The following is a 461373-nucleotide window of genomic DNA, read 5'->3' as shown; positions in this document are numbered from 1 at the left end:
GCTCCGTTAAGCATGGATTTACACTGGGTTTTGCATATGGATTGGGGTATTTTGGTTTTGGTGTATCCTGGGTCATCATCAGCATCCATGACTATGGGCAGCTGGATTACTTTCTTTCCAGCATCATCACATTACTATTTATTATGTATCTTTCTTTATTTCCTGGTCTTGTAGGTTATTTATTTAAATTGCTTTCATCCAAATGCAATCTGTTTATTACTATGCTTTTGTTCAGTACGCTTTGGTGCCTCAGCGAATTCGCCCGTTCTAAACTTTTTACAGGCTTCCCCTGGCTATTAGTTGGCGTAACCCAAATTGATACACCACTAAAATATACCGCACCAATAATTGGTATTTATGGGCTTGGATTAATTTGTTCCTTTCTGAGTACTCTACTTGTACTTATTGTTAAAGATAATACCATCAAACGATATTATTATGTCTGTATCTTTATCCTGGTTCTTATTACACCAAGCATTGGAAAAAACTTACATTGGACAGAAATAAAGAAAGCCCCCATTTCCATTGGCGCTATCCAACCTAACCTTTCGATGAGAGACAAATGGGATGAAACTCTATTCTGGAATTTATTAAAATATTATGAAAACACAACAGACAAACTGCTAGGAAAGAATTTAATTGTTTTACCTGAATCAGCCATACCTTTGCCTGCAAGTTACGTGGAAGATTATTTACTGAAATTACACGAAAAAGCTTTAAAAGCTAAAAGCAGCTTAATTCTGGGTATTCTGCAACCTACAAATAACGATGAAACCAATTTTTACAACTCCATTATCAGTTTAGGAGAAGCAACAGGAGCCTACGTAAAACGCCAATTAGTACCCTTTGGAGAATACATACCAAAGCCTTTTATTGCCATCAATCGATGGCTAAATCTTCCTGAGCCTAATGTTGTTCCAGGGAAAGCAACCCAGGCATTGATCAATATTGCCAACCATCCCATTGCCAGTTTAATTTGCTACGAAATTGCATACCCTAATATTTTAAGGTCACAAATGCCTATGGCCCAATGGATCGTGTCGATCAGTGACAACGGCTGGTTTGGCCATTCTTTGGCAAGCTATCAGCAATTACAGATGGCTCAAATGTTGTCTTTGCTTACAGGACGATATCAGATTCTTGTGAATAACGATGGACTATCGTCGGTCATTAATGATCAAGGAGCTATCGTAGAAGGACTTCCCGCCTTCAACTCCGGGATATTACAAACGGATATATTCCCTGCTAATGGCATCACCCCTTGGATTATCTGGAGCGACCATCCTGCGCTTATTTTTTGCTCATTTTTTTTATTTTTTGTACTATTTATGCATCTCAAGCAATTTACCGAAAAATAATCTATTGCTGGCAAGGGCAAGAGGGGGTATCCTTAGCGATTCCGTGTTATTAAATTTATTGGACTATGGATAATACCTATAACCCCCAAGAAGTCGAAGAACAAGCCCAACAATATTGGCATAAAAAGCAATCATTTAACGTCACTGAAGATTTAAACAAAGAAAAATTTTATTGTTTATCCATGTTCCCCTACCCTAGCGGAACATTACATATGGGACATGTTCGAAATTACACTCTAGGTGATGTGATCGCTCGCTATCAACGGGCATTGGGGAAAAATGTCCTGCAACCTATAGGATGGGATGCTTTTGGATTACCTGCCGAAAATGCCGCCATCAAAAATAAAATTCCGCCCGCAGAATGGACAAGAAAAAACATTGCTGCTATGAAAGAACAGTTTTTACGCCTAGGCAATGCTTATGACTGGAAAAGGGAAATTACCACGTGTGATCCTGAATATTATCGCTGGGAGCAATGGTTTTTTATTCGTTTATTCGAAAAAGGACTAGTTTACAAAAAAAACGCCGTTGTTAACTGGGATCCTGTAGATCAAACAGTATTAGCTAATGAGCAAGTAGTAGATGGGAGAGGCTGGCGCTCAGGAGCCTTGGTTGAGCGTAAGGAAATTTCCCAATGGTTTCTTAAAATTACTTCTTATGCTGACGAACTGTTAAGTTCCTTGGATACACTGGATGAATGGCCTGCCCAAGTAAAACAAATGCAGCGCAATTGGATTGGTAAATCCATAGGCACAGAAATTTATTTTAACGTAAACAACTATCCTAAAAGACTAAAAATCTATACAACACGACCAGATACTCTGATGGGAGCAACCTATCTTGCTGTAGCAACCGACCATCCTTTAGCAAAAGAAGCTGCTTCCAACAATAAAAAAGTTCAGGAATTCCTAGACAGTTGCCAGGGAATTAAAATGGCAGAAGCAGAACTGGCAACCATGGAAAAAAAGGGTGTTGATACTGGGATGACTGCAATTCATCCTATATCAGGTAAAGAATTACCCATATGGGTAGCCAATTTTGTTCTAATGCAATATGGTTCTGGTGCAGTCATGTCCGTCCCTGCTCATGATCAACGCGATTGGGAGTTTGCTCAAAAATACCAATTACCCATCAGGCAAGTCATCGAACCAATTGACATGGAGCACGACTTTAATCAATCGGCTTATACTGGCGAAGGAATCCTGCTTAACTCGAGTCAATTCGATAAATTACCTTCTACTACAGCTATTGAAGCGATAACTAGTTTTCTGGAAGAAAATGATGCTGGCAAAGCCACTATTAATTATCGATTAAGAGACTGGGGTGTTTCCAGACAAAGATATTGGGGAACCCCTATACCTATGATTATCTGTGAACAATGTGGAATAGTTCCTGTTCCCGATGAAGAACTACCTGTTGTGCTGCCAGAGAATGTGGACTTTACTGGCACTGGCTCACCACTTGCACAGTGTAAAGAGTTTGTTAATGTATCATGCCCTAAATGCGGCCAGGATGCGTCTCGTGAAACGGATACTTTTGATACCTTTGTTGAATCATCCTGGTACTATGCCCGCTTTGCGTGTAAAGGTCAGGAAAATGCCATGCTTGATGACCGGGCGAAATATTGGACGCCAGTTGATCAGTATATTGGTGGTATCGAGCACGCCGTAATGCACTTATTGTATGCTCGATTTTTCCATAAACTTATGCGAGATGAAGGGTTAGTTAATTCAGATGAACCTTTCAAAGCCTTACTCACACAAGGCATGGTTTTAAAAGATGGACATAAAATGTCAAAATCAGTAGGTAACGTTGTAGATCCAAACCATCTTATCGATACCTATGGGGCAGATACAGCACGCCTGTTTGTCATGTTTGCTTCTCCTCCCGATCAATCACTGGAATGGTCGGATTCTGGAGTTGAAGGCGCGCACCGTTTTCTAAAACGGATTTGGGCTTTTTCACATCAGCATAGAGACATGCTTATTGACATTAACGATAGTATTTTAAGTGGCAATGGCCATTTGGATTGGAAGGAAACAGAATCTCGCTTAAAAAAATCTCGTCATGCTGTACACCAAATACTTGCCCAGGCGACTCATGACTATGATCGCAATCAATTCAACACCGTTGTTTCTGGTTGTATGAAGTTATTTAATGAAATATATGACTATTGCATTGAAACCGAGAATGACAAATTTTTCATTCATTCAAGCCTTAGTATATTGCTTAGATTATTAGCTCCAATTACACCACATATCTGCCATTGTCTTTGGCAGCAATTAGGATTTGATAAAGCGATAATCGATGCACCTTGGCCAAAAATAGATAAAGGCGCTTTAAAAACCGATGAAGTGGATTATGTTGTACAAGTTAATGGAAAGTTAAGAGCACAGTTCACTGCAAACACGGATGCTTCAGAGGAGGAGTTAATTGCTGCGGCTAAAGAACATGCCCACAACTTTGTGGTTAACCATACCATTAAAAAAGCAATTGTTGTTCCGCATAGACAATTAATAAATCTGGTTATTGGTTAAAAATGAATAGATTGTACTTAGTCATTATTCTGGCAACCTCCAGGTGTTTACAAACCTTCTCAAACCATGGATAGCTTTACATGTAATTACAAAAATCAGGGATTAACAGAAAAATGACCAAGATCAAAAAATATTCAATATCCCTTGTACTGATTTTACTTCTAACCGGTTGTGGGTTTCATTTACGCGGAGTAATTGATATCCCCGAGTGGCTTAATAACGTAGCCATTATTTCTAATGATAATAATAAAGAACTGGCTTCTTTGCTCAAATCCCAGCTGGAAGGTTACAAAGTTGATGTTAACTCTGATCCATCTCTTGCAAAATATTGGCTAATTATTAAAAATTCCAATTTACAACAACAAATTGTCAGTATTGGCGCAAGCACCAATCCAAGGCAATACCAATTAATATTGACCATTGAATTTATGTTACAGACCCCTAAAGGACAGATTATTAAAGCTCCCAGAAAAGTTGCGGTGAATCGTCAACTGACTGTAAATAACGATAGAATACTTGGCTCTAATGAAGAGGAAGCTCTGCTAGTCAGTGAAATGCGACATGACGCTGTGATTCAAATCATTAATCGTTTAAGTCGACCATAGTATGCAAATAAATCAACAAGCCCTAACTCAGCTGTTACAAAAAAAAATATACCCGCTTAATATGATCATCGGTCAGGATAATTATCTTATCGATGAGGCACTAAATAACATAAAAACGACATTAAAAGAATCATCTGACTGTGATGAAAAAACTCTATCTATTCAATCACCAGAAGATTGGCATGTTGCTCTAGAAGAAACCAATAATTACTCTCTATTTTATCAAAACATCATATTAACTATTTTCTATGATAAGAAATCAATAGATACAATAGGAAAAAAGATTCTTGGCGAGTATCTTAAATCAGTAAATTCACGAAATTTTATTATCATTAGAGCTCCTAACCTCCCTGCAAAACAACTCCAATGGTTAACAAACGATGAACAAGTACTGGTTATCATTGCACAGCCATTAAATCCAGAAGCAATTAAAAAATGGATTAGCAGTCAATTAAAATCAAATGCCATCCATTTTGATCCACATGTTCCTGAATTAATTTATCAATATACCAAAGGAAACATGTTAGCTACTGCTCAAGTGATTGAGAAAATCGCTTTAAGCAATAGTCCAGACACCCTAATTACTCCCTATTTGGCTCTCGAACATTTATCTGATCAGTGTGATTTCTCTCTTTTTGAACTAGTTGACTCATGTTTACTTGGTGATGGTGACAAGGCAATTCATATTTTAAGACACGCCGCCAATAGCAAAACGGAAACCACATTGGTTTTATGGATACTTACCCAAGAGATCAGAACACTATTGCAATTATTTTTTCTTATGCAACAAAAGATGGATATAAGAACAGCAAGTAAACAATTAAAAATTTGGCCTCAGCGTGTTAATTTTTACCAATTAAGTAGTAAACGATTAAATATTCGACTTTTACAACAATTGCATCATTATTGTCAGATGGTTGATGAGCGAATTAAATCCAACTTAAATACCCACGTGTGGAATGATCTGGAAAATATTTCGCTTTCTCTTTGTTTTGGACACTTGTTAGGTCAATCATGCATAGTATAGCGATTTTTGGTGGAACATTTGACCCGGTGCATAATGGCCACATTAAGACCAGCTTAGCAATTCAATCTTACTTTAGGTTTGATTCCTATTATTTTCTGCCATGTAAAAATCCTACGATAAAACCTCAATCAAGTGCCAGCAGCAAGCAAAGGGTTGAAATGCTGGAATTAGCAATCAAACCCTATTCAGATTTTAAAATTGATACTCGAGAAATAGACCGCGACACACCTTCTTATATGGCCTATACCTTGCAAAGCTTTCGATCAGAGCATAACAACGCATCGCTTACATTAATAATTGGATACGATGCATTACTAAGTCTGCCTAGATGGTACCAATGGGAGAAAATAATAACTTTGGCTAATTTGTTAGTTATTAACAGAGAAGAATTTTCTCAACAACCCATCCCGGAACCTATTAAAAATCTTCTTAATCAGAATAGAAATGATGATAAAAACGCACTCTTAAGTCACAAAGCTGGTATTATGTGTTTATTTGATGCGGGGCACTATGATATTGCTTCAACCCGAATTAGACAACAATTAAAACAGCATAAAGAACTTAAGAACGAACTCCCAGAATCAGTCTATGATTACATCAAGAGGCAGGGACTGTATCAATGAGATTTTCTGTTTTATCAACGGCCTTCACTTGCTTGATAAACTCAGGTAAATGACTATAGAGTAAAGCTACTACTGGATCAAACCGCGCATAAAGCTTGGATTTTTGTGAGTATTCCTGATAAGGTAAAGAAGTCATTTTAACAGCAACCATAATCAAGGCTACAATAAAAACCCCGCGTAAAAAACCAAAGCCCATTCCCAAAGTTCGATCAGTTCCACTTAAACCAGCACGTTTTAGGATAAAACTCAGAATTGCATTGACTACACCCCCGACTAACAGAGTGCCAAAAAGAATAATAATAAAACCTATGACTGTCCGCACTGATTGCTCTTGAATATAGGGGCTAAGCCAAGGATCCAGATTTTGTGAATAATTAAAACCTAACCAAATAGCTAGTACCCATACACATAGTGCAACAAGTTCTTTTACAAAACCGCGAAATAAACCAGTCAACACTGACAAAGCGATAATTGCGACAATTGCTATATCAACCCATTGCAGTTGCATGGCTAACTAACTCCAGTATTTACAACAAAACCATTTAATTGCATAGCATTAGCCAACTGAGTTTTTAATTTAATTACATCATTTTTCACTGGTGAATGCCCTACAACTACTTTATAAATCACCCCATTTCTACTATTGGATTTGATGAAATTAGCCTTATATCCTTTACTCTTCAATCGATTAACTAATGCTTGGGCATTTGATACTTGAGAAAACGAAGCCAGCTGAACAGCATACATATCTCTTTTAATCACTGGTTTGGCAGCAACCTTTGTAGCCGCATTAACCTTCTTGTTAGTTCCTTTCTTTGCTGTGGCAACTGGGGTTACTCTCACTGGTTTTGCAGCGGCTAATGTAACCACTTTTTTTGCGGTAGCATTCGCCGCCTTATTTACTGCTAACTTAATTGGCTCTTTAATAGAATGAGTACTGTCTGCTTCAACCTTGGCAATCCCAGAGGCTTTAATAGTGCTATCCGTACCAGTACCAGATGTGATTGGTTCCGCTTTTACTAAATTAGTTGATTGCTTTTCAACTGAAATGGGAGGTATTTCTGCCCTGGCTACTTTTATAGTTTTGAACACTTCTTGTTCATCAGTAACTACCACATTAGGAGGCAATGGTTTTGGCGGCAATTTCACGTTTACACTAAAATTACTTTCAGGATTTTGGCTGGATTTTTTTATTAATGCAGGAGCAAAAATCGCCCCCAATGAAATAATAACGGCCAATCCTACCAAGCGATGTTTAACTTTCTCATCCATTACCAGTTTCATTGATTCTCCTTCTGCTCCAAAAGATTATGTTGGGCAGCCATTACATGACTAACCGTAAAAAATGAACCATAAATAATAATTAAATCTTCGTCTAACGCTTGCTTTAGTGCTGTTTCAAACGCAATTAGGGGGCTATTATAGCAAATATCTATAAAAATTTCTGCTTCCCTTAATACTGAAAGTAATTTCTCTTTACTCGCAGCACGTTTATTATCTAATTGTGCAGGATACCAATGATTAACACAATCCTTTAAAGGCATAATCAATCCATAAAGATCTTTATCCTTTAAAGCAGAAAAGACCGCGTGAACACGTCCTTTTATATTGATTTTTTTTACCGTGTCTGCAAGTAATCGAGCTGACTGGGGATTGTGGGATACGTCATATAAAACATTAATTTTGCCTTTTAGTAGCTGTAACCGCCCTGGTATATCAATACACCTCATTGCGTTTTCAATGGCATCACAGGATACAGGCAGATCCTTATGCAACAAATGACTAGCCATTATAGCAGCTGCTGCTGATTTAAGTTGAATTCCAGGTTTGGGCAAACAACTCAATAATTTCCCAAGATAAGTAATTCCCCAATTATCTATCTCTTCGTGATAAACATAATCGTTGCCATATAAATAAGACGGCGCGCCAAGCCGAGTTGCAACATCAATCACACTTTCTGGTGGAGAGTTATCCGCATAAATAAAAGGCTTATTATTCCTTATTATTCCAGCTTTCTCATACCCTATTCGATCAAGTGTCTCACCTAGAAAATCCTGATGATCAAAGTCAATAGTAGTAATAATCGCTAAATCAGCATCCACAATATTTGTCGCATCAAGCCTTCCACCTAGCCCTACCTCAAGAATAAGGATATCCAAATTCTGTTGTTTAAAATACCATAAGGCAGCAAGGGTGGTCATTTCAAAATAGGTTAAATGAATGGTGTGACGAGCTTCCTCAATAATTGAAAAAGCTTGACATAAATCCTTATCTTGAATGGGGGTTAAGTTAACTCGAATTCGTTCATTAAATACAAGAAGATGTGGTGAGGTGTATGCTCCTACACGGAAGCCTGCCTGATAATAAATTGTTTCAAGTGCTGCAACAGTAGATCCCTTCCCGTTAGTTCCTGCAACTGATATTACTTTGCAGTCCTGGGTGTTCAAATTTAATTTCTGGGCTACGGTCAAAACCCTTGTCAAACCAAGCTGTATTTCCTGGGTATTCCTGGTTTCCAAATAGGTTAGCCAGTGGTTTAAATCCCATTCACTCCATGGCATGCGCAAAAAAATTCTCCTTTCCCTTATGAGTCAACTTGGAAACCAATTCCGATATCGTTGACTTAAGGTGTTTGCGTTCAACTATCATATCGATATGACCATGTTCAAGGAGAAACTCACTTCGTTGAAAGCCCTCAGGCAAAGTTTGCCTAACTGTTTGCTCAATAACTCGTGGTCCGGCAAAGCCGATTAGAGCATTCGGCTCGGCAATAATCACATCACCAAGACTTCCAAAACTGGCCGATACACCACCCATCGTTGGATCAGTTAACACGACAATAAAAGGCAATCCTGTTTCAGAGAATTTTGCCAAAGCAGCGGATGTCTTAGCCATTTGCATTAAAGAAAACAAGCCTTCTTGCATTCGTGCACCACCACTGGCTGTAAAGCAAATATAAGGTCGTTTTTCAGCAGTAGCGAGGTTGACTGCTCTGACAAATTTTTCTCCCACAGCTGCCCCCATGGAGCCGCCCATAAAATTAAACTCAAAAGAACTGACGATCACTGGTTGGTGCATTAAAAACCCTTTAACAACAATCAATGCCTCTTTCTCACCAGTCGCTTTTTGAGCCTGTGAAATTCTGTCCTTATACTTCTTGGAGTCTCGGAATTTTAATCTGTCTTGAGGCTCCAGTGCTGCAGCCACTTCTTCTTGTCCCGATTCATCCAGAAATTGTGAAATTCTCACACGTGCTGAAATCCGATGATGAAAATTACAGGATGGGCAAACCATGAAGTTTTTTGCCAACTCAGTACTGTAAAGTACTTCATTACATCCAGAACACTTAAGCCATAATCCCTCCGGTACACCCTTCTTTTGGGAAGTCTCCGTCCTTATTCTTGAGGGTAATAGTTTTTTAAGCCAGCTCATAAATTGGAACCTAATATTATCGAATCGGATATTATACACAGAAAACAATAATCTGAAATGCCTATATTTAATATGAATACAACACGAGATAATCAACCTGTCTTCTTATATCAATAGGTCTTTTGTTCTAATTCCAGCTTATAAAAGGCAATCTTTTTTACGAGATAATGTTTGGTTAGCGATATTAAAGTTATTGCATACATTTTATTACAAACTAATATTATTTAACACTCTCATTTTATTAAACAATTTTTTTCAATTTTTCAAAAAAATTGTGTTCCATTCTAAAGTTTTTTCCATCATTTCCGATAACTGTATCGGGTACAGTAAATTCACAACAATAAATCGAATTTGCTGAATACAAATGTCCCATACCAGGGATTCAGGTCTGAGGAGACTAAAATTATGGCTCAAGTAATCAACACCAATGTGGCATCGCTTACAGCCCAACGGAATTTAGGCGTTTCGAATAACATGTTGCAAACTTCGATTCAACGTTTATCATCGGGATTAAGAATTAATAGCGCCAAAGATGACGCAGCAGGACTTGCAATCTCGCAACGAATGACCGCACAAATCCGAGGTATGAATCAGGCTGTCAGGAATGCTAATGATGGTATCTCTCTGGCTCAGGTAGCTGAAGGAGCAATGCAAGAAACAACCAATATTTTGCAACGTATGCGTGAACTTTCAGTTCAAGCGGCAAACTCAACCAATAACTCATCCGACCGTGCTTCAATCCAAAGTGAAGTATCGCAATTAAAAAGTGAGCTGGAACGGATTGCCCTAAACACTGAATTCAACGGCCAAAGAATTCTTGATGGCTCTTTCTCTAGTGCGAGCTTTCAGGTCGGTGCCAATGCAAACCAAACAATCAATTTTAGTATTGGCAGCATCAAGGCTTCTTCCATCGGTGGTATTGCAACCTCTACGGGAAATGAAGTGGCCGCTGCTGCAGCTGCAGATATTACTATTGCAATTGGTGGTGGAGCTGCAACGAGTATTAACTCTTCTGCTAACTTCACGGGATCTCTAAACGGCCAGGATGCGACTTCTGCTTATGCTAAAGCAGCAGCCATCAATGATGCCGGGATAGGTGGTTTAACAGTGACTGCCTCTACAAATGGTACTCAAACCGTTGGCCCTATTGGTGGAACCGCAGGTGACACTTATAACTTGACACTTAATGGTGTTGCAATTTTCACTAACTTGGATGTGGCCACCGCATTAACCAATTCAGCGCTTCGTGATGCGATAAACGGTGTGAGTAATCAAACTGGCGTTGTCGCCTCACTTAATGGTGGAGATTTGACCCTCACCGCTTCAGACGGTAGAAACATTACTGTTACAGAGAGCGGTACTGGTTTCACTGCAGGTACTGACGGTTTAACAGTTACTGGTGGGGATTTCGATGGCGCATTACGAGGAACACTTTCTATCAGTGCTACCGATACTATCGCCATTGGAGGTACTGTTGCCAACGTAGGGTTAAGTGCAAGCATAGCTAAAGACACAGTAGGCGTAGATTCACTTGATGTCAGCACAGTTGATGGAGCCAACACAGCTATTAAAAGAATTGACGCAGCACTAAATAGCGTAAACTCCAACCGAGCTGATATGGGGGCTTTGCAAAACCGCTTTGAATCGACCATAGCCAATTTGCAAAACGTATCAGACAATTTAACAGCCGCAAGAAGTCGTATTCAAGATGCTGACTACGCTGCTGAAATGGCTACTTTAACCAAAAACCAAATCCTGCAACAAGCAGGCACAGCCATGCTGGCACAGGCCAATAGCTTGCCACAATCTGTGTTGTCATTATTAGGTCGTTAGGATGTCATAATCGAAGTGCAGTAGTAGCTGCACTTCGATTTATTTATACCTACCAAAAGGGTATAAAAAGGAGTAAAAAATGAACATTGAACCTGTATCCTCAGTTAATAAAACGTCTCAGACTGAACCAATAAAATTGGCTGAAGAGGCAATTAAATCAGAAACTAAAAATACAGTTTATGATTCTGCTTTGGATGCAGAAACAAAACAGGCGCTGGATAAAGCAACAGGTTTGCTGCAAACTATAATAACAGAAAAAATATCAGATAAAGTGTTACGCAAAATGCCTTCTGATGAATATTTAAAATTACTAAGTTTGCTTGATGATATTATTAGTGGTTCTATCGACAAACACGTTTAATCAACTAGTATACGTACTAGAAATTTAATTAAATTATAATAACAACATAGAAAAGGGACGTCTCTATGGAACTTTCATCACCGGGAGTAGGGTCAGGGCTTGACGTAAAAAGTTTAGTTGATGCCATAGTTACTGCTGAAATTACTCCATCGCAAGTACGTCATGACAAACAGTTAAGCAGTGTTAATACCGAGTTATCGGCGATCGGCCAACTAAAAAATTATCTGGCGAATTTACAAGCCTCATTGACCAAACTTTCTGATCTCAACCAATTCTATACCAGGAAATCAAACATTAGTGATCCGGATTACTTCTCGGTTACTTTAGGAGCCAGTGCCTCTAAAAGCACTTATCAAATTGAAATCCAAAAATTGGCTCAACAACAAAGCCTGGCAAGTTCTTATATGACGAACACAGGAAGCGGAACAATAACAATCGATTTTGGAACTTATAACAGTGATAAAACTACTTTTACACCTAATCCATCAGCTAATTCGGTCAATGTTACAATTGCCCCTGGAAATGATAGCCTTGCGGCAGTGCGAGACGCTATTAATAATACTAATTCAGGAGTAATAGCGAGCATAGTTCAGGATAGCCTTGGCTCAAGACTAACCATTACCTCCTCTCAAACTGGAGAAAACTATGCTATGAAAATTAGTGGTGGAGTTAACTCCTTGAATTATGATCCTACGACAGGAGTAAACTCATTAACTGAAACAGTAGCAGCACAAAACAGCACGATTAAAATTAATGGTCTGACTTTGAATCAAAGTTCTAATCAACTGGATGAGGCTATAACAGGGGTCACCATCAATTTAAAAAAAGCAGAGATAGGTAAAGTCATTAACTTGACCATTGATGATAACAAAGACCAACTAACTACCTTAATCAATGAATTTATAAAACAATACAACGACGCTATGACTTTTTTAACCAATTTAACTGGTTACAACATTGAAACCAAGCAAGGCGGTGTATTTCAGGGCGATCCACAATTCCGAAATTTAAAACTCAATTTAAACAAGTGGGCAACCAGTCCTTTAGCCAACCAAGAAGGACCAATCCGCTCATTAGCAGATTTAGGAATAATCACTAATAAGCAAGGTTTACTGGAAATCAAGCAAGACAAGTATAAAACAGCCCTCGATAATCATTACAAAGAAATAGGTGCATTATTTGCAAAGACTGCTAAAGCCAGTGACACAGGCATCGCTGTCAAATCTGTTAATTCAACAGTGAAGGCAGGCAACTATGATGTAGTATTAACTGAATTTACTCCTGGAGTCAGCATGTCTGGGACAATTGGAGGTTTATCTGCTACTTCATCGGATGGTGTTGCACTGACAGGAAGCAGTAACTTGGGAGGTCTATCGATTAACGTGTTTTCCGGCTCTATTGGAGCCCGTGGACACGTAACTGTGACAGATGGTATCGCAGTTCAGTTAAGCTCTTTGCTAGATACTTACATCGAAGCGAAAGGTGATTTAGATCAAAGAAAGGATCAACTTAATAACCAAACCAAGCAATTAACTAAAATACAAGACGAGATTGATGCCAGGCGTAAGTCCATTGAAACTCGCTACTTAAAACAATTTACTGCTTTGGATACTTTGTTAAGTCAACTACAAAATACGAGTGTTTTTCTATCTCAACAATTAGCTAACTTACCCCAATTTAAAATCAAATAATATGAGGTAATCACAATGAAAAACCCATATTCGCAACTGTCTAACCAATATAAGTCAATAGAGCTACAGACTCGTATAGAGACTGCATCTCCCCATGAACTAATAGAATTATTGCTTCAGGGCGCCAGATCTCACATCGCTACAGCTCAAGGTAATATACAACGCAATCAAATTAAGGAAAAAGGTGAGCATATCAGCAAAGCAATTAGCATCATTGAAGGGTTAAAAATGAGTCTGAATCATGAAAAAGGCGGTGAAATTGCAGAAAATTTACTCCAATTATATGAATATATCCAACAAATTCTTCTAAAAGCCAATTTAAAAAATGATGAAGATTTGTTAGCTCAATCCAATATGTTACTAGCTGAGGTACATCAGGCATGGCAAGCAATTAATTCCAATATCAGGGAGTAATTAGTAATATGAAACATAAAATTCCTGGTTCGTGTGGCTAATTCTATTTTTGATGACAGAAACAGCTTTATATTTATATAATAATTGCCCCTTCTCCATGCACAATCCTGCTTTATAATCCATTTTTTCCTAAGTTTACACATCACCGTCGTTGCCACATGAATAATAGGTTCAAACCAAGCCACAACGCCATGATGAATAGTAAGTCTCGTTATCGAAAAGAAAAATTTACATCAAATTAAAATATAAAGTTTTTTCATAATATGCCGCCAAACAGGTTAGGATGGATAAATTGACTTCATTATGAATAGAATTATATCAATATTAATATCCATAACTTGCCTTTTAGTAGCCAGCATTCATATGGCACATGCCCAAAAACGTTATGGAGAAACTCTTTGTAATCTATCTGAATATTTTTGTATGAAAGTAAGAAGTGGTGAAACTTGGGAAGAGTTATTTCCTAATGTAGAAGAACGAGATATCGTTAGACGAATTAATCGGATGAATACCAGACTTAGACCAGGAATGATTATAGCTGTCCCTAAAAATATTGAGCGCCTCACTATCTATGACGTCTCTCCTTTCCCTCGATACATTGAACCAAATGGAGAAAAAACCATTTATGTGAGTCAAAAGAAACTGGCTTGGGGGGCTTATGATGAAGATGGTGAATTATTGTGGTGGGGGCCTATATCATCTGGCATTGGCAAGTGTAAGGTACTAGGGGGATGTTCTACACCCACGGGTTCATTTCGAATTATCCGTAAACAGGATATTGATTGTGTTTCCACTGTTTTCCCCAGAAGAGCGAACGGTGAGCATGGCGGTGCTTTAATGCCCTATTGCATGCACTTTTTTAGAGGCTATGCGCTGCATGGGAGTTATGAAGTTCCAGGATATAGGGCCAGCCATGGTTGTGTTCGCATGTTTATTGAAGATGCACGTTGGCTAAATGAAGAATTTATCGATCTACCTGGTGGTGGAATGAAAGGAACACGAGTCATTCTCGATGCACCAAATGATCCGAATGATCAATAAATTAAATAGACTTCTTACCAAACTCGCTGGAGAGAGGGAAATTCGAGGAGAAATGCAGCGCAGAACCAGAGTGTACACGTTAGCATATGAGGATTCGAGCACTGTATCGACGAAGCAATTTCCCACTACAGAAGAGCTTGGTAAGAAGTCTAATATGGAAAGCACTTTCCTGGTAATTCCCTCCCAAATAGACAAATTGTGGTCAACCTGATAATATTTTATTTGGTGAATTTTCCTACCAGGTATGTTAACGTATAAATTTACTCTGTGAATAAAATAAATGCATTTTTGATGAAAGATCAGGAAATAAGGAAGTACCATCTATATCCTCTTTTTTTGACTCATAACTTTCATAAAATCTAACGATTGGATAAATATGGAGAATTTTAAAACAATGGCTCATTACAATGTACAGTCCGAATCGATCAATAAAACTAATGTCAGTTCAATTATGCCCTGGATGGTATGGGGATTAGGTTGTTTATTCTATTTTTATGAATGTTTGCTGCAAGTATCCCCAAGCGTAATGAGTAATGAGCTAATGAGAGATTTCTCTGTAACCAGCCATACTTTAGGTATTTTGTCAGGTATTTATTTTTATTCTTATGCTGCCATGCAACTTCCTGGCGGAGTCCTTATGGATTACTTTGGTCCACAACGATTATTAACCCTTGCTACAGTAGTTTGTGCGGTCAGTACTATTGCATTTGGTATGACTGATAATTTCTTTATGGCTTGTATAGCAAGACTTATGATTGGCTTTGGTTCTGCATTTGCTGCAGTCGGTACTATGAAATTAGCTGCTAACTGGTTCCCTGCTCAGAAATTTGCATTATTGACAGGACTGATGGTAACCATAGGCATGATGGGCGCAATAGGCGGAGAAGCACCTTTAGCTCTTCTAATTGATAATTTTGGATGGCGTGAAAGTATGATTATTATGGGTAGCATTGGACTACTCTTAGCTATTCTACTGATATTGGTTGCGAGAGATACCCCCAAAAATTTTGTTCCAACTATTCATCAGCATCCCATTGAAGAAGAGCGTTTAATACCAAGTCTATTAACTTTGATGAAAAACAAGCAACTTTGGCTGATTGCTACCTATGGTGGTTTAATGTACATGGCGACTCCTGTGTTTTGTGGGCTGTGGGGTGTTCCATTCCTAATGAATAAAATGCTAATTGCGAAATCGACTGCTGCTAATTTTATCTCGTTAGTATTTATAGGTTGGGCTATTGCCAGTCCTCTGTGGGGTTTATTCTCAAACCGTATAGGTCTACGCAAACCACCTTTATATATAGGGTGCATAGGTGCTAGCATTTGTTCCATCCTCTTTATTTTTGCTCCTATCACTTCATCCATAACAATGGAAATTCTACTCTTTGCTTTTGGTATTTTTTCTGCAGGTTTCCTGCCAGCCTTCTCTGTAGCAAAAGAGTTATGCAATAAAAAATATGTAGCAACTGGTCTTAGTTTCATGAATATGATGAATATGGTTGGAATTGCACTGGCACAACCTTTGATTGGCTATATTCTGGATAAAATGTGGGATGGTCAAATGATAGGAACTGTAAGAGTTTATCCTTTGGAAGCTTATCATACTGCGCTATCAATCCTTCCAATAGGGATGATCATTGCACTTCTGATATTACCAAAAATCAAAGAAACCTATTGCCAAAGTGTTAATTAATGAAATAATACCGACATTTCAATAGTAGAATTAAAATGATTAAAAAATTATATATCAAAACAAACGGCTGCCAAATGAATGAATACGATTCTTCTAAAATGGCGGAAGTACTTCATGCATCCCATGGCCTGGTTAAAACTGAACTAGTTGAGGAGGCTGATGTTATTTTACTAAATACTTGTTCAATTCGAGAAAAAGCGCAAGAAAAAGTTTTTTCCCAATTGGGTCAGTGGCGAGAATATAAAGCCAAAAACCCTCATGTCCTTATTGGAGTTGGTGGTTGCGTAGCCAGTCAGGAAGGTTCCGATATAATAAAAAGAGCTCCTTTTGTTGATATTGTATTTGGACCACAGACGTTACACAGGCTCCCTGCCCTGATTAATGAGCGAATTCAAAAAAATAAATCCGTCGTTGATATCAGTTTCCCTGAAATAGAGAAATTTGATCATTTGCCCGCCCCAAGAGCAGAAGGCCCAACGGCTTTTGTATCTATAATGGAAGGCTGCAGTAAATATTGCAGCTTTTGTGTAGTACCTTATACCAGAGGTGAAGAGATCAGCAGACCATTTGATGATGTATTGGCCGAATGTTATCAACTGGCTACTCAAGGTGTAAGAGAAATCAATTTGCTAGGTCAGAATGTTAATGATTATCGAGGCATCATGGACAATGGCAATACAGCAGATCTTGCCTTATTAATTCATTACATTGCGGCCATAGACGGAATCGGTAGAATACGATTTACAACATCACACCCTCTGGCATTCTCAGAGAATTTAATTAATGCCTATGCCGAAGTTCCGGAACTCGCGAATCATTTGCACCTTCCAGTACAAAGTGGCTCAGATCGTATTTTATCATTAATGAAGCGAGGATATACCGCTCTGGAGTTCAAATCAAAAATTCGTAAATTAAGAAAAGTTCGACCAGATATCCGCTTATCTACTGATATTATTGTAGGATTTCCAGGAGAAACAGATAAAGACTTCCAAGATACCATGGATCTCGTACATGAAATTGGATTTGATACCTCCTTCAGTTTTATATATAGCCCAAGACCTGGTACTCCAGCGGCTAATCTCCCTGATGACACACCAATGGATGTCAAAAAACAACGTTTACAGATTTTACAAAACAGATTGCTGATGAATGCCGCCCGCTACAGTGAATCCATGATCGGCAGTAAACAAAAAATCCTGGTTACAGGACTTTCCAAAAAAAGTGAGCAACAGTTATCTGGACGTACTGAATGTAATCGTGTTGTTAATTTTGACGGCCCATCTCATTTAATAGGAGAATTTGTAGAAGTCCTAATTAGTGATGCATTACCTAACTCATTAAGAGGACGCCTGCATGAAATGGAGACAAAACCAAACTAATGCTTGAACACATCCAAAAACAACTATCTGTACCCCGTGAACTTCATAACCAACGAGTAGATAGTGTGATTGCTCAGTTACTCCCTGAGTATTCACGCTCTCTTATCAGTAATTGGATTAAAACTGGAGCAGTAACACTTAACAACGAACCATGCAAACCAAAGGATAAAGCAAAGGATGGTGATCTGATCAGGATCACTGTCGACTATACAAAAATCAATACAGATTTCAACCTTTGCGAACCTGAAAACATTCCAATCCAGATCATTTATGAAGATGAGGAAATCCTGATCGTTAATAAGCCAGCCGGACTGGTTGTACATCCTGGTGCTGGAAATAGAGAACATACCTTAATCAACGCCCTACTTCATCATGCACCTGAACTACAGCAACTCCCGCGTGCTGGAATTATTCACCGTTTAGACAAAGATACCACTGGGTTATTAATTGTCGCTAAAAGCCTGATTAGTCATACTAATCTAGTAAGACAGATGCAGGAACGCGAAATCAAACGCGATTATATCACTTTGGTTCATGGTCACATCATTTCTGGAGGAACCATAGATACAGGATTTGCCAGACACCCTAGAAATAGATTAAAGATGACTGTCACTGAGCATGGACGTCAGGCGATTACTCATTATACTGTCAATAAACATTACAATGACTTTACCTTACTCAATGTAAGTTTAATGACAGGACGCACCCATCAGATCAGAGTGCATATGAACTACATCAATCACCCTGTTGTAGGTGATCAACTATATGGTGGTCGTATAAGATTTCCTGTACATGCTAATGAAAACGTCTTGTCAATATTAAAACAATTTAAAAGACAAGCACTGCATGCACGATTTATTTCATTTTATCATCCAATAAAAAATATTGAATTAACATTTGAAGCACCAGTACCTGATGATTTCAAATTACTGTTAAACACTCTGGATCAACATTATGAAAAATAGATTTGCCAACTGGGCAGCACCCAAAAACATTACAGCGTTTAGCACTACCCGTATATCAGGTTTCAGTCAAGAGCCTTATGCTAGCAATAATCTAGGGCTACATGTTGGTGATAAAGAGTATGATGTCTTAAAAAATAGACAACAACTCATGGAATGTTTCGCTCTTCCTTCAGAACCGGCTTGGCTAGAACAAACTCATAGTACAGTCTGTGTCACTATAGAAGAAGAAAAAAATAGGGATGCTGATGCAGCAATAACTCGTTTATCCAAGCAACCTCTGGTAATACTGACAGCAGATTGCCTGCCAATACTGCTCTGTAATAAACAAGGAACTGAAATTGCGGCTATTCATGCTGGATGGAAGGGTCTGTATCATGGTATCATAGAAAATACAATAAAAAAGATGAATAGTAACGCAACGGATCTACTTGCCTGGATAGGCCCGGCTATTTGTCAAAAATGTTATGAAGTCGGTGAAGAAGTATATTTATCTTTTAACAAGAAATACCCACCAACTAGAAAAGCATTTGAGCCAACTCAAGCTAAATGGCTAGCCAATTTGCCTCAAATGGCCGAAATCATTCTTAATTTAGAAGGCATAAAATCCGTGTTTCAGTCAAATTTGTGTACTTTTGAGTTAAAAAATGAGTTCTATTCCTATCGCAGAGAGTCACAAACAGGTAGAATAGGTACTTTCATCTGGATCAATGAGCAAAATCAGGATTAATAATATGATTACACGTATAAAATTATTTATAACAACTTTACTTATCTTTTTCATTCCTATAACCAATGCGGCACAAGATGCCAGTACTATGCCTAGCTTGGCTCCTGTACTAAAAAATGCTATGCCAGCAATTGTTAATGTAGCGGTTCAAGGATATTTACCTAATGATGTGGCCTCATCCGGACACTCAGGTGAAGATGATGGCCAAGATAACAAACAACCGTCTAGAATACCCGAAAAAGGCAGAAAGTTTGAAAGCATAGGTTCAGGAGTAATAATTGACCCTAAAAATGGCGTCATTATCACTAATGATCACGTTATCAGAAATGCCAATTTAATTACTGTAACCCTCCAGGATGGCAGAAGGCTGAAAGCTCGTTTAATTGGTGGTGATAGTGAAACAGACTTGGCCGTTTTAAAAATCGATGCTAAAAATTTGAAGTCTTTAGTGATAGGTGATTCTGACAAATTAGAAGTTGGTGACTATGTTGTAGCTATTGGAAACCCATTTGGATTAAACAGCTTTGGAAACAGTCAATCGGCTACCTTTGGTATAGTAAGTGCATTAAAGCGCAGTGATTTGAATATTGAAGGAGTTGAAAACTTCATTCAAACAGATGCCGCAATTAACCCCGGTAATTCTGGGGGCGCTTTAGTCAATGCAAAAGGCGAATTAATTGGCATTAATACAGCAATTATTTCCCCTTATGGAGGTAATGTTGGTATCGGTTTTGCCATTCCTATTAATATGGCAAAAGATGTTGCACAGCAAATCATTAAATTTGGCTCTATTCACCGTGGTTTAATGGGGATATTCGTTCAACATTTAACTCCAGAACTTGCTCAATCCATGGGATATGCTGAGGACTTTCAAGGTGCTCTGGTATCACAAGTCAATGAGAACTCTCCTGCTCAACTAGCTGGTATACAAGCAGGCGACATTATTGTGCAAATTAATGAAACCCTGATAACCCAGGCCACGCAAGTCAAAACAACAATTAGCCTGTTACGTGCTGGCTCTACTGCTAAAATTAAGGTTATACGTGATAATAAACCCCTAACCTTGGACGTAGAAGTAACTGATATCAAAAAACACGAACAGAAATTACAGTCCAACAATCCATTTCTCTATGGATTAGCCTTACGTAATTTTGAACAGGAATCTCCTCCTCATGGCAATGTTGTTGGAGTTCAAGTCGTAGGTGCCTCTGAAAGCAGCGCTGGATGGCGGGCTGGCTTACGACCTGGTGATATTATTATTTCTGCGAACAAAACACCGGTTAAAGACCTTAAATCGTTACAAGCCATTGCACACGATAAAAAGCAACAATTGCTAGTCCAGGTACTTCGTGGACCAGGAGCTCTTTATCTGTTAATTATTTAAACCTAGTCCTTGCATTTCATAACCCCCTTTTTTATAAACGGTGGGTTATGAAGTGTTCATTTAAGATTAGGACTTATGTAAAACTTCAGAATTGGAACATAAAATGTTTTTAATGAGAGAGTTTAGATAAACTAAATAACCGAATTAAAAATATTTTTTAACAAAGAAATTGGAATTTTGCATAAGTGCTAAAGATGATTTTATACATTTACCAATCAACTTCCTCTATGAATAACTTAGCTTAATTTTTTGATAAACCCAAACTCAAAAAATTAATTATAAAAATTCTAGGAAACAGTCTTGACATCAGCGCATGAAAAAGACAAAATCACGCCTCTTATGGCTATGTAGCTCAGCCGGTTAGAGCGCGGCACTCATAATGCTGAGGTCGGTGGTTCGAGTCCACCCATAGCCACCATTTATAATCAACAAACTCCATTAAATTATCAAGTTTTCCCTCAACTTTGGGTATTTATTAGGATGATAAATGAACTTTGATAAGCAATACCAATGCAAATTACGGTCTCCTGAACAAGCTGTAAATTTAATCCCCCAAACGGCAGTAATTTCCATGGGTATGCGAGCTGCTACCCCTCCAGCCTTATGCCACGCTCTGGCAGATCGCGCAAACTCAGGGGACTTAAAGGAAGTGAAGGTTTATTATCTTCGCTGTGGGAAGATTGCATTACAAACAATCTTTCAAGAAGAATTACTTCATGTTATTAGACCTTATTCTTCTATGTTGTCCAAAGGAGAAGTTCTATTGGCTGAGCGAGGATATGCTCGTGGTAAAAAATATATTAATTTTGTTCCTGTCAATTTTAGCCGTTATCCCTCCACTATCAAGGCTCTAACAACACTCGATGCTTTTATTGTTACGGTCTCGCCAATGGATAAATTTGGATATTTCAATCTGGGAACTAACGGAGATTATGCGATCGAACTGGCACGCTATGCTGACAAATTAATTGTTGAAGTGAATAGCAATATGCCCAGAACAGCAGGTGCCACTTTAATCCATATTTCTGAAGTGGATGCTATTGTCGAAAATACAGTTGACCTATTAGAAGAACCATCAAAACCTACAAATGAATTAGACCAGCAAATTAGTCAGCACATCGCATCTTTAATTCCTGATGGCGCAACTATTCAAATGGGTATTGGCAGTATTCCCAATGCGGTTTGCGAACAACTAAGCCAGCATAAAAATCTCGGCATCCACACTGAAGTAATTACCTCAGGAATGATTGAATTAATCCAGAAGGGAATAGTAACCAATAGCAACAAAACAATTCATCCTTATGTCAATGTATTTACTTTTGCAATTGGTGATAAAAAACTCTATGACTTTATTGACAATAATCCATCAATGATTTGCCTTCCTGTTTCTTATGTTAATGAACCTAATGTTATTGGGCAAAATAATCTTATGACTTCCGTCAATGCTTTTATTGAGATTGATTTTAGTGGGCAGGTAAACTCTGAATTCATTGGGCACCAATTTTCAGGCGCAGGTGGACAATTAGATTTTATTCGAGGGGTGCATTATTCAGAAGGAGGCAAAACGATTATTGCGAGTAGCTCAACTGCAAAAAATGGCACCTTATCCAGAATTGTCCCGAGACTTTCTTCGATTGCAACTGATACACGACTAGATATTGATTATGTAGTAACTGAATATGGAATAGCTCAATTAAAGGGAAAATCTACTACGGAGAGAACAAATCAACTCATTAATATTGCTCATCCAACATTCCGTGAACAGTTACTAAAACAAGCAAAGCAACAAAGATTTATTTAATTAAATAGAGTTTATTTACTCACTAATCTAATAAAACAAGGCTTCCCGCAGGAATAAATGAAGGACATGGATAAGATAAATATTATGTATTAACAATTCAGATCTCAGACACTTAGGTGTCGGTTATGAAATATTAACACATGGTAGCTTTAAAGAATTATTTAAAAATAACCTCATCCACTTCCAAAACCCTTCTCTCAGCAGAAAATTGATTCTGAAACAAATTAAGCCCTTCCTCACGCATCATGGGTGCCAATTCAACAAAATACTTATCTAAAACATCTCTGTTATCTAACAAATACTGAACCGTTAATTTTTTCTGATTAGAAATTTCTTCTTTATCCTGCCTTAGAATGTAGGCTTGAATAAATCCTGGAAATTGGATGATTTCGGCAGCATGCTTCTTTAACCATAATTGAAATTGTGGGTATATTTCCGTATTAATAGTTAAGTTCACTTCATAAATAACCATATTTTTACCTTTTAAAATGAATCCCAATCGAATACCTCAAAGTCTTACGAATCACACTAACTTATTTATTGGTTAATGCAACATATCATCAAGATTTATTATTTGGATAATGAATAATGTCATGAAAACATGAAACTTCTGATGAGGTATTGCGATAACCATGTAATTGATTGGCATTGAAGCGCAGCCCCTCTCCTTGACTCAAAGATTTCCAGATATCACTTACTAAAACCTCAACTTCTCCATTGACCACAACAACATGCTCAATCACATTATGTTGATGTGGTGGCGATAAATGTTCACATCCTGGCAATAATTCAATTACAAAAATTTCAAAACTTAACTCATGATCGTAAGGAAACAATGGCATTACTCTAATCCCTCTATCTGAGGGATGCAGCGGTTGTGCTTGCCCAGAGCGATAAACCGGTTGGTTAAAATCGGTACTAATATCTTCAATAAAAGTAGAAAAGGACGTATCAAACCCACTGGCAATTTTCCATAAAGTAGCAATAGTAGGACTTGATTCCTCCCTCTCAATCTGGCCCAACATGGCCTTACTAATCCCAGTCTCTTTTGCTGCTTTATCCAAACTCCATCCACGCTCACGACGTAATGTCTTTAAAGTCAAAGAAATTTTTTTGTATATATCTTTCACACTTCACCTACACATAGAAATCACTTGTGCGTTATAACGCACAATGCTAACATAACCTATTATGCGTTATAACGCACAAACTGTGAAGATGAGGCATCTCATGTCGGAAGAGAAATTCAAAAATAAATTAGTAGCTGTTCTCAATAAAAACATAGAGACAGGTAAGGTTATGAATGCATTGGCTCATATGAGTATTGGTATAGGAGCAGCTATTGGTAACAAAGAATTACGCTTAACAAATTATCAAGATGCCGATGGAGGATCTCACCTCTACATTTCAGAATTACCTTTTATTATTTTGTCATCAAATTCCAACAAAATTAGAATACTACGCCAGGAAGCACTTATAAATAATATTATCTTTAATGATTTCACTGACACAATGACCATTGGCACCTATAAAGAACAAATTGAAAGAACATTAGAAGTTAGCGATAAGAATCTTATTTATTATGGCATCATACTATTTGGAGACTGGGACAAAGTAACGGAATTAACTAAAAAATTTTCTCTCTGGCGGTAATTTGTCTAAGATATGCTATGACGATCGAATATGAAAATTTGAGTAAAAATGCCAAAGCCATTCAGGACGCTTTGTTAAAAGAAGGATTAACAATAAAAGTGCTTGAGCTGTCTTCCAGTACACGTACGGCTCATGATGCTGCATTAAGTATAGGATGTGAAGTTGATCAAATTGTTAAATCACTACTGTTTCGTTCAGAAAAGACCAATCGGCCAGTTTTAATTCTGGCTAGTGGTATAAATCGAGTGAATGAGAAAAAATTTGAAAAATTAATTAGTGAAAAAATAGTTAAAGCTGATGCTGACTTTACCCGTGCCATAACGGGGTTTGCAATTGGTGGCATTCCACCAATAGGTCATAAACAAATAATTGATAATATTTTTATTGATGAAGATTTGATGACATTTGAAAAATTATGGGCTGCAGCAGGAATGCCAAATGCTGTTTTTTCTTTACATCCTGGCGAGCTTGTCAATTTAACTGGCGGAAAGATTGTTTCAATTCAGTAGACTTGAAGAACAGTAAAAAGTCACCTGGAGATTCATAGACACTTCCAATAGGATGCTAGCGATAATAAGCATCCGTTACATAAAAACAGATTCACCTCTAAATCATTCTATTTAATGTGAGTTCGATATCAAAAGTGAGCTTATTTTTTGATATCGAACTCAGCAATTTATGAAGTGGATCTCATATAAATGCTATACATCCCCGCTTTCGCTGAGGACAAGCTTTATGGAATATCGTTCATTTAGCGATATAAAAGCCATTTCCATGTCTTTTATATCGAACTCACGTTATTTAGTAAAAAAATAATTCCATATATTCTTTTTTTAAATGATAATGATAATCATTTTCATTTAAAACAATCAAGTGTTGTACATAAAAACTTACATTAAAACTGGAATTTTTTCTGGAATATTGGTGTTCTTTGGTAATGTATTTGCTTTTGCCAGTACCGGTAATACTTTATTTAAAAGTCAAAATTTCACTTATGACGGACATATATTCTTTAATGCCACTAATTCAGCAATACAAGGTGAGAAATATTTACTCAATCAACAGTTATCCAATATCAAACTAGGCACTGAATTACAGGTTACTGATTGGAATAAAATGAAAGGACTTTTGATTTTTAATACATTACCAACCCCCGTTGCTCCTCAACTTTATCTTGAGCAACTCTATGATGAATTCAAAATGCCTCCGTCAAACGCCTTTTTTACAATTGGGAGAAAATGGCTGACTTTTGGAAATTATAAAAACGACTTGATCTACAAACCACTCACAAAAGCGTTAGGACAAACAAACGAAGCTACTGCAGTTATTGGCTATGATTCTTTATATTATGCTAATGCCTCTTTTTTTGAGCCTTATTCTCGGACAAAAACTTCATCACTGCCTCTTTACTACAATTTGAATGCTGGTCTACATAACAAAATAGCCGACCTGGGTGTCAGTTATTTATATTCCTTAGCAGACAGTCAGCTGTTTCAATATAATAAAGGTTTTGGAGGTTTTTTATCTCATCCATTAAAAACCAGAGTACCTGGGTTCGCAACTTATTTTAATTTGAGACACAAGAGGATAAGCACTTATCTGACTTATGTCACTGCAGTTAAGCCTTTTGCGATAGAAGACATGAGTTATAACAGTAAAAGAGCTTTACCGAAAGCATTTAGCGTACAAAGTGGTTATGATATTAATGTAAAACTCCCTTTTAAAATAATTGGCTTCTATGACTATTCCTTTCAAGCTCTGGCGTTAGGTTTACCTGAACAACGACTTGGTATAGGATTGTCAATGAACCCCTCCCCCTATCTTAGTATTCAACTTCAGTATGCTAAAGACTACGGTTATGGAAATAATGCCATAGCCTCAGGGTTAAATCATTTTGTAAGTGGACGCAATATAAAAATGAATAATTTTGCATTACAAGCCATATTAAATTTTTAAATTGAGCTAAGGCGCCATATGATTTAAATATGCACAGCTAGATTTTGAATTAAAACAGAACAAATGTATTTACTTATACACAATACGTCTCGCGCTTTATGCGCGAAAAGTATTTTTTTGATTACTTACTAGCGCTATTTTGTAAACATCTCTTAGAGACAAACCAAAGCATGTGTTACTTTGAAGCGGTTTAACAAAACGAATTGTCAACAAATTCCATTAAAAAAGCCATTCCCAATTATTTAAGTAGAAAAAACACAACACCTTATTGCAAATGATAATCATTATCATTTATAGTATGATCGTTTCTCACCTATTGAAGGGAATAATCATGGCAGTGGTTTTAAACAATTCTTATAAAACAAATAATCAATTACATAAGTTATTACTTAAAAAACAAGTTCCTATTTCACAGTCAGAAATGGAATATTTTATATCCATCGCACATCAACAATGTTTAGCTCGATTACAACATGCGGCACTTTGTGAAGGATTGATGGATAAGAAAATTCCCTGTCACCATATCCATGATTATCTTGATCTGCTTAAAAATCAGCAGAAAAAACAAAATCCAGCAAAGATATTTGATAGATGGTCTATGTTAAAACAAGAACTCGAAGAAAGTATTACCAATCAGGCATTAGCCCTTGCCTATTATCATTATTGGCAACAATCACTAAAGCAACAGGCAAAAAACTATTCCAGTTTATGGTTATGGTTATCTGAACACCATGATAAGCAGCAAATTCTGACCTTTTCAGAGCAATGGGGGTGTACAGGTCATCCATATCATCCAAATTTTCGAGTAAAAAAAGGATTTACTCCTGAAGAAGTGATTCAGTATTCCCCTGAATTTAACACTCAGGTTAGCATTCATTGGCTAGCCATACACCGTTCCGTTGCATTTACTTCAATTGATACCACAAACTATGTCTTATTATTTGCTCAACATTTTGTTAAAGAATATCAAGCCTGGTATGAACATATCAGCTTGCAACATCTGGATCCTGAACACTATCTTCCCCTTCCCGTTCACCCTTGGCAATGGGACAATAAATTACGATTTCTTGCCTCAAGTTTAATCAATTCACAACAGTTACTCATTGTCCAGAATCTTCAAAAAACAAGACCTTCAATGTCCTTTCGAACTATGATGCCTATAGATAACAGAGGGCCACATTTAAAATTAGCCACTGCGGTGCACACAACCTCTGCTCTTCGTACTGTATCTCCAGCATCAGCAAGCAACTCAGCGCCTCTTTCCAATTGGCTTAAAGAATTACTTATTCAATACCAGGCTTTTGAGAAACCACTTTTTTTAGCTAGAGATTTAGCGGGAATTAATACAATGCACCCTTCCATTTCTCTCCAAGAAAAAAAACATTTGGCCATGATAGTACGTGAAAATCCACTACAAATGCTCGAAGACTCACAAATATTAATACCAGTTGCGACACTCTTTGCAGCTTCTGCAATCAGTCAATTACCTCTATTAATTGAAATTATTGAAGCAAGCAAAATTGAACCTGAAATGTACTTAATTGATTATTGCAAGTGCGTTTTACAATGCCAATTACATTTGTTATTAAAATATGGTGTTGCTTTAGAAGCACAGCAACAAAATACATTGGTTATTTTTCAGCATAATCGGCCAATCGGATTGGTAATTCGTGATCTAGGTGGTATTAAGCTCTGTTTTAATTCACATTATGACAAAATTCCAAAACCAAATCTCCACCCCGATTCTACCATTTCATGTTATGAGCTTGGTGATGTCTTTAATACTTTCATTTATGGAAATTTCCTGAGTAATTTGACACCCGTTATTAACTGCTTGCATGCAGCCTATGGCTTATCTCCCAAGAAGATATGGTCCTTAATAAGACAAACTGTAAATGAATTGTTACAAAACTTTAGAAAAGAAATGAATTCATTAATATATCAAAGATTTCAACAGCACTTATTTTCTCTTCCCTGGCCACATAAAAGTTTGCTTACTATGAGACTTAATCAGAATCAAGATAACTTGGTATTTTCTAGTCTCGATAACCCATTGAGTCAATATAATGAATAAGTCGATACAGAAAACGATGTTGTTTGGTCAATTTTTGATGATATTGGCATTAGAAATGACGAATCCCTTTCTGCCATTGTTAATTTCTCATCAAAGCAATGCACCAATGCAATCTGCTGTGGTTTACAACACATTAAGTTTAATTTTACCTATGGTTGCTAATATACTATTAACACCAATCTGGGGGATGGCTGCTGATCGCTATGGCTATAAACCCATGTTGATGAGAGCATCTTGGGCTTTGGTACTTACTCAGGCAAGCATGATTTGGGTAAATTCTATATTTTGGATTTTAATTATTCGATTAATGCAAGGAGCCTTCGCAGGATTTATTGTTGCAATGCAAACCTATGCTTTAAGTGTCACTGAATGGCAAAACAAAAGTACACAACTGTCCCGTTTACAGTCTTCCAAAGCAATTGCTACTGCCACTGCTGGGCTTGTCGGAGGCTTAGCACTAATCCTTACTAACTACCAGGGATTATTTGGTTTAGCTACTTTAATTTGTTTGATGGCTACTATAGCCATGCACTACAAATTACCTTCTTCAAGAAAAAATCCGGTTAAGAAAAAATCACAAACATCCAGCCATCTTCTCAGGTCAAAAAACATTTTCTTCTTTCTTTGTTTATTAATCATGCTAACGCAAATTGCCAAATTTTTGCCCGATCCAGGTTTTGCACTGTATTTAAGCAAGTATTGCTCTGATAATCTAATACTGATTGGCTTACTCTACTCTTTACCCGCTATAGGGATGCTATGCAGTTCAGAGTGGTGTGGTAGACAATTTGACCACTGTCGAAGTCATCCTCCATTGGTTAACCAATATTTAATACGTTATAGCTTACTGGGGGCTATCCTCATGATAATTCAAGCCAATGTCAGCAGTTTTTATCTATTTGGCTTTATACGCATTTTATGGGGAGTTGTATTAGCCGCCCTATTACCCGCATTATTTGCCCTGTGCAGTGATCGTAATTTATTACCTGGTTATGCATTAGGATTAGCCAACTCATTTGCTAAATTAGGAAATCTTATTGGATTGCTATTAGGGGGTATTTTGGCAAGTTATCTACCATACACTGCGATTTTCCTGATGATTGCTGCAATTTACTTTCTATTCGCTATTTTTGTGTATGGACATCATCTGTTAAACGCTCGACAAATCTCTGCTTTCTCTAACTCTTATTTGAACGCAAAATTATGAAAACAAATGCTCTGCTTATTGTGCTATTAACCTGGTTTCTTGGGAATATGGATATACATTTTCTCACACCTGCTTTACCTTCATTAGCCGATTTTTTCTTAGTAAGTCCCAACATAGCCCAGTTAACCATTAGTCTTTTTCTGCTGGGGAAAGCCCTCAGTATGATTTTATGGGGTCTTGTTTCCGAACACTATGGTAGAAAACCTGTATTCATAGGAGGATTGATCCTGTTTATTGTTAGTAATTTTTTGGTAGCATTGAACAATTCTATTGTCCTCTTTTTAATAAGTCGCTTTTTCCAGGGAATTGGAGTTGGCGCTACTCTACTGATGGGTAGAGCAATGATCAATGATACTCATAATGAGCAACAATCCACAAAATATTTTGCATGGTTATTTACCTTAGCAGGTGTTTTTATTTGCTTTCTTCCCTTTTTAGGAGGATTAATAAACAGCTATTGGAATTGGAAAATTGCTTCTCTTCTCATAGCATCATATGGCTTACTACTATTACCATTGTGTAGATCGCTAAAAGAAACAAAACCTCTAAAAACAAGCTCTCCAGAGCTAAGTCAAAGTCTTATGCTGGTCTTTAGCCATCCTGTTTTTGTTTCTTATCTTTTTATTTCTGCTTTGATGATGGCAGGTGAATCAGCATTTAATACCAGTGCCTCATTTATTCTTATTAAAGGAGCACATTTTACTAGCGCTCAATACGGCTCTATTAAAACTTCTATGGCCATTATGCATTTATTAGGTACAGCTTGTTGTGGCTTAATAGTAAAATATTTTCATAGTACGCAATTAACAAAATTAGGTGTGCATTTCTTTGTTTTTTCAACCGTTCTCATGTGGTTATTTGTATTGTCTTCTGAAAATATTTATTTGACTTTTATAGTTCCTATGATGGTCTATTATTTTGGTACAGGTTTTATTGTTGCTTCTGCGACATCGGCCGTCGTTCGCCCTTTCCCACAACAAATGGCTATTGCATTAGCTATCACTTTATTTTGCCAATTTAATTGCTCAGCCTTCTTCAGTTTCATCACCAGTATGTTAGGGATTCAACGAGTCGAAATCTTTATGTTGCTGTTAAGTTTTATCAGTATTTTAAGCATGCTTTCTCTGCTCAAACTTGAACGAATTAAGTCCTACTGAAGTATAGCCAAAATAAGTGGACATATAACTCCTTGTATAACCTATAGATTTTGCCTGGATCTAAGCTGATGTGACATAGATCCGCATCTTTAAAACACTTATAGCGTATCTATGTAAAAAGATGCAGATTATATGTATTTCTGCCTAAAGAAGGCTATGCTTATTTAAAACGAGTCATTAATCTTATTTCACTTGGAAGGTGTGTATTCCCTTCGAATAGAAAGCATAAAATTATGGCTAGCAGCTTTAAAATTAGCATACGTGTTAGTATTATTACCCTATTCGTCCTTTTATTGAGCTTGGTAGGTTTCACTATTATTGGCATCAATTATCTCGCTTTCAATAAAGTTCTGAACAGAAGTGCCAAAGAATCAATCGAACAAGCTTCCTTACTAATTAAAGAACGATTTCAAATCTACCTAAATCCGTTAAATCTTGATTTAATTGAAATAAAAAATGCGCTGGATAAGGGTATTATTAACCCTGATAACTCAGAACAATTTGATAAATTCCTTTTTGAATCGATTCGATATAATCCTGAAATATTTATGGTTTACTATGGAACAGCAAACGGGGATTTTATAGGGGTAGATAGAGAAAAAAAAGGAACCATAGGATTAACCCATGTCATTAATACAAAGTCACCCCCTATAAATAAGCATTATGAATTAGATGCAGAAGGGAAAATAGTTAAACAAAAATTACTTACCCGTCACTATGATCCAAGAGTGCGTCCCTGGTTCCAGCAGGCCGTAAAAGAGGAGAAACCAATATGGACCAACGTATATACCTTCTATGTATTCGATAAAAGTGACTTCCTTGTACCAGGTATTACTGCTGCCTCACCAATATACGATAAAAATAAGAATCTAAAAGGCGTTATTGCACTTGACCTGACAGTGGATGGCTTGCAGCATTTTATTAGATCTCTGGAAGTAACTAAAAATACAATGATTTATGTAGTCAATAATCAGTCCAATGTGATCGCTTACCGCAATCCTCAAGACCATGAAGACATCCGTGGGAAAAGATTAACTTCTGAATGGATAAAGAAACTTAATATTCCTCTTGAGAAACTGGATTTTAATTCCTTTCAACCTATAGTAAAGTCCTATATTCACAATAATCAAAAATACTTTTTCTCCTATCAACCCGTACTAAACAGGAAGGGGATAGAGCCTTGGCATATTATTATCATAGTTCCGGAAGATGATATAACCGAACCCCTGAAAAATTTAAGTATGCGTTATATCCTGCTCACGATTTTGGTTTTACTGATTGGAACAATCTTGGTTCGTATCGTCTCACAAAGAATATCAAACCCTATCATTCAATTAACTGAAGAAGCAAAAGAAATTACCATGCTTAATCTTAAGCCCAGACCATTATTAAAAACCAGGATTAAAGAAATTAGTTATATGGACAGAACTCTTTCCACTTTGCGCTCAAGTTTGACCTCTTTTCAGCGCTACGTACCCAGTTCTTTGGTCAAAAAATTAATGAATAGTGGAAAAATAGCTCGAGTTGGCGGGCAAAACCAAACCGTAACCCTTTTATTTTCTGACATCAAAGACTTTACAAGTATTGCAGAATCAACTTCACCTCAACAGTTAATGACTTATTTATCTGATTATTTTCAGTACATGACTGAGGCAGTGATACAACATGAAGGCACACTTGATAAATACATTGGGGATGCCGTTATGGCCTTATGGAATGCTCCTTTAAAGGATGCAAAACATGCCTTTCATGCCTGTAAAACGGCCGGAATCATGCTGGAGCGACTGAAAAAATTAAATCAGAAAAATAAGCGTAGGAGATTTCCTGAATTTCATATAAGAATTGGCATTCATACAGGAGATGCAGTAGTTGGTAATGTAGGCTCTGAAGACAGACTTAGTTTTACAGCTTTGGGAGACTCTGTCAATTTGGCAAGCCGCTTAGAATCAATTAATAAAAATTATCACACCAAAATTATTGTCAGTCATACCACTTTCATTCAGGTGGCCAAAGAATTTCCTTTTCGTATGCTGGATGAAGTAGCGGTCAGGGGTAAACGTGAAAGCATAGCAATTTATGAGTTAATTACCGAGACAAATCTTGAGAATTTGGAGAAACATAAAAAAGAATTTGAAAAAGCTTTTTTGCTATATCAAAAAGGGTCTTGGGAAAAAAGCATAGTGGCTTTTGAAAAATTAACTCCTGCCTACCCTAATGATAAACTGGCTTCTGTTTATATTAAGCGCTGTCGACTGTTGTTGACTACACCACTCCACAATTGGGATGGTGTTTGGCGCGAAGGAGAAACAATCACTCAAATCAGGTAAAATCAGATTAATACGAACTGATTATTATAAGCAATTACAGTGTCTTCTTTTAACTGATACATGGTTCTCTTTTCCTATTTAAAGAATTTACTTGTTTTAACCAGGTTTCCAGGACTACGGTATTTCCCAGACTATCCAATAAAGATGCTTCATTAAATTGTCTCACATCTCCATGCCATATTTGTGTATTTATAAAATCTATTTGGTAAGTGTAAAGTGATTTTTCTGCATTGACATTTACTTCTTTGGGTGTTGGTTCATTATTGAGGTAGATAAAAATTTTATTATTCTCGCAATTGGGCAACCAGGGATTTGTTTCAACTTTTAAATGGCCTTTTGTTCCATATACCTCAAATTGCCAATACATCTCAATATCGTCCGCAGTAGAAACAACAGCTATCGTATCCTCTTCAAATTTTAAAAGAACACTGGCTTGATTATCTGTATTGTTTTGAGGATTCATCCTTCCAATCCCACTTATTTCAACGGGTTCAGCATTAGCAAGCAGTCTTACCAAAGATATAGGGTAACATCCAAGATTTCGTATACTTCCTCCAGAAGTTGGATTTGCGACTTCTGCAATATTTGCCGTATAAGTGGCATTATATAATTTTACCTGACCTATTATTTTGCTTTGAATAATGTCTTGGAGTGTTCTTGTAAAGGGATGATACTTATACATCAATGCTTCCATACAAAATACATTTGTTTTATCAAGAACTGATGTGACTTCATGAATTTCTTCTATGCTAATGACAAAAGGCTTTTCGCATAAAATATGTTTCCCCGCTTGTGCGCAACGAATAATCCATTCTTTATGCAAATGATTAGGCAGTCCTATGTAAATGGCATCAATCTCGTTATCATTAAGCAAAGATTGATAATTATCGTAAAATTTTGGAATGGCAAAATTTTCAGAAAATTGTTTGGCTACTTCTATTGATCGACTTCCAATAGCTATAAGTTTACTGGTTTTCGACTCTTGAATCGCATTGGCCATGACTTCAGAGATAAAGCTTGTACCTAAAATTCCCCATTTTATTGGTGCTTTAAACATAAATCCCTTCCTGTGAATTTCATGAACGTTAAAAATAAGCAATTTTTAGGACTTACGAAAAACGACAAGGTCAAGGCATAAAATGTTTTCAATGAGGGGGTTAGAAGGTACTAAATGATCGAATTGAAAACATTTTATAACGAAGAGATTGAAGTTTTGCCTAAGTCCTAATTTAAAATTTTTGCTTCAATCTATTTGAATTATTTCAGTTTAGCAAGCACCAATCTTTTCTGTACGCAAAATACTTCAAAATGCTGTTTTGGAGTTTCTTGGGTATAAGTCCTGAAAGTAAGTTGGTATCTAGTAGTATCTAGTATTTTATGAAAATTTTTCAGAAAATACTCTCCTCGTTATTCAATACATCAGGACTACAACCACAAGAAAGAGAATAAATGCGTTAGTAAATCCTTACTAACAAAAATCACTTAAATTTCCTGGTCTAAGTTATTAAAAAAGCTATGGTAAGCAGTTAAATTTAGTTATCATGTTATTATCCATTATTTTACGGTTTTTAAATGCGCTCGATAGTAATTATACTTTTAGCCTTTATTTGTTCTTCATTAGTACGAGCTAATGACGTCAATATTTCAACCGTAACTAAAGATGGCAATACAATTTTTTATCTTCAAGCAGGCGCTTATAACTTGGAAAAGGATGCTAAAATACGCCAAAATGAGCTTGCCAAATTGATAGATCAACAAGTTGAAATTAAGAATCTGGCAGATAAACACCTTTACCTTGTACAAGTTGGTCCCATTGATGATTATCAAACGGCCAGAGCACTCAAAGAAAAATTATCTCAAAAAACAGAAAAACAGCTTAATCAGATTAGCAAGAACCAAACCTCTGCACTTGAAGTAAGCCAACCCCCCAAACATTTAGAGCAACCACAAACTGCTCCCTCCGGCAGTAAATTATGGAATTTGAGAAATGCCGATATTCGAGCTGTAATCGCGGAAGTATCTCGAATTACAGGTAAAAATTTTGTGATAGACCCAAGAGTACAAGGAAAAGTATCTATTGTTTCCTCGACTCCATTATCCAATCGTGAGTTATATCAAGTTTTTCTCTCCGTTCTACAGGTATCCGGTTATGCCGCAATACCTAATGGAGAAATCATAAAAATTATTCCCAATATCGATGCAAAAACACAGTCGCCAGATCTACTCAGCGGAATGAAGACACCCCCAAGGGGTGACGACATGATGGTCGCTGTAGTACCAGTTCATTATGTTCCTTCTGAACAACTTGTACCAGTTCTAAGGCCATTAATGCCACAGTGGAGCAGTGTTTCAGCTTATGCTCCTTCTAATATGCTAATATTATCCGGTCGAGCAAATAATATTAAAAGCCTCGCGGAAATTATCAGGCAAGTGGATAGTTCCAATGCTAATGGAATCGACATGGTTCGTTTACAGCATGCTCTGGCTATGGATGTAGCAAATACCTTAAAGGATCTGGTTAAAACGCAACCAGGTATTGGCAGCAGAACACAAATCACTATTGCTGCTGATGATCGTTCGAACTCAATTTTAGTCAGCGGAAGCAAAACAGATAGAATTCGTCTGCGAATGCTCATATTAAAATTGGACAGAGAGAGTTCTACAGGGGTCAATTCCAATACACAGGTCGTTTATCTCAATTACTTAAGAGCAGAAGATTTAGTACCCATACTAGCTGGGATAGCTCAAGCTAATTTTAGTGGCAACGTAGGAACAACCATAGGAACCATTACAAGACCAGCATTAGACAGTACTAATCCAGCATCCAGTCTTGCCAATACTTCTGCTGATGGGCAAAGTTCCGCATCAAATTTGTCACCACCAACCTCAGCCCCTCCAAGTTCTTCAGCTGCAACAGCAAATACGACATCGGCAAGTACTCAAAATGAGGGATCCACTAAACCTACAGTACAGATAATTGGAGAGCCCAATACTAATTCGATTATCCTTAATGCACCAGCCTCAATTATCCGAATTCTAAAAACGGTTATTTCTCAGTTAGATATAAAACCGGCACAACTATTAATTGAAGCCCTTGTTGCTGAAGTAGATCAAAAAGATGTTAACAATTTAGGGATAGAATGGGGATCCAATCAACAAACAGGTAATCCCAAAGATTTCAGACCCGGTTTTGCCATTATTAACAGCAAAACAAGAATAGATGACTTCCAGGCTCAAATTTATGCTTTGGCAAGAGAGCAAAAGGCTAATATTTTATCAACTCCTTCTGTAGTAGTTCTTGATAACCGTCAGGCTAAAATACTCATAGGTAAGCAGGTTTCTGTAGCCACAACCAGTTATCCAAATAATGCAGGTGGCACCACCACAGCAAGTCCCTTTACAACTTTTGACCGGGTTAACGTTGCTTTACACCTCTATGTAAGGCCACAAATTACTCGTGGACAAGGTATTCAATTACAAATCGATCAAGGTAATGACACCTTGGATCCAGCCAGTACAACAGATAGTACAACAAATCCTACTTTTAATATCAGTAGTATTGTTACCTCGGTTCAAGTTGAAAGTGGTGATATTGTTGTGTTAGGTGGATTAACTCAAGATAGCCTCGGTAATGACAATAATAAAATACCCATTTTAGGAGACATTCCCGGAGTAGGCAGATTATTCCAGCGAAACATCCGTAACAGAGACAAGCGCGTGTTAATGGTTTTTATAAAACCGATTATACTACGTAATGAGAGAGACAATTTACATATTACTGGTGAAAAATATAATGATGTACGACAATACCAGCTGGATTGGTTACGATCACAAGAAGCTTTTGAACAAACTGATGATGAAACAGTACTACCACCCCTAACCCAGGGAAATTTACCAGTACCTTTTAGTAGTCCTCCTCCACAGTATTTATCACAAATGACTAAATAAATCATGGGAAACGACGAAAAATTACTTAAAATTCCTTATAGTTTTGCAAAAAGCAATGGACTTGTTGTGGGCGAGATGAAGGATGATCATGCTCTTATCTACCATTTGTCTGCCACTTCCTTACAGGCATTTGCTGAAGTAAAACGATTATTACAATGTGACCTGGATCTAAAACAAGTAGATGAATCAACCTTTCAACAACATTTAGCGAATGTCTATCAATCCAAATCTTCGATCCTAGATGCTGCGGAAGGCATGGAAGAGGATATGGATTTATCTTTATTGGCAAGTCAACTTCCTGTGAGTGAAGACTTGCTAGAAAATCAGGACGATGCCCCTATTATCCGTTTGCTTAATGCCCTGTTTACCCAAGCCATTAAACAAAAAGCCTCTGATATTCACATTGAAACTTATGAAAACAGAGTATTAGTACGTAATCGAATCGACGGTGTTCTGCAGGAAGTCCTTGAAATTCAACGAGCAATAGCACCTTTAGTTATTTCCAGAGTTAAGGTTATGGCGAAATTGGATATAGCCGAAAAACGAATCCCTCAAGATGGTCGAATTTCTCTACGTATCGGAGGCCACAACATTGATGTCCGGGTCTCAACTTTACCATCAAATCATGGAGAACGTGTTGTTTTAAGGATATTGGATAAACAAGCAGCACAATTGGATTTAAGTCTTTTAGGTATGCCTCAGCATACACTAAAAATAGTAAGGCAAATGATTGCTGAACCTCATGGCATTATTTTAGTCACAGGTCCTACAGGCTCTGGTAAAACTACATCCCTATACGCTATGCTTACTGAGTTGAATCAGGTTAGTCGCAATATACTAACTATCGAAGATCCAATAGAGTATGATTTGGCAGGTATAGGGCAAACCCAAGTAAATACCAAAGTTCAAATGACATTTGCTAAAGGCTTGCGAGCTATCTTGCGTCAGGATCCGGATGTCGTAATGATAGGAGAAATCCGCGATTTGGAAACCGCTGAAATTGCTGTTCAAGCCAGCCTGACAGGGCACTTGGTGCTTTCCACCCTCCATACTAATAGTGCATTGGGAGCATTATCCCGTTTGCATGATATGGGAGTTGAATCCTTTTTATTATCATCCAGCATAGTTGGCCTCATTGCACAACGTTTGGTCCGCAAGTTATGTTCCTATTGTAAAACGCCTCACGAATTAAGGGAGGAAGAGAAGGAGTTAATGGGCCTTAAACCAGATGCTGATGTGTCAGAAGTATTTGAAGCGAAAGGATGCGATCACTGCAATCACTTGGGATACAGGGGCAGAACGGGTATTTATGAATTAATTACCGTAGATGAAACACTACGAGGAATGATTCATCGTAATGAAAACATTCAAATTATGGAAAATTATTTAAGACCAACCACACCAAGTATACGAGAAGATGGATTTAAACGAGTTCTTTGCGGCGACACATCGCTAGCCGAAATTTTAAGAGTAACTTCTCAAAATTAATGATTCTAAAAAATAGTCCATGCTAGTGAAGCATAACAAGATACTTCAACTTGTTATATGTCTGTGTTAAAGCAATACCAAATTTGACGTCATAATAGTGATGAGTACCCAATTTGCAGCTACTTTTGTGGTAATCAATACAACTAATTTATTGATTTAGATACCCTACAAGAAAATTACTCAGTCACTTTACGCCAGGTTGTACCAGTTCCACTATCCTCTAACTCTATTCCCCGACTTAATAAATCAGCCCTTATCTGGTCAGCTTTTACCCAGTTACGTTCGGAACGTGCTTTAATACGCTCAGCAATGAGTTGTTCAATAGCAGCTCTATCTATCTCTTCCAAACCGGATTGTAAAAATGACTCAGGATCTTCCTGCAAAACCCCAAGTATACCGGCAAGGCTTTTCAAGGTATTAACCAGCACTGAAGAATTGCTTTTATTGACTTCATGAGTTAACTGAAAAAGAACAGATAATGCGACAGGAGTATTAAAATCATCATTCATAGCTTGATTAAATTGTTCAAGCCAATAAGCATCCAATTCACTATTCCCTGATTGAGATGGTACATCTTTAATAGCCTGGTAAAGTCTAGTCAAACCCTTTTTAGCGTTTAATAAATTTTCTTCTGAATAATTCAGAGGGCTTCGATAATGGCTACTTAAAAGAAAATAACGTATTACCTCAGGATGATGAGTTTTTAACACATCGGCAATGGTATAAAAATTCCCTATTGATTTTGCCATTTTTTCACCATTAACCTGTAACATTCCAACATGCAACCAGTAATTAGCGAACGGTTTATCGGTAGCAGCTTCACTTTGAGCAATTTCATTTTCATGGTGCGGAAATTGCAAATCCAATCCACCTCCATGAATATCAAATTGTTCACCTAATTCATGCATAGCCATTGCAGAGCACTCGATGTGCCAGCCTGGTCTTCCCTCTCCCCAAGGTGAAGGCCAACTAGGCTCACCTGGTTTTGCTTTTTTCCATAACACAAAATCAAGTGGTGAACGTTTTTCTTTTACAATTTCAATACGAGAACCTGAAATCAAACCTTCTATATCTTTATGAGATAATTTGCCATACTCTGGAAAAGTATCGACTTCATAGCACACATCGCCATTATCACTGACATAGGCATTGCCCTTATCCAGCAGGCGCTGAATTAATCGAATTATAGTTTCTATATGTCCTGTTGCCCTTGGTTCAAGATCCGGAGGCAAAATATTTAAAGCTTTGGTATCTTGATTCATCGCATCGATGTATTGAGAGGTCAACTCATCTATGGAGATACCTCTTTCAGAAGCTCGGGTAATAATTTTATCATCAATATCTGTAATATTTCGAACATAAGTCACATCAAACCCTTGTGATCTTAAATAACGAACTACCACATCAAATGCCACCATTGATCGAGCATGCCCTAAGTGACAATGGTCATAGACAGTGATTCCACAGACATACATCCCTATTTTTCCGGGTTTTAAGGAAATAAATGGCTCTTTTGTTCTGGTCAAAGAATTATATAAATGCAACATGACTGCCCCTTAACTCACTTTACCCCAAGTATCTTTCAAATCAACCACCCTATGAAAGGCTTGAACACACCCATTGACCGTTTTGTTGACACCATAATAACCTAAACGTTCGAATTGAAATACATCACCTTCCACCTGTTCCGCCATTGATGGTTCACAGTATGCTTGCAGAGTTTGTAAAGAATCATGATTCAGAAACTGGAAATAATCCTCTTCTCGGGCAGGATTAGAATCAGTAAACAATCTATCATATTGATAAATAGTCACAGGATAAGCATGTGCACAGGATACCCAATGAATCACGCCTTTCACTTTACGATCTTCAGGGTTTTTACCTAAGGTATTTTCATCATAGGTACAATGCAATTCCGTTATGTTTCCTTTATCATCGCGGATAATCGACTCACACTTGATAACATAGGCATGACGCAAACGAACTTCTGCGCCTGGAGATAATCGGAAGTATTTTTTAGGCGGATCCTCCATAAAGTCAGATTTCTCGATATAAATTTCCCGAGAAAAAGGCAAACGTCTCTTTATTGATTCAGTATTCTGTGGATAGAAAGAAGCTTCTATCTGCTCCACTTTACCTTCAGGGTAATTCAAAATAACTATTTTCAAAGGATCCATAACACATAAAGCACGCTTCGCTGTTTTGTTAAATTCAGCACGAACACATTCTTCAAGTAAAGTCATATCAATCACGGAATCACTTCGAGATATACCAATCATTTCACAAAATTGTCGAAGTGCAGCAGGCGGATAACCTCTTTTACGCATGCCACGTAATGTTGGTAAGCGTGGATCATCCCATCCTGAGACTATCTTTTTTTCAACCAGTTCACGTAATTTACGCTTGCTTGTAACAGTATGAGATAAATTTAATCGAGCAAATTCAGTTTGTATTGGCTTCGCTGGCAAAGGCAAATTATCAACTAACCAATCATAGAGAGGTCTATGATCCTGAAACTCCAAAGTACATAAGGAATGTGTTATTTTCTCCAAAGCATCAGAAATAGGATGAGCATAATCATACATAGGATAAATACACCATTCATCCCCTGTTCGTTGATGACTTGCATGACGTATACGATACAAAACCGGATCACGCATATTTAAGTTTCCTGATGTCATATCAATCTTTGCTCTCAAAACATGTGTTCCATCTGGAAATTCACCTTCTTTCATGCGGGCGAATAAAGCAAGATTTTCTTCGACTGATCTGTTCCTGTATGGGCTTTCACGCCCAGGTTCTTGTAAGGTACCTCGAAAGGCCCGAATTTCTTCCATGCTCAAGCTGTCAACATAAGCCATATCTTTCTTGATAAGATAAATAGCCAGCTCATACAATTCATGGTAATAGTCGGAAGAATGAGTCATAGCACACCACTCAAATCCCAGCCAACGAACATCCTCAATAATTGCGTTAACGTATTCTTCTTCTTCTTTAATTGGATTGGTATCATCAAAACGTAAAAAACATTTTCCTTTGAATTCTTCTGCGAGACCAAAATTCAGACAAATAGACTTGGCATGCCCAATGTGAAGATAACCGTTTGGCTCGGGAGGAAAACGAGTGACTATGGTTTGATGTTTTCCGCTTGCTAAATCATCAATGATTAATTGTCTAATAAAATGAGCACGTTTTTCAGTTTGTTCTGTCATACTTTACTTCCACTATTATCTATTGCCTGCCTCATGGAGCCCAATAAAACCGCCCCAGCCTGCAGTGAATCTTTATTAGCGTCATAGGCTTCAATGATTTTGTTTATTAATGCCGCACCAACAATAACCCCATCCGAAAATTCTGCAACTTGTGCAGCCATTTCCGGTGTTTTTATTCCAAATCCAACCATTAAAGGTAATTTAGATTGCGCCTTTCGTTGCAGATATTGTTCTTTTAGTTGGGGTAACTTAAGAGCATCGGATCCAGTTACCCCTTTTAATGAAACGTAATACAGATAACCATTAGCATGTTGGTTAATGAAATTCATTCTTTCTGCTGAAGTAGTCGGAGAACATAAATAAATACTATACAAGCCATGTTTTTGCCAAACTCGAGAAATTCCATCAGCTTCTTCAGGTGGCAAATCAACCAATATTGTGCCATCTACTCCGGCTTCTACAGCATGTTGAGCAAAAAGATCATAACCATACTGTTCTATAGGATTTAAATACCCCATCAAAATTATTGGTGTTTCGGTGTCCTCTTTACGAAACTCTCTCACCATATTCAATACATCATCACAGTGAATAGAATGAGACAAAGCTCGCTCCATAGCCCGTTGTATAACCGGTCCTTCTGCCATAGGATCAGAAAATGGTATCCCCAACTCCAATATATCAGCCCCAGCTTTAACTAATTGATGCATCAAGTTCACAGTCAATTCAGGATGAGGATCTCCTGCTGTGATATAAGGGCTTAACATTTTTTTTCCAATGGCTTTTAAATTTTCCAGAGTTTTATCAATTCGGTTCATGTTTTACCTGAATAATTTATCAAAATTAAATTGTTATGCCGTCAATAGCAGCTACAGTGTGAATATCTTTATCACCACGCCCAGATAAGTTTACTATTATACTCTGTTCACTTGACATGGTTTTAGCCAATTTCATGGCGTAAGCTACTGCATGACTGGACTCCAATGCTGGAATAATCCCTTCTGTATGGGTTAATGTACGAAAAGCGTCTAAAGCCTCTGTATCATTTATAGATTTATATATAACCCGCCCTGTGTCTTTTAGATAAGCATGTTCAGGCCCAACACCAGGATAATCCAGGCCAGCTGATACAGAATGTGTATCTTTTACTTGCCCATACTCATCACAAAGCAAATAGGTTCTATTGCCATGTAAAACACCAGGCTTCCCGGCAATCAGAGAGGCGGAATGTTCTCCCGTTTCTAACCCCTTACCTCCTGCCTCAATACCATAAATTTCTACAGATTGATCATTTAAAAATGGATAAAATAAACCTATTGCATTGGATCCTCCTCCAACACAAGCTACCAGGGCATCTGGCAAATGGCCGGTTTTTTCCAAATATTGCGCCCGAGCTTCAATACCTATAATCGCCTGAAAGTCTCTAACCATTTGAGGATATGGGTGAGGACCAGCAACAGTACCAATAATATAAAAAGTATCGTCAACATGACTTACCCAGTCTCTTAATGCCTCATTTAAAGCATCTTTCAATGTCTTCGATCCGGAAGTCACAGGAACGACTTCAGCACCTAACAATTTCATTCTATAAACATTACTGGATTGACGCTTAATGTCTTCCGAACCCATATACACGACACATTGAAACCCAAATTTAGCAGCAACTGTTGCCGTTGCAACACCATGTTGACCTGCTCCTGTTTCAGCGATCACTCTAGTTTTCCCCATGCGTTTGGCAAGTAAAGCTTGTCCAACGGTATTATTAATTTTATGGGCTCCAGTGTGATTTAAATCTTCACGCTTCAAATAAATTTGTGCACCGCCTACTTTCTTGCTCAAATGTTCAGCATGGTACAGTGGATTTGGTCGTCCAACATAATCTTTTAATTCGGACTGTAACTCAGCAAGGAAATCCGGATTATTACGATATTTGGTATAAGTATGCTCTAATTGTTTTAAAGCATGAACCAGGGTATCAGCAACAAACATACCACCATATGGGCCAAAATGGCCAAACTCATCTGGAAGCTCTCTTTTATTCATACTATCCCCATATTGCCTTTATAAATTGGCTCATTTTTAAATGATCTTTGACTCCAGGTAAGGCTTCAATACCACTGCATACATCAACTGCATAAGGACAACACACGTTTATTGCCTCTAAAACATTAGACTCATTTAGTCCACCAGCTAATATATAAGGTTTTGATAAATTTCCAGGAATAATCTTCCAGTCAAAAGTTAATCCTGTTCCACCCTTCTCTTTATCTGATGGTGTATCCAATAATATCGCTCTTGCATCAATAAATTTATCAATAGATTGTTGTATTTGCATCGCTGTCTTAGGATGAATAGCCTTGATAAACGGCTTATTAAATTGTCCGCAAAACTCTGAAGTTTCCTCACCATGAAATTGCAGTAATTGTACAGGAATTTCATCGATTATCTGTTGTACAAATGATTGTTGAGGATTTACCATAACTGCTACAATATCAACAAAAGCAGGTATATTATTAACTAAGATCCTCGCTTTTTCCAGCGACACATTGCGCGCACTCTTGGGATAGAATATTAAACCAACAGCATCAACTCCCAAATGAATGGCATGCTCAATATCTTCTGAGCGTGTCATACCACACATTTTGACTCGTACGCGGGATGGATTCAATTATTTCTCCCAAAGAAACAAAGGGCCAGGGTTACTTTGAAGCACCCCGAATTCTTGAGGATAGGCAACATGCACTAAATAGAGACCATAAGGAGGTGCAGTTTCTGCCCCCAACTTTCTGTCTTTCGCTTTCAAAACATCATCCACCCAGGTTACAGGATGTTTTCCCGATCCAACCGCGATCAATACCCCTGCTATATTTCTTACCATGTGATGCAAAAAAGCATTGGCAGTAATATCAAGGACTACCAAGTCCCCATGTCTTGTGACCTGTAATTGATGGATATTACGCATTGGTGTATTAGACTGACATTCCACAGAACGAAATGAAGTAAAATCTTGCTCACCTAGAAGGATTTGTCCCCCTTGCTGCATTAAACGATGGTCTAATTGCCGATATTGCCATGCCACATTGCTACGCATTAATCCAGGACGTATTGCTCCATTATAAATGATATAACGATACCTTCGACTAATAGCAGAATATCGAGCATGAAAGCTCTCAGGCACCTCTTTACCCCATTTTACACAAATGTCTTTAGGCAAAAAAGAATTAGCCCCATGAATCCAGGCTCGTATACTGCGTTCTTTTTCACAATCAAAATGAATAACCTGATTAGTTGCATGAACACCAGTGTCGGTTCTACCCGCACAAACAATAGAAATAGAACAATCTGCAACTTTTGATAATGCAAATTCAACCGCTTGTTGAATAGTATGCAAGCCAACTTGAGCTTGCCAACCATGATATTGGCTACCATCGTATTCAACCACTAAGGCAATACGCATTCAATTTTCCTGATAAAAGGGTCAATTTATAACACCCTCTTTCTTTTGTCTATATCTTTTAAAACATTAACCCATATATGGTATTTGAATAGTACAAGTCAAATTCGTTATAGTATTTCTTTCAACAAAAAAATAGAGATACTTATGAGGATTTTGGTAACAGGTGCATCCGGTTTTATTGCTTCCCAATTGGTTACCGATCTGATACTCGATGGTCATGAAGTCATTTGTTGTGTACGTAATGTCAAGCGTACTCAAAGACTTTTCCCCAAAGCCAAAGTTATTTTTTGTGATTTTATAAACGATACCAAACCAGAAATCTGGATAGACAGACTGCAACATATTGATGTTGTTATCAATTGTGTGGGAATTTTATATCACCCTAATGCAAGGGTGATATGGAACATCCATTATGAAACTCCCAAAGCATTATTTGATGCCTGTATAAAGTCAGGAGTAAAAAAAATCATTCAAATTTCAGCTTTAGGAATAGATAAAGTGGATGTAAATTACGCCACCAGTAAAAAAGCCATTGATGATTATTTATTGAGCTTCCCCGTACCTTCAATTATAGTAAGGCCTTCTTATGTCTATAGCAAAAGCACATATGGAGGATCCTCTCTATTCCGTGGATTAGCTGGAATACCCTTTTTTACTATCATACCAGGAAAAGGGACACAGAAATTTCAACCAATCCACTTAAATGATTTGTCCAGATCGATAGTGAAAATGGTCACAACAACTATAACCCAAAGCATTGTTTTGCATGCTGTAAATGAACGGGTTATTACATTAAAAGAAATACTAATAAAAACGCGTTCATGGCTTGGGTTTGCTAAAACAAAAATAATCCTTATACCTTTATCATTGATTCGCCTGTTGACACGATTAGGTGATTTGTTCCCTTATTCAACTATCAATACCGTTTCTTATAAAATGCTCGCTAGTGATAATATTACTACACCTGAAGAAACCAAGATCTTTACAGATTTAGTAGGCTTTAGCCCACGTGATTATGAAGAAGGGCTTTATAGCCAACCTGGCTCAGTACAGGATCATTGGCATGCTCGATTGTATTTCCTTAAATTACCTTTAAGACTGGGAATATCCTTTGTCTGGCTTTGGACAGCGATATGTTGTTTGTTTTTTTATCCTAAAAGCAGTTCTTTATTGATGTTTTCACAAATAGGTTTTTCATCTTTCTGGCAGTCTATTTTATTCTATAGTACTGTCCTTTGGGATGCTTTGTTAGGTTTATTCATGTTGTTTAATTATCGATTTAAATTGACCAGTATATTGCAATTGATTACGATGTCAGCATATACGGTTATTATTACCCTGAAACTACCTTACCTTTGGTTGGATCCTTTTGCACCGATAGCCAAAAATGTTCCTTTATTAATAGCTATTTTAATAGGTCTTGCTTTGGAGACTGATAAATAATGCTCTATTTCTGGTTGAAACTCATTCATGTATTAAGCTCAACTATCTTGTTTGGCACAGGCATAGGCACAGCAAGCGTTATGGTTTATGGGCATAGAACAAAAAATCCAATTGTTATTGCAGCTATATCAAAATACGTAGTTTTTGCTGATTGGATATTCACTGGAACATCTGGAATATTGCAGCCGATTACAGGATTAGGTATGGTTTACCTCGCTGGCTTTTCCTGGACCTCTTTCTGGATTCTTGGATCAATTATTGGTTATGTTATTGCAGCAAGTTGCTGGTTCCCAGTGGTTTATCTACAAATCAGAATGCGAGATTTAGCTTTAGAAGCAGTAAAAAATAATACTGATTTACCAAACGAGTATTACCAATATTTCAATTATTGGTTTATTCTGGGATGGCCCGCATTCTTAAGCCTCATTGGAGTTTTTTATTTGATGACCAATAAACCTGTCTTGTAATATTAGTTGTAATGTTACTTGCTCTTTAGCTGATCTAACAATTGCCTGGCTTCTTCTTTTTGTGTGTCAGTTCCATGCTCTATCACTTCTTCCAGAGAGTTTTTTGCCATTTCTATATCATCCATACTGATATAGGTTTTTGCCAAATCCAGTAAGGTATCTAATGCTTTTTTACTCTTCAATGGGTTGGCGGTCTGATTGTCCTTGCTAAATTCTGTCTTAAGTGTACTTTCCTCAACATGTTCAGTTGGAATCATATCCTCTTCTGGTTTCTCTGTTTGAGTTGGCTCAATAACAAATTCTGTCATTTCCAGATTGCTGCTTACCTTTTTATCCTCACTTCTTGTGGGCTCTGATGTTAGGTTTTCAAGATCAAAATCTAAATCAAACTGATCATCTTCTGTAACAGGTTCTGCAGAACTCTTACTGTCCAATTGACCTGACCCTTCGGCTTCTCGATCCTGTACCAATGTTTTATCAACCTCATCAGCAGCTAATGATGAAACAAAATCTATTCCATTATCAGTGTCTTCACTCTCTTCAGTTGATTTCATTTTTTTAGTTTTAGGCTTATCTTTGATTAATTCATGTAAACCTGATTCAAATTCCAATACTTCATGATTTTTAGACTCTTCATCTACAGGCGTTTCATCCTTATCTGACATGGAACTATTTACACTCTCAATCTCTCCTGCTTCACTAACTACAATAGAGTGCTCCAATCCTCCAGGCTCGAATCTAATTTGGTCTTCTTTCTGAACCTCTGGTTCTTTCTGAACCTCTGGCTCTTTCTGAATCTCTGGCTCTTTCTGAACCTCTGGTTCTTTCTGAACCTCTGGTTCTTTCTGAACCTCTGGCTCTTTCTGAATCTCTGGCTCTTTCTGAACCTCTGGCTCTTTCTGAACTTCTGGCTCTTTCTGAACTTCTGGTTCCTTCTGAACCTCTGGTTCCTTCTGAACCTCTGGTTCTTTCTGAACCTCTGGTTCCTTCTGAACCTCTGGTTCCTTCTGAACCTCTGGTTCTTTCTGAATCTCTGGTTCTTTCTGAATCTCTGGCTCTTTCTGAACTTCTGGCTCTTTCTGAACTTCAGGCTCTTTCTGAATCTCTGGCTCTTTCTGAACTTCTGGCTCTTTCTGAACTTCAGGCTCTTTCTGAATCTCTGGCTCTTCACCAAGGTTAGTTGTATTCTTAACTGTTGAGGATTCTATAATATCAATCTGTGTAGTACTTCCTGCTTTTGTCTTCAGTTCATTTATATCCACTTTAGAAATCGGAGAACTTGTTTGCGATTTCTTGCCAGATAACTCTTCCTGGGTTGAAGTAACAGTAACTGGGGCATCACCTGATTCCTCCTCAGACTCATACTTCACTGGTTCAACCAAAGGTATAGAGGGCTTAGGATTTACATGAATGTCTGTTTTGTAATGAGAGTCCTCTTTATTTTGTTGGCGTTGTCTGAAGTACCAATAAGCAAATCCAGCTCCCCCAGCTACTAGAAGCAATAAAATAAAATAAGGCCAAAGGCTCATCGATTGTTCATTAGTAGACAAAGAGCTGGATTGTGAAGCGACAGCCTGGCGTTCCTTCAACATAGTTTGCACTTGTGTCCGCATTAATTCTATTTCTTTATCACGCTTATCCAATTTTTCTTGTAATTTTTTATTTTGTTCCTGGAGAATGCGCAATTGCTCCATTAATAATGCATTAGCTTCTCGAACTGATTCAACCGCTGCAGTAGTAATTGAAATTTCGGCTTTGATTTTTTCATTTTGTTCCGTCGTTTGCGCTTTATTGTTTTGTGCAGGCTGCTGTTGGGTAAATGCATCTATAGAAACATAAGTATTGCTTGGTATCAGTTTAGGAAGTGTCTGCTGATTTGGAGCTTCCTCTATACTCAGTTTTGGGATCACAGGGATTGTGGAATTTTTAGTTTGCAGAGTTGTATCCGCGGATTGACCATTAATATACGGAGGTGCTAATACATGATTTATGGGTGTTTTTTCATTCCAGGCTTTATCATGAGCCATGACTTCCTCAACAGCTAATTCAGAAGGCACTTTTGAAATCTCTTCAGTCGATGGAATGATTAATCGCACTCCAACTTTTAAACCATTTAAATTTCCATCCTGAAATGCCTCAGGATTAGAGCCTACAATAGCTAATACAACTTGAGGTAAAATTAATTTTGAAGTTTTATATCGTTGCGCAATCTGCCATACGTTCTCATTCGTTATAGTAGGCCCGTACGTAGTTTGCTTTTTGCTGTCATTCCCAGATACTTGGTTACGATCCACAGTAGTAATTACAGTTTTGTCAATAATACCAGGTTCATTGTTATAACCAGATGACTTCTTCTTGTAATAAACGGGTCTACTTTGAGCAGTAGTAATCCCTAATTGATATCCTGGAGGATCGAGTAATACCGTGTATGCCTTATATAATTGCCCTTTTGGCCAGGTTAAATCGACTACAATTTCCATATAGGGCTCTGTCATTCTTTCTGTAGACGACACTTTTATTACTGGCTTACCTTTTGGGTTCTTTTCGACCTGGAACCTCAACAAAGAGAGCACTGCAGCCCGCTCGAGTCCAATTTGCTCAAATTGCTCCGGGTCAGCCAAACTGACTTTAATGCTGGCTAAAGGGTCTGCGCCCACATCGATTAATTCTATTTCAGCTGAAAAAGGCTGATCTAAAGATGACTGTACCTTCATCTCCCCTAAACCAAGTGCATAAAGGGACATTGGGATAGTCAATGAGAGTATAGCCGCATGCAGAACAGTTTTTTTCAATCAGAGCTCCATGCACCTGTGATATAAGATGATTATAAATTTCAGTATCATTCCAAAATTATCATCATATGCGACTCTATTCAAGAAAACATGATATTATTCCATAATAATCATGAAATTATGTTCAAAAATTCCCCATGTATTCCAGTAGCATAACTATAATGAATTAGTATTGTTCATCTTAAAGTCAAATAAAGCAAAATTTATAATTTTAGAGAACCATCAACTATAATTATACTTAAGCTAAAATTAAATCGGAACAACGATGAATAGGGAAAACGAGGTTATCGAAATATTCTTGATGGACGTCAGCAAAAAGGAAAAATGCAAATTATTACGGGATTTCCTTTTAGATTGTAAAAATGAAATGGAAGCTCAAGATCAAAACATGCATCCTGAGGTACATCACAATTTATCTCAAGCTTATCAACTGGCTCAAAATTATTTAAGAAAACTGGAAGAATAATTGCAGTTGTCCGGGACTTATGAAAAACTCCAGCCTCTTCGTTAAAAAAGTTTTTAATTCCGTTACTTAGTTTATCAAAACGCCCACAAGAAAAACCTTTTTTGCTTCGACCCTGTAATTTTTGTAAGTACTGAATTGCACACAATATTGCATTAGATCAACCTGTAATTCATAATGTGCCCCACAAAAGTTACGAGAAAAACATGCCAGCATCATTAATCGATGGAAAAACAATATCAGCTCTTCGCAGGAATGAGTTAAAACAAAGAGTACAACATCACGTCGAGCAAGGACAACGAGCTCCTGGACTTGCGGTTGTACTAATTGGCGATGATCCTGCTTCTGTTATCTACGTTAGTAATAAACGTAAAGCTTGCGAGGAAGTAGGTATTACTTCTCATTCCTATGACTTACCCGCCGAAACAACTCAAGATGAGTTAATCCACTTGATAAATGAGCTAAATCAGTCTGATAAGATTGATGGCATTTTAATTCAATTGCCTTTACCTAAGCATATTAATGAAAGAACAATAATAGAACAAATTAAGCCTGAAAAGGATGTAGATGGATTTCATCCCTATAATCTAGGCCGGCTTGCTCAGCGAAATCCATTTTTAAGACCATGTACTCCTTTAGGCATCATGAATTTATTACATCACTATGATCTCAATGTCAAAAGGAAGCATGCAGTCGTTATTGGAGCATCCAATATCGTTGGAAGACCGATGAGCCTGGAATTATTATTAGCAGGTGCTACAGTCACTATCTGCCACAAGTTTACCCAAGAGTTGCAAAAATTTGTAGAAATTGCTGATTTCTTAATAGTAGCCACAGGGAAAATTGACATAATAGATTCTGATTGGTTAAAAGAACATCAAGTAGTGGTTGATGTAGGAATGCACCGCTTACCAGATGGCAGCATCAGAGGAGATGTTGATTTTAAAAGTGCCGTCAAAAAGGTAGCATGGATCACACCTGTTCCTGGAGGTGTTGGCCCCATGACTATAGTCTCTTTGCTTGAAAATACTATGATGTCGGCAGCAAAATTAAGGGACTGAAGTCATTTATCCAACTCATCCCAATCAAATTCTCCGCTTAATTCATCAAAATCATCTTTGAATTCGTCTCTTAAACGCTTCCGTTCAAGTTTATCCTCAAGCATACGACGAATTTTCTTTTTTTTGGTTAAATCATCAACGTGATCATCAACTTCCTCTTCATAGTTATAATCAGAAAATGATTGATCCTCAAACTCTTCATGTAAACCCATATCAGCCTCCAAATTTACTCCCCTCAAAAAAAGTATAGTGCACAAACAAAAAATAAGGTAACCGACAACAAAATGGCTACTCCAGTGCTAGTTATTCCCAAGATGCTTCAAAGGTAAGGTTTTATATGATTTGATTTTTTGTTGTAGAAATTTTTAAATAAAAGCAATAGAAATCCAACCCTATTGTAAGTTAAGAACTGCTTTATCAAAAAACAATAGGCTAAAAATAGCATTTTGAAGTTTCTCAGGCATATTATTTTGGTATAATCAAAAAAATCCTTTCGAAGTTTTTTTTCATGCTCAGTTATCAACACGGCTATCATGCCGGAAATTTTGCTGATGTGGTCAAGCACGTGACCTTAACTCGACTCCTGGCTTATCTTACCAATAAGGATAAACCCCTATTCTATCTTGAGACTCACTCAGGGAAGGGTTTATATGATTTGAAAGACAAACAGTCTAAAAAAACAGAAGAGTACAAGCAGGGAATTCGCCTTATATGGTCGGATAGAGATAATCTGCCGCCAATATTTCTTGAATACATTCAAATCATCAACCAAATAAATCCTAATGCCGTATTGCGCTATTATCCAGGCTCACCTTATTTGGCAATTAGCAAATTACGTTCACAAGACCGATTATACTTGTGTGAACTACACCCTACTGAACACAGTGCCTTATTACAACTTCCTCATTTTAATAAGAAAATTCACATTAGTCATACTGATGGCATTTCTATGTTGAAAGCCCTTTTACCTCCACACGAAAGACGTGGTTTCATTTTTGTTGATCCCTCCTATGAAAGGAAAGAGGAGTACAAAGAAATTCCGATGGCGTTAAAGCAGGCTTACTCAAAATTCTCCACAGGAGTTTATTGCATTTGGTATCCTATTGTTAAAAAGACATGGACAGAGCAATTCTTAAGAAGTATGAAAGCGATAAGTGCTAATGCAATAAGAGTCGAGTTTCATTTGAATCCTCTCCTTAATGAAGGAATGACTGGATGCGGTCTTTGGATTATTAATCCTCCATATATTTTCTCTTCAGAAATAAGGACAGTTTTGGATACTTTAAAGTCATATTTTAATCCTGGTTTATCTTCGTATATTATTGAATAAGTTCTAAATAATGTTACGAGTTATAAATCATGACTGTATTCCCTATCCCTGCGTTTTCTGATAATTATATTTGGGCAATTATTGATAAAATAGCCGGTGTGTTTGACTGTGTTGATCCTGGGGAGGCTAACCAGGTAATCCACTTTGCTCAATCTAACCAACTAACATTACGTGCAATATTATTAACACATCATCATTACGATCATATAAATGGCGTTGATTTATTGATCAAACAATGGCCTTCTTGTAAGGTATACGGCCCCGTTGATAAACGAATTGCACATATCACCAATCAGGTTATGAAAGATCAACTGCTTCAAATCGGGCATTCTAATTTTTATATCTTATTTAACCCAGGACATACCTCTACCCATATTAGCTATTATGAACAAAAGAAAGGCTGGTTATTTTGTGGGGATACTTTGTTTTCTGCAGGTTGCGGCCGTGTATTCGATGGTACAATAGAAGAATTACATCAGTCCTTGCTCATGTTCAAAAAATTACCAGGAAATACGAAAATATTTTGTGCCCATGAATACACTCTGCAAAATTTAAGATTTGCTCATACTGTCGAGCCAGATAATTCGGCTGTCACTCATTATATTCATCAAATTGAAAAACAATCTTCTCTTTGTACCTTGCCTTCCACTGTAGATTTGGAGTTATCAATTAATCCTTTTTTACGCACTGATATGGAAGCAGTCAAACAATATGCTATTAGTCATGGTGCAAATTCTTCAGAATCATTCGATGTATTTAAAGTGCTGAGAAATCAAAAAAATTTATTTAAATAATTAATCAAATGGATCGAATTGAGAACCATTTGATCTTAAGTGAACCAAAAAGGGTTTAATCCTTCTTAAATTTTTAGTAAACTGATTAGCCAATTATAATAATAGGTAATACCATTGAATTGTAAGTTATTAATAATAAAAAATTTTTTATTCTGCATCATTATTATTCTTAGCACTTCTAATATGGCAATTTCTGGCGCAGCTCCAGATGTATGGGATGTATTACGTAGTGAATTTTCTCTAAGCCATGAAGTAACTCGTCCAGAAGTTCAAGAACAAATTAGATGGTTAATTTCTCACCCAAGTTATATAAATAAAGTAAGTCGACAGTCTGAACCCTACATATATCACGTGTTAGGTGAAATAAAAAAAAGAAAGCTACCTGGAGAATTAGCACTACTACCTATGATAGAAAGCGCATACGATCCCTTTGCATATTCAGGAGCCGGTGCAGCAGGTATATGGCAACTGATGCCTCGAACCGGGAGTGATCTTGGATTAAAACAAGATTGGTGGTTTGATGGAAGACGCAGCATTGGACCTTCCACTGATGCGGCATTGAATTATTTGGTTTATCTAAATAAATTTTTTAGTGGTAACTGGATCTTGGCTATAGCAGCTTATGATTCCGGTGAAGGAACAATTGCGCGAGCAATTAAATCAACGACTCATCGTGGGAAATATGTTCAATTCTGGAACTTGCCAGTTCCCAGAGAAACAAAAGCCTACGTTCCGCGTTTATTGGCTTTGGCAGAAATCATCAACAATCCTAGACGCTATAGAATAACACTTCCAAGTATTCCTTATCTTCCCTACTTCGAAGAAGTCAACATAGGCAGTCAAATTGATTTAAATCATGCTGCTAAACTGGCAGGAATCAGTTATAAAGAATTAATTAAATTAAATCCTGGCTATAATCGATGGACGACAGCTCCTTATAAACCATTTAAATTATTAATACCCACTGAAAAAGTTGAACGATTTAACCTAAATCTGTCGAATATGCCTGAAGATAAGCGGGTAAGCTGGACTAAACATCAAGTAAAACAGGGTGATAGTTTAAATACCATAGCCAAAAGATATCACACAACAGTTAATTTGATAAAACAACTTAATCAACTCACTAGTAATAATGTTAAACCTAATCAATCAATACTTATTCCTAGCAGCAAAAATACTCCTGTTGTAGCGAAAGTGGCTGCACCTCAAGAAAAAACGTCAGTTATACAACAACTGGCACCTATGAAAAATATTCGCATTATTCATATCGTGCAATACAATGATACTTATCAGAAAATACAAAAAACTTATGGGATTACTGCCAAAGATTTACAAAACTGGAATAAATTGACAACCAACACACCTTTACGTAAAGGACAACAATTAGTTATCTGGAAACGAGTCAAGCAACCTATTCAATATATAATAAAATCCGGAGATAGCTTAAGTACAATTGCCAGGAGACACCAAACCAAGGTCAATACTATTATTAGTTTAAATCCCGGAATTAAAAAGTCCACACCGCTTCGCTTGGGTCAAAAAATATTAGTGGGATAAAGGGTAAAATGGTTATATCAACTGAATGTACCACTGTTATTATTCAAAACAGACAAGTTTTACCTAATGACATTAATTTAATGAAGTTAGATATATAAAAGGCATTCTAATGCCTTTTATATCGAATTCACGTTAGTTGAAGGTGTTAACAATCATTTTTACAATAAAACATCGATAGATAGTATATAAATGCTATAAATTATTTTGCAAATCAGGTATGAACCTTGCAGGTGAGTTCTAAAACTTGTGTTATAATGATAATAATTAATTGATAAATTAAATAATATGAAATTACTATTTGATTTTTTTCCCATCGTTTTATTTTTTATTGTCTATAAATTTTTTGGCATTTATACAGCGACCGCCGTTGCTATGTGCGCTTCTTTAATTCAAGTTGCACTCTATAGACTGAAGTTTCAGCATTATGAAAAAATGCATTTATTTAGTCTGGCCATCATTATGGTTTTGGGAGGAGCAACGTTGTTCTTCCAAAACCCCTGGTTCATCAAATGGAAACCAACCGGTATCTACTGGTTGTCTGCACTTATCTTTTATGGTTCAGGTTATATAGGCTCTAAACCACTAATCCAAAAAATGATGGAAACAAACATTAATTTGACAGCAAAAATCTGGTATCGACTTAACCTGGCCTGGACAGTGTTTTTCATAATGATGGGGGCATTAAATCTCTACGTTGCCTATTATTATGATACAGATGCATGGGTAAATTTTAAATTATTTGGTGGTGTTGGATTTACTTTACTTTTTGTTTTAATCCAAGCTTTTTATTTAACCAAGCATACTGATGAAAAGAGCTTTGAAAAACAATAGCGAGATCTCTGCATCTGGATAGATGAGAGAAAAAGTAGGGAGCACCGATGAGACTATTACTTGTTGAAGACGATGAACTACTTGGAGACGCAGTAAAAGCCGGGCTTACGCAATTTGGTTATGTTGTTGACTGGCTAAAGGATGGTGAAGCAGCTCGTGCAGCCCTTAAATCCGAGTCTTTTGAATTAATTATTCTTGACTTGGGGCTACCTAAATTATCTGGACTATCTTTATTGCAAAGCATCAGACATGATGGAAATGCTACCCCTGTTATTATTCTTACAGCCCGCGAATCAATTGAAGATCGTGTTAAAGGATTAGATAGTGGTGCTGATGATTATCTTACCAAGCCCTTTGATTTAAACGAATTAAGCGCAAGAATTAGAGCGCTGGTAAGACGCTCTCAGGGTCGAGCTGATTCCGTATTGCAATATAAAAATATTACTCTTGATCCAGCCGCTCATTCCGTATTTGTAGACGACGTTCTCGTAAATGTTCCTCGACGAGAATTTGCTCTACTGCAGAAACTACTTGAAAATAGCGGTCAAGTGTTATCTCGTGAACAATTAATGCAAAGTATTTATGGTTGGGAAGAAGATGTGGACAGCAATGCCCTAGAGGTTCATATACATAATTTACGCAAAAAACTTAACGCAAACTTTATCCGCACTATTCGTGGTGTAGGATATATGGCCGAAAAAAATGACAGTGTACTTCTATCGTGAAATCGTCTATTCGAAAATTTTTATTAATTAATCTGCTCCTTGCAATTACTATCACTACAACACTTACCGCTATTGGTAACTATTACCTTGATCAAAAAGACATTCAGGATCATCTTGATACCTTAATGGCCATTTCCGCGCTATCTTATCAAGCCCTACTAGGAGACGATCTCCACCAAAGACCACTAGCAAAAATTCAAAATGCCCTGGAATCCATTCCTCAAAAAATTAATACTTATTATCAGAAAAGGTATTTAAACGACGAGCCACAAGAAAATTACTTGGATAAATTTAATTTTCAAGTATGGACTAATGGTGGTAAATTGCTATTGCACTCGCCCACTGCCCCTAAAATTCCCCTGACCGCTGAGACGGATGGTTTCAGTGATAAAACGATATCTGACCAAGACTGGAGGGTGTTTACAACTTATAACGATAAAGCAGGAATTCGCACTGTACTGGCGGAGCGTTACGACACTCGAAATGAACTTGGACATAGAATTGCTCAAGATGATCTCTATATTATGTTACTCACTTTTCCATTATCAGGGCTTTTAATTTGGATCATTATTGGAAGAGGATTAGATAGTCTAGATAAAGTGGCTGAAGAAGTGGCTAACCGAGCCCCTAGTCACTTAGAGCCAGTGGACCTGCATGAAGTCCCTGAAGAAATTAAACCTGTAATTGATGAATTAAACAAATTATTTTTTCGACTTAAGGAAGGATTCGAGCGTGAAAAACGATTTGCTGCCGATGCGGCACATGAATTGAGAACACCTCTTGCGGCGCTTAAAGCGCAGGCTCAAGTGGCTTTGAACTCCAATGATATAGAAGAAAAAAATCAAGCTTTACAAAAATTAATTGCAAGTGTTAACAGAAGTACACACGTAGTTCAACAATTATTAACCATGAGCAAACTTGTACCAGAAGCTACGGGACAACATGAACAAGATGAAGTGAATCTAAGTAAGTTAACTCGTGAAATATTAGCTATGCTTGCTCCCTCAGCGGTTGAAAAGCAGATTGAACTGGAGTTTGAAACAGACGAAAAAATACCCAAGATTTATGGAAACCCTACCGCGTTAGGCATATTGATCCGTAATTTGGTTGACAACTCAATTCGTTATTGTCTGGAAAATGGAAGAGTCATTGTCCGATTATTACGACATAATAACGAAATCATACTTGAGGTATGTGATAATGGCCCCGGTATCCCACGTGAACTACAAAAACGTGTTTTTGAACGATTCTTTAGAGTATTAGGCAATAAGAGTCCCGGTAGTGGTCTTGGTTTAGCTATTGTACAACAAATTTGTGCGCTTCACGGTGGTAGAGTCATGCTTGATTCACCTAAAATTGGGACAGGCCTAATCGTACGAGTCTTTTTACCTATTAAAACGAAACCAAAATAAGTGTAATCAAAATGTATCATTAGTTGTGACCTGGATTAAAAACAGGTCTTGCGCAAGCAAGAATCCATTTCTAATTAGATTATAAGACTATTAGAGGAGTGTGTCCCCCGCCTGTGTGGGGACGACAAGGTCTTTTTTCAGAATTTGTTGTTCTTACAACAATCAGGGGTCATACCCAATCGATTAACTACTGCATTTATTCAGGTTTATATCTAACAAAATTTTTCAGGAATATCTCCAAATTAGCTTCGAGAATCCGCTTTATGATCTTGAGCATCGTCCACATCGTCCACTACAGCTTGTGCTTCTTTATCCGCTTGAACACTATGTTTCGCTGTTTTCACACTAGTCTTATGCTCTAGAGTTTGTTGAGACACATCTTTGTGAGTGATCTTTGAAGAAATTGCATCTGCAGTAGCAGTTTTGGCTTGAGCAGCTTTGGCTTGAGCAGCCTTGGCTTGAGCAGCTTTGGCTTGAGCAGCTTTGGCATGAGCAGCTTTGGCTTGAGCAGCCTTGGCTTGAGCAGCTTTGGCTTGAGCAGTTTTGGCTTGAGCAGTTTTGGCTTGAGCAGCTTTGGCTTGAGCAGTTTTGGCTTGAGCAGCTTTGGCTTGAGCAGTTTTGGCTTGAGCAGCTTTGGCTTGAGCAGCTTTGGCTTGAGCAGCTTTGGCTTGAGCAGTTTTGGCTTGAGCAGTTTTGGCTTGAGCAGTTTTGGCTTGAGCAGTTTTGGCTTGAGCAGTTTTGGCTTGAGCAGTTTTGGCTTGAGCAGTTTTGGCTTGAGCAGTTTTGGCTTGAGCAGTTTTGGCTTGAGCAGTTTTGGCTTGAGCAGTTTTGGCTTTATTTGCATTGTAATTATTATGAGTACTCACTTGAGCATCAGTGGCATTAACAGTAAAGGCTAGCATTGCACTTACAGCAAAACCTGTAATTCTTTTCATAAATGCTCCTGTTTGTTATGAGGTAAACTGTTTCTAAGATTTCGTTAAAAAATCATAGCAATAACAGCTTATAGGATAATTCAAACAGTCACAACTGCCTTAACTCAGTCTCAGTTAATTCCTTATGCTAAACTGATGAAGAATAAGTCGACTATATGGGATTAATTTACAGACAAAGTGATTGGCAACATTTGAGATCAATGATTAAGAAGATTTTACTATCAAAACTTACACACCCCCCAATCTCATCATTAAAAAATATTTTTTATTTCAATCATTTAGTTTATCTAAACGCTGTCATTAAAAACCTTTTTGCCTCGAGCCTGGAGTATTGATTAAGTCCTAACTATGTTATCTCGAAGAGAGAATTTGTAATGCCTCTCGAATCAATTGTTCACAACTCTTATCGCCATTATCAATTTTATTCACTGCTTTCAGTGCTTCTTGCGGTTTATAACCTAAGGCTTCTAAAGCACTAATCGCCTCATCTTGACTACGAAGATTAATTCCTTGTTTGTAGATGACATCAGAAGTTGATTCACCAAATTGTTTCATGCTATCTCGCATTTCAACAACTAGTCGTTCGGCTGTCTTCTTGCCAATGCCAGGCAATTTTGTTAATAAAGCTGAATTCTCCTGATGAATACACTGAATAAATTCTTTGGGAGAAATACTGGATAAAATGGCCATAGCCATTTTGGGACCTACCCCATTCACTTTAATTAACGCCCTGAATAAAGAGCGCTCTTCTTTATCCAGGAATCCATACAATAACAAAGCATCTTCACGAACCACTGTATGAATATGCAACCCAATTGGCTGATCATTACTTTCTATTTGAAAAAAAGTATTCAGTGATGTTTCTACATCATATCCTACACCATTAACATTCAGAACTAATTTTCCTGGTTGATGTTTATCTACAATTTGACCATGGAGCCATCCGATCATAGTCTTCTTCTCCTTCTCTTTATTCCTCGTGTTCCTATTAATGCAGACAAACCATTTCTCATATGGCTATGACATATTGCTATAGCTAATGCATCAGCAGCATCCTTTTGTGGAGAACTATTTAGCATAAGAAGTTCAACAACCATATGACTGACCTGATCTTTTTCTGCTGCTCCATAACCTACTACCGTTTGTTTTATTTCTCTTGCTGAGTATTCGCTGATTTTCACACGATGCGAAGCCGCTGCTACCATAGCAACACCTCGCGCATGCCCCAATTTCAAAGCTGAATTAGGGTTGTGATGTATAAATACCTGTTCTATCGCAACTTCAGTTGGTGAATAATGATCCATTAATTGGCATATTCCATCGTATATTTGCAATAATTTCTGACTTAATTCCGCATCAGTTGAAGTACGAATACAACCACTATCGATGTATTCCATTTTATGGTTTGATTCTTTGATCAATCCATATCCTGTAACCCGTGAACCTGGATCTATCCCTAATATAATAGTCATTAATTCATTGATTCTAATATTTTCTCAGAAAACTCGGCATTGCTATAAACTTCTTGTACATCATCCAAATCTTCCAACATATCAATCAGCTTAATTAAACTTTCAGCAGTTTCATCACTAATTGGAATCAAAGTTTGCGCTCGCATCGTTAAATGAGATTGTTCAACCTCCAAACCAGCATCCTGCAAAGCATTCAAAACAGCGTGGTAAGTTTCAACGGGAGTAATGACCTCTACCTGATTGCCCTCAATAGAAACATCAGAAGCCCCTGCGTCAATTGCAATTTCCATCACCTTATCTTCTGATTGCCCCTCTACCATCAGAATTTCACCTTGATTAGTGAAAAGATAAGATACCGAACCATCAGTGCCTAAGTTACCCCCATGTTTTGAAAAGGCGTGCCTGACTTCTGAGACTGTGCGGTTTTTATTATCCGACAAACAATCCACTAATATGGCCACGCCACCTGGCCCATAACCTTCATAACGCATAACAACCATTGCTTCGCCATCAAGACCACCAACTCCTCGCTTTACAGCATTATCTATGGTATCACGTTTCATATTCGCATTGAGTGCCTTTTTAACAGCGTCTCTCAAACGTGGATTACTTGATTCATCTGCACCACCCATACGGGCAGACACTGTAATTTCACGTATTAATTTTGTAAATATTTTCCCTCGTTTGGCGTCTTGCACACCTTTACGAAACTTAATATTAGCCCATTTACTATGACCAGCCATCACTCCACCTCTAAGCAAATTTTTATAGAACGATTATACAACGCTCTATCATCAAAAAAAATGACTAAAGCAATATCTACTCTCGACAATTTCAACTTTTTTAGACTATCCTAGCACCATCCAAAAATCTTTAAGGAGATTTCACTGTGTACTTGCAAGGATTTGGTAATTATCACCACACTGAGGCTATTGCAGGAGCATTACCTCCTAATCAAAATTCACCTCAACGCTGTAACATGGGTCTTTATGCGGAGCAATTGAGTGGGACCTCATTTACTCGGCCCCGGCACAACAATCTTCGTAGCTGGCTCTATAGAGTACTTCCTACTGTTATTCAAGGGGCATATTATCCGTATGAATTCAATATAGTAAAGTCTTTTGTTGAGGAACAATCACCTAATGCTTTGCGTTGGTCTCCTTTTTATAGCAGTTCCCAAATAAAATGCGATTTTATTGAAGGTCTGTTTCATATTGCAGGTAGTCCTTTGATCAATGCTTATAGTTATTATTGTAATCATTCTATGAGTGACAAGTATTTTGCCAATAATGATGGGGAATTATTATTTGTTCCTTATGTCGGTGAAATCATTTTACATACCGAATTTGGGAAATTAAATCTCTGTTCTGGCATGATTGCAGTCATCCCGCGGGGTATAAAATTTAAAGTGGAATTGATCAGCAAAGAAGCGAAAGGATATCTTTGCGAGAATAGTGGTATTCCCCTGACTTTACCTCAATTAGGCCCCATTGGTGCAAATGGTCTTGCAAACCCACGACATTTCCAATATCCATTAGCTGCATTTGAAGAAACTACTAAGGAATGCACTATAATCTGTAAAAATCAGAAAAAATTATGGTTTGCAGTTTGCGATCATTCCCCTCTAAACGTTGTTGCCTGGCATGGAAATTACGCGCCTTATTGCTATGACCTCAGCTTATTCAATACCATTAACACGGTTAGCTTTGATCACCCGGATCCTTCCATATTCACAGTGCTAACTTCAGAAAGTGAAATACCCGGAGTTTCTAACCTGGATTTTGTTATTTTTCCACCTCGCTGGATGGTTGCTGAACATACTTTTAGACCCCCTTATTTTCATAGAAACTATATGAACGAATTAATGGGTCTTGTTCATGGAGAATATGACGCGAAGAAAGAGGGATTTATACCTGGAGGCATCAGCATTCACAACTGTATGACCCCACACGGCCCTGATTATGAATCCTACGAAACGGCAGCGTCTCAAGATTTAAAGCCAAGTTATATTGATTCCCTGGCCTTTATGTTTGAAACCAAAGATTATTGGCAAGTTACTGAACAAGCATATCATCATCCTAGCAGACAAACCGATTACCTCGATTGTTGGCAGGGTTTTAAGGTAGAGTTTGGTAAATAAGAAATTGTTTTTGAAGTAGTGAAATTATCAAACACATATTTAGGATTATTTTGACCTGAATTATCGTCAGTTATTAGGAAAAATTGACTGACAAATTGTTATTTAAAAAAGTAATGACAGACATAAAGAGTTTGATCTAACTGTTCTTTTCGAAGAGTCAACTAAAGAAATTTTATGTCTGTCAGCATGGTTGCATTCCACTTGCTTCCCCATTCAATAGACCTCTTGCATAACCTGCCTATTTTGCTTTAGTGCAAGGCATAAAGGTTTCGAGTAGCGGGAGTTTACATGGAGTAAATGAGCACTGCAGAAACCTTTACAACGCAGCAATAAAATAAAGGAGACAGGTTATGCAAGAGGTCTATTTAGTCGGCTTAAATCACTAACGTCAATTAGTGCTTCCATAATTAGCCCATAATTAGCACTAAACAATGAATCTTAAAATGGATACATGACACCATTATTGGTGTATTTATTAACAGACTCGAATTTCAGAGAAACGTACGATCGACAAATCAAGAATACCAATGAATCAATATACTATAATTTAAATACAGTATAATTTTGGTCGATTATCAATCATCAGCACACTATTATGAATTTTAATAAGATTCAAGCGATTTTTAATCAGTTTAAAGATCATATTATTTATGGAGAAATAAATGAAATTAAAGAACTGGCTCAAACATTGGCTAGGGAACTAGGGGAAGATGCTGTTTGGTTGCCTATTATAACTGACAAAGATGGGAATAATCTGCTACATTTGGCTATCAGCACTGGTGACCGTTCAATAGTAAGAACGTTATGCGAAGAAACAGGGAAGGTAAATTCCAAAATTGATTGGATGAGTATATGTTCATATATGGAAAATAAAGATGGAAAAAAACCTGTAGATTGTGTACCAGAAAAACCCCAACAAGAAAATTTTGAATCCATTATTGAACGAAATTTTACTCCTCAACAACCGCCCGTCCAATTTGACCAAAAATCGATAATCAAACAGTTTCAACGTTATCTAATAAGTAATACGATAAAAAATCCTGAGGAATATAACATTGAAGATGTAGTTAATATTATCAATGATATTAATGAGGGAATGTGCTTGGGTCTATCAGGATTGTGGGCGCAATCCATATTGAATGGCCAACCTGGAATGTATTTTGAAATGATTGATAAGATCATGAATTGTAAAGACTTCTCTATAGATATGGACCCTAAACTACAACAACATTTTGAATATGTCATACAGTTAGTGAGATCATTTTTACTACTTGGAAAAGACATTAATGAGGCTCGTTCTAAAAATTCCGTGTCTAATGATAATTCATTCCATGCCCAAGCCAAGGATTTACCTGAACAAAAACAAAAAGATCTGGTTGGTATTTGGGGGAAAGAAGAAAGCTTACAGAACGAATATTATCTCTCATATTCTCCAGGATCTGGGCATTTCGGTGATTTTTTTACTAATTTTGCCAATCAGCAGAATGATGGTAAATTAATGATGATAGATGGTCAACTTCATAGTACAGCTTGTTACTTCAAAGATAACAAATTTTATTTTTTTGATTCAAATAAAGAAATTCAGGGATCTGATAATAGTATTAGCTATACTGCTATTGTTGATGTTAACATAGATCCGAAGTATGACATAACGCTTGGAAATATTATTCAAAATGCTTTATATCCTAATGGTGTGGATCCATGGTGGGATGATATAACGTTCAGAGTTGCTGACAGAGCAGGAAATATTCCTGGTTCATATCCAAGCAAGGAAATATTAGAAAATATGAAGGTTCAAACTCATACAACTGATTCAATACTTACGAAATACTAGATCCTGCCGGTAATCGTTCACGGCTCTGTTAAACATAGTGTTTTTTAATGTTAGCCTTAGGTGGTTTATTCGATTATTTATGCTATATGATATATTACTGCTTCATGCTGAGTTATTATACAGCCTGTGAACGATTAGTCCTGGTTATCCGCATTGGCGGACAACCAGACTCAGAATTAAAACAAATCCTCTTGTGTTAATCCAACTCGCTCTAACAAGGTTCTTAGTGTCTTCAAGGCTTCAACTTGAATTTGACGAACACGCTCACGAGTTAAATCAATTTCCTTCCCAACATCCTCAAGCGTCGCTTTTTCAAAACCTCTTAATCCAAAGCGCCTTGCGATAACTTGTTGCTGGTTTTCAGTTAATTTATCCAATAAAGACTCTATATGCTGCCTTAAATTTTCATTGGTTAGCAGCTCAGCAGGATTTACACTGTTTTCATCAGCAATAGTATCCAGCAAGGATTTTGTTTCATCAAACCCAATTGGCGTATCCACTGAAGCTACTTTGTCATTCAAACCCAATAATTTTTGAACATCTTCTAATGGTTTATCAACCATTTCCGCTATTTCTTCGGGAGATGGTTCATGATCAAGTTTTTGGGTTAACTGCCTGGCTGCTCTAAGGTAGACATTTAGCTCTTTCACGACATGAATAGGCAATCGGATAGTTCGCGTTTGATTCATAATAGCGCGTTCAATTGTTTGTCGAATCCACCATGTGGCATAAGTTGAAAAACGGAATCCTCGCTTGGGATCAAATTTCTCAACAGATTTCATTAAACCCAAATTCCCTTCTTCAATTAAATCAAGAAGAGGCAAACCTCTATTAAGATAACGTCTGGCTATTTTAACAACCAATCGCAAATTCGACTCGATCATTTTCTTACGTGCCTCAACATTTCCTTTCAGAGCCAGCGTAGCATAATGAACTTCTTCTTCTGCTGTAAGTAATGGTGAAAACCCAATTTCGCTCAAATAAAGTTGAGTAGCGTCTAAAGCCTTGGCAATATTTTTTCCACGTTGAAATAGAGGGATAGCTTCATCTTCCTCAAACTCTGGAAATTCATTAAGAACTTCATCTGCTATTTTTTCGATATCTGGTTCAATCTCGTCTTCCGATAACAAGGAATCATCATCTGGTTCTGACCATTCTTCTTCCTTGATTTCCTTATCTTTAATTGGCTCTTCTTCATCTTGCATTGTATCACCTGTATGTTTAGCCATGCCTTGAAATAGTTTTGTACTTCTTAACAAGTCTATTGTTGCTATAACTATAAGTTATATGTCAACCTTTTTGTAGATAATTCAATGGATTAACTGGTACACCTGCCCTTCTAATTTCAAAATGTACACCCCAATACGTTCGATCTATCAAACCAGCTTCTGCTATTACTTGCCCTGAATTAACTCGTTGGCCCTCTGTGACCAAATTTCTGACATTGTTAGCATAGGCAGTTAAATATTCATTATTATGTTTGATAATAATTAAATTACCATACCCTGGTAAACCACTACCAGCATAAGCCACAATTCCACCAGCAGAAGCTCGAACTTTGTCTCCTTTATTACATGCAATATTTATGCCCTTTTTGCCTTGAGATGGGATAAATGTTGTAACAACGCGACCAGTAACTGGCCATAACCAGCCTGAAGTGGAGCGTACATTATAAGATGGAGAATAAATGATTTTTTGCTTTGGCTTATAAGGCTTACGTAAATTGCCTCTGGAGGCAGAATTGAATCGATGCAATCTCGGTGCAATACCTTTTAAGCTTAAAACTTGCCCTACTCGCAAAGAATAAGGTGATCTTAAATGATTTATCGTTGCGAGCTTTCTATAATCTGTATCGTACCGGAATGCTATTGCATACAGCGTCTCACCGCGTCGTACTGTATGAAACTTTTGATGTTTTGAAAAAGGCTGCCATTTTAACTCTGTCACAGGTGCCAAATCATTTCTTGTGGAGCAACCGGCAAGATTCAGGATAAGAAAAAGACAAATTAATTGTTTGCAAAATAGGCGCATTATTATCTCATTTATAATTTATTAATTTTCTATGCAGATTTCGTTAAGCAAGGTAGATAAATGATCAAATAGTTTATAATGAGTCATGTCTAAATGGAGTGGCGTTATAGAGACATGACCTGTTTTAATTGCAAAAAAATCGGTACCAGCACCAGCATCTGCTTCTATGCCTGGTGGGCCAACCCAATAAATTGGCCTTCCTCTGGGATCATACTCCTTAATAATAGGCTCAGCGCCATGGCGAGTTCCCAATCGGGTTACCTGCAAACCTTTTATCTTATTCAGTGGCAAATCAGGAACATTAACGTTTAAAATAGTTTGAGAAGGTAATCTATTAATACTTAATTTGATAACTAATTGTTTAGCAATGATTGCAGCTGTTTCATAATGTTGTACATTATCACCTACCAATGAAACAGCTATTGCAGGCAACCCTAAGTAACGACCTTCCATAGCCGCTGCTACAGTGCCGGAATAAAGCACATCATCGCCTAAATTGGCACCTTCATTAATCCCCGATACCACTATATCTGCTATGGGATCTAAAAATCCGGTTAATGCCAAATGCACACAGTCAGTTGGTGTTCCATCCACGCTGTAATAGCCATTTTCCAATTGTTTGACCCTTAAAGGTTGTCTTAAAGTTAAAGAGTTACTGGCACCGCTTCTATTTCTATCAGGCGCAACCACTTCAACTGAACCTATCGTCGCCAGTTCATTAGCTAAAATTTTTATCCCAGGCGCTAAAACTCCATCATCATTACTTACTAATATTTTCATATTTAACTCTCTGGTGATTCTAACCATTTCACAACTGCTAAATAGTAAGCAAGATCATTTTGATTTTTTTCCAAAGAATCTTGTAGTTCAGCATTAGCAGTTTTTTTCTGTATTTCCATTTGTTGTTTGGCGATGACTTGTTGCAAGGCCAAAATTTTGTTACCAAATTCTTGTGGATTGTATTGTAATTGATAAGCCAGACTATTCATCCTTTTGCCAATTGCTTCTAATTGCTGACAACTTAATCCATCTGGTTGCTTATTTGGGCACAATTTTAAGGCACTTTGCAGTTCGGAAGGATGGGAGCGATAATATTGTTCATCTTTTTTAAACTGACATGAAACTAATCCTAAGGTGATTAATATTATCACTAAGTACTTACTCATACGCACCCTCTTGATGTAAACTACAAAAAGTCGATATTATCACCAGTCAGCAAGTAACGCTATCTTATGAGAATACCATATGCTTGATTTTAGATTAAATCGTGATCCCCAAACGAGCGAGCTATATATAGAAACTTCATTATGCGGGAAACCTTTACTCACTACGCCACAATTAAATAAAGGAACAGCGTTCACTCAGGAAGAAAGAAAAGAATTTGGTCTCTTGGGGAAACTCCCTCACCGTGTAGAAACCCTTGATGAGCAAGTAAAGCGAGCTTATCTGCAATATTCCAGTTATACGACACGATTACAACAACATATTTATTTAAATAATTTACATGATAAAAACCAAATACTGTTTTATAAACTCTTAAGTCGTCATTTAGGAGAAATGTTACCCATCATTTACACGCCTATCGTTGGTGCTGCCGTAAAACGGTTCAGTCACGAATACAGGCAGCCAAGAGGGTTGTATATTGCTCATTCAGATAAAAACCAACTCGAAGAAATAATTAATAACCGATCAAACCCAGACATAGATCTGGTTGTAGTAACTGATGGTGAGGGAGTGCTAGGCATCGGAGATCAAGGAATAGGTGGAATGGATATACCGGTTGCCAAATTAATGGTATACAGTTTATGTGGCGGCATTGATCCGACACGCACCTTACCAGTATTTCTTGATGTTGGAACCAATAATCAGGATTTATTAAATGATCCAATGTATCTTGGTTGCCGCCACCCAAGAATTAAAAATTCTGAATACGATGATTTTATCACAACCTTTGTGAATGCAATTCACAAACAATTTCCCAATGCCTTTTTACATTGGGAAGACTTTGGTCGAGGAAACGCTCGACGAATCCTGGACCAATTTCAGGATGAATTGTGTACTTTTAATGATGATATTCAAGGAACAGGGGCTGTCACTTTAGCAGCAATTCTGGCAGCCTGCGATGTGACTGGACTCCCCTTGCACGAACAAAAAATAGTAGTGTTCGGCGCGGGTTCTGCGGGCACAGGCATCAGCGATCAAATAATTGATGCGATGGTCAAAAATGGATTGAGTCTTGCTGATGCTTACGGAAGATTCTGGTTGATTGACAAACAAGGCCTGTTGCTTGCCAATGATCAAGAACTCACTGATGCTCAAAAACCTTATGCCCGTGATCCCGGAGATATTCAGTCCTGGGAAATCAATAACAGACATTCCCCCTCTTTCACTGACACAGTAAGGCAGATTAAGCCTACTATTTTAATCGGCTGTTCAGCCCAAACAGGCGCCTTTTCACAAGATATTATTGAAACCATGTCCGCCACTTGTGATCGCCCTATCATTTTCCCTCTATCCAATCCAGATGAGCGTTGTGAAGCACAAGCATCTGATATACTGGCATGGAGTAAAGGACGAGCATTAGTTGCCACTGGAACTGCTTTTCCCCCCGTTGAATATCAGAATCGAATGGTGCAAATCGCTCAGTGTAATAATGCTCTGGTGTTTCCTGGTATGGGTTTAGGTGTTTTAGCAGTAAGCGCCTCCCGGTTGACTAAAGATATGATTTTGGCCGCAGCTCAGACTTTAAGTAAATTTGCCCCAAGTAAAAAAGACAGTTTTTTACCTCTATTGCCGTCATTAGACAATGCACAGATTGTAGCCAAAGAAATAGCCATTGCTGTAGCTCAATGTGCCATTGATTCAGGCTATGCTCAAAAAAATCAGGACAAAGATCTACCAAGATTAATTGATGAACTTTTTTGGGAACCAAGATATCTGCCTTTTAGAAAAAAAGAATCTTAGTTGTTATTTAGTAACCGTTCAGGGTGTATATCTTGAATCTTGATGTCTTGATGAAATGCCGGAGTGGCATCAGGGTCGAATGAAAAACTGACTGAGTAAGCGCAGCATACATCAGTATGTGGGGATTTATCAGTCAGTTTTTCGTTTAAGATGGTTCAGATATGGCATTCCAGTGATATAGCGTGAACAGTTCTTAATTATTAACAGGATCAACAAAGTTGATTGTTACCTTTTTTATAGTTCCGCTATCGGGCTCCCAGGATCGAGCATATTTAAATACCATTTTGGTCTGGGCTGGATAGGTTTTGCCCTTATTCAAATTAAAAATAAATAACATTTTACCACCTGCCCCAATCAGATTAGTTTGCGGCTTTTCATAAATACTATTACTTAATGTGAGTAAATTCTTATCAAATTTTACTACAGACCACTGATAACCAGTGGTTGGGTTAGCCGCCAGACTGACAACGAAGTTGGGATCTTTGGAGCTAACTTTCATGACAACATCATTATTTGCATAGGACAAAACAGAAAATCCCATCAGCAACCAGCTCAATAACATTTTCATTTTTTTTCCTCATAAAACTCTGGCACCATATTAAATTTGAGAGCACCTTCGCTAACAATTAGTCTGCGCTATGGGTTGCGATTTACGTTAATGCGTTTCAATTTCCCATAATCAAAAATTAATTCGTATTGAAAATCCACAGGCGATTTTTGATAAACCCAAGTCTCCATTGTACTAGTACCATAACCTGTTTGATAACCAGCAGCATTATATAATGGTACACTTTCTTCATACATGAATTTATCCAGGGGCTCTCCACATTTAGAAAGAACTGTGTACTGGCTATCCCCTTCATACACCAATTTATCTCCACATCGCATGGCATAAGCTAAGGAGGATGTGATCATCAAGAAGAAGGTAGCCAATAAATAATCCCGTATTATCATTTACTACTCCTTGAGCTAACTAACCGTTCTTTTGCAGTAGAGTTTCAACAGTTCTTTTAAAAGCATAGCATCTGATACCTATTTATTCATCCCAGTTATCTCTATCCATATCTGACTCAGGCAAGAATCCGCCCACCTGAGCATCCCACATAGATTTATATAAACCATCCCTCGCTAACAACTCCTCATGAGTGCCATCTTCAATTATTTTTCCTGCTTCAAATACCAAAATTCTATCCATATGCAACAGAGTTGATAGCCGATGTGCGATCACTATCGTGGTCTTCGACTCCATTAATTGCCATAATGAACTTTGTATAGCCTCTTCCGTCAAGGAATCTAACTGCGAAGTAGCCTCATCTAATATTAAAATATTCGTGCCTTTTAAAATAGCGCGAGCAATTGCAATACGCTGCCGTTGTCCGCCAGATAATTTAATTCCTCTTTCTCCAACCAGGTTGTTATAGCCATCGGGCAGAAGTGAAATAAAATCATCACAGCAAGCTTGTTTTGATGCCATGATAACCTCATCATCTGTAGCATCAGGATTACCGTAACGAATATTTTCCATCAAAGTCCTGTGAAACAAAGTAGTATCTTGAGGAATTAAGCTGATTGCAGAGCGCAAGGAATCCTGAGTTACCTGGCTTATATCCTGACCATCAATCAAAATTTTTCCAGATTCAACATTAAATAAACGTAAAATTAAATGAATAAAAGTCGTTTTACCACTTCCCGAGAAACCTACCAACCCCACACGCTGTTTAGGTTCAATGATGACCGATTTATTTTCAAATACTTTCTTACCTTGATTATAATGAAAGGTGACATTATCAAACTCTATTTTTCCCTCAGTGACGACCAAAGATTTAGCCTCTGGAACATCCTGTACTTCTATAGGAGCGCTCAGCAAAGCTATGGCTTGTCTTGCTATACCTATTTCACGAAACAATTCTGCTATGGCGTGGCATAAGTACCAAATTTGGGTCATGATGGCGAAAGACACATTGAATATAAATACCAAATCACCTGTTGTAATGAGTCCTTTATTCCAAAAGGTCAACAGGAAATACACCATAGCTACTAACATCACTGTGACTGGTATATCCAGATACAAACGAAATATATTCATATAAATCGTTAATTTTTTATTACTTAACACTTCATTATTCTGACTTGAAGAAATGTAAGCTAACTCATCTCGCGATCGAGCAAAGAGCTTCACTACACTGGCATTACTTAAACTATCAACAATTTTCCCACTTAATTGGCTTTTATCTTCTGCGTTTACTTTCGCATATTGATCAACTTTTTTAGACAATCTGAAACTGATATAAAGTTGAAAAATAATCCAACTTAGCAAGATCACTGCAAACCAATAATTAATGGTGCACATTAAAATTAATGCAACCACAATAGAAGCAAATGCAGCAATGGCATACCAGGTTATAATATTGAATATAGAATCCAAGGCACGTGGTAAATCATTTACTTTATTTGCTAATCCTCCAGCCATTTGATTGGAAAAATAATGGTAGGATTGTCGGCTCAAATACCCCATGACTGACATCCTGACCTCAGCTTGAAATTTTGGTATCACATAGCCTTGCCACCAATTTTGCAGACGTAAAATAACAATTAATACAAACCAGGCTCCGCCTCCTAACCATAAGGCTGGAGCAACAACAGAAAAAATGTTTTCTTCTTTGGAATGTGTCCCAAGTGCGTCAATAATCATTTTCAAAGAATACGGAATAGCATTATTTTCAAGCACCATCGCAATTGGTGCTACAAAAAATACTGTAAAAGCCAGGGGTTGTTTCTTTATAAAATGCCAGAAAAATCGCCCTAGTGTTTTTGGTAATTCTTCGGCTTTCTTATTATTGTTATTCATAAGCCATACCTTTAGTGAATTATGACAAGGATTGCCTATTCTAACCTAATTTTTATCAATTGGAGATTTTTTTGTTTATAAACAATAACATTATTAGCTTAAATTACAGAAATGGGGGCAATGCAAACTGGAATTTTATTTTTGTATAATATGAATGAATAATCGCAAGAGATTTGAAAAACCATCTATACGAAAATCGTTTTAAAAATTATTTCCAAGCAAATAAAGATTTTTCGCAAATTAAAAAGTACAAAAAATAAGCTAAACTTTATAGAAATAACAAGGATCAACTTTAACTTAGGAGAAGAAATGTTTACTAAGCCTTTCATTGCTATGGTTAGCGCTGTTTTGTATTTTAGCCCTGTCTTAGCGGTCGCAGATGACACGAAAATGTGTAATGCAACTCAACAAGGAAATTGTGGGCGTTTTTGTCAAGCCCATCAAGGAATGAAATCGTGCATCATAGATATCACCACAAGAAGCGGTACTTGTACTTGTGTAGATGGGACCTCTCATACTAAATCATGAGTCATGAGTAACTGATAGACAATAGTAGCGGAATCATATTGAGAAAGTTACTTCTGTTTTTGCGTCAGGTACAAGCTCCAGCCAATTGCAGCCCGTATTGCACAGCATAATGCGGGTTGTTCATATCCAATGACCTTTGATACAAGCAAAATACATGAATTAAAAAACTTTTTTCATCAGGCGATTGAAAATTTTTTGTAAGTCCTGAAAATTTAATCTTGATCTTAAGTCTTATAAAAGCGATCATTTTTAACTTTGTTAAGTTAGGAGTGCGTGTGAAACACGAAACAATGGAGTTTGATGTCATCATAGTTGGTGCAGGACCTTCTGGATTATCTGCTGCAATTAAACTAAAACAGCTTGCCTTAGCTTCTCAAATGGAAATTAATATCTGTATATTAGAAAAAGGAGCTCAAGTGGGCTCTCATATTCTTTCAGGTGCCGTTTTAGAACCTAGAAGTTTAAAAGAACTGTTACCAGACAGCTGGCAACAAGCGCCCCTGGATACCCCTGTCAACAAAGATTTGTTTTATTTTCTGACGCAAAACAAATCATTTAAACTCCCCACCCCAAAACCCATGCACAATGAGGGAAATTTTATTATTAGCTTAGGAGAGCTATGCAAATTTCTTGCAGCACAAGCTGAAGCCTTAGGCTGTGAAATATACCCAGGATTTGCTGCATCAGAAATTCTCTATAATGATAAAAATCAAGTCATAGGGGTTGCTACCGGCGATGTAGGAATAGATAAACAAGGAGAAAAAACCAATAATTATCAACCGGGCATGCATTTATTAGCCAAACAAACGTTATTCGCCGAAGGATGCCGGGGACAATTAAGTCAAACATTAATGACTCGCTATCATTTAAGAGATCATTCACAACCACAAACCTACGGGATAGGGATTAAAGAAATTTGGCGGGTTGATGGCTCCAGACATGAGCCAGGAAAAGTCATTCATACTGTAGGTTGGCCTTTGGATCATGCGACTTATGGCGGTTCCTTTTTATACCATCTTTCAGAACTACGAGTGGCAATAGGTTTTGTTGTAGGACTTGATTATAAGAATCCCTGGCTGAATCCTTTTGGCGAGTTTCAGCGATTTAAAACACACCCTCTAATAAAATCTGTGCTCACTGGAGGAGAGCGAATTTCTTATGGTGCCAGGGCTCTAAATGAAGGAGGCTGGCAATCTCTTCCCAAGCTTACTTTTCCTGGCGGTTCTTTGATTGGCGATGCTGCAGGCTTTCTAAATGTGCCTAAAATTAAGGGTATACATACTGCGATGCAATCCGGCATGCTTGCTGCACAAGCATGCTTTGAGGCACTCAGTGAAGAAAAGAATGATCAATTTGAGTTAACAGGATATTCTGAAAGAGTTAATCAGTCCTGGCTCAAGCAGGAACTATATGCTGTTCGCAATATTCGACCTGGATTCAAATATGGTTTAGTCCCAGGCCTAATTAATGCCGCTTTTGAAACTTATGTCACTCGAGGTTATTCCCCATGGACATTAAAAAATCATGCCGATCATAAATCCTTAATTCCAGCGGAAAAAGCAAAAAAACTTGACTATCCCAAACCAGATGGTGTGCTCACTTTTGATAGACTCTCCTCTGTATTTTTATCAAATACATTTCATGAAGAAAATCAGCCCTGTCATCTCAAGTTAAAACAACCCAAATTGGCTATTGAAGTCAACTTTAACAAGTATGCCTCACCAGAGACGCGGTATTGTCCTGCAGCAGTCTATGAAATCATTGAAAATGAAGAAAACAAACCTCGGCTGCAAATTAATGCCCAGAATTGTATTCATTGTAAAACCTGTGACATTAAAGATCCTCGTCAGAACATAGTTTGGCAAGCTCCTGAAGGTGGTGGTGGTCCCAATTACTCAGAAATGTAATCAGTAAAACTTTATAATATTTTGTTAAGTATGCTAAAGAATTAATGAAAAAAAATTTGACCATTTTCTTTAACAAATTATAAAAAAATCAGGATTACCATATGTATCAACCATATCTGCTATTTGGCATTTTAATCCTCTCGCTCATTTTATTCGTTTGGAGTTACTGGCGATACGATTTCGTTGCGTTGTTTACATTGATTATATCTGTATTGACAGGGCTAGTTCCATTTAAGGGCATTTTCGGGGTTCAGTAACCCGGCAGTAATCACAGTTGGCTGCGTCATGATATTAACTTATGCCATCACCCAATCAGGAGTATTAACTAACCCCTTTATAAAATTAAAAACATTTTCAAAAAAATATCATTTCAGGTCAGTCTTTTCACAAGTACCAGTGCCTTCTTGCCTGCTTTCATGAATAACGTAGGTGTCTTGGGAATAATGATGCCTATCGCTATTCATTCGTTTACAGAAATTAAAAAATCTCCGTCGATCATCTTAATGCCTATTGCATTTTGCTCAGTGCTAGGTGGACTCATAACTGCCATGCTCTTTCCTAACTCCAATTGCCCATCAAAACAACACCATGGTTATGGGGCCATGGTAGGTATCGGTTTTTTGATTATCTTAGATTGGGGATTACCATTAGAAATTATTATTCTAGCAGTTTCAATTCCATCTATCTTATGGGCGTGGCCATTATAAAAATGAAGAGCAGTTTTAATTAGACCCGTAAAGTAGCACGGGTCTAAAGATACTTAAGTATTTATATATCTCATTTCGATTACATTAAACCTTTTGTGGATCAATGTCTTTGATTTTTTCCCATTGGGTATTACCTTTTTTTATGTTACCCGGTATATCTTTCGACCAAATTTCCTGTACTTGTTTGTTAAGATTAAGGTACAAGACACCATCAACAATTTTCCATGCCAAAGGATCACTTACTACTTTTCTACCTACTGAAACAGCAAAGGCACAATAGCCGCCATAAGCGGGCAAATATTTTTCAGGATTAGCCTGAAAAGTTTTTTTATTTTCGTCGGTGGCAAAAATATAAGCTACTCCATTATGAAAAGCAGTGTGGTTTCCACTACCACGAACTGGACCACTATTTTGATGATAGGAAACCAAGTCATAACCCTGAACACCAACCAGACTAACCGCTGCATCGGAAGCAAATACCAAAAAGGGCAGGAATAATAAAGATACAATTGATAATACAACTATTTTAATTTGTTTCATTTTTATTGTCCTTAATAACGTTATATGTACTTATTAATTCATTATAGGAGCTGCCGTTTGGTTTAAAGCAAAAAAATCTTCTAACTCTTGGTTAATTGCTTCAACAGTCCCTATAGAAAACCATAGATTATTTTTAGGTTTTTTTCCTTCATGTTTTGCAAGTTCTTTTGCAATCAGTTGCATTTGATATTCATCGATCTCCACTCCTTTGTTATGAAGCTCCTTTTTTTGGCTTAAAGTTAGCAATGCATTGACTATATGGGTTAAAGATAAACAAATTTGTGGATCATTTTGAAATACTTCATCCTCCAGAACGACTTTAAGTCTGTTCAATGCTTTTTCATATTCAATTATGGTGATTTCCTGATGGTTCATTACGATTTTATGTAATAACCTCCCTAATTCTTGGGAGTTATCATAGGCCTCGTTATCTCTATGATAAGTCAATTCTTCAAAACGTCTTAAACAGTTCTGATTAAAATCTTGAATATCTTGCAGAATTTTAGCCTCATCATCAGGACCATGTATAATAAATCGCCTGACATAAATTTTTTCAATCACATCAATGAGTTCTGCTTTATCAATAACTCCCTGACAACCTAACCCCATCGGATAAGTTTTTGTATCGGGTTTATGTAAAATTGCCAATAATGGCCCAAAGTCATAGTTACATACACCCAGATAAGTAAAACATTTTAAAAACAAATAGCACTTCTCTCCTTCATGAGTAAACTTAAGCTGCAAATAAGAATAGCTTGAAGTATCGCGTTGCTGCTCAGATAAATTTACTGCTAAAGCCTGCTCACCTAATAAACTATCCCCATGATTTCGATAAACACTATGCTTAATAGGCAATGTAATAGTTATCGAATTGACCTCCTTCTCGACTTCCATGGGTTGAAATTCTGAATCAACACAATTGATATAAGCCTCATCTAAAACAATTCTGTCGTTTGTTTGAAAAAGACCAAAACTGGGTTGGATATTGGATCTGTATGATGAATTAAGGGACTGACTAACCAAATTTGCTTCCTTTCCAGCAACTAATTGCTTCCCGATACTAGCACTTTTCTTTAATCCTTTAAAAATTTTCATAATTTACATCTCCTTTAATAACACAACCTTTGCAATCCATTCTTAACTACTGCAAAGTATCTTAATTATTAACTTTTGGTCAATAGTTCTTTCGTCTTTAATAATACCTTCTTTAGTTCTAGTAAGAGCTTATTATCTTTCGAGCAAGAGATTTTCAAAAATTCTGCAATGAGAAATCACTAAGCTATACTGGGCTACTCATTATTTCCATTTTTTCACAGAAGAAATTTTCATCCTCGTTGTCATTTTTCAGCTATAAAGGTAGACTTGCGTTTGGAAAATACGTCCCGGTGGCACAGATGGATAGCGCAGCCCCCTCCTAAGGGGCAGGTCGGAGGTTCGAATCCTCTCCGGGACGCCACTAGCAGAAAGACCTGAAAAAATTCCAGTCAAGTGGATTTGATTCACAAGGTGCTGTTAACTCTTTCTTGCCTTACTAAATTCAATGCTTTCATTTAATCCCTTCCTATAAAACCATTAAGAATGAATAGAAAAATTTGGGTATGAGTTAATGACACAGATCAACTAGACTCGCAAACAAGCTCTGGGACACTGAAGAGCCACACAAACAAAGCGCGGACTAATTCCTGATGATTTATAGGGGCAAATCAAAGGATTATTTGGGTGTATACTACTCATTTAAGTATCCGTTCAATCCAAATAGATGCAGCCTCTTTAAATATGGTTTGGATTGCATTCGCGACAAACTAAGTACACTTTCCTGTAAAATGCCTGAATTTAGAAAATCATTGAACATATAATACCAAAATCTATGCAACAATGAATAAAATCATGAATTTTTACCCTACACAGAGAACGTATTGATCATTATTTGCTCATTTAATATTTCGTTAATATTGCTCAAATATAATTCACTCACAATGAATTAAAATGGCTTTAGTGTATGCCTAGAATCAATATTAAAGATAAAAATCAAAATTATATTCATGCTGTTACAAAAAACTCGAAATACATTGCTTTTAAAGAAGGTGTATTATCTATATTCAATGAATATGATAGTGAGGATGAAGATACAGATATTGATTTTGATAAAGCCATCATTCAAGAAGCCCTTCTGAATAGTTTAAATTACATCCATCAAGAGATTTGTAAGCAACAGGAAAGAGAATATTTCAATATTGTTCGCATATTAACTATCATTGATGATTTAACAAATGGCTTTCGTGATGTTGCTCCTAGAATGTCACGAGTTTTCGCCAATGAAGCATTTCGACTATTATTAACTCATTATGATTTGAAACTAAAAGATTGGTATACAACGGTCGATCTTGCAACAATGCATCATTACGCCGCCTATCCCTGTTCAAACGGAAAGCGAGAAAGAATACAAAGAAACACGATTTGTGACATTGCTAATGATATGCTAGTTTCTGTCGACTTGTATTATGGAAGTTATCCTGAGAACTATGAATATCTTTATTATGGGATTTACGATGATCTTAAAAATCTTTTATATCCTGATATTTCTTTGCACGACAATAAATATCTCAACCAACAGGACAGGTTTGAGCAAAGGCAAATGCAACTATTTTCAGAGAATGACAATGAAGAGCCCAAAGTAAAAAAACATAAGCGTTGTATTATTCTGTAGTTAACTGTAGTTAATAGGGTCAGGCCTTGAATTGTGAATTATCAATTAAAATTTGCTGAATCTATTGACTATAAGGGTAAATGAACTAAAACATTACAAGGAAAAAATAATCAAAATTCAAGGCCTGCCCCTCTAGGTTTTGCTCTAAACCAAAGCAGCTGCTGAAAAAATTAAGGCAATATACTGATTGTTAAAAGGATTAAGCTTGTAATGGCAAATATCGGGTGAAAGATGACAACTAACATGGGGGGTCTTTTATGTTTAGAGCGAAAAACAAGTAATGTTAATCCTCCCAACACCGTCAGGGATAGCGTGACAAAACTGACCAGTAGGATAGTAGAGTACCCCGCGGTAATCATATGAAGACATACAAGCAGCCAAGCAATTATCGCTATTGAACCATGAAGTACCACCACAGTTTTAGAACGCACCTGTTTTTGTAGCAAGGTTGCCAGATTGGCTACGCCTAACATTATAGCCACCAACAATAAGAAAGCTGCTGTAATTAACATATATTTTCCTTAGTTTATAAAACATTTAAGCTTAATTATTTATATTTTGCCAGGTTTCATGAGATTTTGTAGTTAATAGGGTCAGGCCTTGAATTGTGAATTATCAATTAAAATTTGCTGAATCTATTGACTATAAGGGTAAATGAACTAAAACATTGCAAGGAAAAGATAATCAAAATTCAGGGCCTGACCCTCCAGGTGTGACTTGCTGCAATTTTTAAAAAAATTTTTGACATAGTCATCATTCAATACAGTTGCCAAGATAATATTGGTTAGGCTGTCGCGAGATAGTCCGTTCCAAACTGAGCAAGATAATCTTTATAATTACCGAGGTAATTTTGAGCACCGTACCGCTCGGTTAAGACTAGAATCCGGGTTGAGATGCTGTCGATGAAATGGCGATTATGGCTTACGAATAACACGGCTCCTGGAAAAGTTTGGATGGACTCTACTAGGGCATCAATAGATTCAAGATCAAGGTGGTTGGTTGGCTCATCAAGAATCAGAACATTGTGTTTTTCCAAAATTAATTTGGCCAAAACTAATCTTGCCGATTCACCACCACTTAACAACCCAATCTTCTTATCAACGTCTGAGCCGCGAAATAGAACCTGGCCTAGCACTTTCCTGATCTCCTGAGAAGTGGCGACAACTTGCTCTTCCATCCACTCTAATACAGTTTCAGTCGGATCCAACTGCAGTCGATAATCTTGTGAAAAATACCCAACTTTAACCGTCTCACTCCATTCAAAACAACCTCGATCCGGTTGAAGCTCACTCAATAAAATTTTTAATAAGGTCGATTTACCGATGCCATTAGGCCCAATAATTGCACATTTGTCGCCGCGATTAATATTAAACGCAACTTCTTTTAATAAAATCTTTTCATTAAATTGTTTATGAATATTATCAACTTTAATAACTGATTTACCGGACGGATTTTTTGGTTGAAAATTAAAATACGGTTTAAAAACATTGGAATCTTTTATTTCAACCAATTCTATGCGATCAATCATTTTTTGGCGAGAAGCTGCTTGAGAGGCTTTGCTTGCCTTTGCCCCAAATCGATCCACGAAGTTTTGCATTTCCTCAATTTTCTTTTGCTTATTTTTCAATTCACTCTGTTTCAGAATAAGTCTTTCTTTTTTAGCGGCAACAAATTGATCATAATCACCAGGGTAATTTTGAATAGTATCGTAATCAATATCTAGAATATTGGTCGACACGTTGTTGAGGAAACCACGATCATGTGAAATGAAAATGAGCAACCCAGTGAAAGATGTTTTTAAGAATTGCTCAAGCCAGGCTATTGATAAAATGTCCAAATGGTTCGTCGGTTCGTCGAGCAGCATGATTTCTGGTTTTTGAAACAAAACTTGCGCCAGCAAAACGCGCAGCTTATATCCGCCAGATAAGGCGCTTAGTGGGCCATTATGGAATTTTTCAGCGATGCCTAAACCAAGTAATAAATTTTTGGCCGTGGATTCTGCCTCATAGCCTCCTTGTTGCATGATAAGTTCTTCAAGCTCGCTCACTCGATAGCCATCTTCTTCGGTAAAGTCATCACTGGCATAGATTTTATCCTTTTCGGTGAGTGCATCCCATAAGCTTGCATTTCCTTGAATCACCACATCCAGAAGTGAATCGTCTTCGTATCGAAAATGATCTTGCTTTAATATCCCAACATTAAGGCTTTTCGCCTTTTCAACACTGCCACTGGTCGAGGGTTCTTCTCCTGCTAAAATTTTTAAAAACGTGGATTTTCCTGCTCCATTTGCCCCAACTATGCCGTAGCGCTTGGTAGGTAATAAGATCAAATCAACATTTTGAAATAGGGATTTTTTTCCAAAATCCATACCAATACTTCTTACTTCCAACATGTGAAAAACCTCAATTCAAGCATTTAACTTTTGTCCAAAATTTCAACTTGCTTAGCATATTCGCCCCGTTCGCCCTTATCTAAACTAAAACGAACGCGCTGCCCTTCGATTAATTCTTTGTAACCCTCGGCCCGAACTTCAGAAAAATGAACAAAAACCTCTTTATCTTCTGAATCGGGTGTAATAAAACCATAACCCTTAATTTTATTAAAACGCTTTACTATACCTGTTTGCATTATTTGCTCACTTTGCTCTGAAACGTTATGGCAGCCGTCGAACATTTACTTTCCGGCCTTTTAGTTTCCCATTTTGTAAATATTTATAAGCTTTATCGGCCTGGCTTCGCCTGATTGCGACATAAGAATAAAGTGTGGACACATCAATTTTACCAATATTATCCCCAGGCAAACCCGCATCTTTAGTTAAAGCCCCTAATATATCACCTGGACGAATTTTTTCTTTTCTTCCAGCAGAAATGCACAAAGTCACCATATCTGGTAACTTAACCGATGTGTTGATCGGGTCTAACTTGCTTTTGTCACCCCAAGTCAAGGACACTCTTGTTTCTTGCTCAATCACACAAAGTCGCTCAGCATCAGCCGGCGTCGTTAGAGTTAAGGCTAACCCTTTACTGCCCGCGCGCCCAGTTCGACCGATTCGGTGAATATGAACTTCTGGCTCAAAAGCCACATCATAATTAATGACTGCAGGAAGATCTTTAATGTCCAACCCGCGTGCGGCCACATCCGTTGCCACTAAAATCAAGGCACTGCGATTACTGAATCGAATCATCGCCTCGTCCCGCTCAATTTGTTCCAAATCCCCATTAAGGGCAATGGCGCTAAACCCTTCGTTGCAAAGAAGGCTCGATAACGAGACGGTTTGATCTTTGGTATTACAAAAAATCAGTGTTGCTGTGGGCCGATGATGCAGCAACAGTGATTTTAATAATGGGAACTTATCATTTTTATGTGACACTTCATAGAAGCATTGCTCAATATCAAGATGAGATTGCGCATCCTCGATAATCACCCGCTGAGGATTGTGCATAAACTCACCCGCAAGCTGCTTAATTTGAGCCGGATAAGTAGCAGAAAACAATAAAGTCTGTCGCGCCTTGGGGCAAAAGTTAATCACTTTTTTGATCGAATCTAAAAAACCCATATCCAGCATTCGATCTGCTTCATCCAGAACCAGCGTTTGTAGTTTATTCAATGACAAAGATTCTTTATCTAGGTGCTTTTGCACGCGCCCAGGAGTGCCGACAACAATGTGGGCCCCATGTCTTAGTGAATCCAACTGAGGGCGCATCGGCATACCGCCGGACAGATTCAGAATTTTAATATTAGATAAAAGGCGTGCTAAGCGCCGCAAAGCCTGGCTGACCTGTTCAGCTAACTCACGCGTCGGACAAAGCACTAGTGCCTGAATGGCGTAATGCTCCACATTTAAACGATTCAATAAAGCCAAACCAAATGCCGCGGTTTTTCCACTTCCTGTTTTGGCCTGTGCAATGATATCTGAGCCATCCAGCATGATGGGTAAACTCTCTGCCTGAATCGGTGTCATGTTCTGATAATCTAAAGACACGAGGTTGACTTGCAAGGCATCTCGCAACTTCAAAGAAGTAAAGGAAAGCCCTTCCAAGCTTTCTGGCACAACATGACTATCAGGATTTTTCACGTAGACACATCACAAGGATAATAAAATAAAGGCTATCTTAACATTGAGTAGATTTATTTTAAACAATTTATTTAATTTAAGTACATTTATATTTTATATTTTTTAGTGTTCAGAATCTTATATTGAATAGACATCAATCACTGAGATTATAGGAAATAAGGTTAAAATAGAGCTCATGATGAACATAATACGATTAGTCTGTGAATGGAATATCTGTAGCGAAATACAATCCAAGCCGCGCTTGGTAATTCGAATACCCCCTGCATTTTTTTCCCATCGATATTTTTTGAGTGAAACGTCAGTTGAAGCCAAGTTGATTGATTTTTGCAAAGGCGATTTACCATTACGATTATCATTATAATAGCGCTAAAAAGAGTTTAATTTACTATGTAAATTGCGATCATTCTAGAGCAGATTATTACTACGCTTGCTTACATGTGTTTTTGGGACATGACACCAGACAGTCATCGACTAAACTTAGTTTTCACAGTAATCAGACTTAAGAGAATTTTATCGAAGGAAGGATGTTGTTCGCCTCCCTCCCCTTTTTTATCCTTGGACCATTGGTTATTCGGACTTTTAGATCCTGCTATTTTTCCAACCGGGGCACCCCGTAGTGTATAATTAACGAACACATCTTTGAATTTGAATATATACTATAAATATGTAAAGGAATACTATTATGAATCCCACATCTCAACATAATCTATTATCTCTTTTTTCAACGTTAAAAAGTTTTGAGAGAAGAGAATTTACTTTTGAAGAATTAAAAACGTCCTACCGACCCAACACTATCAATAAATACTTAACAACGTACCTTGAGGGCTATTGTAAAAGAATATCGTCTAACAGATGGATATGTGAAGGAATTAGTAACTTATCCAATGAGCAGTTTTTAATTTTAATGAGTCAGAAAAATATAAATCATTTAAGAACTAATGTTGCTTCGAGGTTAATTCTTCGTAGTAAAGAAGCATTTTTATCTTCTTTAATCATTTACAACAATCCATTACAACCTTATAGATTGGAATCATTCTTAATACTATTACTAAATGCTTGGGAACTTTTACTTAAATATGAAATTGTTCAAATAGATGGGGAGAAATTAATTTATTCCGATAAAGATAAAAAAAAGACTATAACAATTACAAAGTGTATAAATAAACGCATAAAAGAGAATGATCCAATTAGGACTAACTTAGAATTCTCTGTATTTATACGGAATGGAGCATCACACTTTGTAATTCCTGAAACACTTCCTGCTCTTTCTAGGCTTCTGTATCCAACAGTACATAACTATATTGAAAGATATCATTCTTTAATGAATGAATCACCCTTAGCACCTAATACAAGCATGATAAATATGATTATTGATGAAAATCCTTGGGATCAACAAATGATAATAAAAAATTATGGAAAAAAAACAGCGACACAAATTTTTAATATGTTAGATATGATTAACAATAAAGCAAAAGAGATTAACTCTGATAAATTTTTCATCTCTTTCGACTATAGGGTTGCTTTAGCAAAAAAAGGAAAAAAAGCTGATATCAATCTAACTGTTGGTACAGATGGAAAAAATGTAGGAGCAATTGAAACTACTGTCTCCATTGATAAAAAATATCCATATAAATCAAAAGAATTAATAGAATATTTAAATGGTAATATTACACCCAGTATAGTGAACCAATATCATTTGAATGCGGTAAACTATGTATTCGATATTAAGCATGAAGACACTTATTACTATCTAAATGAAAATGTTTCTCGTTATTCTCAAAAATTTGCTGATTGGTTCATTCAAGAATATTTAAAAGAAGAAGATTGGATCATTGGAGTATTAAAAGAATATAAAAATACTCGCAATAAAAAGAGTAACCTTTCGAAAAAAATGCAGGGACATCAATTCTCAGGAATCAAAGAAATTACTTCCTAATTAAACTATTCTTAGAATGGATCTCTGCCTATTCATATCGCCAATTAGCTCATAATGTTAGCAATTTATCGAATATATGATTCGTCATCATAAATTAAACTCTAATGGTTCAATTAAGCATATCTCATTATATGTCTCTAATAATAATCGTTTAATTTTTCCCCTCGAATAACTTAATATATTTGCATCTTCATAGTTTTCTGTCTCCAAACAAAATATTTTGCAAAAAATATTTTTATAAAATTCTTCAGTTATCAAATCTAATTTGTTGTGATTTTCAGCATCTTCTATTTCATTTAAAACTAAAGGCTGAAGTCCATCAACACAAATAAATGTACAATGAAGTGATTCTTGGAGGAGAAAATAAGATTCTTCTATAATTTTTTTCGTTAATTCAATATTTTTTTGTATACTATATATCGCCGTTCTCAATAAACTAATAATTTTTAATTTATTATTAAAACGAGTTTCTCTTGAATTTTTAATTATTTCTTGTCCTGCTAAATTCAATGCTTTCATTTAAATCCCTTTCTATAAGTCCTTAAGAATTAATAGCAAATTACTTTCTCTTGAGATCTCGGTAGAAGTTTTCATGTACCCCAAGTGCTAATAGAATCCTTAATGCTGGATCCCATTCATAAGCTAAAAGAAATTGTTGATGATTGATTTTAAATTTATAAACATATACTCCAATTAAATCCCCTTTTTTCTCTTCTCCAATTTTAGGATTATTGACGATTGTACGGACAGCCTCGTTAACTATGGTTTTATGTGATGCAGGCAATTTCTTATAGACCTTCTTAAACGCAGGCATTTGCCTTATTTCGATATCACTCACCTTCACCCTCGAATTGAAAAGGTTCAGCTAAAGACTTATCTTGAAGCTTAGAAAGCAAAACATCTTTTATAAACTCAATTGGTAAATCAGGATTATCCAATGCACACTTTCCTAACTTAGCCCAATATTCTATTTGATTCGGAATAGAACGAAATTCTGCGGCGGCAACTTTTTTGGCCTCATAATAAATATTTTCGTCAATTCTTATTGGGATTCCCATTATTTCACCTACAATAGTATTTTTTTGCTACATTTGTAGTATAGCATAGTTCTGGTTTAAATAAAGTTCAAGCAAATATTTTTCGCAGGGAAATGAAAGGGAGGTACAGTTGACTTTTTTTTCAAACATATCGTCTTTTCGGGCTTCCACACCTGAGGCAATCGATTCCGAAAAGGAGAATATATAAATTAATCGAAGATTTCTAGTTATAAGAGAGCTTTCTGTAAGTTTGCACAACATCACTAAAAAGACAGAAAAAACGTGGGCTTTTGGGACATTTAGCCGCATATTCCAGCTTCTAACTAGAACATTCCCTATAAAACATACATTTAAATCAAACAAATTTATATAAAAGATCTACAATTAAAAATAAAGGAAAATACTAATTATAAAAAATGATACCTTCTCCGCCCGACAATATTCATGACATATTTGACGAATGTGTCAAAAATAATAGCTTTGAAAGTATAGCTTTTGAGTGGTATAAATATATTGCTCAACTTGTTCTTCACTGTTCATCACTTGATAAGTCTTCACCTGCTATAAATGAAATTAAAAATATGCATTATGCAATTTTAATTGGAATGCTAAATCGTATTGGCCGATTAATGATATCAGTTATGGAATTATCAAAAGGCGGGAATTTTGGAGAGACCACATCAATTCTCGATAGATGTATAAATGAAACATGTATTAAATTAATGTGGTTATGCCACTCACCTTCAGAAGATAAATTTAACCGCTTTATTGCATCCGGCCTGAAATCTGATCTCAAACTTCAAAAAAATATTCTGTCTAATATTAAAAACAGAGGAAATAATCGCTTACCTATAGAAGATAGAATGCTCAAAAGTATTAAAAAATATATAAATGATAGTGGGTTATCCAAAAATAAAATACAAAAATTAAAAAATATTCCTAATATGAGAGAAATGATTATATCATTAGGTATGCATGAAACATATTACACTGTAATAATGAATATTGGATCTCATAGCATACATGGTACATGGTCATCATTATACAAAGACTATTTTGAACTTGATGGTGAAAGTGTTTATCCCGCAGATCACACCTCTCCTACTCATATTAACCAATATCTGTCAATATCAGTTCTTTCTCTAACCTGCATTTCATATTTCCTGAAATTTATTATAAATAATACTGATGCATTAAAGGGTTACACTGAGATATTGCAGAGCGTCCATAATGAAATATTAAAAATCAAACAATTAAGTGACTAAATTATACTCATTTATTCACACCAACCATCTTACAAATTGATTGAATTGAATGTTTTTTATTGGCGAAAAGAGTCTTCACTAGCTCTTTTTGCTCATCACTAAGTTTTTCAGGCTTACCACCTTGGCGACCTCTAGCTCTAGCAGCTTCAAGATCTGCAAGTGTTCTCTCTTTAATTAAATTACGTTCAAATTCTGAAAGGGCTCCAAATACATGAAACATAAACTTGCCTGAAGGTGTTTCTGTATTAATAGACTCAGTAACACTATGAAAACCTATTCCCTTTTCTTCTAGCTTGCTCACATAGGAAATAAGATGTTTGAGAGATCGCCCTAATCTATCCAATCGCCAAACACCTAAAACATCACCCTCTCTAAGGAAATTTTCAACTTTTTCTAAACCAGGTCGTTCCGATACAGAACCACTAATTTTATCCGTAAAAATTTACTCACACCCAGCCTTCTTCAATTCATCAAGCTGCAAATCTAAATTTTGTTCATGTGTTGATACCCTGGCATAGCCAACTCTCATTATTATTCCTTCTCGTTCAGAAACACTAATAGAATAGATTAAAATGAACTTTGATTAATGTATAGAATTTTCGAACTGGTTTACGAGGTAAAATGCAAATTTTTGAACATCGATTTTAGACGTTCACAAACCCATCATTTATCGGAACTTTAAAAGAATAAATTATTAGTTATAAGGAGATTTTCCGAGCTGTTACTTTAGATTTTTGCGTCAGGGCACAAATTCCGGGGAGCTAGTCCTAAAAATACGATAGACTCTTCAAGTTTCCTCAAAATATGAATTGGTAACTTTTCCAGTTAAAATTTGCTCAATCCTAATTTAATTCATTAAATGATTATCTCAATTCATTTTGTAATGCATTTGGGTAAAAGAAAAAGCATCTCTCCAGGCACTGGAATTTAGTGAATTACCAGAGTGTATGCACAGAGTTATCCACAGAAAATGGGGATAAGTTATTAGCAGAATAAAATAAAGCAAAGCTCAATAAGCCTTAATTAACCAAGGCATATTACAAAAAAAATTAATAACAAGTGAATTATCTGCTAAGGATAATGGTAATTATATCCACAAAGGGGAAATGACCTATTAAAAGGTGAGATATCCATGATATCTAAAATAATCATTGAAAAACAGTCTTGACGAAGTGATTTTTAATTTTTTTTCAAACGGCATTAATTAGAGGTAAAATGCCTATATATAATTAAACAACGACAAACCCTGAATTCTTGCAAAACTTAACTGGGCAGCTTGAAGGTTAACCAGTTGCGAGTTTAATTCCGTTGCTACCGCAATAGGATCAATTTCTCTCAGTTTTTTTAATGTGGCAGCACTGGCGTCCAAAAAATCATTATTCGCTTTTTCAGCGGTCTCTAATTGATTCAAACTGGCTCCCAAATCCGATTGAATACTCAAAATATGATCTAAAGTACTATCAATCTGAGCCAATAATTGATTATTTTCTGTTTGAGTTGCTGCTTTTTCTACAGCAGTACCAAATGGTTTATTTAAGTTGGCTATCATGCGTTGTACCGTAGAAAAAATTGATTCATTTTTTGCAGGACTAATTAAAAATGAATCTCCAGCATTTGGCATACCAGAAACAGTCATTTCCATGCCGTTAAAACTAATTGCCCCGCCCTCTTGATACAATGGTGCGTCATCCGGTAAACCTGTTGGTGGTATGACATTACCACTACTAGCGCCGCTTACCATAACAACCAGGTTTCCCTGTGAATTTAAGGCAAAAGTGATTGTATAGTCATCGGGGACCAAAGCGGCTTCATTCACTACGGATCCAGAACTCACCGAAGCTGTTCCAGCATTAGGTGCTCCTGTTTCTGTTATAGTAAAACGCCCATTGCCATTTGGAATACGCATAAAAACATCATCACCGCTATCATTAATTGCAACCAGCAAACTGGTAGTTACAGCCTGAAAACGTTGTGTGCTGTCCCCATTATAAATATATTGTCCTGATGAATCTAAAGACATTGGTTGAGTTAATGACTTGCTCCCGCTGAACATATAACTTCCACTATTGTCTTTCGTATTCGCATAATCCAATAATTGATTTAATAGTGTTTTCGCTTCAGCCGCCAAGGTTTTTCTGTCCTCTTCCGAGAGACTGGGGTTGCCGGATTGAACTTGTATCTCTCGTAAACGATGAAGAGAGTTCACAGCATTACTTAATATCCCTTCCTCCAGACTTAAAGCGCTCTTCACAGACTGACGATTATTTTGTAATAGTTCTATATTACTAATGCGTTGTTTAATCAGCTCAATTTGGGCAGACGCAACAGGGTCATCGGATGGAGTACGCACCCTTATGCCACTGGCTTGCTGATCCTGTAGTTTTGCCAGTCTTTCTTGTTGGGTCAATAAATTATCCAAACCTTTCTGATATATTTGATTGGTTGAAATTCGCATTCATCACCTCATGATATCAAATAACAAATTCATAATTTGATTCGATATTTCCATCAGCTTTCCAGCCGCTTGGTAAGCTTGTTGAAAAATAAGCAGATTCGCACCTTCCTCATCCAGATTGACTCCACTTTTACTTTCCTGAAAATCCAAGGCCTGTTTATGTAATATATCGGCTGACTCAAAGCTTGTTTTAGCTTGATTGGTTTTGCTACCCACTTCAGCAAGCAAATTACCATATCTATCAAATAAGGTTTCACTGCCGCCAGAAAAGATTTTATATTGTTGAAGACCGCTCAGGCTCAAGCCATTACGGTTGTCACCAAATCCACCAGCATTATAATCCGCAGTAAATTGATCTCCTGCTTTAGGAATCCCGGATAAAACAACCGAATAAGAAGGTGTTATTCCATCAGGAATTTGAATGACATTGTCTGTATTTGGAACAAAAGCAAAAGGACCTGTACTTGTACTGTCCGTCACATTAACCAGGTTGTATTGAGTATCAGAAATAAAATCGATTCTGAATTGCTTATTGACGACCGTTGTATTCAATACTGAGTCTAAAGCTATTTGCCCTTGTCCAGTATTATTCAATGATGCGATAGTTTTCACAGGAGAAGCCAAGGCAATTTCACGAGAATCGTTAATTTGTAAAGCAAAATCCCTCGCAGCACCTCGAGTAGGCGTTAGAGTATAATGGTCATTATTTGCAAGTTGCGATAAATCATCTACTGTTATTGTCATCCCATCGATAACCACTTGCCCAGCCGGTGGGGCTGGAGGCGAACTAGACCATGTTAATGGAGTGGAAGTCCCATCCGATTTGCGTATTAATCGTAATTGATTCGTTCCAGTATCGCTGATTATCAAATCGTAATCACTAAGTTTCATTTGTGAAATATCAGAAATACTCACTGAAAGAACAGCTGTTCCAGTGTTCGTTGCCGACGCGATAGATCGTTTTAGCATCTGCGATTGACTATTAAAGTCCGTGAAGAAGTCCTTACCAATTTGGTTATTCATATCCATACCCAACTTATGTTGAGCATTAAAAGTCTGAGATAACCCAATTGCCATTTGACCTATCAATTGACTGGCCTGTCCTAAAATGTTTTGCTCATAATCCATTAGCCCTCCCAACATACCTGTTGTGAGTCTATCTGTAATATCAACCTGACTATTGGAACCATTACTTAAAAATATTTTTGTGCCGAAGATATTGTCATTATTTGAACCAATCACTAAATCCCGTTGCTGAGTACCTGCAACTAACATATCCCCACTGGCAAGTCCAACACTGATAGTGCCGTCACCCTGATCAAAGATACTCAAATCAGTGTAACTTGACAGTTGTTTCAGTAATTCATCTCTACGATCAAGCAACTCCGGTATATTATTATTACCTAATAATTTTCCATTGGCCTCAGCCAGCTCTTTTGTGAGTTGATTAATTATTTTTGCAGACTCTGCTATTTGAGCTGTAGAATTGCGCTGGTGTTCTTCCAACCTTGTTTGCAATGAATTAAATTGTTGCGCCAACAACTGACTTTGTTTGAGGACAACACCTCTTGTTGCTATATTATCTGGTGTACTGTTCAATTGTCCCAGTGAATCAAAAAAAGTTTGCAGGGAAGTCGAAATACTCGATCCTTCCTGAGAAAGCAATTTATCTATCTGAATGGCTTGATTATAAAAAGCGTCGAATTGAGTTCGATAACTTAAAGTACTCCTGACTTGAGCATTAGCGAATTGATCTACGTTTCGATAAATAGATGAAACCGATACACCAGCCCCTATATACGAGCCCGCATACCGATTTGAGGCGATTGGAGTAAATTGAATGGACTGTCTTGTATAACCTTGCGTTTTAAAATTGGCGATATTATTTCCAGCGACGTTCAATGCATGCTGAAAAGCGTTCAACCCTGAATAGGCAATATTAAGTATGGACATATTCGCTCACTCCCTGAACTAATTTATTCATCTACTCAATCCTGATCACATCAGATTTGCTCGGATAACTCACATCGTTGTATTGCCTGATTCAATTCGTCACCATGATAAATTGATAAAATTTTACTGCTGTAATTTGGATCAGTGGCGTATCCGGCTTTATTCAATTCATTAACATAAATCTCAGGATTTGTCGCATTGGCTAATGCCGTTTGATAACGCTCACTTCCTCTAATTAATGAAACATAATCATGAAAACTGTGCTCTATAGATGGATATTTTCTAAAAGAAGCATTTATCTTAATCGGTGTATCGGCAATATATTCCGTTGTTTTAACTTGAACCGAATCGGATGTGCTATTGGTTTTAGCTTTTATATTAAACAAGTTATTACTGCTCGAACCATCCACATCTTTTGCTACAAATTTACCCCACCCGGTTTCCAATGCTGCTTGCGCAATTAACAATTTGGGATCCAGGCCAATGATAGACGCCGCATGTTTTGCCGTTGGCCAGATAGATTTTACAAAATCATCAATAATAGAAGGGCTGGTTTCCGAATTGGAAGTTTTGCTTCTGTTAATCTCAGCAACAGGATTAGTTATGCTATTTTCTTTAATACCAACCGTTCCTTCCAACTGTTTGGCTAACATTGCTGCCAAACCTACCCCTTTAGATTCTGCAATAGTACTGGCATATTGACCATCAAGCATTTCCTGAAAAGTAGTCTCGTTCTTACTACTGAAAGGACTTGATTCATCCAGAAAATGCTGCCCCATCCGCATACTTTTTAACATGGATTGCAAAAATATTCCTTCAAACTGCTTAGCCACTTCAGGTAACGCATCTTTTGCATTATTTTTTGCCTGAACTTTTAATTCGTTTAACCCTTGAAAGTCACTCGTAGCAATACTTTGTACGGTCATTTTCATCACCTTTATATTACAATTAATGTCGCATTCAACGCACCAGCTTGTTGTAATGCTTCCAAAATGGAGATCACATCGGCCGGAGTGGCACCAACCGCATTAATTCCTCTCACTATATCCTTCAAAGTAGTACCTTTAGGAAGGATAAAAGCATGGTTGTTTTTCTGCTGAATATTAACTTGTGATTGCTGAGTTGAAACAGTTCTCCCAGAGGCAAACGCATTTGGCTGGCTGATAACTGGAGTCTCCGTGATACTAACCACCAGATTACCATGAGATACTGCGGCTGATTTCACAATGACATTACTGGAAATGACTACCGTTCCTGTTCTGGCATTGATAATAATTTTTGCAATAGGCTCACCTGGTTTAAATTCAATATTTTCAAGTACTGAAACATAATCCACTCGTTGGGATAGTTTTTTGGGAGCCGTCACTACAATTGAACCTGCATCTATAGCTTTCGCCGTACCGGGTCCCATCAACTCGTTGATGGCATCACTCATTCGTTTCGCCGTAGTAAAATCAGGGGAGTGTAAGTTATAAGTAAGTGATTCTGAAAAATAAAATGGGTTGGGAATATCCGCTTCTATAGTGGCGCCATTGGGAATTCTTCCTCCGCTTGGCACATTTACAGTAACACTGGAGCCATCACTCCCGGAGGCACTGATTCCTGATACGACGATGTTTCCTTGCGACATGGCATAAACACGTCCATCCGCTCCTTTTAGTGGAGTAAGCAATAAAGTTCCGCCTAACAAACTTTTGGAGTCGCCTATGGATGAAATATTAACATCCATAGTCTGTCCTTTTTTCATAAAACTGGATAAATTGGCAGTTACCATCACCGCTGCAATATTTTTCGAATTGAGTTTGACTCCTGGAGGAACGTTTATTCCTAATTGAGTCAGCATGTTGGCAAAACTGTCTTCAGTAAATCTGGTACCGGTTTTATCACCAGTACCGTTTAAACCGACCACTAAGCCATAACCAACCAATTGGTTAACGCGAACACCGGCTAAAGTAGCGATGTCTTTGATCCGCTCAGCAAAAACCTGAGTTATAGTCAAATTGATTGCTAATAACCATCCAATAACCAGCATTCGCCGCATCACAGTTCCTTGTCCGTTTATATTAGACCTCTTGCATAAGCTGTCTCTTTTATTTTATTGCTGCGTTGTACAGGTTATGCAAGAGGTCTATTCTCAGTAATTATCAATTAAGTTGGGAATAAAGGTCCCCATAAAATTCTTGATAACCATCCTTGAGCATTCGTATTATTAATTTGGCCAGTTCCACCATATGAAATTCTAGCATTGGCAATTCTATCGGAAGTGATGGAGTTATCTGCTCTTATGTCTTGGGGACGCACTATGCCTGAAAGTCTCACAAATTCATTACCCTGATTGATTCTAACCCACTTCTCACCTTGAACAATCATATTGCCATTTGCCAATACTTTAGCTACTGTCACTGAAATACTACCAGCCAATCTATTGTTTTGTATTGATTTTCCGTCACCGGTAAATTGTCTTTGATTATCCAAATCAAAGTCCATGCTATAACCGCTTCCGAGAGATATTGGTCTACCTAAAAAGAGCTTATTCGTAATTTTTTCTGTATCATTTTTCTTCTGGGTAGTAGTGGCATTCTTCTGGGCATCAGTCTTTTCAACCAAAAATACAGTTAATATATCCCCAGGATGTCTGGCCCTTGGCGTTTCAAATAATGGCAAAGCTGTCTCATTACTATAAATAGCGCCACTTACCTTTCTCAGCTCCTTAGGATCGGGGGTTACCGGATAAGTTGGTGCATAATCCGGATCATTGCCTGGAGCAGGAGGATGAAGCGCCTCACACCCGATCAATAAAGTTGTTGCGAAACAAGCAGCAGCCAAATGAAATCGATTCATAGCCTGACTCACTTACAGAGTTTGTGTTAAATATTGCAGCATACTGTCCACAGTCTGTATGCTTTTGGCTGTAATTTCGTAACTTCGTTGTGCTTGAATCATATTAACCAATTCTTCAACTACATTCACATTGGATGACTCTAACGAACCCTGCAATAAAGTACCTAACCCGGAATTACCAGGGTTGTCTGTTACAGGTGTACCACTTGCTACTGTTTCAACATACAAGTTTTGACCAATTGGTTGTAAACCAGCCGGGTTGATAAAATCAGTTAATTGGATATTTCCTATGACTGATGGGGCGTTATTCCCAGCTACCAAAGCACTGACCGTACCATCTGTTCCGATAGTAATTTTTGTGGTTTGCGCAGGTACAGTAATAGTTGGCTGGAGCGGGTACCCATTACTGTTAACCACTTGACCAGTATTATCCGTCTTAAGGCTTCCATCGCGTGTAAAGGCTTGAGTACCATCTGGCATTAAAACTGTTAAAAAACCACGACCTTCAATTGCTACGTCCAATGCATTTTGAGTGTTCTGGATACCGCCTTGACTAAATATTTTCTCTGTAGCGACTAAATGAACTCCTGTACCCATATTAATACCGGTTGGAATTTGTGAATTTTGTGAAGATTGAGCACCGGCCTGGCGAAGGTTTTGATAAATCAAATCTTCAAATAAAGCACGTCCTTTTTTAAAACCTGTAGTATTCACGTTAGCAAGATTATTCGCGATAGTAGCAATATTTTTATCTTGAGCTTCCAAACCTGATTTACTGACCCATAATGCTGGTTCCATGACGGCCTCCTGCTATTATTCTTATTATTAAACCGGCCTTAGCTGTTATTTCAGATTTTGTAAAAATCTTGGGTTAGCTGAAGCGCTAATCAAATTATTTAATCTATTCTTGCAATAGTTGTGCCAATTTTTGTCCATTATCATCAACTGCTGATAATACCTTCATTTGAGCATCAAACTCACGACCTGCACTGATCATCGATACCATTTGATCAATTGCCTTCACATTGCTTCCCTCCAAGGCACCATTTTGTAATTTAATGTTACTGTTGGCGGCCGCAATAGAGCCTTGTTTTAGTTGTATCAAGCCCTCATCATTTTTATAAATGGTATTTTTATCTAGAGTAACTAATTTAATCCTATCTAAAATTGCCAGAGAATTAACATCACCTTCTAAAGGAACAATCGATATCGTTCCATCTGAGCCAATCTCTATAGATTGAGCAGGCGGGATAGAAATTGGGCCTCCATCACCTAAAACCAATTTACCTGAGGCAGTAATTAACAGGCCATTTGGGTCCAGACGTAAACTTCCACCTCTGGTATAGGCTTCACGCCCTTTACTATCCTGAACTGCCATCCACCCATCTCCATCAATGGCCACATCCAAATCTCGACCAGTTGTAATGATTTCGCCTGGAGAAGTATCTACGCCATTAGAATTTTGTATAACAAACGACTGACCATTTAAGTTATTATTCCCATTAGCATCATTCATATACATGGTTTGTGCCTGGTATAAGTCAGCCTTAAAACCAGGGGTATTAATATTCGCCAAATTATTGGCGATTATTTCCTGTCGTTTAAAATCTGAACGGCCACCGGATATGGCATTATAAAGAATCGGCTCCATGATTTATCTCCTAACGAATATTAATAATCGTTTGAGTAATCGCATCACCAGTACGAATCGTTTGAGCATTCGCCTGGAAATTTCGTTGAGCGCTAATTAACTTGACCAACTCACTCGTCAAATCCACATTTGATTCTTCAAGCCTTCCTGAGTTAATTAATCCTAGTCCACCACTTCCTGGAGCACTAACTAAAGGTTGCCCTGAAGAAATGGTTTCAGCCCAACTGGTATTACCCAAATTTTGCAAACTTTCAGGATCAGCAAAATTAGCCAGCTGAATCTGTCCCATTGACAAGGATTGACCATTTGTATACCGGCCAAATATCTTCCCTGAATCATCAATATCCAATCCGGCAAGACTACCTGTTGTATATCCATCATTATAGGTGGCTTGCACTGCAAAAGGACTTCCAAATTGAGTGCTATCTGATAAATCGACAGTAAAATTTAGGGGATTGGAACCATTATTTAAATTGAATGACAAAGGGATTAAATTATTTGGTAATGCAGCGTTTGCTGTATCAAACACTCCTGCGAATGAGCCATCCGGATTAAAATTCGCTCTGAATAAATTATTGGTATTCTGAGCACCAGCATTAGCAGGAGCGTTTTGATTATCTATTTGAAAAGCAACATACCATTGATTTTCTGTACCTGCTGGTGATGCGGCATTCGGTGCACCAGCGACAGCCGTTGAATCCGCATGAATAAAATACATGCTCAAAACATGAGAGTTCCCTAAACTATCATAGATAGTTGAAGAGCTGACATTATTGTAAGTATCACTTGATGGAGTGGCTCCACCTACCCAATCCACATTAGGAGCCTTACTTTGTGAATATAAATTAACGCCTACTGTAACGTTAGTACTTGCTCTGGGACTAATGTTGGCAGTGTTTATTCGTAAATCACCCGAAGCTCCTGTGATTGCACCGCTGGAATCCGATAGCAAACCAGTCAAACGTTGGTTATTCGCATTGACTATATAATTCTGATTATCCAGTTTAAATTGTCCGGCACGGGTATAAATTTTTGCGCCCTGATCACTTAGAATGAAAAAACCGGAACCATTCACAGCAAGATCAAGGGTATTATTTGAGGTGCTTAATGTTCCTGTGGCAAATGATTGATGTACTCGTGATAGCCTTACGCCACCACCTACAGCATTACTGCCTGTCCCATAAGCACTATAAGCGTAAATATCTGAAAATTCAGCTCTTGATCCCTTAAACCCTACCGTTGCTGAATTCGCTATATTATTCCCTATAACATCCAAATCTCTGGTTGATGCCTGAATTCCGCTTAATGCTGTATTAAAAACCATAATAGCCTCCTGCTTTATAATTTTTTAGCATTTCCCTGATTGCTTAAAGGGATGCATTAATGACTTCCATCACCGTTTCCATAAAACAACGATGACTAAAACCCATTTATACTGATATTTGTCTTACCTCATTTAAATACACTGAACCTATTCCAGCTACATTAAGCTTCAAGCCTTCTCCATTTTGGCCAAGACTGACACTATCAACATTGGCTGAAGTCATAGTCTTCAATGCTACTTCCTGTCCACTATAAGTACCACTGACCTTTATAGTATATTTGCCTGCGGTCATACGTTGATTACTTTGGTCTGTACCATCCCAACTAAATTGGAAAAATCCAGGTTCTGGCTGCCCCAAAGGAATGGTTTTTATCAATTCCCCGGACTCTGTATAGATTGAAGCACTGAGATTTGCAACACCAGGCGCCATATCAATGGCAGCCTTTACATCCCCTTCTGTCCCTAAACTCAGTGAATCACTGTTTACTAATACTTTGCGGCCAACCAAAGCGGACGCTTGTAGCGCTTGATTTGATTGCAGAGAAGAAGCCAGTTGTTGTAATGATTCTTGCATTTTTGTGATTCCGTCATTAGTACTAAATTGAGCTAATTGAGATAAAAATTCCCCATTAGCCTGTGGTTGCAATGGGTCTTGATTCTGTACTTGAGCTACCATCAGACGCAAAAAATCCTGTTGTCCCAAATTTTGTTTTTTTCCTGAATCAACTTGATTCAAACCCAAATTATTTGCCGAATTGGAAGCATTTACTGAATTCGTGGTCATTCCTTTTCCCCTTATTCACCTAATTGCATTGTCCTTTGCATGAGTTGTTTGGTTGTATTTAGTAATTCAATATTCATTTGATAAGAACGAGAAGCTGAAATGATATTGGCCATTTCCTCAACATAATTGATATTCGATGTATAAACAAAACCATCTTTGTCCGCGATAGGGCTATTAGGGTCATATCTTCTTCGTGGTTCAGCGTCGCTCTCATGAATGCCCTCAAGTTTCACACCAGCCTTAATCTGATTTCCCATCCATTGATTGGCATTCTCTTGGACTGCTTTAAAAATGGGGTATTTGGCTTGATACACTTCCTCTGGGCTGCTTGCTTCAACATTCGCATTACTCATGTTACCTGCGCTCGTAGTCAAACGGGCAGTTTCTGCAGTCATTGCAGAAGCTGCAATATCAAAAATTGCGTTTAATGACATGATTATTCCCCTTTCAATGCGGCCATCATGGATTTGATTTTGCTATTTAAAAAGTTCAAACTGGCTTGATAGTTCAATGCATTCCTGGCAAATTCTGCTGTTTCCATATCCTTATCGACTGTATTGCCATCTAAAGAAGTATGATTTGATATTCTATATTTCATATGAGCTGTAAAATCAGCATTGGTATTAATATGATTGTCTGAAGTAACTCTTAGTTGCCGGGTGTCACTGGCCATAGTCGCAGCCAAGACGTCATTAAAATCAACATCCCTGGCTTTAAAATTTGGTGTATTAGCATTAGCTAAGTTATTTGCAAGAACTGAAGCTCGCTGATCTCTTGCAATTAATGCCTTGGCATGAATCCCAAAATAGGAATCAAGATTAATGGCCATATTCACTCCTGTCTTATGATTATTTAAAGCTTACCCACCATTTTGATATTATCTATACTGTCTAAAGCCATGAATCACTTCATGCTTGTTTCTAGACTTCTCGAGAAAGTCGAAATGATGAAAAACCTGTTATTTATAACAAAGCAAACATTGTGCCAATATCTAAAGAATGAGAAAATGAGGACTCTAAGCTGTAATGCCCGGTGTGGAGTAACTCATCATGTCAATCTCAAAAACACTTCCCTATAATGCAATAGAACATATTAAATCTTATCTGCTTCAACTGCAAAATACAATTTGTGTTTCTTTGGAAGCCCTGGATGGCAAAACCAGGTTTATTGAAGACTCCTGGCAACGCCCTGCGGGAGGCGGAGGTAAAACAAGAGTCATGACCCACGGGAGTGTATTTGAAAAAGCCGGGGTCAATTTTTCACATGTGTCAGGGGAGCAGCTGCCTCCCTCAGCCAGCGCACAAAGACCAGAATTGGCGGGAAGGCATTTTAGCGCATTAGGAGTTTCTCTGGTTATTCATCCACAAAATCCTTATGTTCCAACAACACATGCCAATGTTCGTTTTTTTGTCGCTGAAAAAGAAGGGCTGGAACCTGTATGGTGGTTTGGTGGAGGTTTTGATTTAACCCCCTATTATGGATTTATTGAAGACTGTCAGCATTGGCATCAAACTGCCTTGGATGCTTGCTTGCCATTTGGGGAAACCATTTACCATAAATTCAAACGTTGGTGCGATGATTATTTTTTTATTAAGCACAGAAATGAAGCCCGTGGTATTGGTGGCTTATTTTTTGATGATTACAATGAAATCAGTTTTGATCACAGCTTTGATCTCATGCGCAGCATAGGAGATCATTTTATTCCTGCTTACGAACCAATAGTCATTCGACGCAAAGACCATCCTTTTGGACAACGAGAAAAAACATTCCAGAATTACCGAAGAGGACGTTATGCAGAATTTAATTTAGTCTATGACCGCGGTACCTTATTTGGTTTGCAATCAGGTGGAAGAACAGAATCCATCTTGATGTCTCTCCCTCCAATTGTTCATTGGGAGTACAATTGGCATCCCGAAAAAGGCAGTGAAGAAGAAAAATTATACACGGATTTTTTACCTGCAAAAGATTGGTTATCATTGTAGCAACATTCATAACCATTGAGGCTATGTGTTTTGAATCTCTGTGGAATACCAGAGTTAACATGTACCAACATTCTTATGCTTTAAGACCTGGATTACTATCCAGATTTATTCACAAAAAAGCCGTTGCAATACTGAATAATAATAAATTAATGATCCTTCAAAAATTATTTAGCCAGTAATTAAGCCATTTCGTGTGAATTATTTTTCAATATCCTTAATCCAACGATTAAAAACAGAGCTGCAACCAAATTCAAAAGACATAGTATTAGAAAAACCTGAGGAATTGAAAAATTAAAATACAATAAGAGCATCACCAGCAAGGTCCCTGTCACCATAAATAACGCATTACAAATGTTGTTTGCTGCTATTGTTCTAGCTCTGTTCTCAATTGGGCTAATAATTTGGAGGTAGGTATATAAAGGAACTACGAATAGACCGGCGCAAAATGCCAACATAAACATGTCAAAGACAATGCGATAATGATTAAAAGAAGTAAAGAAATTTAATATATTTAACAAAGGTTCATTTAATTCAACGGCACCAGGCGATGACCAATATAAATCAAAGGTAAAAAAAGTAAATGCAAACATAGCTATTGGCACTGCAGAAAGATTCACTTTACCCTTCAATAACCAATTGATCATAAGAGATCCTAAGGCTATTCCTATTGAAAACAAAGCGAGGAATAAGGCAAAAACAGAAGTATTAGCTCCCAGAACATAATGAGTATAATCGGGTAATTTGGTCAGCATAACAGCACCAATCAGCCAAAACCAGGAAATCGTTAAAATGGATACAAGAGCTCCATTCTCTTTTTTTGCTTGCTTTAGCAATTTTGCAGTAGCACGCCAAAGGTTAAAATCCATTTTTAAACCCGGTAGAGCTGATGGGGCTGGAGGAATAAAGAAACTAGAAATCAAACCACAAAAAGCGGCACTTAAAGTCATGATAATAGCGACATAAGGTACTGAACTTGTGGTTCCAATAGATAAAGTACCCAAGGTTGTCCCTAATAAAATTGCAACAAAAGTACTCGCCTCAATTAAGCCTGTTGCAGCTAATAAATCCTGTTTAGGTAAATGGTCAGGTAAAATAGCATATTTGATAGGTCCAAAAAACGTAGAATGTATACCCATTCCTGTCAAAGTACTCATCATTAAAAAAATGCTACCTCTGTATAAAGCGATACCTCCAATAATCATTAGCAGTACTTCCAACACTTTAACCAGGCGTGTCAATAAAGCCTTATCATATTTGTCAGCAAATTGACCTGAGGTGGCAGATAAAATAAAAAAGGGTAGTATAAATAAACCACCTGCAATAGCTTGATAAGACTCTGATTCTCCCTGTGTATGGCTTAAACGATAGCTAATCATTGTCAACATCGCTAACTTATAGGCATTATCATTAAAAGCGCCAAAAAACTGCGTCAGGAATAGCGGTAAAAATCTTCTCTGTCTTAGAAGATACATAAAACTTGTAGTCATTAACGCTCCATTTGCGCTTAACAAAAATAATATCGAGAAGGATATTGCTGTATTGATTGAAAGTAAATGATAAACACCATAGAAAAATGTAGCGGATGATATCCTCGCACTGCCAATTGTACTCACTAAGGGATAAGCAAAAATTGACTTGACAAGAAAGTACTCATTCTCCTCTTTTTGTTATCCAATTGGTAAAACCCATGGTGGTAGACTATAATTTATTCACGATCATTTTAAATTCAATTTGACCATTTAAGTATCATTACTTAGGGGGCAAGCATGACTAAGAACTCATCTAATGATTACTCAGTTTTATTGGAGATGATTAGATCACATACACCAGTTAGATATAATGAACTGAATATACCACTTACTATTACGCAAAAACATGCAGAAGCTGTATTGCATGTAGTTCATGACGTTGGTGGGCAACCAGATGGTCCTCTCGATAAATCAACACATAAACCTACTTTATGGGAAAAGAATACTCATTGTACCGCGGAATGTTTGGCTTGGAGAGGTCATTGGGTAGCAGAAGAGCGGCGAAGACGAGAAAACGATCTTGGTGAAACTATTTATTTTGGCACACCTTACTATGCAAGGTGGTTACTTGCAATGGCCAAAATGTTGCTTGATAAAGGGCATATCACTCCAGATGAATTAATGAACAAAATGGCAGAAGTTAGAAAGCGCGAGGAGATCTAGATGGATAAATATAAAATAGGCGATCGTGTAACAGTGAGTAATTTGCCTTCTTTGTTTCATACTAGAACCCAAGGTTACACACGCGGACATACAGGAGAAATTGTTCTTTTACGACCAGAATGGGTTATTCCAGAAGATGAAGCGTGGGGTCGATATGAAGGACGCCGTGAGAGATTTTACCTGGTTCGTTTCAAGTTAAATGAATTATGGGAGGATTATGGCGGTAGCCCAATTGATACCTTAGAGACAGAATTCTCAGAGCGCTGGCTTGAACCAGCAAAAGAGAATAGAAAAAAGGAGAAAAAGTAATGAAGGATAATCATTTACATGAACCCATAGAAGAGCATGATGAAGCGATAGAATTTACTATTCTTGAAACAGCTATTCGTGAACTTGCAATCGAAAAGGGTTTGTTTTCACGCGAAGATCACCGTCGCTTTACGGAATGGTATGATAACCTTGGGTATTATTCAGGTTCACGAGTTGTCGCTCATGCATGGGTAGACCCTGAATTTAAAAAGCGTTTGCTCACTGACGGGGTTGCTGCTTGTAAAGAATTGGGAATCGATTGGTTAAAACCTACAGGCGAAGGTACTCCTAGTGATTATACACATTTAATCGTCTGTGAAAATACACCCAAACTTCATAATACCATGGTATGTACTTTATGCTCATGCTACCCAAGACCTTTATTGGGTATAGCGCCAGCTTGGTATGAAAGACCTAACTACAGACGTCGTTTAGTCCGATGGCCACGTCAAGTACTAGCTGAATTTGGTACTATTATTCCACCTGATGTGGAAGTGCGAGTTCACGACTCCAATCAACGCACACGTTTTATGATTTTACCTTTGCGACCTGAAGGTACAGAGGATTGGAGTGAAGAAAAACTGGCAACGATTGTAACCAGAGATACGATGATAGGAGTCGCCATTCCAAGAGTTGACTGGACAGTTGATTCGATACCTGGCACTTAGAGGGAGAAAGATCATGTTTAAAATTTCCTTACGCACAATTTTTGTTGCGGTACTGGCTGTCTTAATCCCCTCCATTGCATTTGCTCATCATGCTGAATTTATGAGGAATGATCCCTTTTTGCAAGGTTTCAGTATGCCTATACACGGAATAGATCACATGTTATTTACCGTGGCGGTAGGACTCATAGCTGCCCAAATTGGAGGCCGCGCCTTATGGAGCGTTCCTTTAGTCTTTACTGTAGCGATATTATTAGGTGGTATACTAAATGTGTCTGGTATAGCTATTCCGCTACTTCAGTATGGTGTTTTGGCGTCTCTAGTAATTTGTGCAGCCTTATTGTCATGGCGTACCAGCGTATCTTTGTTATTGACAGTAGGTCTTATTGGCCTCTTCGCTATTTTCCAAGGTAATGCGATGACTACTGAATATAATTTAATATATAGCATGCCATTTTTTATAGCGGGCTGTTTAATTTCTTCATTAATTTTATTAAGTATTGGAGTCGGCCTTGGATTACTTATTTCGCATTTAAATAAGTCTATATTTCGTTATGTGGGTGTCATGATGCTGGCTGCTGCAATCGTGATAGGAGTTTTCCCTGAGTTTGATACTTCTATCATCCAATTATTAAATGCTTGATATTAAATTTTCCAGTAAATTACCATGCGACAAGTTTATCAGACTTGTTGGATGGTATTTTTTCTAATTACTTTAGTCCCAAGTAATGCCCCTTCATCATGCAAAGGTCTTTTGGATTCCGTTTAAATAAACCTTTATAGATTATGATGACACGACTCGACGCATTCCCCGCTTTACCGGCGATATCATCAATAATAACAAATAATAAAACATTTAATTAAATGTTATTCCTGCTGACGCAACAGGATTATAATGAATTTTATTCTGATCCCCATTTGGAGCTTGAAAAATCGGAATGCCCAATCCTAACTGAAAAAACAATTTTTTAGTCGAGAACCACAAGGAAGGAATAATGTTCACAAGGTTCCCACCCGAGTTTGGGTCAATTTCTCCTATAAATTTATTTTTTTCAATATAGATTCCATTCACTTCAACCAGACCAAAAAAAATATATTTTCCAGTTACGCTTTTAATATTTCGACCTAGACCCATTTGATATAAATATTGGTTTCCTAATTTCATACTATGGTGTTTTGTTATCACGTTTAATCCGGTAGAAGCAATCCCTAGCCAATCCACTGACATTCGATTGTAAGTTCCTCCTAAAAAATAGCTAACAGAACCAATACCGGTCGATGGGTCTTTATTTACTGAACCTGTTGGAGTAGTCAATCCTCCCACAAAAGTCATTTGCTCAGTGTATCTGAAATTTGAATTTTCATAAAAAGCATATTCTCCTTGAAAGTATGTATCCCCCAAACCATGAGAACGCGATGTTTCATTAACATAGTTTATAGCGACAGGCACTGAAACCAAAAAGGATGCTTTATTAGATAAGCCATAAACTAAGGAAGAAGAAATAGTCAGGAAATTTTCATTTTTAAAATGTAAATAGTTCGGCGAAACGTAAAATTGCACCTGATTTTTATCAATTAAAGCTTGACCAAACGAAAGGAAAGGACCAGGTTGCTGAGATGCGGGAAGAGCATAATTACCTATACTTGGAGGTTCATTTTGTGATTCTATGGAAGAGGCTTCTCCAATCGCAATCTTTGGCAATGCGCTGATAACTAAAAGTAAGCTCAAACTTCTTAATTTATGTAGAAAATTTTTCATAATATTCTTTTATTGGTGTGCGAAAAACAGGAATCTGCCGAAAATCATAATTCTCTGAACAGTAACATAAATCAAGTAATCAGTTACATAACGAATTGATATTAAATCATTAAATTTTCAAAATGATATCATAGAAATTATTGGCAGCTAATACCTCAGGATAAAGCTGAACATCAAATTTTATGATAAGAAAGAAATAGTTGCCTATGCTTTAAGCCTAAATGCATGTGACAGGTATATAGACTAATTAGTTTTTACTTATTATCTGAAAAATAAAGTCAGCCCGATCTTTAATAGAGCATTTTGGCATCTCTATTAATACATAACCACAATCGAAGTATCCTTCGCTTACAGCATAATAAGTTTTCAATGCTTCCTGAAAATCCTGTTGACGTTCAACATCATTTTCATAAATTTCAGGCCAGGGTGGGAAAATAAAAACTGTTTTATTATAGCGAAAACGCAAAACGGCATCGTTAACTTCCTTATTTGTCTCCTCACAAAATACTTTGGAGTAACCATACAAATCAGGTATGCCTCGGTCGAAAAACACCATTTTTTCCTCTGATTGCATCTTATGATAATCAGCAATCGATTGCTCAAGCATCAAATCACGAAAGGCCTTTCTATTTCCAGTATGTATGGCATCACCTCCACTGGCATGTTGTTTTTGAATAATAGAGCGTGCTGCTTCAGGGACAGTGGAATAACCCCGACTATTTAACTCGTTCAATAGGGCAGTTTTGCCAGAACCTGGTCCTCCCGTAAATATAAAAAAATTAGTACATAAGCTGGAGTCTGCTATCATAACATTTCATACCTTAAAAAATTGCTCACACCTTAGGTTAAAGATCATTAATAAAAGAGAAGAAGAAAGAACACGCATTTAGGATATTTACATCAGTTCTCTTAAGTTCTTATTTAACTTATCTATTTCGCAATAATAAAAATGAGTATCCAAAGGACAGAATTCAAATTCTTTAGGCAGAGATTCTTTATTAATGAGAACAAACCCACTTTTTTCATAAAAACGTCTTGCTGCGTTTAACTGTTCGACTGTTCCTAAAAACAGCCTTCTCAATCGATGCTTTATGGCATTTTTAACTAAAATCAGCATTAATTGTTGAGCCAAACCTAATCCACGGTACTCTGCAGTAATAAAAAACTTTTTTACTTCACCCACAGTATCATTTAACTTCTTCAAACCTATACAACCGATAAGGCCTCCCTCCTTATCCACTGCATACCAAAAATTACAACTGTTATAATAGCAATACTCCTCTTCAGCCTTTAAAATTGATGCATTGATTTCAGGAGTAATGGAAAGATGAAATTCATTAACCTGAATGCTTTCAATCATACGAACAATTTGTTTACGCAAAGTTCTGGAAGTTGACAAGCGTAAAATCTTAATCTGATCACGAATTAGACGACTTTGCTCTAAGGCTTGAGAATATTTACCTATTGCAGTAATGATTTGTTCCCTGTCTTCGTTAGATAAAAAATGAAATGCTCTTTTAATCTTGGTATTAGAGTATTCATCAATATAATGTACCTTTTCCTTACCCTTATTCGTGATTCTTAAAAAGCGCTCTCGTTTATCCAGTCCTTCGTTTACTGTTATCAATTTATCCTTAATTAGAGAAGTAACTATTCGAGATAAAGTAGGTAATGAAATTAATAACGATTGACTGAGTCTGGAAATAGTAATATCTGGTTCTTTATTTATCTCAATTAAAGTGTGCCAATAAGAAGGCTGCTCTTTTGCGTCTAATTTATTTAATTGCAGCATACCTAACTCTCTCACCAATTTTCTCGAATATTGTCTAAGTAAATCAATTGGATCATAAGCCATTTTGGATCTCTCTTATTAAATACATGATATTTATTATTGCATATATTATAAATTAATATTAAAATAATTCCATATTTTATGTATTTTTATTATAAATGAAGACTATCTTGTGCTATTTAAACAATCCCTTCCTCTTTGAACATAAAGCAATCTTTCTTAAACAAGAAGTAGATGAGATGGGAAGCTATATTATTCTTGACAGAACTATCTTCTATCCCCAAGGTGGAGGCCAACCTTCTGATCAAGGGTTTATGACCACCAGTAATGAAGATATTGTATCCATCCATCATGTTAAATTGATAAATAATGAAGTTCGACATTACACTCAACACCCGGCTTCTCTTATTCAAAACCAGGAAGTTCATTGTCACATTAATAAAGAAATCCGATTAAAACATTCTCAACTTCACTCAGCTGGCCACTTGCTAAGTAATCTTGTAGAAAAAATATATCCTGAATTGAAAGCGATTAAAGGGCATCACTTCCCTGGAGAAGCTTACGTTGAATTTATATCCAGTACTTCAAGAGCTGAAATTGATTTAAATATGCTGAATAATGAATTAAACCAAACTATTGGGGCAAATCTAACTGTAGAATCTCTGTTTATTGCGGGAGAACAAATATCAAAATATTGTCCTGATTTGCCATTTTCAATACCAGAAGGAGAAAAAATCCGTTTGATTCGTATAGGAAACTACCCTTTCCAACCCTGTGGAGGAACACATTTGGATAATTTAAATAATATAAAAAGTATTATGTTAACCAAATATAAAATTAAAAAAGGGCATTTAAAAATTAGTTATGATATTAACTGAAACAACTTAATCAAGGCTTATGAAAAACACCCATGGATCGAAACAAAGGTGTTTTAATGAGAGAATTTAGACAAAACCAAATGACCGAATTAAAACGCTTTATAATGAAGAGATTGGGGCTTGTCGTAAGCCCGTTAGTAAAAAATCTGGAGTCACTATGGAACAATGGCATCAATTTACCCTACTTCTACCTTTAATTATTTTAGTTTTTATTTCATTAGTCAGTCCTGGACCAGATTTTGCTATCACAGTCAAAAACAGCTTGGTTTATTCAAGAAGAAGTGGTTTACTAACTGCTTTAGGAATATCCTTAGGCAGCCTGATTCATATCAGTTACACCCTCCTCGGGTTGGGTCTGCTCATTACAAAAAAACCTCTGTTACTTCATATCATCCAATATATAGGAGCTGGATACCTCTTTTATATCGGCTTAAAAAATCTAAGAACTAGTCCAAATACAGACAAATTGGGAAGTTATACAACGTCCATTGATTTAAAACCAATTGAAGCTTTTTTCAATGGATTTATAACGAATTTATTTAATCCTAAAGCCATGCTCTTTTTTATTAGTCTGTTTTCAGTACTTATGCCCAAAGACATTTCAAGTTCCAGCAAATTATTCCTGGCAACCCTACTCTTTCTTCAAACATTGTTATGGTTTTCCTTTGTTGCATTCAGTCTTTCTGGAAAAAATACGCGTGCAAAATTTCAAAGAATTAGTCATTGGGTTGAGCGTATTACAGGTGCTATTTTAATTGTATTGGCATTAAAGTTATTATTTAGTCAACTTGTCTAATCTTAGGATGGTGAGCATTTACAGACCCCTAAAATTTTAGAACGGATTCCGTATTCGATATAAAACATGCTTTGCTAACTTGTGATCAGGAGCTAATTTAGGATGTAGAAAATCTCCTGTAAAATCCCTGGTCATCCCAATCCGCTCCATAACTCGCCTCGAACGGAAATTATCGGGTACAGTAAAGGAAACTATTTCAGGGATATGCAAATCCTGGAAAGCGTATTCAAGCGTTGCTTTTGCTCCTTCAGTGGCATACCCCTTACCCCAAAATTCAGCAGCCAAACGCCACCCTATTTCTACACAAGGAGTGAAGTGAGCATCCCATGTTGGATGGTTCAAACCAATAAAACCAATAAACTGTTTACTCTCTTTCTCTTCAACAGCCCAAAGAGTATAGTTTTCCCTGGATAACTGCTCATTCATTCTGACAATAAAAGACTGAACCATATCCATAGACCATAATTCAGGAAAATACTCCATAACTACAGAGCTTTGGTTCATCTTGTAGAAAGGTTCAACATCTTCATCTTTCCAGGCTCTTAACAAAAGCCTGGATGTAGTCAAATACTTCATGGCAAATATATCCTTCCTTCCAAGTAAAGATGACAGCTTCCATAAATCAACACTCTATTTTCTCTCACTTCACAATAAAGATCACCCTGCCTAACGCCACCCTGCAAAGCTGTTATTCCGTTCTTTCCTAATTGCTCACACCAATAGGGTGCAATAACACAATGCGCTGACCCAGTCACAGGATCTTCAGGTACATTACATCCTGGATAAAAGCAGCGAGAATATACATCTGTTGATTGACCTGGGGCAGTTAATATTAATCCCCTATAGTCAAGATGAGCTACTTTACTCAGATCAGGCTTTGCTGTACTCACTTCCTCTGGATTTTGGTACACAAACATCAAATCAAATTGACTTTGAAACACCTTAAATGGTTTTTTTAAATTCAAATTCAGTAACTCTGACTTAAGATCAATTTCTTTATAAGGTAATGAAGGAAAATCCATTACCAAACCTTGAGTTGTATTTTTAACCAATAGCTCTCCGCTTAGACATTGAAATAAAATGTCCTTTCCTGAAAACCCCAATTGATTAAAAAGCACATAAGAACTGGCAAGAGTCGCATGACCACATAATGCTACCTCTTCATTGGGAGTAAACCATCTGATCCTGAAGCCATCACCTTCCGGAACAAAAAAAGCGGTTTCAGACAAATTATTTTCAGCTGCAATCGCCTGCATTGTGCCATCGCTCAACCATTCATCTAAAGGACAAACTGCTGCAGGATTACCCTTGAATAAATTTGAAGCAAATGCGTCCACTTGATAGATTGCTAAACGTTTCATAGACATCTCCTAAAACAATTTGCAGACAATAACATAGCTTGTTATAATATAGCAAGCTATATAAATTGGAAATCATATGCATGTTTCTACCCTACTAAAAAAAACCAATCGTTTATTAATCAAACGTGCCAATGAACTCATTAAACCCTACGCCATGAATCATGCATACACCTATATCCTTATGGAGTTATATAATGAGGATGGGTTAACACAATCAGAATTGGTACAATTGCTTGAAGTGGAACAGCCTACCGTTGTAAGAACCCTGGATCGAATGGAGCGGGATGGCTTTATTACCCGAAAGCCAAGTGCTCTGGATCGAAGAGTTGTTCATATTTTTCTTACTGAACAAGCAAAGTTATCCAAAAAAAATTTAGATAAATGTTCCAAAACACTCAACAACGAGATTTTAGCTGGTTTTTCAGCAGATGAAAAAATAAAGCTGCACGAACTCCTGATTCGGCTTTTGGATAATTTAAAAAATCCATCATATCCTTAGAGTGTTACTAATTTAGGCTTCACTAATTTTTCAAAATCGCTGAAAGAAAGTTGTACTAATTCAGAATGAGATCCAGCATTGAATAAAATATTATCCTGGCTACTAAGTTTACTTGATACGAATACAGGTAAACCATATAAATTACCGAATGGAGGCATAGCTCCCACATCGCATTCTGCGAATTTTCCTTGAAACTCAGATTCTGTGGCAAGCTCAAGACTGGTAGCACCAGTAGCTTCTTGTAGTTTTGTAAATGTAACATGGTCACTAGCCGGCAACACAACCATAGCTAAGTGACCATCCATTTTAATAATGACTGTTTTTGCTAACTGTTTTCCTGAGACATGAGCGTAAGCTGCTATTTCTTGAGCAGTATAAGCGGGAGAATGAGCCACGGATAAATATTTTATCTTGTGAGCATCAAGAAATTCTTTAAGATTTTTGACTGGCATGACAAACTCCCTTTATGTGTTAATCAATCTCTTCTCGATTATCAATACAAACGATTTTCCCCTAAAATTTTGAATCATTTACTTGAAACTGTCGACTAACAATTATTCGATAGAAAACAATAAAATTAGAAACACAGCTTTTATCTTTATCAATTGATGATATGACGCTTACCCTCAACATAAACGGTACTGGCTGCCGCTTCCCGACTATTCTGCACGGTTTCAACAAACCGAACTCTGTCACCAATTTCTAATTTATTGATGTCATAATCAACAATACTTTGCCCTGTGAAACGAATTAAACGCCCATCCAATGTTTCAATGTAACCATAATCAGCCATTGGGCAAACTTCAAGAACTCTCCCGCCTCGAATTGAATCTTCATGACGTTTAATATGGCCACGTCTCTGTTTTGCATAACTTTTAAGCTGACGTTCAAGCGCATTGAACGCATCTCGGAGGGATACATAGACGTCTTCGTGTGCGTGTTTGTCCGATGACTCATGACTCACTACCAACTCGGCATCCGGTACTGTAAGATCAATACGAACATGATACAGTTTCCCCTTGTTATGATGACGGTGAGGAGACTCAATAACTACCCTGCAGCCCATTATTTTGTCACAAAGGTTATCAAGTTTATTCGCCAGTTTTCGCGCTTTACTTTCGACAGCTTGTGATGGGTCCATATTTCGGAATGTCACCTGAATAGGAAGTAACATTTTTCACCTCCCTCAAATCTTATTGTGAACAGTTTTAGATCTTATTTATTAATCTATAGCCAAAAAAACAGACTCTTTCAATATAAAAATTATAAGAAGTTGAAATAACAATAAAAATAAACTACTAAAATCGATTCAAAAGACTGAGATTTGCTATATAAAGTATTTGATCAGTGGTAAAAGCCAGTCTGTATTATTCTGAGTTCCTATTATTTCGCAACCAAGCACTGAGAATTCGACACAGAGCTTTGAAACGAATTCATTCTGAATCGTGCTTTTCCACCCACGCCCACAGATAATCCATACCCTTACTCCTGTATCTTTCGCGGGCGAGGTGTTTTTGATGCAGCACTAGACTATAAATTATGTCAAACTCTCAGAGACAAGCTATGGTATACCGATACTTTAAGGATTTTTTAAAAGTAAAATACCAAAACAATTTTACCAAATGAAATGATCTGGCTTATTCTTCTGTGTGCGCTGACTCACTAGCTATAACCACATTTTGTGCTTTCAAACCCTTAGGTCCTCGATCAAGTACAAAGGTAACTGGATCATTCTCATGCAGCGTTTTAAAACCTACTCCTTGAATGTCTTTGTAATGCACGAAAATATCTTCGCCTTTCTGATTAACAATAAAACCAAATCCTTTTTTTTCATTAAACCATTTAACATGGCCTGTTTCTCTTTGCGACATTCGCATTTCCCCTTTGACTTACACTATACAGCAAAATTGTTATTTAAATAAATAAACGTTCATTTTAGCGCAATCCAAAGTGAAAAAATAAATCACTCGCAAGTTAGCTATTTGCGCTATAATAAACCCTTTTCCATGCAAGCATAATATCCTGCACTGTGATTAGCATATCAGTTTTTTATTGATTGTTAAGGACTTTTTTCAAAATATGTATTTGTTTTCAATTAAATTTTGTATTAGGAAATCAGAATGAATCATACCAAATCATCTTTTATAAAATTAGCTCTGGAATGCCAAGTGCTAAAATTCGGCGAGTTTACTTTAAAATCCGGTCGCATAAGCCCTTATTTTTTTAATGCTGGTTTATTTTATCATGGCATTGCCTTACATCAATTAGGTCAGTTTTATGCAAAAACTCTTTTAGAGCATGATGTTTCATTTGAACACCTATTTGGACCCGCATACAAAGGTATACCACTCGCTACTTCAGCAGCAGTGGCATTAGCAGAGCTAGGTAAAAACATCACTGTAACCTTTAATCGTAAAGAAATTAAAACCCATGGGGAGGGTGGACAACTAATTGGCTCTCCTTTAACAGGAAAGACGATAATTATAGATGATGTAATTACTGCTGGTACTGCATTCAGGGAATCACAAGCACTAATCAAAGACAATGGTGGCATTCTTCAAGGGGTAATTATTGCACTGGATAGATGCGAACGAGGATTAACTGAGAAATCAACACTTTCTGAAATCAGGGCACAAGGAATTGAAGTCTATTCTATTATCAATTTGTTTGATTTAATAGAATACTTGAAAAATACCAATCAACACGAACAAGTAAAAAAATTGGAAGACTATCAGGAACGTTACGGAGCTTGTTAACTGGTTCCCCTAAAATATATCAAATATTTCACTCTCAAATGTTGGGCTTTAGTAAAGCCCAACAATATCCTGCATTTAACCCATTATTTTCTATTTCACATCCTCTTCCCTGAGCTCCAACCAAACAGCATTGAGAACTGCAAACACGCAAGCTAAGCCTGTACCTAAAATCCAGGAGAAATACCACATAACTGACCCCCTAATATGCAGAATCCTGCTCTGCTTTAATAGAATTCTCTGTTACTTTACCTCGCAGCACTCGATAAACCCAAGCCGTATAGGCAAGCACAATGGGTAATAGTAATACTGTAGCAACCAACATAATGAACAAAGTAAGCTGGCTGGAAGAACTATCCCAAACAATCAAACTGTATTTTGGATTTGATGAGGACGGTAATATGAAAGGAAACATACTGACACCAACTGTCGCTACCAAAGTACTGACACTAAGCCCGCTCAACACGAAAGCAAACACATGTTTATTTGTAAAAATAATTGCTAAAAATGCAGATAGCACACATAAAACTGGAACTAAAAGAGTGACTTGATACTCTTTATAATTATTAAACCATGCACCTGCCTGAGCAACAACATCCTTATATGAGGGATTTGATGGGCCATCGTGCAGAACGGTTCCTTTTAAAACATACCCATCAATACCATAATAAGTCCAAAACCCTAACCCAATAAACAAAAGAATAACTAAAATCGCACTCCATCGAGCACTTGTCTTCGCTCTATGCTGTAAAACTCCTATTGTTTTAACCTGAATGAAAAATGCACCATGCATAGCTAGCATTAACACAGATAATAAGCCGCATCCTAATGCAAACGGATTGAGTAGTTCAAGAAAACTGCCTGTATAAAAGACTCTTAAACTCTCATCAAAATAAAATGGAACTCCTTGTATAACATTTCCAACTGCCACCCCAAAAATCAAAGCTGGAACAAATCCGCCAGTAAATAAAGCCCAATCCCAAAACGATCTCCAGGTTGGATTATCTAGCTTGGATCTGTATTTAAAACCTACTGGTCTTAAAATCAAAGCTAAAAGAACTACCAGCATCGCCAGGTAAAAACCTGAGAAAGATAAGGCATATAGTGTAGGCCAAGCTGCAAAAATAGCACCCCCGCCCAATATAAACCATACTTGATTTCCCTCCCATGTTGGGCCAATGCTGTTAATTAAAATCCGTCTTTCAATATCTGTTCTGCCTAACCATGGAAGCCACATTGCCACTCCAAGGTCAAATCCATCCATGACAGCAAAACCAATTAACAGAATACCAATTAACAACCACCAAATTATTCTAAGTGTTTCATAATCCAAAGGCATTTGATTCTCCTTTCATCACTTATAAGTCATGCCATCTGGGCCAAGACGTATATATTTGACCATTAAATAAAGCTCGACTACTGCTAGAACAGTATAAAATAAGACAAAACCAGCAATGGAAGTCATTACTTGACCTGATGTTAAAGAAGAAGCCCCCATAAAAGTCGGTAGAATGCCTTCAACCACCCAAGGTTGACGACCGTATTCTGCTACTATCCACCCTAGCTCGGCAGCTACCCACGGTAATGGTAATGAATAAAACGCAATCCTGTGATACCAACGTGTTTTTTCTAATCGATGTCTTACAGATAAATAAAATCCAGTTGCAAAAAGGAGAATAAAATATAACCCACAGGCCACCATGATTCTAAATGAAAAAAACATGGGCATTACTTTAGGTTTTAGATCCTGGGCTGCTTGATTAATTTGTGCTTCAGTTGCATCAGTGACATTTTCTGTATACCTCTTAAGCAATAAAGCATAACCAAGATTTTCACCATGTTCTTTAAACACCGCTTTTGCTTGTTCATTCTTTGGATCTTTTTGTAAAACCTTCAATGCGTCATAAGCGATCATTCCATCCTTGATTTTTAATTTTCCTTGCTCAATTAATTCATAAATTCCCTCTAATGGTGTGTTAAATGAGCGAGTGGCAATAATGCCCAATACATAAGGGATGTCTATAGCATATTTTGTTGTAAGATTTTTCTCATCTGGTATACCAAAAACTGTCATATCAGCAGGTGCTTTTTCTGTATGCCACATGGCTTCCATCGCCGCCAGCTTCATTTTTTGGTTTTCATTAGCGACATAACCACTCTCGTCTCCCAACACTACAACAGACAAAGCGGAAGCCAGACCAAAAGATACAGCAACAGTCATCGAACGCTTGGCAAAAGCCATGTTGCGTCCACGTAAAAGGAAATAAGCACTTATGGATAAGACAAACATGGCACCTGTTACGTATCCCGCACTGATCGTATGTACGAACTTGGCCTGGGCAACAGGATTAAACAGCATTTCATAAAAACTGCTTACTTCCATTCTCATTGTTTGATAATCAAAATAAGCCCCTACCGGATGTTGCATCCATCCATTGGCAATTAAAATCCACAAAGCAGAAAGATTGGTTCCCAGGGCCAATAGCCAGGTGCACGTCATATGCTTCAACCTGGACAACTTATTCCAGCCAAAGAAAAATAGACCCACAAAAGTAGCCTCCAGAAAAAAGGCCATTAAACCCTCAATCGCCAGCGGGGCGCCAAATACATCTCCAACATAGTGCGAATAATAAGCCCAGTTCGTACCAAACTGGAACTCCATGGTAAGACCAGTAGCAACACCCAATACAAAATTTATTCCAAACAAAATTCCCCAATATTTCACCATCTGCCGCCATATATCACGGCCAGTCATCACATAAACTGTTTCCATAATAGCTAACATCACCGATAACCCAAGCGTCAAAGGTACAAATAAAAAGTGATATAGCGCAGTTAGTGCAAATTGTAATCTTGATAAATCAACAACTTCAGCAGCTGGAATCATAAAACTACCTCTTGTTATTTTGGGTAAGTACAGTTGGTTCTTCTTTTCCTAACAACCACTCTTTATTACTAGAAAGTACAGGGTGCATGCCTCGAACACAGAAATACCATAATAAGACAAGCAGTATCATTTTAACTGTAAGAGTAAAAACTATATCTCTAGTAAATGGTTTCATAACATTTCCTCAAGACTTAGGGCATTTAGTGTCTGTTGACAATTGCTCTATAACCTCTACGTACCGCTGCTTGTCCAAGGTACGTAGAGGTTATAGAGTATATTATAAATTGAATTGTCAACAGATCCTCTATTATCTCTATAGTAAAAATATTCGCTTTATTCCGAGATCTTCCGTAAATCCGGTTTCCGTGTATTGAGAGGAATATACTTTATACGATCCAGAATTTTTTTTCACTAACTTATTGACAATGATAAAGATAATCATTAAGATTTATATCATGTTATATCGTGATAATACATTAATATGAAAATACATGGTTCTTTCAAAAATTCTGCTCTGCCTGATTTGATGCGTGCCATAAGTTTGATTAAAGATGAACAAGAGGCCATACAGTTTTTTACGGATCTCTGTACTCCCGCCGAACTGGAATCGATGTCTGATAGATGGCAAGTTGTTCCACTACTACGTGAAGGTATTCCTTACAGAACCATACATGAAGAAACAGGGGTAAGCGTGACAACTATCACTCGAGTTGCGCGATGTTTGAGCTTTGGAACAGGAGGTTATCGTTTAATTGCCGAAAGATTGGAGAAGTTGTGAAAAATCGTTTACGTTTAGCATTACAAAAAAAAGGCCGTTTGTCCGATGAATCCTTAAATCTCCTGCAACGTTGTGGTTTAAAATTTCGTATTAAGCCTAACGCCCTACTCACTCATGTGGATAATTTTCCAATTGATTTATTATTTGTTCGAGATGATGATATCCCTACTCTCGTATTCGATAGTTTGTGTGACGGAGGGATAGTAGGTGAAAATGTATTATTAGAAGCTTCCCTTAACAGACCTAATAAAGACTTTAAAAAAATATTGTCATTGGGTAGTTGTACTTGTCGTTTATCCATAGCGGTACCAGAATCATTTGATTATCAGGGACCAGGAAGTTTAGATGGGAAACGCATTGCAACCAGCTATCCAAATTTACTCAATAATTATCTGGATGAACGCAAAATTTGTGCAGAAATTTTAATATTGTCAGGCTCCGTCGAAGTAGCCCCACGGATGGGAATGGCTGACGTAATCTGTGATTTGGTATCCACTGGTCAAACGCTCGAAGATAATAAACTAAATGAAGTAGATACAGTATTAAACAGTCAAGCTGTCTTTATTCAAACCCAAAAAAAATTGGTTCCCGAAGTACAAGAATTGTTTGCGATGCTTGCACGAAGAATTCAAGCTGTCCAGCATGCTCAAGAAAGAAAATACATAGTGTTTCATGCTCCCAAATCAGCCCTTGAACGGATTGCCCAAAAGTTACCTGGGGCTGAGTCGCCAACCATTCTTCCATTGCCAGGGAACCAGGAAAAAATTGCGGTGCATGTTGTCTCCAGTGAAGGAGTATTTTGGAATACTTTAGAAACCATCCAAAATTTAGGTGCCAGTTCCATTCTGGTCTTACCTATTGAAAAAATGCTGGAGTAATCGATATGTTAACTATTAAAAATTGGCGATCATTATCTGAAAACGAGAAAAAACAATGCCTTCTGCGGCCACAACAAAACTCTGCAATAAAAGAGAAAGTACTTGAAATTATAAACCAGGTTCAATTATCCGGGGATAAGGCACTCTATGATTTAACAAAACAATTTGATAATGCAAATTTGGAGAGTTTACAAGTTCCACAAGAAAAAATCAGGCAGGCAAGTATACCGCAAAGTTCACTAACTGCTATAAAAAGAGCCATCAAAACTATTACTTCATATCACCAATCTTTAATACCTGAAAATAGTCAGATTTCTACTGAAGCAGGAATTACAATTAACAACACCTATAGAGCAATTCAAAAAGTAGGTTTGTATGTGCCTGGAGGAAATAAAACACCTTTACTTTCTTCACTCCTCATGCAAGCAATACCTGCAAACGTGGCTGGATGCTCAACAAAAATTCTTTGTACTCCACCTGATGCAGAGGGAAAAGTTAATGAACATATCTTGGTAGCAGCACGATTATGTGGTATCGACACCATTTATACTCTGGGCGGTGTTCAAGCGATTGCTGCTATGGCTTATGGCACTGAAAGTATAATCAAAGTCGATAAAATATTCGGACCAGGTAATAGCTATGTGACTCAAGCAAAAACTTTAGTTGCAATGGATCCTAATGGGGCAGCCATTGATATGCCAGCTGGCCCCTCTGAAGTCATGATTCTTTCTGATAAACAAGCCAATCCAGGATTTATTGCGGCGGATTTGTTAGCTCAAGCGGAACACGGACCAGATTCCCAAGTTCTTTTAATCTGTGATGACTTCGAACTAGCCAGTCAGGTCAACCAACAACTGGAAATCCAGATAAGTAATTTATCAAGAATAAAGTTCATCAAACAATCACTAGCCAATAGTATGATTATTATTTGTCCGAACTCATCGGAGCAACTTGCAATTATTAACACCTACGCTCCTGAACACCTGATTATTAACAGAAAAGACGCCGGACTATGGGTAGACAAAATAATGGCTGCCGGAACAGTATTTATTGGCCCTTGGGCTGCGGAAACCATGGGTGACTATGTCACCGGAAGTAATCATGTGTTGCCTACTTGTGGTCTTGCCAAAAATCATAGTGGACTATGCACCCTTGATTTTATGACGCGATTTACCATACAAACGATAAATCAGGAGGGCATCCGAAATTTAGGCCCAACAGCAATAGCCTTGGCAGAAATTGAGGGTTTGGATGCTCATGCCAATGCCGTGCAAATACGACTCAATGCTCTGGAGGTTTAAATGTCAATACTTAATCTAATTCGCTCTGATTTATTAAATAGCCAAAATTATATCCCCGGTGGGGATAATGCCAAATACCGATCACATGCCAATGAATTGCCTTGGGCGCCAGTTACTATGGCTAATCTCGATTTGAATTATTATCCAGATATACGTTTACAAAGGCATCTGCAAGAACAATTAGCAAAGCATTATCAAATTGCCCCAGACCAAATAGTACTCACCAGAGGAAGTGATGATGGCATTGAACTGATAACTAAACTGTTTTTAACTGCCAGGAAAGACGCTTTCATGCAATTTCCTCCTACTTTTCCGATGTATGCATTTTATGTTCGCTTGCAACAAGGTGAAATGATCCAATGTGTCCTGGATCCATTGAATAACTTTAGTCTCAGCTTGGATAAAATCCAAAACAATTGGAAGTCTAACTGTAAAATCATCATGTTTTGTAGTCCCAATAACCCGACTGCTAATTTGGTGGATTTAAATCTTATTGCAATGGCATGTGAAGAATATTCCAATAAGTCGATCATCGTTGTAGATGAAGCTTATATAGAGTTCGCAAACGCTCCAAGCGCTACGACCCTGGTTCCACAATTTGAAAATCTGATTGTCTTAAGAACCATGTCAAAAGCCCATGGACTTGCTGGATTACGATTAGGTTGTCTTATCGCTCAGGCTCATATTATTCAAGCCTTTCATAAAATTATTGCCCCTTATACTATTCCCAGTCCTACCATAGAGCTCGCTAGAAATGCCTTAAATGATTGTGATTGGTTTACAACAGTTATTGAACACATCAAGTCTTCACGCACTTGGGTTATCCAGAAATTAAGTGAGAATCCAATTATTGAAAAAATTTACCCAACGGAAACCAATTTCATTCTCATTCAAACACGATTTGCAAAACAATTAACGAATTGGCTTGCAAGTCATGGCATAGCTGTAAGAGATTTTCCTCCTTCCTCTTTATTGCATGATCATCTTCGAATTACTGTGGGTAATGATGAGCAAAATCAATTATTGATTACTGCTTTATCCTCTTTTAAGCCGATGAATCAGGATTAAATTATGAAAAAGATTTTATTTATTGACCGCGATGGCACTTTAGTTGAGGAACCTTTTGATTTTCAAGTGGATTCCCTGGATAAAATTAAACTAACATCCGGCGTAATCCCAGCACTTTTACAATTACAAAAAGCTGGCTTTACGCTCATCATGGTATCTAATCAAAATGGTATAGGTACTGCTGCTTTTCCAGAAGAAGATTTTGCTGTTTGCCATGAATTCATTCTTGATCTGTTTTCCTCTCAAGGCATTGTCTTCGATGAAATTTTTATATGCCCTCATACCCCAGAGGATAATTGTATCTGTAGAAAACCTAAAACTGGATTACTCGATCAATACATAAGAAAAACTGTATTTTCCAAGAATTCTTCCTGGGTCATTGGAGACAGAGATACCGATAGAGAATTGGCTGATAACTTGGGTATTCAATTCTTGCCCATTTCAAAAACAAACACTTGGCAAATGGTGGCTTCGATCATTATGAATAATTCTCGCAAAGCCTCTGTCCACAGAAAAACAAAAGAAACTGAGATTAATTTGTCAATACAGCTTGATACTGATCAATCCAGTGTCATTGAAACACCTATCCCCTTTTTCAATCACATGTTAGAGCAAGTAGCAAAACATGGAGGATTTGATTTGCAATTACGAGCTTCCGGAGATTTGGAAGTAGATGAGCATCATTTAATTGAGGATACAGCCATTGCATTGGGAGAAGTAATTAAAGCAGCACTGGGAGACAAATGGGGCATTAACCGTTATGGCTATACTCTTCCAATGGATGAGTCTCTTGCTACCATAGCAATAGATATCAGTGGCAGAAGCTTTTGTGATTTCAAAGGTCAGTTTAGCCGTGAATTTGTTGGTGGAATGGCAACAGAAATGGTCCCACATTTTTTCCAGTCTTTCTCCAGTGCTTTAGGAGCAACTATTCACATCAATGTAACAGGTACTAATCATCACCACATGATTGAAGCTTGCTTCAAAGTATTAGGCAGAGCCTTACGCCAAGCGTGCTCAAGAACCAATGATTACTTACCTTCGACCAAGGGGATACTATGATTGCTGTCATTGATGTAAGTGGCAATAACTTAACCTCTTTAGCGAATGCCTTAATCAGATTGGGTTGCCACTTTGCCCTGACCCATGATGCAGAGGAAATACAGAAAGCCAGTCATGTCATTTTACCTGGTGTTGGCACAGCACGCGTTGGTATGAATGCCTTGCAGCAAAGTGGACTAATTGATGTTTTAAGATCATTAACTCAACCGCTTCTCGGGATATGCCTCGGAATGCAATTATTACTTGAATTTAGTGAAGAAGACAATGTGCCTTGTCTTGGTTTGATTCCTGGAGTTGCTGAGTTATTAAAAACTGAAAAAAATCACCCCGTTCCTCACATGGGATGGAACAAACTTCATTGGCAAAATTCATCATCCTTGCAACAGGGATTAAGTAATAATGAGCATGTTTATTTTGTTCATAGTTATGCATTAAAAACAGATGATTACGCTTTAGCTCGATGTTGCTACGGTGAACAATTCACTGCAGTAGCTAAAAAAGATAATTTTTATGGCATGCAATTTCATCCAGAAAAATCAGCAGATGTTGGCATGGTGTTACTAAATAATTTTTTATCCTTGGAGTCTACATGTTAGTTATTCCAGCTATTGATTTGCAATCCGGACGTTGTGTTCGCTTAAAACAAGGACAATTTGATCAAGTAACTCAATATAGTACTTTGCCTACAGAAAGAGCATCATATTTTGCCAAATTGGGTGCAAAACGACTTCACGTAGTAGACTTGGATGGTGCCCGTAGTGGAAGAATGCAGCAATTGAACCTGATTTGTTCTATGCAAAATACCGGGATATCGATTCAGGCAGGCGGAGGAATAAGGAGTTTGGAACAAGCCATCGAATGCGTCGATGCAGGAATTTCACGATTAGTAATCGGCAGCATCGCGATCACGAACCCTGATTTAACGAGACAAATAATTGAAAAAATTAAACCGGAAAATATTGTTCTTGCTTTGGATGTTCGTGTTAATACAAACATCCCGATTCTTGCCATTAATGGCTGGCAAGATAACAGTACAAGCAATCTTTGGGAAGTCGTATCCTATTACGAAAATTTTGGAATTAAACACATACTTTGCACCGATATTGCATGCGATGGAATGATGAATGGACCTAATTTTGACTTGTACCGACAAGCGGTTGAACAGTTTCCTCATGTTGCATGGCAGGCCTCAGGGGGGATTCGTCACTTGCAAGATATTGCAACTCTGGATTCATTAGGAGTATCCGCAGTAATCCTGGGGTTAATTCTTTATCAGGAAAATATTAATTTAGAGGAATTATTATGTTAACTAAACGCATTATTCCTTGTCTTGATGTTCGTGATAGTCAAGTAGTCAAAGGGGTGAAATTTCGCAACCATAGAATAATTGGAGACATCCTGCCTTTGGCTGCTCACTACTCAGCATCAGGAGCTGACGAATTAGTATTTTATGATATTACAGCGAGTAGCGATGACCGATCTGTTTGTCCTGATTGGGTCAATAAAGTGGCAGCAACCATTAATATCCCTTTTACAGTAGCAGGAGGAATTCGAACGTTACATCAAGCAAAATCAATATTGAATGCCGGAGCAGATAAAATTTCAATCAATAGCCCAGCATTAGAAAACCCGTCTTTAATTGATGAATTGAGCAAGCAATTTGGAAAACAATGTGTAGTCATTGGGATTGATAGCCAGTGGATAGTTGATGATTATTATGTCTATCAATACACAGGAAATGAAAGTAAAAGTATCAATTCAAAGCGCAAAACTCGTGAATGGATCAGTGAAATTCAAGAGCGTGGTGCAGGCGAAATAGTTCTTAATTGCATGCAATCTGATGGTGTAAGAACAGGATATGATATTTTACAACTATCAGAAATGAGAAAACTCTGCCAGGTTCCCTTAATCGCGTCAGGCGGTGCTGGAAAAGTGGATGATTTTATTGAAGTATTTAGGAAATCTCTGGTGAGCGGAGCTTTGGCAGCAAGTGTTTTTCATGACAAAATACTGACAATTAGCGACGTAAAACTAGCACTAAAAAAAGAAAACATTGAGGTAAGACTATGAATGACTTGGATATTAACTCTCTTGACTGGCAAAAGATGAATGGACTATTGCCGGCAATAATTCAAAACGCAGAAAACGGTAAGGTATTAATGCTAGGATATATGAATCAGGAAGCATTAATTGCCACATTAACTACCGGACAACTGACCTTATACAGTAGGAGTCGAAAAAGATTATGGCGTAAGGGAGAATCTTCCGGTAATAGCATGGCCCTCCAAAATATTAGTACCGATTGTGATAATGACAGTCTTTTGATTCAGGTCATTCCTAAAGGACCTGCTTGTCATCTTGGACACTCCACCTGTTATCAGCCCCATCACAATTATACTCTTGGTTTTCTCGATGGTTTAATTGAATTAATTAACGAACGTGCTGAGGAGAAAAATCAGAATAGTTATACAGTCAAACTATTGGATTCTGGAGTGGATAGATGCGCTCAAAAACTAGGGGAAGAAGCAGTCGAAACAGTGATCGCTGCTGTTAATAACAATAAAGAAGAATTTATCAGTGAAACAGCTGATTTAATTTATCATTTATTAGTGCTTTTAAAAGCTTGTGAATTAAGTTTCTATGATGTTTTACTGTGTTTGCAAGCAAGAGACAGAAGTGTCCATACTTAAACTCTAAGTGCTCTGTCTGTCCCATAGAAGATCTCTACAGCCCCAGGGCCTTATGTAACTATCAATCCTGGTTAATAATTATTTTTTTAAGCTATTATTAAAATATTAATAAAAATAATAAAGCAGGAACTTATCATGAGGATATTGATAGTTGGAGCAGGGATTGCTGGATTAACTTTGGCTGCATTTCTTAAGCAGCGTGGATTAAACCCCGTCGTTATTGAAAAGTGTGAGTCGTTCGGATCTGTGGGATATATGCTTGGATTATGGCCAACTAGTGCCAATATTTTACGAGCGATTAATTGTTACAACCAGTATATTGATTCTTCCAACCCTGCCAATCTGTACGAAGCTTACACTGAGAATAATCAACTGCTCAAAAAATTTTCTCTAGATCCTATAATTGAACGTTATGGGCCTTATCAAGTGATCACTCGATATGAATTATTATCCGTTATCCATCAGGCTTGTGGTGAACTGGATCTTCGTTTCAATACACAAGTCGTGTCATTATCACAAACTGATCATGAAGTGGAGGTTCTGTTTGACAATAAAACACAAGAAAATTTTGATCTGGTAGTAGGCTCCGATGGACTTCATTCTCAAATCAGAACTCTCATTTTAACAGATAAAGAATACCAGTATTTTCATACCGGTTGGGGAGGTTGGGTTTGGTGGTCTCACGACAGTATGCTGGAAACCAATAAGCTTAGAGAATTCTTTGGGATCGGCACTTTCTGGGGTGAATACCCAGTGAAAGGAAAAACAGGTGTCATTGCAGCCGTTGATTCACCTACGGCAGAAAATGCATTACAAGGAAAAAGTCGAAAAGAATTTATTGAAAGAAAATTTGCTAAACTATTGCAACATAGGCCTGATTCTCTCAATGCACTTCCCCCGGATAACGACCCTGTGTTCTTTTGGTCATTGTGCGATCAACGTACAACTACCTGGCATAAAGGAAGAGTTGTATTACTTGGTGATGCCGCTACAGCTTTTTTACCAACAGCAGGTGTAGGTGCCTCTATGGCCTTAGAGTCCGCGGCTGTTTTAAACGATGTGCTATCAAGAACAGGTGTGGAATTTATTCCTCAAGCGTTGAGTAAATTTGAAAATCGCCGTAAAAAAACGATTGAAAATGCCCAAAATGACTCCCGAGGTTTAGCTAAAATAATGTTCGTTAGTTCCCCTTGGCGTGCAAGGCTTAGAAATTACATTTATAAAATGATGCCTGTTAAATCACTAATTAAAAGCATAGTGAAAGGATTTGATAATCCAATTTAATACAATAAGCTGGCCTCTCATAAAAAGTAAATTAGGGCGTTTAAAAAAAGTAACCTCTGTATTGAAGAATAGATTAACTGTTCTTGATATATGCTTCGATATAAGCAGGTAATTTAACTTCCGACCCCACCTCCCCTTCTTTTGTTGTATAGTAAGAAGGCAATTCATTCACCATACCCTGCTGACAATACAGCTTGTTACTAGGGAAATATTCAAAGAGTAACTGTACTTTTCCAGCAACATCATTGCCTGCGATGGCCGAAATAAATTCAAATGCCATATCAATACCACTCGAGATCCCACCTGTAGTCCAGATTTTACCGGACTTAACAATACGTTTTTCAACCAATTGAACATCATCAAAGGATTTTAATTCGGGAATAGCACGCCAATACGTTGTTGCTTTATGGTTAGTCAATAAACCTGCTGCATGCAATAAAAAAGATCCTGTACAAACAGAAAGCAGATATTCACTATTTTTGGCCTGTTTTTTCAAAAAAAGAAGTAAGTTTGAATTATATATTTGTTCTCTTCTGCCAACCCCTCCTGGGATCAATAAATAGTCAAATTGAGGGGAATCATCGAATCCACAATGTGGCTTCAAACTGATTTGATTGGCGCAACAAACCTCATCTCGTGTCTCTGCTACTAAAAACATATCAATAGGAGCATTCAGAATAGTTTTCCAAGTTGCAAAAACCTCCCATGGTCCAATGACATCCATAGGTTGGGCATTTTTATAAATTAGGATCCCCAATTTTTTATTCGCTGCTACTTCCTTTGCCGGTATTTTTTTCATTTGATCCCGCCTCAAGTCTTAAAAAATTCCATACTACTTATCACATCAAACAGCATATTAGCTTTTTATTGCACTAAACAATGAATTATAAAAAATCAATATTAATTCAAAGAACTCTTCATTTTTACGATTCTCTGATAGGCTTCATCAATTCTATGTTCAGAAATCTCCCCTGATTGCACTTTTTGTTCAATCATATCAATTATTTCTTTTGAACCCTGGAGCTTTTCCACTAATTGATTACCAAAAATTAGCATATCTGCTCCTGCATTAATTGAAAGAGTAACAGCAGTATCTAATCCATAATAATTAGTTATTGCCTTCATCTGCATGTCATCTGTAACAACTACTCCATCAAATTTTAAATCGTGGCGCAATAATCCATTAATAACATGATAAGAAAGACTAGCAGGAAGTCCTGTCGTATCCAATTTTCTATTCACAATATGAGCTATCATGACCATATTGCAATGGTTAGGCTGCGAAAGCATCTGCAAAAAAGGAATTAACTCTCGTTCACTCCAAGTATCACTCACATCCACAAAACCTAAATGCGAATCCGATAAAGAACTTCCATGGCCCGGAAAATGTTTATAGGAACATTGGATTTGATGTTTTATAAATTGTTGAGTATAAAGTTGAGCATATTGAGTAACCATTTCGGGTACCGAGGAGAAACTTCTATTCTTTTTACCTATGATTGGATTATCAGAATTGACATTGACATCCAATTCAGGAAAAAAATTCAAATTAAATCCGGCGGATTTTAAAGTATTTGCCATTAATTCAGCAGAAGAATTAGCAAGCTCTAAAGGCATAGATCCCACGTCTTTTGCTGAGGGCATTTCGGGAAATCCATAACGTGGATGCAAGCGATTAACTTCCCCGCCTTCATAATCCACTGAAATTAATAATGGCAGATTGTCTCTACGATGTTTTCTGTTTGCTATTTGAGTTATTTTTTGTAATTGATTATTTAATTCTTTGACTTGTTTGGGGTTCTCTATGTTTTTATCAAAAGTTTGTGATTGCTGATTAAAATCAAATAAAATAACCCCTCCAATATTGTCCTGCTCTATTGATTGGGCAATAGGCGATTTCTCATCAATCACTTTACCATGAAACCCCATTATCAACATCTGCCCAATTTTATCTCTTAAACTCACTGCGGTAGCATGAAAACTGATAGTTATTAAGATAAGAAAAAAGGATAAGGTAATGTACTTGATTTGCAATTGTAATCTCATTTGATAACTTCAACTTAGTATAACTCAGCACATATTATATATATTGAGACCAATTGAATCAAATATTAAACAAAAATAAATAATACACGCTACTGTCGCGGCTCAGATTATAGTCCTGTCCGAGCCCTGACCATGAGGGAAAGGATGGCTAAAATATAGTCAATCCATCGCAACACATAGTAGTTCCTATAATTTAGACTCGTCCGCGTTAACCGGCTTCAATTACACCAACTACTCTTGTGAGGCCGAACTATTTAATTTTGAATTAATTAACAGGATTACACCACTGCCAATAAAACAGCTGTCAGGTAATTCCCTTCCGGAAAGGAAGCCAATGTTGGATGACAACTCGCAGGCCCATAGACACCTAAAATACGAGCCTGCTTTCCCATCGCAGAAGCCTGAGCACTTACTAAAGAACAAAAATCCTGGGACGACAATGCTGAGGAACAATTGCATGTCATCATTAAAGATCCTGACCTCATATATTTAAATGCTTCTCTATGTAAAAATCGGTAATAATTTTTGGCTTGTTGCAAATGTTTTTGTGAAGGAACCAATTTTGGTGGGTCAAGAATAACAACATCATACTCCCCAGCCATTTTCAGATACTCCCTGGCATCTGCTTTGATGAATTCAATAGTATTCAAGTCATTTAAAACAGCATTATTTTTAGCCTGTTCTATTGCCTGTGCTGAGCTGTCTACTGCGGTAACATGAAGCGCCCCGGCTTTCGCTGCATGCAAGGCAAACCCTCCTGTAAAAGTATAAAGATCCAAAACTCGTTTACCTCTGGATAATTGTGCCATTCTCCTATGATTTTCTCTTTGATCAAGAAACAAGCCTGTTTTTTGAGTATGTGCAAATTCAATCTGGTATCTTACCCCTTCTTCTAAAACCTGAGTGCTCCTTTGGAGTTTCTCCAATTGAATTTCTTTCCAACCATCTTGAGATAAAGGCCTGCTTTGAGGAATCCAAATAATTTGATTTTTAGGGAATAACTCTTGTAATACTTGCACAATAATAGACTTATTTAACTCTACCCAATAAGCAGAACTCGCTACGACGCAGTATTGATTAAAGCAATCAATTGTTAAGCCCGAGAGTCCATCTGCTTCACTATTGAGCAATCGATAAGCATTTGTCTGATCATTTGGCAAATCAAGACATTGCCTTACCAAACTGGCTTGCCTCATTCTATGGGTAATCAAAGATTTGTAATTCGATCGATCTATCTGTTCAGCAGACAGGGCAAGAACTCTTACCCTATATAACGAATGCTCATTATAGGCCCCCACGCCCAAATTCACACCATCAGAACTCATAATCTCAACTAATTCACCTGTAATTAACTTCCCTGAATACTGAGCTATGGCCTTGGGAAAAATCCATGGATGCCCTCTTAATACTGTATTTTGTTTTTCTGCAACTAAAGTAACTTTCGCTTTCATTTTCTATTTCCCAAAAACCAAAAGTCAGTTAATCTACACTATCAAGAGTTATACCTGCAATGGAAAAAAGGACAAACATGCGGCAATTGATAAAATACTTGGCCATTTTTATATGTTTATTTATGCTAAAAATTTCTCATGCTGGACCATGGTTTACTGGCCCCCTACTGGCGCCAGCCGGACATACAGTTCCAAATGGCCATACTAATATAGAGGTTTATGGTATTGATGTCTTTACTAATGGACAATACAACGCTGCTGGGCAATTAGTGCATACGCCCTCGTTTAGAACCTTTGCAGCCAATCCAATACTTACCCATGGTTTTACTGACTGGTTGGATGTACAGTTGACTGTGCCTTACTTGTTCAACTCGACACGTGGAGTGCACCACAATCGTTTGGCTGATGTTTCAACGGCACTGGGGATACAATTGCTAGAACAAAAAGGTTCCCCAAAAAGAATTGATTTTCGTGTCCTTTTGCAAGAAACCATACCAACGGGACGTTATGATCATTTGAATCCGGCTTTATTTGGCACTGATGCAACTGGCCTCGGAAGCTACCAGACTTCGGTGGGTTTAAACTTTCAATATTTGTTGCAAATTTTTAAAACCCATTATCTAAGAACACGGCTCATTGCATCCCGCCTCTTTTCCAGTAATGTTCATGTGGATGGGCTGAGCAGTTATGGGGGCTCAATAAATACTCACGGCGACATTAAGCCAGGTATTGAAAATAACATTGATTTGGCCTTTGAATTCACTCTAACCCAGCATTGGGTGGCAGTAATGGAAGGTTATGTATCAACTGGTAAGGCCAGTCGATTTAATGGTATTTTAAACATTAACAGTGTTGGAAGCCCTCCTGTCAATGTTAGCGATCTGGATGCCACGCCTGCAAGTATTGGCAGTGGTTCATTTAGAGAAGAAGCACTTGCTCCAGCAATAGAATATAACTTCAATGAAAACATTGGAGTCATTGGCGGGGTTTGGTTCCCCGTAAGTGGAATAAATACTTCGCATTATATAACTTATATGCTGGCTATTAATGCCTTTTGGTGATAATAAATGCCTTACTCGTCTTATGAAATGAAAAAAAACAGGTTCACTTATGGCCTTGCTATTGGAGCTTTAGGTGTTGTATTTGGCGATATAGGCACTAGCCCACTCTACGCGCTAAAAGTTACTTTATCAGGTATTCCTATTAATCAATTTAATATACTAGGAGTATTATCCCTGATTTTTTGGTCATTGATCATCGTTGTTTCTTTTAAATATTTAATCATTATTTTTCGAGCAGATAACGATGGGGAGGGAGGAATTTTAGCCCTGCTTGCCTTAATGAAACACAAGAGTACCAAGTATCAACCTATATTTTACATAATTGCCATATTTGGCGCAGGGCTGTTGTTAGGTGATGGGATGCTCACACCAGCCATTTCCGTTATCAGTGCCGTAGAAGGTATTGGAACTCTTTCAGATAAATTGTCTCCTTATGTACTGCCAATAGCCTCTTTAATCCTTATTTTACTTTTCACTATACAAGCCAAAGGCACAGCAAGTATAGGTTATCTTTTTGGCCCACTTATATTTATTTGGTTTTTAACTATAGCAATACTTGGACTATTACAAATCGCAGAGCATCCTGTAGTATTGAAGGCAATCAATCCCTATTATGCTGTTGCATTTTTAGTTGACGAAGGCTGGAAAGGATACCTTTTGTTGGGAGGTATTTTCCTTGTAGTAACAGGAGGAGAAGCCCTATTTGCAGATATAGGTCATTTTGGTAAAAACCCAATCAGAGCCAGTTGGTTTTTTGTGGCATTACCCTGTCTATTAATCAATTATTTTGGCCAAGGGGCTAACTTGATCGTGCGCCCTGAGGCAATAAGTAATCCTTTCTATATGATGGCGCCTCCTTGGTTTTATCTGCCTTTAATCATTATTGCAACCGTAGCTACAGTGATTGCATCCCAAGCTGTGATTTCTGCCACTTTTTCTTTAACTAAACAAGCCGTATTGCTGGGCTTATGCCCAAGAATTCCAATTATCCAAACTTCCATGTTGCATTCCGGACAAATCTATGTTCCACAAATTAACTTTATTTTATTTATAGGCACCATGGCTCTTACCTTGGCTTTCAAAACATCGGATAACATGGCTCATGCTTACGGAATTGCTGTGAACCTTGAAATGCTTTTAGTTGATTCCATGGTCGCTTATGCCGCCATCTCAATATGGGGATGGTCAAAACTTAATGTTACTGCCCTCTTTGGTGTATTTCTTTTGATTGATTTTGCTTTTTTAGGAGCTAATGCACATAAATTCATTACTGGTGGTTGGGTTCCAATCGTTTTAGCTTTATTTATAGCCTTCATTATGTACAGTTGGCGATATGGACTAGAATATTTAAGAGATAATTTTTACATGAACAAAGAAGATATCTCTAAAATTCTAAAACAGTTGCAATATAAAAGTTTAAATCAGTTGCCTGGAGTTTCTGCAATTTTTATCACCGATGTTTATGATAAGAGTGGCGGCAGTTTTCTCCATTTTCTAAAACTAAACCGTTCGGTGCCGGAAAATGTTTTAATTGTAAATTATATTGTTGATAACATTCCTTATATTCACTACAGCCAACGCTATGAAATTGTCTGCCTTGATGAAACTGTATGCAAATTGGTAATACATTATGGTTTTATGGAAACCATTAATATTCCCAGAAGTTTAGAAAAAGCCTGTGATAAAAACTTGCTTCCATTCAAATTAAATGTTGATACAGCAACGTTTATGGTAGAAATACCTAATATTATGGCTTCAAAACAGAAAAGATCACTAAGCTTTTACTGGCAAGAAAAACTCTTTGCTTTTTTGATGCGTAATTATTCGGCCAATTTAAATATTGAATTCTATAAACTACCTTACAATAGAACTATCGCAATAGGAACTTATTGTATTTTATAAGTTTTATAACCATTCATCATAATTTTAAAATCCTGGTGAAAAGTCAAATTTGAGTGCTAATTGAATAGTTACCAAGTTTTAGACTAATCATCGCAGCAGTAAACATTCCATGATAACATAATGGATTTATTGTAAGGACAGAATATGTGGTTTAATAACGCACTTATATTTCAATACAAACTAGATGATGGGTTTGATTTAAATGCTTCCTTAAGTGAAGAAGCACTTAAGCCCTGCCCCCCACACGCACGCTTTATCTATGGCTGGATTCCAGCATTTGACCAGGAAATGGTTCATGAGGTTGCGGGTAGTTCCCTGATTTGCCTAGGTAAAGAAGAACGAATCCTCCCTCGAGGAGTCATTAATAAAATGCTCGGAGAAAAAATTCAACAAATTGAGTTGGCACAAGGTCGACAGATAAAGCGATCGGAAAAGGCTCAAATAGCCGAAGATCTTGAGTTTGAATTATTGCCAAAATCTTTTTGCGTTCAAAAAAAACTGTTAGCTATTCTTGACAGTGTTAGTCAAAGATTAATTATTAATACTTCGAGCAATAACCAGGCGTCTCAGCTTACCTCTTTTTTACGCAAATCAATTCCTGGAATTGTGATAGAGCCCTTATGCTTCTCTGAAAATCTCTCTTTACGATTTGCGGAATGGATTCACTCTCCAGCAACTCTCCCTGATGATTTTCAATTAGCCTCTGATTGTTTGCTTTTTTCTCTTGAGGACGATAAAAAACGGGTTCATTGCAAAGGTTATGAATTACCTGCGGAAGAAATATTAACTTTACTAGCTCAAAACATGGCTACAGCAGAAATCTCATTAATTTGGAAAGAGCGAATTCAATTGACTTTAACTCATGATTTTACTTTTAAAAAACTGAAAACCCTTGACTACCTGATTGATGATTTTAATGAAATCAAACAGCTTGAAGAAGAATATCAAAAACAAGATGCTGCCCTAACCTTATTAGGTGGTGAATTAAGGGAGCTAACAAACGCTCTAATGAAGGCATTTACCAAGAATACTCAACTGAGCCCTGCTCAAATTGAAACAGCCGTTGAAAATTGCCCAGCATAAAATAATACTCCTAAATTCGACAGTTGAATCGTAGCGAAAACAGCTTTAAAATTCAGGGCAGTAGCTATTCGCTACGGCTTCAACTACTTTTTCCAGGATTATTAATCGATAATCCCTTTTTATTATTCTATTTGACGGAAACTCAAAATGTCTTCCCCCAATACTGATGTCATTAAAAAATTATTAGAAGAAAAGAATCAATTAGTACACTCTCAGTCCTCAGAAGCCCATGATTATGCCGGTGTCAAGCAGCGTGTGCTGCAATTGGAGTTAGAGAACGAGATAGCGTACTTATCTCAGCTTCTTGAAAACCCTGACACATTCGAAGCCCGGTTTAAAGAACGATGTACCCAAAGAGAAGAGGGTACAGTCGATGCCATTGGTTTTAAGCAAATATCGTCTACTGCAACCAATCAACTATATTGGGAAATAGCAGAGCTTGTTTTTAAACCCCAAAGCATGTCCGACATGCTGGCTATCATAGTGCCGCAGGTGAAAAAACACCTTCGAATAACGCTTCCACAAGACATCACATTCTCAGGCTCATTTAAAGCAGCATTCAAAGACATAGAGCCCGTTTTGGACTTAAAAAAAGATATATCGGATTTAACAAACCAAGCATTTCTATCGGATTTGTCTAATTATGTGATAAGCGGAGAGATGATTTTTGATACGCGATCTATACAAAATTTCCCGCTACGCAGTCATGTCAAATTATATGAATACTTAAAGAAAGATTATCCCGAGATTGGTAATGCATTGTATGAACATAACCATGCGCTAAGAACCTTAAAGGATGGCATCGCTCTTTTTAAGAATCAAGGGACGACCCCTAAGGAAGCCCTGGAACTGTTAATCAAAGGATTGACTCTGGGTGGAGAAAGGATGACGAGCAGTGAATATGCAAGCCGAACTGCTGTTGAAGCCATTGATATGTTTTTTTCTTTTATGGAAAGCCTGCCTTCCGAAACGCAAAATCATTTAAGAAACGCTCAAGGCAATCATGGCAGCTTAGGCAGCATCATCGATAATGAGCTAAAAAAAGGGACTTGTGTTGAAACAGCGGCCATGCATTTACGCTCTGTCGTAGAAGCCAATCAAAACACACCGCTATTCAATCAATCCGCTCACATGACTCAAGAAAGCCTGAAGCAACTGGAAAAAAAATACAAACAGATTGTTCCCCTGCAAGACGATACAGGCTATCTCAAATTGCCTGAAGGACTCATTAAAAAAGCCATTCAAGGGATTGCGCCCAAGAACTCATCCGAATTCATCAGTCTGATTATGAATTTCCCGCCTGCCTTATATGGGGAATTGTTAAACAATATCAAACTCACGGAACCCGATAAGGCATTAGACGATGTGGCCGAGTTAATCAAACGCAAATGGCTGACCGCTGAACAAGTGGATGCACTGGCCTCTGCCGTCAACAGTTACTACAAGGAACTTAACTCAAATGGAGATATTCTGCATTGGGCAGTGCTAACAAACAATGCCTTGTATGTAACCAAAGCTTTCGAATCCATACCTGAAAAGCAGAGATTGGATGCCGTTAAGGTTCAAGATGGATTTGGTAATACGTTGTTGCATTATGCAGCAGACAACTCAGAATCCCTTAAAACCATTTTTGAACATATTCTTGAGCAAGATAGATTGGATGCCGTTAAGGTTAAAAATAATGATGGTCAGACGCTATTGCATTATGCAGCAGACAACCCTGAATCTATTAAAGCCATTCTTGAGTTTATTCCTGAGCAAGATAGATTGGATATAGTTAAGGTCCAAGATGAAGATGGTAATACGATATTGCATAATACAGCAAACAACCCGGCATCCCTTAAAATCATTTTTGAGTTTATTTCTGCAAAAGATATATTAAGTGCAGTTAAGTTGGAAAATATATATGGTAATACGGCGTTGCATTATGCAGTAATGAGCCCGGAATCTCTTAAAGCCATTCTTGAGTCCTGCTCTGAACAAGATAGATTAGATGCAGTTAAGGTTCAAGATGAAGATGATAATACGGTGTTGCATTATGCAGCAAGCAACCCGGAATCTCTTAAAACCATTCTTGAGCTTCTTCCTGAACAAGATAGATGGGATGCGATTAAGATTAAAGATGCAGTGGGTAATACGATGTTGCATGATGCAGCCGACAACCCGGAATCTCTTAAAACCATTCTTGAGTTTATTCCTGAACAAAATAGATTGGAAGCCGTTCGGGTTAAAAATAATGATGATAATACGGTGTTGCATAAAGCAACACTCAAACCGGGATCCCTTAACACCATCCTTGAACTGATTCCTGAACAAGTTAGATTGAATGCGGTGAAGATTCAAGATGAATATGGTTATACAGTGTTGCATTATGCAACAGACTATCCAGAATCCCTGAAAACCATTCTTGAGCTTCTTCCTGCACAAGACAAATTGGATGCTGTTAAAGTCCAAGATAATTATGGTCATACGGTGTTGCATGATGCAGCAGACAACCCGGAATCTCTTAAAACCATTCTTGAGCTTCTTCCTGAACAAAAGAGATTGGATGCTGTTAAAGTCCAAGATAATTATGGTCATACGGTGTTGCATGATGCAGCAGACAACCCGGAATCTCTTAAAACCATTCTTGAGCTTCTTCCTGAACAAAAGAGATTGGAGGCCATTAAGGTTGAAGATAAATATGGTAGAACGGTGTTGCATAATGCAGCAGGCAACCCGGAATCCCTTAAAACCATTCTTGAGCTTCTTCCTGAACAAGACAGATTGGATGCCGTTAAGGTTAAAAATATATTTGGTGGTACGATGCTGCATGCCGCTGCAAACAATCTGAAATCACTTAAAAACATTCTTGGACTTATTCCTGAACGAGATAGACTGGATGCCGTTAAAGTTCAAGATATGTTTGGTAATACGGTGTTACATAAAGCAGGAGACAACCAGAAAGCCCTTAAAACCATTCTTGATTTTCTTCCTGAACAAGATAGATTGGATGCGGTTAAGGTTAAAAATATTGCTGGCATGTTACATGCTGTAGAAAAAAAGCTGGAATTCCTTAAAACCATTCCTGGGTTTATTCCTGAACAAGATAGATTAAATACAGCGACGAATACACCTAAACCAGAACAGCATCCTCTTCCACAGGAAACCCGAACTAATAATACTCTGTCAAAAGATAAAAAGGATAAATTTGAATCAAATCCAGAACATCTTGATATAAATAAAAAAATACGCTTAATAAAAAAGCACTTTGAGGAACAGAAAGGATTACTCAATGTGATTGATCGCCTAGAGCGAGGCAGCAAAAGTTTTAACCCTTACTGGATGAATAGTAGCAGAAAACTGAATCGCATCCTCGATTGTTTAATGCAATCGATAAAAGAAGACAGTGATGTAGGTGCCCTATTATCCGACCCCAAAAGTGATTTATCACAAGCCATCAACATGAGACGATTACCATCGTTTAGTTTCTTTAGCTTATGTCAGGAAAACCCTGTCGTTAAATCCAGAGAAATAATTAATAGAAATGAAAATAGGGAAAAATGCGCACTATAATCCTGGAAAAAAGTTGAAGCCTACTGCACAAGGCAAGGCAATGTCTTTTATATCGCTAAAACATCAATAACAATAGATCTCTTGAAAAACGTAAAGGTTTTCGAGGTGCGGGGTTTACATAGAGTAAATGAGCACCGTAGAAACCTTTACAATACTGCAATAATATAAAAGAGGCAGGTTATGCAAGAGGTCTAATAGATAAGTAATAAGACCTCGATTACGAATTAATTCTTACCATATTGGAAGTATGATAAGTGGCCTGATACACGGCCATAGCATCGTCAGCTGCCTTATTTAGACCAAGTGCCTTATTCGCTTCATACATAATAGCTAAAGCTTTTTGCGCACTGGGGGCTTGAGGATAGTTTTTTACTAAATAGCCAGCCCTTTCAATAGCAGCCACATACATCTTACGTTTAAAGTAATATTGTGAAACATTCAATTCATGCTGGGCAAACATATTACGTAAATAAATCATACGCTGTAGCGCATTAGCTTTATATTTACTGCCTGGAAATCTCTGAATCAAGGTAGCAAAATCAACAAAGGCTTGAGTCTGAGTTCCGGGATCGCGCCATGACTCATCCATGGGCAGCATTTTAGCGAATACACCCCGTGTTTGCTGGAAATTTGCTAACCCTTTCATGTAATAAGCGTAATCAACATTTTTTGCTCGTGGATACAGATGAATAAATCGCTCGGCAGTTGCTGCGGCAGAAGGGTAATCTTCATCTTGATAATAGGCATAGATGAGTTGCATTTGTGAACTTTCAGTATAATCACTAAAAGGATACATAGACTCAATCGCTTCAAGCTGTTTGGACGCAGTGGCATACTCCTCTTTCTTCAAAGATTTTTGCGCTGCGACATAGAGTTGCTTAGCGGTCATGCCCTTGTATGGGCTATTATCCTCATCATCCTTACCCCATTTAGCACAGGATGATATCGAAACAACCAAGCTAACAAGAAATAACACATGAATTCGTTTCATAAAGCACACCTATCAGTTATATCTGCTGCATTCACAAGAACAGCGACTGGAAAATTTGAGACATTATACCTAGGACTAGTTAATTTGCGAACAACCTATTATTCTTTTATTTATCTATTAAAAAAACATTTGCAAAATGAAAGGTGTTAAGATAGTATTCTCGCCCGGAGAGATGGCAGAGTGGTCGATTGCGGCGGTCTTGAAAACCGTTGAAGGGCAACCTTCCCAGGGTTCGAATCCCTGTCTCTCCGCCAAGTGTCTTTACCCTAATATGCTAAAGCAACCAACTAATTAAATTGGACCAAAAAATCACAAAGCAAAGGATTTGAGAGTATACCCATCGAATAGTTTGATGTTTATTCCAGGAAAATATCTTTTCTTTCACAGAGCTTGTTAAAAACCTTTGCTTGGAGAGTAAAAGATCTGCTTAAGTCACATACCTAAGATTTCATTACATATCTTTGTTGGATTACCTTCTCGACTTCTTCGATACCAAAACCCAGACTCTCTTGCTTGGCAGCCCACATTGAAAATCTGTTTTTTGCGACAGCAGTATCTTGAACACCCTTATCTTGTAGCCATAAAGCATGAGCTACGCTTTCCGGAGTAAGAGGCTTCTTCTTATTGACTCTTATACCCGATAAAAATTCAGGCTTGTCTGGTTTCAGGAAATCAGAAAGATTGATTTGCTTCTGTAAGTTTTTTTCTGCACTAACCAATTGATTCTTGTGATCAATTCTTAATCTCTCTACTTTACCTGAATAACGAGATACTTCTTTAGCATGTTCCTTTTCGTTTATATAAATATCAATCCCGGCAGCTGCCACCATAGTGCCTAATGCAGCACCTGCTGCAATAAGGGCAATTCCAACCGGTGCAAGAATTCCGGTCAAAGACAACGCTACTCCAACCCCAATCATTAGGCCTAGAAAGACACCAAATCCCAAGGATCCTTTATTTCTACTAAAAAATCCTCCTTTATTAGGGGTGGGTAATTTGTTCAATTCTACTTGTAAATTATGATTTGTTTTGTCTTTATCTATGTAATATTGTTTTACAACAGGATTGGTTTCGTAATAGCTCTTAACCTTCTGCTCAACTCTCCTGGCTTCGAATTGACTCAACAGCACAATATTGCCATTATCTTGGTGTGTTCCATCAAATTTTATAGACTGCGCATCTGATTTTATTTTTTGAGCCAGTGCTCTAAAAGTATTGGCTAACTCAGGATTCCTCCTTTGATCTGAAGCGAACATTTCAATCTGAGCATAACGCTTGGAAATTTGATTTAAAATGTTGTTTATCTCAACTGCTGTTTTGGTTATAGAGGGTCTTTTACTTAAGGATAAAGCAATCTTGTTAGATAGCTCACTTAAATGTTGCTCATAATTTCCATCCTTGAAAAAATCAATCTCTTCAATCATGCGAGTTTTAACTGAAGTAATATAATGTTTTAATTCTTCATCATTTGTTTTCTCTGCCAATTCGATAAAGATATTTAATTGCGCTGATTTTGAGTCACGATCATCAATATTACAATTTCCTTTAATCCTGGAGTGCAATTGTTGAATATAATTAGAATTGAGTGATCCATCCTGGTTAAAGACTCCTTTAATTAAACTGGTCACTTTATCATTCTTGATTATTGCTTTTAATTCTTTTTCAATCGCAGCAGGATTGTCCATATCCACTGTAGTCTGGGCTTGAGAAACAACATAATTAGGAGAGGCTAAAACGGACACTTTCCTGTCCTTATAGTTACCAACAGTATTTTGGATAACTGAAATAATCCAACCTTTGTGTTTTCCCTCGCTATCACCATTTGGGGCCGCTACGAGAGAAAACCCAGCAGGTTGACCATCTGAATTCCTATAAGAAAAACAAATTTTTGTAGTATCTCTTGTCACTTCAATAAAAGCTTGAGGATCTTTTTCAGACAAAGGCAGCGAAAAATGTGTGGTTTGAAGAATTTCGCCTAGCGCAGCGCCTGTGTTATCTCCTTGTGCAAAAGAGGGATAAACCCCTTCTGATAATTCCATTTCGCCCTGTGGATTGGTCGTTAACCAATCGGATTTTAATTGTGAGGTAGTCAGTCCATCAAAATCCACATAACAAGTTCTTTCAAGATCCTTATCAATTTGCTCAATCGTTTTGGCAACAACTTTTTTCTGTGTTTCAGTCTGTTTCCAAACTTCCTCAGGAATTAATTCAGAAGATTTCTCTAAAAATATACTTTCAGGCAATGAGAATACTTTGGGGATTTGTCGATATGTTAAATTAAATTTTTTAATACCAGGCATAATTTACCCCAAACTTGACGATATAACTCATTATATATTTTATTTATTAAGAAAATATTACGCGCCGTTCGGGTGAAAATTACTCATATGGATTGTTTAAAATAAAATAAACTAAATAAGTTCATAGCCTGGGAAAAATCGATCTCCCACGCTTAGAAGGAGGTTTATCCCGTGTTACACTCCGTTTCACACGGGCTACAAATAACCATTTAATTAAAAGTCATCATTATGCTTTTTATACACTTCATCCGTTGCTTTCAATGATTCCAAAAGCCGTTTCATTTTACCTAATGGCCAACTGTTTGGACCATCGCTCAATGCTTTATCTGGATCAGGGTGCGTTTCCATGAATAATCCCGCGATGCCCACAGCAACTGCCGCTCTTGCCAGGGCTGGGATAAACTCCCTTTGTCCACCAGATACACCATTATTGCCCCCAGGTAATTGCACGGAATGTGTCGCATCATAAACCACAGGACAACCTGTTTCCCGCATAATGACCAGAGAACGCATATCAGAAACCAAATTATTATAGCCAAAGCTTACACCACGCTCACAAGCCATAATCTGATCATTACCTTCTGCCTTTGCTTTAGTAATCACATGCTTCATTTCCCAAGGAGCGAGAAATTGCCCTTTTTTAATATTAACGGGCTTATTCATTGCAGCGACTTTTTGGATAAAATTGGTTTGTCGGCATAAAAAGGCCGGTGTTTGTAATACATCAACGACACTGGATACTTCAAATAAAGGCGTATCCTCATGAACATCAGTCAAGACAGGGACACCTATTTGTGATTTGACTTTTTCAAGAATCAATAACCCTTTTTCAAATCCAGGTCCTCTGTAACTGGAAATGGATGAGCGATTCGCTTTATCAAAAGAAGACTTATAAATAAAGGGAATATTCAATTGGCCGCACATTTCCTTTAAATAACCTGCCGTTTCTAAAGCCAATTCTTCGCTTTCAATAACACAGGGACCAGCGATCAAAAATAAAGGTTTATCCAGACCTACTTCAAAACCACATAATCTCATTTTTTGTCCTTTTCTTGATGATGAATGCGAGCAGCAAGAACAAACTCTTTAAAAAGAGGATGGCTATCTCTGGGGTTTGATGTGAATTCAGGGTGAAATTGACAGGCTAAGAACCAGGGATGATCTGCTAATTCGATCATCTCGACTAATGTATTATCTGCTGAGCGACCTGAAATAATTAAACCATGTTTCACCAGACTATCAACATACTTGTTATTGACTTCATATCGATGACGATGACGCTCTATGATTTGTGGCTTACCATAAACCTTTCTTGCAAGAGTCCCTTCTTCCAGATGACAATATTGCCCTCCCAGACGCATGGTTCCACCCAAATCGGTGTTTTCGTCCCGAAGCTGCTTACTACCATCAGCATCCATCCACTCATTGATCAAACCGAGTACTGGATACAATGTTTCTTTATTAAATTCGGTTGAATTAGCGCCCGCTAAACCTACCACATTTCTGGCAAATTCAATCACAGCAGTTTGCATCCCAAGGCATATCCCCAGGAAAGGAATTTTATGTTCACGAGCGTATTCAATAGCCTTAATTTTTCCCTCCACTCCTCTTTCACCAAAACCACCAGGTACAAGAATAGCATCAACGGACTCAAGCAATAAGGCTCCATGTTTTTCTATTAATTCAGCATCAAAATAAACAATTTCTACTTTTGTTTGAGTATGAATTCCGGCATGCAATAGAGCCTCATTAATCGATTTATAGGCATCATTCAATTCAGTATACTTACCCACCATGGCTATTTTTACCATCATGGTTTGAACTGCTTGCATATCGACTACTCTTTGCCACTCACTCAAATCAGCTTGCTTCGCTTCCAGACTCAATTTCTTGACCACAATTTCATCCAAATGCTGGGCATGTAAAATCATAGGTATTTGATAAATACTTTTTGCATCCTCAAGAGAAATCACTGCCTCTTTTTCAACATTGGTAAACAATGCGATCTTGGCCCTATCAGACATAGATAATGGTTTTTCCGAACGACAAATCAGCACATCAGGTTGAATACCAATGGAACGTAATTCTTTCACAGAGTGTTGAGTTGGTTTGGTTTTGGTTTCTCCGGAAGTGGGTATGTAAGGAACCAGAGTAAGATGAATAAATATTGCTCGTTGTGAACCTAATTCAATACGCATTTGCCTAATTGCTTCAAGAAAAGGCAAAGATTCAATATCTCCAACGGTTCCTCCAATTTCAACCATAGCCACATCAAAGGCATCAGCACCTAATTTAATACAACGTTTTATTTCGTTAGTAATATGAGGAATCACCTGTACTGTTCCACCAAGATAATCCCCTTTTCTTTCTTTCTTAATCACATTTTCGTAAATTTTGCCCGATGTAAAATTATTGCGCTTAGTCATTGTCGTTTTAACAAAACGCTCATAATGCCCCAGGTCTAAATCCGTTTCCGCTCCATCATTGGTCACAAAAACTTCTCCATGTTGAAATGGACTCATGGTTCCAGGATCAACATTAATGTAGGGATCAAGCTTTATCAACGTCACACGAAGACCGCGAGCCTCAAGAATAGCTGCAAGAGATGCGGCCGCTATGCCCTTCCCTAAAGAAGACACAACTCCGCCAGTAATAAAAATATATTTTGTCATTTTTTTAGGCCCCGCTCAAAATGCCGAATCCACCAGTTTGGTGTTCAATTTAATTTGCATGTAAACGGGATTTAATTCTATCAAAATGAAAATATAAATAACAGAAATTTGAAGAAAATTAATAGAACTATTGCAATTGCTGCTTAATGGAATACATAGAAACAGCACAATCTATCGCATCTCGTCCCTTATGCCCATGTTCACCACCCACTCTGTCCAAAGCTTGTTTTTCATTTTCGGTGGTCAATACTCCAAAGATAACTGGTATGTTGTAATCCAACATGACCCTTAGACATCCCTGACTGACCTGATCACAAACATAATCATAATGAGAAGTTTCACCGCGAATGACTGCACCAAGTGCAACAATGACCTCGGCTTGCCTTTTTTTAGCTAATAGTTGCGCAACCAAAGGAATTTCCACAGCACCAGGAACTTCAACCAAAGTGATTTCATCCGATTTAAAACCTAGTTCTTCAAGCCTCTCTAATGCACCTTTTTTTAATGCAGAAGTTATCAAATCATTAAAAGTACTCACAACTACAGCTATTGGAAACGTTGTATTATTATCATCAATAATTGTTTTTATTTCTTTCATCTTTATTGTCCTAATCTATGGCTAATAAATGTCCCAGCTTGTTTTTTTTGGTTTTTAAATAACCACGATTTTCATTGGAAGGCTCTACTTCCAAAGGAACACGTTGAGTGACCTTCATTCCATAACGCTCGAGAGATGCAATTTTTGAAGGATTATTAGTTAACATCCTTAATGCCTCGACTCCAAAATATTTAAGTATTTGGTAGGCAACCGCATAATCTCTGTCATCCGCCGGTAATCCCAGCTTAAGATTAGCCTCCACCGTATCAAGGCCTTGCTCTTGTAAAGAATAAGCTTTCAATTTATTTGCCAACCCTATTCCACGGCCTTCCTGGCGTAAATAAATCAATATGCCACCTTCAGCTCCAATTTGGGACAAGGACGACTCCAGCTGCTTTCCGCAATCACATTTTCTAGAACCAAAAACATCACCGGTGATACATTCTGAGTGAATTCGAACCAAAGGCACTTGATTCCCATATAAAGGGGGCTTAACCAAAGCAAAATGTTCGGCGGAATCTATTTGATTATCAAAAACGGTCATAGTAAAGACGCCATTCTCTTCTAAAGGAATACGAGTAGTGGCCACAGCATTCACAAGATTCTCATGGCGAATTCTGTAATCTATTAAGTCCCTAATGGTCACTATAGGTATTTGATGTTTTTTAGAAAAAGGAATCAGCTCCTCTTGCCTGCTCATTGTTCCATCTTCATTAATGATTTCACAAATCACTGCTGCCGGTGTTAATCCAGCCATTTTTACCAAATCAACACTGCCTTCTGTTTGCCCTACTCTTTCCAGTACGCCTTTTTTTCTGGCACGTAATGGAAAAACATGGCCAGGAGAAATAATATCTGACGGTCCGCTTTTTGGATCAATTGCTACTTTAATTGTTTGAGCTCTGTCGCGCGCTGATATACCAGTGGAGACACCATGAGCAGCCTCAATTGAAACAGTAAATGCCGTTCCATAAGGTGACTTGTTATTTTGTGCCATCATAGGTAATTGAATTTTATCTACTAGTTCTTCTGCCATAGGTAGACAAATTAAGCCGCATCCAAAACGAGACATAAAATTAATTGCTTCAGGAGTCGCATGCTCTGCAGCAATCACCAAATCCCCTTCATTTTCTCGATCTTCATCATCCATTAGAATAATCATTTTACCGGCTTTAAGTGTTTCCACTGCCTGTTCTATTGTTGCTAATGAATGTTTCATGACTCTACCTCATGGTTCAATTTCCCGGCAATTTGCAACTGATGGGCTACAATACGGGTAAGATAATCAAATTCTATATTTACTTGCTGACCAACTCTCAACGATCCCATATTAGTCATCAATAGTGTGTGTGGTACCAACATTAACCCAATGGTTTGTTCTAACATTGAATTTATGGTCAAACTTACCCCGTTTACTGTGATGCTGCCTTTTGGGATCAGATAAAACATATGGTCTTGAGTAAAACCCCCTAAGTCCATTGCAATGAACTCATTTATGGAGTGAATGGATTTAACCTTGGCCTTGGTATCCACATGGCCAGATACATAATGTCCACCAAATCTTGTGGATGCCAACATGGCTCTCTCCAGGTTAACTGCATCCCCAGATGACAAATCAGCTAATGTGGTAACATCCAGAGTTTCAGGCGAAATATCAAAACTCAAATCATTTGAATCCGATGGTAACAGCGTTAAACAAACACCATTCACGGCAATACTTTCACCGGGTTTCAATCCCTCAAAAGCTGAAGAAATAACTAAACGATTGGAATTCTCTCGCTTACTATTTATTAATACTTTACCAGTAGTTTCTATCAATCCAGTAAACACTCATCCTCCTGCCAATCCAGACATGCTATCATATTGTCTCCCATAGCCTTCCAACTCACTGTATGAGCTTTTTTGAAAATCCCATGCTGTTGATAAGCTGATATGGCCTGATGTCCCAAACTGTCAGGGACTATATACAAATACGTTCTGTGTACCAATCCTTCCAGATGCAATGTAGAAAAAATAGCCCCACCAGCTTCGACCCATACGTCATGGTAGCCCAATTCACCAAGATGAGTAATTATAGCGTTTAAATCCATAAAATCATTTTTCAATGAAATAGCGCAATGAGTGCTATTAGGATAAATTTTATCCTGGTTTGCCTGTGTTTGATGGTAAATATGGCAATGTTTAGCTGTTGAAAAAATCTTAGCGTCATCAGCCAAATCTAAATTGCGATCAATAATTGCGACTGGTTTTGCTATCTCCTGCTCCTCTAACCTGACGTTCATTCTCGGGTTATCTCGCCGGATTGTCTTGGCACTTGTTAATATCACATCGCTAGCAGCACGCATTTGATGAGTAAACTGTTCACATAATCTATTAGACAAAACCACACGCTCTCCCACAGCTCGCCCGATTTTACCATCTAAAGTTTGTGCTATTTTGACGGTGACTCTTGGTTTATGTGTCACAGTCCAATAAGCATAGCTTTTATAGAACTCATCGATTATAGTCATAGGAACATGTGTGACTTGTATTCCATGTTCATGCAACTGTGCTGTGGTGTTATTTTTGGCAACAATAGGATTTGGATCAAAATAGGAAAAAATAACTTCTTCTATGCCATGGCGAATAATAGCATCAACACAAGGTGGCGTCTTGCCCCAATGATTACATGGCTCAAGCGTGACATAGAGCTTCACCCCTGGTGTTTGAGGTGTGATTTGTGATAACAATAATTGTTCTGCATGTGGGGTACCTGCACCTCTATGCCATGCCTGTGCTATAATATTGCCATTTTGCACAGCAACCGCCCCAACGCTGGGATTGGGGGCACAAAAGCCTCTCCCCAGTTTGGCTTGTTCAAGTGCTGCAAGCAGAAACTGTTCGTGCATAGATTAACCACCTTTTAAATGTGGTCGAATGATAACAAATTATTCAAATATTGAGTAGCCTAATGATTAAATTGAATTTAAATTATAAGCTAAGGACACAAAGCACATTGTCCAAATTGCTTCATTGGGGCTTGGGGATCATGATCTGCTTTTTGGCGCAGGCATCCAATATAGGAAGTTTGTCACCTTATACAACCAAAGAACTTGAACAATTAGAACGAGAGTTCATTCAACTTATTAATCAATCGGATAGCGTAGAACGCAATCCATTGGCCAGTCAATACATAAACCACATAGGCAAGAAACTTGCACTTTATGGCCGCATCAAAACTCCATACTTTTTTATTGTTAAGTCAAAAGAAATCAATGCGTTTGCCGGCCCAGGGGGATACATTGGCATCAATACCCAACTTATTTTAACCACCAGCAATGAAAGTGAACTTGCTGCAGTAATGGCTCATGAAATTGCACATGTTCGCTTACATCACCTTTATAGCATCATAGAACACCAAAAACAGATGCGTATTCCATTATTAGCATCCATTCTGGCTTCAGCAGCTTTGGGAGTTCTAAATCCAACGGTTGGTATGGGTGCTATGATGGCTTCTATTTCAGGCTTTTCCCAGGACAATATCAATTTTACGCGATCCAAAGAAAAGGAAGCGGATAGAATTGGTATCGATATGCTTATCAAGGCAGGGTTCAATCCTAAAGGGATGGCAGCATTTTTTAATAAGATGCAAGAAAATTCTCGCTACTATTACACTGCCAATATTCCTGCAATACTTCGCACCCATCCTCTCGATGCTGATAGAATAGCAGAGGCAGAAAGCCGAACTACTCATTTACCGAAAAAGCAATACACTGATTCTCTGGATTATACATTATTCAAAGAATTAATCAGAGTTTCCGTGGCTTCCAACAACAAACAAATTCTCGACTATTATGAACACCATTGCCATAAAAAAAATTCGAGTACTGCCTGTCAATATGGCTATGTTCTCGCTTTGCTAAATAATAATAATTTTCAGAAAGCGGTAGACAAGATAAGACCCTTATTAAGTCAAGATAATAGCAATCTCTATTTTCAGATAGCCATGTCTCAAGCAGAATTAGGCTTATTACAATATCAATCGGCACTTGGTCGTCTTGCCGAGTTACAAAATAACTTTCCTGATAACTATGCTACTTTAATGGCGTATGCTCAAGGGTTACTGAGTGCTAATCAACCTGAAAAAGCAACTTCCATTCTTCTAAAAGGCAGTAGACAATATAAGGAAGATTTACCTCTTTGCAGAGAACTGGCCAGAGCGCAAGCTGAATCCCATCATAAAAGTTATGCTTATTTTACCCAGGCGCAATGTTTACTGCTTGAAGGACAAAAAAGAGGCGCTATTGCTCAATTAAAGGTAGCACAGAAACTGGCTAAAAAAGATCCCTATTTATCAGCAAGAATTTCAGCAAAAATTGATGAAATACAATTTATGGTAGAAAATTAGTCCAAATATAGACTTATTTTAAAATATAGTCTATATTTAGACTATGATCTAACAAAATGGAATTCGTCATGATTCCTATACAAACCTATAATAATTTAACCAGGAACCACGTTCAAACGGCGTTTAAAGTAATTTTAAACATATTTGATAAATGGAACTGTACAACAGAAGAAGCCCTCACACTGCTTGGTTTAAAGCGCTCAACCTGGTTTAAATATAAAAATTCCCCGGAGCAGGCTTCTTTCAGTCATGATTTGATTGAGCGTATCTCATATATATTAAATATTCATGCTGCTTTACGAGTTTTATTTTCCAATCAGGAATCTGTTTATCAATGGGTAAGAAAACCCAATAAAGCCCCCTTTTATAATGGCCGATCAGCTATGGATATTATGATGCAAGGACGTGTTGTTGACTTATGGGCTGTTGCCAGTAGACTTAACGCAGAACGTGGTGGAAAAGCGTAATGATCTCAATGGATTCCTTAAACAGAATATACTTCGACAAACAACGCTGTTTTCGCCTCATCCCTTCCCAATTTCCTCCTATTCATTTATTTGAAGATGTAGCCAATGCCGATGAATTTGAAGCACTATACACGGTACAGATGATTACAAACCCCAGAATTCAGGATGAAATTGGTCAAATTGATTTAGTACCAAAGGATCAACGCGTATACGCAGTACCGGGGTGTGGTTATATCATGGCCGCTTTTACTCATATTAACCCCGATGGCAGTCGATTTTCCAATGGGGATTATGGCGTATATTATGCTTCCGACTCCATTTCTACGGCAATCGCTGAAACCATATATCATAAGGAACAATTCCTATCCTATACCAATGAACCCGCTCAAGAATTAGATATGCGCAGCCTAATCGCGGATTTTAGTGCTGAATTATTTGATTTAACCCTTTTAAATAAACAATCCGATCCTCTTTATGCCAAAAATGATTACCGAATCAGTCAGGAGTTGGGAGCACAAATAAAACAAAATCAAAAAGATGGATTGATTTATCATTCAGTAAGAACTCAGGGAGTTAATTTTGCTTTGTTTAAACCAAACATTATTAACAAATGCCAGCAAGGGGCACATTTTAGCTATGTATGGAATGGTAGAACAATTGAAAGCGTGTATCAAAAAGTGCTAAGAGGCCAAACAGAAATCACGAATATCTAAACCAAGACAGAGAGCATATTAATCTTTCAGATAACTAAAATTGAGTAAGTCAACCAGCATTTTACCAATTAATTAAACAATATGATCGCCATACTATACTTTATTTGATGGTTTTGGAGATTTCGCTATAACTTCTGAATGCAAATTATCAGATTATACGATATGCCTGAGAAAGATTTTATGGACAACCTAAACCGGGTCGACTGGAAAGCCTGGAAAAAATCCAACTGAGAGTCTGGCTGTAGTGGGTATAAAACTTAAGCCCGAAATTACTCTTCAATTGGTAGAGAATGAAAAGGAAGCCATGTCAGTGCCGGATTCAGTATTAGCATTGATTGCCCAAAAAGCTCCAGGCAATAACAAGTTAAATCTTAGGGATTTGTCTGAAATAGCAGGCGGAAGAGGTGAAGCAGCAGGAATATCTCCCACTTCTCGATATGCATCTCTTTATCGCCCCTTAGTTTAGCCGGATGGAAATAAAACTTGAATCGAGAGGCGATACATCCAGGTTTGTATAAATTGAAGTGGTAAAAACATTTATCGTGGAGTCACTTATAGCCAAGTGGGAAATTATAATTAAAGAACAACTATAATCTCCCCCAGCTATTATACAATCTGCTTATTTTACGGCGACTTCTTTCCACCAACTGGTTTTAGTATCTGCAACCCAATCAGCATTTCTTAAATTTTTAACAAATAAAGCAGTTTCTTCGGGGCTAGAATGCTTAGAATCAAGTTTTATACACCAGTCCCAGTCTCCTGAGGTAGACCAAAGACTTTGAACACCATTCATCCTTGCTATGGAAGAAGAATCTGACCAAGCATTTTTAGTTTTTAAGAAAACAACACTATTCCATGAGTTCATTGCATATTCCTTAATTTTAATCAATTATATCATTTCGCTTTGAACAAGTGTTCATCGCGTTATATAACCTTAGACTAAGGATTAGCGGATTTCAATTCTTAATAAAGAATAATTTTGCGGGCGTTTTAGAGTACATTATAAATTGAATTGTCAACAGGCTCTGATCATCAAGCCAGGGCAAGAACACCCATTTTGGGTAGACTGTTATATTGTTATATTATACTAATTTGCTCATGTTTGTGTCATTCCCACAGAAAGGACTGCTCTATCCTATAAGATAGATTCTCTCCTGCGCAGGAAGGATACAAATATCCCAATATAGTCAAAGTATGATTCCTCCTTTCTAATCAAGCCCTAATTTTTTTAATCTATAACGTAATGTCCTGAAACTAACACCCAATAATCGTGCAGCAGCGGTTCTGTTCCATTTTGTTTTTTCAAGAGCATCAAGAATTATCTCTTTTTCCTGATCCAACAAATATCCTGTGAGGTTGGCTGATGGAGCAGGAGTGACAGTAGTATGCGTAGTATGAGAACTAGGCAAATGCAAGTCACCTGGGTTAATGACATCTCCCTCACACATAGCCAATGCACGCTCAAGAATATTCTCCAATTCTCTGACATTTCCTGGAAAATGGTAGTTACTTAGAATTTCAAAACAAGCCGGATTTATTCTGACTTGAGGTCTATTTTGATTTTTACATAGTTTTTTTAATATTGCTTCAGAGAGACAAGGAATATCGGAAAGTCTTTCTATTAAAGTTGGAACACGCAATTCAATCACATTAACACGATAGTACAAATCTTGACGGAACCCCCCTGCATTAATCTCGTCCAGCAAATTTTTATGACTTGCACTTAAAATACGCACATCAACGGGAATTTCATACAATTCGCCTATTGGTTTAATCGCTTTTTCCTGAATGGCACGCAACAACTTAACCTGCATAGCAAGAGGGAGTTCGGCAATTTCATCAAGAAACAAAGTTCCGCCGTGAGCAGCGACAAATAACCCTGTTTTGTCAGAAATTGCGCCAGTAAAGCTCCCCTTTTTATGGCCAAAAAACTCTGACTCCATCAACTCACCGGGTATAGCACCGCAATTGACGGGAATAAAAGGTTTGTCTTTTCTGGGGCCATTAGCATGGATCAACTGAGCAACAAGCTCTTTTCCAACCCCGGAATCCCCTTGAATAAAGACTGGTGCCTGACTTCGGGCTAATTTATGGATGCTATCGCGAAGGTGTTTCATTACCTTGCTCTCGCCAACTAATAGTCCTTCATCAGGTATCTCAGTAGTTGAATTTTGCATAGATAACGCCGTCTTGACAAGATCTCTGAGCATCTTTAAGTCAACAGGTTTAGAAACATAATCAAATGCACCAGCTTTTAAAGTATTTACAGCACCCTCGACATTTCCATACGCAGTAATTACAGCGACGGGCAATTGTGGTTTGTATTTTTGAATAAATTTAACAATTTCTATGCCATCCCCATCAGGTAAACGCATATCAGTTAAAACCAGAGAATAATAATGTTGTTTTATGTATTCTATACCGCTCCTAAAATCAGGGACTGCATCACAGCTTAACCCCATGCGCGACAAAGTAAGAGTTAATAACTCTCTGATGTCTGGTTCATCGTCTATAATAAGCACTTTGCTTTTGTTCATATTAAAAGCTCATCCGATGGATTAACAGTGATTGCAAAACAACATCCCTTGTTTGATTTTACCAAATTTAGTCTGGCTTGATTAATTTCGCATAAATCCCGGGCAATAAACAGCCCCATCCCAGTCCCGCTTCTCAAGGTAGTAAAGAAGGGTTCAAATATGTTATCTCTATGCTCTGGAGGTATCCCTGGCCCTGAATCACCTACTGTCAACGTTATTTTATTCAAAGAAGATTTAGCAGCAATTACTATATTCACATTACCTTCCGGATCTCGCCCATGCTGAATAGCATTTTCACACAAAATAACCAAAATCTGTTCTAACTGACTTTTATCAAAAACAACAGATAACTGCTTATTTTTAGGTAACTTTATCATAAGATCACAATGCTTACTGTGAGAAAAATCTTGCTTAAATCGCTCTAAAAATGTTGCAAGATCATTAACCTGTGGTTGAGATTGTTGACGTCTTGAGAGTTGTAATACATTTTTAATCACTGTATTCATTCGCTCACAATTATTAATTATTAATTGCTTTAAGCGGGCATTCTCTTCATCCAAATGCTCATTATCACCAAATAACTGAACAGCATGAGCAATTGCTCCTAAAGGATTACGTAATTCATGAGCTATACTCGCTGAAAAGCGTCCCAATGCTGCTAATTTAAGTTGTTGTGCCTGCTGAGCAATATAAGTCATATCTTCCAAAATAATGAGTACCTCAGGTTTATTTGCAACAGACGTAGAAAAAAAATGCACTCTCAGATAGGGGTCTTCAATAATTGTTTGAGCAAGACGCTCATTCTGCTTGGTTTTTGACAGAAAACCATCAAATTTTGTTACAAGCAAATCTGATAATTGGTTTAAATTTTGAATTGAATGATGTTTACTCAAATTAAAAAATTGACGAGTTGCAGAATTCATTAACTTAATCTGTTTACCTTCATCAACATAAATAATACCTGAATGCAGTCGTTCAACAATGTATTCATTAAGTTTTTGCATTCCAGCGAGCTCATAACTACGATGTCTGGCCAGATTCTCAGACATTCTAACCCAATTAGACAAATACCATGCCGTTATGGCCGTAGCAAAAAAACCAGCCCCATAGATACCACTATAAAAGAAAGTACTTAAATCTTTTTGATTATAAATAAAAAATTGCAATGCATTACCGCATAACAACAAACAACTGGCTAATGAAGCAAAATAGATGGCTAATCGACCCGGTACTAAAATACTCAAAGCCGCGATAGTGACATTTAATAAAATTCCATATCCGGATTGTAAATTCCCTATGATGCTTAACATGCTGGAAACAGCTATGACGTCAATTGTTCCCGATAAAAACACCTGCTTATCGAAACTTAATATTCGTTTATACCAAAAATAAAGAAAAATCAAAGCGAAAACCAAGTAGCCGGATGCTATGCAGAAAAACAATAAAGGATAGAGTTTATCGTTATAGCTGAAATAATATATACCTAAAAATAGAAAAATACTTACTATCCTGTAGGTATTGTATACCAACAATATTCGCCATTGTCTTACCTCTGGATTTTTGATTTGGCGAGCAGTAGGCATTTTTTACTAATCCATTAGATTATTCAGCTTACTTTAATTATATAACCAGACTTGGCTATTTTACACAACTCATGTATTGTCGTACCCACCTTAATATTTCCATAACTTATTTTCATTCCATATCGTAAGAGCGTCTTGAGAACCACTATCTTTCGCTTTCCCAATCCAGTATTTTGCCTTAGTCAAGTCTTTGTTGACACCTATACCATCAAGATACATCATACCCAAATTAATTTGAGCTAAATCCAATTCCTGCTCTGCTGCTTTTTGGTACCAATACAAAGCTTTTTTAAAGTCTCTTTTAGTCCCTTCGCCACGAATATACATGACAGCCAAATTATTTTGCGCCAAATCCAGGCCTTGTTCAGCAGCTTTTTTGTACCATTGAATAGCTTGCCTGTTATCTTTCTTGACACCCAAGCCCTTCATGTACATGATGGCCAGATTATGCTGCGCCAAAGGCAACCCCTGATCTGCTGCTTTGTGATACCAGGATACTGCTTCGTGAAAATTAACTGGCAAGCCCTGTCCTTTCATATACATTAAACCGATGTTATTTTGTGCTTCGGCAAATCCCTGATTTGCCGCCTTTTTAAACCATGAATAGGCTTTTTTGTAATCTTGCAGGTCACCATCATTGGAATACAAAACACCTAAATTATTTTGAGCCAAGACAAACCCATTCTCTGCTGCTTTTTCATACCAATAGATGGCCTTTTTCATATCTTTTTCCGTACCAACGCCTTGTTCATAAATATAACCAAGATTATTTTGTGCTTTTGTCCCACCTTGCGAAGCCGCTTTTTCATACCAATAAATGGCTTTCTTACTGTCTTGAATTGAGGGGTCACCAGTCATATACAAAACACCAAGATTAGTTTGAGCAATCAGTGAGCCTTCATTGGCAGCTCTGGTATACCAACTAATGGCTGCTTTTAAATCTCTTGGAATATCTTCCCCTCGTTCATAAAGCACACCAAGGTTATTTTGAGCATCGAGATCCCCTTGTTCTGCTGCTTTGCTATACCAATGAATTGCTTTCTTGATATCTTTCGGAATGCCATTACCATACATATACATAACCGCAAGATTATATTGCCCATCGGAATTTCCACCTTCAGCAGCCTTCTCGTACCAAAGAAAAGCTTGTTTAAGGTCTTTTTCAACACCCAAACCATTTTCATATAAAATACCAATATTATTTTGACCAATTGCCAAGCCTTGCTCGGCAGCCTTTTTGAACCAATGCATAGCTTGTTTACTATTTTGAGGTACACCTTCTCCCTTAAGATACAAAACCCCAAGATTGTTCTGCGCTTCAGGTTGTCCTTGCTCTGCGGCTTTCTGATACCAATAAGCTGCTTTTTTTAGATCTTTTTTTATACCATCGCCCTTTTCATATTGTAGTCCCAACTCAAACTGAGCTTGAGCATCACCCTGTTCAGCTTTATCTTGTAAATTGAACTGTTTTTGAGAACTACGATAAGTATCAAAATCCAGGGCTGATAAAGGAGAAGTCAGAAGTAATATGGACAGTCCAATACCAACTAATTGTTTCATCATACCTCCCTGCAATCATTGTTCAATTATAGCACAAACAATGGGTGGTAACGTTGGTAATGGTAGTTGAAGACAACACTTTTTCAGGATACTGCTGAGCAGACAGTATGTAGCCCTTATTAGGTGAAACCGTAATAGATATTATGGACTCATCCGCATTACGCTTCGCTAATAAGGTCTACGATACAAAATCATTTATGAAAATGATAAATAGTCAATGAATTGACTTAATAAGTAAAATGAAGTGCTGAGTCCTCATCAGACTCTATAGTTTTTTCCATATCGAAACCAAAAGATTTAGCCCATTCCATTGTTTCATCAATCAGTTTCACACAATCTGATTGCACATCATAACGACCTGAAAGTCTTGGCCTGTATTGAGAAAAATCGTTATAGATTGAGCTTAAAGTAGAGATCAAGTAATCATTAACATAGTCTTGATCCTCAAACATTGAAGACTGACGTCTTAAATTGGCAACAATATTTTTTGCTGCGTGTGTATAGTTCGAAAGCAACTGATAATAATTTGGTTGTTGTTCACTAAAAAAGCCCTTGGCACCAAATAATTGTCTTATTTGAACATCAGCAGGAACCGCGAATTTATTCCACATCACATTATAGCGTTCTTCCAATCGAGAGTCTTTAAATTTCATATTGATTCACCATACTTAAAAATATGGCATATAATACTGATGATTCCTTATGGGAAGATTAAGAACCACCTAATTTAACCATTACTCTTCTTGGTCCCCAATGACCAACTTTTCCCTTAAACACTCCGGCTATCTTGGTTTGGCAATTTGAGCAATGTCCTGTATCATCCAAACGATAATCCAATATTTGATACCAATCCCTTACAATGACCGGTAGCTTACAATTAGGACAATAGGTACTGCTTCCGACTGTATCATGAACATTTCCTGTATAAACATAATGCAAACCGGCCTTAAGAGCTATTTCTCTTGCCCTTTGCAATGTCATAAATGGTGTTGATGGTTTGTCCATCATTTTCCAATCAGGGTGAAATGCTGAGAAATGCAAAGGAACATCAGGCCCAAGGTGAGTCATAATCCATTCAGACATACCCTCCAATTCAGCATCAGAATCATTTTCTTCAGGAATTACTAAATTAGTAATTTCAAACCATACCTTGGTTTCCTTTTTTAAATAAACTAAAGTATCCAAAACCGGTTGTAAATGCGAACCGGTAATTTTGTAATAAAAATCCTCACTGAAGGACTTTAAATCAATATTGGCAGCATCCATATAAGAATACAGTTCTTTACGTGGCTCCGGGTTAATATATCCTGCAGATACCGCTACAGAATTAATACCAAGCTTATGACATTCCTTAGCAACATCAATAGCGTATTCCATAAAAATCACTGGATCGTTATAAGTGTAAGCCACACTTAGGCAGTTTAAGCTTTGCGCAGCCCTTGCAATATCCTCAGGCATGGCAGCGTCTGCCAATGTATCGATATCTCTTGATTTACTGATATCCCAATTCTGACAAAACTTACAGGCCAGATTACACCCTGCAGTTCCAAAGGATAAAACAGGACTCCCGGGCAAAAAGTGGTTCAATGGTTTTTTTTCAATAGGGTCTATGCAATAACCACTTGAACGCCCATAGGTAGTTAATTTTATTTGATTATCCAGATTGGCACGAACAAAACACAATCCTCTCTGGCCTTCACGCAATTTGCAATTACGGGGACATACATCGCATTGAATACGTCCATCATCTAACGTATGCCAATATTTTGTTGGAATAGTATCAAACATCAAATAGCTCCTAATCAACACTTGGTCTATATTTATAAGTATAGTATCTGCAGTTGTTCGGGAGTGTTGTTGTGAGCGTTCGCCAACCTGCTGTAGCAGGTTATTTTTACCCGCAGGATCCCTTAATTTTAAAGAAAACAGTACAAGATTTATTGGATCAGGCTACAGTTCATAAGCCTATTCCAAAAGCAATATTGGTTCCACATGCTGGTTATGTCTATTCTGGAGCTATAGCAGCTTCTGCATACGCTTCGCTGCGTGATAAAAAGGATTCCATCACCAAAATCGTACTATTAGGCCCTGCACATAGATTATACTTCAAAGGTATCGCTTATGATCCTGTCGATAAATTTTCTACACCTTTAGGAGAGATTGAGCAAGATAAAGAGTTATTAACTCAAATTTCAGACTTACCCTATGTCTATTCTCTGCCTGAGGCTCATCAGAACGAACATTGCCTGGAGGTGCAACTCCCTTTCTGTCAAATGATATTCCGCAAATTTAAAATACTTCCCCTGGTCATTGGGGAAACAAATCCCAATGATGTAGCTCAACTACTAGAGAAAATATGGGGAAGTGATGATACCCTTATAGTTATCAGTTCTGATTTAAGTCATTATCTTCCTTATAATGTAGCCCAAAGAGAAGACCAAAAGACGTGTATTTCTATAGATACACTAAATTGTGAAGAAATACATCATGATGCTGCTTGTGGTTATTTTCCATTACGTGGTTTTTTATATTTTGCCCGCCAAAATCACGTTTATGGCCGTTTACTGGATTTACGTAACTCCGGAGACACTGCTGGCGATAAAGAGAGAGTAGTAGGTTATGCAGCCTATCATTTTTACCAAAAACTTAATTTTTCAGATCATTGTGCTGATGAATTAAAATATATAGCGAAGGAAACAATACGGTTGCAGACAGAAGAAAATAAGGCATTAGCCATTGATTATAAGGATTATAATCAATTGTTACAGGTACGTATCCCTACCTTTATCACTCTAAAAAAGAATGGATTACTGAGAGGTTGTATGGGAAGCCTGATAGCTAAAGAACAATTGGCTGAAAATGTTATTTACAATTCAATACGGGCAGCTATTGCTGATCCCCGCTTCCCTAAAATAAAGCCATCTGAACTCAACGAGTTATCTCTTGCAATTTCATTAATTAGCCCATTAAGCCCGCTGTGTTTTAATAACGAAGACGAACTTAAATCACAATTGCAAATCGGCATAGATGGTCTGGTATTAGCTTATGGTCCGTATCAAGCTACCTTTTTACCCTCAGTTTGGGACTCACTTAAAACGAAGGACGAATTTATGAATCACTTAAAATTAAAAATGGGACTGACAGAGACTTTTTGGTCTTCAGAAATGAGGGCATTGCGCTATACAACAGAAATTATAGAATAAGTTGAAAAATTAAGCCTCGTGGGTTCGAACAGTATCCAGTAAAAACCTTTACTTTTAATTCAAAATATCCGTAGAAATGTATTCCATATCCACCACACTCGTTATTTACTCTGTCTATATATTTATTCTATACATTGCTATCAAATCAGATAACAAATTAGCAATTTTTCCAAAAACCCTCTATTAAGCATATTTTATGCTAATTTTAAAGTATAGGAATTTTACCAACTTATCCTGAATAATATGGATTCTGAGGTATAAAAAATGGATAATTCATTTGTATTTAATGAAACCACCTTAAAGCGTGTACCTCAATTTTTAGTATTAATTATTATCTTGTTATTAGGACTTCCTTATATAGGATTAAACTGGGGCTTGGATTTTAGTAATTTGGCAATCACGCTAAATCATGGTAATGAAATAGGTTCCCAACTGATTGAGTCTCAAATTCGGGGTTACTTTAGACAAACTCTTTTACAATGGTCTGGATTTTCTCTCGCAGCAGTAACTGTCTTATTAGCATTCACCCAATATCGATTGAGTAATGATAGAATCGCTTTAATCATAGGCCTGGCAATATTATTTTCTGGCTCAGTTGAAGCACTTCATACTTTGATCATTGATGGTTTGGCATTGGATTTTGTTGAAAAAAACAACCTTGATGCTTTAATTTGGGTTTTTTCAAATAGCATCAGCGGATTGATCTTGATTATCGGACTCACTCTTCTGGTGCATACCAGTGATGACAAATCGGTCAGTTTACGAACCTTTATCCTGCTTACCACTTTTCTAGTATTATCCGCTGTTATGGTTATTTATTACGCAGCAGGAGTCATTGAACTCCCAGATATGTGGTATGTGGACTCTTATCTATCCAGGCCTTTTGAACTGATATCTGTCTTTATTTACCTCATACTAATGATTATTGTTTACCCTAAAACTTATGCATCATTCCCAAGCATATTGTCTGATAGTATATTCTACATGTCGGCAACCCAAGTGGTGTTGTCTATATACATCATGTTATTATCAAATACTCCTTATGACAGTGCTTATAATATTGCCTATTTTCTCAAAGTAGTTGTTTATTTTATTCCTTGCACCTGTTTCGTCATAAACTATGTATTTTCTTACTCAGCCGTTTTACAAGCACAGAAGAAAATAAAAGTAAAACAAGAAGAGTTGAAATATTTAGCATCTCATGATTCCTTGACTGGCCTATTCAATCGCAGGGAATTCGAGGAAATACTTGATAAATCCATTGCTAACGCTGAGAGGAACAATTCATCACTGGCTTTGTTACTTATTGATTTGGATAATTTTAAAATCACGAATGACACCTTTGGCCACTTTCATGGTGATGAACTTTTAAAGCAATTTTCTCACCGTTTAGTTTTATTGGTTCGAAAAGGTGATCTTTTATCCAGGGTTGGTGGTGATGAATTTACTTTGATCGCTTTAAATACAAAATCTCCTTCCAGTGCCCGTCACTTGTCCGAACGAATTTTAAATGAATTAAACACTCCCTATACTATTAATGGAAAATTAATCACTGTAACGGTCAGTATTGGAATATCAATTTTCCCAGGTGATGGAAACACAACAGAAGAGTTATTAAGAAAAGCAGACTTGGCACTGTACAAAGCAAAAAACTCTGGCAAAAATACTTATCAATTTTATACAGAACAACTTGGATATCTCCAACATCGAGAATCCGAATTGGAGTCTCATTTACGAAAAGCCCTTCAGTATGATGAACTTCAACTTTATTACCAACCTAAATTTAATCTAACCAATATGGAAATTATTGGTGCTGAAATTCTGTTGCGATGGAATAATGAAGCATTGGGTGATGTGTGCCCGGAAGAATTTATCCCTATTGCTGAAAGCACGGGATTAATCGCTGAATTAGGGCAATGGGTACTCCAAAAAGCAAGTGCACAAATAATGCACTGGTCAAGTCAATATAACAAGATGCTTTCATTTTCAATTAATATCTCACCGGTTCAATTAACTAAACATCATTTTCTTGGCATTCTTGAAAAAATACTCAAAGAATATCAATATCCTCCCGAGTATCTGGAACTTGAAATTACTGAAAATATTTTAATGGGTGATCAAATTCAGGTTTCCAAAGTACTTAATGATATTTCGTCATTAGGAATAAAACTGTCACTGGATGATTTTGGCAAAGGATATTCTTCTCTGAACCGACTAAACACCCTCCCCATAGACGCTTTAAAAATTGATAAAAGCTTTATATCCGATATACATAATGAACATGAAAAAGTAGTTATCATAGATATTATTATCAAATTAGCTAACGAATTGGGAATGAGCATTGTTGCTGAAGGTATCGAAACGATACCTCAGTTAAAATATCTGATATCAAGAAAATGTCATTTTGGTCAGGGTTTTCTTCTAAGTAAACCCTTAACAGCAGATGAATTCTCATCTATTGCTTATACCAAGTTCGGAAAAACCAAATCAAATATAAAAGTAATATCATTAATCAACAATAACAGACTTTAATTAGAACCATGTACTGGATCTTTGGGAGTGAAGTTCTTGTAAATGCTATGCATCCCCGCTTTCCCTGAGGACATTTATATCGAATTCACATTAATTAATCACGAAAATTTTCATACTGCAAAGGCAATTCAATATTTGATTTTTTTAGTAAAGCAATGGTTTCCTGAAGATCATCACGCTTTTTTCCAGTCACTCTCACTTTATCCCCCTGGATAGAAGTTTGGACCTTGGCTTTAGTGTCTTTTATATACTTCACTATCTCTTTAGCAGTAGGTTGGTCGATGCCTTGTTTAAAAGTCATGGTAAGAGTATAGAATTTTCCACTGTGCACAGGTTCATCTTCTATGTCGACTCCTGATGTACTGAGGTTACGTTTTGAGCAATGATTCCGGAATAAATCCTCAAGTTGCCTCACTTGAAAATCAGATTCAGAACGCAAAGTAACTGTCAGTTCTTTAAGTTCAATAGTGGCCTCAACTCCTCGAAAATCAAATCTGGTACTTACTTCACGCACTGCATTATCTACTGCATTACGCAAATCCACTTCATTCATTTTAGAAACAATATCAAAAGAAGGCATAACCAATCCGTTAAAATTAAAATTGTAATTTATCAAAAAATAAGAACAGGTGAAAGAAAAGGGGGTTCCAATTTCTTTATTGAATGAATTAAAAGTGTTTTAAAATAAATCAATTGATTAACTATTGCATAATACCCCAAACAATGCTATCAAATTAATTGGAAGAAAAATTACCCAGTTGGTTACAGATATTATTAATCGGCAGCAAAAAAGGCTATTGCTAATCTAGTGTTCATCTGGAATTACCTTAAGTTTTTTTTTGCTTTCTCAAGGAGTGAGAAGTATGGGAAAGGAAAAGATGGATTTTGAAGCTTCATATATACCGCTTCCTAAAAAAGGACGTTTTTGGATTCATTCTGAAAATTGCTATACGGAAGAAGAGTTAAACTTAAGAGAGTGGATTTTAAAAATTCGTTCCAACTCCGGGATTCATCCGGATTATCTTAATAATCCAAGCTCTTGGTTTGCGAGCGACGACCAAGCATTGGTTAATCTTTATGAACATTCCTGGTTTTATTCAAATGCCTACAAACCAAGACATGTATTAAGCCGTGATGATTTCCACGTTCAACCCATTGATAATCAACGCCTCCAATGGCCTCAGCTTTATGACCTAATGCAAAAAGTAGGTGACTATCTTTTATTAAGAAATAGTGAGTTACCTTCGGAGCATTTAAACCAACCTATGAATTTTGTCCTTCTTGATGTCAATAACATCTTAAAAGGGCTAAGTCAAAACAACAATATACAACAAGTGAAAGATCAGCTTGAATTCGTCACCCGTTATCTGCGTACCATCGAAAAAAATATTTCGCCTCTGGTTGGCTCGGACCGTCTATTTTTAGCCAATTTTCGCAGAGCAGTCGATACTAAAATTCATCCGCATCTGGACCACATGCTGGAAACTCAACTGCTAAGAGACAAATTGGGAGAACTATCAAAAGACATCAGAAAACTATCCAGTGAACGGAATAGAATTTTGCATTATGCCTTGAATGCCAATCAGGTAAATCCTCACTCTTACGAATTTGAACTGGATAAAATCAGTGACTCTGCCTCTTATCCAACACAGGCTGCTAAACACTGTGCCCAAAAATCCAATGAGTTGGTTGCAGATCCTCTTCCAATTCTCCATTTGACTAAAGAGCAATTAAGTGATTGCCCTCATTTCAAATTAATCTCTATGAAGGACGAAATCCTTGATCATTATGCCAAAGCCGTTTCCGATCTTAACGAACTGGAACGATTTCAGAAAGTCATCCAGGAAATCATGGATCTGTTGGGTCAGGCTGGAGAGGTCTATACTGTTCATCAATTTAAAAATCAAATGCAATCCTTGCTGACACAAATTGATGGCTTTATTGATGCCTCATCAGAACATATTGAAGAAATAATCGATGCGAACACCCAGGCATACCATAAAGCAATACAAGAAGAACAAAATTTATCTTTCTGGAAAAATTGGCTAACCAATGAAAAAGAGAAATTAAAGATTTTTATTAAAAATCAGGACACACTTGCTCAATTTCCTTCTAGTTCTTCCGAACTCAAAAAAACAAATAACGCTTTAAAAAGTCGGGTTAATGAAGTCGTTACCCATTTAAATCAACCCAAATTAAAAGAAACGTCCTTCGAAGCAATTGCTGGACAGACTCAAGCACTTAATAAGCTCATGTGGTCAATGCATGATTGGATGAAAATCCAACATAAATTAAAAGGGCTCCCCCTTCCCCGACCACCCGAGCCATTCAAGATAATGCCACCCCCTGTACCAACAGTTGATATATTCACTTCTGTTCCACCTCCCCCAGAAGCTTATAAACCACTATTCGCTGCCCTTCCTGGCAATACAACGGTTACTTGTGGATCTGACAATAATGAATGTTCAATCAATTCCAATTCATCCACACAAAATTCTTTAGGCTATTTAGGATTAATCGCACTAATACCTATTGGTGTCATAGCATTATATCTAATTATTCAATGGATGAATAAAAATGAAGCTCAAGCACCAGTATCTGGCACAGAAGAAGAGTTCGATAGAATTAAAGAAAAAATTGAAGATTTATTAGCCGACATTAAAGGTTATGAGCATTCTGAAGAGGTTGATCTTTCAGATGACTATTATTTCATTGTGCAAGATTATGAGGATTTAATAAAAAAAGCGAAATCAAACTTTTATAACGTAGAAGCATTACAAGACTTATATAATGAATTAGTGGACTTTCATGAAGAGCTTTACAGTTCCAATAAGGAATCACTAACTTTTTAAAATTACAAATAACTCTATTTTGATTATTGAATTTGACATTGACCCTCGGCAATCTTGAAGGTCAAAAATTTCATGCTGAATTATATTTTATATAAAAAATCACACTCAGTTGAAGATAAGAATCCATTTAATTTTGTCAATTTACTATCTACAATCAAAGGAACCTTCTCTGTACCAGGGTTATTTTTCAGAGGCAGCCAAGGATTATCAATGACAATATCCGAAGAAATCATATGGGTAGCAACATATCTAAAAAATCCCCCCATTTGATTTCTTTTCACAGCATTAATATGAGTTGATGATCTTTTCCTTTCAACCATATCTCTTTCTTCTTTTCTCGTATAATTGTCATTTATTTGATTTGACTGTAAATAAATTTTAAGTTTTTCCGTTTGCTTTCGTAAAGAGGACGAATACTCTCCAGCGAAAATACCTTCAACAATAATGACATCGGCAGGATCAACCTGCACCTCTCCACTCTCCACCCTATCGCTAATTCTTATATCATAAGTAGGTCTTGCTATAGATTTTCCGGCCTCTAAATCTTGCAAATGCTTTTGAATCAAAGATTGCTCTAACGCTTCAGGAACGTCATAATTTTTCGGCTTGCCGGGCTCTAACATACTCTTGGGTAGATAATAATGATCTAAATTCAAGACTGTGACAGTTAAATGTTGGGCCTCTGCTATTAATTTAATTTCTTCTGAAACAGTAGTTTTCCCTGTTCCGGTTCCTCCAATAACAAAGATAAATTTGGGCACGTTGATTTCTCTTGCGAACAAAAAAAAAGCATTATAATAACTGAAAAACAAATTACAATAGAATACGCACATTCTGTTCATCATATCCATTTATAATTAACAACCATCTAAAACAATTGGGACAAATTCCGGATAAAAATAATGTACTCAAAAGCCCACAAAATAAGCGGTTTTAAAAATTGTGGATAAAATAAAATCATTATTAAAAATAATGACTTAAAAAAAACCATTTATTTAAATAACTTGTTGATAATAAATGATTATTGTTTAAAATGACTCAAGTATAGACTAATTAGGTTATCCACAAAATCTGTGCATATCTTTGTGAATAGCTTGTAAAAGTTCTAGTAAAATCAGCATCAAATACCAGTGATTTTTTACTTACCAACCTGGTAAGAGTTCAGAAATTGAGAATGCAGCAAATTGATTATAAACTCCTCACATCGACGTAATTGCTCTACCTCAACATATTCATTGGCTCTATGGGCCTGCTCGATACTGCCTGGACCACATACAATTGTTGGAATTTCAGCCTGTTGAAATAACCCTGCTTCTGTAGCATACGCCACTTTCATCAGCTTATCACTGCTACAAACAGTTTGTGCCGCCTTCACAAGTGGATCTGTAACAGGTGTATCTAATCCAGGAGCTTTTGCTATCGTGTCAAGGTTAATATTAGAATCAGGATGATCGTCGTGCATATTGGGTACAAGTTGTTCCTTAACATAAGACATGATTTTCTGGTCCAACTCCTCAGAACCATCTGCGGACAGATTTCTAAATTCAAAAACAAACTCACACAGACTTGGGATAGTATTATAAGCATTACCCCCTCTGATCAGATTGGTAGTCAGTGTTGTATAAGGAACATCATAAGAAAAATCCCGATTTCCCTCTTTTTTGAATTCATTAGCCATACCTCGAAGATAACTAATAAAATTTGCAGCATGTTCAATCGCATTGCACCCATGATTTGTTAATGAAGAGTGAGCGGCAACACCATGGATTTGGCAACGATAAGAATATTTGCCTTTATGGCCAACAACAGGTTGCATTAATGTTGGTTCACCAACTATGCAAGCACGAGGTTGATAATTAAGTTCCAATATTTTATCAATAAGAGAAGGTACACCAAGGCAACCAATTTCCTCATCATAAGAAAATGCAAAATGTACTGGAAAATCAAGATTCATTTCTTTTAATCGAGGAATTAATGCCATCACAACAGCAATAAATCCCTTCATATCACAGGCACCGCGACCATACACTTTGTCATTTTTGAGAGCGGCTTGAAAAGGATCACTATCCCAAATTTGACCATCAACAGGCACGACATCTGTATGGCCAGACAGAATTACCCCACCCTCCAAACACCCCTGTTTTCCTGGTAAAGTGGCCAATAAATTAGCTTTCTGCTTTTTATTGTCATGAATTAAGAGCGGATTGACTTTGAACTCATTTAACCCATTCGCCAAATATTCAATCAGTGATAAATTAGAGTTTCGTGAAGTAGTATCAAAAGAAATAAGTTGATATAGCCAATCTAGAGTCGTCATATTAATACCTTTTAAATTGCAGCAAGATGTTCTGGTTGGTTCTCAAATGGCTCTTTCTCATCCTGATAGGAAAGAACGCCTAGAAAACTGATAGAGACTGTCGTCATTAAATAATAAGTAAAAACCATAGGACTTTTAGTATATTCGATCAATGCAGTGATAATGAATGGAGCAAAGCCACCAAACAACATGACTGCCGAATTATAACTAACTGCTAAACAAGTGGAACGTATGGATTTTGGAAATAATGAGCTCACAGTATACGTCAAGACCCCAAAATAGGCACCTATACATAAACCCAAAATACTTTCAACTGAAATAAGAATGCCTAAACCAGGGTGTTGGTTAAGTAAGGAAAGCAAGGGATAAATTAATCCAAGATAAATAGCCAAAGAACATAACATAACTATTTTTTGACCTATTCTATCCGAGAGTGCGCCAAAAACAGGAATGGTGAGAATACTGACCAGAATCCCGATCATTGGGCCTAAATACGCCTCTGTTAATGATAAACCCAAATATAATTTACTATAGGTAGGCATATAGCTGAATAAGGTATAAATCGAACCAGTGCATCCTGCTACCAGGCTGAAGGCAATTAACAAGGAACGTTTTTGTTGCTTGATTAAAGAGACTAATTTTCCTGACTCCTTTTGTTCTTTCTTCCAAATGAATTCACGTTGCAATCGACGTCTTAAAATCCATCCTAAAGGTAGAATCAACAAACCGAAGGCAAAAGGTATTCTCCAGGCAAATTGGTATAAGGTTTCATTGGAGCAATAGATTGTTAAAATAAAGCACGCTGAAGAACCTATTAATATTGCCAAAAGCTGGCCAACCATTTGTAAGGACGTGTAAAACCCCTTTTTATCGTGAGGGGATAAAGTAACTAACAAAGTGCTGGATATACCAAACTCACCTCCAGTGGCAAAACCTTGCAGCAAGCGTGCTAATACAATTACGAGAGTGGCTAACAAACCCATTGTGGCAAAGGATGGAGTAAAGGTAATTAACAGGGTTGCGGCGGCCATTAAGTAAAAAACCAGCATTAATGCTTTATGATGTCCATGTTTATCTGCCCAGATCCCTAAAAAAATCCCCCCTATAGGTCTTACTACTAATGCTACTCCAGAACTGGCCATAGTAGCCAATAGAGAAGTAATACGGTGATGACTTGGAAAAAAGGCTTGGGCAATAAAGAGCAACATGAAGTTATAAATCATAAAATCATACCATTCCATTGCATTACCGATACATATTGCACCTAAAGTCCTAAAAGAAGTATTCGATGTAGTCATGTTTCCTTACTAAGGCAAATTACAACAGACGCAAATACTAGAGTAATATAAAAAAAATTACTACGATTTCTCAAGAATCTGACTGAATCACTAATTTTGCTGGTAATTCCCTATTAACTGATTTAAATTATTGACGTTTTAAACCTAATAATAAACATGGAATGAGTTACTAAATCATGAAAAAATTTATCCTGTTCCCTTTAATTTCAGCCCTATCCAGTTCTTTTGTCCATGCCGGTGGTATGGGTGACTCTAATTCTTGTTGTTCTACTTTTGCATCACTTGAAGGTGGTTATACAAAGAATTCAATTGACGGATATAATTTCACTATAGTCGGTTCAAACAACACCCTTACCTCAACTGAAGATGAACAAGGTTATACTGTTCGACTTGCTGTGGGTGTACTAAGCATGATAGATGATCTATATGGATTCACTGGTGAAGTAGGTTGGGGTTATTACGGTAAAACCACCATCAATCCAAGTGTTGCTGGAGCTTTGGGCCAAATCCCTGCTGCCTTAAACATTGAACATACCTTAAGTGGATTTGATGCCCTACTAGGTATTAGCTATATTCAAAACTACTTTACTTTGTCTGCAAAAGCAGGAGCACTCATTCAGAATATGCAAACAAGTTCTACTGCCTATTTCACTCCTCAGGTTTTTCCAATAGTAGATAGTTTTTCACTTAAAACCAATAGAACTGCTGTCTTACCGACAATCAAACTGGGGGCAGCTTATAACTTTGACTCCAATTGGTCTCTCACTGTCTCTTACTTAGGTGCTTTCGGAGCAAGCCCAGGGGTATCAGGTGTCTTTAATCCTAATACATTAAGATCCACTTTAAGTATTGACGATCAAAACTCCATGATGAATGCGATTTTGTTTGGAGTCCAATACACTGCTTAATTGATATTCCTTTTGACCTATTTATCTTGAGTAAGGTCATGGTGTTTGCAAAAGTACATAAAGCCTTCGAACGCTTTTGAAATCCTGTAAAACACCCTGACCTCAATATGATCCACCTGGAATCCAATAAGCTACCCAAAAACGATTCTTTCAAGCGCATGTGAAAGAAACTTCAAATTTTCTGTATCGCTACCCTAATGCTCATAAAGGTATTTCGTGTACTGCTTTATAGACAATTAGAAATTCAAATTCTATATCTCTTTACTTACTCTGAACCAGGTCAAAGAATTAGCATAATTTTTTGTTAATCATTAAAAGCCATGAAACAATCATAAGGAGAACCAAAACTTGACCATTATAGGTCATTATTGGTAAAATCTGTCTATTTTAAAGTCTACATCGATCTTTTTTAAGGTAAATTCATTATGCCCTACAACTACAGCAGTATTTTTGATGGACCTAAAATTATTACGAAAAAAGATCTCTGTGAGATTTTAAACCTGGATACCTCAAGACCTAATTTATTATTTAGTCCACAGGAAATCAAAGCCGCATATAAAAAAAGAGCCATACGATTTCATCCTGATAAACAATCTCAATTCGATAAACCAATCCCTGAAAAAATATGTAACATGCTAATGAATGACATTACAAAGGCAAGGGATCATTTACTTAATGGAGACGATAATATTCCTGGGAAGGCTTTTCAGGATGCCAACAATTTTGTTACTGGAGACTTTGCGGATATTGCTATCTCTACTTTAAATGCCCTCAAAAATGGTACTTCAAATCTCCCGGAATTAGTCGGTTGGTTACACTTATTTAGTAGTGAATGGTTAATGATGATATTTCTCTCTACCTATTCTGATAACCAATTAAATTTTCGCTATATTAATATATTATCCGAACCATTATCGGCTATTAGACCCTATCTTAAAAATATCGATAGCAGTTCAGTCATCCATTTATTACGCCAGATGAAAGAGGGGCTTCAAAGTACGGATGAAACCAATATTGATAAAGCGATTAGCGAATTAATTGATTTGTTTCCTAATCTCATCAGCGATGAAAAAAAACGCAGTGACTTGATTCTGGCAATTAAAGAGTCCTCAAAGGAATTGAAAAACACACTGACAGATGAGTTTATTAATCAAATAGAATACATTTTAAAATTTTGGCCAAATCTGATAGCAACGATACCTTCCTGGAAACATATAGCAAAAGTCTATTTTATTTCACTACTGTTTACGGCAACGAGTTTGCCCAAATTTTTTAATGCAGTTAAAGTTATTTCAGAAATCATTATTCAACAAAAAGGGATATTACCTTTCGTAGCTCTGGCGTTGCCATTACTATTAACAACAGCCATTATATTGCCGATTAATATCGCTCTTCAGCTTTCTATTCAATTAGCCTGGTTAGCTTTAAAAGCAGCGATTCAAATGATTGCCAATGGATTACAAATTGTATTTGCATCAGTCAATTTACTTAATCTACTTTTCTCAGAAAGTAATAAATCGTATACCCATGATTTATTTTCGCTGTTTGAAGGAAATTTTAATTTATTTATCAGATTAACTACTAATAGCGTACTGGAAACATTGAATGCAGTTATTTTTATCCTTTCAAACTATAGCCCTCTTACGGATACCATTACCGAAATTAATGAGATCTTTGATAAAATGCTAAACAGCATTCGTCCAGAAAAAGAACTTAGTCAAAATAATGAGTCTAATTTGGAAAAAGCATTAGTGGTATGGGAAAATAAAGACGAACCGCAAAATAAACCACAAGTAGAATTTCAAGATTCAACACAAAACCTGGGGTTTTTTGCAAATGCTCCCCTATCTAACACCAAGGACGTTTGGTTAGATAGTTTATTAGAAAACATCCATCCTAAAGAAATGCAAGAACAAACTGTTACCCCCTGACAGGTATTATCCCCAAAAAAATGTACCTACTATTTAATGTGAGTTCGATATCAATAAATGATGTTATTTTTTGATATCGAACCAGGCTATTTGGAAGTGGATCCCATATCAATGTTGCGCATCCCCGCTTTCGGAAAATGACAATTCTATTATGGCTTATTGAATGACTTGTTAAGCAAGTATAAGACCTCTTCATCTTCTGTCTGGGAAAAATCTTCATACCATAAACCCACCGCATTAAAAGATAGTGGGGTCATGAGACAAACATATTCATCGGCTAGGCCTCTCATTATTCCATTCATGTCCTCAGGAGCTACAGGAACCGCTACTATAATTTTTTTAGGAGATTCTTTACGTAAAGCTAGAACCGCTGCACGTATACTCGCGCCAGTAGCAATGCCATCATCAACCAAAATGACGATTTTATCCTTTAAAACAGGGAAAGGTTTCTCACCACGATAAGCTCTGTTCCGTCTCGCCAATTCTCTTTCTTCTTGGGAAATAACCTGATTGATGTCTTCTTGAGAAAGTTGTAAATACTGAAGTAACTCTTCATTATAAACTTTGATTCTATTACCAGCCAAAGCACCGAAAGCCAACTCTTCATGGCCAGGCACACCAAGTTTTCGAACAATCATCAAATCTAATGGAGCATTTATAGCTTCTGAAATCATAGCAGCAACAGGTACACCGCCACGAGGTAGCGCAAGCACTATAACATCATTCCGATTAGCGTAAGATTTAAGTTTCTTTCCAAGTAATTGGCCTGCTTGATAGCGATCTTGAAAACGTTCCATTGTTCTCCACTCTATTTATACATCCAATTACTTTTATTGTAGTTCAGATCTGTGAATTATTATGAAGCTTATAAACACTTATCTTTAACTATCCTCTGTTAATTCTGCCAGGCAAATACTGATGAAATTAACCAAGATTATTGAAGATCATAGCCGTTTCTCATAAGTTACAATCACAATCAGGGAAATTACGCTAAGAAATATTGAATGGCAGAGGATGGAATTTTGGCAAATTTGACATGATGACAACACCAACGGCAGAAAAAACCATTTGCACACAACCTACAAGTGCTGCTGCTGAACCAGCAATTGACTTGAACTCTGCCACAGCAGTAGACATACCCCGTGGATAAAGAATACCAATACAGCTGGTCATAATCACTCAAAAAATAGCACGCCAAGAAATAAAATGAAAAATAAAACCTCCCAAAATGGGTGCAACCATTGAAATTAATGAGACAGTCATAGCCAAATAACTAATTGCTCTGGTTAAAGCGATATCTTTATGTGTGCCATTAAGACACGCACGTGTTACTGAAGTAATACCACCAGCACCCATTCCTTCCATAGCACGAGCCAAAAGGAAAAGAATAATATTGGGAGTAATGGCACAGAACCATTAGGCGCTCCAGGGTGTGTTGGCAATATTTTTGATCATTTATTAGGCATATTTTAAAAGTTGACTCTATAATTATGCTGTACGCTACGAAAACAACTTAAAGTAATATAAGGAGAGTGCCATGAATACGCATTCCATGTGTTTTTCAGGGTTGTTACGCAATATAGCTATGATAGGTCTGTTGTTTGCGGCCGTGAGTTATACATCCTCAGCGAATGCAGCTCAAGGATGTGGTGAAGGTTATCACCGTGCCATACATAATGGTACCTGTGTTTTAAACTATCCAGGGGCATTTGCAACTCCCGCTCCGGCCCATCCTGGTTGCTGGCGTAATATGTGGGGACAATTACGTTGCTATAGATATTAATTAAAACCACCAATCATAAGCCTTACTACTTGTTCTCATGACTCATATGATTAGCAAGAAGTAAGGCTTTCATTTAATAACTTCTCATCGATTATTTTAAACACCTGAAAAACCAGAAGGTTTTTCCAATACTTTGGTTTTCTCCTGCGAGAGTAATTTTCCAGATAGGGCTACGTATATCCCTAACAAAATCAAACTGCCTCCGATGATTTGGGAAATACCGGGTATTTCTCCCAAAATCAAATAGGAAAAAACGATAGACATCAAAGGTATTATCGATGCACTGATTGCAACTTCAGCAACTTTCGCATGCTTCATACCTAACATACTGAAATAATATCGCAATGCAATAATAACACTCCCATATAACAGCATCCATTCCCATAAAAAGGGAGAAAACAGATCAGAAAAATGATTTAAACCAAACATAAAAATCACTATAAAAAAGAACAAAATAACTCCTAACAACATTTTAAAAATACTAAATAAGTAATGAGGTAATCTTCTAATAGCATGGAAACCAATAACAGTTGAAACAGTGCTGGAAACTACCGCCAAAAATATGCAAATTTCACCCGTTCTAGGGATAGAAGAAAGAAAAGTATATAAAGGGCCAGTCTTGCTTCCAGTGTTTGGGATTAGGTTCACCGAAACTCCTAACCAGTATTGAAGCAAAACGATTGTGATCACACCCACAGTAGCCAATAAAGCTCCTAACATAATCCGGGCATTGGGGATCTCTCCCAAAAAAAGCCAACCAGCTAATAAAGTCATAGGAATTTGCAAATTTGAGATGAGAACAACATTAATCACGTTGGTATACATCAACCCTAAAAAATACAGGGTGGGCGTTAAAAAACCAGCAAAAAACGCAGCAAACAGAATTAAAAACCAATTTTTTACTGTTAAATGTTCTGGTTTAAAATCTCCCAGATCTTTAAAATGAATTAAAATCAAGGTAAATAAAGCAATTAAATTTCCTGCAAAGAGCACATTACAAAACGAAATCGGGTTGCGGCCATTCACTAAATGCTCATTCCCAAGTGTAATAAGTTTTGCAATAACGGGATTAGCAGCACTTATTATCATAGCGCTTAAGAATAAATAGAGTATTCCCTTATATCTTGGTGACATCTTCCTCTCCCTAATGCTCTTACTATTTAAGTATCACTTTTCATAAATCTATCAGGTGCCAGAGTATCATTCCATGGCAAGTGACAAACCAATACATTCTTTCTTCTTCGGCACTGTGATCTGAAAATAAGAGCAATTTCTGCATGACATTAATCAATAGGAGTGTATTAATATTGTTTCAGCCTATTTGCAAATTTTAATGTTCTAATTTTACATATTCAATTTTACCTGTATCAGCATCCTTTCTGAGATCTGACGAAGCAATAAATAATATATCTTGATTACTGCCACCCAACGCACAATCAAATGGAATAGATAAAGTATGCACGGTTTTAATAATTTCACCCATTGAATTAAGGCACAATATTTCCTTCTTTCCAGGCGAAGCTACCCAAAGCTCCCTTTTTTGTTGATTATAGGATATCCCATCTGGATAATGCCTTTCCAAATCAATAGGAACAGCATTTCTATCAAAATCCACTTGAAAGCCTTTCTGATCAAATGCTACCAGCTCACATCGATTAGTAAGCTCATGCTGGCTATTAAGCTCAAAAGTAATAATTCTGCCCGCGAAGGTTTCTGCTACGATTAACTTTTTATCATCATCACAAAGAACAATGCCATTTGGATAACCAACGTCTGTCGCTGCAATTCGCAATTCTTTATCTGGTGTTATCATCAAAATATTTGAAGGGACGGGTTTTACCTGGTATGCCGGATAAAAACCGGAGGCACTCAAGTAAATATAATCATTTTTTGAAACTGTAAAATCATGACAATATCCGGGGGCAGAACACTGTAAATCTTTATATAGAGAAAGGCTATTCTCTTGATACGCCAACAACTCTCGTTTAAACAATGAGGTTATCAATAATGTTCCATCAGAAAGCCAACCTAAACCAACAGGCTCATCTTCTAACTCAATGACGTTAATATAGGTACCTTTATTATTTGATCGATATACTTTTTTTGCCCATAAATCACAAAACCAAAGTTGATTATCATGCCAGCGCAAACCTTCTGTAAACTTTAAACCATCTATGTATATTTCTGTCTTCAATTCTTTCATTAGAGTCCTTTCAATTCAGGTAAAAATTTGTTCTATAATGACTTCTGGATTTGACTAAAAAAAACAGTATATCATTCAGTATGGATCAGTTTTAACATTATCAAAAACAACACTCACAAAAACCGGAAGGTCTCTTACAACACGATATGATAAGATACAAAGGAGAAAAACGAGATTAAATCCAGGTTTCTACTAGAGTAGAGAAATGAAAACCTGATTTAACCCCGTCATTAGAAAATATAATAAATAGAGATTGTTAAACTACAGTTGATACCGGAATATCATTCATATCATCGGTAATGTCTTTTGGCAAGGCTGTGAAAACCCTGTCTGTATAATACTGAGGGTGATCTCTAAAAAATTTAATCCCAATATCACGTAAGCTTGGAACCTGATTTTTAGCCATCAAATTTTTAAAATCCGAATAAGTAAAAGTATCCAGGTGGAATTCATCACCGTGTTTATGTGATATGCTTCCAATTTTGAATCCAGGATAAGTTGATGTCAGCAACTGGTTATAACCATATAGAGCATCTTTTTGTATTTGTTCGCCAGAATCTTCTAATGAAATATAACCAAAGGAAACCTCAGACTTATATGCTATTGATTCACCATGAAATACTTCCCACACATAATCCTTTTGTAAGCAAGGTTGAAGAATATCCATTGGAAAAGGATGATGTTTATTTAACAATTCTGCCATTCGGTTGACATAAACTGACAAAATCTCCTTAGGATTAAAAATAACGGCACGAAATTTACCTTCTTCTTGATGAGATTCACAAACTTTTACATTTGCACCTGGAGGTAATATTCCTTTTAAGGAATCACATAACTTTTGAGCTTCTTCTTCATTCATCAAAGATGAAACGATTTGATTTAATTGATGATCTTTCATCCTACATTCAAATTGCACAGACTGGCCAGTTCGATCCAAATATAGATCCTGGATAAAATTCATCATCATTATTGCCTTCATAAATACCTCTTTGTTTAATTTTTTGCTTATTGTATTTCCAAAGAAACTATATGTCAACTTTTTTTATAAAATGGTTTTTATATGGGCATATCATGGGTAATTATTCCCCCCAATACAATCTTGGTAATTAAAACTAAAAGAACAGGCTACTCAAACTTTCCTTTTTCTAAAAAGCTTAAAACCAGTTTTTTTACTGTTGAACCATTCATAATGAAGGTATGGTTGGTATTGATAATAACCGGTTCCGTTTGTCCTTGCAGACGAGCTGAATCAGGAGGGACTTTCGCATCAAACCGCCCAGCTATTATTCCTATTTTGACATTTGGCACAGGTACATGATGCACGTAAGAAGATTGCTCGGAGCTTAGTTCAGCTAAAGGTTTTATGAAATAGGTAATCATTGGAAAGAATTTAATGGATAGTCTTGCCAATTCAGAACCCTGGTTGGGAGGGGCAAGCATGATGAGATAACCAATATTTTTTAATTGTTTTGGCGACAATTTGGATAAGGCTTCCCTTACAATAATACCTCCAAGACTATGGGCGATAAAATGAACTCTTACCCCCGAGTTTTTATCAAGTAGTGTTGTAATAAACTGATTTAAATAAACACCATGCTCCTGAATACTATATTTAGCAGAAGGGTATTTGTACAAATAAACCTGATACCCCTGATTTTCCAGATAGGATTTTAATGGCTTCATACTCACATACGTACGCATTAAACCATGAACTAACACCACAATTTCCCCAGTATGTTGGGGTTTCATTGTCATTAAGGGACTGCTTACATGAGTTAGATCCTTGCTTTGGGATAAACTAGCATAAGCCTGAATAAAGACAGTCATTCCGATGAGAATCATCAGAATCCTTTTTATAGTTCGATTTTTATTGATAATGGAATTACCCATTATGATCTCTATTGTTGATTTATCCAAGGTTAATCTTTACTTATACGCTTACTTAAAATTATTAATCAAGCAAATCAATTATGACTCCCATTGTAAGGTAACCTATGCAGGATGGGAATAAAACCAAGTGTGATTCTTTCATCAAATAAATGAACTGGAAATCTGAAACCAAACACAAAGAATTTTTTTAGTCATAAGGGTGTTATTTTTGTAGATTTTGTAGTATATTTGCCCACATTATTTCGAAGAAAAATGATGTAACAAATAATATTGCCATTCTTATGTTTTAGAAAAATATCAAATTCAACCAAGATATTTTGAATGGTTTGTTTACATTATTTATCTATGTATAGTGATTTGAATTTTAAATGACTTATTTCGACGTACCGCTGCTTGTCAGCAGTTACCCATAAGTCACTCTGGATGCCTCGGTCCAGCCGAGGCACGTAGTTTCTTAAGAGGTCGTTTTAATTTACTATACCATACTGACCAGATCAATTTAGGAGAGGAAATGTTTGAATATTTGACATGGATTACTGCAAATATTGTATTAGCAAGTAATTCAATTTTTGGTTCCCCCCAGCCAATCCATGCTCAATTACAAGTACCACAGTGTCTTGCTGCAAAAATGACTATTGCACATGATGTCTTAGCTGAAAATGAGCAATTCAAAATCATTGATCTACCAGGCAATGATATTAAGAATCTGACTCTCTTGGCAGACCAAGTCAAATGCGGCGAGTTTATCAATATCACTGATAAATTCACTGATACCTTGTTAGACGTTAAAAAGAAGTCGGCACAAAATATACTGCAAAAAAGCGCGCTAAATTCTCTTAAAGCTGCAAAAATAAATAAGAACCTCTACGAAATTAAGCACACCAAAGAAGTCAATACTGCCATGAAAGAAGTCATCGCAGATAATATATGGCAAACATTAAACCATTTAACGTCTTATACAAATCGCTCAGCAACCAAAGACACTGGAGTTCATACCGCAAACTGGTTAAAAGACACATTTGAATCCATGGCAATTGAATACAATCGCCCTGATACAACAGCCTTTTTTGTGAAAGCGGGTTGGTATAAACAACCCTCATTAGTGACAGTCATTGGCAAAGACATTAAAGCTCCTGCTATTGTAATTGGTGCCCATATGGATACCCTGGATGGGCGCATGCCTGGTGCTGATGAAGGGAGTGGTGCTGCAGCTATTATGGAGACTGCACGCGTTCTATTGTCATCATCCAAAATAAAATTCAAGCACCCAATTTATATTATTTGGTACGCTGCTGGTGACAGAAATTTGGCTGGTTCTCAATATGTCGTCCAATATTTCCAGGAAAAATCTATTCCAGTTAAAGCGGTTATGCAACTTGACAAAACAGGATTTCGTACCGATTCAGATGATTCAACCATGTGGGTATTTACAGACAATACCAATAATGATTTAAGTCAATATATTACAAAATTAATTACAAATTATATCCATGTTCCTGTTAACTCTTCCAAGTGCAGTTACGAATGTAGTGATCACGTTTCCTGGAATGAAGAGAATATTCCTGCGACATACTCAGCTGAATCGGATTCCAGCGCTTTTAACCCTTATATTGGCAGTTCTTCAGATACGATGGATTTGTTAAATCTGGAGCACATAACTAATTTTTCAAAATTAGCTTTAGCTTTTGCGATAGAGCTGGGGGCTGAATAAATATTCACATTCGCCATTACGACATTGCTCTAAGACAGTGCACTACTCTCATAATTTAATATGAGTTCTATATCAAAAAATGATGCTATTTTTTGATATCGAAATAGACTATTTTGGAGTGAAATCCCATGTCAATGCTACTCATCCCCGCTTTCGCCGGGGACAAGCTTTATGGGATAACGTTCGTTTAGCGATATAAAAGACATTTTCTTGCCTTTTATATCGAACTCACGTTAATTTAAGAACGAGGAGGACGGCCATTATAATTTGCTACTCTCGATCCCCATTCCAATAAATTTTTATTACAATCATCTTTGTCCAGTAGAACTTCAATAAAACATAGTGCATCTGTTTTTTCAGCCTGTCCAATCGCATCCACTAACTCTTTATTGGTTTTAACTACAAAAGACTTGGCATTACTCTGTTCACCACGAAAGACATTTACCAATTCAGCATAGCGCCAGTTATTAATAACATTATAAGGACCATCATGAATTTGTACTTCAATGGTATAACAAGCATTATTCATTAAAAAAATAATTGGTTTATAGCCATAGCGAATTAAAGTTGATATTTCTTGTGCCGTCATTTGAAATGAACCATCACCTATGCATGCAATCACTCTTTTTTGATTATGCAAAGCTGCCTGCATACCTAATAATGCGCCCACAGACCATCCAATCGAGCCATATTGCATTTGAATCTCAAAAGGACAGCCTTCAGGTAAAGACAAACGCATACAATTAAACCAGGAATCACCTGTTTCGGCTAATAAGGCCTTTTTAGCAGACAACATTTTTTGAATTTGACCAAACAAATAACGAGTACTTAATGGAGCTTCAGAGGGATCTGATTCGGGATAAACAAGAGTTTCTTCAGCGATACGTTGATATGCTTTGTATGATGCATCATTAAATTTTAATTTTTTACTTAATTCTCGGATAAAATCGTTCATGAATACATTAGTATAGACTGTTTCACCAATGATGATACCGCCCTTAGTGGTCTTAATTGATTTATGAGGGTTAATTCCCCATACATGCCCCACCGTAGTATAGTCATTCTCATTCGGTCCAATAAGCAGATAAGCATCACTGGAATCGATGATTTCAGCACATCCTGAGGAGCTGACAGGTCCCCAATAGATACCTATGTAATTAGAATGTTGTTCTGAAATAAATCCTTTCGCATCTGGCATAGCCGCCATCGCATACCCAGTACTCTTCGCCAGTTCACTGACCGAATTTAGTGCACCACAATGCCTGGCCTTACTACCCACAATCAAGCTGGGCTTTAATGCAGAGTTTAATTTCTCGGCAGCATGCTTCACTGCTGCAGCCAAAGAGGAACTATCGCTAATTTTATAAGTATTGAATGCGCGTTGAGTGGGCTGTGAGATAGGATAGTTAGCAATATTACAAGCTATTTCAATATAAACTGGCTTTTTTTGTGTTATGGCAATCGCAATCGCCTCATCTATTTGCATAGCGGCTTGTTCCGGCTTGCGAATACAGACAGCATGGGCAGTAACTCGAGAAAAGATGTCTCTTACATACAAATTATCTTCAGTGGCCAGAGTGTGGTGGAGAATTTCAGCATCTTGAATGGAATTGGTATTTGGCCCTCCAGATATGACTAATACGGGAAGATTTTCGGCATAAGCTCCAGCAACTGCATTAACGGCACTTAATCCTCCAACACTATAAGTAACAAATAAAGCTGAAATACCTTTTATACGGGCATAACCGTCAGCAGCATATCCCGCATTCAATTCATTACAGCAATTAATCATTTTCAATTTTTCGTTTTTAAGAACTTCATCCAGTAAAATAAGATTATAATCACCTGGTATGGCAAAATATTCAGAAATACTTAATTCTTCCAGACGCTTTGCTAAATACCCACCAATTGAGTACATGTTAATCCCTTATTAATTAAGAATTTTTTAAATTATAGCACAGCCTCAAGTCGGTAGGAGACAAGGTGAAAACCTGTTATTTGGCCAAAAAAACAAGAGTGCGCCTGGCATCCTGACTTATATGAAGCTCCAAGTCCCCTATCCTAATTTTGAGGATACAAACTCACCATTTTTGGAGCTCAATATCTCTTTTTGTATTTCTATCATTTTCTCCAAATATAATTCCATTTTGAACTTTTCATCTTTTTCACACAAGATTTTTTCTTTCGGAGTTAATCTAAGCATAAGTTGAATATAATCATCCGAAGCGGCTTCTGTAGTATTTGAAAATGTGCTTGATAATGTGCCATGAATAACTAAATCAACCAGATCAGGGTTTATAAATTTCTGCTTCATCAATGAATGCTGTAATAGTACAGATTCGCTTTTACTCTCAGCCTCTTTTTTAAATTTTTTTAAAGTATCCTGCATCAATTTTAAGAAAATATTTAATCCTTCTATCGGATTTATTTTTCCAAGTGAGACCTCCTGCAGGATTTTCAAGGATTTTTGCCTGCAAGCCCCCTCTAACATATCATCCAGATCATTCACGAATGGTGGTAACTCTACAGTGGCATTCAAACTATCCATAAAGTGAGTGCCGGAAAGTAAGCTTTTATATTTTATTCTTCCCTGATTTTGATAAATAGTGGTATCCAGTAGTGAAGGAATAAAACTACTATGACATGCCTCGGTGATTGCTCTACCTCTGTTTGTATTGCGTCCCCTGCCATGCTGGAGATCAGTATGACCACTTGTGGGAAAAATGCCTGTATTATAATACGCAATTAAAGTATAAAAAAATAAGTCAACACGCCGACTCGCATGTTCAATCACATGTTTTTTCACCATTGTAAGGAGTGCATTTTGTTCACCCCGCCTGTCATCCAACTCTTTCCTGGTGTAAGGCAATGAAAGTGCAGCACTAAAATTATTTTTATAATCAAATCGTTTACGTTTTCTGTGACCGAACTGATGCTGCTCTGCTAATTTTAATTTTGAAAAAAAACTGGAGTCAGGTACTGTGGCAGGATATTTACCTTTTGCTAATTTTTGTGTTTCCAAGGTATTTTCTTTTGTGGATACACTTCCATGTGGTGGCAATTGTGATGGAAAAGAAGATAATAAAGCATCTTTGTATGATTTTGTTAAAGGTTTTGCACGAACTTTAAATATTCTCATCATGGTCGTCTCCCTTACTTGCCTTTATGTCACCGTAGTACCTGATTAAAAGCATCAAGAGTCTATATTTTCCATGAAGACACTTAAACTTATTAGAGTAAGGGATGGTAGTTGAAAGAGTATTCCAGACCAGCCCCCTGCTTTAGTCAGTGCAATACTGTCTTATTACAGTACATAATAATCTTTAGGAAAGCAAACATTAAAATTGCTGTATAACAAACTATTGAAGGATAAATAAGTGATATGGAGAATGATTATAATATTCTCCACATGATGTTGTATGAATTTGTTAGTTTCAAACTCTGCAAGAAAACAAAGATTCTATCTCATCTGTGGTTTCATCAAATTTCAAGACAGTTCCAGTTTTAATTTTTTCAACATTTTCAAGATACATTGGCGGTTCAAGTATGGGGTAAACTGAATTAGGAGGAATCGTCTGGGCCTTGTGAGATAGTTTAATATTATAATTCATCACTATTTCGCCGATAGCGGTTTTAAAAACTAACATAGCAAATTGCGAAGCTGCGGGGCACATTCGCTTTCCAGTAGTGAAAGGAAAAATATTATTAAGATTAAATTCATTGGTATCAGTCTTTTCAAAGCGATCAGGATCAAATTTACCTGGATTATTCCATAAATTTGGATCATGACCCATGGCTCGTAATGGAGCAAAAAAATAGGAACCAGCGTTGATTTTAAGATGCTGAATTTCACCTTCCTTGTTTTTTATGTTCCATTCTGTTGCTCGACTGGTCTTTCTCGCAATCATGACACTTGATTGTACATAACGTAGAGCTTCCATGTACACTTGATGCAGATATTTATTTTGAGTTAGTTTTCGAAGCATATTCTCATCGTTCAATGCCGCAGAAAAATCAAAGTCTTGAAGCTCCTTACGTAATCGATTTTTAATATCATCATTAGACATAATTCGCTCCAGGGCTATCATAATGGTATTGGAAAGATTACCTTCAACTAAAATAGAACTGCCTGCCTTTATTTCAAAAAGTTTTTCTAATGAATAATCATTGTGCAGTTGTTCGGAAATGAGCTTATTACTTCCGATGATATCTTTATGGTATTTTCTTGACAGCTCATCTCCCAGATTCTGCAAATTCTGACTGGCTTCAATAAATTCAGGAGAGGTTGGTTCATGATTCGCCAGAGCGTTACTCATTGACTGGAGAGCTTCCATAGAACCAATTTCTACAATGGGAATACCAAATACAACTTTCGCAATAATATTGGTCACCGCCCAGCGAATATTCTCCTGATAAGTATATTTTTCAACCCATTTTTCCAATAATTCAGAGAAGGTATGGAGTGTTTCTGCGTAAGTTTCCTGAGAATTATTAAGATATTTTTTGATAAGTCTTCTCTGCTCAAACGCATCAGTGCCTTGCATATTTGCAACAGTTACTGTTCCAGTGGCCTGGTGAACTCGATCTAGTGGTTCTCTGGCAGCTGGATCATTATCCTCCCCTTCCCCATACTGAAAAAGACGAACCAAAGCGTCTCTATCATAAGGTCCAAGAACAACAATTTGAGGCGCATACCCCAGATTTACCAGTAAGGGAGAAAAAGTTGGAGCAACTGCAAAGCCTTCTTTAGAAGCGATTGGATAGAGATAATCTAAAATAAAAGATTTGGGGTTCATAAGTAGTTCATAACTATAACCTAATCCATAATAACCCCAGGCAGTAACAGTGGATAATTCGTAACTGTCTTGTCTGTCCTCCCATCCGGTTACGTTATCATTATCAGAAGACTCGACTGCTGTATGACTTTCGGTCCATGAAGATATTGGCATAGCTATCCTTATTTAACAGAATTAACTTTGCAATTTAGCAAAGTACGATAAATTCATCCAGTGGTTAGGGCTTTTACTATAGACACATATAATATATAAAAACACTCCACACTGTACACAAGCCGCAATGCGCGGTGCTTTTGTTGCAAAGAAAAACAATTGGAAGGCTTATATGAAGATCCTCCAAAAGCCAGCATTATACCAGCACAAGGAGCTCCTGCATTAACATTCGGGATAACAGACGTTAGAAAAATTCTGTAATGCATTTCACAAAAAATACTCAACCAAAATGAATCAATCTATAGTTATTTCAAAAGTTGAGAAATCTTTTTAACTCGCTCTTCCCTCGACCCCCACAGCTCAACGAGCTTTGGAGCATTTTTTATGGGCATGACTTGATATCTATTTTCAAAATAGATCTGTTTAAAAAAATCATCTACTTCAGAACGGTATGATTCATCAATCGGGCGAATGCCATCGTCTTCAATTTCTACAGGATGTTTTTCATTGATGGATACAAAAATTAAAAGATCAATAAATTCAAGTGATTCTCTTATCGGTTCAATTAAGCTTTCTACAAACGCCATATCCAAATCAGTTTTATGATAACGTTCTGTATACAAGGAGTACGCAATGTAATCAACGGGTGAACGATCAAATATAACTTGGCTGGAAGAATCATGATATTGCTTTACACGGCTGATATTTTGATAAAGTTGGATTCCATTACAGAATCGTGTTGAGTCTTTGCCAAATTTAATATTGTAATTCGCACGTAACGCTCGATAAGGCTCTTCTTCTCTAACATAATCTGGATGAGCTTTAATAAAATCCCAAACAAAAGTACTTTTGCCTACCGAATGTGTTCCTGACACCGCAATACGCATGTTTTCCCCCGCTTTAAAGTTACGGAAAGCATAAAAATATTTTTATATCCTTAACCCAGATAGAGTCCCTTTTCCAGGTTCAACTAATCAAACAAAGTTTTTCCCGGAGAAAAAATGATTTCATACAATCTCTCAAGTTGTTTTTTTGTAACGCGATGAGTAGATAATTGCGGTAATTCCTTGACATCAAAAAAATCAATTTTTGAAATTTCCAAATTTTCTTTGGGTTCTCCAGAGATTATCTCGCAATGAAAAAAAAACTTGTAGGCATGAGGCCATTGCGGAGGATGGTCATGTTTTTGTTTATCCCAGAGAGCCAATAACCTGATTACTGATATATTAAACCCGGTTTCTTCTCTTGTTTCTCGTATAACAGATTCTGAAGGTGATTCATTAACATCGACCCAACCTCCAGGAAGCGTCCATAAAGAGTCAGCTCTTTCCTGAACCAATAATAATTTCTTATCTCTAAGAATAAACGCTCGCACATCTAGCTTAGGAGTAGCATAGCCCCTTTCTAATGAAAAAATCTCATTAATGTCATGAAAAGAATATTGAGAATTCATAGAGGCCATTTCAGCGGAAATTTCTCTGAGCCTGATATATCTTTCCCTATCAAATTCATTCCCACAATAGGCAAGACCATTCTGCGCTATAGCCTGAATTTCTAACACCCACTTTAACCAATTTGCTTTATCATTTTCCATGAGTTTTCTACTCTTAACTATTGTGTTCTATAAATTTAAAAGCTCCGAAAGTTATATTAATTGTATACCAACAAAATAAATTCATCTCGCCATCTTGATCATTAGTATCTGTATACAAATACAACAAAAATATTAAATTCCGCACAAATTTTAGATAAAGTATTAAGCTAGAGCTTACGAAAAATTCCATGATCAGGGCAACAAACGTTTTTAAGTAAGAGAGTTTATATAATCTAAGCGACTGAATTAAAAACATTTTTTAAAATAGAGATTGGAGTTTTTCCAAGTCCTGTATGCATAAAAATTCTAAAACGTCTATGCTATAAACAGATGCTTTTAAACAGGATAGCCACGATGGATTGTGACGTTTTAATTATTGGAGCAGGACCTACTGGTTTCATGCTGGCGATAGAACTCACTCGAGCCAATATTTCTTGTGTGCTTATTGATGCAAAGAAAGGTGTTTCCGATATTATTAAAGCCACCGCAATTTCATCCAGAGCACTTGAAGCCTTTGATGATCTTGATGGTGCAAAACCATTTGTTAACAAAGCAAATTTTACTCACGCACTGAATATTTATATTGAAGGTCAACCCAAACTTCATCTTCCATGGGTTGGTATTGAATCCAAGTACCCTTCATTTTGTTTGTTAGGGCAGAATTACGTTGAAAAATTTCAAGAAGACCTGTTAAATAGTTATGGTAATAAAGTGCATTGGAATACTTCTTTAATTGACTTTCAACAAAATGATGATGACATTACCGGCACACTAGAGAAAAATGGAAAAAAACTGAGTTTTACATGTCGATATCTTATTGGTTGCGACGGCAGTAACAGCACCGTTAGAGAAATTGCTCGAATTCCACTCTATGGAAAAACATATCCAAATCACTATCTAATAGCAGATGTTCACATCTCTGGAGATTTTTCTCGTAAAGACTGGTATTTCTTTTTAAGTCGGCAAGGTTTTTGTAGTATTGGTGGATTGCCTGATGGGCGCTGGGGAGTATTGATAAGTCTCCCGAAAGGAAAAGAGTCTGAAACAAAAGAAATGATCGATCTTGCCAAGGTTCAATCATTATTTGATAAACACAGTAGTATTCCAGGAAAATTATCTGATCCAAGATGGATATCGCATTTTCATACTCATATGAAATATGTAAAAAATCGACAACAAGGACGAATATTCTTATGCGGAGATGCTGCCCATCAGATCAGTCCCTTAACATCTCTTGGCATGAACAGTGGCTTGCTGGATGCAAAAAATCTTGCCTGGAAACTCGCACTAGTCTGCCAAGGAATCGCGCAACATAAAATTCTTGCAACTTATGATCAAGAACAACGCCAGACTATAAAGACTGCTCAGAGGCTCTCTGATGCCAATGAACGCTCTTTTGCAATGACTGGCGTGCTAAGCCGAGAGGTTCGTGATCATTTTACCGAGCTTTTTTTGCGGCTTCCTCCTGTAATGCGCATGTTTGGCGGAATCATGTCACAAATTAATATCGCTTTTAAAAAAAGTGCCCTCACTGATGAGTTTGTCGGTCTACCTTTATTAAATTTTGTATCATCAAAAAAGCATTTAAGTTCACAAAAAAATTGCTTAAATGCCTGGATGGATTTTTCACGAGGTCCAAAGCCGGGTAGTTATTCAATTGATATTGAAAACATCTATTGCCCAAAACTACGACATCAAAAATGGCTTTTCGATAATACTCTTAAAGGAAAACATGCTCTGCTTCTGTTTATGGGTATCACTATACCCGATGAAAAGCATTGGGCTAGTTTGAAAGAAATTGCCGACTTTACAAACAATCATTATTCAAAATGGATCAATATCTATTTTATCATTGCAGATGAACAATGGCCTGAACACTTTAATTGCCCCTATTCAGTTTTTTTTGATAAAGACAAAGAAGCGCATCAACGATACGGCGCTACGGCGGATTGCCTTTACCTAATCAGACCTGATCGTTTTGTTGCTTACCGTTCATTGCCCCCTCGCCTGGATATGTACATCAAATATCTGACTAAAGTTTTCAGCATCAGTTCATATCAAGAAAATGAATAACTTACTGGATGGTCTTTTCAAGCCCTGTTTATCCAGGTACTAAATAAAAAACCGAGCTTTTTACCAGTTTATTAATAACACCTCACCAATATTATTTTATTCTCTTTTGCTTGAACTTTCATTCAATTATTGACCTTAAACTTTAGAAACAGAGTGGAATCTTATCTAAAAATAGCGAATACCAAAATACAGTAAAGATAATTGCTATGCTGATTATTATTTACAAATATTGCCACTTTTTTTAATATTCGGAAATTCAATAACAAGGATTTACAGTGTCTTACCAAAAATCTTTTTTCTCGCGAATTGATCACCTGAATTCTGTAACTGAATACGGATAAGTTTTTACCAATACAAATTTTGCTTAACTCAGGATAAATACAAACATCATTTAGACAATTTGTTTGTACAGACCCGGCCTATATAGATAACAACGTATGGAATTCAGATATGGAACCCAAATTATTACGGTTAATTGGCATGAAAAAATTGTTTGAACTGATAACTACCAAGAAATCAAGAATAAAGTATGGCCATTTGCACTTAGCAAAAAAACAATTTATCTGTGTTTTCCTCTTATTCCTCACTATAAAATGGTCTTGGGCAGAACATCATTATGATACTATAATCGTTGGCGCAGGCGTTGCTGGATTAACTGCAGCGCAACACTTACACGATGCCCAACAAAAAGTACTTATCCTCGAAGCTAAAAGTCGTCTCGGGGGCAGAGTATATACCAGTTATGACTGGGGATTCGCCACTGATTTAGGCGCTTCCTGGATTCATGCCATTGAAAACAACCCATTAATGCCTTTAGTTGGCAAGCAATCGATTGTCATCAATAGTTATAACAACTCCGATCCGGTAGCCATGCTGAGCAATTTTGCTTTATACGACAGTCAAGGAAAACCAGTATCAAAGAAAGCATTAAGTTGGTTTTCCACTTTAACCAGAGAATTCTTGGATTATTGTCAAACACGCAATAAAATGATCTCCTTTGCGCAAAATTTCACTACATTTACACAGCAAAAAAAGATAGATGAGGAACAAAGAGCCTTACTTCATTATGCCTTAGAGAACATCTACACTTACGAATTTGCCGATAATTTGACCAAATTATCACGTAACGTCTATTCTGTATATGAAGCATCCACTGCCTCCGGAGACAATGCTCTTGTTCCAAATGGCTATTTCCAGATTTTTCGCCAATTTACGCAGCACATTCCCATCCATTTAAATCAAATTGTCAGCCAAATTGATTACAATGCTAATGGCGTCAAAATCATCACCCAAAATGATACCTACCATGCCAAGCAAGTGATCATCACCGTGCCCTTAGGAGTACTTAAAGCCAATACAATCCAGTTTCATCCAGCCTTACCCATGGAAAAACAAGCAGCGATCTCCAAATTACAAATGGGGAATTATGAAAAATTATATTTGTTGTTTGACCAGGTTTTTTGGGATAAAGACAAAGAATGGATTGGTATGTTGCCAAAAAACGAGCATGAAGCATTCAATATCTTTAACTATTACAAATACACAAAAAAACCAGTGCTCATCGTATTTACCAGTGGCAAACTGGCACGCGACATGGAAAAGGGCCATTTAACAGATTGGGTCATGAAACGTTTAAGACTGATTTATGGTGACCACATTCCAAAACCAATTAAAAACAAAAAAACTCATTGGGGCAGCGATCCATTCACACTCGGCAGTTATTCTTATTTACCTATGAACGTTGATAAAAGTGTCATTGCCACTCTAGCCAAACCTGTGGCTGGCCGGCTCTATTTTGCTGGAGAAGCGACTTCAACCACTGACCCTAGCACAGTCCATGGTGCTTATTTATCTGGGATTAGAGCGGCTGATGAAATATTGGCAAACATCAAAAAAACAGGAATATCAATGAGTAAACATGCCATAGAGTAATTTAACTGAATAATTATAAAAAATATTTTCATTGCTTTTTTAATTTTAACCTGAGTCTCAATTTTATTTTGGAGAAAAGAATGTTTGCTAAAAAAGAAAAGTTTTCATTAACTAATAAAAAAGACGAACAAGATCAGGAAGAGACTCAAAATACTGTATTTCCCCTCCAAACAAATAATTTAGCCCCTCCAGAAACAGGAAGCTATTTTTGCTCCGCAGATCAATGCTCTTTAAATAATCCTCATGCTCCTGCTCAAGGCTTTACAAGACCAGACTCATTTCTTGGCAAAACAACTCCTCAATCCCCTATGGTCTACGAACAAGTATTTAAAGTCTCAGAAGAAACTATGAAACCAGAAACACATTTTATAAATACGAGTCTTGAATACCCAGAAGAAGAAATGAATTCCAATGATTGGAGACAATTCATTCCAGATGAGTTGTATCAAATGATGAAAGAAGCTGCCAAACAAGGTTTTCTTCTTTCTTTCCTACTGACACTTTCTGATGAAACAGTGAGTGACTATCTTAAAGGACATCATTACTCACCAGGACAAATTTATTGGATTACTCAGGCCATTCGTGCTTTCACTTTAATTGCTATCGGTGCCTCCCCAGGAATCGCTTTGGGCTTACCGTTAAGCAATTATTTATTGACTGAGTATTTAGGATTTAACAAAACTAATGTCAATTATTTCACAACCGGATCTATCATAGCTTGGGGATTACTTAGCTCCCCTTTTAGTGTACTCAATACCTCACTAACAATGGCTAGTTCTATTAGCTCCAGTATTATAGGGGGTCAAATTGCCCGATCATCTTATCAATTCGTCCGCAATAGATTTTTTTCTTCTGGATCAGTATCAGAAGAAGAAGTAGAACAAGAGAAAATACTACGGATAACGAGTTGACAGAGATTTAGATCAATAAATTTTTTATATACCAAGCCATAGTCATATTTTGCCTATAATATGATCAAAATGATGTCATCCTGAGTGCATCAAGGATGACGTTAATTTAGGCATATGAGGGCCTCTCTGCTATGTGACCTGACTTCGTTATCATCTGCCATTCTGAATTAAAATCGCCAGTCTTCATCAAGACGAATTCCAAGCCATAGGATTGCAGGAAATAGAATCAATTAATACTTACCTAACTTTTATTTGCTATATTCTTTTTATAATCATTATTTTCATATGATATGGCAAAGGATAAAAGATTCTTTTCACAACGACCCCAATTGAGCCTTACCCTGATAAATTTTGTGTATCATGATGGAATTGGTGATTTTAAACATTTTCTTGAATTTGTGGCCTATTTTCATAATATCTTACAATCAAAAGAAATAGAGCTCATCTGTATTGTTATAAATGGGCATGAACAAGGTAATCCGCATTCATTATATATTGAAGAAAAATTAGAGACGCTTCGAGTTTCACATAAGCTTTTGATCTATGACTCTGTTGATGGCCATGACGATTTGCGCCAACAAATTAAGGAAAATAAATCATTAAGAAAACAATTACAACACACAATCGGAATCGTTGATATTGCACTCAATACTTCCTATAAACTGGTTGTTCAAGAGTTTTGCAAAGAAAAAATACCAACAATTACTATTGCTGAAATTGATTTGTATGCGACCTATGACAAACCTTCTCGCATTTCGACCCCATCAAAACATATAGAAAAATCCCGCTATCAATCTGACCATGTCTATATAATGGGATTAGGGAAAAACAGAGTGGGATTAAAATTAACAGAGGGTTTGTTGAATTCTCCTCAGAAAGCATGGCAAGCTCTGGAACAAATAAGTGACAAGAGAATTAAAAATTTATTATTAGGACACTTTGATGAAGAGCCGATTTCACAAAGCACTATAAGCCTATTTTTACAAAATAATTATTTTATTCCTGGTTATCTTCAGGATATTGATACCATTTTTGGATTCATCAGTATTTTCGCCATCAATCATAAATTAAATGCAGATGGGAAAAATCTCATTTTTTATTTGAACAATTATCAAAATTTGTTTAAGAAAAATTATTATGATGAAGACACAGAACAACGTTACTCACAATTTACTGATTTGTTGTTTGATCGAGATCATCCATGGCATGAGGTTTTTACAAATTCAGGCATCCAATCTATAACAATCCATAACTACACTGGCCAAAAGCCCAGTGTCGAATTGATCAATCTAAATCAGGGAGGTCGAAAAATTACTATCATTACAGGTATTCAGCTAAATGATACCGACTACCAATTACTGTATGATATCCCACAACATTTCGTTGCAGCCTCTGGTGACAATACGCTTGAAAATGCTATTAATCATGGTTTATTATTTTTAATGCAGTATAAATATCAGTATCAGACCGTTAGAGAAATTGCCAAAATTGCAGAACAAAAGAGTGATATTTTTGGCTTTGATGACGAAGAAATTCAAGAGTTTCATGCCTATTTTGGGGAAGCTCATCACCTTATCAGTTATGCTAACCAAAAATCAACGAATGCAAGGGCTTCTTTACAATCAATAGACTTGGTACGCTTGTCTTCTAACATGAAAAAAGTGTGTGCTTATTTGATTGAGAAGGAAAATTTTTTACACCATTTACCTGAAATTTTACAAACTGATTTAGAACACATAAGTAAGCCAGAAATAAAACTATAACCTGATCTGCTCTACCCTGTTATCTGAGGAGAGCCCACGTTTTATAGTGATTTTAATTTTAAATGACTTATTTCGACGTACCGCTGCTTGTCAGCGGTATCCATAAATCACTCTGGATGCCTCGGTCAAGCCTAGAGGTCAAGCCGAGGCACGCAGTTTTTTTAACTCGGGATAACACGAGGAAATAGAATTAACCTAAGAATTTATTAGTCTTTATGATGCCGTCTTTCATGATCAATTAGCCACTGTTTACGACTTATGCCGCCGCCATATCCACCCAGTTCACCATTGGCATTGATAACACGATGACAAGGAATAACAATGGCTAATTGATTCGCTCCATTGGCATTAGCTACAGCTCTATAGGCCAAAGGTTTTCCGATGATTTGAGCCTGTTGCATATAGCTTCTTGTCTCACCATAGGGAATGTCGATTAAAGCCTGCCAGGTTTTCTTTTGAAAAGAGCTTCCTATCAAACAGATGGGTGTTTTAAATTGCTTTAGATTCCCAGAGAAGTACAGCTCTAATTCTTTCTCTATAGATTGTATGGGAGATGAATCCCCTGGAATAATCGCAGCATTCGCCTTATTTCTTAGCCTTTCAATTTCTCTTTCCAATCCTCTCCTATCAACAAATTCAAGTAAATATAAGGCTTGCTCATCTGAAACAGCCAGCATGGGGCCTAAAGGTGTATCTAACCATGAAGCTTTAAGCATCTTATATTGTTTATTAAGATGTGATGGTGCAGCACCCATAATTTTAGCAAAAGCATCCCTAAAACCACTTCCCGAATGATATCCAGCATCCACTTGAGCATTAATCACTGAATCTCCTTCTCTGATTTGTTTCATGGCTATCCCCATTCTTCTGGCTCGAGCATAAGCTACAAAGGTCATCCCAAATCTTTTCTTAAATTGACGTCTTGCTGTTGATACATCAACAGAAAATTCTGCAAAATCACTGTCTTTCCATCTTTTTTCGGGATTAGCTTCTACCGCATCAACCAAACGTTTCACCAAATCAGATATTCGATCGGGATGAGATAATGGCTGACAACGCCTGCAAGGTCTATAAGAAGCCAATAGTGCTTCTTGAACCGTTTGAAAAAATTCACAATTTTCCAACTTTGGTTTTCTTGCTGGGCAAGTTGGTCGACAAAAGATACCCGTTGTTTTAACTCCCACATAAAAGAGCCCTTCATAGGCAGAATCTTTACTCAACAGAGCGTTATAATATTCATTTTTTCTTTGATCACTGATTTTAAACATCACGATTCCTGGCAAACAAGCTTACTAGTTATTATAAATCCTTTATAAAACAATAAAGCCGAAAATCAGACAGTGATTTTTTACATCACTGGAACAAGACTTCCGAAAGGTTTACCATTGTTCACAAATGACAGATTTTCCTAAATATTCCTGAATTCTTTTATAAGTTGCTGGAGAAATATCTTCTGGTAATTGCTCCATTGAGAACCATTGATAATCAGCTATTTCAGATGAAGAAGCTGGTTCCTGTATACCACCCTGACCAATGTAAAAAATAATGTAATCGTCTCGTTTTTCATTCCGGCTATAATAGACTGAAAACAATTGTAATGGTGAGATTAAAGTGACCCCGACTTCTTCTTTTAACTCTCTCAGCATAGCTTGTTGAGGGGCTTCACCGGGCTCAACTCCTCCACCTATCGTATACCAACCTGACTGATAAGTATGTTTTACCAAAAGAACCTTTTCATTATCTATGAGAAGCATCCTAACCCCAATAGTCCTTTTAGCTAACAAAGAAAACATAGCATTTCTAAGTAAGTTGTAAAATCTCATTTCAATTTCCTATCGCAGGCTTGTCCATTCTCATCATTTCTGCACGATGATCCTAAAAGACACTATCAACTTCTTTATGGTCAGTTTTTTAAAAATAAAATCTGAACTATGGTTAAAGCGGGTTAATGGAGAAATTACACCGCTTTAGACTTATGTTTTATTTGATGATAAACATAAGCCGGATAAAAGAAGTAGAAAGGTAAGAATTTAACCAGGGAATATATAAATAAAGGCAAACCAATAATCAAAATTATAATTTTTAAAACGGCATGATCGCCTGTGATGCCAAGCATAAACCAGGGAAATATCAGCGAAAGAAAAATTAAAATACGTAATCCCCATACCTTGCCAACTAATTTTTTATTATTGAGAGCGAACTGAATCGATTCTAGACTTTTTTTCAAAGGGGAGCCTGGGTTATTGACGCTTAAAATCGGAGTAAAAATAGCCAGAATATAGGCTAATAGTACCACTAACCGAAAAGGCTTAAAGAAGGAACCAGCCAATTCCAAGGCAATTATTGTCAATAAAATGGGCCCCATAGACATACCCATTGTTTTGGAAGTATCTGGATTAATAAAATCTATAAAATCAGTATTTACTTTAACAACCTCCCCATCCAGATAAGTTTTAATCGTCTGATATAATCCATCAAGAAAAGGAAAAAATGCCAAATAAATTAAGCCTGATATCATTAAAAGATAAGGATAATTAATAAAAGCATGGTCAAAACTAATCCATCCTAACTGATTTAGCCCTAATGGGATAATTAAACCAAAAACGATAAAAACAGCAAGCGGCGTTAATAAAAGATAGCTCAAAGGCCACCAGAGCGAAGAGCGACATTGCGCATAAGATTGCCATGCCTCATTAAACCAGGGAAAGTATTTTTGCAGGGTCATGTAATTGCGATCATAATTCAAGTTAAATGGCTTATATTAACACGTAAATCCAATGGTTAGAAGAACAATCAAAATCTCTTGTCTGTCAGTTTTCCTACCCCTTCGTATGACTATAGTCTTACGCAAAATTAATGACAAGGAATGAAGACTTGATTGAAATTGAAGGATCTATAAAGTAATCGACCAATCTATTTCAAGCAAGCCTTGACCTCAGACAAATATTTTAAATACTTAACTGTCGTTATTTAGTTTTTTTAGGGCTACTCGAGCTTAATTCATCTGTATTTTCTTTTGGTGTTTTATCCTTCCGAGAAGAAGTAGAAAATAGCGGAGGGCTATATATAGGATCTTTTTCTCTTTCGGAACAATGCTGACGCGATTGCTCTTTTGTATTGGATTTCATTTGAGATTCTTTGGATATGGAAACTTTCTCATCAGGCTTCGTAGTACTTAACTCAGGTACAGCATTCCAGGAAAATAAAGTCAAAACACCCGATGCTATGAAACCTGCTCCTGCACCTATAGCAGCTCCTATCCCAGCTCCTACTAGCGCTCCAACTCCCGGTAGAAGGAAAAACCCTATGACTCCACCAATAATTGCTCCCAATCCCGCTGAACCTAATGTGGTCCCACCTATAAACAGGCCCACTCTGGTTGCGGGAAAGGGTTTATTTTCTTCGTGGGTTTGCGTTGGAATAGTTTGGGGCTTCAATTTATCAGAAGACTCCTTTCTATCAGAAGGATCAATTGAAACATCTGGAATAACTGGAACAATGGAGCCTTTTCTATCATCAATCAGTGCTCTGCTTTCTTCACGTGTTGCCAATCGAAGTACATTGTCTTCATTACCTAGATTGTCGAGAGTGTCAATAAGTACTTGATTATAGCTATCCCTAGGTGCACCAAATTCTTTCATTTTCTTATGGCTATGTGCGCAAGTAAAATCCCCACACGAGTAGGCATCGCCTTGAGGATGTATTGGACCGGTATGACGTATTTTGACAAGTTCTGGGGGAACCCCGCATCTGTTAAGTAAATCAAGTACGTAATGATCAAGAGTAGCAGCACCGGAAGGTCCATAGGGATCAAACAGCTCAAGATCATAAGTCACCTCGTCAGTGTCTTCTTTGGGTTTGGTCAAGTACACTCCTCGCCAATGTCCAGGACCGACTGGGATCATGATGTGCTGAACTTCCGGGTTAAATATATCATTAGCCAGACTCTCTATAATGGCATCAGACGAATGAGGATCGAAACGATTGGTTACCGCCATGACGACAATATGACCATTGGATTTAGGCATTAGCAGGGTCATATCATGGTCTTGCATTTGATCTCGTTCTGCCCTCAGATACAGTCCTGTTTCATCAAAACGTCCTTGTATAAGATGTCGTTGGCGGTTTCGAGCAGATTGAGCTTCCATTAATTCGGTTATTAAGCCATAAATAAAAAGAGAAGTCCCCTCTAAATCCGGATTTTGTTCAGTCTTGCTTTCCTTAATAGTTTTAATTAAAAAATCGATAACTTCACGTTCTTGAGTATGCAAAGGGATATCATCTTGAGCAGCAAGATTATTAATGTATTCCAGAAGCCTTTTGTCCGTTTCATTTAATCGTTCATTATGCTCACGTATCAATGACCGCAAACTTTCTTCTCGTACTTCTCTACTTAATGCCATCTCATTACCCCAAAAAAAACACATACAGGACATTATGATTATTATATGCCCAAATAATTAAGGAAAAATGAAATCGTCCTTACTTATATCTTAAAGATCTTACAACCTCGTCATTAACTTATTTCAACCTATTATAATTTTTATCTAACAGATCCTGGTTCATAAATACCGCTCTTTAATATGTGCTAAATAATATTCCGGATTTAACTCTTCCCCTGTTGCTTGTTGCAATAACTCTTGATAAGGAAGTAATTTTGCTTTTTGATGAACATTTTCCCTTAACCAAATTAATAAAGATTTAAAATCACCTTGTTTGATTTGGTCATGTATATCAGGAATTGATTTTTTTGCTGCTGAAAATAATTGGGCGGCAATTAATGCTCCGAATGTATAAGCAGGAAAATAACCATAGTCTCCAGAGGCCCAATGAACATCTTGCATCACACCATTTTTATCATTTCCTTTTGTCGTTAACCCCAAATAATTTTGCATATAGGAATCCCACACGTCGGGCAAATCATCAATAGTAATCTCTGAAGAAAACAATTGTCGCTCTATTTCATATCGTAATATCACATGGAGTGGATAAGTGACCTCATCAGCATCGACGCGAATCAAATCAGGCTTGACTCTCGTATAATGAAAATAAAGATTTTCTTCGGTAATATTTTTTGCATCGTTAAAATATTTTTGCGCGATAGGTACTAAGAAGCTTATAAACTCCAAACTTCGACCAATTTGCATTTCAATGAGCAGCGATTGACTTTCATGTACAGACATTCCCAAAGAATGACCAACAGGTTGCGCAATCCATTCTTTTGATAACCCTTGTTCATATAATGCATGGCCAGTTTCATGGGTAATTGCCATTAAGGAGGATAAAAACTCGTGTTCATTATAACGCGCTGTAATGCGAACATCACTTGAAATACCACCACAAAACGGGTGATGACTAACATCTAATCGGCCATGATTAAAATCAAACCCCAAATGCGACATGATTTCAATTCCAAGCTGTTTTTGCTTTTCGATTGAAAAATCGCCCGAAATGGTTTTAATTCCTCGTGTTTTTTGCTTTTCAATAACATCAGGCAGGATAGCTGGTATCCGTTGCTTCAAAATATTAAAAATTGGAGTAATTGTTTTACAGTCCAAGCCTGGTGAATACTCATCAATTAAAACGTCTAAAGCAGATTTATTAAATACTTGGGATTTAATATCGGCTATCGTTTTTACTTTTTCAAATAATCTTTTTAGGTGGGGTTTAAACGATAGCCAATCATTTTTAGCACGTAATTCTCGCCATGCCTGGACACAAATAAAGGACTCGCTCGTAAATTCTTCGACTAATTGTGCTGGAATGCAAGTTGCTTTCTGATACTGATTTTCAATCCAATAAAGATTCCTTTGTTGCCATAATGATAACCCTTGTAAATTTTTTGCCTGATTTATCAGATCACCAACTTTTTTATTGGTTAACCAGTCATGTTGCACAGCACTTAATGTTGCCATGGCTTCTGCACGCAATTGACCACCTCCAACTGGCATCATGGTCGCTTCATCCCAGGATACAATGGCAGATAAATTTTCAAAATCATAATATTTTTTAAAATGCTGTTCTAATTGTTGGTAGGCGTTCATGAAATGACTCTTATGTTATTCTTTAAAAAGATAATACTCCAACTCAGGCTCAGGAGCATTGAAATATCCATATACATAATAAATTGGTTAAAATCAATTTTCGATACTGAAAATTTTATAGAGCAACTGACTCTTTATTTTGAAAAATCTACCTTATTAGTGTCTTCGGGTCCTTGCTTATTGAGTTTATTTAACACGAAGGCGACCTCTCCCAGATCCTTAAGTATAAATTCAAATTTTCCCTCAACATTGGTAACCTGGACTTGTAAATCTTTAGAAAAGAGATCTCTTACTTCATACTTAAAACTCCTCTCAGGTTTTGTATGGATATGAACCATGTTGTTTTCCAAAACAACTTCCAAAATATCATTCCCTGTATAGCCTCTGGACTGCAAAAAATTAAGAAGGGTACTCATCTCTTTATATTGATTCAGCAAATTATCGACAGACACAGTACCTACTTTTATCGGATTATCTGAAACATATTTATTTTGAGGAGTAGATTCATCATGAGTTTTAAATATACTCAGACTCACAAGTGTTGATGATTTATCTTCCAGCAACTTAGTTGTGATATGAGAAGGTATTATATAGGCTAGTTTTTCTTTAACGTCTTCGGGTAAAACTGCAAACAATAACCTCATTCTCTCAATATTATCTGGTTTATCAGACGTGCAATGAGATAAAATCAATTTGATAATAAAATCTTGATATTGTTCCAGAATGTATCTGGAAAACATCATGCTTTCGCTTTGATAAACTTTAATTAACTCCTCACAGGCAGAATTTTTATCATAGGCTGAAAAGCTCTTATAATTACGACCAATTTCTTCTATCAAATTTTCAGAAAGAGACTCACCTTTGATCAAACTAAAAATACCTGATAAACCTCGTATTAATTGTTTCGTGTTGACATAACCACAAGTTCCATACTTCTGAGTGGACGCTAAAATAAAGGGTAATAGAATTTTTGCATCTTTAAGACAGATCTCTACATCCTCTTCAAATTTTTCTTTTCTATATCTGAAAAATCCCTGTTTGTTCTCCCCTATTTCAAAGTGTGAAAAAAACTCTTCATCCAGTTTGCCGTCTAACTCATAAATCACCGAACCATATAATCGTTGATTATCTTCAATTAAACTTTTATCAGTCAAGCAGGACTTTAGCCCCCCTTCTCCCCTGTTAGAAAATAGAACATACGTTTTATTTGATTTTTCGTCCCATACAACTGCCAACCCCACTCCATGCTGGCTCCATCCGACAGTAAGCAATACAGGTTCACCTTTTGAATAAGCTTGATATAGATATTTTCGTACCACCGCTGGGTTGGATATGAGATTTAATAAAACTGTTTTTTGCAGCGATTGCTCAATCGCCTTGAAATCTTCACTGACGTCAAACTGACTGGTGAGTCCTTGTAAAACATGCAATAAGAATTCATTCGATTGCATAAAACCGGCCGAATATTCATTTAGACCCAATCTGTGTGCAAAAGCTGCGAGGCTTGCTCTCTCATATAGTGCAAAACCATTCTTTACAAAATAATCGATAAGTAATGAGGCCGACTCAACAGAATTGACTTTACCAAACATCACTTTCAGTAGATCTGAATTACAAACGGGTAATAAAAGTTGAAGTGTTTTGATGTCATTAAACTCTATTGCTTTCAATAAACATTTATCTATTTGTTCGCCAGGAATTTCTCTCATTTTTGTGGCGAGTACTTTTCTTAACTCCTCTAATCTTTCTTGATTTGGGGCTTCCATTGCCAAGATAACTGCATCAACTAAATCACCCAATTCAAGGATCTCTTTATCTTTTTGTGATAAAGAAGCGCCCAATTTTATTAATTCTTCGGGATTAAGGGAAAATCTGTTTTTTCTACTTTCCAGTATGCAGTAGTAGAGTACTGTGTGCCCTTCAGAATCTGTGATATTAATGTTAGGTATGCATCCAAGCTCTAAAAGAGCTGTGACAGCAGCATAATTATTACTTTTAGCTTCCCTTAAAAAAATACTTTCAAGCACAGGATTTATATCTATAATTATTTTCTCGTGAATCAAATAATTATAAATTTCCATCATTTTTTGAGGATTTTTTTTCCCCTCATATGGATTTTGTAAAAAAAGGAAATGAAGCAGCTGTTCCTGAGGTAAAGAGACATTCATTTCACTGATTAGGTATTTGATGATATCAAGCTTTCCGTAATTCAGTGCACGACCCAAGTAAAATTGAAGTATTTGTTCCTCACTCCATTTTTCCTGGCCTTCCTTCCTGTTTCTGAATATATTACCCTTGGATACCTCTTCCTTAAATTCTGATAATCCATTTGCAATAATGGCAGCCTCTGCAGAGGGCAAGCCAGCATCACCAACCAGATAATTATAATATTCCCAATCAAATTTTGATTCTTCTACAGTACTGTTTACAGACAATTTTGACTTAGACATTTTTTTATCTCCTCGTCGTAATACTTATAAGTATACTCAAAAAATGACCTCACTGAGGCCTTTTTACTTATTACATAATCAAATTGTATTTTTTTTAAAAAAATCACAATATTGTGCCTCTATGCAAAAAATCTGTTTTTTTCAAAAAGTAAAAAATATCGTACAATTGCTCTACCATAAATTGTAAATTAACTGTAAACTTCAACCCTGAAATGAATATGTTCTTAATATGATCATCTTCTTTCATGTTGTGTTTTTAACTGGATTTAATTTATTTTAGTTTAGGAGTTACAATTATGCCTTTAACACCAAACGCTTCACCAAAAACTGAAAGAAAGACAGAAGAAGGAAGTAACCAACAAAATCCACAGCAAAATACCCAACCAAGAAATCAAAATACTCTTTTTGGTTTTGCACCTAAAATTGCTATATGCCCAGAAGGTCATATTCATGCATTCCAAATATGTCCAGAAGGTCATATCCATGAGTTAGTTTTTGCTACTGATGATCCAACAGTAACCATGCTATTGGCACTGGCATTACAAATGGAAGCCTTAGGCATAAATCCTGACGAACTATTTTCCGATGAAGAAAATTCAGAACTTAATTCTTCACAACAAGAACAAGTTGAAGTCAATCAAGAAGAACATGTTGAAGAAAATCTGGAAGAAACAGAAGAGGAAGAAGAAGAAGAAGAAGAAGATGAAGAGGATGAAAACTCGCATTCAAGCACTCTTTCTATGTAATATTTCTTCTCCCATCCGATCGTATTAGTACATCGAAATATGGGAATTTCAGTTTTTTGCCCATACTTTAATAAAGTATGGGCTTATCTCAACAAATCCTGCCATCTACTTTTTGTTTTCTTTATTCTACTCAAACATAACACCAACCGAAAATGATTGAGCAATAACCGCTAAATATCAAAAATCAATAAAAATACTATAATTGGGTTATTGTTGCTAAAAATTATTTGCAAAAGGAAATCAATAAAATGGCCAAAAAAATTATTGTTATCACAGGTTGTTCCAAAACATCTGGTGTAGGATATAATCTAACTTGCGAAATGTTACAACGTGGACATCAGGTTATCGCTACGGTACGTAATCTAAAAACCAGTCAGCTAAACAAGTCAGCAGTTCCAAACTCCAGCAACCTGGATATAAAAATATTGGATCTTTGCGATACACATTCTATTGAACGCTTTATTAAAGAAGTTTTAAATCAATATGAATATATTGACGTATTGGTCAATAATGCTGCCAATGTTGCGATTGGTCCTGTTGAAAGTGCCACTGATCAAGATGTATTAACAACCTATCAAACCAAAGTATTTGGCCCATTGGCTTTAATCAGGGGTTTCGTTCCTGTCATGCGAGAACGAAAAAAAGGGTTATTAACAACAACCTCAACGATCTTTACTTCCATGCCAATAAGTATCCCAGGGATAGCCGTTTATTTTTCTGCACTGGCCGCATTCGAACGATTACAGGAGTCTTTAGCTGTTGAACTAGCCCCTTGGAATATTAAGGTTATAAACTTTCAACCAGGCCCAATTTCAACAGAATTGACTCGGTTTGAAGGTTCCCGTTCAGAGATCATAGAACAATATTATAACAATTTTACTGAGCAGGCGTACCTTTGGTTTCAAAAAAATACTATTTTTCAAACGGCAGCCGAAGTTGCCAAAGCGTATGCTGAAGTGATTGATACGGAACATCCTGATTTATGCTATCAAAGCAATGATTTCGGCAAACAGTTTGTTGCTGAAAATAGAAAAGATACAACCGGGAACGAAGGGCTAACCGCGCTTTTTGATCATTTTAAAAATTTACCTCATAATAATCCAGATGAGTGGAAAATTTAACAAAGAGAGTAACCAATGCCGTTGCTACCTGATGAATCCCCACGAATTTGTACAATTTTAGTAATGCCTCTGTTATCCCTTAGATTCTGTCATCCCTGCGAAGGCAGGGATCCATTTTGCAATGTACATCCTAAGTTTCATTAGGGTATTCTATCCTGCCAACTTCGCAAAAAACTCTACATCATATGGAAAAACAATATTATGTTTATATTCTTGCCAGCAAAAAATATGGAACTTTATATGTTGGCTTTACCAGCAATTTGACTCAACGTATCTATGAGCATAGGGAAAATTTAGTCGATGGATTTACTAAAAAATATCATGTACATGAACTGGTTTATTTTGAAGTTCACTCTAATGTTTATGAAGCAATTACTAGAGAAAAACAAATAAAAAGATGGAAACGACAATGGAAAATTAACTTAATTGAGTCAAACAATCCTCAGTGGATTAATTTGAGTTACGAACTATTTTGATGGATGGATCCCTGCCTTCGCAGGGATGACAGAGTCATTTAAAATTGTACATTTTTGTGGGGATTCATCAGGTTGCTACCCCAGCCGGAAAAACTGATAAAAATTGAATGTTCGTTTTTGATTGTTAGAACATGATCTCAGGGCAAGGTCATACCATTTTGAGTTAATTCAACGCCCTTATTTTGATCAAATTATCATCATCCCGAGCTGATTTATCCCCACAAAAATTATCCGTATCTATTTGATTAAAATAACTATTTCATCTTTTATTCTAATCGAAACCGTTCATGCTGAGGAGGAGCGGACGGTTTCGGGATAACTTCATTCTAAAATTTGTGGGCTATATCAGATCCTGAGCGAAGCGAAGGATGACAACAGGATTTTGCCCTGAACATGATCTGAGGTTTACTGGACAAGATAAGTAACAACACGGATAATTGCACTTTTTATCTATAACAGCAGATGACAACACCCCTCATTGAAATCCGTCAGGTATATAAATCATACGGGAATACTCCCGTTTTGAATAACGTTTCCCTAAGTGTCAATCACGGTGAGTTTTTAACCCTGCTTGGCCCATCAGGTTGTGGAAAGACAACGCTTCTTCGCCTAATCTCAGGTTTTGAACAACCTACTCAAGGTGACATTTTTATTAATGGACAATGTGTTAGCCAATTGCCGCCTCAAAAGCGTGATGTACACACTGTTTTTCAAAGTTACGCACTTTTCCCGCATTTATCTGTTTTCGAAAACGTCGCTTTTGCTCTGAGATGCAAAAAAACTCCTGATAAACTAGTTAGAGAGAGAGTCATTGATGCACTAAAGTTAGTACAACTAGAGTTTTTAGCAGAAAGAAATGTCAAACAATTGAGCGGAGGCCAACAACAACGTGTTGCAATTGCACGCGCCATTGTCAACCGGCCACAAGTACTACTATTAGATGAGCCGTTAAGTTCACTTGACTACCGACTCAGAAAAGCCATGCAATCCGAGTTGAAACAATTACAAAAAACTCTGAATATGACATTCATTTTTGTCACTCATGATCAGGAAGAGGCGTTATCAATGTCTGATCGTATTGTTGTCTTTAATCATGGTCATATTGAACAAATTGGAACGCCAAAAGCGGTCTATGAGACACCAGCCAATCTCCATGTTGCTATGTTTATTGGTGAAGCCAATATATTTGAGATAAAGGTTCATTCGATAAAAGGCCAAGAACTCGTAACAACGATTGAAGATACACAACTGCTGTGTAAAAACACCGGTAATTATCAAGTTGAGGAACGACTGCATTTGATCGTTCGACCTGAAGATATTCGGGTTTGGAGCTTATCTGAAATTGAGAAAACAGAAAGAATGTTGCCTGGACGTATTGTTGATATCATCTACAAAGGCTCGACGGTTGATCTCAAAGTGGAACTCTCTTCTGGCAAAATGATTAATGCCTCTGAGTTTTTTGATGAGGACGATGACAAACTGGAATATTCACTCAACGAAAGTGTTTGGGTACAGTGGTTGCCTGGTTGGGAGGTTTTATTACCCTATGAAGACTAGATCATTTTCACTCAATTTATTGTATTTTTGGTTAATTGTTTTTTGTTTTATTCCCTTATTAACAGTGCTCATTGCCAGTTTCATGTCCAAAGACAGCATGCATCTTGTGACATTACCCTTTACGTTGGAAAATTATGCCGCTTTCCTCACGCCTGTATTTGCAAAAATTCTTTTCCGCTCTTTGCTGATAGCATGTATCACAACCCTGCTTTGCCTGTTAATAGCGTACCCCTTTAGCTATTTAATGATTAAATCAAAGCATCAATCCATTTTATTACTGCTTATTATCATTCCTTTCTGGACAAGCTCCTTGATAAGAACTTATTCATTGATCGCTATCCTCAAATACAAGGGGGTTTTAAACGCCATATTATTGAAATTATACCTGATAGATGCGCCTTTATCGTTACTCTATACCAATTTTGCGGTCATTATTGGCTTGGTTTACAATTTATTCCCTTTCATGGTTCTACCCATCTTCACCAACATGGAACGCTTTGATTTCAGATTAATTGAAGCGGCCAGGGATTTAGGAGCAAACAAATGGTCTATTTTTACTCGAGTATTTTTGCCTAATACAGCGCCAGGGATTTTATCAGGATGCGTGCTGGTTTTACTGCCCGCAATGACCCTGTTTTATATTCCGAATGTATTAGGAGGTGCCCGATCTATTTTATTGGGCAATTTAATTCAAAATCAATTTCTTGTCTTAGGTAATTGGCCTCAAGGCTCTGCTACCAGTGTGATATTAACTTCCATACTGCTCATTTTAATGTTCTTATTTCATCGTCAGAAAAATGAGGTCATACGATGAAAACATTTACACAGCGCCTGTTTTTATTTTTGGTATACGCCTTACTTTATATTCCCATTGTGGTGCTGGTTCTCTATTCAATTAACAATGCAAAATTTTCATTGCAATGGCATGGCTTTTCTTTACGATGGTACCGAGAATTATTTCATGATCATGATTTGTGGTCTGCTTTTTTCAATTCTGTGCTCCTTGGCCTTGTGGCCTCCTCAATCGCAACAACGATGGGCTTGCTGGCATCCATAAACTTATTTTTATTTCGCACGAAGCATCGTCAGATCCTGTATACTCTGTTGCTTTTACTAATTATCATTCCTGACATAGTCCTCGGTGTCGCCTTATTGATTTTCTTTAATATCACCAAAGTACCTATTGGTTTTTTAAGTCTATTGGTGGCACACATTACTTTTTCCATCCCCTTTGTCATCTTGACCATTAATTCACGGATCAATACCCTAAATCCCAATATTTATTTTGGTGCCTTAGATCTAGGCGCCAGTCGCTATATTGCCTTAACTAGAATATTGCTACCTTTATTATGGCCAGCAGTTTTAAGCGCATTTCTTTTAAGTTTCACCTTATCATTTGACGATGTCATTATCAGTTATTTTGTTGCAGGCCCTGATTTTACTATCCTGCCCTTAACCATCTACTCACTGGTACGATCTGGAGTCACTCCGGAACTTAACGCACTTTGCTCCATTACGTTTGGTCTATCTATGATGCTCGTGGTTATCTCTCATCGCTTGTCAGGGAAACTGGTATGAAATATCTTCCGTTGTTACTTGTCCTTCTTTCGTTTAAGGCATTCTCTAATCCAGTAGTTAATGTCTATGCCTGGGGGGGAGAAATTCCTAAAAAAGTGATTCAACAGTTTGAACAGGAGTCAGGAATTAAAGTTAATTTCTCCACTTATGACAGCAATGAAACCATGTATGCCAAATTAAAAGCAAGCCAACGAACTATTTATGATGTCATACTCCCCTCGGCTTATTTTGTAGAACGCATGCAAAAACAAGGTATGCTACAACCTCTTGATCACGAACAACTCCCAAATCTCAACAATCTGGATAGCCGGTTTGTGCATAATGATTATGATCAAGGCAACCGTTACAGTGTGCCCATCATATGGGGAGCAACTGGGATTTTTTTTAATCGCAATGTCGTAGCGAACCCACCAAAAACATGGCAAGGATTATGGAACAAAAAATGGCTTCACCAGTTAATGCTGCTGGATGATTCACGTGAAGTATTTGCAATTGCCTTAATGAGCCTTGGGTTCGATCCGAATGATACCGATCCTGACCATATTAAAAAAGCCTACAAGCATCTGTTGCAATTAGTCCCTAATATTAAATTGTTTGCCAGCGATGGCATTCAGGCAATTATAATTGATGAAGACGCGGTCATTGGATCAGCATGGAATGGTGATGCTTTTAAAGCACACTCAGAAAATAATGCTATTGAATTTATCTATCCTGAAGATGGTTTTGTGATTTGGGTAGATTGCTTGGCCATACCTAAAAATCCACCCCATCTGAAAGAAGCGCTTCAATTCATTAATTTTATACTGAAACCTGAAACGAGCGCTCAAATCGCATTAAAAGAAGGCCATGCCATTACAAATGCCAAGGGAAGAGCATTATTACCTTTATCTATCAAAAATGATCCCATGGTTTATCCATCGGCAGATACACTAAAAAACGCTTACTTTCAACGTGATATCGGTGAAAAAACAGTAATACTTTATAATGGATACTGGGAACAACTAAAGCTGGCTTTTTAATTCTGAAAGTGTTACTTATTCCTTTCTCAAGAAGAAGACAATATCGATCTGTTTTGTCAAAATGAACTCTGAAAGTCAGAATATAAAAATTAAACAGAGAGAAAATTTTAAGATACCTATTTTTGCTGAAGATAAACGTAAAGAACACAAACAGAAAATTGCAATTATTGACCATAGTTTTCATTTTTTTTTCATTTCTTAATATTTACTTAATAAAAAACTGTTATCCTTGCGTCACAAAATAGATAAACAGAGGTTTAATAATGCAAGAACGTAGAGATAAATCAAAAATACCATCCACACCTTATTTTGCTACTCCTTATGATTGGGCTAATGTTCTAGTTAAAGTTCCAGTAATTTCTTTTGCTGTCTCTAGTGCAACCCAACCATTTCAATTTTTGTTGAATAAATTACAATATTCATCCGCTGGCACACCATCAGCAGTTAGCGGAAGCGCCTTCCGCCATATTTATCGTGGATTTTTTCCCTATGCTCTCGCGGGACAAAAGCGTGGTGCCGTAGCTGTAACACACAAACAAACTAACCGGGCAACTGAAGAAGAGGAATTTGAAATTCAAGGACGTCAACGTCTGCTTAGCACTGTAATTTTTTCCCAGTTTGACCTACTTGTAAGTAATGGCTTGAGTGGAAAATCAAGATTGCAAAACGTTGACATCATTACCAAAGACAACTTCAAGTGGTCTTTTACTAATTGGTGGAAATTAACTACAGTAAATTGGGGCTCTCGTTCCACTGCAGGTGTTGTTAATTTTGCTTTAATAGGGTTTATGGGTGATTATGTTAGCTCACTTTATAAGTTTGATAAGGACGTGTATAACAAGATAATGGGTGGTGCTACTTCCGGTGTCATTGCAACAATTCTTACAACCATCCCTAACAGCTATGCTGATAGAAAGTTGTTAGCATCTAAAGTAGAAAATGGTCACTTACTCACTGTGACTCCTTTTACCATGTTCAACCAAATGAAATCTCATGTAAAAACTGTTGGACTGAAGGATGCTGCGATGACTTTTTTCAAATTCAGCTATTTGAAAGAAGTCGCAATAAGAAGCCCTCAATCCGCTTTAACTTTTGCTATCATTTTCGGACTGGATTCTTGGATGGGGTCAGAACCATTAAAAAACATTTGGCCGGGACGAGTTCAAGAAATTGACTCTGAAAAACCTAGCTCTTTCTCAAAAAAAATGTAATCAAGTATGACAAGGATGTTATCTTTCATCACTATGCGCTAACTAACCACATTATTTCACTGCAACTTATACAGAGTTCTTCAAATTACCTCGACCTCCAATAACGTATGCTCGTTTTTATTACAAAATAGAAATATAGATTGTATTTACTAAAAATTCATTTAGAATAATCAATGAATAATGGGCAATATTGTTAACATTTAATCAGGATGAATTATATGATGTCACTTTTTTGCAAGTCAATGAGCAGGTCTTTGCAATCTGCAACTATAGATACTGTACGTGTTACAGGAACTACGACAATATTTATGGCTAGTTATTATCTATACGATAAATTATCTCAAAATTATAATGGCTTCTTCAACAATCCTGCTCCTAAAACAAACTCCCAAGAGAAAATTCCTGAAAAATATACTCACCCTAAAATTTGAACTAAAAAGCTAATTGCTCCCACACCCTGGGGGCAATTCCATTAATTCTATTGTTTAAAACACATAAAAATAATTCTACCTACCCAAAATAACAATAAGACAATGATTCCCCATATGATAATCAATAGAAAGTTGTTAGCATCTAAAGTAGAAAATGGTCACTTACTCACTATGACTCCTTTTACCATATTCAACCAAATGAAATCTCATGTAAAAACTGTTGAGTTGAAGGATGCTGCGATGACTTTTTTCAAATTCAACTACTTGAAAGAAGTCGCAATAAGAAGCCCCCAATCCGCTTTAACTTTTGCTATCATTTTCGGACTGGATTCTTGGATGGGGTCAGAACCATTAAAAAGAGTTTGGCCTTCGGATTCTGAAACAAGCTCTTTCTCAAAAAAGATGTAATCAAGTGTGACAAGGATGTTATTTTTTATCATTGTACTCTATCTAACCACATTATTTCACTGCAACTTATACAGAGTTCTTCAAATTACCTCGACCGCCAATAAGATATGCTCGTTTTTATTACAAAATAGTAATATGGATTGCATTTACTAAAAATTCATTTAGAATTATTGATTAATGGATAATGGGCAATATAACTAACTATTGATCAGGATGAGAAATATGTTATCAATTTTTGGAAGAGCTATGTACAGAGTATTAGGTGGAGCCACGAAAACAGCTGCAACAGACACAGTACGTGTTACAGCAACAACAGGATTAGTATTCAGTACTTTTTACCTGTATGACAAGATATCAAATAATAATTATGGTTTCTTTTGGAAATACCCTTCCCAATCCAAAACACTTGAGAAGGCTCCTGAAAAGAATATTAATCAAAAAATTTGAACTAAACAAATGATACCTGTCTGGCTCCCGATCTTCCGGGGGCTTATCAATGTTTAGATTCTATTGTCCTCCCCTTAGGTAGGGATTGACCGTTTAGTTTTGAAAACCTGGATGGTAATTTCTGTAATTGTGACTTGAAATTACTTTTTTGGTATATGTTTATTATTCTCTTCTTCTGCTTGACTAAAACTTTTCAAAGTGTCTCTCAGTTGAACCGTTTTTTGAATTGAGTCTGTTGGTGTAATTTCAACATATCCACGAGTGATAAAATTCAAAGCAACTTTTAACCCATGCCATATATTTGCAAAAAAGCCTCGATGATCTTTTAGAGTGCTTTTTTGAGCAATATGAATTTCATCTTTACATTTACTCACAAAAGTACCTTTATCTATTTTTCCAAGAAGAAACTCTTTTTTTTGAGCCTCTAATGCATTGACAAGATTTTCTGCTGCTTTAGCAGCATCAGGATAATTTCTTGATCGTAATTCAGTAGCTTTTTCCTGCAGTTGCTTCAAATTCTCATCCAATCCTGACTCTTCAAGTAATTGTCTATTCCTCCATTTAACAATGGCAGGATGGTCTTTATTGTCCATAATAAATTGACGTACTGCTTCATGTTGTAATGCAGGTTCAAAATCTTCTTTTCGCCATGAGTACACCACAGGAGTTACACTTTCTTTAGTAAGTCTTTGGGTATGTTTATATAGTAATTTTATTAGTGCCTCTGAATATTGACTAATGTCTTCAATTGCATTGATGTCACTATAAAATTTCTGAAATTTTTCTTGATTTTGAATAGGAGTTTTAAAAAAAGATTCATTTTCCTTTATGAATTCCCTTACTTCTTCTATTGTTGGAACCGGCATATACTACCCTCCTCCCATGTTTATATATAACATATATGCCATGAAATGCTTTTTCACAAGCCATAAAACAAAACTTAAATGTCCTTTTAGTTAAATAATCGAATAAACCTCACCTCATGCCGGGATTTCAGCCAATAAGTGCTCCCACGAAAGAGCAAACCGGCTCAAAAGCAGCAGGTGCATAGAGGTAGATATATCATGAATTTTATTGTTTAAAACGCATATAAATTATTCTACCTATCCAAAATACCAATAAGACAATGATTCCCCATATGATAATCATTGGAAGGAACAAGATCACAAACTCAATAAATCCATAGGTAAACTGTCGCAATTGGTTTATTAAAGCATGATATGATGTTGTTACAACTTTTGATATTTGCCATGTTGATTCTTGTGCCTTATGAATCTCGGGGTTGATCTGTAAGTAAATTGTAATTAATGAATAAGCCACCGATTGTTTATAGTATTTTATTTGTCCTTCTATAACATCAATTTTTTTCTGGGTTTCACTTAATTGTTGAAAAACAGCCAGCACATCTGAAGTATTTTTTGCACCTTGCATGATTTTAGCTAATTGATTTTTAGAGGTTTGTAAATTTTTCAGTTCACTTTCAAGATTAACATATTGCTGAGTAATGTCCTCACTCGTAATCGACTCCTGAATGACTTTACTGGCTAAAGATTTTAAGCTTTGCAAAACATTATTCAGATGATTAGTTGGCACTCGAATACTGATATCAGCCACATTTCCACCAAGATAGTAACCATCCTGTCTTAAATTGGAATTAACGACATATCCCCCCTCTTGATTGGCCAGTTGCATAATGTCATCGACGGCTTTAGTCGCATCGTTTACTTCCATAGTGATATTCGCATTACGAATTATCATGCCTCTCATGACCTGATCAGAGGCAGCAGGGTTAGAACTGGAAGCGCTGGAAGTCGCGGGTATTGACGTAATGTTTTCTACAGTTGGATAAGCCCCTCCAACAGAATTAGCGCTGCCGAACATAGTCTGGCCAGTCCGACTTGCCAGTATTTGGTAGCCAGACAATAGAACTGCATATACTCCGATGACAACAAATAAATATAAAATGACTTTCTTCATTATTAATCTGCCGCTTGGACTGTTAAAGATAAGTTTGGCATAGTCTCATTGAAATAACCAATCATGCTTTTTAAGTTCATTGATACTCAGATAAAATAGAGCAATATAGCAATGAAAATTTCATCCGGAACACAAAAATAGTTATAAACTAATAGTAGAAATGGAGGTGTTCAATGAAAAAAATTGCACCATCACTAAAAAATGAAATTATTAACACAGCAATTTCCATTGCTCAGAAAACATCCTGGGAAAAGGTGAGATTAGTTGATATCGCTACAGCATTAAATATTAATCTAAATACAATTCGATATTTTTTTGCCGAAAAAGATCAAATTATTGATGCATGCTTTGACCGTGCCGATGACGCCATGCTCAATGCTTCCTTAAAACCTGAATTTAATTCTCTCACCTTTGAAAAAAAATTACATACCTTATTAATAGCCTGGTTGAGTGCTTTTGATGGGCAACAACGTGTTATTAGACAAATGATATGCCATAAACTGGAACCTGGTCATCTGCATATTCAACTACCCGCAATCAAGCGCATCAGCCAGACTGTTCAGTGGTGGCGCGAAGCGGCAGGTTTTACCGAGATTTTTCCTTATCGAGCCTTACAAGAAACTGGATTGACTATTATTTATTTGTCCACATTTGGTTTTTGGTTATTAGATAACTCTGATGAGCACCTCGCAACCCATCATTTTTTAGAAAAAAAGTTAACTATTGCAGGTACCTTATCTCAATTTTTTGGTTGTACACAGCATGAAACACACAAAATTAACTGAAAAAATCGGCATACCATTCCCAATTATCCAGGCACCTATGGCTGGTGGTGCTAGCACACCAGAATTAGTAGCTGCAGTATCTAATGCTGGTGGTTTAGGTTCTCTAGGTGCTGGATACATGAGCCCAACTGCGATTAGACAAGCAATAAGAAAAATTCGTCAATTAACAAATCGGCCTTTTGCAGTTAATCTTTTTATACCCGAAGCCCATTACGCGACACCAGGACAAATTCAAAAAGCATGTGATGATATTAATCACTGCTGTATCGAGCTAAATATTGCCATTAAACCGGTTAAAGAACCCTACTCCCAATCTTTTGAAGAACAAATACATCTCTTGATTGAAGAAAAAATCCCTGTTTTTAGCTATACATTTGGCACTTTGGATCCTCTCTGGTCATCACAATTTAGAAAAAATGGAACCATTTTAATTGGAACAGCAACCAGCTTAGATGAAGCAATAGCACTCGAACAAAGTGGTATTGATGCCATTGTTGCTCAAGGAAGCGAAGCAGGTGGCCATAGGGGTACTTTCGTTGGCAATGCTGAAGACGCATTGATTAAAATGCTCCCTCTGGTAAAGCAATTAATTGAGAAAATAAAAATTCCAATTATTGCAGCGGGAGGAATCATGAATGGACACGGGATAGGCACCGCAATTAACGCAGGCGCCTCTTGTGTGCAAATGGGAACAGCGTTTTTAAGTTGTTTCGAAGCAGGTATCTCTCAACAATACAAACAAGCCTTATTAACACAGCAGCAAGACAATACTGTACTAACACGCGCTTTTTCTGGAAAGTTAGCTCGCGGGATACGTAATAAATTCATTGTCTGTATGGATAATAGGGAAAGTAATATTCTTGATTACCCGATTCAAAATGCATTAACCAATATAATGAGACAAAGAGCTAAGGAAACCGATAATATCGACTTTATGTCATTATGGGCAGGGCAATCCGCCAACCTGTGCCGAAACATGTCAGCAAGGGATTTAATGAATACTTTAATTATTGAAACAGAAGCCTTGAACGCTGATCTGGGGAACTCCCTGGATATTGACGAAAAAATTATGCTGGCTCCCTTTAATCATCAATGGAATGAACTTTATAAGCTAGAAGCGACACGTATACTAAAAAAATTGGGAACTCAAATTATCGAAATACAACATATTGGAAGTACTTCTATTCCAGACATTTATTCCAAACCAATTATTGATATTATGATTGGAATAGAAAATCTGGAAAACCCTGAATTGGCTATAAAAGATCTGATAGAGTTAGGATATCAATATTTAGGAAATGCCAATGTTCCAGGACGTCTCTATTTTAGAAAACGCAATCCATACTCTTACAACATTGCATTATGCCAATACCAAAGCGAGATATGGATTAATAATCTTTTATTTCGAGATTATTTAATAAAATATCCTGATACAGCGCAGGCCTACAGTCTTCTTAAAAAGAACGTTTTTGATTCGGGAGTTGATACATTATTAAACTATTCTGAAATGAAACACCCCTTTATTGATGAAATGATAAAGAAGGCTAAAATAGAACAAAGTTCGAAGTAAGCGATTCTACTATCGACACTGTCTAAAGTGGCTTTTCACTCAATTCATCACAACCACTTGAAGCATCCCCAATATGATTGAAATACAGATCCACTGTTCAATTAATGATTAAGTTATTGGAAATATTGAATTTTTTATCATTAAATCTTGACTTGTTTAAAGCCACTTTAGATACTCTTACAGACGTTTCAATCAAATATAAGTAATAAAAAATACACTGTAATAATTCAGTTTAATTACACAATATAAATAACAAATCATTAGTTGGATGGAGATTAGGAATGTTTAGTTTAAAAAAAACAACCGCAGCAGTACTCGCTCTCGGAAGCAGTGCATTGTTCGCTGGCACGATGGGACCAGTATGCACTCCGGGTAACGTAACCGTTCCTTGTGAGAGAACTGCATGGGATATTGGCATCACAGCACTTTATTTGCAACCAAGTTATGATGCTAATTGGGGCTACAACGGTTTTACTCAATCTGGTAACTGGCAGTATTGGCATGATGTTGATCTCGAGTGGGATTGGGGCTTCAAATTAGAAGGTTCATATCATTTCAATACTGGAAATGATCTAAACGTCAATTGGTATCATTTGGATACTGACACTGATCATTGGGCCTTTATTGATCAATTGCATACCTACGATATTAACTGGGACGCCGTTAACGCGGAGTTAGGTCAATTCGTTGATTTTAGTGCAAACAAAAAAATGCGTTTCCACGGAGGCGTTCAGTATGCACACATCAAGACTGATGTCAATCGCCATTTCAATGGCGCTTTTTTAGATAATTTTAATTCAAAATTCAATGGCTTTGGACCACGTACTGGTCTTGATATGAATTATGTATTTGGGAATGGATTCGGCATTTACGCAAAATCAGCAATCGCGATTTTAGTTGGTACTAGTGATTTCTATGATAACTGCACCGTTTGCGGTAATTCCTCTGGCTCTAAAAATGCGATAGTACCAGAAATAGAAATGAAGCTGGGAGCCGATTACACTTATGCTATGGCTCAGGGTGATTTGACTCTGGACGTAGGATATATGTGGTTTAATTATTTCAATGCCCTACATAATAGAGCCGCAATAATTGTCGGTTTAGGAAACTCATTCGAGACTGACTTCGGAGCTTCTGGCCCATATATTGGCTTGAAATACATAGGCAATGTGTAATCCGTCAGTGACCTATAGGGCATTGTAAGAGAATCTAAAATGGGCTTATAGCCGAAGTGAGTGGTCATTTCATAATGAGACTCCCTAGGTTTAGGCCCAATAATTTTTTAATTGACTGTCAATTCAAATGAGTAAAACCAACTTATTCAGATAAACGTCTTATACGTTTAACTCAATACCTTTGTCATCAATAGTCAAATGCAAGCAAAAGTTCTTTAATCAACTTTTTAATACCTAGCTATAATTAAAAATAATAAACAAAACAAAGAGGGTATATGTTTCGCTATTTTAAGCGTGGCTGGAACGGGGAACTTAAATTTTCTGAAGTCCTGTTTGGATCAGGCGGCGATTATTTTTTGCTTGAAGGTGGATTAGCATACATTGGGTTTTATATTATATTTGCTGTAGTATTAGCCAGTACCAAACCATGGTCGCTGGAGAATATCTCATCCTTAATCCTCCTTTCATATGGCATAGTTTTTTATATTTGGCTACTAAAAGCATTTTGGGGTTCTGCCAACCATTGTTCAAGTAAAATTTCGGCAGGCCTCGTTCGTACGTTTACTATTATATTACCTTTGATCTCCATTGTATTATTTGTTTTGCTTATCATTTATTACATCGTTACTTCCATTTTAGATGCTATAAGCGGTTAAAGATGGTATTAAAACCTGGATGTTGAGGCTTTCACATCCAGGTTACTCTTGCAAAGCCGTGACAGTGCAAAATAAACAATCGTCTAAACTTTACCATATAGTTTACCAGCAGTGAAATCCAGGGCAACACAAGGTTCATCACCCACTACCCAGGCATCATGACCAGGTTCAATGAGAGCGACGTCACCAGGACCTAGTGTTTTTTGTTTTCCATCATCCATTGCAATCATAATTCGTCCAGAAATGATGTAATTAAAATGAGGAGCCTGACAGCTTGGAGTACCTACCGTTGGCTTGACACATTCAGACCATTTCCAACCTGGCTGAAAAGTCGCACGCATTAAAGTTTTATCACCCAGGTTGATGACTTCGATTTTGGTTTTGGGTAAGTTACGTAATTCGTCAGGGGCGTTAAAATTCTTTAATTCTATTGTTTCCATACAAAACTCCTTCTTAATTGCTTTATAAATGAAATGAATAAACAGGTCGATGTAAGAAAACCATACAATTGTCTTATATCGAGTTCACATTAAATGATAGCCTATTTGCTATTATTTATTTTAGTAAGGTCAGAATGAGGTTACTTGATAATTTTAAAGTAAAGCGTTTTAATAATGGAAAAAACTCAATGCAGGTATCCAATTATTTTCAATAACATATTGAAAATAATTGGAGGTTCATTTTAAGAGTTCAAACAATATTAAGGGATGGGAGTTTTCATGGGCATAGGAAATAGCTCAGCTAAATCGCTTGTTAATAACCTGCTACAGATAGCAAACATCAACGTGAATGGGCAAACTCCATGGGATATCCAAATCTATAATGATCAGTTCTATTCACGAGTATTACATGATGCCGATCTGGGTTTGGGTGAAAGCTACATGGATGGCTGGTGGGACTGTCAACGAATTGATTTGTTTATTTCAAAGCTGATCAACGCAAACCTTGAATCCAAAATTCAAATCAACTTGAAATTTGCCTTGAAACTATTTTTATCCAAGTTATTTAACCTGCAAACTAAAAGACGCTCTCTGCAAGTAGGCAGGCAACATTATGATATTGGGAACGATTTGTTTCAGATTATGCTCGATAATAACCTGAACTACACTTGCGGTTATTGGAAAACTGCTGACAATCTGGAGCAGGCCCAACTTGATAAGCTTGAACTCACCTGCCGAAAACTCTGCCTTAAACCCAACATGAAACTATTGGATATCGGATGTGGCTGGGGGGCTTTAGCAAAATATGCTGCTGAAAACTATGGGGTATCCGTTGTAGGAATAACCATATCCCAGCAACAATATGAATTAGCTAAATATCGCTGTAAGGATTTGCCAATTGAAATCCGCTTTCAGGATTATCGAGATTTGAATGAAAAATTTGATAGAATTGTTTCTTTAGGGATGTTTGAGCATGTTGGTTACAAAAATTACCTGGAATACATGAAAATTGTTCATCAGTGCCTGGATGACGATGGCCTATTTTTATTACACACGATAGGCTCAAATGAAAGCTCGACCAAAGCCACTCCATGGATTTCAAAATATATTTTTCCTAACGGAATGACTCCATCCATCATGCAAATTGGTAAAGCATCCGAAAAATTATTAGTTATGGAAGATTGGCATAATTTTGGTTCTGATTATTATAAAACTCTAATAGCATGGCATGAGAATTTTAACCAAGGGTGGAACCAAATTAAATCCAAATACAGCGAACGTTTTTTTCGAATGTGGAATTACTATTTACTTTCCTGCGCTGGCGCATTCGATGCCAGAATGCTGCAATTATGGCAAATCGTTTTTTCCAAGAAAGGAATTCCTGGTGGATATTCAGCACCAAGATAAATCATTTCAGCCTTGATATGATTTTCCAACCTTAGCAAACCAATCCTTTCCAACCACTATAATTAGTAAGCACTCAAGACTGTGTTTAAAATAGAGTTCATATATTGCATCATAACTGGTTACACTACGTGCCAACTATACCCGCTCCCTTACGGTCGCAGCTCGGATTATATTGAGGCAAAACCGAGCCGCGACCGTAAGGAAGCGGATGTGTAATGTAAGCTAAGTATGGAGTAATTGTGAGGGGTGGATGTTCTTTTGGAAGGTTGCAAGGACTATATATACCACCTATTTCATTGAAGCGGATAAAAAATAAGAAATCCGTCCTGACAAACCGAAACCGAAGCTTTGAACGTATGGTTCACGAACTCAATCAGTTAAAGCTAACATTAAAAGACCCTATATTTTTAACAGAGTCGTTAACGATTACTATAATTGTGCTACCTGAGGTGGATTTTTTATTACTCATGAAGACCTTTGAGACTTGATTATTAATATATTTTTATAAAATTTGCTTGCAATTTTTATTATCTCACATATAGTCAGTACTGAAATTTTGTCTAAAAAGGAATTAATATGCCAAAAAAAAATGATCCAAGCGGAGAAGAGCTTAAAAAAGCAGGTATACTGATAGGAATAACCAATTTGCTTTTATGGCCATTTTATTATGCTGATTCAAAATTAGGATTAGTTGCATCCATAACTGCTACGTTTGCCTTACTTTATGCTTCACATCAAGTAGGAGAAAACAGGCGACCAGTTGAAAATGCGTTAACCCGAATTGGCCCTTTCTTTCAACAAAATGGAAGTAGTGGTTCTGAAATAGAGAATGCTTTTAATAATACGGTCACGGGCGCTGCTGCATTGTATGATCAAATTATTCCGGGAGCCAAAAAATAATAAGCGTTGTCTCTTAAGAGAGAAGGAATTCACCACAAAGGAGTTGGTATGGTGTTGTAAATCTGATAAACAAATACCAACTTCAACCTGCTTTATTCAAACCACCAAATCAAACGACATGAACAATAAAGATAAGCTTATGCCCTCGTTCAACCATATCAGTTATCATTTTGATAATTATACTCTTTTGATTCCTTTACTTCTTACTACCTTTATCCAATACTTTATAATAATTAGTCTTGTAATACTAATACCGGAAAAATAATGAAATTTCGAACTAAGCTCTTTCTTGGTTTGCTGCTCATTGTAATAATTACTAACGGTATATTCCTATTGTTATCTTATCGATATGGTAAAGAGACAGTATACAATGAAGTAGGTTCGTCTGCCCTATCGATTGCTGCAACCGCAGCTGTACTTATGAATCCTGACGACGTGCAGAAATTTAATATGCTCACCGCTGAAGATTCTCCTCTTTATAAAGATCTTGAAAAAAAACTTCGTGAAGTACGTGACGCTAATCGCCGCAAAGACGTTTATGTCAATTTCATTTATAGTTTATTTCCTGATCCTAATGATCCTAAAGTACTTCGATTTGCAGTAGATGCCGAAGAAGATAGACTAGAGAAAACCGATGTGGGTTCAATCATGAAATTCAGGACTGAATCAGGAAGCACAATCAATGTAGATTATGACTATCCCATCATTATGCCAGAATTTGTTGAGGATATTTGGGGGGAATGGTTAACTGCTTTATACCCAATAAAGGATACAAAAGGAAACTATCTTGGAAATATCAGAGTGGACGTAAATGCCCATACTGTTCAGGAACGATTTCATTTTCTCCTTTATTCAGGCCTTGCAATCTTTGCCATAACACTTTTATTTGCGATGTTTTTAGGTTGGTTACTTTTTCAGTGGTTTAATAAGCCATTACTAAAAATTACAACTGCCTTAAAAAGTATTGCTCAGGGCGATATAGACCAACACCTCGAAATTAACACCAAAGACGAATTTGCTGAAGTAGGTCGAGTTATCAATGAAATGGTTGAAGGCTTGAAGCAACGTAATATGTTACAAGTGAGCCTAACACGTTTTGTTTCTCATGCCTTAGCAGAAAAAATAATGAAAACAGGAGAAATCCCGCAGGTATTTAGTGAACGACGTAAGGTCACTATAATGGTCTGCGATATTCGCAATTTCACAACAATTTCTGAGCGTATCAAACCAGAAGAAGTGGTTGATTTTTTGAATCATTTTTTTGAACAAATGATTGAAGCGATTACTTCCCAACAAGGAATATTGGATAAATATCTTGGGGATGGCTTTTTGGCGATCTTTGGCTCGCCCACCGATGATTCTTATCAGGAAGATCATGCTGTTCATGCGGCATTAAAAATGCGTGAAGGATTGAAATCGCTCAATGCGGATTGGGCAAAAAAATTAGGTACTGAAATACAGATTGGCGTTGGTATCAACACAGGCAGTGCCATCGTGGGGAATATTGGAACTGATGTGCATATGGAGTACACAGCCATTGGTGATACTGTCAATTTGGCCTCACGAATAGAAAGCGCCACCAAAGAGTTAAAGACCGATATCCTCATCAGTGAATACACTTATATTGCAACAGATCATAGTGCTTTTCAATTCATTGAATTAGGAGAAATTTCTGTTAAAGGAAGAGTCCATAAAGTAAAAGTCTATACTATCTGAGGATACCCCTTCTTCCTATTGAAAAGAAACAGCATATGATCTACAATTATACAATTTGTATACAGAAAAAGATATCACATGCCAGCACAAAGCCAAATTATTCAAAAAGTAAATCAAATTTTCCGTGCGAATCGAACCAATTTTACTTTTAATAGAGGAGGAGTTTGCTCCGGACTCTCTGCAATGTATGTAAAGTATGCCTTGGAAGATCGTGAAGATGTATTCTTTCGTTTGGTAGAAAAAATCAACGCATTACCCGATGATTATCAACTGGGAACCGATATTGCCTGCGATCGTTTTTTTCAGGAAGTACAACAATATTTTCTGCCGGAAATATATTCCGGGTACCAAATTCAGCAATCTGACACAGAAAAGTATATCCATATCAATGGACTACCCATTCGAAATGAATTTAACTTTGGTTTGATTGCCAGTGATTCGGAATGGGCTAGCATTTTTAATCAAATCAAACGCAATCAACGGGTTGCTGATATCCGATCACATAATCATATTGTCAATATCAAATTCAAGGAGGGTAAATTTATTATTTATGACTCCAACTATGAGAACCATTTTAAATCTTTTGATAATGAAACTGACCTGGTAAAGGAGCTCTCCTATTGTTTTGGAATAAAAGCCAGTGAAATGGGGCTAGCCGTCCGAGTTTTTTCTAATCCCTCCAAGCCAGCCTGTACTGACTATCCTTCCCATGAGCAATTACGTCAATTATTCTCGGAAACATCCTATTGTAAAAAAATTACAATCGATGGTAATGACTATACAAGTCTGATTTGGGCTGCCAAGGCGCATGATCACCAAACAATGCAAAAAATTCTCACTCATAGTGATGTTGAAAAAATCATTCACCTTGCAAAACCTGCCCTGAAATATGAATCATTAATAGATGAAGTATTGCAACTTCCTGAAGGCAATTTGAAACAGCCATTATTGAGAGAAGCCATTGTAACGAATTTACTGCTGGGCAATTCCCAATTATTAAACCGGATTCTTGATCACTATTTGCAAAATATCGATATCTCAAAAGAAACAAAGCAAATGGGACCGATGCTCGCATCGGCGCTACTCGATTTAACGAAAACTCAATCTACCGTATTTTATGGGGCTGGTGATTATCAGAAATTACTCCAATTATGCGATAAACTCTTAACTCAAAAACAAAAAAATGCAAATTTCAATAGTCTGACCAATTTAAGGCTTTTAACGGCCATACACTCCAAATCAGAAAGCGAATTGGCTACAATAATTGATTCACTGAATTCCTCCCAGTTGCTTGAACAAATCAAGTGGGCTGCCAGTCGACATCAGCATCAATTGTTAAAGAATTTATTAAAATGTAAAGCCAAGTTACATTACAACGACATTGTGTTTAGCACAGAAGTCACCCAAAACATTGACACGGAAGGAATGAGGCTATTACTCAGTGAGGGTATCAATCCTAATCCTGATGTACTGGGCGTTTTATCTTATCGTAATAATAAACATATGCTCGAGCCATACGTTGATGCCGTCATAAAGCAAAGTGGGCAGACCTTAAAGATGCCCATAGGGTTATTTGACAATATTGGTAGCGTATCGCGTATCGCTCTTCTAATGGCTATGGGTGAAAATCAATTCATCCAACAAAACTGGAGTAAAAATAAGCCCTCAGATGAGGAATTACAACAAACCCTCAAAGATGCCGTGCTGGTCAGCAATGAGACTATGGTTAAATTTATCAAGCAAAAAATGGATATTAAAAAAGTAAAAATTGATCCAAAAGAATTTACTTTTATTATCGAAGAGGCATTCGTCACTGAAAATCAAACGCAAATAAAAGCACTATCTCATTTAGGCATCGGCCTTTATGATATGAGTTATTCATCCATTACCACCAATGATGACAGTGAATTTAAAAAACGTGTGGCTGAAATCTACCAAATCTATAGCGAAACGGGTCTGATTAATATTCTACTTCAGGGGATCGCAACGACTACATCCTCTAAACGTACCATCCTATTTAACTATATATTGGCACGTAAAGATGAAAATACAATCAAATCTGTTCATGCTCAATATAAAGCACTCTTTGAAGGATATATTGTAGAGCTCTTTAAAAACTCATTAAAAACCAATAGTGCCAATGGACTAACCAGTCTCAATCGAGGTGGGAGTTTTGTCCCTGAAAGCATCAGCACTGAATGGTTTAAAGGGTTGAATGACGATCAGCGTTTGCAAATGGTAACAATGGCTTTGCGTGAAAAACAATATTCCCTAGCCCAGCAATTTTGTAAAGCCTGGAAGCAAACTTCTCAGGATTTATCCTCTCATCGCAAACAACGTCACGAGTTTTGGAATCAGTTAATAAATGAAAAATTAGAGTATTCTGCATTTATTTTGATGCAACAATTTCCTGACGAATATCAGGCCAAAGAAGATTTTGAACGCCTTTTTGAAGCTGGCCATTTGAATGCCATTGCGACACTCATAGATCAACAAATCATCAAACCCGACTTTTCTGATCTCTTTATTAACGAACTCTTTACTAAAGCATTAAAAGAAAAAAACGGTAAATTGCTTAAAGTACTCCTGAATCACTACGAAACAGGCCGCCTTTCAAAATTATCCGCAACAGAGATCTGTAAACAGGTTATCAGCATGGGCCAATACAACATATTACCCAATATCACCAACGATTCCTTTTTAAAAGTGATTCAATTTAACGATTTATATACACACGCGTGCGAATCGCAGCAATTAAATGCTCTGGAATGGATTTTAGCCCATGATATCACTCTGGATAATGTTGTTAAACGTAAAGGTCTACAACAACTCTTTAAGGACAAAAATTATAATCAAATGATGGAGTGGGTTTACCAAACGGGCAGCAGCCGTATATATCAGCTTATTATTAAACTACAATACCCCAACCCCAGAGCATCTCTTCTCAAATCCCTTGAAAACCCGATGCAGGATCGAAAATTTCAAAATACTAATATGTATCTGGAAATGCTTAAAGTCTCCCTAACAAAGGACAGTGGTAAACACTTTAATCAGGTATTTGAGAATAATAAAACAGCAACAGAGCTTACTCCAGAAGTCATTGATTTTCTGGTTGATAACTGCCATCAAAGCCGGGTCCTGGACTTATTAATTAAGCACCATTCATTGGAAGCATTATGTCAACTCGCCTTGCGACAGAAACAATGGCAGGCGGTTGCAATGATCCTGGAACATAAAGATACAGCAAAATTTTCTAGTGGTTTGATAAAAAACCTGACAGAAAAAAAAGAGGAAATTGCCCAAGGGTACCTGGATTTAAAAACTCGAATATCGAAACATCAAGATGTACGCAATGATATGTTTACTGTTTATCTTGCCAAATCAGAGACCAGTTTGTTATCTGCCTTATTGCAAGATAGCAAAGCAAAAATCTATCAATCGATTGTCCAGATCGAAGAAGAAATGTTGCGAAAAAAGCAAAACTTACACGGTAAGGTATTCCGCCTCCAGATGACTAATGTTTCCTTTGAAAATACCCTGAAAATGCTAAAACGTGATTTTATTAAATTAAACGAAATTATTAAAGAACAACAGATCGATTTAAAAAGACCACTGATAAATGAAGATGTCTTGGAATACGTGCAAAGAATTAAAGGCAAAATGGCAGAGAATGATATTACCAGCACTAATTATTTTGATGATGAAGAGGAAGAACTTCTACTAAACATTATAAACAACCCGAGATTAAAAACCATCATTGAGCGGGAAGAAAGCTTGTATTATCTGGTACGCCAAAATACTCAATTTCATCAGCCAGCTCGCCCCTTTACACAATGGCCTCAAAATCAACAGAAATTATTTTTTGAAAAAGCGGCTGAACTTGATTCAGCTTTGGAAGATAAGAGCTTGGATACCAGCTTTTTAATTCCAGGGCTAAGACCACTCATGCAATTTTATAAGGAAACAACAGAAACGCTGAATAATCCTCTGAGAAATACCGTAAAAATTGTTCCTGAAAAAATGGAAAAGATATCCCCAGAAATAAATAATCAACCTCATGGAGAAGTACAACAACCTCAAAAAGAACAACAACGTCTCAAAGAACTGGAACGCCAGAAAGAGCAACAACGCCTCAAAGAACTGGAACGCCAGAAAGAGCAAGATCGCCTCAAAGAACTGGAACGCCAGAAAGAGCAACAACGCCTCAAAGAACTGGAACGCCAGAAAGAGCAAGAACGTCTCAAGGAACTGGAACACCAGAAAGAGCAACAACGTCTCAAAGAACTGGAACGCCAGAAAGAGCAACAACGTCTCAAAGAACTGGAACACCAGAAAGAGCAGGAACGTCTCAAGGAACTGGAACGCCAGAAAGAGCAGGAATGTCTCAAAGAACTGGAACGCCAGAAAGAGCAAGAACGTCTCAAGGAACTGGAACGCCAGAAAGAGCAGGAACGTCTCAAAGAACTGGAACGCCAGAAAGAGCAGGAACGTCTCAAAGAACTGGAACGCCAGAAAGAGCAACAACGTCTCAAAGAACTGGAACGCCAGAAAGAGCAACAACGTCTCAAAGAACTGGAACACCAGAAAGAGCAGGAACGTCTCAAGGAACTGGAACGCCAGAAAGAGCAGGAACGTCTCAAGGAACTGGAACGCCAGAAAGAGCAGGAACGTCTCAAAGAATTGGAGCGCCAAACAGAACAAGTGCGCGATAAACAACCAGCAATTATTAACGATCGGACACCGCTTTTACCAAATGAAGATCTTCCAGATATTCAGAAACGTAAACCCTCAAAAAAAACAACAACACCTGTACCTATTAAACCACAAGCCCTCACCAAAGGTTTTGAACTCGATATCAGCATGCAAATTCTTGGGGGGTTTATTGCGGTTCTTGGTATTGCGGTGGTAGCTACAGCGTTTGTTTTATTAAATGCTGCGAGCTTCGGTATTCCAGGCTTGGTGGCAGCGGGTGTAGGTGCAGGCTTGATTGTTACAGGAGCAGGATTTTTTGCCAGTGGAACTGGCAAGAGAGCACCACCGGATGAGAGTATTATTGAAGATAATTTATTACCCAAAAAATAACTGGAATTACAATAAGCACTAAATTGCAAATATTGTCTTCAACATCAGTATTTGCAAAAGCCGCTCCAACCAAGGTTTTAGACTACCATATTTTGGTTTGAGTTAGTTGATGCAGATTGCTGACACCCTCTTATATAATCCATTTCATGTCAGGGGAGTACTTAGGCTCCAAATCATATTCTTTCCCAAGTTTTAATTGGAAAGCTTATAATAATTTAGCCATAAGGATTTTAGGTAACGTCCCTGAAGTTTTTTTTCACACAATTTAATCTTGGATTGAGCACAGACCGTGTTTAAAAATAGAGTTCTATAACTGTTTATTCTACGTGACAAGCACATCCGCTTCCTTACGGTCGCAGCTCGGTTTTGCGCCACTATAATCCGAGCTGCGACCGTAAGGAAGCGGATGTGTAATAACTTCCAATATCAGAATGATACAGTATACCAAATGACATAATTAACTAAATAAATCACTTAAGGCTATACTAAAAGACACTGTAGCTTAACAAGGTCGTGAGCGATTAAGAGCACTATTCAATTTAATTTTGCTACTATCCAATATGAAGATGCTCAAAAATACTCTTTAATTACAAAAAACTCAGACAACGTCTCTAATCCATCTGATATCAGTGAACAATTTAGATGTTATTATCCCCCCTTCATTGTATTTGGCTTGGGCGATGTAGTTTTATCCTTTTCTTTTTTGGGCTCATCAGTTAGTCCTTTTTTGGGACCACTAAAGAATTCATTTCTATGGGTATGGGGCTTCCTCTGCACAACTGGTATTCGTTGCACTTTACTTAAATCCATTTTTGGTTTTGCATTTTCTCCAGAGGGTCTTTTTGCTTTAGGTACATGGATTTTTGTTTTTTGACCGCCAGTAGTCTCTTCATGTCTCACTGTGGTTTTCTTTTCATGTTTTTTCTTCGTTATATTTCCATGAGTTTTTAGCGATTCCTGGACTTGCAATGGAGTAACAAACATTGAGAAATTATCAGTTTCTTTAGTTGGCTGCTTAGGAGAAGCTGGTGTTTTTCTTAAGTGAGTGAGTGCTTTAACAGGTTTTAATGGCAATTCTTTCTCGGGCTTAAGATTATGAGGCACTTTTTTATGATCATCCAAATGTTGCCGTCTTGGACTTGGGGTAACCTGTGTTTTTTTCTCCTGGAGTGATTGCTCTATCAATTCTTTATTTTGAGTAATATGTTGAGTCAGAGTAGCCATTATACCTTGAGGTAAAATCTCAATTGGTGTGGCTCGATTGTTGGTCGTGCGTATTGAAAAAAGTTCTCCATCCTTGTTTATTCCATATCGAATGCTATGAATCCCGTTGGAAGCCAGAAAGGAAGCTGCGATATAAACATACTTATTTTCAGTATCCGAATCGTTGGCTGAGCTCCAGCGCAATATAAAATTCGTCTTGGACTTGGATTTGGACTTGGAGAAGTATTGTGTCACTTCTTCTGCGGTTCTGATATTTTCTTTGTAATGGCCATCTACAAATATTTCGTTCATCACTTTGTAAATTTTTTCACTTTCCAAGGATTCCAATCGTTTACGATCATACAAATTATAACCCTCGATTCCGTTGCTGATGACATAAAGAGATCCTTTATTTTTCCATTCGATGGTCTCTTCCTCAGTAAAATCAAAAATACGGATATCACTGCTACCATTCTCTGTTATAAATTCCATGCCATGAACTCCTTTCGGAGTTAGTGCGTAGTGACCATTAAATCGCATGGTGGTCGCTACTGAGCCAATGATTCTCGTATTAATTTGTTTTTCCCTGAATAAACGCCCTAATAGAGCTGCGCCACTACTGAGACCGCCCTCACCGGCGTTACATGCCCAGAGAACAATCGTTATCGTATCACCTGGTTTGAGATTTCCATTATCCAAAATCAGGTCTCGGAACTGTTTATAGGTCCAATCAGTACTCATTGGCTGGACTGGAGTGGATGCAGGTGGAACATAACCGCCAGTGATATGATCCAGAGTAGTATTGCTATGTCCGGTAATGAAAACCAAACTACCGTCTTTAATTTGATTAAAGGATTCCTGCTCATCAGGGCGAGATTTTGCGTCTCTATGCATTTTAATCACAGGAAAACCTGTCACATGGTTTATTCCAGCAGCAGTACCTCCTCGACGAGGAAAGGTAGTTGTGGCTTCAGGGGATTGTGAACTTAAAACGACTCCAGTAGGCATTAGAGATACTCCAGTAATTGGTTTAACATAACATTATAGCATATCAATGAACACTATGATCTTATTTTGATCTAAAGTTATGGTAATCGTCGTGTTAAGCAAAGTCGTTTTGTTTCCATATAACGTCAGTACTTTATAATAGACCCCTTGCATAACCTGCCTCTATTATTTTATTGCTGTGTTGCAAAGGTTTCTGAGGTGCTCATTTACTCTATGTAAACTCCGCTCCTCGAAACCTTTACAACTTGCAATAAAGCAAAATATACAGGTTATACAAGAGGCCTAATGTCACACTTTTACATAAACAAAGAATGGCCTTGGATAAGTGTTATCGAAACAAAACCGTATTCGACAAAAAAGCATTGTTGCAAATAGTACAACAACGCTTTTGATGAAGAGAGAATAGAGTTTTATTAATTATAATTTGTAACTTGGTCTTAGATTGGTTGAATCAAGCGCTTGCGTTTCCTTCTCGGTTTCATCAGGAAAATGGATATATACCGTTCCACCATTTTTAACCAATTCCACATTATTCCTCAAATCATTGTTTCTTTCTAAACATCTTTTAGCAAAAAACAGATTCGAATAGCGTTTATGATAATTGGTGCTAAGTTCTGACACTTGCTTTAAATCTTCTGAACCCAGTTTGTTCATAATGACATCTACAACATCTAGTGGTACATCTTTTAAATTTGGCATATTTTATTCCTCATGTAAGTCGAGACGCTGAACAGTATACAAGATAAACATTAAGGTTATATTAAATACATATTGATATGCAATGAGATAATTACTTCATTGAACATCCAACTGTAGTGAAACACTACTCGTTTTTTCTGATCCCCCCTTAATAAAAATCTCCGAGTTTATGAAATGAATTCCCCATACTTGAGTTTTAACTTATTATTCAAAGTATTAACTTAACAAGGAGTCAATTGATGTTAAAAAAATGGTTTTTAGTACTTCACTGCTTTTTACTGGCAGCACTACCGGGTGTGGGAAATTCAGCTGATGTACAAACACTCGCCTCGGAGTGTTATCTGATTTCACAACATTTATTTGACCTTAAGGCGGTACAAACTGGTGCTTCTTGCACTTATAAACTCAACATGGCTGGACACTACACCAGAGTTGCCGGTGATAATTTAATAAAAGAAGATTTCAATACAGTAAAAGAATACATTCGAGATGCTTTGGAGTTTTTAAGGTACGCTGAAAAAATGAATTGCGAAAAGATGTCGGAGATTACTCAGGCTAAATGGGATTTAGTGAAAGTGATTCAACAAGTGTATGAGCTTTAAAATATTACTACAATTGCCTTGAATATTTTCTTAAATAGTCAAGGCAATTGCTAGGGTTCTGACCATTTTTTCTGATGCATTTTGTAGACTTTTATCGCTTCCTTGTCCGGTCTATGTTCCATAGGCATATTCCGTTCTTTCCAGGGTTTATTGATTTCCTGATAAAAATTCTCAAGAGTGAAGTATTTTCGATCATCAATATAATAGGTTTTGTATTCCTCTCTCGTGGTGATAAAAATCACTTTCCTTGGGCTACAATAATACATTGCGGCGAGACACATTGGACAAGGATGCGCTAATATATAAAAATCACAATCGTATAAATGCTCACTGCCTAATTTCGCTGTGGCAATGCGGATTGCATTAACTTCAGCATGAGCTGTAGGATCATGCGTTTGCGCAACGGTATTGGGCGCTTCGGCAAGAATTTTCCCATTCTGAACAATTAAGCAAGCAAACGGTCTACCACCATGTTCAACATTTTCTCGAGCCAGTTCGATAGTACGCTTTATAAAATCCATTTTTTTTCATTTTTAATCCATAATTATTGATTATTATCCATAATATAAAAATTAACAAATGAAACCTTACAGGAAACCAGAATGGCTAAAAAAAGTATAGAGCGGCTTATTTTTCAGAGATTGGAGGTAATCCGAAAAAAAGCGCTATGGTAATTGCAGGTAAGCTCATCTCCTATGAGAAATTGTTTGATACAGTGAACCGTATTGCAACTCATTTGCAAAACACAGCACTCTCAGGAAATCGCATTGCCTTCATGCTGCCCAATAGTCTTGAAATCATAGCCATTTACCTCGCCTGCTTTCAATCAGGTTGTATCGCTATGCCTGTCAATCGCCGATATGCCCCACCTGAGTTTGAAAAGGTGCTACAAGATGCCAAGCCAATTTATTTAATCATCGAAGCCGACAAATTATTTTTGTTAGAGAAAGTCAATTGGTCAGTGACAGGAATTCAAAAGATTTTTGTGGTAGGTGAAAGCCCAAGTCATCCCTATTTCTCTTTTGATGCATTGTTAAGTGAATCAGAGAATTTGCCAAAACAGTCTATATCCTGTGAATCACCTGCAGTTATCTTCTATACGTCTGGCTCAACCGGGCAGCCTAAAGGCGTTATACACACCCTGTCGTCCATTGAAGCAATGCTTGACTCAACCTCACTGGCTCTGGAAAACATTACATCTGAAGACAAAATGATAATTTGTGAGCCTCAATGTCATGTGAGCGGATTTATTGAAACATTGTCCACGTTATCACGAGAAGGCACCGCACTGGTCAATGATGGCTTTGATATGGACTGGTATCTTGCAACAGTCATGCGTGAAAAGCCAACTCTTGCCGTTCATCATATTGATACCTTTATAAAATTATTAGAATCTGGACGCTGCGATGCAGAAACGTTTAAGTCATTTCGCGGAATTTATACAGGTGGAGATGCTCTACCTGCAGCGATCCAAAATAAATTTTTGGCTTGCGCTGGCAAACCAATTCAAGTGGGGTATGGTATGACTGAAGCCATCTGGTTAACCATCTGCAGAAACCCTGATTTAACTCAAAAATCTTGCATTGGCAAGCCAGTAGCAGGAGTAACATTACGCCTTGTGAACTCCACTGGAAAAGAAGTGCGTTGTGGTGAAGTAGGAGAAATCCAGGTAAAAGGTGATATGGTGTTGCATAGCTATTGGAATAATCCTAAAGCAACCAGTGAAGCGTTTATGGAAGATTGGTTTAAAACCGGTGATTGTGGGACTCTGGATGAACATGGTGATTTTTATTACAAAGGTCGTATTAAAAACATTATTATTCGCAATACTTCCAATATTATGCCAGGAGAAGTGGAAGCAGCAATTTATAAACATCCTGCTGTTAGCGTAGTGGCAGTGATTGGTGTACCCGATGCAAATGAAGGTGAAGTGCCGGTTGCTTTTGTAGTAGTAAAAAATGATAAACAATTAACGATAGAGGAATTAAATTCATTTTTAATTGAACAAATTGCCCAATATAAAATCCCTGCAACTATTTACTTTATTGATGAAATGCCAGTGACTAACAGTGGGAAAATCAATCACAAAAAATTATATGATTATCTTGAGATTGAAGCAAAACCCACATCTCTACGTTAATATATAGTAACTTGAATTTTAAATGACTTATTTCAACGTACCGCTGGCTGTCAGCGGGATCCATTCGGGCATTGGAGTAGTTCCAAAATGGATCCCGGAATTTGAGATAAAATCAACTTAAACTAGTATTAATAATTTATGAGGTGATACTTCAGGGTCAAACCGAGGCACGTAGCTTTTTTGAATAAGTCATTTAAATTTTAATTCACTATAGCTACGGCATTTTTTACTAATTTGGTAATATCGAAAGGAAAAATCATGGAACAATTGATTGTTTTCGTAATAAGTAATTTTACACTGACCTTTTTTATTTTAAGTATTGTATTTGCTGGAGTAACATTAGCGTTAAAAGCCAAACCACTTCATAAGGCCATGGTTATAGAAATACTGTTTTCCTATTTCTTGTTATTTAATATAGGGATTAGTTATTTCTATAACTTTATCATGCACGTATTTTTTGGCGAAATCGCTGCTCAGTTTATTGGCTGGTCGCAAAGCCCCTTCCAACTGGAAGTGGGTTTTGCCAGCTTAGGGTTTGCCGTCACAGGTATTATTAGTTTCTGGTGTCGGATTGGTTTCCGTGCCGCCACTGTCATTGCCCCTTCATTATTTTTATGGGGTGCAGCCGGTGGACATGTCTATCAAATGATTGTGGCTCATAATTATGAGCCAGGTAATACCGGCATTATTTTCTGGTCTGATGTATTTCTCCCTGTCATCGGTTTTGCATTGCTTTGGTTGCAATACAGAAATCCTGAAAATATGAACTCAGCCTGATGTAAAGAATGGTTATCAGGTCTATTGCAGTCTTTAGAAAGACTTAAGATTGATCTACTGTAATTCAGGAGTTTTATAGACATCCTCTGATTGCTTCACGGGTTTACGTGAAAAAAAAGTCCCGAAATAACTTAAGATGGACCTATTAGAAACGGCATCCTCCCCCTCTTCTACTTCAATAATTTCAGGCTTGGGATACACACTATTCTGAACCATTCTAAATCCCGAAAAAATACTCTTTAGAACCAGGGGTAAAAGACTCAACATTAGAAACATGCTGATTAAATTAGTAGATTCATTAAACAGAGAGTAATTTGCCAGCGACTGAAAAACAGCGATTATCAATGCAATTCCCATGGTATTGGAAATCAGTCTCGAAGCATTGATATTCCGGTTATCCATCGGTAAATCAGAGCTTTCGTTAATTTCATAAAATGCAATCCATAACCACAATAAGTCAAAAACGACACTATACCAATGTTGCTGATTCATTTCTGTGACATTTGCCCCAACTGTTTTAGCCAAATCAAAAGTCATTTTTCCGCTTTTAAGTGCCAAAGCCATCGTTGGTTTTTCTTGTGAGTTTGCTAAAGGCGCGAATTTCTGAACAAACAAACTTTTTGGGAGATTAATATCAAAGAGCTCATAAAAAGTTTTCTGGGAGTCAAACAACCTTCTTAACTGCTCTTCACTGATATTAGATAAACCATCTACTCCAGGAGCAAAAGTTCCATCGTCTGAATGGTGTGCTATCACCATATTGGAGCTTTTCATCATCATGACATCATTAGTACCATCACCATTGGCTACGACAAAATAATGATGATCCTTAAGATAACGAGCTAAAATACCTTTTCCTTCGGTACTCATTTCGGCAAAAATGATGACCGGGCGTTGGGTCTGCTCTCTATCCATCAGTTTTTGAAATCTTGCCAAAATCGCTTCATTGACACCAGAAAATATCACCGTAGTGTCCGGTGGATAATATTCTTCATTCAAAAATTCAAGATCATGTTCTTCAACTTGCTCCGCACGAATAGTAAGAATGTTTTTTGCATTGTCCGGACATAGTACCTTGGCAATATTTTCTGCTGCTTTCGTTGTATCGCCAGTAGCGACAAATACAGGCACAGATACCTCTCGGCATTGAGCAATAAATTTTTCTGCCCCTTTTTTTACAGGATTATCAATAATAAAAGTACCGTAATACACCAAATTCCTGAGCAGGGCCGTATTTTCCAAAATAAAATGTTCAATCTCTTTTTTATCATCCTTATTAAATAATTCTTGCAAAATTAAAAAATCTTGCTCACTAATCTTGCTTCGACCTAAACACCAATCACGGGATAATACTGCCGTACGGCTTTGCATAGTGGTATAGGCTTTGAGTAAAGGAGTTTCTTTAAATGCCTCCTGTTTCGGCACCCCGCAAAAAACAAGGTAGTAATCTGTGTCATCCTGAACCAGAGTAAAACGCCCACCAAACGTACGGTATAAACCCAGATGAAACGTTTCAATTTCTTTCTTAGCCTCTTTGATAGTAATCACTTTTTTAAAATGATTATTACCATGAATAGCAACCTCCAAACATTGCTGATTATCCAATAAAGATTTGAATAATCCCAAAATGGCATGCTCTTCCGGTTCTAATTCTTTTTTATTATTGGTAAAAGCGTTGCAAAATACTTCAAAAGACTCAAGCCATTGCATTTCTTCTGGTAGCAGTAAGCCCTCTTTTTCTTTCAACACCTGCTGCACTTCAGCGGACATATCAGTTGTCCATAAACCCAATACATCCATTTTAGTAGTAGTGAGAGTACCAGTTTTATCTGAAATAATTGCCACTCCATTTGGAAATCTGTCGCGATAATAACCACCCAATGCATTACATAAATCAACCACACGAAGAGCATCTATAGTCTCGAAGGGCTGTTCCTCCAGATTGCTATTCAATTTTTTCATCAAACGGCTATTCACCGTTTCTCGCAAAAAAGCTTCGGAAAACGGAATCATCGTTTGAAAGAGTGTGAACATAAGTCTGAGAGTTTCTGCTGGCATTGCAGTAATGTCTCTTTGTAAAAAGGCTGCCATTATAATGGAGCCTAAAATAGAATATAAAACACTCCTTTGTTTTCGTTCGGCAATAATCTCATTAATAACTGCTTTTTTCTCATAATTACTGCTTAATAGAAGCTCTTTCTCAGGTTTAATTTGAATAAAAATATTATCATTGCCATATAAGTTTAACTTATCACCAACCAATACCCCAGCCTGTTTGCCATCTCTGACTGCATGCAAATCCACTTTTTTATAATGAGAAGTAAAATCGGGTTTGGTTTGATGTTCTATCCAAACATCTTCCCCATTTTGAGCTTTAAGATTAACGCTAAATTTTTTTTGTTCCAATGTTTGAGTAAAGCGTCCTTTTAAATCACGCTGTAAAGCAACCAGCTCCCCAGAAACAGGGACACTAGCCAAATCTATGCTACTATCACAATACACCAAATCTCCTGTACGTAATCGATACCTGGGGATACTTACAAATTTTGCACCATCCGTTGTAAATCTTAAAACCTGATGTAATTTATGATTGTATTCGTAATCATGCTCAAGCTTTTCTTGCTGTAGACGCATTTTGTTTATAGTCGATGGCGCCAAATCAGCAAATAAGGCAGGCAAGTTACGAAATTTCTGCACAATTCTATCGGCGTAACGAATATTGTGAGCAATCAGCCCCAATTGAAATGCACGAGAACTAACCATCAACTCACTGGCAATAAAATGATTGATTTGAAAATACAGATTGGATACCGGTGTAAGCCCGCTGGAAATCACTGCTGTATCCGAACGTTGAGCTCCTCGATTGTATTGAATTCGAACTAAAAACTCCTGGATTTTTTGTGTTAGATAAGAAATCCCACTCGGGACTACCAAAGCACTGGTTCCCAGTCCAGCAATTAATGAATATTCATCAGAAATACTGTCATTTAATAAATAAGTGGTGCTCTTGAAAACTGAACTGTACATATAAGTGATTGCCATGATCTCACTGGCTACAGCAGCAGATAACTCAACCTGTGAAGTAAATTTCTTATCAGTTATCCGGTTTAAAGCACAATACCCTAATATGGCTGCACCAAAAAGAAATTTGAAAATAAAATCATACTCTGGGCTTCCTGTTTGATATTCGCTCATAGATTGAGTTAGATAATCACCTAGAAGTAAAGCAGCCCCAGAAGATATCGTTGGCCAAATGTACTTTTTAAAACTACCCCAATCCATAGAGTCTAAAGAAAAAGTCATGGCCAGAGTGTTATAAAGTTCCTTGACTCGCGTAGAGAGAAAACTCCCTATTCCTTCTACAGTACTTCTGAGATAATAAGTTCGATCCGGTTCAGCACCTCGTACCAATTGAAGCGGTAAAGCCCTATTCTCTTTAGGAGTGGATTTTCGCGATTTTTTTTCAGTGGTTTTCAATATCTTCATGTTATCAATCCTTTAGTACACCAAGAACACTCTATTGGAACTTTAGAAATCAACCTGATAATTAACTTATCTCTATAAAAGTTCAAGAGGATTTGAAAAATAATTACAACGTGGTATAGCAAGTATCAAGGATAATGCAGGACTTACGCAAAGCACCAAGGTCAAGGTAAAAAAGGTTTTTAATGAGAGAGTTTAGATAAAATTAAAAAATTTTTTAACGAAGAAATTGGGGTTTTTCATAAGTCCTGTAATGATAAAAATCTTATCGATTAATCTGATCCTTTAGTCAGAGCAATGACTCGCCAACTTGTTTTAGGCAAAAAATCCGGCTCCATTGTAAACAGATAGATATGATCATTTGGATCAATGGCAAACAGAGGGATGCATTGCTCTTTGTGTTGCTCAAGATAATTATTATAGGTAAATTCATCAGTAAGCATCGTTGTTCTTATCTTTGCATTACTACTTAAGAGCCTTTCCAAATCCTGATAAGTCACCTGGCCAAACAGGTTACGTCCTTCATATTTAAACGTGGATCTGTCTCCTGTTTTTCCGCTTTTGGATTTTTCATTCTGCAGAGTGTATATGGCGTTTGCACCAAATTCTAAACGGTAATGAGCTGCCACAAGCGCGTTCAGTTCTACAAAAGGAGTAATAATCAATAAATGACCAATACCAACGAGATTAAGGTGGCGTTCAGCATGTTTTGAAACAGGATTGCCCCAGTAGGTTATTAAACCTTTCATTTTTGCCGCGGAAATACTTGTGCGGTCTTCATCTGCAAGACAAACCCTGAAACCATTCTCTACAAGCTGTGTAGCAATTGCTCGAGCAACAGCATTAGCACCAACAATGAGAAACCCTTTAGGCTCTGGTTCATTTACTTTAAAAATTTTGGCAATTGTATTGGCTGTAACACATTGAAGTAACACGGTTCCAATAATCATTAAAAATGTTAACGGAACCATTTTATAGGCATCGGAATATCCAAGTGCTTCCAGTTTAATAGCAAATAAAGTAGAGATGGCCGCTGCCACAATTCCGCGAGGTGCAATCCATGCCACAAGATTGCGTTCCGCGAAACTCAGTTTCGAACCAAGTGACGATATATGCACACTTAATGGCCTGATAAATAGCTGAATGGTTGCAAAAAGTATTAACGCAGGCCATCCCAGTGCAATTAAAGAAGAAAAGTTAATTCGAGCCGCTAAAAGTATAAAAAGGATTGAAATCAAAAGAATACTTAACGTTTCTTTAAAGTTTAAAATATCCTCCAGCTCAATCCCTTTCATGTTGGCTAACCAAACCCCCATTACAGTCACTGCAAGTAACCCTGATTCTGACTCTATAAAATTGGATAAAGCAAAAACAGCACAAAGAAAAGTTAAAGTTGCAAAATTATTTAAATATTGAGGAATCCAGAATTTTCTAAGAATAGTACCTAAGCACTCTCCTCCAATGATACCCAGAGCCACTCCAGTCAGTAATACTTTCCCAAAAACATTAAGTCCCGCCATAAATCCACCTGCTATATCTCCCGCAATGATGAATTGATAGGTTAAAACAGCAAGAATGGCACCAATAGGATCAATTAATATACCTTCCCAAAGCAAGGTATTGGCAATATTTTCTTTGAGATGTACTGTTCTTAGCATTGGAATAATCACTGTTGGGCCAGTAACTACCATCAAAGAAGCGAATAAAAAACTAACTTCCCAGGAAAAGTTCAATATGATATGTGTTGCGAACGCTGTAATAACCCAGGTAATTAGTGCGCCAATAGTAATCAAATTCCTGATAACATGCTGAATACCCGAGATGTCATGAAATTTTAATGTAAGACTTCCCTCAAAGAGTATGACAGCAACAGCAAGCGATACAAAAGGAAGGAGAAAATCACCCAGCAACTTGTCCGGATTTAACCAGTGTAATGTAGGACCAGCTAATATACCCATTAATAATAAAAATAAAATAGCTGGAAGCTTTAAGCGCCATGCAAGCCACTGACAAAATAAACCGGCAATGAGAATCATGGATATAACAAAAACAGCATTTTCAAGCATACCCCACTCCATCCCATAATCATAAAAATAGTGGTACTTTTAAAAGCTCTATTTATGCCTACCCTAGTCAGGAGCAATGCATTTTAAACAATAAGCAGAAGAAACTTCTCTTTCAGGATACCCTTCCTGAATTCGAGAATTAGAATCTGTCTTTGTGAATAGTTTGCATGTGTTTATCATAATCACACCTAACTATTGAGTGACCATTTCTGTTTAAGATCACTTAATGTGCCGTTTCCTATCAATTCTGACAAAATGTTATTGACTTGTTCTCTAAGCTTAAAATTATCTTTAGCAAATGCAATACCTAATTTTTCATGCGTCTCCGCCTGTAAGGGAACAGTTAATCCTGGATAATTTTGAATGAGATAAGAGATAACGGGGTATAATTTAATGACTAAACCAATTTTTCCAGCCGCCAAATCTCGAATAGCCAACTCTATTTCATTATAGGCATAATATTTAATATCACGAAGTATGTTCCTACGTAATAATTCCTTGGCCACTTCGTCTGATGTATTCCCTTTCTGTATGCCTGCAACCAGCCCCCTTAAATCGTCAAAAGAGTTAACCTTTGGATTTAATTCAATATTAACAGCAATTCCTTGATTAAATTCTAAATAAGGATCTGAGAAAAGCACCAGCTTTGCACGGTCTTGGGTAATAGTTGTTCCAGAAATAACAACATCATATTCTTTATTAGCCAAGCCTAAAAATATATCATTGAAATTTTCTCCCTTATATTGGATTTGGACGAATTCCAAATTCAAGATCTGACAAATCTCTTTCATTAAATCACCATCAAAACCGCTACTATTTTCAATATCAAAAGGTGGGTCAGGATAAGCGGTAGCCACCAATAATTTTCCAGATCTCAAAGTCATAACGTAAGTAATCATTGATAATTATTTATTGAGTATAGATTAAACAGAACAGAGTTACAGTACAGGACTGTTTTTGTAATATCGCTATACTCTCTCAGGAATTACCGAAAAATCATGTTGCACTGTGTACTTGCCCCTTTATTTATGTCAATAATCTATCTATGTTTGCTGCAGCAATCTGATTAGAGTTGATCCTGTGATCAATAGTTCAAAGTAAAATTATTTAGATTGAAATAGATAGCTTATCGTTATGGGATTGTTTGAAGCGAAAATTGAGATGATTTCAAGCAAATCAGCCTCAATTCGCAGCCAAATACTCCCTTGGCGGTAAGCTCTAAATTAACTTAGGCCTACATTATGAGAATATTTTCAAAATCTAAAGCCATCCCTTTAACTAGCCTTGAAGCATTTAATATATTGAGTACATCGAATGATCTGGAGAACATTGCAAAGATTCTATTTCATTTTAATCAATTGGTTGATATCAACAAAAGTACTCTAAAGTCTCTTCATAGGTCCGATTCAAAAATCACTAATAATCAAAAGTTCCTTAAAGAGATGGATGCCTGTTATTGTCGATTAAATAATGCCGTTAAAAAAAATAAACCTTATCCAACTTTATTCGGTGATCTTTGTTTATTAAAAGAGCATCTGCAAGTCATTCTATGGTACTATCAGAAACAGATAGAAAAACATCAGCCAATAGCAAAAAGTTATTTACGCGAGATAGTAAAAAACAGGAAATTTTCAACTCTAAAGTCTGATATTTCACATGGTGATAAACCTCTCCTCAGTAAGAAAGATTCTCATATTTTAACTAAGTACACAATTAATTTTTGTGCAAAAGACATCATGCAGAAGGATATCATTACGATTGGGGACTTTGTATTAAATCCATTTTTAGCTGATCACAAAGACGAAATAAATTTTACTTATTGCAAATGGTAATTTGTATGAATACAACCAGCCAAAGCAGGTCGGCTCTCTTTGGTCCGACACATCCAATATCTCTCCCCTGTGTTAGCTCATTTTTATTCAATCCCAATTGCCCTGCCATGAGATCCAAAATAAAACTATTACCCTATAATTAAAAAGAGAGATAATTCTTCTTAAAGTTGAACTATATTCATAGGGAATTCATACATGAAACTAATAGTACTTATCTTTTTGTTTATAAGTAATTTTCTTGTTTATAGTGAGCATCTCAAGGTAGGTGTTTTACAATTCGCCCCGCCTTTTTCATCAAAGTCAGACAAATCAAATCATTATTATGGTTTCGTCATTGATCTTATGAACGGTATATGTAATCGTTTGCAGGAAAAATGTGAATACATCCCTATTCCCAAAGAAGGTGAGTTAAAAGGTCTGGATCAAGGTATTTTCGATATCACATTCAGCCCAAACCCCATCAACACACCATTGCCTGATAAGTATTTATACAGCTTACCGTACTTGCCAAGTAAAGGTCAGTTTCTAAGCTTAAAAACCAACCCTGTTAATACCTTGAATGATATTAATTTTAAAAAAATTGGTTTCTTTCGAATTAATTTTCAGCAGTCCCCTCTTTTAAAAAAATATGATGCAACCAATACTCTTATAGAATTCACAGATCCTGCTGAATTAGTCAATGCACTGATCTCTAAAAAAATTGATGTCATCTTAATAAACGATCAGGCAGCACGATATATTGTGGATAATTTAAGTTCGCCTCAAGACAATAATTTAAAACTGGTTGGCGATAAAATCTCTATAGGGAGCGGTTATGGAATCATAACCTTGAAAAGTAAATCAGCATTAATAGATCAAATAAATAATAGCTTATTACAGATGGAAAAAGACGGGTCTTACTTGAAGCTCTACAATGAGTATTTTGGGTCAAACCCTACGCATAAACTCCAACCCTAGCAGTTGTTATCATTAATCATCTATGTTTGGATGCGTATTAAATGTGAGTTCGATATCAAAAAATAATTCTATTTTTTGATATCGAACTAGATGATTACAACAATCTGGATGCTTCTGACAGGTCCATCCAGACTGCTATATACCTATGATGAGGCACTTAAGCCATATACCTGGATTCTTTCACCAAGCTTATAAATTGTTGCAACTCACACACAGAACCACCACAAGCTGGAATAGAAACCGGATTACCATTGTAGGTGATTTTTACTGTGTAATAATTTGAACCATTATCATAGAGAGAGAAGTTCACATTTGATGCATATGGGGGAGATTTTTCCAAAGGAGTACCCAGGAAGCTTAGCGCGCCGGCAATTGTAGAGTCATGAGCAGATAATAAAACATATTTTAGTTTAGAGTGTTGCTGAGCTCCCTTACTAAGATAATTGGCGATATTAGTCATTAATTTTGTGCTGTAGGCATTTGCTATCTGTTTTGGCTTTTCTTGTGACATAAAAGCCCACTCACTGGCATTGATAATTATTTTGATATCATTAGGAGTTAATCCATCAGGCATTGGTACCTTACGTGTTTGATGAACGAATAAGGTATCACCTACTATTTCCAGGTCTTGCAGATTCTCGATGTTGACCCCTGTCAGACGACTCCAAAGTGGATATTTATCTTTTAACTCATTATTTTTTTGCTGCCACTCCTTTGTTGAATAGACATATTGCTCCATGAGTTTTTCACGTTCCTTATAATCTATTTGTTGAATAATAACTTCATCGTATTTAGCTGGTGCACTAAATACAGGTATGGGTTGAAAAGAATACGGCAGAGCAGAGGATCCTGAAGAGCTTGTCGGTCCTGTTCCAGGTGGGTATAACCCCATTAACAAGGACTGGGCACTCATCAAGGTACGCTCATAATCAGTAGAGCGGACATACATCGTTCCATACTCATAGTGCTCAGGCAATAGGTGTGACTCCTCAATATATTTTTTACGGAACTCTGTACCCATTTTATATTCTTGCTGCATACCTTCTGCTGTGAGCTGACCAGGCCCTTCCTGCCATTGGTAATTTACGGTGGGCAAAATCACAATCGGTGTTCTATCACCATGACGAATAATATCGACAGCAAAAATAAGGGCATCTTCTGCAAACAAAATAGACGGCAGACTAATTAATAATGCAAAACTCAGACTCGTTTTATAACCCATTTATCCTACTCCTTGAATTAAAATATATTAGTGGTCTCGTAGGGGATTCCTAATGAATCATGTTGCCCTGCGTTGCCCGTGAATCTCGCACTATGAAGAACACACAAGCAAAAATCAAGACTGCAGTTTATTTACACTTGCAACCTATTGCTCTTGAAGAGACTAAGTGCAGTGAATCAATTAAAACCACATATGATCTAGAATTAAGAATAAGGCTCATTTTTCTTTGAAAAAGAAACCATTTAATATGGAGCAGCTATGGGCAAGTACACCTGCAATCAAATATATATTTATTCTTTATTAATTTATATTGTCCTTTTCCTTAATACCTGCTCATTTGCCTTTGCAAAACCTTCTTTAACAAATCAATTACACACCATATTAAAAGATAGACTCGCAGACTCATCAACTCCAGGAGCTGTATTACTGATATCAAGTCCTGATTCAGGCACAATTTCTGTTGCAGCTGGATTAGCAGATAAGGAAGAGAATGTACCTATGAATATTACGGATAGTTTCCGTCTTGCAAGTATGAGCAAAACTTTTCTAGCTGTAACTGTCTTGAAATTAGTAGAGGATAAACAGTTAAGTCTTGATGATAATATCGCAGATTTATTGCCGGATAGTGTCGATGCTGATCGTATTCCGAATGGGAATACAGTGACAGTGAAACAATTATTACAAATGCGTAGCGGGATACCTAATTATACGGACTATGATGCTTATAGTGAACTTATAGATTCTATGGCCGACAAGGAATGGACACCGGAAGAGTGTATTAAAATAATCTATGATAAAAAACCCAACTTCAAGCCTGGGACAGCTTATGAGTACAGCAACACTAACTATTTACTACTGCAATTGATTATCGAGAACGTAACAGGGGAATCTTACGCACAATCTGTTAAAGAATACATCTTAACACCCCTTCATTTAAAGAATACTTATATTGAAGGACAAGAATCAGACGACAATCATTATTTATCAACACATGGCTATACTCTGGAAGATGATAAAGTCGTTGACGTAACAAACTATGATGATGGTTTTGGGTTAGCGGATGGAGGGATGATTAGTACCGCTGAGGATATCAATCTCTTTGTTCACGCACTATTAAAAAATAAAACACTTTTGCCTCCAAAATATTTGAAAATGATGCTTACTTTTCCAGATGATTATGGGTTTGGAATAGGGCGCGAAGAAATTGAGGGAGAGATGGCATGGTCCCATAATGGAGCAAGCTCAGGATATCAAGGTCAATATTACTATTTTCCTGAGCGACAATTGACAGTCGTTATTTTAACCAATTATTTCGACAGCGATATCATCGAAGACATAGCCTCTCAGACTCTCAATGCGATTGAAGATTCAGAATAGCCGCTTAGGTATACTAATGGAAGTTCGCAAAAAAGATTATATAATATACTAAGTGAATATTATATAATCTTTTATTGGGGTAAATTATGGCCAATTACAAATTTGAAATATCAACAATGCAAAACGGCGATATACAAATATCCGCAAAACACAAATCAACAGGAGAAATACACGGCTATGTTCAAATCGCTTCATCCCCTAGATTGGAAAGCAAAAACCTGCTAGAGATAGACCAACTTTTTGTCAACAATAATACGAGAGGACATGGTCTGGGAAGCGAACTTGCATCAAGAGCCATCAAATATGCTCTTAAAATGAATAAAGGCATTCATATGATGATTCAACCAGGCTCGGATATGTTTTGGAAAAAATATTTTAATTCTCGTTTTGATGGAAAACGCATGACTTTATTTGGTGGAAAGTCCTTAAATACAAACTTAGTTGATGGAAAAGTGTTTGAAATTTCTAAAGAAAGTCTGGTTGCCAATTACAAGTTTCCTCAAGATAGACACTTACGCGATCGTGATATGGAAAAAATCTGCACTAAGCTCTCTGCTTAAACGGATGATTACAAAAATTAAAAATATATTGGATTAGTATGTCAGGCTCAAAGAGCCTGACTTCGTCGTATTGACTAGCTACAGATGCCATTAATAATACAATTTTTCAATTCTGTCGCAAATTGAAATTGATTGTTTTGATCATAGGTAACCTCCCAGTTAAATACCCCCCCAATATTTCCATAGGCTCTTGGTGGAACATAGGTACCACAACTGGTATTACTGGCAATTGCTGTTTTAAGGCATTGTATCGCACGTTTAATCGTACTGGTTGGTGTCACTGGTGAACCGTCGCTTTGGCCATTGGCATTTGGAGAAGGATAACCAATGACTACTTGAGAAGGTTTTAAATAGCTAATATAAGGTTGAAATCCTGTACTACGTCCATCGACTGTCGCTGGCCAATCCTCTAATAAATCAGTAGCCATGGCTACAGAAAAATCAGGTGTATTAGTTGGTGTAGGGCCATAGCACACCTGATCAATACCGAAAGCACACCCTGTATTATAAAGTTGGATACCCACCCATGCCAAGGCATGATGTGTTTGCATGGTTAAGGATGCATAATTTCCCCATGTTTGGTCGAAACCACTCGTTGCTGCCACATTAGCAACTTGAGGTGTCAAAGTAATTAACAGAGACGGATTTTGACTGTACATGGTATTAATAATGCTCGCTAATACAGCGATATCACCTTGCGGTTGAGAAAAAGTACCTCCACCGTTTATTCCATGTTCAATATCAATATCAAACCCATCAAATCCATATTGTGTGATTAATCCGTTTAAAGAATTGATAAAAGTTTGTTTAAATACTTCTGGTGAAGAGGCGGAAATCAATGCCTGATGAAAATCTACTGTGGTATTGGGAATACTGGTTAAGGCGCCCCCTAAAGAAAGAATCACTTTAATCCCGGCTTGATGAAGAGACTGAATATATTCTTTAGTCACGGTTTCAAAGGCAGGGGTAATCACGCCAGGAGTACTTGTGCCGAATACCCCAAAGGCAATCATCACATGAGTATATCCAGCATTGGCTAATGCCTGGGCTGTCGGAGGAGTTTTCCAACCAGGTATATAACCAATAATGCGTCCCTTTTCAGTAGCCGATTGAGACAATGTAATAGTCACTATTGCATTTGCCGTAGCAGTTAAAGGTTGGGGTGAAAATTGAACTGTATAGCCTGCAACGGCCTCACTTGAAACAGTATAAATAACCCCATCAGTTAAAGATGCCACGGTCGAACCGCTACCATTCGACAAATTGACTATTTGTTCTATTGCTTGCGAACTATCGTTGGGTGTTAAAATAATTTTTAATGATGTTAAAGAAGTTGGAGCACCATTCACATTAAGCGTCACTGCATCTTTAACAACCTGAACACATTGATAAGTTAAATTCGTAGTTGCTACATTGCCAGCACTTGCCACTAAGGAAGAAGGAGTGAACGTTGGTAAGCAATTGTAATCATTATAATGAATTGCAGGAGTTGAGAATTGGTAAGTACTTCCTTCCTTTAACTCAGAAACAGTTATGGTATTTCCCCAGATGACTGGCTGTGATTGAGAATTTCCTGATTGGCTTTGGGTGACCAGAACAGAAGGATTGTCATTGTAGTTAATTAATTCACCAGGCAAATCCTGCAAATGAATCTTTATTTTACCTGGCTGTTGGACTACTGAGTAATTAATAGTCGAATTCGCTGTTTGATTGGCAAGTACACTAAGCGTACTGGGATTGGCTTGTCCTTGATAAGCATTGCCATTGCTGTCTGTCACTGTTTCAGCAGAAATCGCATAATTTCCCACGGCAAGACCAGATAAAGTCTTTGAAGTTTCCCAAGGTAATTGCACATCACTGACCAATTGACCATTCATCGTGACATGCACAAGAGCATAACTTTGTAACACATTAGTTGGTTTCGTTGCTGCATTGATTAATTGAATACTTCCCGATTCCACTGGTGTGCTTAAATAAACGTTAGTCGTCCCTTCGATATGACTGTCAGTGGGTGCTCCGTATTTAATTGATATGGATTTTCCAACAGGTAACTTACTATTAGCACCAGGATAGCTGGGAAAATGCAGATTAAAGGCAGCTAAAAAATTGCCATTAGTTTGCGGTTGGGAAGAAATGTTTAACACATTATCAGGGTAAGATAATGGTGAAAAGTCACCCCAGAATGACGTATTTAAAGCGTCTGTTGTTTGAAAAGAGATGGTCGAATTTTGAAAGTCGACTGCTTGATTGCAGTTATTAGTTAGTTTTAAAACAATTGATTTCCAGTGCTGATTTCCTGTCGCAGTAAAAAGAGTGCTTATACAGGCAGTAGACTGAGCAATCGACGGTTGTATGAAAGAATGAGCGCTTGCATTGTCCGTAATCACTGTTAAAGTACCTATTACTAATAATAAATGCCGCATCAATCCCCTCCCACGTAAATGAAAAAAACTTCAATCTATCATCATTTTTTCTTATTTAACAATAAGCCAGATAAAAATCGCGGGTTTTTTACAATTAGATCTTTTTTTGTCCTGAATAAAAGGATTAAGCAACTTATAGAATAGACCTTTGATATCAAGTCAATAACCAGGAATTATTACTGCCTGCGAAAATAGGTTGTATATCAAATTTTTATTTCTCTGATTAATTTAGTGACAAACCTTTTTTCGTTAATTCAGACATAATTACTGTAATTGTCATATAATTATAGATATCAACCCGATATAAACTGACCATTTATTAAGTGAATATCTGGAAAGATGAGTGGATAACACTTGAAAGTATAAACTGAAATGAAGACGATATCAGGATATGCATTACAAAAGAAAATGCGACATAATCACAATAGTGACACTTATTATGCGTTAAGACAAAAAGATAAGTGTAAAGTCTTAGTGAAAATGCCTAATAATCATTTTTCTTCTTCTGAAAATTTAGCCAGTTTACAGCATGAATTTCACTTACTGAAACAACTTAATACCTCTGCAATCATTAAAGCCTATGATTTCCTGCAAAATACACCTGATCCAGTCTTAATATTAGAAGGAGTAGAAGGGCAATTACTCAGCACGTATCTCAATACCCACCAATTAGAAATTAATGACTTTTTTAAGTTAGCACTACAAATTGTCGATATCATAGGGGAATTACATCAATTAAAGATTATTCACAAAGCAATTAAACCATCAAATATCATTATAGATCCTGAAAAATTAACCCTTAAATTAATCGATTTGAGTGCTTCTACAAAACTCGCGGAAGAAACCTTTGATTATCTGGCTTACAATACCTTTGAGGAAGGTTTGTCTTATATCTCCCCAGAGCAAACTGGTAGAATAAACAGACCCGTAGACTACCGTACAGATTTCTACTCTCTTGGCATAACTCTTTACCAAATGCTAACCAATGAGTTGCCCTTTCAAACGATCGACCCACTTGAATTGGTGCATTGCCATATTGCAAAAACACCACCCCCAGTATTAGAAAAAAGACCAGATACACCAGGAATGTTAGTTGCCATCATTGATAAATTATTACAAAAAATGCCTGAGGAACGTTATTCAAGCATTATTGGTTTAAAATCAGATCTGAAAGAGTGCCAAAAACAATGGCTAAGTAAGGGTCGTATTAGTCAATTTACACTGGGCTTAAAGGATACAAAAGATTACCTCAGTATTTCACGCAACCTGTACGGTCGTGAAAAAGAAGTAGAGCTTTTGCTTGCCGCATTTAACCGAGTCAATGAAGGCACCAAAGAAATGGTGTTTATTACTGGTTATTCTGGAATTGGTAAAACCTCTTTAGTCCAAGAAGTTCATAAGCCAATCATACAGCGCCGGTGTTACTATATTCAGGGGAAATTTGATCAACTACAACAAAGTATACCTTACAGCGCAATCGTTGTAGCCTTTCAAAATTTAGTAAAACAAGTCCTTGCAGAAAATGAAGCAAGTTTGGAAGTCCTTAGGGAACAACTTCTGTTGGCTCTTGGAAATGTTGGACAGGTTGTAATCGACGTTATCCCAGAAGTTGAATTAATTATAGGTCAACAACCGGCTGTTCCTGAACTTAACCCCAATGATGCGCAAATCCGTTTTAATTTGCTATTTCAAAATTTTGTACGCGTATTTGCTCAGGCTACTCATCCATTAGTGATGTTTTTAGATGACTTGCAATGGGCAGATAATTCATCGCTCGATTTTATTGAAAACTTATTACAGGATGGTGAGACTAATTATTTACTTATTATTGGTGCTTATCGGGATAATGAAGTAAATGAGTACCATCCATTACAATTGACTATTAATAATTTAAGTAAGAATAATGTTGAATTTATTACTTTAAAATTGCAACCCTTACAATTAAAAAATATACAGCAATTACTGCACGATACATTTTCTGGCCCCTTGGAAAAAACGAGAGACTTTGCGAAATGTATTTTTGAGAAAACTCAAGGTAACCCTTTTTTTATTAATGAATTTATTAAAATTCTCTATCAGGAACAAATATTAAGTTTCTCTTATGAGCTCGGTGCCTGGGAATGGGATATAACTAAAATTCTACATCAAAGAGCAACAGATAATGTGATTGATCTTTTGACTGCAAAAATCCATTTACTGCCTACCACAACACAAGAAATTTTGAAATTGGCTGCCTGTTTTGGTCATCAATTTGATTTTAAAACCTTGCTCACTATTAGTGGCCTGACTATCAGCCAAATTGCAGAAGAGCTAGGCCATGCTATTAAAGCCAATTTAATTTGGCCTCTTGAAGAAACGTATAAAACAATAGGGTTAGTAGGATTAGAAAAAATTACTAATAACCTCAATATGAGTACCTTACATTACCGATTTGCCCATGACAGAATTCAGCAGGCAAGTTATGAACTCATTAATGAGGAAGACAGACCTTATCTTCATCTTCAAATAGGTAGACTGTTGTTAAAAGAAAAAACTCTTTCAGAGAATGACGAACATTTGTTTGATGTGATGAAGCATTTTAATCATAGCATTTCTTTAATTACCAGGAATAAAGAACGGCTGGAGTTGGCTAAATATAATTTATGGGCTGGCAAAAGAGCAAAATTAGCTTCTGCTTATTATACTGCCAATGAATACTTGTCCGCAGGTGTTGCCTTGCTAAGCCAAAATGCTTGGGGAAAAAACTATGATTTAGCCTTTCAACTTTATAAAGAATTAGCCGTGTGTCAATATCTGATTGGGGAATTTACCGTTGCAGATCGATATTTTACTGAACTGATAAAGCATGGAAAAAATGCACTCGATAACCTGGAAATTTACCGTCTCGAAATTGAAATGTTGTCCGCTTTAGGAAAGCATGCAGAAGCTTTGGAAATTGGTTTAAGAGCCTTGCGAAATTTTGGAATAAAACTACCTAGAAAACCAAATAAAATTAATATATTACTAGCAATTTACAAGATCAAATTTAAAACAAGAAACACTCCAATTGAACAGATTGATTTACCACCAATGACTGATTTACAACACATAGCAATAGCTGACTTAATCACACAGCTTCTAAACAGTTCGTTTATTATTAATCAACGATTATTTGTTATTCTGGTTTGCAAAAATATTAGCTTGAGTTTGAGGTATGGATATACTGAAAGTACATCAATGTGTATACCCGTGTATGCCTTTGTCATTATGCATTCACTTAATTTATATCAAGAAGCCATTTCATTTGTGAAACTCTACAACAATTTAAAACAAAAATATGGCGCATCTCATTTTGAAGGTAAGAACCAATTTGTATTAGGCAGTTTCATTGAACCCTATCAACTCTCTATTGGCAGCTCGAACAACACAGTAACCAAAGCATTTAGACTTTGTTGTGAAGAAGGAGATTTAGTATACGGTAATTACAGTAACTTATTACTGGTACTGCATTCTTTATCTGCAGGAAAAACGCTTAATGAAGCCAAAAATAATGTTCAATCTACTTTATCATTTATATCAAGAGTAGGTATTTCTGATTTTCTGACCATAACAAAATTTTGGAATTATTCTATTCAATGTCTGGAAAATAAAAAATCAGCCATGCTTGAGCAAGCTTCTTCTTTTGAAAAAACAATTACTAATGAAAAAAATAAAACGCAGTTAAGCTTTTTTTACAGTTCATTAACTCGAATTTACTATTTATTGGGAAATATTGAGGAAGCGATTTACGCTGGAGAACAGCATGAGAACTACTCAGATTATGATAAAGGGTTAATTAGCCATCTTGATGGCAAGTTCTTTTATGCCCTTTCTTTATTTTATCGTTTCTCAGAATTACCGCCGGCCCAACGTAAAATTGATTTAAAGAAATTGAAACGGCTAGGACAGTTTATCGAGAAATACGCCACTTGGTGTCCTAATAACTATAAATCTTATTCCTTGCTCATCGCTGCTGAATTTTCTCGTCTTAAACAAGAGACTCAGCATGCCCTCGCCCTTTATGAGCAAACTATAGATACGGCGCTCTCAAATGAATTAATTTTAGTTGCGGCTATTGCCAGTGAATGTGCTGGTCGTTATTGCTTTGATATGCACGCTGATCGGGCTACAAAATTATATCTGCAGAATGCCTATCAATATTTTAAAGAATGGGGAGCGACAACCAAGCTTCAATTACTTGAAGAACGCTATCCAACATTTCTGCTTCCCAATAATACTCCATTAATGAGCATGAATCCCTATAATGAAAAGAACACACAACATTTGGATATGCTGTCTATTTTAAAATTCACTCAACTCATATCGAGTGAAATTCGTTTAGATAAACTCTTGCAAAAATTTATGCTCATTGTGTTGGAAAACGCTGGGGCACAACGAAGTATTATTTTAACCCAGGTTAATAATCAATGGGTTGTTGAAGCTGAAGGAACTTTGGAAGAGCAAATCATTTATTTAAATACTCTTGCGATTGAGAACACCTCAATAAAATATCCCCTTTCTACTCTAAATTATGTTCAACGGACAAAAAAACCTATCATCGTCAATGATGCGACTCAATGTGAACTAACTTTTAAAGATCCGTATGTACAACAGGAAAAGCCTAGATCAATTCTTATGATGCCACTATTTTACCAAGGCCAACTTTGCCGAATATTGTATTTGGAGCATAAAAATAGCAGTTATACTTTTACAACAAATCATATTGATAGTTTGCAGTTACTGTGCTCTCAGGCAATGACCTCATTGGAAAATGCCAAACTGTACTATCAGGCCACACATGATCCTTTAACAGGATTGGCTAATAGAAATATGCTGTATGAAATATTCCTGCAAACTACGAAACAATTGTCTCGTTCTCAAGGCCAGGTCGCCTTATTATTTCTAGATCTGGATTACTTTAAAGTAATTAATGACACTTTAGGCCATGATAACGGTGATAAACTATTAGTACATATTGCCAAAACAATAGCTTCAACTTTGCGTGAAGGTGATATTGCAGCTCGTTTGGGTGGCGATGAATTCGCAGTGATGCTTGCTAATGTGACTTCTCGTGAGCAAATTACAGCTATTGTTGATCGAATATTTCATAAAGTATCCAAACCTTTACACATTGATGAGCATACATTACAGATCACAGCTAGTATGGGTATTAGTATTTCACCCACAGATGGTATTGACATCCAAACGCTACTGAAACGCGCTGATACTGCACTATACCAAGCAAAAGAAAGTGGCAGAAACAGATTTCATTATTATTCAGAACAACTAAATGAAGAGTATCAACGAATTCACGGTTTGGATAAAGAGTTACAAAGGGCTTATGATAATCAGGAATTCTTTCTCATGTATCAACCCTTATATGATATTAACCCCAAATATGACGTGAATACTAAGAAAATAATTGGACTTGAAACATTATTGCGATGGAACCATCCTCAAAAAGGCATTTTTGTAGCGTCCGATTTTATTAATACTTTAGAAAAAAGCCCATTAATTGTTCCCGTTAGTGAATGGGTTCTTAATACAGCCTGCAATCAAGCAAAAATCTGGCACGATAAAAAGATCTTCTCTGGTGTCATTGCCATTAATATCTCAGCAGTACAATTTATTCGTCATTCTTTGAGCGAATTGATTGTTAAGATCTTGGACGAAACTGGATTAAGCTCTTCATCTATTGAATTAGAAATTACAGAAACTGTATTTATTGCCTACAATGATAGTCTGTATAAAGAAATTAAAAATCTTCAAAATCTGGGAGTTAATTTAGTAATAGATGATTTTGGTACAGGCTATTCCTCCTTATCGTATTTAAAATATTTACCAGTAACCAAGATAAAAATTGATAAAACATTCATCAATAATTGTGAAAACAACTCCTTAGATCAAACGATTATCAGCTCTATTACTTCTATGGCCCATAAGCTAAATATTACAGTGATTGCAGAAGGCGTTGAAAATGAAAAGCAACTTAAAATATTGCAAAAACTGGGTGTGGATGGAATTCAAGGTTATTTTTATTCTCGCCCACTAACCATAGAAGGTTGTGAAGCACTTTTAAATAACCAATTGAAGTAACCATTCATGAAGCAATGTTTCAATTCGCAATTGCTGTGAATTTTGAAGTCTATTTGTAAAAAACGGTTAGCAAGTATCAGGTATCGGATTTAGCTCACGGCCAAACCACCCTTTTGTTCATATAACCTTTCAAAAAGTAAAACAGAAGATTTGTCCTCATACTGGTCATCTTGATGCGCAAAAGTTTCGTTTAGTGTGTGAGAATCAATCTCATCAAGATAGGTAAACTTTTTGTTACTTAGCAGTCGATTTAACCACGAAGCGTTCATATTTAGTGAAGAACCATAAAATTCACAGAGATCAGTGCTAGCAAGTGCAAATATTTCACCTATCCATGGGTCAAGTAGAAAATTACTTGTAATGACTATGGTATGATCAATGTCTTCTATATTATAAATGAACGCTGGGATACTTTGTTGTCTAAGCAATGCAGCCAGATAGAATGCCTGGTGTTCGCAGTTTCCAACCATGCCTTTTGACATTATATTTTTTATTGCTGCTCTCGCATCTAGAAAATCAATTTTCTTATCCTCGAGATGTTTCCATACCCTAAGCAAAAAAACTCGTAGTTCACCGATTCCTGTGATAGCCAAAGAGCTATTTTCCTCATACTGAGTCATCCGATCCATGCGAATTTTTGCAGATAACTCATTAATAACTAATGCAGAAGAGCTGGCAATACACACTGACATGGTAACCTGCAGAGCGTTACATAACTTTTGGTAATATTCATCTGACTGGTTTTCCATTTCACTGTCTTTGAAAAATCGCGTCATGTTTAATCCCTTATTTAAACTGATACCTTAGTTTACATACCTGTGTGGAATCAGCAAGCGTATTTTACTCAAACAAATTAAAGATCCTATTCCTATTAATGGAGAACCCTAATTGCTAATATCTCCATAACATAAGTGGTGTAAAACCTACCTTATAACGCATTAGACCTCTTGCATAATCTGTGTATTTTTAATTTAACAAATTGAATTATATATAAAAATAACATAGGGATCTTTGAGATTTTTTCGATTATCCCCTTCCTCAGCCCGAATGGATAGCGGATATATTATAAGAATAAGCAGTCTCAGTTTGACGTATATGTGCCTCACTCGACATTTTTACTCAATAATTTTGTGATAACAGCTTTCTAATTGGTGAATTATTACAAATTTAGCTATTATTAATTTTCAAGGAGGATGGCTTATCTTTCAAAATAGTAAAGGAGTACGTTGCTATGAAACGTCTTTTTCCAGTGTTTCTATTGGTTTTTTTTGGATCTGCGACGGCATATGCCTCGCAAAAATCTGTTGTTTGTCATATGAAAGGAATAGATGATGCTATTTCTTTTGTCATACCGAACGAAATAGGTGGCTTACCCAAAATTGATTTCCCCTATCCGGTCAATGTGACACGATTCAGCATGAGATCAGGCAATTTACTGCTGGTCGCCATGGATCAGGAGGAGACAGATCGCCCGAGAATTTTTGTTTCAGCTCAATTAAACAAAAATAACCAAACTTACATTGGGCAATTTATGACGGATTTGGGTGGTAATCAATTACAATTAGATAACGGCGCGGTTTCATGTGTAACAAAATAAAAATCTTAGGCTGGTTATTTTGACCCGAACCGTGCTTGCTCTATTTTTCCATTCCAAAAAATCATATACACTGAATATGTCAAAATATTAATTGTGACTAAATCATGTTAATCAATAGAAAAACCAGAGAAAACGATGCGTTATATGCTGCAATTCTCGAATCAAGTGATGATGCAATCATCAGCAAGGATCTTGACGGCACTATCTTAAGCTGGAACAAAGGTGCGGAAAAACTGTATGGTTTTAAAGCGAAGGAAATAGTTGGTTTGCCTATAGATTATATTATCCCTGCCAATAGAAGAGAAGAATCTCAACAATTTTTAAATAAAATTAAAGAAGGTGAATCAATTAAGCATTTTTCAGCTGTTCGCTTAAAAAGAGATGGTACTGAGATCAAAGTTTCCATCTCTATTTCACCCATTATAGATGATTCTGGAAAAATTATTGGCGCCGCATCTATTGCGAGAGAAATTCCATTTGTAACTACTGAACAAAAGAAATTTGAATTAGCTGTCGAAGCGGCTCCAAATGGCATGCTCATGATCGACGAGTCGGGTAATATTCAGCTTGTCAACGAGCAGATTGAACGCATGTTTGGTTATTCCAGAGAGGAACTTGTAGGCAAGCCTATCGAAATGCTCGTCCCGGAACGCTTTCACAAAATCCATCCCCTTTATCGCAAAGAATTTTTTAAAGACCCCAAGGCGCGACCTATGGGAACCGGCCGAGATCTGTATGGCTTAAGACGAGATGGCACGGAATTTCTGGTGGAAATCGGATTAAATCCTTTACAAACTGAAGAAGGGATTTTTGTATTTGCATCAATTGTGGATATCACTGAGAGAAACCGCTTATCTCAACGATTTGCATTAGCTGTTGAAGCCTCACCGACGGGTATGATCATGATTAATCGTGCCGGTGAGATTGAGCTTTTAAACTCACAAATTGTAACTATGTTTGGCTATCAAAAAGAGGAGCTACTCGGGCAAAAAATTGAAACTCTAGTACCAGACCGATTTAAAACCAAACACCCAGAACATCGGTTGGTCTTTTTTGAAAAACCCCAGGCCAGATTAATGGGTGCAGGAAGAGATCTTTTTGGTCAAAGAAAAGATGGTACTGAGTTCCCTGTTGAAATTGGTCTAAACCCATTAATTACTGAAGAGAGCAGTTACGTTTTAGCATCAGTAGTCGATATAACTGAGAGAAAAAAGGAACAAGAAAAGTTTCGGTTAGCTATCGAATCGACACCGGCTGGTATTTTAATGGTAAATAAAATGGGGGAAATCGAATTAGCCAATGAACAGATTCTTAAAATGTTTAAGTATAAGAAAGAAGAACTTATTGGACAAAAAGTAGAAGTCCTGGTTCCAGAGCGGTTTCGTGAGAATCATCCAAATTATCGCAAATCCTATTTTATGAAACCACAAACTCGAGCGATGGGAACTGGCCGTGATTTATATGGATTAAGGAGTGACGGTACAGAATTTCCTGTAGAAATTGGTTTAAATCCCTTAGAAACTCAGTCGGGAATTTTTGTTTTAGCCTCCGTAATTGATATTACAGAGCGCAAACAAGCAGAAGAGATCATTAAAGAAAGTAATGCAGAACTTGAGCGTTTTGCTTATGTCGTATCTCATGATTTAAAAGCGCCTTTAAGAGGAATAGCAACAATTTCTGAATGGGTCATTGAAGAATACCAGGAAAAACTAGATCAAAAAGGTAAAAAATATTTTGAGCTACTCGCTAGCCGAGTCAAACAGCTGCAAGCTTTGATTGATGGTATTTTACAATATTCAAGAATAGGGCAAATAAAAGAAGAGTCTGAAAAAATAGATTTAAATCATGTGATTACTGAAATTAAAACCATCTTGATGCCCCCCAAGCACATTCAAATCAGCATCCAGGGAAGCTTGCCTATTATTTATGCTGCAAAAATTCATATTTATCAACTTTTTCAAAATTTAATTAGTAATGCCATCAAGTATAATGATAAAGCGCAGGGAAAAATCGTAATTGGAGCAACTGAGCATTTTAAAGAGTGGGAATTTTTTGTCAAAGATAATGGGATTGGTATTGAAGATAAATATAAAGATAAAGTATTTGAATTATTTCAAACACTGGGAAATAAAGAAAACGAAGATTCTACGGGTGTAGGACTTACACTTGCTAAAAAAATTGTAGATTTTTATAAAGGGAAAATTTGGTTTAAATCAGCTGTTGGTAAAGGAACGACTTTTTATTTTACTTTAAATAAAGAAAAACATAGTGAGGGATAACGTGTACTCAACAAAACCTATTCTACTTATTGAAGATGATGCCATTGATCAAATGTCAGTCAAAAGAGCATTTGAACAACTGGAAATTAAAAATGACTTGATCATTCAGGAAAATGGAGAAGAGGCATTAAAGTATCTCAAAGATAATGAGAGACCTTGCCTTATTATTTTAGACTTAAACATGCCAAGAATGAATGGGATTGAATTTTTAGACATTGTTAAAAAAGACAAGCTCTATAGAAATATCCCTATCATAGTTTTTACCACCTCCTATCAAATGGGAGAAAAAATCAAAGCCTATGATCGGTGCATTGTAGGATATATTGTTAAACCAACTGACTACAAACAAGTTGTAGAAACATTTAAAACCATTAATTCCTATTGGACCATTTCAGAAGGACCAATTTCCTGAGAGCATGCACCAGTTTAATGACATAGATTGGGCATAGATTTTGTCTTTTGCGATTGCTTGGGATTAATGTGATTATTGACAATTATCGGAAAATGACACGGAGGTAATAATGCACGGTTTAAAAATTTTTCATTATTTTTCTATTAGGATTTTTTCATTTCTTTTCGTTTTATTTTTTTTGCCACAGCTGACTCACGGAGCAGAGACATCCAACATGCGTGGCAAACGATATTGTGAGATTATCCTGTCAAAGAGCATATCAAGTTATGCCGTTTATAATACCTGGGGACTAAATGATTGCCCAGAGCAATTATGGGATAAAGTTTCTATTCCTGCAGTAAAAAAAGAGACCGGTTCTTCTTTTGTTCATCTTAATGGTCCGCGATATTGGGTAATTGACGGGTTTAAAAATACCTCTTTGGTAAATCCCACTATTAAGACAATCAATGGAATTCCCATGCGTGAAGCAGGTATATTGCATCTCAATCTAATGGATTTATTTAAAAACAAACCTTATCAACTCCATGAAGTTGATCGTAAGACAACATGGATCTATCAAGCTGGCAAGCCAGTTTTTGAGTTAATTAATCCATCTGGGCAAGTTTTTGTCATGCAATCCTATAGTGTTCAAAAATATCCTCAATCACTAACCAGCCTCGCACAGCTGGGTGATAAACTCAAACTTCCCAAAGGTTGGCAATTTAAATCCGGTGTGCTTAATAAATCAGAAACAATTCAAGCCATTAATAACAAAGCAGTCGTTGTCCAGGATACTTTTTTGAATACCTATCAAAAAGCAAGCCATGATTTTCTGAAATAAGTACAGCAGCAAGAAACTGCCTGGACTTTTAATTCAAGGCAGTTGCTGCCTTTCTCAGTTTAATAAAAGTCCGCGAAGCGAAATACCATAAAGGTAATAGCTAACAACATTAAAAAATAAAATTAGTCTGTCCGCACAACAAGCAGCCCTTGATAAAACCAATTAATTACTAAAAGATGTTTTGCTCATGCTCATCATGTAAGCCAAGAATTATCGTACATCACTGAAGATTGTAAAATTTATGATCCCGTTGGTTTTCAAACAACACATATGATACAATTCAGTACATCTTGTTATTATTTTATTTACAATGGCTGATAAATCTGTTTTAAATCAACTGTTATTTGTTACTTCCCCACCTGTAGATTCTTTAAAAACCAATACTTTTTATATTTATAAAAATGGTGATGATTGGTTTTTTACTTACAGAGACGAGAAAGATAATGCTGTTCATACCAGGATTGAAAAAAATGACTTAGTTAATTTGCTGCGTAGCATCCATGGAAAGAAATTAACAAAAATTGTTGAATTGAAAATTATTAATGCCCTTCTGCAAATTAAAAAACAAGAAAAACCCATCTTACAATTTGATTATTCGGAACATGCTACTATTGGACAAATATCCAAAGAACTTTTCCGGGAATATTTCCCGGATGATAAGTTGCTTCGTAAAGGAATAATAAAACTAGGGAGTTTTCAGATTGAAGCCAATGAATTCTATGCCTTAATGGGTGATTTTTTTGGCCTCCCAGATAAATCCATTTCTTCAGGGTCTAATCTGCAAGAACAAAAAAAGATCTTTATGGATGCGTTTAATACCTTATATCAAGGGAATCCAGAAAAAATTAAAAAAATTCTTGAAATTGGTGCTATTGAAAAGTTAGCAGTCCAGATCGCTTTACAAAATTGTTCGTGCAATCCTAAATCAAACTGTGACTGTGCTGAAAAAGCACTTGAAGAAGTATCTACTACAACTAACCGCTTATGGAATTACGTCACTGGAGGAGCTTTTTACCTCTATCCCTTATTCCAGGGTGATTATTTGCAACTTTCCAAAAATAACGTAGATCATTTTGCAGGATCGGCAAAAATAGCTTATCAGGCTGGTCATGAATTGGCTTTAGATGTCATTAAACAGATTCAAGAATTGTCATCGCAACAGCCAATTGATGAAACTAAAATTAATCAGCTTATTCATCTTACTTTGGCCATTGAAGCTTCGGCAGGCCATTTTCTTACAGATGCTTTTGCATCGGGACATATCAGAGTTCCCAGAAAAGAATTATATGAATTAAAAACACTATTTGGAATCCCGGTTCCTTCCGCCATTACTGGTCTCTTTACATTGGTGATGCATAACGAAGATGGAAAAAACGGTCTCTGGGTTACAGACAAGTTCTCTCAGAAAGAATGGAAAGCGTATGGTGATGATTCCTTACTTACAGGCAAAAGTAAGGACAACAGGGAGAAGGTATGCACTGCTGCCAAGATGGGATTATTAGAAGTCATTTCTCAAATTAAAAAAGCCTTACCCAATAAAACGGAAAATCCTCTCCCACTCTCTCGTTGGGGAGAAGTTTATGAGCTTTTTCCTATTCCCTGTGACTATAAAAATCAAAATCAACCCTTATTTAAATTAGATGACAATGGAAGGTTGTTACGGCGCAAAGAAATTAATAATACTTTATGCACAGAGTACATCAACAATTGGTGGATTTGGACAACGTTTTTATTAATTTTGCCCACTGTGATTAAGTATGCATTTGGAATTTCTGATTCGTCTAAACCTCGTACTGATACAAATCGGGAATCAGAAAAGCAAGCTTCCGAAGAAAGTGGGGTATTTAAAACAAATTCCGCTGCAATGCTTCAAACGCTTAATAAAGGCAGCAATCCTAAACAGCCCCCTACTCCAAATAGTACAAACTCTACTGAAGACAAACCAGTGGATACCAGGAATGAATTTTTGAGCGAATCACAGCTTGTTCATAATTCATTGCCAATAATTGACGCTGATAGCTCTTCAAAGCATAGGTTATAACCGACTCATATTACTTGAGGGATTACACTCTATATTGCACGGACAGATCCAAATCATGTCCTTTGCCTTAACTGAAGATTAATGTCATTATGGACAGTGATAATAAAATGACAAAGGCAAATGAACCCAATTGTTCAATCTGCCTGTTATTATTTTGAACTATATCTAACTTTCGACCGTAGCTCTCCGCAATGAAAAGGAGTTCAAGTATGTTGAAGCGCGCTCTCGATACTGCAAAAGCAAAACAACCTATCTCCACCACGGGGATGTTTGCCCATACTTATTATTGGTTAACTTCTCCTTCAGGCGATCAATCCTACCAGAATCCTAATTACAAGAACGAACAAGATCATAACTCCGGAACAGCGATCTATTTTATTCATGGTACAGGTGATCAGCCTGCAGCGTTTCAACGTGTGGCCGAACGTTTGATTCAGACAGGACTCCCTGATGAAATTTGTTCTCTGAATTTACCTGCTTTTGATCAACGTTATCAGGGGAAAAGCATCGAATTTTTTGCTGAACAACTGAGGGATAAGATTAAAGCCAATCACCATCAACAAGTCATTTTAATGGCGCACTCCCGAGGTGGGCTAGTTGCTTCCTATTTTGCAGAGTTTTTGGCTAAAGAAGCCTCCATTGAGGTTCCACTTGTCATTACAGTGGGTACTCCTTTTAATGGTTCTTACCTTGCTGTAAAACCATTGTCATGGTTTTCCGATTCAGTAAAAGAAATGGAAATTGATAGTCAGTTTCTTTTTCAGCTTAAGCAAAAGATAATCGAAAACCCAGTTAGTGATTATCACTTTATCATTGCTAAAGAAGATGCGATTGTGCTGGGGAATTCCGGGTATATCAAAGAATATGTCAGTAAATATCCTGACTCGTTGCGAATTTTGGATCGCCATGGCCACCTTTCTGTGATGTCCTCTCATCGTTTAGTGTCCCATACCTCTTATTTGCTTCGCAATTACTTTAATCAAGATCGAATTGAAGAGGAAGTAAAGATTTCCAAATTAGGGGAGTTCACCCTGATTGAAGATTATTATCCTGTGAAATCAGAGTCTAATTCCATTTCTAATCCATAAATACTAGTTTAAACATGATTGTATAGAGAATAACCAAGATAAAAGATAAAACCAGACCAGTTATTCTTAAAAAATTTTATTTAAGTCGATTTCAGTTGCTTCGAAAACTCAAGGTCTATTTCCCTTTGTTTTGTGGAAAATCCCAATAATTGATCTCTTGATAGATAAAGAATATGAGATTCATGATTTGAATAGATGCTCTCAAGGCTAATACTAAATGTATTATTCTGTTCAATAGGTTTTTTTTCATTTATCGGAGTTATTTTTTGAACAAAATAATACGAATTATCTAATCCATTTTTAGACCCATCGAATCCAAATAATTTACCCAGCTCAGTAACCTCAAGACTGGCTAGATATTTGATTGCTAGGTCTATCTCATTAGTCGTAAGTCCCATTTGCGGCTGTACTATATGAGCTAATTTTTCCTTGTAAACCGAACTTGAGTGTTCGAGTGGCTTTTCAAATAATGATTGTTGTAATCTTGGGTCTGTTTGATAAATCACATCTCCTTTAAATATCTGCCTTCCCTTGGAGAGGATAAATTCACTATCAAGTTCCATTTCACTTTTACTCGGCTCGGTCGAATCCATCCAGTCATGGTGATCAAAAACATAGACGCTTCGCGCACCAAATATTTCTGCAACTCCTATTGTATTTTCAAAAGTTTTGACATGAGTATTTCCCATCAACCCGCACCATTTTTTACCTTTAGGTAATAAGCTAATTTCACGCTCCATGATTTGGGCTGCGGTATAATTCATATATCGAATTCGAGTATCGTCTAATTGCTGATTATCGATACCGATTTTTTGGCTTTTATAAACAGTACTTATATCAATCCCAACTACCCTGATCCCTGCTTCACGCGCAGCACGTAATACTGCTATATAATCGTTTTCTTTCCATAAAGGTGATGTAATTTTTGACGTTGGGCCAAAGAAATGGCTCATTCCACCTCGATTCATTTCTTTAAGTTGAGCCATTAAATCGGCAGATATCTCACCTGTCTTGAAAAAATCATCCAAATCTTTTTGGTTAGTATCATAAAATAAATGTTCCATGAATAAAATTTCATACCCGTTTTCCTTCATTTTTTTCATATTGTCTATTAAAAATTTTTTCGGGCTAATATGCAAATGTGACTCACCAATAATAAAAGGCTCTTCCAATAAATCTTGAATTCTCTCTAATGACTTTTTTGGCATTACAGGTGAAACACTAGAAAAAAAACCATCAAGCTTTTCTGGAAATTTTTCCATGTCCAAATATTCTTCTGTTTGTATTATTCCTCTAAACTTATGAGAAACCTTGGAAACAGGAACAATGGATTTACAAAATTTTTCGTGTAGCTCATCTGTGATTTCTTCTTGGGGATACATACAATGCGATAAAAATTGTTTGTTATATATACAATAATAGTTCAAATGGTAATTTTTTGGATTCTCTCAACAAAGGGGGAATGTACAGACCCCAGAAAATTATGTTCCTAATCAAATAAAATTATAAATGGAAGATAATTTGTCTCATTACAATAGGTTATGATCAAGTTGTTGATAACAACTCACCCCATATAAAGTAAAATTTAGTAATAAACAGTATTATTTTAACCAATGAACAGTTATCCTGTGCAAACCTGAAACAAATTGCTTGATAAGATAAAATTATGAATTTTAGCGCTTGGTACTTTCCTTCTTTAGCCGCATTATTTCTTTATGGTGCCTGGGGGTATTGGGGGACAAGAGCTTCTAATTTCATTAATCCCCTTTCCATCACTTTTTATTCAAGCATAGGGGTTTTAATTTCTGGAATTATTGCATTAGTTCTATTGGGTTTTAAACCAGAGCTTTCTGTTAAAGGAAGTACTTATGGATTACTAAATGGCTTGGCCAATGGGATTGCCTGTATTTTTTTTATTTTGGCATTACGTAACGGCCCTACCATGCCAGTAGTATTGGTCACCTCCATGTACCCTATGATTACTTTAATATTCTGTATGATTTTTCTGAAGCAGGAATTAAGCTTAAAACAAGGATTAGGGATGATATTTGCACTGACTGCCTTGATTTTATTTTCAACGGAATGAGTAAGCATGTCGGGTCAGAAGGCTCCAAACCAGGTTGACTTGCCAATATCTAAAAAATTTACTTGCTGAACACAAAAAAATTGCCCAAAGATTCATCATTCAAATTAGTACTATACTCAAAAAAACTGAAAATCAACTAAACTGTAAAGTGCACCATTATATTATTGCTAATCATTAAGTAAGGGTAATCAAGCGTGACAATCAATAGAGTTACCAAGCAAAAACTCTCTTTACTGGTTAACAAAGCATGGTTTTTGCCTTTAATTATATCAATTACCATTAATTTAATAGGTGGTATTCTGATTTTAGCAAGTAAGAATATCAATGGATTTTATCTATCGGTGTCAGTTGAGAGTCAACAAACAATAATCAGTATCACTTCCGGCTCTTTAATGACCTTAATTGGTTTAACTTTCTCAATCAGCATGCTAATTTTGTCCACAGTATCAAATCAATTTGGTCCACGTTTACTGCCCAATTTCCTTGAATCCAGAATTACACAGACAACTTTAGGCTTTTTTTTAGGCACTTTTGTTTTTAGTCTTTATTGTATTTATTTTAACAGTAATGCTGGAACTCGTAGCCTACAAACTTTTTATGTGCTTTTTTTAACAATTTCTTGCCTGGTTATACTGGTTATATTTATTAATAAAGTAATTCAATCCATTCAAATTGATTATATTCTTGCCTTAGTTATTGAAAAAACAAAATCCGCTATTTCACTCAATTTTCCTAAAAAGGAGGAGATGACAGACTATATTAATGATAAATCTTATCCAAAGGCAGGAAGAAATAAAATGATTTACTCCGAATACAGTGGTTATGTTCAAGGAATTGATTATGACGAAATAAAAAAAATTGCATACGATCATCATTTGAAGGTATTTGTTCTTATCAGACCAGGCGATTATATCTATAAAAAAAGTCCTGTTATGGAATTGTATGCCAAGAAATCAAAAGATTTTGAATCATTGACCCCCTCTCTTCTACAAAAGTGCATCAATGTAAATCATGCCAGACTCCTAAACCAGGACATTGAATTCGGATTTGAGCAAATTGCTGAAATTGCTGTACGCGCTTTATCCCCAGGAATCAACGATCCCTATACGGCAAAACAATCTGTTTTTTTATTAGGCGAGTTATTCCTTTTTATCGAACAATATGACATTGAACAAGACAAATTATATTATGATAAAAATGTAGTGGGCCAATATAGAGGATTTACTTACAAAGGCATATTGGACACAGCATTAGCTCGATTAAGACAAGCGGCAACACGTGATCTAACAGTTATATTGACGATTTATGATTTGGTTATTCAGCTAAGCAGCTTATTAAACAATAAGCTCATGATTAAAGACTTATTGAGCCAAGCTAATTCATTAAAAGAAATAATTAAAAATGAGAGGTTATCAAAATATGATCAAGATGCTTTCAATGAGAGGCAAAAGCACTTGGCTAAAATAGAAAATACTCTGTTTAACTCTGATTAGAACAACAAGACTATATATAATTGCACTTTGTACTGAAATACCATAGTTATCATGAATTCTGCATTTCCTTTCGATGGATTAGTACAATAACTCCAACATTAAAACCAGCCATATAATATAAATAGAACAAGTACGCTAACAATACGAAAGGAACCCATAATAGTTCTACTGATGAATCCTTAAGATACTGTTTCACAACTGTGAGACACAATGACTTGAATTTTTATGAAATTCATATTAAACCTATTAAATTATTAAACGCACTCCATTTTAAAATCCATCATTAGCCATTTTCAAGGACTAGAAATGCTAAATAGAATCCAAACTGTCTCTTTATTAATAGCAACCGTGTTTTTCTCTACTGTTTCGGCAGAAACTTACAGAGTCCCGGCAACGAAAGACACCGTGACTTTAGGCCTTTTTACACTGGATAAACCACCTGTAGTTACCGTTCACTCTGGAGATACCGTGTCTCTGGAGACCTGGAACAGTTGTTTGCAAGAAATGGTCTTTAATAAGACAACACCTGCTGAACTTGCAGAGTTCTATACAAAATATGACATTCAAAAAAGACGCGGTATGCATAGCCTCACTGGTCCAGTCTACATTGAAGAAGCCGAACCAGGAGATGTGCTTGAGATTCGTGTGTTAGATATCAAATTAAATGATTTTGGGTATAACTTTTTAAGCCCTACACAAGGGATTTTATCGGAGTTTACCAAACCAAGAATCATGTACTTTAAATACGATAAAGAAAATAACACAACAGAATTTACCAAGGGCGTATGTTTACACTTAAAGCCGTTTCCGGGAATTATCGCAGTAGCCCCACCTCGGGATTGGCCTGATGGCTGGCCAGTGAATTTAGAATCTCATATGGGTCAACCTGTTCCAGGACAATTCAACTCTGTCCCACCAGGTCCTTTTGGAGGTAACTTGGATCAACCCAGCTTACAAATAGGTTCCATTCTTTATTTGCCCGTTTTTCAAAAAGGAGCTTTAGTCTGGACAGGTGACTCGCATGCCATGCAAAGTAATGGAGAAATTGACGTCACAGCACTTGAAACCTCTTATGAAGGAATCACCTTGCAATTTATTGTAAGAAAAGATCTAAAAGCTGAAGGGGTATTTGATAAAACCAAACGCAATGGAAACAGTTTATTCACCTGGCCAATAGTTGAAAATTCCAGGGAATGGATTGTGATGGGTTTGAACGAGAACCTGTATGAAGCCATGCAACTTGCCTCCAGGAATGCCATTGAATTTTTAGTGCGTACTCAAGGGTTTTCTCCACAAGAAAGCTACCAACTTTTAAGCATGGTAGGTGATTTCGACATTCCTGAAGCAGTCAATGTGATTAAAAACGTGGCCGTGCACATCCCTAAAGAAACCTTCAAAAACCTTGGAAAAACAACAACCCTTTGCTCTGATGGCAAGTTCCCTCTAACAACACCAAAGATCAACGAAAAGGCAACCTGTGTGCCCCAAGAAGGTAAAATTATTCAATAACCATTAGGTGAAATAATGAAAAAGATCTTAGTCTGGTTGTATTTATGCTTCATGGCTTCAACTGCTTTAGCTGACAGTATTGTGCTTGATAATGAGACGAACTATCCTGAGAAAGGGAAACCAGGTAAAATTGCAGTACAGTGGGCAGCCACCGTTGAAATCACTCAAAAAGCCAATAAGACTATCATTCATGGCTCAACATTAGATTTAAGCGCATTAATGATGCTTCCTCAAAAAGGGCAAATCCGATTAACCCCACCCAATCATTCAAAATACTTTAGGATTTTGGTGTGGTCAACCGACAAACACGGACCTGACTTCCTCACAAACTGGGTAAACATTGTTCCCAATACAACCTATACCGTTAAACAGGACCAACTCATACCTGTGGTACTCATGTCTGGGTCTGGCTGCTAAGACGACCTCACAGGGGGTAAAGTTGGATCAAGCCCCCAAGCTTTTAAAGACAGTATCTATGCTGACTGAAAAAGCAGAAGAAGTTTATTTTTTATTGAACAGATAGAGGTACTCTCCATACCCGGCTTTTTCCATTTCATTTTTCGGAATAAATTTCAAAGCAGCTGAATTCATGCAATATCGCAATCCAGTTGGGTTGGGTCCATCTTTAAAAACATGGCCTAAATGAGAGTTTGCGTATTTAGAACGAACTTCCGTACGCACAATGAAAAAATAGCTTCTGTCGGTATGAAAAACTAAATACGATGTATCGATTGGCTTTGTAAAACTGGGCCAACCTGTTCCTGAATCGTATTTATCAGTAGAGCTAAACAAAGGTTCTCCTGATACTATATCAACATAAATGCCTTCTGCTTTATTGTTCCAATAAGTATTATCAAATGATTTTTCTGTTGCTCCATCTTGTGTTACCTGGTATTGCAAAGGACTGAGCTTCTTAAGCTGCTCTGATTTATTAAATTGAGGTGTATATGCCATCACGTTTGTTATTATAAGTGTATAAAATAGAACGCTGATTAGTCTTATCATACCAACTCCCTACGCACTGCTCGTACCACATCGCCAAGAATGATACTTACAGTGTAGCAAACAACTTGAGATATTATCTGAGGAGAGGGTAACACAATCGAGAATAAAGTCCGTTTTGATTATAATAAATTTACAACCATCAATATAAATATGAATATGAATATGAATATGAGAAATAAACTTATTTTATACTCGTTTAGACGCTGTCCTTATGCAATACGTGCACGAATGGCGCTCTATTATGCTGGGGTTAAAGTACATATTCGTGAGATATTATTAAAAGACAAACCTCAAGCCATGCTTAAAGCCTCGCCGAAAGGAACAGTTCCGGTATTAGTGATGCCAGATGACAATGTCATTGATGAAAGTCTGGGAATCATGCGCTGGGCCTTGACTCAATCCGATCCGGATGGCTGGTATACTCAAAACCTTCAACAACAATCAGACATGCTCATCCAAATAAATGACAATGAGTTTAAGCCGATTCTTGATAGCTACAAATACCCACAGCGCTCGGAAAAACAAGATCCTTTCTATTATCGTGAGCAGGCATTTCCTTACCTACAAACCTTAAATGACAAATTGAGTACTACCCAGTATTTAATCAGTAACACCATTAATATTGCGGACGTGGCTTTGTTCCCGTTTATTCGTCAGTTTGCGATGGTCGACACACACTGGTTTGATAACATCCCCTGCCCCTACTTACAAGCCTGGCTCAGTCGCTTTATCACTTCAGATTTATTTACAGCTGTTATGGAGAAGTACGTTCCATGGACAGGGGGATTAGAACCTGTTTTAGCACCTCGGCTTTCTGCTAAGCATACATAGATACCGTGTCTTTATAAAGTTTGCTTTTTAAAACAGTATTTTGCCAAACCATTACCTCGCCACTTTCTTGCACTTCCTGTTTGAAGAGCAATTATGATAATATGTGCCTGTTTTATGCACACAGAACAATCAAGATCCATGGGAATAAAAATAACTCTAGACCATCCAACAATAGCTCTGAAATCCAAAATACAAGAAATAAGTGCTGACTTTCTAAATCGCCACGGTCTTAATTATTTTCAGTTTTTAAGATGCTATGACAATGGTTCTATCGGACTTCTAACTAACAATACAGGACTGTTAGAGCATTTTCAGTATGTGGATAATGCCCCAGTAGTATTTTCATCGTTTACAGATGAACATCAATCTTCTTCATCATATTGGTTTCTTTGGGATGAGGAACTCCCGGAAATGCCTGTGCAGTTAGCAAGAGAACAATTCAATATACGTAATGGTATCACTCTGGTCAGACGTTCGAAACATTATTATGACATGATCGCTGTCGCTACCCCCGTTGAACCAGACAATGCGGGAGCATTCTATCTTAATAAACTTAAAAGCATTGAGTATTTTATCAATGAATTTGAAATCGCCAATCATGAATTAATTCGACTCATGGATAAACACCCCTTATTATTACCTGAACCCTATAGAGATATTAACTATAAAAAAATTTGCTTGACTAAGGGAACAGTTTCTGTCCGAGGTAAAACAGGAGAAAGTTATATTACAACTCAGGAATTAGCCTGTTTAAGATTACTTATACAAGGAAAGTCATATAAACAAATTGCTCAAATTATGGATATTTCTCCCCGCACAGTTGAAACCTACCTTCAAAGAGTAAAACACAGAACAGGCCTCACTCCCCAGAACGAAATTGAATTAATGATTTTATAACTAATCTGTCCGTAATCAATACGGACAGACATTATTATTTTAATTGCTAAACTCTTCACAATTTAACAAATGAGGATTAATTATGATCATTAAAAATGCCAATAACTCAGCTAAACAGCTTTTAAATCAATTTTGTCATGGATACAAAAATCGTGATTTAACTTATTTACTAAGCCTCTTTACACAAAATGCCACTATGTGGGGATCTGGTCTTGACGAATATCGTGTTGGATTAACTCAAATCAAGGAGCAACTGGAGCGTGATTGGAGTCAGTCAGAACAAGGGGAGATTGAAATTATATCTTATACACCAGATAGCAATGATTCTTTATGGACAGCTGCACTTTGTACTGCCAAAGTTACAATAGATGGTAAACAACATATATTTGAACATCTACGTGGAACCATAATTCTGGAAAATGAAAATGGAAACTGGAAAATTGCACACATGCATGCTTCATTCCCAGATTTTAGAAATGCTGAAAATGGATCTTTTCCTATAAATAGTTAAATCCATATCCTAAAAATATACGACGTGTTATGAAACTCATGAGACCTATATAGAAGCTGCTCGACGTGAAAAACGCTTCAAAAATTGGTGCAGGCAGTGGAAGTTACACAGCAAGAAATCTCCTGCTGAAGAAGAGAAATATATTTATACTATGAAACTTTAAATGTTAAATTGAAACCTGTGATTTTTCTAAAAATTACAAAAAATCGATGATGTTCAAATAATTGCTGGGCTTCACAGCTCAGCCTACTTGCCGAGCCTCTCAAGTTGTTCTGATTTATTTATGTGTATATGCCATCACTCCCCTACGTACCCATCGTATCCACATTGACAACAGGAACACTGGCAGTTTAGCAAGCGTGCACGTATTAGGCTTCGCTAATATAGGTTATTCTGTCTGGCTTTATCCACTATACTCTTTTTGACACATCACCCTGATCATTTCTATTCTATATTTAATATAATGAGAATGATTAGGAAAAATAATGAGCAAATCACGGAGCAGAGCAATTGGAGAAAAAACTATTTTTGCAGCATTCAAAATTCTTCAAGATGCCGGCGGTGAGTTAAGAGGAAAAGAAGTTATTGAAAAAATCCGTGAAACTGTTCAGTTTGATGATTATGAAAAGCACGTCTATGAAAAAACTGGTTATGTACGATGGGAATCAATTTTGCATTTTTATACTATTGATTGCATGAAAGCAGGTTTCTTAAGAAAAAATAAAGGGTTATGGATTTTAACTAATGAAGGAGCTGAAGCAATTAAATTAGGTCCAGAAAACCTTCTTAACAACGCTAATAAAATTTATCGGGAATGGAATGCACAAAGAAAAATCGAAAGTCCTGAGTCTGAAATTGAAGATATCTCCATTGAAGAAGCAAGCATAGATGTAGGACAAGCACAAAAAGCCCTTTTAGAGCAATATGAAGGAAACGCCAACACAGGGATCAGAGATTTCATTAACAACAAAAATGCCTACGAATTCCAAGATTTAGTTGCAGCTCTTTTAGATGCCATGGGTTATCACATCTCTCACATTGCTGAACGAGGTCCTGATGGGGGTATAGATGTAGTTGCCTATACTGATCCGTTAGGAACCAAACAACCAAGAATTATCGTACAAGTCAAACATCGTCCCTCGGATTCGGTTGCCTCCGACTCCATACAAAAACTCTCTGGAACCCTTAAACGAAATACTGATGTAGGCATATTTGTAACATCTGGCCAGTTTTCAAAACCAGCCATCAAAGAAGCCATAAACTCAAGAGAGCATATTGAATTAATTGATTTCGACAGGCTCATTGAGCTATGGATAGAATATTATCCAAAAATGAGAGACGAACAAAAAAACTTATTACCTCTTCACCCTATTTATTTTTTAGGTAGTAATGAATAAATTAAGCAAAATATACTATCAAACTAACACTCAAGTATCTTCAAGAGGCAGTACCGAAACGACTATGTACTCCCAGGAACAGATGCGACAGGTTACATTATCGAACCTCGCAAGCAAGACACGTGTTAAAAGAGTTCATTTCACAACACATGATTTGAGAGTCACCTTGATAACCATTGCATAAACTCTGGATACTTCTGCTTACGCTTTAAAGCAAGCGTACTATTCTCTTGAACTGGAAATCCAAGTCAATTGTTGTCTTGCCAGGATGCTCAATATTTTCCACAAGATAGAATAACTATGCGCTTGACTTATATAGACAATATAATCAATATAAAGTCACTCTGAATAAAACAGGATTAAGGAAATATAGAGATTCTTACAAAAAAACACAGGTTCGAAGCTTTTGTTGTATTGGCTATCGGTTTTAAACTTTTTGAAATGGATTCTTAACTATGCGAAGTAAAACGACACAAAAAGCTCCATGTTTTTTTTATCATAACAATAGTTCTGGCTCTTCTCAAAGCTTGGCAGAAAGCTCATTAATCATTAAAGACAAAGAATTACTGGACCTATTAAATGCCCCACTGGATAAAGATGATAAATACCACCTCCTAATGTCCTGCATTCGTAGTCACGATGCCGAATATTTAAATCAAAAAATTATGGTTAATAGCCATATAACTATTGAAGGAGATGAATACACTCCGCCCCACTGGACAACTTTCGTAACAAAGAGAGTATATGGCTATCCAGGCCCTACGGCTCAAGAGAGCCCATTGATGACAACTCTGGCCAATGTTATTGCCACCAATGAATTAAATTTCTCTTCTACTCAAATGGTTACTTTGTTTCGAGAATTAATGGCAAAACGTGTTGATTTTGCCACCATAGATCACTCCCCTTACCTGAATTTGATCCACCCTGAAAGTGGCAATAACCCGCTCAAAAGCTTAATAGTATCCAGTTTGGGCGACCCCGAGATTATTGAATTACTACACGACTTTATTAGTTATATTGAGAACAATATCGCCACTGATGAACGGTTATTCATTATCAATAATCTAGATAATTTTGAATATGAATCGATGCGTCCGGCTGAATTTTTGTTGCGTTTAGGCCATGAAGATTTGGCTTTACGCTTATATAATATGGGAGCAGAACCGACTAAGCAGGCATTTCTTCTGGCCTGCTCAAGCTATGGAACCACCATTCATTACGAAGAAGCCATGCAATGCATCCGTTTCTTGATGAGTTCTGTCGATTTGGATGAAACAGATTTACTGGCAGGAAAAACCTCCCTGCAAAAAGCAAGCCCCGCACAATACGACGAGATGCTGACAAGAATATTAGGAACGCTGCGTGAGGATTCAAAGCTTAAAAGTGGACACTCCTCACTTTTCGAAACAATACAAAAAGAATACTCGGAACATTATCAGGATAAAATGTCCATTTCGTTTCGCGATTTCTGCCAAGAGAAGGCTAACATTGATCATCCGCTTATTCAAAAATATGCTCTTTTACGCATCAAGCAAGAAAACTTGGGTAATGGTTTTTTTTCGATTTATTACCGCACTGAACCTCATCGTTTGGCTGAGATCAAATGGACTTTGCTCAAAAAGGATCAAAAAGCCAATCAATTACTCCTTGACCTCATTGATTTAATTGACAATCAACCTGGACTATCCACGTTACCCATGTTCAAACAATAATTGTCTACCTAACGAGCATAACCCGTATTAGCGCAGCCCGTAATACGGGTTACGCTATCAATTCGGATTAATAGTTTTTACGACAAGTCATTTCAAGTAGATTTCAGCAGGCGTAGATTTAGCCCTGGCTTAACATTTTTTCAATAAAGAAGATTCAATAAGTGGGCTACATTAATTGTTTCAAATTAGACATCAAGTAACCAGAATTAATTCTGGAAGATAAGAATCTTAATGCTAATTAAACGCTCTACTTATAATTAACGTGCCGTAATACACTCGACAAATTGTTTGGCTTGCTCTCGAGTAAGTCCTGTCAACATAAACTCTCCTCCGAGCTCACTCTGAATTCTTGGAGAAGAAATCACGACATCATTCAATATTAAACGAGCTTGCTGACCTATGTTTTTGGAACTGATGGCCTTAAGCTTAAGTGCCGCATTCTTTCTCAACTTTAATTGTAATCCATATTGATTTGCCATTTCATCAATTGGAATCATGATTGCTGATTTTAACGTGGAGTTATCAAAACTCATCTGATCTTGATTCACTTGAAAAATTATCGATTGTTCAGAACAATTTTTAGCTAGCACTGCGAAGGAGATCAACAAACCTCCCCAAAAAAAAGTTATAAATTTCAAAAACATCTTTATCTGTTCCTTACAATTTGGTGTGCATATTGGCGTTTAGAATTTGGGCACTACCCTGTCAATACCTTCGAAATGCAATTAAAATCAAATTGGCAATTCTAATTGAAGTGCGATACTCATGGAAGGTGTACCTCATGTTCTTGAGAAACTTGAAACAGCACAGGAGAATCCCACATAAGATATACATGATACTATAATTAAGAATTTGCAACCTGAATGGAATAACTAACCTGCCACAATTTGTGAATGGCATATCATCAGGCTGTGGCGTAGTGGTTTATACCGTGCTTGCCAGGAATATTGCGTTTTTTGATCAAATTATAAACGACTTTACTCTGGATTATACCTATCAAGGTTTTGATTATATGGGAACACGTTTGAACAATCCTCAGGATCCCTTCTTTGTCCATTCCAAGAATTTATTATCACAAAGCTTTCCGCACATTACTAATCTCAATGATCATGTAGAGGCATTATGCCAATTGCTGCTGGACCTAACCTTCGCTTTCAAGGAAATAAGTGGCCCGACCATTTTTACCTCAGAGCGTAGGAACAATATGCGGGTATTAAAAAGGGATATTTTGTTATCCATGGCGGGAAGTATCGATTATTCAGAATCCCTTGATCCTTATATCGAAAGACTGCTGGATTGCGGCTTTATTCCAAACATTGAGTTGGTCAAAGAATTAGGCAATATTTTGCTCAAAATCAATGTGGAGGCATTCAGCGTTTTCATCAAAAAGGTTATACCAGCGCTCGGAGATTTTTTTCTAACACTGAGTCTGCCTGCTCTGACCAAACTCAAATCCGACCTCTTGTCCTATTATGATTCATTTAACTGTTTTAATGATAGTAAATAGCTTCTAACTCACAGCAAGTAATAAATGGGTATGCATACCCAGTGGGTTTTTATAAATCACTTAATAATATATTCAGATAATAAGTGTTCATAGCAATCTTAAGTTTTCAAGCTAGGTTGAAACATCTGAAATGATGTGAATTGATAATAATACTTATTGAGAGAGTGTGTATGGCAGATATTATTGACTTGATGGCGGAATTAAATTATCCTACATGCCAGGATGGTGTTTGTCAAGGTCTAGCATTAATGGCCGAAAGAGCCCGGCGCTTTGGACAGTATGTTAAGTTTAAAGAACGAATGGATTATTTATCTCGAATCGAAGAAGGCTCACTCGCCTCACTGATCAATGATGCAAAAGAACATGCCAAAACAAATGAGTCCCTAACGCATGAAGAAACACTTTTATTATCCATCGAGCCCTTCTTTTTCCAAATATCGTGTTATTATAATCCTAGAGCAGTTCAAAAGTTTTTTCAGATTGAAGGTCCTTTTTTTTCTCAAGATGATATTCAAGTAGTAGAAGAGTTATTATACCAAGACCTAACGTTACCAAACCCTAATAAATATTTCATTAGCACTGAATCAGAGGTAGACAAAGGAAGTTTCCTGGCTCGATTTCTGCAGCTCATTGAAATGAATGAGCAAAGAGGGTTATTAATTTACAGTTCTAACCATACCGTACATCTGTTCTATGATGATAAACAAGAAAGATGGTTCTTAACCAACCATTCAGAGTTATCCCAGTATACATCCGTAGATCAATTATTAAAGCCACTAATTGATATATTCACAGATAATGGTGTCACTCACTTAACTATTAAAGTATTTGCTGAGGAATCATATGAGCAAGATGAGTTGCGCAAAAAACTAAAACAAATCAGTAATGACTCACTTCAGGGGTTATGCGAAAGCAGTAATCCTAATCGAGTTGATTCCGATGGCTTTACAGCATTGTTAAAGGCTGCCCAAAGTAACCATCGAAGCGTAATCAAGCATTTGTTGAAAAATCCGGAAATTGAAGTAAACCTTAGCACTAACAATGGAGTTACACCGTTGTGGATAGCTTCACAAAATGGATGCAGTCATGCAATAGAGACTCTATTATTACAGCCCGATATTTTAGTGAATCAACCTGCTAAAAATGGGACATCCCCCTTAAGCGCAGCATCACGCCGTAATCATTTAGATGCAGTGAAATTCCTGTTAGCTCATCCAGATATCGCTGTAAATCAGGCTAACAAACATGGGGTTAGTCCCTTAATGTTAGCAGCCGAACAAGGACATATAGAGGTAGTCCAGGCATTGTTAGAACATCCAGATATTGATGTTAACTGTCACGATAAAAATGGGATTACTCCTTTGTGGATAGCCGCGCAGAATGGACATTGGAAGGTGGCAGAAGCTTTATTAAAACATTCAAATATTAGGTTAAACCATGCTATCCAGAATGGAAGAACACCCTTATGGATGGCAGCACAGAATGGTCATATTAATGTGGTAAAGATGTTACTGGAGCACACAGATATTTTAGTAAACCAACCCGGAGATAATGAGACTACACCTTTATGGATAGCTACTCAGCAAGGTCGCTTAGATGTGGTACATATGCTGTCTTCCCATCCGTCTATTGAGGTTAATAATCCCAATAAAAATGGGGCGACTCCCTTATGGATAGCAGCTTGTAGAGGTCGACTTGATATATTACAGGTATTGTTGAGTCATCCTAAAATCCTTGTAAATCAGGATGATAATAATGGTTTTACCCCTTTATGGATGGCAGTAAACCAAGGTCTCTTAGATGTGGTCAATGTTCTATTAAAATATCCAGACACATCAGTTAATCAACCTGAAAAAAATGGAATAACTCCCTTAGTGATAGCAGTTCAAAATAGTAATTTAGAAATGGTCAAAGCATTGTTAACCCATCCTGATATTGATGTAAACCTGGCATCTAATGACGGAATTACACCTTTATGGTTAGCAGCATGTAACGGTTATTTGGAAATACTAGAAACTCTATTAACACATAACAATATTATGATAAATAAACCCCAAAAAGATGGTATTAAAGCTCTAGATATTGCTAAATACAGAGGACATCGGGATATAGTGAGTGCTTTACAGAATTATCAAGGCCCGAATCTCAGTGATAAGGATCAAAGTATCGAAAGCCATGATATTTGTCACTCTAAAGAACAATTCTTTTTTCGAGGATAATTTTTTTGCTAAATAGCCAAGCCAAGAAACAGAAGTGAATAAATGCTGGAATAGATCAATGCGTATTATTTTCATTTCTAAGTAAAAATATTAGCTCCATCCTGTACACATTAAAAGGATTAACAGAATAAAGCGGCATCATAAGAACAGACCAAAAAATGCCTCAGAGAGAACCATCTTTTAATTGTTTGTAATTTCCTCATTTAATACGTTGAAACAATCCATGAATTTTTTTATTTCTTTCATTAAAATATTTTTTCAATTTTTAGATATAATTCATTCCTTAATTATGGAAGCCAAGACTAATTTTCGGGCTCTAAAAATACGAGAACGTACAGTCCCGACGGGACAATCCATTTTTTTGCGATGGCCTCATAAGATTGGCCATCAAGAATATGCATCATAACAAAGACGTAGCTCATCAGATAAACTGGAAAGAACCATTTCTAAACGTTCACTAAACTCGATACTAATAGATAAATATTCAGGAGACAGTTGTACAGAAGGATAATAGCTGTCTGCATATTCTGACTCCATATCCATACGTAAATTTGCAGCGCGGTAATGATTTTTGATTGTATTTTGCGTGATCCGATACAACCAAGTGGAAAATTGGCTTTTTTCTTTAAAATAATGTAAATAGCGATAAACTTTGATCAATACTTCTTGGGCCAGATCACTAACATTTGCTCTATCTTGAATGTGTGAGTGAATAATTTGCTGTATTTTAGTGTTATACCGTGACAACAACAGATTATAAGCTTCCATGTCCCCTTGTCTTGCCAGATTAATTAAGTCCTCATCACTATAAGAAGTTTCTTTATTCATTACTTCCCCATAATTCCATCATTCGAATGAGTGATATTTAATTGCTCTATATGTTCAGCCATATACCAGATTGACTTATTTTGAAATGCAGTAACCGCAATTGATGGCTAGATATCTGATCATTAAATAAAACAATGTGTTTTTTCTGATTTGTATCTTTAAATTCAATCAATTGGAAAAGAGGATTATAGATAAGTATCATGGCATGAGTAAAAGATTTCTGATTATTTTGGCCTGTTTCTACCCAGTTGCCTCATAAGTAAATGTTACCGAAGGTTCTTTTCATTCCCTCATAACTAATGTTACCGAACAGAGACTTAACTAACATAAAATACCCTCTAAAAACATCCTGACGGGGCGAAGGGGCCGGCGATGAGGCCCTTCGTTAATACCCCCGTCCCCAGATGTACTGTAAGTTTAAATATAGTTCATTTTTGAGTCGGTTTTGATATTCACCATTGCAAAAATTCGTTTTAATTTCTTCTGTATTGCTTTCTGTAACTTGAATGGATTCAGCTGATTGTAAAGTTCCGTAAGTTCTGTCTTCTTCTCTGCGGTAATAAATTCAGACTTCATCAGACGTTGATAAGGCGTCTCTGGCTTGCTGTGTTTCTTTATAATCTTTGCATGTATCCTTTGTTTTTCTATCAATTTGAAGTTAGGGAGAAAGAAATTATTCATTTGGGATACTTCATTTTTATAGAGATCATTCATCAGTTTAACAAGTCCCTCATTATCGAAGCGGGAATATCCAAATAGCTGTCTCACATGAGTCCAGTTTTTTTGCTCAACATGTGCATTATCATCACTGTGATAAGGTCTAGAGCGTGTAAAATGAATACGATGAGCGCCTTCTTCATTTGAGAAATAGTGCATCAAGTGCCAGTTTAAAAACTCAGAGCCATTATCACAATCAAACCCTAAAATAATAAATGGCAGACAATGCTCAATATCTTCTATTTGCGATACAACACCAGTAGCGCCCTTATTCCAAACAGCACGTAGCTCAGTCCATCCAGAGCAGATGTCTGGTCATCGTCAGGCTCCACACGAAATTACCACTCAGTGATGAGCCGCAGTGGGCAACAGTATCCGCCTCTAAATATCCTGGCTTATGTTCATCCCATTGATTTGTTTTTACTGGAATGTGTTTTTTAGGATACTACCGGGCTTTGTACCTCCATAAGAGCGTTGGTAGTGCGTTAGACTTATTGATATTGTACTATTGTCGCTTTTTTCAAGGAATGAGAAGGTGGCAATAATAGACGTGTTTTGTAGTTTTTTCATTTTTTATCTTCGATCATATTTAAAGAGCACAATAATTTAATGAATAATGTTTATTACTATCTTTATTAATACTTTGAGTATGAGGCTTCACATTAATTTCAATATCTTGATTTAACAAAATCAAAAACCGTATTAATCTGTCTATTGAAAATCCAGAAAGTTGTCCTCGACTAAGATTAGAAACTTTAGGCTGATCAATACCAAGAATTTTTGCTGCATTTTCCTGGGAAAGATCTTTCTCTTTAATAATTCGATTAATTAACATAGCAAAATCTGCTTTTAATAAATGCTCTTCCGCATTAGGAATACCTAAATCTTGGAACACATTTCCAGATGATCTAGTTATTTTTAATTCATCAGAGTTGCTCATATCCGACTCCCCTTTAACTTTAATTTAAGCTGTTTAAGCCTACTTGAAATCATATTTAAATCCTTTTGCGGTGTCTTAATCCCTGACTTTGATTTTTTTTGAAATGCATGCAAAACATATAAACAATCGTCAATGTTAACTACATATACCGCTCTATAAGTATCTGTATTAAAATTACTAACAATTTCATATACACCCGAGCCATGTCCTTTAAAAATCTTTGCTGATGAATGGGTTTCTCCCATTTGAGCACAATGTAGTGCATATCCCATCTCATCAATTACTTCACTAGGAAATAATTTTAAATCATCTAAACTGCTTCCAAGCCAAATTAATTCTTTCACAGAAAACTCGTATTACTAAGATATATGCCAAATTTAGCATATTTGCAAGGAATCAGCAATAAATCAAAGTGAGTGGATATTAATCATTATGAATATATAGATCTGAGTTTTTATATAAATTCTTAGCTAAATCATTATGGATAAACTGTAAATCTCTCAGGACATTTTTTATCGCTAGAACTTTTTTGGAAAATATAATTTGTTCTTCTTTCGATGCTTCAGGATTAAATTGCGAGTATTGCTCTTCAATTGCTCCATAAGCTACATGACTTAAATGATCAATGTAGGCTGCTTGCAGTTTTAAGTCATTATCATTTTCCTGAGGAAATTCACTTTGATGATGAATGTCCAACTCAGATAAACGTTTGGAAATAACCTCAAATTTTTCTTTCATGCTCCAAAACAAAACCACTGGGTATTTTTTATAGTATACATGATTATGTTTGATCTATTTCTGAGGAGAAACTGTGACGAGAGAAAAAACAAGCATAGGTCAGGCCACAAAGCCTTACCATGCTATAAACACTGTTAGCAAATAAAAGAAAATACACATTTTTATTATTTTCAGGTATGGTATTCACTAAAATACGTATTATAAGGTTGCAATCAATGACCATCTATTTTTTGTTTGGTAAAACTGGCTCTGGGAAAAGTTATATAGGAAGATTGCTCGAACAGCTAAACATCACTCATATTGATGGTGATAACCACATTACCCCAAAAATGCGTGACTGTCTAATCGAAGATGAACAAATGACTCCGGAAATGATTGATGAATTTGTCGATGTCTTGATTGATGTTATCAAAAAACAAAAAGAAAAAACTCCGAAACAAAATTTTGTTATCTCCCAAGCCATGTATCTCGACAAACACCGACTTAAGTTATTAAATGCTATACCCGAACTTAAATTTGTAATGATTGATGTCGCACAAGTACTCCGAGAAAGCTTCATCACCAGCCGATTTCAAAATAAAGAAAGCAAAGTAAGTCTGCGATATGCCAACGAGATGGATAAATTTTTTGAATACCCTTCCCACGAAATAATACAATTTGAAAATAACCGAGGAACCTATAAAAATCTTATAGAACAAATCCATGAAAAAATGCCTGCTCTTTTTAACACAACACCAAAAGAAGAATTAAACTCAAGTATACAACTACAATTTGCCTAAATTCAGCTTGGTAGGTTTATGGGCAGCGATTGTTAAGGTCTCGACAATAACTCCCCAATAGGTCATCTTGCTTTGATTAGAGCTCCCCAAGGGGTTTATTGGACCCATATCCTTATAGAATAAGCACAACCTTTTAGCCTTTATTTAGACCAAAATTTAAGTGTTAACTTATTGTTTTTGAAAAGCATATCGGAGCAACACTATCATTAAAATACATATAATGAGATAGATAGCAGGTAATGAATATTCTGACATTGGTAATAAACTCAATACCAATACCACTACAGTGACCAATCCCATATTGATAAAGTTCATTACGGCTGAACCATGTGCTTTATCTGAAGTATGATTCATAGCCAATGTTGAAGCATTTGCAAAAATAAAAGATAAGCCGAAATAGACAAACATCATAGGAATAAACAATTTTATAAGTGCTGAGTGGTGTGTCAATACCGCAATCATCATGGAAAGTGCAGAAAATCCCGCAATTGAAATACCTAATTTGATTCCCGCACATTGAGAGTATTTTTTTGCAAATTGGGCTGAAAGAATTGAACCAAGCATTAGCCCCAATGACGGTAGAATGTTGGCAGTTCCGTATTGAGTTGTGTCCATGCCTAATAAATTCATTGCAATAAACGGTGCTATTGCAGCAAAAATATAAACAAAACACGATGCTCCACCCATTAGAGCACCTCCAGATAATAATTGTCTGTTTTTGAATTGACTGACATACCCGTGAATAAGATGCTTCATTTGAAAGGCATCCAGTTGAAGGTTTTTTTTGGTTTCAGGAAGCCATATAACCAGAGCAAGCATAATTAACCCATAAACAATCCCGGCATAAAAGCAACTTTCCCATCCATAATGAGCGTTTAAAACGCCGCCAAGAGCAATGCTCAGTCCAGGTGTTATTGCAAAGGCCAACATCAGATAGGAAGTTTTTTGTGTAGCTAATTTGGGTTCATAATATTCATTAATAAGAGTAAATGTCATTTTTAACCCCACTCCGGATCCTAAGGCCAACAGAAATCGTCCTAAAACAAGTAATGAATACATTGAAATCACACCGGCAAATACACATAAAAAATTGCTAATAATTTGCAAGCTGATACCAGCATAAAGTGCTTTTTTTCTTCCGTATCGATTAGCTATGGGGCCATAAATAAGTTGCCCCAGGGCATAACCAATCAAAAAACTGGTAATGGTTTGTTGAGCGGCATGTTCCGTGACACCAAAAAAACGAGTAATGTTCGGCAATGCCGGGGTAAATAAAACGGCATTCACTGACGCAAATGAAATTAATAACAGTAATGTAATGAAAGATGGTTTGGATTTCGCATACATACTGACGACTCTTTTGACAACTATAAATTAATAAACAGTATAATTATTGACAAAATAATTAACAATATCATAATAAGTTAATAAATGTTAACTTATTTGCAATAATGGAAATTGGAATCATGAGTAAATTTGACCGTATTGCTTCTTTTATAGCTGTTGTTGAAGAGCATGGTTTTGCAGCTGCAGGTAGAAAATATGGTGTATCTACTGCCGCTATTAGCAGGCAAGTAGCTCGCCTTGAAGCAGATCTGAAAACAGAGCTGTTGATTAGAACAACCAGACAATTATCATTAACTGAAATTGGTGCACAATATTATCAGCAATGTAAAAAGGCTCTTTTGGAGTTGAATGAGGCGGAAATAGCTATTGCTAGCAGTCTGAATGAAGCAACAGGAATATTAAATGTAACTAGCAGTCGTTATTTTGCTATGCGATATCTCCTTCCTTATTTGCCTGAGTTTATGGATTTAAATCCAAAATTGCAGGTTAAAATTGAACTGGCTGAACGATTTCCCAATTTAGCTAAAGAAGGTATCGATTTGCTTTTTGGTGTTTCTATGGAAGGTCCGTCAGAATTAGTTCGCAAGCGAGTTTCTACAACACGATATGTCCTTTGTGCATCGCCAGATTATCTGTCAAAAAATGGCACTCCGCAAACTCCCTCAGAACTTGGTAAACACCGCTATATAACTCACAGCATGAGAGAACCAGATAATCTGGTGACTTTTAAAAACGGTAATGACATTTATGTGGAGCCTGTATTATGGCTCAACGATAGTCGTGCCATGTGTGAATGCGCGATACTTGGCATGGGCATTATTAAATTACATGAATATATAGTAGCAGAGGCATTACAAGATGGAGGTCTCGTTGAGATTTTGAGTGAATATCAGGAGTCTGAATTGTCGGTGTATTTATATTATCAGGCAAGTCGATATTTGCAGCCTAAAATACGAAGGTTTATTGATTTTTTTACAGAGCATTAAAAAAAGGGTTAGGAACAAAAGAGCAAGTTGAATTTTTAAATAAAATGGTTGTTTTGACATACCATGATACTATTTTGCCTATTCCCTATCCTTATCATTACATAAAAATTTAAAATATTTTGGACTCAACGCACGGGGCTTTACAGGAGAAATCTTGTTCGCAAGCATAGCCTTGATTCAGCGAAGCGTAATCAAGACTACGTTGACTAACTTGTTAGACTGGCTTCCTCTAACTTGATTTAATCGCACCCTTAAATCGGGAAAGACACTTAATTAATCATCATGGCAGTTTTTGAATTTTGCCGCCATTTTTCCCTCTGCTGTCTTTATCATATTTTGCAATGTCGCTTTTTGTTCTGGAGTAAGAACAACATAAATCTGATTTTCTGCATTGATACGAGCTTTCATTATATTACCAATTAATGCTGTTTTTTTATCAACCAAACTATTAACTGTATCTTGGTCCATTGTCGCTGAGTTCACCTGATCACGTATTTGAGAATCCAAAGCATTCATTTGAGAACCATTCTCTTTCATCGTGTTTTTCATTTGAGCAAGAATGGGTTTAATCTTTGTTTTTTGAGCATCGCTAAGGCTCAGAGATTCCACCATTGTTTTTAACCCTTGTTTGCATAGGGAGTTATCAGCAAATAGAGCCTGGCTGAAAATCAGAGAAAGCGTAAATACAATTATTCCTGATAATTTTTTATACATGATACGATCCTTGTTAATATGGAAGTCATAGATCAGTATAGATGAAATCTCATTACAACCCAATCAAGAACGACTTGGTTAAAAACGTAGAAAACTAGCCATTTTCTTCTTTTCATCATTATGTCAAATCTGGAAAATTACAGGAAAATATTAAAGAAAGCACAAAACGGTTGCTTTGGGGAATGATAAACCTTGATTACGCTGCTAAATGAAATTAATGCAATAAATCGATTAATATTAATCAAAGATCCAACCAATAGTGATTATGAGTTCGTGATCACTATTGTTGGAAAATAGGCATGAGTTAATAAAAAACCTTTTAATATGCCACTAAGCAAAGCTTAACCAAATGATAACTGGCGTGTCGAAATAAATTCAGACTCATCAATACCACAGAACTCAAACATCATGGAGATATCAACACCGTAAGGGTTAATATGATGATCTTTACCATTAACGGTTAAAGTCCCATAGCCATGTCCGTGTGATTTATATGTAAATGTATTTTTATCTACGAAAGATTGAATTGCTTTTCGTGCTTTCTCTAAATCGCCAGAAAAATTACCCTGATCGATATTCAAAGTATGACCGGCTACTTTATTGATGATAATTTTAACTTGCATAATAACCCCTCTAATCTAAATAATGACGCTCAAGTATAATAAACACAGGATGTTATGTTTAGTGCTAAATCTTCATTTTGTCGTTAGAATTATTGTTAGAGATAGTCAGCCCCGTACAAACTGTAGATCGAAGTGCTTTGCTTTGAGCTAACGTTGCCACAGCTAAATCATTAAAAGTAACAGCAACTGAATTTCAGAACTCATTATAAGCCTTAGTGGCTTTAACAATTTCGCTATCTAAATAAGTATTTAGAGAACTTTGAATAATCGGCTCAAGGGATACCAATTTAAACGCTACTAAAGCTCTTGGATTGACTCCTTGAGATTTTTTTATAGCCATCGTAGTTTGTAAGGCTTCATCTAGTTTAGTCAATTCAGCATCGCTACAGCTAATATGTTTTATCGCTGTCATAAAACACATAGTCCCTTCCGTTTGATCTTGATTGAACCAATGATCAGTATGGATACAAACTGTTGTTTCCCAGCCTTCATCATTTTCAATTGTCTGAAGCAATCGCTTCAATACTTGTTGCTCATCAAATCCTGGCTCACTCTCAGTTAACATTAATGTGAGAAACATTTTATTTTTTATTGCATCCGTAATAGCTTTTTTTAAAGAAACTTCCGGATTAGGTACATAACCACCAATTGTTGAATTAATTTGTTCAGGAAATGGTGTATTATCCTTAGTAATTTCTTTAGTAAGCGCTGGGTTGCTTCTTACGCCGCCTAATACATATACCCCACTTTCAGTATGAAATACGATCATTGCACCTGCACCATCCGGTTTAAAGTTAGGCAGTAATTTGTTTGGTATTGTGGAATTAATTTCTACGGGAGTCGATTGAGAAATATCTTGCACATTAACTACTGTCAGAATGTCGGTTCCACGCTTAACTAGAATCTCTTGTGGTGCTTGGAAAAAGGAATGTCCAAAACCAAAATTTTTACTTTGCTCAATTTTTTCTTGCATCTTAAAATTCCTAAAAAATTTAAATTCCGATATTATTTACTAAGGTTAGCGCGCGGAACATCTTGATTTTTTCTATGAGAAAGAGTGATCTTAGGTGCCAAAATCAAATGCCTGGTCATTATAAATTTGCTTCAATATTTTTCAAGAAGATTTATATTTTTTCATTAATTTCGATATGCGCTCGTTCTCCTAATGGTTGTCAGCTAAATAACGGCTAGCCCAGGCAGCAATAATTTCTGCTGCATATTGCGAGTCCCTTTTGTTACTTAACAAATGATCAGCTTTATCAAGACTGATAAAGCTTTTTGGATGTTTGGCGGCTTTATAGATTTTTTCGGCCTCTTCAATTGATACCACTTTATCTATGGGAGAGTGCAAAATGAGTAACGCTTTACCAGCGTCGCTATTAATCGTTTCCTGGTATCTGTCAATATCTTGTAGAAATTGCTTTTTGATAGTAAACGAGCGTGGGCCAAGCGTAACTTTAGCTTCTCCATCAGATTCTATTTTACTTAAATCAGCAGAAAAATGTTGTTTAACATGCCGAGCGCTGGCAGGCGCTCCAATAGTGGCTATTGCTTTCACTTCAGTAATTTTTTTGGCCGCAAGAAGTACAGCCGCACCACCAAGACTATGGCCTATTAGCATAACAGGAGCTTGATAATGTGTCCTTAAAAAGTCGGCAGCAGCAATTAAATCTTCAACATTTGAAGAAAAATTCGTTTCCGAAAAGCAACCCTCACTGCTACCCAAACCTGTAAAATCAAAACGTAAAACTGCAAATCCATTTAAGACCAAAGCACTGGCAATTCTGCTCGCAGCAGCTATATCTTTACCACAGGTAAAACAATGGGCAAATAAAACATAACCAAGGCATTTACCTGTTGGTTCTTCCAGTTTTCCTTCCAGTTTCAAATTGTTACTGAAAAAATGAATGGTTTTATGCATCACGTTTTCCTTGCTTATCTTGATTGAGATGTTAATCAAAAATATTCAATCTGTTTAAATCATTTTTCTTGCTCTGGCACTGATAAAGTGGATTGCCTTTTAATGAAAATTTCTATTGCATTTAAAGACAGTATCTACGCTGGCTGTGGAACGCCGCTAGCCTGCCAAGCAATGATACATAGGTAATAACAACACAATACCCACCTGGGACATTTCCTAATGTCTCCCCATGGAAGGCTGCAGATCCAATTCCTCTTCAAGTTCATTATCACTTGGGCTGGAAAAGAATGAAAAAAGAGAACGTCCAATCGAACTAACTGCTTGACAGGTATTACTCACCACTAATTTTGCAGCAGAGTAAGACACCTTCGCAAGACCATACCCGACTAGTCCAGCAGTCATACTGATAGCATAACCATTTTGATAAGCAAAATCAGTAACGTGTTCTCTCATTGGAATATAGATACTCCCATATTCAAGATAACCAAGGTCCTCTGGCATCGTTCCTGTAATGCTCCCATAAAAATAAGGAAAGCCATATCTCGTGATTGTTGATACATAGGGCGCAACGAAATAACCTGTTAAGGCAGAGACTGCAATTGGATAAAGATAGGACGTTGATTGAGCATTTTTAATTTTTGATAAAATGCTATTTTCACTTATTTCATTCGTAGGTAACTCGCGAGTTGTTTCAGTTTCCATGATCAAATTCTCCTGGTAAATCCCTATACAAAAAGAACATTCTCTTCTAGACTGCCAACTATTTACGCGCCTGTAAAGTAGGAGTGAATTTTACACCCAACTTTTATTAAATATTTTTAGAAGATTATTAACGAGATTCCATGACAAGAAATGAAGAAAAACATATTTCACCTTTATTAAAACTTGCCTTACCATTAATAATTACTGGCTTGGTGCAAGCAAGTGTTTTCTTTTTTCAAACTATGTTTTTAGCACAAAAGGATCCTGTTGTTTTAGCAGCAGGTGCTATAGTAAGTTGGTTGTCTGCAACTTTTGGTGTGATTTTATTTGGTACCCTGGGTGCGATTAGCATTTTAGTATCCCATAAATATGGAGCAAAGGATTTCGATGGCATTGCATCAGTGGTTCGTGATGGCCTTTGGCTTTCATTTCTATTAACCATCCCTACTTTTATTTTTTTTTGGAATTGTTCGTCCTTGTTTTTCTATTTGGGTCAAAGTGCGCAAATTTCAGAACTTGCCAAGATTTATTTACATGCACTTGCATGGGGATTATTACCCAATTTTGTAACGATAGCGCTACTAGAAGTCATCATTGGTCTTGGCCATACAAAAGTTATCCTAAAATTTAGTATATTGACTGTTTGCTTAAGCATTTTCTTCAGCTATGCATTGATTTTTGGCAGGTTTGGTTTACCTGATCTTGGTATTGCCGGGGCTGGCTATGGTGTAAGTATAGGCAATTGGATAACGCTGCTTGCATTTGTTATCTACCTTCGGTTATATAAACAGTATCATCTTTATTTTAGCCACTTATTTGTACCCAGCCAAAAATCCTACTATTGGGAACTCATCAAAATCGGAACACCAATGGGGTTAATGTTCTGTATTGAAGTTGGTTTCTTTTTTGTTCTCACGCTATTGATGGGCGCATTAGGAAAAGATGATTTATTGGCAGCAAATCAAATAACCATGCAATTTATGGGTACATTAATGGCGGTCATATTCTCAATTGCCCAGGCTGTTACCATAAGAATGGGGCATTTATTAGGTGCCGGAAAAATTAATGCAGCGAATAAAGCTGCTATTGTAGGAATACTATTATCCTGTTCTTTAATGCTTGCTGTATCAGGAGTCTTTTGGTTTAAGCCCGAGGCATTAATTGCGATTGATTTTGATCTCACTAATCCTAATAATAATGAAATTATAGGTTATGCAATAAGTCTTTTTGCAGTAAGCGCATTATTTCAAATAGTTGAGTCCGTCAGGATCTCCTTGTTTGGGGCTTTACGAGCCTTAAAAGATACTCATTTTACCTTGCTTATTTCTATTTGTAGTTTTTGGCTTATTGCACTTCCATTAGGCTACAGTATGGCATACTACTTTAATTTGGCAGGTAAAGGCTTTTGGTGGGGGATGGTAGCAGGAGCCTCTTTTAGCGTAGTCGTTTTATTTTTTCGACTACGCTATAAGATTAAAAATTTCAGTTTTAAAGAAAAAGGTGATCTTTTATTCTAAAACGCAACTTCTTTAAATTAAATATTACCCGATGGAGGAATAATGTCTGCTTTCAATCTTAAAACTTATACTAATCAGACATTTACTCATCTTCTACTTGAAAAAGAACATCTTGAACATATTGAATTTCAAAATTGCCAATTTAAACAATGCAAATTTCTTGAAGTTACTTTTAATAAGATAAAATTTACAGACTGTGATTTCGAATCATGCGATCTATCCCTCTCGAAATTATTAGGGTGTCAGTTTTCAGAGGTTTCTTTCAAGGATTCAAAACTGCTTGGAATAAACTGGACAAAATTACATTGGCCTATGGTAAAGCTTTCAAGTCCTCTTTATTTTTACGAGAGTAACATCAGCCATTCCAGTTTTTACGAACTTGAATTGCCTGATTTAATTTTAGAAAATTGCAAGGCACATAATGTTGATTTTAGAGAGACTAAATTAAACCATGCCAGTTTTGTAGGAACTGATCTCCAAGGCAGTTTATTTACGCATACCAGCCTGAAGCACGCCGATTTCAGCAATGCCATTAATTATGATATTGATATTCAACTAAATCTCATCGAAAAAGCCATTTTTTCCTTTCCAGAAGTAATCGGGTTATTAAGGCATCTTGGCATAAAAATCAACGGAATACCTAATGACAATAATGATTGAGTTTATCAAACAAGCTCAGGGGACGGTTCTCAATAGAGGAATTTAATTTCATCCAAATATTGAGTGAAAAATAATTTACTAAACTGGGTATCAACTATCTTATGGAAGCTTATAATTAAATATATTGACCATCTCAGTTGACTAGTCATGGATATTCTTCAATGCTTGGAAAGTTTTACCGCCGTTGTGGAATACAATAGTTTTTCTGCCGCTTCCAAATTTCTTAATAGTTCGCCTTCAAAAATTAGCAAACAAATAACCTATTTAGAAGAGGAGCTAAAGCTGAAATTATTTATACGTTCTACAAAAAAATTATTATTAACTGATCAAGGACAAGTCCTCTATGAAAAAGTAGGAAACTTATTTAATGAATTAAAAGACATTAAAAACATAACTCATCAAGAACAGTCATCGCTCCAAGGTTTATTAAAAGTCTGCCTCACTGTAGGGCCAGCGGTTATATATTTCACCTCTGTAATTACTCAATTTATGAAAAAACATCCCAAACTTATCATTGATTTACGTGTAGGGGCAGATATTATCGATGCATACCAATATACCTTTGACTTGATAGTTTCTTTCGATAGTTTTACGCATCCTCATATAGTCTGTAAAAAACTATTTTCTATTCAAAGAGGGGTTTATGCTTCACCAAATTACTTAAAACTTTATGGAAATCCCAAAAATAATGAAGATTTAGTTAACCATAATTGTTTAATTAATACTCTCTATGGTTTACAAAATAAATGGATATTGAATAATAAAATAATTCATGTTGCAGGGAATTTCACCAGCAATAATGCGGATGTAATAAAACAGGCAGCAATGGATGGAATAGGTTTAATTTGGGTTCCCTCATTTTCTGTACGAGAAGAGGTAAAATCAGGGAGGTTATTACAAGTTTTACCCGATTCATTATCTCCAGAGATAATGCTCTACGCTATCTATAAAAAATATAAAAAAAATAACTTAATGATTGATCTATTCCTGGGCTACATTTGTGAAAAAATAGTTATCGATAACATTATTTCAATTGACTAAGTTATATTTGCTCCAGTCCTATTCCTTGTAACAACAAGAGCAAATATAAGAGGAAGATGATTATTTACTTATGTTCAGGAATTTTAGCAGGTGGATTTCCTATTTCATCTACCCACTGAAGTTGTAACTCCATTTCTTGTTTGATATTAATTTCTTCCTGCGTTCTTCTATCTCTTTTTGTATCACCAAAAAAACCAGCGTTATATTTCTGAGTTTTAAATTGCTCTTGTTGGTACAGGGCATGATAGAGTTTTATTAATCTCCAACTATAGACTAATACTTGTCCAAGTTTTCCGTAATCTTTTGCCTGATGAGGGAAAAATTTCTCTTTAACAGCTTCGGATACCTCTCTTTTCTCAAACACATAGCGTTTTAATTTCTTATGCACTTTCTTCTTCTCTGGATTATCAAGGACACCCTCTGTTTCTACAATATCATTCGATAAAGCAATATCTCCCAGACTCCTTAGTACGACGAAATTTAAAGGGTGTTCTGTGCGCATTTTTGACTTAAGATCTTCGCAACAAAGTATATGTGGTATTCCATTAGGGAAAAAACGTCTTTTGCTTAAATTATATTTTTCATTAGTAAGTCGGTCGTCACTATGTAAATTAAGCAAACGTAGACCTGCAGCATTATCCAATTTTAAGTTTTTTGGTAAACTATTTTTCCTTAACTCTAAATTGATCATAGCGTCTATGCCTTGCTCCCAAATGAGAATACAATCATAATCACTATGAGTCCCAAAACGTTTAGCTCCCTTTTCGCCTGCATATGAGAGACCTGTCACACTACTCCCTTTGAAGCATAGAAATTCTGGCGGCCGATATTCGGTGTCTTTATCTACAAAATGCCCTTTATCAAAATAAGTAACAAGATAATTACAGAGTATAGAAAACTGATAATTATCCATACCTAATGGCAATTCATTCGAACTAAGCGGTCCACTCTCTGCACTCCCCAATACACCTTCTGTAGAAGAAACCAGAGTTCTTTTAGATCCAATTTGAGTGTTAGAAGAATTCCTTAATTTTTTAACTTTCAATTTTGGAGTTTCTCTGCTATTTTCAGAGTCTACAGGGGTCTTAGCCTTTATATTTTCCTTTACGTTTCGATTTAAATTTCTTTTTATTCCGTCCTCAACCGCAAGCATAAATTTTTCTATCTGAGCTTCAATTACTACTTCCATTTTTAAATCAGTTTTAAGTAACTCACTTTCAATTGCCTGTTGTAATTGTGGAAGCTTCCCACTCCAACGATCTATACATTTAATACGCCGCTGTTCATCTGCGAAATAATGACTTGCCAGGATTATTATCTTTTTCTTAACGTTATAAGCTAAGAAGTATGGATTGAAATCAGTAACCTCATATTTACCTTGCATAATACACCTATGAGTTAATTTGTGTGCAAATTATAATCTAGATGTGCGAATATTATGAACACCGAATTTGGAAAGTAAATATTTCCAATTTGGAAATAATTCAAAGTGAAGGAACAAAGACATGGCTCACATTTGTTTTTAAAAAATTCAGGGTCAGTCCGGGAAGTTCTCATTAAAGGTACTACAATTTGTTCATTATTTTACGTTTTACAAAGCCCTCCCCGGACCGTCCCCTATTGTTTTATTAAATCTTCAATACACAATTGCATTTTATAGTGAGGCACTGGATGCCATGAAGCAATAAATTCCCCAATGATTTCAAAACCAGCTTTTTTATAAACATGAACTGCACGCTCATTAGAGATCTCAGGATCAATAAGCACTATTTTGGCATCAGAAAATTGACTTAAGACAAACTCATGAATCATCTGCACTGATAATCCCTTACCGATATAATCCAACCTGCAAATGAATAAATCTAGTGTAACTGCGCCTTCTGGATATTCTTCAGATTTCTCTATTTCAGAAGTAATTAAATAAGCGAATGGAACTTCATTGTCATAGGCTATCCAATGAGTAGCCCACGGCTCTCCATTATTTAAAAATTGATCAATATCTTTGATGGTATTACTTAGACCATCACCATGAAGCCATTCATTAATATGTGGCTGATGAATCCATCCGAGAACGAGTTCATGTTGCGATTTATTCATTGGTTTGAAACAAAAACGAAACTCATTTGTGGAAGCTTTAATCATCAAAATACACTCAAAAAACTGGGATCTTATTGAATTGTATCATTTATCAAAACTCAGGGGACGGTTCTCATTAAAGGTATTACAATTTGTTCATTACAGTGCCCGTCCCGGACAGTCCCCTATTGTTTCTATTGCAAGATGTTTAATCTTATTTTGTGATTCTTTTTTCTATTGATGCCATACACATATAGGGGTCTGACCAAAAATAATTTATTTATTTCAAATGGTTAAATCAATAAAAATAATGTATTAAGGTCTTGAAATGGATTTTTTAATACAAAAATAACATTTAATAAATGTTATCCAGAACTAACCTGGCCATCAGTTCGGTACAAACCAGGAAAAAAAATCACTGTCTGAAACGAGATATAGTTTGAAGCTATTTATCTCTAGAAGATTCGGGGTATTGAAAATCACCTCATTTCAAATAATAATTAAACATTAATTATTAATACATAACACTATGATTTTAATTTATAAAATCATAGTGCAATTTATTCAAAATATACTGGAGTAAGAATGTTTCATTTAAAACTATTTAAAAAGCCAAGCGAAGAAAATTTAATGGACGTAAGACCTGAATATCAGCACGCTTTTGATGAAGCAGTAAAAGATTATGATCCGTCGTCAACGAACCCTTATATAACCATTAAAATTACAAGTGATTTTTCCAATAAAGAAGATGCAATGAAATGGCATAGTTCGATCACACAGTTCTATAAACAAATTAATATGGAGCTGGAAAAATATATGACTGACTATAATATAGATTTTAAAAAAAGTTCTTCTGGATGGATGCTTACTTTCTCACATCTATTCAATGTAAAAGGAATAGAAGCTATGCAAAAATTGCTTGCAGAAAATTCTTTAGAACAAGACTCTCAAGTAAACTCCTCTGTTTGCTCATAACATGAGTGTGATTCACTTAAGCTAAGATTAGGTGAATTAGTAATACAAAGGGACTTTTTTGCAAGATTCTAAATTGCTAGCTATGTAGGGGTCTGACCAAAAATAATTTATTTATTTCAAATGGTTAAATCATTTCGCTCTCGCGAGTTAATAAAGGCTACGAGTCTACAATGTTGCTCTTTTAATTTGTATTGAGTTTATTTAGTTTTTCTCTTATTTTGGGATAACTTTCAGAGCATTTCAAAAGCCATTTAACACAATTTAAGTGGTTATATTTTTTCGCATTCCGAAAAGCATAAAAATTTTCACTCTCTATCATTTGTTGTTGAAGGTTTTTATGATTTTCAGCAAAATTCCATAATAATTTCAAATTTTCCATATGACCCAGCTTAGCTTCCCAGCGAAATAGCTGATATTTTCTCCACCGTAACACTTCAACTTTTTCTTTTTCAGAAAAGGTACTCCAAATGCGTTTCCAACATTTAGGGCGTGTCCTCAATTTAAAGCCATTAATTAAACAGTTTTGGCATGTGGGAAGCCAAATTTGTTCAGTCTTAAAACAACCGCTCACTTCAGCTTGACACAGATCTTGCGATCTGATCTTATACTCCCTTTTGGGGGTAGAAATGGTAAGACAGGTTCTCACAGACGAGATATGGTCACAGCTTCAAAAAACGATGCTCTTTTTTGGTTGTCATAGATGGAATAACGATAGAAATATTATGGAGGCCATTTTATGGAAATTACGTACAGGGGCGCCTTGGCGTGATATCCCTGAAAAACTATGCCCATGGAAAACAGCCTACAACCGATTCAACCGCTGGGCAGAAAAAGGCTTGTGGGAGAATTTTTTTTTGATTTACGAGGCGAAATTGATACGGAATGGGTATTCAGCGATGGAAGTTATGTCCGCGCTCACCAACATGCGAGTGGAGCTAGGCATGGAGAAGAGCGTGCCATTGGAATGTCCCGAGGAGGAGCTACTACAAAGATTCATATGTGCGCCGATGCGCATGGAAATCCGATCGATTTTGAAATCACTGGGGGTCAAGTCCACGATTCCCAAGTTGCAGGAGCGATAATTGAGAAAGTTGGAGAGGCAACTCACTTCATAGCAGATAAAGGTTATGATTCCGAAACCATTCGAGAGCAAGCGCGGTTAGCAGGAATGAACCCTGTTATTCCGCGAAAATCAAACAGTAAAAAACCTAATCCAGAATTTGATTCATACCTTTATAAACTGAGGCATTTAGTAGAAAACCTTTTTGCCAGACTGAAGCAATTTAGAAGTATTGCTATGCGTTTTGAAAAATTAGCTCGCAACTTTAAATCAATGCTGTTTTTGGCTTGTTCGCTAATTTGGGTCAAGCTGAATTGAGGAGTTGTTTTAAGACCGAACAAATTTGGTTTCCCACGTGCCAAAACTGTTCAATTAATGGCTTTAAATTGAGGACACGCCCTAATTACGATGGTTCTATCGCAAAGATAATAACCGTTGTGACATGAAAAAATCTGGGCGAATTTATGCTGCAAACCCGTAGAATTGTTCAAAAATAGTTTGATTGACTGTCAAGCTGGTTGTATTGAATGAGAAAATTGATTAATTCAATTTAAGATTAAAAAGCAAAAGAGCTTTGTAGTCTCTTGGCGCTCTACAACAGCAAATAGGACATTCTTCGAAGACAAGGAGTTGTTTGTCCTAGTGTTCATAATAAAGAACACTATAAAACAACCGATTAGATTTACAATTTGATAAGATCACGAAAACATTCATTGAAACAGCATCCAATAACAGAACAGACTATATTGCTTATGTTGAGATGAGTTTGAATTAGATCGTTATTAGCTGAAAACGCGAGTCATTAATTGGCTCAACGTTAGATTATTTCATCATTCTGGCATTTGGACAATAAAGCGGGTAAGTATTTATCATTTCCTTATCACATACAGAATTAGAAATGAGTAGTAATGGTTCGTCAAATACAATGTCAGTTGTATTTGAAATAGGGATTTGTTGTTCTTTCTCTATTTAAATTATTCCTGTATAGTGTCACCTCTCAAAGGACTGCCATGATTTTTATGAATAAGATTTTTTTGAAAGAAACGATACTAGTTTTAGTGTTATTTATTATTAATTCAATCAGCTATGCCCATTCAATTCAAGGTAATTGGTATATCGGTGAAAACATAGGAGTCGCTTTTCCTAAAATTATTGATAATCATTTTGTGGCTACTGGCATAGGGTGGCCTGATGATCAATATTCCAATCATAATATAGATTCTGCCGCATTTTTTTCTTTATTAGGTGGCTATCAATGGAGTACTCAAAATAATTGGATACCTTTTTTTAGCTTGGGAATTCGTTATAGCTATGTAACCCCTTCCACTGTGAATGGCACTATATTACAGTATTCATTGCCTGAATTTGAAAATTATAATTTTCAATATAAGATACAACGTCAAACTTACTTAGGTATGATTAAAGCCAATATAGTTCGCTACTATAATGTTATGCCTTTTCTTACCGTGGGTTTAGGGTGGTCAACAAACAAAGTAAGTCATTATTTCGACACTCCCCTACTTGGCATCACTCCTCGTATTAGTCCAGCATTTCAGAATCACACCAACTCTCATTTTAGTTATATATTAGGTGCAGGGATCGATTATATAGTAAAAAATAATCTTTGGTTGGGGCTGGAATATCATTATGGTGATTTTGGGCAGGCGCAAACTGGGTTTGGTATTTTAACTTATTCAAATGAGTATTTAAAAACAAAATTAACAGGAAATACCATCGCATTGAATATTAATTACATTTTTAATTATTTGGTTTAAGGGAGAGATAATGATATGGCTACTCTTCGTTATGGCATATTAAGGTTATTATTGATTCTTATCAGTACATCAATTTCAGCTCAAAGTACTAACAAAAGCCAAGCAAACTCTTTCTTTATAGATCCATTTACCGTACAAGCAATAACGTCTCCAATATCAAGTACAACTGCTGTGGGAGGTAGTTATCTGGCCACTTATCAATTAATATCTAACCTACCGTTTAATATGCCTACACCTTTTGATAACTCTATGACTCATAATGCTCCGGCAGGTGAATTTACCCTTGCAGACAATTGCCAGGGAAAAACATTAAGAAGAGGAGAAACATGCACCTTTTCGATTGGTCTAAATGCCCGAACTGCAGGAAAAAAATCAGCTACCCTGACCTTAAAATACGGTAATAATCAGGTTCCACTAAACATCGTGAATACAACAGCTACTGGTTCAATGCCCAATTCACCTTGGGTTGCGCTTATTGGTGTCGATTATAACCCCGATCATTATCCAGCGGCAGCAAAACTGAATAATCACGATGTTTTTTATGTGGGCACCATGAATGCTGTACTGGTAACTAATGTGTATATGGAGCTTACCCAGCTTAAAGCAGCTGGATTTACCACAGTACGCTCCTATCAATCCATACCTTATTCCTGGATTGATATCATTCAACAAGCCAGAGCTCTTCAGTTAAAGGTAGTATATGAAGCAGTAATCCCTAAGGATGGTAATAACGCCAATATTACAGCAGCCGTTACTCAATTAAATAACGTGATTGATGTTGTTGGCGTTACAACATTCAAAAACACAGTTACCCTTGTTTTTGCAGGGCATGAAAATTATAACGGCTCTAATGTAACATATTTGACTAATTCGATTACTCAACTGCAAAATGCATTAACAGCCAAAGGTATTACTAATATACCTGTGGGTTCTGCATTAATCAGCCCCGATCTGGTCAGTCCAAACGAGGTTGCCCCAAATGCATCAGCAGACATGAAAACACTGATTAATAGCTATACACTAAGCGCTCCTTTAGCTTTTGACCCTTACCCTTTTCAATTTGGTGTGACTCCACCGGACAAAGCAGTCTCAGATATTACTTTAAAGAATTCCATTGCTTGGGATTATGCTCAGGTTCAAAAACAGTCTTTTTATACGCCACCAAGAACTATTCTAATGGCTGAATCGGGGTGGGCTACTGCAGGTCAAGGTAATGATGGCTCACCGCCCTATGTTTGTGGTGGAAATTGTGCTTCCAGTGTAGGAAATGCTGCTGCTTATTTAAGCGAGCTTTATGAATTTGTCAGGCAACCTGGAAACAACAGCGGTGTTCTGGTCTTTGAAGCTTACGATGAACCTGAAAAAAGTGGAGTCAGTGCTGAAAAACATTATGGAGTTTTTGATACTAATTGTATTTTAAAAAACAATAACGTGAATTTGCTACCTAATCAAAGTTTTATTCCAAGCGCTAATCTCGGATGTCGTGGGTTCAGCAGTGGCTCATTGCTGGTAGTCGTTGGTAGTAGTGCTAATGCACAACCGCCATTTACGGTTCACATCGTTCAAACGAATCCTAGTACTATGCAGTCTGGAGCAATGGATATTCTCGTTCCTACTCAAACCAGAGATAACGATGTTCGCCCCTGGCCTCATTATTTAATTTATCCTGGGGCCAGCATTACAGTCACCGGCACAGGAAGCAATAGTTGTACTATCACTGGAGTAGGTGTCTCAACAGCCCCAACGGCAATTTGCAATAATGCAATTATAGTAAATTGTGATAACGCTGATGGTATTGGGAGATGTTTTTTACCAGCAAATTTTTAAAATATAACCAATAGGTATAGCAACCTGCTATTCTACGAATCTCTTCAAGTGTTGGCTTTACTATTGGACTCGATTTAAATCACTAAAAGATTTTTATTTCTGTAAATAAAATTTTGTCAAGTAATAAGTAAAAAGGAACTTTAATTGTAATAGGTGACCGATAGCCTTAAATTGGAGAAATAGTAAGCAAAAAGTTAAGCTCCACTTTATTACATTGAAGCTAATGTTTTTGGATCACATTATTAAAAACACTGCTTAAAGAAAAAACACAGTTTTAATCTTGAGACATCAAGGCAGCAATTTGATGTGGTCAATCAACAATGGTACCGAAATTGGTTTTCTATAACCAATATAATTTTTTTCATCTCCACAAGGAGGGTCCGTCCGCTTAAATCCAAGATGTTCATAAAATCCTTGCGCATTTCTATTGGTCCTATGCGTCTCTAAAGTAATGGATTCAAAATCAGGAAATCGACTCTCAATACTCTCAATAGCTATCCTGCCTAAGCCGAGTGCCCCCTCTTTTTTATTGGATTTAATGGGTTGAAATGGTTTAATCGCCAAAAATTTGATGTATATCTCTTTATTACTTTGTAAGCGACAAGTCACAAAACCAACTGTTACATCATTAACCAAAATAGTGGCGAAAGAAGAAATATTTCTTTCTTTTTCTAAAGTCTGTATTTCCTCTGAAAATAATTCTTCCAGCCATGCTTTTTTCTTTATCTCGGAAATTCCCAATTCTCTTTCGGGAATATTCTGATGGGCACTAAGGAAAGCAGTCATATAGATACCCTTCAATTTCTTTATCAAAAATGGATCAAGTGTCTGATTCCATTCGACAGAAATGACGGACGATTGTTTTCCTACTTTCGCCCAAAATAAAGATGGCATCATCACCCACTAATGCATTAAAAATTAATCAAATTGTAACAATAATAAATAAATAGATCAATAATTTCCGAATAGGAAGTGTGGCTGGAATTAAACTGCTTTTGTAATTTCAAAATACTTAACGTGTCTTTCCCAATTACGGGGGCAATTTTGTATCATAGACATGTTCAGCAAGCCACTTGTAAATTCTCACTGGAAATGTGCGCATAACGGAACAACATTTCATAATTTGCCCATCCACCTACTAGTTGTTATAGCTCGCGTAATGGCTTGCTTTACCCGCACCTCCGTATCTATTAGTACTCAAACCCAGGGTTATCCAGTAAGCGTAGTTTCTCTTCCACCTCATTGTCGCAAATCTTAGTAAGAACAATCAACTGGCATTAATCCTTACTACATACTAGGACGAAAATTATTTGCTCATTCATGGCTCTATACTTCAGTTAATAAAAATTGGACTGTAGGTGGGATGATCCCTGTATTGATGTGGTTCAATTGATTTAGACACTCCAGTTAAGAGATAATTTGTTTAATTGGAGGTCACAATGTCTACAAGAAGAAAATATACAAAGGAATTTAAACTGGATGCGATTAGTTTAGTAACTGAGCAAGGATACACATGTCCAGAAGCAGCAAGGAGTTTGGGAATTAATTCGAATATTTTGAGTCGCTGGATTCGAGAGGCAGCAGAGAATAATGAAAATGCTTTTCGTGGAAATGGAAAATTAACGGAAGAGCAACTTGAAATTCGTCAGTTACGAGAAGAAGTCAGAAGGCTGACAATGGAGAAAGAAATACTAAAAAAAGCCACGGTCTTCTTTGCGAAAGAAGCGAAATAAGATATTCGTTTATCGCCCAACATAAGAAGACCTAGCCGGTTGGCATGATGTGCCAGCTCATGGGCGTTACTTCTTCTGGAGACTATAGCTATCAAAAACGGAAGAGTACAAAACCAAACAATGAACCAGAACATGAAGAGCTATTGGAGTGGGTTAAAAAAATCTCGGAATCCAGCAAATTCTCGTATGGAAATCGCAGGATAAGGAAAGCCCTGAATGCTCTTGGTTATCCGGTTGGCCGAAGAAAAACCCGTAGTTTGATGCGTGAGTCAGGTGTTTTTGTTCGATATAAAAAGAAATACAAAGTGACAACAAACAGCAATCACAAACAACCTGTTTTTGAGAATGTTTTAAACAGGAAGTTTCAAGTCAATGAACCCAATCGTGCCTATGTGTCCGATATTACCTATATCCCAACCCATGAGGGCTGGTTATACCTAACGGTGGTAATTGATTTGTTTTCCCGAAAAGTGGTTGGTTGGAACATGAGTTCGAGAATGAAGGCTGATACAGTTTGCGATGCATTAACAATGGCCATTTGGCAGAGAAAGCCAAAAGCAGGCCTTATCGTGCATTCCGACAGAGGCTCGCAATATGCCAGTAAACAATATCGCGGTCTTCTCAATCAACATGGTTTTGTAGGCAGAATGAGCAAAAAAGGTGACTGCTGGGACAATAGCGTTGCTGAAAGTTTTTTCAGTCGCTTGAAGGATGAATTAGTTCATTGGCGTAATTATCAAACCAGACGGGAGGCAAAACAAGATATTCTAGATTACATTACTATGTTTTATAACAATCAAAGATTGCATTCGTCTTTGGATTATCTAAGTCCGAATCAATTTGAAAGTCGGTACTGGGGGTTAATGAAAAAAATGGCTTAACTGGGGTGTGCAAATTTGCTTGACCACGTCATTGTTCGCCGATGTGCGAAATTTTACGACCATTTCGGAAAAAATGAGTGTCAAGGTTAATTTCAATACTTACTAGATACAACCATATGCGTAACATGAGTCTTTAATGCTAATTTTCCTGATTCGCGACTGGCGTGTGCATAGTCAGGTACTCGAATTATTTTATCCGGAAATGCTTTCTGCAGTACTGCTCGGGCAAACCCTATCGTTGCACGCCACGGTAAACGTAACATCACTTTAATGGTCAATAGATATTCGTACATTAGGGTACTATATACTCTTTGACCTCCTCGACGTTGAGGATTTTCATAATAAAGATGCTCTAAATAGTCTATCAAAGCTTAAAAGAATTTGTCCTCTTTTTACTAAAGACTTGTTATACTCTTTCCAGTTGCGAATCTTTTTAGGAGTCTTAGGCATTAAGCATCCTTGGTCGGAGATTTTTGCCAAATCTACTCTATTTTTTAAAATTCGCAACTACTTATTTCTTCTAGCTTTTTTATCCACGCAACAACGCCTCGCGCGGTGGAGAGGGGATAATAAAAAAGGCTTATCCCGAACTCATATTAAATTAACGTGAATACTTATTTTAAATTTAATTAAAAAAAGAGCGAATAATATTTTGAAGAAGATAATTTTGCATACTGTTTTGGGTTTTTTGTTTGGATTGTGTTTGTGGTTCTTATGCATCAATATATTGCATGCAGAGCCATTTGATAATTTACTATTATATTGTGCTTGTCTATTTTTTTATGGGCTAGTCATTGGCATCCTCTTCAAAAATATGGTGTTTTCTTTTTATATTGCTCTTTCATTCGGACAGATTTTTTATATACTTTTTTTTGCAAAGAGCACCCCATTCCTCTTCATCAGTATCATGTATGTTTTTATTTTTTCAATGCTCGCTATTTGGGGCAATGCCATAGGAGCTTCAATTTTCAAATGAACCTCCCCGTGGCAAGCCACGGGGTATCAGAAGAGGGTATGGTTCGTGCTTCCTGGGACCACTTTGTAAAAGACACTATCTTCGAGTCGTGATCTTACTTTTTAAACTACTCTGCCTACAACTCTCAGTTTGTCATCTCATTTTAACACTTTCTTTAATGGAGGAGCTTTTACAACAAATACGAAAATTAGTCTGGGCCTTTCATGAAGGGAGAGCCGTTTCAAAAATCAATTTTAATTATGATGCTTATGCTGATTTGTTATAGATATTTAATGAGGTCTGCTTAGTAGTTTCCAGTTAGTTTATTATCGAGCTCAATGAATGCTGTATGGCGTAATTTTTGTCTTGCTTGGCTATAAGCGCTTTTCGTCATTAGTGGTATTTCCTCGAACTGTAAACTTAATTCGTTTAAACGTAATTGCAGTGATTTTATACTCTTTTGCAATTGAAATAAGACTAATTCTGAAAAAGATAATTTTCGATGTCGAGTAAAATCTTGCGGATTTTGTCTATGCTTAATTGACAGCTCAGTCTGAAAAATACCCCCCTTACTGATTCTAATAACAATGTTTTTTATTCATAAAGCTCAATCCGGAGTAAACAAAACTTATACTATTAACCTATTGATTTTAAATAAAATAATCCTTAACTTAACGCCATTGAGGTGAGATGATCCCCGTATTATGACTTCGTTTAATACGGACTTGCCGACAGAATGTAGAAAAGCATTAAGATGTTGATTTTTATATATTTTTTACTATGTAATAGAACGCGCAAATTTGCAAAGCAATGATGAGATTAGCAGATTTGGACACAGTTTTTAATCACATGGTAGATACCATTCAAGAATTCATTACAGCGATCCAATCGCTTTGTTCCCATTGATTTGTTGAGGCTCATGAAAAAAGAAAGCATTGTTAATGTACGTCTGAGCGATCACATTTTGCGGGAAATGACAGTATTGTTCGCTGATGTGCGAAATTTTACTACCATTTCAGAAAAAATGAGTGTCAAGGTTAATTCGAATACTTACTAGATACAATCATATAAATAATTTTAAAAAGAATGTGTTCTGAGAAATAAATCCGCTTATTTATCTCATAATCTTGATATGGATAATGATTTGTACAATAAATTCTTAATATAAAAGTGGTGCCCTGTTGTCTTGTTGCCAGAGCAATCGTGAGTTAATACAGATGTCAATACAGTTTAGGTGATGATATGTTGTTGCCAGGTTGTATTCAATGTTATAGGATAGTTTGGGACTGAAGTGAAAAAGGATTTTAGCTATGAATTTTAAATTCTGGGAAAGAAAACATAAAAATAATCCATTGCAATCAATTGAACAATTGGAATCTCTCATCCCCTGTGATCCTCAAAATCTGAATAGTGACAATATAAAGTCATTACAACAAATTCTGGTTTCTTGTGTGGGCAGTGGGGATATAGATTGCAATGAAGTATTAGCATTGTTCAAAGGTATCACCATTAACAAAGAGAATGTAATGCTATTAGGTGAATTTCATGAAAAATTCGCTGATTTGTTTTATGATTTAATTATTAATAAAAAAACAAATAGTCCCGATATAGCCAAATATGTTTCAGCATTTATTTTTCACAAAAATGTCTGGTTCGAATTGATTGACAACCTTAAGTTTCTTTGTTTTTCTGGAGGGTTATTTTGTTTGGAACTTGCCAATATTAGAGCCAAGACTGGAATTACAGAGGCTGTTTTAACTGATGCTCAAAAGCAATATATTGAGTACATCAAGGATTGGGAAAGAAATAAGGATGACGAAATCTGTGGGTTTGATTACTCATGTTTTGATGAAGAGACACTGATTGCCAAGTTTTCTTAACAAGTGAAGTTGTCATTCATATAGTCAGTACCTGAAGCAGTAAAAAAGGTGTTGTTTTAGGTTAAGAAAAACCGATAGGAATAACGAAATCACAGCCATCCCAGAACTATTGGAAGTTCTTGAATTAGAAGGATGCATTGTAACAATTGATGCCATAGGGTGCCAAACTGAAATCGCCAAAAAGATACTCAGAAAAAAAGCTGATTATGCATTGTCATTAAAAGGTAATCAGGGCAAGTTATATGAGGAAACAAAGGATTTTTTGAAGCAGCCGTCTCTAAAATAGAGCAGATGACTATCATGAAAAGCTTGATGTAACAGGAGTAACATTGAATATCGTCAATGTTGGGACCATTTCACTGTGAAAAAGATATTCCTTATTTGAAATTGTATTTTCCAAAATGGACAATAAATAAGGGGTAATTGCTTCTTGTTGCTCTAATGCTGAATTTAACGCCTCTTTTGGAAAGCGACCATTGGGATCTTCAAAGTGATTTAAGATGTCTTCAATTTGCATAATAATCCAATTGTTCATTAGTAGATTTTCTTAACCTACCTTCATAAAGGTTATACTGCGCTATTATTGCATATGAGGGTGGATTTTCAACTTCAACTATCCACTTATAATTAAATCCTTTTCACTAACAAAGAATTAATAAGGATTTGATGTGGACTGGGAAGTTGAGTTGATAACATAATATTTGTAAACATTATGAAAAAAATTTATCAAAATATTGTGCAAGAATAGCGTATTATACCGATTTGAAATTTAGCGATGAAGAAGTTATAACTCTGTATCTGTATGGTGTGGTTGAGGGACATCGCTCGTTAAAAACAATTCATCGGTATGCACAAAACATCTGAGAGCTTGGCTTCCTCATTTACCTGCTTACAAAGCATTTATTCATCGAGTTAACCAATTATATGATGTTTTTGTGCCGCTAGTTGAACTCATCTGTAACGATCTTGATAATAGACAAACCTCTGAACAGCTCATCGGTCTTATGGATCTATGCCGAGTTTCTCAGGCACATTTTGCATTGGACAAAACTGGTTCTTGCCGAATCGGTAATTGATATATAAATATACAATATGTATAACTATAATAATTGCATATGAATTACAATGCCTATTTTCCTCGCAGTACAGCTTATGGCAAAGCATTTTTTATGCTCCCCTTAAATAGTCACAGCTACCTGAGCACCTAATACCAGAGCATTTGGGATTGTTCCTGTTCCTCCCGGGTGAATAATATATTGAAGATCAGGCTGAATCTTGAGCCAACCTGTTGCTTGAATAGTATATATTGCTTCAATTACTGTTTCAAAATATTGAACTCCTATTGGAATTCCCAACTGACTCTTAAGGAATTGTGCTTGTCTCAAATCATGACTAAGAGAACCATATACTACCGCTAATCCTGTTACATCATTGGGACGACTTGGAAATAATCCTTCATAAATAACACCGCCATTAATAAAGATTGGCATATTACTAATGGACTCATCTGGAGCTATTAAAAAGGAAAAAAATGCAGTAGCTCCCTGATGAGTACCTGCTCCTCCTTCACGATAAAACATTTGATCCATAAGAACATAATATCCCGTATTACCACGAATGGTAAGAGGAGGTAAGCCTGTTACAGGAGCTAAGCCACCCGCTTCATCATAAAGAAAACTTAGATAAGAATTGTGATCATGATAAACCCCAAGTTTGTAATTTCCAGGCAAACCTGTAGAGTCTTGAGATCTATTTCTGCGATAACCTAGCTCGGCTACAGCAAAAAGTGGACCGCGCATACTAAAATCGACACCATGCTTTGAGTTTTCTCCTAAAGTAGGATCTCCGTTAAATAGTCCTCCCATAAGATAAAATTTTTCAGGTTGAGTTTTAAAAGTGGTACGAACCGCCCATGTTGCCCGAGGATATGCAGACATTCCTGGAGCATTTTTGAAAATACCCACCGGGTTTCCATCAATGCCATTTTGCACAAATAACCAATAAATCGGAGACGATAAAAACTCATCGCCTGCTGCAAGACGTCCTACACGAACATTGAATCGATCAGCAAAAAAAGGTTGCTCTAAATAAAGATCTACAAGTCGATAAGTTGGCCCACAACATACCTGAGACACATTGAATATATTTTTAATATCCAAATTGGTAAGGCTTTTGCCTGAGCGTTGTGACATGGATGTATAAAATATAGTTTTTGGGGCCCCCATAAATTGTTCAAGATTTACATTGACACCTAAAAAAAGGTTATCAAACTCACGAAACGCCTGATGCACACCGCCAATGGGATTACCTAAAAGATCACTGGTCCAAATAAGTTTAGGTTCAATACCATTTTTCTCAAATAAGGGTATTTTTGACCAGTTTCCCAACATATTTGATTTAGCTACCGGTAAAGTACCTGAGCCAACATGTACATTATCTATATTATGCACTGAGATTGTTGCTGCTCTATCTACATCCCCTTCGCTTGAATAAGAATGATCACAAAAAAATAATAGTAAGGGAAAAAAAACGATAATAAACTTGCGCAAATAAGACTTCATAAGTCGACACCATCACTTGAACAGTTACATTTGTCTTCTACCCAGCCATCTTAGTGATTTACCACTAACAATATATTCTTCAATGTATTCAAGACTTAAATTTTTGGTTTCTGGCATGTAATTAATGGTATAAATAAGCCCCAAAAAGCAAATACCGGCATAAATCAAAAAAGTATACTCAAGGCCTACTGCACTAAACAAAATAGGAAAAGTGAAAACAACAATACCATTAAAACCCCAATTACTAATAGAAGATAATCCCATGCCAGCACCTCGGACATATAAGGGAAAAATTTCGGCCATTGCAATATAGGGAATTGGGCCCAGACTAATAGCAAACGAGAAAATATAAAGCGTAAGAAAAGTGACGGACAAATAAGCTAACCAGGTAACCTGATAATAAGAAAAAATTCCTATAGCAGCCAAGCTGATGCTCGTTCCGGCAAAACCTAGTAATAACAAATTTCTCCTCCCGATTTTATCAACATAAAACACAGCCAGAATAGTAACCAGCATATTGACAAGACCGATGCCCATAGTTGCCAGAATCTGGCCATGAGCGGTGGAAAATCCTAAATTTTTGAAAATTTCCGGTGCATAGTAAATGATCACGTTGATACCACTTAACTGTTGCAAGCAAAAAAGAATTACCCCTAAAGACAGTGCTGGCAATAAGGGCTTTTTAAATAATAATTGCCAGTATTTTTGTTCTGGTTCTTGGGATAAGGCCGTTTGAATCTCACTCAACTCGTCATCAACCCCAACGCCTCCTCGTAATTTATCTAATGCCTCTTTCGCTTCTTTACGTCTTCCTTCATTCAGAAGCCAGCGCGGTGACTCTGGCATAAACAAAATACCAATCACAAGAATCAATGCAGGAATGGTGCTAGAAGCAAACATTGCTCTCCAGGAACCATAATCAATCAACAGATAATTAACACTGTAGGAACAAACAATACCTATAGTAATCGCCAATTGATAGATGGCAACCATTGCACCTCTTAAATGAGTGGGTGCCGTTTCAGCCAAATATAAAGGTGTAGTCACTGCCGCTACGCCGATGGCAATTCCCAGAACAAAACGTGAGAACACCAAAACCCATTCATGAAAAGAAAAAGTAGCTCCCAAAGCGCCAATCAGGAACAGAATTCCAGCAAAAATAAGACAGAGTTTGCGTCCAAAATGCCTGACAAGGCGTGTCGCCAACACGGAACCAATCAACATTGATCCAAATAAGGCACCAAATGGGAGAGCTGAAGTCATCATACCTATACTCGTATGAGACATCTGAAAATAGTGTTTAATTAATTCAAGAGAACCAGCAATAATGCCTTCGTCATAGCCAAATAAAAAGCCAGCCAGTGATCCTATTATTGCAACTAACCAAGCCATATTGTCATCCTTAACTCTAAGCTATCGAACCAGAGCGTTTTTCAACCTATAAATTGACCAAGCTATACTATAATAAACTTATAGTGATTGCATATGATTTACCAATGAATAAGCCAATAACAGGTGAAATAATGGTAGAAATGCTTAGCCAGTTAGTCACTAAGCATTATTATGCCGCAGAAATAATCCCTTTAATCTCTGGACTGACTTCTTTTATTGTCCAGAATGAACAGTTGCGACAAACACTGGAAGAAATAGCTAATAAAACTAATTTTCTATCCGAACATCAATTACACTGGTCTCACTTAAACCCGGATGAACGGGAAATAATTAATTGTTTTTTTGATTATCTATATTTTACTTCACCACAATTTCTAAAGGACGTAGGTTGAATACTAAAACATACGATTGTTGCATTGTGGGCACTGGGGCTGCAGGAGGGATCCTTGCACACCGGCTGGCGTCTGCCGGACTTAATGTCATTTCTGTAGAGCAAGGGGGGGAACTTCAAGCGGATTATTTTAGTGAAAAAAACCCTCCTGGCATTAAAAAATGGTATGGTATAAAACCAAAAACTACTTTTCCTCCTAATGTAGCCGATGCGTTATTTATTCATGAGCTGTTTGCTGACTGCCATACTCGATCCAGCAATCAGCAATCTGAAGCGGCTTTTCGCCAATTTCAAATTTATGCATTGAATGGCTTGCAAAATCTGTGGAATGCGGTGTCTGTTCGTTTTAGTGAAACTGATTTGTCTACTTGGCCTATCAGTTATCAGGATTTAGCACCACATTACAGTGCCATTGAGAAACGGATTAGTGTTTGTGGCACTCAGGAGGGCCTGGCTGAATTGCCCGATGGAGACTATATTCCCCCCAAACCCTTAAGACCAGCCGATTATCTGGTCATTAAAGCCGTAAAGCGTTTAGGTTGGCCAAATTGTCATGCTATTCCAAATCGAAAAGCCATTGAAACAAGAATGGATAAACCAAATCATTGCGTAAGTACAGGCATTTGCACTTTTGGTTGCGCCGCTGGCGCTGTCTATAAATTTTCTGCACGGCTTTTACCATTAATCCGTGATTTGCCTAATTATACCTTGTTACTCAACGCGAAAGTTATTCGTTTAATAGGTAATCAGAAAACGAATCAAATTCAATCGTTGGAGTATCTTTGCCTTCAATCAAATGAGAGAAAAACAATTCGCGCCCGTTTTTTTGTTCTCAGTGCGGGAGCCATAGAAACCCCTCGGATTTTATTGAATTCACATGATACGCACTTTCAACAAGGTCTGGCTAATCAAAATGGTACATTAGGTTGGTATTTACAAGATAATCCCAAGGTAGTCCAGGCTACATCACTTTATAAATTATGGTTCAGCAAAAGACCCTCTGATATAGGGTATGGTGATTTGCTTATTTTACTTGGTAAAGCCAATTTACCTAACGGCGATCCTTTCCGTTTCATAGGTCATTCCATTTCAGCACCGCCGGATGTTCCTTACTATCTTGCAGATATACGTTGGATCCCTCGACCTATAAAACCATTTATAGTCAAAGCCATGTTTAATTCCTTTGTTACCCTGGGACTGTTTTGTGAAGGCGATTTGATGGCTTCGAACCGAATCGAACTATCCAATACCAGGGATGATTATGGGATTACCCAAGTAGACATTCATTACACCAGTTCAGAAACCACTCTGGCTCGTATGAAAAAAATGGCCGAGTTTGGGCGTAAGATACTGCGCCGCGCTTCAGCAACCCATATCGTGGAAGATTTCAGTAATGATGGCACAGGCATTCATTATGCGGGGACATGTCGTATGGGTTTTAATGATAAAGAATCCATTGTGGATGCCAACCTCAAGACTTTTGCTCATAACAATTTATATCTTTGTGATGGCGGGGTAATCCCTCATTTACCGGATAAGCACTTGACACTAACTATTATGGCACTGGCCGACCGGTTAGCCACACATCTTATTAATGAACTTCAGACACGAGGACAATGACATGAGTGAGGAGAAACCCGTTCGTACCAAAGCATTGCCTTGGGAATTCCCTGGAGCGCTCTGGATTGATGAGGAAGAACAGCGCTTGGTTGATGACGTGATAAAAGCGCATAGCCCTTTTCGTTATTATGGTCCTGATTTGCAACATATGGTTGATAAGTTGGAAGAGAAATTTTGTCAGAAAATTGGAGTTGAATACGCTCTGGGCGTTAATTCAGGAACGGCTGCTTTACATATCGGAATGGCTGCTTTTGGCGTAGGTCCAGGAGATGAGGTTTTAGTTCCAGGTTATATGTGGGTCAGTTGCCTTTCTGCGATTGTCAGGCTTGGAGCCATCCCTGTTTTAGTCGATATTGATCACACTTTTTGTATGGATCCTAATGATTTGGAGCGCAAAATTAACCCTCGTTCCAAAGCGATTATGTGTGTTCATATGAGTGGTGCATCAGGATACATTGATAAAATTGCAGCCATTGCAGCAAAAAATAATCTTTATCTATTGGAAGATTGCGCGCAAGCAGCAGGAGGTTACTCCAATGGGAAACCTCTTGGTAGCTTCGGCGATCTGGCCATTTTTAGTTTTCAGTTAAACAAAAACATGACAAGTGGTGAAGGAGGTATGATAGTTTGCAAGAAAAAAACAATCTATCAACGTTGTTTTGCTATCCATGATCTTGGCTATCCGCGTAATGAGTCTGGACGCCTTGATACTTTAAATGAAGAATTTCAGCTTTGGGGCATTGGTTCCAGAATGTCCGAATTAACGGCTGCTTTTGCTTTAGCGCAATTAGGGCGTGTCCTCAATTTAAAGCCATTAATTAAACAGTTTTGGCATGTGGGAAGCCAAATTTGTTCAGTCTTAAAACAACCGCTCACTTCAGCTTGACACAGATCTTGCGATCTGATCTTATACTCCCTTTTGGGGGTAGAAATGGTAAGACAGGTTCTCACAGACGAGATATGGTCACAGCTTCAAAAAACGATGCTCTTTTTTGGTTGTCATAGATGGAATAACGATAGAAATATTATGGAGGCCATTTTATGGAAATTACGTACAGGGGCGCCTTGGCGTGATATCCCTGAAAAACTATGCCCATGGAAAACAGCCTACAACCGATTCAACCGCTGGGCAGAAAAAGGCTTGTGGGAGAATTTTTTTTTGATTTACGAGGCGAAATTGATACGGAATGGGTATTCAGCGATGGAAGTTATGTCCGCGCTCACCAACATGCGAGTGGAGCTAGGCATGGAGAAGAGCGTGCCATTGGAATGTCCCGAGGAGGAGCTACTACAAAGATTCATATGTGCGCCGATGCGCATGGAAATCCGATCGATTTTGAAATCACTGGGGGTCAAGTCCACGATTCCCAAGTTGCAGGAGCGATAATTGAGAAAGTTGGAGAGGCAACTCACTTCATAGCAGATAAAGGTTATGATTCCGAAACCATTCGAGAGCAAGCGCGGTTAGCAGGAATGAACCCTGTTATTCCGCGAAAATCAAACAGTAAAAAACCTAATCCAGAATTTGATTCATACCTTTATAAACTGAGGCATTTAGTAGAAAACCTTTTTGCCAGACTGAAGCATTTTAGAAGTATTGCTATGCGTTTTGAAAAATTAGCTCGCAACTTTAAATCAATGCTGTTTTTGGCTTGTTCGCTAATTTGGGTCAAGCTGAATTGAGGAGTTGTTTTAAGACCGAACAAATTTGGTTTCCCACGTGCCAAAACTGTTCAATTAATGGCTTTAAATTGAGGACACGCCCTAATATACCTTGTATATTTTTCTTTCCATAGAACTTCATGACCTTCCTTTTTTACGTTGTTTGTTCCCCTCATTATACTTCACTAATGCGGCCTGATTCTGTTTTTTACAAATCAATCCACTTGTTTGCATTTATATCTACGTATTTGATGATATCTACTTTATTGCCAATATTATGTTCTTTCCATATCAACCACGGTTTGACTTGCACTGGATGGTTTTTAATTTTTTTCTCCAACATACTTAAACTACTATCTTTTAATCTTGAACTGACTCCTGAAATATCTGGTCCAGCACTTACCTGTTGTGCGAAATAAGTTTCCATTTGCTCTCTCCTTATGATTATTTATTATTGTTCACTAATGATTTTAGCTATTGAATAAATCATCAATAAATTTAGCACAGTTAGCATTAACCACTGATTTCAAATCTTCTTTGCTTATATTTGTATTCCGCTGGATTGTTTCCCAACCAAATAACTTTATTAGAAAACCTACTCGCTCTTTTCTATTAGCTTTATCGGTTAAAACATTCGAAAATACTATAGCCCAAAAAATCTTATTTACATTTTCCTGCTGATTTTTATTTTGAATCTCAATAGCATTTGAAAGCTCAAAAGTTTTTAGAGAGATATCTTTAATCTCTTTAGAAAGTTGGTTTGATCTGTAACTGAAATAAGCAATGAAAGCAGTTGCAATAGCACTAACTATAATTGCTAGCAAATTAAGGATTGTCTGGCACATAAAAAATACACTCCATGTATTGTGGAATTTATTTTTCCATAAACACAGTATAGACATAACATTCTATAAATGTTGGGCCCAACCTATATTTTTTGTACAGTTCATTCTTCGACACATATTCGACACGTGAAGTCTTTGTGGCCAGGCCAATTCTAATTACGTAACTAATTGATTTTACTATGCCGCTGAGAGGAGTCGAACCTCCGACCTCTTGATTACGAATTAGTGAATTATGGATTTTAGCCAATTAGACACTCTTATAAATTCTTTTAATATCCTTTTATTTACTTGATGTTACAGCATTATTACGTTATAAGTTCTATTAATTGATTTTAAATATTTGTGCGACACAAGTGCGACACAGTTGCGACACATTCAAAAACGAGTGTAAAAGTTAATTATGAAAATAACCAAAACAAACGTTGAAAATCTACCCCTTCCTCAAGCAACGGAAATAGGAAAAACCACACAAAAAAGATATTACGATGACAACCTAAAAGGCTTCGGCATACGTGTGACTTCTGGAGGAGCAAAAGCCTTTTTCGTTGAAAAATTCATAAATAAGAAACGCTGTCGCATTACTTTAGGGCATTACCCGGAATTGACTGCTGAAATGGCAAAAAACAAAGCGCTGCATCTTTTAGGGCAAATCGCCATGGGAATTGATCCAGTTGCTGAGAAGAAGGCAGCAGAGGTTCGAGATATAACTTTGAATCAAGTCTTTAAAGACTACCTAAAAACCAGAAAGAACTTAAAGCCTAGAACTATAGATAATTACAAACACATATTAGATAAAGCCTTCACGAGCTGGAAGAGTAAACCAATGTTATCAATCACCAGAGATCGCGTAGCTAAATATCACGAAAAGCTGGGCAATGAACATGGAGAAGCCTATGCTAATTTAGCCATGCGAATCCTAAGAGCCTTATTCAACTTTGCTGCTGGCCAGTATGAAGACAACAGCGGCCACTCGCTTTTCATCGATAACCCGGTAAAACGTCTTTCGCAAACACGAGCCTGGTATCGCATTGAACGACGAAAAACCTATATAAAATCTCACGAACTAGCCGCATGGTATGCTGGGCTACAACAAATCCATAATGATACATTACGCGACTATCTGCTGTTAATCTTATTAACTGGTCTACGCCGACAAGAAGCAGCGACTTTGAAATGGTCTGATCTCGACCTAAAAGCAAAATCATTCACTATCAATAAAACCAAAAACAATGAATCCCACACCCTCCCCCTTTCTGATTTTCTTTATGATCTACTGATTGCCAGAAAAGAAAAAGCAATCAACGACTATGTTTTTCCGGGACCAGGTGCAGCTGGTCATATTATTGAACCACGTAAGACTATGGCACACGTGATAAAAAATTCCGGTGTTCATTTTACTGTACACGATTTGAGGCGTACTTTTATCACCATTGCAGAAAGTCTGGATATCCCTGCTTATGCATTAAAGCGATTAATGAACCACAAGATGAGTAATGATGTGACTGCTGGTTATATTATTGTTGATGTTGAACGGTTACGAAAGCCTATGCAGCTTATTACAGATTATATTTTAAAGTGTATGGAAGTAATAGATTCCGCTGAAGTTATTCCTATGCAATCAACAAACAAAGAGCAGATATAAATACGCATAAAGTTTTGGACCGCAGTGCGGACCATATTTAAAGCCAATTTGGCACTCACTGCGTACCAAATTCAAAAAACTATAATATACATAGAGTTATCTTATTATCCTAAAAAATAATACTGAGATGACACCAGTTTGTCGATGACTTAAATTATAGTCATTTGAACTCTCCGGGATTTTCGGAAAGTTCAAAATCAAACTTATTATGTTAGTAGTCAAGTAATCCTTGACTACTGAATGGCACTAAGAATTCAACACACCGCTTACTTTATTGAAATAATTCAGAATGTGAGCCTGTACGAGCCAGTCGTAATAATTTAAGTTGGTCTTCACTTTTATAGATAAGCAACCAATCTGGAGAGATATGACACTCTCTATAACCCTTCCAGTTCCCAGAGAGTGAATGATCACAATTTTTAGGCGGCAAGGACTCTTGCCGTTGCAAAGCTTCTACAATTTCTTGTAATAAATCCAGATCCTTACCTTGCTTAATAATTTTCTTGAGATCTTTTTTGAATTGGGTTGAACGAACTATCTCAAGCATTCGTATCATCCAAATCATCAATCATTGATTTAAAAGATGAAAAAGATTTACCACCCCCTTTCTCTAATTCTTCAATGGCTTCACGAGATAGTTTGTTTGGCAGTTTCAATTCAAAAGGCAAACCTCTGCACATAACAATTTGTGCATAGAATGCATTAATAGCTTGAGAAGGCGTAATACCTAACATCTTTAGAATTCCTTCTCCAATATCTTTCAGGTTACCATCAACCCGAGCTTGGACAGTTTTCGTAGTCATAATGAATATATCCGTAGTTTAATTTAATATAATTGTAGTTAAATATGACTACAATTGCAAACTAGGGAACTAAATTTATTGCTATTAACAAATCATCCAAAATTTTTCCAAAAAATAGAACAACAACCGATGCTATAATATAAAAAATAAAACGGAGTAATAAAATAGGTTAATTTAATCCCATGGGTCAAAAATGGCACTCGAAGAAAAAGTAAGAATTAACTCAATAAAATTTACAAATTTTAAAGCATTAAAACAATATTCTGTAAAATTACATAACACAAATATTTTGGTTGGCCCCAATAATGCAGGAAAGTCCACGATAATAAGTGCATTTAGAATTTTAGATGTCGCCTTAAAAAGAGCTAGAAGGTTAAAACCGCAAAGAATACAGCTACCAGATGGTTTCAATCATTTTGGGCACAGAATTCCGGAGCAATCAATTAACGTGTCTTTGGAGAATGTATCAACAAATTATAACAGTGATGATAGCCAAATAGAGTTCTCTCTTACAAATGGAAATGTACTATTTCTTACTTTTCCAAATAGTGGTGGATGTATTTTACATTGGGAATCTATGGGAGTTCAAATAACAACTATAAGTAAGTTTAAACTCGCATTCCCAATCTTTATTCAAGTTGTACCGGTATTAGGTCCATTGGAACATGAGGAACAATGGGTTTCTGAGGATACTGTCAAAATCTCTCTGAATACACATAGAGCTTCAAGACATTTTAGAAATTACTGGTATTTCTTCCCAAATGGTTGGGATAAATTCTCTCATATGGTCTCTTCAACTTGGCCTGGTATGAAATTAATACCGCCAGAACTTGATTTATCTAATCGTAAAATTAGCATGTTTGTCGAAGAATATAGGATCACTAGAGAAATATATTGGTCTGGCTTTGGCTTTCAAATATGGTGCCAACTACTTACTCACTTATCCAGAACCGAAGAAATTACCTTAGTTGTCATAGATGAACCAGAAATTTATTTACACCCTGATGTTCAACGCTCCTTGTTAAACATTTTAAGGGAATTAAATTCAGATGTACTTATAGCAACACATTCTGTGGAAATAATTGGAGAAGCGGATCCCGATGAAATTGTACTTATTAATAAAGAAAAAAGGAGTTCAACTCGTTTAAAAGATATAGAAGGCATACAACAAGCAATTGAAACTCTAGGATCAGCGCAAAACATAACTTTAACACATTTAGCTAGAACCAAAAAAATTGTATTTGTTGAAGGTGAAAATGACTATAAAATTATTAGGCGGTTTGCGCAAAAACTAAAATTTAATCAGTTAGCAGTTTCGAATGATTTGACAGCCCTTGCTTCAGGAGGATTTGCCTCATGGATTGACATTAAATCTTTTGCATGGGGCCTAGATACTATCAAAACACAAATGAAACTATTTTGTATTTATGACAAAGATTATTATTGTGATGAACAAATAGATTTCATTAAAGGTAAGCTTACTGCAAAGGTAAATTACGTTCATATACATTCGCGTAAAGAAATAGAGAATTATCTATTAAACATTAACGTATTAGAGCGTAGTTTAAAAAATCAAATTAATATTAAATCAAAACGAATACAAGAAGATATAAATGAAACCTTTAATTTAAAAGAATATATAGAACAAGTTACTGAGGATGATAAAGCAATGATACTTGGACAATACATTGCGAAAAGAATCGATTTTCATCAAAAACTTGGAAAAGATCCAGGTACCATTTGTCATGAGGCGATAAGATCTTTTGATTTATTATGGCAAAACATCGATACAAGAATGACCATAGTACCGGGTAAAATCCTTATTAGAAAAATTAGGGATAAAATACAAAAAGAATACGGTGTTAACTTGACTGACTATCAAATTATTGATGAATATAAGGAAGATGAAATCCCTACCGACCTAATTGATTTAATAAAAGAAATTGATGGTTTCCGTATTAACTAATTTTAGTATTTATTAATACTTGTATATCTCGCGTCACTGAAGAGTTATCTGCAGTGACGCAGAGAAATTCATCTTCTTTAGCCCACATATACTTAGCATCAAAACGGCATCTGTCCTGGCGCACCAAATAAGATAGGACAAAATATTCCCTGAAATGGTATTGCTCCCAGATCTGCACTTTGTTATTTTTAAATGAAGCATAACTGATGAATCGGTGAAAATCCGATGAAACGCTTAGGCGTCTTATGCTTAGCCGCTCTCATTCCCTAACCTTGTGGCTGGACGTACAGTCGGGAAACCCTTCAGGAACCTTTACCGTTCGGTAAGGGGAGTTCTTCGGAACTCTAAGTCATTTCATTTGACCATGGATTAGAGATAAAGCTCTGCTTTATCACTTTCGATTACTTTATTTTTTAAGGAGAAAATGCCACAAAAAAACTAGCAGTACTGGCGAGATCGTTTGCCTTATAACGATTGATTTGCCCCCCTCTTCGAGCTTTACGGCTTTGCCGGGTTTCAACAGAGAGTGAACCGCTCGACCAACACTAAACAATACACAGAGCAATTTATTTTTTAACACTTTTTTGCGGATAGGAAGATGCGTGCACAATCCTTAAGACAATTCGCTAATCGACAAATCAAACAGGATAGGCAAGGTAAATACCTGTATCGTAAGCACCGTGCCTATGTCATCCATAAGATGATTGATGACTTGTTTGTTATTCGGCAAATACCACCTTCATGGCAGGCTTTGCAATCTGAACAAGTTCACAAGCTGGTGCGTTACTGGAAAAAACAGAATATTAATCCAGTCACTATCATGCGATACATGACCATTATTCGTCGTTTTTTGCTGATGAACAATTGTCCTATTGCTAATATTGATAACCAATCCCTTGAACTCTCAAGACCTAAAACAAGAAAAAAGAGAAAGAAAACAATCTCTCCAGATATTTGGAAGTCACTTCATGATCCTATAGCCAGAGTAATCATGGGATTGCAAACAGAGTTTGGACTCACCTTCAAAGAGGCGATTCTGATTAAGCCACATATACAAGTCCGCGAATACTCTCTTTGGATAACCAGAGACATTGCTTTTAATTCCAGCGACCGTACCATCCCTGTGCGAACAGAAAACCAGAAAGCTGTACTCCATCTTTTTAACTGGCTCACTCAACAAGATGGTAACTTGCTCCAATTAAAATCTTATGAGGAAATCCGCATCATCTGGCGCAGTGCATTAGTAAAGCACCGTTTATCTAGTACCAAAAGCTGGCGATATTTGTATGCCAAACAAATGTATTCTTACCTGCTACCTGAATATGACAATTACAAAACTTGTTTGCTGATACGCGATGAGATGGGTGTAAAATCTCGGAATACACTTTGGTTATATCTTAAAGATTAAACATTTAACTGGGACAGTTGGGACATGAGGGACAGCCCGTAAATACTGGCTTGTGGCCGTCCCAAGATGTCCCAGCATTTCAAAATAATGGGACAAATAGTTCTGATTTATCGAAATAGGATTACTCTCCACCCCAGATTTTATCTGTAAACATGTATAGTCTGGGTGTTCCAACTCCCTTAATCCTTGGTTTATGAGAGGGCGATCCATCTGCTGCTGGCTTTAGCCAACCTTCATTCATTAATACACGGACTACCATTCTAGGCTCAAACCCCATGCATAGCTCTTTTTTAAAGACTTCCGTTAATACCATATACACGCGAAAACCTGCATCATCGGTAAGGTAAAATCCAGCACGATTTTGAATCCTCTCATTGTTTGGCGTTCTGATATTATCAAACCGACTGGCGCCATGAGATTCAAAAAAGGCTCTGACTTGAGCTAATATCGCTCTATCCTCCTTGTTACCCTCTATGCCAAAATGATCCAGCCATGCCCTATAACATTTGTAAGCTGCATAGGTAGACTCGCCTTCTTGCCAGCCTGTCAATCCATATTGGCTAGCCAATTCGCCAGCTACTGCAACCAAGGCAAACCGTCGGGCTACACGGATAATTTGTCCTGTTGAATCCGGTAAGACAGCACTATTCACAAACTCTTGCATCGCATCAGCAATGTTAGTTTCAATACCTGGTTGATTTGCCACCACCTTTTGCAGCCATGCCATACCAACTGCACCATAATACTTGCTGGAATATTCCTTTAAGGATAAGGCCATGGTAGCGGGGCTGAGTTGATTATGGATTTTTTCAAAAATCCCCTTATTTAAACCAGCATCAGTTTCAATATCTGCCAACCGTATCTCTTGACCCGCATTGGTTTTCTGTCCTGCTCTAGCCATCAAAGACATCAAGGATTCCTCTCCAGCAGATAGAAAGAACAATGACCATCTAGACGAGGGCTTCACTGTTCCATGGCGTGAAGCTCGCGTTTTACCTTGACCATTGGCTAGCAAGTAAGCCGCCTCCCCTGCTTCTTTAGGATCCATCTGACTTAATTCATCCAGAATTAATAAGCCATCGTTATGCAAAGCAGCTAATCCTTCAAGTCCATTCGTAGTACTCCGCCATAATCGGCAATATGCTTGAGGATTACCCCACACCGAAGCAGCTACTTTCAATGCGGTGCTTTTGCCACTAGAAGAAGCACCCCTGAAATGAAATCCACCTGAATCTTCACCAGCAATCTTTGCTAAAGCAGGAGCAAAAGCAGCGGCTATGGCGAAAACTAACCGAGAATTCCCAGAGGCGAGATGGCCTATTGATTCTCGCCAATCATCTACAGTACCGGATACAGACATAGCAGATTCAATCGCATGGCTATTTTGAAAAACAATTTTTTCAGAGGAGTGTCCAAAGATTTGTGCAGGAGTGACAAAGAGGTTTTCATGCCAACCCAATTTCTCGACACAACGAGCCCGATCTTCAACAGGGAACACCTGCAAATAAGTAGCCAGTAAATCCCGAGCAACTCTATGAGGTGAAATAGTTAAACCAAGGCTAGCCAATTCTCGTCTTACTTCAGAAGCGTCTCCTTGTAACAAGGCTAATGGCATTGCCCATTGATGAATGACTCCATCATCATCCTGCCATTCGAGTAATCGACCCCACTCCCCACTTTTAGCATCACGAGTTTTAGCCACCACATACAAAGGAGAACAAATCCACTTTGGCGCCATTGGATTGCCGTCTTTATCTTTTCCAAGAAATGACACGCCCTGCTCATTTAATTTAAAACAACCTCCAGCGTACTCACAAGTAATAGGACTATGATCGTTTTTGTTTTTTAACGTAATAATTTGATTTTGCAACATCACTGTTTCTCCGACAACGTCCAAGGAAGATAGAAACCCTATCCATCCGTGAACAATCTATTTCTTCTATGGGATTTATTCATTGACCAGTGAAAGCAGTTCACCTCGGTCACCAGTAGAGCGATAGATTTTCTGTTGTTGGAGAAAAGACAACACGTCACTTTTTCGATACAAAACCTTACGGCCTATTTTAAGGTAGGGAACGCCCTTTCCTTCCCAACGATTGCGCTCCAAAAGTTGAGTGGAACAATCTAAAACAGCAGCCAAAGTGTGTTGATTAAACAACGCAGAAGTTGGTGCAGATTCGAATTCGTTTAACAGTTGTAAACGAGATAGTTTTTTATTCATATGGAACCTCATCAAATGATTATTCATTCAGCTTAATGCCGACGGTATGCGTCCTGCTCGATGAATATCAGTTGACTGTCCGGCCGGATAATAGTCGTGATATTTCATTTTCCGTTACTTTTACAGAACCGTGGATCCGCAAAAGTTTACTGCTCGAGATAAGTATTGCTTGGAATTTAAAAGACCGTCAAGCCTTTTAAAGCCTGGTGATCTGATTGTTATTAAATGATATTGTTTGTTATTAAAAAAATTTTATTGGCAGAATCTGTCCCATTTGTCCCAAGTGAACATTTTGAATTGGGACACCTAAAATCCTAGGTTTATGCAGTTGTCCCCACTGTCCCAATTGTCCCCATTTTTAGATAACGGTTTACATTTTAATTTAAACAGACCACACTTGATTGTTCAGCGCATAACACCTAGGAACTTTATCTTTTGGAATTCTAGGTTCACAGTTAAGTGTTCCTGTTTATTTTTGTATTAAGATATGAGTACATTTTATCTTGCGAAATGACTTAATAATTAGCATTTCTAACTATAACTTACCATAAACATCAATAACTAAGCTAACCTCCATATCCAACCAAATAAACCTTATATGTAAATAATTTTATTTGATTATGTTAATTTTATAAATTTTCCACCCACCAGAAAAAGAAATTATCAACTAAATTAACTATATTTTTAATATATCAGCGTAGTTGTTCCATTTAGTAAATGTAAAAAGTGGCTTGATAGGAGAAAATTCCTTGGAAATTATATACAACACTAAATATCAGAGAGATGATATATTCAGAAAGATAAAATACCAAAAAATCTTTAGTGAAGTTGATGAAGAGATAAAAAAATATATATCTAAACGAATCTCTTTCCCAAATATTTCTATTGATGATTATAACTATCAAATAGTTACTGATTATTTGCTAAACCTTAGAAAATTATTAGAAGAAAAATGCAAGCAAGTATCAAATATTTTTACTTATTATGAATGGCTCTATCATATTAGACGTATCCCCGATATTTTCTTTTCAGGCAGACTCAAAACAACGTATGATTATGATATTTCTCTAGCGCTTTATGTAGCCTCATTTTCAAAAAATAAAATGGGTAAACAAACTACTACTAAATTTATAAAAACCCAAGTATTTTCTTTTACAGAAAAAAAGGCGAAATATATAGTCAGGTATATTTATCATATTAAGCTTTTATCAGATATTGATGCCTTAATTAGACGAACATCAAAAGGAGTTAAATTAATAAAATCCCAAGATAATTGGCTGCCAGTTAAAGTACAAGATGAGTATTTAGAAGAAAGTATCTCTATTTTAGATAAGAGAATGGAAGGTGAGGTTGGTAGCATTTCAAGTGTTTATTCAAGAACAGGAATTTCTCCTCATGAGCCAATGAATTTTAATACTCAATATAGCGGCATACCCCAAATTTGTATGGTCAGCGATAACGAAATTTCCAAACTTCCTCGTACTTTTTCAAGTAAGGAAACGATTAATATTAGCCCTAGTTATTTGATTTATTTCCAAGAATATGAAAATTTGAGTAATTATTTAAGAAGTATAAATAATAGTCATGTGTTTGATCTCCGTTCTATAAACATAATCTCTATTTTTTTATTTCTTTCTACACTTTTTATTGTTTTTGAAAATCTCTCCATAGTTTCTTTTTATCAAGTAGGATATTTGTTGTTTAACAAAACCAAGTTTGAAAATTTCGTTAGGGATTATTTTAATGAAGCAAGAAAATATGTAGAGAAAATATTTTTCCAAAAAATTGACTTTGATTGTAATGTAGTACTTTCTGAAATGAAAAAAAGATCTGTTTCTAGCAATCCATTTTATGCCCCTGGATATTTTGAGATAGGTCGTGATGATCAGTTATGTATTGATCTCTGCACATGCTCTTTAATGCTAAATATTAAACTTGAACATAAAGTGATAGATGGTCCAATAGCAAATTTACGTGCTCTAAATTTTGAGAAATCACTTCAAAATTTAATAGATTTAAGTTCATTTAGACCTGATCAATATATAAGATCTTTAGTTGAGCAAAAATCACTCAATGTAAATTCGAAGGCAAAGACTGACATTGATGCGGCATTTATTTATGAAGGTATCTTAATCTTAATTTCTGCAAAAAGTTATATTTATAATTCAGAATATGATAAAGGAAATTATACTTATATAAGAAATATTAAAAGTAATATTGAAAAAAATATACATGAGTGGAGGGAAAAAATTGAATTTTTAAATAAAAATTTGGTAGGAGATAATTACGATTTATCTGACTATGGGGAAGTTCAAGGAATATTATGTACTCCATCTTTATTTTTTCTAGGGGCCGATTTTTATAAATCTAAAATAAAATGTGGATTAAATGAATATCAGTCTTCAATAGAATTATATAATTTAATCTATAAACATTAATTGGCTATGTGTAGTATTTTCTGACCTTTTGATCAATTTTCATGACTTTATCTAAATTACGCAGAATTACCGAAAGTCCATAAAACAAGCTAAGAAAGCATTACAAAGTGTGCCACAACCTGATAGAGCTAGACGGAGAACATTGTATTACTACCAGATGATCCAATCTTGGATATAAAGAAATTAAAAGGCGAACCTTATTTTCACCTGCGTGTTGACTCATGGCGAATTATTTTTCGACAGGGATGGTGAAGTGAGAATTATCTCTATTGAGAAAATTAAACCCCGTGGAGGTGCTTATAAATGAATTTACAAACAATTAAATCTCTTGATGGCAAAGTCGAATATGTTTTATTGCCTGTTGCTACTTATAATGCTTTACCTCAACAAATTACTGAGTAATTAAAACATGCCAAGAAGATTATGAGATCTTTAATCCTGCTGATTACATTGATAATCCAGTTGCATTAGCTCGTATTCAAGCTGGGTGAACTCAAGAAGAATTAGCTACTCTAATGGGCGTCACTCAAGCCTACATTAGTAAAATTGAAAATCAAGAGAAAGTTACAACTAAAATGCTAACTAAAGTCAAACAGGCTTTATCCAATTGACATGATCAAATAATCCCGTATTACGGCTGCGCCTAATACGGGCTACGCTTACTACTTCGCTAAAAAGGAATTTCATCATTTTCAATTTCGTTATATCGCTCAATGGAATCTAAACGAGAATGCAAGTTATTAATAATAATATTTTTTCTCTCTCTTGAACATGAGTCTAATAAATTTAAAAATGATTTTAATACACCAACTTGAAAATAAGAGTTTCTATTATAATAATAATTCCCATCTAAGAAGCAGCCGATTAGGGCTGAAATATTAGGAATACTTTCTTCTAAAAGAACTCTTTTATATAAATCTTCTAGTCTTGTACAAATACGATCGGCATCAGTAAAATAATTGGTATCTTTAGCAATTTTATTAACAGCTCGAGATAACGCATCCGCAAAATCAATATAAATAGCTTTTTCTCCAGCATCGAAATCTATTTCTAATTTACCTTGTGAAATTCCAGCATTAATAGTTAAAAATGAAGCCTCTCTTTTATGAGGACTCTTCTCTAACATCTTATGAAGAAAGGAGTTGTACTTAAAATGCTGTATCTGCTCATTATCAAGAATTGCTTCAAATAGCTTCGCGACAAAATAAATTTCTGTTTGAAAATTATATAACCCATTGAGTAATTCATCAGGGGGTTCATATCTCCAGTTTAAACTTATGCTTTTATCAAAATCACCAGGAGATTGAATTCTTTTTCCAAACCCCAAATCAATTATTTTTACAATTCCTTCATCAGTAACCATAATATTTTGTGGACGTATGTCGCGATGCAAAATTTTATTTTGTTCAAGATATGAGAATCCCAATATTACTTGCGAGAAAATTTCATTTATCTTTTCTGGGTACTCATTCAGAAATTGATCTATTGATTTACCATTTATAAACTCCATTAGGATAAAACCAGTAGTTTGTTCTGGATAAATATAATAATTAAAAATTCTTACTATATTTGGATGATATACTAAATATAATAATTTTATTTCCAACAAAAAATTTTGAAAATATTGTTTCTGATCAATACCAACAAGTGGGCTATATTTTTTACATACAAATTGCTCTCCAATTACATCATCATATAACAATACCGTCTTTCCACAAGCACCTTGTCCTAGCTCCTTTATTAATACATAGTTTTTTTGTCTAGTAAATGTAATTACTTCAGAATCCATAATGCTTAAATTAATCAATGTTTGATAAAAATTAAGACATTTTACATGCATATAAAACGGTTTCCAAAGTATTATTAAATCATCCAACAAATTTTACTATGAAAATGTTTTTTGAACCTGCGACACAGCTGCGACACAAAAAATTAAAACTTTATTAACTTCATGTAATCCATTGATTCTACAATGCCGTTGCGCGGAATCGAACCGCGGACCTATTGATTACGAAACTTTATTATACCGATATCAAACAATATCATTTAATTTCAAAAATAGCAAAAAACCCTTTATTTATAAGAAATAATTGAGTTTTAGCAATTCAATTAGTATCATTTGATAATATACCTATACATAAATTTTGGTACCAAAAATGGTACCAAAATAAAAAGGACTGTGTAGATGAAATTTATCGATAGCTATATTAAAAATCTCGCGCCAGAGACCACCTGGTTTGAAAAAATAGAATCTTCTGGATTAGGTATTAGAGTAATGCCAAGTGGTAATAAATCTTGGTTTTACCGTTTTAGTATGAATGGTAAACGTCAAAAAATGACCTTAGGAAAATATCCAGCTATTAGTCTAAAACAGGCTCGTGAATATCTTGCTAAAGCGCAAAGTTTAAAAGAGCAAGGTATAAATCCTATAGAAAATACCAAGCTAGAAAAATTAAAAGAAGACAATACCTTTTCAAAATTAATACAGTCTTGGTACGAAAATTATGCCGTTAAAAATAGAAAGCAACCACGCCCTATCAAATATCAGATTGACTCAGAAATAATTCCTCTACTAGGCGATACTGTACTTGATAAGTTACAAACCAAAGATATTACAATCGCCCTTGACAAAATAGTACAACGAGGAGCGCCAATTCATGCGAATCGCATTCTCAGCACTATTAAACAAGTTCTAAACTATGCAGTGAGTCGTGGTTATATTCAATATAATCCAGCTACCAATATACGATCACGTGATATCGGTGGTATTGAAAAGCCCAGGGAGCGGGTACTATCGCCCGAAGAAATAAGAATAATATGGAAATTCCTTGAAAGCGATAAAAGCCAAATGTCTGAATCAGCCAGGTTAGCAATTAAAGTTATTATACTTACTGGTGTTAGAACAGGTGAAATCCGACTGGCACAATGGCATCAATTTGATTTTGAGCAATCTTTATGGACTATTCCTCCCGAGCATTCAAAAGGAGGAATAACTGTAAAAATACACTTGAGTGAACTTACAAAAAAATTACTACTTCAGTTTAAAGAACAATCTGTCTCCCCTTTTGTAATTCCAGGCATAACAATCGATGTTCCTATGTCCAAAGATGCCCTACCACGTGCAATTAAAAGAATCCAGACTCGGGTAGGAGTTCCTGAATGGACTGCTCATGATTTGAGGAGAACCTTTGCCACACAATTGGGTGAGTCACTTAATATTGATCCCGTGGTGATAGAAAAATGTCTTGGCCACAAAATGCCCCGTATTATGGCTACTTATAATAAAAATGAGATGCTACCCCAACGCAAAGAAGCATTGGACGCCTGGGCAAGCCATATTGCAAAATTAATCTCATCAAAGGATTGAAAAAGTCATATGAACTGCTCTATAATTAACTTAACACAACCGCCACGCCTAGAGGACATTAGTCCTTGCGTAACCTTGGCGGTTTTTTTATGCGTATTGCTATGAATAGTCCTCTCATTAAATATCTAAAGCCAGCCCTAAGTTTTCAAGCTCAACTTGAAAAACTTCAAGCAAAAGGTCTTATTATAAATAATTGGTCTTCAGCACTGCAAAGTCTTTCAAATACCAACTATTATCGGCTTAGTGCCTACTGCTTGCCTTTTAAACGTTCCGACACATCATCAGGAAATATCACCGAACAATTTCAAGATAATGTTACATTTGAAAATGTCATAGATCTCTATGAATTTGATCGTAAACTAAGATTGTTAGTAATGGATGGATTAGAGCGAATTGAAATTTCAGTAAGAACCAGTATTGCTTATCACCTTGCTCATAGTTATGGACCATTTGCTTTGTCGAATCCTCAAAATTTCCATCAGCAATTTGAACATAATACCTGGTTAGCACAAATTAATAACGAGATAGAGCGTTCCAGAGAGTACTTTATTGAGCATTATAAAAATAAATATCTGGGCTATCCTAACTTACCAATATGGATGGCAATAGAGGTTTTATCCTTTGGTGCATTGTCGGTCTTATTTAAAGGGCTTAAAAATGAAGACAAAAGGATAATTGCTGAAGGTTATAAGTTACATCCAAAAACTTTAGCCAATTGGCTATACTTTCTAACTTATGTAAGAAATATATGTGCTCATCATAGCCGCCTTTGGAATAAAGATTTAGCCATTAAACCCAAAATTGATGCGATTAATGAACTTTGGCTACCTCCCATTACACCAAGAAATGATCGCTCATATATTATCTTGTTGATCATCAGAAAATTACTAACCACTGCGGGTAATGGCATAGATTGGGCAATATCATCCGAGAAACTTATTCAGCCTATTATTGAAAAATATGATTGGGCGCATGAAAGCATGGGAATTCCAAGGAGCTGGTTAGATCATCCATTGTGGAAAGAAGTTCAATAGCCCACATAATATGGGCTATTATGCTAAGATAATCGCATGTTTTGTTGAATCCAATGATTAACTGTCTCAGAGTGCCATGCCAGTGTTGTGCCATTTAGTTTAACTGGTTGTGGAAATTTTCCGCTAGTCCACCAACGCCTTAATGTCAAACGGTTACGACCAAGAAGCTCCTCTAAATCAGTAATAAACAAAATCTGTTTTGGCATTTTATTATCAGAAAACTGCATCTTAAAGCCTCCTAATGCATGTCAGCTGGAAAAAACTTCTCAGCTTTCTGCTCTCGTTTAATTTCCATATCGATAAATACAATGAATAATTTCAGCAAATTTAGCTCTACACTTCTATTTTGAGGCAATCGGTTATGGTGAAAAATCAATTGCAAATATGCAATTGGTGAGTTAGATAAGTTAGCAATTCGCTGCAACGGATAGTTAGTTGCATCTAGCAAATACTGGATAATCCCCTTGTAAATACCTACTTTATTATTATGGGACATGAAAAATACTCCTGTAAATCATGTGTACTAAAGTCCAATTCACGTCAAATTAACATTTAGCATCATTTGACGAAACTTATATTAAAACAATATTAATTTTATTATCAATATGTGTTTTAAAGAAATTTATATTAAGATACGATATGATATTGAATGATATCGTTTTATATGATAATTTTTTTATGACGTTCGATTACAAGGATAATTTTATGAGTAAGGGACCCTATCAATCGTTTGCTAACCGCTTGATTAACGCCCTCAAAGATAGAGGATATACGGCCTCTCGCTCGCCAAATGGGATCTGTATTAAAACCCTGGCTGAGTTTACTGGTGCCTCTGAACAAATCTGCCGCCGTTATATACGAGGAGATGCTTTACCAGACTATGAAAAAGTCAAACAACTGGCTTTCCATCTTCAAGTAAACCCAGGCTGGTTACTATTTGGGGAAGACGAAAATGCAACAACTAAGAAGAATGAAGTCGATGAAAAATTGCTTCATTACATCTTGAAACAAAGCCATCATTTATACCCTATCTCTCAGGGAAGTAATGACGATTACGCCGATTTTGTGTTAGGATTGATCAAAGAAGTCAAAGCAATTGACACTTCGGAAAATAATTTACTAAAAATCATTGACTTGGCCATTGGTTCAATTTCTTCTTATGAAGAAAAGAGAAAAAAGCACAGTCATGCAGTTTAAAAAACTTGTAGATATGGATGTAACAGCTGTGGAAGTAAAGCTTCACCCCAAAGCCAAGGAATTTCTGTTTGAACACTTTGTCACAATACGCAGGGTGTTTTCAGATGTACTAGGGCAAGTAGAAACTGACTATGCTTCTATTGCCCTTATTAACCAGGCAGGACAGATCTTTTTCATATCCTCGAACCCAGCCATAGAGCAAAATTTAATTGAGCAAAGTCTCTGGCTATTTGACGGTTGCTATCAACCAGAATTCCTCAGCCAGGATCAACCGAAATTATGGAGCGAACTACCACATATAGGCTGCACAGAATCAATTGTAAAATACAAACAAATAAAACCTAGACTTATAACAGGTATCTCCATCCCCACTGAATATGATTCTTATAAAGCTATCTTTTCATTTGGATTAAAACGGATAAATCCATATATCCAGAACAAAAGCTCGATTCATTGCGAAAAACTGTTAGCCATGGGCAAATTTGCGTTAAGGCGAATTCAAGAGTATTTAATTTTCCCTGACAAACAGCCCTGCATGACGACAAAACCCAAACTGACATTAATCATCAACAATCAGGTGCCCCATGAACACACTCCTTGATAAAAACAACCCTATTTTAAGACAAACCGCTGATCCAATTTCTGAATCAGAATTTGGTAGCAGTTGGTTAAAAGAGCTTATTAAGACTATGTTTGGCATAATGGCTGACAAGGGGGCTGTAGGCGTAGCTGCCCCCCAAATTGGCATCAGCAAACGAGTTATTGTATTTGGTACTGATTACACCAAAAGGAGAAAACCAGAATACCCAATTCCTGATACAGCCTTAATTAATCCTTCATTAAAAATCCTATCTCAAGAAATTCAAACTGGCTACGAGGGTTGCCTTAATTGTGGTGAATTAATGGGTGAAGTTCCAAGAGCCATGGAAATTGAATATTCAGGGTTTGACATAGATGGAAATAGAATTACCAAAAAAGCTTCCGGTTTAGAAGCCCGCATTCTTCAACATGAAATTGATCACCTGGATGGATTTTTATTTTTAGACCGAGTGGAAGATCAAGATTCACTAACCACTCTATCGGCAATGCAAAGTAAAGGATAATCGCATGAAGCACCAAACCCGAATCATTCTGGCAGGTACACTGGGTAATTTAATTGAATCCTTTGACATGGCTATTTGTGGCCTACTCTCAGTTTACATTGCCAAATACCTGATTGGTGATGTCTCCAAGGGTTTGTTTCTCGTCTTTCTTACTTTCTTTGCTGGATACCTAGCCAGACCTATTGGGGCTATGATAATGGGCTTACTATCCGATATCTATGGCAGAAAAATTATCCTTGCAGGTTCTATCCTAACAATGGGCATATCAACAACCCTTATCGGGTTTATCCCCCCTCACAGTACTATAGGTACATTTTCTGCTATTACCTTATTAGTGTTAAGAATTATTCAGAGCTTCTCCTGCGGTGCAGAATATTTAAACTCCTCTGCTTACCTAGTTGAGAATGCCGAAGCCTCAAAAAAGGGCTACTCAGGAAGCTGGGCATCCTTTGGCGCTATGTCAGGGATGCTGATAGCGTCTTTAGTTGTATTGATTGTTACTTATTTTACCAGTCACTATCCTGAACAGGACTGGATGATCTGGCGTGTTCCTTTTGTGCTTGCGCTTTTAGGATCTTCGATTGGTTTATACATCCGTTTATGTATCCCCGAGAGTATGGAATACATCGTATACTATGCAGACAGACCAAAGCCTAAATTTAAGAGTTTACTTTCTGAATCGGTAACCTATATCAAAAACAATAAAATACAATCCCTTTATGTGTTTATTTTGAGTTGTTTGGGTGTAACAACTACATTTCAAATTTACATTTATGGTCCTATGCAAGCTCGTTTATATGGTAATTTTCAAAACCATGAAATTATCATTTCCAACATCATTTCTTTAATGGTACTTCTAGGAGTATTTCCTCTGATTGGGAATCTATCTGATAAAATTAGTAGAGAAAAAATCGTAGTTGCAGCAAGTATAGGATTTCTAGTTCTATCTCAACCTTTTTTCAACTTCTTATCGCACAAAATATTTTATCAGTTAATTTTGAGTCAAGCTTTAATTGCTATTCCAGCAGGAGCATATTATGCAACAGTACCAGTAATGTTAGCTGAAATGTTCCCGATTAAATTACGTTGTAGTGTTTTATCAATACTATATTCCATTGCAGCAAGTTTATCCGCTGGCCTCGCTCCATTACTTTCTATGATACTTGTAAAAAAAACCGGCGTTGCATCGTCACCATCAATTTTAGTTTTTACGCTAATAGCAACAATGTTTATAATAATAATTTACAGAACCATAAAACCTGAAAAGAGATGCTCTTTAACGACACTTAAAGGCTAAAATAATAACATCGCATGGCAATGTGCTTCGGATAAAAGTACCGCTCAGATTACTTAATGATAGTGTTGCAAAAATATTCCCAATAAATGAGGCAGATTCTAACTTTTAGGTGTATCAATTTTAACCTAAATGAATTTTCAGAAATTTAAACGGCTTATATCTAGAACCTAGATAGAAAATAACAACTCAGACTGTAAAGGTGTTAATCTCTGAAATGACGAGCTGTGCTTATCCCATTACAATTAAATAAGCATTACAAAATCGTGAACGAAAATATTATTATGTTTAAATAATTTCTCATTGAAATAATCAAATCGTTATTTTCAGCATAGGGGGATAAATACTAACTCGTATGATAATGAAAGAGGAACCGCCTCACAGCTAATCCTGTCTAACCAGAGCCTGCAGGCGCTCTTGAGCTTGCAAGTGACCTTGCGCAGCAGCCTTTCGGAGCCACTTTATTGCTTCCATACTATTTTGAGGAAGACTCACTCCATCATGATAAAGTGCAGCAAGCACATATTGAGCTTGGGGCAATCCTTGACTAGCAGCTAAATGAAACCATTTCAGAGCTTTTGTGTGATTTCGAATCACCCCTTTGCCGTTAAGAAAGCCCATACCTATATTATATTGAGCCACAGCATCTCCTTGTTTCGCGGCCAGACGAAACCATTTCATCGCTTGAAAATCATCCTGTTGAACATTGCTCCCCGTTGCGTACATTAATCCAAGTGTTCGTTGAGCCATGAGATCGCCATGTTTGCCTGCTTTACGAAACCACTTAACTGCTTCCGTATCATTTTGCCGAACCCCCTTGCCTGTGACATACATAACTGCAAGATTATATTGGGCTATGGCATCTTCTTTCTCAGCTGCCTTGTGAAGCCATTTAAAAGCTTCGACATAATTTTGTTGCCCATTTTCAGCAGTGGAATATAGGATGCCAAGACTACGTTCAGCCTCTGGAAATCCTTGTGCGGCTGCTTTATGAATCCACTTGATTGCTTCCCTATCGTTTTGCTGAGTACCCATACCTTTTTGATACATGACACCAAGATTTAATTGTGACACGGCATCATTTTGAAGAGCGGCTTTACGAAACCATTGCATAGCCTTGCCATTATCCTGAGGGACCCCTTTGCCTGCAGCATACATCAAGCCAAGGTTGCGCTGGGCCATGGCTTCGCCTTGTTTCGCTGCCTTGCAAAACCATTTTACAGCTTCAGAGTCATTTTGTGCTACTCTTTTGCCAATCACATAATCTACACCACGATTATTCCAGGCTGATGGGCTTTTATACCCTATTATCACATTTTCTATGGGCTCTTTAATGACATTCACTATCCCAGAATAACTTCCCACACCAATAATAATTGCGGCTAAAACTAAGATGACAAGACGTAAACGCATACTAAACTAATCCTTGTTAGAGTCGTTAATAAAAACTAAAATGAGTCTCCAACCTCATAATAAGTTATTCTGTTGACTGAGCTCTATTATGACAAAAAGGAATTATGCTATTAAAGATTGGGCATGTAAAAATTTTATGACAAAATAGTAAAAATAGATGAGCAAGAATAAGAATAGGAATCCCATGAACGATATCACGTCATTTAAAATAAAAAAAATAGTCCTTCTTAAAATTATTTTTGCGGTAATTTTTTCGTGCACGACACTTAATGCCTGCGCCGGCACGCAATCCTATCACATCAAATACCACAAGGACTCCAAAATAAACAATGTGCCCTTATCCAATACTGAAGTATTAATAGAGTTCCACCGTGCTGGCAATTCCCTGGGAAGACTCCTGACAAAAACGAATGAGACTCAAGACATCACCATCGACAACACTTATGGGAGCAATTTGGTTATTCATGTGCTATTCATCGAGAAAGAGGGAAAAAGAATACGATGTTGGGGGGTATCTGCTGCTAAAACAAATACCATTGAGATTCAATGTGATAAAGTGGTTTCATTGAAAAAAACAAAGGGAAACACTGGAGAGTCCACTGATTCAATCCATTAAATCACTAAGAGCTCTCTGGTTAACAAGTATTGACAAAAAGAACAACGTGGCATGACACTATGTAACCTGCTTGATTATAAGGAAATAAACAAAATGACTAATAAAATTCGTGGTAAAGTCAAATGGTTTAATAAAGACAAGGGATTTGGTTTTATTGAAAGCAGTGGCAAGGATTACTTTGTCCACTTTAGCTCGATTCAAAGTAACGGCTTTAAAACGCTTCCCGATGGGGCAACCGTTCTTTTTAAAATGGGAAAAGGACAGAAAGGACCTCAGGCCGAGGAAGTAGAGGTTATCAAAAATGACCACCATTAGGTCTAGGCAAGACCGTTCTGATGAACAATAACACTTATTTTTACTGCATGAAACCATCAAGGAGGAAAGAAGTGGACCAACGAGTTGCTTTAGTCACAGGGGGCACTGGTGGTATTGGTACCGCCATATGCCAGGCAATGCAAAAGTTAGATTATCAAGTCATTGCCTGCTATTTTAAACAGGGCAATCATGATTTGGCGAAAGAATGGCAGAAAAAACAAGCCATGCAAGGCTTTGATATCGACATTGTCTACGCTGATATTTCTTCCTTCAATGATTGTGAGAAAGTGACCGAATTGGTCATCGAAAAATACGGCAAAATCGATATTCTAGTGAATAATGCCGGCATGACGAACGATGCCACTTTGAAAAAAATGACTCAAGAACAATGGCAGGATGTCATCAATGCCAATTTGAATAGTGTCTTTAATATGACGAAAACCGTGTTATCCAATATGTTGGATAATAGTTATGGACGTATTATCACCATTTCTTCTGTGAATGGACGCAAAGGTCAATTTGGCCAGTGTAATTACGCGGCCACTAAATCTGCATTATACGGTTTTACCAAAAGTCTGGCGCAAGAAGTGGCAAAGAAAGGCATTACAGTGAATACCGTCTCTCCTGGCTATATTAATACTGAAATGCTCGCTTCTCTAAGGGACGATATTTTAGAAGCGATTGTGGCCCAAATTCCTGTGGGACGATTAGGAAAACCCCAAGAAATTGCTCGTGTTGTTGCCTTCCTTGCAGAGGAGCAAAGCGGTTTTATTACCGGTGCCAATTTTGATATTAATGGTGGGCAATACATGTAACTCACGCAAAGGCGTTCTATTTCTGAAGCACATAAGTTCCTGGTGCCGCTTGCAGTGAGGGATTCATGACCGGTGGCGCAATGCGTTTTTTAGTGTTTTGCTGAACTAACCACGCATGCCATGCTTGCCACCAGGAGCCCTCTCGCTTCTCTGCCATCGTAAGCCAGCTTTCAGGATTTAAGTAAGCCTCGCCTTGTTTATGCTCATGGACACGATAAGAACGTCCTGGGTGACCCGGCTCACTGATGATGCCTGCATTATGCCCATCACCAGTGAGAACAAAGGTCACATCTCCTTCGGTCATAAGATGGATTTTATAGACCGATTGCCAGGGCGCTACATGGTCTTTTTCAGTGCTCACAGCAAAAACAGGCAATTCGATGTTCTCAGCGGCCACCGGCTTTCCTTCCACGGTATAACGCCCTTCGGAAAAATCATTCCTTAAGAAGAGTTTTTCAAGGTATTCACTGTGCATTTTGTAAGGCATCCGTGTGGCATCCGCATTCCAAGCGGTTAAATCAATCATCCCTCGCCGCATTCCATGCATGTAATCTTGGACCATTTTGGACCAAATTAAGTCATAAGCACGCAACATCTGAAAAGAACCCGCCATTTGCTTGGTATCCAGATACCCTTGTTCCTTCATCATACTTTTAAGAAAATCCACTTGACTTTCAGTCACAAAAAGCATTAATTCCCCAGCCTCAGTAAAATCCCCTTGGGCTGCCAAGAGCGTCAAGCTGTTTAAACGTTCGTCCTTGTCTCTTACCATCGCAGCTGCGGTAATCATGGCCAAGGTGCCCCCTAAACAATACCCCATCAGATTGATTTTAGTTTCTGGCAAAAGGGTCGACACCGCATCAAATGCAGCCATAGCTCCTTGCCGATAATAATCATCCATCCCCAAATCCTGGTCCTCTTTGTCAGGATTGCGCCAAGAAATGATAAATACGGTGTGCCCCTGACTTACGAGCCACTTCACTAAGGAGTTGTCTGGTGATAAATCGAGAATATAATATTTCATAATCCAGGCTGGTAAGATAAGTATCGGCTCTTTATAGACTGTTTTCGTTTGGGCCTCATATTGAATGAGCTCAATTAAATGATTTTGAAAGACCACCCGCCCTGGAGTAATAGCCACTTGTTTCCCGGGGATAAAATGTTCAGAACCTGTAGGTGGTGCACCGGTTAGCTTTTCTAACCAGTCTTCAAATGCGATTTGGCTGCCTTGGATGAGATTAAGTCCCCCAGTATGCATGGCTTCATGGAATAAATCAGGATTAGACCAAACAAAATTGGAGGGGGATAGGGCATCAAGGGATTGACGTGCCCAGACGAAACGGTACGCTCCACCTGGTTGGGCAATCCTGGTACGTCCGTTGTGGCACGTCGCCACCAATCCTCCATCTGCAAAAATCCTTCAGCGAATAAACGCCAAGGCATGGGCTGCCAACTGTCTTTTTTAAAACGCACGTCTTTACCATCCGCAGCACGTTCAACACAAACGATATTATTAATGCAATCCTTGGCATGAAAAACCGGATAAAAAGCAAGTTCCCACAAAACCCCAGGGGATTGGGACAATTGCCAAAGCCAGGTGGAATAAGAAGATCCGATGGCAGCAGGACTTATTCCTGCCGTCCATTTAGCCAGGTTGGCTTGCGCTAATCGAGTAAAAAACGGAAAGAAGCTTTCGGAAATACTCATATCAGCAGGTGCACAACAAGAGAAATCTACCCCTTCTTGCAATTCTTGGTCCTGAGTGAGTATCCTTTCCTTAGGACAACATTGTTTTTCTAATCTCTTCATGGCCACGACATCCCTGGCATTAAGCCCTATAATCAACAAGATATAATACAGCATAGCACAAGAATGAACCCATCAGTTCCGTTTAAAGAGTCACCGGTTAAAGAGTCTCTCTTCAGAAATAGACAGGCTAAATAGTCACCCCTTACTATCTCTTTAGCCAAACAGCACTTCTGTTTTTTTCAAGAAATCTTATCTCATCGATTTTGGCCAATAAGGTGTGGGCTTGTTAACTTACTTTATCCATTTTGGCTAAATTGCTTTTTTGTAGCTCAATTGGATTATTTCTTGAAAGTAATGAAACAACGCAAAACTACAGTGTGGTAATGGTTAACACTCAATATTTCTAAACGATGCTATATTATATAAATGATTTATAAAATGAGGTGGGTTGTTTTTATCTTGATTCAGCTTTCATTTTATTTCATTGCAAGAAGCATGGATATGCCAAAGCAGAGACTTATTAAAGCAGTTATTGGGATAATGAGCGCGATACTTTTGTTGACCTCTTGCACCCCAACAACAGCGACCAATAATTCACACAGTGTTTCTCATACTTATGAAGGACACAACACGGGAGGAATAGGTTGGCATTAACCTGCACAGGTATGTTTTTTGCTTTTCATACCCTATTCATGAAGTGCTATGATAGGATGTTCAGTCCAAACAATTTATTGAAAAAATAATAAGGAGATTCATTATGTTAAAACGGAATGTATTGATTTTATTGGCCGCCTGCAGTTTGGTTGCTACACCACTCTTTGCAGAAGACATGTCTTCTGGTTCTCAAATGAATAATACGAATAGCATGGGAATGCAAAGCTCTAATCAGCAGTCAACCCAACTGCAAGACGAAATGAAACAAATGCAAGAAGCACTAAAACAAATGCAGGAGATGCATGATAAGCTTATGAATGCAAAAACAACGGAAGAAAAGAAATCGTTGATGCAAACACAAATGCCCATGATGGAAGAAGGCATGCATGCGATGCAAAAAGGCATGAAGATGATGAAAAGTATGCAGGATGATGCAGCTAAACAACCCGAAACGATGGAGCAGCGTACGAAAATGATGCAAATGATGATGCAAATGATGCAGATGATGATGGATAGACAAATGATGGGATGCCCCATGATGAAAAACCAATAAATGTTCTATAAGAGGCCTATGCTAGGGCACTTAAACCAATCACCAGGGCTCTATGAGATTTCTATGAGCCCTATTATAGGTCAGTAGCTCATTAAGATTGTCCCCATTCAGGACCTACCTATTTCGTCGAACTCTATTTAAAGGCGTGGCTTGATGTATCATGTGGCAAAGTGACCTATGTAGAAGCTGATTAATGAGATCTCACACAGTGTTTGTTTTTTAGATACTTTCAGGCGAGCTGTTATTAATTAGCATTTTGCTATCTGTTTTCAAACTCTGTTATATTAAAATTCCATAAAGTGATGTAAAAATAGAGAGAATAGGACGACACCTAATTCATGGGTCATGAATTCAATTGGAAAATGATGGATAAAAACACGGCTGTTGCTCAAACTCATGGAACTCCCATCGGCAGGATAATCGAAATCAATGGCCCTGTTGTCCGGATACATTGTAATGTACTACCTCCTTTGCATCAATCTCTTAAAACTTACACGGACAGTGATGAATACATTTTGGAAGTGTGTCAGCACCTTGATGAGCATCATGTGAGAGCCATCACGCTCCACCGTGCCTCAGGATTGCAAAGAGGTTTAATAGTTTATGACCAAGGCACTTCGTTACGAATTCCCGTTTCAAAAGAATGCTTGGGCCGCCTTTTAAATATTTTTGGTGAGCCATTAGACGGAGCCCCGCCATTAGAAACCCATGAATATCGTGATGTTCTGGCCAACTTCGCGCCACTTGAAATGACGAGCACTCAAGAAACCATTCTTGAGACTGGAATTAAAGTCATTGATTTACTTTGCCCTTTCGTCAGAGGATGTAAAACAGGATTGTTTGGTGGTGCAGGAGTTGGAAAAACCGTACTCCTGATGGAATTGATGCATGCCATTATTCAATTGCATCAAGGAACCTCCGTCTTTGCTGGTGTTGGTGAGCGTATTCGGGAGGGACATGAATTGTGGCATGAGATGAAATCCGCAGGCGTAATGGATAAAACCCTCATGGTGTTTGGTCAAATGGACGAATCACCGGGAGTGCGTTTTCGCACAGGGTTATCGGCATTAACTTATGCGGAATATTTGCGTGATACGTTGGGCCATGAGGTTCTTTTTCTTGTGGATAATATTTATCGTTTTGTGCAAGCCGGCAGTGAAATTTCGGGGTTACTTGGCCGAATGCCGGCTAGTGTCGGTTATCAACCCACCTTAATGACTGAGATAGCGGAACTTGAAGAGCGCATGACATCGACTGCAAAAGGAGCAGTGACCTCGGTACAAGCGGTTTATGTTCCGGCTGATGATATGAGCGATCCGGCGGTGACCGGGATTATTACTCATTTGGATTCCATCATAGTACTCTCTCGCGCACAAGCAGGCAAAGGCATTTATCCCGCCGTGGATCCCTTAGCTTCCAAGAGTCAATTTATGGATAAAATCCTATTGGGCGAGCGACATTATTCCATTGCACAAGCCGTACGAGAACACCTGGAACGTTATCAAGAATTAGAAGACATGATTTCTATGATGGGGATTGAAGAGCTTTCTCCTAAAGACCGTGCTATTGTGTTAAGAGCACGTAAACTGCAGCGCTATCTTAGCCAACCCTTCCATGTCACCAAACTTCAAACAGGAATGGAAGGGAAATCGGTTTCATTAGAACACACATTAACTGATTGCGAATCCTTTCTAAGAGGCGATTACGATGAATTTTCAGAAGAAGCGTGTTACATGAGGGGTGCCATGGATAAAGGGAGATAACGACGGACATGGAGCTTTTTACTATCCATCTTAAGAGTGCCACACAATATGAAAAAATCGATAAGGTCATCAGTTTTGTGGGTGAGGATGCTTCTGGGCAATTTGGGATTTTAGCTCATCATAGCCGCATGATGACGTGCTTAAAATTCGGCTTGGCCTGGTTTCGTGATGAAAATCAAGAGACGGAGTACTTAGCCTTACCAGGTGCCGTGGTTTATTTCATTGACAATCAATTGCATATTGCGACAAGACATTATGTGCGACATCAAGAATACCAAGCCATACAAAGGGTCCTGGAGGAAGAATTACATTGGGAAGAAAACAACCTATTGCGCACTAAAGAAAGCGTGCATCGTTTGGATGAAGAAATGTTAAAGCGTTTATGGGAATTAAACCGGCAGAACAGCTATGGAATTTAAAAATTCAAACAAGGAACTGGAACAACAAGTGAAACGAAACGTCCGAAAAATCAATAAAGCTAAAAAAGGAAAATCAACGTTATTAGCCCAAACAGTTTACCTGGGTACTTTAGGCTTTGTTTTTGTGTTACCCATCATTGCAGGAGCCTATCTCGGGGTTTGGCTCGATGAGAAAATAAAAGGGTATTCCATGAGTTGGACCATCAATTTAATCCTCCTTGGGGTGATTATTGGCGCCATTAACGTGTATCTTTTAATTAAGGACTAACCGTGGGAGAAGAAGGATTCTTAGCGCATTTTGCCTTTTCAATCGGTGGATTACCCATCACACAAAGTGTCTTAACCACGTGGTTCATTATGATCTCCTTATTCATCATGGCATGGAGTACCACTTACAAATGCTCTCTCCTACAGCCAAGCACGTACCAACTCCTTTGGGAGGGTGTTTTGAGCACCATGTACGATGCGATAAAAGAAGTATTGCCTGACCACGTTGAGCTGATATTTCCTTTTGTAGCCACCTTGTGGATTTTTATCCTTGTTTCCAATTTAATTGGTGTTATTCCGGGATTTTATTCACCAACGGCGGATTTATCGGTGACGGCATCCCTTGCGATGATGACTTTTTTATCGGTACACTGGTTTGGAATTCGTGCCGAGGGGTGGCGAGAGTATTTGAAACATTATATTAAGCCAACTCCTTTTTTATTGCCTTTTCATTTAATCAGCGAAATCTCTCGAACCTTAGCATTGGCCGTCCGCTTGTTTGGTAATATCATGAGCTTGCAATTAACCGCCCTGATTGTCCTCATGATTGCCGGATTTTTAGTCCCTATTCCAATACTCATTTTACATATTATTGAAGCCATCATCCAAGCGTATATTTTTGGCATGCTGGCCTTAATTTACATTGCTGGGGGCATTCAAGCCCATGAGCTTAAAAGCCAAGGAGAATCGTTATGAATGACATAAGTTGGTTTAGTTTAGCGTCAACCGTTATTGCAGCAATAGCCATTGCCATAGGAACTATAGGGCCGGCTCTGGCCATGGGGCGCGCGATTAGTCACGCCTTAGATGCTTTGGCAAGGCAACCTGAAGCCGAAAAATCCATCACCAGAACCTTATTTATTGGTTTGGCCATGATCGAATCGTTAGCCATTTATTGTTTGGTGATTGTTTTGATTATCCTCTTTAGAAATCCATTATTGTCTTATTTTGTAACGCAACAGGGATAAAACCAATGGAACTCTCTTGGACCACTTTTTCATTAGAACTCATTAATTTTCTTATTCTCATTTGGATTTTGAAACGCTTTCTTTATGCGCCCATACAAAAAACCATATTAGAACGAAAAAAAAGAGTGCAAGAACAATTAGAGACTGCACAAACACTGCACAGGCAAGCAACGCAATTGCAAACAACCTATGAACATCGTCTTGCCGATTGGCAACAAGAGAAAGCGACCCTACAAAACGAGTGGCATGAGGCGATGGAACGATGGAAATCAGAAGAAAGACTCCAGTTTGAAAAACAATTGCATCAAGAAAAAGAGCAGATTTTTTCCCATGAAATGCAAAAAGCCGCAGCCATCATTGAGAACAATGCCAAGGAAGCATTTCTTTTGGCTGGGAAATTTGCTGAAAAATTGTTAATGCCTTTTGCGGATGCCCATCTTGAAGAGAAAATCATTAAAAAAACCATTGAGGATCTGAATCATTTTCCGGTAGAACAATGGCAATGGCTCCATACTGTGCCTGAAGAAGAAACCGTTTCAATACAAACGGCCTACCCCATCAAAGAACATCAGAAACAGGATCTCTTGCAAGTTATTGAACAATTGTCACCTAAAAAACTTACAGTCTGTTTTACGGAAAATCCAAAGCTTCTCGCGGGATTAACCCTGCAAATGGGCCCCATGTGCTTGCAAGCCAATCTTCGTGATGAATTAAAATTCTTTATAGAGACAAAAAATGAATTGGTCTAACACCCCTTCTTTTCTTGAGAAGCAACGACAACGCCTTGAGCGCTATCAATTTCAAATCAAGGTATCCGAACAAGGGCGGGTGGTTTCTGTTGGAGATGGGATTATCTGGATTAAGGGCTTACCAGGGGCTGCCATCGATGAAATTCTTATTTCAGAGGATGAGTGCTGTATCGCGATGGTGTTCCACCTCACCGAAGAGCTGGTTGGCGCTGTGATGCTGGTACAAACCAAAAAATTAAAGGCAGGCACCCCTATTTTTCCTCTGAAACGCGTATTGAGTATTCCTGTAGGTGATAAACTGCTTGGGCGAGTGATTGATCCTCTAGGCCATCCATTAGACGGCGGTGAGATTCCGCCCCATGAAGAACAAGGATTACTGGATAGGCTGTCCCCACCTATTCTTCACCGTGACTTTGTGAATCGACCATTGTACACAGGAAATAAGATGCTTGATAATCTAATTCCCATTGGAAAAGGACAAAGGGAGTTACTGATTGGGGATAATGGGCTTGGTAAAAGTGCTTTGGCCCTTGACATTGTGATGAATCAAAAAGATAAAAAAGTGTATTGTGTCTATGTGTTGATTGGCCAAAAACGTTCCACGGTAAGCTCTACCATTCAATTATTAAAAGAAGCCAATGCATTGGACTATACGACTGTTGTAGTAGCCCAAGCGACGGCCTTACCAGGATTACTTTATCTGGCTCCTTTTGCAGGGTGCGCCATTGCCGAACACTGGATGAAAAAGGGCTTAGATGCCCTGGTGATCTATGATGATTTGAGTGCTCATGCCAATAGTTATCGTGAACTGTCCCTTTTACTGCGTAGACCTCCTGGACGTGAGGCATTTCCTGCGGACATTTTTTATCTGCATTCCCGTTTATTAGAACGCTCCACCTGTCTTTCCCCTGCTCTGGGCGGCGGTAGTATGACGGCGTTGCCTATTATCGAAACCAAAGAAGGTGAAATGGCCACTTATATTCCAACGAATCTCATCTCCATCACTGATGGGCAAATCTTTTTTGATGAATCCTTATTCTCTTCTGGATTTCTTCCCGCCATTGATATCACCAAATCGGTCTCACGAGTCGGTGGTAAAGCGCAGCATCCGCAAATTAAAAAAGAATCCGGTCGAATGAAACTGGATTACCTGCAATTTCTTGATTTGGAACTGTTCACCCGCTTTGGGGCGAAACTGGATGCCAAAATGCAAAAGCAGATTCAAAAAGGGCGAGTTTTAAGAGAAATTCTAAAACAAGAACGTTTTTCACCACTACCCATTGAATTTCAACTCGCATGGCTTATTGCTTACAATGAGGGTTTCTTTGACGAATTGAATTTAGAAGACATCCCCAAAATGCTCAAAAAAATAGAGGAAGAAATAAAACAAAGCACTTTATCCTTGGGAAGCCCACGAGAACAATGGAAAAAAGCGATAAAAGAATGGCTAATGGCATAGAACGGACTCATTATCCACTCCAAAGCAATGAGTATCACTTAATACCCGGATGGTATCATGACGAAACGAACCAAACTCAAAGAACATGTTCATACTTTAGAAGAAATTGGCCACATTATGACGGCCATGAAAAATCTTTCTTTCATTGAACTGGGCAAAATCACTCAATGTCTTTCCATGCAGGACAACGTCATTAAAACCATTCGTGAGGTGAGCCATGATTTTTTAAGTTTCTATCCCATGCCCCCCATGAATCAACAAGAAAATCCTCCCTTAGTTTCTATTCTTATTGGCTCAGAACGCGGCTTTTGTGGTTCTTTTAATGATAATGTACTTCATCAGTTAGACGCGCACAACGAGCAACATTCTGAATGGGAACCAGCACTCGTTCTTGTAGGGCATAAACTAGCATTAAAAATGGCCAATGATTCTCGTGTCATGGCAACAATCGATGGACCCAATGCCATTGAAGAAATCCCAGCCGTGATTTCAAACGTGTTACACACGTTAGAAAGAGCCTTATTGCAAAGAAATAAGACATGGCACTCTTGGCAATGGACTGTTCTCTTCAATGAGGAAGAGCACAATCAAATTCAAGTAAAAACCTGGCAGCCCTTTAAAGAGTTGGATATAAGTCCTGCGCCTCCTTTTTCTGTGCCACCTGTTTTGAATGGTTCCAAAGACCAGTTTTTCGCTGACTTGGTGGAGCATTATTTACTGGCCAGGTGTTATGCGATTTTTTATCAATCGTTTTTTGCGGAGAATCATCAAAGACTGTTTCATTTAAACCAGGCATTAGATCGGTTAGAAAATAAAAAAAATGCATTAAACCATCGTCTTAATTTAATGCGCCAAGAAGAAATTACGGAAGAAATTCAGAATATTTTGCAAAGCGCCCAAGCGATTATTGGTCATGAGTTCACATAGAGCACTATGAGGCAAAAGTCACACCGCCTCTTTATAAGGTCTTTTTCTTATACGGGTTACAGACGACTATTAATTTCAACTGCCCTGGTTTCGATTCTCCACGGCATAAGGCCTTATATTGTTCCTGTCCCGAAATGGCGATGAGTTCGAGAGCGATTTGATACTTATCATCATAACCCATGATAAAATGTTGTTTTTCATCCGTGACCACTGAGAAATGCCCTTTGGGATATCCATAATAGTAGATTTTGATTATTAATGTGGCTTTTTTAAGAGGGATATTTTTTATAGGGGAGGCCTTTGAGTACTCCACTGAAAAAACACCATTTCGATATTGTGCTAACGAAGCAGTCGTCAATAAACTCAAGACCACACACCCTATTAAAACCATCCACTGCTTCGCCATTGGAAATTCCTCCATCCTGGCATCATAATGTTCACTACCATGTCAGAATTAGCACTTAACCGATTGATCCCTGTAAAGTATCAAAGCGTGCCGTCCCTTCACTTTTTTAAGATTCCACATAGGACATCTCTTAAAAAAGCTTCTATTATAGAATAGACAGAACCTCAAAATAGAGCAAATAACGTACTGATTTGGTTGAGTTTCTAATCCATGGAATGAATGACTGCATGAATTCCTAATCATACCCTTTTAAGTTATTGGAAATTTGTTACAGAATATGGGATAAACTAATAAGAGGCAGGAAAACAAATAATCTCAGCTTGTTCAGTGCGCTTTGGAGGGAAAGGATGCTGTTTCAATACATTAAAAAATTTTTCCTATTTCTATGGGTTCAAGCAGTATCTATTTCTTTCCTGTTGGCGATGGCTTCTGTTTCCTTTGCTCAACTCACAGCACAAGACCATGCTGCCCATCATCAAGGAGAAAAAGAAAGTGAGGGAATGGGGGGCATGATGAAAAACATAGGGACTCCCTCTAAGGAACTGTACCCTTCTTTAATGAATTTACCCACATTATCCCCCGAAAAACGCCTTGCAATTCAACAAAAGGCACATCAACGCATCACATCCGGCATGGCGCTCATGAAAGGTGGACTTAACGAGCTTTTGTTGGCATCCAACAATAACGATTACGCTAAAATGCAAGAAGCTTTAGAGAAATTACGGGAAGGGATAGCGCAATATGAGAGTGCACTGGCTGCACTTCGCGCACTGTCTGAAGGAAAAAATCCTCGCGACATCGCTTTGCAGTGGTTTAAACGTGAAATGAATCTTCTTCCAAGTACTCCTCAAGCCAAAAATGTCTTAGGCGGTCCTTTTTTTCATTTAACGATTATCGCTCTATTTGGTCTGTTTTTTTTGGTCATGATTTGGATGTATTTTTTCAAAATGAGAAGAGCGGCTGCTTTGCTCGATCGCTTAACCAAACAAAATGCGACTGTATCTTCAGAGACACCACCCCAATTCTCAAAAGCACCTGAACCAACCCCTTCCTTAACATCTGTAGAGCCTATTAAATCCTCTCAAGTTTCTAAAGTGCCATCAGAAATAGCCCCAACTACGCCTCCTACCTGCCCCGCTCATAAATGTCCTGTCCCGCAATTTCCAGTCATGAGATCGCTCACCGAACCGGAAGAGAAATGGGAAGGACAACTTCGTGTTTGCCGTATCTTTCAAGAAGCCCCGGGAATCAAAACGTTTCATTTGGCATCAACCCATGAGGTGGCTTTGCCATTTACCTATTATCCTGGCCAGTTCATTACGCTCACCGCCTTAATTAATGGTAAAACCGTAAGACGCAGTTACACCATGGCGTCCACCCCAACCCAATTGCATTATTGCGCCATCACGGTCAAGCGGGAAGAACAAGGCGTGTTTTCCCGTTATTTGCATGACGAAATTAAAGAAGGGGATTTACTGGAGGTGATGGGACCTAATGGTAAATTTACCTTTACTGGTGAAGAGGCAAAGAGCATTGTACTGATTTGTGGAGGAGTTGGTATTACCCCGATGATGAGTATCATCCGCTACCTCACCGATATTGGATGGCACAATGACATTTATTTGCTGTACTGTTGTCGCACGACGAGTGAGTTTCTCTTTCGCGAAGAATTAGAGCAACTTCAAGAAAGATACCTCAATCTCCATGTGTACGCGTCGATGCTGCGTTCAGAGGGAACCATTTGGATGGGGTTGCAAGGCCTATTTACCAAGAACATCATCAGCCATCTTGTCCCTGATATTGCCTCTCATCGTATCCACGTTTGTGGTCCTCCTGCGATGATGGCAGCCATCCTTGGTATCTTAAAAGAACTTAAGGTGCCCGCTGATTTGATTCTAACAGAAGCATTTGGACCAGAAAAGAAACCAGAAATAATCCAAGAAGACTTAGAGGCCATCAAAGCCGATACCCGTTCGATGATTTCTTTTCGGAAATCTGAAAAAATGGTTCCGATTTTGCCAGACCGTACCCTTCTTGAAATCGCGGAAGCCAATGGAGTTACTATTGATAACGCGTGTCGAACCGGGCAATGCGGGTTATGTAAAGTGAAATTGCTGTCAGGGGAAGTGACCATGGCTTGTGAAGATGCGCTTTCAAAGGAAGACAAACAACAGGGGCTCATCTTAGCCTGTCAGGCCAAAGCGACTCAAAACATTGAGGTGGATGCTTAATGAATGCGCAAGGACGTATGATGGTTTTGGGGTTAGTACTTCTAATGCTTATTACATGGCTAGGCTTTGCAGTCCATACGTCTTATCGTTTTGCCGGGAGTTTTTGGGGTGGTGTTTTTGGCGTGAGTGGCTCGATATTGATGCTGATTCCGCTCTTCTACCTCTTTATTAAGCGCATTTCATTTTTGAAAAATTGGGTAACACACTATGTGTCCATGAATACCCTGTTGTCATGGCATATTTATGCAGGCATTATCGGTTCTATTTTAGTCTTGATTCATACCGGGCATAAATTTAATAGTGCTTTAGGTATTGCTTTGACTGCGATGACACTCATTGTCACGCTCAGTGGTTTTATTGGTCGTTATCTCATGGGCTTTATGACTCAGGAAATCGATGAAAAAAAGACAATCCTCTTGGGACTACAACAGCAATACCAAATCGTGGCTCAAGAATTACAAGCAAGCGCACACCCCAAGCAAAACATCGAAAAATTACATCTTATGACCGCTCGCTTTCTTTCCTGGCTGCTTGAAGACACCGCACTGGATGGTCAGTTAATCAAGTCGGCAGAGGTACGCGCTTTGTGTTTAGCAGATGCCATCTCTGAGCTGGAATACGCCATTCGTTTTCACGAGCACTTCAAGCGCCTGTTTCAAAAATGGTTAACCTGTCACATTATTACAGCACTGGTATTGTATGTTCTGCTGGGTTTGCACGTTTGGTCTGGAATTTATTTTGGATTAAGGTGGTTTCAATGAAGCTGAGTTGGGCTACCCTCGCTGCCCTTACCGTAATCGCGGCACTGTCTTTTATGGCCTATTATCTGTCTTCTCATGGAGATGAGGTGAGCAGTTTGACGAACGTAGCGGAGTGGCAAAGAATGGCAAGCCCCGGAGAACTTTCCAAAGCCCACTCGTTTTTAAGTCACAACTGCACTGCATGTCATACGCCTGTGAAAGGGGTTGAGGCAGCGAACTGTATCGTCTGCCATGCCAACAACGAATCTCTGTTAAAACGCCAGCCGACCTCCTTTCATGCCAACATAGGCAGTTGTGTTGAATGTCATAGAGAGCACCAGGGCAGAACAGCACGTATCACCCAGATGGATCACAATGCTTTGGTTTCGTTAGGACTTCAGCAACTTCGTGCCTTTTCAAATGCAAATGATGAAGAAGAACAGTTGATTATTAATCAAGTTATGCTCTTTTTAGCGCAGAACGAATCCAATAAGTCCACATTACGGGTCAACCCCCATTTATCACCTCAAGAACTGACTTTACGCTGCGCCTCATGTCATCAAAACAAGGACAAGCACTTTAAGTTATTTGGCGACGATTGTTCTGCTTGTCATGAAACGGCTCATTGGAGCCTCTCTGAATTTAGGCACCCATCTCCGAGTTCAATGGATTGTGCTCAATGCCACCAAGCGCCACCCAGTCATTATATGGAACATTTTAATATGATTTCAAAAAAAGTGGCGCATGAGCATGAAGCCCGTGTCGATCAATGTTTCCTTTGCCACCAAACCACATTGTGGACTGATATTAAAGGAGTTGGGTTTTATAAGCATCATTGAGGGACACCTTCACTACAATGGAAAATTATAAGTGCCATAACAATTTATTATGGCACTTACCAGGACTATTGATTGGGTGACTGTTTCTGCATCGGGATTTGATGTTGTATCAACATAGACATACTAGCAGGCGTTTGAATATATCCTTTATGCCAATACACAGTGGCATAATAAGCACTACAAATCATGCCTAAAATCGCAAAGAGAACGATGAGCCAACCAAAGACTTTTGCCAGCGAAATACCACGTCCTTCGTTACGTAACGCCCATGCTATCAAAATAATACCCAGTGCTATTGCAATGAGAGACAACATCTGAGCCACATGGAACAGGAATGCTTCACCTGACATCATTGGCATCTGGAAATAGCCTGCATACCAGTACTTAATCGCGTAATAAGTACTGCATAGCTCCCCTAAAATCCCGATAATGACAATCAACCATCCAAATATTTTGGCTAATCCAGTACTGTTGCCTTCATTACGTAATGCCCAAACAACCAACATGATTCCAAGCGCTATTGCGATAAGGCCGAGCATCTCGGCACTGTGAAACATAAACATCATGGTGCACCTCCTTTACTGTCTTGTTGTTTACCAAAACGAGGTATAAACCCAGGAGTAACTGCAGCATAGTGTTTATATTCCTCACCATATTCCGCCAAGACCTCTTTTTCTTCTCTACGCGCGAGACGAACATACATATAAACCAATATAGGAAACATGATTAAGGTCAGAATGGTTGGCCATTGCAATAAAAAACCAATCATCACCAGAATAAACCCATCGTATTGCGGATGACGAATTTTGGCGTACAGCCCACTGGTTGCAAGTTGATGCGCCTTTTGAGCACGATAAAGAGTACCCCAGGCTGATGCAATCATCCAAAGACCGCCGATAATGAAGACAAAACTTAAGATATGAAAGACATCAAAATGGGGATCACCTTTCAAGCCAAGCAGGGTATGGAGTAAATGGCCACTGTCATGACCATATAAATCCATTCCAGGATAATATTTAGAAAGCCATCCTGACAGTAAATAAATGGTTAAAGGAAAACCATACATTTCGGTAAAATAAGCGATGACAAACGCAGAAAAAGCACCAAAGGCGCGCCAATCTCGCCTTGTTTTAAACGTGGTGGTAAAACTGTAAGCAAACAAAATGAAAATCGCCGAATTGACAATGACCAATAACCACAAACCATAAGCATAAGAAGAATGTTCCATTTCGATTAATCCTTTTTCTCAGAAGAGTCGTTGTCCTCGTCATCGGATTTATGGTGATGATTCTCTCCATGCCCCCCATGTCCTCTATGCATAAAAAGATGCATCAATGGACAGAGTAAGACTAACAGCACCAATGGTGAAGCGCCTAAAAAGCTTGCTATGTGAGCACCATGCTCTACAATTAAGTAATAGCTAATAATCCCAATAATGATAATGGCCATTAGACCGGAAGGAGAACTCCAGAAGCCCTTCTCTTTTTGTGGTTTTGGTGATTTCGGGTGGTGCCCAAATGCAGGCGACATGATGTGCACTCCTTTGACTCAGTAATTTGTATTAGTATAGTTCATCCTTCTAAAGGATTGCGCCAGTCAGGTATCATTTCATAAATTGATCAATTTATGAAATTCAGTGCTATCTTGTCTATAGATAAGTATTGGATTTAGAGTAGCTTAATCAGCTCTTTTACAAGGAGCGGCAATATGTGGACTTTAAAGACGTTGAAGTGGTTTGTTGCAGTAGCCGCTTTGATGGGTTCAAGTGCTGTAGCTTCTGCCTTTGATACCTCAATCAAAACTGATTCACCAATAGGTTCCATAACATTGGCTTCCAATATACCTCATGCCCCTCATTGGACACCTCATGGTGGACATGGCCGGTGGCATTGGGATGGACATAGATGGCATTGGATTCAATATCACTACAAGTGGCATCATAACTGGCATCAAAATTGGCACCATAATTGGCATCAACAAAACTGGCATCACGGTGGTCATGACGGACATGGCGGTGGACATTAAGAATGGGAAATTCATTCCCAAGTCTTGATGTGTGAGTGAGGGCATTTAACCTTTGGTTTAGAGGGTTTTTTGTGCCAAATATTTGGAAATGAGGCAGAAACGAGACAAATGCGAGCCAGAAAAACCCTCATCGAGAGACTATGAAAAAAGTATAACTAGCCACAGAAAAAATTGAAGCACTTAAATATCTTGTTCGAGATAATAAAAATCAATTAAGCCATTTAAATACCTTAAGCAATTTATTGCAACAGCGGATTGATTATTTTAAGCAGATTATTACCACCTATCAAAAACAAGAGAAAGAAGTAGCCGAAAACATGATGGCAAGTGACACGGGACTTTATCTCGCAACTCAGGTACGCATTTTAACCATCACTATACAAAATGGCGAATTTATTTTACTCAATTGAAAGCGACATTAATTTTATATTTTTACAATTAATACTTTTATTCATAATCAAAGTAAGTAATAGTCTTATATGGGTATGTTAAAAGCACGCTAAATAAAAGGAATTATGGATATGAAAATTGTTTATTTAATAATTAGCTTTATGATTCTTCTTTTGAATTCGGGCTGTGGCGGATTACGTCAAGTAAATGCAGATGCGAAAAATGTGAACTTATATTTGTCCTATCCTACAGGAAATTGCCGTTTCTTAGGGATTATTAAAAACCCAAATGTACATGAAGTTATGGATATCCGCTCCTCTTTAAAAGATCTAGAAAAAGATGATAATAATTTTTTAAAAAATGAAGGCGCGAAGTTAGGAGCAAATGTTATCGTTCTTGTAACCCATACACCAAGTGAAGCTCATAAGAGATATGTAAGGGGATCAAAAAACTTAACAACTATTAATATCCATTCCATAATAGCTAATGCCTATTACTGTCCCCATATGAAAGTTGACCAATTACAACAAAGAAATTTAGAAATTAAGCAAACTCCATTATTTGAAAATGATGATCTGCAGATCAATCATTAAAAATCCAGGATCCTGGGTTAAATTACAAAACTGAGGATAATTTAACCCAGTATTGTCAGATAAATTGTCCCCATCCTAAAGACATGAGGAAGGATTTTCTTGGAAGAGAACGCTCAACACCCCAATGAACAAGGTCATTGATAGGTGATATATTCCTCATGGATGGATTAATATCATGAAGGTGACTATTTATTCCTATGAATTCATAAAATAATTCCAATGTATATTTGGCTTTTTTAAAAAAGAACAGCAACTCCTAACGTGATTGTATCTTGAGTGGTAGGCTCTCCCTGACTTCGAAGAATCCTCTTAAGAGCACCATACTCTACATCATGCTCGTACTCTGAAAAAATATTAAGCCCTGGCTTAAGACGATAATAAGGTCTCAGGATATAACGCATTTGGTTTAAGCCATTGCCAATCTCGTTTTTGACGACGGTATGAGTGGCCAAAATGCTGCGAATTCCTGTGACGAAGAAGAAGTTATTAGTCAGTTGGTTAGCCCGTGCTAACTGAATGTCAAATTTCACACTGCCATCGCGGTAATAGGTTCTAATGTTGGTATCAATATACCAAGGCATTAACCCTTCAATACCAATACCAGGTTGCCAATAAGGGCCTCCCGGGCGATAAAAATAATTGACCCCTCCTTTAACCGCCCAAAATTGGCTAATCAAATGCCAATAGAACACATCGATGTCGGCGTTTTCAACCGTTCCTTTATAAATTTCAGCGTCCTCAGTATACAACTGGAGCTTATTGTAATCTGGGCCATAGAGGCCTCTAAACGTCATTTCCTGAGCATTATGAAAAGGGTCTTCGCCAAGTTCAATATAGCTTGAACGATAGAAGCCTTGATGATGCCCTGCAGGGTGTTTGATAAGAGAAGCATCCAGTGGCATGACTTCGTCTTCTCGTACAATGGGTCGATTGATGTAGGCTTGCTGATAGGCGTAATTGTCTGGCTTTCGAGTGCCGTTGGCAATCTCAATGATGGTGGTGTATTGAAATACGCGCGCCATGCCTGCGGTCATGTGCAGAAGATGATGGCAATGGAAGAACCATTGACCGCTGGCTTCAGTATCAAAATCGGCAACGGCAGTAGCCCCTGGAGGGACTTCAATGGTATGCAATAAGGGATCGTAAGACCCATGACCATTGCGTAAAATAAACCAATGGCCGTGAATATGCATGGGGTGACGCATCATCGAATTGTTGGTAAAAATAATCCGATAACGCTTTCCTGGCTCAATCAGAATTGGTTTGGCCTTGTATTCTGGTAGACCATTAATAAACCAAATGTAACGGTCCATGTAACCAAACAATTCCATTTTAATAATCCCATCGACCGGTTTATTCGGGTTGTTGGTTTTCACTGCTCCTTTTAACTCTTGGTATTTGGTTCCCAGGGTGCTGGCCTTTGCCGAATCAGGCGGCTCTATCTTATCGCCGATGATGGTCGGCTCAATAGGCATCTTCATATTCATGGAGCCCTTCATCGACATGCCCTGCTCCATAGGCTTATCTGACTTCATTTTCCTATTCATAGACATGTCATTAGCAGAGTTAGACGTCTTACTCTGGCTCATTGCGCTATGATTCATGTCCGGCATAGCCATGCTGTTGTTCATTGTGGTCGATGAGGGGTCAGATTTCATTTGAGCAGAGTTAGATGTCTTATTCTGGCCCATTGCGCTATGATTCATGTCCGGCATAGCCATGCTCTTGTTCATTGAGGTCGACGAGGAGTCAGATTTCATTTGAGCAGAGTTAGACGTCTTACTCTGACTCATTGCCCCATGATTCATACCTGGCATGTCCATACTCTTGTTCATCGAGGTCGATGAGGATTTGGACTTCATTGATGAGGTGTGAGCGGAATGATTGGATGCATTGTCCATTTTCTTTTGGGCAGTCATGGAGGACATGGAGTGATTAGCGCTTTGCGAGCTCATTGATTGAGAGTGCGAAGGCATGGTCATGGAGGGTTTCATTGCCGTTGATGATTTATTTTTGTTCATCAAACCATGCAGTTGGTTTCCATCCATTGCCCCGCTATTCATAGACTGCATCATGTTGGCCATCATTTCTCTTGTGACAGGAAGTGGTTCAGGGAAAGGAGTCACGTCCTGATAATTGACGACTTGATTAGGATGAGTCACTAAGGCCCCATACGCTTTGCCCAGCGTGTCAATCGACTCGGCATAAATAATATAAGGCCTGTTTTTTTGAATGGTCACCAGGATATCATAGGTTTCACCCGGTGCAATCCAAAAATCCTCAATGGGATAAGGGACCACATCATTTCCTTGAATGTGCACCATCTCCACTTTGGCATCAGGAATTTTAACACGATAGATGGTACTTGCACCTGCGCCAATGAAACGTAGCCGCACCCTATCCCCTACCTTCACAGGAGCAGTCCAAGGATGAGATTTAGGCTGACCATTTAATAAATAGGCATCGTAAGCCACGTCACTTAAGTCATAAATACTCATGCGCATTTGTTGCATCATTTTATAATCAGCGATTAATTTTTTACGCTCTTCGGGAGAGGCTTTACGATAATCATGAAGAAACTTCATGAGTGAGGGTTGTAGGGGAAATCGAGGACCGTAATAATCACCGTCTTTTTTTAAATTCGCAAGCACTTGTTCGGCGGGCGTGTTGCTCCAATCGGATAACACCACCACATAATCTTTGGTGTAGTGATAACTTGGAGGATTGGGTGGATCAATAATAAAAGTACCGTACAAACCTTCCTGTTCTTGAACCTTAGCATGGGCGTGGTACCAATAGGTTCCTCTTTGATAAAGCTTAAAGCGATAATGGAATACGCCTCCCGGAGGAATTGGTTTTTGACTCACCCCGTCCACTCCATCCATTTGCCAAGGGACTAAAAGACCATGCCAATGAATGGACGTTCCCTCATCCAAATGGTTATATACATTGATGGTGACATCATCCCCTTCTTTAAAATGCAAAGTCGGTGCTGGAATTTGCCCATTAACAGCAATGGCGCGTCTCGGTTTGCCTGCAAAATTCACCGTTTTATAAGCAACCACCAAATTAACCGTACGCTTTGCTCCACCTGTAATAGTTAGAGGCGTCACCGCTTTAGGAGATTGTTTTTTAGTGGTAGGTTGTTCCATTTTGTATTGTGCAGGTTTCGATTGAGACGATGTAGTTTTCGGTGAAGTTAACGGTTGTGTTGAGGCACCATGTTGCTCATGCTGGGCAAACAATGCAGAAGAACTAAGCAGTAAAAAGGAAAAAATAAAGTAATAATTCCTGATTGAACAACGCAAATCCTTTTGTAACATGTTTCCATCCTTCCATAAAAATCGTATTAATGCGGCGATACCGTCTTTTCTGCTGTGACAGGCAAAACACCATACCCATACCGATAGACTAATTCCGCACCATACCAAGCTGTTGTGAGCAACAACACCTGGACAAGGAATAAAGCCATTAAGAAGAGCAGCGTCGGTTTTTGGTGTTTAATATAACGCAAAACCATCCAGAAAGCCACAAGTAAAATGGCACTTGCAGTAGCTAGTGCCCAGTTGCGGTGAATCACTTTTACGGCATGCGCCATAGCCCCATGTTTCACTGTATAAAAAGCATAAAACCCAGCGGACACAGTGGCAATCGTGCTCAATGCGGCCAGCCATAAACACCAACGCACTACGATTTCCAATTCGACAATAAACGGGTTGATTTTCCATCGAGTATTAGAGGCGAAATAGATTAAGGCATAAAAAATCACCGAAACAGTAAATAAGGCCACGGTAAAATGAACAAAAATGGGGTGCCAATTGGGGATAATTTCTATCATGGTCGATGTGCTCCTTAGTTTAGTTTGAGGAACCAACATCTCCTTCCCTCATTTCTTCCTACAAAAAATAGCGAATTGGCTATTCTGTTGTCCCTTTTTATTTTCTTATTTTTGTCAATTGAATTGTTATCCATTATGCTAAATGTCTGAGATTAAAATAGCAACAATAAACCTGGGTGTTTCTAGTCGTTGGCAAGGACAAGGAAAATCATTTTGAAGGAATTGTTATGAATACTAAGGATTGTTTTGCAGAGAATGACTACGAAGAAAAAGCTAGAGAAACTAAACCTCTTTTTGATGAGACAGAGGTTCATGAAGCCAGGGACTTAGAAAATGAAATGGAGCTTGACGAGGAGTTTGATGCCATACGCTCCATGAATTAACGTCCTCGCCTGTTAATCGGGATCCTTATAAAGGGCTTCAAACCAATTGGTCATCACATCATTACGCATTATTCGGGAGGATTCCAATGAATCCCTCATCATCTGCGCAACACCATGCTCTATTTTTTTAAAGCAATTGCTCTGTGTAGCCATGCGGCGATTGGCTTGAATGGGTGGGCTTAATAGTTCGATTGCTTTCATCAGCGGATTCACTTTTTCAGAAAACACATAGCGACTTAGGCGCATGGGATGCGTTTTCTCAAGCCACCAGGATAAAAAAGGGTTACTTAAGCTCTGCACAGAAGGTTGGATAACTTTTTGATAAATTGAGTCATTGGCTTCGGATGTTTGACGAACCTTGTCAAACGGTTGCGTGGAGCTCGTTGCGCAAAGTTCTGTAAGTTCGCGCGCTTCAAAACGCACATGATATTGTTCTTTACTGCAATCGGGATCGCCCGTTGGGTTAACGATTATCATTTCATAAAGCCCTGGCTGCAATTGCTCAATGGCATTACTATGCTCCAAAATAGCACGATGGTGCAAACGAACGACCTTAGCCGACACAAAGATTCCTAAATGCCCAACGGAAGGATGAAGGAGATACACCACTCGCTGTTTGGCCTTCTTCAATGCTTGAGTTGTAGGATAAATCGTTCTTATCCAATGTAAAGCCTGCCTCGGTGGGGTAATTAGATCGCCTTGGGAAGCAAAGAGAACAATAGGGCTTTGAATGCGTTTCAAATCGTAAACGCATCCTTTATGAATCCGCATTTCACCGCGCTCTAGTTGATTGCCAATAAAAAGATTATTCACTGTGGCCATTATCTCTTCTTGACTGAATTGATAAAACCCATTCCACCAGCGTTCAAACTCCAAGAATCGTTCTCGCTCTGCATCAACTTCATCAAATAAGCCATAATACTTATCCCAAATAGCCGTGGTGGGATTGAGTAACTCAAAATTAGAGACCAACCACGCCCCATCCAATATCCCTTCTTTTAAATCCGATAGAAAGCGAGCACTCCAGGAACCACCCAAGAGTCCACCCAATAACTGCATGGGATTGGCTTCTTCTTCGCTGTTGGACCAATAAGAAACCGGTGAGCCATTCATGACCGTCAAGCCAACCGATCCCATACAATCAGAAGCCAATAAGGCCAGCATCCAACCGGCTTGACAATTGCCATAAAGAATGGGGGCTTTGCCTTCATGCCAGGCTTGGACTTTTTCAACAAAATGGCGCAAAGTCATCAGGACATCGGCGAGCGTTTGATGAGGCACAGGATTAGGATAAAAAATAACAAAATACACAGGATGACCACTATGTAATGCGATGCCCACTTCAGAGTCCCGTTTGAAACCACCAATCCCTGGCCCATGGCCTGATCTGGGATCCACAATAATAACTGGATGAGCCTGAGGATCAAAACATTCCTCAAAGCACACATCACCGACTTCAAGAATTTTAACCAAGGCATAATTCGTTTTGGGTTCCAATGATTTCCCATCCAAAACTAATTCATATTTGAAATTAAGCAGTGGTGGCAACCCTTGTTGTTCGTGCTCCATCATATTATTGGCGCGTTCACGTAAAGTATCGCAAAACAAAATAGAACGCTGCCAACAATCCAGTTGATAAGAAAAAAAATCAAGCCCTATTTGATAAGGCAAGTCGATGTCTTGCTTGTCCATGCGTCACCACCATCTTGAATCAGCCATCTCTTTACCTATTGTGGACTAGGGATAAGATTTTTACAAAAATTTTCTCTCCATCGGATGACTGATATGGACAAGACCTAAAGTCAACGACTGCTCAAGAAAGTGATAGGGAGATTAAATAATAAATAATCCAGTCTTAACCGTTTGTTGTTGCGCAGTAGATAATCTATTATGGTAATACCTCTTTTGATTAGGATGAATCTCATGAAAAAAATCAATTTTATATTGTATTTATTAACCATGCTCGCCATATCCTTTGTGACCTTGGGTCATGGAACCACTGAAACCACTGACACTACAAACCAAACGAAACACATATATCGCGGCTCCTCGATTACTCTTGAAGAGTTAGCCAAAGTTGCGGATTTATCCTCGGCACGGGATCAAAAAGGGAACCCCGTGACCCTAGAAGAAGAACGCTATCAGATTGGCTCTTTTACAAAAGGCACGGTGACTATCATTCCCAAAAGTGGGAAAGTGGACGATGTCATTACCTTGGATTTAAAACCAAATTAATGCATAAAAATCGAACCTTGCTCAATAGGAGCTAAAATCCACTAGTCGTTTTGTAAGTCATGATGTCTGTGCCTCGAATAGGGCCATTTACGTCTGCAGCCTCCTTACTTAAGGCGACCGTAATCGACAACAAATCATGCACAATACCCTACATCATGACTCATTCCTTGATTAATTAGGGACACCTGAAGGATACAAAGCACGCAGCTGCGCCAATACTTTTTGTAATTTTTGCCAGTTGGTTTCAGTTCCTTTTTTATCATTGGCATCGCCTGTTTTATCAAGACGAGTGGCCAATTGACTGACATAGCTTAGATTTTGCTGTAGTGATTTTTTCTGTTCCTCTGACAAATCCTTGCTTAACGCAGGTAATGCGTTGACTAAATCACGAATGGCAAACGCATGCTGGTGTATGGTCGTTAAATCATCACTACTGAGCACTTGATTAATGGATGCCGCATGCTTATCTACAGCCTCCCAAATGGCTGGAATCGTTTTGGGAATGGATTGTGTAGGCTCTTCAGTGGAATCAGCCATTGCTTGAGAATACCCACAAACCAACAAAACACTAGTGATAAGCCCCAACCAAAAATGGCTTTTTTGTTTCAAAGTAACGTGCTTCATGTTCTTTCTCCTTGTTCCGTTTTATTGAATTGCATCCGCTGTTCTCGCCATACTTCAATAGCATTATACACCGTAGGTACTACAAACATATTTAAAAACGTGGAGGTAAATAGTCCTCCCAAAAGCACCTGAGCTAAAGGACGCTCAAGTTCCTTTCCTGCAGGCGAACCCCATAACAAAGGAATTAAGCCAAGTGCTGCTGTTGCGGCGGTCATTAGTACGGGCACTAAGCGATCGAGGGTTCCTTGAATGACCACTTGCTCACGTGGTTGTCCCTGGACACGCAATTGATTGTAGTGGCTCACTAAAATAATCCCATTACGTGCCGCGATTCCAAATAAGGTGATAAAACCAATCATAGCCGCCACACTCATATTTCCACTCGCAAGAAACAAAGAAATCACGCCACCAATCAAAGCGAGCGGCAAATTAAACATGACCAATAACGCTTCACGGAATGTACCAAACGCTTTATGAAGAAGAATCAACATAATGAAAATAGCCAATGCACCAAAAAGAATAATCACGCGAGAGGCTTGTTGCTGACTTTCAAACTGACCACCATACTGAATGAAATAACCACTGGGCAATGTAACCTTTTCCTTAACCCGTTGTTGCACTTCTTGAATCACACTGCCTAAATCGCGGTCTTGCACATTAAAAGCAATCACCAAGACACGCTGCACGTTTTCCCGATTAATCGCAAAAGGCTGGGGTTCTAGGCGAATTTCAGCTACCGCACGCAAAGGAATTTTAGTTTTCTGATTCTCCGTTCCATGAGCGTCAATCAGCATGTTTTGAATGGCTTTAACACTGTCTCGCCCTGTTTCACTCATTCGCAAATACAAATCAAACGTTCGCTGCCCTTCGAGGATACTGGATACCGTCACGCCATTCAAAAGAACTTGAACATCCTCAGAAATTTGCCCCACATTAATGCCATAACGCGTTGCTTTTTCGCGGTCAATGGTAATGACCAACTGGGGTACATTAATTTGTTGCTCTTTATTAACATCCACTATTCCTGGTACGGTTTTTAATATAGTTTCGACCGATTGACCCAGTTCGTTTAATGTCGCAAGATTATCACCAAAAAGCTTCACCGCCACTTGTGCTCTGACCCCCGACAGCACTTCATCCATACGATGAGCAATAAATTGACCCACATTAAACAGCGCTCCTGGGATATTCGCTAGATCCGCTCGAATACGACGCAATAACTCATCAGGCGACATGCTTTTGTCTTTGTCAAAATTAAGACGTACATCAAATTCACTGATATTAGGTGGCAGCGCATCCTCATCCAGTTCGCTGCGCCCTGCACGTTGAGCAATGGAGAGGACTTGTGGATACTTGAGCAAAGTTTTACTGACCTGTTTGCCTAATCGCATGGATTCATCCAATGAAGTCCCAGGAAGAGTACTCATTACGATAATAAAATTGCCCTCATGAAACTCAGGTAAAAAAGAGGTGCCAAAAAAAGGAAGCAAAGCCAAAGAAAAAATAAATGCGGCACCTGACATAGCAACGACTGTTTTACAATGTGCCAAAGACCAATTTAATCCCGTTAAAAAATGTTTTTTTAACCAAATCACAAAACGAGTTTCAGATTGCGCGTGTTTGACTACTTCTTCTTCCGTTAAATGATAACGTTCCTCTTGAGATAACGCATGTACCACCACCTTAACATCCTGTTTTTTCTCAGCTTTTCTGACTAATAGAATATAACAAAGGGCTGGCACCATCGTGATAGAAACAACGAGCGAACCTAATACCGAGGCAATATAGGCAATAGCCAACGGGCTAAAAATTCGCTCAGCAATACCTGATAAAAAGAAAATGGGCAAAAACACCAAACTAATGATAATGGTGGCATAAACCACAGAGCTTCGAATTTCCAAAACCGCATCAAAAACAATTTCAATGGCAGGCAAGGGCTTTTCTGTCAAACGATTCAACCTTAAGCGATGCACCACGTTTTCAACAGTGATAATGCCATCGTCCACCACCTCACCTATTGCAATCGCCATCCCCCCTAAAGTCATGGAGTTAATACCAAAACCAAAATAGTAAAGGACCAAGATACCGACAATAAAAGATATCGGCATGGAAAGAAATGTAATGAAGGAAGCTCGCCAATTCATTAAAAAAAGGAACAACACCGCAATGACAATGATGGCTCCTTCAATCAGCGCCTTAGTCAAGTTATGTATAGCTGATTCAATGAAATTGGCTTGGCGAAACACATCCGTCACTAATTCAACACCCGCAGGCAGTGTGTGTTTAATTTCCGCTAACGCTTGCTCCACTTTATCAGTCGTGGTTACGGTGTCCGCTCCATAGATTTTGGAAATCGTACCAATCACAGCATTTTCTGCATTATAAGTGCCATCACCTCGTTTAATTTCACCACCAAAGGTCACAGTGGCCACGTTGTTAATAGTAATAGGCGCTCCATTACGCACCACAATCAATGTTTTCTTAATATCATCCAGTGTTTTAATACGCCCAATGGTACTCACTACGAATTCAGTACCAGCCTGATGGACAAACGCGCCAGGCACGTTTTGATTCCCTGCCGCTAACGCTTGACGCACTTCTTCCACTGTGATGCCATAAGCCAGCATGCGTTGTGGATCCAATTGGACTTGATACTGTTTCACTTCCCCACCAGTAGAAACCACTGCAGCCACCCCACCAAGAGCCAGGATGCGTGGGCGAATGGTCCAATCGGAAATGGTGCGAAGCAGTTCAGGGCTTGCGGTTCGACTCACCAGGGCATATTTTATCAACCATCCAACCGCTGAAGTCACAGGAACCATAGTTGGGGAATTCACTCCTGGAGGAAGTCGATTGACTACTTGTTGAATGCGCTCATTAACTAGTTGACGATTGCGATAAATATCCGTCTTGTCATCAAACACAATAGTAATTGTAGATAATCCTACCGAGGTTTTGGAGCGAACACTGGCTACCCCCGGTGTCCCATTAATGGCACTTTCTAAGGGGTAAGTCACCAGTGTTTCCACATCTTGCGTGGCCATACCAGGTGCTTCTGTTTGTACCACCACTTGTGGCGGGGCAAATTCGGGAAAAACATCCGCGGGCATTTGTTTTAAAGCATAGCCACCCAACAAACAAAGAATCAGGGTTTGGGCCAGGATTAATGGCCTATTATGCAGTGACCAGGCAATGAGATGAGTAAACATTTAATGATGCTCCTCTTCGCCTGTTTTCGGTTTACTGCCACCACTAAGCCACAGTGTATAAAGTTCACGGTTGCCCTGCGTCACAACAAGGTCGCCTGGCACTAAACCATCCGTAATTTCTGAGTAGTCATCATCCACAGCACCTACTTGAGCAACGACGCGGTCATACGTGTCCCCATTTTGAACAAAAACAAATTGCTGATTATCCGCCTGTAAAAGAGCCGCGTTAGGTACGGCAAGTGCTGCCTCATTACGAGCTAAAATGACGTTGGCGCGTACAAACATCCCGGGCTTTAGGAGTTTCTCTTCATTATCCAAGGTGATGCGCACATTCACGGTACGAGTTAAGGAGTCAAGATTGGGTTCAATTAAAGTTACTTGTCCTGCAAAAACCTTCTTTGGGTAACTTAAGGCATGAATAGTCACTTCTTGCCCTACCTTAACCTTACCTAAATCTTCTTCATACACTTGGGCTACGACTAATAATTTATCGCGATTACTGATGTGAAAAAGAACCGTGTTCGGCTCAACCGCTTGGCCCAAATTGATATTCCTGGCATCAATGATGCCTGCAATGGGAGCTGTGACCGCAACACTTGGTGGAGGATTACCCACTAATCGTGATTGCACTGTGGCTAGACGTTGCCCTGCCTTGACGCTATCCCCTAAATTCACATCAATGGCGGTCACGCTCCCACTAATCCGAATACTGACATCGGCTTGGGCATCAGGTAACAATTGAATTTGGCCATTTAAACCAAGCATTTGCGCCATGGGGCGATTGGTTGCTTCCACCACCTTGATGTCAAGCATTTTAGTTTGTGCTGGTGTTAAATGAACGGGGCCTTTGGCTCCTCCCTCGCTCACTTCAATTTCTTCTCCATGGGCAAAACACCCTTGAATAGGAAAGAGTAGACTAAGAAACAGACTAATTAATGCCATCCTTCTCATTTGCTGCCACCATCTCATTTGCTATCCCCATTCCTTTGATACGCTAAATAAGAGCAAAACCCATTGGTTTTACCTGGACCAATAGCCGTACATAAAGCCACATACACTTGCAAATACTTTTCTAAAGTATTGAGATAAGTTGTTTGCAAATCATTTTGTTGTTTTTGCACTTGCAATACATTCAAAAAAGAAATTTGTCCGCTCTCATAAGAATCACGTGCCAGTTTGACATTCTCAACTGCTAATTTAAGAGAAACAGTTTGCGTTTCCCTAAGACTCATTTGAAGTGCTTTCAGTTGGGCATAGTTACTGGCTATTTCAGTTTCAATAACTAAATCCAAGGCACGTAATGCCATCATCGCTTGAGTTCCTGTGTGACTGGCTTCTAAAATTCGCCCCTGATTACGATTTAAAAGAGGAAGAGGCACAGAAAGCGTGACCCCCAAGGTGCGATCAGCGGGTTGGGGTGGTCCCTCTTCCACCACAATTTTATCTTGTTGAACACCAAGCCCTACCGTCCAATCCGCAAAACGCTCGGCTTTTGCCAAACGCCTGTCGGCATTGGCACGATGAATCGATAAAGCGATGGCCTGACGATCAGGACGATTTTTAAGGGCTAATGTTTTTAAGAAGGCTAACTCAGGAAGTTTTTTACCTGTGATGACATCCCTCTTAAGAGATAAAGGAGAATTGGCTTTCCGCCCCATCAATTGATTCAGTAGGGCATATTGACTGATACTAAAACTATGCAAAAGATGTTTTTCTTGTCCAATCCTCAGATACTCAATGCGTGCTGCATTGTCATCCAGCTTTGAAATTTCAGCCGCGTGATAACGGTTATGAATCACATCAACAAGCTCGTGGTTTATCCGTAATAAGTAATTCACCTGTTGCATGCGACGCTCGGTAATCACAGCAGCATAATACGCATTCGCTACTTTGCTACTTAATTGACGCTCTGCTTCCCTAATTTCTGCCATGGCTTTTAACACATCCAAGCGCGCCACTGTCTTTTGTTTTGCAATACGTCCTGAAATAGGAAATGCTTGGCTAAAACCAGCACTGCGTGAATATTCCCCTTCGTCATTAAATAAGCGATCGTCGTTATTGGAAAGATTAAGACTTGGATTAGGCCAAAGACCTGCTTGGATTAAACGCGCCTTGGCGATAGAAACAGTATAACGGGCTGCTTTTAAATCCTTGTTGTTCGCTAGAGCAATTTGAGTTATTTCTTGAAGGGTTAATACGTTGCCTGCTGTAGCCAGAGAGGAACACAGTAATAGAAGCATCACCCAACCAAAAAACCACTTCATAGAATTAATTTCCATAAATAATAAGATTCAAAATAACTTTTAATTCGTCTTACATCGGTATGCTCGACCTACCATCCAATGGTCCGCTACGAAATCATTTTTGGGATTGCCTTCATAAGTTTGCTGATGTTGAGTCACTAAAACCCTGTTAGCACCTAATAGAGCTGCTTCATTTCTTAAGATATTTAATTCATCCTTAATCAAATGATCATGGGATTGATAGGATTGGCTCATGCCATTACGATCGGAGGCTCTGACTTCCCCTAAAAAAGCACAGGCTTTGGAAGGCTTACCTGATTGGAGAAGGGTCACTTTTTCTCCCTCAGGAGTTAACTTGGCATTATAAGAACAGCCCACAAGGAGTACAGAAACCATCAATAGGATGGTGCGTTTCATCTGAAAATGAATCATGAATTAATCCCTTCTTTTTATTATTTTATTCTCTAGTATCTCCCACCCAATGCCATTAAACAAGAGTGGTATATTAATTGACGAGGTAGAACAAAAAAACAGAAAAGCACGCTAATAGCGTGCTTAATGCACTGCAGTAAGACGACTGTTTTGTGTGTTTTCATTTTTTATTCGGCAATTTGATGAATACCCAAATCAATCGTATCGTTCCTTGTTGCAAGCATCGGATTATAGACACAAACGGAACCATTGATTTTTCTTTGCTTTGCCGCATAACACGCCAAATCCGCTTCTTTAATCACGCTATTCACTGAAGCCGAGTGAGGATTCATCTGAGTGATGCCAATGGAGCAGCCTAGATTAAGCTTCGATAAAATACCTTTTTTGAAGGATTGCTTAGCTACTGTAATAAGATTTTCTGCAATCTTTTTCGCTTCATCCAAGGAGATGTGTTCCATCACAGCGATGAACTCATCACCACCATAACGAGCCACAATATCATCCTTTCGCAATCGCTGCCTTAGGAGTTGTCCAAATGCTGCCAACGTGTTGTCTCCCACATCATGACCATAACGATCGTTAACCGCCTTAAATTTATCCATATCAATAAAAAGGACAATAACCCATCCATCACTGCTCTTAATTTGCTGAAACCGTGTGTTCAACATTTCAAAAAGAGTCTCTCTGTTATGGCAACCAGTCAGCGAATCGTATTTGACATGATGCCTTAATAGTTCATAGCGATTTTTTAAATCATCCATTACTTCCATCTTTTGAATGGTCTTAGTCATAAGACGACAAGACAAATAAACATAGGTAGCGCCTAATAAAAACACACTGCCATAAAAATAATTAAGACAATGGGGATCAACCAAGAGACCATAAAAAATACTGGCCGAATAACTTAGAATAAATGCGCCAATAAAAACAAGATAAACGAGCCACTGCCAACGATAATGGCTCGTTTGTTGCAGTACGCTTTTAATTAAATAGGCACCACCGATTAGAAAGACAATACCAACCACAATCATAATAGCTGGGAACACCATGATTTTGCCTTATGAACAACCGACTGCTTCCTATTAGTATAGATCTCTTTTGTTTTTTTTCTATTAACAACCGTTTTTTTCATCTTTTGTTCATAGCCTTATCCGTCGTAGTCTCAGCGCATTAACAATGACCGAAACAGAAGACAGTGCCATCGCTGCTGCTGCAATAATCGGACTTAAGAGTAAGCCAGTTAGTGGGTATAAAACCCCCGCAGCTAAGGGCACACCCAGTACATTATAAATAAATGCAAAGAAAAGATTTTGACGAATGTTGCTCATGGTCATTTCTGACAAACGACGCGCTTTAACGATGCCACGCAAATCCCCATGTAACAAGGTAATACCAGCGCTTTCGATGGCCACATCAGTACCCGTTCCCATGGCAATACCAATGTCCGCCTTTGCCAAGGCCGGGGCATCATTGACCCCATCACCCGCCATAGCAACCACTAAACCTTTGTCTCTTAATTCACTCACGATGCGGCTTTTATCTTCAGGCATGATTTCAGCCACTACTTTTTTAATACCAAGGGTACCTGCCACCGCTTCTGCTGTTTTCTTACTATCTCCGGTGAGCATAACCATTTCGATGCCGCTTTGCTGCAACTCACGTATTGTTTCAGGAGTAGTCGATTTAATGGGGTCTTCCACCACCAAAAGAGCAACCGTTTTACCATCCACTGCCATGAACATGACTGATGCGCCTTTGCTGCGAAGTTCATCGGCTTTTTCAAAAAGGGCAAGCTTATCACTGCCATACTCTTGCATTAATCGTGCATTACCAACGGCAATACGATGGCCATTTACTTTACCTATCACTCCCTTTCCAGTAGGTGCTTCAAAATCTTCAACCGTCCCCAATGACAATTGTTTTTCTTTTGCTGCCATGACAATGGCAGTGGCGAGCGGATGCTCACTTTGATGTTCGATGCTCGCCGCAAACGTCAAAATGGCCTCTTCATCAAACTCATCATCAGTGACAATACGCGTCAGTTTAGGACGCCCCTCCGTTAGGGTACCTGTTTTATCAACCACTAACGTATTGACCTTTTCCATGCGCTCCAAGCTTTCAGCATTTTTAATCAAAACGCCACTCTGAGCGCCTTTTCCCACTCCGACCATGATGGACATCGGTGTTGCTAAGCCTAACGCGCAAGGACACGCAATGATGAGTACGGAAACGGCAGCGATTAATCCATAGCTAAAGGCTGGCTGCGGGCCGAACAGTGCCCACAGAATGAAAGACAACACCGCAACCAAAATCACCGCCGGCACAAACCAACCTGAGACGGTATCCGCCAATCGCTGAATCGGCGCACGGCTTCGTTGCGCCTCACTGACCATTTGGACAATGCGTGCCAGCATGGTATCACTGCCCACATGCATGGCTTTCATGATAAAACTGCCTGTCTGATTGATTGTTGCACCAATCACTTTGGCGCCCGCTTCTTTTGTAACAGGAATAGGCTCGCCGGTCACCATGGATTCATCGATAAAACTTCGTCCTTCCAGCACTTCCCCATCCACCGGTATTTTTTCACCAGGACGAACACGAAGCTTATCGCCAACGTGCACCTTATCAAGAGATACCTCTTCTTCGCTGCCATCCTCTTTAATGCGATGGGCACTTTCAGGAGCTAATTTCAGCAAGGCACGGATGGCGCTGCCAGTTTGTTCTCGTGCTTTTAATTCCAGCACCTGCCCTAATAAGACCAGAGTCGTAATCACCGCCGCCGCCTCAAAATAAACAGCCACTGTGCCGAATTGACTGCGAAAGGCAAGGGGAAATATCCCAGGAAACAGAACAGCCACTACACTATAAGCCCAAGCCACCCCAATGCCCATGGCAATTAGAGTAAACATGTTTAATTGGCGCGTTTTTAGAGAGTGCCAACCACGCACAAAAAAAGGCCAACCACCCCACAATACCACAGGTGTGGCTAATAGCAATTGAATCCAGTTTGAGATATTGGCAGAGATGAAATGCCCAAATCCATGGGCTCCCATTTCCAACAATACAATAGGAAAAGTAAGAACCAACCCTACCCAAAATCGCCATCTCATGTCGAGGTACTCAGGGCTCGCTCCCTCCTCAGTAGTTATCGATTCCGGTTCTAAAGTCATACCACAAATCGGGCAAATGCCAGGGTTTGATTGGCGAATTTCTGGATGCATGGGACACGTATAGATAACGGCACCATCGGTTTTAGAAGCCGTGTCTTGCCGCTTGTGGAGGCCATGCTCTTTGTGACAGCAAGTAGGCTCTTTGTCGGTATGGGTATGCCCTTGGTGATGGTTGTGTTTCATGGTTTGCTCTCTCTGCTCTGTGAGTACGCTTTAACTTGATTTACCAAGACAGCGAGTATCTTAATGCCCAGCGCCGCCATGACCACCATGCCCACCCGCGCTGTGTCCTCCGTAGCCTCCTTTCACCTCTTGTGAACTCTGTTTCACGGCACCCTCACAAGAGCTCAAAAAGAAGCTCACCAAACCTAGCCCAATGAAAATCCCAATGACCCTGATTGTTTTAAAAAACGACATGCGACGCTCCTTGTAAATAAAAAACACTTGTTCATCTTATTTTTTTAACACCTTGGCGAACTTATTTTTTACCAAAATCTCCACAATCAAATCACTCACGTCAATCGCATTGGTTGCATGACGGATGGTGTTACACGTGATGGTTTGCACGCCTTTTATCCCCGATAACAGGGAATAAGCCTCTTTTGCAAAAAGTGCATGCACACCAATACAAATGACTGACTTAACCCCAGTTTGTTGCAATTGTTTTACCGTTTCTATCATGGTTCTGGCAGTGGAAATGATGTCATCCACTAAAACAGGAGTTGAGGATTCAAGTTCAGGGATGAATGGCATTGAAATAGCCACCTCTTTATCACCACGCCGAATCTTTTCCAAAATTGCATAAGGAAAAGAGCCTTTTTCTGCAATGTCGGCAACCCACTGTTCACTTTCCATATCAGGACCAATTAGAATTGGCTTAGGAACATGATGTTTAATCCATGTAGCAATCATCGATGTGGCATGCAAAACAAAAGTGGGGATCGAGTAGATTTCATCTAACGAGTGATAACGGTGTAAATGCGGATCAATGCTCATCAACCAATCGAATGAACTGGATAACATCTGTGCAAAATAACGTGAAGTAATCCCCTCACCCTGATGAAAGCGTTTATCTTGACGTAGATAGGAAAGATAAGGAGCAATCAAGCCAACTTTTCGAGCCCCTAACTCTTTAGCCGTTTTGGCAAAAAACAACAAAGGGAGTATTTTTTCATCCGGCTCGTTTAAGCTGTCCACCACCATAAGACTGCGATTATTAACCTCTGAATTGATTTTTAAGTACCACTCCGTGTCTGGAAAGCGATGAAAAGTCACATCCCCCACGTCCACTTGCAGAACTTCTTGTAATCGTCTGGCGATTTCTGATGAGTCAAATAATGAAAATAATAAGGGCTTCAAGGGCTTTCTCCTAAAAGAATTACGTCTTGTTTGTCACGTAAAACATCACAGGCGTAATGGAGCTCCCCTGAAGACTCCGAATGAATTGTAAACAAAGGCTCACCTTGTTCAACGGATTCGCCGACATGGACATGGAGGTCAATACCCGCCGATTTCGATTTTGGCGCACCAGCAAGCTTGGCAATTTTTGCAAGCTTTCGATTATCAATGAGGGAGACTTTTCCTGCCTTTGCAGCCACAACAGGATGAGTAAAACGTGCCTTTGTCAATTCCCTCATCCCACCCTGAGCCTCACAAATGGCCTGAAATTTCTTAAAGGCTTGTCCACTTTCCAATAATTGCTTCGCAATGGATTTCCCTAAACCCGGTTGTACTTTCGAAGAACACTCTAACGCAGCACCCGCAAGCGTCAACGCTCGTTCACGCAAATCATTGGGTGCATCAGGCAATCCTTGCAACACCGCCAATACATCGCGAGCTTCTAATGATGGGCCAATGCCATATCCTACCGGTTGTGAACCATCGGTCAATAAAGTATGGACAACAAGCCCTAACTGTTTGCCTACCTCCTCAAGCAATTGTTTCAGAAGGAGCGCCATAGACTGATTCCTCACTTTGGCAGTAGGTCCTACGGGAATATCAATGACCGCATGTGTGGCACCTGTTGCAATTTTTTTAGAAAGAATGGAAGCCACTAATTGCCCCTCACTATCTAAATCTATGGCTCGTTCCACTCGGATGAGCACGTCATCAGCAGGACTTAAACTCACAGCCCCACCCCATACGATACAGCCGTTTTCTTGTTCAACCACTTGGCGCATCTTTTGGGGACTTAAGTGGACTGGAGCTAAAGTCTCCATGGTATCCGCAGTCCCCGCGGGTGATGTAATGGCACGCGATGAGGTTTTTGGAATCATCAATCCAAAGGCGGCCACGATGGGAACTACAATCAGGGTCGTGCGATTTCCCGGCAATCCTCCCACACAATGTTTATCAACGACCAGCGGTGAAGGCCAAGATAAGCGATCACCACTGTCTATCATGGCTTTGGTGAGCTTCATGACTTCCGTACTGGTGAGACGTCCTGAGGCACTTGCCGCTAGAAAAGCGGAGATTTGTACATCAGAAAGTCGACCGCTTAACACATCATCAATAATCACTTTCATTTGCTCAAAAGACAGCTCATTGCCATAAATCTTGGTATGCACATAGCTTAAGGATTCCAAGGGTTTTGGATGAGAGACCTGAATTTCATCGCCTTCTTTGCCCTGTAAAGTATCCCAGGCGTAATCTGACAAACCAGCCTCACCAGGCTGAAGTAGCTCTGAGGTCACCACATTAAGGGTGGCTATAATAGAGTGTTGACCTAAAGTCACTTGGATACGAGTCTGTACTTCGAATCCTTCCGAATGACAGACATGGCAATCCTCTCGCATGTAAATAATGGCCTCATGGTAGGTTTTAATCCCTAAATGCTTTAAACGAAGCCCATGAGAGGTTTTCTTACTCACAACAACTCCTCCGTTTGCAGATAAGAAGGAATAGTGCAAGAAAACCCTAATTGCTTCTCAATTCTCTCTTTTAGCGATTGAGCACTGTGGAGCTCACCATGGGTGATAAAGACTTTTTTGGGTGGACGAGCAAAATGTTTTAGCCATTCTAACAATTCCAAATAGTCAGAATGGGCTGACGTACTGCTCATAACCACGACCTGGGCTTGTATCGGAATAAGGTTTCCATGAATTTTGACTTGTCTCTCCCCATTCACAATTCGAGCACCACGAGTGCCACCCGCCTGAAAGCCAGTAAAAAGTAGGGTATTTTTAGGATTAGGCGCAAAGGCTTTTAAATGATGCAGAATGCGGCCGCCTTGCGCCATGCCGCTGGCCGCTATGATGATTTGCGGCATGTGATGCCTGTCAATCTCCTTGGACTCCTCAGGTGTGTTCACATAGGTGGCAACACGGCATAAACCACGACATTGTTCTGCAGTTAAATGGTGGTCTTCTTTATAAGTGCAGAGTAAATGAGTGGCATCAATGGCCATGGGGCTGTCTAAAAAGACAGGAAGGTCTTTGGGAATTTGCTCTTGTCGTTTCAGTTCATAAATAAAATAAAGAAGACTTTGCGCACGCCCTACTGCAAACGCAGGAATAACGACTGAGCCCCCTCGTTTAACGGTTTGATTAATCACCTGAGCCATTTGAGGCAAAGGATCTGTGGCATCATGCAATCGGTCGCCATAGGTCGATTCCATCACCAGATAATCGGTTTCTTGAATGAAGGCAGGGGCTTTCATGACGGGATCATGCGGACGACCAATGTCTCCGGTAAACACAATGGAACCCTTTTGGGTTTTTATTTTGACCATGGCCGCACCGACGATGTGACCGGCACGATGATACTCAAAACTGAAATCATGAAACACTTGATGCGGGGTATCAAAATCAATGGTTTCAAAATACTGCAATGCCGTCCGAGCTTCCTTTTCAGTATAAAGAGGAAGAGCAGGTTGGTGCTTGGAGAATCCATACTTATTGGCCAAGCGAGCTTCTTCTTCCTGCAGATGACCACTGTCGGGTAACAAAATGGAACACAGTGCTTTGGTACCCGGTGTTGCATAAATTTTGCCTTGGAATCCGTTTTTTACTAATAAGGGCAAATAACCCGTGTGGTCAATATGGGCATGAGTGATAATCACTGCATGAATATCATGAGGGGCAATAGGCAATGGCGCCCAGTTGCGTAATCGTAATTCTTTGTAGCCTTGAAAAAGACCGCAATCAATCAGGATTTTTTTAGAACCAACGGTCAAAAGATATTTAGAACCAGTAACCGTCTCTGTCGCTCCTAAAAAAGTTAATTTCATCTTGCCTCCGTTAAGTCTGTTTTTTTCAAATCCACTTGCCAACGCCACATCACATAAACCACAGGAATCACAATTAAGGTCAGTAAAAGGGCAGAAAAAACCCCACCGACCATGGGTGCTGCAAGACGCTTCATCACATCAGCCCCAATGCCTGTAGCCCACATCACCGGTAATAGGCCAATGATGTTAGCAAGACCCGCCATGGCCATGGGACGAATGCGGGACACCGCACAAAGCTGTACCATTTGAATTAAATCCGGGAAGGTTTTGAGTAATCCCTTTTCTTTTTGTTCATTGTAATCGGAATCAAGGTAAGCGAGCATCACCGCACTGGTTTCAGCCGCAACACCAGCAAGTGCAATCATCCCCACCCAAACAGCAATACTCATGTTGTACCCTAATACATAAAGCAGTAAAAAGCCGCCAAATAAAGCAAAGGGAACGCCTAACATCACCATCAAGGTCTCGGTGATGGTGCGGAAGGTAAAGTAAAATAAGACAAAAATGATGGCCAAGGTCAGTGGCACAAAAATTTTAAGTCGCTCATAGACCCGTTGCATGAACTCGTACTGACCTGACCATGCCAACGTATAACCTGGTGGCAATTTCACTTTGGCGTTGACCGCTTGCTTTAACTCCTCCACATAGCCGCCAATGTCCCGGCCACTGATGTCAATGAACACATAACCTGCTAGCATGCCATTCTCATCGCGAACCATAGCAGGTCCTGAACGAAACGTTAAAGTCACCAATTGCGCGACAGGTACCTCCGCACCACTGGGTGTTTTGACTAAAATACGATTGAGCTTGTCAGGGTCGTCGCGTAATTCCCGCAAATAACGCACATTCACTGGGTAGCGCTCACGCCCTTCAATCGTGGTGGCAATGTTTTCACCACCAACGGCCGATTCAATGATGCGATTAACATCCATAATGGTTAAACCATAGCGAGCCAACTGGTCCCGATTAATTTGAAAATCAAGGAAGTAGCCTCCAGCCACCCGCTCTGCATAGACGTTACTTGTGCCCTTTACTTCTTTGGCCACCATTTCAATTTCTTTGCCAATGGCTTCAATCTTTTTAATGTCTGGGCCAAAAATTTTAATCCCTACGGCCGTTCGAATGCCTGTGGTGAGCATGTCATTACGCGCTTTAATGGGCATGGTCCAGGCATTACTCACACCTGGGAATTGCAACGCTTCATCCATCTCTTTCACCAGGCTTTCATAAGTCACTCCTTTGCGCCAAAATTCTTTAGGCTTTAACTCCACAATCACTTCCATCATATTAAATGGAGAAGGGTCGGTGGACGTTTCGGCTCTTCCCGTCTTGCCAAAAACGTGTGCCACCTCTGGAAATGCTTTTAATTTCTTATCCATTTCTTGAAGTAAAGCCGTCGCTTGAGTGACTGAAATACCTGGTAAAGTAACCGGCATATACAAAATCGTCCCTTCATAAAGAGGGGGCATGAATTCAGAGCCAATGAGTTTATAAAGAGGAATGGTGGCCATAGCCAATACAATGGCAATTCCCACCACAAATTGGCGATATCTCAAAGCAAGCCTCAACACGGGCGCGTACATGGCTTGCATCCACCGCGTAATCGGATGTTTTTGTTCAGGGATGATTCGACCACGCACCAAAAGAGGCAATAGGACAGGAATTAAGGTGATGGCGAGTAAGGCACTCATGAAAATGGCCAAGTTCTTGGTATAAGCCAAGGGCGAAAACAGCCGCCCTTCTTGAGCTTCCAAGGTAAAAACAGGCATGAAGGAGATGGCAATGACCAAAAGGGATGAAAAAATCGCAGGCCCTACTTCTTTCGCCGAATCGATTAACACCTGGGTGCGATCGCCTGGACTTCCTTTTGCTTCCCAATCCGCTAAGCGTTTATGGGCATTATCGACCATGATGATGGCCGCATCGACCATATCACCGATGGCGACAATAATGCCACCAATGGACATGATATTCAGTCCGACATGTAAGAAATAAATGGGGATAAACGAAATCAAAATCGCCAGTGGCAAGGTAATAATAGGAATGAGTGCGGAACGAAAATGACCTAAAAACACAATAATGAGTAACCCAACCACGACGAGCTCTTCAATCAAGTTCCAATTGGCGGTGGAAATCGCTTCTCTAATGAGATTACTGCGATCATACACAGTAACCATTTTTATACCTTCCGGGATGGCTGAAGCTAATTCTTTCAATTTATCCTTGATGCGACCAATTACTTGCAGCACGTCTTCCCCAAAGCGCATGATGACAATACCGCCCACGGCTTCGCCTTGGCCATTTAAATCGACCACCCCGCGGCGCATGTCCGAGCCAAGTTGTACTGTGGCGACATCACGCAGTAAAATCGGTGTGCCATTGGCATTGGTGCCCACGGCAATTTTTTCAATATCCTCAGTAGACTTAATGTATCCGCGACCACGAATCATGTACTCCACGCCCGAAAACTCAATGACTCGACCACCGGTGTCGTTATTACTCATACGAATTTTTTCAACAATCTCAGGAACCGATAGGTTGTAGGCAAGGACTTTGACTGGATCCAAATTGACTTGGTATTGCTTGACAAAACCTCCCACACTGGCTACTTCAGACACCCCAGGAACCGCTCTTAACCAATAGCGCAAATACCAATCCTGAAATGTGCGTAACTCAGCCAGGTTATGCTTGCCATTGTCATCCACCAAGGCGTATTGATAAATCCAACCCACCGGTGTCGCATCAGGGCCCAATTGAGGAGTCACTCCTTCGGGCAATTTTCCAGACAGCTGACTCATGTATTCCAAGACCCGACTTCGCGCCCAATAAATATCCGTACCATCCTCAAAAATGATGTAGACATAAGAAAAGCCAAAATCAGAAAATCCCCGCACAGCTACTACTTTTGGTGCTGACAACAATGCAGTTACAATAGGATACGTGACTTGATCTTCGATGAGATCGGGCGAACGTCCCATCCAGGTCGTATACACAATGACCTGAGTGTCTGAAATGTCAGGCAATGCGTCCATACGGGTATTCTTCAAGGCCATATAGCCCATGAAAGAAAACCCGAGCACAAAAAGCAACACAATAAAACGATTGCGTGCACAAAACTCAATAATCCGTTCAACCATAAAATCCCTTTATTCCAAGGCCAAATCACGCCTCTTTATTAGAGCTTCTTTCCTATTGTAGAGGCTCGGTAAGAAAGTCTATTGATGTTGCATACCTCCCATGGCCGCTTTCAACTGGCTCTCTGAGTCAATGAGGAAATTGGCAGACGTAATAATTTGATCGCCCTCTTTAACCCCTTTGATTATCTCAAGCAAATCCCCTGCCCTAACCCCTAAGGTCACGTCCCGCCATTCAATTTTGCCATTGCCATGGTAAATAAACACCACTGCGCGCTCACCTGTGAGTAGAACAGCATTTTTAGGGACCACAAGACGTTCACCCAAAGGTACTTTGAGTTCCAGATTCACATACATGCCCGGTTTTAATTGCTCCTTCTGGTTGTCCACTTCAAAGCGAACCTTGGCTGTACGTGTTTTCATGTCAATCGTAGGGTAGATAAAATCAAGCTTGGCCTTAAATAATTCATTGGGCAAGTAGGTAAGGGTCAAATCAGCCATTTGACCAAGACGAATATAAGGAAGCTCATATTCGTAAATGTCCCCTAAAACCCACAAGCGTGATAAATCAGCAATGGTATAGAGTTCATCTCCTGGCTCAATGCGCATGCCCACCAGCGCCATTTTTTTAAGAACCGTACCTTGGATGGGGGAATGAATCGTCATCGTCCGAGTGATTTTGCCCGTACGTCTTAATTGCTCAATGTCTTTTTCGGAAATCCCCCACAGCAACAACCTTTGGTGGGCTGCTTGAAAAGCAGACTGCGCACCACGAGCCGCACTCGATGTCGTATTTTTGCTTAATATTTTTTGGGCATTAAGGGCGAGCAAATATTCTTGCTGGGTGGCGACCAATTCAGGACTGTAAACGGTAAAAAGAGCTTGGTCTGCTTTGACTTTTTCTCCGGTAAAATTAATGAATAAGTTCTCAATCCACCCATCAAAGCGTACATGAATATGGGCAACGAGCCGCTCATCGGCTTCAACACGCCCCACAGTACGGATTATCTTTTCAACCACTTGGCGACGCACCGGCTCTGACGTAATGCCAATGGCTTGTAAACGAGCCGGATCAATCACAATCTCATTTCCTTGAGTGGACTGTTTCATGTCCATCTTGCCATGATTATCCATGGCCTGTTGCGCCTGAGTTACCTGCAACAACGAAAGTAAACTCAAAATAACCACACCCTTGATTATCATCTTAAAATTCATAAGAACGTCCCTGTGCTTTCTTCGATTTGTGCAATCGCTTTTTCATGTTCAGCGAGTTCACCGTGCCATTCCAATTCATTTTCTTGCAGCGTCAATAAATTATTCAGCATCGTTAAGAAATCCACTTTGCCCACGCCGTAGGTGGCTTGCGATGAAGTAAATGTTAAGCTGGCTTGTGGAATGATGGTATGTTGAATCAGATGAATGAGTTTTGCAGAGCGCTCTGCCAACAAATAAGCATTTTTCACTTGAAAAGAAAGCATACGATAGGTGGTCTGCAAATCCTCAATATCCGCATTATACCGCGCAAGTGATTCGCGCACGGCATGATTTTGCTTTTGCATGAAATAAAGTGGAACCGTTGCTTTTAACAACACTTGATAGCCTTTGGTGTGCATTCCCGTATCATGAAGTCGTCCCCCTTCGATTTCCACATCCGGGAAATACTCCATTTTACTTAAGCGGATGGCTTGTCGTCCTTTTTGAACAGCACGTTGCTGCATGATTAATTGCGGTGCTCGGCTCTTAACGAGCGTGTAAAAATACTCTAAATTATGCCCCATTGGCGTTACAGGAAGCACTGCTGGTGTATGGATTGTAATTTCTAAGGAACGATTTAAAAGGCGATTGATATCCGCCTGCAGGGATCCCCGTTGTTGCTTTAAGATGACTAAACGCATCAGTAGACGAGAAATCTCAGTTTGGGCACGATAAATATCTTGTTGGGGTGTTTTCCCTACACTGTAATTGGCTTCGGAACTCTTTTCCATTTCATGAAGAAGTTCCTGGTTTCTTTGTACGATCTCGATGGATTTATTGACAAAATAAAGATCGTAATAGAGCCGTTTTAATTCAGCAATGACGGCGAAACTAGTGGCTTGGTATTCTGCTTCCGCTCTTTTGGCCTCGAGCGTTGCTATCCTTCCTCGCACAATGAGTTTGCCAGGAAAAGGAATTTCTTGTTGGCCACCCAACATTTGCTCGCGTCTTGGATCCACATCCATAGGGATATTCTCAGACATGTTGATGTACCCTGCATTAAGCTTCGGATCGGGTAACGCTTTTGCCTGTGGAATCACATGGATTGCTGCCAGTAGTCGGTCGCGTGCCGCACGAATTTGAGGGTTGTTTTGAGTGGCCTCATTGATTAGCTGCGATAAAGCAGGCGGTGTCTTGGCATAAGATACTGGCCCTGCAAAACAACAGAAACCTAAGAGAATAGTCCAAATCATTTTTTTAGCACTAAAATGCTTCATTGGGTGCCTTCCTTAGCCGTTTCTGAGCTTCTATCACTAACAAAGGCACCATGCCTAATAGAATCCAAACCAGGCATTGGGTGAATGAGACCGGTTGTATCCCAAATAATTCGCGCAATACCGGGATATGATGAATCAAGACCTGCAGGGAAAAACTGATGCTCACAATAAAAAAGAGTCTTAAATTGGAAAACAATCCTACTTGCCAAATATTTTTGGTGTCGCTTCGCGCTCCAAAGGCCCATAAAAGCTCGGCGGTTACTAAAACAGAAAAGGCCGCATCTTGGGCTTGAATTAAATCCTTATCGATTAAATATTCATAAGCAAACACACTAAGGATTACTAAAGCCTTTAAACAACCCACAAAGGTTACTCGTTTGAAAAACGCCATATCCATCATGGATTTTTGCGTGGCTCTGGGTGGACGATTCAAAATCCCTGGCTCTGACATATCGGTAGCTAAGCCAATGGCCGGCAAACCATCGGTTACTAAGTTAATCCATAATAATTGGATAGGAAGCAACGGCAATGGCCAGCCGATTAAAAGTGCTACAAACACAACCAGTAACTCCCCACTATTGCCTGCTAATAAATAGGCAAGCGTTTTGGCAATGTTATCGTAAATCGTGCGACCTTCTTCAATACCTGCCACAATCGAGGTGAAGTTATTGTCCATGACGATGATGTCAGAGGCTTCCTTAGTTACAGCAGTCCCTGTTTTCCCCATGGCAATGCCCACCGAAGCTTCTCTTAAAGCAGGCGCATCATTCACCCCATCGCCTGTCATCGCCACCACCATTTGTTGTTTTTTCCAGGCCCGTACGATTTTTAATTTATGCTCCGCAGTCACACGAGCATAGACAGCAATGTCTTTGACGCAATGGTTAAATTCTTCCTCCGACATGTTTTCAAGTTCATTGCCAGTGAGCAATCGGTCACCTGCCTCCAAAATGCCAAGCTCTTTGGCAATGGCTCTTGCCGTATCAGGATGGTCTCCTGTAATCATCACTGGTTTAATACCAGCCTTTTTACAGCGACTGATGGATTCCTTGCTACTCGCATGAGGTGGGTCCTGAAGACCAATAAGACCTAAGAAAACCAGGTTATTTTCAATCTCTTCCTCTTCTTCTAAAGTTGTAGGCTCTAATTGGCGCTTCGCAAAAGCTAACAGTCGCAATGCTTCGCTGGCCATGAGTTCACAGGATTGTTTCATGCGCGCCTTATCATTCGGCGTTACTTTTTTAATGCCTGTTTTGGTTAAAATATGGGTGCAGCGCTCCAAGATAATTTCTGGTGCCCCCTTCACAAAAGCGATGTGTTCATGGTCTTGTCGACACACGACCGTCATGCGTTTGCGTTCGGAGCTAAAGGGTAACTCTTTGATGCGAGGATAAGAGGCTTGCAGTTCCCCTTGCCAAACGCCTCCTTTGGCTGCTGCAACCAAAAGGGCCACTTCAGTTGGGTCTCCCACAGTAGCTACCTGTCCATCTTGGCTCTCAAAACTCGCGTTATTGCAAGCCACCATCGCATGCAAAGTAGCTTGCAACAACGGGTCTTCTGACACATTAATTTCTTGACCTTGAAGAGTAAATCCTCCCGAGAGGTTATAGCCTTCTCCATGAATACTATAAACATCACTTGCTGTCACAAGCTGACGTGCGGTCATTTCACCCACGGTTAATGTTCCTGTTTTATCCGTGCAAATGACTTGTAAACAGCCGAGTGTTTCAACCGCCGATAATCGCCTTACCAGTACGGCACGCCGTACCATACGTTGCACGCCGAGTGCTAAAGCCACCGTTACTACGGCAGGCAAGCCTTCAGGAATTGCAGCCACTGCAAGACTGACTGAACTCATGAATAAGCTGAATAGAGAGATATTACGTAAAAGACCTAAGCCAAAAATGGCAATGATAATGAAAAAGCAAAGCCACAATAGACGAGAACCCACTTGATTGAGTTTTTTCTGCAAAGGCGTTTCATCACGAGACGCTTCACCCAGCATTTTGGCAATGTGCCCCATTTCCGTTTGCATACCAGTCGCCACGACAAGCGCGCGACCGGTGCCATCGGCTATAGAGGTGCCCATAAACACCATGTTTTTACGATCGGCTAGAGGCGTCTCGGCAGTGCAAACATCCAGATTTTTAGCAACGGGTATCGACTCACCCGTGAGTGGCGCCTCATTAACCTTAAGCGCTGATAATTCAAAAAGGCGAGCATCGGCAGCGATTAAATCACCGCTTTCAAAAAGAAGAATATCACCTGGTACGATATCAGAAGCGGCTATCACCTTCGCATGGCCATCGCGAAGCACTGTTGCTTTGGGAGCAGCCATTTGCTGAAGCGCAAGCATTGCCCTATCAGCGCGATATTCCAAAAAAAATCCGATGATGGCATTTAAAATGACAATGGCCAAAATGGCAATGGCATCGGCTTTTTCATCCAACAAAAAAGACACAACAACAGCACCTAAAAGTACCCAAATCACCACACTTGCAAATTGCTGCAAAAAAATGACGAAAGGGGATGTTTTTTTCTGTTGACTCAGCAGGTTAGGTCCTACTTCTTTTAGCCGCTGTTCTGCTACTTTTTCAGATAGTCCTAAAGATAAGTCGGTTTGAAACAACAACACCATATCTGCAGGTGCTTTTTCGTGCCATTGTTCTGCCATGACAGCCATCCTTTGCATTCGCCCGTCCACTATGATGTGGTGCGCATCATTTTATCTCAATTTTTAGTGCCCGAATAGATTAATAGTTCTTAGACTTTATAGGATGAGCGCTCATATGAATCTTTAGGATTGAGTAATAAAGATTTTAGTGTTAGCGACCACCACCGCCACCATGGCCAACATGACCTTGAGCGACATGCTCTTCGAGACTTTTAGTGTACTTACTACTCGTGCCACTGCTCATGCACGCAGTAAGGACTAAACAACACGCCAAAACCATCCAATGACTTTGTTTCATGATAATTTCTATCCTTGATTTTAAAGGAAATAATTACAATATAGACTCTTTGGTATGGATAAGTCAAAACAAAGTGTTCTATGCTTTGACGAACAATTAGCTAGGAATAACCTTTGAGAAGCTCAATTAAAATGTCTTGATGTGTCCTCAAAAAAACCTAAAAAAATTTACGTGCAAAAGAAAACTTTGTCCCTTTGTTTTGAATTAATTGAATGATAGTTGAATTGTTTTTAGCTCACTTTTTTCGTATCCTAAACCGATTCAAAATTTGAGTTAGTTTTTTGAAATATTAAACTAATTAATTGACACGTATCACATCCATTTCGTCATCCCAACAAAGAACCATCGCTGACGATCCTAACCAACATTTAGGGTACCTCTACTTATATTTAATGCCTGTCTTAAAAAGACAATCATGATATCATTCTATTTACTGATTAAAATAAATAGCATACAAAATATAACTATAAGAAACTATTTTAAAACCTATTGGTTTTCTTGGAGACGAAAATATTGTGAAGAAATTTGCCATCACCCTAATGAGCTTGATATTCATTAACTCATATTATCCTACTGCTTTCTCCGAAAAACCTAATCAACGCATGATGAACAATCAATCGACACATTCTTTGAAATCAAAAAATACCTTGCAATTATCTATTCAAGAGATAATGGATAAAAAGGACAAGAAACTGGTATTAATCAAATTAATTGACACCAAAAGCAATAAACCAATCACCTTAAACGATCTTATTGAAGCACATACACAAAAGATTCATTTGTTGATTATCGATGATACACTTCTTGACTACAGTCATGTCCATCCAGTCGAAACAACGATACCAGGCATCTATCAATTTGAATGGCAGCCTACGCTTAAGAGTGCCTCCTATCGAGCATGGGCTGATCTTATACCGACTAATACAAAAACCCAAGAATATGTAGTTGCTGATTTACCTTACCCAAAGACAAAAAAGAAATTGGAAAATCCTATTCATCGACAACCATTATTTGAAAGTAGTGTTGATGGCTACCATTTTAAATTGTCTTTTGATAAAACACCATTGCACGTCGGTCAAGCAGTCATGGGCAAAATTGACATCACCGATGCAAAGGAAAACCCAGTTCATACCCTAGAACCCATTATGGGTGCTTATGCCCACATCGTTGGTTTTAATGAGGACTTTAAAACAGTAACTCATGTTCATCCAATGGGCAAGGAACCTACAAATAATACGGAACGAGGAGGACCTGAATTGCTATTTCATATAAAACCTAACAAAGTAGGATTTATTAAAATGTTCGCCCAAGTGCAAATCGATGGGAAAACACTGTTTGTTCCGTTTGGAGTCACAGTAAATTCATAAAGATCTTTGATGGATTGTGAATTCACAGGGGTTAGGCCTAGCATAATGATTTATCCTGTTTGCCATTCGTCTGTATGAACGCTACGGTTTGATTGAGACACCACAACGAGCCCCGAATGGCTATCGCCAATATCTAGAAGACGTCGTTGATTGCCTTCAACTTTGCCAAACTCAGATTGCATTAAAAGCGATCTTAATATTCAAATATAACATGATCCATCCACTCTCCATGTGGGTCATTAGAAATACCAAGCAACCAAGAAGCAGCAACAACCAACTCTTTGGACAGAACTAAAGCCTCTTCAGGTCCTGGGCTTCTCGTACCCTGCTCCCAATTCCCAATCCTGGCAGCGCCAAATCCTGTTCTCTCTGCCAATATCTTAATCGTCAACCCATTTGCTTTTCTAGCCTGCGTAATCCTACTACCTATAATTTTTTTCATGTTCATTTAGGTTCATTTGATATCAAACGGAAATAGCCCATTGACACTAAAAAGTGCTTATTTACAATGGGTTATCAACAACACGTTTCGTGTTATTGATTGATACTAAATGAAATTATTTGATATTGCAAACACTGAATTTGGAACAGTGTTTTTAGATGGATGAATAAGAAAATGGGATTTTTGTTTGTTACTACTAACGAATTATCCGCACTGATGGGATTGCCTTATATCCAGCAATCGACCTACTTGCTGGGGATTCGACCTTATATGGATAGGGAAACCTTTCTGGTTGGGGTTAAACGAAAAATCAGTTATCAGCAACTCGCTGAGGCTTTATATATTGAGCCTCATCAAGGCTTTCAACAATCCGGTAGTCCTAGTCGTCAACAATTGCGAAGAATCATCTATGCGCTGGAGAGAGCTGGTTTAATCAAGATTGAGTCCATAGGCATGAACCTGATTGTAAAATGCCTTTTAGCTGATACGGATATTTCTGTCCAAAATAAACCCGACACAAACCCGACACAGCAACCCGACACAAACCCGAACATCAAAAAGAATTACAAATCATCAAGTTACGATGATTTTTCTAAAAAATCCAACACAGTTGAAAACACAAAACCCGACACACCTCATAACTCAGAAAATTTGTGTGTGTATGTGCGCGCCCAATTTCAAAAATTTTGGGAACTTTATCCACAGAAGCAAGATGAGACCAGGGCATTCCAGGAGTTTTATAAACTCAAGCCCGATGAAACGCTGTTTAGACAGATGATGGATGCTCTGCAAGAACAAATTGAAAACCGTTTAGACATGGAGCTCTGTGGCGAGTGGGTTCCTAAATGGAAGTTTCCAGCCAATTGGCTAGCCCAACAATGCTGGAATGATGAACTTTTACCCATAAGAAAACAGGAGCAAGGCCATGCAAACATTCAAACAAGTTATAGAAAAAAATCAGCCGCAGATATTCTCGCTGAATCCTGCAAAGAATCCAGCTTCAGCATCAACTTTGAAGATAAACCCCAAACAGGAAACAACGTCCTCCACTTCAATTCAACAAGAAGCGTATGACAAACGGGTTGATACTTTGTTCTTAAGATTTAATGCCATTTATGGTGCCTTATGGCTTTCTGCCTATAACAATGAAAAAGCCCTTGAAGCTGCCAAGCTGGAATGGGCTGACAGCATCAAAGAATTTGATAGCCAGGTCTTAACCTTTGCGGTGGAAAAAATAAAAAGAACGCAACAACGCCCTCCCGTTATTCCTGTCTTTGTAGAACTTTGCATCAGCATTCAAAAAAGTATTAAGGCAAGAGAAGAAGCTCTGCGGGCTAAACCCGAAAACCATAAAAGAACCGACCCACAAATCGTTAAATCCCACATCAAAGAGATGATGGAAAAGCTAACCAGTCCCTCAGTTAAGGAGAAAAAATCATGCTGATCCTAGACCGCAAAATTGGTGAAGAAATCTATATCAATAAAGGCAAAATCAAAATCACTGTTCTTTATGAAAAAAATGGCCTGATAGGAATTGGTGTCAGAGCACCCAGCGAAATCGATATCGATCGCAAAGAAGTCTTTATCCGCAAATACATTCAAAAATTAGACCAAGAAAACAAGTCAAATCAAGGATAGGGATAGTTATGTTGAGAACAACCATTATTGGCCTTTTAGCCCTAAGCAGCCTGCAAATACAAGCTGCTAATATCACCCAGGTTGGACGTTATGCTACCGTGAATAATCAACCCCTGGCAGCACAGATAAATCCGCTTAAAACAGTCCAGCAGATTCATTTCCCAAGCTCAGTTCAAACGATAGGTGAAGCGGTTGAGTATTGGCTTCGTTATTCAGGTTACCATCTTGCTCCCCAGGATAAGCAAAACGAAAGCCTTAAACAAATCTTCCAACAACCCCTACCCCAAGTCACCAGAAACCTTGGTCCTTTAACTATAGCCGACGGGCTCACGGTATTGGTTGGGAAAACCCTGTTTAGCCTCAAGCAGGATGACCTCTTAAGAGAAATCAATTTCAGTCTTAATGCAAGGAGAGCACAATGAAGAAATTTCTGGATGCCAAATGGCTTGGCCTGGTTGTTTTAAATGTTCTGGTGATTGTGTTTGTGTGTGTAAAACACCAATCTTCATCCATCAATAATAACAATCTGAATGGTCTGGAACAAAAACTTATAACTATTCAATCGCAATTAAATAAACCTAACCAACAACCCGATCTTTCCCCTATTACTGACAATATCAAACAGCTTGGGGATTTCATCCAACAAATGCAAAACAAAGACGACCATCAATTAGGTGATCTTTTTTCAACCGAACAAGCTGCTATTAAAAACCAGCTCGATGGCATTAAAGAATTGCTGAAGCATTTAGATAGCCAAAAGCAGCCTATTAAAATGCTGCCAGCAAGCGAACTTCCTTTTAGAGTTTTAAGCATAGACAGCGTACAGGAAATTTCAGTCGCATCGGTTGCTTACGATTATAAAACCCAAGCCCTAGAGAAAGGGGATTCCCTAGCCGGATGGAAAATCCTAGATATCAATTTTGCCAAGCAAACTATCGAATTTGAGAACGCAGATAAAGCCCATGTTCTGATGCATTTGACTCAACAAGAGGTGGGCAATGAATAAATTGTCTACCATCACTCTATGCCTGTTATTAGGCCAGCAAGCCATCGCAGGTTTGTATATCCCTGGCATTGCCACCTCACCCATGCAACAAGCCGACAATGCCCTAGCAAAAGCAGGTCTTACTGAGTTTCATGATGAAGTGATCGAAGAAAAGGATTTCCTACTGAATGATGTTCAAAAGCAAGAAGCTAAAATCTGGGGATTGAATGAAAAAGAAGAAAAACGCTATCTGCAATTAATGCAAAGCAGAAGCGGTGTGTATTATAAAGACTTGCGCATGACACCGATTGATATTCTTGGACTTAACGCCAGAGATGATGCGGAACGTGAACATTTTGCAAGCCTTGCTGCTCGCCAGGAAGCACAAAAAGTGGCGCAAAATATCGCTTGGAACAATGCTTTTTATAAGGCCTATAACGAACTATTTAAAGACGTACCCGTGGTTGGCGATTTTGATCCCTCCCCTTACTCACCCTATGCTCATCAACCTATTCAATTAAAAGAGGGTGAAACACTCTATTTATTTATAAAACCTGACGATGCGGTTACCACCATTGTACTGCAACTGATTGACGCGATTAACCGCACTCCCAATACAAAACTTAACCTGCTGTTTCTGGATATGAACAATAACGCCATACAACTGTGGGCGAATCGACATCAAATCCCCATTCAATTAGTGACCAATCAGCAAATCACGCTAACCCCTGGCAACCAACAATTTGAAGGCTTAGCACTTGCCAAGAAACAAACCCCATTACTGTTAATAGCCAATGGTAAAACCTCGCAAGTTGTCGATTTAGGAAGATTTTAATGATTAGGATTCTACTTTTACTGTCGGTCGCGTTGAATGTTCATAGCATGAACGTCATTCCTTTAACCCTGTCACAAAGTGATACGTCATTAAAATTAAATTTGTCCAGCCCAATAGGCGTACCAGCCAAAAGCAAAGCTACCGCAGGCAAAGTCAGCCGCAAAACATTGGATACCACTTTATTAAACATGCCTTTGTTTGTCATAGGTGCAGATAAAGCATCGATTCAATGGTTGGAACAGCATCAAGAAGAATTAAAATTCATGCAAGCCACAGGATTCATTACCAACGTCAATGACTTTGAAACCATTGTCGCTTTGCAAGAAAAATTCAAACTACCGTTACTGCCCGTTAATGTTGATCCCTTGCTTGCATACCTTCACGAACAACATTACCCCTTAATCATTGCTGAGGGGGCTTTATGGCAGTAAAACAATATTCAAGACAAATGACCATGCAGTTAACCATAGTACTATTTTTAGGTTGGTTGGCGATTATTATCTGGGCGTTAAGTCAATGGCTGTTGCATGGCTACTCCTTTGCTTTTGAAAAAGTGAATATCCTTGTAAACACACAAAGAGAGGCCATCACCCCTGTTTATCAAGGCTCATTGCTGGTAGTACTTCCTTTAAATGCCAAACCAGATTGGGTATTTACCATTCCTTATTTCAACAAATTGGCCATCAATGATCTTGCCAAGGATTTAATCGAAAAATCACAGCAATTCGTGCAGATCCTTTTATTAAGCAGCCAGTGCCTTTTAATAAAACTCATTATCCTATTCGCTGCCATGCCCTTATTTGCTTTGACCATGATTGCAGGTCTGGTTGACGGTCTAAATCAAAGAGCGATACGCACTGCTTGTTTAGGTCGTGAATCCTCTTACGTGTTCCACAGGCTTAATCACTATTTGAAAAAAGGACTGGTGATTTTACTCATACTGTGGCTTGCCCTGCCCGTTAGCATCACCCCTGCTTATGTCTTTGTGCCTGTCAGTTTGTTGATGGGATTAATGGTAGCCATGACGGCCAGCCGCTTTAAGAAATACTTATAGGGAGAAACCATGAAACGAATACTATGCCTCACCTTAATGATAATAAGCCTGCAATGCTCTGCGAATAACCCTGATTTGAATGAAACGCTGGTACGTATCATTAATCAGATTAACGCCATCATGCCTTTGCTTGATGAAGCGCAAACACAGATAACACCAAATGCCCGTATCCAATTGCAAATCGAAGGATTTGAAGATCTCCAAGGCCAGCATCACTCCGGATTGAGAGAAGACTTGCTAAACATTCGAAACGGCCTGATTGACTACATCAACCAGCCCATCATTGCCCCTCGAAAAATTAAACCATTAGAAATGGATTTTGTGAGGAAACCCTAATGAGTAAAGACGAAATAGCGAGAATGTTTGCTTCAACATTCAAACAAGCCAGCAACAACATCTCAGCCCAAGTCTTTTCCAGCAGTATCCGTTTTATTGCCATAAGCCTGGTGATTTTAGCGGTGATGTGGTGCGTCAACCACATGATGGGAACCGAGGAAAAACAGCAACAAGGATACTTGCTGAATTTCGGCTCTCGAATGGTCAGGCTTGTCATTGGCCTGATGATTTTCATTTTAGTGTTATTCGTTAAGGAGACAACATGAAAACAACGCTTCGCACGCTCTACCTGGGAGCTGTCAATCTTTTTTACGCCCCTGTGTTATTGGCAGATAACTGGTTCCCTAAAATTTCTGATGCGGACAACATTGGTGACGGTTCCAAAAGCATGATGTCGGTAACAGGCAATTACGTCAAACAGGGTCTTGGCTTATTGCTGTTCATTACCGCAGTCGTGACCTTTATCAAGTTCATTACCACGGTGCAACACGGTATTGAAGAATCCAAAAAGAACGAAGGTTCCATGGTGGCCTTCGGTACTTTTGCCGTAATGGGAATCACCTATTTAGCCATTAGCATCGCTTCTGGTTATGTGGGTTATACCATGATTACCAAGTTCAAAATATAGGAGGTGAAATTATGAGTCAGCCTTCTTCGCGCCATCTATCACATGACTTCCCAGCCTGGAAAGGCTTAAGTCTGCGTGAATTATTTTGGATTGTCATCACTACAACACCAGTAACCACCTTGTTTTTTATCCTTTTAGGAACAATGGCAGGGTATCCACTGGCCGCTGGCTGCATCGGTTTTGTGATTGGATTCATCCTCTCCATTACCGTGTGGCCAAAAGGAGTCGCCCGTATCAAAGCAGGCAAACCTTATGGTTATGTGATGAAGAAAACCATTCTATGGATGGTGCGATTAAGGCTCAAACACTCGCCCTGGATTCATTATCAAGGACAGTGGCAAAAGAATAAATCTGTTGGAGAGCCTCATGTTTGAATATTGGAAAAAAATCGACAACCTACAACACCATAACCGTTTATTACTGGCTTTTATCGGCCTGTTATCAGTCATCGTTTTGGCCTTAATCATTAACCTCATGACCATGCCCAAACGCTATGAGTTTTGGCTAAGCCCTAATATGGCAGCCAATGGCGGCTTAATGAAAGCAAACGATATCCCTAATGAATATGTACAAGGATTTGTGTCCTCATTAATGCCAACGCTATATACCTGGTCTAATAAAGGCAAAGAAGAATTTAACCAAAACATCAAAGCCTTTCACTATTATTTTACCACTCGTCATGAACAATTACTTAGAGACACGCTGGGTGCTTATAAAAACGCGCAGCTCTTTGACCGTAGCCAAGTAGCCAGTCTTTATCGTTTCATGGAACCCCAAGATATTAGAAAAATTGCTCCTGATACTTGGGAGGTGAAATTAATCCTGCGCATTACTCAAAGACTGAAAGACAACAGCGGCATGGTGATTGCTGACAAAGTAGTAGCCTATCACCTGCGTGTAGTCAAACTCAATTTGTCTCGTTTACACAACCCTTTCCAACTCGCTCTCGATGGCTATACCCGTCCTGAAGAACGTTTACAAGATTTATTGGTCGACACGGAGGAATCCCATGAAACGCATTAAACACATTTTATTAATGCTTGGCTTTATGCTCACGCAAGTGAGCTACGCCCTGCAAAGCGAACATCTGGTTTGGGAAAAAGTCCCTTTAACGATTGAATTACCTATCAATAAAGAAAGGCTGGTTCAATTTCCCCAGGCCATTAAAATCATTGATCAACAGCTCAGTACCAACCTCGATATTCTAAAAGTTAAAGGCAGTTTGTATTTAAAGGCCAAAGACACTTTCAACGATGCACGTTTGATTGTCCAGCTCTTACCCGAAGGTGAAGTGATCATACTGAACCTTAAAGCCAATGAGAAAGCCGTCAATACCACGCCTATTGAAATCCTGATTGATGATCCCAAAACCACTCATCAGTCAGGTGCAAGCCAATACGAATATAACGCCATCCAGCTTACCCGATTTGCTATTCAAGCCTTGTATTCGCCTGAACGCGTCAGAAATATTCCAGAGGGTATTTATCGCTCGCCCATGCAAACCAACAAAACCATTCCCTTATTTTATGGTGCAAGCATTGAAGCGCACCCTCTGGCTTCATGGCGTGGCGGTAGTCTCTATGTCACTGCGGTCGATTTGAAAAACCTGTTGAATCAACCCGTGAAACTGCAATTTTCAAAACTCATGGGACATTGGCAAACCGCAAGTTTCTATCCCAAAGGGGAATTGCCTCCACGAAATCAACATGAAAGCACCACCGTCTTTTTGGTTTCAGATCAACCCTTTGCCACAGCACTTACTCAACATGCGAGGTACAGCCGATGAACAAAAATAAAGGCATTAAAATCTTAGCTGGATCGGTGGTGTTCGCAGTCGTCATGATTCTTATCAATAGCCGTCATACTACGTCTGCTCATGATGATACGCCTAATCCCAACAATTTTCATGAAGCCATTACCAGCCAATTCAACGACAACATCCGTGATGTGTCCGCAAGACTTCTGGAAACAGAAAAGAAACTGGAACAAATGCATAAGGAGAATAAATCGCTGCAAAAGCAATTAAAGCAACCGCTACAAGAAGCGAGCCATACGCTACAAGATGAATTGCAAACGCTGAAAGAAAAGCTCTCAGCCCTTACTGATCATCAAACTCAATCATACCCCATGGAGGGCAATCAAGCTCCTGTATCTTGCCAAATCAAAGATCTGGATGGATTACTGGATAAAGCTCCTATTGAGGGTAAAGTCTTTGCAGAACAAGACACCTCAACCAAAGAAGAAGCCCCAACCAAAACGCCCTTCTATACCATTCCAGCAGGCAGTGATTTCAGTAAAGTCACGCTGTTATCTGCCTTGATGGGTGAAGTACCTGTTGAAGGCAAACTGATGCAGCCCTTGTTTCCCTTTACCGCAATGGTCAGCCGTGGAGACTTAATGACAGCCAATGGGATGCAATTGCCGGAAGAAATTATCGGTATGAAAATCAGTGGTTACTCCATTGGCGTAGGTTCTTTTCTCGATAACATCAGCTGCGTTCGCGCGTATGTCACTGCCGCTTTATTTGTCTTTGAGGATGGGCATTTTGTCAGTATCGGCCAAGAGCAAATGAAAAGCTCTGCGGAGATGGTGAACAATGACAGCATTGGTTATCTGACTACTCAATTCGGCAATCCTTGCATCAAAGGACAGTACATCACTAATGCCCCCAGAGTTTTAGCCGCTTTCATGGCTGCTGGCGGTATTCAGGGGGCTGGCAATGCTTTATCCAAATGGCAAATGAGTTATCAAGCCGAAGGTGGTTCTGCGATTGCCACGCCTACGGGTGATTTAGCACATTTTGCAGCTGGCGGTGCTATTAACGAGGGCAGCCAAAAAATTACTGATTGGCTTGAGAAAAGAATACAAGGCAGCTTCGATATGGTTTTTGTTCCTGCCAGCATCCGCAGTCACTCAGGTTTTATACCAAACCAATTCAGTCTTCATTTCAGTCAAACAATAGCAATTGATAAAGAACACCAAGGGAGGGTATTAGATTATGGTTACCATCAACAAAAGAACTTTGACAATGCTTTGCGCTAGTCTGGCTTTGAGCGCTTGTTCAACCGCCAATATATCGCAAAGCGCCATTCCTGAGCAGGGATTAACAGTCAGTCAGCTTTATCAACAAAGCATGCAACAGCCTATACAAAAGGCTGTTGTTCAACAGGTACGGTTTGAGGATTCAGGCGAAGAATTTAAGCAGCTGCCGAATTCCGAAGTGCCTATCCATATTTTTGCTCATGTGGCTCAGCTTGGCGATGAACAAATCATCAAACCAGCCTATACCACACGCTTTTTTCTTTATAAGCAAAATCAATATGCCCTGGCATCAGAGTTGTATTAAGGAGGTGTGATGAAACGATTATCTAACTGGTTGCTTGGGGAAATGAATCCCCAGGCTATCAAAGAACAAATGATTAAAAAGCAATATGCCAATCCGTTGCCCTCTTTTGCTGACAGACTGGCTATTGTTGATTTCAACGAACAAGAACAGGTGTTTTTATTTGCCGATGGAAAAAGTTTGGGATCAGGGTTTGAGCTAGGAGATATCCAAGCCGAAGCTGCCTCCCCCGAATACTTGCAAGCCGTCTTTAATAAAATCCGCGATACCTTTGCAACGGTGGTTCCCCTCCATGCAATAGACCCTTGGGTTATGCAAATGTTTGTTCAAGACGAATATTGCCTTGATCCAGTTATCGACCATATTAAAGCCCAAATTCCACAACAGTTTATTGACAGCCCATTAACGCAAGATTACTTACAACGCCTGCACGATCTCTACAATAAAATGACCAGGCCAGAAGGTTTATTTCTCGATCCTAAAACAGATGCGCCCTATCGAGGACGAAGACGACGAATCAGAGTGTTATTTTATAGGCAACTACATCAAACCACTTTAACCAGAGAACAAATTCTTCTCGAACATCAAGAAGTCATCAGCCAGATTGAAACCAAACTACGCTCACCAGGTTTAGAAATCAAACGCCTTAAAGGTCAGGATTATTATCAGTGGTGGATACGCTGGTTTAATCCGAAATCAGCCGATGAGATCTTGGAACAATATCCCTACCCTAATCCCATGCCCGCAGGTTTTAATCTGACGCAAAATATATTCTTTTCCCCGCCTGAGAGCGATGAGCAAGGATTTATTTTTGAAGGCCGAAAACAAAGAATCCTGTATGTTGATGGCTTAAAAGAAGCACCCATTATTGGTTTAGTCTCCCGAGAAAGACAACAAGCCAATCCGAAACACCGCTATGCGCTTTTGGATACCTTGCCAGAAGGAAGTATCTACACCATTCAAGTCGTCTTTAGCCATGATGAAAATCTGGATTATCATCTCACACGATTAGAAAAGGGAATTGTGGGAACCAGCTTAAAACCACAGGAAGTAAGAGATGATATAAAAACTGCCCGAAATGAATTAAGCACTGGCAATCGTCTGTTCTGGGTTAATCAGGCTGTTTTTTATCAAGCAGAGGATGAACAACAAGCACAAGTCATAGAAAAAAACCTGCATACCATTTTCAACGACGCCAAGATGCCATTAATTCATTCCAGCTATGATATTCACCCTTTAAATTCCTGGCTCAATGCGTTGCCGTTTAATTTCGATCCTCACTATGCCCGTAAGTACTTATGTTTTGATCGTCTGATGTTTGCTACAGAACTTGCTGCCTTGCTTCCAGTCTATGGCCGAAACCAAGGTGCAAGGCATTTACCCTGCTTTCCCTTTTTCAACCGCTTAGGCGAACCCGTTTTCTTTGACTTACTACACCATGATTTTATTAGTCAAAATTCGCATTGCGCGATTTTCGCCAACTCTGGTGGTGGTAAGTCAGTTTTAACAGGTTGGATGATTCAATCACTACTCGCCATGAAAAACGCCCGTGTAGTACTTTTTGAAATGGGAAACTCGTTTGATCGGATGCTCGTTCATGCCAAAGCTCATGGTAAAAAAACCAAGCAGTTATTATTAAGCAATAAAAAAGAGGAAGCTGTTCCATTAAATCCATTTTGTGAAGCGTATAAAGCAATTCCAGAAATAACAGATAATTTAAGCGCAGAACAAGCTGCTTTAATAGCTCAAAAAATCATGGATCTTAAAGATCCTGCTCACTCAGAAGATTTAGCTTGTGGTGATGGTTCTCGTGCATATCTTGCAGAGCTTGCCTTGGCTTTGCGTACCATGATTACGGAAGCCAATGCCATGGAAGAAGAACAATTTACCCTGGCTGATGAAACGCTGCTAATCGAAGTATTAATTGATGCCATTCTAACTTCATTTAACGATGGCATACCACAAATGCTGACTGAGCATATTGTGAGTGCATTTCAACGGCGATTGGATAAAGAAACGGTATCTCGCAAGAAAGACCGAATTCTGGATATGCACGACCGATTAAACAGTTATGTCATTAACAGCGCAAAATCACGCTTCTTTAATGTGCCAACAGAACCTTTAGGTGATTTTGATATCTTTCATATTGATATTTCTGCCATTAAAGATGACACCGGAAAACTGGCTTTGGTTATGGTTTCTTTGTTGCCAAGAATACTGGCCATGGCAGAGGCTACTCAAAACGACAATAGGCCAACCTTTCTTTTTATTGATGAATCCCATCTGCAATTTCAAATTCCTTCTGTGGTAACGGTGTGCCTATTAGTGGCCAAAGTAGCCAGAAAGCTCGGGCTTTGGCTGGTTGCAATTACCCAAAACGTCACCGACATGAATTCTGAAAAGGCTGCAAAGATTTTATCGCTAATTGAAACCTGGATTTTGTTGGGGCTGGATGAAAAAGAAATCACTGATGTGAAACGCTTTAAATCCTTAACACCGCAACAGGAAACCTTAATCAGAGATATTGATTCGCAAAAAGGTTTGTATGCAGAAGCAGTTTTATTAGGCTCACGCTATCAGGGATTGTTTCGCGTCATTCCACCTCGCTACCTGCTTGCCTTATTAATGACTGAGAAATCAGAAAAAGCACAACGCCACCTCCTGGAGAAAGAACATGATGTCCTGGTCGCCGCTGAAATCATGGCTAAGAAACTCGAACAACCAAAGGCAACTACTCATAACAGGGCTTATTTTTATGACTAACACTGCCCTTGCTTTAGAAAGCACAAGCCCACCTCATCCTGTGAATACCTTCACAATCGCTACACGGGTTTTGCAAAAACTGTTTCAAAACAGTCATTACAAAGTCATTGGTTCTTGCACTTGGACGGTGGGACGTTTACCGCCAAGACTTGAAGTCACTCCTGCGGTTGAACAGTTTTTACCTGATTTAGTGATTACCGTCAGCAATAAACCAGAAGAAAATCCCTGGCTTGAAGCTCGAACGCTTTATGAAAATAAAGCAGCAAGAACGATGTACCAACAAGCCTATAAAGCTGCGACTGGTTCAGCGTTAGGATTTGGCAATGACAGCGGTCAAACCACAGATCTTCACATCAATGATGAGCGGACGCGCATTGTTGATGTGATCGGCAGCCCTGCTGCATTTTACCGTATCCCTTATCTATCACACAGGCCGGAAACTGGTTTTGGCGTTCCTTATTATCTGGCCGAAGCTGATGCAGTCATGGATAGAACAGAAGCAGCTGAATTGTTATATATGGGAACGCATCCTCATCTGTTAATTAATCATGAAATTGGCACATTAACACAACATTGGGGTTCTGAAATTCCCAGGTTGATGCGCGTAACACAACCTTATAACTACAGAGCTTCAGTTGTTGCAGCCATGCACGCCGTAGATATTGTCACCAATAAAAATCCTTTGCATGTCACCAAGTCAACCAATAATTCCTGCGGTAAAAATTGTGTGGTGGCTAATGCCATTTACGACCCACAAAACAATAAAGTCATCTGGCAGGAAATCTATCCTTTAAATCGCAATATCCACCCAGGCGATGCACAGGATTTCGGCATTGAAGACGAAAAAGCCGGAAATGGCAATTACGTGTTTGTCCTTTGGCGCAAATATCGCGGCTGTATTCAGAACAAAGGCAAACTCGTGAACTTTCTCACTTTCCCAAAAGTTGGACAACCTCAAAAACGATAGGACATCAACATGAATAAATATCTATTATTAACCTTACTTATTCCGCACCTAACCCATGCCGGAAACTTTATGCCCAGCCAATCAGATTACTATTATGAATTAGGAGGAACCTCCAATTTATTTATACCACCTGTTAATAAAGATCAAACGCTGGTTATTGGTGCAGATATTGATGGCCGTATGGGATTCTCTTGTAGCGGTTTTAATCCTGTCGTATCCATTACCAATACCTTTCAGGATTTAAAAAAATCAGCATTAAATATCCCTGGTGGTGTCATTGATAACTTAAAAGGTTCAGTCGCAGGATTCCCTCTTTATAAGCTGCAACAGTCCATGCCTGCTTTATACAATGTTCTACAAAACGCTGCATCCAGTGCACAAAACGAATTTACCCTCAAGGTTAAAGATTGTCAGGAAGTCAAACAAGCACTGGAACAAAACCAATCTCCAATGGAAGGCATATTATCAGTATCCGATAGTCAAGGATGGCTTGATGCTGCCAAACGAGCTAAAAAGGAAAACGTCGATGTGACCGAAACATCAAAAAGCATCGCTCAAAAGCGAGATGAATATGGTCTACCCTGGATAGGCAGCAATAAAGGCAATGCGGGCGGTAAGTTTCAACGCCCCATTAAGGTAATTAATGATGTAGTCATTGCGGGCTACAACATTCTTTTAGAGAGAAAACCTTTAGATTCTTTGGAAAAACCAAGCACCAAAATTCCTATGGTACAAAGCTGGCCAACACCTACCGATGCTGCTAATTGGGCAGTTAAGGTTCTTGGCGATATCCAGGTCAGCAGCAGTGAAAACAAACAAAGCCATGATGCTAAAGCAGGGATTGGTTTATCAGCTTTATTGCAAAGCTGCGCGAACGCCAATACCTGTAGCCAGAACATTGCCAAGGCCTTATGGAATTTAGTCAATGGTACTTGGACGCTTACTGAAGAAAATCTGAGTAAAGTCAGTGCCTCCAATTTACTGATTACTGATGAAGTCATTACTACTATTCAGCACCTGCCCCGTGAAGAACAAATGCTTACTATCTCAAAACTGGCAGAAGAAATCGCTGTTCAAAATATGCTGGATAAAGCCTTAATGATGCGCCGCATCTTACAAGCAGGATTACAAGTGCAAGAAGTACAGAATTTAAAACCTGCTATGAATATGGTCTTGTTTGCCCTGAAAAAACTAGACGATGACATTCATTCTTTGTCCTTTGAAAACGATGTCCGCAAAAAAATGATGACTGAGACTTTGGGAACCATCATGGACATTCGCCATCAAGCCCAAAGCCAAAATATGCCAGGCCAGGATCACGAACAGCCTGCTGTTAAAAACGGCGCAATCTACGTTAAAGAAAATAAAGGAGCTTAATCATGATTGTCTTTAATCCTTTATCTCTCTATACCACCTATCTAGGCTGGCAACAGTATGAGGTTCTATTCAACGCCCTGTGGCAAACAGGGCTGTTGTATCTTGGCTTTTTGGCCATTGGTTATCGCTTTCTTAAAAATGTGCTCAATCCAGCTGGCGCGTTCTATGCGGTTGAACATGCTTTAAATAATTTTCTTTATGAATTGGCAATAACTTTCCTGATATGCAGCTTATTTGTCTATCCTTGTGTACCGTTGGAAACCAAAGCCCTACAATTTAAACCCTTATGCGGACTGAAAAACCCAACGACTGCGGTCATTGGCGACAGCGGCACAACTTATGATGAAGCCTTTGCAGATCTACTGACTAACCAGGTCAAAATTCCTATAGGCTTTGCCATCATCCAGAATTTTATATCGAGCTTTACCTATAGCCTTATGAAGGTGACGGGTTGCACAGATAGTTTGCAATCCATTCAAGGAGATTTGGTATCAACCTATCTCCCCCAGAGCGTTCGCAAGCAGGCATTGGATTTTCATAGACAATGTTTTATTGAAGCCAGAACTCAATTCAATAGTGAAAAGCATGAAGCCAGTGAATTAGACCCTATGCTCAAACGCTATGGCGGTGAAGATGACTTAAACTGGATGGGTTCTAAAATCCTGCAAAAAATGTATTACAGCAAACTTCATGCTCGCCAACCCGTGCCAGGATTTACCTTTCATCAAGCCCCTAATCGTAATCTTGAAAAGGCAGCTAATCGTGGCGATATCCCACCCGAACGATTGCCAGAAGATGGTTATCCCAGCTGTCAGCAATGGTGGAACAAAATCAAAACTGACCTGGTTGAAGTCTCTAATCAGGCCAGTGTTTTTAATAAACACTTAAATTACTACGCCATGCTTGATAGGGTTCGCCAATATAAAGTGAAACACCCAAAAGCCTGGAAAGCAGACATCAGCGCAGAAGATTTTATTGCGAAAATGCTCTTGCAAGAAAGCAAAGACATGCAGACCAGTTCTGTGCAAAACCTCATGGATAATAACAATGGAAAGGTCGCATCTGCCATTACCCATAGCCTGGTCAATGTCGGACAATGGACAAAATCATGGACATCCACCCCATTAAAAAGAGAAGCAATCATGCAAACATTGCCCGTCATGCAGGCGTTTTTCATATTCTTTTTAATCATTCTCACTCCAATGGTTTTGTCTTTAAGCTGCTACAGCACCAGAGCATTAGGCAGTTTATGCGCCTTATTTATCATGGCTATTTTTCTTCAGTACCTCTGGCATTTAGTAGGATTTCTAGAACGCTCTGTGCTTGATCCATTAGGTGAAAACGATGCGATTTCTGCCATGAAGAATATGGCTGTGATGTTTTACTTTGTTGCACCTGTTTTATTGTTGAGATTATCAAGTCATTTTGGCGGTGACGCTGGGGCGGGTCTTATGGATTTGGTCAATGGTGCAGATAGGCAAAGCGAAAGCATGGCGCAATCCGGTATGCAGGTAGCCAAGACAGGAGTAAAAATTATTTCAAAAGGAATTCAATGAATATGTTAAAGCACATCTTTACGTTCAAAGGCTTCATTGTATTCACGAATAGTGATCAAGCCATTATCAAGCTTATCTTGAGCCTCATAAACAGACATGTAGCATTTGGCAGGTTTATCCTCTGCCACTCCGACAATGGCATCAAGAACAACTGCCAACAACCGAAATACCTTTCTCATTTGGAGCTATCCCTATGATTAAACATTATATCCGTTCATCCATTATAGTATTAATTCAAACCGTTTTACCAATCATTGCCTTATTAGCAATTGCGCCCTGGTTCATTAATAGCAATCTACTGACTCGCTGGCAAAGCACCTTCACTACCATTCAACCATTATTTCTTGGTCTGCATGGAGTACTCTATTTATCCCTTGTCTTATTATGGCCAAGGCTAATTTTACGCCTACAGAATCAACACCAAATAACCACAGAGCAGCTGAACACCGCTTTAAAAACTCGGTGGTATCTGCTGGGTATTTTTGTATTTATTGATATTTTGATGATTGGAGGCAAACTATGAGCAATTACCCCATTAATAACCTATTAAGAGAACCAACAGAAGCCTGGTCAGCCATTACCTGTTTGTCTCTAGCCTTGCTGGCATATACTCAACCGCATTTGTTTTTACTAACACAAACTATGGGATTATACGCTGCGCTCGCATTGTTAATCCCTGGAATTTATAGAGCCTGGCAAGCAATTAAAGTAAAACGCTATCACCGAAGATTATTAGCCATGCCCACTTATGCCCTATCCACCACAGAAATACCTTTATCCAAAAACTGGTTGTTCTTGGGCAAAGGCTTTCGCTGGCGACCAAGCCACACTCAAAAGCTGCATCAAATTAAACAGGTCAAAAATGAAAAGTTCATGCAACGAAGCTCTTGCTACCAACTTGCCAGAAGATTCTGCCAAAATCATGAACATACAAAGCTAGCCAAATGGTTAAATACAAATTCTAAACTAAACCCTTTTCGACCTGATCCACCTGTTGGCGGTAGTCCATTCTTGCATGGTGTAGGCGAAGAAGATAAACCTGTATACATCCCTCAAGATGTACGTGTCGGTCATACCTTCGTAGTCGGTACAACCAGAGTAGGAAAAACACGGTTGGCCAGTATTCTAATTAACCAAGACATCCGAAATGGGGATGCGGTTATCGTTGTAGATCCAAAAGGCGATCAAGACCTGGTTAGAGACATGATGGCAGCCTGTAAAGTATCAGGCCGAACAGAAGACTTCAAAATCGTACACTTAGGCTTTCCAGAACAATCTGCACAATACAACCCCTTAAAAAATTTCGACCAAATCAGTGAGGTTGCAACACGTATCACCGATGCAATCTCCGCAGAGGGAGAAGGAAAACAGTTCGCAGCCTTCGCCTGGAAATACGTCAATATCGTGGCTATATGCCTAGAAGAAATGAATCAACCCCTTACCTACCAAACAATAGCCTTCTATATCAGCCGACTAGAACAATTATTAATGTCCTATGCTGATAAGATTCTTCCTAACCACTACCCAAATTACCATCAAGAGATAGATGAAATCATCGAGGAGCATGATAGTAAAATAGGCAAAAATAATAAGACAAAATCCCCTATGGAACGCCACCAAGCAGTCATTCAATATGTCAAAGACCACATCAATAAAACGATCAAAAACAACAATGCTGAAGCTCTGCACGATCAAATACTAATCGACCTCTACGATGCAGCCATTATGGATAAACACTATTACGACAAAATCACCGCCAGTGTCGGTCCTGTACTGTCTGAAATCAATAAAAGTAATGCCTCAAAAATCCTATCGTCAAAAGCTCAACCAGGTGAAATTGAATTGATGGATGTAATTAAAAATAAGAAAGTTCTTTATATCGGCTTAGATAGCCTAACCAATCCCAATATTGCCCAAGCAGTAGGAAAAGCCTTTTTGTCTGATCTGGTTTCCACAGCAGGTAAAATCTACAAAGAACCTAGCGCGCGATATACTTTAAATCTACACTGCGATGAGTTATCAGAGATTATTCAGGATTCTTTTGTGAAGATTCTTAATAAGGCAGGTGGTGCTGGGTTTCAGGTGACCGCTTATGCTCAGACTATACAGGATATGGAGGTTGCACTTGGTTCCAGGGCTAAAGCAGAGGTATCTGAAGGAAACTTTAATACCCTGATTATGCTGCGCGTTAAAAATGAAGAAACAGCCAATTTACTGGTTAAAGTGCTACCTCAAGTTGGTGTTGTTGAACATACACAAGTTTCTATGGTTAATGATACACCGTATGGAGATGATGGGGTTTATTTTAATACGACTAATGAGGATCGGGTTCAGACTTCTTCTGTACCTATGATTGGGGTGGAAGATATTATTTCTTTGCCGAAAGGACAGGCATTTGTTTTGGTAAATGGAGGAGAAATTTATAAAATCCGAATCCCTCTGCCACAACGCTAATTATGTTTATTTTTCACCCAGCTTAGTACCTCTAAGATAGTTTTAGGTATTGGATAATCATTTTCCATTGCTATTAATCTTGCCCTTGTTGGCTTAGCAGTATTGGGAAATTTTTGACACAAAGTTTGATAGTTGTCTTCTCCAATTTCTGAACGATAGTACTTTTCAAAATTTTTCTCAAATTTCCAAACCATTACAGTGCCATCAGATGTTTCTAATTCGTCTAAAGTGTTATTAAAAATTTCCTCTTCTTGTTTATTGAAGAAATCAGAGGCATCGGTATCATATAAAATTCCTACTGGTATATCGAAAGAAATACCAATTTTAGCAAACTCTAAAAGATTCTTTTTACCGCCTACCTCTACAATAGTTGCGCCAACTCTATCCAAATCCAAATTAAATCTGGATGCGTAAACAGGAAGCATTAATTTTTCTGTATCTCCCTCTACTAAAAGCAATTTCTTTGCGAAAAATAATTCACCTCTTTCAGGATCTAATTCCTTTATTAACTTTTGTCTTCTTTTATCATCATTTTCCAAAGTAGACAAAAACCCTTTCGTCCCCAAAGAACTTTTTCTTATCATCACTATATCGGAATATTCAGGAACAGATAAGAAATGTGGTGAATGTGTTGTATAAATTACTTGATTACTCGCACCAATCCTTCGAATAGTTTTATATAAAGATCGTTGCATTTGAGGATGTAAAAACATCTCTGGTTCTTCAATAAGCAGAATCGCCCCTCTTTTTCTTGTTTCTTCAAATGATTGTAGAATGGCGAGTACTATTGCATTCTGCACACCTTCACCCATTTGAGTTGCACTGATTAAAAAATCACCTTCTTTAACCAATAAATCTAAAGATTTATAAAAGTTCATAGTATCAAGAGGAGTAAAATACAAATCCAATTTATCTGTGTCTATATCAGGATCTAGTCCCAACTGTAAGAGAGCATTTCTTTTTATAGAGGTTTCCAGCTCAACAAATTCATTGGTTTTCAATAAACTCATAGCCTCTTCCATCAATTGATTAAACCGTTTAAACCTTGATATCTCAGATATAGTTTCGTTTGAATTAATCAAAACTGTATTTGATTCATCCTTAAAATTTACATTAATCTCTGTAAATATCTGGCGAAGTAATGAATAACGAGCTGAGGGAAGCTGCTCTTGAAGAGATCTATTTGTGCCTATGTATATTAGAGGAACCTGTTCTTTAATTTCGGATGGAATACCAATTAATGGCTCAAACTTAGGTTGCACACCCTTTCGGGGAGCATTAGATAATACATTAATAATTTTACCATTTTTATCAAGACAACTTTGCTCGAACCGAGGCAATCCCGCTTTTTCTCCGCGTTTATACTTCGTATATTTGAAACTTAACGTAGAAATCTCAACATCTTTTGCTTCTTTAAATTTTTTATATCTAATAGGCGGATCAATTGTGCATGAGATTTCAATCTCTCGATCTTGATCTCTATAACTAATATCATTTTCATCAAAACTGTTTGCATTTACCCATGTAGACCCTAATACTCGCTTTATAGCCTCTAATATATTGCTTTTACCAGCATTATTAGCACCAACTAATGCAGCAATCTGAGGTAAACTTATGTCTATATCTTCTATAGACTTGAAATTCTTAATTTTTATATTAGAAATTCTCATCAATATCCATCCATACCGTTAATTAATATAAATGCGCAATTGAGAACAATCTATAATTCTAAAAAGTTCACCCATCTAAAGAGTATTTTAATTCTAGACTAGAATCATATTTTCTGCGTCACTGCAATTTCCCAGCAGTGACGCAAAAAAAACACCTTGATTTTATCGCGTAAAATCAGCACATTTCGCCCTTTTGTCCGATCCCGCCAATCGGGATTGGACAATATTCTTTCCAAAAGCCCTTGCGAAGCAAGCACCGCTTTGCTAATTTAGAATCAAGCATGACTGATGAGCTGGTGAAATTCCGGCGAAACGTCAACCGACGTCTTATGCTAAGCCACTTCATTCTCTAACCCCGTGGCTGGACGTTCAGTAGGGAAAACCATCTAGGAATCTCTGTCATCCGACAGGGCAACTCCCTGGGAGTTTAAGTCAATTTATTTCAATTTGACCATGGACTTGTATGACAAGAGCCATTGTCTTGTCGTTTTTATTAATCATCAAAACAAGGAGGAAATACACACCCAAAAACTGTTGTAAATCGGCGAGATCGTTTGCCTTATAACGATTGATTTGCCCCCTACTTCGAGCTTTATGGCTTTGGCCAGGTTTCATCTTTGAGTGAGCCGCTCGTTCAACACTAAACCAAAGACAGGGCAAATAAATTTTATCGGATGGGATGATGAGAAAATACAGCTTAAGACAAACTGCCAATCAATATTTAAAGCTCGGCAATCAAGGCAGTTACAAAATCAAAAAACAACGAGCATACGTTATTCGTAAAATGATTGATGATTTCTATACCATTGGAGATGTGCCATCTTCGTGGAAAAATATTCAATCAAATCATATTCATCAACTGGTAGCACATTGGAAAAAGAGTAAACTACGTTCCAGCACGATTATGAATCATATGACTATCGTCCGACATTACCTGCTCAGCATAGACTGCCCTATCCCCGATATAGACAATAAATCGCTGCAACTTAGCAAAACAAGCAAGAAACGCAAAAGAAAACTCAAAATCCAGCATAACCATTGGCAATCATGGGATAATTCAATCCCCCGCCTTATTATGGCATTACAAACTGAATTTGGGCTTACCTTTCAAGAAGCCATTTATATAAAACCTGAAATTAACATCCAAACAGACAGCATCTGGATAACCAGAAACATCGCGTTTAATTCCTTGGATAGAACAATTCCTATCAGATTTGAAATGCAAAAATCCATCCTGGATGAAATCAAAAAGCTGACTGACGGTAAATCCATTGCTGAGTTTAACGATTATGACGACACCAAAATTGCCTGGCGAAAGATTTTAAAAAAACATGCCTTACCAATTAATAAAGCATACCGCTATCTCTATGCAAAACAGATGGCTCTGTATCTTTTACCGCTATTGGGGAAATACGAAGCCTATTGGGTTATTCGCAGCGAAATGGGCATCAAATCCCGTGATTCTTTATGGAGGTATCTCAATGAGTAAGTCCAAACTTAAAAATGCGCAGTATTCCATCAATGAATGTATTAAGAAAATCCAAAACTACTCCCACGCCAGCAGAGCGGATATGAAACACATGCTGAATCGCTGCGTCAAAGATTTGCACGCGCTAGGCTATATGGTCACACACATCAAAGGATTAAAACCAAAGCACATACACATCCTGGTTGAACACTGGAAAACCCAGAATAAAAATCCTGCAACAATAAAAAATTACATGGCTAAACTGCGAAAAGTAGCCTCGGTGCTAAACAAGCCAGAACTGGTTAAGCAAGGCAACGACAGCTATCAAATCAATAAACGTAATTATGCTCCTCAATACAATAAAGCAATCAATAATGTCGATTTTTCTAAATGCTCAGACCCAATGATCCGTTTATCCCTGGAAGCCCAATTCCTTTTTGGTCTTCGCCGTGAAGAATCTATGAAGATTGTACTTAGTGATGCCTGGCAAGGAAATAAATTGGTTATAAAGCCTAGCTGGACAAAAGGTGGCATCGGTCGTGATATTAGACTCACGAATGAGCAACAACGACAATGGCTACTCAATACGATAAAGCAAGTTTCTGCTGGACAATCTCTCATTCCTAAAGAAAAGACCTATAAAAATCATCTTGCTCAGTATCATGAAGTGATAGAAAAAATGGGCTTAAGCAAATGCCATGGCCTTCGCCATGCTTATGCTCAGCGAAGATATCATGAAATTACAAAATCCTATGACAAAACTGGCAATGGACTTATATGCCCAATTCAAGGAGGCAGAGTATACAACGAACTGAATCCTCTTGAAAAATATTGGGATAGAACCGCAAGGGAAATTATTAGCCAGTCGCTTGGGCATTCGAGATTGAGTATTACAAAGATCTACTTAGGCTGACAATCTTTGTATTTTTAAATCTTCAATACACAATTTCATTTTATAGTGTGGTACTGGGTGCCATGGAGCTATAAATTCCCCAATGATTTCAAAACCAGCTTTTTTATAAACATGAACCGCACGCTCATTAGAGATTTCAGGATCAATAAGCACGATTTTAGCATCAGAAAATTGCCTTAAGATAAATTCATGTATCATCTGTACTGATAATCCCTTCCCAATATAATCCAACCTGCAAATGAATAAATCCAGCGTAACTGCACTATCAGGATATTCTTCTGATTTCTCTATTTCAGAAGTAATCAAGTAAGCGAAGGGGATTTCATTATCATAGGCTATCCAATGAGTAGCCCATGGTTCCCCATCGTTTAAAAATTCATGAAGGTCTTTTATTGTATTACTTAAACCATCACCATGAAGCCATTCATTAATATGTGGCTGATGAATCCACCCCAAAACAAGTGCATGTTGCGCATTCATTGGTTTGAAACAAAAACGAACCTCATTTGTGGAGACTTTAATCATCAAATAACACTCAAAAAAACTAGGACCTTATCTTTGAATTCTACCATTTATCAGAAAGCGGTCTATTAATAAATTTTCAATTAAGTTCATTTACTATCACTTGAAAAAAGCGCTTGATTTCCAATACAAGCTTGATAATCTGAAAGCAACACAACTGATGAGTCAGCGCAAATCTGACGAAACCACTAGGTCTTGTGATATGCCATCTTGTTCCCTAATTCCATGGCAAAGCGTTTAGCAGGGAAACCCATCAGGAGTTGTCTTTACGGCTTTACGCCCGAGGAGTGCTTCAAGCACATCATCATTAATAACCAGGTAAATCAACCGATGTTTCGGTGATCTTTTTGCATAACCCAATTGGGATTCATAGTCCCTTTGGGGCTAATCCTCCCTACCCCTAAGGAGCATACCATGCAACAGCAGGAACCAGCGCAACTTGAAATTGAACATTTGCTGTTTGAACTGAATTGTTGTGTGAATGATTTAAGTCGTCATCGACTGCAAATTAATCCCTATGACATTCAACAGGCAGAGTTAAGTTTGCACAAACTGGAATCTTTGATTTCCTTTGTCAAACAGTTCGATACTCAACGAATTGCTTGTTAATTGAAACAAATTAAGTCTTATCCGCATAACAGAAAACCACCTGCCTATGCGGATGTTTTTCTGTTATACCGCTCAGATTTAACAATAACAGGAGAATACAATGACTGCATCTTTAAACCGAGTTCAATTAATTGGCAATCTTGGTGCTGATCCCAAAATCGTCACTGGAAAAGATGGACAATCTTTTGTCACAGCTACTTTGGCTACCAATGAATCATTCAAACAGAATGATGAATGGCAGACCAGAGTGGAATGGCATCAGCTGGTACTATTTGGAAAGCTAACCAAAGTCGCTGAGTATTTAAAGAAAGGTTCACATGTATACCTAGAAGGTAAACTGCGTTCTAATCAATGGACAGACAACGAAGGCAAAGCACGTCAAGCCTTAAGCATTATTGTCAACCATATTCAGCTACTCAGCTCACCCAAATCAGCTGATGAATCTAGCAACAAAACCGCAGAACAGCACATGGCGCAAATGCGTGAAATGTTGCAACCGGATTCAGAAGAAATTCCGTTTTAATCATACCCTACCACGGGAGCAAGCTCCCGTGTGGGATTGCTCCCTTAATACAAGGAGATAATCCCATGGACACCCCTTCAATCTACGTCGCGTGTTTAGCCTCATACAACAATGCCATTCTGCATGGTGTTTGGATAGATGCCACACAAAGCGAAGATGACATTATGGAAGAAATCTGGGAAATGCTGGATAACAGCCCTGAACCCAATGCTGAAGAATACGCCATACATGATTATGAAGGATTCGGCAGCATCAAAATCCATGAGTATGAGTCAATAAGTAATATTGTGGAGTATGCTTCATTTATTCAAGAACACGGAGAGCTAGGCTTAGCCCTTCTCTGCGATTATTTGGTAGATGATGCACAAACCATGCTGGAGGATCATTACCAAGGTTGTTATGATTCAGAGGTTGATTTTTCCAGGCAGTTATTTGATGACTGTTATGCCCATCAAATGCCGGATAATTTGATCTGCTATTTTGATTTTGAAGCTTTTGCTCGGGATCTTTTTATTAGTGATTATTGTTCGGTAGAGTTTGGTGGACAGACATATATTTTTGCGAACTTTTAAGCCCCTCTTTGGGGCATCTTTTTTAATACTTTAAACTCTAAAATCACTTTGCAATTTCTATTAGGTTTTAAAAATTTTATGTTATAGGCTGTTGGTTCAATGTTAGAATAATCGATTATTTATCTCGAAATGAACTGAAATGGGTTCTGGTGTATTTATAATTTTATCTGCAATCCTCCATGCAGCATGGAATACATTTGCCAAACGCAATTCAACACCCTATTACGAAGTACTGGGAATTATGAGTTTTGCAACTATATTCTCGCTTGTATTTATTCCTTTTTTCTCTGGCCCGTTGTTTGAAACATCTGATTCTTTTTTATGGGCATTAACATCTGGTTTATTTGAAGGTGGCTATATAATCACATTAGCCATTAGTCTTAGTCAATCTTCGCTTGGTAAAGCTTATATTATTATGCGAGGAAGCGCCATGGTAATTGTCTGGTTTATCTCAGCATGTTTCCTTGGTGAGAATATAAATTTATTTAATATCATTGGAATATCTTCTGTATTTTCTGGATTAATACTTACAAGCCAAACTTTTAACTCTGATCAATCAAGACAATTATTCTTCCCTGTTTTATGTGGTATCTGCATTGCTGGTTATCATTTATGCTATGGTCGTTCTTTGGCATATGGTGCAAACCCAGCCGCACTCTTTTCTGCCGCTTTATGGATAGCTTTACCTTGTGTTTTTCTTTTGATGAAGAAAAAACAAAGACGAGTATTCAAAGAACAAGTCAAATCCAATTGGAAAATAACTTCTCTAGGAGGAATTATAAGCGCATTATCCTTCTTATTATTTTTAATCGGATTGCGTCATTCTGAAGCTGGGCTAGCCCTTACTCTCCGTAATACCTCAGTGGTATTTGCGCAAATATTTGCTTATTTTATTGGTGAAAAGATTTCTCGATATCAGTGGATTGGAGCCTTCCTAGTAGCTTTGGGCGCTAGCTTAATATATCCATACTAAAAGTGCATAAATCTATGGATCATTTGTCTTCTATAAGTTGACAAAAAATTACCTTCAAATACTCTATAGAGTTATTAGCGCTTGCACTTAGTTGCAGTAGATAAGCATTTTCATTATCCCACCAAAGGACATCATGTGGTCCATAACAATTATTAAGACTTGCAATGTATATATTGCTCGCAATCATACTACTTTTCGGGTTTAGAACTGTTAAATTAAAATTACTATAGCCACTAAATGAATTCATACTAGGCAATCTAGAGAGGGCTGGCTTCTTTATTGGAAAAGAGGCTTTATTGAAAACACGAAACCATACCATTTGATTTTTCTTTCCATTCTTCGGAAACAGGACAAATTGAATTTCTTCTATTTGATTTTCATTACCATAAATAATTTGGCTATCTGGAATAAAGTCTAAGTTAAGTTGGTTTGAGTACTTGATATAGCAATCCGGCTTGCTGCCTCTAAGGATATTATGCATTGGCCATCTTAAATTCCATAAACTCGAAGGTGGTTTATATTCATTGCTATTAATGCAAGCATTTTCTAGGCAGTTGCGGTAACGTGACCAATAGGATAGTTCAAAAAAACTCTTTTTTAAGATTTCATTTGATGATGAAAGAGGATAAAAAAATTTACAAAGTTCTAAAAATTCTTCGTCCTTCAAATTTCCTTCAAGCAGACGAAGTTCAATATTAGTCCCATAACATAAAAAACTTAACGTTTTCGATTTTGAATAATCATAACCAATCCAGCAAATATTTTCCTGATTCAATACGTGGGGTTTCATTTCCCAAACCCAATGATCGTATAGAGCAGCGTGATCTAATGTTGATAAAGGTCCAAAGTCATACAAAAATTGCTTACATCTTAAGAGAGCATTTTTATACTTAATATAGTAGTAATAGGAAGAGAAATGGGCGGAACACCAAGCAGACCACTTTTTAAATTGATAATGACTTGGTTGTTCATTATAAGGAACATCTTCTTCTCTAAGAATAAAGTTAGATAAGGCTGCCTCATCAGAGTTGGGTATCGAAATAACAAAATTTACTTTTTCCTGAGCTAGTGTAGGTGTGATTTCATGCACTAAATTCATTTTATAATTCCAAGCATATTAAGATTGATAGTATCAATAAGTTGGCCGGACTAAACTAATACAAATAACTCTTAGATTGAATGTTCTTTTTCTGCCTCTTTCGTTTCATGTATTTTCTCATTACTCATAAAAAAACCCGTTATTGATGCTCTAACATGATTACCGGCTGCATTTTCTACTTTTTTTATGCAGTGCAGAATATTATTTTTAAAAATAACCAACCTATTGGGTTTTGGGACAATATAATATCCAACTCCATCATCGGCATATTTATTCAATTCAGCGCTATTTATATGGTATCCTACTTTTTTCTTCTTATTGTTGATTAACGTCACTTCGGGATAATCGAAATCAAGTTGAGGAGTAGGATTTATTAGTAATTCAGCTCCCCAATTTATGTCCCAAATTGGATGGCAGTAATATACATAGGCTCCTGAAATTTTATACTTACCATCAGTATGCCAAGAAAGTCCTGATCCTCTAGGATATAGATATGGTCTAGCATAGAAAAAATCCCAATCTCTATCCTTGAAACCAATTAAATGAGAATAATCAGAGGAGCTTGCAATTAATTCATTTATAAATAAATCAATAGTTTTGTTTGTAGGATAAACTTGCTCTGTTGTGCAAGCTTCCGGCCTAGGATGAGAAATAGTAACGCTGCCCCATAGAGGAGATCCATCCTCAAGACTAAAAGCATTTACCCATTTAGAAGAGTGAACAAACTTGAATTTTTCAGTTTGAATAAAATTCCAAATTTTTTCAAAAGATGGTTGCTCCAGGAAATCATCAATGACCGCTAGAACATCATTGTTAAAAACTAATTTCATATCAATATAAAACTATAAAAGGAGATACTTATATCTCCTTTATTTACCAAGGCATATATTCATCCTTATCTTCGTCGGTATCAATTCTATTAGAATAATATACGTTCATAACATCTCCTTATTAATATCCTTGAATAACAGTATTGGATTATAATTTTATTATTTCACCAAGACAATCATATTAAGGAGTGTTTTTTTACACTATGATCTATATAAACTCACAAAATGATCATTTATATTGTATTTTGTTCTCATTTAAACCGAACTTATGGTTTTAGAAAATTATAGGGTTCGTGTTAGGGTGCTCTGCGAATGATTAAAGCTGCTCCTAATTGGGAAAGAACCAGAATACCCATGTTATTATTTTGATATCAATTAATGTCTATTAATTACATTTCAAAACAGGTACCAAAAACGGTACCAAATTTTTTCAATTTTTAACTTTCTATTTGTAACTCATTGATTTTACTATGCCGCTGAGAGGAGTCGAACCTCCGACCTCTTGATTACGAATCAATTGCTCTACCAACTGAGCTACAACGGCATAAAGGAAAGTATACTTAAGATTGCTTATGTTGCAATACTACCCCTATGGTCCAATCGACATTCTTGCTCGCTGGCATGAAGTTAACTTTCTGGTAACTCTTCAGTCCATAGCCATGGACTATCAGGGCGTAAAGGTAAGATGGCAGCATGCAATAATTGAAGACCATAAAGTTATCAGGGTACATTTCTTCAAGGGTTGTCCATTTTTGATGGCAAATATTTTCATCTGCAAAAGAAACCAGTTCACGATTAGTAAAATAGTGGTTGTCCAGGGAAAATATTTTGTCGTTGAGCATAAAGGTGATGCCACCTAAAATATACCATTTTTCGATGGGATTGGATGCCAATACTGATTTAACCTTTCTGCTTACTGAATGGACACTATTGACCAAAATAGCTATTTCATCTTTACACGCATAGGCGTCACCATGTCCTAATCGCCCGCTTGGCAATTCGTATTCTTCCGGGAAACAGAATTTTAAATCAAAAAATTGATGTCCCATTTCATTTTGCCCTAGTCCAAGAAAACTGTTCGAATAGACGGTGTATTGCTTTCCATATAAATTAACTGAAACCGTGTCTTTCTCTTTAGCGGTTAATGAATTTAAAATTGGGATCACTATCTGGACTGAGGCTCCACCAATATCCATTACTCCTGCCAAAGGGTGGGAATCTTGTTTAAACAGATTTAGTTGATAATTGGTTGCAATCCAGGCAAAAACTCCTTCTTCAGCGCCTGAAATCGTTCTTGCCGTTACAAGTCGCCAATAATATTGCCTGTCAAACCAGTCAGCCACTAATTGATTCACATTTCTATGATGTGTTTTAGGTAATAACCTCATACCTGCGGTGGAATAAAAATAAACCGGCATCAAAACAGCTGGAGCATCTGAGAATAATTTCTCCATGTAGGCAGCAACAGATTTGTGCTCATGCTCAATAGTAGATAATCCAGGTACTGCCTTTCGGTTCCATATTTCCTTAATTTCAATGGGGGTATTTGTTTCATCCAAATCATAAGCATAAATATGTAATCGCGAGCTGGAACTTCCGGCATCAATGACTGCAATACAATGATGATTGATGCATTCGGATTTATCGGCGTAAGTATAAAAAGGGAATAACAAAGAAATACAAGCAAAAACGATCCATCGATACATAGTCTTTCCTTAACTACAAACTCATAACGCATTTATCCTACATTAGTTGATTTCTTTGGTCAAAAGAAGAATTTAATATTCAAATAAAAAAAATAAAAAGCACGGAGATCAATATTGATGCTGTTCCGAGTTGATAATGTTCCTTTCCATTCAGACTTGAGACATGAGGATTTGTAGGGTCTCCAGGGGGTTGTCAGAACGATGCCAGTGCTGGGAGATCTCTCGCTGCACTCGGGATGACAATATTCGTAGACGATTTATTGCACAAGAGATGATAATAAGTTTAGAGCACTTAATATACTAAACCTGCCAACAACTATAAAAACTTGTTGTCAAAATTTCAGAGAAACAAGACACAGTACATCAATATCATTGATAATTTTAAAAACGGAATTGCCATGACACACCCTCAGTTTTTTATAAAAATGGGGGCTTATGAAAAAATTAAAAAATTAATAGAAATTGTTTCTTTTAAAAGTTCAAAATTTATGCTATAAACGCAAAATTTTTTTATTTTGAAGCATCATTTCCGTTACTCACATAGAGAGAAAATGATGGTTCAGTAGAAGATGAAAAAAATATTTTTTAATCTGGAGCAGTTTTAAATTTATATGGATAAATATAACATTAGCTCTATTATTTTTTACTAACTTTGTGAGAAAAAACAGCCTGTGAAGACTAGTATTTCGACCCTATCGAAGCCCATTAAAGACAGTGGTTACAGACGTGGATTAAAGGATCGCCATGTTCAACTCATTGCACTAGGTGGAATTATTGGCTCAGGATATTTTTTAGGGACTGGGGAAGTCATTAACCTTGTTGGCCCTTCTGTTTTTATTGCCTATTTATTAGGCGGTCTAATCATTTATCTAACCATGCTATGTATGGGTGAGTTAGCAGTTGCTATTCCGATTTCTGGCTCTTTTGTTACGTATACCTCCGATTTTATCTCTCCCTCAGTAGCTTGTGGTGTCGGGTGGTCTTATTGGATTACCTGGGTTGCTTACATCCCTGCAGAATGTGTCGCTGGCGGAATTATAATGGAATTGTTTACTGGGGTTAGTGGTTACATTTGGGTGATTTGTTTTGGGCTAATAATTACTTATGTAAACCTTGCCAAAGTGGACACATTCGGTGAAATTGAGTTCTGGCTTGCATTAATCAAAATTATCTCATTATTGGCTTTTGTTTTCCTGGCCATATTAATTTTCTTTGGTCTCATTCATGGCTCAGAGCCTCCCGGCATAATAGGGTTCAAATATCTATTGGGTGATGGCGGCCTGTTACCTAATGGAGTGATGTCATTATTGACAGCCATGGTTCTTTTGCTGGTTAATTATCAAGGCTCCGAAATCATAGGGCTTGCAGCAGGAGAATCTGAAAATCCAGCTCGTATGATCCCTCACGCCATTCGCAACGTTACTTTCAGAATATTATTTCTCTACATCATTCCAGTATTTTGCCTGGTTTTAATTTTCCCATGGCAAAAAGCTGGCCTGTCCAATTCAGTGTTTGCTGACGCACTTAATTTCTATGGCTTGAAATGGGCTGGGGCAGTAACCAGTTTTGTAACCTTATCAGCAACCCTATCCTGTGCAAATTCCGGATTTTATGGTGCTGTTCGCTCATTAAATGCGCTGGCACGCGATGGCATGGCACCCCATGTCTTCGCCAAATTTAATCAAAACTCCGTCCCTCAAAATGCTGTGATCGCGACCCTTATTGGAGTTTGGATTCTTTTAGGTGTAGGCTACTTTTTTGGTCAAACAACACTCTATATCGCCTTATTATTAGTATCAGGTTTTACCGGAACTTTGGCCTGGCTTTCTTTATGTATTGCTCAAATCAGCTTTAGAAACCGTTTATACAAGGCTGGTTATACTATTAAAGATCTACGCTATGTGACACCATATTCACCTTATACTGGAATTCTTGCGGTTATTTTAATGGTCGCATCCCTATTTTTTCTGGTATTCAATAAAGATCCCATATATAAATTATCTTTTATTATTGGTGTGGTGAGTTTTATAATACCTGTCATCATCTATAAGATTTTTGATTTATCCAAGGTTAGAAAAAAGGCCTTGCATGTGAAAAGCCGTGTAAAATTCCAGGATTTATTCCCACCTCTGTAGATTTTAAATTGTAAAATCTTTTATTGGGGAGTGTTAGAATTAATTCTTCACTCCCCATGAATAAATTGATAATAAATATCTGCCCAAATTGTTACACTAAAGCCATCAGTTTACGAGACATTGTTTCAGTCGAATTAAAATGTTCGTGGATTAATTTATAAAATATAAGTTTTAATTCGGGTGTGAAAACAACTTTTGGCATCAAAGGCTCCTTCTCTTTTACAACAACCTGATTCTTGGCAAACAAGGTTGGCCCCTGGTTGAGAATAAAAAACAAAGGCCTTTTTTTATTTCCTTTCTCTGAAAGCGGTACCTCATCAAGCTTAAATTGCTCTGTTATTAATTTTACCTGGCCTGCCAGAAATTCACTATTAGTGATACTTTTATTGTAATAAGGCAATCTCGATTTAAAATAAGACTGCAAATCTTTTTCTGTGCATCCACATAATAGAGGACTTTTAGTTTGATATAATCTAAGTAACACCTCAATTTCAAAAATGTAAGCGTTCGTTTCTGTATTGGGAATCTTGGCTGCTACATTAAAAGCATGACCAGTTTCATGAATAATGGCACCAATAATATTGATCACTGGTTGGTATAGGAAACAGCTTTTAAAGACAATAGTTCTATTTTCTACCCAGTTCTCATGATGTGTTCGCATCAGCTTGTAAGTTTTAGAGTTTACAAAAATGGCTGGGTTACCACCTGCCCCTAAAAACTCTTCAGGAGGAACAACATCAATCACCAATTCAGGAACTTCCCCATTAACACCATTATCAAGTCCATCTTTCCCAAACATTCTACATTGTGTAATGAGATCTTTTATGTGTTCCAAACTTACCATAATGCCACTCCTTATAATTGTAAGAGATTCCTTCTATCAGACAGAAATTAAAGATAGCAGATTGACTAAAATATGATGCAATCAAATTCATTATTTAGTATTGAAATTATTCAGTCAAGACTTTTTATGAATTATATGAGTATGGTTTTTTCGAGAAGCTGAATTTGAGTAATCCCTGATGCTTCTATTAGCTTAATGTTAAGTAATTTTTGAATTGATAAAAGCTTTATTCATGTAGTTAATTCTATAAGCTGTCAGTAACCTATTGAATGGAAGGCCTGCATTTTTTGAATTTAAAAAATCCATTTAAAGTTCTAAATTGGTACATTTAAATGTATTGCAAAGCAACAATTTATCTTAACGAAATCAATACATAATTTACGAAATAGAAATTTATTAATGACTTTACCTTGAGTTGTTTACTCTTAATTGATACTATTTGCTCAATTAATTATCTTTAGTCAGTATGGGAATTAAAATGGGTGGATTAACTAACGAACAGTATCACGGTCAGATTGTTGGAAAAATTGGTTATATTGCCGGATGCATGCGAAACATTGATCCTGAGAATAATTTAAAAAAAATACGGGAAGATTACCAAGATGTGTTGATATGGACCGAGAAAAATTATCGTTTTGAAGAAATATTAGAAGCTAGTAAATCAGGAAAATGCCCTAATGATCTGGATGTATTGAGCCGAAGATCTTTGATCTTGCAAGAATTGCAACGACTTGTTTTATTGATTAGTCCCTTTAAAATGAAATTTGACTTGATTGAATCTCAGTATGAGATGATGAAAAATCATGTTGATTTATGGAAAAGTGATTATTACATAACACTCAATCAACTGAATCGATTAACAGACTACATTAAAAATGACACAGCAACTCCTAAAAACTATTTTCTAAAAGCGATAACCTATGCGCTAAAAATGAAAATTGCTCAATATGGAATTACAGAAGAGAATGTCCAAATCAATGAATTGTTCAAATTAGGATTGAATTTACTGGAAATTGGTAACGACAAAATTGATGATCAATATCGTTTATTTAGGGAATATATAAAAGGCCAGTCTGAAGAATCACCCTTTGAAAGAATTTTAACTTTAGAAGACCAGAAAAATTTAGTGCAAAGTTTGATAAATTATTATGCTCCTAAACTTGCAAACAAGACCTTACAAGATCGATTATCATTGCTTTCAGAGTCTGGTTCACTAACCAAATCATTATTTAATAGCGTCGACTGCCTTATCAATGAAGATAGGGAGTTACAGGCCATAAGCACATTTAAGTCAGGTAAATTAAGTCTGGATGTTAAAGAAATTGAAGAAATTTATTCTGAAGCACTGAAGCTATATCCAGAAACCGCTTTGCAATATACCGTTCAACAACGTGATGCACGATTGTTATGTAAAGCATTCCCTCATTCACAAGAATACATAACAGACTCTCTAGCGAAAAAAGAGATTACAAATTTTTCTGATATTCTTCACAGCAAAGAATTTCTATCTAAGCTTATTGAAGCTGAAGTAGCTAAAGAAATAGATCCTCAAGATCAATTTCAAATCCAGGCCGTATCTGAGTTGTCTCAGCTTCTTGGCCGTTCCATGGATAAACAAGTCCCTCACCTTGCTAAAATGAACATTGAGCAAATCCAGGAATATATAAACAACAAGACTAAATCAATTCTGAGTAAAATTCCTGGGCGAATTAAATTATTAAACTTTATGGGCTTTGGAATTCCAACCTTTGAAACAATCGACAATATTATCAATAGGCTTTCCAAGTCCGATGATGATAAGGCGGCAAATACCATAATTCTGGAGTTTTATCAAAATATTAAACAAGTCAAGAATCAATTTTTTGGCAATAAATTAATTGAAGACATCACTCCTGAAAATATAAAAGGCTTTTTCGATCAATGTTGTCTCTATGGTAATGAAGCAGCGGCCAAGTTATCGAATAACCGCCCAATGCTTACAAAAGTAGTTGATATTTTGAGAGCACTGGCGCTTTGGACTATTCGTTTAATAGGCATAAGTTCACCACCTCAATTTTTAAAACCAGTTCAAACTGGTGTGGATTTAGTATCCGATGCGATCACTGAAATTAAAGACAATCTTGAAAAGACTGTGGCAAGGTTACAGGTAGAACAAAAAGAAACGTTGAGTTTTCAATAAAATTGTGTCTCGCATTAGCTTAGCCTGGGGCGTGTAATGCGTGACTTTATTTCCAGTAACGCTCCCGGATTACGACTCACATCTAATTCGGTTTACGTCTATCTTGATATTGTTGGTTCGGTGGTATCCCATGATTCAATTTATTGGTAAAGTCGCATGCGCGTCTATTAGGTAAACCTACAGATCATTAATCTAATGCAGCTTTTGGCCATTAGGCACTTGGGGATCCGTAGTAATTAAACTAATAGCTCCATTGCCATCAGAAAAGCCAACAAGCAAAAATTGCGAAATAAATCCTGCGATGTTTCGCTCACCCAAATTAACGCACCCTACCACAGAGCGCCCTAATAAAGATTCAGGAGTATAATGCACTGTGACTTGGGCAGAGGTCTGAAGGACCCCTATTTCATCACCGAAATCAACCCAAACTTTATAAGCAGGTTTCTTCGCACGAGGGAATTCTTCAACTTTTACTACCGTACCTGAACGTAAATCTACTTTTTCAAAATCATCATAAGTAATTGCCATAATACAACCTTGATTACTATATTTTGTCCATCACCTAAACTTCAACCATAGGTTCCAATTGAAACTCGGGTACTAGACTTTTTAACAACACTAGCAATTCGTCATTCTGGTATTCGACACAGGCTGTTTGTAACATACGTATGGTTTGTGTCAAATCATTCCAATCCAACTCACGAAATTTTGCTTTGAATAATTTTTCATGTTTGGTTGATGTCAGCTGCTCCGTCTCATGAAACAATTCTTCATACATTTTTTCACCAGGTCGTAATCCTGTGTATTTAATCATAATGTCTTTTCCTGGCTCTTTGCCAGCCAAGCGTATCATTTGTTCCGCAAGATAACTGATTTTAACAGGCTCCCCCATATCCAGAACAAATATTTCACCACCTTCACCATTCACCATAGCTTGCAAAATTAACTGGCAAGCCTCTGGTATCGTCATAAAATACCTTTGCATATCGGGATGAGTCACTGTAAGCGGACCACCTTCTTGCAATTGTTTTTGAAAAAGAGGCACAACACTTCCGGCTGAGCCAAGAACATTGCCGAAACGAACCGTAATAAACTGTGTTCTAACCCTGTCATTCAAGTTCTGACAGTAAATTTCAGCTACTCTCTTGGTAGTTCCCATAATATTGGTTGGATTAACAGCTTTATCAGTCGAGATTAAAATAAATTTCTCAGTTCCATAAGTCACACTTGCTTTGGCAACAATCTGAGTTCCTATTACATTATTAAAAACAGCAACCCTTACTTGATGTTGGAGCAGAGGAACATGCTTGTAAGCAGCTGCGTGGAATACGACTTCAGGCTGAAAACGATGAAACAAATGATTTATCGCTGTTTCATCTGTCACACTGATTAAACTCAATTCAACAGGAATACCCGGAAAGGTCTTTAGTAGCTCCAGTTCAATTCGATAAAGATTAAATTCACTATTTTCAACTATAGCGATGCTTGCAGGCTCTAAGGCCATAACTTGACGACACAGTTCAGAGCCGATTGAACCGCCACCACCTGTAATCAATACACGTTTTCCCGAAATTGATTGAGCAATTTTTTCCCATTCGAGTGTCACTTGATCCCTGCCCAACAAATCTTCTATATTTACTGGCCTTAGTGCATTGACCTCTACTCGACCTGAAGCCAGCGCTGAAATACTGGGTAAAGTGCTAAAAGGGACATTGCTTTGTTCACAAAGTGTTACGATCCTGCGCATGGTTGCTGATTTGGCTGAGGGTATGGCAATAAAAATCAAATCTACTGAATACTCATTTACCAGTTCAGTAATTTGCATAGTAGTTCCCAGTACGCGAACTCCATGAACCTCCAGACCTCTCTTGCTTATATTATCATCAACAAATCCTATAGGCTGATAATGATTACTTCTCTTCAAATCGCGCACCAGGCCTTCCCCTGCCTGCCCTGCACCAACAACTAATACTCTTTTAGTTTCTACTGACCTATTCCTCCTGCCAGGTTTATCCCAATGTAGACGAATGGTCAATCTGCCCCCACAAAGAATGGTAGCTAAAATAATACAATACAAAGGAAATACTGATCTTGGTATGTGCTGGAGAATTGAAGTTAAATAAAAAACCGGAATTACTAAAATCATAGCGGTTACAGTAGCCTTCAATATCCGGATAACATCATTAATAGAAGAGAAACGCCATAAACCTCTATAAATTTTAAAATAGTAATAACAGCTGAGCTGTACAATAGATAATAACGCTAAAGCAACAAAAGAGTGAGCCGAGGCTAAGTTGCCAGGATAAGGTTGCATATTATAGCGTAACCAATAAGCGGCATACCAGGCAACGGGTATTGCAGTAGCATCAAATAAAATTACTGGTAATTTTGCAATGAATTTTTTTATTAATATCATTATTTTTTGCATTATAAGAACCACAGCTTGTAATCCTTTATGAATAAAGAATGGTACACTATGTTACACTCGCTCGCATCAAAAATTAGTAAACAATTCATATCTATATTGAGAACCAGGACTACCTGTAGTAAAAATCTTGTGCAATTTATAGTTTTTATGCTGAGTAAGTAATGGTTTTAAACAAGCATCACTGGGAGTATAAATGACTTCCCCTTTATTGATTAGAGAAGTCAAAATAATTATCTGAGGCCTTTCTTCTAATATCTGATGACAAAATAATTCATATCTCGTCATAACCGGGAATTGAGCCATTTCTTTGTTATTCAAACAGTATGAATCGATAAAATTTAAGCGACTCAAGAACGGTATCAAACCAGAGTCCGCTAATACAACATTGTCTTGATTCTTCGTGTGAGTATTTAACCATTGAACAACACTTTTTCTTAATTGCTCTCCCTGGATAGGGTTCTGACTAAAATAGCGATAATCAGCAAGTGACATACGGGGTATAAATAGTAATGCCAGAAAGAACGCGGTCACATATAAAGCGCCTAAAAAGTAATTATCTCTTTTTTTGAAATAGCCTGATAAAATGTGACTTATGCCATTTAACGTCAGAGGTAACATAAGAACAAATGCTGGCAGGAACAATCGATTGTCAAAAGCTACGACAGGATCAGCATTCAAAAGCATTAATAAATAAATGATGCTGGGAGACCATAAAAAATAATGCCGTTTGTCCTGGGCATAAAGACAAGCCGGTAAAGCCAGGACAGCAAAGGGCCAGATTAATTTAAGATAATTTAAATCCAACAGATAGGATATTCCATTAAATCCTTTGCAATACACTGGGTTCGGAAATAATAGTCCATAGTAAATCCAACGCCACAGAAAATAAGGCAGATATACCAAGGCTATCGTCGCTACAAAAAATAAGACTCCAGTCCAACGCTCCTTTTGCAATAATTGATTTCGATCACAAGCTATTAAAAGAAAAAACAAAAGCATTAAAGCTGGCGCTTCTGGCCTTGTCATTCCAGCTAAAGAAAGAAGTAATCCTGCAATGATAAAACCACTTATTTTCTGATAACCTCGCGGATCGGGATAAAAATGGTAACCCAATCCGCGAAAAACAAAATAGACAGAACCACTAATGAGAGCTTGATAAACGGTCATTTCAAAACCACTAACCGCCCAGATAATTTGCCCCTTATATAATAGAAACCAAATACAGGGAATCAACGACTCACGCCTGGCAAACCAAAACCTGGTGATAAGAAAGATGAAAACACAGGTCGCAAGCAATCCAATAAATCCTGCAATTTTTAGAGTAAAAACTGGATTTATGTTGAAAACAATAGATAATGCGCCCAAAGCGACAAAGCTGAAATTGGAATATCCTTCAACTGGTTCGAAACCCAAATTCCATAACAATCCATCTCCTGCAGCCCAATTTTTGGCATACCGCAAAGAAATATACATGTCATCTATAGTGAATGGCCATATGGCCTGGATTTGTAAAACCAGCAGATAAGTAAATAAAAAGATGAATACACTGTCATACCAACGCCACTTCGAACTCATCAAGTCAATGCCATAAAGGTCAAAACAGCGAAGCACCCCAGATTTATTCGAGATAATCGGTCTCCTAAAAATACATTGACTGGATCATCATTCTCTACATCCTGAGTAGCAAGCCAACCAAAGCGCCATAAAGCAATAGCCGCAAACGGTAACGTTAAAATGAAAAAGAACGATTCAGCTCTTGCATAAACAGTGTAAAACAGATAAGTAACAAAGCAGGCTATTCCAGTAATCACAATAAGTCTTTGCAGAAAAACCGGATTGTATCTTCGTAAAACCTTACGAGTTGAATTTTTTAACCCCAACTGCATTTCCAATTGTCTTTTATTTAAAGCAATAAATAAACTCAGTAAAGTGGCTGCCACAGTTAACCATGCCGATATGTCCAAATCAATCCCTATCGTTCCAGCCAAAACTCGAAGCATAAAGCCTAAAGCAATACAGGCCACATCAAAAACCGGAATTAATTTTAAAACATGGTTATAAGCGAGATTGATTACCAAATACAAAACTAAAATTATCACTAATTTTTTTGAAATGAGCCAACCCAGAGCCAGTCCGATAACCATCAATAAAAACATCATGACAATCGCATCAAGTACAGTAACCTGCTCACTGGCAATAGGCCTGTTGCATTTAAAAGGGTGCAAACTGTCTTCAGTCCTGTCCTGGATATCATTATAAATATACACTGCACTTGCAATAAGGCAGAAAGAAAATGACGCTAATAAAGCTGGGAACAAATACCCGGGGACAGGAGTATAAATAAAACCAAGCATCACGAAAATCGCTTTACTCCAGTGCGATACGCGCAGAAGTAAAAAATACCGGTATAACTTATCCATGTAACTTACCCTGATGATTTTATTTGCTAATTCCATCATACAAATCGACCCTTTTCTCAAAAACAACCAAAACATTTTGTCATTCATAATCTACATATGAATGACCGCCTCACTCTGGCTACAGGACATGGATTTGTTCTAATTTTAAATTGAATTGATACCCTATAAGATTAACATAGATAACCTTAGTCTAAAAATATCATAATCGCAAAAAAAATCATCATTTCAAAGGGTTAAACTGCAAATAAAAACGAACCCTTCATGAGATTGCAACAATTTAGTAAAAATTAATCAAATAAGATTGCATTTAACCAACGAACCAGTAAGATAAAAAATACACGAGTAAACTTTCAAGGGATATGAGGTTTTTATGCGCTATATTCTACCAGCCGGAGCTCTTACCAGCCTTAACTTTTTACGCGATGACTACCAAAAAGAAAGAAAAGTGGACTTGGATCAACCCCCTTCTTTAATTGGTGTACCAACATTATTTGGGGGCACCGATGTCATAGCCCGGGATAAACAAACCAAATTTATAAAAAAAATGGTCGAAGTCCTTAGAGCTAATCTGGCTAAAGAGGAAGAAATTACAACCCCTGAGCAATGGGAAGCCAATTTAACCGCATCCAGAGTTGTACTTGCCGCTTGTTTGTTTGTTCAATCACAAGTTTCATCTCCTAAAAACAACTCCGCATTATACCGATTAATCAATAAGGATTTGGGCATCACCGATACCAATTTCCTGGATGAGGAAGACAAGGAAATATGCTTTTTAGCGGCAAATAGAGTAATCAATTCTTCCTTATCTGCATTCAGCGACGCCAATGCCGCTTTGCGTAAAGCAAAGATGACACCATTTACTGAGCAGGAATGGAATGACTTTTCAAAATTTGTAAGTGCTGTCAGCATCAAAAAAGTATCTACCAATCCTTACACAAATTACCCAATCACATCCATTACCCAACCTTTGTTTGGTGCGGCTTTTTCTTATACAGGAGCAACCATTGGTTATCTCGGAGGCGATGTCATTAGTCAATCTTCCAAGGCGATGTCGACAAAACTCCAAATCACCACTATGGTCGGAAGCACCTTATTAATGTTCGGTACGACTGGTCCAATGGGCGTCGCATTATTCTCTCAGGTTATAGCGAGCAAATTAGTCACTGCTTTTTTCAGCATCAGTTTAGCTCATGTTTTAGGAACCACAATGGGCATAATCGGACAGGGAGTTGGAATGGGTATTGGTATGCCTTTGGACTATGCCTATAGACTGTTATGGAAAGCCAGCGCCACTATTATGAATTATTACAGCAACTATCCTAATACTTCTCAGATGACTGGTATTCGTATTGCCGATGGCAAGTGTATAATGAATGGCATAGTCATAGAATACACACCAAACTCTGATTTAAAAACAGAAGAAGGACAACAATCAGTAGAAATCACTGAGGAAGGCAAACTGTTTATCAATGGAAAAGAAGTGACTATCCCTGATGGTGGGGTTCAATTGCCTATTGAACTCATTAATGAATTAAAAGCGCAATTGAAACTTCAAGAGCAAAAGATTAGCGAAGAAAGCACTTCAACAGAAACTTTGAGTCTAACTCATTAAATCAGCATAGTAATTACTTTAAGAATCACTTCGTTGATTAGAGTTTGTTGACAATGCCTTATATCCCCGACTTACTGCGCTTTATGCGCAGTAAGTGGACAGTTGATAGACTGTCAGCAGGCCGTAAATTTTCTGAAGAACTATCAGGACTTGTTCGCAGTATTTAGTGAATGATCAAATTAAATCAGATCTTTGATAAAGTTCTATGATCTAATAACGCATCACAACCTGCTCTTCCCCTAAAAGGTTTCTTAATAAGCCAATTAATTCATCACTTGGTGTGACAAACCATTGCTGACTGAGATTTAAATGGGCTTTAGCAAAATCATTCGCGTAAGCTAATTGAACAGCACAACGTCCTGAATAATTTTTTAATAAGGACTGAATGGCAGGAAGGGCCGTAATGCTGTTTTGATTTAAACACAACTCCAGACAACGAGCGAATTTCGTTCTAGCTGAAGAAATACTTAAAAGCTGACTGGCAGTCATTTTATTACCACCATTATAATCATCAATAGCTACCTCCCCCTCAATAGCCAACATGTCCCCAGTTGTTAGTGAATCAGTGAACTGTTCAAAAATCTCACTAAAGACCACGGCATCAATCCGGCCAGTGGCATCATCCATTCCAATAATTACTAATTTCTTACCTCGTTTGGTAATTATTTTTCTTATAGCAACTACCTGAGCACAAATCATTGCTTTTTTATGTAAGGATGGATTTAATTGATTGACAGGAACGATAAAATCACCCAATTCACGTCTATATTGATCGGCAGGGTGGCCGGTGAGATAAAACCCTAAAACCTCTCTTTCACCTTCTAATCGTTGGGCCTCTGGCCAGGATTTGCACTCTACATAATCTTGCTCATTGGCTCTATCTTCCAAAAGTGAGAATAAATCAAACTGCCCACTCGATTGATTTTGATGTTCCTTTTCAGCAACTTTTAACGCTTTTTCCAAAGATGCTGTCAATACAGCTCTTTCTATTTTCCATTCATCCAAAGCGCCACTCTTAATTAAAGCTTCAATGACGCGTCTGTTCACTTTGCGCAAATCCAGCCTTTGACAAAAACTGAATAAGTCCACAAAAGGACCATTTTGGGTTCGTTCATGCGTAATACACTCAATAGCAGACTCACCTACTCCCTTAATAGCTCCAAGACCATAAATAATTGTCTTTTCATCTGACACAGTAAAATGGTACATGGAATGATTGATTGAGGGAGGTAATACCTGCAATTTCATATGCGCACATTCATCAATAAAAGTAACGACCTTATCAGTATTATCCATATCTGAAGACATCACAGCAGCCATAAAGGCTGCTGGATAATGTGCTTTTAGCCAGGCAGTTTGATAGGCTACCAAAGCGTAAGCAGCGGAATGCGACTTATTAAACCCATAGCCAGCAAATTTTTCCATCAAATCAAAAATGTGGGTTGCCACTTGCTCATCGACGCCTCTCGCTACAGATCCTTGAGTAAAGATCTCTCTTTGCTTTGCCATTTCTTCCGGTTTTTTCTTGCCCATGGCACGTCGTAACAAATCAGCGGCACCTAAGGTGTAATTTGCCAACACCTGTGCAATTTGCATCACTTGTTCCTGATATAAAATGACTCCATATGTGGGTTTAAGAATTGGCTCCAAGTCTGGATGAGGATAATCAACCCGAGATCTACCATGCTTTCGGTCGATAAAGTCATCCACCATTCCTGACTGAAGAGGTCCTGGCCTGAATAGAGCAACCAACGCGATGATGTCTTCGAAACAATCCGGTTGAAGCCGGTTAATCAGCTCCTTCATACCACGAGATTCCAGCTGAAATACTGCTGTGGTCTTACACGCCTTTAACAAATCAAAAGTGGCTTCATCGTTCGTTGGTATTTGACTAATATCAACTGGATGTAATCCTACCATTTCGCATTGCTTGTTTACCGTAGCTAAAGCCCAATCGATAATAGTTAATGTTCTTAAACCTAAAAAGTCAAATTTGACCAATCCAACCGCTTCAACATCGTCTTTATCAAATTGACTAACAATTTGAGTCGAACCTTCTTCACAATATATCGCTGTAAAATCAGTCAGTTGAGAAGGTGCGATAACAACTCCTCCAGCATGTTTTCCTGCATTACGAGTAATTCCTTCCAATTTTAAAGCAAGATCAAATAATTCCTTTACCTCTTCTTCCTCTTCGTACCTCTGACGGAGTTCTTCTTCTTGCTCCATCGCTTTGCTTAAGGTAATACCTAACTCAAAAGGAATTAATTTCGCTAATTTATCAACGAAACCGTAAGGATGACCTAAAACACGCCCAACATCTCTGACTACTGCTTTTGCAGCCATAGTACCAAAAGTAATAATTTGGGAAACACTCTGTCTACCATACTTTTCTGCCACATATTCAATAACTCGATCACGACCTTCCATGCAAAAATCAATATCAAAATCAGGCATGGACACACGCTCAGGATTTAAAAATCGTTCAAACAGCAATTCGTATTCCAAAGGATCCAAATCTGTAATCTTGAGTGCATAAGCCACCAACGAACCGGCACCTGAACCCCGGCCTGGTCCTACCGGGACTCCATTCTGCTTGGCCCACTGTATAAAGTCAGCCACAATCAGGAAATAACCAGCAAAACCCATGTTATTAATAACATCCAGCTCAATTTTAAGACGTTCGTCGTATTCCCCTCTGACAGCAAGCAATTCTTCCTCTGATTTGCCTTTGAATAACTGTTTTAAGCGTTCCTCTAAACCTGTCTCAGAAAGATGTGATAAATATTCCTCTACGGTTGATCCATCAGGTATAGGGAAATTAGGGAGATAATTGTGTCCCAGCTCGAGCTTAACATTGCAGCGTTTACTAATTTCCACCGTGTTTTGAATCGCGCTGGGAAGATCGGAAAACAAACTCTCCATTTCTTCTGCTGAACGTAGATATTGCTGAGAACTGTATTGTTGAGTCCTCCTGGGATCGGCCAACGTGTAACCTTCATGAATGCATACTCGGGCTTCGTGAGCATCAAAATCATTCTCATTGATGAACCGTACGTCATTGGTTGCAACAAGAGGTAATTGCAGCTCGTCAGCTAATGCAATCAGCTTCTCGTTATAGTGCTGCTCGTCTGCTCTCCCAGTGCGCTGAATTTCCAAATAAAAACGATTGGGGAATAAACTCTTCCAATGCAAAGCACGATTTTTTGCCAGTACGTCATCATTGGCCAATAATGCTTGACCAATATCACCAAATATTCCTCCTGAGAGAGCAATTAATCCTTGTGAATAATCTTGAATCCATTGGGATTGGACTCTGGGTTGGCCATGATATTGGCCTTCTTGATAAGCTTTGGATACTAAACAAGTTAAATTTCTATAGCCTTGTGCATCCAGACATAATAAAACCAACGAGAAAACATTATCTGAGTTTTCCAAATCATGGCAAGGCAAATCACTACCAATAATAGGCTTAATACCTGCATCTGCTGCACTTTTAAATAATTTGACTGCAGCAAATAAATTGCAAAAATCTGTTACAGCAACCGAGTTCATACCCCGCTCAGGTAAAGCCTTCATTAAAGGCTTAATCTGAACCAAGCCATCAACCAATGAAAATTCTGTATGTACTCTTAAATGAACAAAACGTTGTCGCATGGGAGATTAACTCGTTTAGAATAATCTGGAAACTTTAACTCAAATCACAGGATCTAATCTACCTATAAATGTGACTGATGGGGATCAAAAGCATCCCGCACGGCATCTGCAAACAAATTCATAGCCAAAACCAATAAAAACATTAGCAAAAACGCTGCAAACATTGGCCACCAAACAATAGGATCTCGTGCTAACTCAAGGCGCGCTCCATTGATCATGTTCCCCCAACTTATAGTTAAAGGTGAAACACCAACCCCTACATAAGTTAAAACAGCTTCAGCCAAGACCAAAAAACTAAAATCCAATACCAGTGTGATAACAACAATGTGCATAACATTAGGTAAAAGATGTTTGCGAACAATGGTAAACCAATTACTTCCTAAAGCACGTGCGGCCAAAACATAATCTATTTCACGCAACTTCAATGTTTCAGCTCTTAGAAGACGACACAGACTTGTCCAACTCGTGACACCAAGAATCAAACAAAGAGCTAACAGGCGAGCGTCTGCACTTTTAGCCAAAGTAGTAAATTGCTCTGGATGGTTCGCGATATAGGTTTGCAGAGACAATACCGAAGCAGTAATCAATAAAACACCCGGAATGGAACTCAACGTGGTATAAACGTATTGAATAATATCGTCAATAACCCCACCAAAATACCCTGCTCCTATACCCAGGAACAAAGCTAATGGCAACATAAATAAAGTTGTTAGAGTCCCAATAATTAAACCAGTTCGAATACTTTTTAAGCTGAAATAGAAAATATCTTGCCCAATTTGCCCTGTACCAAAAACATGAAATGATCTTGATAATCCATAGCCAATTATTACAGCAAATGTAAGCACACCAAGCGTTACTACAGCGCTAGTTTGAGTAGAACTTAAAATAAAAATACTCTTGTATCCACGACTAAATTTTATTAAAGCCAGGAAAAGCCAAATGCCCAAAATCACTAAGGCACCATACAATGCGCCTTTTATTATAATTGACTTAATAATCATTGACTTATCTTCCTCAGTCTTTACAGACGCGGGAGGATATTTTAATCGGGGATAAATCTGAGTCGTTACTCCATTAATTAGCTTTGTCTCACTAACAAATTGAGTTAAAGCTAATGGAGCAGAATAAGTTTTCTCATAAACATTTCCTATTGGAGAGAGAATCTTATCCAAGAGAGATTGGGTATTTTCAGTCTTACCCTTTGTTGATTGAATATGAATGGAATCCAATACTCCTATTGTCAAAAACAACAACAGCACCATTCCCGCACTGATTGCCAATGGCCTGTGCAAAATAATGGAAAATGACAATTTGATGTGTTGTTTTCTAAGACTTAGCAAAATAGTAAACAAACTCACTACCAGCAAAGTAAGAAAACATTTATCAGTCCAAAGCAATTCCAATGTCATTTTTAGTCACACACTCCCTGGCTTCATCTCATGACAATCGCACTCTCGGATCAACGAGAAGGTAAGAAAAGTCAGTCAAAACCAATCCTATGATATACAGCACAGATCCTAGAAAAACCATTGCTCTTACAATTGCAAAATCCTGTTGTTGTATTGCATCAATAATATAACTTCCAAGCCCAGGGACTCCAAAGAAAGACTCTAACACCAAACTGCCCATAAACAGAGTAGGAATGATGACAACTATCCCGGTAAGAATAGGTAACATGGCATTTTTTAATACATGTTTAAACAACACTCTTTGCTCAGATAATCCCTTTGCTCTTGCTGTTTTCACATAATCTTTATGTATTTCTTCCAAAACTAAAGTCCTGTACCAGCGCGCGCCAGCCCCCAACTGCCCTAAAACTGCCACTAATACTGGTAAAAATATAAATTTCAAGGCATCCAACCCACCATCATAACCTGATATGGGGAACAATTTTAATATTTTTCCAAATACATATTGCCCACCAATAATGTAGAACAAACTGGAAATGGACATAAGGATAATACATATCACTACACCAGAGAGATCAAGGTATGTCGTACGGAAAAAAGCCATGGCCATGGCAAAAAATATATTAATCAGTACAGCAAAAAATAAAGTGGGCAATGCGATTGCAAGACTTGGCCACATTCTGTAAGTGATATCATGACTGATGTCTCGCCCGGCATCAGAAACACCAAAATTAAAAGTAAACAACATAAGCGACTTTTGACAAAACAAAGTGTCTCTAAATTGATTAAAACCAGTTTGCTTTGGATTATAAAACAGGGGTAAATCATAGCCATGAACTGATTTCCAATCATCAATGGCTTTTTGCTCAACATGTTTATTACCCAAATGCATACGTGCAATATCATCGGGCGAATTAACCATGAAGAACAAAGCAAAAGTCATCAGATTAATGCCAAATAAAATTGGAACGGCGTATACAATTCTGCGCAGCAAGTATTTGATCATTTTAATTTTACCCTTTCTGCCGGCTGTTTTTCTTTTTTTAGATAGGCAATTAATAAGGGAAATGCCAGTGCAATAACTAATCCAAATAACACACCTAAAGGCCAAAAAATTGGCTGATTCCATGCAATTCGCAACTTATTACGCTCAGGGACATTAATAGAAATATATTTTAATGTATTCAGAGAAATCGTATTGGTTTTAATATTCGAAACCCAATCTTGTGATAGAACGAAATCCTCAGGGTGCATCCCCCAAATCCATGGAGCATCATACCTGACAATAGCCAACATTCTATCTAACAATTTCTGTCTTTTATCATCGTTAACGCGATTTTTCATCAAATCAAACAGTCTATCAAACTCCTGATTTTGATAATTGGCAGCATTTTCACCACCATATTTCACTTTGCCATTTTTGCTATACAGCAAAAAAAGAAAATTTTCAGGATCAGGATAGTCAGCATTCCAACCCCAGCTAAATATTTGAGCATTTCCAGTTCGCATTTTTTCCTGAAAACGATTATAAAGCGTTGCTCTGATATTCAAATCAATACCTATACTTGCGAATTGTTTACGCATCCAATCCAATCTTGATTTATCATCAGGGTTACCTGTTGTTGTCACATCATAATGAAGAATCAAAGGCTTTCCAGTTTTCGGATCAATTCCCCCAGGATAACCTGCTTCAACCATTAATTTTTGAGCATCCGCTAAAGATCTTCGTTTTATACCATTGTTCACCCATTGATAAACATAAGGATTAATACCTTCTTTGCCTTCTCTGTACCCAAAGATACCGGGGGGAATCGGACCTTGTGCCGGAACTCCTCGACCATTAAAAAATATCGCGATATTCTCATCATAATTCACTGCAATCGAAATAGCTTGCCTTAATTTGCGTGCCCTCTGACTATTTCCACCAACGACACTGTCCAGCATATTAAAGCCCATATAAAAGATAAATGGTTCCAATGTTTGTCTTAAATACATTTTTTTATCTTTCATTTCCTGACTTAGGATGGCTTGCCCAAAACGATTAATATGAATCGCCTGATCAAAACTATCAGCACTTATTCCTGAAATATCATAATAACCTTGTAAGAATTTATTCCATCGAGGTATCGATTCTTTCTCCAGCGTATATATAGCCTTATCAATTAAAGGTAAGCGTTTACCCTCGTTGGTTAAATAACCCGCTCTTCTGTCTGCCACTGAAGCATCTGCAGGAAAGTACATTTCCCTGAAATTCGGATTTTTCTCCAATACCATATTTCTATTTGGATTATTTTTAGTCAGCATAAAGGGACCTGTGCCTATAGGGTACCAACCAAATGATAAATTTTTATCATCCATTCCTTGTTGGGAATAAAACAAATCAGCTTCCCATGGGACTGGAGCAAAAAATGGCATGGCTAACCAAAATAAAAACTGGGTATATTGTCCTTTGAGTGTTATCTCAAAAGTATAATTATCTATTTTTTTAACCCCCTTTAAGGGGTATTTTCGCAAATCAATAAAGGCATTATTTTCAATTAAAGCCCTGGGCAGGGTATTCCCATATTCCTTAAATCCAAGGATATAGTTACTCATTAACCCATATATTGAAGAACTAACCGCTGGGTTAGCCAATCTTTTAATTTGATAGATATAATCATCAATGACTAGCTCTCTGGTTCCTGTATATTTAAAATCTGATAACTGATTAATATCGTGCTCATCAAGATAATCTTCGGACAAGTGATGATATCGGTAAGAACCATCTTTTTTCTTGGCTAAAGCGGGGTGCGGTTGATATAAAATTCCCTTTTTTATCTGAATGGTATAAACACTATAGGCAGGTTTTGTACTTTCCCCGGCCGGGATAAGATTCCCTTTGGTGTCCAAATATTGAATCTTGGGCAACTGAGTAGCAGTCAATGGCATTAGTTCATAAGGTCTTTTGAAGTAATCATACTCCAGAAGAGGCTCATAGATCTGGGCTATAAAAAGATACTCATTAGAAGAGTAGGACCGCGCCGGATCCAGGGTTTTTGGCTGTTCGTTAAAAGAAGAATAATAAATATTTTCATTAGCCTCACTTTGAGGGTAAGGGTTATTTAATACCCAGGAACTACTGTAAGCCAAATTGACCCAACAGGGTATTAAAAATACTATGAATCGAATTAGTAAATATCGCCGCACTGACTTCCCTCGTGCTATTTAGTGAATATTGCAGGATCAAATTACATGCTTAACTTGTTTTATTGATATTCATCATAAACCAAATGACAAAGATCTGGCTACTCACGTATTGATCTGTTTTAAAAACTCTTCTTCCTCCATAACAGCCACTCCCAGTTCTGTCGCTTTGACCAGCTTTGAACCGGCTTCACTTCCAGCAACCACATAATCTGTTTTAGAAGAAACACTTCCGCTCACTTTCGCCCCCAAAGCCAATAATTTTGCTTTTGCCTCCTCTCTCCCCATACTGTTCAGAGTCCCAGTCAATACCACTGTTTTAGCAAAAAAGGGATTTTGTTGGTTGATCTGTTTTTTTTCAGGCTTGGGCCAATGAACACCCATTTCAAGAAGGCGTTGAATTACTTCAAGATTATGAGGTTGAGCAAAGAAATGGACTATATTAAAAGCAGCCACGGGACCGATGTCATTCAGAGTCATTAATTCGTCAATGGTTGCTGCCTTTAAACTCTCAACATCAGAGTAATGCTCTGCTAAAACCCTTGCTCCTGCTTCCCCGATTTCTCTGATTCCCAAAGCATATAAAAAGCGATTAAAAGTCGTTTTTTTACTTTTTTCCAAAGCGGATAATAAGTTTTTTGCTGATTTCTCTCCCATTCTGGGCAAATTAGCTAAAATTTGTAAGTCCAGTTCATACAAATCAGCTAAATGATGAACAATTCCATCATCGACCAACTGCTCGATTAACACACTGCCGAGTCCCTCAATGTACATTGCTTTTCGCGACGCAAAATGCCACATCATTCGTTTTAATTGTGCTTTACAATATAAACCACCAACGCAACGTGCGATAGCCTCATCTTCTTCTCTTATCACATCGGAACCACAAACTGGGCAATGTTTAGGGAGCTCAATCTTCCTGGCATTTTCAGGACGTTTTTCCAAAACGACAGAAACCACTTCAGGAATGACATCACCAGCACGACGAATAATAACTGTGTCACCAATACGAATGTCTTTCCGGGTAATTTCATCCAAATTATGCAGAGTTGCATTACTGACAGTAACACCACCAACGCTGACCGGCTCCAATCGTGCCACAGGAGTCACCGCACCGGTTCTACCTACTTGGAAATCCACTGCTAATAAATGGGTCATTTCCTCGCTAGCAGGGAATTTATGTGCACAAGCAAATCTGGGGGCACGAGAAACATAGCCTAATTGCTGTTGTAAAGAAATGCTATCAATTTTATAAACAACCCCATCGATTTCAAATGGTAATTGGCTCCTCTTGGCTAACATGTGTTGGTAATAGTCCAGGCACCCTTCTATCCCAACTGCTTTTTTAGTTTCAGAAGATACTCTAAATCCAAATTCTCTTAATAAATTTAATTGCTCCAAATGGCTATTAGGTAACTTATAACCCTCACAAGCTCCAATACCATAACAATAAATAGCTAGCGGGCGGCTGGCAGAAACCTCCGGATTTAATTGTCTTAGACTACCTGCAGCCGCATTACGAGGGTTTGCAAATGTTTTTTCGCCTTTCTCTCTGGCTTTTGCATTGTAGTCCTCAAAATCTGCTTTTGGTATATAAACTTCGCCTCGTATTTCGATCAATTTTGGAGGATTATTTGTTCTCAACTTTAAGGGAACCGAAGCAATAGTTTTGATATTGGCCGTAATATTTTCTCCTACAGCACCATCTCCACGGGTTGCTGCATGAGTCAAAAGCCCTTCTTCATAAGTGATGTTCACTGCTAATCCATCAAGCTTTGGTTCACAAGCAAATACCAGTTTTTGATTTGGTTCATCCAACTTCTCAATTGCACGTTTCATGAAGGCTTTTAATTCATCAGTGGAAAATACATTGGATAAGGACAACATCGCTTGAATATGGGCGACAGGCATGAATGCATCGGAAGGAGTACCACTTACCCTTTGTGTTGGGGAATCTGATGATAAAAATTGTGGATACTGTTCTTCAAGGTGCTGCAAGGACTTAAAACATCGATCATATTCCACATCCGGGACTAATGGCTCATCCAATACATAATAATGATAGTCATATTTCCTTATTTGCTCCTTAAGTGCTTCTATCTTTTCCTTAATCTCTTTATCACTCATTAATGAAGAATCCCAAAATAAAAACAACAGTTTATCATTTTTTTGCTTCTTTCAAATATGAGTACTTTCCATATCTTGAATCTTTTGTCAGAACCATGATATAGATACGTCTCTGTATTGAAGGAGATATTTTGAAAATGGAACTTCTACGTATTTTATCCGCTCTTTTCGTTTTATTATTCTCAACCCTAATCCATTCCCAACACGACTCAAATTCCAACCCAGGTATTGCGTTTGTGCATGGTACACGAGATCACAGGGAGGATGCTTATGGAGGGTATTGGAAAATTGATTTTATACAAACTATCTCCCAAGCCTTGGCCAAGCCGGAAAATCACTATGTAGTTCATTGTGATTTTAGCCAATATATGTGGCATGAAGACGCTGCCAATTGCGTTGCTGATCAACTTCTGGAATTCATCAACGATAAACAGGTGAGTTCTCTTACAGTCTATACTCACTCGGACGGCGCAAATATCGTTCGTTGGATTCTTTCAAACCCGACTTATGATGGTCGTTACATGGCGCTTAAACGCAAAATCAGTCAGGTCATTGCTATTGCACCCTCTAGCGGAGGAACTCCCCTGGCTGACGAAGTATTAAATGGAGGAGTATTTGAAACGGGTTTAGCCTGGTTATTGGGTTATCTTTCTGATGCTGTCAAGCAACAACGAGTAGGTGATATGCTTATCTATAATGATGAATTGCTCTTGGGAAGCCAGGGTCGACCTTCCCTATCTATTCCATTCAAAGTCATAGTTGGTACTGACGTGTATGCCTCACCTTTTTCAACATCCAGTTATTGCAACGGTTATATGCTAAATAGCGGGCTAAAAATTGCAAAACTCTATCTTAATCAGTGTGCTGACGGTTTCCTGGATTGCGATTCACAAGCTCAAGCTGGAGAAGTATGGTTCTATGACATGGATAAAACAGCCAACAACTTGCCTTTAAGCCATAACCAAAGTCGTCATTCTTGTTTTGGCTTGGAGCAAATACTTATCAGCGCTTTAGCAAATGAAGGAGTTGTAAAATGAAAACTACTCACCGTATACTCAATAAGATCCAAAATACTACTTTTATGCAGATGCTTTTTCCACCCATGCTTTTGGAAAAAACTCGCAACAGAGCTGGCTATCCCTCGTACTTTCCAAAAACATGGACACAGAAATCATGTGGCCTAAAATATCGCATTTTGAAGCATCTTGGGTATGTTTGGATATCCGCATTTTGTATCACTCAAGCTAATGCGTTCACATTGCCAAGACAACCCACCAAATCTTATGAATGTGATAGCTGCGGCCAATTATCTCGTGAAAATCTTCACGATAAATGGGAAATTGCGAATGAACCATTAAATCATAACATTAGTAATGTTCGTAGAAGTTATGGATATAAAGAGCGTATTTCCCTGGAACAATTACAGCATGGAATTATTATTTCCACCCAGGCACCAGGCGCTGTAGTTCGAATTACTCCTTTGCAGAATAAATCGATTCCAGAATTACTTATTAAAACGCCGGGTAATCAACTCCTGACCGTAAAAGAAGCTTCCTCCTTGTATAACCAGGATGAAGCATTCGGTAATCATCCTTTAGCTATTACAAAGCATCAGATTATGCTGCAGATAAAACCTGATCTTGGCTATGGAAAATTCCTGCTAAAAAGCAAAAACATTAATGCGAAAAATTCAGATACTTATATGGTTAATGTACTGGATAAATTTTCTATCACCTACTTGCAAGTTGAAACCGATTCACTTCACTATCAATATGGTGATAAGTTAACAGCTTCTATTTCTCTTCATAATGACATCACTGAGTACGATGTCAATGACATTGATGCTCGACTCGTAGGCCCTCAAGGTCAGGTAGTCCCTCTAAAACTAACCAAGATAAAATCCAATGAGTTTGAAGGAACCGCCACTTTGGATTCTGAATTAAATGATCATGGTGAAAATTGGTATTTGGAAACCGATGTTCAAACTGAGTATGGGCAAGAAATCATCAGAAGATCTGGTCATACCGCTTTTTCTTACTCTATTCCATCTGCCAGTCTTATGAATGTTAAAAAATTATCCTCTAAACCATTGACTTTTGTTGCCACTGTCGACGTTGCTACTGCAAGTAGGTATGCTTTGCAAAGCGTTTTGTTTCAAAAAAATGGTAAAGGTGAGGCAAGACCTATCCAAACCTCTCAAAGAGCACAATGGCTTGAACCAGGTAAACACGTCATTCAATTTACCTTTGACAATTCCAATCAATTGTCAGAGGATAGCCTTTATTTAGGCTATTTACGTTTGATAGATTACGGTCAGTTGAAAACTGTTTATCAATACAACCAATCTGTCAAGCTTAGCCAATTAGTGGATTAATGAATGACATTATTTTCTTCTATTACTTTGCTCGAGGGCATAGCCTTGGCTATCGCCCTTCAATTCTTATTACTCATATGGTTTTTAAAAAAACAAAATCAGCAAAAAAAACTTAGTGAACAGATTGGCGAAAAAACACAGCAAATGTTAAGCGCACAACTTCACCAGTTGCATATCGATTTAAGTCAATCTTATCAAATCAGCCAACAACATATTAATGAAAAAATAGCCCAAGGCCAACTGACTACCCAACAACTCATTAGCGATGCCGTACAAAAACAGATGACTGATGTCAGAGAACAAATGAACCATAGCTTTAAACACCATGCAAGCTCTCTTACTTCACACTTGCAATTGCTTACTGAGGAAATTCGCAATCACTTACACACATTAACCCAGCAGGTTAATCATAAATTGACTGAAGGTTTTGAGAAAACCTCCTCTACGTTCATTGATGTGGTCAAACGGTTAACTATCATTGATGAAGCACAAAAAAAAATCACCGAGCTCTCTAATCATGTCGTAAGCCTTCAAGACGTTTTGGTAGATAAAAAAGCTCGCGGTGCTTTTGGCGAAGTACAATTATCCACGCTCATTAGTAATATGCTTCCAAGTATGAATTACCAAATGCAGTATACTCTCAGCAACCAAAAGCGCGCCGATTGTATTTTGTTTTTACCCGAGCCCACTGGAAACGTAGTAATAGATGCTAAATTTCCTTTAGAAACTTATCAAAGATTAATTAATACCGATGCTTTATCAAGCGATCGAAAATCATTACAACAACAATTTCGTCAAGACATTCAAAAGCATATTAAAGACATAGCGGAAAAATATATCATTCCAAACGAAACAACTGATGGCGCTATGATGTTTATTCCTGCTGAATCTATATTTGCTGAAATTCATGCCAATTACCCCGATTTAATTGCGATGTCTCAAAGATTAAAAGTCTGGCTGGTATCACCTAGTACGTTAATGGCCGTACTCACTACTGCCAGGGCAGTACTTAAAGACGATGCGACTCGCAAGCAGGTCCATATCATTCAGAAGCATCTCCATGCTTTGGCTAATGATTTTCAACGCTTTGAAAAAAGAATGGATAAATTATCCAAACATATTGACCTGGCCCATCAAGATGTTAATGAGGTTAATACCTCTGCAAAAAAAATTACTTCCCGATTCCAAAAAATCGAATCAGTTGACATCGAGTTGGATGAGCCGGACGTAGCCAAATTAGAATTAGTTGACCCAGAATAAATCTAACTTAAGAATACCTAATTTAATGTGAACTCGATATAAAAGGCATTTTCTTTCCTTTTATATCGAACTCACGTTAATTTAACGGTATACTATGCAGTTTTCAGTTTTGATCATAAATTCCAATGAACACAAAAACGCTACTTTACCAACCCACAAAAAACAAACAAATTTGGGGAACACTCTATGGTAGTAGCCTGGCACTCGCGCTAGCAGAATATTGCCAACAAACCCCTGGAATTAAATTACTCATTACGCAAGACAATCTGAGTGCCAGCCAGTTACAAAACGAATTACATTTTTTTCTTAGCCCTGACAAACCAAGCCAGGAATTATTATTTTTCCCGGATTGGGAAACCTTACCTTATGATCAATTTTCTCCTCATCAAGACATTATCTCAGAAAGACTCTATGCTCTAAGCAGAATCCAACAAATTACAAATGGGATAATCATCTCCTCAGCCAGTACGTTAATGCATAGACTTTCTCCACCAGAATTTTTAAATCAATACGCCCTAATGCTCAAAGAAGGCCAAAAGCTTGACCTCAATGCGTTTAGAAATCAATTGCAGCAAGCTGGTTATCACTGTGTCAATAAAGTACTTGAGCATGGCGAATACGCTATACGCGGATCCATTATTGATGTGTATCCCATGGGTAGTGGTTTTCCCTTTCGTATTGAGCTATTTGATGATGAAATTGAAAGTCTTAGGGAATTTGATCCGGAAACACAACGCACAATAGAAAAAATAAATCAAATCAATGTATTACCAGCTCGCGAGTTCCCATTAAATGAACAAAGTCAGCTGCAATTCAGGCGCTCCTTCAGAGAGTATTTTCCAGGTAATCCCAGTCACTGCCCAATTTACGAAGCCATCAGTAATGGACAATTCCCTTCAGGTATTGAATATTACCTCCCTTTATTTTTTGATAAAACGGTTACATTTTTTGATTATCTGCCAACAAGTGCCAAAATCTGTTTAATTGAAGAAATTCAAGAGAAAGCCGAAGAATTCTGGCAAGAATTATGTGAACGCTTTGAACAACGCCGCCATGATATCAGCCGCCCCATTTTATCTCCAGAAAGCTGCTTTATTCGTCCCACTGACTTATTAACTAAAGCGAATACTTATGAACAATTGCGTCTGTACCATAAACCTTCAGAAAAAAAAGGCGCATTAAATTTTAATATTACCAAAGCACCTCAATTACCGATTGACAGGAAAAGTATTGAACCTCTGGGTCAATTGCATCATTACTGTTCAGATACAAGTCGTCGTTATCTGATTGTTGTCGAAAGTGCAGGTCGTCGTGAAGTATTACTGGATCTTTTGAAACCAAGCCACATTGTTGCGAAAGTACAAAATTCCTGGGCAGACTTTATCAATGATGATGCATCAATCAATATCACCACTGGACCATTGATTTATGGTTGTGAACTAGTTGACCAGCAAATTGCTTTGATTGTTGAATCACAATTATTTGGTGAACAAAGTACACCTCAACGACGAAGCACTCAAAAATCTGTTGATCCTGATTTAATTATTCGCGACATGGCCGAACTGAGATTAGGAGCCCCGGTTGTTCATCTTCAATTCGGGGTAGGACGTTATCAAGGTTTGCAGTATATCAGCACCAATGATACTCAAAGCGAATTCCTGGTTCTTGCTTATGCTGGAGATGACAAAATTTACGTACCAGTCACCTCTCTGCATATGATAAGCCGGTATACTGGTGTCGACAGCGAACATGCCCCATTACACAAACTAGGCTCTGATCAATGGCAAAGAGAAAAAAAGAAAGCTGCTGAGAAAATTCATGATGTGGCTATTGAATTGCTGGATCTCTATGCTAAAAGAGAAGCCCAACCAGGCCATCAATATGACTTTAATCAATCCGAATACATAAAATTTGCCAGTGGTTTCCCATTTACTGAAACCCCGGATCAGGAACAAGCCATCGAACAAATTATTAAAGATATGCAGTCATCAAGACCTATGGATCGATTAATTTGTGGTGATGTGGGATTTGGAAAAACTGAAGTGGCAATGAGAGCCGCATTTGTGGCAGTACAAAATGGGAAGCAAGTATGTATTCTTGCTCCAACTACTCTCTTGGCAGGACAACATTTTGAATCATTTCGCGATAGATTTGCAGATTTTCCAATTAATATTGAACTCTTATCCCGTTTTCGTAGCAATAAGGAATCCGAAGCAGTTCTTGCTTCATTACAGTCAGGCCAGGTAGATATCGTAATAGGCACCCATAAATTATTCCAGAATAATATTGCATTCAAAAATCTGGGCTTATTAATTATTGATGAAGAGCATCGGTTTGGAGTAAAGCAAAAAGAACATATTAAATCTCTACGTACCCATGTTGATATTTTATCCATGACCGCCACTCCAATCCCAAGAACCTTAAACATGGCAATGGCAGGAATCAGGGATATTTCTTTGATTGCAACTCCGCCTGCCAAGCGCTTGGCAATTAAAACATTCTGGCAAGAAAAAAATGACCTCACAATACGAGAAGCAATACTTCGTGAAATTTTAAGAGGAGGGCAAGTATTTTATCTTCATAATAATGTACAAACTATAGATAGAATTTGCCAAGATCTGCAATCTTTAGTGCCTGAAGCAAAAATTCAAACGGCACATGGACAAATGCGAGAAAGGCAATTGGAACACATTATGTCTGATTTTTATCATCATCGATTTAATGTACTGGTTTGCACAACAATTATTGAAACAGGAATAGACATTCCTACAGCCAATACCATTATTATCGATCGAGCAGATAAATTTGGATTAGCCCAATTGCATCAATTACGTGGTCGTGTAGGACGTTCTCATCACCAAGCCTATGCCTATTTATTAACTCCTAATGAAAAATTATTAACTCCCGATGCTGTTAAGCGACTTGAAGCTATTGTTTCCCTCGAAGATCTTGGAGCCGGCTTCACTCTTGCAACTCATGATCTGGAAATTCGCGGTGCCGGAGAACTCTTGGGCGAGGAACAAAGCGGTAACATGCATGCGGTAGGATTTAATTTATTTATGGAAATGCTCGATCGTGCAGTGAACGATTTAAAAGCCGGAAAAACACCTGAATTATCTGCCCCCATGCATCAAGGACCAGAAATTGATTTGAGAATTAGTGCCATTATTCCTGAAGATTACATAGGGGATATACACAATAGACTAATTATGTACAAAAGAATCGCAAACGCCAAAACCAGCCAACAATTAAAAGAGCTGCAAATCGAACTCATAGACCGCTTTGGTTTACTTCCGCAACCAGTCAAACATTTATTTTTAATCACTGAATTAAAATTGAAGGCTGAACAACTGGGAATTCAAAAAATCAGCGCTAGTGCCCAACAAGGAAAACTGGATTTTACTGAAAAACCTTCCATAGACCCAGCCGTATTGATTAATCTGATACAAGTCCATGCCAAACGCTATCAAATGGAAGGACCTCAACGACTACGCTTTACTTTAGACAGTGCTTCATCTGAGGAGCGCATTTTTGAAATCAGTTCCTTGTTAAGCAAATTATCTCATTAAGAATAATTTCACTCCCAAATAATGGACTGATGCTGTTGTAATGCCTCCTGGATTAAATGAGCATAAGCCTCTTCAACAACTCTCCTTTTCACTTTCAGGGTGGGGGTTAATTTATCATTCTCTGTCGTCCAAATGTCTTTTAAAATAAGGATATGGCTTACCTTTTCATATTTTGTTAACTTCGAATTAACTTGTTTTAAAATATCCTGCAATGATTGATTTACTTCCTCTTTTGGCATACCCAATCGCACTCCTTCATTTAAAGTAACTAATAATACGTTACTAGGTAATTCTCTTCCGACCAAACAGAGTTGTTCTATCATTTGGTTAGCAGAAAATAATTTTTCTATCGGCGAAGGAGCAATGAACTCTCCGGTCTGATTTTTAAAGTTTTCAGAAAGTCTGCCCAATATTTTTACTCTGTCCTCATTGTCAACATCAACCACATCCCCGGTTCGCAACCATCCTTCTGAAGTAAATGCGTTTTTGGTAGCTTGTTCATTTTTATAATACCCTGACATTAAACAAGGGCATTTCATCAGCAGTTCTTTATCCTCACCAACTTTTATCTCAACTTCCAATCTTGGTGTACCTACATAGCCTCGTTTTCTATCATTCAACATAGACAAGGTTGCATAAGCCAGATTCTCGGTTTGACCATATCCTTCCTGAATAAAAATGCCCAGTTTCTCAAAAAAATCCATAATAGATACAGGAAGATGAGAAGCACCACAAAAGCAATTAGTACACTCGTTTAATCCTAAGCTGTGAATGATCTTCTTTTTGATTAAGCCAGATACAAAAGGAATTTTTAATAAAAAATTTAATTTGGATGGGGGTAATTTTTGTTCAATTTTTTGCTTAAACACGCCCCAAATGCGGGGAACAGCAGTAAAAAAGGTAGGCTGTATTTCCCTTAAATTCTCTGCAAATTTATCCAAACTCTCAACAAAAGATACTGTGGCGTTAATAGAAACACTGCTCAGTTGAATTGCAGAACGTTCATATACATGAGCCAAAGGAAGATATGAAATTAATTTGTAATGTTCCAAGTCCCTGATTCTAAGCAAATCCTTAGGGAAAACACTTAAATAATTCGCTATGGATTGATTGGTATACATTGCTCCTTTTGGCGCTCCGGTTGTACCGGATGAATAAATAATGGTATACAAGCCATCAGGTTCTGGCTCTACCAGGTTAGTGAGTGGCTCACTCTCCAAAACATCTGACCAGGTATGATCTACTTGCAAATCTTTATGGTAATCAAAGCCGATTGTGCGATAACTATTGGGAATAAATTGTCTAACTCGCTGGTGATCATCCAATTTACCAACAAAAACCAACTTAACATCCCCATGCTTTAAAACATAATGAGCACTATCCTCATTTTGATTGGCAAACAAGGGCACATTAACCATTCCTGCAAGATGGATTCCAAAATCGGTGATAAACCACTCAGCACAATTTTTAGAGATAATAGAAATATGGTCGCCTTTTTTTAGGCCTAACTGGTGTAAAAAACCAGCTACTTTTCGTGCTTGCAGCATCACTTCAGCCCAGGTATATTCATACCAGACTCCATTTCTGGGCTGTCTTAAATACACACGTTCAGCAGCGTCTTTTTCATTTTTCAATAATAATTGAAATAATGAATTGGCATTCGATTCATTTGGCATAGCTTATCCTTAAGCTCTTTTAATTGTTATTCTAGACCAACCAGTTGTGAAATATTAAATTTTTCTCGCAAAACACAACTTTCTCCCTCTTGAATTGCTTCCTTTGCTTTATGAAAATCATAAAGCATAATACTTCTCAATTGAGGAACCAAAGTCAAATCAGCGGGATCTCCTGCCGCTCTTGCCCGAGTGATCCGGTCCTGCATTATTTTGATACTTCTGGTCAATACATCATAATACCCAGGACCATCACTAATTCCCATGATTCTTTTTATTAACTTATCAAACTGGCCTGAAAGCGCAGAAAAAAAACCTGGTTGTTCTGTTAGATTAGGAGCCATTCGCAATAAATCATGATTTAAATTAACAGCGATTACCATATCAGCTCCCATAGCTCGACATAATGTAATGGGAACAGGATTAACCAAACCTCCATCAACCAACCAACAATCCTTATATCGTTTTGGAGTGAATAAACCTGGTAAAGACATAGAGGAACGAATAGCCATTTCCAGAGAACCTTTGTTAAGCCATACCTCACGTCCCGTACTCAAATCTGTAGCAACAGAACTAAACGGTAATGGTAGATCTTCAATGTTTTTTTGAAGACCAAAATCCTTAAAAAAGGTCATCAACTTGCTACCCGATATAACCCCACCGCCTGAAAAATTCAAATCAATGAGTTTTGCCATTTCCCTTTTGTTAAGTTGTACTACCCATTGCTCAAAAAGATCCAAAGTCCCGCAAGCATAAATAGCACCCACCAAGGCTCCTATGGAACAGCCGGCGACGCAATCAATCGTAACACCCAACGTCTTAAGTGTTTTAATGACACCAATATGAGCCCAGCCACGTGCTGAACCACTTCCTAAGGCCAAGCCAATTTTAGGGTATTTATTTATCAAAAATAACTCCAAATATTAAGGTTTGTTGGCATTTAAGCATTATGCCCACGGATAAGTGTTGGGCAAAACTAATAACAATAATGCGACAATAAGGAATTGATCACAAGCTCAATTTGCACAAAACCAAAGGAGTATTGTATCGAATGTGAACTCGATGTCCTTGTAGCGAGACCTGTCAGAGGAGATTAATTACTGGAGTCCAATTTTCCAACAATGTAATTGTTGGTCACCCATGGGTTATTGAGGTATAAAGCTCAGCCCACCCCCTTGTATATAGCCATTAATATTTGCAAATATTACCTCTATGATCTATTTAAGTAACCCCATTCTCAAAAATAGTAAAATATTTATCTAATTTCAGCTCGAAAGCATTTAGAAATACCTAAATCAAATAACAGATATTTGACTACTTTACTATTATTTAACACATTAACCAAAGGTTAAAATAGTTTTTTTTTGACAAAATGGTAAAATAACAATCAATATTTTTAAAAAGGATTCTAATATGACAAAAGAACAAACTGAATATTATAGAAAAAAAATGATAGAAAAACGTGCAGAAGAAGATAAATTAATGCAAGATATAGCAAAGGAAGACATGTTGCGACACAGAAACGTGGCAATCCAAACATCTGAACGATGTGTTAAATTTGAAGGAAAAAAGAGCCCGAATCAAATTTATGAGGATTGGCTTAAAAAATACAAGGAGAAAAACCCGGATTTTAAAGAAGATGAAAATAACTTTAAAGCTGATAAGAATGGAAATGGCTGGATAAATTTTAAAGATCCAGAAGCCGAAGAAGATTTCGTTAGACACTTAGCTGCAAATCAATCTCATGGTGGTATTTTAGATAAAGGCATTCTCATTGCAAAATTTGAAGATGGGAAGCTCATTGACCCTAGAACAAATCATGAATTTCCAGAAGGAGAATATGCAAAACTTGTCCAGAAGCTTGATTCAGGAATTGCTTATAATGATATTCCTTTGTCAAAGCCTACAGCCCCTACTCCTTTCACTACAACTCCTTATTGAGGATTTGCTGATGTGCACAATACTACTCACCGCTATGCTTTCAATAAATGGCTTTAGAATCAGTTTTGCATAGCGAAAACGGGATGATCAAGTGTCATTTTGAGTTTGAATGAAGAGAACGGCGAGTTCTATTTATTCAAAATCAAAATAATCCCAAGAAATTGCTGAAACAACTAACCAAAGCCTGTCGCAGTTACAAAACAGATATACCCTTATTTTGTCCCGCCAACAGTCAAAGCATCAATCTTCAAAGTAGGCTGCCCTACTCCAACGGGAACTGATTGTCCTTCCTTGCCACAAACCCCAATCCCCCGATCCAATGCCAAGTCATTCCCAATCATGCTTATTTTTTTCATGACATCAGGACCATTGCCAATTAAAGTAGCTCCCTTAACAGGTTTTGTAACCTTACCGTTTTCGATTAAATAAGCCTCACTCGCAGAAAACACAAACTGACCCGAAGTAATATCAACTTGTCCTCCTCCAAAATTAACAGCATACAATCCTTTTTTCACTGTACGAATAATTTCTTGAGGATCATATTGACCAGCCAGCATATACGTATTCGTCATTCTTGGCATGGGAACATGAGCATAAGATTCTCGACGGCAATTACCGGTTGGCTGCATACCCATTAGTTTGGCATTCAATTTATCCTGCATATAATTCACTAAAATACCATTATCAATTAAAGTAGTGCACTGAGAAGGGGTTCCTTCATCATCAATAGTAAGCGAACCACGTCGATTCAATAGAGTACCATCATCCACCACTGTAACTCCTGGAGCAGCAACCTGCTGACCTAATCGACCTGAAAAAGCGGACAATCCCTTGCGATTAAAATCACCCTCCAAGCCATGTCCAACGGCTTCATGCAGTAATACCCCTGGCCAACCGGGACCAAGAACAACTGGCATGGTTCCAGCTGGAGCTGGTTCCGCTTCCAAATTGGTTATTGCTTCTCGCACCGCTTCACGTGCATAACTCAATGCATTTTCTTTCTCGGTAAAATAGGAGTAAGGTACTCGTCCACCCCCACCTGATCGAGCAGACTCTCTTCTGCCCTGCTTATCTTCAACGATAACACTTACATTAATACTAACCAAAGGTCTGACATCAGCCATCATTTGTCCTGTCATATTGGCAACCATAACCACTTCATAACAGCCACTTAAAGAGGCATTAACCTGGATAACTCTGGGATCAAGACTACGAGCTTCCTTATCAATCGCTTCCAATAACGCAATTTTTTCCTGTTTATTCATTCCTTCCAATGGATTCAAATTGTCATATCGATTAATCGGGGCTTTTAGTATTTTAATAGCTGGTACATTTTTTGCTCCAGTGAGAGCAATAGAACGCGCAGCATCAGCGGCACGAAGCATGGAAGGTAATAATATATCATCACAATAGGCAAAGCCGGTTTTATCACCACTAACGGCTCTTATTCCCACCCCTTTATCCAATGAAAAACTACCACTTTTAACTTCTGAATCTTCCAAATACCAGGACTCATAACTACAACTTTGGAAATATAGATCAGCATCATCGATATTACGATTCACTATCGTTTTGAATAATTTTTCTATACCTGCCTCATCCAGGGAGGCTGGTGTTAATAAAATATTTTTTGCTATGGCAAGAGATTTCGTCATTTATATACCTTTATATTAATACATGATGTTCAACACACGGAAATTGTCTTCTCAATTGGAGCAATCTCTGTAAATCAATATCCGCGAATATTAAGCCCTGACCCTCTTCCTTTTGTGCCAATACTTTGCCCCAGGGTTCCACTACCATGCTGTGTCCATAGGTATGGCGTCCATTCTCATGAAACCCACCCTGATTAGGAGCTAGCACATAACACAAATTTTCAATCGCCCTTGCTCTTATTAAAACGTCCCAATGTGCAGCCCCTGTTACTGCAGTAAAAGCAGATGGCACTGAAAATAATTGTGCACCTCTTTGCACTAAGTGCTGGTATAATTCCGGGAAACGCAAGTCATAACACACTGTTAACCCAACTTTACCAACTGGAGTATCAACAAGCGCTATATCGGTACCAGCTTCTATGGTTAATGATTCCTGATGTTTTTCCTGTTCAGAAACTCTTACATCAAATAAATGAATTTTATCATAGCGTGCAACCGTTAAACCTTTATCATCATAAACTATGCAACTTGCCCTCACCTTTGAGCCCTTGCCTTTTAACGGGATCGTTCCCGCAATTAGCCATACCCCTAAATCTTTCGCTAATTCGCTCATTTTTTGTTGTATAGGCCCCTGACCATAATTTTCTGCGATTAGTAACTTGTCTACTTCATTCATTCCCATGAAGGCAAAATTTTCAGGTAACACAACTAATTCAGCGCCTTGCTCTTTGGCCTGAATTAAATATTGTTCGGCAAGTTGCAAGTTATCTGCTACTTTGGCTGACGATACCATTTGTACTACTGCTACTCGATTCATCCTTTTGTCCCAAATTGTCTATATTGATTCATCTTACTATATGGTTCTATGGAAACCCAAAACAAAATTGACACGAAAGCCATTTCGCTTTAATAATAGCTTGTCTATAGGTCTATACATAAATTTTATTACAAAATTTTCAAACGATAGGGCTTGAAAAAAAGGAAACTCGACCATAGATATGCTACAATAAGATTAAATAACCGGGAGTTCTGAACAATGAACAGAAACGACATCACCATACTTAGTCAACGAAGTGAATCAGTGCTCGCTACTAATAAAGTATTGCGAAACACTTATTTATTACTAAGCTTAACATTTATATTTAGCGCGATAACTGCTTACTTTTCTTTTATTAGTGGTGCACGTCCCATGAACCCACTACTTATGATAGTTGGCGTTTATGGTTTAATGTTTTTAACTCAAGCCTTAAGAAACAGTGTTTGGGGACTAGTCAGTGTTTTTGCTTTTACTGGATTTTTAGGATATACCATTGGCCCAGTACTTAATTATTACATTACTGGTTTCTCAAATGGCCCCCAAATTGTTGCCACTGCTTTAGGTGGAACTGGTATGATATTTTTTGCTCTATCAGGCTATGCTCTGACAACTAAAAAAGACTTCAGTTTCCTGGGTGGTTTCCTGTTTGTAGGCGTTATGGTTGCCTTATTAGCTATGATAGCAGGCATATTTATACACATCCCGGCACTACAATTAGCAATCTCAGCTGCGTTTGTATTAATTTCTTCTGGATTAATCCTGTTACAAACCAGTGCAATCATCCATGAAGGAGAAACCAATTATATCATGGCTACCATAGGCTTGTTTGTTTCCATTTATAACTTATTCATTAGCCTGTTGAACATATTAAGCGCTTTTTCAGGTCGCGACTAATTAATACCGTCTCCTCTACCTGAGTCCCGGCTGTATGCCGGGATTTTTTTAAGTAGTTTGATATACAGGAGCTCTAGTACATCCTGTATATTTTGCTTTAGTGCAAAGCGTAAAAGTTCTAGGAGCGGAGTTTACCATATAGCGAATACCTGAAACGATTGAATATCAATATTACATTAGTTCTTTAATGCCAATCAGAGCAAAAATTTAACAATTAAATCAAATCCGAGCCGCGACCATTAGGGAGCGGATTATATCTGTTTCGCACAAGAAAAAGTGCTACAGCTAGTCTTCCGAAAATATGCCCCATTAATCTCTTGAAAGATCGCACTTTAATGGCAATTTGAATATCAGTTTTTTAGTCAGCCCAATTAAATAATGGATTCAATTGGTTGACAAATTTGAGAAATACCGCAGTTAAAAGCACACATATTATATATGGACTGGGCTTACTTTCAATCCACATCCGCTCCCTAATGGTCGCGGCTCGGATTTGATTTAATTGTTTAAATTTTTGTTTCGAAAGGCATTTTAGATCTTACAAAACTGTATTAAAGAACTCACAATGGGTCTTTATTCCTAACAAAAATTTCATACTGAACATCAGGTTAAGAAATCCTTAATCTGTGCTGTGATATAATTTCCCTTTTATAAAGAACACTACCTCCACCAATAATGTAAGGAAAACCATTTCATGCCTGGTTTTTATGATAATCTCAAAAAAATTGAGAGCCTGTTAAATAAGCATTTAAAGATAGAAGTGCTGAATGACGGTGTCATCACTGTAAACGATCATATCATTGATACCAATCAACAACTGGAAATGCTTAGTCCGGGCTTCTTTGATGGTACTGGCGGCAATAATCCCATAATTAATGCCTATCGTATTTTCTTTCAAAGGATGGGAGTCTTACCTCAACATGCTCCGTCAATTCCTTTGATAAGAGATATCCCTTTGAGAACCAAAACCGTAAGCAATCCGTTGGAGCAACAAAAATTATTTGCTCAATTTCTTGAAGAGCACGTTTTGGCAAACCAATGGAGCATGCTGTTTCCTGAAGAATATCAGGAATTACGCAATGCCATGATAAAATGTTTAAAAAACCAACAAAAACCTCTGGATCACAAATTAATTACTGTCGATTCCGAAGGAACACCCCTGACTTCTGGTGGATACCTTGTTGAATTGCATCCGATTTTAAAAATGCAATTGTGGTTAAGAAGCCCTGAAAGTTTAGAAGAAAAGGATATTTTGGCAGCAGTAGATAGAAGCCTTTCAGACTCAGTAAACACAAACGTTATTGTACTGTCTCTAAAACATAAATTATTAAACAAAAATCAAGTAGCCTTTAATATTCGTGGTGTATCAAAAACTCTTCACTCATCATCAGATATTCAAAATACTGATTTAGGAGGCGGGCATCAATATTTTTTAATGTTGGATAGAACTACGAAAACCATCTATGCCATCAATGACACCCGAGGTGCTACTGATGAAGACCCGTTGGCCTTTAAACAACAAATAGAACTTTTTTTACAGTCCTTGGGAGATCATACAAAATACCAGTTTGAATTTATTCAAGGTAAATCGAGACAGCCCGAATCTGAATCTTATTTACGTCAGATTTGTAACATAAGTCAGTTTTGTCATTATGCAGCTATTTTATCGGGCACCAAGGTACATGAACTACAAGACACTGTCCCCCCCAAAATATCAACCCTTATGTATTTATTGCAATATGCCTTTGTCAATCAAGACATCGAATTATTTGGTACGCTCAACGAGCTAATCAATAAATTGAATATAGAATTAGAGACTCAAAGTCAATTGACGCATACACCGAAACAAGAACCACATCCTCTTCCACAGGAAACCCGAACTAATAATACTCTGTCAAAAAATAAAAGAGATAAATTTGAATCAAATCCAGAACATCTTGATACAAATAAAAAAATACGCTTAATAAAAAAGCACTTTGAAGAACATAAAGGATTACTCAATGTGATTGATCGACTAGAGCGAGGCAGCAAAAGTTTTAACCCTTACTGGATGAATAGCAGCAGAAAACTGAATCGCATCCTTGATTGTTTAATGCAAGCGTTAAAAGAAGACTCTGATGTTGGTGCCCTATTATCCAATCCCAAAAGTGATTTATCTCAAGCCATCAACATGAGACGATTACCATCGTTTAGTTTCTTTGGATTATGTCAGGAAAACCCTGTCGTTAAATCCAGAGAAATAATTAATAGAAATGAAAAAAGGGAAAAATTTTCACTATAATCTTCCAGTATAATTCAGATCAAAATTAAACAATTAAACTAAATCCGAGCCGCGACCGTGAGGAAGCGGATTATACTTGTTCAGCATAAGAAAAAGTGCTAAATCAGTCTTCCGAAAACATTCACTATTAATCCCTTGAAAGATCGCACTTTACTGGCAATTTGAATATCAGTTTTTTTAGTTAACTCAATTAAATAAGGATTCAATTGGGTTGGCAAACTTGAGAAATAGGCGATTAAAGGTACGTGTATTATATATGGACTGGGCTTACTTTCAATCCACATCCGCTCCCTAATGGTCGCGGCTCGGTTTTGGTTTGGGTGATTAATTTTTACCCTGAACTGGCATAAGTAATAATACTGTAAATTAAATCCAGATTTAATTAGAGTAATATTGCAAAAAGGGTCACAATATCAGGACTCGCGAAAGACTCCAAAATCGAGGCAAAAAAGATTTTTAATGAGGGAGTTTAGATAAACTAAATGACTAAATTAAAAACCTTTTTAACGAAGAGATTGGATTTTTTCGTAAGTCCTGAATATTATTGAAGTGCCCATAGGTATATTAAAGAGAACTCTATGAATCCATCTCATGAGAATCATTCTAATTGGATTATCATTCAAGACAATGAAATACTATTAAACTCCAATAATTCCCTTCCTATTGAGGCTGATATCGCTGCTATAGTCCCCTATTTTCTAAGACAATTTAAACTAGGGGGTATTTGAAAATACAGAATACTTTTGCGCTGAAATTAGCGAAAAGACTAATATTAGCAATTTACTGAATCCTGTTCCAATACGTAAAGCATTATCATTGATGGATAGCAATAGATATGGTGGAGGTGTTAAAGCGTATTCAATTATTAACTGGGATAAGAATCATCAGTATTGTGGGCGATGTGGATCTCCCACTTTACATAAAATCTTCGTTTTTGAACGAGTCTGCTCAATATGCGATCTAAGTTTTTTTCCACGCATCTCACCATCCATCATTGTCCTTATTCATAGAGAAGACTATCTGCTCATGGCAAGAAACCCTCATTTTTTACCAGGCATCTATGGCCTTATTGCCGGATTTGTAGAAACAGGGGAAAACATTGAGGAAGCCGTACATCGAGAGGTAGCGGAAGAGGTTGGTATAAAAATAAAAAATTTATCTTATTTTGGTTCACAACCTTGGCCTTTTCCGGATTCTTTAATGATAGCATTTATGGCGGAATATGAGTCCGGGGAAATTATAATAGACAAAAATGAAATAGAAGAGGCTGGATGGTATCGCTATGACAATCTGCCAGGACGACCATCCATGTCATTTAGTATCGCATCTACTATGCTTGATAATTTTATTAACCACTGCTCGCTTCAATATAAATGAAGAGCGGGTTTATACCCTAATCCTGCTTCCAGCTTGCCTTTGCTCTGAAAAGTTCTGACAAATCATCAGGCTTTTTCTTCACTTCCTGGTATAAGGTAAAAAGCTCACGCGTATTTTGATAATAAACCCCTAAAGGAACGGGATACTCAGGGAAGGTCAATCGTGCCAAACACATGGCATTGATTAAACTGCTTGAATCGTGTTTATAAAGTGCTTTCTCATCTGTTGAAACTCGATCAAATTGCTGATTGTGTAACTGTAATGCTTTTTCCTTTTGGGCGCCAAATACTAAAGGTTGCCCCTCTTCTAATATTATCGTGTTTACTGCTCGATTACTTTTAACAGCAAAATCATCGAAAGCACCATGATTAAAAATATTACAATCCTGATAGATTTCAACAAAGGAACATCCTTGATGCTCATAAGCCTTTTTAAGCACAGAACCTAAATGACCGGGATCTTTGTCCACCGCTCGAGCAACAAAACTGGCTCCTGCCGCCAATGCTATCATCATCGGATTAATTGGCTCACTTGTGACTCCTTTTGGCGATGTTTTAGTCACCTGACCTTTTTGAGAAGTTGGAGAAAATTGTCCTTTCGTTAAGCCATACACTTGATTATTAAACAGAAGAATATTGACGTTCACATTACGTCTTAAAATATGCAGCAAATGATTACCACCGATACTCAGGGCATCTCCATCGCCTGTGATGACCCAAACGCATAAATCATCCCGCATAGCCTTTAATCCAGTGGCCACAGCCGTTGCTCTACCATGAATGGTATGAAATCCATAAGTATTCATATAGTAAGGAAGTCTGCCAGCGCATCCTATTCCTGAAACAAACACATGTTGCTCAGGTGGCAATCCTAATTCAGGAAGTACCCTTTGCAAGGCAGCCAAAATGGCATAATCACCGCACCCAGGGCACCAACGAACTTCTGTCGCATTAACAAAGTCTTCTCGCTTATAATTGTTGTTCATAATTGGCTTCCGCTTTAATGGCACTTACCAAATGATTCACACCAAATGGTTGGCCATTGCACTGACTAATCGATTGCGCATCTATCAGATAATTTGCTCTGATTAACTGGCATAATTGGCCAGAATTCAATTCTGCAACCAATACCTTGTCATATTCTTTCAATAAAGAACCCAAGTCATGGGGTAAAGGATTAAGATGGCGCAGATGCAGGTAAGCAACTGGTAATCCTTGTTCGATGCATTGCTGTACGGCAGACTTTAAACTACCAAAAGTACTACCCCAACCAATAACCAGCATGGAAGCATTCGCATCGCCATCAACAACCAAAGCAGGATACTCTCTTGCAATACCCTTTATTTTTTCCGCACGTATAGTCACCATTTTTTGATGATTCTCGGCATCATAACTAACGCGTCCTTCATCGCCTTGTTTTTCCAAGCCTCCAATTTGATGTATAAAACCCGTAGTTCCTGGAACATTCCAACTTCGGCTTAAGAGATCATCTCTATGATACGGCTTGTCAAAACGATTAAACTCCAGCTTTGGCATATTGAGGGAATCCAAAGCAGGAATTTCCCACGGTTCAGCAGCATTAGCTAAATACGCATCAAGTAATACGATAACCGGAGTCATGTACTTAATAGCGATTCTAAATGCTTCAATAATTATATTAAAACAATCAGAGGGAGATTGGGCAGCAATAACTGGTAAAGGAGCTTCTCCATGGCGACCATATAAAGCCTGCCTTAAATCGCTCTGGCTGGTTTTAGTGGGTAATCCAGTTGAAGCACCTGCTCTTTGCACATCCACTAAGACCAAAGGCAGCTCAGTCACTACTGCCAAACCAAGACTTTCACATTTTAAATCAAGTCCCGGCCCTGAAGTACAAGTCAAAGCCAAACGACCACCATACGCCGCACCTATACAAGAGCAAATAGCGGCAATTTCATCTTCAGCCTGTATTAGTTGAACGCCATAATCTGATAATCGGGCACATTCATGCAAAATAGCAGAAGCAGGTGTTATGGGATAGCCAGATACCAACATAGGAGTTTGAGTTTGGGTCGCCAAAGTAGCCAGTGCCAAACCTACTGCTTCAACTCCTGTGATTTGCCTGTAATCGCCTTTATGTCTGTTAACTTCTCCCAACATGTAATCTCGACGAGAAAGCTCCAGTGTCATTGCATAATTATATCCGGCCAGTAAAGCCAATTCATTCGCCTTGGCTATGGATTGATTTGCTTTGAATTTTTTGGCAATAAAAGCCCGACAAGTATCTGTAGGTAAATCAAATAACCATAAAACCAAACCTAAAATATAAAAGTTCTTGGCTTTGGTAGCCTGTGGTTTTGTAAGATCAATGGATTCAACTGACTGGGTAGTTTGAGTAACTAACGGGAAAGCAACAACATGATAATATTCACGGCAATTATCCAAAAAACTCTTATCAATACCTGCTTTCTGCCAATCTCTTTCCTGAAAACTGTCCTCATTAATAATCAACAGTCCACCCTGATTCAGGTGCTGAAGAGAATTTTTTAATGCCGCCGGATTTAAAGCCACCAAAACATCCAGTGACTCTCCTGCTGTAAAAATTGCTCTTTCAGCCATTGCCAACTGAAATCCTGAAACTCCTGCCACTGTACCAGCAGGAGCCCGGATTTCTGCCGGGAAATCAGGCATAGTACGCACATCACGCCCTGTCAATGCAGCACTAATGGTTAATTGTTCACCTACCAATTGTACCCCGTCACCAGAGTCACCAGTGATACGGATGACGATCACGTCAGTCGTTGACATAAAGTCTCGCTTCCTGCATTAATTGGCGCATGTGTCTTACTGCCTCTTTTAATCCACAAAATAAGGCCCTGGCAATAATGGCATGTCCAATGTTAAGTTCATTTAATTCATTAATCGCTGCAATAGGTTTCACATTATGGTAATGCAACCCATGACCCGCATTCACTACCAAATTCAAGCCGGCAGCAAATTCAGCCGCCTCTTTGATTCGTTGTAATTCATAATGTCGCTTCTCCTCTGAAGTGGCATCAGCATAACAACCAGTGTGCAACTCGATGACTGGCGCTCCAACATCAACAGCTGCTTTTATTTGCTCCTTATCAGGATCAATGAATAGAGATACTTCACTTCCCATTAGCTGTAAGCGGCGAACGGCCCTTTCCACAGCTTTCTGGTGAGTTAGAATATCTAATCCACCCTCTGTAGTTAATTCTTCACGTTTTTCGGGCACTAAACAAGTATGCTCCGGAGAAATTTCTTCTGCAAAATCAAGCATAGCTTCAGTAACTGCCAGTTCAAGGTTCATACGTGTTTGTAGCACTTGCTTAATTAGTCTCACATCGCGCGCCTGAATATGGCGCAAGTCCTCTCTCATATGTAATGTAATCCCATCCGCTCCGGCTTCCTCAGCATCCATTGCTGCCTGTACAGGATCAGGATAACGAGTGCCACGCGCTTGTCTTATCGTTGCTATATGGTCAATATTAACACCTAACAATAACTCTTTATTCATTTTGCACCAAAAAATATAAAATAATGAGTATAATGCAGTTCTTATCAAACTGCCATTGAAGCCTTCTTGTTTATCAGGGCAAAATCATGTTTTGACTATAATATTTGGAATATTTGTGTCATTCTCGCGCAGGGGGAATCTATTCCCGCAGAAAGGATTGTTTATCTTGCAAGATAGGTTCCTGCCTATGCGAAATGACACAAATATGATCAAATTAGTACAATATAACAATCTACATCCCACCCAAAATGGTGTGATCTTGTCCTGTCTTGTTTATACAGTTTAAACTCTACATTATGTGACGTATTGCAACACTTATTGTGTCTCATTTCTGCCTTGCGACATAAAAGAAGTTATTTAAGAATTTAAACCAATCTGATTTCTTTTAAATACCAGAAAAGATTGGCAAAAGGAATATAGAAGTCACCCAGTAAATGTTTGTTTGGGTTAACCTCCCCCATACAATGCCCGAGCCTTGATTTCTCGCCCGCCCAAAAGATGGTCTATCGCCTGACGCATGATTAATTTTGCTGATTTTAAATACGCCGATTCGCTTAAGTTATCTGCAGCTATGGCAATTAAATATTCGCCAGGGATACTTTTATTCCCACCCAAAATAAATCCCTCTCCTGCCACAAATTGATAATAAGAACCAGGGGCAATTAACTCTCCTGTACGTGCTTCATGAAGGAATGAAAAAGTGTATCCACAAGCCTTAAGCAAAGCCCATTCAAATCGTCGTAGTAACGCTTCTATTACTTCTCTCTCCTTAGTTAAGGCGATGCCCTTTAAAGTAAAGAGGTAGGCATCAAACAAATCTGGATCGGGACAATCCGGACTCAGTGCATAATAAAGCAGTTCATTGATGTATAAACCTGAAAAAAGAGAGTGTCCATCCAGCTCTAGCCTGGGAGAAGTGCTTTCGATGGTTTTTGTGTAATACTGATTATAGCGCTCTTCAATACTAACCCATAGAGGAATAAAAGCCTGAAGTAACGATTGTTTTTTAGGGGTTCGTCCCCCCTTGCAAAGACAGTTGATTAATCCTGATTCTTTAGTAAAAAATTTGACTCTGGCACTGGTATCCCCGGACCATTGCTTATGAATCACCCAAGCGTGCGAAGATTTAGTGGTCATATCCTAATTGCTTCAACATGCGTTCATCATCCGACCAACCTGACTTAACTTTACACCAGCATTGCAGGAAAACTTTTTTGCCTAACATTTTTTCCATGTCCAGGCGGGCGCTGGTTGCCATTTCTTTTAATTTTTGACCTTTATCTCCAATGATCATGCGCTTGTGATTGTCCTTATCAACTAAAATTAAGGCATGGATACGAATCAAATTCCCCTCATCCTTAAATGACTCAATGTCTACCGTTACAGAATAGGGTAACTCTTGTCCACAAAAACGAAAAATTTTTTCACGAAGCAGTTCAGCACATAAAAACTTCGTAGACCGATCAGTAAATTGATCATCAGGAAACAAATGTGGGCCTTCAGGCAAATACCCCTTTAATTTGGCTTCCAATTCGTCCACTTGCACGCCTGTTTTTGCTGATAAAGGGATAATGGCCGCAAACTCATATCTCTGACTTATTTGCTCTATCCATGGTAAAAGCTGCGCTTTATTATCTATCTTATCCACCTTATTTACTACCAGAATGCAAGGGACTTTGGCTTGTTTGATTAAGCCTAATACATACTCATCTTCTTCTTTCCAATGTGTTCCATCGACCAGAAACGCAATCACATCCACATCACGCAATACACTAATTGCTGTTTTATTCATCATACGATTGATTGCCTTCGCATTGCCCTGATGTATACCTGGAGTATCTACATAAACATACTGAAACTCGCCTTCTGTATGAATTCCTAAAATGCTGTGACGAGTGGTTTGTGGTTTTCTGGAGGTAATGCTTAATTTTTGCTGTAAAATACGATTCAGCAAAGTTGATTTGCCAACATTAGGCCTGCCGACCAAAGCAATATATCCACAATAACTACTCATTAATCTTGATTCCTGTTTATTTTTAAAACATTCTAACAGCCACAATATAACAGGACTTACTAAAAACCCCAAGATCAAGGCAAAAAGAAATTTTGATAAGGGAGTTTAGACTAACTAAATGACTGAATCAAAATTTCTTTTTAACGAGGGGATTGGAGCTTTTCGTAAGTCCTGTATAAAACTTCCAGAGATACCAAAATTTTCATTCAATATACTTGCTATTTCAGTTTAAAATTAAGTACTCTTTCTTGGTGTCTCTATAAACAAAGTAAGTCTTTATGCCTGATTTTGAAACCGCTAATGGCCATACTCAAATTATTGTTCCATTAAGAGTTACACCACACTCCCATAAAGCCATGCCAACTATTACTGGAAGTGTTTTCAGTCATGAAGCCGGAACTGTATTTTATGGCAACTATAATATGGAGTATCTTCTTCCAGGAGGAGACAGACTACGTTTAATAGCCAACCATAATAAAAAAACAGTTCAATTAATGCTATTTACCTATAATCCGGAATTTTTAAAGACCCTTCCGGGAGAGAGAACATCCTCATTAGTAGCCAATGTCATTAATCGCTTTAATCGCTATAAACTTCATGCAGAAAGCTATAAAAAACCCATCAGTCCTGAACAACAGGAGAAAATTAGCCTGGTTTATGGGGGTATGCAAGACTTAGGCAGGCTATTAAAAAAAGAAAGACGATTAAAGCCTTACGATCATATGGGCCATGAGGAATTAAGAAGGCAGGTCATTGCAATTATTGAACGCTGCCAAGATAAAAATCGAATGATTGCAAATAATCCTGTTGTGTCTGAAGGCAGTTTGGGCTATGAATTGTACAATGCCATCAAGACAGCACAGCATTATCAATTTAATCGAGTTTTCCCTGTTTCTCGTCAGGATCAAATGGATTTCTCCAAGGTTACTAAAACACTACATGGCGAACAAATTACTCCTTGTTTTGTTTGGGACAGTGAAATACATATTGGACACAATAGTCAGGATCTTGACGATGCTCTGAGAGTGATTTGTCAGCAATATCGACTTACTCCTGCCGCAGAACTTAAGGATTTGCCTGCCAATCGGTTCGCAAAACTGGAGCGATTTGTTAATAAACTATGGCATGATGGGCAAGATTGGATGTATTACCTTTCCATCGCCACCAAACCCAGCCATAAAACGGAGATTCAAAAACGTTCTAATGGTGTATCTATTACAAAAATAACCCCTTACTATAAACTTAAGGGACTTTCTCAACGAGGATACTCCAGCCTTGCTGAATTAGTTAACAGCACAACCGAAAGTACTTACGAACCCGTCACAGTAAAAAGTGTAAAAAAGGCAGGAAAATTACTTAGTCACTTACCCAATGGTAACTGGGCTATTGTGCCAAAAGATAAAACAATCCTGTTAAGACTTGAAAACAAACTAATTCAACTCAACTATTTTATTCATGATCAACTCTTTTACCCATTGCCTGATGGACAGGATTTATATATTTTAAGTCAAGTCAGCAAAAGGCACCTGTATCTTCCTGAAAGAGTCAGCCTGCGATTTAAAGCCTTTATTTCCCGTATACCTGATTTTTTCAAAAGTTTTTACAAAAGCATGAGTCAATTCATTGTGCATGACTTGCATGAAGAATTTTTTAAACATGTCCATGCCAATCATCTTCTTAAACAGGATTCTCCCGAGAAAAATCAACATCCAGAATCAAAAAAAATCAAAAGAACTTCACTGCATAATGCCCTGGAAAATCAAGGACTTCTTGCTAATGGCCAAACCCTGGAAGAATTTATCCGGGATCAGATTAACAACAGTCCATACGTTATTGCACGAGCAAATCACACTCCCAGCCCACACCCTTATGAAAATCCTTTGCATAGAGCTTTGGGAGTGATACGCCATTTAGCCGGATTTTTTATAGATACCAGTGAGCAAAATCCAATGGTTGGAACTTTGGCTATGGCCGCTTATGTCTATGGTGCAGGAGCAGTGCTGGCTCCAGATATTCTAGCCAATATTTTAACAAAACTGCATTTAAGAGGTTTGATTTATGGAATTGAACCCGTTCAAAAATTAGCTCATTTAATGAGTCATGGCAGGACTTCAGAAGCTATTTCAGCCTCTGTAACACTCTGGCAGAGTATGATAGTTGGCGGTAATTTGGATAAGTTCTTTGTTGACGCGGTCTCTGTCTTGAAAGATGACCCAGCAGAAATTGCCATAATTGCCTCGTTAGCTCTCAGTCTTGGATATGGTTTAACCAAGGCAATTCCGTCACTACAAGATGAAATGGGTGATTTTCCCTACACTAATTATGCTGCTCTCGGAGGTAAAGGAGGCGCTGCTGTCTATGATACCATCATGCACCCGGGTGACGACTGGTTACTTGGTACTTGTAAGTGGTTTTGCAAGAACTTTATTAATATTGGAAAATTACTTGTTGCTCCTTTTTTTGAAGGTTTTTATTATGGGTACCGAAATGGATTTATCAATGGTTGGAAGAAAAGCGGCGCATTGGCAAAGCAGTTAGGCAAACAAATACTAGCTGCAAGTGCGGATCTTATGCTGGCTATTTTAACCATTCCATTACTTGAAATGAGTTCTCTTTTAATTCATGTGCCTTTTAGAGGAATTACCAATTTTTTTCGTAAGTCACTTGCTGTGTTAGGTAATATAAGTGCTATTGGGAAATTGCTAATTGATATAGCAGAGCGTCCATCTGCGAGTAATTTTATATCTGAGTTCACACTCTCACCACTTTATGGTTTCACTTGGCCGTTTGGCCATTTTTCCGATAATCTCATTGCAAACATTGGCATGAATTGTATAAGACTCCTTTTTTTACCTCCTCTCCAGCTTATTAAAAATGGTTTGATACTTCCTCTGTTTGATATCTTTTCATTAACAATGAGGATAAGTTTATCCATCATTAATCCAATCTCCCGGGTTATTTCATACTCTTTAGGTACTATCCTCTATAATTTCGGACAGATCTGGGATAATTCGGCAGGAATCTTATTCTCTGCAAGCGCTAATGGATTGACTATCCTATGCAACCAGATTGATAACCGAGCAGGTGAATTAAAACAATATTTACTTTCCTTAATAGAAATAAGTCGTGGAGAACTATATCACTGGGCATTTCATAAGGAGGATATATTGACACATAAAATTTTAGATGATCATCAATACTATTTCGGAGAACCTAGACGTTGCGAGTTGATCCCACATACAGACAGTCATTGCCTGTTACGCAATTTATTATTAGACGATAATAACACAATCATTGCCAAAGATAATCCAGACCGCCAACAACATTTTCCAAGCTTATTTAATAATACAAAACAAACATCTAAAATCATTGATCAAGAACATACACTTACAATCTAACCAGCCTCTTTAAATTCTAATCTTGTTGATTTTCATGGCTTTTTATTTGCAAATTATATTGCTTACTCCTAAGATAAAGTAGCAATAATTAGTTAAAGTATTAGATGTCAATCAAAAATTGAACAAGACTTACGAAAAAATCCAAGATCGAGATAAAAAAGTTTTTTAATGAGGGATTTAGATAAACTAAATGACTGAATTAAAAACTTTGTTAACGAAAAGATTGAATTTTTTTCGTAAGCCCTGTCAGCATTAAGTTGATGCCAATCAAGATTTAGTGCACAACAATCAAGATAGAATATGGATAAACTGGTGTTTTATTGGTCAATATTGTGTATAATATAAGTTAACCAGGTGCAATTAAGGATCCTACTTATGGCAAAAGGCAAAAAATCAGATAGAGCTCAAGTAGAAAATGTTGAATCAGTACGATCTCAGGAAAAAGAGCATACGCAAGAGAAAGAGCAAACGAAAGAGCATATGGTAGTAAAAACGCGACCTGAAGAAAGTAAAAAAGAAGAAAAACAATCTGTGCCTACTGCTAAGAAAGAACTCAAAAGCAACGAACCCGATAAACCATTTAAGACTTCATTTGAAAAATGGATTGAGTCCAGTTTACTTGATCCACAGGCTAAGGAGGATGGTTCTACCATCAATCTGGGTCGTGAAGGGCTAAAAAATGCATTCCAAGTCAAAAAATTTCTACTCTCTCCAGCAGGTAAAGAGGTTGTCGCTGAGATAGGTGCCCAACTAGCTCTTAAGAGAGACATTGATATTCAGCAGCAACAGGAAAGACAAGAACATGAACTTTTCAAGCGTCGATTAATGGCTGCTATCCTGTTATGGTATTTATCCAAAAAATCGGATGCTGCACAAAAGGTTAAAGAACTTATTCATCAGCAAAATGAAAAAGCCATAAAAAATGCTGGAAAGACAAGCACACCAACCAGTCAATCTACTTCACAACCGAATAAAGATTTTCAGAAAATGCTGGATGACTATGATAAAGCCATTAGACGTGCTCAGGAAAATATCGAGAAAGGTGAGGAATTAGAAAGAAAACTGGATAAACTGGAACACCAAGGACAGGACATCGAAGACAAATATAATATTTATGAAGAAAATCTTGATGAATTTGATAGTCTTCTCACTGATTCTGAAGCATTATTACCCTCTGAAATTGAAGAGCGCATGGATTTTCTCACTAAAGACAGCGACAAACTTATGCAGTTAATGGACAAGCATAAAGACGATGAAAAAACAGTCCAATCGTTAAAAAACGAACATCATGGCGTGGCATTAAAGCTAGCCAACCTGCGAGCTCTGCATGAGGCACATAGCGGTACAAGATCTTTTGTTAACGACAAGGGAGAAGCCGTTAACTCGTTAAAAGAAGCACAATTAATCATCAATAAAAACCAGGAAGTTGTAGAGCATTCTGGACAATCCTATCTTATAGAAAAAGGTCAATGGGATACTATTAAAGATAATCCTGAAGCATTGGAAAAAGCACAGAACGATTATAACCAGGCAAAAAATGACCTGGTGGCTATTAAACTGGATGCATTAATCCATAAGCTTTCTTTGCAAATGGAAAAGCAATTAGATGAGATCAACAATCTCATTAGCAGTACAGATCCAAAAGATAACGAGAAGGCGACGAAGTTGATGCATGAACATAATGGCCTAAATTTAAAATTGGCGAATCTGCATGATATGCTTTCAGTACACAGGAAGGAAAAAAGCTTTGTTAATGACAAAGGTGAAGAAGTGAGTTCATTAAGTGATGCACATTATGTTATAGGAAAGGATCAACAGCTTTTTGATATAGGCGGGAAGCTTTACCCTATTCATAAAGAACAAAAAGTACTTGAAAAAGAAGGTAAATTTTATCTTTTAAAACAAGGCGAGGATTGGGAGTCAATAAAAGATAGCCCGGAAAAACAAAAACAGGCTGAACACGCTTTTGATAAACTTAAATATGAAACACCAATGACTGTTAAAAAATTAGTGCATCATAATAAAGGATTAGAAACCACATTCCATAAAGAGCAAGTTGAACAGACAAAGCAAGAGCTGAAAGACAATGAACATGAAAAAATGGAAATTTCCAATAGTATTAGTAAATTGCAATCTACAATCAGTACTGCCCAAAGTCAACTTAATCAACCTAACCCGGGTCAAGAACCACCCACTTTAGCTCCATCTGGAGGCAGTACAAAGCTTTCACCAAAACCAGGCCCAAGCCTTGCTGCAGTTACTACCTTTTTTAGAACTAAAATACAAGAAATGAAGGAAATGAATAGTCCGGGTCTCACTCGTGATGAACTTCGTCAATTTCAAAATCAAATTCCTGAAGGAGCAGCACGTAACTATTTTATCAGCGAACTCACTCAGCTGCCACGCACAGGACCAGTTCCGTTTCAAATAATGCAAGCTATGCTACGAAATCTTGAGAAATTTGGAGTAGATACTACAAAACCTAGCGTTACTTCGATCAGAAGCGAGACTGATAAAGTGGTAGAGCAAAAATTTAACCCGACTCCAACTTCCCTAACCCCATTTAAATCATCCTAATAAAGATTGTATTATCCTTTCGTTGCCCTCTAACCTGGATTATGGAAAACCATAATCCAGTTAGTTTGTAATAAGGGAATCAAACTGGCGTGACCGAGCATTAATGCATCAGGCGAGTAAGCATTTCCCGCGCAGCTGGTAATCCATTTCTAATCTGGCTAAAAGACTATTACCGGAATAGTTGCCCCCCTTGCGAGAACGAAAAGATCTTTTTTGGGGAATCCATTGTGCTTACATCCATTTGAGTTCATACCCAGTCAAACAGTTAAAACTATTTTGCCGATTGCATTGTGCTAATAGTAATGCGGACCTCGTAAGCAACAACATAATAACGACAAAATAAAGCCAAGAGGCCTTATACCATCAAACAAATTGTTTTTTTTCTCACCAATACACTTGCCAACAGACAACAAGTCTTCTACCATTGAAAGTTATTGCAGAATTTGCGGAATGAAACATGATCATAGAAAAATTTTTGGGTAATCAATCTGTAATACTAGCTTTGGATGCTGATAATTTTTTATTTGATCGGTTAGATCAAATTGTTGATTCTGGTTTTAATTTGGTTGAAATTAATTCAACGGATGTCAATTTATTAACAAAAATCAAAGCTCAATACACCACTTTAAAAATTGGTGCCAGTGGTATTATTGATACTCAACAACTAGAGCAATGTTATCAAGCGGGCATTCATTTTGCTTCCAGTCCTGGCTTTTTACCTTCAATCGCTCAAACTGCCAGTGTTTATTCTATGTGTTATTTTCCAGGAGTCGCTACCATTTCAGAGGCTATGGCCGCAATGAATTTCGGATTCCAACAGGTTCGTCCCTGCCCTGCTAATCTGACATTTTGCAATATGCTAAATAAATACCTACCCAAATTAAGTTTATTTCCAGTTGAAATTCAATGGAATGAAGCAGAGCATTTTCTAAATTTACCCACGGTTGCGGCTGTGGTTATCCATAATCCTGACAAAAAACAATTGAATACCTTAACCAGTTTGACCCCTTCGCTGATCTAACGTATTCGTTCACGCCCTTGGTTAATTAGGCCATATGGATACAGTTCAAGCTGGGTTATTATACATCCGCTCCCTTATGGCCGCGGCTCTGTTGTTCATCATTAGACCTTTTGTATAACCTGCCTCCTTTATTTTATTGCTGCGTTATAAAGGTTTCTGTGGTGCTCATTTACTCCATGTCAACTCCGCTCCTCGAAACCTTTACGCCTTGCACTAAAGACAAAATAGCCAGGTTATACAAAAGGTCTATTATAATCCGAGCCGCGACCATAAGGGAGCGGATATAGTTGGCACGTAAAATAACCAATTATCCTAAATTCGGCAGCTGAATCATAGCGAGAGCCGCTAATGTGATGAACTGAATTTTTAAACACGGACTGTGGACGATTAATGGGGTCAAAATCAGGAGATCCCTCGTCGCACGCACCTCGGGATGATTGAGTTGGTATTAGTTACCTTATGTCTACTAAACAGGACTTGGTCTTATTCCCTACGTATCAGTAGATCCAGAACCAGAATTGCAGCCCCTATGCAAATAGCACTATCCGCCAAATTGAACGTAGCAAAGTGATAGTGCTTATAGTAAACATCTATGAAATCAATAACATACCCATGCAACCCTCGATCAATCAAATTGCCTAAAGCCCCGCCTAATATAAGACTTATGCCAGCAGCTTGAAATCGTGCTTGTGATGGAATACGCAACAACCAAATCACTAAAATAACGCTCATCAAAAAGCTAAACCCTGCAAAAAACCACCTGTGCCAATCACCAGCTCCGCTTAAAAAACTAAAAGCAGCACCCGTATTAAAGGCTAAGGTAAAATTCAACATGGGCATAATTGGCATTGGCTTATACGGAATTAATAAAATTCCAACCCAATACTTACTTACCTGATCACAGATAATCACCAAAATACTGAGTACAAACCAAGGCCATTTTTTCATATATAACGTCTCTCTTCATTCTGTCCGCTGATGTTACCTACACAGCGCAAGCACAACTCAGGATGATCTTTGTTTTGTCCAACATCTGAACGTCTATGCCAGCAACGCGCACATTTTTCATGAGCACTGGCTGTTACTTGTATGGATACTCCACACTCTGTGATAGGCAATCCTTTGGGAGATCGGTTGACAGGATAAGCTGTAGCTCCCGATGTAATCAATAAAAAGCGCAATTCTTCGCCTAAACGCGTTAGTTTGGGCAACAGCTTATCATCAGCATAGAGCGTTACCTCAGCAGCTAAAGCAGAACCTATTTCTCCTCTCTGCCTGGTTTCTTCTAATGCCTTATTCACTTCATCACGAATTAAATACAATTGTTGCCAGTCATCCATATTCACTGCGTCAATAATTGGCCATGCTTGATACCAGTGCTCAATAAAGATGGACTCCTTATTATACCCAGGTATTGTTTGCCATATTTCTTCTGCTGTAAAGGATAAGATAGGTGCCAGCCAAATAGAAAAGGCTTTGACTATATGGTACATAGCAGTTTGACAAGAACGTCTTGCTATACTCTCTTTCGCAGTGGTGTATTGCCTGTCCTTAATCAAATCCAAATAAAAACTACCCATATCCACAGCACAGAAATTGTGAATTTTCTGATAAATTAAATGGAAGTGATAATTTTCATAAGCAGCAATTATTTCTTCTTGTAAAAGCTGGCAACGCTTTAAAGCCCATCTATCCAGTTCTAATAAATCCTTATCATCAATACAATCAGTAGTTGGATTAAAATCAAATAAATTGGCTAATAAAAATCGGGCTGTATTACGAATTCTACGATAAGCATCCGCATTGCGCTTAATGATTTCCTCAGAAATACTCACTTCATGACGATAATCCGTTGATGCCACCCATAGTCTTAAAATATCGGCTCCATGCTGGTTTACCAATTTGTCCAAAGCAACATAATTCCCTTTAGATTTTGATAGTTTTTTACCCTCTGCGTCAACAGTATACCCATGGGTCAATACGGTTTTGTAGGGAGCGACACCATACATCGCAACAGCGGTTGTTAAGGAAGAATTAAACCAACCTCGATGCTGATCGGAACCTTCAAAATAAACATCCGCCGGAAATCCTAAATCCTTATTATGTTTTAAAACACTATAATGAGATATTCCAGAATCTAGCCACACGTCCATAGTATCTGTAATTTTATCATAATGTCGTGCCTCATCCCCGAGCAACTCGGCACTATCCAGCTCAAACCAGACATCTATACCCGATTTTTCGATCATCAAAGCCACTTTTTCTATTAACTCGAGAGTCTGAGGATGCAATTCTCTTGTCGTTTTATGAACAAATAATGGCATAGGTGTTCCCCAGGCTCTTTGCCTTGAAATACACCAATCAGGCCTGTTTTCAACCATATTGCCAATTCGAGCCTTGCCCCAGTCAGGAACCCAGTTAACATGCTCAATCTGATTCACTATCGCTTGTCTTAAATTGGCTTTATCCATTGAGATAAACCATTGGGGAGTTGCAAGAAATATCATGGGTGATTTGTGGCGCCAACAATGTGGATAACTATGTCGTATAGTTTCATTTGATAACAGAACATTTTTCTCTGATAATACTGTTAAAATCACCTCATTAGCTTTTAGCACGGAAAGACCCGCAAACAGTTCAACATCCTCTGCAAAACATCCATTTGCCATGACAGGATTTATTAATGGCAAATGATAAGACTGCCCTACCACATAATCATCAGGGCCATGTGCTGGGGCGGTATGCACACAACCAGTACCTGATTCTGTGGTTACATGGTCACCAAGAACTACTGGAACTTGTCGCTGGTAAAATGGGTGTTGTAATTTAAAGTGCTCAAAGACTCGTCCCTTGGTGGAACCACAAGTTTTATAATGGCTAATCTTATAGCGTGTCATAACCGATTCTACTAAATCGGTGGCCACAAGATAATAAGAGTCACCCGAGTCAATCAATGAATAATCAATCTCCGGATGCAAGCAAACTGCTTCATTAGCCGGCAATGTCCAGGGAGTTGTG

408 protein-coding genes, 4 tRNA genes and 6 pseudogenes (2 of these 418 only partly in view) are annotated in these 461373 nt (G+C 37.7%); 222 read left to right on the top strand and 196 right to left on the bottom strand.

Features of this window, described 5'->3' with window-relative positions:
• The 5 genes from lnt to nadD all read left to right on the top strand — a co-directional run.
• Positions 1 to 1358 carry the 3' portion of an apolipoprotein N-acyltransferase gene (gene lnt, locus ACZ5EK_RS07025; protein WP_464432175.1) on the top strand. The gene continues 178 nt to the left of window position 1, outside the view, so only the last 1358 of its 1536 coding nucleotides appear in the window; the start codon falls outside the window, past its left edge; the stop codon is at positions 1356 to 1358.
• A gap of 65 nt (positions 1359 to 1423) precedes the next feature.
• Complete coding sequence (gene leuS, locus ACZ5EK_RS07020) at positions 1424 to 3895, top strand: leucine--tRNA ligase (RefSeq protein WP_464432173.1); 2472 nt, start codon at positions 1424 to 1426, stop codon at positions 3893 to 3895.
• A gap of 113 nt (positions 3896 to 4008) precedes the next feature.
• Positions 4009 to 4500, top strand: coding sequence for an LPS-assembly lipoprotein LptE (locus ACZ5EK_RS07015; protein WP_464432172.1), 492 nt, complete (start codon positions 4009 to 4011; stop codon positions 4498 to 4500).
• A 1-nt stretch (position 4501) separates the two neighbouring features.
• Positions 4502 to 5527 (top strand): DNA polymerase III subunit delta, encoded by a 1026-nt coding sequence (gene holA, locus ACZ5EK_RS07010; RefSeq protein WP_464432171.1) that lies wholly within the window; start codon positions 4502 to 4504, stop codon positions 5525 to 5527.
• A complete protein-coding gene (gene nadD, locus ACZ5EK_RS07005; RefSeq protein ID WP_464432169.1) occupies positions 5515 to 6150 on the top strand; it encodes a nicotinate-nucleotide adenylyltransferase in 636 nt (211 codons plus the stop codon). Before holA ends, nadD begins: the two co-directional genes overlap by 13 nt.
• Here nadD and ACZ5EK_RS07000 read toward each other — a convergent pair.
• From ACZ5EK_RS07000 to accD, 4 genes are read right to left on the bottom strand one after another with little or no spacing between them, the layout of a single operon-like run.
• Entirely contained in the window at positions 6125 to 6658 is a 534-nt protein-coding gene (locus tag ACZ5EK_RS07000) for a CvpA family protein (protein ID WP_464427317.1), read from the bottom strand. The genes nadD and ACZ5EK_RS07000 overlap by 26 nt on opposite strands.
• Positions 6659 to 6660: 2 nt before the next feature.
• Complete coding sequence (locus ACZ5EK_RS06995; protein ID WP_464432166.1) at positions 6661 to 7434, bottom strand: SPOR domain-containing protein; 774 nt, start codon at positions 7432 to 7434, stop codon at positions 6661 to 6663.
• On the bottom strand, positions 7431 to 8717 hold the full coding sequence (gene folC / locus ACZ5EK_RS06990) for a bifunctional tetrahydrofolate synthase/dihydrofolate synthase (RefSeq protein WP_464432165.1): 1287 nt from the start codon (positions 8715 to 8717) through the stop codon (positions 7431 to 7433). Before folC ends, ACZ5EK_RS06995 begins: the two co-directional genes overlap by 4 nt.
• Positions 8698 to 9582 carry an acetyl-CoA carboxylase, carboxyltransferase subunit beta gene (accD, locus tag ACZ5EK_RS06985; RefSeq protein ID WP_464432164.1) on the bottom strand — a complete coding sequence of 295 codons (885 nt, stop codon included), beginning with the start codon at positions 9580 to 9582 and terminating at the stop codon, positions 8698 to 8700. Before accD ends, folC begins: the two co-directional genes overlap by 20 nt.
• A 405-nt stretch (positions 9583 to 9987) precedes the next feature.
• Here accD and ACZ5EK_RS06980 point away from each other — a divergent pair, with 405 nt between their 5' ends.
• The 12 genes from ACZ5EK_RS06980 (at position 9988) to ACZ5EK_RS06925 (ending at position 22871) form a co-directional block, all read left to right on the top strand.
• Positions 9988 to 11415: a flagellin N-terminal helical domain-containing protein gene (locus ACZ5EK_RS06980; protein ID WP_464432163.1), complete on the top strand. Its 1428-nt coding sequence runs from the start codon at positions 9988 to 9990 to the stop codon at positions 11413 to 11415.
• A 79-nt stretch (positions 11416 to 11494) separates the two neighbouring features.
• A complete protein-coding gene (locus tag ACZ5EK_RS06975; RefSeq protein WP_464432162.1) occupies positions 11495 to 11776 on the top strand; it encodes a hypothetical protein in 282 nt (93 codons plus the stop codon).
• A gap of 65 nt (positions 11777 to 11841) precedes the next feature.
• Positions 11842 to 13467, top strand: a complete 1626-nt coding sequence (fliD, locus tag ACZ5EK_RS06970) for a flagellar filament capping protein FliD (RefSeq protein ID WP_464432161.1) — start codon at positions 11842 to 11844, stop codon at positions 13465 to 13467.
• Positions 13468 to 13482: 15 nt separating this feature from the next.
• Positions 13483 to 13881 (top strand): flagellar export chaperone FliS, encoded by a 399-nt coding sequence (gene fliS / locus ACZ5EK_RS06965; RefSeq protein ID WP_464427310.1) that lies wholly within the window; start codon positions 13483 to 13485, stop codon positions 13879 to 13881.
• Positions 13882 to 14244: 363 nt separating this feature from the next.
• Positions 14245 to 14922, top strand: a complete 678-nt coding sequence (locus ACZ5EK_RS06960; protein ID WP_464432466.1) for a L,D-transpeptidase — start codon at positions 14245 to 14247, stop codon at positions 14920 to 14922.
• A 394-nt stretch (positions 14923 to 15316) separates the two neighbouring features.
• Entirely contained in the window at positions 15317 to 16615 is a 1299-nt protein-coding gene (locus tag ACZ5EK_RS06955) for an MFS transporter (protein WP_464432160.1), read from the top strand.
• Positions 16616 to 16650: 35 nt separating this feature from the next.
• The gene (miaB, locus tag ACZ5EK_RS06950) at positions 16651 to 17994 is read left to right on the top strand and encodes a tRNA (N6-isopentenyl adenosine(37)-C2)-methylthiotransferase MiaB (RefSeq protein WP_464432159.1); all 1344 of its coding nucleotides are present in this window, start codon (positions 16651 to 16653) and stop codon (positions 17992 to 17994) included.
• Positions 17994 to 18959 (top strand): 23S rRNA pseudouridine(1911/1915/1917) synthase RluD, encoded by a 966-nt coding sequence (gene rluD, locus ACZ5EK_RS06945; RefSeq protein WP_464432158.1) that lies wholly within the window; start codon positions 17994 to 17996, stop codon positions 18957 to 18959. The genes miaB and rluD overlap by 1 nt, the downstream gene beginning before the upstream one ends.
• Positions 18949 to 19686, top strand: coding sequence for a peptidoglycan editing factor PgeF (gene pgeF / locus ACZ5EK_RS06940; RefSeq protein ID WP_464432156.1), 738 nt, complete (start codon positions 18949 to 18951; stop codon positions 19684 to 19686). Before rluD ends, pgeF begins: the two co-directional genes overlap by 11 nt.
• A gap of 4 nt (positions 19687 to 19690) precedes the next feature.
• Positions 19691 to 21070, top strand: a complete 1380-nt coding sequence (locus ACZ5EK_RS06935) for a Do family serine endopeptidase (RefSeq protein ID WP_464432154.1) — start codon at positions 19691 to 19693, stop codon at positions 21068 to 21070.
• 341 nt (positions 21071 to 21411) lie between these two features.
• Positions 21412 to 21488 (top strand) — tRNA-Met (locus ACZ5EK_RS06930).
• A gap of 69 nt (positions 21489 to 21557) precedes the next feature.
• Positions 21558 to 22871 (top strand): acetyl-CoA hydrolase/transferase family protein, encoded by a 1314-nt coding sequence (locus tag ACZ5EK_RS06925; RefSeq protein WP_464432151.1) that lies wholly within the window; start codon positions 21558 to 21560, stop codon positions 22869 to 22871.
• A 157-nt stretch (positions 22872 to 23028) separates the two neighbouring features.
• Here ACZ5EK_RS06925 and ACZ5EK_RS06920 read toward each other — a convergent pair whose 3' ends face one another.
• Together ACZ5EK_RS06920 and ACZ5EK_RS06915 are read right to left on the bottom strand one after the other, a co-directional pair.
• Entirely contained in the window at positions 23029 to 23343 is a 315-nt protein-coding gene (locus ACZ5EK_RS06920) for a DUF4286 family protein (protein WP_464432150.1), read from the bottom strand.
• Positions 23344 to 23431: 88 nt separating this feature from the next.
• Positions 23432 to 24001, bottom strand: coding sequence for a helix-turn-helix domain-containing protein (locus tag ACZ5EK_RS06915; protein WP_464432148.1), 570 nt, complete (start codon positions 23999 to 24001; stop codon positions 23432 to 23434).
• A 100-nt stretch (positions 24002 to 24101) separates the two neighbouring features.
• Here ACZ5EK_RS06915 and ACZ5EK_RS06910 point away from each other — a divergent pair, with 100 nt between their 5' ends.
• The 7 genes from ACZ5EK_RS06910 (at position 24102) to ACZ5EK_RS06880 (ending at position 33245) form a co-directional block, all read left to right on the top strand.
• On the top strand, positions 24102 to 24524 hold the full coding sequence (locus ACZ5EK_RS06910; RefSeq protein WP_464432146.1) for a DUF2000 domain-containing protein: 423 nt from the start codon (positions 24102 to 24104) through the stop codon (positions 24522 to 24524).
• A gap of 17 nt (positions 24525 to 24541) precedes the next feature.
• Entirely contained in the window at positions 24542 to 25033 is a 492-nt protein-coding gene (locus ACZ5EK_RS06905; RefSeq protein WP_464432145.1) for a YbaK/EbsC family protein, read from the top strand.
• 415 nt (positions 25034 to 25448) lie between these two features.
• Positions 25449 to 26480, top strand: a complete 1032-nt coding sequence (locus ACZ5EK_RS06900) for an LbtU family siderophore porin (RefSeq protein WP_464432144.1) — start codon at positions 25449 to 25451, stop codon at positions 26478 to 26480.
• A gap of 331 nt (positions 26481 to 26811) precedes the next feature.
• Positions 26812 to 28554 (top strand): IucA/IucC family protein, encoded by a 1743-nt coding sequence (locus ACZ5EK_RS06895; RefSeq protein WP_464432141.1) that lies wholly within the window; start codon positions 26812 to 26814, stop codon positions 28552 to 28554.
• On the top strand, positions 28547 to 29761 hold the full coding sequence (locus ACZ5EK_RS06890; protein ID WP_464432140.1) for an MFS transporter: 1215 nt from the start codon (positions 28547 to 28549) through the stop codon (positions 29759 to 29761). The genes ACZ5EK_RS06895 and ACZ5EK_RS06890 overlap by 8 nt, the downstream gene beginning before the upstream one ends.
• Complete coding sequence (locus ACZ5EK_RS06885) at positions 29758 to 30918, top strand: MFS transporter (RefSeq protein ID WP_464432139.1); 1161 nt, start codon at positions 29758 to 29760, stop codon at positions 30916 to 30918. The genes ACZ5EK_RS06890 and ACZ5EK_RS06885 overlap by 4 nt, the downstream gene beginning before the upstream one ends.
• Positions 30919 to 31151: 233 nt before the next feature.
• Positions 31152 to 33245, top strand: a complete 2094-nt coding sequence (locus ACZ5EK_RS06880; RefSeq protein WP_464432137.1) for an adenylate/guanylate cyclase domain-containing protein — start codon at positions 31152 to 31154, stop codon at positions 33243 to 33245.
• A gap of 49 nt (positions 33246 to 33294) precedes the next feature.
• On the opposite strand, the gene ACZ5EK_RS06875 is transcribed toward ACZ5EK_RS06880, so the two are convergent.
• The gene (locus ACZ5EK_RS06875) at positions 33295 to 34302 is read right to left on the bottom strand and encodes a Gfo/Idh/MocA family protein (protein ID WP_464432135.1); all 1008 of its coding nucleotides are present in this window, start codon (positions 34300 to 34302) and stop codon (positions 33295 to 33297) included.
• 515 nt (positions 34303 to 34817) lie between these two features.
• Between ACZ5EK_RS06875 and lspD the strand changes: the two genes are divergently transcribed.
• Complete coding sequence (gene lspD / locus ACZ5EK_RS06870; protein ID WP_464432133.1) at positions 34818 to 37193, top strand: GspD family T2SS secretin variant LspD; 2376 nt, start codon at positions 34818 to 34820, stop codon at positions 37191 to 37193.
• A gap of 3 nt (positions 37194 to 37196) precedes the next feature.
• Positions 37197 to 38681, top strand: a complete 1485-nt coding sequence (lspE, locus tag ACZ5EK_RS06865; protein WP_464432131.1) for a GspE family T2SS ATPase variant LspE — start codon at positions 37197 to 37199, stop codon at positions 38679 to 38681.
• A 176-nt stretch (positions 38682 to 38857) separates the two neighbouring features.
• Here the strand turns inward: lspE and cysS are convergent, their stop codons facing one another.
• Genes cysS through truA form a run of 6 tightly spaced genes read right to left on the bottom strand, consistent with a single transcriptional unit; the run spans position 38858 to position 45347 of the window.
• Positions 38858 to 40228, bottom strand: coding sequence for a cysteine--tRNA ligase (cysS, locus tag ACZ5EK_RS06860; protein ID WP_464432129.1), 1371 nt, complete (start codon positions 40226 to 40228; stop codon positions 38858 to 38860).
• A gap of 9 nt (positions 40229 to 40237) precedes the next feature.
• Positions 40238 to 41893 (bottom strand): glutamine--tRNA ligase/YqeY domain fusion protein, encoded by a 1656-nt coding sequence (locus ACZ5EK_RS06855; protein ID WP_464432127.1) that lies wholly within the window; start codon positions 41891 to 41893, stop codon positions 40238 to 40240.
• A complete protein-coding gene (trpA, locus tag ACZ5EK_RS06850; protein ID WP_464432126.1) occupies positions 41890 to 42708 on the bottom strand; it encodes a tryptophan synthase subunit alpha in 819 nt (272 codons plus the stop codon). The genes ACZ5EK_RS06855 and trpA overlap by 4 nt, the downstream gene beginning before the upstream one ends.
• Before the next feature lie 25 nt (positions 42709 to 42733).
• Entirely contained in the window at positions 42734 to 43933 is a 1200-nt protein-coding gene (trpB, locus tag ACZ5EK_RS06845) for a tryptophan synthase subunit beta (protein WP_464432124.1), read from the bottom strand.
• Between the two features lies 1 nt (position 43934).
• The gene (locus ACZ5EK_RS06840; RefSeq protein WP_464432123.1) at positions 43935 to 44558 is read right to left on the bottom strand and encodes a phosphoribosylanthranilate isomerase; all 624 of its coding nucleotides are present in this window, start codon (positions 44556 to 44558) and stop codon (positions 43935 to 43937) included.
• On the bottom strand, positions 44559 to 45347 hold the full coding sequence (gene truA, locus ACZ5EK_RS06835; protein WP_464432121.1) for a tRNA pseudouridine(38-40) synthase TruA: 789 nt from the start codon (positions 45345 to 45347) through the stop codon (positions 44559 to 44561). It lies immediately after the preceding gene.
• Between the two features lie 144 nt (positions 45348 to 45491).
• Between truA and ACZ5EK_RS06830 the strand changes: the two genes are divergently transcribed.
• Both ACZ5EK_RS06830 and ACZ5EK_RS06825 read left to right on the top strand, forming a co-directional pair.
• The gene (locus ACZ5EK_RS06830) at positions 45492 to 46790 is read left to right on the top strand and encodes an NAD(P)H-binding protein (RefSeq protein WP_464432119.1); all 1299 of its coding nucleotides are present in this window, start codon (positions 45492 to 45494) and stop codon (positions 46788 to 46790) included.
• Positions 46790 to 47257: a DUF2269 family protein gene (locus tag ACZ5EK_RS06825; RefSeq protein WP_464432118.1), complete on the top strand. Its 468-nt coding sequence runs from the start codon at positions 46790 to 46792 to the stop codon at positions 47255 to 47257. The genes ACZ5EK_RS06830 and ACZ5EK_RS06825 overlap by 1 nt, the downstream gene beginning before the upstream one ends.
• Before the next feature lie 14 nt (positions 47258 to 47271).
• Here ACZ5EK_RS06825 and ACZ5EK_RS06820 read toward each other — a convergent pair whose 3' ends face one another.
• Positions 47272 to 50049, bottom strand: a complete 2778-nt coding sequence (locus tag ACZ5EK_RS06820) for a motility hub landmark protein FimV (RefSeq protein WP_464432116.1) — start codon at positions 50047 to 50049, stop codon at positions 47272 to 47274.
• Positions 50050 to 50314: 265 nt separating this feature from the next.
• Between ACZ5EK_RS06820 and ACZ5EK_RS06815 the strand changes: the two genes are divergently transcribed.
• Both ACZ5EK_RS06815 and folD read left to right on the top strand, forming a co-directional pair.
• Positions 50315 to 50515 carry a hypothetical protein gene (locus ACZ5EK_RS06815; RefSeq protein WP_464427275.1) on the top strand — a complete coding sequence of 67 codons (201 nt, stop codon included), beginning with the start codon at positions 50315 to 50317 and terminating at the stop codon, positions 50513 to 50515.
• Positions 50516 to 50718: 203 nt separating this feature from the next.
• Complete coding sequence (gene folD, locus ACZ5EK_RS06810) at positions 50719 to 51573, top strand: bifunctional methylenetetrahydrofolate dehydrogenase/methenyltetrahydrofolate cyclohydrolase FolD (RefSeq protein ID WP_464432115.1); 855 nt, start codon at positions 50719 to 50721, stop codon at positions 51571 to 51573.
• 2 nt (positions 51574 to 51575) lie between these two features.
• Here folD and ACZ5EK_RS06805 read toward each other — a convergent pair whose 3' ends face one another.
• Entirely contained in the window at positions 51576 to 51785 is a 210-nt protein-coding gene (locus ACZ5EK_RS06805) for a PA3496 family putative envelope integrity protein (RefSeq protein WP_464432113.1), read from the bottom strand.
• Positions 51786 to 52081: 296 nt separating this feature from the next.
• Between ACZ5EK_RS06805 and ACZ5EK_RS06800 the strand changes: the two genes are divergently transcribed.
• From ACZ5EK_RS06800 to ACZ5EK_RS06775, 6 genes are all read left to right on the top strand, one after another.
• Positions 52082 to 52903: a 23S rRNA (adenine(2030)-N(6))-methyltransferase RlmJ gene (locus ACZ5EK_RS06800; protein WP_464432111.1), complete on the top strand. Its 822-nt coding sequence runs from the start codon at positions 52082 to 52084 to the stop codon at positions 52901 to 52903.
• A gap of 29 nt (positions 52904 to 52932) precedes the next feature.
• Positions 52933 to 53697: a hydroxyacylglutathione hydrolase gene (gene gloB, locus ACZ5EK_RS06795; protein WP_464432108.1), complete on the top strand. Its 765-nt coding sequence runs from the start codon at positions 52933 to 52935 to the stop codon at positions 53695 to 53697.
• A gap of 114 nt (positions 53698 to 53811) precedes the next feature.
• A complete protein-coding gene (locus tag ACZ5EK_RS06790) occupies positions 53812 to 55254 on the top strand; it encodes a lytic transglycosylase (protein WP_464432106.1) in 1443 nt (480 codons plus the stop codon).
• A gap of 285 nt (positions 55255 to 55539) precedes the next feature.
• Entirely contained in the window at positions 55540 to 56085 is a 546-nt protein-coding gene (locus tag ACZ5EK_RS06785; protein ID WP_464432104.1) for a septation protein A, read from the top strand.
• Between the two features lie 47 nt (positions 56086 to 56132).
• Positions 56133 to 56810, top strand: coding sequence for a response regulator (locus tag ACZ5EK_RS06780; protein ID WP_464432103.1), 678 nt, complete (start codon positions 56133 to 56135; stop codon positions 56808 to 56810).
• Entirely contained in the window at positions 56807 to 58222 is a 1416-nt protein-coding gene (locus ACZ5EK_RS06775) for an ATP-binding protein (protein ID WP_464427265.1), read from the top strand. The genes ACZ5EK_RS06780 and ACZ5EK_RS06775 overlap by 4 nt, the downstream gene beginning before the upstream one ends.
• Positions 58223 to 58464: 242 nt before the next feature.
• On the opposite strand, the gene ACZ5EK_RS06770 is transcribed toward ACZ5EK_RS06775, so the two are convergent.
• From ACZ5EK_RS06770 to ACZ5EK_RS06755, 4 genes are all read right to left on the bottom strand, one after another.
• Positions 58465 to 59157, bottom strand: coding sequence for a hypothetical protein (locus ACZ5EK_RS06770; RefSeq protein WP_464432102.1), 693 nt, complete (start codon positions 59155 to 59157; stop codon positions 58465 to 58467).
• A gap of 351 nt (positions 59158 to 59508) precedes the next feature.
• On the bottom strand, positions 59509 to 60108 hold the full coding sequence (ruvA, locus tag ACZ5EK_RS06765; RefSeq protein WP_464432101.1) for a Holliday junction branch migration protein RuvA: 600 nt from the start codon (positions 60106 to 60108) through the stop codon (positions 59509 to 59511).
• The gene (gene ruvC, locus ACZ5EK_RS06760; RefSeq protein WP_464427262.1) at positions 60105 to 60629 is read right to left on the bottom strand and encodes a crossover junction endodeoxyribonuclease RuvC; all 525 of its coding nucleotides are present in this window, start codon (positions 60627 to 60629) and stop codon (positions 60105 to 60107) included. Before ruvC ends, ruvA begins: the two co-directional genes overlap by 4 nt.
• On the bottom strand, positions 60629 to 61372 hold the full coding sequence (locus ACZ5EK_RS06755; RefSeq protein ID WP_464432099.1) for a YebC/PmpR family DNA-binding transcriptional regulator: 744 nt from the start codon (positions 61370 to 61372) through the stop codon (positions 60629 to 60631). The genes ruvC and ACZ5EK_RS06755 overlap by 1 nt, the downstream gene beginning before the upstream one ends.
• Positions 61373 to 61518: 146 nt before the next feature.
• On the opposite strand from ACZ5EK_RS06755, the gene hmgA reads away from it, so the two are divergent.
• Positions 61519 to 62769 carry a homogentisate 1,2-dioxygenase gene (hmgA, locus tag ACZ5EK_RS06750; protein WP_464432097.1) on the top strand — a complete coding sequence of 417 codons (1251 nt, stop codon included), beginning with the start codon at positions 61519 to 61521 and terminating at the stop codon, positions 62767 to 62769.
• 595 nt (positions 62770 to 63364) lie between these two features.
• The gene (locus tag ACZ5EK_RS06745) at positions 63365 to 64603 is read left to right on the top strand and encodes a hypothetical protein (protein ID WP_464432095.1); all 1239 of its coding nucleotides are present in this window, start codon (positions 63365 to 63367) and stop codon (positions 64601 to 64603) included.
• A 176-nt stretch (positions 64604 to 64779) separates the two neighbouring features.
• On the opposite strand, the gene rpoS is transcribed toward ACZ5EK_RS06745, so the two are convergent.
• The 4 genes from rpoS to ACZ5EK_RS06725 form a co-directional block, all read right to left on the bottom strand.
• Entirely contained in the window at positions 64780 to 65808 is a 1029-nt protein-coding gene (rpoS, locus tag ACZ5EK_RS06740; RefSeq protein ID WP_464432093.1) for an RNA polymerase sigma factor RpoS, read from the bottom strand.
• 85 nt (positions 65809 to 65893) lie between these two features.
• Positions 65894 to 66634: a peptidoglycan DD-metalloendopeptidase family protein gene (locus ACZ5EK_RS06735; protein WP_464432091.1), complete on the bottom strand. Its 741-nt coding sequence runs from the start codon at positions 66632 to 66634 to the stop codon at positions 65894 to 65896.
• 21 nt (positions 66635 to 66655) lie between these two features.
• Positions 66656 to 67414: a 5'/3'-nucleotidase SurE gene (surE, locus tag ACZ5EK_RS06730; RefSeq protein ID WP_464432090.1), complete on the bottom strand. Its 759-nt coding sequence runs from the start codon at positions 67412 to 67414 to the stop codon at positions 66656 to 66658.
• A 2-nt stretch (positions 67415 to 67416) separates the two neighbouring features.
• A complete protein-coding gene (locus ACZ5EK_RS06725) occupies positions 67417 to 67800 on the bottom strand; it encodes a hypothetical protein (RefSeq protein ID WP_464432089.1) in 384 nt (127 codons plus the stop codon).
• A 79-nt stretch (positions 67801 to 67879) separates the two neighbouring features.
• Between ACZ5EK_RS06725 and ACZ5EK_RS06720 the strand changes: the two genes are divergently transcribed.
• Complete coding sequence (locus tag ACZ5EK_RS06720; protein WP_464432087.1) at positions 67880 to 69598, top strand: NAD-dependent malic enzyme; 1719 nt, start codon at positions 67880 to 67882, stop codon at positions 69596 to 69598.
• A 193-nt stretch (positions 69599 to 69791) separates the two neighbouring features.
• Here the strand turns inward: ACZ5EK_RS06720 and ACZ5EK_RS06715 are convergent, their stop codons facing one another.
• From ACZ5EK_RS06715 to ACZ5EK_RS06705, 3 genes are all read right to left on the bottom strand, one after another.
• Positions 69792 to 70166 carry a protease inhibitor I42 family protein gene (locus tag ACZ5EK_RS06715; protein WP_464432085.1) on the bottom strand — a complete coding sequence of 125 codons (375 nt, stop codon included), beginning with the start codon at positions 70164 to 70166 and terminating at the stop codon, positions 69792 to 69794.
• A gap of 68 nt (positions 70167 to 70234) precedes the next feature.
• Positions 70235 to 70552, bottom strand: a complete 318-nt coding sequence (locus tag ACZ5EK_RS06710) for a DUF2845 domain-containing protein (protein ID WP_464432083.1) — start codon at positions 70550 to 70552, stop codon at positions 70235 to 70237.
• Between the two features lie 82 nt (positions 70553 to 70634).
• Positions 70635 to 72446 carry an ABC transporter ATP-binding protein gene (locus ACZ5EK_RS06705; protein WP_464432081.1) on the bottom strand — a complete coding sequence of 604 codons (1812 nt, stop codon included), beginning with the start codon at positions 72444 to 72446 and terminating at the stop codon, positions 70635 to 70637.
• A gap of 309 nt (positions 72447 to 72755) precedes the next feature.
• Between ACZ5EK_RS06705 and ACZ5EK_RS06700 the strand changes: the two genes are divergently transcribed.
• From ACZ5EK_RS06700 to ACZ5EK_RS06690, 3 genes are all read left to right on the top strand, one after another.
• Positions 72756 to 72974 carry a hypothetical protein gene (locus ACZ5EK_RS06700; RefSeq protein ID WP_464432080.1) on the top strand — a complete coding sequence of 73 codons (219 nt, stop codon included), beginning with the start codon at positions 72756 to 72758 and terminating at the stop codon, positions 72972 to 72974.
• Between the two features lie 275 nt (positions 72975 to 73249).
• A complete protein-coding gene (locus tag ACZ5EK_RS06695) occupies positions 73250 to 74881 on the top strand; it encodes an electron transfer flavoprotein-ubiquinone oxidoreductase (RefSeq protein WP_464432078.1) in 1632 nt (543 codons plus the stop codon).
• 341 nt (positions 74882 to 75222) lie between these two features.
• On the top strand, positions 75223 to 75588 hold the full coding sequence (locus ACZ5EK_RS06690) for an SLC13 family permease (protein WP_464432465.1): 366 nt from the start codon (positions 75223 to 75225) through the stop codon (positions 75586 to 75588).
• 84 nt (positions 75589 to 75672) lie between these two features.
• Here the strand turns inward: ACZ5EK_RS06690 and ACZ5EK_RS06685 are convergent, their stop codons facing one another.
• Positions 75673 to 76128 (bottom strand): YHS domain-containing (seleno)protein, encoded by a 456-nt coding sequence (locus tag ACZ5EK_RS06685; RefSeq protein WP_464432076.1) that lies wholly within the window; start codon positions 76126 to 76128, stop codon positions 75673 to 75675.
• 33 nt (positions 76129 to 76161) lie between these two features.
• Positions 76162 to 77223 carry a lpg1273 family Dot/Icm T4SS effector gene (locus ACZ5EK_RS06680; protein WP_464432075.1) on the bottom strand — a complete coding sequence of 354 codons (1062 nt, stop codon included), beginning with the start codon at positions 77221 to 77223 and terminating at the stop codon, positions 76162 to 76164.
• Positions 77224 to 77507: 284 nt separating this feature from the next.
• Here ACZ5EK_RS06680 and ACZ5EK_RS06675 point away from each other — a divergent pair.
• Both ACZ5EK_RS06675 and ACZ5EK_RS06670 read left to right on the top strand, forming a co-directional pair.
• Positions 77508 to 77584, top strand: a tRNA-Arg gene (locus ACZ5EK_RS06675).
• A 543-nt stretch (positions 77585 to 78127) separates the two neighbouring features.
• Entirely contained in the window at positions 78128 to 78835 is a 708-nt protein-coding gene (locus ACZ5EK_RS06670; RefSeq protein ID WP_464432074.1) for a hypothetical protein, read from the top strand.
• Between the two features lie 170 nt (positions 78836 to 79005).
• On the opposite strand, the gene ACZ5EK_RS06665 is transcribed toward ACZ5EK_RS06670, so the two are convergent.
• The 4 genes from ACZ5EK_RS06665 to dbpA form a co-directional block, all read right to left on the bottom strand.
• Positions 79006 to 79347, bottom strand: a complete 342-nt coding sequence (locus ACZ5EK_RS06665) for a hypothetical protein (protein WP_464432073.1) — start codon at positions 79345 to 79347, stop codon at positions 79006 to 79008.
• Positions 79348 to 79619: 272 nt separating this feature from the next.
• Complete coding sequence (locus ACZ5EK_RS06660) at positions 79620 to 81227, bottom strand: ABC-F family ATP-binding cassette domain-containing protein (RefSeq protein ID WP_464432072.1); 1608 nt, start codon at positions 81225 to 81227, stop codon at positions 79620 to 79622.
• Between the two features lie 23 nt (positions 81228 to 81250).
• On the bottom strand, positions 81251 to 81463 hold the full coding sequence (locus ACZ5EK_RS06655) for a cold-shock protein (protein WP_464432071.1): 213 nt from the start codon (positions 81461 to 81463) through the stop codon (positions 81251 to 81253).
• A 25-nt stretch (positions 81464 to 81488) separates the two neighbouring features.
• Positions 81489 to 82910, bottom strand: coding sequence for an ATP-dependent RNA helicase DbpA (dbpA, locus tag ACZ5EK_RS06650; RefSeq protein WP_464432069.1), 1422 nt, complete (start codon positions 82908 to 82910; stop codon positions 81489 to 81491).
• A 682-nt stretch (positions 82911 to 83592) separates the two neighbouring features.
• On the opposite strand from dbpA, the gene ACZ5EK_RS06645 reads away from it, so the two are divergent.
• Entirely contained in the window at positions 83593 to 84846 is a 1254-nt protein-coding gene (locus ACZ5EK_RS06645; RefSeq protein WP_464432068.1) for a DUF3644 domain-containing protein, read from the top strand.
• An 87-nt stretch (positions 84847 to 84933) separates the two neighbouring features.
• On the opposite strand, the gene ACZ5EK_RS06640 is transcribed toward ACZ5EK_RS06645, so the two are convergent.
• Genes ACZ5EK_RS06640 through ACZ5EK_RS06630 form a run of 3 tightly spaced genes read right to left on the bottom strand, consistent with a single transcriptional unit; the run spans position 84934 to position 85904 of the window.
• Positions 84934 to 85365, bottom strand: coding sequence for a hypothetical protein (locus tag ACZ5EK_RS06640; protein WP_464432067.1), 432 nt, complete (start codon positions 85363 to 85365; stop codon positions 84934 to 84936).
• A 40-nt stretch (positions 85366 to 85405) separates the two neighbouring features.
• Positions 85406 to 85684 (bottom strand): type II toxin-antitoxin system RelE/ParE family toxin, encoded by a 279-nt coding sequence (locus ACZ5EK_RS06635; protein WP_464432065.1) that lies wholly within the window; start codon positions 85682 to 85684, stop codon positions 85406 to 85408.
• Complete coding sequence (locus tag ACZ5EK_RS06630) at positions 85677 to 85904, bottom strand: TA system antitoxin ParD family protein (RefSeq protein ID WP_058512605.1); 228 nt, start codon at positions 85902 to 85904, stop codon at positions 85677 to 85679. The genes ACZ5EK_RS06635 and ACZ5EK_RS06630 overlap by 8 nt, the downstream gene beginning before the upstream one ends.
• Positions 85905 to 86299: 395 nt before the next feature.
• On the opposite strand from ACZ5EK_RS06630, the gene ACZ5EK_RS06625 reads away from it, so the two are divergent.
• On the top strand, positions 86300 to 87148 hold the full coding sequence (locus ACZ5EK_RS06625) for a DUF5677 domain-containing protein (protein ID WP_464432064.1): 849 nt from the start codon (positions 86300 to 86302) through the stop codon (positions 87146 to 87148).
• Positions 87149 to 87155: 7 nt separating this feature from the next.
• On the opposite strand, the pseudogene ACZ5EK_RS06620 reads toward ACZ5EK_RS06625, so the two are convergent.
• The 12 genes and pseudogenes from ACZ5EK_RS06620 to flgB all read right to left on the bottom strand — a co-directional run bounded on the left by ACZ5EK_RS06620 (position 87156) and on the right by flgB (position 98985).
• Positions 87156 to 87677 (bottom strand): annotated as a pseudogene (locus ACZ5EK_RS06620) (recombinase family protein).
• 690 nt (positions 87678 to 88367) lie between these two features.
• Positions 88368 to 89603 carry a flagellar hook-associated protein FlgL gene (flgL, locus tag ACZ5EK_RS06615; RefSeq protein WP_464432062.1) on the bottom strand — a complete coding sequence of 412 codons (1236 nt, stop codon included), beginning with the start codon at positions 89601 to 89603 and terminating at the stop codon, positions 88368 to 88370.
• A gap of 3 nt (positions 89604 to 89606) precedes the next feature.
• On the bottom strand, positions 89607 to 91556 hold the full coding sequence (gene flgK / locus ACZ5EK_RS06610) for a flagellar hook-associated protein FlgK (RefSeq protein ID WP_464432060.1): 1950 nt from the start codon (positions 91554 to 91556) through the stop codon (positions 89607 to 89609).
• Between the two features lie 50 nt (positions 91557 to 91606).
• Positions 91607 to 92482, bottom strand: coding sequence for a glucosaminidase domain-containing protein (locus tag ACZ5EK_RS06605; protein ID WP_464432058.1), 876 nt, complete (start codon positions 92480 to 92482; stop codon positions 91607 to 91609).
• An 11-nt stretch (positions 92483 to 92493) separates the two neighbouring features.
• Positions 92494 to 93597 carry a flagellar basal body P-ring protein FlgI gene (locus ACZ5EK_RS06600; RefSeq protein ID WP_464432057.1) on the bottom strand — a complete coding sequence of 368 codons (1104 nt, stop codon included), beginning with the start codon at positions 93595 to 93597 and terminating at the stop codon, positions 92494 to 92496.
• 107 nt (positions 93598 to 93704) lie between these two features.
• The gene (locus ACZ5EK_RS06595) at positions 93705 to 94397 is read right to left on the bottom strand and encodes a flagellar basal body L-ring protein FlgH (protein WP_464432056.1); all 693 of its coding nucleotides are present in this window, start codon (positions 94395 to 94397) and stop codon (positions 93705 to 93707) included.
• A gap of 12 nt (positions 94398 to 94409) precedes the next feature.
• Complete coding sequence (flgG, locus tag ACZ5EK_RS06590) at positions 94410 to 95195, bottom strand: flagellar basal-body rod protein FlgG (RefSeq protein ID WP_464432055.1); 786 nt, start codon at positions 95193 to 95195, stop codon at positions 94410 to 94412.
• A gap of 103 nt (positions 95196 to 95298) precedes the next feature.
• On the bottom strand, positions 95299 to 96048 hold the full coding sequence (gene flgF, locus ACZ5EK_RS06585) for a flagellar basal-body rod protein FlgF (RefSeq protein ID WP_464432054.1): 750 nt from the start codon (positions 96046 to 96048) through the stop codon (positions 95299 to 95301).
• Between the two features lie 10 nt (positions 96049 to 96058).
• Positions 96059 to 97372, bottom strand: coding sequence for a flagellar hook protein FlgE (gene flgE, locus ACZ5EK_RS06580; RefSeq protein ID WP_464432053.1), 1314 nt, complete (start codon positions 97370 to 97372; stop codon positions 96059 to 96061).
• 106 nt (positions 97373 to 97478) lie between these two features.
• Positions 97479 to 98156 carry a flagellar hook assembly protein FlgD gene (locus tag ACZ5EK_RS06575; protein WP_464432052.1) on the bottom strand — a complete coding sequence of 226 codons (678 nt, stop codon included), beginning with the start codon at positions 98154 to 98156 and terminating at the stop codon, positions 97479 to 97481.
• Between the two features lie 11 nt (positions 98157 to 98167).
• Positions 98168 to 98590, bottom strand: a complete 423-nt coding sequence (gene flgC, locus ACZ5EK_RS06570; RefSeq protein WP_464432050.1) for a flagellar basal body rod protein FlgC — start codon at positions 98588 to 98590, stop codon at positions 98168 to 98170.
• A gap of 2 nt (positions 98591 to 98592) precedes the next feature.
• Positions 98593 to 98985, bottom strand: coding sequence for a flagellar basal body rod protein FlgB (gene flgB / locus ACZ5EK_RS06565; RefSeq protein WP_464432049.1), 393 nt, complete (start codon positions 98983 to 98985; stop codon positions 98593 to 98595).
• 220 nt (positions 98986 to 99205) lie between these two features.
• Here flgB and hemF point away from each other — a divergent pair, with 220 nt between their 5' ends.
• Positions 99206 to 100138, top strand: a complete 933-nt coding sequence (gene hemF / locus ACZ5EK_RS06560) for an oxygen-dependent coproporphyrinogen oxidase (protein WP_464432048.1) — start codon at positions 99206 to 99208, stop codon at positions 100136 to 100138.
• A 179-nt stretch (positions 100139 to 100317) separates the two neighbouring features.
• On the opposite strand, the gene ACZ5EK_RS06555 is transcribed toward hemF, so the two are convergent.
• Complete coding sequence (locus ACZ5EK_RS06555; RefSeq protein WP_464432046.1) at positions 100318 to 101625, bottom strand: MFS transporter; 1308 nt, start codon at positions 101623 to 101625, stop codon at positions 100318 to 100320.
• A gap of 279 nt (positions 101626 to 101904) precedes the next feature.
• On the opposite strand from ACZ5EK_RS06555, the gene ACZ5EK_RS06550 reads away from it, so the two are divergent.
• From ACZ5EK_RS06550 to ACZ5EK_RS06535, 4 genes are read left to right on the top strand one after another with little or no spacing between them, the layout of a single operon-like run.
• Positions 101905 to 102330 (top strand): hypothetical protein, encoded by a 426-nt coding sequence (locus ACZ5EK_RS06550; protein ID WP_464432043.1) that lies wholly within the window; start codon positions 101905 to 101907, stop codon positions 102328 to 102330.
• Positions 102331 to 102639, top strand: a complete 309-nt coding sequence (locus ACZ5EK_RS06545) for an SH3-like domain-containing protein (protein ID WP_014841447.1) — start codon at positions 102331 to 102333, stop codon at positions 102637 to 102639.
• Positions 102639 to 103307, top strand: a complete 669-nt coding sequence (gene scnC, locus ACZ5EK_RS06540) for a thiocyanate hydrolase subunit gamma (RefSeq protein ID WP_464432042.1) — start codon at positions 102639 to 102641, stop codon at positions 103305 to 103307. The genes ACZ5EK_RS06545 and scnC overlap by 1 nt, the downstream gene beginning before the upstream one ends.
• A 13-nt stretch (positions 103308 to 103320) precedes the next feature.
• Positions 103321 to 103947, top strand: coding sequence for a HupE/UreJ family protein (locus tag ACZ5EK_RS06535; RefSeq protein WP_464432041.1), 627 nt, complete (start codon positions 103321 to 103323; stop codon positions 103945 to 103947).
• 213 nt (positions 103948 to 104160) lie between these two features.
• On the opposite strand, the gene ACZ5EK_RS06530 is transcribed toward ACZ5EK_RS06535, so the two are convergent.
• The 3 genes from ACZ5EK_RS06530 to ACZ5EK_RS06520 all read right to left on the bottom strand — a co-directional run bounded on the left by ACZ5EK_RS06530 (position 104161) and on the right by ACZ5EK_RS06520 (position 106918).
• A complete protein-coding gene (locus ACZ5EK_RS06530) occupies positions 104161 to 105063 on the bottom strand; it encodes a hypothetical protein (RefSeq protein WP_464432038.1) in 903 nt (300 codons plus the stop codon).
• A gap of 247 nt (positions 105064 to 105310) precedes the next feature.
• The gene (locus tag ACZ5EK_RS06525; RefSeq protein ID WP_464432037.1) at positions 105311 to 105871 is read right to left on the bottom strand and encodes an AAA family ATPase; all 561 of its coding nucleotides are present in this window, start codon (positions 105869 to 105871) and stop codon (positions 105311 to 105313) included.
• A gap of 87 nt (positions 105872 to 105958) precedes the next feature.
• Positions 105959 to 106918 (bottom strand): bifunctional helix-turn-helix transcriptional regulator/GNAT family N-acetyltransferase, encoded by a 960-nt coding sequence (locus ACZ5EK_RS06520; RefSeq protein WP_464432035.1) that lies wholly within the window; start codon positions 106916 to 106918, stop codon positions 105959 to 105961.
• A gap of 107 nt (positions 106919 to 107025) precedes the next feature.
• Here ACZ5EK_RS06520 and ACZ5EK_RS06515 point away from each other — a divergent pair, with 107 nt between their 5' ends.
• On the top strand, positions 107026 to 107733 hold the full coding sequence (locus ACZ5EK_RS06515) for an alanine--tRNA ligase-related protein (RefSeq protein WP_464432033.1): 708 nt from the start codon (positions 107026 to 107028) through the stop codon (positions 107731 to 107733).
• Positions 107734 to 107890: 157 nt separating this feature from the next.
• Positions 107891 to 108529 carry a LysE family translocator gene (locus ACZ5EK_RS06510; RefSeq protein ID WP_464432031.1) on the top strand — a complete coding sequence of 213 codons (639 nt, stop codon included), beginning with the start codon at positions 107891 to 107893 and terminating at the stop codon, positions 108527 to 108529.
• Between the two features lie 36 nt (positions 108530 to 108565).
• Here the strand turns inward: ACZ5EK_RS06510 and ACZ5EK_RS06505 are convergent, their stop codons facing one another.
• Positions 108566 to 109105 (bottom strand): GNAT family N-acetyltransferase, encoded by a 540-nt coding sequence (locus ACZ5EK_RS06505; RefSeq protein WP_464432030.1) that lies wholly within the window; start codon positions 109103 to 109105, stop codon positions 108566 to 108568.
• Positions 109102 to 109890 carry a PhzF family phenazine biosynthesis protein gene (locus ACZ5EK_RS06500; RefSeq protein WP_464432029.1) on the bottom strand — a complete coding sequence of 263 codons (789 nt, stop codon included), beginning with the start codon at positions 109888 to 109890 and terminating at the stop codon, positions 109102 to 109104. The genes ACZ5EK_RS06505 and ACZ5EK_RS06500 overlap by 4 nt, the downstream gene beginning before the upstream one ends.
• Before the next feature lie 76 nt (positions 109891 to 109966).
• Between ACZ5EK_RS06500 and ACZ5EK_RS06495 the strand changes: the two genes are divergently transcribed.
• Positions 109967 to 110389, top strand: a complete 423-nt coding sequence (locus tag ACZ5EK_RS06495; RefSeq protein WP_464432027.1) for a MarR family winged helix-turn-helix transcriptional regulator — start codon at positions 109967 to 109969, stop codon at positions 110387 to 110389.
• Here the strand turns inward: ACZ5EK_RS06495 and ACZ5EK_RS06490 are convergent.
• The 3 genes from ACZ5EK_RS06490 to ACZ5EK_RS06480 all read right to left on the bottom strand — a co-directional run bounded on the left by ACZ5EK_RS06490 (position 110386) and on the right by ACZ5EK_RS06480 (position 112260).
• Positions 110386 to 110841, bottom strand: a complete 456-nt coding sequence (locus ACZ5EK_RS06490; protein ID WP_464432025.1) for an aminoacyl-tRNA deacylase — start codon at positions 110839 to 110841, stop codon at positions 110386 to 110388. The two genes, ACZ5EK_RS06495 and ACZ5EK_RS06490, sit on opposite strands and share 4 nt — an antisense overlap.
• A 149-nt stretch (positions 110842 to 110990) precedes the next feature.
• The gene (locus ACZ5EK_RS06485) at positions 110991 to 111563 is read right to left on the bottom strand and encodes an HPF/RaiA family ribosome-associated protein (RefSeq protein ID WP_464432023.1); all 573 of its coding nucleotides are present in this window, start codon (positions 111561 to 111563) and stop codon (positions 110991 to 110993) included.
• A gap of 463 nt (positions 111564 to 112026) precedes the next feature.
• The gene (locus ACZ5EK_RS06480) at positions 112027 to 112260 is read right to left on the bottom strand and encodes a cold-shock protein (RefSeq protein ID WP_464427200.1); all 234 of its coding nucleotides are present in this window, start codon (positions 112258 to 112260) and stop codon (positions 112027 to 112029) included.
• 249 nt (positions 112261 to 112509) lie between these two features.
• On the opposite strand from ACZ5EK_RS06480, the gene pyrE reads away from it, so the two are divergent.
• Entirely contained in the window at positions 112510 to 113145 is a 636-nt protein-coding gene (pyrE, locus tag ACZ5EK_RS06475) for an orotate phosphoribosyltransferase (protein ID WP_464432021.1), read from the top strand.
• A gap of 90 nt (positions 113146 to 113235) precedes the next feature.
• Here pyrE and cydX read toward each other — a convergent pair whose 3' ends face one another.
• Genes cydX through ACZ5EK_RS06455 form a run of 4 tightly spaced genes read right to left on the bottom strand, consistent with a single transcriptional unit; the run spans position 113236 to position 116204 of the window.
• Entirely contained in the window at positions 113236 to 113334 is a 99-nt protein-coding gene (gene cydX, locus ACZ5EK_RS06470) for a cytochrome bd-I oxidase subunit CydX (RefSeq protein ID WP_041173748.1), read from the bottom strand.
• A gap of 10 nt (positions 113335 to 113344) precedes the next feature.
• Positions 113345 to 114481, bottom strand: a complete 1137-nt coding sequence (cydB, locus tag ACZ5EK_RS06465) for a cytochrome d ubiquinol oxidase subunit II (protein ID WP_464432020.1) — start codon at positions 114479 to 114481, stop codon at positions 113345 to 113347.
• 15 nt (positions 114482 to 114496) lie between these two features.
• Positions 114497 to 116029: a cytochrome ubiquinol oxidase subunit I gene (locus tag ACZ5EK_RS06460; protein WP_464432018.1), complete on the bottom strand. Its 1533-nt coding sequence runs from the start codon at positions 116027 to 116029 to the stop codon at positions 114497 to 114499.
• Positions 116030 to 116033: 4 nt separating this feature from the next.
• Positions 116034 to 116204, bottom strand: a complete 171-nt coding sequence (locus ACZ5EK_RS06455; RefSeq protein WP_464432017.1) for a cytochrome oxidase putative small subunit CydP — start codon at positions 116202 to 116204, stop codon at positions 116034 to 116036.
• 306 nt (positions 116205 to 116510) lie between these two features.
• Between ACZ5EK_RS06455 and ACZ5EK_RS06450 the strand changes: the two genes are divergently transcribed.
• From ACZ5EK_RS06450 to ACZ5EK_RS06405, 10 genes and pseudogenes are all read left to right on the top strand, one after another.
• Entirely contained in the window at positions 116511 to 116807 is a 297-nt protein-coding gene (locus ACZ5EK_RS06450; protein ID WP_464432015.1) for a YerC/YecD family TrpR-related protein, read from the top strand.
• Positions 116804 to 117685 carry an ATP phosphoribosyltransferase gene (gene hisG, locus ACZ5EK_RS06445; RefSeq protein WP_464432013.1) on the top strand — a complete coding sequence of 294 codons (882 nt, stop codon included), beginning with the start codon at positions 116804 to 116806 and terminating at the stop codon, positions 117683 to 117685. Before ACZ5EK_RS06450 ends, hisG begins: the two co-directional genes overlap by 4 nt.
• 5 nt (positions 117686 to 117690) lie before the next feature.
• A complete protein-coding gene (gene hisD / locus ACZ5EK_RS06440; RefSeq protein WP_464432011.1) occupies positions 117691 to 118986 on the top strand; it encodes a histidinol dehydrogenase in 1296 nt (431 codons plus the stop codon).
• Positions 118987 to 120080 (top strand): annotated as a pseudogene (hisC, locus tag ACZ5EK_RS06435) (histidinol-phosphate transaminase).
• A complete protein-coding gene (hisB, locus tag ACZ5EK_RS06430; protein ID WP_464432009.1) occupies positions 120058 to 121116 on the top strand; it encodes a bifunctional histidinol-phosphatase/imidazoleglycerol-phosphate dehydratase HisB in 1059 nt (352 codons plus the stop codon). Before hisC ends, hisB begins: the two are co-directional and overlap by 23 nt.
• The gene (hisH, locus tag ACZ5EK_RS06425; protein WP_464432007.1) at positions 121113 to 121712 is read left to right on the top strand and encodes an imidazole glycerol phosphate synthase subunit HisH; all 600 of its coding nucleotides are present in this window, start codon (positions 121113 to 121115) and stop codon (positions 121710 to 121712) included. Before hisB ends, hisH begins: the two co-directional genes overlap by 4 nt.
• The gene (hisA, locus tag ACZ5EK_RS06420; protein ID WP_464432006.1) at positions 121706 to 122425 is read left to right on the top strand and encodes a 1-(5-phosphoribosyl)-5-[(5-phosphoribosylamino)methylideneamino]imidazole-4-carboxamide isomerase; all 720 of its coding nucleotides are present in this window, start codon (positions 121706 to 121708) and stop codon (positions 122423 to 122425) included. Before hisH ends, hisA begins: the two co-directional genes overlap by 7 nt.
• The gene (hisF, locus tag ACZ5EK_RS06415) at positions 122419 to 123186 is read left to right on the top strand and encodes an imidazole glycerol phosphate synthase subunit HisF (protein ID WP_464427186.1); all 768 of its coding nucleotides are present in this window, start codon (positions 122419 to 122421) and stop codon (positions 123184 to 123186) included. Before hisA ends, hisF begins: the two co-directional genes overlap by 7 nt.
• Entirely contained in the window at positions 123183 to 123806 is a 624-nt protein-coding gene (gene hisIE, locus ACZ5EK_RS06410; protein WP_464432005.1) for a bifunctional phosphoribosyl-AMP cyclohydrolase/phosphoribosyl-ATP diphosphatase HisIE, read from the top strand. The genes hisF and hisIE overlap by 4 nt, the downstream gene beginning before the upstream one ends.
• Before the next feature lie 135 nt (positions 123807 to 123941).
• On the top strand, positions 123942 to 125090 hold the full coding sequence (locus tag ACZ5EK_RS06405) for an FAD-dependent oxidoreductase (RefSeq protein WP_464432003.1): 1149 nt from the start codon (positions 123942 to 123944) through the stop codon (positions 125088 to 125090).
• 73 nt (positions 125091 to 125163) lie between these two features.
• Here ACZ5EK_RS06405 and ACZ5EK_RS06400 read toward each other — a convergent pair whose 3' ends face one another.
• The 3 genes from ACZ5EK_RS06400 to ACZ5EK_RS06390 all read right to left on the bottom strand — a co-directional run bounded on the left by ACZ5EK_RS06400 (position 125164) and on the right by ACZ5EK_RS06390 (position 128587).
• Entirely contained in the window at positions 125164 to 125889 is a 726-nt protein-coding gene (locus ACZ5EK_RS06400) for a DJ-1/PfpI family protein (protein WP_464432001.1), read from the bottom strand.
• 101 nt (positions 125890 to 125990) lie between these two features.
• Positions 125991 to 127136, bottom strand: coding sequence for a glycoside hydrolase family 3 protein (locus tag ACZ5EK_RS06395; protein WP_464432000.1), 1146 nt, complete (start codon positions 127134 to 127136; stop codon positions 125991 to 125993).
• Positions 127137 to 127414: 278 nt separating this feature from the next.
• Entirely contained in the window at positions 127415 to 128587 is a 1173-nt protein-coding gene (locus tag ACZ5EK_RS06390; RefSeq protein WP_464431998.1) for a class I SAM-dependent rRNA methyltransferase, read from the bottom strand.
• 77 nt (positions 128588 to 128664) lie between these two features.
• On the opposite strand from ACZ5EK_RS06390, the gene ACZ5EK_RS06385 reads away from it, so the two are divergent.
• From ACZ5EK_RS06385 to ACZ5EK_RS06370, 4 genes are all read left to right on the top strand, one after another.
• Positions 128665 to 129648 carry a hypothetical protein gene (locus ACZ5EK_RS06385; RefSeq protein WP_464431996.1) on the top strand — a complete coding sequence of 328 codons (984 nt, stop codon included), beginning with the start codon at positions 128665 to 128667 and terminating at the stop codon, positions 129646 to 129648.
• A gap of 27 nt (positions 129649 to 129675) precedes the next feature.
• A complete protein-coding gene (locus ACZ5EK_RS06380; RefSeq protein ID WP_464432464.1) occupies positions 129676 to 131550 on the top strand; it encodes a potassium transporter Kup in 1875 nt (624 codons plus the stop codon).
• Positions 131551 to 131694: 144 nt separating this feature from the next.
• Positions 131695 to 132633 (top strand): recombination-associated protein RdgC, encoded by a 939-nt coding sequence (locus tag ACZ5EK_RS06375; RefSeq protein WP_464431994.1) that lies wholly within the window; start codon positions 131695 to 131697, stop codon positions 132631 to 132633.
• 147 nt (positions 132634 to 132780) lie between these two features.
• Entirely contained in the window at positions 132781 to 136188 is a 3408-nt protein-coding gene (locus ACZ5EK_RS06370) for an ankyrin repeat domain-containing protein (protein WP_464431992.1), read from the top strand.
• 217 nt (positions 136189 to 136405) lie between these two features.
• On the opposite strand, the gene ACZ5EK_RS06365 is transcribed toward ACZ5EK_RS06370, so the two are convergent.
• The gene (locus tag ACZ5EK_RS06365) at positions 136406 to 137179 is read right to left on the bottom strand and encodes an outer membrane protein assembly factor BamD (protein WP_464431990.1); all 774 of its coding nucleotides are present in this window, start codon (positions 137177 to 137179) and stop codon (positions 136406 to 136408) included.
• Between the two features lie 166 nt (positions 137180 to 137345).
• Here ACZ5EK_RS06365 and ACZ5EK_RS06360 point away from each other — a divergent pair.
• Positions 137346 to 137433: transfer RNA gene (locus ACZ5EK_RS06360), tRNA-Ser, on the top strand.
• 186 nt (positions 137434 to 137619) lie between these two features.
• Here the strand turns inward: ACZ5EK_RS06360 and ACZ5EK_RS06355 are convergent.
• The 7 genes from ACZ5EK_RS06355 to ribD all read right to left on the bottom strand — a co-directional run bounded on the left by ACZ5EK_RS06355 (position 137620) and on the right by ribD (position 145637).
• Complete coding sequence (locus ACZ5EK_RS06355) at positions 137620 to 139479, bottom strand: Dot/Icm T4SS effector RavS (RefSeq protein ID WP_464431988.1); 1860 nt, start codon at positions 139477 to 139479, stop codon at positions 137620 to 137622.
• A gap of 213 nt (positions 139480 to 139692) precedes the next feature.
• On the bottom strand, positions 139693 to 140517 hold the full coding sequence (kdsA, locus tag ACZ5EK_RS06350; protein WP_464431986.1) for a 3-deoxy-8-phosphooctulonate synthase: 825 nt from the start codon (positions 140515 to 140517) through the stop codon (positions 139693 to 139695).
• Positions 140514 to 142151, bottom strand: coding sequence for a CTP synthase (locus ACZ5EK_RS06345; protein WP_464431984.1), 1638 nt, complete (start codon positions 142149 to 142151; stop codon positions 140514 to 140516). Before ACZ5EK_RS06345 ends, kdsA begins: the two co-directional genes overlap by 4 nt.
• A gap of 127 nt (positions 142152 to 142278) precedes the next feature.
• Positions 142279 to 142749, bottom strand: a complete 471-nt coding sequence (gene ribH, locus ACZ5EK_RS06340) for a 6,7-dimethyl-8-ribityllumazine synthase (RefSeq protein WP_464431983.1) — start codon at positions 142747 to 142749, stop codon at positions 142279 to 142281.
• A 10-nt stretch (positions 142750 to 142759) separates the two neighbouring features.
• Complete coding sequence (gene ribB, locus ACZ5EK_RS06335) at positions 142760 to 143968, bottom strand: 3,4-dihydroxy-2-butanone-4-phosphate synthase (RefSeq protein ID WP_464431982.1); 1209 nt, start codon at positions 143966 to 143968, stop codon at positions 142760 to 142762.
• Positions 143965 to 144579, bottom strand: coding sequence for a riboflavin synthase (ribE, locus tag ACZ5EK_RS06330; RefSeq protein WP_464431980.1), 615 nt, complete (start codon positions 144577 to 144579; stop codon positions 143965 to 143967). The genes ribB and ribE overlap by 4 nt, the downstream gene beginning before the upstream one ends.
• Positions 144564 to 145637 (bottom strand): bifunctional diaminohydroxyphosphoribosylaminopyrimidine deaminase/5-amino-6-(5-phosphoribosylamino)uracil reductase RibD, encoded by a 1074-nt coding sequence (gene ribD / locus ACZ5EK_RS06325; protein WP_464431978.1) that lies wholly within the window; start codon positions 145635 to 145637, stop codon positions 144564 to 144566. Before ribD ends, ribE begins: the two co-directional genes overlap by 16 nt.
• A 62-nt stretch (positions 145638 to 145699) precedes the next feature.
• On the opposite strand from ribD, the gene ACZ5EK_RS06320 reads away from it, so the two are divergent.
• From ACZ5EK_RS06320 to ACZ5EK_RS06305, 4 genes are all read left to right on the top strand, one after another.
• Positions 145700 to 147136 carry a M48 family metalloprotease gene (locus ACZ5EK_RS06320; protein WP_464431977.1) on the top strand — a complete coding sequence of 479 codons (1437 nt, stop codon included), beginning with the start codon at positions 145700 to 145702 and terminating at the stop codon, positions 147134 to 147136.
• A 68-nt stretch (positions 147137 to 147204) separates the two neighbouring features.
• Complete coding sequence (locus ACZ5EK_RS06315; protein ID WP_464431975.1) at positions 147205 to 147603, top strand: MbcA/ParS/Xre antitoxin family protein; 399 nt, start codon at positions 147205 to 147207, stop codon at positions 147601 to 147603.
• The gene (locus tag ACZ5EK_RS06310) at positions 147603 to 148316 is read left to right on the top strand and encodes an RES family NAD+ phosphorylase (protein WP_464431973.1); all 714 of its coding nucleotides are present in this window, start codon (positions 147603 to 147605) and stop codon (positions 148314 to 148316) included. The genes ACZ5EK_RS06315 and ACZ5EK_RS06310 overlap by 1 nt, the downstream gene beginning before the upstream one ends.
• Positions 148317 to 148560: 244 nt before the next feature.
• The gene (locus ACZ5EK_RS06305; protein ID WP_464431971.1) at positions 148561 to 148782 is read left to right on the top strand and encodes a hypothetical protein; all 222 of its coding nucleotides are present in this window, start codon (positions 148561 to 148563) and stop codon (positions 148780 to 148782) included.
• A 153-nt stretch (positions 148783 to 148935) separates the two neighbouring features.
• On the opposite strand, the gene ACZ5EK_RS06300 is transcribed toward ACZ5EK_RS06305, so the two are convergent.
• The 6 genes from ACZ5EK_RS06300 to amrS form a co-directional block, all read right to left on the bottom strand.
• The gene (locus ACZ5EK_RS06300; RefSeq protein WP_464427160.1) at positions 148936 to 149181 is read right to left on the bottom strand and encodes a hypothetical protein; all 246 of its coding nucleotides are present in this window, start codon (positions 149179 to 149181) and stop codon (positions 148936 to 148938) included.
• A 343-nt stretch (positions 149182 to 149524) separates the two neighbouring features.
• The gene (locus ACZ5EK_RS06295) at positions 149525 to 150853 is read right to left on the bottom strand and encodes a sigma-54-dependent transcriptional regulator (protein WP_464431969.1); all 1329 of its coding nucleotides are present in this window, start codon (positions 150851 to 150853) and stop codon (positions 149525 to 149527) included.
• Positions 150850 to 152436, bottom strand: coding sequence for a sensor histidine kinase (locus tag ACZ5EK_RS06290; protein WP_464431967.1), 1587 nt, complete (start codon positions 152434 to 152436; stop codon positions 150850 to 150852). The genes ACZ5EK_RS06295 and ACZ5EK_RS06290 overlap by 4 nt, the downstream gene beginning before the upstream one ends.
• A 90-nt stretch (positions 152437 to 152526) precedes the next feature.
• Positions 152527 to 154011 carry an SEL1-like repeat protein gene (locus ACZ5EK_RS06285; RefSeq protein WP_464431965.1) on the bottom strand — a complete coding sequence of 495 codons (1485 nt, stop codon included), beginning with the start codon at positions 154009 to 154011 and terminating at the stop codon, positions 152527 to 152529.
• A 212-nt stretch (positions 154012 to 154223) separates the two neighbouring features.
• Complete coding sequence (locus tag ACZ5EK_RS06280) at positions 154224 to 154649, bottom strand: lpg1171 family Dot/Icm T4SS effector (RefSeq protein ID WP_464431963.1); 426 nt, start codon at positions 154647 to 154649, stop codon at positions 154224 to 154226.
• 58 nt (positions 154650 to 154707) lie between these two features.
• Entirely contained in the window at positions 154708 to 155784 is a 1077-nt protein-coding gene (gene amrS / locus ACZ5EK_RS06275; protein ID WP_464431961.1) for an AmmeMemoRadiSam system radical SAM enzyme, read from the bottom strand.
• Between the two features lie 71 nt (positions 155785 to 155855).
• Between amrS and amrB the strand changes: the two genes are divergently transcribed.
• Both amrB and ACZ5EK_RS06265 read left to right on the top strand, forming a co-directional pair.
• The gene (gene amrB, locus ACZ5EK_RS06270) at positions 155856 to 157199 is read left to right on the top strand and encodes an AmmeMemoRadiSam system protein B (RefSeq protein ID WP_464431959.1); all 1344 of its coding nucleotides are present in this window, start codon (positions 155856 to 155858) and stop codon (positions 157197 to 157199) included.
• 264 nt (positions 157200 to 157463) lie between these two features.
• The gene (locus ACZ5EK_RS06265) at positions 157464 to 159731 is read left to right on the top strand and encodes a putative bifunctional diguanylate cyclase/phosphodiesterase (RefSeq protein ID WP_464431958.1); all 2268 of its coding nucleotides are present in this window, start codon (positions 157464 to 157466) and stop codon (positions 159729 to 159731) included.
• A 94-nt stretch (positions 159732 to 159825) separates the two neighbouring features.
• Here the strand turns inward: ACZ5EK_RS06265 and ACZ5EK_RS06260 are convergent, their stop codons facing one another.
• Positions 159826 to 160311 carry a YajQ family cyclic di-GMP-binding protein gene (locus tag ACZ5EK_RS06260; RefSeq protein WP_464431956.1) on the bottom strand — a complete coding sequence of 162 codons (486 nt, stop codon included), beginning with the start codon at positions 160309 to 160311 and terminating at the stop codon, positions 159826 to 159828.
• Positions 160312 to 160570: 259 nt separating this feature from the next.
• Between ACZ5EK_RS06260 and ACZ5EK_RS06255 the strand changes: the two genes are divergently transcribed.
• Positions 160571 to 162583: a hypothetical protein gene (locus tag ACZ5EK_RS06255; RefSeq protein ID WP_464431954.1), complete on the top strand. Its 2013-nt coding sequence runs from the start codon at positions 160571 to 160573 to the stop codon at positions 162581 to 162583.
• 80 nt (positions 162584 to 162663) lie between these two features.
• Here the strand turns inward: ACZ5EK_RS06255 and ACZ5EK_RS06250 are convergent, their stop codons facing one another.
• The 3 genes from ACZ5EK_RS06250 to ACZ5EK_RS06240 form a co-directional block, all read right to left on the bottom strand.
• Positions 162664 to 163344 (bottom strand): nucleoside/nucleotide kinase family protein, encoded by a 681-nt coding sequence (locus ACZ5EK_RS06250; protein WP_464431952.1) that lies wholly within the window; start codon positions 163342 to 163344, stop codon positions 162664 to 162666.
• Between the two features lie 377 nt (positions 163345 to 163721).
• Positions 163722 to 164900, bottom strand: a complete 1179-nt coding sequence (argE, locus tag ACZ5EK_RS06245) for an acetylornithine deacetylase (protein ID WP_464431950.1) — start codon at positions 164898 to 164900, stop codon at positions 163722 to 163724.
• 11 nt (positions 164901 to 164911) lie between these two features.
• A complete protein-coding gene (locus ACZ5EK_RS06240; RefSeq protein WP_464431948.1) occupies positions 164912 to 166198 on the bottom strand; it encodes an MFS transporter in 1287 nt (428 codons plus the stop codon).
• A 176-nt stretch (positions 166199 to 166374) separates the two neighbouring features.
• On the opposite strand from ACZ5EK_RS06240, the gene ACZ5EK_RS06235 reads away from it, so the two are divergent.
• Both ACZ5EK_RS06235 and ACZ5EK_RS06230 read left to right on the top strand, forming a co-directional pair.
• A complete protein-coding gene (locus ACZ5EK_RS06235; RefSeq protein WP_464431946.1) occupies positions 166375 to 167106 on the top strand; it encodes a hypothetical protein in 732 nt (243 codons plus the stop codon).
• A gap of 425 nt (positions 167107 to 167531) precedes the next feature.
• A complete protein-coding gene (locus tag ACZ5EK_RS06230) occupies positions 167532 to 169037 on the top strand; it encodes a J domain-containing protein (RefSeq protein ID WP_464431944.1) in 1506 nt (501 codons plus the stop codon).
• A 149-nt stretch (positions 169038 to 169186) separates the two neighbouring features.
• On the opposite strand, the gene ACZ5EK_RS06225 is transcribed toward ACZ5EK_RS06230, so the two are convergent.
• The 3 genes from ACZ5EK_RS06225 to ACZ5EK_RS06215 form a co-directional block, all read right to left on the bottom strand.
• The gene (locus ACZ5EK_RS06225; RefSeq protein ID WP_464431942.1) at positions 169187 to 169834 is read right to left on the bottom strand and encodes a phosphoribosyltransferase; all 648 of its coding nucleotides are present in this window, start codon (positions 169832 to 169834) and stop codon (positions 169187 to 169189) included.
• Between the two features lie 193 nt (positions 169835 to 170027).
• Positions 170028 to 170210 (bottom strand): hypothetical protein, encoded by a 183-nt coding sequence (locus ACZ5EK_RS06220; protein WP_464431940.1) that lies wholly within the window; start codon positions 170208 to 170210, stop codon positions 170028 to 170030.
• 6 nt (positions 170211 to 170216) lie between these two features.
• Positions 170217 to 170441 carry an MFS transporter gene (locus tag ACZ5EK_RS06215; protein WP_464432463.1) on the bottom strand — a complete coding sequence of 75 codons (225 nt, stop codon included), beginning with the start codon at positions 170439 to 170441 and terminating at the stop codon, positions 170217 to 170219.
• A 133-nt stretch (positions 170442 to 170574) separates the two neighbouring features.
• Between ACZ5EK_RS06215 and ACZ5EK_RS06210 the strand changes: the two genes are divergently transcribed.
• Positions 170575 to 170820 carry a hypothetical protein gene (locus ACZ5EK_RS06210; protein ID WP_464431939.1) on the top strand — a complete coding sequence of 82 codons (246 nt, stop codon included), beginning with the start codon at positions 170575 to 170577 and terminating at the stop codon, positions 170818 to 170820.
• A gap of 96 nt (positions 170821 to 170916) precedes the next feature.
• Here ACZ5EK_RS06210 and ACZ5EK_RS06205 read toward each other — a convergent pair whose 3' ends face one another.
• From ACZ5EK_RS06205 to ACZ5EK_RS06190, 4 genes are all read right to left on the bottom strand, one after another.
• Positions 170917 to 171954, bottom strand: a complete 1038-nt coding sequence (locus ACZ5EK_RS06205; protein ID WP_464431937.1) for a DMT family transporter — start codon at positions 171952 to 171954, stop codon at positions 170917 to 170919.
• Between the two features lie 196 nt (positions 171955 to 172150).
• Positions 172151 to 173023 carry an SMP-30/gluconolactonase/LRE family protein gene (locus ACZ5EK_RS06200; RefSeq protein WP_464431935.1) on the bottom strand — a complete coding sequence of 291 codons (873 nt, stop codon included), beginning with the start codon at positions 173021 to 173023 and terminating at the stop codon, positions 172151 to 172153.
• Positions 173024 to 173279: 256 nt separating this feature from the next.
• The gene (locus ACZ5EK_RS06195) at positions 173280 to 173921 is read right to left on the bottom strand and encodes a type IV secretion protein Dot (protein WP_464431933.1); all 642 of its coding nucleotides are present in this window, start codon (positions 173919 to 173921) and stop codon (positions 173280 to 173282) included.
• Between the two features lie 227 nt (positions 173922 to 174148).
• On the bottom strand, positions 174149 to 174913 hold the full coding sequence (locus ACZ5EK_RS06190; RefSeq protein WP_464431931.1) for an esterase/lipase family protein: 765 nt from the start codon (positions 174911 to 174913) through the stop codon (positions 174149 to 174151).
• 511 nt (positions 174914 to 175424) lie between these two features.
• Here ACZ5EK_RS06190 and lapA point away from each other — a divergent pair.
• Positions 175425 to 176624: an aminopeptidase LapA gene (gene lapA / locus ACZ5EK_RS06185; RefSeq protein WP_464431930.1), complete on the top strand. Its 1200-nt coding sequence runs from the start codon at positions 175425 to 175427 to the stop codon at positions 176622 to 176624.
• Between the two features lie 238 nt (positions 176625 to 176862).
• Here lapA and ACZ5EK_RS06180 read toward each other — a convergent pair whose 3' ends face one another.
• The 5 genes from ACZ5EK_RS06180 to ACZ5EK_RS06160 form a co-directional block, all read right to left on the bottom strand.
• Complete coding sequence (locus tag ACZ5EK_RS06180) at positions 176863 to 178542, bottom strand: thiamine pyrophosphate-binding protein (RefSeq protein ID WP_464431929.1); 1680 nt, start codon at positions 178540 to 178542, stop codon at positions 176863 to 176865.
• A 138-nt stretch (positions 178543 to 178680) separates the two neighbouring features.
• Complete coding sequence (locus tag ACZ5EK_RS06175; RefSeq protein WP_464431928.1) at positions 178681 to 179766, bottom strand: hypothetical protein; 1086 nt, start codon at positions 179764 to 179766, stop codon at positions 178681 to 178683.
• 292 nt (positions 179767 to 180058) lie between these two features.
• Entirely contained in the window at positions 180059 to 181573 is a 1515-nt protein-coding gene (locus ACZ5EK_RS06170) for a cytochrome P450 (protein WP_464431927.1), read from the bottom strand.
• A 305-nt stretch (positions 181574 to 181878) separates the two neighbouring features.
• Entirely contained in the window at positions 181879 to 182460 is a 582-nt protein-coding gene (locus ACZ5EK_RS06165; protein ID WP_464431926.1) for an AAA family ATPase, read from the bottom strand.
• An 83-nt stretch (positions 182461 to 182543) separates the two neighbouring features.
• Positions 182544 to 183167: an NUDIX hydrolase gene (locus ACZ5EK_RS06160; RefSeq protein WP_464431924.1), complete on the bottom strand. Its 624-nt coding sequence runs from the start codon at positions 183165 to 183167 to the stop codon at positions 182544 to 182546.
• A gap of 354 nt (positions 183168 to 183521) precedes the next feature.
• Here ACZ5EK_RS06160 and ACZ5EK_RS06155 point away from each other — a divergent pair, with 354 nt between their 5' ends.
• The 4 genes from ACZ5EK_RS06155 to ACZ5EK_RS06140 all read left to right on the top strand — a co-directional run bounded on the left by ACZ5EK_RS06155 (position 183522) and on the right by ACZ5EK_RS06140 (position 189846).
• Entirely contained in the window at positions 183522 to 185240 is a 1719-nt protein-coding gene (locus tag ACZ5EK_RS06155; protein WP_464431923.1) for an FAD-dependent oxidoreductase, read from the top strand.
• A 450-nt stretch (positions 185241 to 185690) separates the two neighbouring features.
• A complete protein-coding gene (locus ACZ5EK_RS06150; RefSeq protein ID WP_464431922.1) occupies positions 185691 to 187172 on the top strand; it encodes an FAD-dependent oxidoreductase in 1482 nt (493 codons plus the stop codon).
• An 80-nt stretch (positions 187173 to 187252) separates the two neighbouring features.
• Positions 187253 to 188083 (top strand): hypothetical protein, encoded by an 831-nt coding sequence (locus ACZ5EK_RS06145; RefSeq protein ID WP_464431920.1) that lies wholly within the window; start codon positions 187253 to 187255, stop codon positions 188081 to 188083.
• A gap of 353 nt (positions 188084 to 188436) precedes the next feature.
• Positions 188437 to 189846 (top strand): hypothetical protein, encoded by a 1410-nt coding sequence (locus tag ACZ5EK_RS06140; RefSeq protein ID WP_464431919.1) that lies wholly within the window; start codon positions 188437 to 188439, stop codon positions 189844 to 189846.
• A gap of 206 nt (positions 189847 to 190052) precedes the next feature.
• Here ACZ5EK_RS06140 and ACZ5EK_RS06135 read toward each other — a convergent pair whose 3' ends face one another.
• The 6 genes from ACZ5EK_RS06135 to ACZ5EK_RS06110 all read right to left on the bottom strand — a co-directional run bounded on the left by ACZ5EK_RS06135 (position 190053) and on the right by ACZ5EK_RS06110 (position 198340).
• Positions 190053 to 191114, bottom strand: coding sequence for a bifunctional transcriptional activator/DNA repair enzyme AdaA (locus ACZ5EK_RS06135; protein ID WP_464431918.1), 1062 nt, complete (start codon positions 191112 to 191114; stop codon positions 190053 to 190055).
• Positions 191115 to 191225: 111 nt separating this feature from the next.
• Complete coding sequence (locus tag ACZ5EK_RS06130; RefSeq protein WP_464431917.1) at positions 191226 to 191669, bottom strand: NUDIX domain-containing protein; 444 nt, start codon at positions 191667 to 191669, stop codon at positions 191226 to 191228.
• A gap of 134 nt (positions 191670 to 191803) precedes the next feature.
• Positions 191804 to 192571, bottom strand: a complete 768-nt coding sequence (locus tag ACZ5EK_RS06125) for a hypothetical protein (RefSeq protein WP_464431916.1) — start codon at positions 192569 to 192571, stop codon at positions 191804 to 191806.
• 241 nt (positions 192572 to 192812) lie between these two features.
• Positions 192813 to 194249 carry a DUF456 domain-containing protein gene (locus ACZ5EK_RS06120; RefSeq protein WP_464431914.1) on the bottom strand — a complete coding sequence of 479 codons (1437 nt, stop codon included), beginning with the start codon at positions 194247 to 194249 and terminating at the stop codon, positions 192813 to 192815.
• 159 nt (positions 194250 to 194408) lie between these two features.
• Positions 194409 to 195890, bottom strand: a complete 1482-nt coding sequence (locus ACZ5EK_RS06115) for a carboxypeptidase M32 (protein WP_464431913.1) — start codon at positions 195888 to 195890, stop codon at positions 194409 to 194411.
• Between the two features lie 134 nt (positions 195891 to 196024).
• A complete protein-coding gene (locus tag ACZ5EK_RS06110) occupies positions 196025 to 198340 on the bottom strand; it encodes a hypothetical protein (RefSeq protein ID WP_464431911.1) in 2316 nt (771 codons plus the stop codon).
• Positions 198341 to 198636: 296 nt separating this feature from the next.
• Here ACZ5EK_RS06110 and ACZ5EK_RS06105 point away from each other — a divergent pair, with 296 nt between their 5' ends.
• The 11 genes from ACZ5EK_RS06105 (at position 198637) to ACZ5EK_RS06055 (ending at position 207334) form a co-directional block, all read left to right on the top strand.
• Positions 198637 to 199086 carry a type IV secretion protein Dot gene (locus ACZ5EK_RS06105; RefSeq protein WP_464431910.1) on the top strand — a complete coding sequence of 150 codons (450 nt, stop codon included), beginning with the start codon at positions 198637 to 198639 and terminating at the stop codon, positions 199084 to 199086.
• A 248-nt stretch (positions 199087 to 199334) separates the two neighbouring features.
• Positions 199335 to 200207, top strand: a complete 873-nt coding sequence (locus ACZ5EK_RS06100; RefSeq protein WP_464431909.1) for an SDR family oxidoreductase — start codon at positions 199335 to 199337, stop codon at positions 200205 to 200207.
• Between the two features lie 185 nt (positions 200208 to 200392).
• Positions 200393 to 200683, top strand: a complete 291-nt coding sequence (locus tag ACZ5EK_RS06095; protein ID WP_464429274.1) for a GIY-YIG nuclease family protein — start codon at positions 200393 to 200395, stop codon at positions 200681 to 200683.
• Positions 200684 to 201145: 462 nt separating this feature from the next.
• Positions 201146 to 202240 (top strand): spermidine/putrescine ABC transporter ATP-binding protein PotA, encoded by a 1095-nt coding sequence (gene potA / locus ACZ5EK_RS06090; protein WP_464431907.1) that lies wholly within the window; start codon positions 201146 to 201148, stop codon positions 202238 to 202240.
• Positions 202230 to 203054 (top strand): ABC transporter permease, encoded by an 825-nt coding sequence (locus ACZ5EK_RS06085; RefSeq protein ID WP_464431906.1) that lies wholly within the window; start codon positions 202230 to 202232, stop codon positions 203052 to 203054. Before potA ends, ACZ5EK_RS06085 begins: the two co-directional genes overlap by 11 nt.
• The gene (locus tag ACZ5EK_RS06080) at positions 203051 to 203818 is read left to right on the top strand and encodes an ABC transporter permease subunit (protein WP_464431905.1); all 768 of its coding nucleotides are present in this window, start codon (positions 203051 to 203053) and stop codon (positions 203816 to 203818) included. The genes ACZ5EK_RS06085 and ACZ5EK_RS06080 overlap by 4 nt, the downstream gene beginning before the upstream one ends.
• Positions 203815 to 204837, top strand: a complete 1023-nt coding sequence (locus ACZ5EK_RS06075) for an ABC transporter substrate-binding protein (protein ID WP_464431904.1) — start codon at positions 203815 to 203817, stop codon at positions 204835 to 204837. The genes ACZ5EK_RS06080 and ACZ5EK_RS06075 overlap by 4 nt, the downstream gene beginning before the upstream one ends.
• 263 nt (positions 204838 to 205100) lie before the next feature.
• A complete protein-coding gene (locus ACZ5EK_RS06070; protein ID WP_464431903.1) occupies positions 205101 to 206048 on the top strand; it encodes a hypothetical protein in 948 nt (315 codons plus the stop codon).
• A gap of 218 nt (positions 206049 to 206266) precedes the next feature.
• On the top strand, positions 206267 to 206479 hold the full coding sequence (locus ACZ5EK_RS06065) for a hypothetical protein (RefSeq protein ID WP_464431901.1): 213 nt from the start codon (positions 206267 to 206269) through the stop codon (positions 206477 to 206479).
• Between the two features lie 114 nt (positions 206480 to 206593).
• Positions 206594 to 206887: a hypothetical protein gene (locus ACZ5EK_RS06060; protein WP_464431900.1), complete on the top strand. Its 294-nt coding sequence runs from the start codon at positions 206594 to 206596 to the stop codon at positions 206885 to 206887.
• 222 nt (positions 206888 to 207109) lie between these two features.
• Positions 207110 to 207334 (top strand): hypothetical protein, encoded by a 225-nt coding sequence (locus ACZ5EK_RS06055; RefSeq protein WP_464431898.1) that lies wholly within the window; start codon positions 207110 to 207112, stop codon positions 207332 to 207334.
• A 140-nt stretch (positions 207335 to 207474) separates the two neighbouring features.
• On the opposite strand, the gene ACZ5EK_RS06050 is transcribed toward ACZ5EK_RS06055, so the two are convergent.
• Both ACZ5EK_RS06050 and ACZ5EK_RS06045 read right to left on the bottom strand, forming a co-directional pair.
• On the bottom strand, positions 207475 to 208200 hold the full coding sequence (locus tag ACZ5EK_RS06050; RefSeq protein ID WP_464431896.1) for a hypothetical protein: 726 nt from the start codon (positions 208198 to 208200) through the stop codon (positions 207475 to 207477).
• A gap of 205 nt (positions 208201 to 208405) precedes the next feature.
• The gene (locus ACZ5EK_RS06045) at positions 208406 to 209311 is read right to left on the bottom strand and encodes a DUF4349 domain-containing protein (RefSeq protein ID WP_464431895.1); all 906 of its coding nucleotides are present in this window, start codon (positions 209309 to 209311) and stop codon (positions 208406 to 208408) included.
• A 173-nt stretch (positions 209312 to 209484) separates the two neighbouring features.
• Here ACZ5EK_RS06045 and ACZ5EK_RS06040 point away from each other — a divergent pair, with 173 nt between their 5' ends.
• The 5 genes and pseudogenes from ACZ5EK_RS06040 (at position 209485) to ACZ5EK_RS06020 (ending at position 213497) form a co-directional block, all read left to right on the top strand.
• Positions 209485 to 210096, top strand: a complete 612-nt coding sequence (locus tag ACZ5EK_RS06040) for a TetR/AcrR family transcriptional regulator (RefSeq protein WP_464431894.1) — start codon at positions 209485 to 209487, stop codon at positions 210094 to 210096.
• Positions 210074 to 211117 (top strand): annotated as a pseudogene (locus ACZ5EK_RS06035) (NAD(P)H-dependent flavin oxidoreductase); the annotation flags it as partial. The gene ACZ5EK_RS06040 and the pseudogene ACZ5EK_RS06035, both read left to right, overlap by 23 nt.
• Entirely contained in the window at positions 211091 to 211666 is a 576-nt protein-coding gene (locus ACZ5EK_RS06030) for a GrpB family protein (RefSeq protein ID WP_464432462.1), read from the top strand. The pseudogene ACZ5EK_RS06035 and the gene ACZ5EK_RS06030, both read left to right, overlap by 27 nt.
• 281 nt (positions 211667 to 211947) lie before the next feature.
• Positions 211948 to 212841: an Lpg1974 family pore-forming outer membrane protein gene (locus tag ACZ5EK_RS06025; protein ID WP_464431892.1), complete on the top strand. Its 894-nt coding sequence runs from the start codon at positions 211948 to 211950 to the stop codon at positions 212839 to 212841.
• A gap of 275 nt (positions 212842 to 213116) precedes the next feature.
• Positions 213117 to 213497 (top strand): hypothetical protein, encoded by a 381-nt coding sequence (locus ACZ5EK_RS06020; RefSeq protein WP_464431891.1) that lies wholly within the window; start codon positions 213117 to 213119, stop codon positions 213495 to 213497.
• Between the two features lie 83 nt (positions 213498 to 213580).
• Here the strand turns inward: ACZ5EK_RS06020 and ACZ5EK_RS06015 are convergent, their stop codons facing one another.
• Positions 213581 to 213937, bottom strand: coding sequence for a cupin domain-containing protein (locus tag ACZ5EK_RS06015; RefSeq protein WP_464431889.1), 357 nt, complete (start codon positions 213935 to 213937; stop codon positions 213581 to 213583).
• Positions 213938 to 214216: 279 nt separating this feature from the next.
• Between ACZ5EK_RS06015 and cfa the strand changes: the two genes are divergently transcribed.
• The 4 genes from cfa (at position 214217) to ACZ5EK_RS05995 (ending at position 223042) form a co-directional block, all read left to right on the top strand.
• Positions 214217 to 215344 (top strand): cyclopropane fatty acyl phospholipid synthase, encoded by a 1128-nt coding sequence (gene cfa, locus ACZ5EK_RS06010; RefSeq protein WP_464431888.1) that lies wholly within the window; start codon positions 214217 to 214219, stop codon positions 215342 to 215344.
• A gap of 576 nt (positions 215345 to 215920) precedes the next feature.
• Positions 215921 to 216244 (top strand): hypothetical protein, encoded by a 324-nt coding sequence (locus tag ACZ5EK_RS06005; protein WP_464431886.1) that lies wholly within the window; start codon positions 215921 to 215923, stop codon positions 216242 to 216244.
• A 264-nt stretch (positions 216245 to 216508) separates the two neighbouring features.
• On the top strand, positions 216509 to 217960 hold the full coding sequence (locus tag ACZ5EK_RS06000; RefSeq protein WP_464431884.1) for an adenylate/guanylate cyclase domain-containing protein: 1452 nt from the start codon (positions 216509 to 216511) through the stop codon (positions 217958 to 217960).
• A 78-nt stretch (positions 217961 to 218038) separates the two neighbouring features.
• Positions 218039 to 223042 (top strand): hypothetical protein, encoded by a 5004-nt coding sequence (locus tag ACZ5EK_RS05995; protein ID WP_464431881.1) that lies wholly within the window; start codon positions 218039 to 218041, stop codon positions 223040 to 223042.
• A gap of 648 nt (positions 223043 to 223690) precedes the next feature.
• Here the strand turns inward: ACZ5EK_RS05995 and ACZ5EK_RS05990 are convergent.
• Positions 223691 to 225253, bottom strand: a complete 1563-nt coding sequence (locus tag ACZ5EK_RS05990) for a Dot/Icm T4SS effector RavO (protein WP_464431880.1) — start codon at positions 225251 to 225253, stop codon at positions 223691 to 223693.
• 417 nt (positions 225254 to 225670) lie between these two features.
• Positions 225671 to 225952, bottom strand: coding sequence for a hypothetical protein (locus ACZ5EK_RS05985; protein WP_464431878.1), 282 nt, complete (start codon positions 225950 to 225952; stop codon positions 225671 to 225673).
• 239 nt (positions 225953 to 226191) lie between these two features.
• Here ACZ5EK_RS05985 and ACZ5EK_RS05980 point away from each other — a divergent pair, with 239 nt between their 5' ends.
• Entirely contained in the window at positions 226192 to 226554 is a 363-nt protein-coding gene (locus tag ACZ5EK_RS05980) for a hypothetical protein (RefSeq protein ID WP_464431876.1), read from the top strand.
• A gap of 50 nt (positions 226555 to 226604) precedes the next feature.
• On the opposite strand, the gene ACZ5EK_RS05975 is transcribed toward ACZ5EK_RS05980, so the two are convergent.
• Positions 226605 to 227075 carry a nucleoside deaminase gene (locus ACZ5EK_RS05975; RefSeq protein WP_464431874.1) on the bottom strand — a complete coding sequence of 157 codons (471 nt, stop codon included), beginning with the start codon at positions 227073 to 227075 and terminating at the stop codon, positions 226605 to 226607.
• A gap of 146 nt (positions 227076 to 227221) precedes the next feature.
• Between ACZ5EK_RS05975 and ACZ5EK_RS05970 the strand changes: the two genes are divergently transcribed.
• Together ACZ5EK_RS05970 and ACZ5EK_RS05965 are read left to right on the top strand one after the other, a co-directional pair.
• A complete protein-coding gene (locus tag ACZ5EK_RS05970; RefSeq protein ID WP_464431872.1) occupies positions 227222 to 228694 on the top strand; it encodes a class I adenylate-forming enzyme family protein in 1473 nt (490 codons plus the stop codon).
• 258 nt (positions 228695 to 228952) lie between these two features.
• A complete protein-coding gene (locus ACZ5EK_RS05965) occupies positions 228953 to 229471 on the top strand; it encodes a DUF6790 family protein (RefSeq protein WP_464431870.1) in 519 nt (172 codons plus the stop codon).
• A 54-nt stretch (positions 229472 to 229525) separates the two neighbouring features.
• Here ACZ5EK_RS05965 and ACZ5EK_RS05960 read toward each other — a convergent pair whose 3' ends face one another.
• The 3 genes from ACZ5EK_RS05960 to ACZ5EK_RS05950 form a co-directional block, all read right to left on the bottom strand.
• Complete coding sequence (locus ACZ5EK_RS05960; protein ID WP_464431868.1) at positions 229526 to 232957, bottom strand: HAD family hydrolase; 3432 nt, start codon at positions 232955 to 232957, stop codon at positions 229526 to 229528.
• A 269-nt stretch (positions 232958 to 233226) separates the two neighbouring features.
• Positions 233227 to 235020, bottom strand: coding sequence for a cation:proton antiporter (locus ACZ5EK_RS05955; RefSeq protein WP_464431867.1), 1794 nt, complete (start codon positions 235018 to 235020; stop codon positions 233227 to 233229).
• Between the two features lie 188 nt (positions 235021 to 235208).
• Positions 235209 to 235904 (bottom strand): ABC transporter substrate-binding protein, encoded by a 696-nt coding sequence (locus tag ACZ5EK_RS05950; protein ID WP_464431865.1) that lies wholly within the window; start codon positions 235902 to 235904, stop codon positions 235209 to 235211.
• Positions 235905 to 236261: 357 nt separating this feature from the next.
• On the opposite strand from ACZ5EK_RS05950, the gene ACZ5EK_RS05945 reads away from it, so the two are divergent.
• Positions 236262 to 236852, top strand: coding sequence for a lpg1124 family Dot/Icm T4SS effector (locus ACZ5EK_RS05945; protein ID WP_464431863.1), 591 nt, complete (start codon positions 236262 to 236264; stop codon positions 236850 to 236852).
• Positions 236853 to 237047: 195 nt separating this feature from the next.
• Complete coding sequence (locus ACZ5EK_RS05940) at positions 237048 to 237809, top strand: transporter substrate-binding domain-containing protein (RefSeq protein ID WP_464431862.1); 762 nt, start codon at positions 237048 to 237050, stop codon at positions 237807 to 237809.
• A 157-nt stretch (positions 237810 to 237966) separates the two neighbouring features.
• On the opposite strand, the gene ACZ5EK_RS05935 is transcribed toward ACZ5EK_RS05940, so the two are convergent.
• Complete coding sequence (locus tag ACZ5EK_RS05935; RefSeq protein WP_464431861.1) at positions 237967 to 239031, bottom strand: histidine phosphatase family protein; 1065 nt, start codon at positions 239029 to 239031, stop codon at positions 237967 to 237969.
• Between the two features lie 258 nt (positions 239032 to 239289).
• On the opposite strand from ACZ5EK_RS05935, the gene ACZ5EK_RS05930 reads away from it, so the two are divergent.
• Positions 239290 to 240408 (top strand): serine hydrolase domain-containing protein, encoded by a 1119-nt coding sequence (locus tag ACZ5EK_RS05930; RefSeq protein WP_464431859.1) that lies wholly within the window; start codon positions 239290 to 239292, stop codon positions 240406 to 240408.
• An 86-nt stretch (positions 240409 to 240494) separates the two neighbouring features.
• Positions 240495 to 240968: a GNAT family N-acetyltransferase gene (locus ACZ5EK_RS05925; protein WP_464431858.1), complete on the top strand. Its 474-nt coding sequence runs from the start codon at positions 240495 to 240497 to the stop codon at positions 240966 to 240968.
• A gap of 74 nt (positions 240969 to 241042) precedes the next feature.
• Here the strand turns inward: ACZ5EK_RS05925 and ACZ5EK_RS05920 are convergent, their stop codons facing one another.
• The gene (locus ACZ5EK_RS05920; protein WP_464431856.1) at positions 241043 to 243391 is read right to left on the bottom strand and encodes a glycosyl hydrolase family 18 protein; all 2349 of its coding nucleotides are present in this window, start codon (positions 243389 to 243391) and stop codon (positions 241043 to 241045) included.
• A gap of 372 nt (positions 243392 to 243763) precedes the next feature.
• Here ACZ5EK_RS05920 and ACZ5EK_RS05915 point away from each other — a divergent pair, with 372 nt between their 5' ends.
• Positions 243764 to 249505 (top strand): EAL domain-containing protein, encoded by a 5742-nt coding sequence (locus ACZ5EK_RS05915; protein WP_464431855.1) that lies wholly within the window; start codon positions 243764 to 243766, stop codon positions 249503 to 249505.
• A gap of 89 nt (positions 249506 to 249594) precedes the next feature.
• Here the strand turns inward: ACZ5EK_RS05915 and ACZ5EK_RS05910 are convergent, their stop codons facing one another.
• Positions 249595 to 250281 carry a hypothetical protein gene (locus ACZ5EK_RS05910; RefSeq protein ID WP_464431854.1) on the bottom strand — a complete coding sequence of 229 codons (687 nt, stop codon included), beginning with the start codon at positions 250279 to 250281 and terminating at the stop codon, positions 249595 to 249597.
• 455 nt (positions 250282 to 250736) lie between these two features.
• On the opposite strand from ACZ5EK_RS05910, the gene ACZ5EK_RS05905 reads away from it, so the two are divergent.
• The 6 genes from ACZ5EK_RS05905 (at position 250737) to ACZ5EK_RS05880 (ending at position 257742) form a co-directional block, all read left to right on the top strand.
• Entirely contained in the window at positions 250737 to 251102 is a 366-nt protein-coding gene (locus tag ACZ5EK_RS05905) for a hypothetical protein (protein ID WP_464431853.1), read from the top strand.
• A gap of 104 nt (positions 251103 to 251206) precedes the next feature.
• A complete protein-coding gene (locus ACZ5EK_RS05900) occupies positions 251207 to 253381 on the top strand; it encodes a PAS domain-containing sensor histidine kinase (protein ID WP_464431852.1) in 2175 nt (724 codons plus the stop codon).
• Between the two features lies 1 nt (position 253382).
• Positions 253383 to 253793, top strand: a complete 411-nt coding sequence (locus ACZ5EK_RS05895) for a response regulator (RefSeq protein WP_464427071.1) — start codon at positions 253383 to 253385, stop codon at positions 253791 to 253793.
• A gap of 109 nt (positions 253794 to 253902) precedes the next feature.
• Entirely contained in the window at positions 253903 to 254613 is a 711-nt protein-coding gene (locus tag ACZ5EK_RS05890; RefSeq protein ID WP_464431850.1) for a hypothetical protein, read from the top strand.
• Positions 254614 to 254923: 310 nt separating this feature from the next.
• Entirely contained in the window at positions 254924 to 256654 is a 1731-nt protein-coding gene (locus tag ACZ5EK_RS05885; protein ID WP_464431849.1) for a hypothetical protein, read from the top strand.
• Positions 256655 to 256863: 209 nt separating this feature from the next.
• Positions 256864 to 257742, top strand: coding sequence for an esterase/lipase family protein (locus tag ACZ5EK_RS05880; protein WP_464431847.1), 879 nt, complete (start codon positions 256864 to 256866; stop codon positions 257740 to 257742).
• Positions 257743 to 257822: 80 nt separating this feature from the next.
• Here the strand turns inward: ACZ5EK_RS05880 and ACZ5EK_RS05875 are convergent, their stop codons facing one another.
• Entirely contained in the window at positions 257823 to 259124 is a 1302-nt protein-coding gene (locus tag ACZ5EK_RS05875) for a membrane-targeted effector domain-containing toxin (protein WP_464431845.1), read from the bottom strand.
• Between the two features lie 284 nt (positions 259125 to 259408).
• On the opposite strand from ACZ5EK_RS05875, the gene ACZ5EK_RS05870 reads away from it, so the two are divergent.
• The 4 genes from ACZ5EK_RS05870 (at position 259409) to ACZ5EK_RS05855 (ending at position 263247) form a co-directional block, all read left to right on the top strand.
• Complete coding sequence (locus ACZ5EK_RS05870; protein WP_464431844.1) at positions 259409 to 259828, top strand: EamA family transporter; 420 nt, start codon at positions 259409 to 259411, stop codon at positions 259826 to 259828.
• Between the two features lie 194 nt (positions 259829 to 260022).
• On the top strand, positions 260023 to 261321 hold the full coding sequence (locus ACZ5EK_RS05865) for a DUF2254 domain-containing protein (protein ID WP_464431843.1): 1299 nt from the start codon (positions 260023 to 260025) through the stop codon (positions 261319 to 261321).
• Between the two features lie 306 nt (positions 261322 to 261627).
• Positions 261628 to 262830, top strand: a complete 1203-nt coding sequence (locus ACZ5EK_RS05860; RefSeq protein ID WP_464431842.1) for an acetamidase/formamidase family protein — start codon at positions 261628 to 261630, stop codon at positions 262828 to 262830.
• A 15-nt stretch (positions 262831 to 262845) separates the two neighbouring features.
• The gene (locus ACZ5EK_RS05855) at positions 262846 to 263247 is read left to right on the top strand and encodes a hypothetical protein (protein WP_464431841.1); all 402 of its coding nucleotides are present in this window, start codon (positions 262846 to 262848) and stop codon (positions 263245 to 263247) included.
• An 84-nt stretch (positions 263248 to 263331) separates the two neighbouring features.
• Here ACZ5EK_RS05855 and msrB read toward each other — a convergent pair whose 3' ends face one another.
• Positions 263332 to 263835, bottom strand: a complete 504-nt coding sequence (msrB, locus tag ACZ5EK_RS05850; protein ID WP_464431840.1) for a peptide-methionine (R)-S-oxide reductase MsrB — start codon at positions 263833 to 263835, stop codon at positions 263332 to 263334.
• Positions 263836 to 264003: 168 nt separating this feature from the next.
• Between msrB and ACZ5EK_RS05845 the strand changes: the two genes are divergently transcribed.
• From ACZ5EK_RS05845 to ACZ5EK_RS05825, 5 genes are all read left to right on the top strand, one after another.
• Positions 264004 to 264666 carry a glutathione S-transferase gene (locus ACZ5EK_RS05845; protein ID WP_464431839.1) on the top strand — a complete coding sequence of 221 codons (663 nt, stop codon included), beginning with the start codon at positions 264004 to 264006 and terminating at the stop codon, positions 264664 to 264666.
• A 93-nt stretch (positions 264667 to 264759) separates the two neighbouring features.
• Positions 264760 to 265563 (top strand): helix-turn-helix transcriptional regulator, encoded by an 804-nt coding sequence (locus ACZ5EK_RS05840; RefSeq protein WP_464431838.1) that lies wholly within the window; start codon positions 264760 to 264762, stop codon positions 265561 to 265563.
• A gap of 82 nt (positions 265564 to 265645) precedes the next feature.
• Positions 265646 to 266074: a nuclear transport factor 2 family protein gene (locus tag ACZ5EK_RS05835; protein WP_464431836.1), complete on the top strand. Its 429-nt coding sequence runs from the start codon at positions 265646 to 265648 to the stop codon at positions 266072 to 266074.
• Between the two features lie 485 nt (positions 266075 to 266559).
• On the top strand, positions 266560 to 267471 hold the full coding sequence (locus ACZ5EK_RS05830; protein WP_464431835.1) for a restriction endonuclease: 912 nt from the start codon (positions 266560 to 266562) through the stop codon (positions 267469 to 267471).
• Positions 267472 to 267926: 455 nt separating this feature from the next.
• Positions 267927 to 269183 carry a hypothetical protein gene (locus ACZ5EK_RS05825; RefSeq protein ID WP_464431834.1) on the top strand — a complete coding sequence of 419 codons (1257 nt, stop codon included), beginning with the start codon at positions 267927 to 267929 and terminating at the stop codon, positions 269181 to 269183.
• Positions 269184 to 269440: 257 nt separating this feature from the next.
• On the opposite strand, the gene ACZ5EK_RS05820 is transcribed toward ACZ5EK_RS05825, so the two are convergent.
• Positions 269441 to 269827 (bottom strand): SecDF P1 head subdomain-containing protein, encoded by a 387-nt coding sequence (locus ACZ5EK_RS05820; protein ID WP_464431831.1) that lies wholly within the window; start codon positions 269825 to 269827, stop codon positions 269441 to 269443.
• Between the two features lie 245 nt (positions 269828 to 270072).
• Here ACZ5EK_RS05820 and ACZ5EK_RS05815 point away from each other — a divergent pair, with 245 nt between their 5' ends.
• Positions 270073 to 270690: a hypothetical protein gene (locus ACZ5EK_RS05815; protein ID WP_464431830.1), complete on the top strand. Its 618-nt coding sequence runs from the start codon at positions 270073 to 270075 to the stop codon at positions 270688 to 270690.
• 170 nt (positions 270691 to 270860) lie between these two features.
• Complete coding sequence (locus ACZ5EK_RS05810) at positions 270861 to 272909, top strand: ankyrin repeat domain-containing protein (RefSeq protein WP_464431829.1); 2049 nt, start codon at positions 270861 to 270863, stop codon at positions 272907 to 272909.
• Between the two features lie 387 nt (positions 272910 to 273296).
• Here ACZ5EK_RS05810 and ACZ5EK_RS05805 read toward each other — a convergent pair whose 3' ends face one another.
• The 5 genes from ACZ5EK_RS05805 to ACZ5EK_RS05785 all read right to left on the bottom strand — a co-directional run bounded on the left by ACZ5EK_RS05805 (position 273297) and on the right by ACZ5EK_RS05785 (position 276132).
• Positions 273297 to 273737, bottom strand: a complete 441-nt coding sequence (locus ACZ5EK_RS05805; protein ID WP_464431828.1) for a sigma-70 family RNA polymerase sigma factor — start codon at positions 273735 to 273737, stop codon at positions 273297 to 273299.
• A gap of 417 nt (positions 273738 to 274154) precedes the next feature.
• A complete protein-coding gene (locus ACZ5EK_RS05800) occupies positions 274155 to 274613 on the bottom strand; it encodes a hypothetical protein (protein ID WP_464431827.1) in 459 nt (152 codons plus the stop codon).
• A 430-nt stretch (positions 274614 to 275043) separates the two neighbouring features.
• Entirely contained in the window at positions 275044 to 275394 is a 351-nt protein-coding gene (locus tag ACZ5EK_RS05795) for a helix-turn-helix domain-containing protein (protein WP_464431826.1), read from the bottom strand.
• Positions 275391 to 275738, bottom strand: a complete 348-nt coding sequence (locus ACZ5EK_RS05790; protein ID WP_061828154.1) for a type II toxin-antitoxin system RelE/ParE family toxin — start codon at positions 275736 to 275738, stop codon at positions 275391 to 275393. The genes ACZ5EK_RS05795 and ACZ5EK_RS05790 overlap by 4 nt, the downstream gene beginning before the upstream one ends.
• 79 nt (positions 275739 to 275817) lie before the next feature.
• Positions 275818 to 276132 (bottom strand): hypothetical protein, encoded by a 315-nt coding sequence (locus ACZ5EK_RS05785; protein WP_464431825.1) that lies wholly within the window; start codon positions 276130 to 276132, stop codon positions 275818 to 275820.
• A gap of 215 nt (positions 276133 to 276347) precedes the next feature.
• On the opposite strand from ACZ5EK_RS05785, the gene ACZ5EK_RS05780 reads away from it, so the two are divergent.
• Positions 276348 to 276911, top strand: coding sequence for a hypothetical protein (locus tag ACZ5EK_RS05780; RefSeq protein WP_464431824.1), 564 nt, complete (start codon positions 276348 to 276350; stop codon positions 276909 to 276911).
• Positions 276912 to 277079: 168 nt separating this feature from the next.
• Here ACZ5EK_RS05780 and ACZ5EK_RS05775 read toward each other — a convergent pair whose 3' ends face one another.
• A complete protein-coding gene (locus ACZ5EK_RS05775; RefSeq protein ID WP_464431823.1) occupies positions 277080 to 278258 on the bottom strand; it encodes an MFS transporter in 1179 nt (392 codons plus the stop codon).
• Positions 278259 to 278377: 119 nt separating this feature from the next.
• Between ACZ5EK_RS05775 and ACZ5EK_RS05770 the strand changes: the two genes are divergently transcribed.
• A complete protein-coding gene (locus ACZ5EK_RS05770; protein WP_464431821.1) occupies positions 278378 to 279244 on the top strand; it encodes a LysR family transcriptional regulator in 867 nt (288 codons plus the stop codon).
• A 273-nt stretch (positions 279245 to 279517) separates the two neighbouring features.
• Here the strand turns inward: ACZ5EK_RS05770 and ACZ5EK_RS05765 are convergent, their stop codons facing one another.
• The 5 genes from ACZ5EK_RS05765 to ACZ5EK_RS05745 all read right to left on the bottom strand — a co-directional run bounded on the left by ACZ5EK_RS05765 (position 279518) and on the right by ACZ5EK_RS05745 (position 283204).
• Entirely contained in the window at positions 279518 to 279958 is a 441-nt protein-coding gene (locus ACZ5EK_RS05765) for a Spy/CpxP family protein refolding chaperone (protein WP_464431820.1), read from the bottom strand.
• A 341-nt stretch (positions 279959 to 280299) separates the two neighbouring features.
• Positions 280300 to 280581, bottom strand: coding sequence for a hypothetical protein (locus ACZ5EK_RS05760; RefSeq protein ID WP_464431819.1), 282 nt, complete (start codon positions 280579 to 280581; stop codon positions 280300 to 280302).
• Positions 280582 to 280774: 193 nt separating this feature from the next.
• Positions 280775 to 281554 (bottom strand): hypothetical protein, encoded by a 780-nt coding sequence (locus ACZ5EK_RS05755; RefSeq protein ID WP_464431818.1) that lies wholly within the window; start codon positions 281552 to 281554, stop codon positions 280775 to 280777.
• Between the two features lie 189 nt (positions 281555 to 281743).
• Positions 281744 to 282502: an alpha/beta hydrolase family protein gene (locus tag ACZ5EK_RS05750; protein WP_464431817.1), complete on the bottom strand. Its 759-nt coding sequence runs from the start codon at positions 282500 to 282502 to the stop codon at positions 281744 to 281746.
• A gap of 216 nt (positions 282503 to 282718) precedes the next feature.
• On the bottom strand, positions 282719 to 283204 hold the full coding sequence (locus ACZ5EK_RS05745) for a hypothetical protein (protein WP_464431816.1): 486 nt from the start codon (positions 283202 to 283204) through the stop codon (positions 282719 to 282721).
• Between the two features lie 140 nt (positions 283205 to 283344).
• Between ACZ5EK_RS05745 and ACZ5EK_RS05740 the strand changes: the two genes are divergently transcribed.
• From ACZ5EK_RS05740 to ACZ5EK_RS05730, 3 genes are all read left to right on the top strand, one after another.
• Positions 283345 to 284721, top strand: coding sequence for an MATE family efflux transporter (locus ACZ5EK_RS05740; protein WP_464431815.1), 1377 nt, complete (start codon positions 283345 to 283347; stop codon positions 284719 to 284721).
• A 42-nt stretch (positions 284722 to 284763) separates the two neighbouring features.
• Positions 284764 to 285381: a pentapeptide repeat-containing protein gene (locus tag ACZ5EK_RS05735; protein WP_464431814.1), complete on the top strand. Its 618-nt coding sequence runs from the start codon at positions 284764 to 284766 to the stop codon at positions 285379 to 285381.
• Positions 285382 to 285528: 147 nt separating this feature from the next.
• Positions 285529 to 286422: a LysR family transcriptional regulator gene (locus ACZ5EK_RS05730; RefSeq protein WP_464431813.1), complete on the top strand. Its 894-nt coding sequence runs from the start codon at positions 285529 to 285531 to the stop codon at positions 286420 to 286422.
• A gap of 64 nt (positions 286423 to 286486) precedes the next feature.
• Here the strand turns inward: ACZ5EK_RS05730 and ACZ5EK_RS05725 are convergent, their stop codons facing one another.
• Positions 286487 to 287806: a hypothetical protein gene (locus ACZ5EK_RS05725; RefSeq protein WP_464431812.1), complete on the bottom strand. Its 1320-nt coding sequence runs from the start codon at positions 287804 to 287806 to the stop codon at positions 286487 to 286489.
• A gap of 233 nt (positions 287807 to 288039) precedes the next feature.
• Positions 288040 to 288564, bottom strand: coding sequence for a GNAT family N-acetyltransferase (locus ACZ5EK_RS05720; RefSeq protein ID WP_464427026.1), 525 nt, complete (start codon positions 288562 to 288564; stop codon positions 288040 to 288042).
• 519 nt (positions 288565 to 289083) lie between these two features.
• On the opposite strand from ACZ5EK_RS05720, the gene ACZ5EK_RS05715 reads away from it, so the two are divergent.
• From ACZ5EK_RS05715 to ACZ5EK_RS05700, 4 genes are all read left to right on the top strand, one after another.
• Entirely contained in the window at positions 289084 to 289473 is a 390-nt protein-coding gene (locus ACZ5EK_RS05715) for a hypothetical protein (protein WP_464431810.1), read from the top strand.
• 626 nt (positions 289474 to 290099) lie between these two features.
• Positions 290100 to 290851, top strand: a protein-coding gene (locus ACZ5EK_RS05710) for an IS5 family transposase (RefSeq protein WP_464431809.1) whose coding sequence is annotated in 2 segments (ribosomal slippage) — positions 290100 to 290310 and positions 290310 to 290851 — 753 coding nt in all. Because the reading frame shifts where the segments join, the coding sequence is not laid out codon by codon here.
• A gap of 701 nt (positions 290852 to 291552) precedes the next feature.
• Positions 291553 to 292308: an outer membrane protein gene (locus ACZ5EK_RS05705; RefSeq protein WP_464431808.1), complete on the top strand. Its 756-nt coding sequence runs from the start codon at positions 291553 to 291555 to the stop codon at positions 292306 to 292308.
• A 15-nt stretch (positions 292309 to 292323) separates the two neighbouring features.
• A complete protein-coding gene (locus ACZ5EK_RS05700; protein ID WP_464431807.1) occupies positions 292324 to 294135 on the top strand; it encodes a glycosyl hydrolase family 17 protein in 1812 nt (603 codons plus the stop codon).
• A 288-nt stretch (positions 294136 to 294423) separates the two neighbouring features.
• On the opposite strand, the gene ACZ5EK_RS05695 is transcribed toward ACZ5EK_RS05700, so the two are convergent.
• Positions 294424 to 295032: a GNAT family N-acetyltransferase gene (locus ACZ5EK_RS05695; protein WP_464431805.1), complete on the bottom strand. Its 609-nt coding sequence runs from the start codon at positions 295030 to 295032 to the stop codon at positions 294424 to 294426.
• 542 nt (positions 295033 to 295574) lie between these two features.
• On the opposite strand from ACZ5EK_RS05695, the pseudogene ACZ5EK_RS05690 reads away from it, so the two are divergent.
• Positions 295575 to 296749: pseudogene (locus ACZ5EK_RS05690) on the top strand (IS3 family transposase).
• 92 nt (positions 296750 to 296841) lie between these two features.
• On the opposite strand, the gene ACZ5EK_RS05685 reads toward ACZ5EK_RS05690, so the two are convergent.
• Positions 296842 to 297117 (bottom strand): transposase, encoded by a 276-nt coding sequence (locus ACZ5EK_RS05685; RefSeq protein ID WP_464431804.1) that lies wholly within the window; start codon positions 297115 to 297117, stop codon positions 296842 to 296844.
• A gap of 1897 nt (positions 297118 to 299014) precedes the next feature.
• On the opposite strand from ACZ5EK_RS05685, the gene ACZ5EK_RS05680 reads away from it, so the two are divergent.
• On the top strand, positions 299015 to 299584 hold the full coding sequence (locus ACZ5EK_RS05680; RefSeq protein WP_464431802.1) for a hypothetical protein: 570 nt from the start codon (positions 299015 to 299017) through the stop codon (positions 299582 to 299584).
• Between the two features lie 76 nt (positions 299585 to 299660).
• Positions 299661 to 299855: pseudogene (locus ACZ5EK_RS05675) on the top strand (ISAs1 family transposase); the annotation flags it as partial.
• A 27-nt stretch (positions 299856 to 299882) separates the two neighbouring features.
• Here ACZ5EK_RS05675 and ACZ5EK_RS05670 read toward each other — a convergent pair.
• From ACZ5EK_RS05670 to ACZ5EK_RS05660, 3 genes are all read right to left on the bottom strand, one after another.
• A complete protein-coding gene (locus ACZ5EK_RS05670; protein ID WP_464431800.1) occupies positions 299883 to 300119 on the bottom strand; it encodes a DUF1186 domain-containing protein in 237 nt (78 codons plus the stop codon).
• A 643-nt stretch (positions 300120 to 300762) separates the two neighbouring features.
• On the bottom strand, positions 300763 to 302145 hold the full coding sequence (locus ACZ5EK_RS05665; RefSeq protein WP_464431799.1) for a carbohydrate porin: 1383 nt from the start codon (positions 302143 to 302145) through the stop codon (positions 300763 to 300765).
• A gap of 24 nt (positions 302146 to 302169) precedes the next feature.
• The gene (locus tag ACZ5EK_RS05660) at positions 302170 to 303537 is read right to left on the bottom strand and encodes a sugar porter family MFS transporter (protein ID WP_464431797.1); all 1368 of its coding nucleotides are present in this window, start codon (positions 303535 to 303537) and stop codon (positions 302170 to 302172) included.
• A gap of 104 nt (positions 303538 to 303641) precedes the next feature.
• On the opposite strand from ACZ5EK_RS05660, the gene ACZ5EK_RS05655 reads away from it, so the two are divergent.
• The 4 genes from ACZ5EK_RS05655 (at position 303642) to ACZ5EK_RS05640 (ending at position 307231) form a co-directional block, all read left to right on the top strand.
• Complete coding sequence (locus ACZ5EK_RS05655; RefSeq protein ID WP_464430166.1) at positions 303642 to 303929, top strand: hypothetical protein; 288 nt, start codon at positions 303642 to 303644, stop codon at positions 303927 to 303929.
• Positions 303926 to 305548 (top strand): GMC oxidoreductase, encoded by a 1623-nt coding sequence (locus ACZ5EK_RS05650; protein ID WP_464431796.1) that lies wholly within the window; start codon positions 303926 to 303928, stop codon positions 305546 to 305548. Before ACZ5EK_RS05655 ends, ACZ5EK_RS05650 begins: the two co-directional genes overlap by 4 nt.
• Position 305549: 1 nt before the next feature.
• The gene (locus ACZ5EK_RS05645) at positions 305550 to 306434 is read left to right on the top strand and encodes a DegT/DnrJ/EryC1/StrS family aminotransferase (protein ID WP_464431795.1); all 885 of its coding nucleotides are present in this window, start codon (positions 305550 to 305552) and stop codon (positions 306432 to 306434) included.
• Positions 306435 to 306479: 45 nt separating this feature from the next.
• Positions 306480 to 307231 (top strand): IS5 family transposase gene (locus ACZ5EK_RS05640; RefSeq protein ID WP_464431793.1). Its coding sequence is split into 2 segments (ribosomal slippage): positions 306480 to 306690 and positions 306690 to 307231, totalling 753 coding nucleotides; the frame shifts between segments, so codons are not numbered across the junction.
• 187 nt (positions 307232 to 307418) lie between these two features.
• Here ACZ5EK_RS05640 and ACZ5EK_RS05635 read toward each other — a convergent pair.
• Both ACZ5EK_RS05635 and ACZ5EK_RS05630 read right to left on the bottom strand, forming a co-directional pair.
• On the bottom strand, positions 307419 to 307637 hold the full coding sequence (locus ACZ5EK_RS05635) for a hypothetical protein (protein WP_464431792.1): 219 nt from the start codon (positions 307635 to 307637) through the stop codon (positions 307419 to 307421).
• 43 nt (positions 307638 to 307680) lie between these two features.
• Positions 307681 to 308055 (bottom strand): hypothetical protein, encoded by a 375-nt coding sequence (locus ACZ5EK_RS05630; protein WP_464431790.1) that lies wholly within the window; start codon positions 308053 to 308055, stop codon positions 307681 to 307683.
• 400 nt (positions 308056 to 308455) lie between these two features.
• On the opposite strand from ACZ5EK_RS05630, the gene ACZ5EK_RS05625 reads away from it, so the two are divergent.
• A complete protein-coding gene (locus ACZ5EK_RS05625) occupies positions 308456 to 309697 on the top strand; it encodes a tyrosine-type recombinase/integrase (protein WP_464431789.1) in 1242 nt (413 codons plus the stop codon).
• Between the two features lie 271 nt (positions 309698 to 309968).
• Here the strand turns inward: ACZ5EK_RS05625 and ACZ5EK_RS05620 are convergent, their stop codons facing one another.
• Positions 309969 to 310244, bottom strand: coding sequence for a type II toxin-antitoxin system RelE/ParE family toxin (locus ACZ5EK_RS05620; RefSeq protein ID WP_464431787.1), 276 nt, complete (start codon positions 310242 to 310244; stop codon positions 309969 to 309971).
• Positions 310237 to 310500: a type II toxin-antitoxin system RelB/DinJ family antitoxin gene (locus ACZ5EK_RS05615; protein WP_464431785.1), complete on the bottom strand. Its 264-nt coding sequence runs from the start codon at positions 310498 to 310500 to the stop codon at positions 310237 to 310239. The genes ACZ5EK_RS05620 and ACZ5EK_RS05615 overlap by 8 nt, the downstream gene beginning before the upstream one ends.
• 193 nt (positions 310501 to 310693) lie before the next feature.
• On the opposite strand from ACZ5EK_RS05615, the gene ACZ5EK_RS05610 reads away from it, so the two are divergent.
• Both ACZ5EK_RS05610 and ACZ5EK_RS05605 read left to right on the top strand, forming a co-directional pair.
• Positions 310694 to 312466, top strand: a complete 1773-nt coding sequence (locus ACZ5EK_RS05610) for an ATP-dependent nuclease (protein WP_464431784.1) — start codon at positions 310694 to 310696, stop codon at positions 312464 to 312466.
• Positions 312467 to 313064: 598 nt separating this feature from the next.
• Entirely contained in the window at positions 313065 to 313874 is an 810-nt protein-coding gene (locus ACZ5EK_RS05605) for an integrase (protein WP_464431783.1), read from the top strand.
• 121 nt (positions 313875 to 313995) lie between these two features.
• On the opposite strand, the gene ACZ5EK_RS05600 is transcribed toward ACZ5EK_RS05605, so the two are convergent.
• Positions 313996 to 315747 (bottom strand): DUF927 domain-containing protein, encoded by a 1752-nt coding sequence (locus ACZ5EK_RS05600; RefSeq protein ID WP_464431782.1) that lies wholly within the window; start codon positions 315745 to 315747, stop codon positions 313996 to 313998.
• A 75-nt stretch (positions 315748 to 315822) separates the two neighbouring features.
• The gene (locus ACZ5EK_RS05595; protein ID WP_058478976.1) at positions 315823 to 316095 is read right to left on the bottom strand and encodes a MerR family transcriptional regulator; all 273 of its coding nucleotides are present in this window, start codon (positions 316093 to 316095) and stop codon (positions 315823 to 315825) included.
• Positions 316096 to 316844: 749 nt separating this feature from the next.
• Here ACZ5EK_RS05595 and ACZ5EK_RS05590 point away from each other — a divergent pair.
• Together ACZ5EK_RS05590 and ACZ5EK_RS05585 are read left to right on the top strand one after the other, a co-directional pair.
• The gene (locus ACZ5EK_RS05590; RefSeq protein ID WP_464431779.1) at positions 316845 to 318533 is read left to right on the top strand and encodes a hypothetical protein; all 1689 of its coding nucleotides are present in this window, start codon (positions 316845 to 316847) and stop codon (positions 318531 to 318533) included.
• 515 nt (positions 318534 to 319048) lie between these two features.
• Complete coding sequence (locus tag ACZ5EK_RS05585; protein WP_464431778.1) at positions 319049 to 319144, top strand: hypothetical protein; 96 nt, start codon at positions 319049 to 319051, stop codon at positions 319142 to 319144.
• A 59-nt stretch (positions 319145 to 319203) separates the two neighbouring features.
• Here the strand turns inward: ACZ5EK_RS05585 and ACZ5EK_RS05580 are convergent, their stop codons facing one another.
• Positions 319204 to 320373: a protein kinase family protein gene (locus tag ACZ5EK_RS05580; RefSeq protein ID WP_464431777.1), complete on the bottom strand. Its 1170-nt coding sequence runs from the start codon at positions 320371 to 320373 to the stop codon at positions 319204 to 319206.
• A gap of 345 nt (positions 320374 to 320718) precedes the next feature.
• Between ACZ5EK_RS05580 and ACZ5EK_RS05575 the strand changes: the two genes are divergently transcribed.
• Both ACZ5EK_RS05575 and ACZ5EK_RS05570 read left to right on the top strand, forming a co-directional pair.
• Positions 320719 to 321900 carry a tyrosine-type recombinase/integrase gene (locus ACZ5EK_RS05575; protein WP_011946163.1) on the top strand — a complete coding sequence of 394 codons (1182 nt, stop codon included), beginning with the start codon at positions 320719 to 320721 and terminating at the stop codon, positions 321898 to 321900.
• A 101-nt stretch (positions 321901 to 322001) separates the two neighbouring features.
• Positions 322002 to 322934, top strand: a complete 933-nt coding sequence (locus ACZ5EK_RS05570; RefSeq protein WP_228370626.1) for an Abi family protein — start codon at positions 322002 to 322004, stop codon at positions 322932 to 322934.
• A gap of 23 nt (positions 322935 to 322957) precedes the next feature.
• On the opposite strand, the gene ACZ5EK_RS05565 is transcribed toward ACZ5EK_RS05570, so the two are convergent.
• Together ACZ5EK_RS05565 and ACZ5EK_RS05560 are read right to left on the bottom strand one after the other, a co-directional pair.
• Entirely contained in the window at positions 322958 to 323161 is a 204-nt protein-coding gene (locus tag ACZ5EK_RS05565) for a helix-turn-helix transcriptional regulator (RefSeq protein WP_010946803.1), read from the bottom strand.
• Positions 323162 to 323172: 11 nt separating this feature from the next.
• Positions 323173 to 323430: a hypothetical protein gene (locus tag ACZ5EK_RS05560; RefSeq protein ID WP_011946161.1), complete on the bottom strand. Its 258-nt coding sequence runs from the start codon at positions 323428 to 323430 to the stop codon at positions 323173 to 323175.
• 209 nt (positions 323431 to 323639) lie between these two features.
• Between ACZ5EK_RS05560 and ACZ5EK_RS05555 the strand changes: the two genes are divergently transcribed.
• The 4 genes from ACZ5EK_RS05555 to ACZ5EK_RS05540 are packed head-to-tail and all read left to right on the top strand — an operon-like array spanning position 323640 to position 326531.
• Complete coding sequence (locus ACZ5EK_RS05555; RefSeq protein WP_011946160.1) at positions 323640 to 324131, top strand: helix-turn-helix domain-containing protein; 492 nt, start codon at positions 323640 to 323642, stop codon at positions 324129 to 324131.
• Positions 324121 to 324732 carry a hypothetical protein gene (locus ACZ5EK_RS05550; RefSeq protein WP_011946159.1) on the top strand — a complete coding sequence of 204 codons (612 nt, stop codon included), beginning with the start codon at positions 324121 to 324123 and terminating at the stop codon, positions 324730 to 324732. The genes ACZ5EK_RS05555 and ACZ5EK_RS05550 overlap by 11 nt, the downstream gene beginning before the upstream one ends.
• On the top strand, positions 324716 to 325234 hold the full coding sequence (gene def, locus ACZ5EK_RS05545) for a peptide deformylase (protein WP_010946799.1): 519 nt from the start codon (positions 324716 to 324718) through the stop codon (positions 325232 to 325234). Before ACZ5EK_RS05550 ends, def begins: the two co-directional genes overlap by 17 nt.
• Positions 325235 to 325238: 4 nt before the next feature.
• Positions 325239 to 326531 carry an MFS transporter gene (locus tag ACZ5EK_RS05540; RefSeq protein WP_010946798.1) on the top strand — a complete coding sequence of 431 codons (1293 nt, stop codon included), beginning with the start codon at positions 325239 to 325241 and terminating at the stop codon, positions 326529 to 326531.
• A gap of 381 nt (positions 326532 to 326912) precedes the next feature.
• Here the strand turns inward: ACZ5EK_RS05540 and ACZ5EK_RS05535 are convergent, their stop codons facing one another.
• On the bottom strand, positions 326913 to 327941 hold the full coding sequence (locus ACZ5EK_RS05535) for a tetratricopeptide repeat protein (RefSeq protein ID WP_010946797.1): 1029 nt from the start codon (positions 327939 to 327941) through the stop codon (positions 326913 to 326915).
• Between the two features lie 184 nt (positions 327942 to 328125).
• Here ACZ5EK_RS05535 and ACZ5EK_RS05530 point away from each other — a divergent pair, with 184 nt between their 5' ends.
• From ACZ5EK_RS05530 to phbB, 3 genes are all read left to right on the top strand, one after another.
• A complete protein-coding gene (locus ACZ5EK_RS05530) occupies positions 328126 to 328557 on the top strand; it encodes a hypothetical protein (protein ID WP_011946158.1) in 432 nt (143 codons plus the stop codon).
• 93 nt (positions 328558 to 328650) lie between these two features.
• On the top strand, positions 328651 to 328872 hold the full coding sequence (locus ACZ5EK_RS05525; protein WP_011946157.1) for a cold-shock protein: 222 nt from the start codon (positions 328651 to 328653) through the stop codon (positions 328870 to 328872).
• 71 nt (positions 328873 to 328943) lie between these two features.
• The gene (gene phbB / locus ACZ5EK_RS05520) at positions 328944 to 329687 is read left to right on the top strand and encodes an acetoacetyl-CoA reductase (RefSeq protein ID WP_011946156.1); all 744 of its coding nucleotides are present in this window, start codon (positions 328944 to 328946) and stop codon (positions 329685 to 329687) included.
• A gap of 16 nt (positions 329688 to 329703) precedes the next feature.
• Here the strand turns inward: phbB and ACZ5EK_RS05515 are convergent.
• Positions 329704 to 331496, bottom strand: a pseudogene (locus ACZ5EK_RS05515) (PHA/PHB synthase family protein).
• A gap of 378 nt (positions 331497 to 331874) precedes the next feature.
• On the opposite strand from ACZ5EK_RS05515, the gene ACZ5EK_RS05510 reads away from it, so the two are divergent.
• From ACZ5EK_RS05510 to ACZ5EK_RS05465, 10 genes are all read left to right on the top strand, one after another.
• Positions 331875 to 332090, top strand: coding sequence for a hypothetical protein (locus ACZ5EK_RS05510; protein WP_011946154.1), 216 nt, complete (start codon positions 331875 to 331877; stop codon positions 332088 to 332090).
• A 103-nt stretch (positions 332091 to 332193) separates the two neighbouring features.
• On the top strand, positions 332194 to 332643 hold the full coding sequence (locus tag ACZ5EK_RS05505) for a hypothetical protein (RefSeq protein WP_011946153.1): 450 nt from the start codon (positions 332194 to 332196) through the stop codon (positions 332641 to 332643).
• 338 nt (positions 332644 to 332981) lie between these two features.
• A complete protein-coding gene (gene atpD, locus ACZ5EK_RS05500; protein ID WP_011946152.1) occupies positions 332982 to 334406 on the top strand; it encodes a F0F1 ATP synthase subunit beta in 1425 nt (474 codons plus the stop codon).
• Between the two features lie 8 nt (positions 334407 to 334414).
• Positions 334415 to 334825: a F0F1 ATP synthase subunit delta/epsilon gene (locus ACZ5EK_RS05495; protein ID WP_011946151.1), complete on the top strand. Its 411-nt coding sequence runs from the start codon at positions 334415 to 334417 to the stop codon at positions 334823 to 334825.
• Positions 334815 to 335093, top strand: a complete 279-nt coding sequence (locus ACZ5EK_RS05490) for an AtpZ/AtpI family protein (RefSeq protein ID WP_011946150.1) — start codon at positions 334815 to 334817, stop codon at positions 335091 to 335093. Before ACZ5EK_RS05495 ends, ACZ5EK_RS05490 begins: the two co-directional genes overlap by 11 nt.
• Positions 335094 to 335095: 2 nt before the next feature.
• Entirely contained in the window at positions 335096 to 335788 is a 693-nt protein-coding gene (locus ACZ5EK_RS05485; RefSeq protein ID WP_011946149.1) for a F0F1 ATP synthase subunit A, read from the top strand.
• On the top strand, positions 335785 to 336060 hold the full coding sequence (locus ACZ5EK_RS05480; protein WP_011946148.1) for a F0F1 ATP synthase subunit C: 276 nt from the start codon (positions 335785 to 335787) through the stop codon (positions 336058 to 336060). The genes ACZ5EK_RS05485 and ACZ5EK_RS05480 overlap by 4 nt, the downstream gene beginning before the upstream one ends.
• 5 nt (positions 336061 to 336065) lie before the next feature.
• A complete protein-coding gene (locus tag ACZ5EK_RS05475) occupies positions 336066 to 336809 on the top strand; it encodes a F0F1 ATP synthase subunit delta (protein ID WP_061634640.1) in 744 nt (247 codons plus the stop codon).
• Positions 336796 to 338268, top strand: a complete 1473-nt coding sequence (locus tag ACZ5EK_RS05470; protein WP_010946783.1) for a F0F1 ATP synthase subunit alpha — start codon at positions 336796 to 336798, stop codon at positions 338266 to 338268. The genes ACZ5EK_RS05475 and ACZ5EK_RS05470 overlap by 14 nt, the downstream gene beginning before the upstream one ends.
• 57 nt (positions 338269 to 338325) lie before the next feature.
• Complete coding sequence (locus ACZ5EK_RS05465) at positions 338326 to 339195, top strand: F0F1 ATP synthase subunit gamma (RefSeq protein ID WP_027265828.1); 870 nt, start codon at positions 338326 to 338328, stop codon at positions 339193 to 339195.
• Between the two features lie 31 nt (positions 339196 to 339226).
• On the opposite strand, the gene ACZ5EK_RS05460 is transcribed toward ACZ5EK_RS05465, so the two are convergent.
• On the bottom strand, positions 339227 to 339601 hold the full coding sequence (locus tag ACZ5EK_RS05460) for a hypothetical protein (RefSeq protein WP_013101362.1): 375 nt from the start codon (positions 339599 to 339601) through the stop codon (positions 339227 to 339229).
• A 347-nt stretch (positions 339602 to 339948) separates the two neighbouring features.
• On the opposite strand from ACZ5EK_RS05460, the gene ACZ5EK_RS05455 reads away from it, so the two are divergent.
• Genes ACZ5EK_RS05455 through ACZ5EK_RS05445 form a run of 3 tightly spaced genes read left to right on the top strand, consistent with a single transcriptional unit; the run spans position 339949 to position 343411 of the window.
• Complete coding sequence (locus ACZ5EK_RS05455; protein WP_061634639.1) at positions 339949 to 341832, top strand: 2Fe-2S iron-sulfur cluster-binding protein; 1884 nt, start codon at positions 339949 to 339951, stop codon at positions 341830 to 341832.
• A complete protein-coding gene (locus ACZ5EK_RS05450) occupies positions 341832 to 342593 on the top strand; it encodes a hypothetical protein (RefSeq protein ID WP_061634638.1) in 762 nt (253 codons plus the stop codon). Before ACZ5EK_RS05455 ends, ACZ5EK_RS05450 begins: the two co-directional genes overlap by 1 nt.
• Entirely contained in the window at positions 342590 to 343411 is an 822-nt protein-coding gene (locus ACZ5EK_RS05445; protein WP_027265831.1) for a cytochrome c3 family protein, read from the top strand. The genes ACZ5EK_RS05450 and ACZ5EK_RS05445 overlap by 4 nt, the downstream gene beginning before the upstream one ends.
• 65 nt (positions 343412 to 343476) lie before the next feature.
• Here the strand turns inward: ACZ5EK_RS05445 and ACZ5EK_RS05440 are convergent, their stop codons facing one another.
• Genes ACZ5EK_RS05440 through ACZ5EK_RS05430 form a run of 3 tightly spaced genes read right to left on the bottom strand, consistent with a single transcriptional unit; the run spans position 343477 to position 344941 of the window.
• On the bottom strand, positions 343477 to 343977 hold the full coding sequence (locus tag ACZ5EK_RS05440; protein ID WP_027265832.1) for a hypothetical protein: 501 nt from the start codon (positions 343975 to 343977) through the stop codon (positions 343477 to 343479).
• Positions 343974 to 344639, bottom strand: coding sequence for a methyltransferase family protein (locus ACZ5EK_RS05435; protein WP_042755008.1), 666 nt, complete (start codon positions 344637 to 344639; stop codon positions 343974 to 343976). The genes ACZ5EK_RS05440 and ACZ5EK_RS05435 overlap by 4 nt, the downstream gene beginning before the upstream one ends.
• Positions 344640 to 344644: 5 nt before the next feature.
• The gene (locus ACZ5EK_RS05430) at positions 344645 to 344941 is read right to left on the bottom strand and encodes a DUF2933 domain-containing protein (protein WP_027265438.1); all 297 of its coding nucleotides are present in this window, start codon (positions 344939 to 344941) and stop codon (positions 344645 to 344647) included.
• Between the two features lie 177 nt (positions 344942 to 345118).
• On the opposite strand from ACZ5EK_RS05430, the gene ACZ5EK_RS05425 reads away from it, so the two are divergent.
• From ACZ5EK_RS05425 to ACZ5EK_RS05415, 3 genes are all read left to right on the top strand, one after another.
• Positions 345119 to 345436, top strand: a complete 318-nt coding sequence (locus tag ACZ5EK_RS05425) for a hypothetical protein (protein ID WP_027265439.1) — start codon at positions 345119 to 345121, stop codon at positions 345434 to 345436.
• 170 nt (positions 345437 to 345606) lie between these two features.
• Positions 345607 to 345846 (top strand): CHASE3 domain-containing protein, encoded by a 240-nt coding sequence (locus ACZ5EK_RS05420; RefSeq protein ID WP_072363891.1) that lies wholly within the window; start codon positions 345607 to 345609, stop codon positions 345844 to 345846.
• A 111-nt stretch (positions 345847 to 345957) separates the two neighbouring features.
• Positions 345958 to 346419: a DUF4156 domain-containing protein gene (locus ACZ5EK_RS05415; protein WP_015444656.1), complete on the top strand. Its 462-nt coding sequence runs from the start codon at positions 345958 to 345960 to the stop codon at positions 346417 to 346419.
• A gap of 236 nt (positions 346420 to 346655) precedes the next feature.
• On the opposite strand, the gene ACZ5EK_RS05410 is transcribed toward ACZ5EK_RS05415, so the two are convergent.
• Positions 346656 to 349742, bottom strand: a complete 3087-nt coding sequence (locus ACZ5EK_RS05410; protein WP_464431767.1) for a multicopper oxidase domain-containing protein — start codon at positions 349740 to 349742, stop codon at positions 346656 to 346658.
• Positions 349743 to 349768: 26 nt separating this feature from the next.
• Positions 349769 to 350296 carry a DUF2231 domain-containing protein gene (locus ACZ5EK_RS05405; RefSeq protein WP_464431766.1) on the bottom strand — a complete coding sequence of 176 codons (528 nt, stop codon included), beginning with the start codon at positions 350294 to 350296 and terminating at the stop codon, positions 349769 to 349771.
• A 188-nt stretch (positions 350297 to 350484) separates the two neighbouring features.
• On the opposite strand from ACZ5EK_RS05405, the gene ACZ5EK_RS05400 reads away from it, so the two are divergent.
• Positions 350485 to 350640 carry a hypothetical protein gene (locus ACZ5EK_RS05400; protein ID WP_167592934.1) on the top strand — a complete coding sequence of 52 codons (156 nt, stop codon included), beginning with the start codon at positions 350485 to 350487 and terminating at the stop codon, positions 350638 to 350640.
• A gap of 12 nt (positions 350641 to 350652) precedes the next feature.
• Here the strand turns inward: ACZ5EK_RS05400 and ACZ5EK_RS05395 are convergent, their stop codons facing one another.
• Positions 350653 to 352332, bottom strand: a complete 1680-nt coding sequence (locus tag ACZ5EK_RS05395; RefSeq protein ID WP_027265442.1) for a DUF3141 domain-containing protein — start codon at positions 352330 to 352332, stop codon at positions 350653 to 350655.
• Between the two features lie 231 nt (positions 352333 to 352563).
• On the opposite strand from ACZ5EK_RS05395, the gene ACZ5EK_RS05390 reads away from it, so the two are divergent.
• Positions 352564 to 352875: a hypothetical protein gene (locus ACZ5EK_RS05390; RefSeq protein ID WP_027265443.1), complete on the top strand. Its 312-nt coding sequence runs from the start codon at positions 352564 to 352566 to the stop codon at positions 352873 to 352875.
• Positions 352876 to 353046: 171 nt separating this feature from the next.
• Here the strand turns inward: ACZ5EK_RS05390 and ACZ5EK_RS05385 are convergent, their stop codons facing one another.
• The 16 genes from ACZ5EK_RS05385 to ACZ5EK_RS05310 form a co-directional block, all read right to left on the bottom strand.
• Positions 353047 to 353499, bottom strand: a complete 453-nt coding sequence (locus ACZ5EK_RS05385; RefSeq protein WP_027265444.1) for a hypothetical protein — start codon at positions 353497 to 353499, stop codon at positions 353047 to 353049.
• Positions 353496 to 356708: an efflux RND transporter permease subunit gene (locus tag ACZ5EK_RS05380; RefSeq protein ID WP_027265445.1), complete on the bottom strand. Its 3213-nt coding sequence runs from the start codon at positions 356706 to 356708 to the stop codon at positions 353496 to 353498. Before ACZ5EK_RS05380 ends, ACZ5EK_RS05385 begins: the two co-directional genes overlap by 4 nt.
• Positions 356709 to 357677, bottom strand: coding sequence for an efflux RND transporter periplasmic adaptor subunit (locus ACZ5EK_RS05375; protein WP_027265446.1), 969 nt, complete (start codon positions 357675 to 357677; stop codon positions 356709 to 356711). It lies immediately after the preceding gene.
• The gene (locus tag ACZ5EK_RS05370; RefSeq protein ID WP_013101325.1) at positions 357674 to 358972 is read right to left on the bottom strand and encodes a TolC family protein; all 1299 of its coding nucleotides are present in this window, start codon (positions 358970 to 358972) and stop codon (positions 357674 to 357676) included. The genes ACZ5EK_RS05375 and ACZ5EK_RS05370 overlap by 4 nt, the downstream gene beginning before the upstream one ends.
• A gap of 39 nt (positions 358973 to 359011) precedes the next feature.
• A complete protein-coding gene (locus ACZ5EK_RS05365) occupies positions 359012 to 359383 on the bottom strand; it encodes a DUF4156 domain-containing protein (protein ID WP_013101324.1) in 372 nt (123 codons plus the stop codon).
• Between the two features lie 167 nt (positions 359384 to 359550).
• Positions 359551 to 360432, bottom strand: coding sequence for a GGDEF domain-containing protein (locus tag ACZ5EK_RS05360; RefSeq protein ID WP_014843655.1), 882 nt, complete (start codon positions 360430 to 360432; stop codon positions 359551 to 359553).
• Between the two features lie 90 nt (positions 360433 to 360522).
• Positions 360523 to 362739 (bottom strand): copper-transporting P-type ATPase, encoded by a 2217-nt coding sequence (locus tag ACZ5EK_RS05355; RefSeq protein ID WP_061634634.1) that lies wholly within the window; start codon positions 362737 to 362739, stop codon positions 360523 to 360525.
• A gap of 60 nt (positions 362740 to 362799) precedes the next feature.
• Complete coding sequence (locus ACZ5EK_RS05350) at positions 362800 to 362973, bottom strand: hypothetical protein (RefSeq protein WP_171945251.1); 174 nt, start codon at positions 362971 to 362973, stop codon at positions 362800 to 362802.
• Positions 362974 to 363009: 36 nt separating this feature from the next.
• Positions 363010 to 363915, bottom strand: a complete 906-nt coding sequence (locus ACZ5EK_RS05345; RefSeq protein WP_061634633.1) for a ribose-phosphate pyrophosphokinase — start codon at positions 363913 to 363915, stop codon at positions 363010 to 363012.
• The gene (locus tag ACZ5EK_RS05340; protein ID WP_061634632.1) at positions 363912 to 365426 is read right to left on the bottom strand and encodes a thymidine phosphorylase family protein; all 1515 of its coding nucleotides are present in this window, start codon (positions 365424 to 365426) and stop codon (positions 363912 to 363914) included. Before ACZ5EK_RS05340 ends, ACZ5EK_RS05345 begins: the two co-directional genes overlap by 4 nt.
• Positions 365423 to 366784 (bottom strand): MBL fold metallo-hydrolase, encoded by a 1362-nt coding sequence (locus ACZ5EK_RS05335; RefSeq protein WP_318796014.1) that lies wholly within the window; start codon positions 366782 to 366784, stop codon positions 365423 to 365425. The genes ACZ5EK_RS05340 and ACZ5EK_RS05335 overlap by 4 nt, the downstream gene beginning before the upstream one ends.
• Positions 366781 to 369921, bottom strand: coding sequence for an efflux RND transporter permease subunit (locus tag ACZ5EK_RS05330; protein ID WP_464431764.1), 3141 nt, complete (start codon positions 369919 to 369921; stop codon positions 366781 to 366783). The genes ACZ5EK_RS05335 and ACZ5EK_RS05330 overlap by 4 nt, the downstream gene beginning before the upstream one ends.
• 78 nt (positions 369922 to 369999) lie before the next feature.
• Positions 370000 to 371133 carry an efflux RND transporter periplasmic adaptor subunit gene (locus ACZ5EK_RS05325; protein ID WP_021582703.1) on the bottom strand — a complete coding sequence of 378 codons (1134 nt, stop codon included), beginning with the start codon at positions 371131 to 371133 and terminating at the stop codon, positions 370000 to 370002.
• The gene (locus ACZ5EK_RS05320) at positions 371130 to 372389 is read right to left on the bottom strand and encodes a TolC family protein (protein WP_061634629.1); all 1260 of its coding nucleotides are present in this window, start codon (positions 372387 to 372389) and stop codon (positions 371130 to 371132) included. Before ACZ5EK_RS05320 ends, ACZ5EK_RS05325 begins: the two co-directional genes overlap by 4 nt.
• Positions 372376 to 375063 (bottom strand): cation-translocating P-type ATPase, encoded by a 2688-nt coding sequence (locus tag ACZ5EK_RS05315; RefSeq protein ID WP_061634628.1) that lies wholly within the window; start codon positions 375061 to 375063, stop codon positions 372376 to 372378. Before ACZ5EK_RS05315 ends, ACZ5EK_RS05320 begins: the two co-directional genes overlap by 14 nt.
• 151 nt (positions 375064 to 375214) lie before the next feature.
• A complete protein-coding gene (locus ACZ5EK_RS05310) occupies positions 375215 to 375361 on the bottom strand; it encodes a hypothetical protein (protein WP_016356828.1) in 147 nt (48 codons plus the stop codon).
• Between the two features lie 515 nt (positions 375362 to 375876).
• Between ACZ5EK_RS05310 and ACZ5EK_RS05305 the strand changes: the two genes are divergently transcribed.
• Positions 375877 to 376728, top strand: coding sequence for a hypothetical protein (locus ACZ5EK_RS05305; protein ID WP_014843645.1), 852 nt, complete (start codon positions 375877 to 375879; stop codon positions 376726 to 376728).
• Positions 376729 to 376921: 193 nt separating this feature from the next.
• Here ACZ5EK_RS05305 and ACZ5EK_RS05300 read toward each other — a convergent pair whose 3' ends face one another.
• Complete coding sequence (locus ACZ5EK_RS05300) at positions 376922 to 377176, bottom strand: helix-turn-helix domain-containing protein (protein ID WP_011215153.1); 255 nt, start codon at positions 377174 to 377176, stop codon at positions 376922 to 376924.
• Between the two features lie 168 nt (positions 377177 to 377344).
• Between ACZ5EK_RS05300 and ACZ5EK_RS05295 the strand changes: the two genes are divergently transcribed.
• Genes ACZ5EK_RS05295 through ACZ5EK_RS05200 form a run of 20 tightly spaced genes read left to right on the top strand, consistent with a single transcriptional unit; the run spans position 377345 to position 392652 of the window.
• Positions 377345 to 378244 carry a hypothetical protein gene (locus tag ACZ5EK_RS05295; protein ID WP_014843644.1) on the top strand — a complete coding sequence of 300 codons (900 nt, stop codon included), beginning with the start codon at positions 377345 to 377347 and terminating at the stop codon, positions 378242 to 378244.
• Positions 378183 to 378614: a hypothetical protein gene (locus tag ACZ5EK_RS05290; RefSeq protein ID WP_223381092.1), complete on the top strand. Its 432-nt coding sequence runs from the start codon at positions 378183 to 378185 to the stop codon at positions 378612 to 378614. The genes ACZ5EK_RS05295 and ACZ5EK_RS05290 overlap by 62 nt, the downstream gene beginning before the upstream one ends.
• On the top strand, positions 378608 to 378808 hold the full coding sequence (locus tag ACZ5EK_RS05285; protein WP_010946738.1) for a carbon storage regulator: 201 nt from the start codon (positions 378608 to 378610) through the stop codon (positions 378806 to 378808). Before ACZ5EK_RS05290 ends, ACZ5EK_RS05285 begins: the two co-directional genes overlap by 7 nt.
• An 8-nt stretch (positions 378809 to 378816) precedes the next feature.
• Positions 378817 to 379230 carry a PFGI-1 class ICE element type IV pilus protein PilL2 gene (gene pilL2 / locus ACZ5EK_RS05280; protein WP_010946737.1) on the top strand — a complete coding sequence of 138 codons (414 nt, stop codon included), beginning with the start codon at positions 378817 to 378819 and terminating at the stop codon, positions 379228 to 379230.
• Entirely contained in the window at positions 379227 to 379814 is a 588-nt protein-coding gene (locus tag ACZ5EK_RS05275) for a hypothetical protein (protein WP_010946736.1), read from the top strand. Before pilL2 ends, ACZ5EK_RS05275 begins: the two co-directional genes overlap by 4 nt.
• Complete coding sequence (locus ACZ5EK_RS05270) at positions 379807 to 380628, top strand: TIGR03759 family integrating conjugative element protein (protein ID WP_014843643.1); 822 nt, start codon at positions 379807 to 379809, stop codon at positions 380626 to 380628. Before ACZ5EK_RS05275 ends, ACZ5EK_RS05270 begins: the two co-directional genes overlap by 8 nt.
• Positions 380628 to 381059, top strand: coding sequence for an integrating conjugative element protein (locus ACZ5EK_RS05265; protein WP_014843642.1), 432 nt, complete (start codon positions 380628 to 380630; stop codon positions 381057 to 381059). Before ACZ5EK_RS05270 ends, ACZ5EK_RS05265 begins: the two co-directional genes overlap by 1 nt.
• Complete coding sequence (locus tag ACZ5EK_RS05260) at positions 381050 to 381682, top strand: IncC plasmid conjugative DNA transfer DtrJ family protein (RefSeq protein ID WP_027219597.1); 633 nt, start codon at positions 381050 to 381052, stop codon at positions 381680 to 381682. The genes ACZ5EK_RS05265 and ACZ5EK_RS05260 overlap by 10 nt, the downstream gene beginning before the upstream one ends.
• A gap of 9 nt (positions 381683 to 381691) precedes the next feature.
• Entirely contained in the window at positions 381692 to 382018 is a 327-nt protein-coding gene (locus tag ACZ5EK_RS05255) for an RAQPRD family integrative conjugative element protein (protein ID WP_016356826.1), read from the top strand.
• Entirely contained in the window at positions 382018 to 382284 is a 267-nt protein-coding gene (locus tag ACZ5EK_RS05250) for a hypothetical protein (protein WP_011215143.1), read from the top strand. The genes ACZ5EK_RS05255 and ACZ5EK_RS05250 overlap by 1 nt, the downstream gene beginning before the upstream one ends.
• Positions 382281 to 382646 (top strand): hypothetical protein, encoded by a 366-nt coding sequence (locus ACZ5EK_RS05245; protein ID WP_011213425.1) that lies wholly within the window; start codon positions 382281 to 382283, stop codon positions 382644 to 382646. Before ACZ5EK_RS05250 ends, ACZ5EK_RS05245 begins: the two co-directional genes overlap by 4 nt.
• A gap of 11 nt (positions 382647 to 382657) precedes the next feature.
• Complete coding sequence (locus tag ACZ5EK_RS05240; RefSeq protein WP_016356825.1) at positions 382658 to 383020, top strand: TIGR03750 family conjugal transfer protein; 363 nt, start codon at positions 382658 to 382660, stop codon at positions 383018 to 383020.
• Positions 383013 to 383669 (top strand): TIGR03746 family integrating conjugative element protein, encoded by a 657-nt coding sequence (locus tag ACZ5EK_RS05235; RefSeq protein ID WP_027219598.1) that lies wholly within the window; start codon positions 383013 to 383015, stop codon positions 383667 to 383669. The genes ACZ5EK_RS05240 and ACZ5EK_RS05235 overlap by 8 nt, the downstream gene beginning before the upstream one ends.
• Positions 383656 to 384432, top strand: a complete 777-nt coding sequence (locus ACZ5EK_RS05230; protein ID WP_027219599.1) for a TIGR03749 family integrating conjugative element protein — start codon at positions 383656 to 383658, stop codon at positions 384430 to 384432. The genes ACZ5EK_RS05235 and ACZ5EK_RS05230 overlap by 14 nt, the downstream gene beginning before the upstream one ends.
• Positions 384429 to 385688, top strand: coding sequence for a TIGR03752 family integrating conjugative element protein (locus ACZ5EK_RS05225; protein WP_027219600.1), 1260 nt, complete (start codon positions 384429 to 384431; stop codon positions 385686 to 385688). The genes ACZ5EK_RS05230 and ACZ5EK_RS05225 overlap by 4 nt, the downstream gene beginning before the upstream one ends.
• Entirely contained in the window at positions 385645 to 385992 is a 348-nt protein-coding gene (locus ACZ5EK_RS05220; RefSeq protein ID WP_027219601.1) for a TIGR03751 family conjugal transfer lipoprotein, read from the top strand. The genes ACZ5EK_RS05225 and ACZ5EK_RS05220 overlap by 44 nt, the downstream gene beginning before the upstream one ends.
• A 9-nt stretch (positions 385993 to 386001) precedes the next feature.
• Positions 386002 to 388752 (top strand): conjugative transfer ATPase, encoded by a 2751-nt coding sequence (locus tag ACZ5EK_RS05215; RefSeq protein WP_027219602.1) that lies wholly within the window; start codon positions 386002 to 386004, stop codon positions 388750 to 388752.
• A complete protein-coding gene (locus ACZ5EK_RS05210) occupies positions 388745 to 389719 on the top strand; it encodes a TIGR03756 family integrating conjugative element protein (RefSeq protein WP_011946083.1) in 975 nt (324 codons plus the stop codon). The genes ACZ5EK_RS05215 and ACZ5EK_RS05210 overlap by 8 nt, the downstream gene beginning before the upstream one ends.
• Before the next feature lie 9 nt (positions 389720 to 389728).
• Entirely contained in the window at positions 389729 to 391096 is a 1368-nt protein-coding gene (locus ACZ5EK_RS05205; RefSeq protein ID WP_027219603.1) for an integrating conjugative element protein, read from the top strand.
• Between the two features lie 2 nt (positions 391097 to 391098).
• Positions 391099 to 392652 carry a conjugal transfer protein TraG N-terminal domain-containing protein gene (locus ACZ5EK_RS05200; protein ID WP_027219604.1) on the top strand — a complete coding sequence of 518 codons (1554 nt, stop codon included), beginning with the start codon at positions 391099 to 391101 and terminating at the stop codon, positions 392650 to 392652.
• Positions 392653 to 392657: 5 nt separating this feature from the next.
• Here the strand turns inward: ACZ5EK_RS05200 and ACZ5EK_RS05195 are convergent, their stop codons facing one another.
• A complete protein-coding gene (locus ACZ5EK_RS05195; protein ID WP_010946719.1) occupies positions 392658 to 392831 on the bottom strand; it encodes a hypothetical protein in 174 nt (57 codons plus the stop codon).
• A 14-nt stretch (positions 392832 to 392845) separates the two neighbouring features.
• Here ACZ5EK_RS05195 and ACZ5EK_RS05190 point away from each other — a divergent pair, with 14 nt between their 5' ends.
• Both ACZ5EK_RS05190 and traD read left to right on the top strand, forming a co-directional pair.
• Complete coding sequence (locus ACZ5EK_RS05190) at positions 392846 to 393175, top strand: hypothetical protein (RefSeq protein WP_027219605.1); 330 nt, start codon at positions 392846 to 392848, stop codon at positions 393173 to 393175.
• The gene (traD, locus tag ACZ5EK_RS05185) at positions 393172 to 395106 is read left to right on the top strand and encodes a type IV conjugative transfer system coupling protein TraD (protein ID WP_061634626.1); all 1935 of its coding nucleotides are present in this window, start codon (positions 393172 to 393174) and stop codon (positions 395104 to 395106) included. The genes ACZ5EK_RS05190 and traD overlap by 4 nt, the downstream gene beginning before the upstream one ends.
• Here the strand turns inward: traD and ACZ5EK_RS05180 are convergent.
• Both ACZ5EK_RS05180 and ACZ5EK_RS05175 read right to left on the bottom strand, forming a co-directional pair.
• Positions 395103 to 396776 (bottom strand): ATP-dependent nuclease, encoded by a 1674-nt coding sequence (locus ACZ5EK_RS05180; protein ID WP_061634625.1) that lies wholly within the window; start codon positions 396774 to 396776, stop codon positions 395103 to 395105. The genes traD and ACZ5EK_RS05180 overlap by 4 nt on opposite strands.
• Positions 396777 to 397208: 432 nt before the next feature.
• A complete protein-coding gene (locus ACZ5EK_RS05175; RefSeq protein WP_011946071.1) occupies positions 397209 to 397391 on the bottom strand; it encodes a hypothetical protein in 183 nt (60 codons plus the stop codon).
• Between the two features lie 67 nt (positions 397392 to 397458).
• On the opposite strand from ACZ5EK_RS05175, the gene ACZ5EK_RS05170 reads away from it, so the two are divergent.
• Both ACZ5EK_RS05170 and ACZ5EK_RS05165 read left to right on the top strand, forming a co-directional pair.
• Positions 397459 to 398265: a phage integrase N-terminal domain-containing protein gene (locus tag ACZ5EK_RS05170; RefSeq protein ID WP_061634624.1), complete on the top strand. Its 807-nt coding sequence runs from the start codon at positions 397459 to 397461 to the stop codon at positions 398263 to 398265.
• The gene (locus ACZ5EK_RS05165) at positions 398258 to 399157 is read left to right on the top strand and encodes a phage integrase N-terminal domain-containing protein (protein WP_061634623.1); all 900 of its coding nucleotides are present in this window, start codon (positions 398258 to 398260) and stop codon (positions 399155 to 399157) included. Before ACZ5EK_RS05170 ends, ACZ5EK_RS05165 begins: the two co-directional genes overlap by 8 nt.
• On the opposite strand, the gene ACZ5EK_RS05160 is transcribed toward ACZ5EK_RS05165, so the two are convergent.
• On the bottom strand, positions 399149 to 399682 hold the full coding sequence (locus ACZ5EK_RS05160; protein WP_011946068.1) for a GNAT family N-acetyltransferase: 534 nt from the start codon (positions 399680 to 399682) through the stop codon (positions 399149 to 399151). The genes ACZ5EK_RS05165 and ACZ5EK_RS05160 overlap by 9 nt on opposite strands.
• 411 nt (positions 399683 to 400093) lie before the next feature.
• Between ACZ5EK_RS05160 and ACZ5EK_RS05155 the strand changes: the two genes are divergently transcribed.
• The 4 genes from ACZ5EK_RS05155 to ACZ5EK_RS05140 all read left to right on the top strand — a co-directional run bounded on the left by ACZ5EK_RS05155 (position 400094) and on the right by ACZ5EK_RS05140 (position 402356).
• Positions 400094 to 400288 (top strand): hypothetical protein, encoded by a 195-nt coding sequence (locus tag ACZ5EK_RS05155; protein WP_011946067.1) that lies wholly within the window; start codon positions 400094 to 400096, stop codon positions 400286 to 400288.
• Between the two features lie 100 nt (positions 400289 to 400388).
• On the top strand, positions 400389 to 400811 hold the full coding sequence (locus ACZ5EK_RS05150; RefSeq protein WP_011946066.1) for a single-stranded DNA-binding protein: 423 nt from the start codon (positions 400389 to 400391) through the stop codon (positions 400809 to 400811).
• A 65-nt stretch (positions 400812 to 400876) separates the two neighbouring features.
• The gene (locus ACZ5EK_RS05145; protein WP_011946065.1) at positions 400877 to 401383 is read left to right on the top strand and encodes an antirestriction protein ArdA; all 507 of its coding nucleotides are present in this window, start codon (positions 400877 to 400879) and stop codon (positions 401381 to 401383) included.
• A gap of 139 nt (positions 401384 to 401522) precedes the next feature.
• Positions 401523 to 402356, top strand: coding sequence for an EamA family transporter (locus ACZ5EK_RS05140; protein WP_011946064.1), 834 nt, complete (start codon positions 401523 to 401525; stop codon positions 402354 to 402356).
• Between the two features lie 19 nt (positions 402357 to 402375).
• Here ACZ5EK_RS05140 and ACZ5EK_RS05135 read toward each other — a convergent pair whose 3' ends face one another.
• The 4 genes from ACZ5EK_RS05135 to ACZ5EK_RS05120 form a co-directional block, all read right to left on the bottom strand.
• Positions 402376 to 403455, bottom strand: coding sequence for a hypothetical protein (locus tag ACZ5EK_RS05135; protein ID WP_011946063.1), 1080 nt, complete (start codon positions 403453 to 403455; stop codon positions 402376 to 402378).
• Between the two features lie 71 nt (positions 403456 to 403526).
• Positions 403527 to 404285, bottom strand: coding sequence for a 2OG-Fe(II) oxygenase (locus tag ACZ5EK_RS05130; RefSeq protein WP_011946062.1), 759 nt, complete (start codon positions 404283 to 404285; stop codon positions 403527 to 403529).
• Between the two features lie 471 nt (positions 404286 to 404756).
• Positions 404757 to 404829, bottom strand: a tRNA-Thr gene (locus tag ACZ5EK_RS05125).
• 16 nt (positions 404830 to 404845) lie between these two features.
• Positions 404846 to 405991 (bottom strand): multidrug DMT transporter permease, encoded by a 1146-nt coding sequence (locus tag ACZ5EK_RS05120; RefSeq protein ID WP_464431756.1) that lies wholly within the window; start codon positions 405989 to 405991, stop codon positions 404846 to 404848.
• A 671-nt stretch (positions 405992 to 406662) separates the two neighbouring features.
• Between ACZ5EK_RS05120 and ACZ5EK_RS05115 the strand changes: the two genes are divergently transcribed.
• Positions 406663 to 408126, top strand: coding sequence for an amino acid permease (locus ACZ5EK_RS05115; protein WP_464431755.1), 1464 nt, complete (start codon positions 406663 to 406665; stop codon positions 408124 to 408126).
• A 91-nt stretch (positions 408127 to 408217) separates the two neighbouring features.
• Here ACZ5EK_RS05115 and ACZ5EK_RS05110 read toward each other — a convergent pair whose 3' ends face one another.
• A complete protein-coding gene (locus ACZ5EK_RS05110) occupies positions 408218 to 408970 on the bottom strand; it encodes a hypothetical protein (protein WP_464431753.1) in 753 nt (250 codons plus the stop codon).
• 478 nt (positions 408971 to 409448) lie between these two features.
• Here ACZ5EK_RS05110 and ACZ5EK_RS05105 point away from each other — a divergent pair, with 478 nt between their 5' ends.
• Positions 409449 to 411149: a Dot/Icm T4SS effector v-ATPase inhibitor SidK gene (locus ACZ5EK_RS05105; RefSeq protein ID WP_464431752.1), complete on the top strand. Its 1701-nt coding sequence runs from the start codon at positions 409449 to 409451 to the stop codon at positions 411147 to 411149.
• Positions 411150 to 411341: 192 nt separating this feature from the next.
• Here the strand turns inward: ACZ5EK_RS05105 and ACZ5EK_RS05100 are convergent, their stop codons facing one another.
• The 4 genes from ACZ5EK_RS05100 to ACZ5EK_RS05085 form a co-directional block, all read right to left on the bottom strand.
• Entirely contained in the window at positions 411342 to 411677 is a 336-nt protein-coding gene (locus tag ACZ5EK_RS05100; protein ID WP_464431750.1) for a tRNA-binding protein, read from the bottom strand.
• Positions 411678 to 411711: 34 nt separating this feature from the next.
• On the bottom strand, positions 411712 to 413577 hold the full coding sequence (locus tag ACZ5EK_RS05095) for a polysaccharide biosynthesis protein (RefSeq protein WP_464431749.1): 1866 nt from the start codon (positions 413575 to 413577) through the stop codon (positions 411712 to 411714).
• Positions 413578 to 413643: 66 nt separating this feature from the next.
• Positions 413644 to 415152 carry a protein LphB gene (locus ACZ5EK_RS05090; protein ID WP_464431748.1) on the bottom strand — a complete coding sequence of 503 codons (1509 nt, stop codon included), beginning with the start codon at positions 415150 to 415152 and terminating at the stop codon, positions 413644 to 413646.
• Positions 415152 to 416036 (bottom strand): decaprenyl-phosphate phosphoribosyltransferase, encoded by an 885-nt coding sequence (locus ACZ5EK_RS05085; RefSeq protein ID WP_464431747.1) that lies wholly within the window; start codon positions 416034 to 416036, stop codon positions 415152 to 415154. Before ACZ5EK_RS05085 ends, ACZ5EK_RS05090 begins: the two co-directional genes overlap by 1 nt.
• A gap of 331 nt (positions 416037 to 416367) precedes the next feature.
• Between ACZ5EK_RS05085 and ACZ5EK_RS05080 the strand changes: the two genes are divergently transcribed.
• The gene (locus ACZ5EK_RS05080; RefSeq protein ID WP_464431746.1) at positions 416368 to 417609 is read left to right on the top strand and encodes a type IV secretion protein Dot; all 1242 of its coding nucleotides are present in this window, start codon (positions 416368 to 416370) and stop codon (positions 417607 to 417609) included.
• 210 nt (positions 417610 to 417819) lie between these two features.
• Here ACZ5EK_RS05080 and dnaE read toward each other — a convergent pair whose 3' ends face one another.
• The 5 genes from dnaE to ligA all read right to left on the bottom strand — a co-directional run bounded on the left by dnaE (position 417820) and on the right by ligA (position 427985).
• Positions 417820 to 421266 carry a DNA polymerase III subunit alpha gene (dnaE, locus tag ACZ5EK_RS05075; RefSeq protein WP_464431745.1) on the bottom strand — a complete coding sequence of 1149 codons (3447 nt, stop codon included), beginning with the start codon at positions 421264 to 421266 and terminating at the stop codon, positions 417820 to 417822.
• A 62-nt stretch (positions 421267 to 421328) separates the two neighbouring features.
• The gene (locus ACZ5EK_RS05070) at positions 421329 to 422675 is read right to left on the bottom strand and encodes an ABC transporter permease (RefSeq protein ID WP_464431744.1); all 1347 of its coding nucleotides are present in this window, start codon (positions 422673 to 422675) and stop codon (positions 421329 to 421331) included.
• A gap of 28 nt (positions 422676 to 422703) precedes the next feature.
• Entirely contained in the window at positions 422704 to 423681 is a 978-nt protein-coding gene (locus ACZ5EK_RS05065) for an ABC transporter permease (protein WP_464431742.1), read from the bottom strand.
• Positions 423678 to 425603, bottom strand: a complete 1926-nt coding sequence (locus tag ACZ5EK_RS05060) for an ABC transporter substrate-binding protein (RefSeq protein WP_464432461.1) — start codon at positions 425601 to 425603, stop codon at positions 423678 to 423680. Before ACZ5EK_RS05060 ends, ACZ5EK_RS05065 begins: the two co-directional genes overlap by 4 nt.
• A gap of 360 nt (positions 425604 to 425963) precedes the next feature.
• A complete protein-coding gene (gene ligA / locus ACZ5EK_RS05055; RefSeq protein ID WP_464431741.1) occupies positions 425964 to 427985 on the bottom strand; it encodes an NAD-dependent DNA ligase LigA in 2022 nt (673 codons plus the stop codon).
• 137 nt (positions 427986 to 428122) lie between these two features.
• On the opposite strand from ligA, the gene ACZ5EK_RS05050 reads away from it, so the two are divergent.
• From ACZ5EK_RS05050 to mfd, 4 genes are all read left to right on the top strand, one after another.
• Entirely contained in the window at positions 428123 to 429022 is a 900-nt protein-coding gene (locus tag ACZ5EK_RS05050; protein ID WP_464431738.1) for a hypothetical protein, read from the top strand.
• Positions 429019 to 430359, top strand: coding sequence for a DUF4785 domain-containing protein (locus tag ACZ5EK_RS05045; protein WP_464431736.1), 1341 nt, complete (start codon positions 429019 to 429021; stop codon positions 430357 to 430359). The genes ACZ5EK_RS05050 and ACZ5EK_RS05045 overlap by 4 nt, the downstream gene beginning before the upstream one ends.
• A gap of 3 nt (positions 430360 to 430362) precedes the next feature.
• Entirely contained in the window at positions 430363 to 431619 is a 1257-nt protein-coding gene (locus tag ACZ5EK_RS05040; protein ID WP_464431735.1) for a DNA recombination protein RmuC, read from the top strand.
• A 125-nt stretch (positions 431620 to 431744) separates the two neighbouring features.
• Complete coding sequence (gene mfd, locus ACZ5EK_RS05035) at positions 431745 to 435188, top strand: transcription-repair coupling factor (RefSeq protein WP_464431734.1); 3444 nt, start codon at positions 431745 to 431747, stop codon at positions 435186 to 435188.
• A gap of 8 nt (positions 435189 to 435196) precedes the next feature.
• On the opposite strand, the gene ACZ5EK_RS05030 is transcribed toward mfd, so the two are convergent.
• A complete protein-coding gene (locus ACZ5EK_RS05030; RefSeq protein ID WP_464431733.1) occupies positions 435197 to 436864 on the bottom strand; it encodes an AMP-binding protein in 1668 nt (555 codons plus the stop codon).
• 26 nt (positions 436865 to 436890) lie between these two features.
• Positions 436891 to 437769, bottom strand: coding sequence for a patatin-like phospholipase RssA (rssA, locus tag ACZ5EK_RS05025; RefSeq protein WP_464431732.1), 879 nt, complete (start codon positions 437767 to 437769; stop codon positions 436891 to 436893).
• Positions 437770 to 438274: 505 nt separating this feature from the next.
• On the opposite strand from rssA, the gene ACZ5EK_RS05020 reads away from it, so the two are divergent.
• Positions 438275 to 438802: a hypothetical protein gene (locus ACZ5EK_RS05020; RefSeq protein WP_464431731.1), complete on the top strand. Its 528-nt coding sequence runs from the start codon at positions 438275 to 438277 to the stop codon at positions 438800 to 438802.
• 212 nt (positions 438803 to 439014) lie between these two features.
• On the opposite strand, the gene tldD is transcribed toward ACZ5EK_RS05020, so the two are convergent.
• Complete coding sequence (gene tldD / locus ACZ5EK_RS05015; protein WP_464431730.1) at positions 439015 to 440457, bottom strand: metalloprotease TldD; 1443 nt, start codon at positions 440455 to 440457, stop codon at positions 439015 to 439017.
• A 10-nt stretch (positions 440458 to 440467) separates the two neighbouring features.
• Positions 440468 to 441274 (bottom strand): carbon-nitrogen hydrolase family protein, encoded by an 807-nt coding sequence (locus ACZ5EK_RS05010; RefSeq protein ID WP_464431728.1) that lies wholly within the window; start codon positions 441272 to 441274, stop codon positions 440468 to 440470.
• 219 nt (positions 441275 to 441493) lie between these two features.
• Here ACZ5EK_RS05010 and ACZ5EK_RS05005 point away from each other — a divergent pair, with 219 nt between their 5' ends.
• The 4 genes from ACZ5EK_RS05005 (at position 441494) to nudC (ending at position 445826) form a co-directional block, all read left to right on the top strand.
• Positions 441494 to 442168 carry a Bax inhibitor-1/YccA family protein gene (locus ACZ5EK_RS05005; protein WP_464431727.1) on the top strand — a complete coding sequence of 225 codons (675 nt, stop codon included), beginning with the start codon at positions 441494 to 441496 and terminating at the stop codon, positions 442166 to 442168.
• Between the two features lie 694 nt (positions 442169 to 442862).
• Positions 442863 to 444449: a hypothetical protein gene (locus ACZ5EK_RS05000; protein ID WP_464431724.1), complete on the top strand. Its 1587-nt coding sequence runs from the start codon at positions 442863 to 442865 to the stop codon at positions 444447 to 444449.
• 578 nt (positions 444450 to 445027) lie between these two features.
• Positions 445028 to 445177 (top strand): hypothetical protein, encoded by a 150-nt coding sequence (locus ACZ5EK_RS04995; RefSeq protein ID WP_464431723.1) that lies wholly within the window; start codon positions 445028 to 445030, stop codon positions 445175 to 445177.
• Between the two features lie 25 nt (positions 445178 to 445202).
• On the top strand, positions 445203 to 445826 hold the full coding sequence (gene nudC / locus ACZ5EK_RS04990; protein ID WP_464432460.1) for an NAD(+) diphosphatase: 624 nt from the start codon (positions 445203 to 445205) through the stop codon (positions 445824 to 445826).
• Positions 445827 to 445842: 16 nt separating this feature from the next.
• On the opposite strand, the gene ACZ5EK_RS04985 is transcribed toward nudC, so the two are convergent.
• The 5 genes from ACZ5EK_RS04985 to era all read right to left on the bottom strand — a co-directional run bounded on the left by ACZ5EK_RS04985 (position 445843) and on the right by era (position 451359).
• A complete protein-coding gene (locus ACZ5EK_RS04985) occupies positions 445843 to 446811 on the bottom strand; it encodes a 2-oxoacid:ferredoxin oxidoreductase subunit beta (protein WP_464431721.1) in 969 nt (322 codons plus the stop codon).
• Positions 446795 to 448612, bottom strand: coding sequence for a 2-oxoacid:acceptor oxidoreductase subunit alpha (locus ACZ5EK_RS04980; RefSeq protein ID WP_464431719.1), 1818 nt, complete (start codon positions 448610 to 448612; stop codon positions 446795 to 446797). The genes ACZ5EK_RS04985 and ACZ5EK_RS04980 overlap by 17 nt, the downstream gene beginning before the upstream one ends.
• Positions 448599 to 449345, bottom strand: coding sequence for a pyridoxine 5'-phosphate synthase (gene pdxJ, locus ACZ5EK_RS04975; RefSeq protein WP_464426924.1), 747 nt, complete (start codon positions 449343 to 449345; stop codon positions 448599 to 448601). Before pdxJ ends, ACZ5EK_RS04980 begins: the two co-directional genes overlap by 14 nt.
• Positions 449346 to 449792: 447 nt before the next feature.
• The gene (gene recO, locus ACZ5EK_RS04970) at positions 449793 to 450482 is read right to left on the bottom strand and encodes a DNA repair protein RecO (RefSeq protein WP_464431717.1); all 690 of its coding nucleotides are present in this window, start codon (positions 450480 to 450482) and stop codon (positions 449793 to 449795) included.
• A complete protein-coding gene (era, locus tag ACZ5EK_RS04965) occupies positions 450472 to 451359 on the bottom strand; it encodes a GTPase Era (RefSeq protein ID WP_464431716.1) in 888 nt (295 codons plus the stop codon). Before era ends, recO begins: the two co-directional genes overlap by 11 nt.
• A gap of 278 nt (positions 451360 to 451637) precedes the next feature.
• Between era and ACZ5EK_RS04960 the strand changes: the two genes are divergently transcribed.
• The 3 genes from ACZ5EK_RS04960 (at position 451638) to ACZ5EK_RS04950 (ending at position 458355) form a co-directional block, all read left to right on the top strand.
• Positions 451638 to 454757: a hypothetical protein gene (locus tag ACZ5EK_RS04960; RefSeq protein WP_464431714.1), complete on the top strand. Its 3120-nt coding sequence runs from the start codon at positions 451638 to 451640 to the stop codon at positions 454755 to 454757.
• Positions 454758 to 455132: 375 nt separating this feature from the next.
• Complete coding sequence (locus ACZ5EK_RS04955; RefSeq protein WP_464431712.1) at positions 455133 to 457334, top strand: LidA; 2202 nt, start codon at positions 455133 to 455135, stop codon at positions 457332 to 457334.
• Positions 457335 to 457791: 457 nt separating this feature from the next.
• Positions 457792 to 458355, top strand: coding sequence for a multidrug DMT transporter permease (locus ACZ5EK_RS04950; protein WP_464431711.1), 564 nt, complete (start codon positions 457792 to 457794; stop codon positions 458353 to 458355).
• A gap of 483 nt (positions 458356 to 458838) precedes the next feature.
• On the opposite strand, the gene lspA is transcribed toward ACZ5EK_RS04950, so the two are convergent.
• Both lspA and ileS read right to left on the bottom strand, forming a co-directional pair.
• Entirely contained in the window at positions 458839 to 459303 is a 465-nt protein-coding gene (lspA, locus tag ACZ5EK_RS04945; RefSeq protein ID WP_464431710.1) for a signal peptidase II, read from the bottom strand.
• Positions 459300 to 461373: the 3' portion of an isoleucine--tRNA ligase gene (ileS, locus tag ACZ5EK_RS04940; RefSeq protein ID WP_464431708.1), read on the bottom strand. It continues 722 nt past the right edge of the window; 2074 of the gene's 2796 nt are visible here — the last part of the coding sequence; its start codon lies beyond the right edge, outside the window; the stop codon is at positions 459300 to 459302. The genes lspA and ileS overlap by 4 nt, the downstream gene beginning before the upstream one ends.

It is taken from the genome of Legionella sp. JM-2024 (assembly GCF_055389095.1).
Note: the sequence above shows the minus strand (reverse complement) of the source record. Positions and strands in the feature narration are given on the sequence as shown.

Coding starts and splice junctions, on each gene's coding strand:
- ACZ5EK_RS06385 (WP_464431996.1), top strand. CDS start 128,665: ATGCGGCAATTGATAAAATACTTGGCCATTTTTATATGTTTATTTATG.
- ACZ5EK_RS06525 (WP_464432037.1), bottom strand. CDS start 105,871: ATGATAGCAGACTCCAGCTTATGTACTAATTTTTTTATATTTACGGGA.
- ACZ5EK_RS06135 (WP_464431918.1), bottom strand. CDS start 191,114: ATGTTTAAAATCAGTGATCAAAGAAAAAATGAATATTATAACGCTCTG.
- ACZ5EK_RS06165 (WP_464431926.1), bottom strand. CDS start 182,460: ATGCGTATTGCGGTGTCAGGAACACATTCGGTAGGCAAAAGTACTTTT.
- ACZ5EK_RS05990 (WP_464431880.1), bottom strand. CDS start 225,253: ATGCCTACTGGAGTCGTTTTAAGTTCACAATCCCCTGAAGCCACAACT.
- ACZ5EK_RS05210 (WP_011946083.1), top strand. CDS start 388,745: ATGACTAACACTGCCCTTGCTTTAGAAAGCACAAGCCCACCTCATCCT.
- ACZ5EK_RS06130 (WP_464431917.1), bottom strand. CDS start 191,669: ATGAGATTTTACAACTTACTTAGAAATGCTATGTTTTCTTTGTTAGCT.
- ACZ5EK_RS06720 (WP_464432087.1), top strand. CDS start 67,880: ATGCTTGATTTTAGATTAAATCGTGATCCCCAAACGAGCGAGCTATAT.
- ACZ5EK_RS05160 (WP_011946068.1), bottom strand. CDS start 399,682: ATGATTAAAGTCTCCACAAATGAGGTTCGTTTTTGTTTCAAACCAATG.
- ACZ5EK_RS05365 (WP_013101324.1), bottom strand. CDS start 359,383: ATGATTCATTTTCAGATGAAACGCACCATCCTATTGATGGTTTCTGTA.
- gloB (WP_464432108.1), top strand. CDS start 52,933: ATGACTGTATTCCCTATCCCTGCGTTTTCTGATAATTATATTTGGGCA.
- ACZ5EK_RS05100 (WP_464431750.1), bottom strand. CDS start 411,677: ATGGCAATTACTTATGATGATTTTGAAAAAGTAGATTTACGTTCAGGT.
- ACZ5EK_RS06960 (WP_464432466.1), top strand. CDS start 14,245: ATGGCACATGCCCAAAAACGTTATGGAGAAACTCTTTGTAATCTATCT.
- ACZ5EK_RS05270 (WP_014843643.1), top strand. CDS start 379,807: ATGAATAAATTGTCTACCATCACTCTATGCCTGTTATTAGGCCAGCAA.
- ACZ5EK_RS05870 (WP_464431844.1), top strand. CDS start 259,409: ATGAATTTTAGCGCTTGGTACTTTCCTTCTTTAGCCGCATTATTTCTT.
- ACZ5EK_RS06645 (WP_464432068.1), top strand. CDS start 83,593: ATGAATCCCACATCTCAACATAATCTATTATCTCTTTTTTCAACGTTA.
- ACZ5EK_RS05615 (WP_464431785.1), bottom strand. CDS start 310,500: ATGACTACGAAAACTGTCCAAGCTCGGGTTGATGGTAACCTGAAAGAT.
- miaB (WP_464432159.1), top strand. CDS start 16,651: ATGATTAAAAAATTATATATCAAAACAAACGGCTGCCAAATGAATGAA.
- ACZ5EK_RS06745 (WP_464432095.1), top strand. CDS start 63,365: ATGAATTTTAATAAGATTCAAGCGATTTTTAATCAGTTTAAAGATCAT.
- ACZ5EK_RS05595 (WP_058478976.1), bottom strand. CDS start 316,095: ATGAATAAAAAACTATCTCGTTTACAACTGTTAAACGAATTCGAATCT.
- traD (WP_061634626.1), top strand. CDS start 393,172: ATGAGCAATTACCCCATTAATAACCTATTAAGAGAACCAACAGAAGCC.
- era (WP_464431716.1), bottom strand. CDS start 451,359: ATGAGTAGTTATTGTGGATATATTGCTTTGGTCGGCAGGCCTAATGTT.
- ACZ5EK_RS05915 (WP_464431855.1), top strand. CDS start 243,764: ATGAAGACGATATCAGGATATGCATTACAAAAGAAAATGCGACATAAT.
- ACZ5EK_RS05670 (WP_464431800.1), bottom strand. CDS start 300,119: ATGAACAATTGGATTATTATGCAAATTGAAGACATCTTAAATCACTTT.
- ACZ5EK_RS06600 (WP_464432057.1), bottom strand. CDS start 93,597: ATGCGGCGAATGCTGGTTATTGGATGGTTATTAGCAATCAATTTGACT.
- ACZ5EK_RS05095 (WP_464431749.1), bottom strand. CDS start 413,577: ATGCAAAAAATAATGATATTAATAAAAAAATTCATTGCAAAATTACCA.
- ACZ5EK_RS06885 (WP_464432139.1), top strand. CDS start 29,758: ATGAAAACAAATGCTCTGCTTATTGTGCTATTAACCTGGTTTCTTGGG.
- ACZ5EK_RS05975 (WP_464431874.1), bottom strand. CDS start 227,075: ATGGATTTTATAAAGCGTACTATCGAACTGGCTCGAGAAAATGTTGAA.
- ACZ5EK_RS05300 (WP_011215153.1), bottom strand. CDS start 377,176: ATGAACATGAAAAAAATTATAGGTAGTAGGATTACGCAGGCTAGAAAA.
- ACZ5EK_RS05435 (WP_042755008.1), bottom strand. CDS start 344,639: ATGGAACATTCTTCTTATGCTTATGGTTTGTGGTTATTGGTCATTGTC.
- ACZ5EK_RS06855 (WP_464432127.1), bottom strand. CDS start 41,893: ATGACAGAACAAACTGAAAAACGTGCTCATTTTATTAGACAATTAATC.
- ACZ5EK_RS05665 (WP_464431799.1), bottom strand. CDS start 302,145: ATGAAGTCTTATTTGCGCAAGTTTATTATCGTTTTTTTTCCCTTACTA.
- ACZ5EK_RS05565 (WP_010946803.1), bottom strand. CDS start 323,161: ATGCAGTTTTCTGATAATAAAATGCCAAAACAGATTTTGTTTATTACT.
- ACZ5EK_RS06495 (WP_464432027.1), top strand. CDS start 109,967: ATGCATGTTTCTACCCTACTAAAAAAAACCAATCGTTTATTAATCAAA.
- lspA (WP_464431710.1), bottom strand. CDS start 459,303: ATGAAAAAATGGCCTTGGTTTGTACTCAGTATTTTGGTGATTATCTGT.
- ACZ5EK_RS06040 (WP_464431894.1), top strand. CDS start 209,485: ATGAAAAAAATTGCACCATCACTAAAAAATGAAATTATTAACACAGCA.
- ACZ5EK_RS06045 (WP_464431895.1), bottom strand. CDS start 209,311: ATGAAGAAAGTCATTTTATATTTATTTGTTGTCATCGGAGTATATGCA.
- ACZ5EK_RS05830 (WP_464431835.1), top strand. CDS start 266,560: ATGAGCAAATCACGGAGCAGAGCAATTGGAGAAAAAACTATTTTTGCA.
- ACZ5EK_RS05395 (WP_027265442.1), bottom strand. CDS start 352,332: ATGGACAAGCAAGACATCGACTTGCCTTATCAAATAGGGCTTGATTTT.
- ACZ5EK_RS06000 (WP_464431884.1), top strand. CDS start 216,509: ATGAAATTTCGAACTAAGCTCTTTCTTGGTTTGCTGCTCATTGTAATA.
- ACZ5EK_RS05925 (WP_464431858.1), top strand. CDS start 240,495: ATGGCCAATTACAAATTTGAAATATCAACAATGCAAAACGGCGATATA.
- ACZ5EK_RS05570 (WP_228370626.1), top strand. CDS start 322,002: ATGAATAGTCCTCTCATTAAATATCTAAAGCCAGCCCTAAGTTTTCAA.
- ACZ5EK_RS06680 (WP_464432075.1), bottom strand. CDS start 77,223: ATGAAAATTTTTAAAGGATTAAAGAAAAGTGCTAGTATCGGGAAGCAA.
- ACZ5EK_RS05805 (WP_464431828.1), bottom strand. CDS start 273,737: ATGAATAAAGAAACTTCTTATAGTGATGAGGACTTAATTAATCTGGCA.
- ACZ5EK_RS06065 (WP_464431901.1), top strand. CDS start 206,267: ATGATGTCACTTTTTTGCAAGTCAATGAGCAGGTCTTTGCAATCTGCA.
- ACZ5EK_RS06030 (WP_464432462.1), top strand. CDS start 211,091: ATGAATACTTTAATTATTGAAACAGAAGCCTTGAACGCTGATCTGGGG.
- ACZ5EK_RS06190 (WP_464431931.1), bottom strand. CDS start 174,913: ATGGGTAATTCCATTATCAATAAAAATCGAACTATAAAAAGGATTCTG.
- ACZ5EK_RS06075 (WP_464431904.1), top strand. CDS start 203,815: ATGAAATATCTTCCGTTGTTACTTGTCCTTCTTTCGTTTAAGGCATTC.
- ACZ5EK_RS05660 (WP_464431797.1), bottom strand. CDS start 303,537: ATGGCTTGGTTAGTTGCAATAATAGGATCACTGGCTGGCTTTTTATTT.
- ACZ5EK_RS06200 (WP_464431935.1), bottom strand. CDS start 173,023: ATGAAAGAATTGAAGACAGAAATATACATAGATGGTTTAAAGTTTACA.
- ACZ5EK_RS06105 (WP_464431910.1), top strand. CDS start 198,637: ATGCCTTTAACACCAAACGCTTCACCAAAAACTGAAAGAAAGACAGAA.
- ACZ5EK_RS05845 (WP_464431839.1), top strand. CDS start 264,004: ATGAGAAATAAACTTATTTTATACTCGTTTAGACGCTGTCCTTATGCA.
- holA (WP_464432171.1), top strand. CDS start 4,502: ATGCAAATAAATCAACAAGCCCTAACTCAGCTGTTACAAAAAAAAATA.
- ACZ5EK_RS04995 (WP_464431723.1), top strand. CDS start 445,028: ATGAATCCATCTCATGAGAATCATTCTAATTGGATTATCATTCAAGAC.
- trpB (WP_464432124.1), bottom strand. CDS start 43,933: ATGAATAAAAGAGAGCTTCCAGATGAGTTTGGCCATTTTGGCCCATAT.
- ACZ5EK_RS05820 (WP_464431831.1), bottom strand. CDS start 269,827: ATGTTTTTGAAATTTATAACTTTTTTTTGGGGAGGTTTGTTGATCTCC.
- scnC (WP_464432042.1), top strand. CDS start 102,639: ATGAAGGATAATCATTTACATGAACCCATAGAAGAGCATGATGAAGCG.
- ACZ5EK_RS06390 (WP_464431998.1), bottom strand. CDS start 128,587: ATGAAAGCGAAAGTTACTTTAGTTGCAGAAAAACAAAATACAGTATTA.
- ACZ5EK_RS06755 (WP_464432099.1), bottom strand. CDS start 61,372: ATGGCTGGTCATAGTAAATGGGCTAATATTAAGTTTCGTAAAGGTGTG.
- ACZ5EK_RS06800 (WP_464432111.1), top strand. CDS start 52,082: ATGCTCAGTTATCAACACGGCTATCATGCCGGAAATTTTGCTGATGTG.
- ACZ5EK_RS05200 (WP_027219604.1), top strand. CDS start 391,099: ATGATTGTCTTTAATCCTTTATCTCTCTATACCACCTATCTAGGCTGG.
- ACZ5EK_RS06630 (WP_058512605.1), bottom strand. CDS start 85,904: ATGGGAATCCCAATAAGAATTGACGAAAATATTTATTATGAGGCCAAA.
- ACZ5EK_RS05625 (WP_464431789.1), top strand. CDS start 308,456: ATGAAAATAACCAAAACAAACGTTGAAAATCTACCCCTTCCTCAAGCA.
- ACZ5EK_RS05325 (WP_021582703.1), bottom strand. CDS start 371,133: ATGAATTTTAAGATGATAATCAAGGGTGTGGTTATTTTGAGTTTACTT.
- lspE (WP_464432131.1), top strand. CDS start 37,197: ATGGGAAACGACGAAAAATTACTTAAAATTCCTTATAGTTTTGCAAAA.
- ACZ5EK_RS05580 (WP_464431777.1), bottom strand. CDS start 320,373: ATGCATGTAAAATGTCTTAATTTTTATCAAACATTGATTAATTTAAGC.
- ACZ5EK_RS05725 (WP_464431812.1), bottom strand. CDS start 287,806: ATGCAAGGTAAATATGAGGTTACTGATTTCAATCCATACTTCTTAGCT.
- flgL (WP_464432062.1), bottom strand. CDS start 89,603: ATGCGAATTTCAACCAATCAAATATATCAGAAAGGTTTGGATAATTTA.
- ACZ5EK_RS06995 (WP_464432166.1), bottom strand. CDS start 7,434: ATGAAACTGGTAATGGATGAGAAAGTTAAACATCGCTTGGTAGGATTG.
- ACZ5EK_RS06450 (WP_464432015.1), top strand. CDS start 116,511: ATGAAAATACATGGTTCTTTCAAAAATTCTGCTCTGCCTGATTTGATG.
- ACZ5EK_RS05470 (WP_010946783.1), top strand. CDS start 336,796: ATGAATTGGTCTAACACCCCTTCTTTTCTTGAGAAGCAACGACAACGC.
- ACZ5EK_RS05630 (WP_464431790.1), bottom strand. CDS start 308,055: ATGTGCCAGACAATCCTTAATTTGCTAGCAATTATAGTTAGTGCTATT.
- ACZ5EK_RS06295 (WP_464431969.1), bottom strand. CDS start 150,853: ATGAACAAAAGCAAAGTGCTTATTATAGACGATGAACCAGACATCAGA.
- ACZ5EK_RS05330 (WP_464431764.1), bottom strand. CDS start 369,921: ATGGTTGAACGGATTATTGAGTTTTGTGCACGCAATCGTTTTATTGTG.
- ACZ5EK_RS05385 (WP_027265444.1), bottom strand. CDS start 353,499: ATGAAGCACGTTACTTTGAAACAAAAAAGCCATTTTTGGTTGGGGCTT.
- ACZ5EK_RS06455 (WP_464432017.1), bottom strand. CDS start 116,204: ATGAAACCATTTACTAGAGATATAGTTTTTACTCTTACAGTTAAAATG.
- ACZ5EK_RS05250 (WP_011215143.1), top strand. CDS start 382,018: ATGAGTAAAGACGAAATAGCGAGAATGTTTGCTTCAACATTCAAACAA.
- ACZ5EK_RS06395 (WP_464432000.1), bottom strand. CDS start 127,136: ATGAGATTACAATTGCAAATCAAGTACATTACCTTATCCTTTTTTCTT.
- ACZ5EK_RS05705 (WP_464431808.1), top strand. CDS start 291,553: ATGAATAAGATTTTTTTGAAAGAAACGATACTAGTTTTAGTGTTATTT.
- ACZ5EK_RS06235 (WP_464431946.1), top strand. CDS start 166,375: ATGAAAAAATTTATCCTGTTCCCTTTAATTTCAGCCCTATCCAGTTCT.
- ACZ5EK_RS06890 (WP_464432140.1), top strand. CDS start 28,547: ATGAATAAGTCGATACAGAAAACGATGTTGTTTGGTCAATTTTTGATG.
- ACZ5EK_RS06095 (WP_464429274.1), top strand. CDS start 200,393: ATGGAAAAACAATATTATGTTTATATTCTTGCCAGCAAAAAATATGGA.
- ACZ5EK_RS05860 (WP_464431842.1), top strand. CDS start 261,628: ATGCTAAATAGAATCCAAACTGTCTCTTTATTAATAGCAACCGTGTTT.
- ACZ5EK_RS05930 (WP_464431859.1), top strand. CDS start 239,290: ATGGGCAAGTACACCTGCAATCAAATATATATTTATTCTTTATTAATT.
- ACZ5EK_RS05550 (WP_011946159.1), top strand. CDS start 324,121: ATGCAGTTTAAAAAACTTGTAGATATGGATGTAACAGCTGTGGAAGTA.
- hisIE (WP_464432005.1), top strand. CDS start 123,183: ATGAATGACTTGGATATTAACTCTCTTGACTGGCAAAAGATGAATGGA.
- ACZ5EK_RS05155 (WP_011946067.1), top strand. CDS start 400,094: ATGCAACAGCAGGAACCAGCGCAACTTGAAATTGAACATTTGCTGTTT.
- hemF (WP_464432048.1), top strand. CDS start 99,206: ATGTCAATCTCAAAAACACTTCCCTATAATGCAATAGAACATATTAAA.
- ACZ5EK_RS05825 (WP_464431834.1), top strand. CDS start 267,927: ATGCGAAGTAAAACGACACAAAAAGCTCCATGTTTTTTTTATCATAAC.
- ACZ5EK_RS05020 (WP_464431731.1), top strand. CDS start 438,275: ATGACAAAAGAACAAACTGAATATTATAGAAAAAAAATGATAGAAAAA.
- ACZ5EK_RS06895 (WP_464432141.1), top strand. CDS start 26,812: ATGGCAGTGGTTTTAAACAATTCTTATAAAACAAATAATCAATTACAT.
- ACZ5EK_RS06785 (WP_464432104.1), top strand. CDS start 55,540: ATGAAATTACTATTTGATTTTTTTCCCATCGTTTTATTTTTTATTGTC.
- recO (WP_464431717.1), bottom strand. CDS start 450,482: ATGACCACTAAATCTTCGCACGCTTGGGTGATTCATAAGCAATGGTCC.
- ACZ5EK_RS06980 (WP_464432163.1), top strand. CDS start 9,988: ATGGCTCAAGTAATCAACACCAATGTGGCATCGCTTACAGCCCAACGG.
- ACZ5EK_RS05785 (WP_464431825.1), bottom strand. CDS start 276,132: ATGAAAGAAAAATTTGAGGTTATTTCCAAACGTTTATCTGAGTTGGAC.
- ACZ5EK_RS05220 (WP_027219601.1), top strand. CDS start 385,645: ATGGTTACCATCAACAAAAGAACTTTGACAATGCTTTGCGCTAGTCTG.
- ACZ5EK_RS06505 (WP_464432030.1), bottom strand. CDS start 109,105: ATGAAGTATTTGACTACATCCAGGCTTTTGTTAAGAGCCTGGAAAGAT.
- ACZ5EK_RS06545 (WP_014841447.1), top strand. CDS start 102,331: ATGGATAAATATAAAATAGGCGATCGTGTAACAGTGAGTAATTTGCCT.
- ACZ5EK_RS04955 (WP_464431712.1), top strand. CDS start 455,133: ATGGCAAAAGGCAAAAAATCAGATAGAGCTCAAGTAGAAAATGTTGAA.
- ACZ5EK_RS06575 (WP_464432052.1), bottom strand. CDS start 98,156: ATGACCACGAATTCAGTAAATGCTTCCAATTCGGCAAATAATTTGGGT.
- folD (WP_464432115.1), top strand. CDS start 50,719: ATGCCAGCATCATTAATCGATGGAAAAACAATATCAGCTCTTCGCAGG.
- ACZ5EK_RS05430 (WP_027265438.1), bottom strand. CDS start 344,941: ATGTCGCCTGCATTTGGGCACCACCCGAAATCACCAAAACCACAAAAA.
- ACZ5EK_RS06535 (WP_464432041.1), top strand. CDS start 103,321: ATGTTTAAAATTTCCTTACGCACAATTTTTGTTGCGGTACTGGCTGTC.
- ACZ5EK_RS05260 (WP_027219597.1), top strand. CDS start 381,050: ATGGCAGTAAAACAATATTCAAGACAAATGACCATGCAGTTAACCATA.
- lapA (WP_464431930.1), top strand. CDS start 175,425: ATGTTTGAATATTTGACATGGATTACTGCAAATATTGTATTAGCAAGT.
- ACZ5EK_RS05490 (WP_011946150.1), top strand. CDS start 334,815: ATGGAATTTAAAAATTCAAACAAGGAACTGGAACAACAAGTGAAACGA.
- ACZ5EK_RS05505 (WP_011946153.1), top strand. CDS start 332,194: ATGTTAAAACGGAATGTATTGATTTTATTGGCCGCCTGCAGTTTGGTT.
- ACZ5EK_RS05205 (WP_027219603.1), top strand. CDS start 389,729: ATGAATAAATATCTATTATTAACCTTACTTATTCCGCACCTAACCCAT.
- ACZ5EK_RS05215 (WP_027219602.1), top strand. CDS start 386,002: ATGAAACGATTATCTAACTGGTTGCTTGGGGAAATGAATCCCCAGGCT.
- ACZ5EK_RS06260 (WP_464431956.1), bottom strand. CDS start 160,311: ATGCCTTCTTTTGATATTGTTTCTAAAATGAATGAAGTGGATTTGCGT.
- ACZ5EK_RS05700 (WP_464431807.1), top strand. CDS start 292,324: ATGGCTACTCTTCGTTATGGCATATTAAGGTTATTATTGATTCTTATC.
- ACZ5EK_RS05730 (WP_464431813.1), top strand. CDS start 285,529: ATGGATATTCTTCAATGCTTGGAAAGTTTTACCGCCGTTGTGGAATAC.
- ACZ5EK_RS05405 (WP_464431766.1), bottom strand. CDS start 350,296: ATGTTGGTTCCTCAAACTAAACTAAGGAGCACATCGACCATGATAGAA.
- ACZ5EK_RS07000 (WP_464427317.1), bottom strand. CDS start 6,658: ATGCAACTGCAATGGGTTGATATAGCAATTGTCGCAATTATCGCTTTG.
- ACZ5EK_RS06805 (WP_464432113.1), bottom strand. CDS start 51,785: ATGGGTTTACATGAAGAGTTTGAGGATCAATCATTTTCTGATTATAAC.
- argE (WP_464431950.1), bottom strand. CDS start 164,900: ATGACGACTCTAGATTGGCTATATCAACTTATTTCTTTTGATACTACT.
- flgE (WP_464432053.1), bottom strand. CDS start 97,372: ATGGTTTTTAATACAGCATTAAGCGGAATTCAGGCATCAACCAGAGAT.
- ACZ5EK_RS06935 (WP_464432154.1), top strand. CDS start 19,691: ATGATTACACGTATAAAATTATTTATAACAACTTTACTTATCTTTTTC.
- cydB (WP_464432020.1), bottom strand. CDS start 114,481: ATGCCTTTGGATTATGAAACACTTAGAATAATTTGGTGGTTGTTAATT.
- ACZ5EK_RS06155 (WP_464431923.1), top strand. CDS start 183,522: ATGGATTGTGACGTTTTAATTATTGGAGCAGGACCTACTGGTTTCATG.
- ACZ5EK_RS06100 (WP_464431909.1), top strand. CDS start 199,335: ATGGCCAAAAAAATTATTGTTATCACAGGTTGTTCCAAAACATCTGGT.
- ACZ5EK_RS05910 (WP_464431854.1), bottom strand. CDS start 250,281: ATGACGCGATTTTTCAAAGACAGTGAAATGGAAAACCAGTCAGATGAA.
- ACZ5EK_RS05350 (WP_171945251.1), bottom strand. CDS start 362,973: ATGTCGTTTTTTAAAACAATCAGGGTCATTGGGATTTTCATTGGGCTA.
- ACZ5EK_RS05645 (WP_464431795.1), top strand. CDS start 305,550: ATGAGTGAGGAGAAACCCGTTCGTACCAAAGCATTGCCTTGGGAATTC.
- trpA (WP_464432126.1), bottom strand. CDS start 42,708: ATGAACCGAATTGATAAAACTCTGGAAAATTTAAAAGCCATTGGAAAA.
- cysS (WP_464432129.1), bottom strand. CDS start 40,228: ATGTTGCATTTATATAATTCTTTGACCAGAACAAAAGAGCCATTTATT.
- ACZ5EK_RS05315 (WP_061634628.1), bottom strand. CDS start 375,063: ATGGCAGAACAATGGCACGAAAAAGCACCTGCAGATATGGTGTTGTTG.
- ACZ5EK_RS05995 (WP_464431881.1), top strand. CDS start 218,039: ATGCCAGCACAAAGCCAAATTATTCAAAAAGTAAATCAAATTTTCCGT.
- ACZ5EK_RS06070 (WP_464431903.1), top strand. CDS start 205,101: ATGCAAGAACGTAGAGATAAATCAAAAATACCATCCACACCTTATTTT.
- ACZ5EK_RS05400 (WP_167592934.1), top strand. CDS start 350,485: ATGAATACTAAGGATTGTTTTGCAGAGAATGACTACGAAGAAAAAGCT.
- ACZ5EK_RS05885 (WP_464431849.1), top strand. CDS start 254,924: ATGGCTGATAAATCTGTTTTAAATCAACTGTTATTTGTTACTTCCCCA.
- ACZ5EK_RS04960 (WP_464431714.1), top strand. CDS start 451,638: ATGCCTGATTTTGAAACCGCTAATGGCCATACTCAAATTATTGTTCCA.
- ACZ5EK_RS05495 (WP_011946151.1), top strand. CDS start 334,415: ATGGAGCTTTTTACTATCCATCTTAAGAGTGCCACACAATATGAAAAA.
- ACZ5EK_RS05045 (WP_464431736.1), top strand. CDS start 429,019: ATGAAAACTACTCACCGTATACTCAATAAGATCCAAAATACTACTTTT.
- ACZ5EK_RS06150 (WP_464431922.1), top strand. CDS start 185,691: ATGGAACCCAAATTATTACGGTTAATTGGCATGAAAAAATTGTTTGAA.
- ACZ5EK_RS06375 (WP_464431994.1), top strand. CDS start 131,695: ATGTGGTTTAATAACGCACTTATATTTCAATACAAACTAGATGATGGG.
- ACZ5EK_RS06725 (WP_464432089.1), bottom strand. CDS start 67,800: ATGAGTAAGTACTTAGTGATAATATTAATCACCTTAGGATTAGTTTCA.
- ACZ5EK_RS05965 (WP_464431870.1), top strand. CDS start 228,953: ATGGAACAATTGATTGTTTTCGTAATAAGTAATTTTACACTGACCTTT.
- ACZ5EK_RS05875 (WP_464431845.1), bottom strand. CDS start 259,124: ATGTATCCCCAAGAAGAAATCACAGATGAGCTACACGAAAAATTTTGT.
- ACZ5EK_RS06815 (WP_464427275.1), top strand. CDS start 50,315: ATGAATAGGGAAAACGAGGTTATCGAAATATTCTTGATGGACGTCAGC.
- ACZ5EK_RS05945 (WP_464431863.1), top strand. CDS start 236,262: ATGAGAATATTTTCAAAATCTAAAGCCATCCCTTTAACTAGCCTTGAA.
- ACZ5EK_RS05375 (WP_027265446.1), bottom strand. CDS start 357,677: ATGAGATGGTGGCAGCAAATGAGAAGGATGGCATTAATTAGTCTGTTT.
- ribB (WP_464431982.1), bottom strand. CDS start 143,968: ATGAAACATTCATTAGCAACAATAGAACAGGCAGTGGAAACACTTAAA.
- pyrE (WP_464432021.1), top strand. CDS start 112,510: ATGAATCATACCAAATCATCTTTTATAAAATTAGCTCTGGAATGCCAA.
- ACZ5EK_RS06060 (WP_464431900.1), top strand. CDS start 206,594: ATGATAATCAATAGAAAGTTGTTAGCATCTAAAGTAGAAAATGGTCAC.
- ACZ5EK_RS06655 (WP_464432071.1), bottom strand. CDS start 81,463: ATGCAAACAGGTATAGTAAAGCGTTTTAATAAAATTAAGGGTTATGGT.
- hisD (WP_464432011.1), top strand. CDS start 117,691: ATGTTAACTATTAAAAATTGGCGATCATTATCTGAAAACGAGAAAAAA.
- ACZ5EK_RS06160 (WP_464431924.1), bottom strand. CDS start 183,167: ATGGAAAATGATAAAGCAAATTGGTTAAAGTGGGTGTTAGAAATTCAG.
- ACZ5EK_RS06875 (WP_464432135.1), bottom strand. CDS start 34,302: ATGTTTAAAGCACCAATAAAATGGGGAATTTTAGGTACAAGCTTTATC.
- ACZ5EK_RS05835 (WP_464431836.1), top strand. CDS start 265,646: ATGATCATTAAAAATGCCAATAACTCAGCTAAACAGCTTTTAAATCAA.
- ACZ5EK_RS06020 (WP_464431891.1), top strand. CDS start 213,117: ATGTTTCGCTATTTTAAGCGTGGCTGGAACGGGGAACTTAAATTTTCT.
- ACZ5EK_RS06700 (WP_464432080.1), top strand. CDS start 72,756: ATGTTTACTAAGCCTTTCATTGCTATGGTTAGCGCTGTTTTGTATTTT.
- ACZ5EK_RS06145 (WP_464431920.1), top strand. CDS start 187,253: ATGTTTGCTAAAAAAGAAAAGTTTTCATTAACTAATAAAAAAGACGAA.
- potA (WP_464431907.1), top strand. CDS start 201,146: ATGACAACACCCCTCATTGAAATCCGTCAGGTATATAAATCATACGGG.
- ACZ5EK_RS05140 (WP_011946064.1), top strand. CDS start 401,523: ATGGGTTCTGGTGTATTTATAATTTTATCTGCAATCCTCCATGCAGCA.
- ACZ5EK_RS06715 (WP_464432085.1), bottom strand. CDS start 70,166: ATGAAAATGTTATTGAGCTGGTTGCTGATGGGATTTTCTGTTTTGTCC.
- ACZ5EK_RS06780 (WP_464432103.1), top strand. CDS start 56,133: ATGAGACTATTACTTGTTGAAGACGATGAACTACTTGGAGACGCAGTA.
- hisA (WP_464432006.1), top strand. CDS start 121,706: ATGTTAGTTATTCCAGCTATTGATTTGCAATCCGGACGTTGTGTTCGC.
- ACZ5EK_RS06240 (WP_464431948.1), bottom strand. CDS start 166,198: ATGACTACATCGAATACTTCTTTTAGGACTTTAGGTGCAATATGTATC.
- ACZ5EK_RS05465 (WP_027265828.1), top strand. CDS start 338,326: ATGACGAAACGAACCAAACTCAAAGAACATGTTCATACTTTAGAAGAA.
- ACZ5EK_RS05765 (WP_464431820.1), bottom strand. CDS start 279,958: ATGTATAAAAAATTATCAGGAATAATTGTATTTACGCTTTCTCTGATT.
- ACZ5EK_RS05355 (WP_061634634.1), bottom strand. CDS start 362,739: ATGAAACACAACCATCACCAAGGGCATACCCATACCGACAAAGAGCCT.
- ACZ5EK_RS05310 (WP_016356828.1), bottom strand. CDS start 375,361: ATGAAACAAAGTCATTGGATGGTTTTGGCGTGTTGTTTAGTCCTTACT.
- ACZ5EK_RS05320 (WP_061634629.1), bottom strand. CDS start 372,389: ATGAAGCATTTTAGTGCTAAAAAAATGATTTGGACTATTCTCTTAGGT.
- ACZ5EK_RS05170 (WP_061634624.1), top strand. CDS start 397,459: ATGAGAAAATACAGCTTAAGACAAACTGCCAATCAATATTTAAAGCTC.
- atpD (WP_011946152.1), top strand. CDS start 332,982: ATGGGTCATGAATTCAATTGGAAAATGATGGATAAAAACACGGCTGTT.
- ACZ5EK_RS05180 (WP_061634625.1), bottom strand. CDS start 396,776: ATGAGAATTTCTAATATAAAAATTAAGAATTTCAAGTCTATAGAAGAT.
- ACZ5EK_RS05890 (WP_464431850.1), top strand. CDS start 253,903: ATGCACGGTTTAAAAATTTTTCATTATTTTTCTATTAGGATTTTTTCA.
- ACZ5EK_RS05150 (WP_011946066.1), top strand. CDS start 400,389: ATGACTGCATCTTTAAACCGAGTTCAATTAATTGGCAATCTTGGTGCT.
- ACZ5EK_RS06345 (WP_464431984.1), bottom strand. CDS start 142,151: ATGACAAAATATATTTTTATTACTGGCGGAGTTGTGTCTTCTTTAGGG.
- ACZ5EK_RS06310 (WP_464431973.1), top strand. CDS start 147,603: ATGATCTCAATGGATTCCTTAAACAGAATATACTTCGACAAACAACGC.
- ACZ5EK_RS06400 (WP_464432001.1), bottom strand. CDS start 125,889: ATGAAAAAAATACCGGCAAAGGAAGTAGCAGCGAATAAAAAATTGGGG.
- ACZ5EK_RS05070 (WP_464431744.1), bottom strand. CDS start 422,675: ATGACATTGGAATTGCTTTGGACTGATAAATGTTTTCTTACTTTGCTG.
- ACZ5EK_RS05810 (WP_464431829.1), top strand. CDS start 270,861: ATGGCAGATATTATTGACTTGATGGCGGAATTAAATTATCCTACATGC.
- ACZ5EK_RS05575 (WP_011946163.1), top strand. CDS start 320,719: ATGAAATTTATCGATAGCTATATTAAAAATCTCGCGCCAGAGACCACC.
- cydX (WP_041173748.1), bottom strand. CDS start 113,334: ATGTGGTATTTCTCCTGGATTTTAGGTACAGGCTTAGCTTGCGTGTTT.
- ACZ5EK_RS05005 (WP_464431727.1), top strand. CDS start 441,494: ATGAACAGAAACGACATCACCATACTTAGTCAACGAAGTGAATCAGTG.
- ACZ5EK_RS06210 (WP_464431939.1), top strand. CDS start 170,575: ATGAATACGCATTCCATGTGTTTTTCAGGGTTGTTACGCAATATAGCT.
- ACZ5EK_RS04985 (WP_464431721.1), bottom strand. CDS start 446,811: ATGAACAACAATTATAAGCGAGAAGACTTTGTTAATGCGACAGAAGTT.
- ACZ5EK_RS05415 (WP_015444656.1), top strand. CDS start 345,958: ATGAAAATTGTTTATTTAATAATTAGCTTTATGATTCTTCTTTTGAAT.
- ACZ5EK_RS06365 (WP_464431990.1), bottom strand. CDS start 137,179: ATGAAACGAATTCATGTGTTATTTCTTGTTAGCTTGGTTGTTTCGATA.
- ACZ5EK_RS05085 (WP_464431747.1), bottom strand. CDS start 416,036: ATGATGGAATTAGCAAATAAAATCATCAGGGTAAGTTACATGGATAAG.
- ACZ5EK_RS05050 (WP_464431738.1), top strand. CDS start 428,123: ATGGAACTTCTACGTATTTTATCCGCTCTTTTCGTTTTATTATTCTCA.
- ACZ5EK_RS06300 (WP_464427160.1), bottom strand. CDS start 149,181: ATGAACTCATGGAATAGTGTTGTTTTCTTAAAAACTAAAAATGCTTGG.
- lspD (WP_464432133.1), top strand. CDS start 34,818: ATGCGCTCGATAGTAATTATACTTTTAGCCTTTATTTGTTCTTCATTA.
- ACZ5EK_RS05285 (WP_010946738.1), top strand. CDS start 378,608: ATGCTGATCCTAGACCGCAAAATTGGTGAAGAAATCTATATCAATAAA.
- ACZ5EK_RS05970 (WP_464431872.1), top strand. CDS start 227,222: ATGGTAATTGCAGGTAAGCTCATCTCCTATGAGAAATTGTTTGATACA.
- ACZ5EK_RS06015 (WP_464431889.1), bottom strand. CDS start 213,937: ATGGAAACAATAGAATTAAAGAATTTTAACGCCCCTGACGAATTACGT.
- ACZ5EK_RS06905 (WP_464432145.1), top strand. CDS start 24,542: ATGACGATCGAATATGAAAATTTGAGTAAAAATGCCAAAGCCATTCAG.
- ACZ5EK_RS06605 (WP_464432058.1), bottom strand. CDS start 92,482: ATGACCGTACAAAGTATTGCTACGAGTGACTTTCAAGGGTTAAACGAA.
- ACZ5EK_RS05380 (WP_027265445.1), bottom strand. CDS start 356,708: ATGTTTACTCATCTCATTGCCTGGTCACTGCATAATAGGCCATTAATC.
- surE (WP_464432090.1), bottom strand. CDS start 67,414: ATGAAAATATTAGTAAGTAATGATGATGGAGTTTTAGCGCCTGGGATA.
- ACZ5EK_RS05655 (WP_464430166.1), top strand. CDS start 303,642: ATGAATAAGCCAATAACAGGTGAAATAATGGTAGAAATGCTTAGCCAG.
- ACZ5EK_RS06510 (WP_464432031.1), top strand. CDS start 107,891: ATGGAACAATGGCATCAATTTACCCTACTTCTACCTTTAATTATTTTA.
- ACZ5EK_RS05800 (WP_464431827.1), bottom strand. CDS start 274,613: ATGCACTATTTCTCAAATGAAGAAGGCGCTCATCGTATTCATTTTACA.
- fliS (WP_464427310.1), top strand. CDS start 13,483: ATGAAAAACCCATATTCGCAACTGTCTAACCAATATAAGTCAATAGAG.
- ACZ5EK_RS05475 (WP_061634640.1), top strand. CDS start 336,066: ATGGAACTCTCTTGGACCACTTTTTCATTAGAACTCATTAATTTTCTT.
- ACZ5EK_RS06355 (WP_464431988.1), bottom strand. CDS start 139,479: ATGCCTGGTATTAAAAAATTTAATTTAACATATCGACAAATCCCCAAA.
- ACZ5EK_RS05605 (WP_464431783.1), top strand. CDS start 313,065: ATGCGTGCACAATCCTTAAGACAATTCGCTAATCGACAAATCAAACAG.
- ACZ5EK_RS06370 (WP_464431992.1), top strand. CDS start 132,781: ATGTCTTCCCCCAATACTGATGTCATTAAAAAATTATTAGAAGAAAAG.
- ACZ5EK_RS06490 (WP_464432025.1), bottom strand. CDS start 110,841: ATGCCAGTCAAAAATCTTAAAGAATTTCTTGATGCTCACAAGATAAAA.
- ACZ5EK_RS05920 (WP_464431856.1), bottom strand. CDS start 243,391: ATGCGGCATTTATTATTAGTAATAGGTACTTTAACAGTGATTACGGAC.
- ACZ5EK_RS05555 (WP_011946160.1), top strand. CDS start 323,640: ATGAGTAAGGGACCCTATCAATCGTTTGCTAACCGCTTGATTAACGCC.
- ACZ5EK_RS05245 (WP_011213425.1), top strand. CDS start 382,281: ATGAAAACAACGCTTCGCACGCTCTACCTGGGAGCTGTCAATCTTTTT.
- ACZ5EK_RS05480 (WP_011946148.1), top strand. CDS start 335,785: ATGAATGACATAAGTTGGTTTAGTTTAGCGTCAACCGTTATTGCAGCA.
- ACZ5EK_RS05110 (WP_464431753.1), bottom strand. CDS start 408,970: ATGGTAAGTTTGGAACACATAAAAGATCTCATTACACAATGTAGAATG.
- ACZ5EK_RS06920 (WP_464432150.1), bottom strand. CDS start 23,343: ATGGTTATTTATGAAGTGAACTTAACTATTAATACGGAAATATACCCA.
- ACZ5EK_RS06530 (WP_464432038.1), bottom strand. CDS start 105,063: ATGAAAAATTTTCTACATAAATTAAGAAGTTTGAGCTTACTTTTAGTT.
- ACZ5EK_RS04980 (WP_464431719.1), bottom strand. CDS start 448,612: ATGTCAACGACTGACGTGATCGTCATCCGTATCACTGGTGACTCTGGT.
- ACZ5EK_RS05010 (WP_464431728.1), bottom strand. CDS start 441,274: ATGAATCGAGTAGCAGTAGTACAAATGGTATCGTCAGCCAAAGTAGCA.
- flgK (WP_464432060.1), bottom strand. CDS start 91,556: ATGTCCATACTTAATATTGCCTATTCAGGGTTGAACGCTTTTCAGCAT.
- ACZ5EK_RS06925 (WP_464432151.1), top strand. CDS start 21,558: ATGAACTTTGATAAGCAATACCAATGCAAATTACGGTCTCCTGAACAA.
- ACZ5EK_RS05425 (WP_027265439.1), top strand. CDS start 345,119: ATGTGGACTTTAAAGACGTTGAAGTGGTTTGTTGCAGTAGCCGCTTTG.
- ACZ5EK_RS05755 (WP_464431818.1), bottom strand. CDS start 281,554: ATGCAAGAAAAAATTGAGCAAAGTAAAAATTTTGGTTTTGGACATTCC.
- ACZ5EK_RS05195 (WP_010946719.1), bottom strand. CDS start 392,831: ATGAGAAAGGTATTTCGGTTGTTGGCAGTTGTTCTTGATGCCATTGTC.
- ACZ5EK_RS06405 (WP_464432003.1), top strand. CDS start 123,942: ATGAGGATATTGATAGTTGGAGCAGGGATTGCTGGATTAACTTTGGCT.
- nadD (WP_464432169.1), top strand. CDS start 5,515: ATGCATAGTATAGCGATTTTTGGTGGAACATTTGACCCGGTGCATAAT.
- ACZ5EK_RS05235 (WP_027219598.1), top strand. CDS start 383,013: ATGTTTGAATATTGGAAAAAAATCGACAACCTACAACACCATAACCGT.
- ACZ5EK_RS05525 (WP_011946157.1), top strand. CDS start 328,651: ATGACTAATAAAATTCGTGGTAAAGTCAAATGGTTTAATAAAGACAAG.
- ACZ5EK_RS06005 (WP_464431886.1), top strand. CDS start 215,921: ATGCCAAAAAAAAATGATCCAAGCGGAGAAGAGCTTAAAAAAGCAGGT.
- ACZ5EK_RS06710 (WP_464432083.1), bottom strand. CDS start 70,552: ATGATAATACGGGATTATTTATTGGCTACCTTCTTCTTGATGATCACA.
- ACZ5EK_RS05165 (WP_061634623.1), top strand. CDS start 398,258: ATGAGTAAGTCCAAACTTAAAAATGCGCAGTATTCCATCAATGAATGT.
- ribD (WP_464431978.1), bottom strand. CDS start 145,637: ATGCACGAACAGTTTCTGCTTGCAGCACTTGAACAAGCCAAACTGGGG.
- ACZ5EK_RS05190 (WP_027219605.1), top strand. CDS start 392,846: ATGATTAAACATTATATCCGTTCATCCATTATAGTATTAATTCAAACC.
- ACZ5EK_RS06880 (WP_464432137.1), top strand. CDS start 31,152: ATGGCTAGCAGCTTTAAAATTAGCATACGTGTTAGTATTATTACCCTA.
- ACZ5EK_RS06640 (WP_464432067.1), bottom strand. CDS start 85,365: ATGAAAGCATTGAATTTAGCAGGACAAGAAATAATTAAAAATTCAAGA.
- ACZ5EK_RS05080 (WP_464431746.1), top strand. CDS start 416,368: ATGCGCTATATTCTACCAGCCGGAGCTCTTACCAGCCTTAACTTTTTA.
- ACZ5EK_RS05360 (WP_014843655.1), bottom strand. CDS start 360,432: ATGGTGTTCCCAGCTATTATGATTGTGGTTGGTATTGTCTTTCTAATC.
- ACZ5EK_RS05720 (WP_464427026.1), bottom strand. CDS start 288,564: ATGATTAAAGCTTCCACAAATGAGTTTCGTTTTTGTTTCAAACCAATG.
- ACZ5EK_RS05955 (WP_464431867.1), bottom strand. CDS start 235,020: ATGCTTGAAAATGCTGTTTTTGTTATATCCATGATTCTCATTGCCGGT.
- ACZ5EK_RS06205 (WP_464431937.1), bottom strand. CDS start 171,954: ATGTCACCAAGATATAAGGGAATACTCTATTTATTCTTAAGCGCTATG.
- ligA (WP_464431741.1), bottom strand. CDS start 427,985: ATGAGTGATAAAGAGATTAAGGAAAAGATAGAAGCACTTAAGGAGCAA.
- ACZ5EK_RS05040 (WP_464431735.1), top strand. CDS start 430,363: ATGACATTATTTTCTTCTATTACTTTGCTCGAGGGCATAGCCTTGGCT.
- ACZ5EK_RS06195 (WP_464431933.1), bottom strand. CDS start 173,921: ATGAAAGATCATCAATTAAATCAAATCGTTTCATCTTTGATGAATGAA.
- ACZ5EK_RS06625 (WP_464432064.1), top strand. CDS start 86,300: ATGATACCTTCTCCGCCCGACAATATTCATGACATATTTGACGAATGT.
- ACZ5EK_RS05900 (WP_464431852.1), top strand. CDS start 251,207: ATGTTAATCAATAGAAAAACCAGAGAAAACGATGCGTTATATGCTGCA.
- pdxJ (WP_464426924.1), bottom strand. CDS start 449,345: ATGAATAAAGAGTTATTGTTAGGTGTTAATATTGACCATATAGCAACG.
- ACZ5EK_RS05105 (WP_464431752.1), top strand. CDS start 409,449: ATGGGTGGATTAACTAACGAACAGTATCACGGTCAGATTGTTGGAAAA.
- ACZ5EK_RS05585 (WP_464431778.1), top strand. CDS start 319,049: ATGGGCGTCACTCAAGCCTACATTAGTAAAATTGAAAATCAAGAGAAA.
- ACZ5EK_RS04950 (WP_464431711.1), top strand. CDS start 457,792: ATGATCATAGAAAAATTTTTGGGTAATCAATCTGTAATACTAGCTTTG.
- ACZ5EK_RS06685 (WP_464432076.1), bottom strand. CDS start 76,128: ATGAAACAAATTAAAATAGTTGTATTATCAATTGTATCTTTATTATTC.
- ACZ5EK_RS06280 (WP_464431963.1), bottom strand. CDS start 154,649: ATGAAATTTAAAGACTCTCGATTGGAAGAACGCTATAATGTGATGTGG.
- dnaE (WP_464431745.1), bottom strand. CDS start 421,266: ATGCGACAACGTTTTGTTCATTTAAGAGTACATACAGAATTTTCATTG.
- ACZ5EK_RS05560 (WP_011946161.1), bottom strand. CDS start 323,430: ATGTCCCATAATAATAAAGTAGGTATTTACAAGGGGATTATCCAGTAT.
- ACZ5EK_RS05000 (WP_464431724.1), top strand. CDS start 442,863: ATGCCTGGTTTTTATGATAATCTCAAAAAAATTGAGAGCCTGTTAAAT.
- ACZ5EK_RS05455 (WP_061634639.1), top strand. CDS start 339,949: ATGCTGTTTCAATACATTAAAAAATTTTTCCTATTTCTATGGGTTCAA.
- hisH (WP_464432007.1), top strand. CDS start 121,113: ATGATTGCTGTCATTGATGTAAGTGGCAATAACTTAACCTCTTTAGCG.
- ACZ5EK_RS06595 (WP_464432056.1), bottom strand. CDS start 94,397: ATGAATCGATTTCATTTGGCTGCTGCTTGTTTCGCAACAACTTTATTG.
- ACZ5EK_RS05370 (WP_013101325.1), bottom strand. CDS start 358,972: ATGAAGTGGTTTTTTGGTTGGGTGATGCTTCTATTACTGTGTTCCTCT.
- ACZ5EK_RS06460 (WP_464432018.1), bottom strand. CDS start 116,029: ATGATTCCAGCTGCTGAAGTTGTTGATTTATCAAGATTACAATTTGCA.
- ACZ5EK_RS05510 (WP_011946154.1), top strand. CDS start 331,875: ATGAGGTGGGTTGTTTTTATCTTGATTCAGCTTTCATTTTATTTCATT.
- ACZ5EK_RS05905 (WP_464431853.1), top strand. CDS start 250,737: ATGAAACGTCTTTTTCCAGTGTTTCTATTGGTTTTTTTTGGATCTGCG.
- ACZ5EK_RS06085 (WP_464431906.1), top strand. CDS start 202,230: ATGAAGACTAGATCATTTTCACTCAATTTATTGTATTTTTGGTTAATT.
- ACZ5EK_RS05985 (WP_464431878.1), bottom strand. CDS start 225,952: ATGCCAAATTTAAAAGATGTACCACTAGATGTTGTAGATGTCATTATG.
- ribH (WP_464431983.1), bottom strand. CDS start 142,749: ATGAAAGAAATAAAAACAATTATTGATGATAATAATACAACGTTTCCA.
- hisF (WP_464427186.1), top strand. CDS start 122,419: ATGTTAACTAAACGCATTATTCCTTGTCTTGATGTTCGTGATAGTCAA.
- ACZ5EK_RS06120 (WP_464431914.1), bottom strand. CDS start 194,249: ATGGCATTAAGTAGAGAAGTACGAGAAGAAAGTTTGCGGTCATTGATA.
- ACZ5EK_RS05935 (WP_464431861.1), bottom strand. CDS start 239,031: ATGGGTTATAAAACGAGTCTGAGTTTTGCATTATTAATTAGTCTGCCG.
- ACZ5EK_RS06705 (WP_464432081.1), bottom strand. CDS start 72,446: ATGAATAACAATAATAAGAAAGCCGAAGAATTACCAAAAACACTAGGG.
- ACZ5EK_RS05090 (WP_464431748.1), bottom strand. CDS start 415,152: ATGAGTTCGAAGTGGCGTTGGTATGACAGTGTATTCATCTTTTTATTT.
- ACZ5EK_RS05620 (WP_464431787.1), bottom strand. CDS start 310,244: ATGCTTGAGATAGTTCGTTCAACCCAATTCAAAAAAGATCTCAAGAAA.
- ACZ5EK_RS06170 (WP_464431927.1), bottom strand. CDS start 181,573: ATGCCAATATCTTCATGGACCGAAAGTCATACAGCAGTCGAGTCTTCT.
- ACZ5EK_RS06265 (WP_464431958.1), top strand. CDS start 157,464: ATGGATAATTCATTTGTATTTAATGAAACCACCTTAAAGCGTGTACCT.
- ACZ5EK_RS06770 (WP_464432102.1), bottom strand. CDS start 59,157: ATGAAAAGAATTACAGGTTTTGCTGTAAGTGCAATGCTAGCCTTTACT.
- msrB (WP_464431840.1), bottom strand. CDS start 263,835: ATGATAAGACTAATCAGCGTTCTATTTTATACACTTATAATAACAAAC.
- ACZ5EK_RS05760 (WP_464431819.1), bottom strand. CDS start 280,581: ATGCAAGTTAAAATTATCATCAATAAAGTAGCCGGTCATACTTTGAAT.
- ACZ5EK_RS05840 (WP_464431838.1), top strand. CDS start 264,760: ATGATAATATGTGCCTGTTTTATGCACACAGAACAATCAAGATCCATG.
- ACZ5EK_RS05335 (WP_318796014.1), bottom strand. CDS start 366,784: ATGAAATTAACTTTTTTAGGAGCGACAGAGACGGTTACTGGTTCTAAA.
- rpoS (WP_464432093.1), bottom strand. CDS start 65,808: ATGCAAGATGAAGAAGAGCCAATTAAAGATAAGGAAATCAAGGAAGAA.
- ACZ5EK_RS05635 (WP_464431792.1), bottom strand. CDS start 307,637: ATGGAAACTTATTTCGCACAACAGGTAAGTGCTGGACCAGATATTTCA.
- ACZ5EK_RS05255 (WP_016356826.1), top strand. CDS start 381,692: ATGAAACGAATACTATGCCTCACCTTAATGATAATAAGCCTGCAATGC.
- ACZ5EK_RS06025 (WP_464431892.1), top strand. CDS start 211,948: ATGTTTAGTTTAAAAAAAACAACCGCAGCAGTACTCGCTCTCGGAAGC.
- ACZ5EK_RS05695 (WP_464431805.1), bottom strand. CDS start 295,032: ATGATGCCATCTTTATTTTGGGCGAAAGTAGGAAAACAATCGTCCGTC.
- ACZ5EK_RS06225 (WP_464431942.1), bottom strand. CDS start 169,834: ATGGAACGTTTTCAAGATCGCTATCAAGCAGGCCAATTACTTGGAAAG.
- flgC (WP_464432050.1), bottom strand. CDS start 98,590: ATGTCATTAAACGCAATTTTTGATATTGCAGCTTCTGCAATGACTGCA.
- ACZ5EK_RS05295 (WP_014843644.1), top strand. CDS start 377,345: ATGGGATTTTTGTTTGTTACTACTAACGAATTATCCGCACTGATGGGA.
- ACZ5EK_RS06115 (WP_464431913.1), bottom strand. CDS start 195,890: ATGAACGCCTACCAACAATTAGAACAGCATTTTAAAAAATATTATGAT.
- hisB (WP_464432009.1), top strand. CDS start 120,058: ATGAAAAAGATTTTATTTATTGACCGCGATGGCACTTTAGTTGAGGAA.
- ACZ5EK_RS05540 (WP_010946798.1), top strand. CDS start 325,239: ATGAAGCACCAAACCCGAATCATTCTGGCAGGTACACTGGGTAATTTA.
- ACZ5EK_RS06660 (WP_464432072.1), bottom strand. CDS start 81,227: ATGTTGGAAGTAAGAAGTATTGGTATGGATTTTGGAAAAAAATCCCTA.
- ACZ5EK_RS06180 (WP_464431929.1), bottom strand. CDS start 178,542: ATGTACTCAATTGGTGGGTATTTAGCAAAGCGTCTGGAAGAATTAAGT.
- ACZ5EK_RS06110 (WP_464431911.1), bottom strand. CDS start 198,340: ATGTCTAAGTCAAAATTGTCTGTAAACAGTACTGTAGAAGAATCAAAA.
- ACZ5EK_RS05410 (WP_464431767.1), bottom strand. CDS start 349,742: ATGTTACAAAAGGATTTGCGTTGTTCAATCAGGAATTATTACTTTATT.
- ACZ5EK_RS06665 (WP_464432073.1), bottom strand. CDS start 79,347: ATGTTAATTACAGCAGCTTTCTTATTGTTGGTGGCTATAATGTTAGGC.
- ACZ5EK_RS05120 (WP_464431756.1), bottom strand. CDS start 405,991: ATGTATCGATGGATCGTTTTTGCTTGTATTTCTTTGTTATTCCCTTTT.
- mfd (WP_464431734.1), top strand. CDS start 431,745: ATGAACACAAAAACGCTACTTTACCAACCCACAAAAAACAAACAAATT.
- ACZ5EK_RS05740 (WP_464431815.1), top strand. CDS start 283,345: ATGACAAGAAATGAAGAAAAACATATTTCACCTTTATTAAAACTTGCC.
- fliD (WP_464432161.1), top strand. CDS start 11,842: ATGGAACTTTCATCACCGGGAGTAGGGTCAGGGCTTGACGTAAAAAGT.
- leuS (WP_464432173.1), top strand. CDS start 1,424: ATGGATAATACCTATAACCCCCAAGAAGTCGAAGAACAAGCCCAACAA.
- ACZ5EK_RS05745 (WP_464431816.1), bottom strand. CDS start 283,204: ATGGAAACTGAAACAACTCGCGAGTTACCTACGAATGAAATAAGTGAA.
- ACZ5EK_RS06230 (WP_464431944.1), top strand. CDS start 167,532: ATGCCCTACAACTACAGCAGTATTTTTGATGGACCTAAAATTATTACG.
- ACZ5EK_RS05060 (WP_464432461.1), bottom strand. CDS start 425,603: ATGCCATTGACTGCTACTCAGTTGCCCAAGATTCAATATTTGGACACC.
- ACZ5EK_RS05780 (WP_464431824.1), top strand. CDS start 276,348: ATGACCATCTATTTTTTGTTTGGTAAAACTGGCTCTGGGAAAAGTTAT.
- ACZ5EK_RS05795 (WP_464431826.1), bottom strand. CDS start 275,394: ATGAGCAACTCTGATGAATTAAAAATAACTAGATCATCTGGAAATGTG.
- ACZ5EK_RS05950 (WP_464431865.1), bottom strand. CDS start 235,904: ATGACTTTGAGATCTGGAAAATTATTGGTGGCTACCGCTTATCCTGAC.
- ACZ5EK_RS06125 (WP_464431916.1), bottom strand. CDS start 192,571: ATGACCCTGCAAAAATACTTTCCCTGGTTTAATGAGGCATGGCAATCT.
- ACZ5EK_RS06220 (WP_464431940.1), bottom strand. CDS start 170,210: ATGACCAGCTGTATTGGTATTCTTTATCCACGGGGTATGTCTACTGCT.
- ACZ5EK_RS05390 (WP_027265443.1), top strand. CDS start 352,564: ATGAAAAAAATCAATTTTATATTGTATTTATTAACCATGCTCGCCATA.
- ACZ5EK_RS05980 (WP_464431876.1), top strand. CDS start 226,192: ATGTTAAAAAAATGGTTTTTAGTACTTCACTGCTTTTTACTGGCAGCA.
- ACZ5EK_RS05145 (WP_011946065.1), top strand. CDS start 400,877: ATGGACACCCCTTCAATCTACGTCGCGTGTTTAGCCTCATACAACAAT.
- ACZ5EK_RS06555 (WP_464432046.1), bottom strand. CDS start 101,625: ATGACTACAAGTTTTATGTATCTTCTAAGACAGAGAAGATTTTTACCG.
- ACZ5EK_RS05770 (WP_464431821.1), top strand. CDS start 278,378: ATGAGTAAATTTGACCGTATTGCTTCTTTTATAGCTGTTGTTGAAGAG.
- ACZ5EK_RS06055 (WP_464431898.1), top strand. CDS start 207,110: ATGTTATCAATTTTTGGAAGAGCTATGTACAGAGTATTAGGTGGAGCC.
- ACZ5EK_RS05680 (WP_464431802.1), top strand. CDS start 299,015: ATGAATTTTAAATTCTGGGAAAGAAAACATAAAAATAATCCATTGCAA.
- ACZ5EK_RS05715 (WP_464431810.1), top strand. CDS start 289,084: ATGTTTCATTTAAAACTATTTAAAAAGCCAAGCGAAGAAAATTTAATG.
- ACZ5EK_RS05030 (WP_464431733.1), bottom strand. CDS start 436,864: ATGCCAAATGAATCGAATGCCAATTCATTATTTCAATTATTATTGAAA.
- ACZ5EK_RS05460 (WP_013101362.1), bottom strand. CDS start 339,601: ATGGCGAAGCAGTGGATGGTTTTAATAGGGTGTGTGGTCTTGAGTTTA.
- ACZ5EK_RS06500 (WP_464432029.1), bottom strand. CDS start 109,890: ATGAAACGTTTAGCAATCTATCAAGTGGACGCATTTGCTTCAAATTTA.
- pgeF (WP_464432156.1), top strand. CDS start 18,949: ATGAAAAATAGATTTGCCAACTGGGCAGCACCCAAAAACATTACAGCG.
- def (WP_010946799.1), top strand. CDS start 324,716: ATGAACACACTCCTTGATAAAAACAACCCTATTTTAAGACAAACCGCT.
- ACZ5EK_RS05735 (WP_464431814.1), top strand. CDS start 284,764: ATGTCTGCTTTCAATCTTAAAACTTATACTAATCAGACATTTACTCAT.
- ACZ5EK_RS05230 (WP_027219599.1), top strand. CDS start 383,656: ATGAAACGCATTAAACACATTTTATTAATGCTTGGCTTTATGCTCACG.
- ACZ5EK_RS06380 (WP_464432464.1), top strand. CDS start 129,676: ATGAAAAAAAACAGGTTCACTTATGGCCTTGCTATTGGAGCTTTAGGT.
- ACZ5EK_RS06830 (WP_464432119.1), top strand. CDS start 45,492: ATGAGGATTTTGGTAACAGGTGCATCCGGTTTTATTGCTTCCCAATTG.
- ACZ5EK_RS05535 (WP_010946797.1), bottom strand. CDS start 327,941: ATGCGTTTACGTCTTGTCATCTTAGTTTTAGCCGCAATTATTATTGGT.
- ACZ5EK_RS05610 (WP_464431784.1), top strand. CDS start 310,694: ATGGCACTCGAAGAAAAAGTAAGAATTAACTCAATAAAATTTACAAAT.
- ACZ5EK_RS06050 (WP_464431896.1), bottom strand. CDS start 208,200: ATGCCGGTTCCAACAATAGAAGAAGTAAGGGAATTCATAAAGGAAAAT.
- ACZ5EK_RS05750 (WP_464431817.1), bottom strand. CDS start 282,502: ATGCATAAAACCATTCATTTTTTCAGTAACAATTTGAAACTGGAAGGA.
- ACZ5EK_RS05450 (WP_061634638.1), top strand. CDS start 341,832: ATGAATGCGCAAGGACGTATGATGGTTTTGGGGTTAGTACTTCTAATG.
- ruvA (WP_464432101.1), bottom strand. CDS start 60,108: ATGATCGGATGGCTCCATGGTCAAATTGTAGATAAACATCAACCAGGA.
- ACZ5EK_RS06290 (WP_464431967.1), bottom strand. CDS start 152,436: ATGCCTACTGCTCGCCAAATCAAAAATCCAGAGGTAAGACAATGGCGA.
- rluD (WP_464432158.1), top strand. CDS start 17,994: ATGCTTGAACACATCCAAAAACAACTATCTGTACCCCGTGAACTTCAT.
- flgF (WP_464432054.1), bottom strand. CDS start 96,048: ATGGAGCCGATTCTTTATAATGCCATATCCGGTGGCCGTTCAGATTTT.
- ruvC (WP_464427262.1), bottom strand. CDS start 60,629: ATGACTATTATATTAGGGATAGATCCAGGTTCACGGGTTACAGGATAT.
- ACZ5EK_RS05175 (WP_011946071.1), bottom strand. CDS start 397,391: ATGAAACCTGGCCAAAGCCATAAAGCTCGAAGTAGGGGGCAAATCAAT.
- ACZ5EK_RS06485 (WP_464432023.1), bottom strand. CDS start 111,563: ATGTTACTTCCTATTCAGGTGACATTCCGAAATATGGACCCATCACAA.
- amrS (WP_464431961.1), bottom strand. CDS start 155,784: ATGTTTGATACTATTCCAACAAAATATTGGCATACGTTAGATGATGGA.
- ACZ5EK_RS06520 (WP_464432035.1), bottom strand. CDS start 106,918: ATGGCTTATGATCCAATTGATTTACTTAGACAATATTCGAGAAAATTG.
- ACZ5EK_RS05600 (WP_464431782.1), bottom strand. CDS start 315,747: ATGTTGCAAAATCAAATTATTACGTTAAAAAACAAAAACGATCATAGT.
- ACZ5EK_RS06975 (WP_464432162.1), top strand. CDS start 11,495: ATGAACATTGAACCTGTATCCTCAGTTAATAAAACGTCTCAGACTGAA.
- kdsA (WP_464431986.1), bottom strand. CDS start 140,517: ATGAGATTATGTGGTTTTGAAGTAGGTCTGGATAAACCTTTATTTTTG.
- ACZ5EK_RS05240 (WP_016356825.1), top strand. CDS start 382,658: ATGAGTCAGCCTTCTTCGCGCCATCTATCACATGACTTCCCAGCCTGG.
- ACZ5EK_RS06670 (WP_464432074.1), top strand. CDS start 78,128: ATGCCTAGAATCAATATTAAAGATAAAAATCAAAATTATATTCATGCT.
- ACZ5EK_RS05275 (WP_010946736.1), top strand. CDS start 379,227: ATGAAGAAATTTCTGGATGCCAAATGGCTTGGCCTGGTTGTTTTAAAT.
- ACZ5EK_RS05775 (WP_464431823.1), bottom strand. CDS start 278,258: ATGTATGCGAAATCCAAACCATCTTTCATTACATTACTGTTATTAATT.
- truA (WP_464432121.1), bottom strand. CDS start 45,347: ATGCGTATTGCCTTAGTGGTTGAATACGATGGTAGCCAATATCATGGT.
- pilL2 (WP_010946737.1), top strand. CDS start 378,817: ATGTTGAGAACAACCATTATTGGCCTTTTAGCCCTAAGCAGCCTGCAA.
- ACZ5EK_RS05225 (WP_027219600.1), top strand. CDS start 384,429: ATGAACAAAAATAAAGGCATTAAAATCTTAGCTGGATCGGTGGTGTTC.
- ACZ5EK_RS06080 (WP_464431905.1), top strand. CDS start 203,051: ATGAAAACATTTACACAGCGCCTGTTTTTATTTTTGGTATACGCCTTA.
- ACZ5EK_RS07015 (WP_464432172.1), top strand. CDS start 4,009: ATGACCAAGATCAAAAAATATTCAATATCCCTTGTACTGATTTTACTT.
- ACZ5EK_RS05530 (WP_011946158.1), top strand. CDS start 328,126: ATGAACGATATCACGTCATTTAAAATAAAAAAAATAGTCCTTCTTAAA.
- ACZ5EK_RS06315 (WP_464431975.1), top strand. CDS start 147,205: ATGATTCCTATACAAACCTATAATAATTTAACCAGGAACCACGTTCAA.
- ACZ5EK_RS06955 (WP_464432160.1), top strand. CDS start 15,317: ATGGCTCATTACAATGTACAGTCCGAATCGATCAATAAAACTAATGTC.
- ACZ5EK_RS05880 (WP_464431847.1), top strand. CDS start 256,864: ATGTTGAAGCGCGCTCTCGATACTGCAAAAGCAAAACAACCTATCTCC.
- accD (WP_464432164.1), bottom strand. CDS start 9,582: ATGAGCTGGCTTAAAAAACTATTACCCTCAAGAATAAGGACGGAGACT.
- ACZ5EK_RS05440 (WP_027265832.1), bottom strand. CDS start 343,977: ATGATGTTTATGTTTCACAGTGCCGAGATGCTCGGCCTTATCGCAATA.
- ACZ5EK_RS06550 (WP_464432043.1), top strand. CDS start 101,905: ATGACTAAGAACTCATCTAATGATTACTCAGTTTTATTGGAGATGATT.
- ACZ5EK_RS05855 (WP_464431841.1), top strand. CDS start 262,846: ATGAAAAAGATCTTAGTCTGGTTGTATTTATGCTTCATGGCTTCAACT.
- ACZ5EK_RS05065 (WP_464431742.1), bottom strand. CDS start 423,681: ATGATCAAATACTTGCTGCGCAGAATTGTATACGCCGTTCCAATTTTA.
- ACZ5EK_RS06480 (WP_464427200.1), bottom strand. CDS start 112,260: ATGTCGCAAAGAGAAACAGGCCATGTTAAATGGTTTAATGAAAAAAAA.
- ACZ5EK_RS05265 (WP_014843642.1), top strand. CDS start 380,628: ATGATTAGGATTCTACTTTTACTGTCGGTCGCGTTGAATGTTCATAGC.
- cfa (WP_464431888.1), top strand. CDS start 214,217: ATGGGCATAGGAAATAGCTCAGCTAAATCGCTTGTTAATAACCTGCTA.
- flgG (WP_464432055.1), bottom strand. CDS start 95,195: ATGGAACCAGCATTATGGGTCAGTAAATCAGGTTTGGAAGCTCAAGAT.
- ACZ5EK_RS05130 (WP_011946062.1), bottom strand. CDS start 404,285: ATGAAATTAGTTTTTAACAATGATGTTCTAGCGGTCATTGATGATTTC.
- ACZ5EK_RS06320 (WP_464431977.1), top strand. CDS start 145,700: ATGATTAAATTGAATTTAAATTATAAGCTAAGGACACAAAGCACATTG.
- ACZ5EK_RS05960 (WP_464431868.1), bottom strand. CDS start 232,957: ATGAAGATATTGAAAACCACTGAAAAAAAATCGCGAAAATCCACTCCT.
- ACZ5EK_RS05940 (WP_464431862.1), top strand. CDS start 237,048: ATGAAACTAATAGTACTTATCTTTTTGTTTATAAGTAATTTTCTTGTT.
- ACZ5EK_RS05135 (WP_011946063.1), bottom strand. CDS start 403,455: ATGAATTTAGTGCATGAAATCACACCTACACTAGCTCAGGAAAAAGTA.
- ACZ5EK_RS05445 (WP_027265831.1), top strand. CDS start 342,590: ATGAAGCTGAGTTGGGCTACCCTCGCTGCCCTTACCGTAATCGCGGCA.
- ACZ5EK_RS06735 (WP_464432091.1), bottom strand. CDS start 66,634: ATGCGCCTATTTTGCAAACAATTAATTTGTCTTTTTCTTATCCTGAAT.
- ACZ5EK_RS06910 (WP_464432146.1), top strand. CDS start 24,102: ATGTCGGAAGAGAAATTCAAAAATAAATTAGTAGCTGTTCTCAATAAA.
- ACZ5EK_RS06825 (WP_464432118.1), top strand. CDS start 46,790: ATGCTCTATTTCTGGTTGAAACTCATTCATGTATTAAGCTCAACTATC.
- flgB (WP_464432049.1), bottom strand. CDS start 98,985: ATGGCCATTAATCTTGATTCCTATTTTGGGATTCATGCCAAGGCATTA.
- tldD (WP_464431730.1), bottom strand. CDS start 440,457: ATGACGAAATCTCTTGCCATAGCAAAAAATATTTTATTAACACCAGCC.
- ACZ5EK_RS06175 (WP_464431928.1), bottom strand. CDS start 179,766: ATGATGAGAATATTTAAAGTTCGTGCAAAACCTTTAACAAAATCATAC.